Source organism: Zeimonas sediminis (assembly GCF_023721795.1).
GTDB classification, from domain to species: domain Bacteria; phylum Pseudomonadota; class Gammaproteobacteria; order Burkholderiales; family Burkholderiaceae_E; genus Zeimonas; species Zeimonas sediminis.
Window position 1 is genome coordinate 1,117,821 of sequence record NZ_JAMQYE010000001.1, and the last position, 447,793, is coordinate 1,565,613.

The 447,793-nt window shown below is 70.6% G+C and carries 413 protein-coding genes, 2 tRNA genes, 1 other RNA gene and 5 pseudogenes (2 of these 421 only partly in view); 236 read left to right on the forward strand and 185 right to left on the reverse strand.

Going from position 1 to position 447,793, the window contains the following annotated elements:
- The 3 genes in view from M6I34_RS05190 to M6I34_RS05200 are tightly spaced (at most 13 nt apart) and all read left to right on the forward strand, a layout consistent with a single transcriptional unit that may run on beyond the window.
- On the forward strand, positions 1–612 hold the end of the coding sequence (locus tag M6I34_RS05190) for a heme lyase CcmF/NrfE family subunit (protein WP_272484637.1). The gene continues 1,380 nt to the left of window position 1, outside the view; only the last 612 of its 1,992 coding nucleotides appear in the window; the start codon falls outside the window, past its left edge; it ends in the stop codon at positions 610–612.
- A 13-nt stretch (positions 613–625) separates the two neighbouring features.
- Entirely contained in the window at positions 626–1,162 is a 537-nt protein-coding gene (locus M6I34_RS05195; protein ID WP_272484638.1) for a DsbE family thiol:disulfide interchange protein, read from the forward strand.
- A 2-nt stretch (positions 1,163–1,164) separates the two neighbouring features.
- Positions 1,165–1,710, forward strand: coding sequence for a cytochrome c-type biogenesis protein (locus M6I34_RS05200; protein ID WP_272484639.1), 546 nt, complete (start codon positions 1,165–1,167; stop codon positions 1,708–1,710).
- Between the two features lie 43 nt (positions 1,711–1,753).
- On the opposite strand, the gene M6I34_RS05205 is transcribed toward M6I34_RS05200, so the two are convergent.
- Positions 1,754–3,004 carry an MFS transporter gene (locus tag M6I34_RS05205; RefSeq protein ID WP_272484640.1) on the reverse strand — a complete coding sequence of 417 codons (1,251 nt, stop codon included), beginning with the start codon at positions 3,002–3,004 and terminating at the stop codon, positions 1,754–1,756.
- Complete coding sequence (locus M6I34_RS05210) at positions 3,001–3,639, reverse strand: copper chaperone PCu(A)C (protein ID WP_272484641.1); 639 nt, start codon at positions 3,637–3,639, stop codon at positions 3,001–3,003. Before M6I34_RS05210 ends, M6I34_RS05205 begins: the two co-directional genes overlap by 4 nt.
- 139 nt (positions 3,640–3,778) lie before the next feature.
- Between M6I34_RS05210 and M6I34_RS05215 the strand changes: the two genes are divergently transcribed.
- The 3 genes from M6I34_RS05215 (at position 3,779) to vapC (ending at position 5,352) form a co-directional block, all read left to right on the forward strand.
- Positions 3,779–4,591: a sulfite exporter TauE/SafE family protein gene (locus tag M6I34_RS05215; protein ID WP_272484642.1), complete on the forward strand. Its 813-nt coding sequence runs from the start codon at positions 3,779–3,781 to the stop codon at positions 4,589–4,591.
- Positions 4,592–4,717: 126 nt separating this feature from the next.
- Complete coding sequence (gene vapB, locus M6I34_RS05220) at positions 4,718–4,954, forward strand: type II toxin-antitoxin system VapB family antitoxin (protein ID WP_272484643.1); 237 nt, start codon at positions 4,718–4,720, stop codon at positions 4,952–4,954.
- A 2-nt stretch (positions 4,955–4,956) separates the two neighbouring features.
- Complete coding sequence (vapC, locus tag M6I34_RS05225; protein WP_272484644.1) at positions 4,957–5,352, forward strand: type II toxin-antitoxin system tRNA(fMet)-specific endonuclease VapC; 396 nt, start codon at positions 4,957–4,959, stop codon at positions 5,350–5,352.
- Between the two features lie 9 nt (positions 5,353–5,361).
- Here the strand turns inward: vapC and M6I34_RS05230 are convergent, their stop codons facing one another.
- Together M6I34_RS05230 and M6I34_RS05235 are read right to left on the reverse strand one after the other, a co-directional pair.
- The gene (locus M6I34_RS05230; RefSeq protein WP_272484645.1) at positions 5,362–5,910 is read right to left on the reverse strand and encodes a C40 family peptidase; all 549 of its coding nucleotides are present in this window, start codon (positions 5,908–5,910) and stop codon (positions 5,362–5,364) included.
- Positions 5,911–6,044: 134 nt separating this feature from the next.
- Positions 6,045–6,698 (reverse strand): GntR family transcriptional regulator, encoded by a 654-nt coding sequence (locus M6I34_RS05235; protein WP_272484646.1) that lies wholly within the window; start codon positions 6,696–6,698, stop codon positions 6,045–6,047.
- A gap of 180 nt (positions 6,699–6,878) precedes the next feature.
- Here M6I34_RS05235 and M6I34_RS05240 point away from each other — a divergent pair, with 180 nt between their 5' ends.
- The 7 genes from M6I34_RS05240 to M6I34_RS05270 all read left to right on the forward strand — a co-directional run bounded on the left by M6I34_RS05240 (position 6,879) and on the right by M6I34_RS05270 (position 12,682).
- Complete coding sequence (locus M6I34_RS05240; RefSeq protein ID WP_272484647.1) at positions 6,879–7,946, forward strand: C4-dicarboxylate TRAP transporter substrate-binding protein; 1,068 nt, start codon at positions 6,879–6,881, stop codon at positions 7,944–7,946.
- Between the two features lie 70 nt (positions 7,947–8,016).
- Positions 8,017–8,535 (forward strand): TRAP transporter small permease subunit, encoded by a 519-nt coding sequence (locus tag M6I34_RS05245; protein ID WP_272484648.1) that lies wholly within the window; start codon positions 8,017–8,019, stop codon positions 8,533–8,535.
- Positions 8,535–9,851 carry a TRAP transporter large permease gene (locus M6I34_RS05250; protein ID WP_272484649.1) on the forward strand — a complete coding sequence of 439 codons (1,317 nt, stop codon included), beginning with the start codon at positions 8,535–8,537 and terminating at the stop codon, positions 9,849–9,851. The genes M6I34_RS05245 and M6I34_RS05250 overlap by 1 nt, the downstream gene beginning before the upstream one ends.
- A gap of 67 nt (positions 9,852–9,918) precedes the next feature.
- Complete coding sequence (locus M6I34_RS05255) at positions 9,919–10,824, forward strand: NAD(P)-dependent oxidoreductase (protein ID WP_272484650.1); 906 nt, start codon at positions 9,919–9,921, stop codon at positions 10,822–10,824.
- Between the two features lie 35 nt (positions 10,825–10,859).
- A complete protein-coding gene (locus M6I34_RS05260; protein WP_272484651.1) occupies positions 10,860–11,300 on the forward strand; it encodes a GlcG/HbpS family heme-binding protein in 441 nt (146 codons plus the stop codon).
- Entirely contained in the window at positions 11,297–12,043 is a 747-nt protein-coding gene (locus M6I34_RS05265; RefSeq protein ID WP_272484652.1) for an SDR family oxidoreductase, read from the forward strand. The genes M6I34_RS05260 and M6I34_RS05265 overlap by 4 nt, the downstream gene beginning before the upstream one ends.
- 3 nt (positions 12,044–12,046) lie before the next feature.
- On the forward strand, positions 12,047–12,682 hold the full coding sequence (locus M6I34_RS05270; RefSeq protein WP_272484653.1) for an isochorismatase family protein: 636 nt from the start codon (positions 12,047–12,049) through the stop codon (positions 12,680–12,682).
- 21 nt (positions 12,683–12,703) lie between these two features.
- On the opposite strand, the gene M6I34_RS05275 is transcribed toward M6I34_RS05270, so the two are convergent.
- The 4 genes from M6I34_RS05275 to M6I34_RS05290 all read right to left on the reverse strand — a co-directional run bounded on the left by M6I34_RS05275 (position 12,704) and on the right by M6I34_RS05290 (position 15,342).
- Positions 12,704–13,243, reverse strand: a complete 540-nt coding sequence (locus M6I34_RS05275) for a nucleotidyl transferase AbiEii/AbiGii toxin family protein (protein ID WP_272484654.1) — start codon at positions 13,241–13,243, stop codon at positions 12,704–12,706.
- A complete protein-coding gene (locus M6I34_RS05280; RefSeq protein ID WP_272484655.1) occupies positions 13,240–13,749 on the reverse strand; it encodes a helix-turn-helix domain-containing protein in 510 nt (169 codons plus the stop codon). The genes M6I34_RS05275 and M6I34_RS05280 overlap by 4 nt, the downstream gene beginning before the upstream one ends.
- Positions 13,750–13,859: 110 nt before the next feature.
- Positions 13,860–14,210 (reverse strand): VanZ family protein, encoded by a 351-nt coding sequence (locus tag M6I34_RS05285; protein WP_272484656.1) that lies wholly within the window; start codon positions 14,208–14,210, stop codon positions 13,860–13,862.
- A complete protein-coding gene (locus M6I34_RS05290; protein ID WP_272484657.1) occupies positions 14,203–15,342 on the reverse strand; it encodes a polysaccharide pyruvyl transferase family protein in 1,140 nt (379 codons plus the stop codon). The genes M6I34_RS05285 and M6I34_RS05290 overlap by 8 nt, the downstream gene beginning before the upstream one ends.
- Positions 15,343–15,390: 48 nt before the next feature.
- Between M6I34_RS05290 and M6I34_RS05295 the strand changes: the two genes are divergently transcribed.
- Positions 15,391–16,563 (forward strand): hypothetical protein, encoded by a 1,173-nt coding sequence (locus M6I34_RS05295; RefSeq protein ID WP_272484658.1) that lies wholly within the window; start codon positions 15,391–15,393, stop codon positions 16,561–16,563.
- Here M6I34_RS05295 and M6I34_RS05300 read toward each other — a convergent pair.
- The 13 genes and pseudogenes from M6I34_RS05300 to M6I34_RS05360 form a co-directional block, all read right to left on the reverse strand.
- On the reverse strand, positions 16,541–17,023 hold the full coding sequence (locus M6I34_RS05300; RefSeq protein WP_272484659.1) for an aconitase X swivel domain-containing protein: 483 nt from the start codon (positions 17,021–17,023) through the stop codon (positions 16,541–16,543). The two genes, M6I34_RS05295 and M6I34_RS05300, sit on opposite strands and share 23 nt — an antisense overlap.
- Complete coding sequence (locus M6I34_RS05305) at positions 17,020–18,252, reverse strand: aconitase X catalytic domain-containing protein (protein WP_272484660.1); 1,233 nt, start codon at positions 18,250–18,252, stop codon at positions 17,020–17,022. Before M6I34_RS05305 ends, M6I34_RS05300 begins: the two co-directional genes overlap by 4 nt.
- A gap of 1 nt (position 18,253) precedes the next feature.
- Positions 18,254–19,246, reverse strand: coding sequence for a Bug family tripartite tricarboxylate transporter substrate binding protein (locus M6I34_RS05310; protein ID WP_272484661.1), 993 nt, complete (start codon positions 19,244–19,246; stop codon positions 18,254–18,256).
- A 43-nt stretch (positions 19,247–19,289) separates the two neighbouring features.
- Complete coding sequence (locus tag M6I34_RS05315; RefSeq protein ID WP_272484662.1) at positions 19,290–20,069, reverse strand: GntR family transcriptional regulator; 780 nt, start codon at positions 20,067–20,069, stop codon at positions 19,290–19,292.
- A 221-nt stretch (positions 20,070–20,290) separates the two neighbouring features.
- Positions 20,291–21,016 carry an RES family NAD+ phosphorylase gene (locus M6I34_RS05320; protein ID WP_272484663.1) on the reverse strand — a complete coding sequence of 242 codons (726 nt, stop codon included), beginning with the start codon at positions 21,014–21,016 and terminating at the stop codon, positions 20,291–20,293.
- 50 nt (positions 21,017–21,066) lie between these two features.
- On the reverse strand, positions 21,067–21,462 hold the full coding sequence (locus M6I34_RS05325; protein WP_272484664.1) for an MbcA/ParS/Xre antitoxin family protein: 396 nt from the start codon (positions 21,460–21,462) through the stop codon (positions 21,067–21,069).
- Between the two features lie 95 nt (positions 21,463–21,557).
- Positions 21,558–21,656, reverse strand: a pseudogene (locus M6I34_RS05330) (hypothetical protein); the annotation flags it as partial.
- A 16-nt stretch (positions 21,657–21,672) separates the two neighbouring features.
- Complete coding sequence (locus tag M6I34_RS05335; RefSeq protein WP_336254430.1) at positions 21,673–22,251, reverse strand: helix-turn-helix domain-containing protein; 579 nt, start codon at positions 22,249–22,251, stop codon at positions 21,673–21,675.
- A 78-nt stretch (positions 22,252–22,329) separates the two neighbouring features.
- Positions 22,330–22,803: a helix-turn-helix domain-containing protein gene (locus tag M6I34_RS05340; RefSeq protein ID WP_272484665.1), complete on the reverse strand. Its 474-nt coding sequence runs from the start codon at positions 22,801–22,803 to the stop codon at positions 22,330–22,332.
- Position 22,804: 1 nt separating this feature from the next.
- Positions 22,805–23,251, reverse strand: coding sequence for a type II toxin-antitoxin system RelE/ParE family toxin (locus M6I34_RS05345; protein WP_272484666.1), 447 nt, complete (start codon positions 23,249–23,251; stop codon positions 22,805–22,807).
- Between the two features lie 35 nt (positions 23,252–23,286).
- Entirely contained in the window at positions 23,287–23,850 is a 564-nt protein-coding gene (locus tag M6I34_RS05350; RefSeq protein ID WP_272484667.1) for an NUDIX domain-containing protein, read from the reverse strand.
- Positions 23,851–24,173: 323 nt separating this feature from the next.
- Positions 24,174–24,401, reverse strand: a complete 228-nt coding sequence (locus M6I34_RS05355; RefSeq protein ID WP_272484668.1) for an addiction module protein — start codon at positions 24,399–24,401, stop codon at positions 24,174–24,176.
- A gap of 358 nt (positions 24,402–24,759) precedes the next feature.
- On the reverse strand, positions 24,760–24,984 hold the full coding sequence (locus M6I34_RS05360) for an addiction module protein (RefSeq protein ID WP_272484669.1): 225 nt from the start codon (positions 24,982–24,984) through the stop codon (positions 24,760–24,762).
- 231 nt (positions 24,985–25,215) lie between these two features.
- On the opposite strand from M6I34_RS05360, the gene M6I34_RS05365 reads away from it, so the two are divergent.
- From M6I34_RS05365 to M6I34_RS05390, 6 genes are read left to right on the forward strand one after another with little or no spacing between them, the layout of a single operon-like run.
- Entirely contained in the window at positions 25,216–26,376 is a 1,161-nt protein-coding gene (locus M6I34_RS05365) for a LysR family transcriptional regulator (protein ID WP_272484670.1), read from the forward strand.
- Positions 26,319–27,089 carry an ABC transporter permease gene (locus M6I34_RS05370; RefSeq protein ID WP_272484671.1) on the forward strand — a complete coding sequence of 257 codons (771 nt, stop codon included), beginning with the start codon at positions 26,319–26,321 and terminating at the stop codon, positions 27,087–27,089. The genes M6I34_RS05365 and M6I34_RS05370 overlap by 58 nt, the downstream gene beginning before the upstream one ends.
- Positions 27,086–27,949 (forward strand): ABC transporter permease, encoded by an 864-nt coding sequence (locus M6I34_RS05375; RefSeq protein ID WP_272484672.1) that lies wholly within the window; start codon positions 27,086–27,088, stop codon positions 27,947–27,949. Before M6I34_RS05370 ends, M6I34_RS05375 begins: the two co-directional genes overlap by 4 nt.
- Positions 27,946–28,704 carry an ABC transporter ATP-binding protein gene (locus tag M6I34_RS05380; protein WP_272484673.1) on the forward strand — a complete coding sequence of 253 codons (759 nt, stop codon included), beginning with the start codon at positions 27,946–27,948 and terminating at the stop codon, positions 28,702–28,704. The genes M6I34_RS05375 and M6I34_RS05380 overlap by 4 nt, the downstream gene beginning before the upstream one ends.
- A gap of 34 nt (positions 28,705–28,738) precedes the next feature.
- Positions 28,739–29,062, forward strand: coding sequence for a hypothetical protein (locus M6I34_RS05385; protein ID WP_272484674.1), 324 nt, complete (start codon positions 28,739–28,741; stop codon positions 29,060–29,062).
- Between the two features lie 14 nt (positions 29,063–29,076).
- Positions 29,077–30,132, forward strand: a complete 1,056-nt coding sequence (locus M6I34_RS05390) for an ABC transporter substrate-binding protein (RefSeq protein WP_272484675.1) — start codon at positions 29,077–29,079, stop codon at positions 30,130–30,132.
- A 40-nt stretch (positions 30,133–30,172) separates the two neighbouring features.
- On the opposite strand, the gene M6I34_RS05395 is transcribed toward M6I34_RS05390, so the two are convergent.
- The 4 genes from M6I34_RS05395 to M6I34_RS05410 all read right to left on the reverse strand — a co-directional run bounded on the left by M6I34_RS05395 (position 30,173) and on the right by M6I34_RS05410 (position 34,985).
- Complete coding sequence (locus M6I34_RS05395) at positions 30,173–31,426, reverse strand: CaiB/BaiF CoA transferase family protein (protein ID WP_272484676.1); 1,254 nt, start codon at positions 31,424–31,426, stop codon at positions 30,173–30,175.
- Between the two features lie 14 nt (positions 31,427–31,440).
- Complete coding sequence (locus tag M6I34_RS05400) at positions 31,441–32,448, reverse strand: tripartite tricarboxylate transporter substrate binding protein (protein WP_272484677.1); 1,008 nt, start codon at positions 32,446–32,448, stop codon at positions 31,441–31,443.
- Positions 32,449–32,548: 100 nt separating this feature from the next.
- Positions 32,549–34,117 (reverse strand): acyl-CoA carboxylase subunit beta, encoded by a 1,569-nt coding sequence (locus tag M6I34_RS05405; RefSeq protein ID WP_272484678.1) that lies wholly within the window; start codon positions 34,115–34,117, stop codon positions 32,549–32,551.
- Positions 34,044–34,985 carry a GntR family transcriptional regulator gene (locus M6I34_RS05410; protein WP_272484679.1) on the reverse strand — a complete coding sequence of 314 codons (942 nt, stop codon included), beginning with the start codon at positions 34,983–34,985 and terminating at the stop codon, positions 34,044–34,046. The genes M6I34_RS05405 and M6I34_RS05410 overlap by 74 nt, the downstream gene beginning before the upstream one ends.
- Before the next feature lie 116 nt (positions 34,986–35,101).
- Between M6I34_RS05410 and M6I34_RS05415 the strand changes: the two genes are divergently transcribed.
- The 3 genes from M6I34_RS05415 to M6I34_RS05425 all read left to right on the forward strand — a co-directional run bounded on the left by M6I34_RS05415 (position 35,102) and on the right by M6I34_RS05425 (position 37,914).
- Positions 35,102–36,064, forward strand: a complete 963-nt coding sequence (locus M6I34_RS05415) for a Bug family tripartite tricarboxylate transporter substrate binding protein (protein WP_272484680.1) — start codon at positions 35,102–35,104, stop codon at positions 36,062–36,064.
- Complete coding sequence (locus tag M6I34_RS05420) at positions 36,064–37,602, forward strand: acyl-CoA carboxylase subunit beta (RefSeq protein ID WP_272484681.1); 1,539 nt, start codon at positions 36,064–36,066, stop codon at positions 37,600–37,602. Before M6I34_RS05415 ends, M6I34_RS05420 begins: the two co-directional genes overlap by 1 nt.
- A gap of 90 nt (positions 37,603–37,692) precedes the next feature.
- Entirely contained in the window at positions 37,693–37,914 is a 222-nt protein-coding gene (locus M6I34_RS05425; protein WP_272484682.1) for a biotin/lipoyl-binding carrier protein, read from the forward strand.
- 9 nt (positions 37,915–37,923) lie between these two features.
- Here the strand turns inward: M6I34_RS05425 and M6I34_RS05430 are convergent, their stop codons facing one another.
- Positions 37,924–38,868 carry a LysR family transcriptional regulator gene (locus tag M6I34_RS05430; RefSeq protein WP_272484683.1) on the reverse strand — a complete coding sequence of 315 codons (945 nt, stop codon included), beginning with the start codon at positions 38,866–38,868 and terminating at the stop codon, positions 37,924–37,926.
- Between the two features lie 151 nt (positions 38,869–39,019).
- On the opposite strand from M6I34_RS05430, the gene M6I34_RS05435 reads away from it, so the two are divergent.
- Genes M6I34_RS05435 through M6I34_RS05450 form a run of 4 tightly spaced genes read left to right on the forward strand, consistent with a single transcriptional unit; the run spans position 39,020 to position 43,028 of the window.
- On the forward strand, positions 39,020–40,270 hold the full coding sequence (locus M6I34_RS05435) for a CaiB/BaiF CoA transferase family protein (protein WP_272484684.1): 1,251 nt from the start codon (positions 39,020–39,022) through the stop codon (positions 40,268–40,270).
- Positions 40,271–40,314: 44 nt separating this feature from the next.
- A complete protein-coding gene (locus tag M6I34_RS05440; RefSeq protein ID WP_272484685.1) occupies positions 40,315–40,794 on the forward strand; it encodes a MaoC family dehydratase in 480 nt (159 codons plus the stop codon).
- A 39-nt stretch (positions 40,795–40,833) separates the two neighbouring features.
- On the forward strand, positions 40,834–42,015 hold the full coding sequence (locus tag M6I34_RS05445; protein ID WP_272484686.1) for an acyl-CoA dehydrogenase family protein: 1,182 nt from the start codon (positions 40,834–40,836) through the stop codon (positions 42,013–42,015).
- A 14-nt stretch (positions 42,016–42,029) separates the two neighbouring features.
- Positions 42,030–43,028 carry an acyl-CoA dehydrogenase family protein gene (locus M6I34_RS05450; protein ID WP_272484687.1) on the forward strand — a complete coding sequence of 333 codons (999 nt, stop codon included), beginning with the start codon at positions 42,030–42,032 and terminating at the stop codon, positions 43,026–43,028.
- A 13-nt stretch (positions 43,029–43,041) separates the two neighbouring features.
- On the opposite strand, the gene M6I34_RS05455 is transcribed toward M6I34_RS05450, so the two are convergent.
- Both M6I34_RS05455 and M6I34_RS05460 read right to left on the reverse strand, forming a co-directional pair.
- The gene (locus M6I34_RS05455) at positions 43,042–43,509 is read right to left on the reverse strand and encodes a type II toxin-antitoxin system VapC family toxin (protein ID WP_272484688.1); all 468 of its coding nucleotides are present in this window, start codon (positions 43,507–43,509) and stop codon (positions 43,042–43,044) included.
- Complete coding sequence (locus tag M6I34_RS05460) at positions 43,506–43,751, reverse strand: type II toxin-antitoxin system Phd/YefM family antitoxin (RefSeq protein WP_272484689.1); 246 nt, start codon at positions 43,749–43,751, stop codon at positions 43,506–43,508. The genes M6I34_RS05455 and M6I34_RS05460 overlap by 4 nt, the downstream gene beginning before the upstream one ends.
- Before the next feature lie 555 nt (positions 43,752–44,306).
- Between M6I34_RS05460 and M6I34_RS05465 the strand changes: the two genes are divergently transcribed.
- Both M6I34_RS05465 and M6I34_RS05470 read left to right on the forward strand, forming a co-directional pair.
- On the forward strand, positions 44,307–44,546 hold the full coding sequence (locus tag M6I34_RS05465) for a FitA-like ribbon-helix-helix domain-containing protein (RefSeq protein WP_272484690.1): 240 nt from the start codon (positions 44,307–44,309) through the stop codon (positions 44,544–44,546).
- Between the two features lie 4 nt (positions 44,547–44,550).
- On the forward strand, positions 44,551–44,949 hold the full coding sequence (locus M6I34_RS05470) for a type II toxin-antitoxin system VapC family toxin (RefSeq protein WP_272484691.1): 399 nt from the start codon (positions 44,551–44,553) through the stop codon (positions 44,947–44,949).
- 27 nt (positions 44,950–44,976) lie between these two features.
- Here the strand turns inward: M6I34_RS05470 and M6I34_RS05475 are convergent, their stop codons facing one another.
- From M6I34_RS05475 to M6I34_RS05495, 5 genes are all read right to left on the reverse strand, one after another.
- Positions 44,977–45,714 carry an ABC transporter ATP-binding protein gene (locus M6I34_RS05475; RefSeq protein WP_272484692.1) on the reverse strand — a complete coding sequence of 246 codons (738 nt, stop codon included), beginning with the start codon at positions 45,712–45,714 and terminating at the stop codon, positions 44,977–44,979.
- On the reverse strand, positions 45,711–46,934 hold the full coding sequence (locus M6I34_RS05480) for an ABC transporter permease (RefSeq protein ID WP_272484693.1): 1,224 nt from the start codon (positions 46,932–46,934) through the stop codon (positions 45,711–45,713). The genes M6I34_RS05475 and M6I34_RS05480 overlap by 4 nt, the downstream gene beginning before the upstream one ends.
- A 19-nt stretch (positions 46,935–46,953) precedes the next feature.
- Positions 46,954–48,204 (reverse strand): efflux RND transporter periplasmic adaptor subunit, encoded by a 1,251-nt coding sequence (locus tag M6I34_RS05485; RefSeq protein ID WP_272484694.1) that lies wholly within the window; start codon positions 48,202–48,204, stop codon positions 46,954–46,956.
- Positions 48,205–48,206: 2 nt separating this feature from the next.
- On the reverse strand, positions 48,207–49,208 hold the full coding sequence (locus M6I34_RS05490) for an aldo/keto reductase (RefSeq protein ID WP_272484695.1): 1,002 nt from the start codon (positions 49,206–49,208) through the stop codon (positions 48,207–48,209).
- 138 nt (positions 49,209–49,346) lie between these two features.
- On the reverse strand, positions 49,347–49,883 hold the full coding sequence (locus M6I34_RS05495; RefSeq protein WP_272484696.1) for a sigma-70 family RNA polymerase sigma factor: 537 nt from the start codon (positions 49,881–49,883) through the stop codon (positions 49,347–49,349).
- Positions 49,884–50,075: 192 nt separating this feature from the next.
- Between M6I34_RS05495 and M6I34_RS05500 the strand changes: the two genes are divergently transcribed.
- The 17 genes from M6I34_RS05500 (at position 50,076) to M6I34_RS05580 (ending at position 69,804) form a co-directional block, all read left to right on the forward strand.
- Complete coding sequence (locus tag M6I34_RS05500) at positions 50,076–50,789, forward strand: response regulator transcription factor (protein ID WP_272484697.1); 714 nt, start codon at positions 50,076–50,078, stop codon at positions 50,787–50,789.
- Positions 50,786–52,261 (forward strand): sensor histidine kinase, encoded by a 1,476-nt coding sequence (locus tag M6I34_RS05505; protein ID WP_272484698.1) that lies wholly within the window; start codon positions 50,786–50,788, stop codon positions 52,259–52,261. The genes M6I34_RS05500 and M6I34_RS05505 overlap by 4 nt, the downstream gene beginning before the upstream one ends.
- Positions 52,262–52,327: 66 nt before the next feature.
- Positions 52,328–53,359, forward strand: coding sequence for a DNA polymerase IV (gene dinB / locus M6I34_RS05510; RefSeq protein WP_472926569.1), 1,032 nt, complete (start codon positions 52,328–52,330; stop codon positions 53,357–53,359).
- A 55-nt stretch (positions 53,360–53,414) separates the two neighbouring features.
- Complete coding sequence (locus M6I34_RS05515) at positions 53,415–55,613, forward strand: sensor histidine kinase (protein WP_272484700.1); 2,199 nt, start codon at positions 53,415–53,417, stop codon at positions 55,611–55,613.
- On the forward strand, positions 55,610–56,401 hold the full coding sequence (locus M6I34_RS05520) for a response regulator transcription factor (protein WP_272484701.1): 792 nt from the start codon (positions 55,610–55,612) through the stop codon (positions 56,399–56,401). Before M6I34_RS05515 ends, M6I34_RS05520 begins: the two co-directional genes overlap by 4 nt.
- Before the next feature lie 459 nt (positions 56,402–56,860).
- Entirely contained in the window at positions 56,861–57,370 is a 510-nt protein-coding gene (locus tag M6I34_RS05525; protein ID WP_272484702.1) for a spore coat protein U domain-containing protein, read from the forward strand.
- An 8-nt stretch (positions 57,371–57,378) separates the two neighbouring features.
- Complete coding sequence (locus M6I34_RS05530; protein ID WP_272484703.1) at positions 57,379–58,113, forward strand: fimbrial biogenesis chaperone; 735 nt, start codon at positions 57,379–57,381, stop codon at positions 58,111–58,113.
- Positions 58,070–60,520 carry a fimbria/pilus outer membrane usher protein gene (locus M6I34_RS05535; protein ID WP_272484704.1) on the forward strand — a complete coding sequence of 817 codons (2,451 nt, stop codon included), beginning with the start codon at positions 58,070–58,072 and terminating at the stop codon, positions 60,518–60,520. The genes M6I34_RS05530 and M6I34_RS05535 overlap by 44 nt, the downstream gene beginning before the upstream one ends.
- The gene (locus M6I34_RS05540) at positions 60,517–61,011 is read left to right on the forward strand and encodes a Csu type fimbrial protein (RefSeq protein ID WP_272484705.1); all 495 of its coding nucleotides are present in this window, start codon (positions 60,517–60,519) and stop codon (positions 61,009–61,011) included. Before M6I34_RS05535 ends, M6I34_RS05540 begins: the two co-directional genes overlap by 4 nt.
- 147 nt (positions 61,012–61,158) lie before the next feature.
- The gene (locus tag M6I34_RS05545) at positions 61,159–62,478 is read left to right on the forward strand and encodes an argininosuccinate synthase (protein WP_272484706.1); all 1,320 of its coding nucleotides are present in this window, start codon (positions 61,159–61,161) and stop codon (positions 62,476–62,478) included.
- Positions 62,479–62,497: 19 nt separating this feature from the next.
- On the forward strand, positions 62,498–64,507 hold the full coding sequence (locus tag M6I34_RS05550) for an ATP-binding cassette domain-containing protein (protein WP_272484707.1): 2,010 nt from the start codon (positions 62,498–62,500) through the stop codon (positions 64,505–64,507).
- A 63-nt stretch (positions 64,508–64,570) separates the two neighbouring features.
- Entirely contained in the window at positions 64,571–65,059 is a 489-nt protein-coding gene (locus M6I34_RS05555; RefSeq protein WP_272484708.1) for a GNAT family N-acetyltransferase, read from the forward strand.
- Between the two features lie 18 nt (positions 65,060–65,077).
- Positions 65,078–65,563, forward strand: a complete 486-nt coding sequence (locus tag M6I34_RS05560; protein WP_272484709.1) for a YajQ family cyclic di-GMP-binding protein — start codon at positions 65,078–65,080, stop codon at positions 65,561–65,563.
- A gap of 66 nt (positions 65,564–65,629) precedes the next feature.
- Positions 65,630–66,787: an MFS transporter gene (locus M6I34_RS05565; protein ID WP_272484710.1), complete on the forward strand. Its 1,158-nt coding sequence runs from the start codon at positions 65,630–65,632 to the stop codon at positions 66,785–66,787.
- 67 nt (positions 66,788–66,854) lie between these two features.
- Entirely contained in the window at positions 66,855–68,144 is a 1,290-nt protein-coding gene (locus tag M6I34_RS05570; RefSeq protein WP_272484711.1) for a solute carrier family 23 protein, read from the forward strand.
- 75 nt (positions 68,145–68,219) lie between these two features.
- Positions 68,220–68,957 carry an SDR family oxidoreductase gene (locus tag M6I34_RS05575; RefSeq protein WP_272484712.1) on the forward strand — a complete coding sequence of 246 codons (738 nt, stop codon included), beginning with the start codon at positions 68,220–68,222 and terminating at the stop codon, positions 68,955–68,957.
- A complete protein-coding gene (locus tag M6I34_RS05580; protein ID WP_272484713.1) occupies positions 68,947–69,804 on the forward strand; it encodes an SDR family NAD(P)-dependent oxidoreductase in 858 nt (285 codons plus the stop codon). Before M6I34_RS05575 ends, M6I34_RS05580 begins: the two co-directional genes overlap by 11 nt.
- Before the next feature lie 8 nt (positions 69,805–69,812).
- Here M6I34_RS05580 and dxs read toward each other — a convergent pair whose 3' ends face one another.
- From dxs to M6I34_RS05595, 3 genes are read right to left on the reverse strand one after another with little or no spacing between them, the layout of a single operon-like run.
- On the reverse strand, positions 69,813–71,705 hold the full coding sequence (dxs, locus tag M6I34_RS05585; protein ID WP_272486611.1) for a 1-deoxy-D-xylulose-5-phosphate synthase: 1,893 nt from the start codon (positions 71,703–71,705) through the stop codon (positions 69,813–69,815).
- Positions 71,706–71,710: 5 nt separating this feature from the next.
- Positions 71,711–72,673: a polyprenyl synthetase family protein gene (locus M6I34_RS05590; protein ID WP_418953469.1), complete on the reverse strand. Its 963-nt coding sequence runs from the start codon at positions 72,671–72,673 to the stop codon at positions 71,711–71,713.
- Positions 72,670–72,978 carry an exodeoxyribonuclease VII small subunit gene (locus M6I34_RS05595; protein ID WP_272484714.1) on the reverse strand — a complete coding sequence of 103 codons (309 nt, stop codon included), beginning with the start codon at positions 72,976–72,978 and terminating at the stop codon, positions 72,670–72,672. The genes M6I34_RS05590 and M6I34_RS05595 overlap by 4 nt, the downstream gene beginning before the upstream one ends.
- Positions 72,979–73,177: 199 nt before the next feature.
- Here M6I34_RS05595 and M6I34_RS05600 point away from each other — a divergent pair, with 199 nt between their 5' ends.
- Genes M6I34_RS05600 through M6I34_RS05615 form a run of 4 tightly spaced genes read left to right on the forward strand, consistent with a single transcriptional unit; the run spans position 73,178 to position 76,789 of the window.
- A complete protein-coding gene (locus tag M6I34_RS05600; RefSeq protein WP_272484715.1) occupies positions 73,178–74,284 on the forward strand; it encodes an aromatic ring-hydroxylating oxygenase subunit alpha in 1,107 nt (368 codons plus the stop codon).
- Between the two features lie 60 nt (positions 74,285–74,344).
- Positions 74,345–75,331, forward strand: coding sequence for a DMT family transporter (locus M6I34_RS05605; RefSeq protein ID WP_272484716.1), 987 nt, complete (start codon positions 74,345–74,347; stop codon positions 75,329–75,331).
- Positions 75,331–76,182 carry a sulfurtransferase gene (locus M6I34_RS05610; RefSeq protein ID WP_272486613.1) on the forward strand — a complete coding sequence of 284 codons (852 nt, stop codon included), beginning with the start codon at positions 75,331–75,333 and terminating at the stop codon, positions 76,180–76,182. Before M6I34_RS05605 ends, M6I34_RS05610 begins: the two co-directional genes overlap by 1 nt.
- A 19-nt stretch (positions 76,183–76,201) precedes the next feature.
- On the forward strand, positions 76,202–76,789 hold the full coding sequence (locus M6I34_RS05615; RefSeq protein ID WP_272484717.1) for a P-loop nucleotide/nucleoside kinase family protein: 588 nt from the start codon (positions 76,202–76,204) through the stop codon (positions 76,787–76,789).
- A 579-nt stretch (positions 76,790–77,368) separates the two neighbouring features.
- On the opposite strand, the gene M6I34_RS05620 is transcribed toward M6I34_RS05615, so the two are convergent.
- A complete protein-coding gene (locus M6I34_RS05620; protein WP_272484718.1) occupies positions 77,369–78,148 on the reverse strand; it encodes a ZIP family metal transporter in 780 nt (259 codons plus the stop codon).
- Positions 78,149–78,308: 160 nt separating this feature from the next.
- On the opposite strand from M6I34_RS05620, the gene M6I34_RS05625 reads away from it, so the two are divergent.
- Positions 78,309–78,935 carry a glutathione S-transferase family protein gene (locus M6I34_RS05625; protein WP_272484719.1) on the forward strand — a complete coding sequence of 209 codons (627 nt, stop codon included), beginning with the start codon at positions 78,309–78,311 and terminating at the stop codon, positions 78,933–78,935.
- 591 nt (positions 78,936–79,526) lie between these two features.
- On the opposite strand, the gene polA is transcribed toward M6I34_RS05625, so the two are convergent.
- Positions 79,527–82,370, reverse strand: a complete 2,844-nt coding sequence (gene polA / locus M6I34_RS05630; RefSeq protein WP_272484720.1) for a DNA polymerase I — start codon at positions 82,368–82,370, stop codon at positions 79,527–79,529.
- On the opposite strand from polA, the gene M6I34_RS05635 reads away from it, so the two are divergent.
- From M6I34_RS05635 to M6I34_RS05645, 3 genes are read left to right on the forward strand one after another with little or no spacing between them, the layout of a single operon-like run.
- On the forward strand, positions 82,369–83,103 hold the full coding sequence (locus tag M6I34_RS05635; protein WP_272484721.1) for an LOG family protein: 735 nt from the start codon (positions 82,369–82,371) through the stop codon (positions 83,101–83,103). The genes polA and M6I34_RS05635 overlap by 2 nt on opposite strands.
- A 1-nt stretch (position 83,104) precedes the next feature.
- Positions 83,105–84,076 (forward strand): homoserine kinase, encoded by a 972-nt coding sequence (locus M6I34_RS05640; protein ID WP_272484722.1) that lies wholly within the window; start codon positions 83,105–83,107, stop codon positions 84,074–84,076.
- Positions 84,077–84,104: 28 nt separating this feature from the next.
- Positions 84,105–84,893, forward strand: a complete 789-nt coding sequence (locus tag M6I34_RS05645; protein WP_272484723.1) for a BPSS1780 family membrane protein — start codon at positions 84,105–84,107, stop codon at positions 84,891–84,893.
- 153 nt (positions 84,894–85,046) lie between these two features.
- Here M6I34_RS05645 and M6I34_RS05650 read toward each other — a convergent pair whose 3' ends face one another.
- A complete protein-coding gene (locus M6I34_RS05650; RefSeq protein ID WP_272484724.1) occupies positions 85,047–87,488 on the reverse strand; it encodes a UvrD-helicase domain-containing protein in 2,442 nt (813 codons plus the stop codon).
- Positions 87,489–87,620: 132 nt separating this feature from the next.
- Positions 87,621–88,088, reverse strand: coding sequence for an OmpA family protein (locus M6I34_RS05655; protein WP_272484725.1), 468 nt, complete (start codon positions 88,086–88,088; stop codon positions 87,621–87,623).
- Positions 88,089–88,243: 155 nt separating this feature from the next.
- On the opposite strand from M6I34_RS05655, the gene M6I34_RS05660 reads away from it, so the two are divergent.
- From M6I34_RS05660 to M6I34_RS05670, 3 genes are all read left to right on the forward strand, one after another.
- Positions 88,244–89,455, forward strand: a complete 1,212-nt coding sequence (locus tag M6I34_RS05660; protein ID WP_272484726.1) for an MFS transporter — start codon at positions 88,244–88,246, stop codon at positions 89,453–89,455.
- Between the two features lie 163 nt (positions 89,456–89,618).
- Complete coding sequence (locus M6I34_RS05665; RefSeq protein WP_272484727.1) at positions 89,619–90,431, forward strand: SDR family oxidoreductase; 813 nt, start codon at positions 89,619–89,621, stop codon at positions 90,429–90,431.
- A 31-nt stretch (positions 90,432–90,462) separates the two neighbouring features.
- Positions 90,463–91,389 carry a DMT family transporter gene (locus M6I34_RS05670; protein WP_272484728.1) on the forward strand — a complete coding sequence of 309 codons (927 nt, stop codon included), beginning with the start codon at positions 90,463–90,465 and terminating at the stop codon, positions 91,387–91,389.
- 76 nt (positions 91,390–91,465) lie between these two features.
- On the opposite strand, the gene M6I34_RS05675 is transcribed toward M6I34_RS05670, so the two are convergent.
- Positions 91,466–91,993: a MarR family winged helix-turn-helix transcriptional regulator gene (locus M6I34_RS05675; protein ID WP_272484729.1), complete on the reverse strand. Its 528-nt coding sequence runs from the start codon at positions 91,991–91,993 to the stop codon at positions 91,466–91,468.
- 150 nt (positions 91,994–92,143) lie between these two features.
- On the opposite strand from M6I34_RS05675, the gene purU reads away from it, so the two are divergent.
- From purU to fahA, 3 genes are all read left to right on the forward strand, one after another.
- Positions 92,144–92,983 (forward strand): formyltetrahydrofolate deformylase, encoded by an 840-nt coding sequence (gene purU / locus M6I34_RS05680; protein ID WP_272484730.1) that lies wholly within the window; start codon positions 92,144–92,146, stop codon positions 92,981–92,983.
- Between the two features lie 151 nt (positions 92,984–93,134).
- Positions 93,135–94,511: a homogentisate 1,2-dioxygenase gene (hmgA, locus tag M6I34_RS05685; RefSeq protein ID WP_272484731.1), complete on the forward strand. Its 1,377-nt coding sequence runs from the start codon at positions 93,135–93,137 to the stop codon at positions 94,509–94,511.
- Positions 94,508–95,821, forward strand: coding sequence for a fumarylacetoacetase (fahA, locus tag M6I34_RS05690; protein WP_272484732.1), 1,314 nt, complete (start codon positions 94,508–94,510; stop codon positions 95,819–95,821). The genes hmgA and fahA overlap by 4 nt, the downstream gene beginning before the upstream one ends.
- A 673-nt stretch (positions 95,822–96,494) precedes the next feature.
- On the opposite strand, the gene M6I34_RS05695 is transcribed toward fahA, so the two are convergent.
- A complete protein-coding gene (locus M6I34_RS05695) occupies positions 96,495–97,349 on the reverse strand; it encodes an IclR family transcriptional regulator (protein ID WP_272484733.1) in 855 nt (284 codons plus the stop codon).
- 146 nt (positions 97,350–97,495) lie between these two features.
- On the opposite strand from M6I34_RS05695, the gene leuS reads away from it, so the two are divergent.
- From leuS to M6I34_RS05730, 7 genes are all read left to right on the forward strand, one after another.
- Complete coding sequence (gene leuS / locus M6I34_RS05700) at positions 97,496–100,174, forward strand: leucine--tRNA ligase (RefSeq protein WP_272484734.1); 2,679 nt, start codon at positions 97,496–97,498, stop codon at positions 100,172–100,174.
- Positions 100,175–100,178: 4 nt separating this feature from the next.
- On the forward strand, positions 100,179–100,682 hold the full coding sequence (locus M6I34_RS05705) for an LPS-assembly lipoprotein LptE (protein WP_272484735.1): 504 nt from the start codon (positions 100,179–100,181) through the stop codon (positions 100,680–100,682).
- Positions 100,679–101,713 (forward strand): DNA polymerase III subunit delta, encoded by a 1,035-nt coding sequence (gene holA, locus M6I34_RS05710; protein ID WP_272484736.1) that lies wholly within the window; start codon positions 100,679–100,681, stop codon positions 101,711–101,713. Before M6I34_RS05705 ends, holA begins: the two co-directional genes overlap by 4 nt.
- A gap of 70 nt (positions 101,714–101,783) precedes the next feature.
- The gene (locus M6I34_RS05715) at positions 101,784–102,992 is read left to right on the forward strand and encodes a glutamate-5-semialdehyde dehydrogenase (protein WP_418953534.1); all 1,209 of its coding nucleotides are present in this window, start codon (positions 101,784–101,786) and stop codon (positions 102,990–102,992) included.
- A gap of 6 nt (positions 102,993–102,998) precedes the next feature.
- The gene (locus M6I34_RS05720) at positions 102,999–103,430 is read left to right on the forward strand and encodes a CopD family protein (protein ID WP_272484738.1); all 432 of its coding nucleotides are present in this window, start codon (positions 102,999–103,001) and stop codon (positions 103,428–103,430) included.
- Between the two features lie 100 nt (positions 103,431–103,530).
- Positions 103,531–104,127 carry a 2-hydroxychromene-2-carboxylate isomerase gene (locus tag M6I34_RS05725; RefSeq protein WP_272484739.1) on the forward strand — a complete coding sequence of 199 codons (597 nt, stop codon included), beginning with the start codon at positions 103,531–103,533 and terminating at the stop codon, positions 104,125–104,127.
- Between the two features lie 37 nt (positions 104,128–104,164).
- Entirely contained in the window at positions 104,165–105,394 is a 1,230-nt protein-coding gene (locus M6I34_RS05730; protein ID WP_272484740.1) for a THUMP domain-containing class I SAM-dependent RNA methyltransferase, read from the forward strand.
- On the opposite strand, the gene M6I34_RS05735 is transcribed toward M6I34_RS05730, so the two are convergent.
- Positions 105,330–105,734 carry a DUF423 domain-containing protein gene (locus tag M6I34_RS05735; protein WP_272484741.1) on the reverse strand — a complete coding sequence of 135 codons (405 nt, stop codon included), beginning with the start codon at positions 105,732–105,734 and terminating at the stop codon, positions 105,330–105,332. The two genes, M6I34_RS05730 and M6I34_RS05735, sit on opposite strands and share 65 nt — an antisense overlap.
- Before the next feature lie 10 nt (positions 105,735–105,744).
- Positions 105,745–106,788, reverse strand: a complete 1,044-nt coding sequence (locus M6I34_RS05740; protein ID WP_272484742.1) for a DUF481 domain-containing protein — start codon at positions 106,786–106,788, stop codon at positions 105,745–105,747.
- Positions 106,789–107,155: 367 nt separating this feature from the next.
- Between M6I34_RS05740 and infA the strand changes: the two genes are divergently transcribed.
- Complete coding sequence (gene infA, locus M6I34_RS05745; RefSeq protein WP_272484743.1) at positions 107,156–107,374, forward strand: translation initiation factor IF-1; 219 nt, start codon at positions 107,156–107,158, stop codon at positions 107,372–107,374.
- A 75-nt stretch (positions 107,375–107,449) separates the two neighbouring features.
- On the opposite strand, the gene M6I34_RS05750 is transcribed toward infA, so the two are convergent.
- Together M6I34_RS05750 and M6I34_RS05755 are read right to left on the reverse strand one after the other, a co-directional pair.
- Entirely contained in the window at positions 107,450–108,583 is a 1,134-nt protein-coding gene (locus tag M6I34_RS05750; protein ID WP_272484744.1) for a PilT/PilU family type 4a pilus ATPase, read from the reverse strand.
- A 146-nt stretch (positions 108,584–108,729) separates the two neighbouring features.
- Positions 108,730–109,773, reverse strand: coding sequence for a type IV pilus twitching motility protein PilT (locus M6I34_RS05755; protein ID WP_272484745.1), 1,044 nt, complete (start codon positions 109,771–109,773; stop codon positions 108,730–108,732).
- Positions 109,774–109,866: 93 nt separating this feature from the next.
- On the opposite strand from M6I34_RS05755, the gene M6I34_RS05760 reads away from it, so the two are divergent.
- On the forward strand, positions 109,867–110,748 hold the full coding sequence (locus tag M6I34_RS05760) for a YggS family pyridoxal phosphate-dependent enzyme (RefSeq protein ID WP_272484746.1): 882 nt from the start codon (positions 109,867–109,869) through the stop codon (positions 110,746–110,748).
- A 152-nt stretch (positions 110,749–110,900) separates the two neighbouring features.
- Here M6I34_RS05760 and rpsT read toward each other — a convergent pair whose 3' ends face one another.
- Entirely contained in the window at positions 110,901–111,164 is a 264-nt protein-coding gene (gene rpsT / locus M6I34_RS05765) for a 30S ribosomal protein S20 (RefSeq protein ID WP_272484747.1), read from the reverse strand.
- 137 nt (positions 111,165–111,301) lie between these two features.
- On the opposite strand from rpsT, the gene murJ reads away from it, so the two are divergent.
- Both murJ and proC read left to right on the forward strand, forming a co-directional pair.
- The gene (murJ, locus tag M6I34_RS05770; protein WP_272484748.1) at positions 111,302–112,906 is read left to right on the forward strand and encodes a murein biosynthesis integral membrane protein MurJ; all 1,605 of its coding nucleotides are present in this window, start codon (positions 111,302–111,304) and stop codon (positions 112,904–112,906) included.
- A gap of 111 nt (positions 112,907–113,017) precedes the next feature.
- Positions 113,018–113,833 carry a pyrroline-5-carboxylate reductase gene (gene proC / locus M6I34_RS05775; protein WP_272484749.1) on the forward strand — a complete coding sequence of 272 codons (816 nt, stop codon included), beginning with the start codon at positions 113,018–113,020 and terminating at the stop codon, positions 113,831–113,833.
- Between the two features lie 10 nt (positions 113,834–113,843).
- Here the strand turns inward: proC and ubiA are convergent, their stop codons facing one another.
- The 19 genes from ubiA to M6I34_RS05870 all read right to left on the reverse strand — a co-directional run bounded on the left by ubiA (position 113,844) and on the right by M6I34_RS05870 (position 132,408).
- Positions 113,844–114,785, reverse strand: a complete 942-nt coding sequence (gene ubiA / locus M6I34_RS05780) for a 4-hydroxybenzoate octaprenyltransferase (RefSeq protein WP_272484750.1) — start codon at positions 114,783–114,785, stop codon at positions 113,844–113,846.
- 7 nt (positions 114,786–114,792) lie between these two features.
- Positions 114,793–115,143: a ComEA family DNA-binding protein gene (locus M6I34_RS05785; protein ID WP_272484751.1), complete on the reverse strand. Its 351-nt coding sequence runs from the start codon at positions 115,141–115,143 to the stop codon at positions 114,793–114,795.
- Between the two features lie 42 nt (positions 115,144–115,185).
- Positions 115,186–116,175, reverse strand: coding sequence for an ADP-glyceromanno-heptose 6-epimerase (gene rfaD, locus M6I34_RS05790; protein WP_272484752.1), 990 nt, complete (start codon positions 116,173–116,175; stop codon positions 115,186–115,188).
- A complete protein-coding gene (gene rfaE1, locus M6I34_RS05795) occupies positions 116,172–117,164 on the reverse strand; it encodes a D-glycero-beta-D-manno-heptose-7-phosphate kinase (protein ID WP_272484753.1) in 993 nt (330 codons plus the stop codon). Before rfaE1 ends, rfaD begins: the two co-directional genes overlap by 4 nt.
- Positions 117,127–118,314 (reverse strand): lipopolysaccharide assembly protein LapB, encoded by a 1,188-nt coding sequence (gene lapB / locus M6I34_RS05800; protein WP_336254436.1) that lies wholly within the window; start codon positions 118,312–118,314, stop codon positions 117,127–117,129. Before lapB ends, rfaE1 begins: the two co-directional genes overlap by 38 nt.
- A 13-nt stretch (positions 118,315–118,327) precedes the next feature.
- The gene (locus M6I34_RS05805; protein WP_272484754.1) at positions 118,328–118,648 is read right to left on the reverse strand and encodes a LapA family protein; all 321 of its coding nucleotides are present in this window, start codon (positions 118,646–118,648) and stop codon (positions 118,328–118,330) included.
- A gap of 118 nt (positions 118,649–118,766) precedes the next feature.
- Complete coding sequence (locus tag M6I34_RS05810; RefSeq protein WP_272486615.1) at positions 118,767–119,081, reverse strand: integration host factor subunit beta; 315 nt, start codon at positions 119,079–119,081, stop codon at positions 118,767–118,769.
- 157 nt (positions 119,082–119,238) lie between these two features.
- Positions 119,239–120,930: a 30S ribosomal protein S1 gene (rpsA, locus tag M6I34_RS05815; RefSeq protein ID WP_418953474.1), complete on the reverse strand. Its 1,692-nt coding sequence runs from the start codon at positions 120,928–120,930 to the stop codon at positions 119,239–119,241.
- Between the two features lie 109 nt (positions 120,931–121,039).
- Positions 121,040–121,717: a (d)CMP kinase gene (gene cmk / locus M6I34_RS05820; protein WP_272484755.1), complete on the reverse strand. Its 678-nt coding sequence runs from the start codon at positions 121,715–121,717 to the stop codon at positions 121,040–121,042.
- Positions 121,714–123,036 carry a 3-phosphoshikimate 1-carboxyvinyltransferase gene (gene aroA, locus M6I34_RS05825; protein WP_272484756.1) on the reverse strand — a complete coding sequence of 441 codons (1,323 nt, stop codon included), beginning with the start codon at positions 123,034–123,036 and terminating at the stop codon, positions 121,714–121,716. Before aroA ends, cmk begins: the two co-directional genes overlap by 4 nt.
- A 35-nt stretch (positions 123,037–123,071) precedes the next feature.
- The gene (locus M6I34_RS05830; protein WP_272484757.1) at positions 123,072–123,929 is read right to left on the reverse strand and encodes a prephenate dehydrogenase; all 858 of its coding nucleotides are present in this window, start codon (positions 123,927–123,929) and stop codon (positions 123,072–123,074) included.
- A gap of 3 nt (positions 123,930–123,932) precedes the next feature.
- The gene (gene hisC / locus M6I34_RS05835; RefSeq protein WP_272484758.1) at positions 123,933–125,027 is read right to left on the reverse strand and encodes a histidinol-phosphate transaminase; all 1,095 of its coding nucleotides are present in this window, start codon (positions 125,025–125,027) and stop codon (positions 123,933–123,935) included.
- 197 nt (positions 125,028–125,224) lie between these two features.
- On the reverse strand, positions 125,225–126,922 hold the full coding sequence (locus M6I34_RS05840; RefSeq protein ID WP_272484759.1) for a class I adenylate-forming enzyme family protein: 1,698 nt from the start codon (positions 126,920–126,922) through the stop codon (positions 125,225–125,227).
- The gene (locus tag M6I34_RS05845; RefSeq protein ID WP_272484760.1) at positions 126,919–127,572 is read right to left on the reverse strand and encodes an ABC transporter ATP-binding protein; all 654 of its coding nucleotides are present in this window, start codon (positions 127,570–127,572) and stop codon (positions 126,919–126,921) included. The genes M6I34_RS05840 and M6I34_RS05845 overlap by 4 nt, the downstream gene beginning before the upstream one ends.
- Positions 127,573–127,574: 2 nt before the next feature.
- Positions 127,575–128,300: an ABC transporter ATP-binding protein gene (locus M6I34_RS05850; RefSeq protein ID WP_272484761.1), complete on the reverse strand. Its 726-nt coding sequence runs from the start codon at positions 128,298–128,300 to the stop codon at positions 127,575–127,577.
- Positions 128,301–128,326: 26 nt separating this feature from the next.
- Positions 128,327–129,295, reverse strand: a complete 969-nt coding sequence (locus M6I34_RS05855) for a branched-chain amino acid ABC transporter permease (RefSeq protein WP_272484762.1) — start codon at positions 129,293–129,295, stop codon at positions 128,327–128,329.
- Positions 129,295–130,188, reverse strand: a complete 894-nt coding sequence (locus M6I34_RS05860; protein WP_272484763.1) for a branched-chain amino acid ABC transporter permease — start codon at positions 130,186–130,188, stop codon at positions 129,295–129,297. Before M6I34_RS05860 ends, M6I34_RS05855 begins: the two co-directional genes overlap by 1 nt.
- A 116-nt stretch (positions 130,189–130,304) precedes the next feature.
- Positions 130,305–131,459, reverse strand: coding sequence for an ABC transporter substrate-binding protein (locus M6I34_RS05865; RefSeq protein ID WP_336254642.1), 1,155 nt, complete (start codon positions 131,457–131,459; stop codon positions 130,305–130,307).
- A gap of 148 nt (positions 131,460–131,607) precedes the next feature.
- On the reverse strand, positions 131,608–132,408 hold the full coding sequence (locus M6I34_RS05870) for a FadR/GntR family transcriptional regulator (protein ID WP_272484764.1): 801 nt from the start codon (positions 132,406–132,408) through the stop codon (positions 131,608–131,610).
- Positions 132,409–132,732: 324 nt separating this feature from the next.
- Between M6I34_RS05870 and M6I34_RS05875 the strand changes: the two genes are divergently transcribed.
- Positions 132,733–133,236, forward strand: coding sequence for an L-2-amino-thiazoline-4-carboxylic acid hydrolase (locus M6I34_RS05875; RefSeq protein ID WP_272484765.1), 504 nt, complete (start codon positions 132,733–132,735; stop codon positions 133,234–133,236).
- Between the two features lie 23 nt (positions 133,237–133,259).
- Here M6I34_RS05875 and M6I34_RS05880 read toward each other — a convergent pair whose 3' ends face one another.
- The 9 genes from M6I34_RS05880 to gyrA all read right to left on the reverse strand — a co-directional run bounded on the left by M6I34_RS05880 (position 133,260) and on the right by gyrA (position 144,049).
- Positions 133,260–134,288: a branched-chain amino acid ABC transporter permease gene (locus tag M6I34_RS05880; RefSeq protein ID WP_272484766.1), complete on the reverse strand. Its 1,029-nt coding sequence runs from the start codon at positions 134,286–134,288 to the stop codon at positions 133,260–133,262.
- Positions 134,289–134,290: 2 nt separating this feature from the next.
- Positions 134,291–135,160 (reverse strand): branched-chain amino acid ABC transporter permease, encoded by an 870-nt coding sequence (locus tag M6I34_RS05885; protein ID WP_272484767.1) that lies wholly within the window; start codon positions 135,158–135,160, stop codon positions 134,291–134,293.
- The gene (locus tag M6I34_RS05890) at positions 135,160–135,864 is read right to left on the reverse strand and encodes an ABC transporter ATP-binding protein (RefSeq protein ID WP_272484768.1); all 705 of its coding nucleotides are present in this window, start codon (positions 135,862–135,864) and stop codon (positions 135,160–135,162) included. Before M6I34_RS05890 ends, M6I34_RS05885 begins: the two co-directional genes overlap by 1 nt.
- Positions 135,864–136,640, reverse strand: coding sequence for an ABC transporter ATP-binding protein (locus M6I34_RS05895; RefSeq protein WP_272484769.1), 777 nt, complete (start codon positions 136,638–136,640; stop codon positions 135,864–135,866). The genes M6I34_RS05890 and M6I34_RS05895 overlap by 1 nt, the downstream gene beginning before the upstream one ends.
- Positions 136,641–136,655: 15 nt before the next feature.
- On the reverse strand, positions 136,656–137,996 hold the full coding sequence (locus tag M6I34_RS05900) for an ABC transporter substrate-binding protein (protein WP_272484770.1): 1,341 nt from the start codon (positions 137,994–137,996) through the stop codon (positions 136,656–136,658).
- 147 nt (positions 137,997–138,143) lie between these two features.
- On the reverse strand, positions 138,144–139,226 hold the full coding sequence (gene pheA / locus M6I34_RS05905; protein WP_272484771.1) for a prephenate dehydratase: 1,083 nt from the start codon (positions 139,224–139,226) through the stop codon (positions 138,144–138,146).
- A complete protein-coding gene (serC, locus tag M6I34_RS05910; protein WP_272484772.1) occupies positions 139,219–140,358 on the reverse strand; it encodes a 3-phosphoserine/phosphohydroxythreonine transaminase in 1,140 nt (379 codons plus the stop codon). Before serC ends, pheA begins: the two co-directional genes overlap by 8 nt.
- Positions 140,359–140,431: 73 nt before the next feature.
- Positions 140,432–141,388 carry an AEC family transporter gene (locus tag M6I34_RS05915; protein WP_272484773.1) on the reverse strand — a complete coding sequence of 319 codons (957 nt, stop codon included), beginning with the start codon at positions 141,386–141,388 and terminating at the stop codon, positions 140,432–140,434.
- A gap of 36 nt (positions 141,389–141,424) precedes the next feature.
- Positions 141,425–144,049 carry a DNA gyrase subunit A gene (gyrA, locus tag M6I34_RS05920; protein ID WP_272484774.1) on the reverse strand — a complete coding sequence of 875 codons (2,625 nt, stop codon included), beginning with the start codon at positions 144,047–144,049 and terminating at the stop codon, positions 141,425–141,427.
- 175 nt (positions 144,050–144,224) lie between these two features.
- On the opposite strand from gyrA, the gene M6I34_RS05925 reads away from it, so the two are divergent.
- The 5 genes from M6I34_RS05925 (at position 144,225) to M6I34_RS05945 (ending at position 148,995) form a co-directional block, all read left to right on the forward strand.
- Positions 144,225–145,559 (forward strand): TRZ/ATZ family hydrolase, encoded by a 1,335-nt coding sequence (locus tag M6I34_RS05925; protein WP_272484775.1) that lies wholly within the window; start codon positions 144,225–144,227, stop codon positions 145,557–145,559.
- 103 nt (positions 145,560–145,662) lie between these two features.
- On the forward strand, positions 145,663–146,373 hold the full coding sequence (gene ompA, locus M6I34_RS05930; protein ID WP_272484776.1) for an outer membrane protein OmpA: 711 nt from the start codon (positions 145,663–145,665) through the stop codon (positions 146,371–146,373).
- Between the two features lie 85 nt (positions 146,374–146,458).
- Positions 146,459–147,199: a bifunctional 2-polyprenyl-6-hydroxyphenol methylase/3-demethylubiquinol 3-O-methyltransferase UbiG gene (gene ubiG, locus M6I34_RS05935; protein ID WP_272484777.1), complete on the forward strand. Its 741-nt coding sequence runs from the start codon at positions 146,459–146,461 to the stop codon at positions 147,197–147,199.
- Positions 147,200–147,204: 5 nt separating this feature from the next.
- Complete coding sequence (locus M6I34_RS05940; RefSeq protein WP_272484778.1) at positions 147,205–147,867, forward strand: HAD-IA family hydrolase; 663 nt, start codon at positions 147,205–147,207, stop codon at positions 147,865–147,867.
- Between the two features lie 126 nt (positions 147,868–147,993).
- Entirely contained in the window at positions 147,994–148,995 is a 1,002-nt protein-coding gene (locus M6I34_RS05945; protein ID WP_272484779.1) for a Bug family tripartite tricarboxylate transporter substrate binding protein, read from the forward strand.
- Positions 148,996–149,026: 31 nt separating this feature from the next.
- On the opposite strand, the gene M6I34_RS05950 is transcribed toward M6I34_RS05945, so the two are convergent.
- The gene (locus M6I34_RS05950; protein ID WP_272484780.1) at positions 149,027–149,683 is read right to left on the reverse strand and encodes an NAD(P)H-binding protein; all 657 of its coding nucleotides are present in this window, start codon (positions 149,681–149,683) and stop codon (positions 149,027–149,029) included.
- Complete coding sequence (locus tag M6I34_RS05955) at positions 149,680–150,366, reverse strand: cupin domain-containing protein (protein WP_272484781.1); 687 nt, start codon at positions 150,364–150,366, stop codon at positions 149,680–149,682. Before M6I34_RS05955 ends, M6I34_RS05950 begins: the two co-directional genes overlap by 4 nt.
- 151 nt (positions 150,367–150,517) lie before the next feature.
- On the opposite strand from M6I34_RS05955, the gene ssrA reads away from it, so the two are divergent.
- The 13 genes and pseudogenes from ssrA (at position 150,518) to M6I34_RS18255 (ending at position 164,888) form a co-directional block, all read left to right on the forward strand.
- Positions 150,518–150,893, forward strand: a transfer-messenger RNA (tmRNA) gene (gene ssrA, locus M6I34_RS05960).
- Between the two features lie 165 nt (positions 150,894–151,058).
- Positions 151,059–152,318, forward strand: a complete 1,260-nt coding sequence (locus M6I34_RS05965; RefSeq protein ID WP_272484782.1) for a tyrosine-type recombinase/integrase — start codon at positions 151,059–151,061, stop codon at positions 152,316–152,318.
- Positions 152,319–152,597: 279 nt separating this feature from the next.
- Positions 152,598–153,218, forward strand: a pseudogene (locus tag M6I34_RS05970) (IS256 family transposase); the annotation flags it as partial.
- Between the two features lie 449 nt (positions 153,219–153,667).
- Complete coding sequence (locus M6I34_RS05975) at positions 153,668–154,342, forward strand: vWA domain-containing protein (RefSeq protein ID WP_272484783.1); 675 nt, start codon at positions 153,668–153,670, stop codon at positions 154,340–154,342.
- Between the two features lie 15 nt (positions 154,343–154,357).
- Positions 154,358–155,125, forward strand: a complete 768-nt coding sequence (locus M6I34_RS05980; RefSeq protein ID WP_272484784.1) for a PP2C family serine/threonine-protein phosphatase — start codon at positions 154,358–154,360, stop codon at positions 155,123–155,125.
- Positions 155,122–157,332, forward strand: coding sequence for a helix-hairpin-helix domain-containing protein (locus M6I34_RS05985; RefSeq protein WP_272484785.1), 2,211 nt, complete (start codon positions 155,122–155,124; stop codon positions 157,330–157,332). The genes M6I34_RS05980 and M6I34_RS05985 overlap by 4 nt, the downstream gene beginning before the upstream one ends.
- A 70-nt stretch (positions 157,333–157,402) precedes the next feature.
- Positions 157,403–157,591 (forward strand): hypothetical protein, encoded by a 189-nt coding sequence (locus M6I34_RS05990; protein ID WP_272484786.1) that lies wholly within the window; start codon positions 157,403–157,405, stop codon positions 157,589–157,591.
- Between the two features lie 170 nt (positions 157,592–157,761).
- Positions 157,762–158,553 carry a phospholipase D-like domain-containing protein gene (locus M6I34_RS05995; protein WP_272484787.1) on the forward strand — a complete coding sequence of 264 codons (792 nt, stop codon included), beginning with the start codon at positions 157,762–157,764 and terminating at the stop codon, positions 158,551–158,553.
- A 1,664-nt stretch (positions 158,554–160,217) separates the two neighbouring features.
- On the forward strand, positions 160,218–160,430 hold the full coding sequence (locus M6I34_RS06000; RefSeq protein WP_272484788.1) for a helix-turn-helix transcriptional regulator: 213 nt from the start codon (positions 160,218–160,220) through the stop codon (positions 160,428–160,430).
- On the forward strand, positions 160,427–163,504 hold the full coding sequence (locus M6I34_RS06005) for a DUF3631 domain-containing protein (RefSeq protein WP_272484789.1): 3,078 nt from the start codon (positions 160,427–160,429) through the stop codon (positions 163,502–163,504). Before M6I34_RS06000 ends, M6I34_RS06005 begins: the two co-directional genes overlap by 4 nt.
- Positions 163,501–163,941: a ProQ/FINO family protein gene (locus M6I34_RS06010; protein WP_272484790.1), complete on the forward strand. Its 441-nt coding sequence runs from the start codon at positions 163,501–163,503 to the stop codon at positions 163,939–163,941. Before M6I34_RS06005 ends, M6I34_RS06010 begins: the two co-directional genes overlap by 4 nt.
- Positions 163,942–163,947: 6 nt before the next feature.
- Positions 163,948–164,460, forward strand: coding sequence for a hypothetical protein (locus M6I34_RS06015; protein ID WP_272484791.1), 513 nt, complete (start codon positions 163,948–163,950; stop codon positions 164,458–164,460).
- Between the two features lie 155 nt (positions 164,461–164,615).
- Positions 164,616–164,888, forward strand: coding sequence for an HGGxSTG domain-containing protein (locus tag M6I34_RS18255; protein WP_418953535.1), 273 nt, complete (start codon positions 164,616–164,618; stop codon positions 164,886–164,888).
- Positions 164,889–165,412: 524 nt separating this feature from the next.
- Here M6I34_RS18255 and M6I34_RS06020 read toward each other — a convergent pair.
- Positions 165,413–165,736 carry a hypothetical protein gene (locus M6I34_RS06020; RefSeq protein WP_272484792.1) on the reverse strand — a complete coding sequence of 108 codons (324 nt, stop codon included), beginning with the start codon at positions 165,734–165,736 and terminating at the stop codon, positions 165,413–165,415.
- 970 nt (positions 165,737–166,706) lie between these two features.
- Positions 166,707–167,270, reverse strand: a pseudogene (locus M6I34_RS06025) (recombinase family protein); the annotation flags it as partial.
- 293 nt (positions 167,271–167,563) lie between these two features.
- Here M6I34_RS06025 and M6I34_RS18260 point away from each other — a divergent pair.
- The 7 genes and pseudogenes from M6I34_RS18260 to M6I34_RS06055 form a co-directional block, all read left to right on the forward strand.
- Positions 167,564–167,629: pseudogene (locus M6I34_RS18260) on the forward strand (zinc-ribbon domain-containing protein); the annotation flags it as partial.
- Between the two features lie 9 nt (positions 167,630–167,638).
- Entirely contained in the window at positions 167,639–168,127 is a 489-nt protein-coding gene (locus tag M6I34_RS06030) for an RDD family protein (protein ID WP_272484793.1), read from the forward strand.
- Between the two features lie 102 nt (positions 168,128–168,229).
- The gene (locus M6I34_RS06035; protein ID WP_272484794.1) at positions 168,230–168,622 is read left to right on the forward strand and encodes a (deoxy)nucleoside triphosphate pyrophosphohydrolase; all 393 of its coding nucleotides are present in this window, start codon (positions 168,230–168,232) and stop codon (positions 168,620–168,622) included.
- Positions 168,612–169,433: an HNH endonuclease gene (locus M6I34_RS06040; protein ID WP_272484795.1), complete on the forward strand. Its 822-nt coding sequence runs from the start codon at positions 168,612–168,614 to the stop codon at positions 169,431–169,433. Before M6I34_RS06035 ends, M6I34_RS06040 begins: the two co-directional genes overlap by 11 nt.
- A gap of 94 nt (positions 169,434–169,527) precedes the next feature.
- A complete protein-coding gene (locus M6I34_RS06045) occupies positions 169,528–170,226 on the forward strand; it encodes a hypothetical protein (protein WP_272484796.1) in 699 nt (232 codons plus the stop codon).
- A gap of 230 nt (positions 170,227–170,456) precedes the next feature.
- Positions 170,457–171,014 carry a hypothetical protein gene (locus tag M6I34_RS06050; RefSeq protein WP_272484797.1) on the forward strand — a complete coding sequence of 186 codons (558 nt, stop codon included), beginning with the start codon at positions 170,457–170,459 and terminating at the stop codon, positions 171,012–171,014.
- 114 nt (positions 171,015–171,128) lie between these two features.
- Entirely contained in the window at positions 171,129–171,689 is a 561-nt protein-coding gene (locus tag M6I34_RS06055) for a hypothetical protein (protein WP_272484798.1), read from the forward strand.
- Between the two features lie 523 nt (positions 171,690–172,212).
- Here the strand turns inward: M6I34_RS06055 and M6I34_RS06060 are convergent.
- Positions 172,213–172,725 carry an OsmC family protein gene (locus M6I34_RS06060; protein ID WP_272484799.1) on the reverse strand — a complete coding sequence of 171 codons (513 nt, stop codon included), beginning with the start codon at positions 172,723–172,725 and terminating at the stop codon, positions 172,213–172,215.
- A 100-nt stretch (positions 172,726–172,825) separates the two neighbouring features.
- On the opposite strand from M6I34_RS06060, the gene M6I34_RS06065 reads away from it, so the two are divergent.
- The 6 genes from M6I34_RS06065 (at position 172,826) to hypE (ending at position 179,680) form a co-directional block, all read left to right on the forward strand.
- Complete coding sequence (locus tag M6I34_RS06065; RefSeq protein ID WP_272484800.1) at positions 172,826–174,400, forward strand: winged helix-turn-helix domain-containing protein; 1,575 nt, start codon at positions 172,826–172,828, stop codon at positions 174,398–174,400.
- Between the two features lie 429 nt (positions 174,401–174,829).
- The gene (locus M6I34_RS06070) at positions 174,830–175,261 is read left to right on the forward strand and encodes a c-type cytochrome (protein WP_272484801.1); all 432 of its coding nucleotides are present in this window, start codon (positions 174,830–174,832) and stop codon (positions 175,259–175,261) included.
- Positions 175,262–175,293: 32 nt separating this feature from the next.
- The gene (locus M6I34_RS06075; protein WP_272484802.1) at positions 175,294–176,637 is read left to right on the forward strand and encodes an FAD-dependent oxidoreductase; all 1,344 of its coding nucleotides are present in this window, start codon (positions 175,294–175,296) and stop codon (positions 176,635–176,637) included.
- Positions 176,638–177,067: 430 nt separating this feature from the next.
- Complete coding sequence (locus M6I34_RS06080) at positions 177,068–178,054, forward strand: serine hydrolase domain-containing protein (protein ID WP_272484803.1); 987 nt, start codon at positions 177,068–177,070, stop codon at positions 178,052–178,054.
- A 79-nt stretch (positions 178,055–178,133) separates the two neighbouring features.
- Positions 178,134–178,610: a HypD family hydrogenase formation protein gene (locus tag M6I34_RS06085; RefSeq protein WP_272484804.1), complete on the forward strand. Its 477-nt coding sequence runs from the start codon at positions 178,134–178,136 to the stop codon at positions 178,608–178,610.
- Positions 178,607–179,680 carry a hydrogenase expression/formation protein HypE gene (gene hypE, locus M6I34_RS06090; protein WP_272484805.1) on the forward strand — a complete coding sequence of 358 codons (1,074 nt, stop codon included), beginning with the start codon at positions 178,607–178,609 and terminating at the stop codon, positions 179,678–179,680. The genes M6I34_RS06085 and hypE overlap by 4 nt, the downstream gene beginning before the upstream one ends.
- A 54-nt stretch (positions 179,681–179,734) precedes the next feature.
- Here the strand turns inward: hypE and M6I34_RS06095 are convergent, their stop codons facing one another.
- On the reverse strand, positions 179,735–180,715 hold the full coding sequence (locus M6I34_RS06095) for a threonine dehydratase (RefSeq protein ID WP_272484806.1): 981 nt from the start codon (positions 180,713–180,715) through the stop codon (positions 179,735–179,737).
- Positions 180,716–180,877: 162 nt separating this feature from the next.
- Between M6I34_RS06095 and M6I34_RS06100 the strand changes: the two genes are divergently transcribed.
- From M6I34_RS06100 to M6I34_RS06110, 3 genes are all read left to right on the forward strand, one after another.
- Entirely contained in the window at positions 180,878–182,353 is a 1,476-nt protein-coding gene (locus M6I34_RS06100; RefSeq protein WP_272484807.1) for an amidase, read from the forward strand.
- A gap of 13 nt (positions 182,354–182,366) precedes the next feature.
- A complete protein-coding gene (locus M6I34_RS06105; RefSeq protein ID WP_272484808.1) occupies positions 182,367–183,437 on the forward strand; it encodes an enolase C-terminal domain-like protein in 1,071 nt (356 codons plus the stop codon).
- Positions 183,438–183,586: 149 nt separating this feature from the next.
- Positions 183,587–185,143, forward strand: a complete 1,557-nt coding sequence (locus M6I34_RS06110) for a phospholipase D family protein (RefSeq protein WP_272484809.1) — start codon at positions 183,587–183,589, stop codon at positions 185,141–185,143.
- A gap of 17 nt (positions 185,144–185,160) precedes the next feature.
- Here M6I34_RS06110 and M6I34_RS06115 read toward each other — a convergent pair whose 3' ends face one another.
- Both M6I34_RS06115 and M6I34_RS06120 read right to left on the reverse strand, forming a co-directional pair.
- Positions 185,161–186,069 (reverse strand): lipase family protein, encoded by a 909-nt coding sequence (locus M6I34_RS06115; protein WP_272484810.1) that lies wholly within the window; start codon positions 186,067–186,069, stop codon positions 185,161–185,163.
- A 130-nt stretch (positions 186,070–186,199) separates the two neighbouring features.
- Positions 186,200–188,071, reverse strand: a complete 1,872-nt coding sequence (locus M6I34_RS06120; protein ID WP_272484811.1) for a metallophosphoesterase family protein — start codon at positions 188,069–188,071, stop codon at positions 186,200–186,202.
- A gap of 571 nt (positions 188,072–188,642) precedes the next feature.
- Between M6I34_RS06120 and M6I34_RS06125 the strand changes: the two genes are divergently transcribed.
- From M6I34_RS06125 to M6I34_RS06150, 6 genes are all read left to right on the forward strand, one after another.
- The gene (locus M6I34_RS06125) at positions 188,643–189,302 is read left to right on the forward strand and encodes a hypothetical protein (RefSeq protein WP_272484812.1); all 660 of its coding nucleotides are present in this window, start codon (positions 188,643–188,645) and stop codon (positions 189,300–189,302) included.
- Between the two features lie 42 nt (positions 189,303–189,344).
- Positions 189,345–189,656: a hypothetical protein gene (locus M6I34_RS06130; protein WP_272484813.1), complete on the forward strand. Its 312-nt coding sequence runs from the start codon at positions 189,345–189,347 to the stop codon at positions 189,654–189,656.
- Between the two features lie 53 nt (positions 189,657–189,709).
- Complete coding sequence (locus M6I34_RS06135) at positions 189,710–190,084, forward strand: hypothetical protein (RefSeq protein WP_272484814.1); 375 nt, start codon at positions 189,710–189,712, stop codon at positions 190,082–190,084.
- Positions 190,085–190,165: 81 nt separating this feature from the next.
- Positions 190,166–191,023 (forward strand): hypothetical protein, encoded by an 858-nt coding sequence (locus tag M6I34_RS06140; RefSeq protein ID WP_272484815.1) that lies wholly within the window; start codon positions 190,166–190,168, stop codon positions 191,021–191,023.
- A gap of 30 nt (positions 191,024–191,053) precedes the next feature.
- Positions 191,054–191,476 carry a sll1863 family stress response protein gene (locus M6I34_RS06145; protein WP_272484816.1) on the forward strand — a complete coding sequence of 141 codons (423 nt, stop codon included), beginning with the start codon at positions 191,054–191,056 and terminating at the stop codon, positions 191,474–191,476.
- 188 nt (positions 191,477–191,664) lie between these two features.
- A complete protein-coding gene (locus tag M6I34_RS06150) occupies positions 191,665–193,887 on the forward strand; it encodes a cation:dicarboxylate symporter family transporter (protein WP_272484817.1) in 2,223 nt (740 codons plus the stop codon).
- 27 nt (positions 193,888–193,914) lie between these two features.
- Here M6I34_RS06150 and M6I34_RS06155 read toward each other — a convergent pair whose 3' ends face one another.
- Positions 193,915–194,067, reverse strand: coding sequence for a hypothetical protein (locus tag M6I34_RS06155; protein ID WP_272484818.1), 153 nt, complete (start codon positions 194,065–194,067; stop codon positions 193,915–193,917).
- A gap of 466 nt (positions 194,068–194,533) precedes the next feature.
- On the opposite strand from M6I34_RS06155, the gene M6I34_RS06160 reads away from it, so the two are divergent.
- A complete protein-coding gene (locus M6I34_RS06160) occupies positions 194,534–196,876 on the forward strand; it encodes a PEP/pyruvate-binding domain-containing protein (protein WP_272484819.1) in 2,343 nt (780 codons plus the stop codon).
- The gene (locus M6I34_RS06165) at positions 196,873–198,144 is read left to right on the forward strand and encodes a serine hydrolase (RefSeq protein WP_272484820.1); all 1,272 of its coding nucleotides are present in this window, start codon (positions 196,873–196,875) and stop codon (positions 198,142–198,144) included. Before M6I34_RS06160 ends, M6I34_RS06165 begins: the two co-directional genes overlap by 4 nt.
- A gap of 77 nt (positions 198,145–198,221) precedes the next feature.
- Here the strand turns inward: M6I34_RS06165 and M6I34_RS06170 are convergent, their stop codons facing one another.
- Complete coding sequence (locus M6I34_RS06170) at positions 198,222–199,109, reverse strand: serine hydrolase (protein WP_272484821.1); 888 nt, start codon at positions 199,107–199,109, stop codon at positions 198,222–198,224.
- A 122-nt stretch (positions 199,110–199,231) separates the two neighbouring features.
- Here M6I34_RS06170 and M6I34_RS06175 point away from each other — a divergent pair, with 122 nt between their 5' ends.
- Together M6I34_RS06175 and M6I34_RS06180 are read left to right on the forward strand one after the other, a co-directional pair.
- Positions 199,232–200,170 (forward strand): hypothetical protein, encoded by a 939-nt coding sequence (locus M6I34_RS06175; RefSeq protein ID WP_272484822.1) that lies wholly within the window; start codon positions 199,232–199,234, stop codon positions 200,168–200,170.
- 16 nt (positions 200,171–200,186) lie between these two features.
- Entirely contained in the window at positions 200,187–200,915 is a 729-nt protein-coding gene (locus M6I34_RS06180) for a hypothetical protein (RefSeq protein ID WP_272484823.1), read from the forward strand.
- 46 nt (positions 200,916–200,961) lie between these two features.
- Here the strand turns inward: M6I34_RS06180 and M6I34_RS06185 are convergent, their stop codons facing one another.
- The 3 genes from M6I34_RS06185 to M6I34_RS06195 form a co-directional block, all read right to left on the reverse strand.
- Entirely contained in the window at positions 200,962–202,554 is a 1,593-nt protein-coding gene (locus tag M6I34_RS06185) for a mechanosensitive ion channel family protein (protein ID WP_272484824.1), read from the reverse strand.
- Between the two features lie 286 nt (positions 202,555–202,840).
- Entirely contained in the window at positions 202,841–203,293 is a 453-nt protein-coding gene (locus M6I34_RS06190; RefSeq protein ID WP_272484825.1) for an META domain-containing protein, read from the reverse strand.
- A gap of 80 nt (positions 203,294–203,373) precedes the next feature.
- Positions 203,374–204,117 (reverse strand): Crp/Fnr family transcriptional regulator, encoded by a 744-nt coding sequence (locus M6I34_RS06195; protein ID WP_272484826.1) that lies wholly within the window; start codon positions 204,115–204,117, stop codon positions 203,374–203,376.
- A 307-nt stretch (positions 204,118–204,424) separates the two neighbouring features.
- Here M6I34_RS06195 and M6I34_RS06200 point away from each other — a divergent pair, with 307 nt between their 5' ends.
- Genes M6I34_RS06200 through M6I34_RS06225 form a run of 6 tightly spaced genes read left to right on the forward strand, consistent with a single transcriptional unit; the run spans position 204,425 to position 208,790 of the window.
- Complete coding sequence (locus M6I34_RS06200; RefSeq protein ID WP_272484827.1) at positions 204,425–205,285, forward strand: PhzF family phenazine biosynthesis protein; 861 nt, start codon at positions 204,425–204,427, stop codon at positions 205,283–205,285.
- Positions 205,282–206,064, forward strand: a complete 783-nt coding sequence (locus M6I34_RS06205; protein ID WP_272484828.1) for an enoyl-CoA hydratase/isomerase family protein — start codon at positions 205,282–205,284, stop codon at positions 206,062–206,064. The genes M6I34_RS06200 and M6I34_RS06205 overlap by 4 nt, the downstream gene beginning before the upstream one ends.
- 4 nt (positions 206,065–206,068) lie before the next feature.
- Positions 206,069–206,650: a YqaA family protein gene (locus tag M6I34_RS06210; RefSeq protein ID WP_272484829.1), complete on the forward strand. Its 582-nt coding sequence runs from the start codon at positions 206,069–206,071 to the stop codon at positions 206,648–206,650.
- Positions 206,651–206,675: 25 nt separating this feature from the next.
- Complete coding sequence (locus M6I34_RS06215) at positions 206,676–207,698, forward strand: Acg family FMN-binding oxidoreductase (RefSeq protein ID WP_272484830.1); 1,023 nt, start codon at positions 206,676–206,678, stop codon at positions 207,696–207,698.
- A 52-nt stretch (positions 207,699–207,750) separates the two neighbouring features.
- Positions 207,751–208,161, forward strand: a complete 411-nt coding sequence (locus M6I34_RS06220) for a hypothetical protein (RefSeq protein ID WP_272484831.1) — start codon at positions 207,751–207,753, stop codon at positions 208,159–208,161.
- A gap of 47 nt (positions 208,162–208,208) precedes the next feature.
- Positions 208,209–208,790: a DUF2889 domain-containing protein gene (locus tag M6I34_RS06225; RefSeq protein WP_272484832.1), complete on the forward strand. Its 582-nt coding sequence runs from the start codon at positions 208,209–208,211 to the stop codon at positions 208,788–208,790.
- 48 nt (positions 208,791–208,838) lie between these two features.
- Here M6I34_RS06225 and M6I34_RS06230 read toward each other — a convergent pair whose 3' ends face one another.
- The 5 genes from M6I34_RS06230 to M6I34_RS06250 form a co-directional block, all read right to left on the reverse strand.
- Positions 208,839–210,305 (reverse strand): ethylbenzene dehydrogenase-related protein, encoded by a 1,467-nt coding sequence (locus M6I34_RS06230; RefSeq protein ID WP_272484833.1) that lies wholly within the window; start codon positions 210,303–210,305, stop codon positions 208,839–208,841.
- Positions 210,306–210,421: 116 nt separating this feature from the next.
- Positions 210,422–211,837, reverse strand: a complete 1,416-nt coding sequence (locus M6I34_RS06235; protein ID WP_272484834.1) for a dihydrolipoyl dehydrogenase — start codon at positions 211,835–211,837, stop codon at positions 210,422–210,424.
- 70 nt (positions 211,838–211,907) lie between these two features.
- Positions 211,908–215,024, reverse strand: a complete 3,117-nt coding sequence (locus tag M6I34_RS06240; protein WP_272484835.1) for an LVIVD repeat-containing protein — start codon at positions 215,022–215,024, stop codon at positions 211,908–211,910.
- Positions 215,025–215,162: 138 nt separating this feature from the next.
- Positions 215,163–215,858, reverse strand: a complete 696-nt coding sequence (locus tag M6I34_RS06245; protein ID WP_272484836.1) for a hypothetical protein — start codon at positions 215,856–215,858, stop codon at positions 215,163–215,165.
- The gene (locus tag M6I34_RS06250; protein WP_272484837.1) at positions 215,859–216,608 is read right to left on the reverse strand and encodes an SDR family oxidoreductase; all 750 of its coding nucleotides are present in this window, start codon (positions 216,606–216,608) and stop codon (positions 215,859–215,861) included. It lies immediately after the preceding gene.
- 149 nt (positions 216,609–216,757) lie between these two features.
- Here M6I34_RS06250 and M6I34_RS06255 point away from each other — a divergent pair, with 149 nt between their 5' ends.
- Positions 216,758–217,453, forward strand: coding sequence for a cysteine hydrolase family protein (locus M6I34_RS06255; protein WP_272484838.1), 696 nt, complete (start codon positions 216,758–216,760; stop codon positions 217,451–217,453).
- A gap of 48 nt (positions 217,454–217,501) precedes the next feature.
- Here the strand turns inward: M6I34_RS06255 and M6I34_RS06260 are convergent, their stop codons facing one another.
- Positions 217,502–218,941, reverse strand: a complete 1,440-nt coding sequence (locus M6I34_RS06260) for an N-acyl-D-amino-acid deacylase family protein (RefSeq protein WP_272484839.1) — start codon at positions 218,939–218,941, stop codon at positions 217,502–217,504.
- Positions 218,942–219,294: 353 nt separating this feature from the next.
- Between M6I34_RS06260 and M6I34_RS06265 the strand changes: the two genes are divergently transcribed.
- From M6I34_RS06265 to M6I34_RS06300, 8 genes are all read left to right on the forward strand, one after another.
- Positions 219,295–220,905 (forward strand): ABC transporter substrate-binding protein, encoded by a 1,611-nt coding sequence (locus M6I34_RS06265; RefSeq protein ID WP_272484840.1) that lies wholly within the window; start codon positions 219,295–219,297, stop codon positions 220,903–220,905.
- Between the two features lie 24 nt (positions 220,906–220,929).
- Positions 220,930–221,868 carry an ABC transporter permease gene (locus tag M6I34_RS06270; RefSeq protein ID WP_272486618.1) on the forward strand — a complete coding sequence of 313 codons (939 nt, stop codon included), beginning with the start codon at positions 220,930–220,932 and terminating at the stop codon, positions 221,866–221,868.
- 21 nt (positions 221,869–221,889) lie between these two features.
- Complete coding sequence (locus tag M6I34_RS06275) at positions 221,890–222,780, forward strand: ABC transporter permease (RefSeq protein WP_272484841.1); 891 nt, start codon at positions 221,890–221,892, stop codon at positions 222,778–222,780.
- A 2-nt stretch (positions 222,781–222,782) separates the two neighbouring features.
- Entirely contained in the window at positions 222,783–223,823 is a 1,041-nt protein-coding gene (locus M6I34_RS06280; protein ID WP_272484842.1) for an ABC transporter ATP-binding protein, read from the forward strand.
- A gap of 11 nt (positions 223,824–223,834) precedes the next feature.
- Positions 223,835–224,833, forward strand: coding sequence for an ABC transporter ATP-binding protein (locus tag M6I34_RS06285; protein WP_272484843.1), 999 nt, complete (start codon positions 223,835–223,837; stop codon positions 224,831–224,833).
- Complete coding sequence (locus M6I34_RS06290) at positions 224,833–226,077, forward strand: diaminopropionate ammonia-lyase (protein ID WP_272484844.1); 1,245 nt, start codon at positions 224,833–224,835, stop codon at positions 226,075–226,077. Before M6I34_RS06285 ends, M6I34_RS06290 begins: the two co-directional genes overlap by 1 nt.
- Positions 226,074–227,354, forward strand: a complete 1,281-nt coding sequence (locus tag M6I34_RS06295) for a Zn-dependent hydrolase (protein ID WP_272484845.1) — start codon at positions 226,074–226,076, stop codon at positions 227,352–227,354. The genes M6I34_RS06290 and M6I34_RS06295 overlap by 4 nt, the downstream gene beginning before the upstream one ends.
- Before the next feature lie 65 nt (positions 227,355–227,419).
- Complete coding sequence (locus M6I34_RS06300) at positions 227,420–228,367, forward strand: N-carbamoyl-D-amino-acid hydrolase (RefSeq protein WP_272484846.1); 948 nt, start codon at positions 227,420–227,422, stop codon at positions 228,365–228,367.
- Between the two features lie 92 nt (positions 228,368–228,459).
- On the opposite strand, the gene M6I34_RS06305 is transcribed toward M6I34_RS06300, so the two are convergent.
- Complete coding sequence (locus tag M6I34_RS06305) at positions 228,460–229,389, reverse strand: LysR family transcriptional regulator (protein WP_272484847.1); 930 nt, start codon at positions 229,387–229,389, stop codon at positions 228,460–228,462.
- A 117-nt stretch (positions 229,390–229,506) separates the two neighbouring features.
- On the opposite strand from M6I34_RS06305, the gene M6I34_RS06310 reads away from it, so the two are divergent.
- From M6I34_RS06310 to M6I34_RS06325, 4 genes are all read left to right on the forward strand, one after another.
- Positions 229,507–230,523 (forward strand): NAD-dependent epimerase/dehydratase family protein, encoded by a 1,017-nt coding sequence (locus tag M6I34_RS06310; RefSeq protein WP_272484848.1) that lies wholly within the window; start codon positions 229,507–229,509, stop codon positions 230,521–230,523.
- A gap of 92 nt (positions 230,524–230,615) precedes the next feature.
- Positions 230,616–231,326, forward strand: a complete 711-nt coding sequence (locus tag M6I34_RS06315; RefSeq protein WP_272484849.1) for a haloacid dehalogenase type II — start codon at positions 230,616–230,618, stop codon at positions 231,324–231,326.
- 80 nt (positions 231,327–231,406) lie between these two features.
- Positions 231,407–233,569 (forward strand): malate synthase G, encoded by a 2,163-nt coding sequence (locus tag M6I34_RS06320; RefSeq protein WP_272484850.1) that lies wholly within the window; start codon positions 231,407–231,409, stop codon positions 233,567–233,569.
- A complete protein-coding gene (locus M6I34_RS06325; RefSeq protein ID WP_272484851.1) occupies positions 233,566–234,516 on the forward strand; it encodes a hypothetical protein in 951 nt (316 codons plus the stop codon). The genes M6I34_RS06320 and M6I34_RS06325 overlap by 4 nt, the downstream gene beginning before the upstream one ends.
- A 75-nt stretch (positions 234,517–234,591) precedes the next feature.
- On the opposite strand, the gene M6I34_RS06330 is transcribed toward M6I34_RS06325, so the two are convergent.
- From M6I34_RS06330 to cadR, 6 genes are all read right to left on the reverse strand, one after another.
- Positions 234,592–235,263 carry a DUF2202 domain-containing protein gene (locus M6I34_RS06330; RefSeq protein WP_272484852.1) on the reverse strand — a complete coding sequence of 224 codons (672 nt, stop codon included), beginning with the start codon at positions 235,261–235,263 and terminating at the stop codon, positions 234,592–234,594.
- 173 nt (positions 235,264–235,436) lie between these two features.
- Complete coding sequence (locus M6I34_RS06335) at positions 235,437–235,718, reverse strand: acylphosphatase (protein ID WP_272484853.1); 282 nt, start codon at positions 235,716–235,718, stop codon at positions 235,437–235,439.
- Positions 235,715–236,548: a TlpA disulfide reductase family protein gene (locus M6I34_RS06340; RefSeq protein WP_272484854.1), complete on the reverse strand. Its 834-nt coding sequence runs from the start codon at positions 236,546–236,548 to the stop codon at positions 235,715–235,717. The genes M6I34_RS06335 and M6I34_RS06340 overlap by 4 nt, the downstream gene beginning before the upstream one ends.
- A 93-nt stretch (positions 236,549–236,641) precedes the next feature.
- Positions 236,642–237,274, reverse strand: a complete 633-nt coding sequence (locus M6I34_RS06345) for a dienelactone hydrolase family protein (RefSeq protein ID WP_272484855.1) — start codon at positions 237,272–237,274, stop codon at positions 236,642–236,644.
- 88 nt (positions 237,275–237,362) lie between these two features.
- The gene (locus M6I34_RS06350; protein ID WP_272484856.1) at positions 237,363–238,289 is read right to left on the reverse strand and encodes a dihydrodipicolinate synthase family protein; all 927 of its coding nucleotides are present in this window, start codon (positions 238,287–238,289) and stop codon (positions 237,363–237,365) included.
- 81 nt (positions 238,290–238,370) lie between these two features.
- Entirely contained in the window at positions 238,371–238,802 is a 432-nt protein-coding gene (gene cadR / locus M6I34_RS06355; RefSeq protein ID WP_272484857.1) for a Cd(II)/Pb(II)-responsive transcriptional regulator, read from the reverse strand.
- A gap of 170 nt (positions 238,803–238,972) precedes the next feature.
- On the opposite strand from cadR, the gene M6I34_RS06360 reads away from it, so the two are divergent.
- Positions 238,973–239,548, forward strand: a complete 576-nt coding sequence (locus M6I34_RS06360) for a cation efflux transmembrane domain-containing protein (protein ID WP_418953537.1) — start codon at positions 238,973–238,975, stop codon at positions 239,546–239,548.
- 43 nt (positions 239,549–239,591) lie between these two features.
- Here M6I34_RS06360 and M6I34_RS06365 read toward each other — a convergent pair whose 3' ends face one another.
- The gene (locus M6I34_RS06365) at positions 239,592–240,098 is read right to left on the reverse strand and encodes a macro domain-containing protein (protein ID WP_272484859.1); all 507 of its coding nucleotides are present in this window, start codon (positions 240,096–240,098) and stop codon (positions 239,592–239,594) included.
- 197 nt (positions 240,099–240,295) lie between these two features.
- On the opposite strand from M6I34_RS06365, the gene M6I34_RS06370 reads away from it, so the two are divergent.
- Positions 240,296–241,279 carry an XdhC family protein gene (locus M6I34_RS06370; RefSeq protein ID WP_272484860.1) on the forward strand — a complete coding sequence of 328 codons (984 nt, stop codon included), beginning with the start codon at positions 240,296–240,298 and terminating at the stop codon, positions 241,277–241,279.
- Positions 241,280–241,287: 8 nt separating this feature from the next.
- Positions 241,288–242,508 carry an MFS transporter gene (locus M6I34_RS06375; protein ID WP_272484861.1) on the forward strand — a complete coding sequence of 407 codons (1,221 nt, stop codon included), beginning with the start codon at positions 241,288–241,290 and terminating at the stop codon, positions 242,506–242,508.
- On the opposite strand, the gene M6I34_RS06380 is transcribed toward M6I34_RS06375, so the two are convergent.
- Genes M6I34_RS06380 through M6I34_RS06390 form a run of 3 tightly spaced genes read right to left on the reverse strand, consistent with a single transcriptional unit; the run spans position 242,406 to position 244,405 of the window.
- Positions 242,406–243,215: an SGNH/GDSL hydrolase family protein gene (locus M6I34_RS06380; RefSeq protein WP_272484862.1), complete on the reverse strand. Its 810-nt coding sequence runs from the start codon at positions 243,213–243,215 to the stop codon at positions 242,406–242,408. The two genes, M6I34_RS06375 and M6I34_RS06380, sit on opposite strands and share 103 nt — an antisense overlap.
- Positions 243,212–244,150, reverse strand: coding sequence for a 23S rRNA (adenine(2030)-N(6))-methyltransferase RlmJ (locus M6I34_RS06385; protein ID WP_272484863.1), 939 nt, complete (start codon positions 244,148–244,150; stop codon positions 243,212–243,214). Before M6I34_RS06385 ends, M6I34_RS06380 begins: the two co-directional genes overlap by 4 nt.
- 12 nt (positions 244,151–244,162) lie before the next feature.
- Positions 244,163–244,405: a hypothetical protein gene (locus M6I34_RS06390; protein ID WP_272484864.1), complete on the reverse strand. Its 243-nt coding sequence runs from the start codon at positions 244,403–244,405 to the stop codon at positions 244,163–244,165.
- Between the two features lie 127 nt (positions 244,406–244,532).
- Between M6I34_RS06390 and M6I34_RS06395 the strand changes: the two genes are divergently transcribed.
- Positions 244,533–245,582, forward strand: a complete 1,050-nt coding sequence (locus M6I34_RS06395) for a VIT1/CCC1 transporter family protein (protein ID WP_272484865.1) — start codon at positions 244,533–244,535, stop codon at positions 245,580–245,582.
- Between the two features lie 183 nt (positions 245,583–245,765).
- The gene (locus M6I34_RS06400; RefSeq protein ID WP_272484866.1) at positions 245,766–247,307 is read left to right on the forward strand and encodes a choice-of-anchor F family protein; all 1,542 of its coding nucleotides are present in this window, start codon (positions 245,766–245,768) and stop codon (positions 247,305–247,307) included.
- Between the two features lie 90 nt (positions 247,308–247,397).
- Here M6I34_RS06400 and M6I34_RS06405 read toward each other — a convergent pair whose 3' ends face one another.
- Positions 247,398–248,864: a phenylacetate--CoA ligase family protein gene (locus tag M6I34_RS06405; protein ID WP_272484867.1), complete on the reverse strand. Its 1,467-nt coding sequence runs from the start codon at positions 248,862–248,864 to the stop codon at positions 247,398–247,400.
- An 84-nt stretch (positions 248,865–248,948) separates the two neighbouring features.
- Here M6I34_RS06405 and M6I34_RS06410 point away from each other — a divergent pair, with 84 nt between their 5' ends.
- Positions 248,949–249,371 carry a YchJ family protein gene (locus M6I34_RS06410; protein ID WP_272484868.1) on the forward strand — a complete coding sequence of 141 codons (423 nt, stop codon included), beginning with the start codon at positions 248,949–248,951 and terminating at the stop codon, positions 249,369–249,371.
- Here M6I34_RS06410 and M6I34_RS06415 read toward each other — a convergent pair.
- From M6I34_RS06415 to M6I34_RS06455, 9 genes are all read right to left on the reverse strand, one after another.
- Positions 249,347–251,254 carry a putative bifunctional diguanylate cyclase/phosphodiesterase gene (locus M6I34_RS06415; RefSeq protein ID WP_272484869.1) on the reverse strand — a complete coding sequence of 636 codons (1,908 nt, stop codon included), beginning with the start codon at positions 251,252–251,254 and terminating at the stop codon, positions 249,347–249,349. The genes M6I34_RS06410 and M6I34_RS06415 overlap by 25 nt on opposite strands.
- Positions 251,255–251,381: 127 nt before the next feature.
- On the reverse strand, positions 251,382–251,978 hold the full coding sequence (gene sufT, locus M6I34_RS06420; RefSeq protein WP_336254454.1) for a putative Fe-S cluster assembly protein SufT: 597 nt from the start codon (positions 251,976–251,978) through the stop codon (positions 251,382–251,384).
- 24 nt (positions 251,979–252,002) lie between these two features.
- Entirely contained in the window at positions 252,003–252,464 is a 462-nt protein-coding gene (gene sufU, locus M6I34_RS06425) for a Fe-S cluster assembly sulfur transfer protein SufU (RefSeq protein WP_272484870.1), read from the reverse strand.
- Entirely contained in the window at positions 252,461–253,711 is a 1,251-nt protein-coding gene (locus tag M6I34_RS06430; RefSeq protein ID WP_272484871.1) for a cysteine desulfurase, read from the reverse strand. Before M6I34_RS06430 ends, sufU begins: the two co-directional genes overlap by 4 nt.
- Positions 253,708–255,081, reverse strand: coding sequence for a Fe-S cluster assembly protein SufD (gene sufD / locus M6I34_RS06435; RefSeq protein ID WP_272484872.1), 1,374 nt, complete (start codon positions 255,079–255,081; stop codon positions 253,708–253,710). Before sufD ends, M6I34_RS06430 begins: the two co-directional genes overlap by 4 nt.
- Positions 255,078–255,902, reverse strand: coding sequence for a Fe-S cluster assembly ATPase SufC (gene sufC, locus M6I34_RS06440; protein ID WP_272484873.1), 825 nt, complete (start codon positions 255,900–255,902; stop codon positions 255,078–255,080). The genes sufD and sufC overlap by 4 nt, the downstream gene beginning before the upstream one ends.
- A 22-nt stretch (positions 255,903–255,924) precedes the next feature.
- On the reverse strand, positions 255,925–257,373 hold the full coding sequence (gene sufB / locus M6I34_RS06445) for a Fe-S cluster assembly protein SufB (RefSeq protein WP_272484874.1): 1,449 nt from the start codon (positions 257,371–257,373) through the stop codon (positions 255,925–255,927).
- Complete coding sequence (locus M6I34_RS06450) at positions 257,370–257,828, reverse strand: SUF system Fe-S cluster assembly regulator (RefSeq protein ID WP_272484875.1); 459 nt, start codon at positions 257,826–257,828, stop codon at positions 257,370–257,372. The genes sufB and M6I34_RS06450 overlap by 4 nt, the downstream gene beginning before the upstream one ends.
- Positions 257,829–257,830: 2 nt before the next feature.
- Entirely contained in the window at positions 257,831–257,971 is a 141-nt protein-coding gene (locus M6I34_RS06455) for a hypothetical protein (RefSeq protein ID WP_272484876.1), read from the reverse strand.
- A 147-nt stretch (positions 257,972–258,118) separates the two neighbouring features.
- Between M6I34_RS06455 and M6I34_RS06460 the strand changes: the two genes are divergently transcribed.
- On the forward strand, positions 258,119–259,687 hold the full coding sequence (locus tag M6I34_RS06460) for a phospholipase D-like domain-containing protein (RefSeq protein WP_272484877.1): 1,569 nt from the start codon (positions 258,119–258,121) through the stop codon (positions 259,685–259,687).
- Here the strand turns inward: M6I34_RS06460 and mrtJ are convergent.
- Together mrtJ and M6I34_RS06470 are read right to left on the reverse strand one after the other, a co-directional pair.
- Positions 259,661–260,128, reverse strand: coding sequence for a JDVT-CTERM system glutamic-type intramembrane protease MrtJ (mrtJ, locus tag M6I34_RS06465; RefSeq protein ID WP_272484878.1), 468 nt, complete (start codon positions 260,126–260,128; stop codon positions 259,661–259,663). The two genes, M6I34_RS06460 and mrtJ, sit on opposite strands and share 27 nt — an antisense overlap.
- A gap of 201 nt (positions 260,129–260,329) precedes the next feature.
- Positions 260,330–262,516: a choice-of-anchor O protein gene (locus M6I34_RS06470; RefSeq protein ID WP_272484879.1), complete on the reverse strand. Its 2,187-nt coding sequence runs from the start codon at positions 262,514–262,516 to the stop codon at positions 260,330–260,332.
- A gap of 328 nt (positions 262,517–262,844) precedes the next feature.
- Here M6I34_RS06470 and M6I34_RS06475 point away from each other — a divergent pair, with 328 nt between their 5' ends.
- Positions 262,845–263,657: a Crp/Fnr family transcriptional regulator gene (locus M6I34_RS06475; protein ID WP_272484880.1), complete on the forward strand. Its 813-nt coding sequence runs from the start codon at positions 262,845–262,847 to the stop codon at positions 263,655–263,657.
- Positions 263,658–263,688: 31 nt separating this feature from the next.
- Here the strand turns inward: M6I34_RS06475 and M6I34_RS06480 are convergent, their stop codons facing one another.
- Positions 263,689–264,324 (reverse strand): phosphoribosyltransferase, encoded by a 636-nt coding sequence (locus M6I34_RS06480; RefSeq protein ID WP_272484881.1) that lies wholly within the window; start codon positions 264,322–264,324, stop codon positions 263,689–263,691.
- A complete protein-coding gene (locus M6I34_RS06485) occupies positions 264,308–264,871 on the reverse strand; it encodes a phosphoribosyltransferase family protein (protein WP_272484882.1) in 564 nt (187 codons plus the stop codon). Before M6I34_RS06485 ends, M6I34_RS06480 begins: the two co-directional genes overlap by 17 nt.
- A gap of 179 nt (positions 264,872–265,050) precedes the next feature.
- Here M6I34_RS06485 and M6I34_RS06490 point away from each other — a divergent pair, with 179 nt between their 5' ends.
- From M6I34_RS06490 to M6I34_RS06505, 4 genes are read left to right on the forward strand one after another with little or no spacing between them, the layout of a single operon-like run.
- Positions 265,051–265,686, forward strand: a complete 636-nt coding sequence (locus M6I34_RS06490) for a cytochrome b/b6 domain-containing protein (protein ID WP_272484883.1) — start codon at positions 265,051–265,053, stop codon at positions 265,684–265,686.
- A gap of 22 nt (positions 265,687–265,708) precedes the next feature.
- Positions 265,709–266,032 carry a PepSY domain-containing protein gene (locus M6I34_RS06495; protein ID WP_272484884.1) on the forward strand — a complete coding sequence of 108 codons (324 nt, stop codon included), beginning with the start codon at positions 265,709–265,711 and terminating at the stop codon, positions 266,030–266,032.
- A 4-nt stretch (positions 266,033–266,036) separates the two neighbouring features.
- Positions 266,037–266,720 (forward strand): response regulator transcription factor, encoded by a 684-nt coding sequence (locus tag M6I34_RS06500; RefSeq protein ID WP_272484885.1) that lies wholly within the window; start codon positions 266,037–266,039, stop codon positions 266,718–266,720.
- The gene (locus M6I34_RS06505) at positions 266,717–268,075 is read left to right on the forward strand and encodes a sensor histidine kinase (protein WP_272484886.1); all 1,359 of its coding nucleotides are present in this window, start codon (positions 266,717–266,719) and stop codon (positions 268,073–268,075) included. The genes M6I34_RS06500 and M6I34_RS06505 overlap by 4 nt, the downstream gene beginning before the upstream one ends.
- Before the next feature lie 26 nt (positions 268,076–268,101).
- Here the strand turns inward: M6I34_RS06505 and M6I34_RS06510 are convergent, their stop codons facing one another.
- Positions 268,102–268,470 (reverse strand): YbaN family protein, encoded by a 369-nt coding sequence (locus M6I34_RS06510; protein WP_272484887.1) that lies wholly within the window; start codon positions 268,468–268,470, stop codon positions 268,102–268,104.
- Positions 268,467–270,101 carry a nitric oxide reductase transcriptional regulator NorR gene (gene norR / locus M6I34_RS06515; protein ID WP_272484888.1) on the reverse strand — a complete coding sequence of 545 codons (1,635 nt, stop codon included), beginning with the start codon at positions 270,099–270,101 and terminating at the stop codon, positions 268,467–268,469. The genes M6I34_RS06510 and norR overlap by 4 nt, the downstream gene beginning before the upstream one ends.
- A gap of 172 nt (positions 270,102–270,273) precedes the next feature.
- On the opposite strand from norR, the gene ytfE reads away from it, so the two are divergent.
- Positions 270,274–270,963 carry an iron-sulfur cluster repair protein YtfE gene (gene ytfE, locus M6I34_RS06520; protein ID WP_272484889.1) on the forward strand — a complete coding sequence of 230 codons (690 nt, stop codon included), beginning with the start codon at positions 270,274–270,276 and terminating at the stop codon, positions 270,961–270,963.
- Positions 270,956–273,253: a nitric-oxide reductase large subunit gene (locus tag M6I34_RS06525; protein WP_272484890.1), complete on the forward strand. Its 2,298-nt coding sequence runs from the start codon at positions 270,956–270,958 to the stop codon at positions 273,251–273,253. The genes ytfE and M6I34_RS06525 overlap by 8 nt, the downstream gene beginning before the upstream one ends.
- Positions 273,254–273,355: 102 nt before the next feature.
- Here M6I34_RS06525 and M6I34_RS06530 read toward each other — a convergent pair whose 3' ends face one another.
- The gene (locus M6I34_RS06530; RefSeq protein ID WP_272484891.1) at positions 273,356–273,853 is read right to left on the reverse strand and encodes a cyanophycin metabolism-associated DUF1854 family protein; all 498 of its coding nucleotides are present in this window, start codon (positions 273,851–273,853) and stop codon (positions 273,356–273,358) included.
- Entirely contained in the window at positions 273,850–276,141 is a 2,292-nt protein-coding gene (locus M6I34_RS06535; RefSeq protein ID WP_272484892.1) for a cyanophycin metabolism-associated ABC transporter, read from the reverse strand. The genes M6I34_RS06530 and M6I34_RS06535 overlap by 4 nt, the downstream gene beginning before the upstream one ends.
- Positions 276,142–276,379: 238 nt before the next feature.
- Between M6I34_RS06535 and M6I34_RS06540 the strand changes: the two genes are divergently transcribed.
- The 3 genes from M6I34_RS06540 to M6I34_RS06550 all read left to right on the forward strand — a co-directional run bounded on the left by M6I34_RS06540 (position 276,380) and on the right by M6I34_RS06550 (position 281,753).
- The gene (locus M6I34_RS06540) at positions 276,380–278,614 is read left to right on the forward strand and encodes a cyanophycin synthetase (RefSeq protein ID WP_272484893.1); all 2,235 of its coding nucleotides are present in this window, start codon (positions 276,380–276,382) and stop codon (positions 278,612–278,614) included.
- 22 nt (positions 278,615–278,636) lie between these two features.
- Complete coding sequence (gene cphA / locus M6I34_RS06545) at positions 278,637–281,243, forward strand: cyanophycin synthetase (RefSeq protein WP_272484894.1); 2,607 nt, start codon at positions 278,637–278,639, stop codon at positions 281,241–281,243.
- A gap of 132 nt (positions 281,244–281,375) precedes the next feature.
- Positions 281,376–281,753, forward strand: coding sequence for a diacylglycerol kinase (locus tag M6I34_RS06550; RefSeq protein WP_272484895.1), 378 nt, complete (start codon positions 281,376–281,378; stop codon positions 281,751–281,753).
- Positions 281,754–281,775: 22 nt separating this feature from the next.
- Here the strand turns inward: M6I34_RS06550 and M6I34_RS06555 are convergent, their stop codons facing one another.
- Positions 281,776–282,783, reverse strand: coding sequence for a patatin-like phospholipase family protein (locus M6I34_RS06555; RefSeq protein ID WP_272484896.1), 1,008 nt, complete (start codon positions 282,781–282,783; stop codon positions 281,776–281,778).
- Between the two features lie 93 nt (positions 282,784–282,876).
- On the opposite strand from M6I34_RS06555, the gene M6I34_RS06560 reads away from it, so the two are divergent.
- Genes M6I34_RS06560 through M6I34_RS06570 form a run of 3 tightly spaced genes read left to right on the forward strand, consistent with a single transcriptional unit; the run spans position 282,877 to position 287,863 of the window.
- A complete protein-coding gene (locus M6I34_RS06560) occupies positions 282,877–283,983 on the forward strand; it encodes an HlyD family secretion protein (protein WP_272484897.1) in 1,107 nt (368 codons plus the stop codon).
- Positions 283,973–286,711, forward strand: a complete 2,739-nt coding sequence (rbbA, locus tag M6I34_RS06565; RefSeq protein ID WP_272484898.1) for a ribosome-associated ATPase/putative transporter RbbA — start codon at positions 283,973–283,975, stop codon at positions 286,709–286,711. Before M6I34_RS06560 ends, rbbA begins: the two co-directional genes overlap by 11 nt.
- A gap of 24 nt (positions 286,712–286,735) precedes the next feature.
- The gene (locus M6I34_RS06570) at positions 286,736–287,863 is read left to right on the forward strand and encodes an ABC transporter permease (RefSeq protein WP_272484899.1); all 1,128 of its coding nucleotides are present in this window, start codon (positions 286,736–286,738) and stop codon (positions 287,861–287,863) included.
- Here the strand turns inward: M6I34_RS06570 and mscK are convergent.
- The 7 genes from mscK to lptF all read right to left on the reverse strand — a co-directional run bounded on the left by mscK (position 287,838) and on the right by lptF (position 297,556).
- Positions 287,838–291,203, reverse strand: coding sequence for a mechanosensitive channel MscK (gene mscK, locus M6I34_RS06575; RefSeq protein ID WP_272484900.1), 3,366 nt, complete (start codon positions 291,201–291,203; stop codon positions 287,838–287,840). The genes M6I34_RS06570 and mscK overlap by 26 nt on opposite strands.
- 164 nt (positions 291,204–291,367) lie before the next feature.
- Positions 291,368–291,443: transfer RNA gene (locus M6I34_RS06580), tRNA-Ala, on the reverse strand.
- Positions 291,444–291,516: 73 nt separating this feature from the next.
- Positions 291,517–292,443: an NAD(P)-dependent oxidoreductase gene (locus M6I34_RS06585; RefSeq protein WP_272486620.1), complete on the reverse strand. Its 927-nt coding sequence runs from the start codon at positions 292,441–292,443 to the stop codon at positions 291,517–291,519.
- A gap of 56 nt (positions 292,444–292,499) precedes the next feature.
- Entirely contained in the window at positions 292,500–293,432 is a 933-nt protein-coding gene (locus tag M6I34_RS06590) for a CysB family HTH-type transcriptional regulator (protein ID WP_272484901.1), read from the reverse strand.
- Positions 293,429–295,033, reverse strand: a complete 1,605-nt coding sequence (locus M6I34_RS06595; RefSeq protein WP_272484902.1) for a glycosyltransferase family 39 protein — start codon at positions 295,031–295,033, stop codon at positions 293,429–293,431. The genes M6I34_RS06590 and M6I34_RS06595 overlap by 4 nt, the downstream gene beginning before the upstream one ends.
- A 280-nt stretch (positions 295,034–295,313) precedes the next feature.
- A complete protein-coding gene (gene lptG / locus M6I34_RS06600) occupies positions 295,314–296,447 on the reverse strand; it encodes an LPS export ABC transporter permease LptG (protein ID WP_272484903.1) in 1,134 nt (377 codons plus the stop codon).
- A complete protein-coding gene (lptF, locus tag M6I34_RS06605) occupies positions 296,447–297,556 on the reverse strand; it encodes an LPS export ABC transporter permease LptF (RefSeq protein WP_272484904.1) in 1,110 nt (369 codons plus the stop codon). The genes lptG and lptF overlap by 1 nt, the downstream gene beginning before the upstream one ends.
- A gap of 65 nt (positions 297,557–297,621) precedes the next feature.
- Here lptF and M6I34_RS06610 point away from each other — a divergent pair, with 65 nt between their 5' ends.
- Genes M6I34_RS06610 through M6I34_RS06625 form a run of 4 tightly spaced genes read left to right on the forward strand, consistent with a single transcriptional unit; the run spans position 297,622 to position 303,104 of the window.
- Positions 297,622–299,103: a leucyl aminopeptidase gene (locus tag M6I34_RS06610; protein WP_272484905.1), complete on the forward strand. Its 1,482-nt coding sequence runs from the start codon at positions 297,622–297,624 to the stop codon at positions 299,101–299,103.
- A gap of 22 nt (positions 299,104–299,125) precedes the next feature.
- Positions 299,126–299,551 (forward strand): DNA polymerase III subunit chi, encoded by a 426-nt coding sequence (locus tag M6I34_RS06615; protein WP_272484906.1) that lies wholly within the window; start codon positions 299,126–299,128, stop codon positions 299,549–299,551.
- 57 nt (positions 299,552–299,608) lie between these two features.
- Positions 299,609–300,052, forward strand: coding sequence for a hypothetical protein (locus M6I34_RS06620; RefSeq protein ID WP_272484907.1), 444 nt, complete (start codon positions 299,609–299,611; stop codon positions 300,050–300,052).
- A 28-nt stretch (positions 300,053–300,080) separates the two neighbouring features.
- A complete protein-coding gene (locus tag M6I34_RS06625) occupies positions 300,081–303,104 on the forward strand; it encodes a valine--tRNA ligase (RefSeq protein WP_272484908.1) in 3,024 nt (1,007 codons plus the stop codon).
- A gap of 616 nt (positions 303,105–303,720) precedes the next feature.
- Here the strand turns inward: M6I34_RS06625 and M6I34_RS06630 are convergent.
- The 7 genes from M6I34_RS06630 to M6I34_RS06660 form a co-directional block, all read right to left on the reverse strand.
- Complete coding sequence (locus M6I34_RS06630; protein WP_272484909.1) at positions 303,721–304,458, reverse strand: SDR family NAD(P)-dependent oxidoreductase; 738 nt, start codon at positions 304,456–304,458, stop codon at positions 303,721–303,723.
- A gap of 1 nt (position 304,459) precedes the next feature.
- A complete protein-coding gene (locus M6I34_RS06635; protein WP_272486621.1) occupies positions 304,460–304,687 on the reverse strand; it encodes a sulfurtransferase TusA family protein in 228 nt (75 codons plus the stop codon).
- A 159-nt stretch (positions 304,688–304,846) separates the two neighbouring features.
- Positions 304,847–305,374, reverse strand: coding sequence for a chromate transporter (locus tag M6I34_RS06640; protein ID WP_272484910.1), 528 nt, complete (start codon positions 305,372–305,374; stop codon positions 304,847–304,849).
- The gene (locus M6I34_RS06645) at positions 305,371–306,042 is read right to left on the reverse strand and encodes a chromate transporter (protein ID WP_272484911.1); all 672 of its coding nucleotides are present in this window, start codon (positions 306,040–306,042) and stop codon (positions 305,371–305,373) included. Before M6I34_RS06645 ends, M6I34_RS06640 begins: the two co-directional genes overlap by 4 nt.
- Before the next feature lie 23 nt (positions 306,043–306,065).
- A complete protein-coding gene (locus M6I34_RS06650; RefSeq protein WP_272484912.1) occupies positions 306,066–307,235 on the reverse strand; it encodes an MFS transporter in 1,170 nt (389 codons plus the stop codon).
- Positions 307,236–307,369: 134 nt separating this feature from the next.
- A complete protein-coding gene (alaS, locus tag M6I34_RS06655; protein WP_272484913.1) occupies positions 307,370–309,988 on the reverse strand; it encodes an alanine--tRNA ligase in 2,619 nt (872 codons plus the stop codon).
- 182 nt (positions 309,989–310,170) lie between these two features.
- Complete coding sequence (locus tag M6I34_RS06660; RefSeq protein WP_272484914.1) at positions 310,171–310,644, reverse strand: hypothetical protein; 474 nt, start codon at positions 310,642–310,644, stop codon at positions 310,171–310,173.
- A gap of 134 nt (positions 310,645–310,778) precedes the next feature.
- On the opposite strand from M6I34_RS06660, the gene M6I34_RS06665 reads away from it, so the two are divergent.
- The 12 genes and pseudogenes from M6I34_RS06665 to M6I34_RS06720 all read left to right on the forward strand — a co-directional run bounded on the left by M6I34_RS06665 (position 310,779) and on the right by M6I34_RS06720 (position 323,498).
- Positions 310,779–311,999: a CaiB/BaiF CoA transferase family protein gene (locus M6I34_RS06665; protein ID WP_272484915.1), complete on the forward strand. Its 1,221-nt coding sequence runs from the start codon at positions 310,779–310,781 to the stop codon at positions 311,997–311,999.
- A gap of 24 nt (positions 312,000–312,023) precedes the next feature.
- A complete protein-coding gene (locus tag M6I34_RS06670) occupies positions 312,024–314,096 on the forward strand; it encodes a PAS domain S-box protein (protein WP_272484916.1) in 2,073 nt (690 codons plus the stop codon).
- Positions 314,093–314,749 carry a response regulator transcription factor gene (locus M6I34_RS06675; RefSeq protein ID WP_272484917.1) on the forward strand — a complete coding sequence of 219 codons (657 nt, stop codon included), beginning with the start codon at positions 314,093–314,095 and terminating at the stop codon, positions 314,747–314,749. Before M6I34_RS06670 ends, M6I34_RS06675 begins: the two co-directional genes overlap by 4 nt.
- A 61-nt stretch (positions 314,750–314,810) precedes the next feature.
- Complete coding sequence (locus M6I34_RS06680) at positions 314,811–315,863, forward strand: Bug family tripartite tricarboxylate transporter substrate binding protein (protein ID WP_272484918.1); 1,053 nt, start codon at positions 314,811–314,813, stop codon at positions 315,861–315,863.
- A 213-nt stretch (positions 315,864–316,076) separates the two neighbouring features.
- Positions 316,077–316,538 carry a tripartite tricarboxylate transporter TctB family protein gene (locus M6I34_RS06685; RefSeq protein WP_272484919.1) on the forward strand — a complete coding sequence of 154 codons (462 nt, stop codon included), beginning with the start codon at positions 316,077–316,079 and terminating at the stop codon, positions 316,536–316,538.
- Between the two features lie 15 nt (positions 316,539–316,553).
- Positions 316,554–318,065, forward strand: a complete 1,512-nt coding sequence (locus M6I34_RS06690) for a tripartite tricarboxylate transporter permease (protein WP_272484920.1) — start codon at positions 316,554–316,556, stop codon at positions 318,063–318,065.
- 241 nt (positions 318,066–318,306) lie between these two features.
- Complete coding sequence (locus M6I34_RS06695) at positions 318,307–319,278, forward strand: Bug family tripartite tricarboxylate transporter substrate binding protein (RefSeq protein WP_272484921.1); 972 nt, start codon at positions 318,307–318,309, stop codon at positions 319,276–319,278.
- Positions 319,279–319,337: 59 nt separating this feature from the next.
- Positions 319,338–320,060 (forward strand): haloacid dehalogenase type II, encoded by a 723-nt coding sequence (locus M6I34_RS06700; protein ID WP_272484922.1) that lies wholly within the window; start codon positions 319,338–319,340, stop codon positions 320,058–320,060.
- A gap of 20 nt (positions 320,061–320,080) precedes the next feature.
- Entirely contained in the window at positions 320,081–321,694 is a 1,614-nt protein-coding gene (locus M6I34_RS06705) for a gamma-glutamyltransferase family protein (RefSeq protein WP_272484923.1), read from the forward strand.
- A gap of 12 nt (positions 321,695–321,706) precedes the next feature.
- The gene (locus M6I34_RS06710; RefSeq protein ID WP_272486622.1) at positions 321,707–322,642 is read left to right on the forward strand and encodes an NAD(P)-dependent oxidoreductase; all 936 of its coding nucleotides are present in this window, start codon (positions 321,707–321,709) and stop codon (positions 322,640–322,642) included.
- Between the two features lie 76 nt (positions 322,643–322,718).
- Positions 322,719–323,096: pseudogene (locus tag M6I34_RS06715) on the forward strand (DUF1499 domain-containing protein); the annotation flags it as partial.
- A 48-nt stretch (positions 323,097–323,144) separates the two neighbouring features.
- Positions 323,145–323,498 carry an FKBP-type peptidyl-prolyl cis-trans isomerase gene (locus M6I34_RS06720; protein WP_272486623.1) on the forward strand — a complete coding sequence of 118 codons (354 nt, stop codon included), beginning with the start codon at positions 323,145–323,147 and terminating at the stop codon, positions 323,496–323,498.
- 43 nt (positions 323,499–323,541) lie between these two features.
- On the opposite strand, the gene M6I34_RS18265 is transcribed toward M6I34_RS06720, so the two are convergent.
- The gene (locus M6I34_RS18265; RefSeq protein WP_418953496.1) at positions 323,542–323,658 is read right to left on the reverse strand and encodes a type II toxin-antitoxin system VapC family toxin; all 117 of its coding nucleotides are present in this window, start codon (positions 323,656–323,658) and stop codon (positions 323,542–323,544) included.
- A gap of 94 nt (positions 323,659–323,752) precedes the next feature.
- On the opposite strand from M6I34_RS18265, the gene M6I34_RS06725 reads away from it, so the two are divergent.
- Positions 323,753–325,540 (forward strand): glutamine--tRNA ligase/YqeY domain fusion protein, encoded by a 1,788-nt coding sequence (locus M6I34_RS06725; RefSeq protein ID WP_272484924.1) that lies wholly within the window; start codon positions 323,753–323,755, stop codon positions 325,538–325,540.
- Positions 325,541–325,580: 40 nt separating this feature from the next.
- On the opposite strand, the gene M6I34_RS06730 is transcribed toward M6I34_RS06725, so the two are convergent.
- Both M6I34_RS06730 and M6I34_RS06735 read right to left on the reverse strand, forming a co-directional pair.
- Positions 325,581–326,231, reverse strand: coding sequence for an MBL fold metallo-hydrolase (locus M6I34_RS06730; RefSeq protein WP_272484925.1), 651 nt, complete (start codon positions 326,229–326,231; stop codon positions 325,581–325,583).
- A gap of 47 nt (positions 326,232–326,278) precedes the next feature.
- The gene (locus tag M6I34_RS06735; protein WP_272484926.1) at positions 326,279–326,677 is read right to left on the reverse strand and encodes a DUF2237 family protein; all 399 of its coding nucleotides are present in this window, start codon (positions 326,675–326,677) and stop codon (positions 326,279–326,281) included.
- A gap of 207 nt (positions 326,678–326,884) precedes the next feature.
- Here M6I34_RS06735 and M6I34_RS06740 point away from each other — a divergent pair, with 207 nt between their 5' ends.
- Both M6I34_RS06740 and M6I34_RS06745 read left to right on the forward strand, forming a co-directional pair.
- A complete protein-coding gene (locus M6I34_RS06740) occupies positions 326,885–327,352 on the forward strand; it encodes a hypothetical protein (protein ID WP_272484927.1) in 468 nt (155 codons plus the stop codon).
- Positions 327,349–328,782 carry an amidase gene (locus M6I34_RS06745; RefSeq protein ID WP_272484928.1) on the forward strand — a complete coding sequence of 478 codons (1,434 nt, stop codon included), beginning with the start codon at positions 327,349–327,351 and terminating at the stop codon, positions 328,780–328,782. Before M6I34_RS06740 ends, M6I34_RS06745 begins: the two co-directional genes overlap by 4 nt.
- Before the next feature lie 81 nt (positions 328,783–328,863).
- Here the strand turns inward: M6I34_RS06745 and M6I34_RS06750 are convergent, their stop codons facing one another.
- The 3 genes from M6I34_RS06750 to M6I34_RS06760 form a co-directional block, all read right to left on the reverse strand.
- Positions 328,864–329,373, reverse strand: coding sequence for a TPM domain-containing protein (locus M6I34_RS06750; RefSeq protein WP_272484929.1), 510 nt, complete (start codon positions 329,371–329,373; stop codon positions 328,864–328,866).
- A 58-nt stretch (positions 329,374–329,431) separates the two neighbouring features.
- Positions 329,432–330,349 carry a TPM domain-containing protein gene (locus tag M6I34_RS06755; RefSeq protein WP_272484930.1) on the reverse strand — a complete coding sequence of 306 codons (918 nt, stop codon included), beginning with the start codon at positions 330,347–330,349 and terminating at the stop codon, positions 329,432–329,434.
- Positions 330,350–330,460: 111 nt separating this feature from the next.
- Complete coding sequence (locus M6I34_RS06760) at positions 330,461–331,066, reverse strand: LemA family protein (protein ID WP_272484931.1); 606 nt, start codon at positions 331,064–331,066, stop codon at positions 330,461–330,463.
- Positions 331,067–331,148: 82 nt separating this feature from the next.
- Here M6I34_RS06760 and M6I34_RS06765 point away from each other — a divergent pair, with 82 nt between their 5' ends.
- Positions 331,149–332,147 (forward strand): Bug family tripartite tricarboxylate transporter substrate binding protein, encoded by a 999-nt coding sequence (locus M6I34_RS06765; RefSeq protein WP_272484932.1) that lies wholly within the window; start codon positions 331,149–331,151, stop codon positions 332,145–332,147.
- A 3-nt stretch (positions 332,148–332,150) separates the two neighbouring features.
- Here M6I34_RS06765 and msrA read toward each other — a convergent pair whose 3' ends face one another.
- Complete coding sequence (gene msrA / locus M6I34_RS06770) at positions 332,151–332,690, reverse strand: peptide-methionine (S)-S-oxide reductase MsrA (protein ID WP_272484933.1); 540 nt, start codon at positions 332,688–332,690, stop codon at positions 332,151–332,153.
- Positions 332,687–333,067 carry a DnaJ family domain-containing protein gene (locus M6I34_RS06775; protein ID WP_272484934.1) on the reverse strand — a complete coding sequence of 127 codons (381 nt, stop codon included), beginning with the start codon at positions 333,065–333,067 and terminating at the stop codon, positions 332,687–332,689. Before M6I34_RS06775 ends, msrA begins: the two co-directional genes overlap by 4 nt.
- Positions 333,068–333,102: 35 nt before the next feature.
- Here M6I34_RS06775 and kynU point away from each other — a divergent pair, with 35 nt between their 5' ends.
- From kynU to kce, 4 genes are all read left to right on the forward strand, one after another.
- Positions 333,103–334,440 carry a kynureninase gene (kynU, locus tag M6I34_RS06780; RefSeq protein WP_272484935.1) on the forward strand — a complete coding sequence of 446 codons (1,338 nt, stop codon included), beginning with the start codon at positions 333,103–333,105 and terminating at the stop codon, positions 334,438–334,440.
- Positions 334,441–334,536: 96 nt separating this feature from the next.
- A complete protein-coding gene (locus M6I34_RS06785; RefSeq protein WP_418953497.1) occupies positions 334,537–335,301 on the forward strand; it encodes an SDR family oxidoreductase in 765 nt (254 codons plus the stop codon).
- Positions 335,298–336,236 (forward strand): 3-hydroxyacyl-CoA dehydrogenase, encoded by a 939-nt coding sequence (locus tag M6I34_RS06790; protein WP_272484937.1) that lies wholly within the window; start codon positions 335,298–335,300, stop codon positions 336,234–336,236. The genes M6I34_RS06785 and M6I34_RS06790 overlap by 4 nt, the downstream gene beginning before the upstream one ends.
- A gap of 73 nt (positions 336,237–336,309) precedes the next feature.
- The gene (kce, locus tag M6I34_RS06795) at positions 336,310–337,239 is read left to right on the forward strand and encodes a 3,5-dioxohexanoate:acetyl-CoA acetone transferase (RefSeq protein WP_272484938.1); all 930 of its coding nucleotides are present in this window, start codon (positions 336,310–336,312) and stop codon (positions 337,237–337,239) included.
- Between the two features lie 51 nt (positions 337,240–337,290).
- Here kce and M6I34_RS06800 read toward each other — a convergent pair whose 3' ends face one another.
- On the reverse strand, positions 337,291–338,193 hold the full coding sequence (locus M6I34_RS06800; protein ID WP_272484939.1) for a LysR family transcriptional regulator: 903 nt from the start codon (positions 338,191–338,193) through the stop codon (positions 337,291–337,293).
- A 151-nt stretch (positions 338,194–338,344) separates the two neighbouring features.
- Between M6I34_RS06800 and M6I34_RS06805 the strand changes: the two genes are divergently transcribed.
- A complete protein-coding gene (locus M6I34_RS06805) occupies positions 338,345–339,559 on the forward strand; it encodes an acyl-CoA dehydrogenase (protein WP_272484940.1) in 1,215 nt (404 codons plus the stop codon).
- Between the two features lie 16 nt (positions 339,560–339,575).
- Positions 339,576–341,045: an MFS transporter gene (locus M6I34_RS06810; RefSeq protein ID WP_272484941.1), complete on the forward strand. Its 1,470-nt coding sequence runs from the start codon at positions 339,576–339,578 to the stop codon at positions 341,043–341,045.
- A 1-nt stretch (position 341,046) separates the two neighbouring features.
- Here the strand turns inward: M6I34_RS06810 and M6I34_RS06815 are convergent, their stop codons facing one another.
- Complete coding sequence (locus M6I34_RS06815) at positions 341,047–342,045, reverse strand: asparaginase (RefSeq protein ID WP_272484942.1); 999 nt, start codon at positions 342,043–342,045, stop codon at positions 341,047–341,049.
- 67 nt (positions 342,046–342,112) lie between these two features.
- On the reverse strand, positions 342,113–343,033 hold the full coding sequence (locus M6I34_RS06820; protein ID WP_272484943.1) for a 2-hydroxyacid dehydrogenase: 921 nt from the start codon (positions 343,031–343,033) through the stop codon (positions 342,113–342,115).
- Between M6I34_RS06820 and ltnD the strand changes: the two genes are divergently transcribed.
- The 3 genes from ltnD to otnC are packed head-to-tail and all read left to right on the forward strand — an operon-like array spanning position 343,032 to position 346,004.
- A complete protein-coding gene (gene ltnD / locus M6I34_RS06825; RefSeq protein ID WP_418953538.1) occupies positions 343,032–344,042 on the forward strand; it encodes an L-threonate dehydrogenase in 1,011 nt (336 codons plus the stop codon). The two genes, M6I34_RS06820 and ltnD, sit on opposite strands and share 2 nt — an antisense overlap.
- Positions 344,043–344,088: 46 nt before the next feature.
- On the forward strand, positions 344,089–345,354 hold the full coding sequence (gene otnK, locus M6I34_RS06830; protein ID WP_272484945.1) for a 3-oxo-tetronate kinase: 1,266 nt from the start codon (positions 344,089–344,091) through the stop codon (positions 345,352–345,354).
- Between the two features lie 8 nt (positions 345,355–345,362).
- Positions 345,363–346,004, forward strand: coding sequence for a 3-oxo-tetronate 4-phosphate decarboxylase (otnC, locus tag M6I34_RS06835; RefSeq protein ID WP_272484946.1), 642 nt, complete (start codon positions 345,363–345,365; stop codon positions 346,002–346,004).
- On the opposite strand, the gene M6I34_RS06840 is transcribed toward otnC, so the two are convergent.
- Positions 345,995–346,450, reverse strand: coding sequence for a MaoC family dehydratase (locus M6I34_RS06840; RefSeq protein ID WP_272484947.1), 456 nt, complete (start codon positions 346,448–346,450; stop codon positions 345,995–345,997). The genes otnC and M6I34_RS06840 overlap by 10 nt on opposite strands.
- A gap of 15 nt (positions 346,451–346,465) precedes the next feature.
- Complete coding sequence (gene upp, locus M6I34_RS06845; protein WP_272484948.1) at positions 346,466–347,116, reverse strand: uracil phosphoribosyltransferase; 651 nt, start codon at positions 347,114–347,116, stop codon at positions 346,466–346,468.
- 216 nt (positions 347,117–347,332) lie between these two features.
- Here upp and M6I34_RS06850 point away from each other — a divergent pair, with 216 nt between their 5' ends.
- Both M6I34_RS06850 and M6I34_RS06855 read left to right on the forward strand, forming a co-directional pair.
- Positions 347,333–348,094 carry an SDR family NAD(P)-dependent oxidoreductase gene (locus tag M6I34_RS06850; protein WP_272484949.1) on the forward strand — a complete coding sequence of 254 codons (762 nt, stop codon included), beginning with the start codon at positions 347,333–347,335 and terminating at the stop codon, positions 348,092–348,094.
- 421 nt (positions 348,095–348,515) lie between these two features.
- Entirely contained in the window at positions 348,516–349,865 is a 1,350-nt protein-coding gene (locus M6I34_RS06855) for a universal stress protein (protein ID WP_272484950.1), read from the forward strand.
- A 34-nt stretch (positions 349,866–349,899) separates the two neighbouring features.
- Here M6I34_RS06855 and M6I34_RS06860 read toward each other — a convergent pair whose 3' ends face one another.
- From M6I34_RS06860 to otnI, 5 genes are all read right to left on the reverse strand, one after another.
- Complete coding sequence (locus M6I34_RS06860) at positions 349,900–350,889, reverse strand: L-threonylcarbamoyladenylate synthase (protein WP_272484951.1); 990 nt, start codon at positions 350,887–350,889, stop codon at positions 349,900–349,902.
- Positions 350,886–352,070 (reverse strand): 5-(carboxyamino)imidazole ribonucleotide synthase, encoded by a 1,185-nt coding sequence (locus M6I34_RS06865; protein ID WP_272486624.1) that lies wholly within the window; start codon positions 352,068–352,070, stop codon positions 350,886–350,888. Before M6I34_RS06865 ends, M6I34_RS06860 begins: the two co-directional genes overlap by 4 nt.
- A gap of 17 nt (positions 352,071–352,087) precedes the next feature.
- On the reverse strand, positions 352,088–352,582 hold the full coding sequence (gene purE, locus M6I34_RS06870) for a 5-(carboxyamino)imidazole ribonucleotide mutase (RefSeq protein WP_272484952.1): 495 nt from the start codon (positions 352,580–352,582) through the stop codon (positions 352,088–352,090).
- A 1-nt stretch (position 352,583) separates the two neighbouring features.
- Positions 352,584–353,483 (reverse strand): phosphoribosylaminoimidazolesuccinocarboxamide synthase, encoded by a 900-nt coding sequence (locus M6I34_RS06875; RefSeq protein ID WP_272484953.1) that lies wholly within the window; start codon positions 353,481–353,483, stop codon positions 352,584–352,586.
- A gap of 110 nt (positions 353,484–353,593) precedes the next feature.
- Positions 353,594–354,370 carry a 2-oxo-tetronate isomerase gene (otnI, locus tag M6I34_RS06880; protein WP_272484954.1) on the reverse strand — a complete coding sequence of 259 codons (777 nt, stop codon included), beginning with the start codon at positions 354,368–354,370 and terminating at the stop codon, positions 353,594–353,596.
- A 181-nt stretch (positions 354,371–354,551) separates the two neighbouring features.
- Between otnI and M6I34_RS06885 the strand changes: the two genes are divergently transcribed.
- Genes M6I34_RS06885 through M6I34_RS06895 form a run of 3 tightly spaced genes read left to right on the forward strand, consistent with a single transcriptional unit; the run spans position 354,552 to position 357,411 of the window.
- Positions 354,552–355,856, forward strand: coding sequence for an amidohydrolase family protein (locus M6I34_RS06885; RefSeq protein WP_272484955.1), 1,305 nt, complete (start codon positions 354,552–354,554; stop codon positions 355,854–355,856).
- A 23-nt stretch (positions 355,857–355,879) separates the two neighbouring features.
- Complete coding sequence (locus M6I34_RS06890; protein WP_272484956.1) at positions 355,880–357,088, forward strand: cytochrome-c peroxidase; 1,209 nt, start codon at positions 355,880–355,882, stop codon at positions 357,086–357,088.
- Positions 357,085–357,411 (forward strand): hypothetical protein, encoded by a 327-nt coding sequence (locus M6I34_RS06895; RefSeq protein WP_272484957.1) that lies wholly within the window; start codon positions 357,085–357,087, stop codon positions 357,409–357,411. The genes M6I34_RS06890 and M6I34_RS06895 overlap by 4 nt, the downstream gene beginning before the upstream one ends.
- 597 nt (positions 357,412–358,008) lie before the next feature.
- On the opposite strand, the gene M6I34_RS06900 is transcribed toward M6I34_RS06895, so the two are convergent.
- The 11 genes from M6I34_RS06900 to tkt all read right to left on the reverse strand — a co-directional run bounded on the left by M6I34_RS06900 (position 358,009) and on the right by tkt (position 371,246).
- Positions 358,009–359,514, reverse strand: a complete 1,506-nt coding sequence (locus tag M6I34_RS06900) for a M20/M25/M40 family metallo-hydrolase (RefSeq protein ID WP_272484958.1) — start codon at positions 359,512–359,514, stop codon at positions 358,009–358,011.
- 8 nt (positions 359,515–359,522) lie between these two features.
- Positions 359,523–360,587, reverse strand: a complete 1,065-nt coding sequence (gene fba, locus M6I34_RS06905) for a class II fructose-bisphosphate aldolase (RefSeq protein ID WP_272484959.1) — start codon at positions 360,585–360,587, stop codon at positions 359,523–359,525.
- A 213-nt stretch (positions 360,588–360,800) separates the two neighbouring features.
- Entirely contained in the window at positions 360,801–361,874 is a 1,074-nt protein-coding gene (locus M6I34_RS06910) for a LacI family DNA-binding transcriptional regulator (RefSeq protein ID WP_272484960.1), read from the reverse strand.
- A gap of 11 nt (positions 361,875–361,885) precedes the next feature.
- Positions 361,886–362,683, reverse strand: a complete 798-nt coding sequence (locus tag M6I34_RS06915) for an SDR family NAD(P)-dependent oxidoreductase (protein WP_272484961.1) — start codon at positions 362,681–362,683, stop codon at positions 361,886–361,888.
- Positions 362,684–362,699: 16 nt separating this feature from the next.
- Positions 362,700–364,022 carry a histidinol dehydrogenase gene (gene hisD / locus M6I34_RS06920; RefSeq protein ID WP_272484962.1) on the reverse strand — a complete coding sequence of 441 codons (1,323 nt, stop codon included), beginning with the start codon at positions 364,020–364,022 and terminating at the stop codon, positions 362,700–362,702.
- A gap of 138 nt (positions 364,023–364,160) precedes the next feature.
- Positions 364,161–364,919, reverse strand: a complete 759-nt coding sequence (locus tag M6I34_RS06925) for a DUF481 domain-containing protein (RefSeq protein ID WP_272484963.1) — start codon at positions 364,917–364,919, stop codon at positions 364,161–364,163.
- A 138-nt stretch (positions 364,920–365,057) separates the two neighbouring features.
- Positions 365,058–366,497, reverse strand: a complete 1,440-nt coding sequence (gene pyk, locus M6I34_RS06930) for a pyruvate kinase (protein WP_272484964.1) — start codon at positions 366,495–366,497, stop codon at positions 365,058–365,060.
- Positions 366,498–366,580: 83 nt separating this feature from the next.
- Complete coding sequence (locus tag M6I34_RS06935) at positions 366,581–367,759, reverse strand: phosphoglycerate kinase (protein ID WP_272484965.1); 1,179 nt, start codon at positions 367,757–367,759, stop codon at positions 366,581–366,583.
- Between the two features lie 8 nt (positions 367,760–367,767).
- Complete coding sequence (locus M6I34_RS06940; protein WP_272484966.1) at positions 367,768–368,109, reverse strand: DUF7693 family protein; 342 nt, start codon at positions 368,107–368,109, stop codon at positions 367,768–367,770.
- Positions 368,106–369,116 carry a type I glyceraldehyde-3-phosphate dehydrogenase gene (gap, locus tag M6I34_RS06945; protein WP_272484967.1) on the reverse strand — a complete coding sequence of 337 codons (1,011 nt, stop codon included), beginning with the start codon at positions 369,114–369,116 and terminating at the stop codon, positions 368,106–368,108. Before gap ends, M6I34_RS06940 begins: the two co-directional genes overlap by 4 nt.
- 48 nt (positions 369,117–369,164) lie before the next feature.
- The gene (gene tkt / locus M6I34_RS06950) at positions 369,165–371,246 is read right to left on the reverse strand and encodes a transketolase (RefSeq protein WP_418953498.1); all 2,082 of its coding nucleotides are present in this window, start codon (positions 371,244–371,246) and stop codon (positions 369,165–369,167) included.
- Positions 371,247–371,497: 251 nt separating this feature from the next.
- Here tkt and speE point away from each other — a divergent pair, with 251 nt between their 5' ends.
- Both speE and M6I34_RS06960 read left to right on the forward strand, forming a co-directional pair.
- Positions 371,498–372,748, forward strand: coding sequence for a polyamine aminopropyltransferase (speE, locus tag M6I34_RS06955; RefSeq protein WP_272484968.1), 1,251 nt, complete (start codon positions 371,498–371,500; stop codon positions 372,746–372,748).
- A 44-nt stretch (positions 372,749–372,792) separates the two neighbouring features.
- Positions 372,793–373,530: a 16S rRNA (uracil(1498)-N(3))-methyltransferase gene (locus tag M6I34_RS06960; protein WP_272484969.1), complete on the forward strand. Its 738-nt coding sequence runs from the start codon at positions 372,793–372,795 to the stop codon at positions 373,528–373,530.
- Here the strand turns inward: M6I34_RS06960 and M6I34_RS06965 are convergent.
- The 7 genes from M6I34_RS06965 to M6I34_RS06995 all read right to left on the reverse strand — a co-directional run bounded on the left by M6I34_RS06965 (position 373,527) and on the right by M6I34_RS06995 (position 383,984).
- Complete coding sequence (locus M6I34_RS06965) at positions 373,527–373,940, reverse strand: barstar family protein (protein WP_272484970.1); 414 nt, start codon at positions 373,938–373,940, stop codon at positions 373,527–373,529. The two genes, M6I34_RS06960 and M6I34_RS06965, sit on opposite strands and share 4 nt — an antisense overlap.
- A gap of 4 nt (positions 373,941–373,944) precedes the next feature.
- Positions 373,945–374,307 carry a guanyl-specific ribonuclease gene (locus M6I34_RS06970; protein WP_272484971.1) on the reverse strand — a complete coding sequence of 121 codons (363 nt, stop codon included), beginning with the start codon at positions 374,305–374,307 and terminating at the stop codon, positions 373,945–373,947.
- A 72-nt stretch (positions 374,308–374,379) separates the two neighbouring features.
- On the reverse strand, positions 374,380–376,590 hold the full coding sequence (locus M6I34_RS06975) for a DUF1631 family protein (protein WP_272484972.1): 2,211 nt from the start codon (positions 376,588–376,590) through the stop codon (positions 374,380–374,382).
- Positions 376,591–376,721: 131 nt separating this feature from the next.
- Entirely contained in the window at positions 376,722–378,998 is a 2,277-nt protein-coding gene (locus M6I34_RS06980) for an NADP-dependent malic enzyme (protein WP_272484973.1), read from the reverse strand.
- A gap of 87 nt (positions 378,999–379,085) precedes the next feature.
- Complete coding sequence (locus M6I34_RS06985) at positions 379,086–380,222, reverse strand: putative sulfate/molybdate transporter (RefSeq protein WP_272484974.1); 1,137 nt, start codon at positions 380,220–380,222, stop codon at positions 379,086–379,088.
- Between the two features lie 7 nt (positions 380,223–380,229).
- Complete coding sequence (locus M6I34_RS06990; RefSeq protein WP_272484975.1) at positions 380,230–383,298, reverse strand: FAD-binding and (Fe-S)-binding domain-containing protein; 3,069 nt, start codon at positions 383,296–383,298, stop codon at positions 380,230–380,232.
- On the reverse strand, positions 383,295–383,984 hold the full coding sequence (locus tag M6I34_RS06995) for a GntR family transcriptional regulator (RefSeq protein WP_272484976.1): 690 nt from the start codon (positions 383,982–383,984) through the stop codon (positions 383,295–383,297). Before M6I34_RS06995 ends, M6I34_RS06990 begins: the two co-directional genes overlap by 4 nt.
- A gap of 115 nt (positions 383,985–384,099) precedes the next feature.
- Here M6I34_RS06995 and M6I34_RS07000 point away from each other — a divergent pair, with 115 nt between their 5' ends.
- The 7 genes from M6I34_RS07000 to M6I34_RS07030 all read left to right on the forward strand — a co-directional run bounded on the left by M6I34_RS07000 (position 384,100) and on the right by M6I34_RS07030 (position 391,625).
- Positions 384,100–385,326, forward strand: a complete 1,227-nt coding sequence (locus M6I34_RS07000) for a pyridoxal-phosphate-dependent aminotransferase family protein (protein WP_272484977.1) — start codon at positions 384,100–384,102, stop codon at positions 385,324–385,326.
- Positions 385,327–385,396: 70 nt separating this feature from the next.
- The gene (locus M6I34_RS07005; RefSeq protein WP_272484978.1) at positions 385,397–386,401 is read left to right on the forward strand and encodes a TRAP transporter substrate-binding protein; all 1,005 of its coding nucleotides are present in this window, start codon (positions 385,397–385,399) and stop codon (positions 386,399–386,401) included.
- 42 nt (positions 386,402–386,443) lie between these two features.
- A complete protein-coding gene (locus M6I34_RS07010; protein WP_272484979.1) occupies positions 386,444–386,956 on the forward strand; it encodes a TRAP transporter small permease in 513 nt (170 codons plus the stop codon).
- A gap of 43 nt (positions 386,957–386,999) precedes the next feature.
- On the forward strand, positions 387,000–388,283 hold the full coding sequence (locus M6I34_RS07015; protein ID WP_272484980.1) for a TRAP transporter large permease: 1,284 nt from the start codon (positions 387,000–387,002) through the stop codon (positions 388,281–388,283).
- 15 nt (positions 388,284–388,298) lie between these two features.
- Positions 388,299–389,090, forward strand: a complete 792-nt coding sequence (locus tag M6I34_RS07020; protein WP_272484981.1) for an enoyl-CoA hydratase/isomerase family protein — start codon at positions 388,299–388,301, stop codon at positions 389,088–389,090.
- A 10-nt stretch (positions 389,091–389,100) separates the two neighbouring features.
- Positions 389,101–390,312: a CaiB/BaiF CoA transferase family protein gene (locus M6I34_RS07025; RefSeq protein WP_272484982.1), complete on the forward strand. Its 1,212-nt coding sequence runs from the start codon at positions 389,101–389,103 to the stop codon at positions 390,310–390,312.
- 113 nt (positions 390,313–390,425) lie between these two features.
- Positions 390,426–391,625, forward strand: coding sequence for a pyridoxal phosphate-dependent aminotransferase (locus M6I34_RS07030; protein WP_272484983.1), 1,200 nt, complete (start codon positions 390,426–390,428; stop codon positions 391,623–391,625).
- A 33-nt stretch (positions 391,626–391,658) separates the two neighbouring features.
- On the opposite strand, the gene M6I34_RS07035 is transcribed toward M6I34_RS07030, so the two are convergent.
- Positions 391,659–392,816 (reverse strand): lytic transglycosylase domain-containing protein, encoded by a 1,158-nt coding sequence (locus M6I34_RS07035; RefSeq protein ID WP_272484984.1) that lies wholly within the window; start codon positions 392,814–392,816, stop codon positions 391,659–391,661.
- A gap of 458 nt (positions 392,817–393,274) precedes the next feature.
- Between M6I34_RS07035 and M6I34_RS07040 the strand changes: the two genes are divergently transcribed.
- Positions 393,275–394,831 (forward strand): UbiD family decarboxylase, encoded by a 1,557-nt coding sequence (locus M6I34_RS07040; RefSeq protein WP_272484985.1) that lies wholly within the window; start codon positions 393,275–393,277, stop codon positions 394,829–394,831.
- A 24-nt stretch (positions 394,832–394,855) separates the two neighbouring features.
- Here the strand turns inward: M6I34_RS07040 and dacB are convergent, their stop codons facing one another.
- Positions 394,856–396,283, reverse strand: a complete 1,428-nt coding sequence (gene dacB / locus M6I34_RS07045) for a D-alanyl-D-alanine carboxypeptidase/D-alanyl-D-alanine endopeptidase (RefSeq protein ID WP_272484986.1) — start codon at positions 396,281–396,283, stop codon at positions 394,856–394,858.
- Between the two features lie 100 nt (positions 396,284–396,383).
- Here dacB and M6I34_RS07050 point away from each other — a divergent pair, with 100 nt between their 5' ends.
- The 6 genes from M6I34_RS07050 (at position 396,384) to M6I34_RS07075 (ending at position 401,887) form a co-directional block, all read left to right on the forward strand.
- Positions 396,384–397,148: an SDR family NAD(P)-dependent oxidoreductase gene (locus M6I34_RS07050; protein ID WP_272484987.1), complete on the forward strand. Its 765-nt coding sequence runs from the start codon at positions 396,384–396,386 to the stop codon at positions 397,146–397,148.
- A 150-nt stretch (positions 397,149–397,298) separates the two neighbouring features.
- Positions 397,299–398,705, forward strand: a complete 1,407-nt coding sequence (hemN, locus tag M6I34_RS07055; RefSeq protein WP_272484988.1) for an oxygen-independent coproporphyrinogen III oxidase — start codon at positions 397,299–397,301, stop codon at positions 398,703–398,705.
- A gap of 105 nt (positions 398,706–398,810) precedes the next feature.
- Positions 398,811–400,499 carry a long-chain-fatty-acid--CoA ligase gene (locus M6I34_RS07060; protein WP_272484989.1) on the forward strand — a complete coding sequence of 563 codons (1,689 nt, stop codon included), beginning with the start codon at positions 398,811–398,813 and terminating at the stop codon, positions 400,497–400,499.
- A 37-nt stretch (positions 400,500–400,536) separates the two neighbouring features.
- Complete coding sequence (locus M6I34_RS07065) at positions 400,537–401,067, forward strand: carboxymuconolactone decarboxylase family protein (protein WP_272484990.1); 531 nt, start codon at positions 400,537–400,539, stop codon at positions 401,065–401,067.
- On the forward strand, positions 401,064–401,417 hold the full coding sequence (locus tag M6I34_RS07070) for a hypothetical protein (protein WP_272484991.1): 354 nt from the start codon (positions 401,064–401,066) through the stop codon (positions 401,415–401,417). The genes M6I34_RS07065 and M6I34_RS07070 overlap by 4 nt, the downstream gene beginning before the upstream one ends.
- A 260-nt stretch (positions 401,418–401,677) precedes the next feature.
- Entirely contained in the window at positions 401,678–401,887 is a 210-nt protein-coding gene (locus tag M6I34_RS07075; protein ID WP_272484992.1) for a cold-shock protein, read from the forward strand.
- 163 nt (positions 401,888–402,050) lie between these two features.
- Here the strand turns inward: M6I34_RS07075 and M6I34_RS07080 are convergent, their stop codons facing one another.
- A complete protein-coding gene (locus M6I34_RS07080) occupies positions 402,051–403,013 on the reverse strand; it encodes a nucleoside recognition domain-containing protein (protein ID WP_272484993.1) in 963 nt (320 codons plus the stop codon).
- A gap of 276 nt (positions 403,014–403,289) precedes the next feature.
- On the opposite strand from M6I34_RS07080, the gene groES reads away from it, so the two are divergent.
- Complete coding sequence (gene groES / locus M6I34_RS07085; protein WP_147702611.1) at positions 403,290–403,577, forward strand: co-chaperone GroES; 288 nt, start codon at positions 403,290–403,292, stop codon at positions 403,575–403,577.
- 28 nt (positions 403,578–403,605) lie between these two features.
- Entirely contained in the window at positions 403,606–405,249 is a 1,644-nt protein-coding gene (gene groL / locus M6I34_RS07090; RefSeq protein ID WP_272484994.1) for a chaperonin GroEL, read from the forward strand.
- Between the two features lie 124 nt (positions 405,250–405,373).
- On the opposite strand, the gene M6I34_RS07095 is transcribed toward groL, so the two are convergent.
- Positions 405,374–406,165, reverse strand: a complete 792-nt coding sequence (locus M6I34_RS07095) for a transglutaminase domain-containing protein (protein ID WP_272484995.1) — start codon at positions 406,163–406,165, stop codon at positions 405,374–405,376.
- Here M6I34_RS07095 and M6I34_RS07100 point away from each other — a divergent pair.
- On the forward strand, positions 406,164–406,538 hold the full coding sequence (locus tag M6I34_RS07100; RefSeq protein WP_272484996.1) for a YkgJ family cysteine cluster protein: 375 nt from the start codon (positions 406,164–406,166) through the stop codon (positions 406,536–406,538). The genes M6I34_RS07095 and M6I34_RS07100 overlap by 2 nt on opposite strands.
- A 114-nt stretch (positions 406,539–406,652) precedes the next feature.
- Here M6I34_RS07100 and M6I34_RS07105 read toward each other — a convergent pair whose 3' ends face one another.
- From M6I34_RS07105 to M6I34_RS07120, 4 genes are all read right to left on the reverse strand, one after another.
- Complete coding sequence (locus M6I34_RS07105; protein WP_272484997.1) at positions 406,653–407,306, reverse strand: YiaD family glycine zipper/OmpA-like lipoprotein; 654 nt, start codon at positions 407,304–407,306, stop codon at positions 406,653–406,655.
- Positions 407,307–407,422: 116 nt separating this feature from the next.
- Positions 407,423–409,087: an alkaline phosphatase D family protein gene (locus M6I34_RS07110; RefSeq protein WP_272484998.1), complete on the reverse strand. Its 1,665-nt coding sequence runs from the start codon at positions 409,085–409,087 to the stop codon at positions 407,423–407,425.
- A gap of 179 nt (positions 409,088–409,266) precedes the next feature.
- Complete coding sequence (locus M6I34_RS07115) at positions 409,267–412,968, reverse strand: indolepyruvate ferredoxin oxidoreductase family protein (RefSeq protein WP_418953539.1); 3,702 nt, start codon at positions 412,966–412,968, stop codon at positions 409,267–409,269.
- 73 nt (positions 412,969–413,041) lie between these two features.
- Positions 413,042–413,947 (reverse strand): DMT family transporter, encoded by a 906-nt coding sequence (locus tag M6I34_RS07120; RefSeq protein ID WP_272485000.1) that lies wholly within the window; start codon positions 413,945–413,947, stop codon positions 413,042–413,044.
- A 1-nt stretch (position 413,948) separates the two neighbouring features.
- Between M6I34_RS07120 and pyrF the strand changes: the two genes are divergently transcribed.
- The 19 genes from pyrF to gloA all read left to right on the forward strand — a co-directional run bounded on the left by pyrF (position 413,949) and on the right by gloA (position 434,578).
- Entirely contained in the window at positions 413,949–414,815 is an 867-nt protein-coding gene (gene pyrF, locus M6I34_RS07125) for an orotidine-5'-phosphate decarboxylase (RefSeq protein ID WP_418953540.1), read from the forward strand.
- 10 nt (positions 414,816–414,825) lie between these two features.
- A complete protein-coding gene (locus tag M6I34_RS07130) occupies positions 414,826–415,530 on the forward strand; it encodes a response regulator transcription factor (RefSeq protein ID WP_272485002.1) in 705 nt (234 codons plus the stop codon).
- Positions 415,527–417,125, forward strand: coding sequence for a sensor histidine kinase (locus tag M6I34_RS07135; protein ID WP_272485003.1), 1,599 nt, complete (start codon positions 415,527–415,529; stop codon positions 417,123–417,125). The genes M6I34_RS07130 and M6I34_RS07135 overlap by 4 nt, the downstream gene beginning before the upstream one ends.
- A 108-nt stretch (positions 417,126–417,233) precedes the next feature.
- Positions 417,234–417,310, forward strand: a tRNA-Met gene (locus tag M6I34_RS07140).
- A gap of 78 nt (positions 417,311–417,388) precedes the next feature.
- Positions 417,389–417,799, forward strand: coding sequence for a hypothetical protein (locus tag M6I34_RS07145; protein WP_272485004.1), 411 nt, complete (start codon positions 417,389–417,391; stop codon positions 417,797–417,799).
- 35 nt (positions 417,800–417,834) lie between these two features.
- Positions 417,835–419,127 carry a tRNA (N6-isopentenyl adenosine(37)-C2)-methylthiotransferase MiaB gene (gene miaB / locus M6I34_RS07150; RefSeq protein ID WP_272486626.1) on the forward strand — a complete coding sequence of 431 codons (1,293 nt, stop codon included), beginning with the start codon at positions 417,835–417,837 and terminating at the stop codon, positions 419,125–419,127.
- A gap of 7 nt (positions 419,128–419,134) precedes the next feature.
- The gene (locus M6I34_RS07155) at positions 419,135–420,550 is read left to right on the forward strand and encodes a tetratricopeptide repeat protein (RefSeq protein ID WP_272485005.1); all 1,416 of its coding nucleotides are present in this window, start codon (positions 419,135–419,137) and stop codon (positions 420,548–420,550) included.
- Positions 420,551–420,567: 17 nt separating this feature from the next.
- On the forward strand, positions 420,568–422,538 hold the full coding sequence (locus M6I34_RS07160) for a FecR family protein (protein ID WP_272485006.1): 1,971 nt from the start codon (positions 420,568–420,570) through the stop codon (positions 422,536–422,538).
- A 7-nt stretch (positions 422,539–422,545) separates the two neighbouring features.
- Positions 422,546–423,514 carry a PhoH family protein gene (locus M6I34_RS07165; protein ID WP_272485007.1) on the forward strand — a complete coding sequence of 323 codons (969 nt, stop codon included), beginning with the start codon at positions 422,546–422,548 and terminating at the stop codon, positions 423,512–423,514.
- On the forward strand, positions 423,486–424,037 hold the full coding sequence (ybeY, locus tag M6I34_RS07170) for an rRNA maturation RNase YbeY (RefSeq protein WP_272485008.1): 552 nt from the start codon (positions 423,486–423,488) through the stop codon (positions 424,035–424,037). Before M6I34_RS07165 ends, ybeY begins: the two co-directional genes overlap by 29 nt.
- 88 nt (positions 424,038–424,125) lie before the next feature.
- Positions 424,126–426,177 (forward strand): elongation factor G, encoded by a 2,052-nt coding sequence (fusA, locus tag M6I34_RS07175; protein ID WP_272485009.1) that lies wholly within the window; start codon positions 424,126–424,128, stop codon positions 426,175–426,177.
- 148 nt (positions 426,178–426,325) lie between these two features.
- Positions 426,326–427,210: an HlyC/CorC family transporter gene (locus tag M6I34_RS07180; protein WP_272485010.1), complete on the forward strand. Its 885-nt coding sequence runs from the start codon at positions 426,326–426,328 to the stop codon at positions 427,208–427,210.
- An 8-nt stretch (positions 427,211–427,218) separates the two neighbouring features.
- The gene (gene lnt, locus M6I34_RS07185) at positions 427,219–428,808 is read left to right on the forward strand and encodes an apolipoprotein N-acyltransferase (RefSeq protein WP_272485011.1); all 1,590 of its coding nucleotides are present in this window, start codon (positions 427,219–427,221) and stop codon (positions 428,806–428,808) included.
- A 76-nt stretch (positions 428,809–428,884) separates the two neighbouring features.
- Positions 428,885–429,772 carry a glycine--tRNA ligase subunit alpha gene (gene glyQ, locus M6I34_RS07190; protein WP_272485012.1) on the forward strand — a complete coding sequence of 296 codons (888 nt, stop codon included), beginning with the start codon at positions 428,885–428,887 and terminating at the stop codon, positions 429,770–429,772.
- A 4-nt stretch (positions 429,773–429,776) separates the two neighbouring features.
- On the forward strand, positions 429,777–431,903 hold the full coding sequence (glyS, locus tag M6I34_RS07195; protein ID WP_272485013.1) for a glycine--tRNA ligase subunit beta: 2,127 nt from the start codon (positions 429,777–429,779) through the stop codon (positions 431,901–431,903).
- Between the two features lie 26 nt (positions 431,904–431,929).
- Entirely contained in the window at positions 431,930–432,475 is a 546-nt protein-coding gene (gmhB, locus tag M6I34_RS07200; protein WP_272486627.1) for a D-glycero-beta-D-manno-heptose 1,7-bisphosphate 7-phosphatase, read from the forward strand.
- Positions 432,476–432,488: 13 nt separating this feature from the next.
- A complete protein-coding gene (locus M6I34_RS07205) occupies positions 432,489–433,250 on the forward strand; it encodes a lysophospholipid acyltransferase family protein (protein ID WP_272485014.1) in 762 nt (253 codons plus the stop codon).
- Positions 433,250–434,116 (forward strand): M48 family metallopeptidase, encoded by an 867-nt coding sequence (locus M6I34_RS07210; RefSeq protein WP_272485015.1) that lies wholly within the window; start codon positions 433,250–433,252, stop codon positions 434,114–434,116. Before M6I34_RS07205 ends, M6I34_RS07210 begins: the two co-directional genes overlap by 1 nt.
- Positions 434,117–434,179: 63 nt before the next feature.
- Positions 434,180–434,578 (forward strand): lactoylglutathione lyase, encoded by a 399-nt coding sequence (gloA, locus tag M6I34_RS07215; RefSeq protein WP_272485016.1) that lies wholly within the window; start codon positions 434,180–434,182, stop codon positions 434,576–434,578.
- A gap of 15 nt (positions 434,579–434,593) precedes the next feature.
- Here the strand turns inward: gloA and rsmA are convergent, their stop codons facing one another.
- From rsmA to M6I34_RS07230, 3 genes are read right to left on the reverse strand one after another with little or no spacing between them, the layout of a single operon-like run.
- Positions 434,594–435,400 (reverse strand): 16S rRNA (adenine(1518)-N(6)/adenine(1519)-N(6))-dimethyltransferase RsmA, encoded by an 807-nt coding sequence (rsmA, locus tag M6I34_RS07220; protein WP_272485017.1) that lies wholly within the window; start codon positions 435,398–435,400, stop codon positions 434,594–434,596.
- Between the two features lies 1 nt (position 435,401).
- Positions 435,402–436,874, reverse strand: coding sequence for a peptidylprolyl isomerase (locus tag M6I34_RS07225; RefSeq protein WP_272485018.1), 1,473 nt, complete (start codon positions 436,872–436,874; stop codon positions 435,402–435,404).
- Positions 436,871–439,162: an LPS-assembly protein LptD gene (locus M6I34_RS07230; protein ID WP_272485019.1), complete on the reverse strand. Its 2,292-nt coding sequence runs from the start codon at positions 439,160–439,162 to the stop codon at positions 436,871–436,873. Before M6I34_RS07230 ends, M6I34_RS07225 begins: the two co-directional genes overlap by 4 nt.
- A gap of 121 nt (positions 439,163–439,283) precedes the next feature.
- Between M6I34_RS07230 and M6I34_RS07235 the strand changes: the two genes are divergently transcribed.
- The 9 genes from M6I34_RS07235 to ruvA all read left to right on the forward strand — a co-directional run.
- The gene (locus M6I34_RS07235) at positions 439,284–440,357 is read left to right on the forward strand and encodes an aminoglycoside phosphotransferase family protein (protein ID WP_272485020.1); all 1,074 of its coding nucleotides are present in this window, start codon (positions 439,284–439,286) and stop codon (positions 440,355–440,357) included.
- A gap of 11 nt (positions 440,358–440,368) precedes the next feature.
- The gene (murU, locus tag M6I34_RS07240; protein ID WP_272485021.1) at positions 440,369–441,049 is read left to right on the forward strand and encodes an N-acetylmuramate alpha-1-phosphate uridylyltransferase MurU; all 681 of its coding nucleotides are present in this window, start codon (positions 440,369–440,371) and stop codon (positions 441,047–441,049) included.
- Positions 441,050–441,063: 14 nt separating this feature from the next.
- Positions 441,064–442,392 (forward strand): aminopeptidase P N-terminal domain-containing protein, encoded by a 1,329-nt coding sequence (locus M6I34_RS07245; protein ID WP_336254465.1) that lies wholly within the window; start codon positions 441,064–441,066, stop codon positions 442,390–442,392.
- Positions 442,393–442,440: 48 nt separating this feature from the next.
- The gene (locus M6I34_RS07250) at positions 442,441–443,619 is read left to right on the forward strand and encodes an FAD-dependent monooxygenase (RefSeq protein ID WP_272485023.1); all 1,179 of its coding nucleotides are present in this window, start codon (positions 442,441–442,443) and stop codon (positions 443,617–443,619) included.
- A gap of 169 nt (positions 443,620–443,788) precedes the next feature.
- Positions 443,789–444,889, forward strand: a complete 1,101-nt coding sequence (dusB, locus tag M6I34_RS07255) for a tRNA dihydrouridine synthase DusB (RefSeq protein WP_272485024.1) — start codon at positions 443,789–443,791, stop codon at positions 444,887–444,889.
- On the forward strand, positions 444,886–445,122 hold the full coding sequence (locus tag M6I34_RS07260) for a helix-turn-helix domain-containing protein (RefSeq protein WP_272485025.1): 237 nt from the start codon (positions 444,886–444,888) through the stop codon (positions 445,120–445,122). Before dusB ends, M6I34_RS07260 begins: the two co-directional genes overlap by 4 nt.
- 20 nt (positions 445,123–445,142) lie before the next feature.
- Positions 445,143–446,771 (forward strand): bifunctional phosphoribosylaminoimidazolecarboxamide formyltransferase/IMP cyclohydrolase, encoded by a 1,629-nt coding sequence (gene purH, locus M6I34_RS07265; RefSeq protein ID WP_272485026.1) that lies wholly within the window; start codon positions 445,143–445,145, stop codon positions 446,769–446,771.
- Positions 446,771–447,322: a crossover junction endodeoxyribonuclease RuvC gene (gene ruvC, locus M6I34_RS07270; protein ID WP_272486628.1), complete on the forward strand. Its 552-nt coding sequence runs from the start codon at positions 446,771–446,773 to the stop codon at positions 447,320–447,322. Before purH ends, ruvC begins: the two co-directional genes overlap by 1 nt.
- A gap of 68 nt (positions 447,323–447,390) precedes the next feature.
- A protein-coding gene (gene ruvA / locus M6I34_RS07275) for a Holliday junction branch migration protein RuvA (RefSeq protein ID WP_272485027.1) crosses the window boundary here: on the forward strand, positions 447,391–447,793 show its 5' portion. The gene runs 179 nt beyond the window's last position; the window shows 403 of its 582 coding nt (coding positions 1–403); it begins with the start codon at positions 447,391–447,393; its stop codon lies off the right edge, out of view.

Consider the following 447,793-nt stretch of genomic DNA (forward strand, 5'->3'; position numbering starts at 1 on the left):
CTGTGGATCGCCGGCGGCGTCGTGGTGGCGGTGCTCGGGATGCTGCGCGGGCACGACGGCAGGCTGTCGCTGCGCCGCGCGAAGCTGCACGCGGCCAGCGTCTGGGGCATGCACCTGGCGCACCTGGGCGTGGCGGTGTTCATCGTCGGCGTCACGCTGGTCAACAGCTACACGGTCGACCGCGAGCAGCGGGCGCAACCCGGCGACACGATCGCGCTGGGCGACTACACGCTGCGCTTCGTCGGCCTGGAAGAGGTCAAGGGCCCGAACTGGGACGCGGTGCGCGGCAGCTTCGAGGTGCGCAAGGCAGGCAGCGAGCGGGTGATCGCCGTGCTTCGCCCTGACAAGCGCAGCTATCGCGCCTCGGGCATGGCGATGACCGAGGCGGCGATCGACCGCAGCCTGATCCGCGACGTCTACGTGTCGATGGGCGAGCCGGTGGGCGGCGACGCCTGGATCGTGCGCGCGCACGTGAAGCCCTTCGTCAACTGGATCTGGCTCGGCTGCGTGCTGATGGCCATCGGCGGCGGGTTCGCGGTGGCCGACCGGCGCTATCGCCGCAAGGCGGTTGCCGCGCAGTCGCGCTCGCCCGCGGCCGGCCAGGCGGCCTGAGCGGGGCGGCGCGATGAAGATCCTCCGCCTGCTGCTGCCGGTCGCGCTGTTCGCGGTCATCTCGCTGTTCCTGTACAAGGGCCTGGACCGCAACCCGCGCGAGCTGCCGTCGGCGCTGATCGGCAAGCCGGCGCCGGCCTTCACGCTGCCGGTGCTCGGGCAGGAGAGCCGGCAGTGGTCGCCGAAGGACTACGCCGGCAAGGTCTGGCTGCTCAACGTGTGGGGATCCTGGTGCGCGGCCTGCCAGGTCGAGCACCCGCTGTTCAACGAACTCGCCAAGGCGGGCACCGTGCCGATCGTCGGGCTGGCCTGGAAGGACAGGCCCGACGCCTCGCAGGCGTGGCTCAAGCGCTTCGGCGATCCGTACTCGGTGGTGGTCAGCGACGTCGACGGCCGGGCCGGCATCGACTGGGGCGTGTACGGCGCGCCCGAGACCTTCGTCGTCGACAAGCAGGGCACGATCCGGTTCAAGCACGTGGGCCCGGTGACCCCCGAGCTGCTGCAGGGCCGGCTGCTGCCGCTCGTGAAGGAACTGCAGGGACAATCGTGAGCATGACCGCACGCATCGCGGCCGCGGCGCTGGCCGCCGCCCTCGCTCTGCCGGCGGCCCCGGCCGCGGCCCAGACCGCCAGCGGCCAGCCCTACCTGGCGCCCGGCACCACCGAACGGCTGCTGACCGAGCCGGCGGACAAGGCCCGCTACGACAAGCTCGCCCACGAGCTGCGCTGCCTGGTCTGCCAGAACCAGACGCTGGCCGAGTCCGACGCCTCGCTGGCGGCCGACCTTCGCCGGCAGGTCGAGTCGATGATCCTCGAAGGCCGCAGCGACCAGCAGATCAAGGACTTCCTCGTGCAGCGCTACGGCGACTTCGTGCTGTACCGCCCGCCGGTGCAGTCGAACACCTGGCTGCTCTGGTTCGGGCCTTTCGCGCTGCTCGCGGTGGGCATCGGCGTGTGGGTCGCGATCAACCGCCGCCGCAGGCTGGCGGCAACAGCTCCGGCAGCCGGCGCGAGCGCTGCGGCGGCCCCGCCCGAAGCGGCCGGCGCGGCCACCGCGGCCGACATCGAGCGCGTTCGCAAGCTGCTCGACGGAAACTGAGCGGGCGCCGCGTCCGGGCCCGGCCTGCCCAGGCCCGGCACGCTCAGGCCTGCGCCACCACCCGACGCATCCGCACCCGGTCGTAGCGCCGGATCGCCCCGGCCAGCGCGACGGTGCACGCAGCTGCCGCGCCGGTCGCGATCCAGGTCGACGACCAGCCGCCGCTGTACTGGGCGAGCGCGGCGATCACCGGCGGCAGCAGGATCTGGCCGCTGCCAGAGCCCTGCTGCATCAGCCCGACCGTGGTCGACACCGCCGCCGGGCCCGGCGCGTAGAACGGCGCGGTGGCGAACAGGGTGCCGGGGATCAGCCCGCCGATCGCCGACAGCGCCAGGATCGCCGCATAGCGCAATGCGAAAGGCGCGCCGGCGCCGAACGCGATCCACGCGCCGAGCGCCATCGACACGCCGGCGAACGCGATCAGCGAGTGCCGCTGGAAGCCGCGCTGCAACAGCAGGCCGGCGGCGAGGTTGCCGGTCATGTTGATCATGACCGCCAGCGCGGTCAGCAGGCCGCCGAGCGCCGGCGCGACGCCCGCCTCGGCGTACATCATCGGCAGGAAGCTGAAGATGCCGACGAACTGGCCCGCGTAGAACAGGAAGCACAGCGCGATCAGCCAGGGGCCCGGAGCGGTGGCGGTGGCCCAGGCGTTGGCGGCCAGCCCGACGGGAACCTGCCTGGCCGGCACCGCCGGCCCGTCGGCTCCGCTGCCCTGCCCCGCCCGCGCGCTCTCGCTCGGGCGGGGCAGCGCGAACGCGATCATCCCGGCCCACACGACGCCCGCCACGGCCACGCCCCACCAGGCGGCCCGCCAGCTGGCGACGTGCATCAGCCAGGGCGTGGCGATCAAGCCGAGGCTCATCCCGGCCGGCATGTAGGCGGCCCAGGCGCCCAGCCAGCCGCGCAGCGACGAGGCCGGCACGCATTTGCGCAACAGCGCGGGCCCGGGCAGCACCGCCAGCAGGAAGCCGACGCTCTCGACGGCCCGGCTGACGAACAGCACGGCCGACGAGGTCGCCAGCGCGCCCGCCGCGCTGGCCACGCCCATCAGCAGCAGGCCCGCCACCATGACCCGGCGCGGGCCGAAGCCATCGGCGATCGCCCCGCCGGCGATGCCGAACAGCGCCGCGCCGAACATGAACAGCGACACCATCCAGCTGATCTGCACCAGCGACAGGCCGAAGTCGGCCTGCAGCGCGAGCAGCGCGGGCGGCAGCTTGCCGAAGTTCAGCGCGCCGACGACGCCGGTGCCGACGACGATCGCCGCCGCCGCGCCGCCGCGCGCCGCCTTCAACGCTGCGAGCCTGGCATGGTCGCGCCGTGCGGCATGCCGCCTTGGTGCATGCCGCCGCCGGCCGGGCCGCCCATCGCGCCCATGGCCTCGACCTTGAAGCCGACCTCGACCTCGCCCGCCTTCTCGAAGCGCAGCCTGACCGGGAAGGTGTCGCCGGCCTTCAGCGGGGCCTTCAGGTTGATGAACATGATGTGCAGGCCGCCGGGGCGCAGCTCGACGCGCTGGCCGGCAGGCAGGTCGATGGCCTGCACCTCGCGCATCCGCATCACGTTGTTCTCCATCGACATCGTGTGCAGCTCGACCGATTCCGACACCGGCGACGAGGCGCCGACCAGGCGGTCGGCGCCGCCGGCGTTCTCGAGCAGCATGAAGCCGCCGCCGACCGCAGCGCCCGGCGCGGTAGCCCGCGCCCACGGGTTGCCGATCGACAGGCTGCCGACCTTCGCGGCGGGGCCGGCCGACTGGCGCGCCTGCATCTGCTGGGCCTGCTGCATCTGCTGCATCTGCTGCTGCTGCATCTGCTGCTGCATTGGCGTCTGGGCGGCCGCCATGGGCGCCGCGGCGGCTGCGGCGACCAGCACCGCGGCGAGGCCGGCAGCGGGTACGGAGGGCAAGTATTGGGAGAGGAGTTTCATGTCGATGCCTTCGCTGAGGAGAACGCGCGGAGAATGATGGTTCCGGAACACGCTGGAACGGCCGTGAACCGCGTTCCGGCATTCTAGACACCCGTCAAGCCCTCCTTTCGACCTCGGTCAAGGCCGCCGCCGCCAGCACATGGAATTCGCACCGATCCAGTCCCTCGTCTACGCGGCGATCGGCGCGCTGATCGGCTTCTTCTCCGGCCTGCTCGGCATCGGCGGCGGCGCCGTGCAGACGCCGCTCACCGTGCTGGCCTTCGAGGCGCACGGCCTGCCGCGCGAGCACATCGCGCACGTGGCGGTGGCCACGGGCGTCGCATCGATCGCGTTCACCGCGGCGGCCAGCACGCTGGCCCACCACCGGCACGGCGCGGTCGACTGGCCGCTTCTGGCGCGGCTGACGCCCGGGCTGGTGGTGGGCGGCTTCGCAGGCGGCTTCCTGGCCCAGCTGCTGCCCACCGCCACGCTGGCCATGGTGCTGGCCGCCTTCATCGGCTACGCATCGCTCGCGATGGCCTTCGACCTGCGTCCGGCCCCGCACCGCGGCCTGCCCGGCCCGATCGGGCTGGCCGCGCTGGGCGGCGCGGTCGGGGCGATGTCCACGCTGGTCGGCGCCGGCGGCGCGGTGCTTCTGGTGCCGGCGCTGACCTGGTTCAACGTGCCGTTCCGGCGGGCGATCGGCACCGGCGCCGCGATCGGCCTGCCGATCGCGGTCACCGGCACCACGGCCCACGTGCTCGCCGGCCTCGGGCAGCCCGGCCTGCCGCCCGGCTCGATCGGCTACGTGTGGCTGCCGGCGCTGGCGCCCTTCGTGGCGGCCAGCATGCTGCTTGCGCCGGTCGGCGCGCGGCTGTCGCACCGGGTGCCGGCGCGTGCGCTGCGCCGGCTGTTCGCGGCCACGATGTTCGGGCTGGCGCTGCGGATGGCCTGGTCGCTGGCGGGGGGCTGAGGCTCGAGCAGCGCAAGAGCTTCACCTCGGCACCCTCCGGCTACCTGATCATCAGCGCAGGCCATGCGGACCTGATCGGCGCGACTCGGATATATAATTTGTATATCCAATTTCCGGAGCGCCATCGTGAAGTCCGCGCACACCACCGTGTTCCGCTCGAACAAGACGCAAGCCGTGCGCCTGCCGAAGGCGGTCGAACTGCCCGCCGAGGTCACCCGGGTCGACATCGTCGCGGTCGGCAACACGCGAATCATCACGCCCGCCGGCGAGTCCTGGGACGTCTGGTTCGACGGCCCCGGCGCCTCCGAGGACTTCATGCTGGAGCGCGAGCAGCCCGGTGACCAGGAGCGGGAGAGCCTCTGAGCATGCTCAAGTACATGCTCGACACGAACACGGTGATCTACACGATCCGAAACCGCCCGGCAGCGGTGCGCGAGCGCTTCAAGCAGCACGACGGCCAGATGTGCATCTCCAGCGTCACGCTGGGCGAGCTGGTCTTCGGGGCCGAGAAGTCGGCCCAGCCCGAGCGCAACCTGAAGGACATCGAGGGGCTGATCGCCCGCCTCGAAGTGGCCGCCTTCGACGAGAAGGCAGCCCTGCACTTCGGCCAGATCAGGGCGGAACTGGCGCGCGCCGGCAAGCCGATCGGCCCCTACGACTCGATGATCGCCGGCCACGCCCGCGCGCAGGGGCTGATCCTGGTGGCCAACGACATCGAGTTCCGCCGCGTTCCAGGACTGCGGCTCGAGAACTGGGTCTGAGCGCAGGCGTCAGACCCGCCGGATCCCGGAGAAGCGCGGCCGCCAGTAGCGCGCGTGCACGCCGTCGAGCCGCACCACCCCGCCGGAAGACGGCGCGTGCACGAAGCGGCCGCTGCCCACGTAGATTCCCGCGTGCGTGAACGGCCCCGCAGTGTCGAACAGCACGATGTCGCCGGTGCGGATCGTGCGATAGCGCACCGGCTGGCCGGCGCGCGCGATCTGCGCCACGGTGCGCGGCATCGGGTGGCTGGCCGCCTCGCGGAACACGTAGACGATCAGCCCGCTGCAGTCGAAGCCGCCCTCGGGCGTGTTGCCGCCGTAGCGGTAAGGGGTGTCGACCAGGCTGAGCGCCAGGAAGGCGGCTTCGCGGGCGAGCGCGTCGGGCAGGTCGCCCGCCACGTCGGCGGCGGGACCGTCGAAGAATCCGCGGCCATCGGCGCCCGGGCCGCCCGGCGAGCGGGAGGCGCAGGCGGACAGCAGCGACGCGCCGAGCGCGCCGATCAGGGCGAGACTGGCGCGGCGCGATCGCCGGGCCGATTCGAACTCAGGGTCGTTCATGCCTGGGCGTCCTCCCGGGCTCCATGCGCAGCACCCCGGAGTCTAAGCAAAGCTGCCGGCTCGAATCCAGCCCCCGGCGATCGGGCGCTGGGCAATCCCTCGCTTCGGCAAGCCCGCCCCTGCCGATCGCGCCCTCAGCGCACCAGCAGCTCGGCCTGCGTGGTGCCGCCCACGGTAATGTGGTTCGTCATCGCCGCGCGGGCCGCCTCCTCGTCGCCCCGCAGGATCGCATCGACGATCAGCGCGTGATCGGCGTTCGAGGCGCGCATCCGCTCGGGCCGGGCCAGCGCCAGCGGCCGGTGGAAGGCCAGCCGCCCCCTCAGGTGCACGATCTGCCGATGCAGGTAGTCGTTGGCCGCGGCGCGGTAGATCACGTCGTGCAGCCGCAGATTCGCTTCCGCATAGGCCGCGGAATCGCCCGAGCCGGCAGCCGCTTCCCCGCTGGCGTGCGCGGCCTGCAGCGCCTCGCGCTGCTCGTCGCCGATGCGCCGGGCCGCAAGCTGCGCGGCCTGCGCCTCCAGCACCACGAGAACCTCGACCATGCCCATCACCTCGCGCGGATCGAGCATCACGACCACCGCGCCGCGGCGCGGCTGGAAGTCGATCAGCCCTGCGGTGGCGAGCTGCAGCAAGGCCTCGCGCGCCGGCGTGCGCGACACGCCGAAGCGCTCGGCGACCGCCTTCACGTCGAGCCGGGTGCCGGGCGGCAGCTTTCCGCTCGCGATGTCGTGCTCGAGCTGGCGGCAGACTTCGGCGCCGATCCCGGTCATGGCAGCAGGAGTGATCACGTCTGAGGCGCCGCGAGATGACAGGCTGGGGGAATGGGGTGTATAAATATATGGTGAATTTATAGCACCCGGCGCGACATCCGCAACAAGGATGAGCGCCGGTCGGCCGTGCCCGCCCTGCCGCGCATGCGCGCGGCAGTCGAGGTCCGGCAGTCAATCCACGTGTTTGGGGGAGAACCAGTGAAGAAGCGAGTCCTCGGAATCATCGCCGCCAGCCTGATCGGCGCCGCGGCATCGAACAGCGCCATGGCGGACACCTTCCGCCTGACCATCGGCGCCGGCCACCCGGCCGACGCCGCCGTGTGGATCACCGCGATGCGCGACTTCTTCGCGCCCGAGGTCAGCAAGCGGGTCGCCGAGAAGACCGGCCACAAGATCGAGTGGATCAACGCCTACGGCGGCTCGGTCTGCAAGCTCGGCGAGTGCCTCGAGGCGGTCGAGAGCGGACTGGTCGACATCGCCGACCTGCACGTGGCCTTCGAGCCGGCCAAGCTGATGGCGCACAACTTCCCTTACTTCGTGCCCTTCGGCAGCCCCGATCCGATGGTCGCCGCCAAGGCCGCGCGCCAGGTCTACGACAACGTGCCCGAGCTGAAGAAGATCCTCGAGACCAAGTACAACCAGGTCTTCCTGGGCGTGGGCAGCGTGGGCAACTACAACCTGGTCACCACCTTCGCCTGGGACCAGGTCGGCGAGCTCAAGGGCAAGAAGATCGCGGCCGCCGGCCCGAACATCCCGTGGCTCAAGGCCGTGGGCGCTGTGCCGGTGCAGTCGAACCTGAACGAGGCCTACACCTCCTTCCAGACCGGCGTGTACGAGGGCTGGGTGATGTTCCCCGACGCCACCGTGGGCTTCAAGCTGCACGAGGTCGCGAAGAACTACACCTTCACCGACTTCGGCGCGATCCCGAACGTGGTCCTCGCGATCAACAAGGACACCTGGCGCAAGCTGCCCAAGCCGGTGCAGGACATCATGCTCGAGGTGGGCAAGGAGTTCACGACCGTGCAGACGCAGATGGCGCTCGACAAGGGCAAGCGCAGCGTCGAGACGATGAAGGCGGCCGGCGCCAACGTGCGCTCGCTCAGCGAAGAAGAGAAGGTCAAGTGGGCGAACGCGCTGCCCGACATCCCGAACGAGCGCACCGCCGAGATCAACAAGGCCGGCCAGCCCGGCAAGGCGATCGCCGAGTACATCAAGGCCCTGAAGGAAGCCGGCGTGAAGATGCCGCGCGACTGGAAAGTGAACTGAAGCCCCTCGCCGGGCCCCGCCCCTCGCGGCAAGCGCCCCGAGGGGCTTTTCATTCACCGGGAACGCCGACATGAAAGCCAACGCCGGACTGGCGATCTTCCACCGACTGCTGTCGGCGCTGAACCTGCTGGGCGCCGTGTGGGTGGTGCTGATCATGCTGCTGATCACCGCCGACGTGATCGGGCGCGCCTTCTTCGACTCGCCGCTGTTCGGCGTGCCCGAGATCGTGAAGATCTCGGTGGTGGGCCTGGTCTGGTGCATGATGCCGCACACGCTGAAGATCGGCGCCCACCTGCGCTCCACGATCCTGCTCGACCGCATGCCGGCCGGCGCGCAGCGCGCGGTCGAGGTGCTGAGCTGCCTGCTCGGCGTGGCGATCTTCGCGCTGATCGTGTACTCCGGGTGGGACCAGATGATCGAGGCCTGGAAGGTCGGCGAGTTCGAGGGCGAGGACCCGGTCCGCGTGCCCACCTACCCGATCCGCAGCCTGGTGGTGCTCGGCGCGGCGCTGACTGCGCTGCAGTTCCTGGTCATGCTCGCCGGGCACCTGCGCGGCAAGCCCTTCGGACAGCCCGGGGAGAAGGCCTGATGGACCCGATCACCATCGCGCTGCTCACCGTCGCCGGCGTGTTCCTGCTGGTGCTGATCGGCGTGCACATCGGCGTGTCGCTGGCGCTGCTCAGCGTGATCGGCATCTGGGCGATCACCGGCAAGCCGAACGTGGCGATCAGCCTGCTCAACACGACCGCCTACCAGGCGGTGATGGACTACGTGTTCGCAGTGATCCCGCTGTTCGTGCTGATGGGCATCCTCGCGAATCTCTCCGGCGCCACCCGCGACCTGTTCAGCTCGGCGCACGTGATCTTCGGCCGCCTGCGCGGCGGCCTGGGCGTGGCCACCGTGATCGCCAACGCGATCTTCGCCGCGATCACCGGCGTGTCGGTCGCCTCTGCCGCCGTGTTCTCGAAGCTGGCCATCCCCGAGATGCTCAGGCTGCGCTACGAGCGCAAGTTCGCCTTCGGCATCGTGGCCGGCAGCGCGATCCTCGGCATGCTGATCCCGCCTTCGATCCTGATGATCGTCTACGGCGTGCTGACCGAACAGTCGATCGGCAAGCTGTTCGCCGCGGGCGTGGGGCCGGGCCTGCTGGTGGCCGCGCTGCTGTCGCTGGGTATCTGGCTAAGGGCCCGGTTCTCTCCGGGCGTGGCCGGCGACTTCGACAGCGCCGGGGCCAAGCCCGGCCTCGCCGAGATCGTGAAGGCCGCGATCCGCCCCTGGGGCGTTATCCTGCTGATCGCGCTGGTGCTGGGCGGCCTGTACGGCGGCTTCTTCACGCCCACCGAGGCCGGCGCGATCGGCGCGGCCGGCGCGCTGGTGCTCGCCCTGGTGGCGGGCAAGGTGAACCGCAGCTCGAGCATCGAAGTGCTGTCGGAAATCGGCCGCTCGACCGCGAGCATCTTCCTGCTGCTGATCGCGGCGCAGATGTACAGCCGCATGCTCACGATCTCGGGCCTGGCCTCGAGCCTCAGCGAATGGGCGGCCGCCCTGCCAGTGGCGCCGATCGTGATCGTGCTGGCCTTCGTGCTGGTGTTCCTGCTGCTCGGCATGATCATCGACTCGGTGTCGATCCTGCTGCTCACGATCCCGATCATGTTCCCGGTCATCGTGAAGCTCGGCTACGACCCGATCTGGTTCGGCATGGTCAGCATCGTGGCGATCGAGATCGGCCTGCTCACGCCGCCCTTCGGCATGGTCGCCTTCGCGATGCAGTCGGCGCTCGGCGACTCGGCCTCGCTCGAAGAGATCTTCGCGGGCTCGCTGCCTTTCACCGCGCTGCTGGTGGTCGCGCTGGTGCTGCTGATCGCGTTCCCGTCGATCAGCACCTGGCTGCCATCGGTGCTCTGAATCGGGCGCCGGCGCCCGGCAGACCCTCGACCGCACGACGTCCCTCCAACCCCACGACGCACACACGATGAACGACTCCACACGCCCCGCCGGCGTCGGCATGATCGGCCTCGGCATCATGGGCAGCGCGATGTCCGCCAACCTGATCGCCGCCGGCTTCGAGGTGGTCGGCTTCGACGTCGCGCCCGAGCGGATGCGCGCCTTCGAGCAAGCCGGCGGCCGGCCCGCCGATTCGCCGACCGCGGTGGCGCGCGCCGTCGGCATCGTCGTCAGCGTGCTGCCCAGCGTTCAGGCGCTCGACGACGTGGTCACTGGCCCGCAGGGCCTGCTCGCCGCGCAGCGCGACGGTCTGGTGCTGATCGAGGCCAGCACGCTGCCGATCGCCGACAAGGAGCGGCTGGCCGCCGCCGCCGCGCCGCAGGTCACCATGCTCGACTGCCCGCTGAGCGGCACCGGCGCGCAGGCCGTCACGAAGGACCTGCTCGTCTACGCCAGCGGCGACAGCGCCGCGATCGAGCGGTGCCGGCCGGTGTTCGACGGCTTCGCCCGCGCGACCCACGACCTGGGCGCCTTCGGCAACGGCAGCAAGATGAAGTTCGTCGCCAACCTGCTGGTGGCGATCCACAACGTGGCCGCGGCCGAGGCCTTCGTGCTCGGCATGAAGGCGGGGCTGGACCCCGAGGCGATCTACCGCGTGATCGGCGACGGCGCCGGCGGCTCGCGGATGTTCACCGTGCGCGGCCCGCAGATGGTGGCCGACCGCTACGAGCCGGCCACGATGAAGGTCGGCATCTGGCAGAAGGACATGAAGATCATCTCCGAGTTCGCGACCGCGCTCGACTGCCCCACCCCGCTGCTGAACGCGTCGGCGCCGATCTACACTGCGGCCATGGCGCAGGGGCGCGGCGAGCAGGACACCGCTGCCGTCTGCGCGGTGCTGGCCGAGATGGCGCGGCTGGAACGCAAGGCCTGACCGAACACCGAACTCCACTTCGAGGAAACAGCCCGATGAATTCCCTGCCTCTCGACAAGGCCGACGCCATCGCCGATCGCGCGCTGGCCAAGGGCCGCGAAATGAACTTCCAGCCGCTGACCGTGTGCGTGCTCGACGCCGGCGGCCACATCAAGGTGCTCAAGCGCGGCGACGGCTCCAGCCTGCTGCGCCCCGACATCGCCATGGGCAAGGCCTGGGGCGCGCTGGGCATGGGCTTCGGCGGCCGCGAACTCGCCCGCCGCGCCGAGAAGATGCCGGCCTTCTTCACCGCGCTGAACGCGATGTCCGACGGCCGCATGGTGCCGGTGCCCGGCGGCGCGCTGATCCGCAACGCGGCCGGCGAGATCGTCGGCTCGATCGGCATCAGCGGCGACACTTCGGAAAACGACGAGATCTGCCTGATCGACGGCGTGGAATCGCAGGGCCTGATCGCGGACACGGGAGACAAGCGATGAACAAGGTGATGATCGTGACCGGCGGCAGCCGAGGTATCGGCGCGGCCACCGTGGTGCTGGCCGCCAGCCACGGATACGACGTGTGCTTCAGCTACGCCGGCAACACCGCCCGCGCCAACGAGGTGGCCGCGGCCGGCAGGGCCACTGGCCGCCGCGTGCTGGCGGTGCAGGCCGACATGGCCACCGACGAGGGCGTGAAGGCCCTGTTCGCCGCTTGCGACGCCGAGTTCGGCCCGCCCGACGCGCTGGTCAACAACGCCGGCACCACCGGCCCGATCCGCAAGGTGGCCGACATCGACGCCGACACGCTGCGCGCGGTGTTCGAGCTGAACGTGACCGGCTACTTCCTGGCCGCCCGCGAGGCAATCCGCCGGATGTCGACCGCGCGCGGCGGCAAGGGCGGCGCGATCGTCAACGTGTCCTCGCGCGCCGCGCCGCTGGGCGGCGGCGGCGAATGGGTGCACTACGCGGCCAGCAAGGGCGCCACCGACACCTTCACGATCGGCCTGTCGCGCGAGGTGGGCGCCGAGGGCATCCGGGTGAACGCGGTGCGCCCGGGCCTGATCGACACCGAGCTGCACGCGGCCGCCGGCGCGCCCGATCGCCTCACGCGGCTTATGAGCGGCGTGCCGATGGGCCGCGCCGGCTCGGCCGAGGAAGTGGCCGAGACGATCCTGTGGCTGGCAGGGCCTCAGTCTTCGTACGTGAGCGGCGCGCTGGTGGACGTTTCGGGGGCGCGCTGAGCGGTGAAAGACCCGTTCAACCTCCGCGGCGGCTTCGACCGCAGCCTGAAGCCGGGCAGCCGCCCCGCCCTGCTGGTCGTGGACTTCCAGCGCGGCTTCACCGAGCCGGCGCTGAGCCCGCTGGCCTCGGACTGCCCGGCGGAGGTGACCGCGACGGCCGAGCTGATCCGCGCCTTCCGCGGCCTGGGCCCGGTGATCTTCACGGTGATCGGCTACGCGCCGAACCTTTCGGACGTGGGCCGCTGGATCGACAAGTGCAGCGCGCTCGACACGCTGATCCGCGGCACGCCGGCCTGCGAGCTCGACCCGCGGCTGGGCCACGCGCCCGACGACGCGGTCATCACCAAGACCCAGGCCTCGGCCTTCTTCGGCACGCCGCTGGCCACGATGCTGGCCGCCGCCCGCTGCGACATGCTGGTCGTGGCCGGCTGCACCACCAGCGGCTGCGTGCGCGCAAGCGTGGTCGACGCGCTTCAGCACGGCTACCCGCCCTTCGTGGTGCGCGACTGCGTGGCCGACCGCTCGCCCGCGCAGCACGAGAGCAACCTGATCGACATGCACAGCAAGTACGGCGAGGTGGTGGGGCTGGGCGAGATGCTGGCGATCCTGGCCGCGCTGGAACGCCCCGCGAAGGGCTGAGCCCCTCATCGCCCGAGGGCTTCAGCGGGGCAGCACTCGCCGAAGCGCCCGAACGTTCTGCCACACCAGCGCCCGGGGCACGGTCATTGCCATGGCCTGCATGCAGCGCTCCAGCCAGCCCCGACGCGCCTGCATCCGGTCGATCGCCTTTTCGAGGTCCGCGAGGATCGCGTCGCCATACGCCCGGCTGGCCTTCTCCACGGCCTGGCGCAAGAGCGCCAGGGGCAAGCGCATCATCGCAAGGTCGATCAGGTCACGACCGAAGACGCCGTCGTCGCCCCAGCGATCCGAGTTGGCGAGCAGCTTGCTGGCTGCCATGTCGAGCGGTGTCAACGTGGCGATGCCGCAGACCTGGTCCTCCAACGAGGGCGCGGACAGCTCGATTCGCCCCTCGAGGACGATCTCGAACTTGATCGCCTCGTCCTCGAGCCGAAGCATGGTGCGGATTCCGTACTGATCGGCTCGAACCTCGCGCGGCTGCGAGAAAATGGTTCTCGCGCAGCAACGTACCGTCGAGCGACTGCAGCACCCTCGCGATCCGCTGGTGATGCGGTCGTTCAAACATCGCTTCGCAACGCCCCCAAGCCCAGGCGGAGCGCATCGATCAGCTGCCGCTCGGCGGGCTCCATGGCCTCGAAGTCCAGATGGCGCCAGTTGCGCTCGTAGATGCCGAGCGCTTCGACGGGGGTGAGCTCGTCGGTGCCGTGGACCTGCCAGGCAAGGCGCTCGAGCTGTGGATAGCTGGACAGCCGCACACGTGCGGGTATCCAGCCCTCGCGAACCTTCGTCGCCTCCTCGCTACCGTCACCCGGAGACTCGAGCCGCAGATCCAGGCCCAGGGCAGAGATCGCGCTCAGGTAGGCGCCCATCGTGACCGAGGGCTGGCCGCTTTCGATACGATGCAGCGTGACACGCGACATGCCCGCCGCCTCGGCCACCGCGGTGGCGCTGATGCCCAGCGCCTTCCGGCGCGCGCGGATTCCCCGGCCGAGCGCCGCGAGCCTGGCGCTCGCTTCGCTCGCATCGGAGGCAGACAAGGGTGATCGGGCAGGCATGATGTTTCCCATTATTGACAACTCGGTCGTTTTGTCAATAACGGGAAACGGTTTTCTAGCCCACCCAATGAATCAACGGCCTGGCCTCGCCCTGCCGGGCCTCCAAGCACGGTAACGCCGCGCTAGCGCGCCGCCTTCCCGAGCATCGCCGTCCGCAGCCCCCAGCCCAGCACCACCCCCAGCCCGTCGGCCACGAAGTCGCGCCAGTCCATGGTCCGGTAGCCGGTCAGCCCCTGCAGCAGCTCGATCGCAGCGCCCAGCACCAGCAGCCAGGCCACCACCCGCAGGCGGCGCTCGGGCCAGGCCGCGAAGCCCAGCATGGCCAGCGCGGCGAAGGCGGCCAGGTGGTCGGCCTTGTCCCAGCCGGTCTGCAGCGGCGGCAGCTCCTCCACCGGCCACAGCGCGAACACCAGCACGCCGGCCACGGCGGCGGCGAACAGTGCCTTGAGCCAGCGGCGGGCGAGCTCAGCCACCGCCCGCCTCCAGCCCGGCCGGCTCCGGCGCGCCTGCTCCCGGCCCGCCCGTCACCGGCACGGCCACCGCCTCGGCCAGCGCCGCGAAGGCAGCATCGTCCACCGGCCGCGCGGGCAGCGCGGCCGGATCGAGCGCCAGCAGCCGCTCGATCGCCTCGCGCAGCGCGGCCTCGTCGCCGGGCTGCACCAGCGCCACGCCCGGATACGCCTGCAGCCAGTCGCGCCAGGTCTGGGTGACCTTGTGGGTGGCGTTGGGCAGCGCCACGCAGGGCGTGCCCGATATCGCCGCGAAGATCATGCCGTGCAGCCGGTCGGTGACCACCAGCCGGGCGGCCACGAACTCGCGCAGCTTGTCCTGCAGCAGCGCCAGCGCCTGCGCCTCGTCCAGACCCGACAGCGGCACGTGCGTGTCGGTGAAGTTCACCGGCTCGCCCGCGCCGGCCAGCAGTTCGCGGATCCGCTCGCCCTGGGCGTCGGACACCCGCCGCTCCTTGTCCTGGCGCAGGCAGGCCAGGATGCCGGCGCGCGCGGCGGCCGGCGCCACGCCCAGGTCGGCCGGCGACAGGCTGAACACGATGTCGGGCACCAGCGCCAGGCGCACGCGGCCGCCCGGCCCGAAAAGCTCGCCCAGCTTCGCGAAGCTGGCCGACTCGCGCGCGAACAGCGACAGCCGCCGGTGGCGCGGGTAGCTGCGGGCGATCCGCGCGAGCGCGCGCTGCGAGGCCACGGTGTCGTCCCAGTCGAGCGACTGCGGGAAGCAGATCACCGGGTTGCCCGGAAACACGCGGATCGCCAGCTGGCGCAGCGCCTCGATGTCCGGGTACAGCGAGCCCATGTTGCCGCCGCCCACCACCGTGACCAGGTCGTCGGGCCGCAGCTGGCGGCGGATCGCGCGCACCACGCGCAGCGTGCGGTCGAGCGGCACCTGCACCACCTGCCGGCCGCCGGCGAAGCGCGCCAGGAAGCGCGCCTGCGCCACGGTGATCGCGATGTCGCCGATGTTGCCGTAGTCGGCGGCCAGGAAGACCAGCGCCCGGGGCCCGTCGGGCAGCGGGAAGTCCTCGGATCCGAAGCGCGTCCGGGGCCACTGCTTGAGCGGCAGCGGAACGCGCGATTTGAGCGTGTCGAGCATCGGCGCCGATGATACGCTCGCCCGCGAGAGCGACCCCGGAGCGCCGCCATGGAAACGATCGTCGCGAGACTGTCCGAGACCCGGCAAGCCGGCCGGGTGACCCGCCGCGCCGACTTCGCCGGCCGCAGCATCTGGTGGGAGATCGAAGGCCCGGACGAGACCCTGCCCGCCCCGCTGGCCCTGCACGACGTCGCGGCCACCGCGCTGGTGAACTTCGCGATGAGCCAGGGCGCCGCGCTGCGGGTGGACGGCCCGGTGTCGCGCTCGCTGCTCGAGAACCTCGAGGACTTCGTGGCCAGCTGGGCGCTGTGGCGGCCAGACCTGTACCGGCGCGTCGACGTGAGCGCGGCCGAGGAGGTGGCGCAGGACCACGCGCCGGAGGCCGCCCGGCCGCTGGCGGTGGCGGCCTTCTCGGGCGGAGTGGACGGCTCGTTCACGCTGCTGCGCCACGTGCGGGGCGACGCCGGCCGGCGCAGCCGCCGGGTGGCCGCCGCGGTGATGATCCACGGCATGGACATCCCGCTCGACAAGCCCGAGGCCTTCGAGGTGGCCCGGCGCGCGGCCGCCGCCTCGCTGGCCTCGCTGGGCGTGCCGCTGGCCACCGTGCGCACCAACTGGAAGCGAGAGTTCCCGGTCAACTGGGAAATGGAGTTCGGCGCCGGCATCTCCAGCGTGCTGCGGCACTGGCAGGAGACGGCGGCCACCGGCCTGCTCGGCTCGGGCGAGGACTACTCCCGGCTCGTCATCCCCTGGGGCGGCAACCCGATCAGCATCGCGATGCTCGGCTCCAACCGGTTCCGCCTGACCTACGACGGCGGCGAATACACGCGCACCGAGAAGGTCGGGTACCTGACCGGGTGGAAGGAAGGCGTGGAAGGCCTGCGGATCTGCTGGGCCGGCCCGATGACCGGGCGCAACTGCGGCGTCTGCGAGAAGTGCCTGCGCACCAAGCTCAACTTCCTGGCCGTGGGCGCGGAGCTGCCGCCCTCGCTGCCGGGGCGCCCCACCGCCCGCCAGGTGCTCGGGATCGGCGCGCGCAACGCGGTGCAGGTGGCGCTGCTGCAGGAGATCGCCGACGTGGCGAGCCGGCGCGGCGTGAACGACGCGTGGACGCGATGGCTGCGCCTGGCGATCGCGAAGAACCGGCTGCTCAACCGGGCGCGGGCGAGCGCGCTGCTGAGGCCGGTTCGCGCGCGCCTCAAAGCACCCGCAGCGTCTTAGCCTCCGGATCGATCTCCACCTCCGACCCGCTGGGGATCGCGGCGGTGACGTCCTCGTCGAAGCCGGCCAGCATCGTGATGTCGCCCAGCGCGGCGCCCTGCGCGAGGATCGGGTTCACGCTGTTGAACACCAGCGCGAGCGGCACCTTGCCGCGCGAGCGCATCTCGTGGAGCATCCACGCGCTCGCCACGCCGCCCTTGGCGGTGTCCAGCACCAGGACGCGGCCCACGTAGGACTGGCCCGCCAGCTTGTGGGCCGGCCGCGAAAAGATCCCGGCGATCCTGTCGAGGTCGTAACGCGCCGAGAAGCCGTCGTTGGCCACCAGCGCCTCGCCCTTCACCCTCGCGCCCATCGCGTGGCGCGCCGTGAACACGCGCCCGCTGGCGTCGGGCCCGCGCGGCGGCTTGGGCTGGAAGGTGACCGGCGCGGCCGGCGCCGCCCTGTTCTTGTCCGCGCTCATTCGAGTCTCCCTGTCTCGGCCGCTTCCACGCACTGCTCCATCGAGGCCAGCATCGGCACGTAGCCGTAGCCGCCGAGGATGTTGACCATCTTCGCGCTGTTCGTGGCGAGCCGCTTCCAGCCGTTCGCGTCGGCGATCTCGCGCGCGTACGACTGGTAGAAGCACATGCCCGCGAACACGGTGCCGCCGGCCGACTCGATCCGCGCCGTGTAGCCGAAGCGGTCGGCATCCGGCTTGACCTGCGGGCTGGTCACCGCCAGCAGCGGCCGCTTGAACGCGCGGCCGTCGCACAGATCGGCCAGCGCGCGCAGCTCGTACAGGCTCAGCTGCGGCGCCGAGAACACGACGACGTCCACTTCCTTGTCGACCGCGTACGACTGCTGCAGCGCCTTCACCTGGTCGCGGCCCACCCGGTGCGCGTCGAGCTTGTCGCCGCCGACATCGGACAGGCGCGAGGCCTCCGGCGTGATGCCGACGATGTGGAACAGCGCGATCGACCCGAAGCTGGCCATGGCCGCCCCGAAGTGCTTGAGCTCGTCCGAGCCGGGCGGCCGGTCGATGCCCTCGATGACCGGAACGGCCCAGTAGTTGCCGGCCAGCCGGCCGATCACCCCGCCCAGCGCGCCCCAGTCGTTCAGCGTGTCGGGCGTCCAGTCCACGCGCACCCGCAGGGTGGCCTGCCGGTGCCCGTCCAGGTGGTAGCCGTAGCGCGGCGTGCGGCCGGTGATCCCGGCCGACAGCGCCGACGGCCCGCCCTCGAAGTTCGAGCGCGCGCCGCACACCGAGTTCGAGTAGATGACCACGCCGGTGTCGCCGAAGGCCACGTGCTCGCCGCGGGTGGCCGCCAGCACCGTCTGGTAGTTGATGCAGGTGTCGGTCATCGCCACGCCGAGCTTCACGAAGGCGTCGATCGCCCGCCGCTCCAGCGCGAGCATCCAGTCGGCCTGGCGCAGCTGCTTCGCCTTGCTGAAGTCGGTGCCGCGCGGATCGGTGATGGTGGGGATCCGCACCTTGCCGCTGCCGTCCGTGGCGGCGGCCAGGCCCTCGAGCCACTGCACGCCGGCCTCGCCCAGGCTCTCGGTGTCGGCCATGATGTGGGCCTGGGTCACCGGCACGAAATCCTCGGCGCCGAAGAACTCGCCCACCTTCAGCTGATGCGCCAGCGCGATGCGGGGCACCTCGCCGAGCTCGCCGGCGAGGATCGCCTTCTCTTCGTCGTTCAATCGCATGTCAGTTCACCGTGGCGCCCGAATCGCGGACCGCCTTCCCCCATTTCGCCACTTCGCGCTTCTGGAACTCGGCCAGCGAGCCCGGGTCCTTCGACGGCTCCACGCCCAGGTTGCCCAGCTTCTCCTTGTAGGCCGCCGAGGTGACCACCTTCGCGACCGCCTCGCGCAGCTTCGCGGCGACGTCGGCCGGCAGCCCGGCCGGCGCGAACACGCCCCACCACGCGGTGGACTCGAAGTCCTTCACGCCCGCCTCGTCGAGCGTGGGCACGTCGGCCAGCACCGGCGAGCGGGTCTTGCCGCTGATCGCCAGCGCGCGCAGCTTGCCGGAGCGAACGTGCTGGATCACCGACTGCAGCGGGTCGAACATCATCGGGATCTGGTTGCCCAGCAGGTCGGTGATCGCCGGCGCGCTGCCCTTGTAGGGCACGTGCTGCAGCGACACGCCCGCCGCCGACGCGAACATCACGCCGGTCAGGTGGCCCGGCGTGCCGTTGCCGGCCGAGCCGAAGCTCACGCTGCCCGGCTTGGCGCGGGCCTGGTCGATCAGGTCCTTGATCGAGCCGATCGGCGCGGCGGGGTTCACCACCACGGCTACCGGCGCGCTGGCGACCAGCGCGATCGGGGTGAAGTCGCGCACCGGGTCGTGCGGCAGCTTGGTGTACAGCGCGCCGTTGATCGCGTTGGTGCCCACGGTGCCCATCAGCAGCGTGTAGCCGTCGGGCGCGGCCTTGGCCACCGCGTCGGCGCCGATCGACCCGCCGGCCCCGCCCCGGTTGTCCACGACCACCGGCTGGCCCAGCGCCTCGCCGAGCAGCTGCGCGAGCGGACGCCCGACGATGTCGGTGGGGCCGCCCGGCGGGAAGGGCACGACCAGCCGCAGCGGCCGATCGGGGAAGGACTGGGCGAGCGCGGCGCCCGCGGCGCCCGCCCCGAGGGCGGTCAGCACTGCTGCCGCCAGCAGGCGGCGGCGAAGGTCTCGATCGGTCGCGGTCATCATGGTCTCCTCGTGGTCGTGTTCGACGGTCGTGGGCGCAGGGTCAGCCAGGCTCGCGCCGGGGGGCGCCACCGGCAACGCCCGACTGCCTGACCGAGTTGGCGATCTCGAGCGGCCCGGGAACCCGCAGGCGGAACTCGTAGCGCTCGGGAACGATGTGGATGCGCATGAACTCGAGCACCCGGCCCGCCAGCGTGGCGGACCTGCGCTCCATCCGGAGCACCGCGCTGCCCCTGGGCAGCCGCAGCGCCGCGGCGATGCGCGGCGGCGCCGCCTCGCAGCGGATCGCCACGTCGGCGGCAGCCACCCGCTCGCCGAGGAAGCGCTCGATGATCTCGTACACGGTCAGGCGCTCGGCCCGCCCGGCGCCCAGCGACGCGGCGCCGGCCGGCAGCCAGGCCTCGACCACCGCGAAGGGCTGGCCGTCGAGCGAGTACAGGCGCCGCAGGCGCACCGGCAGGTCGAGCCCCTCGGGCAGGGCCGGATCGGCCCGGCCGGCCGAGGGCGAGAACTCCAGCAGCTCGGTCTGCGGCTCCAGCCCCTGCTCGCGCAGCGCGTCGTAGAAGCCGCGCAAGGCGCCCAGGTCGTGGCGCATCATCGGGGCGCTCACGAAGGTGCCCTTGCCCCGGCGCGTGATCACCTGCCCGTTGCGGACCAGCAGCGCAATGGCCTGCCGCACCGTGATGCGGCTCACCCCGTGCTCGGCCATCAGCTCGGGCTCGGTCGGCAGGCGGCTGCCCGGCGCGAGCTCGCCCGACGCGATGCGCTGCGCGAGCTGCGAGGCCAGCTGCTGGTAGAGCGGCTCGGCCGCAAGGCGCGACAAGGCGGTCGGCGCCGCCTTGGCGGCCCGGCCTGCGGACTTCGATGCGCTTCGTGAGCCGGCTGCGCGCGCCATGGAGCCTCGTGGTGATAGGACGTTTTATGACGTTATATCACGAGCCGTGACTCGGGCCGGCCAGGGCCAGGCGCCGCGCGCGCTCCACCCCGCGTCGCACCCGATCGTTCTCGATGCCGGAGATCGCGGCCCGGGAGATGCCGCCGGCTTCAGCCGACCGGGCCGAATCCCCTCACATCCAGCCTGATCCACGCCTTCCCCGCCTGCTTCTCCACGACGATCCGCTCGCCATCGAGGCGATAACCGAGCTGGCAAGCCAGCCGCGGGTTCGACAGCACGCCGGGGTTGAACACCGCCACGTTCTCGCCCGCCGGCCTTCGAACGGACTGGATCAGCAAGCCGGGGTGCCCCTCGCGATGGATGCGCGCCCCCACCGATTGCGGAAAGGCGTAATCGGTGGGGTGCAGCAGGTCGGGGGATTCCGACGCAGCCTGCCGGAGGTCCAGCAGCGCCGCGGCGCAATGCACCCGGTAAACCTTGCGCTCGGCGACCACCGCCTCGCGCTCGAAGCCCGCGTCGCAGAGCAGCCCGCGATACCAGTGATACGCGGACTCGTGCACCGTGGTCTCGACCGAATCGGAGCCGTACCAGACCCCGAAGGAGCCGTCCGAGAAGCGGCTGGCCTGCCAATGCCGGAACGGCCAGCCGATCGCGTTGAACCAGGCGGCATCCTCGAAGGGGCGGTCGATGACCGGCGTCGGGGATCGGTAAAGCGGCGGCTTGACCTCGTCCTCCACCCGCTGCGCGAGCAGCCACTCGGCCGGGTCGTCGGTCAGGTCGTCGAAGAGATCCTGCGACTCGCGCAGCGACACGATGTTCCGCATCACGTCGCGCCGAACGTCGATCAGCGCGAGCCCGGCGAAGAGCGAATTCATCGGGCGGGCAGGTCAGGTGTCGCGCGCGCGATCAGACGCAGCGGGCACGGTCAAACGCCGCGCGCCCGATCCAGGTACGCGCGCACCGCGAGCAGCCCGGCGAAGCCCCACTCCCTGATCAGCTCGACCGGCGTGAGGTTGTCGAAGGCCTTGTTCCGGGTCGTCATCCAGCGATAGGCCAGATCACGGTTCTGCGGAAACAGCAGGCGCAGGTTCTTGTGGATGCCCAGCAGATGGCCGACCCGCTCGTACTGGTCGCGGCTGGCGCCGATCGGCTCGCCCTTCCGATAACGCGCCAGCGCGGCCCGATTGCTGGCGGCGAGGCCCAGCAGCGCCGCCTGGTCCTCGGTGCCCAGCTGCCAGTGGTCGAGCAGCGTCATCACCATTCGGGCCAGCGCGCCGCGGTCCTGCGCGGCGAACTTCTCGCGCTCGATGACGGCCGACATGGTGGAGCCTCGCGTGGAATTCGATCGAGGGACAGGATACCACTGCGTTTCGATCGAAACAACTTGCGTTTCGATAAACCGAGGGGTCGGAGACCCTACCCCCTCCCGTACGCATCCTCGAAGCGCACGATGTCGTCCTCGCCCAGGTAGGACCCCGACTGCACCTCGATCATCTCCAGCGCTCGGCGCGTTGGTGGTGCAATCGCAGGCTCAGCGCGGCGGCGCACTGCGATCGGGCTCGGGCAGGTCGACCCCGCCCGCCGCGGAAAACCGCTCGTGGATCCGGCGGCCGAGCCCCTGCTCGCCGCCCCTTCGCGACAGCCCCGGGCGAAGGACGCGACGCGCTTCCTCCTCCATCGAGTGTCCGCGCAGGGCCGCTTCCACCCGAAACGCGGCCTTCAGGTCGTCGTCGAGATTCTGGCGCCGCCGCTGCGGCAGCTCCCAGCCCGGGAACAGCAGGACACCAGGATGGCAATCGAGCGCAACTGCCAGAACGCGGGCGCGCTCCACGCCGAGCCGCACACGGTCGTTCTCGATGCCAGAGATGGTGGCCTGCGAGATGCCGCTGGCCTCAGCCAGCTGGTTCTGGCTCATGCCCTGAAGCTCCCGCATCACGCGGACGGACTCTCCGACCGAAACATCCATTCGCCGCCTGGCCGGCCGAAACCCCTTCATCGCTTTCTCCTGTCGTCGTAGGGCGTCACCGACACCAACAGCACCTCTTCGGGCTATACGCGATGGATGACTCGCCGCCGAATGCCCAGGCGCGAAGACCTGTGCCCGAGCCATGCGCCCGAGAGCGCCGACAATCGCCCAAACGGCCTACCCCGACCGCCCCGCGCCGCTCTCGCCGTCCTGCGCGGAAGGTCAACTCGGTCGCGTCTCCCGCACCCCCCGCTTTTTCTTCGGCCGCCCCCCCGCGGGCTTAGCACGCAGCGCATCCGACGCCGCCCCCCCTGTCGCCCTGCCTGCTTTCCGTGCCATCGAAGCACCGGGCAGCAGGGGCTCAGGCCTCGACAACTCCCCGATGTTCTCGAGCACCATCGAGGAGCCGTTCGCCATCCGGATCACCAACTCCAATTCCCCCCCCATCGCCCCAACGTACTTCCGGAGGGTGGAGATGAGCAGGTCGGATCGCTTCTCCAGTTGAGCGACCGCGTTCTGCCGTATGTGCAGGGTGTTGGCGATCTCTTCCTGAGTCTTCTTGTGCGCCCTGCGGGCCGCCGCCAATCCGTCGGCGTGAGCGATCATCTCGTCAGCCAGTTCGCGAGCCCTTGCGGCCACCTTCGCGCGCCGCTCCGGAGCCAGACGCGCCATCACATCTTTCAGCTTTTCAGGCATTTCACTTCTTCCTCCCGAGATCCGCATCGCGTGGCTCGCAGGCATCCCGGATCGACGCGAGATGGGCATCGAACCGGCGATCCGCCTTCCGGATCAAACGCCTGTAGAAAGCCTGCTCGTTCTTGCCCTGCTTGGCGCCGGCAACGAGGAGGCACGCCCTTCTGTCGACATCGAACGCGAACGCCGCGCGCCAGGTCTCCACACCGTCCTTAGCCGTGAATCTCAACTCCTTCATGTTCGCATGCCGGGAGCCCTTCAACGTATCCACGTGCGGCCTGCCGGCTTTCGGCCCCGCCAGTTCGACTGCCTGGGCCGCGGCCAGCAGTTCGTCCTGGACTTCCTCATCGAGGGCGTCGAACTCGCCGACGAACTCGTCGTGGAAGATCACCTCCCAGGCAGACGGCGTTCCAGCGCTTCCAGCGCTCTTCCTGTCACGGCCAACCATCATGAATATCAGGTTTAGATGATATCATTTTTACATGATTACTCGCGATCGCGGCCATTGCAGGAAGTCTCACCCCTGCAGACGAGGACCCGACCCGCGCCGCCCTCGGCCAGCTCCCGCCCGACCCACTCCGCATACACCCGCACGTACGGATGCGCCGTCGCATCCGCCGCCGCCTCGCCCACCGTCGCCCAGGGCCACGCCGAGTGCTGGTCGTCCGCCTCGAGCCTAAGCGCTGCTACCTCATCGTTCCCGAGCGTCAGCCAGCGCGGCAGGTTCACGTAGTGCGTGGACACCGCAGGATCGAAGGCGCTGTCGTCGTAGAAGTGGTCCCAGGCGCCCATCAGGCGCGCTCGCGCCACCCAGCCCTCGGCAGTCTCGGCCGGCACGCCCAGCTCGTGGCGCGCCACCCGCTGCAGCGCCAGCGCCAGCGACTCGTTCTTGCGGATGCGCCCGCCCGGCGTAAACCACCAGCCGCGCGCCGGCGCGTTTCGGCGCAGGCCCAGCAGCAGGCGGCCCCGGGGGTCGGTGACGCACAGGTCGATCGACACCAGCGGCAGCGCGGCCACCGCATGGCGGAACTCGGCCTTGGGAAGAAGCATCCGAAGACCTTCAACGCCACTGCAGTCAGTCGTCGGCACGGCGATTCCGCCAGTAGCCGGGCTTCCGGGCAAACGGCGCCAGGGCGAGCACGTAGATTTCGTCTCGACGTTCCAGATGGACGATGGAGAAGGGAAATCGCACGGGTGTTAGCGCCGCGTGCCGTACTCGTACTTCGCACCCATCGCCGGGAACTCGGATGCAAGTGCAACGGCGTTCTCTATGGCCTTGATGAACCGTTCCGCCAACGCTTTACTGACGGCGTTGTAGCAGAGCGCTTGGTATGCGATTTCGGCCCTGGCCTCGTCGTGAAACCGAACTGGCTTCACAGGAGCAGGCGGCGCACTTCAGGAAAGACTTCGTCAGCGGGAACGAGCCTGGCGGTTCCGCTGTCGATCTCGGCGATGCGGCGCTTGATCTCTTCGCTCCAGGCCGCTTCCCTCTCGGCGTCGACCTCCTGGACAGTGGCCAGCAACTCCTCGGTGAGCCGCACGCGCTCCTCTGGCGAGAGCGACCGCGCTCTCCGAGACAGTTCTTCTACGAGGTCAGGCATAGGAACCTCCTGCCGAAAAATTGTGGCGCATGACCGCCGTAGGAGTGATCTGAGGCGCCGCCGACGAAGAGAGGCGGGAACTCGATTCCCTGGTCGAGGAGATTAGCACCGGCGAACCCCGGGAACATCAGCCTGTCGGCCTATGCCTCTCGGACTCACACCAGCGCCCGAAGCAGCCTCCCGACCTCGGCCGGGCGGAAGCGTTCTACAAACGGCCGCGCCAGAATCCCGGCTTACGACTCTGGTGAGCAACAGCGAGCACGCGAACTTCAGATTCCCGAAGGTAATCTCGCCTCGCGAGCGTAGAACCGCGCGCCCTCGACCAGTTCCTGTTCCGCTTCGCTCGCAAGCGAAATCTTCACGTGAGCGCGCGCCTGGCGCTGTGAATCGCCTCTTCGACGGGAACCAGTACGGTACGGGCAGCCTCGACGTCGGCCAGTCGACGTTCGATCTCCGCGCCCCAGGCGTCGTCCACCTCGTCATTAGACCCCACGCTGGCGAGCAGGTGGTCCGCAAGAGAGACACGCTCCTCCGGTGAGAGCTTCAGCGCCTCGGCTTCAATCGTTGCGAACTGCGATGCCATGACGACCTCCGGATACTGCACCTTCGACAGGTTACAGCGCAGGCCTGGCGGGCCCGACTTGGTGTAACCACAGCAGTCCCGGCAGACCGGGGCGGGAACTGGATCCCCTAGGCGATTAGATTAGCACCGGCGAACCCCGGGAACACCAGTCTATCGGCCTATGCCTCCCGGACAGCCGGCGACCTCTCATCGCACAAATCGATTTGTCGGATCGACTCATAGCCGAAAATGATGAGAATCACGCTCAGGCAGATGGAAGCCTTTCGCGCGGTGGCGCGGCTCGCCAGCTTCAGCCAGGCGGCGCGCGCGCTGCACCTGTCGCAGCCCGCGCTGAGCGCCACGATCCGCAAGTTCGAGGAGGCGATCGGCGCGAAGCTGTTCGACCGCGACACGCGCAACGTGAGACTGACCTCGGTCGGGCAGGAAGTGCTCACGGTCACCGATTCGCTGTTCGACGACTTCGACAAGGCCATGGCCAGCCTGCGCGACTTCCTGTCGGGCAGGCGCGGGCGGCTCTCGGTGGCGGCGTCGCCGTCGGTGGCTGCCGGCTTCCTGCCCCCGGTGATCGCAGCCTTCCGGCGGATGCATCCCGAGGTCGAGCTGCAGTTCAGCGACGTGCTGGCGGAGTCCGCGATCGGGGCGGTCAAGGCCGGCCAGGTCGACCTGGCGCTGGCTCCGCAGGTGTCGCTGGACGCCGACCTGGAATTCCGGCCGGTCTTCCGCGACACGATGGTCGCGCTTGCGCGCGCCGACCATCCTCTGGTCGCGCGGCGCCGGATCACCTGGAAGGACCTGGCGCCCTACGACCTGATCTTCCCGAACCGCTCGAGCAACGTGCGGCAGTTGATCGACGCCGCCTGCATCGCGCAGGGCGTCGCGCTCCGGTCCGGCCTCGACGTGGGCCACGCGAGCACCGTGATGGGTCTGGCGGTCAACGGGGTCGGGGTGGGCGTGCTCCCCCGCTCGCTCGCCGCGCTGTTCAACGACGCGCGCGTCACCCCAACGACGCGCGCGTCACCCATCGCCGGATCACCGGGCCCGAGATCTGGCGCGACGTCTCGGTGGTCACGCAGCGCGGGCGGTCGGCCTCGCCGCTCGCGGAGGCTTTCATCGGCCTTTGCGTGGCGCACGACAACCGCGATCGAGCCGCTCGAGCTCCCCGCGGGCTGGCGTTGCCCGGCGAGCCTGTTATTTCGAAATCCCCTCTCCTTGACAGCCCGGCTCGGAGCCCGTTTCATCCACGCTGACGCGAGTCGGCAGCAGGCGGGCTCGCTCGGTCACCGACCCTGCGCCTGCGTTCCCGAACCAGAAGAACCACGAGGAGACAAGACTCGATGCGATCGCTCGCGTCGGCCGCCACGTTCGCGCTGCCGCTGCTCGCCCTGGTGCTGATCTGGGCGGTGGTGGTCGGCGCGTTCGACGTCGACCCCCGGCTCTTCCCGGGCGTGCCGGCCGTGGGCCGCGCGGCGGCCGAGGCGATCGCCGACGGCACCCTGCTCGGCCACGTGGCCGCCAGCATGTGGCGGGTGGTGGCGGGCACGGTGCTCGCGCTGGTGGTGGCGATCCCGATGGGCATCCTGATGGGCGTTAGCCCGGGCATCTCCAGCTTCTTCACGCCGATCTTCCGCTTCTTCTCGGTGCTGGCCGGCATCGCCTGGATCCCGATCGCCACGCTGTGGTTCGGCTACGGCTTCGGCGCGATCGTGTTCGTGATCTTCAACGCGGTGTTCTTCGTGGTCACGTACAACACGCTGCTGGGGGTGGCCAGCATCCCGATGCAGTTGCGCCACGCGGCGGCCTCGCTGGGCGCGGGGCCCTGGCAGCTGGTCACCCAGGTGCTGCTGCCGGGCGCGCTGCCCAACATCGTGACCGGCATCCGCACCGGGCTGGGCTTCGCCTGGCGCGGCCTGATCGCCGCCGAGATGATCGCCACCAACGTGGGGCTGGGCTACATGCTGTTCGTGGCCCGCGACTTCTACCGCACCGAGGTGATCGTGTTCGGCATGATCGTGATCGGCGTGCTGTGGCTGCTGATCGACCGGCTGCTGCTGGTGCCGCTCGAGCGCGCCACGATGGAGCGCTGGGGCATGGTGAGGGCGGCATGAGCGGCGCGGGCCCCGGCGGCGGCACGGCGGGCGCGATGGGCGGCCTGCTGCGGCTCTGGAACGTGCGGGTGTGGGGCCCGTACATGCGCGCCACCGCGCGCTGGCCGGGGCTGCGCTCGATCGTGCCCTTCCTGCCGCTGGTCGCGCTGTGGTGGGCGGTGGCCGAGGCCGAGGTCTTCCCGCGCGTGTTCTTTCCCGGCCCGGCCGAGGTGGTGGCCTCGTTCTTCACGCTCACGTACAAGGGCATCCTGCCCGAGTACCTGGCCGACAGCGTGACCCGGCTCGCGGTGGGCGCGGCGGTGGGCGTGGCGATCGGCATCCCGCTCGGGCTGCTGGTGGGCCTGAACCGCACCGCGCACAAGGCGCTGTGGCCGGTGCTGCTGTTCTTCCAGGCGATCGGCGACATCGCCTGGCTGCCGATCCTGCTGATCTGGTTCGGCTTCGGGCTCACCACGATGACCTTCGTGATCGTCTACACCGTGCTGTTCCCGATCGTGCTGAACACGGTGCTGGGCGTGCGCTCGATCCCGCTGGACCTGCACCGCGCCGCGCGCAGCCTGGGCGCGTCGCCGGCGCGGGTGGTCTGGGAGGTGGTGCTGCCCGGCTCGCTGCCGAACATCGTGACCGGGTTGCGCAACGGCCTGGGCTACGGCTGGCGGGCGCTGATCGCGGCCGAGATCATCGTGGGCACCAGCGGCATCGGCTTCCTGATGTTCGACGCGCGGCGCGCCGGCTCGGTGGTCGAGATCCTGCTCGGCATGATCGTGCTGGGCGTGCTCTGGTACATCGTGGACGCCTGGGTGCTGGCGCCGATCGAGCGGGCCACCGGCCAGCGCTGGGGAATGGTGCAAAGGCAATGAAGAGCCTCGTCCTGAATAACCTGCAGAAGACCTACTTCGACCCGTACGCCGGATCGCAGGTGACCGCGATCCGCGACGTGTCGCTCACCGTGCAGCCCGGCGAGTTCGTGTCCATCGTCGGCCCGTCGGGCTGCGGCAAGACCACGATCCTGAACATGGTGGCGGGCTTCCTGCCGGCCAGCGGCGGCGAGATCCTGGTCGACGGCCATCCGGTGCACGGGCCCGGGCCCGACCGCGGCGTGGTGTTCCAGTCCTTCGCGCTGTTCCCGTGGAAGACCGTGCTCGAGAACGTGGCCTTCGGCCCGAAGATGCGCGGCGTGGGCCGCGCCGAGCGCGAGGCGATCGCCCGCGAGTTCCTCGAGCTGGCCGGCCTGTCGCACGCGGCCGACCGCTACCCGAACGAGCTGTCGGGCGGCATGCAGCAGCGGGTCGGCGTGGTGCGCGCGCTGGCCAACCACCCCGACGTGCTGCTGATGGACGAGCCCTTCGCCAGCGTGGACGCGCAGACGCGAATGACGCTGCAGGAGGAGCTCACCCGCATCTGGCAAGAGCGCCGCACAACGGTGCTGTTCATCACCCACGACGTGGCCGAGGCGGTGTTCCTGGCCAACCGGGTGGTGGTGCTCAGCAAGGGCCACGTGCTGACCGAGATCGACGTGCCGCTGCCCCACCCCCGCCGCTGGGACGCGCTGATGGAGGACGAGCAGTTCAAGGCGCTCAGCGCGCTGGTGCTGCAGAAGGTGCGCTCGGCATGAGCCCGGTTGCGACGGCGCTGCCGGGAGCAGCGTAATGAGGGCGATCCTGCGCTCGACCCAGGGGCGGATCGTGATCGGCGCGATCGTCCTGTACCTGCTGTGGCAGGCCTGGCTGAGCATCGCCGCGCCCGGCAAGGTGTCGCCCGAGATCGACCGCGCCAGGCCCCGGGTGAACCTGCTGGTGGTCCTGCCCTTCCGGCCCGAGCGCTTCCACGTGCTGATGTTCCAGAAGTTCGGCCGGGTGTCCGGCACCACCGACGACTCGGTCGAGGTGCGCGGCGTGGACCCGGCCAGGCTGAACGCGATCGCGCGGTATTACTGGGTATCGCGCGTCGATCCACTGCCACCCGACCAGTAAGAGAGGAGACGACGATGTTCAAGAAAGCGCTGTTGTTCTGCTGCGCCGCGTTGCTCGCGGTCGGCGCCCAGGCGCAGGGCCTGGTCAAGATGAAGGCGGGCATGGTCACCGGCATCGACCAGGTGGGCCTGCCGATCGCGCTCGAGCGCGGTTTCTTCGAGAAGTACGGGCTCGACGTGCAGATCGCCCGGCCCTACGCCACCGGCGTGGACGCGCTGAACGCGCTGCAGGCCGGCGAGAGCGACATCGTGCAGGTGGGCGTGCCGATGATCGGCGCGGTGCTGCGCGGCATGGACCTGGTGGCGCTGGGCAACTACAGCGGCAACGCGACCAAGCTGGGGTCCGACGCCACGATGGCGCTGATCGCGCGCGCCGACTCGGGCATCGTGAAGGGCGACCTGAAGTCGCTGAAGGGCAAGAAGATCGCGGCCTCGTTCGGCACGATCAACCACCTGTACGCGCTGGCGTTGCTCGAGAAGGCCGGGCTCACGCCGAACGACGTGACGCTGGTCAACACGCCGCCGCCCGACATGACGGTGGCGTTGCTGTCCAAGGGCATCGACGCGTTCTCGGCCTGGGATCCGTGGCCGATCGTGGCGCTGAAGGACGTGCCCGGCGCGGTCGAGGTGATCCGCGGCGGCGACGTGATCTCCTACCTGGGCTTCAACGTGGCCACCCGCGCCTGGGTCGAGAAGAACGGCGACACGATCGAGAAGTTCCTGGCCGCGGTGTCCGAGGCCGACAAGTGGATGCGCGCCAACCCGAAGCAGGCCGCGCAGGTGGCCACCCGCTGGATCCCGGGCCTGAAGCAGGAAGTCGCCGAGGCCGCGATGGCGTTCAACATCCAGCAGGCCGACCGCAGGCTGTCGGCCAACAACTACCGCGCGCTGTACAGCGCGCAGCAGACGCTGCACAAGCTGGGCTTCCTGAAGTCGACCTTCGACGTGAACAAGCACATCGAGCCCAAGCACATGCTGGCGGTCATGCAGAAGTACCCGCAACTGTTCTCCGACCTGCCGGCGATCCCGGCGGACGCGGCGATCGGGCCGGGGTACCAGTTCAAGCCCTGATCGGGGCGGGGCGGCGGCCTGCGGCCGCCGCGGCGCGCGGCTAGCGCACCACGCCCGCCGCGCGCAGCGCCGCGATCCGCTCGTCGGTGAGGCCCAGCGTCTTCGACAGCACCGCGTCGGTGTCGGCGCCCAGCAGGTGGCCGGGCTCGCGGATCTCGCCCGGCGTCTCGCTCAGCCGCGGCACCACGCCGGGCAGCACCACCTCGCCCAGCCGCGGGTGCGGCACCTTGGCCAGCATGCCGCGCGCCGCGAAGTGCGGGTCGGCGAAGATGTCGGCGATCGTGTAGACCTTGGCCACCGGCACGCCGGAATCGTTCATCAGCGCCACGATCTCGGCGGCGTCGTGCGCGCGGGTCCACTGCTCGACCATCGCGTCGACCTCGTCGACCCGCTTGCCACGCGCGAGCTGCGTGGCGTAGCGCTCGTCGTCCGCCCACTCCGGGTGGCCCATCGCCTTCGCCAGCCGGCGGAAGATCGCGTCGTTGTTCGCGGCGATCAGCACGTAGCTGTCGTCGCGCGTGGGGTACAGGCTGTTGGGCGCGGTGTTCATCAGCCGCGGGCCCTGGCGCTGCGGCACCGTGCCCAGCCTGGGATAGGCGGGCACGTAGCTCTCCATCATCGAGAAGGCCGTCTCGTACAGCGCGGTGTCCACCACCTGGCCGCGGCCGGTGCGGTGCCGGTGCTCGAGCGCGAGCATCGCGCCGAACGCGGCGTACACGGCGGTCAGGTAGTCGGTGGTGGCAAGCGCCACCCGCGCGGGCGGCCGGTCGGGGTCGCCGGTGAGGTGGCGCACCCCGGCGATCGCCTCGCAGATCGCGCCGTAGCCGGGCAGCTGGCTGTAGGGGCCGTCCTGCCCGTAGCCGCTGATCCGCACCAGGATCAGGCCCGGGTTGTCGGCGCTCAGCGCGTCGTAGCCCAGGCCCAGGCGCTCGAGCGTGCCGGGGCGGAAGTTCTCGATGACGAAGTCCGCGCCGGCCGCCAGCCGGCGCACCAGCTCTCGGCCCTCGTCGGTCTTCAGGTCGATGCACACCGCCTGCTTGTTGCGCAGCATGCTGGCGCAGTACAGCGACTCGCCCTGGTCCTGCAGGCCCATGTTGCGGGCGGCGTCGCCTTCGGGAGGCTCGACCTTGATCACCTCGGCGCCGAAGTCGGCCATCAGCCGGGCGCACACCGGCCCCGCGATCGTCGAGCACAGCTCGATGACGCGGTAGCCGGACAGCGGGCCGGCGGGCCGGCCCGCGGTGTCCGCGGCCGTGCCGGGCGCGGCGGCCGCGCCCCGTTTCGCTTCGATCATTTCGGTTCCGTGAATCAGCGTTTGGCCAGGCCCAGGTCGGTCAGCACCTCGCGGGTCTCGTCGTAGGCCTGCTTGAGCTCGGCGCGGGCCTCGTCGGCGTTGCGATAACGCTCGGCCCACTGGCGCGACTCCACGAAGGCCTTCCACTCGGGGTCGTCGGTGACCTTCCGGAAAAAGTCCTGCCAGTAGGCGACGGCCGCCGCCGGCACGCCCTTGGAGGTCATCACGCCCTGCGCGCTGTTGTAGGTGGCGTTCACGCCCAGCTCGCGCCAGGTGGGCACGTCGGCGAACGGGCCCTTGAGCCGCTCGGCCGACGCGATGGCCAGCACGCGGATCTTGCCGGCCTTCATCTGCGCGAGCACGTTGGGCGTGGTGGAGGCCATCACGTCGAGGTGGCCGCCGAGCAGGTTGGTGAGCGACTCCTGCGAGGACTTGAACGGCACCACGGTCATCTTCGAGATGTCCACGCCGGCGGCCTTCAGCGGCTTGGCCGCGCCCACGTGGATGTGGTTGCCCAGCGAGGTGGCCACGCCGAGCGACAGGCTGGCCGGGTCCTTCTTCAGCCGCGCGACCAGGTCCATCGCGTCCTTGACCGGCGAGTCCTTGGCGACCGCGATCGTCACGAACTCGCCGAACAGCATGGCCAGCGGGGTCACGTCGTCGGGGCCGAAGGGCACGTGGCCGATGATGTTGTTGGTGAGCAGCGAGTAGGTGATCACCGTCAGGTAGTGCGGATCGCCCGGGTGCTGCTCGAGCGGCGACATCGCGATGCGCCCGGCGCCGCCCGGCTTGTTCTCGATGATGATCGGCTGGTCGATCAGGCCGCGCTTCTCGGCGATGTTCTTGATCATGCGCACCGACTGGTCGAGCGCGCCGCCGGGCCCCGCCGGGATCGTGTACAGCACCGGCTGGGTCGGCTTCCAGGCTTGGGCGTGGGCGGCGCCCGCGGTGGCGCCGGCGATGAGCGCCGCGCTGGCCGCCGCGGCGGCCAGGGACCTGAGGCTACGGATGGTTCGCTGCATTTCGGTGTCTCCTTCTCGGTGTCCTCGGACGGACCCGTTGCGGGGCCCGGTTGGGGGTACTGGCCGCCGGCCTCGCCCGGCGCAGCCCGCGCTGCCTCGATCAGCGCAGCCCGCGCCTCTTGATGCCGGTCTGCCGCGCGCACAGCTCGAGCGCGTCGGTCAGCCAGTCGCGGATCGCCTCGCGGGTCTCGCCGGGCCGGATGATGTCGACGATGCCGAAGCGCTCGGCGGTGCGGAACGGCGAGCTCAGCCGGTGGTAGTAGGCCTCGAGCTCGTCGCGGCGGGCCTTCGGATCGGGCGAGGCCTCGATGTCGCGCCGGTAGGCCGCGGCCACGCCGCCCTCGATCGGGATCGAGCCCCAGCGCGCGGTCGGCCAGGCCACCCGGTGGTTCAGCGAGCGGCCCTCGGGGCCGTGCTTGGGGCCGTGCATGCCGCCGCCCACGCCGAAGGCGCGGCGCAGCATCACCGAGAACCAGGGCACCTGCGCCTGCTCGATCGCCGCGATCGCCCGGATCGCGTCGCGCATCGTGCCGGCGCGCTCGGCCTCGAGCCCGAACATCACGCCGGGCTGGTCCACGAAGTTGACGATCGGGACGTGGAAGGTGTCGCACAGGTCGACGAAGCGCTCGGTCTTGCGCGCGGCCGCCGAGGTGAGCGCCCCGCCCATCACGCGGGGATCGTTGGCCAGCACGCCCACCACGTTGCCCTCGAAGCGCGCGAGCATGGTGATCGTGGACGCGCCGAACAGCGGCGAGATCTCGAACAGGCTGCCGGCGTCGAACACCGCGCGCAGGATCTTGCGCGGGTCGTAGATGCGCCGGCGGTCCTCGGGCACCGCCTCGTCGAGCCAGGCGACCTGGTCGGCCGACGGCGGCCGCGCCGCGGCCTTGGGCGGCGTGTCGAACACGCTGCCCGGCAGGTAGGACAGGAAGGCGCGCACCAGCGCGAAGGCCTCGTCCTCGGTGTCGGCCACGTTGTTGACCACGCCGGACTGGCGCGCGTGCACCTCCCAGCCGCCCAGCGACTCCTTGTCGATGTCCACGCCGATGCCCTGCTTGACCACCGGCGGGCCGCCGGCGAACACCTGCGAGGCGCCGCGCAGCATCACGGAGAAATGGGAAGCGGCGACCTTGATCGCGCCGAGCCCCGCGCAGGCGCCGAGCGCCACGCCGACCACCGGCACGCGCGACAGCAGCGAGATCGACGGCCAGCTGGAATAGCCGGGGATCTTGGTGGACTGCTGCTGCTCGAGCAGCTTGACGCTGCCGCCGGCGGTGTCGACCAGCCGCACCAGCGGGACCTGCATCTCGTGCGCGTAGCGCTCGGCGTAGACCCACTTGTCGGACACGGTGGACTCGGACGAACCGCCGCGGATCGTGAAGTCGTCGGCCGAGACCACCGCGCGCCGGCCCTGGATGCGCGCGGTGCCGATCACCGCGTTGGACGGCGTGAAGGACTCGAAGCGCCCGTCGGCGTCGTAGCGGCCCTTGCCGGCCAGCGCCCCCATCTCGTGGAAGCTGCCCGGATCGGCCAGCCGGTCGATCCGCTCGCGGACGGTCAGCCGGCCGCGGTCGTGGTGGGCGCGGATCGCGTCTTCACCGCCCAGCTGAAGCGAGCGCGCGCGGCGCGCCTCGAGCTCGGCGTAGCGATCGGCCTGTGCCTGGTCCATTCGGGGTCTCCTCGTTGTCGAATTCGTCGGCCGCCGGCGCGGCGCTCGCGTCGGCCGCCCGCGCGCCCGTGGCGCGTCCGCGCCGCGCCTCGCCCTGCCCGGCCCGCGCCTCCAGCTCGGCCTTCAGCGCCTGCATCGCGGCGTCGCGCGAGCCGCCGATGCGGCGCCTGACCAGCTGGGCGGCCTTCGCGGCGTCGCGACGGCGCACCGCGCGCAGGATCGCCTTCCATTCGCGCAGCGAGCGGGCGATACCCTGCTCGGTGCCGAAGCCCAGCCGCGAGTAGCGCAGCGTCTGCAGCGCGAGCGACTGCACCATGTCGTAGAGCAGCCCGTTTTCGCACAGCGCGCGCAGCCGCGTGGTGAGCCGGAACGAGGCCAGCGCGTAGGCGTCGCGCGAGCCGGCCTTCGCGGCGGCCTCGAGCTCGGCGAGGCCGGCGGCGAGCTCGCTCGCGAAGGCCTCGGGGTGGTCGCGCACCGCCTGCTCGTAGGTGGTGGCGATCAGCGACGCGCGCACCTCGAAGATGTCGTGCAGCTCGCGCGGGCTGTAGTCGGACACCTGCGCGCCCTTGCGCGGCACGACCACCAGCAGGCGGTCGCGCTCGAGCATGCGCAGCGCCTCGCGGACCGGCGCGCGGCTCACGCCGAGCACCGCGCAGATCTCCTCCTCGAGCACGCGCTGGCCCGGCTTGAGCCGGTCGAGCGCGATCATGCCGGCCAGCCGCGAGGCGATCTGCTCGGCGATCGACAGCGACGGGATGTCCTGCTCGCCGCGCCGCAGCAGCACGCGCTGGATGTCGCGCATGAAGTCGGTGGCCGGCTCGAGCAGGCCGGAGAGGTCCGGAAGGTTCGCAGTTCGCGGTTTCGCCATTTGCCTATTATTGTCGACATTAATTATGATTGGCAACCGAGGCACCGTTCGACGATCGTCGGCCCCCGCGCCGGCATGGCCGGCGCGCCGAGGCCCCGCCAAAAAGGAGACACGAGATGACCGCCCGCCCGTCACGCCGCCGCGTCCTGCAGCAGGCCGCCGCACTCGGCGCCCTTCCCGCCATTGCCAGCCTGCCCGCCTTCGCGCAGGGCTTCCCGACCAAGCCTGTCCGCCTGGTCGTGCCCTACCCGCCCGGGGGCAGCACCGACATCCTGGCCCGCGCCTTCGCCGAGCCCTTCGGCCGAGAGCTGGGCCAGCCGGCGATCATCGAGAACCGGCCGGGCGCCGCGACCAACATCGGCCTGGAGATCGCCGCGCGCTCGCCGGCCGACGGCTACACCGTGTACTTCGGCACCAGCGGGCTGGCGTCGAACCCGCACTTCGGCCCGGTGCCCACCGTGGACGTGTTCAAGGACATCACGCCGATCAGCCTGGTGGCCACCATGCCCTTCCTGGTGGCCGCGCACCCGAGCCTGCCGGCTTCCACGCCGAAGGAGCTGATCGCGCTGGCGAAGCAGCAGCCGGGCAAGCTGCTGATCAGCTCCGCCTCGCTCGAGACGCAGGTCAAGACGATCAACAAGCGCGCCGGCATCCAGCTGCTGCACGTGCCCTACAAGGGCGGCGCGCAGGCCACCAACGACGCGATCGCCGGCCATGTGAACCTGGTGGTGGCGCTGCTGCCGGTGCTGCTGCCGCAGATCAAGGCGGGCAAGCTCAAGCCGATCGCGATCTCGTCCGCGCAGCGCTCGCCGGCCGCCCCCGACATCCCGACCTTCCAGGAGATCGGCATCGAGGGTCCCTCCCCCAGCTGGTTCGCGCTGTTCGTGCCCTCGGGCTGCCCGGCCGAGGCGATCGGGCGCCTGAACGGCGCGGCCGTGGCCGCGGCGAAGGACGCCGAGCTGGTCAAGCGCACGCTGGGCCAGGGCATCGAGGTGAAGTCGAGCAGCCCCGGGCAGCTGGCCGAGCTGCTCAAGCGCGACTACGAGACCAACGCGGTGCTGGTGAAGGAACTCGGCTGATGACTGCCTCGTTCGACCAGCTGGAGCTGGAGTTCCACGAGCGGGCCGCGCGCGCCCGGGCCATGGGCGGGGAGCGCAAGCTCGCCGCTCGCCGCGAGGCCGGCATCCTGAACGCGCGCGAGCGGATCGACCGGCTCGCCGATCCCGGCTCGTTCACCGAGTTCGGCCTGTTCGCCCAGTCGGCGCGCGAGCCCGACCGCGAGCGCACGCCGGCCGACGGCAAGATCTCGGGCCTGGTGCGCATCGACGGCCGGCCCGCCGCGGTGGTGTCCAACGACTTCACGGTGATGGGGGCTTCGAGCGCCTCCACGAACAGCCGCAAGGTCGGCCACGTGAAGGACATCGCCACGAAGCGCGGCCTGCCGATCGTGTTCATCGGCGAGTCGACCGGCGCGCGCATGCCCGACGTGATGGGCGCGCGCGGCATCGGCGCCGGCGACCGCCCCACGCAGTACCGGCGGATGCGCGAGACCCCCTGGGTGTCGGCGGTGCTGGGGCACTGCTACGGGTCTTCCTCCTGGTACGCGGCGCTGTCGGACTTCGTGGTGATGCGCAAGGGCGCTGTGATGGCCGTGTCGAGCGTGAAGCTCACCTCGATGGCGATCAGCGAGGCGATGGACCCCGAGGACCTCGGCGGCTGGCGCATGCACACCGACGTGACCGGCATGGTCGACCTGGCGGTGGACACCGACGAGCAGGCGCTCGACGCGGTGCGGCGCTTCCTGTCCTACCTGCCCTCGCACCACCGCGAGGCGCCGCCGGCCGGCCCGTCCGGCCCCGAGCTGCGGCCCGACGGCAAGCGGATCCGCCAGCTGCTGCCGCTCGAGCGCACGAAGGTCTACGACATGCGCAAGATCCTCGATTGCATCGTGGACCGTGGCTCGCTGTTCGAGATGAAGGCGCGCTACGCGAAGAACATCGTGACCGCGCTGGCGCGGATCGACGGCCGGGTGGTGGGCGTCGTGGCCAACAACCCGCTGCACAAGGGCGGCGCGATCGACGTGGACGCCTGCGAGAAGGCCACCGCCTTCATGGTGCTGTGCGACTCGTTCAACGTGCCGCTGCTGTTCTTCGTGGACCAGCCGGGCTTCCTGATCGGCATCGAGGGCGAGCGGCGCGGCGCGATCGGCCGGGTCATGAACTGGATGAACGCGATCTCGCTGGTCACGGTGCCCAAGTTCTCGGTGATCGTGCGCAAGACCTACGGCCAGGCGGTGCTGAACATGGGCGGCGGCGGCAACTCCGACGTGGTGCTGATGTGGCCGAGCGCCGAGATCAACTTCATGGACCCGCGGCACGCGGTGACCATCGTGCACGGCGTGAAGCGCGAGGACGACCCCGATCGCTACGACGCGCTGCTCGACGAGATGGCCAAGGAGACCTCGGCCTACGAGATGGCCTCGCCCTACAACGGCCACATCGTGACGATGCCCGAGGACACCCGCGACACGCTGCGCGAGCTGCTCGACTCGGCGGGGCTGCGCATGACCGGCGGCGTGGGCGAGCACCTGATGCGGACCTGGCCCACGAGCTACTGACACCGCCCCGGCGCGCAACGGCCGTGCGCCCCGCGCCGGGCCACGACATCCGACGAACACGAATCGACATTCGAGAAAGGGGAACAAATCATGGCAAGCATCAAGGTCCGCGCCGAAGTCACCGGCTCCGTGTGGAAGCTTCTGAAGCAGCCCGGCGACGCGATCGCCTCCGGCGACGAGATCATGCTGATCGAGTCGATGAAGATGGAGATCCCGGTGGTGGCCGACGAGGACGGCACGCTGTCCGAACTGCTGGTGGCCGAGGGCGACCCGATCCAGGAGGGACAGGTGGTGGCGACGATCTCGGCCTGACCGGGCTGTTCACCGAGGCGTTGCCGGAGCCGCCTCCTGGCGGACCGCTCTCGCGGCGGGGCGCACCCCGCCGAGCAGCATCTCGCGCAGCCTCCGCGCCGAAGGCGGCACCGCCTCGTCGCGGGTGACGACCCACAGCCCCAGCCTGCCGACCGCGGTCGTGTCGGACAGCCGCACGAAGCGCACCCGCTCGCTCGCGTAGGCGGCGGCCACCGACGGCACCAGCGCCACGCCCAGGCCGCTGGCCACCAGGCTGACCACGGTCTGCACCTGTGTGGCCTCCTGCCCCACGCGGGGCGCGAAGCCGGCCTCGCGGCAGACCTGCTCGACCGTGCCGCGCAGGCCCGGCACCTGCGACTCGGAGAACAGCACGAAGGGCTCGTCGCGCAGCGCGGCGAGCCTCAGCTGCCGCCTGCCCGCCAGCGGATGCCCGGCCGGCAGCACGGCCACGAAGGAGTCGGTCTCGGCAAGGTCCACACGCAGGCCGGTTGCATCGGCGACCGGCCCGCGGATCGCGCCGATGTCGGCGCGGCCGTCGCGCACCATGTCGACCACGCCCAGCGTGGTGCCCTCGACCAGTTCCAGGCGCACCTCGGGGTAGCGCTCGCGAAAGGCGGGCAGGCAGCGCGGCAGCAGCGAGTAGGTGGCCGAGCCGACGAAGCCCAGCCGCAGCGCGCCCCACTCGCCGAGCGCCGCGAGCCGGGCGTTCCGGCGGCCCTGGTCGGCGTGGCGCAGCGCCTGCCGGGCCTCGGGCAGCAGCGCCTCGCCGGCTGTGGTGAGCCTCGCGCCGCGCGCACCACGCTCGAAGAGCCGGGCGCCGATCGTGTCCTCCAGCTTGCGGATCGACACCGACAGGGCCGGCTGCGCGATGTGGAGTTGCTCGGCCGCGCCGCGGAAGCTGCCGGCGTCGGCGATCGCGAGGAATTGTTCGAGCTGGCGAAGTTCGACGGACATTGCGGCTCCACCGGTTTGCGGGACGCGCGGCGCAATGCGCGCCCGGGAATGGCCTGGCGCCAGCGGCTTGCCGGGCGATACGAATCCATTATCGCTCGTTCATCCAACGATATTGGACAGGAATGCCCGTTCCCCGCGATCATCGGGCCCGATGAGCTCGAACCCCGAACCCACTTCCCCGGCGCTCGCCGGCATCCGCATCCTCGACCTCGGCTCGGTCGTCTTCGGCCCCTACTGCACGCAGATCCTGGCCGACTACGGCGCCGACGTGATCAAGATCGAGTCGCCCGAGGGCGACAGCACCCGCTACACCGGCCCGGCGCACGAGCGCGGCCGCTCGGCGATCTTCCTGGGCGTGAACCGCAACAAGCGCAGTGTGGTGCTCGACCTCAAGCGGCCCGAGGCGCGCGAGGCGCTGCTGGCGCTGGTCGACACGGCCGACGTGTTCATCCACAGCGTGCGGCCGCAGAAGCTCGCGAAGCTGGGGCTGGACGCCGACACGCTGCGCGCGCGCAACCCGCGGCTGGTCTACGTCGGCCTGCACGGCTTCGGCGACGGCGGCCCCTATTCGGGCCAGCCGGCCTACGACGACATCATCCAGGGCATGAGCGGCATCGCCGACCTGATGCAGCGGCAGTCGGGCACGCCGGCCTATTTCCCGACGATCGCGGCCGACAAGACCTGCGGCCAGGTGGCGGCGCACGCGGTGCTGGCGGCGCTGTTCCAGCGCGAGCGCACCGGCCGCGGCCAGGTGGTCGAGGTGCCGATGTTCGAGACGATGGCCTCGTTCGTGCTGGTCGAGCACTTCTTCGCGCGGCACATCGCGCGCGGCGCGGCGCAAGGCGCGCCGGGCGGCGGCGCCGGACCCGACGCGGCCGTGCCGGAGACCGGCTACCCGCGCGTGCTGGCGCCCTGGCGCCGCCCGTACCGCACCGCCGACGGCTTCGTCTGCATGATGCCGTACACCAACGCGCACTGGCGGGCCTTCTTCGAGCGCACCGGCAACGCCGGCCTCGCCGCCGACCCGCGCTTCGTCGACATCGCCGCGCGCACCCGCAACATCGCCGAGCTGTACCGGATCACCGGCGAGATCGTGGCCGCGCGCGACACCGCGCACTGGCTGGCCTTGTGCGCCGAGCTGGAGATCCCGGCGGCGAAGATGAACCGGCTCGACGACCTGGAGCGCGACCCGCACCTGCAGGCGGTCGGCTTCTTCGAGGAGCTGGCCGACGAGGCCGGCAACCATTACCGTTTCACCCGCAACCCGGTTCGGCTGTCCGACAGCGAGGTGCCCCCGGCGCTGCCGCCGCGGCTGGGCGAGCACACCCGCGAGGTGCTGGCCGAGGCCGGCCTGTCGGCGGACGCGATCGACCGGCTGGTCCCGGACCCGAAGGCGGCGTGACCCGCAAGCCGGCACGACACCCGGAACACCAAGGAGACTCACGCATGACCGCCCCCTCTTCCGGCGAGCCCACCATCCTCGGCCACGGCTTCTTCTGGCAGGACATCTCGGTGGGCCAGAAGTTCCGCACCTTCCGGCGCACGGTGACCGAGACCGACCTGGTCAATTTCATCAGCACCACCGGCATGCTCGAGGCGATCTTCATCGAGGAAGGCTACGAGCTCGGCGCGATCAAGGGCCGCCCGGTCCCGGCGGCGCTCACCTACTCGCTGATCGAGGGCTTCATCCTGCAGTCGATGATCCAGGGCACCGGCCTGGCGATGCTCGAGCTGCACAAGAAGATCCTCGGCCCGGTGGTGGTGGGAGACACGGTCCGCGCCGAGATCGAGGTGACCGCGCTGCGGCCCACCTCGAAGAACAACCGCGCGATCGTCACCTCGCGCATCGACGTGTACAACCAGCGCGACGAGATGGTGATGACCTACACGGCCACGCGGATGCTCGCGGGCCGGCCCGGGGCCTGAGCCGCGCCGCCCGCGCCCCCACGCACAGCGACGAAGACCATGACGATCCAGCTCGACTTCATCCCCGCCCGGATCCCCGACGCCGACGAGGCGCTGCGCCCGAAGATCCGCGAGTTCATCGCGCAGCGCATCGGCCGCTATCCGGCCGCCAGCCGCGCCCGCACCTGGATGGGCTTCGACGCGCAGTTCAGCCGCGAGATGGGCGAGAACGGCTGGATCGGCCTGTCGCTGCCCACTCGCTGGGGCGGCCAGGGCCGCGGCGCCTTCGCGCGCTACGTGGTCGTGGAGGAGCTGCTGGCCGCCGGCGCGCCGGTGTCGGCGCACTGGATCGCCGACCGGCAGAGCGGCCCGATGATCCTGAAGTACGGCAACGACACGCTGCGCGAGCGCCACCTGCCCGGCATCTGCCGCGGCGAGCAGTTCTTCTGCATCGGCATGAGCGAGCCGAACTCGGGCTCGGACCTGGCCTCGGTGGGCACCCGCGCGCGCCGCGGCGACGGCGGCTGGATCGTCAACGGCCGCAAGATCTGGACGACCAACGCGCACCGCTCGCACTACATGATCGCGCTGGTGCGCACCAGCGGCGCGCCCGAGGACCGGCACAAGGGCCTGAGCCAGCTGGTGATCGACGTGAAGGCGCCGGGCATCACGATCCGTCCGATCCGCGACCTGGCCGGTGACGAGCACTTCAACGAGGTGTTCTTCGACGACGTGTTCGTGCCCGACGACTCGCTGATCGGCAACGAGGGCGACGGCTGGAAGCAGGTGACCGCCGAGCTCGCGTTCGAGCGCAGCGGCCCGGAACGGATCCTGTCGTCGATCGTGCTGCTCGACATGCTGGTGAAGCGGATCGCCGGGCGTGCCGCAGGCGCCGGCGGGCCTGCCGCGCCCGCGCTGGCCGCCGCGCGCCACGACATCGGCCGCGTGGTGGCCACGATGACCGCGCTGCGCAGCATGTCGGTGTCGATCGCCGCGCGGCTCGAGCAGGGCGAGGAGCCGGTGCTCGAGGCGGCGCTGGTCAAGGAGCTCGGCACCACGCTCGAGCAGGCGATCCCCGACCTCGCGCTGCGCCACCTTTCGGACGCGGAGGCCACGGGCGCCGCCGGCGACCTGGCGCACGTGCTGTACGACACCACGCTGCTGTCGCAGTCCTTCTCGCTGCGCGGCGGCACCCGCGAGATCCTGCGCGGCATGATCGCGCGCGGCCTGGGCCTGCGCTGACCGGAGGAATCACGATGTACGACATGATCGAGGACAGCCTGGGTCGGATGCTGGACGATGCGGCGCAGGGGGCTGCGCGCGAGCTGGTCCACGCGCTGGACGAAGCCGGCATGCTCGACCTGCTGGTGGCCGCCGACGGCGAGCAGCCGCTGGCCTGGCCCGACGCGGCGCGGCTCTTCATGCTGCTGGGCGCGAAGGCGCCGGGCGCGCCGGTGGCCGACGCGATCCTGGCGCGGGCGCTGGCGGCGGGGCGGGTCGAGGACCTGCCGGCGTTCGCGGTGCTGGCCTGCGGGGCCGCGACGGGCCTGTCGCTCGAGGCTTCCGGCCCGCAGGCCCGCGTCACCGGCACGCTCGCCGGCGTGCCCTGGGGCGAGCAGGCGGATGCCGCGATCGCGGCGATCTCCCCGGAGAAGCTGGTCCTGCTGGCGCGCCCTGCCCCGGCGTCGGTCTCGGCCCGCGCCTTCGGCGCCGAGCCGCGCGCCGACTGGGCCTTCTCGGGCGCGGCGCCGCTGGCAGTGCTCGACTGCCCTGCCGGGCTGGACGCTGCGCTGCTCGGCTCGGCCGCGCGCGCCGCGCAGATCGCCGGCGCGATGCGCGCCGCGCGCGAGCTGACCGTGCGCTACGCCAACGACCGGGCGCAGTTCGGCAAGCCGATCGGCCGCCAGCAGGCGGTGCAGCACCGGATCGCGGTGATGGCCGAGCAGTCGGCGATGGTGGGCGCGGCGGCGATGCTCGCCTGGGCCGGCGACGGCCCGCCTTCGTCGCTCGAGCGGGTCGCGGTCGCCAAGGGCCTGGCCAGCGAGTACGCCGGCGAGGTGGCGGCGGCCGCGCACGCGGTGCACGGCGCGATCGGCTTCACCGAGGAGTACGAGCTGCAGCGGCTCACGCGCCGGATGTGGCAGTGGCGCAGCGAGCACGGCGGCGCTGCGGCCTGCTTCGACGCGATCGGCGAGAAGGTGCTGGCCGAGCCGAAGGGCAGCGTCTGGGACCGGGTGGTCGAGCTCACCCGTTGAGGAAACGGCCCCGCTAGCGGGCCGTTTCGACCGGCACGCCGGCGCGCCCGGCCGCGCGGATCAGGTCTCGATCCAGCGTGGCAAGCGCCAGGCCGCGTCGCATTGCGAGCTCGAGATAGGCCGCGTCGTAGGCGGTCAGCTCGAACTCGCTCGACAGTGCGTCGATGGCCCGCATGCCGACCGGCTCGCGGTCGATCAGCAGCGGCAGCGCGAGCGCTCGTTCGAGCAGCGCCGTGCGCGTCGATGCGTCGATGCGGCCTCGCCGCTGCGCGCCGGCCAGCACGTTCACGCACTCGAGCGTCCAGAGGGCCGGCACCCAGACCTGCGCGTACACGAGGCGATCGAGGACCGACTCGGTGAAAGGCGTGGCCTCGTCCTCGAAGAGCCAGGCGAGCGTCACCGACGCGTCGACCGCGAAGACATGGGCCGAGGAAAGCTCCGCGGCACGAATGCGCGCCGGGCCTTCCTGGCGGCCGATCATCGCCGCCCCTCGGCGCGCAACTCCGCGATCGTGGACTCCCCGAGCACGACACCGCGCCTGGCCTCGCGCAAAGCCTCGATCGCCGCGCGGGCACGGGCCGCATCGCTTCCGGGCTCGGGCGGCAGGAGTCGCGCGACCGGCTTTCCGTGGCGGGTGATGGTGATCGACTCGCCCCGCGCGACACGATCGATCAACTCGGAGAGACGGTTCTTGGCCTCGAGCACGCCTATCGTCGTGGTCATCCGGTTACCCCTGGCATTCGATTGCGCATCCGGTCGAGAGCCCCCCTTTCGGGACCCGTCCGGCATGACGTCGGGCACTCCCGATTGTGCCTTTCTGGCTATATTTATGTCCAGAATGTTGCAGGCGCCGGGTCAGTCCGGCCGCAGATCCGTCCGCGCGAAATCGTCCCCGACGAACAGCAGGGGCGCATTCAATACCCGCGCAAGCGCATAGGCGAAGCAGTCCCCGAAATTCAGGCTCGCCGGGTGGCGACGACGATCCGGCTCAGTCTGTCGACGCCAGTCGCCCATGCCTCGAGCGACATCCGACCGATGCATCGGCCGGATGGCCAATGGCGATGCGCGCCTCGACGGATCATCATTCGATGCAGGCTCCCAGGACACGGACTCATCCGACGAACCGGTCCTCGCAGGCCTCCCCGACCGACTCACCACAATGCATGCATTCTGTGTAAACTCTCCCGGAGTCGTATTCCGGCGAGCGCCGAGCCGGCCTTCGCCGATCGCGGCAGCCGCCGGAATGCGCGCCGACTACCCCGAGCACGAGGCCAGCCCATGCCCTCCCTGCAGATCCGGGACATGCCCGACGACGTCTACCAGGCGCTCGCCTTCCGGGCCGAACGCGCGCGCCGCAGCCTGGCGCAACAGGCCATCGTCGAGCTTCGGGAGGCGATGGGCATCGCCGGCGGCAGGCAGCGCGTGCTCGACCGGGTGCGCGGGCGCCTCGCAGGCCGCGGCCCTCGCGATCTGCGACCAGAACCCGAGGCCCTGGTTCGCGCCGACCGCGAGCGCTGAGCCGATGCGCCTGGTGCTCGACGCCTCGGCGGCGATCCATGTGGTGATGGGCACGCCAGAGGCGCCGCGCCTGGTCGAGCGGCTCGAGACGGCAAGCCTGGTGCTTGCGCCCTCGCTGTTCCATGCGGAGGTGGCCAACGCGCTGTGGAAGTACCTGCCCGCCCGCAAACTGGATCGCAACGAGCTGTTCGAGCGCTACGAGGAGGCGATCGGCCTGCTCGACGCCGTCGAGCCCGACGCCTCGCTGGCCACCGAGGCGCTCGCCGCCGCCGCGCATCACGCGCACCCGGTCTACGACCTGCTCTACCTGGTCACCGCGCTGCGACACGGCTGCCGTCTGCTGACCGTGGACAGCCGGCTCGCCGCACTGGCGCGAAAGGTCGATCCGGATCTGCTGGCCTGACCCGGCCGCGCGCCGGATCCCGACCGGCTAGTCCGACCGCTCCCCGTCCACGATCCGCCCGTCCACGATCTCGATCCGCCTCTGGCAGCGGGCAGCGAGCCGCGGATCGTGGGTCACGATCAGGCAGGCCGCGCGGGTGTCGCGGTTGAATTCCTCGAGCAGCGCGAACACGTCGTCGGCGCTCTTCGTGTCCAGGTTGCCGGTCGGCTCGTCGGCCAGGATCAGCCGGGGCGACAGCGACAGCGCCCGCGCGATCGCCACCCGCTGCTGCATGCCGCCCGAGAGCTGGCCCGGCTTCTTGCCCTCGGCGCCGGCGAGCCCCACTCGCGCGAGCAGCTCGCGGGCGGTGGCCTCGGCCTGGTCGTCGGGCACGCCGCGCTCGATGATCGCCGGCATCATCACGTTCTCCAGCGCGCTGAAGCCCGGCAGCAAATGGTGGAACTGGAAGACGAAGCCGATCGTGCTGCCGCGCAGCTCGGTGATGCCTGCCTCGTCCAGCCCGTCGATCGCGCGGCCGGCGATCGCGATCCGGCCGGCGGTGGGCCGCTCGAGCAGGCCGATCAGGTTGAGCAGCGTGCTCTTGCCCGAGCCAGAGGGGCCGATCAGCGCGACGAACTCGCCCTCTTGCAGGCGCAGGTCGATGCCGTGCAGCACCTCGGTGGCCACCGCGGTGCCCACGCCGTAGGACTTGCGCACGCCCTGCAGCTCGACGATCGGCGCCGCCGGCCCGCGTGCCCCGAGAGGATTCGCCGGGTTCGCGCTCACATCCGTATCGCCTGCACCGGGTCCATCTTCGCGGCCCGCCGGGCCGGCAGCGCCGCCGAGGCGAGCCCGACCAGCATCGCCACGCCGCAGGCGCCCAGCATGATCGTGGAGTCGAGCTGCACGGTGAACAGCGCGCTGCCGTCGGCGTTCCGGTACACCTTCGCGAAGAACAGCAACAGCCCGGCCGACAGCAGCACGCCCAGCAGCGAGCCGATCAGGCCGTAGAGCCCGCCCTGCACCAGGAACACCGCCATGATCCGGCCCGGGCTCGCGCCCATCGCGCGCAGGATGCCGATCTCGCGCTGCTTCTGCACGACCGACACGACCAGCACGCTGGCGATGCCCACCGCCACGATCACGACCACGAAGCCGCGGATCAGGCCGTTCGAGATGCTCTGGTTGCGCAGCGCCGACAGCAGCTGCGCGTTGGTGGTCATCCAGCTTTCCACGGTGAGGCCGGTCTGCGCCTTCAGCCGGGCGGCGATCCGCTCGGCGCCGAAGATGTCGCTGACCGCCAGGTCGATGTTCGAGATGCCGCCGGGCAGGTCGAGCAGGGTCTGGGCGAGCCTGATCGTGACGAACACCCAGCGCCGGTTCAGGTCGCGGTTGCCGATGTCGAACAGGCCGGTGATCGTGACCAGCTCGTCGCGCCCCTCGGGGGTGAGCACCCGGATCCGGTCGCCGACGGAGACGCCGAGGTCCTTGGCCAGCTCGATGCCGATCACGCCGTTGGTGCCCGACACCTCGAAGGCGCCGCGCACCAGGTATTCCTCGATCTTGACGATGCGCGCGTAGCGCTCCGGGTCGACCCCGGTCAGCGCGATCGCGCGGCTCGCCTCGCCGCGCAGCGCGAAGCCGGCGCCCGACACGACCGGCGACACCGCCACCACCCCGGGCGTGGCGGCCGCGAGCCGCGCCACCGCCTCCCACTGGTCGACCGAGCGCAGCCGCTGCGCGCGCGGCTGCACGATCGCCGCGGTGCCGTCGGCCGGCAGCGAGCGCAGCGCCACCTCCTCGGGTGGGCGGATCACGACGTGCGCCTGGCTGCCCAGCGTGCGCTCGATGATCGCCTGCTGGAGCTGCGAGATCAGGTGGGTCAGGAACACGATCACCGCCACGCCGGCGGTGACGCCTGCCAGGATCAGGATCGTCTGCGCCCTGCCCTCGCGCAGGTAGCGCAGCGCCACCAGCCATTCGAAGGGCAGGCGCGGCAGTCGCATGGTCGGGGCCGCCGCTCGCTCAGCGCATGCTCGGCAACGCGCCGCCCAGGCGGGCGCGCGGGCCCGGCAGCCTGACGCGCTCGCCGGCCATCGCGCCCGAGTCGGGCGTGATGACCGGATCGCCCTCGGCCACTCCGCCGACGATCTCGACGATGCCCACGCCGCGAAGCCCCAGTTCGACCGGCTGCTCGACCGCCCGGCCGTCGCGCATGAGCAGCACCGAGGCCCGGCGCAACGCGCTGGCCGGGTCGGTGTCGTGGATCGCCCAGGCCGGCAGCGTGAGCACGTTCTCGCGCCGCGCCACGACCATCTCGACCGAGACCGTCATGTCGGGCTTCAGGAAATCGGGCGGCTCCGGCACCTCGAGCCACACCTCGACCGTGCCGCGCTGCGCGTCGACCGAAGGCGCCACCCAGGTGAGCTTCGCCGGGAACGGGCGGGTCGGGAAGGCGTCGGCCAGCGCCGAGGCCTGCTGGCCGGCGGCGAGCCAGCGCAGGTTCTTCTCGTCGACCCCCGCCACGATCCGGGTCGCGCCGTCGCGCGCCATCGTCAGCAGCGTGCGCCCCACCTGCGCGGTGTCGCCCGGCTCGGCCGCGCGGGTCAGCACGACCCCGTCGGCCGGGGCGGCCAGCACCAGCGTGTCGAGGCGCGCCTCGGCGCTGGCCAGGTTGGCGCGCGCCTGCGCGATCCGCGCGCGCGCGAGCTCGGCCTCGATGCCGCCTTGGCGAACCCCGTCGGCCTGCGCCCTGGCCGAGGCCAGCGCGGCGCCGGTCGTGTCGACCTGGCGCTGCGCCTCGTCGACCCGCGACTGCGACACGTAGCCCTGCGCGACCAGCTCGCGGGCCCGCTCGAGCTCGCGCTGCGCCGCCTCGAGGTTGGCGCGGGCCTGCGCGAGCTGCTGCTCGGCCACCGGCCGCTGCACGCCCTCGAGCTGGCGCTGGCGGCCCTCGGCCTCGCGCAGCGCCGCCCGGGCCGCCTCGAGCGCGGCCTGCGCCTCGTCGCTGCGCAGCCTGACCAGCGGCTGGCCCGCGCGCACCAGGTCGCCCTCGCGCACCAGCACCGCGTCGATCCGCGCGGCCGACTGGCTGGAGATCGCGATGCGCGCAGGCGTGTCGACCCGGCCGGTGGCCACGATCGACTGCACCACCGGCCCGCGCGAGACCGCCACCACCTCGACCTCGCGGGCGCGCTGGAGCATCCACAGCGCAAGGCCGGACGCCGCCACCAGGACGACGACCCACCAGGGCCAGCTGCGGCGGAGGAACTTCAAGGTCAGCGCCGCCGCCCGAAGAACGGGTACTGCGGATCGTGATAGCCGTGCGTGGACGCGTGGCCCGGCACGACCAGGTCGTCGACGATCGCCTCGTCCTCGTCGGTCCAGGCGTAGTCGACCGCGGCGAAGTAGTCGCGGAACTGCGCCAGCGACTTCGGGCCGGCGATCACCGAGCTGATCGTGCGGTTGGCGAGCAGCCAGGCCACCGAGAACTGCAGCAGCGTGATGCCGCGCGCCTCGGCGTGCGCCTTCAGCTTCTGCGCGATCACCAGCGACTCCTCGCGCCACTCGGTCTGCATGATCCGCTTGTCGCCGCGCGCCGCGCGGGTGCCCTCGGGGGGCGCGCTGCCGGGCAGGTACTTGCCGGTCAGCACGCCACGGGCGATCGGGCTGTACGGCGCCACGCCCAGGCCGAAGTTGTCGCAGGCGGGCAGCACCTCGACCTCGGGCTGGCGGTTCAGCAGATTGTAGTAGGGCTGGCACACGGCAGGCGCCGGCATGCCCAGGTCGCGCGACATGTGGACCAGGTCGGCGATCTGCCAGCCGCGGAAGTTCGAGACGCCCCAGTAGCGCACCTTGCCCGCCCGGATCGCGTCGGCGATCGTGCGCAGCACCTCCTCGTAGTTGGTGCCGGCGAAGTCGCGGTGCAGGTACCAGATGTCGACGTAGTCGGTCTGCAGCCGCTGCAGGCTCGCGTGCAGTTCCTGCTCCATCCACTTGCGCGAGTAGCGGACCTGGTTCTTGCGGTCGCTCATCGCGTTGCCGACCTTGGTCGCCAGCACCCAGTCGTCGCGGTCCGCCTTCAGCAGGCGGCCCAGGATGCTCTCGGAGGCGCCGATCGTGTAGACGTCGGCGGTGTCGATGAAGTTCACGCCGTGCGCGCGGCAGCAGTCGACGATCGCGGCCGACTCTTTCTCGTCGGTCTGGTCGCCGAACATCATCGTGCCGAGGCACAGCTCGGAAACGGTCAGGTTGGAACTGCCGAGTCTGCGGTATTTCATGTCGCGGTTTCCTGGAGACGGGGAAACCGCAACATTAGCCGATCGAGGACCGGCGCGCCGGGCAAGCGTTCCGGCGCCGCTGGCGCGGCCGGCCCGGTCCGGCGGACCGGGCCGCCGGAACGGGAGCGCGGTGCGCGCTCAGGACAGGTGCTCGCTCATCCGCTCCGACAGCCGCTTGCGGGCCCGGTGCAGCCGCACCCAGCAGTTGGCCTCGGTGATCTCGAGCTCCTTGCACACCTGGGCGGTGTCGGCGCCTTCGAGCACCTGCATCACGAAGACGTCCTTCAGCGTGGCCGGCAGCGCGTCGATCTCGCTGTGCAGCGCCTCGCCGAGCCGGTTGCGCGCGACCTGCCGCAGCGGATCGTGGTAGTCGTCGTCCTGCTCCCAGGCCAGGCGCTCGAGCTCGCGATCGCCGCCGTCGTCGTCGTCGGAGGTGCCGCCCAGCGACACGTAGCGTCCTTCGCGGCGGAAGGTATCCTGGATCTTGTGGTTCAGGATCCCGATCAGCCAGGTGCGCAAGGCGGACTGCCCCTGGAACGACTCACGACTGGCGAGCGCGGCCGCCAGCGCGTCCTGAACCGCGTCCTCGGCCAGGTCCTCGTCGCGGATCTTCCGGCGGGCGAAACGCAGCATCGCGCTGCGATGGTCGGCCAGTTCGATCGGGGTCGGGGGCATCTTCGGATCTCCTGTCGCGAACCGGAGCCTGTTCCGGCCCCGGCAACCTTCGGGTTTCACGAGCTTCGAAGTCTGGCGATCGCCCCTCTCCCCCCCATCACGGGAAGATCACGATTTGATAACGAATGCCGGCCGTAAGCCCGGCGCCCCCGGCGGGACGAAGCGCCCGGGGGGTTTGCTATGCTCGATTCGATGGAAAAGAGGATCCTGGTCGTCGAAGATCAGCGCGACATCGCGGACCTGATCGCGATGCACCTGCGCGACCTCGGCCACCGCGTCGACTGTACCCACGACGGCCCGGGCGGCTACGACGCGGCCCGGGCGGGCCGCTACGACCTGATCGTGCTCGACGTGATGCTGCCGGGCCGCGACGGCCTGGACATCGTGCGGGCGCTGCGCATGGAGCGGGTGACCACGCCGGTGCTGATGCTGACCGCCCGCTCGACCGAGATCGACCGCGTGCTCGGCCTGGAGCTCGGAGCTGACGATTACCTGACGAAACCCTTCTCGATTCCCGAGCTGCAGGCCCGGGTCAAGGCGATGCTGCGCCGCATCGAGATGCAGAGTCCGGCGGCCGATGAGGCCGGCGACGACGAACGGATCGAGGTGGGCGAGCTGCTGATCGACTGCGTGAGCCGCGAGGTGCGGATCAACGGCCGGCCGGTGCAGCTGACCGCCCGCGAGTTCGACCTGCTGGCCCACTTCGCGCGCAACCCGGGCCGGGCGTTCACCCGGATGCAACTGCTCGACGCGGTCTGGGGCACCTCGTTCGAAGGCTACGAGCACAACGTCAACACCCACATCAACCGGCTGCGCTCGAAGATCGAGATCGACCCGGCCAATCCGCGCTACGTGCTCACGGTGCGCGGCGTGGGCTACCGCTTCACCGACGAGCGAAGGCGATGAAGTCGCTGCGCGCCCGGGTGCTGATGCTGATCGTCGGCTTCGGCCTGCTGATGGCCGCGCTGCTGGCCTCGATCATGTACGCGTCGGTGCGCGAGTACTACAACGACTGGCTCTACGGCAATTCCAGCCGCTTCGCCGAGCGCATCCTCGAGGCGCACCCGAACCTGTGGCGCGACTACGAAGCCGATCCGGCGTCGTTCGGCCAGCAGCTCAGGCAGTACACGCTGTACTCGCCGAACACCGGCCTGTACCTGCTCGACGACGGCGGCCGGGTGCTGGCCAGCGCCGGCGAGTCCCGGCCCTTCTGGAGCGAGCACCAAGTGGACCTCTCCCCGGTCCGCCAGTCGCTGAACAGCGACCCGAAGCAGCCGGTCCACACCACCGATCCCGACCAGCAGGGCGAGGTCTGCATGGTCGCGGCGCGGCCGGTGGTCCAGGACGGCGTCACGAAGGGCTGGCTGTTCGTCGTGCCGCGCCAGGCGAGCCTGCGCGAGCAGATGCCCGAGATGCTGCGCAGCTACGCGATCCGCACCACGGCCAAGGTCGCGCTGATGACGATCGCGATCGGCGTGCTGCTCACGATCGCGATGATCGCGCTGCTCACCCGGCCGCTGACCGCGCTGACCCGGGCCACCGAGCGGATCCGCAAGTCGGGCTTCTGCGACGACCTGTGCGCCAGCCAGTTCCCCGACCTCGACCGCGACGACGAGATCGGCCGGCTCAGCCGCACCTTCCGCGACACCTTCGATCGCCTGAAGCTCGAGACCGAGCGCGTTCAGACCACCGACGCCAAGCGCCGCGAGATGGTCGCCAGCGTTTCGCACGACCTTCGCACCCCGCTCACCGCGCTGATGGGCCAGCTCGAGACGATCCGGCTCAAGGGCGAGGCGCTGTCGGATCCGGCGCGCCGCGAGCTGCTCGAGCGGGCGATGCAGAACGCGCAGCACCTGCGCCGGCTGACCGACGCGCTGGCCGAGCTGGCGCGTCTGGACAGCCCCGACTTCCAGGCCCAGCCCGAGCCGATCGCGATCGGCGAGCTGGCCGACGACGTCGTCCAGCGCTTCGCGGCCAGCGCCCAGGAAGCCGGCGTGAAACTCGAGATCGACTATCCCGACGGCCTGCCGCTGACCCGCGTCGACGCGGCCCTGGTCGAGCGGGCGCTGGCCAACCTGCTGGACAACGCGCTACGGGTCACCCCGGCCGGCGGCCAGGTCACCGTGCGGGTCCTGCCGGACAGGAGCGGCATCCGCGTCGAGGTGGTCGACACCGGGCCGGGCGTGTCGCCCGAGGACCAGCCGCGGGTCTTCGACCGCTTCTTCCAGGGCAGCCGCGCGCGCGACCAGCGCGGCGCCAGCGGGCTGGGGCTGGCGATCGTCAAGCGCGTGGCCGAGCTGCACGGCGGCCAGGCGGGCCTGAAGAGCGAGCCCGGCCACGGCTCGACCTTCTTCATCGAGCTGCCCGTGTCGGCCTGAGGCCGGCCGCGGAAAGTGAGCGAACCGCCGAAGGCGCCGCCCTGGCGCCGCATCGCCCACCTCGACATGGACGCCTTCTACGCGTCGGTCGAGCTGCTGCGCCGGCCCGAGCTGCGCGGCCGGCCGGTGGCGATCGGCGGCCACGGCGACCCGAACAGCCGCGGCGTGGTCACCACCGCCACCTACGAGGCGCGCGCCTTCGGCATCCGCTCCGGGATGGCCCTGCGCCGCGCCGCCGAGCTGTGCCCGCAGTGCGTGTTCCTGCCGGTCGACTTCCCCGAGTACCGGCTGTGGTCGCGTCGCTTCAAGGCGGCGATCGCGGAGGTCACCAGCCGGATCGAGGACCGCGGCATCGACGAGGTCTACATCGACTTCAGCGACCTGATCGGCGTGCGGATCGACGGCGGGCTGGCGATCGCGCGCGACGTGCAGCGCCGGGTGTTCGCGGCCACCGGCCTGACCTGCTCGATCGGGGTGGCGCCGAACAAGCTGCTCGCGAAGATCGCGTCGGAGCTCGACAAGCCGAACGGCATCACCGTGCTCGACGAGCTCGACCTGCAGGACCGGATCTGGCCGCTGCCCGCCAAGCGGATCAACGGCATCGGGCCGAAGGCCGACGCCAGGCTCGAGGAGCTCGGCATCCGCACCATCGGCGAGCTGGCGGCGGCGCCGCGGGACTTCCTGGTCGCGCGGTTCGGCCGCAGCTACGGCGCCTGGCTGCACGAGGCGGCACACGGCCGCGACGACCGCGAGCTGGTCCTCGAGAGCGAGCCGCGCTCGATGAGCCGCGAGACCACCTTCGAGCGCGACCTGCACCCGGAGCGCGACTTCCAGGCGCTGGCCGCGGTGCTCGCGACGCTCTGCCGGCAAGTCGCCGCCGACCTTCGGCGGCGCGGCTACGCCGGGCGCAGCGTGGGCGTGAAGGCCCGCTACGACGACTTCCGGATCGTCACCCGCGAGCTGACCCTGCCCGAGCCGGTCGGCGACGAGCGCGCGATCCGGCGGGCGGCCTTCGAGTGCCTGAAGCGGGTGCCGCCGGTCCGGCGACTGCGGCTGCTCGGCGTGCGGGTGGGGAACCTGAGCGCGCAGGCCCGATAATGGCTCCACCCGGAACACCGACGCCCGGCCCTGATCGACCGACAGTCCCGCCCCGATGCGTCTAGACCGCCACCGCCCCTCGCCCGGCGCCCTGCTGCTTCTGGCCGCGCTGGCCGGCCTGGCCGCCTGCGTGGCGGCCCTGCTCTGGAGCACGCAGCAGCCCTGGATGGGGCTGAAGCTCTCCCCCGAGGCCGAGGGGCTGCGCATCGAGGCCGTCTCGCCCGGCAGCCCCGCCGCCGGGCTGCCCGGCGCGCAACGGCTGCCGGGCAGCGTGCTGCGCTCGATCGGCCCGGTCGAGTTGCGGCCCAGCGACCTGATCGAGGAACCCGACGCCTTCCGCTCCTACGAGCAGATCGGCGAGTTCCTGGCGCGCCAGTCGACGCTGCGGCGCGCGCTGCAGGACGGACCGGTCCGGCTGGGTATTCGCGCAGCCGACGGCAATGCCTTCGAGGCGCTGCTGTCGCCGGCCCCGAGCCGGTCGTTCGGCGACCTGCCGCCATCGTTCTGGTTCCAGCTCTTCTGCGGGCTGTGCGCCCTGCTGGTGGGCGTCTGGATCTGGGTGCTCCGCCCGTTCGACTGGGGCGCGAGAATGTTCGCGCTGACCGGCCTGAGCTTCCCGGTGGCCACGATCAGCGCGGCGGTCTACAGCAGCCGCGAGATCGCGATCGACGGCGCGGCGTTCCGCGCGCTGTCCGGCATGAACCACGCCGGCTCGATGGCCTTCGGGATGGCGCTGATCGCGATGTTCCTCTGCTATCCGAAGCGCATCGTCGAGCCCCGCGCGCTGCTGGCCATTCCGGCTCTGTTCCTGCCCTGGCTGGCGGCCGACCTGCTCCGGCTGATGCCCGACCAGGACTGGGGCATCCGGGCGCCGGTGCTCCTGATGGTCCTGATCGCCTTCGGCTGCGCGGTCAAGCAGTGGCGGATGACCGAGGGCGACCCGCACAGCCGGGGGGCCCTGCGCTGGATGAGCCTGTCGACCACGCTCGGCTGCGGTCTCTTCGTGCTGACCACCGTGCTGTCGAAGCTGCTCGGCTGGCTGCCGCCGCTCGAGCAGGGCTACGCCTTCGGCTTCTTCCTGATCGTCTACCTGGGCATCGCGCTGGGCCTGCGCCGTTACCGGCTCTTCGACCTCGATCGCTGGGCCTTCCGGATCCTGCTGTGGGTCGGCGGCGCGCTGGCGCTGCTGACGCTCGACGCGCTGCTGCTGCTCAGCCTGCGGCTGGCGCCGGCGGCCTCGCTGGGCCTGTCGCTGCTGGTGATCGGATTCCTGTACCTGCCCGCGCGCAGCTTCCTGTGGCACCGGGTCGTCGACCGCCGCCGGCTCGCCGACGACGAACTGTTCCAGGCGGTGCTGCAGGTGGCGTTCACCGCTTCGTCGGACGAGCGGGCCCAGGGCTGGCAGGCGCTGCTGCGACGCATGTTCGACCCGCTCGAGCTGGAAGTGCTGGGTCCCGACCCGTTCGGCAGGCGGTACACGGCGCACGACAGCGACAGGCCGGAGATCCTGCGCGACGGCCTGGCGATGGCGCTGCCCGCGGTCGCGTCCTCGCCCGGCCTCGTGCTGCGCTATCCGTGGAAGGGGCGCGAGCTGTTCGGACTGGCCCAGCTCAGGCTGGCCACCCACGTGGTGGAACTGATGCGGCACGCCGATGCCAGCCGGGACGCCTACGAACGCGGCGTGGTCGAGGAAAGGCGGCGCGTGGCCCGCGACCTGCACGACGACCTCGGCGCGCGGCTGCTGGCCAGCCTGAATCGCCCCGACCTGGCCTCCACCCGCCGCACGATCCGCGAGGCGATCGCCGAGATGCGCTCGGTGGTCGCGGGGCTCGCCGGCGAGAGCCAGGACCTGGGCGCCTGCATCGCCGGCCTGCGGCACGAGACCGCGTCGCGACTCGAGGCCGCGGGCATCGAGCTCGACTGGCCGCTGACCGACGGCGTGGACGGAATTCGCGTCGATTACCGGATCTGCAAGAATCTGTCCTCGATGCACAGAGAACTCGTGTCCAACGTGATCCGCCACGCGAACGCGACCCGGCTGTCGGTGGCGATCGAGCTGAACGACGGCCGGCTGCGAAGCCGGGTGCGCGACGACGGCGTCGGCGGCGCCGTCGCCGATGCCGCCGACAGCTTCGGCTTGCGCAACCTGCGCCGCCGCGTCGAGGAACTGAACGGCAAGGTCTCGGTCGCCGATGCGCGGCCCGGCACCCTCGTCGACATCGAACTGCCGCTGACGGCCGGAGGGGCGAGATGAGCCGCGACCGCCGACCCCTCGCGCTGGTCGTGGAGGACCTGCCCGAGGTCCGCGACTGGCTGGCCGAGGCGCTGGCAAAGGCCTTCGACGGGATCGAGGTCGGCCGGGTGGGCACGCTCTCGGAAGCGCGCGCCTGGCTGGCGGCGCTCGAGTCCGGCTCGCGCGACGCCGCGCGGCTGAAGATGGCGCTGATCGACCTGGGCCTGCCCGACGGCTCGGGCATCGACCTGGTGCGCGAGCTCACCGAGCGGCATCCGCACGTGCTGACGATCGTGGCCACGATCTTCGACGACGACGAGCACCTGTTCCCGGCGATCGCCGCCGGCGCCCAGGGCTACCTGCTGAAGGAGCAGGAGCCCGAGGCGCTGGCCCGGCACCTGCGGATGATCGACGAGGGCCTGCCGCCGCTGTCGCCGTCGATCTCGCGGCGCATGCTCGCGCACTTTCGCGAGCGGGGGGCCTTGCCGGCCAGCGGCGCAGCGGCTTCGGCGGGGGGCGCCACGTCCGCCGCCGGCAGCGCCGTCCCGGCAGCGAGGGTTCCCGTCGAGCCCGTGGCGGCCCGGGCCGACGGCGCGCCGTCACCCGGGGCCGAATCGATCACGCTGAGCCCGCGCGAGACCGAGGTGCTGTCCTACATCGGCCGGGGACTTCGCGTAGGGGAAGCGGCCAAGGTGCTCGGCCTGACCGAGCACACGGTGGCGGGCTACGTGAAGACCCTGTACCGAAAGCTGAACATCTCGTCTCGCGCCGAGGCCGCGCTCGAGGCCGCGCGCCGCGGGTTGGTCTAGAGGGCGTCGGCGCCCCGGCTCGAAGGGCACTCAGCGGCCGCCCGGGCGCGACCCGTACGCGCCGCGCGCGCATCGCTGCGACACCAGAAAGTCCTGTCTTTACAGGCACCTCCGGCGCTTTCCTCAAGATTTTCCGAGAATTTCGTCTCATTTTGGAGACACTCGGCGCTCCAAGCGCGCCGAGCGTGAACTGTTTCCGGTACAAACAGCCCCGACGGACGGCGGCGAAGCCGGAGCAGGCGGCACTTGGGGACCTCCCTTAAGCCGGCCGGCGACGACCGCCACATGCCGGACGACGAACGGCAAGGCTTCGAGAAGGAGGCATCGGGAGAATCCGCATCAGCGACATCAGTGCATCGTGGCACCGCGCAACAGGCAGGGCATCAGGCCAGGCAGGGCGCACCGGAACCGATGACGCGGAAACCCCTCAGTCACCTTCAAGCAAACGGAGCATCCCTGATGAACATCAAGAAGCCCAGCCCGCTCGCCGGCGCCCTGAAACTCTCCCTGTCGACCCTGGTCGTCGCGGCCACCGTCGGCCTGCCGATCGCGGCGCAGGCCCAGACCGCGACGATGAACGTCACCGCAAGGGTCAACTCGCAGTGCCAGTTCCAGACGGTCAACGACATGGCCTTCGGCGCGGTCGACCTCACGACGGGCAAGACCGCGGACGTCGGCATCAGGATCCAGTGCAACAAGGGCGCGACCGTCAATCTCGCGGCCAACAACACCTCGCTGGCCGGCGACACCGGCGACTCGCTGAACTACACCCTGGGCGTGACCACCGCCGTGGGCGCCGCCTGCACCACCGCTTCCGCCCTGGGCACTTCCGCCGTCGGCCTGAACGCGCTGTGGGCCAGCAGCGGCGGCCCCCGCGACCTCAGGATGTGCGGCGCCATCACCGCGGGCCAGGACGTGCTGCCCGGCAACTACTCCCAGGCCGTGACCCTGACCATCACCAACAACTGACCGGATCGATGCGCGTCCCCCTGCTTCTCAGAGCCGCTGCCGCCATCGCGCTGCTCGCCCTCGGCCAGGCGGCCTGGGCGAGCGGCGGGTTCGGCCTGTCCCCGATGCGCCTGGACCTGACCGCCCAGGCGCCGATGGCGGCGTTCACGCTCAGCAACAGCGGCAGCGAGCCGATCGTCGTCCAGGCCCAGCCGATGGCCTGGAGGCAGGTCGACGGCCGAGACGTGCAGGAGGCGACCCGGGCGCTCCTGGTGAACCCTGGCATCGTTTCGCTCGCCCCCGGCGAGCAACAGGTCGTCCGGGTGGCGCTTCGCGCGGCTCCGGACCGGCGGCTCGCCACCGGCTACCGGATGCTGTTCACCGAAGTGCCGCAGTCGGAGAGCGGCCCGGTCTCCGGCACGGGCATCCGGATCATCAAGCGGATGGACGTTCCGGTGTTCGTCGCCCCGCTCGAGGGCGAGACGAGACCTGACGGTTCCATCGCGGCCGACAGCACCGGCGACATCCTGGGGCTCAGCTTCGCCAACGAAGGCACCGGCTACTGGCGGCTCGGCGACCTGAAAGTGGTCGACGCGGCGTCGGGACGGCAACTCACCCCCCCCGCGGTCATCGGCGTGCTGCCCGGCGGCATGCGCCGGCTCGAGCTGCGCCTCGGCGACGGGCCCGCGCCGGAGAAGGTCGTGGTGGAGGCCGACGTCGATGGCCAGCCTTTCCGGACCGAGCTTGCGATCGGACGGCGCTGAACTCCTCGCAAGGCGGCTCGGCCGGACCGCGGCCCTCTGCCTGGCGGGGGTCGCCTTCGGCGCCGCCGCCCAGTCCAGGCTCGCCACCGTCGAGCCGAGCTCCGCAGTCCTCACCTCGCCGGCGGCCATCGCGGCGCCGGCCGTCCCGGTCGCCCCCCAGCCCCTTCTCGGCAGCTACGACGTCACGCTGAACACCCGCACGACCGGCGCGCCGGTGCTGGCCGCCCGCGACGCCGCGGGCGCGCTGTGGCTGGACGAATCGGCGCTGCGCCAGTGGAAAGTGAGGCTGCCCGGGGCCGAGCGCGCGCGGATCGACGGGCTGGAGATGGTCCGCCTGGACCGGGTGCCCGGCACCCGCTTCGAGGTCGACGAGCGCCGCCAGGCGATCGCCCTGTACGTCGATCCCGGCCTGCTGACCGGCACCCGCTTCGACCTGAGCCCCGTCTCCGAGAAACCGGTGGCGCGGGCGCCGCACTGGGGCGGATTCCTCAACTACTCGCTCTTCGGCTACGCCTCGAGTGCCGAGTCCGACGCGGCAGGCCTGTTCGAGGCCGGGGTGTTCGGCCCTCGCGGCACCGGCCTGCTGAGCTTCGGCGTGAACACTGCCACCCTTGCCGGCACCACCGGCAGCGCGATCCGCTACGAGACGAGCTGGCGCCGCGACGAACCCGGCACGATGCGCTCGCTGGTGGTCGGCGACTCGATCAGCCGCCCCGGCTTCTACGGCCGCGCGGTGCGCTTCGGCGGGATCCAGTACGGCAAGAACTTCGCGCTGCAGCCGGGCTTCGTGGCCTCGCCGCTGGTCGGCCTGCAGGGCACGGCCGCCCTCCCCTCCACCGTGGACGTCTACCTGAACAACCAGCGAATCGCCTCGCAGCAGGTCGAACCGGGGCCGTTCACGATCGACAACGTGCCGGCGGTCAGCGGCAGCGGCACCCTGCAACTGGTCGTGCGCGACGCATTCGGCCAGCAGCGGGTGATCTCGGAATCGTTCTACGGCAGCCCCTCGCTGCTCGCGCCGGGCCTGGACGACTACGCGTTCAGCATCGGCGCGCAGCGGCGCAATTACGGCATCGAGAGCACGGACTACGGCGGCGCGCAGGCGATGGCGCTGTGGCGCCGCGGCCTGAGCCGCGCGCTGACCGTCGAGGCGCGCACCGAGGCCGACGAGACGGTCGCCTCGGCGGGCCTGGCCGCCGACGTGCTCGTCGGCAGCCTGGGCATCGCCTCGCTGGGCGCGGCCGCAAGCTCCGGCGATGATGCCAGCGGCGGCCTGTGGATGGCCGGCTTCGATCGCCAGGCGGGGCGCTACAGCTTCGGGGTTCGGGGAACCTTCACCTCGGACGGCTTCAGGCAGGTCGGCGACATCGAAGGCTTCTCGACCGCGGAACGCAGCATCACGGCACGCGCGGCCCTGAACCTGGGAAGGTGGGGCTCGGTCGGGGCGGCGGCCGTGTCCCAGCGCTATCACGAGGCCACGCGCCCGGGCATCGACACCGGCACCGTGACCTGGTCCGGCCGGATCGGCAAGGCCGCCAGCGTTTCGATGTCGCTGAGCCGGTCGGTCGGCGCGCAGGACAGCACGACGATGTACGCGAACCTGACGATCCCGCTGGGCTCTCGGACAATGATGTCCGCCAGCAGCGTGGACAGGCTTTCCGGCGGCGTCGACGCGAGCCGGCAGAGCCTCGCGCTCGGCCGCAGCCTGCCCGGCTTCGGCGAGGGCTGGGGCTACCGGCTCTTCGCCGACACCGACCGGCGAGCCGAGGCGGGCGCGAGCGTCGCGACGCGCAGGGCGGTGATCCGCGGCGAGGTGGCCGACGTGTCGGGCGTCACGGCGGCGCGCGCGAGCGTCGAGGGCGCGGTGGCCACGGTCGGCGGCCACACCTTCCTGGCCAGGCCGATCACGGACAGCTTCGCGGTCGTTTCCACCGGAGGGGTGCCCGGAATCGGCGTCCAGCAGGAGAACCAGCCCGCCGGCAAGACCGACGCGAGCGGCAAGGTGGTGCTGACGCCGCTGCGCGCCTACATGCCGAACAAGATCTCGCTCGACGCGCTGTCCACCCCGATGGGCGTGGCGATCGGCACCTCCACGCAGGTCGTCGTTCCGACCTGGCGCTCTGGCGTCTTCCTCGAGTTCGACGTCCGGCGCGGGCGCAGCGCGCTGGTTAGCCTGCTCACGCCGGACGGCTCGCCCATGCCCACCGCGGCGCAGGTCACCGACAGCGCGAGCGGCCAGCGGCTGCCGGTCGGCCTGGGCGGCGAGGTCTTCCTGACCGGCCTGCCGGACGGCGGCACGCGCCTGCGGATCGAGCTCCGCGGCAAGACCTGCGTGGTGGACGTCAAGCCCGAGGGCGACGACCCGGTGCTCGAGCTCGGGCCCTACCGATGCGGCGGCGGAGCATGAAGCGCGTCGCCGCCTGGCTCGCGGCCCCTGCCGCGCTGTTGCTGGCGCACGAGGCGCGCGCGCAGGTCGGCTGCGAGGTCGACGTGGCGCCGATCAGCTTCGGCGTCTACGACACGCTGAGCCCGGCCGCGAACCAGGCCGCTGGCTCGGTCACCGTCACCTGCCGCCTGCTCGACCCGAACGCCGCCGAGCGGATCAGCTATTCGATCGCGCTCGGCCCCGGCTCGGGCAGCTATGCGCGGCGGACGATGCGCGCCGCCGGCAGCGCCGAAACGCTCGGCTACAACATCCACCTGCGCGCCGTCTCGCCCGCGACCGTGTGGGGCGACGGCACCGGCGGCACCGTGACCGCCTCCGGCTCGATGACGATCAACAAGAACTCGGACAGGCGCCCGCTGGTGCTTCCGCTCGTCGGCGTGATCGCGCCGATGCAGCCCGTCTCTCCAGGTCTCTACAGCGACACGCTGACCGTCACCGTCACCTGGAACTGATCGCCGCGGGCAGCGCACCGCCGCGGGAGCGGACGACCGACTCCCTGCACGGCGTGCCGGCACCTGCCGAGGCGCGCCGCCGTCTATAATTTAAGGTTTGGCTCGCCCGCCCCGGGCGAGCCTCGTTAAATCATCGAAAGGCGCCCCATGAGCGACATCCGCAAAGTCGTGCTCGCCTACTCCGGCGGGCTGGACACCTCGGTCATCCTGAAGTGGCTTCAGGACACCTACGGCTGCGAGGTCATCACCTTCACCGCCGACATCGGCCAGGGCGAGGAGCTCGAGCCGGCCCGCACCAAGGCGAAGATGTTCGGCGTCGAGAAGATCTACATCGAGGACCTGCGCGAGGAGTTCGTGCGCGACTTCGTGTTCCCGATGTTCCGCGCCAACACCGTCTACGAGGGCGAGTACCTGCTCGGCACCTCGATCGCCCGCCCGCTGATCGCCAAGCGGCTGGTCGAGATCGCGCAGCGCGAGAAGGCCGACGCGATCTCGCACGGCGCCACCGGCAAGGGCAACGACCAGGTCCGCTTCGAGCTGGGCGCCTACGCGCTGATGCCGAACGTGAAGGTGATCGCCCCGTGGCGCGAGTGGGACCTGCTGTCGCGCGAGAAGCTGCTCGCCTACGCCGACAAGCACGGCATCCCGGTCGACTTCAAGAAGCGCAAGGGCGGCGCGCCGTTCTCGATGGACGCCAACCTGCTGCACATCTCCTACGAGGGCGGCATCCTGGAAGACCCGGCCGCCGAGCCGCCGGCCAAGGGCATGTGGCGCCTCACGGTGCCGGTCGAGAAGGCGCCGAACAAGCCGGAAGACGTGACGCTCGAGTTCGTGCGCGGCGACCTGGTCGCGATCAACGGCCAGAAGATGAAGGCGCACGAGCTGCTGGCCGAGCTGAACCGGCTGGGCGGCAAGCACGGCGTGGGCCGGCTGGACCTGGTCGAGAACCGCTACGTGGGCATGAAGTCGCGCGGCTGCTACGAGACCCCGGGCGGCACGATCCTGCTGCGCGCGCACCGCGCGATCGAGTCGCTGACGCTCGACCGCGAAGTGGCGCACCTGAAGGACGACCTGATGCCGCGCTACGCCAGCATGATCTACAACGGCTACTGGTGGTCGCCCGAGCGCCGCGCGCTGCAGGTGCTGATCGATCACACGCAGGAGCCGGTCAACGGCACCGTGGTCGTGCGCCTGTACAAGGGCAACGTGATCGTCGTGTCGCGCAAGTCCGAGAACTCGCTGTTCGACGCGCGCATCTCCACCTTCGAGGACGACGCCGGCGCCTACAACCAGGCCGACGCCGCGGGCTTCATCAAGCTGAACGCGCTGCGCATGCGGATCGCCGCCGGCAAGCAGGCGAAGAAGCCGGCCGCCCGCAAGGCCGCGGCCAAGCCCGCTGCGCCCAAGGCGGCCGCCAAGCCTGCCGCGAAGTCCGCCGCCAAGCCCGCCGCGCGCAAGCGCGGCTGATGCGGCGCGCGCCGCGACGATGCCGCTCGTCACCGTCGCCGGCGCGCACCTCGCGTTCGGGCACGTCGCGCTGCTCGACGGCGTCGATTTCTCGATCGAGGCCGGCGAGCGCGTCGCGCTGATCGGGCGCAACGGCAGCGGCAAGTCCTCGCTGCTGCGCGCGGTCGCCGGCGTTTCGCAGCTCGACGACGGCGAGATCGTCCGCCAGGCGGGCATCTCGGTGGCCTGGGTGCCGCAGGAGCCTGCCTTCGACACCGGCCACACGGTCTTCGAAGCGGTGGCGGGCGGGCTCGCCGCCGACGCGGCGCTGCTCGCCGAGTACCAGCGGCTGAGCGCCTCGCTGGCCCAGGATCACGCCGGCGACCACAGCACCGGCCAGCTCCGCGACCCCGAGCGCACGCTGGCCCGAATGGCCGAGCTGCAGGCCGCGCTCGACGCCTCGGGCGCCTGGGCGCTGTCGCACCGCATCGAGCGGGTCCTCAGCAAGCTCGCGCTCGACGGCGAGCTGCGGGTCGACGCGCTGTCGGGCGGCGTTCGCAAGCGGGTCGCGCTCGCGCGCGCGCTGGTCGCCGAGCCCGACCTGCTGCTGCTCGACGAGCCGACCAACCACCTCGACATCGAGTCGATCGCCTGGCTCGAGGACCTGCTGCTCGCGCATCCCGGCGCGGTCGTCGTGATCACCCACGACCGCCGCTTCCTCGACCGGATCGCCACCCGCGTCGTCGAGCTCGACCGCGGCAGGCTGCGCTCCTACCCCGGCAACTTTTCGGCCTGGCAGCAGCGCAAGGCCGACGAGCTCGCCCAGGAAGCGGTGATCGACGCGAAGTTCGACAAGTTCCTCGCGCAGGAAGAGGTCTGGATCCGCAAGGGCGTGCAGGCCCGCCGCACCCGCGACGAAGGGCGCGTGCGAAGGCTCGAGGCGCTGCGCCGCGAGCGCGCGGCACGGCGCGAGCGCATGGGCGAGGTCACGCTGGCGCTGGACGCCGGCGAGCGCTCGGGCAAGCTGGTCGCCGAGCTGATCGGGGTGACCAAGGCCTGGGACGGCCGCACTGTGGTGCGCGACTTCTCGACGATCATCCAGCGCGGCGACCGCGTCGGCCTGATCGGCCCGAACGGCGCCGGCAAGACCACGCTGATCAAGCTGATCCTCGGCGAGACCGACCCGGACTCGGGAACGGTGCGCCGCGGCACGAACCTGCAGCTCGCCTACTTCGACCAGCTGCGCGAGCGCCTCGACGAGGAAGCGACGCTGGCCGACACGATCAGCCCGGGCTCGGAGTGGGTCGAGATCGACGGCAAGCGGCTGCACGTGACCGGCTACCTCGGCCGCTTCCTGTTCGCGCCCGAGCGCGCTCGCTCGCCGGTCAAGAGCCTGTCCGGCGGCGAGCGCAACCGGCTGCTGCTCGCCAGGCTGTTCGCGCGGCCGGCCAACCTGCTGGTGCTCGACGAGCCGACCAACGACCTCGACATCGAGACGCTGGAACTGCTCGAGGAGCTGCTCGCCGAGTATCCCGGCACGCTCCTGCTGGTGAGCCACGACCGCGCCTTCCTCGACAACGTTGTCACCCAGTCGATCGTGTCGCTGGGCGACGGCCGCTGGCGCGAGTACGCCGGGGGCTGGGCCGACGTCGAGGCCGCGCGGGGCCGCGAAGCGGCCGACGCGGAGCAGGCCGCGGCGCGCACCGGGCGGTCGGGCGCGCCGGCCCGAGATGGGGGCGGGAGCGCTGCGGCCGCGCGCGACGCCGCCGCAGCGGCCGCCGAAGGCGCTTCGGCGCCTGCCGGCGCGCCCGAACGGCAGGCCCGCCCGGCCAAGCTCAGCTACCGCGAGCAGCGAGAGCTCGAGGCCCTGCCCGGCCGCATCGAGACGCTGGAAACCGAGCAGAAGGCGCTCGAGGCCCGGCTCGCCGACCCGGCCAGCTACCAGTCGGGCGGCGACGCGGTTCGCGAGATGCGCGAGCGCTTCGAGGCGATCGAGGCCGAGCTGCTCGAGGCGCTCGAGCGCTGGGAGGCGCTCGAGGCGCGGCGCTGAGGCGAGGCGGGGGCCGGCGCGCCGCCCCCGCATCCGGTGGTGCCTCGCTCTACAATCACGCGAATGCAAGCCGACGCCCGAATCGTCGAGGTCGATCTCGACAACCCGATGCACGTTGCCGCCCTGCGCGCGCTGCTCGACGAATACGCGCGCGGCCCCGAGGGCGGCGGCGCGGCGCTGCCGGCCGACGCGCTGGCCCGGCTGCCGCAGGCGCTCGCCGACAGCCGCTGCTATGCGGGCTGGCTGGCCTTCGCCGACGGCGCGCCGGCCGGCCTGCTCAACGGCTTCCTCGGCGTGTCGACCTTCCGCGCGATGCCGCTGCTCAACGTGCACGACATCGTGGTGTCGGCGCGCTTTCGCCGGCGCGGCATCGGCCAGGCGCTGCTCGCGGCGGCCGAGGCCGGCGCCCGCGCGCGCGGCTGCTGCAAGCTCACGCTCGAGGTTCTGGAGGGCAACGCGCCGGCGATCGCCGCCTATCGCAAGGCCGGCTTCGCCCCCTACGAGCTCGACCCGGCCATGGGCCGGGCGCTCTTCTTCGAAAAGAAGTTCTGAACACGGAGGACCGGACCCATGCCTTCATTCGACGTCGTTTCCGAAGCCGACGCGGTCGAGGTGCGCAACGCGATCGACCAGGCCAACAAGGAGATCGCGAACCGCTTCGACTTCAAGGGCTCCGACGCGCGCATCGAGCAGAAGGAGCGCGAGCTGACCGCCTTCGCCGACGACGAGTTCAAGCTCGGCCAGGTGCGCGACGTGCTGCTGAACAAGGCGGCCAAGCGCGGGGTGGACGTCCGCTTCCTCGACTTCGGCGACCCGCAGAAGATCGGCGGCGACAAGATGAAGCAGACGATCACGGTGCGCCACGGCGTGTCGTCCGAGCACGCGAAGAAGATCGTCCGGCTGATCAAGGACAGCAAGATGAAGGTGCAGGCCAGCATCCAGGGCGACTCGGTGCGCGTCACCGGCGCCAAGCGCGACGACCTGCAGGCGGCGATCGCGATGCTCAAGAAGGAGGTCACCGACGTGCCGCTCGCCTTCCAGAACTTCCGCGACTAGGCGCTCGCCAGTGAATCGGCGGCACGGCGTCGCTCCGGCGACCGCCTTCGGCCAGCGGGCGCGAACGTGACCCCCACCAGGCCTCGGCGGATCCTGCCGGCGATCGCGCTGGCCCAGCTGGCCGGGGCTTCGCTCTGGTTCGCGACCAACGGCGTGATGGCGGACCTGCAGCGCGACTGGCAGCTGCCGGCCGCCGCGCTGGGCTGGCTCACCGCTGCGGTGCAGTGGGGTTTCGTGGCCGGCACGCTGGTCTTCGCGCTACTCACGGTCGCCGATCGGTTCTCGCCGCGCCGGGTCTTCCTCGCCTGCGCGCTGGCCGGCGCGGCGTTCAACGCACTCACCGTCTTTTCCCCCGAGCGGATCGAGCCGCTGCTGGCGATCCGTTTCGCGACCGGCTTCTTCCTGGCCGGCATCTACCCGGTCGGCATGAAGATCGCGTCGGGCTGGTACGAACGCGGCCTGGGCGGCGCGCTCGGGGTGCTGGTCGGCGCGCTGGTGCTCGGCACCGCCTTGCCGCACGGGCTCAGGGCGGTGGGCGCGGACTGGCCCTGGCGCGACGTCGTGCTGTCGGTGTCGGCGATCGCCGTGGCCGGCGGCTTCCTGCTGAATGCCGCGGTGCCCGACGGTCCCTTCCTCGCCCGCAGCCAGCGGGTCGAGCCGCGCGCCGTCGCGCTGATCTGGCGCGATCCGGCGATCCGCGCGCCGGCCTTCGGCTACTTCGGCCACATGTGGGAGCTCTACGCGTTCTGGACCCTGGTGCCCGCGATCGTGGCCACCCGGCTGGCGGGCGCGCAGATGTCGCTGGCGGCCTTCCTCGCGATCGCCGCGGGCTTCCTGGGCTGCGCGGTCGGCGGCCTGCTCGCCAACCGCTACGGCAGCGCCCGCGTGGCCATCGTCCAGCTGGCGACCAGCACGGCCTGCTGCCTGGCCGCGCCGTTGATGCTGCGCGCCGACGGCTCCGTTTTCGCCGCCTGGCTCGCAATCTGGGGCATCACGGTGGTCGGCGACTCGCCGCAGTTCAGCGCGCTGAGCGCAGGCGCCGCGCCGCGCGAGTTCGTCGGCAGCGTGCTCACCTTCATCAACTGCATCGGCTTCGCGCTGACCGCGGTCCTCATCCCGGTGTTCGCGGCGCTGGCCGCGAGCTGGCCGCTGGAGTGGGTGCTTCCGATTCTTGCGCTGGGCCCGCTCGCCGGGCTTGCCGCGATGCGGCCGCTGCTGAGATAGTCGCGGCTGTCGCTTCACCGGTGCGCCCTCCCGGAGTCGCAGGGCGATCGACGACAAGGAAAAGAAGATGAGCGATTCGCCGTTCCCGGCCTGGCAACTCAAGCGCGAGGGCATCGTCGCCCCCGACGAGCGACTGCCGTGGCCGCAGACCTTCGCGATGGGCCTGCAGCACGTGGTCGCGATGTTCGGGGCCACGGTGCTCGCGCCGCTGCTGATGGGCTTCGACCCGAACGTCGCGATCCTGATGTCGGGCGTCGGCACCCTGCTGTTCTTCGTGATCGTGGGCGGGCGGGTGCCGAGCTACCTCGGCTCGAGCTTCGCCTTCATCGGCGTGGTGATCGCGGCGACCGGCTACGCCGGCTCGGGGCCCAACCCGAACATCGGCGTCGCGCTCGGCGGGATCATCGCCTGCGGCGCGCTGTACACGCTGATCGGCGCGATCGTGATGAGCGCGGGCACCGGCTGGATCGAGCGCTTCATGCCGCCGGTGGTCACCGGCGCGGTGGTCGCGGTGATCGGCCTGAACCTCGCGCCGATCGCGGTCAAGGGCGCGAGCGGCACGCCCTTCGACGCCTGGATGGCGGTGGTCACGGTGCTGTGCGTGGGCGGCGTGGCGGTGTTCACCCGCGGGCTGCTGCAGAAGCTGCTGATCCTGGTCGGCCTGGTGCTCGCCTACCTGATCTACGCGGTGCTGACCAACGGCCTGGGCCTGGGCAAGCCGGTCGACTTCTCCGGGCTGGCCGCCGCCGCGTGGTTCGGGCTGCCGAGCTTCGCCGCCCCGGTGTTCCGCGCAGACGCGATGCTGCTGATCGCGCCGGTGGCGATCGTGCTGGTCGCCGAGAACCTCGGCCACGTCAAGGCCGTGTCGGCGATGACCGGCCGCAACCTCGACCCGTACATGGGCCGCGCCTTCGTCGGCGACGGGCTGGCCACGATGCTGTCGGGCGGCGTGGGCGGCACCGGCGTGACCACCTACGCCGAGAACATCGGCGTGATGGCGGTCACCCGCGTCTATTCCACGCTGGTGTTCGTGGTCGCGGCGGCGGTGGCGATCGTGCTCGGCTTCTCGCCGAAGTTCGGCGCGCTGATCGCGACCATCCCCGGCCCGGTGCTGGGCGGCGTGTCGATCGTGGTCTTCGGCCTGATCGCGGTCGCCGGCGCCAAGATCTGGGTCGACAACCGGGTGGACTTCACCGACAACCGCAACCTGATCGTGGCCGCGGTCACGCTGGTGCTCGGCGCCGGCGACTTCACGCTGAAGATCGGCGGCTTCGCGCTGGGCGGCATCGGCACCGCGACCTTCGGCGCGATCCTGCTGTACGCGTTGCTGGGCGGGGCGCGGTCGGAAAAAGGGTGAGCAAGGGAAGGGAGAATGGGTGAGTCCGGCACGCGGGCGTGGCGGGCCGATGGACGATCAACGAGGAGGAGCGGGATGACATCGAATTTCCAGCGGGTCGCGCTGGTCACCGGGGGCAGCCGGGGCATCGGGCGCGCGATCGTGCAGCGCCTGTCCGGCGACGGCGTGCGCGTGCTGAACCTGGACCTGCAGGCCCCGGAGGCGCTGGCGCCGGGCGAGCACTACGAGCAGCTCGACGTGGCCGACGGGCAGCGCGCGAAGGAGCGGCTCGCGGCGCTGGCAAGCGAGTGGCCGGTCACCGACCTGGTGAACAACGCCGGCATCGTCCGGCCGGCGTCGATCGAGGACGCCAGCGACGAGGACCTGGACGCGGTCGTCGCGGTGAACCTCGCCGCCGCGATCCGCTGCGTGCAGGCGGTGCTGCCGGGCATGAAGGCGCGCGGCTACGGGCGGATCGTCAACATCAGCAGCCGCGCGGCGCTCGGCAAGCCGCTGCGCACGGTCTACTCGATCACCAAGGCCGGCCTGCACGGGCTCACCCGCACGCTCGCGCTGGAGATCGGCCACCACGGCATCACGGTCAACGCGATCGGCCCCGGCCCGATCGCGACCGAGCTCTTCGAGCGGGTCAACCCGCCCGACGCGCCGGCCACGAAGCGGATCATCGAGTCGATCCCGGTCCGGCGCATGGGCACGCCCGACGACGTCGCGCACGGCGTCGCGATGCTGCTCGACCCGCGCTCCGGCTTCATCACCGGACAGGTGCTCTACGTGTGCGGCGGCATGACGGTCGGGCTCGGGCATGCTGCCTGAGACCCGCCGGCTGCTCGAATCGGCGCCGTCGCCGGCGGCGGCGGCTGCCGCGTCGCGGCTGGACGGCCGGGTCGTGTTCGTGGCCGGCGCCGGCTCGGCCGGCCCCGGCTGGAGCATCGGGCGCGCCTGCAGCGTGACCTACGCGCGGCTCGGCGCCGCGGTGTGCGTGGTCGATCGCGACCGGGAGTCGGCCGAGCAGACCAGCGCCTGCATCGAGGCCGAGGGCGGCCGCGCGATCACGCTGGTGGGCGACGTGGCCGACCCGGAAGACGTGCGCAGGCTGTTCGCCGAGGCGCGCGCCGCCTTCGGGCCGATCGACGCGCTTCACCACAACGTGGGCATCGGCAAGGTCGGCGGCCCCTGCGACATCGCGCTCGATGACTGGGACCGCATCAACGACGTGAACGTGCGCAGCCTGCTGCTCGCCTCGCGCGAGGTGCTGCCGGAAATGGCCGAGCGCGGTCGCGGCGCGGTGCTGGCGATCTCGTCGGTGGCCGGCATGCGCTACGTCGGCTACCCGCACCTCGCCTACAGCGTGACCAAGGCGGCGGTCGCGCACTTCACGCGGATGATCGCCCTGCAGTACGCGGCGCGGGGCATCCGGGCGAACACGATCGTGCCCGGCCTGATCGACACGCCGCGCATCGCGCAGACGGTCGCGAAGATGTTCTCGAGCGAGGGACTCGACGAGGCGCGAGCGGCGCGCGACCGGCAGGTGCCGACCGGCCGCATGGGCAGCGCCTGGGACGTCGCGAACGCGGCGGCCTTCCTGGTGTCCGACGCGGCCGCCTACGTGACCGGCACCGAACTGGTCGTCGACGGCGGCCTGACCGCGAAGTTCGCCTGAGGCGCGGACTACGCGCCGAAGCGGTCCCGGATCGAGCGCTCGATGCCGGCGCCGTCCAGGCCTTCGAGGCGCAGCAGCTGCGCCTGGTCGCCGTGGTCGATGAAGCGGTCGGGCAGGCCCAGCTGCAGCAGCGGCAGCACGATGCGCCGCGCGGCCATCGCCTCGGCGACCGCGCTGCCGGCGCCGCCCATGACCACGTGCTCTTCCACGGTCACGAAGGCCTCGTGCGTGCGGGCGAGCTCGACCAGCAGGTCGGCGTCGACCGGCTTGACGAAGCGCATGTTGACCACGGTGGCGTCGAGCGCCTCGCCCGCCGCCAGCGCGGGCGCGAGCATCGTGCCGAAGGCCAGGATCGCGATCCGCCTGCCCTCGCGCCGCAACTCGGCGCGGCCCAGCGGGATCTCGACGAACGCCTTGTTCACCGGCGCGCCGATGCCGGCGCCGCGCGGGTAGCGGACCGCGGCGGGTCCGTCGTGCCGGAACGCGCTGTAGAGCATCTGCCGGCACTCGTTCTCGTCGGACGGCGCGTACACGACCAGGTTGGGCACGCAGCGCAGGAAGGCGAAGTCGTAGGCGCCGGCGTGCGTGGCGCCGTCGGCGCCCACGAGCCCCGCGCGATCGAGCGCGAACAAGACCGGCAGGTTCTGCAGGGCCACGTCGTGGATCAGCTGGTCGTAGCCGCGCTGCAGGAAGGTGCTGTAGATCGCGACGACCGGCTTGAGCCCCTCGCACGCGATGCCGGCCGCGAAGGTGACCGCGTGCTGCTCGGCGATGCCGACGTCGAAGTAGCGCCTCGGGAAGCGCTTCTCGAACTCCACCAGCCCCGAGCCTTCGCGCATGGCGGGCGTGATCGCGACCAGCCGTTCGTCGGCCTCGGCCATGTCGCAGACCCAGTCGGAGAACACCTGCGTGTAGGTGGTCTTCGCCGGCGCCGAGGACTTGACGATGCCCTGCCCCGGGTCGAAGCGGCCGGGCCCGTGGTAGAGCACCGGGTCGGCCTCGGCGAGCTTGTAGCCCTGCCCCTTGCGGGTGACCACGTGCAGGAACTGCGGGCCGCGCAGCTCGCGCAGGTTCTGCAGCGTGGGGATCAGGCTGTCGAGGTCGTGGCCGTCGATCGGGCCCACGTAGTTGAAGCCGAACTCCTCGAACATCGTGCCGGGAACGACCATGCCCTTGGCGTGTTCTTCGAGCCGCTTTGCGAGCTCGAACAGCGGCGGCACGTTCTGCAGCACCGCCCGGCCCAGGTCGCGCGCCTTCGAGTAGAAGCTGCCGGAGAGCAGCCGGGCAAGGTAGCGGTTCAGCGCCCCGACCGGCGGCGAGATCGACATGTCGTTGTCGTTCAGGATCACCAGCAGGTCGATGTCGGGCGTGACGCCGGCGTTGTTCATCGCCTCGAAGGCCATGCCGGCGGTCATCGCGCCGTCGCCGATCACCGCCACGTGGCGCCGGCGGTCCGGCCCCTCGTTCTCGCCCTTGTTGCGCGAGGCGACCGCCATGCCCAGGGCCGCCGAGATCGACGTGGAAGAGTGCGCGGTGCCGAACGCGTCGTACTCGCTCTCGCTTCGCTTCGGGAAGCCCGAGATGCCGCCGAGCTGCCGAAGCGTGGGCATCTGCTCGCGCCGGCCGGTGAGGATCTTGTGCGGGTAGCTCTGGTGGCCGACGTCCCAGATCAGTCGGTCGCGCGGCGTGTCGAACACGTAGTGCAGCGCGATCGTGAGCTCGACGGTGCCGAGATTGGAGGACAGGTGGCCGCCGGTGCGCGAGACCGACTGCAGGACGAAGTCGCGCAGCTCGCCGGCGAGCTCGGGCAGGCGCGCGCGCTCGAGCCTGCGCAGCTGGGCGGGCTCGTCGATCGTGGCGAGCAGCGGCCAGCCGGTATCGTCGCGCTTGGCGTCGGACATGTCGGTCATGAGCGCCTCAGCACGATGAGGTCCGCGAGCTCGCGCAGTCGCCGGCCGGACTCGCCGAGCGGTTCGATCGCCGCGAGCGCCGCAGCGTGGAGCTCGGCGGCCAGGCGCTTCGCTTCGGCGAGGCCGAGCACCGACACGTAGGTCGGCTTGTTGCTGTCGGCGTCCTTGCCGGCCGTCTTGCCGAGCGTGGCCGCATCGCCTTCCACGTCGAGGATGTCGTCGACGACCTGGAAAGCCAGCCCGATCGCCCCGGCGTACTCGTCGAGCCGGGCCATGAGGTCGCCGAAGCCGCCCTGCCCGGCATTGCCCGGCCCGGCACCGCGAGCGCCCGTGCCCTGCGCGCCCGGCTCGCCGCACATCGCGCCGAGCCGCACCGAGGCGCGCAGCAGCGCGCCGGTCTTGCGCCGGTGCATGTCCTCGAGCGCGTCCCGGCTCATCGAGGCGCCCACCGCGCCGAGATCGATCGCCTGGCCGCCGGCCATGCCGCGCGAGCCGGCCGCCGCGGCCAGCTCGGCCACCATGCGCGCCGCCGCGGGCCGGTCGACCCCGGCCAGCACCTCGAAGGCCATCGCCTGCAGCGCGTCGCCCACCAGCATCGCCAGCGCCTCGCCCCACACCACGTGGACGGTCGGCCGGCCGCGCCTGAGCACGTCGTCGTCCATGCACGGGAGGTCGTCGTGGACCAGCGAATAGGCGTGGATCATCTCGACCGCGCAGGCCGCCCGTTCGAGGGCCTCCCCGGGCGCCCCGACCGCCTCGCCGGCGGCCAGCACCAGCAGCGGGCGCACCCGCTTGCCGCCGCCCAGCACCGCGTAGCGCATCGCGTCGTGCAGCGGCACCGGATGCTCGTCGGCGGCAGGCAGCGCTGCCTCGAGCGCGCGCTCGACCCGCGCGGCATGCGCGGCCGTCCAGTCGGCAAAGGACTTGCCGCTAGCCGGCACCTGGATCCCTGCGCTCACGCTTCGTCGTCCTGACCGGCGTCAAAGGGCTTCAGGACGTCGGCTTCCAGAATACGGACTTGTTGCTCCACGTCGGCCAGCGCCTTGCGGGCCGCGCCGACCAGTTCGGCGCCCCGGCGGTAAGCCGCCAGCGACTGCTCGAGACTAAGGGATCCGCCCTCCATCTGCTGGACGATCGCCTCGAGCTCGGTGAGCGCCGATTCGAATCGGTCGGGGGTGTCAGGCGCGGCGGGCGAAACGCCCTGGGAGCCGCCGGCACTGTCGGCGGCGTCGGGTCCCGCTTCGGGACTTTTTGTACGGGCCATCGGAGGACGATCCTGCGCGCGATTCGGCAAAACCTCGATTTTACCCGGCTTCCCCAATCGGGGTATCCTTTCGCCTTTTGTCGGCTGCGGCCGGATTCCCCTCGCGGGACGTCCATTGCGGGCTCCCGGGCAGGGAAGTCCGCCAGTTCCGCCGCCGGGCTTGGTTCCGTCCTTCGACTTTTTTATCTGGAGGGTCAGGATGTCGGATCTGGGTCGTCGTGAGTACCTCACCCCCTCGCGCACGCAGCTTCCCGTCTCTGCCTATTTCGACGAGGCGCTGTTACAGCGCGAGATCGAGACGCTCTTCCGCAAGGGACCGCGCTACGTCGGCCACGAGCTGATGGTGCGCGAGCCCGGCGACTACCACGCGCTCGAGGCCGAGCGCGGCGGGCGCGTGCTCGTGCGCAACGAGTCCGGCATCGAGCTGCTCTCCAACGTCTGCCGCCACCGTCAGGCGATCATGCTGAACGGCCGCGGCAACACCGGCAACATCGTCTGCCCGCTGCACCGCTGGACCTACGACCTGAAGGGCGAGCTGCTGGGCGCGCCGCACTTCGAGGAACAGCCCTGCCTGAACCTCGGCCGCACGCCGCTCCAGAACTGGCAGGGGCTGCTGTTCGAGGGCCCGCGCGACGTCGCGAAGGACCTCGCGAAGCTTGGCGTGCGCCAGGAATTCGACTTCTCGGGCTACATGCTCGACCACGTCGAGATCCACGAGTGCCAGTACAACTGGAAGACCTTCATCGAGGTCTACCTCGAGGACTATCACGTGGCCCCCTTCCACCCGGGGCTTGGCCACTTCGTGACCTGCGAGGACCTGCGCTGGGAATTCGGCGACTGGTATTCGGTGCAGACCGTCGGCATCGCAGACGCGCTGAAGAAGCCCGGCTCGCCCACCTACCGGCGCTGGCACGAGCAATTGCTGAAGTTCAATCGCGGCGAGATGCCGCGTCACGGCGCGATCTGGCTCACCTACTTCCCGAACGTGATGGTCGAGTGGTACCCGCACGTGCTGGTGGTGTCCACGCTGATCCCGCGCGGGGTGCAGCACACGACCAACATCGTCGAGTTCTACTACCCCGAGGAAATCGTGCTGTTCGAGCGCGAGTTCGTCGAGGCGGAGCGCGCGGCCTACATGGAGACCGCGGTCGAGGACGACGAGATCGCGCTGCGCATGGACGCCGGCCGCCGGGCGCTGCTCGATCGCGGCGAGAACCAGGCCGGGCCCTACCAGAGCCCGATGGAAGACGGCATGCAGCATTTCCACGAGTTCCTGCGTCGCGAGCTGGGACCGGTCGGTGACTGACCGCGGCCCCGGGCCCGGCCGGCGGCCGGGCCGCGCGGCGCGCTTCACGGGCCGGCGCTGATGCAGGCACTGTGGATGATCGCGGGCTCGCTCGCGTTCTCGCTGATGGGCGCCACGATCAAGCTGCTCGCGTCCTCGTCGTTCGGCGCCTTCGAGCTGGTCTTCTGGCGCGGCGTGGTCGGCATCGCGCTGATGGGCGCCTTCCTGCGCTGGCACCGGATCCCGGCGGCCTCCGGCCGCTTCGGCATGCACGCGTCGCGCTCGGTGATCGGCACCTTCGCGATGTTCTGCTGGTTCTACACGCTGGGCCCGCTGTCGATGGGCACCGCCTTCACGCTGAACTACACCTCGCCGATCTTCATCGCGCTGGCCGTGGCGGCGATGCTCTGGTGGCGCGGCGATCGGCACCCTTCCCGGCGCCTGCTCTACTTCGCGATGGCCGCGAGCTTCGCCGGGGTGCTGATGATCCTGCGCCCGTCCATCGGGCAGGGCCAGGAGTTCGCGTTCGCGGTCGGCCTGCTCGGCGCGGTGCTGACCGCGATCGCCTACCTGCAGGTGCGCGCGCTCGGCCGGGCCGGCGAGCCCGAGTGGCGCACGGTCTTCTGGTTCTCGGTGGTCAACTGCGCGCTCGGGGCGCTGGCCGCAACGGCCAGCGACGGCTGGAGCCCGGTCGCGGCCAGCGACCTTCCGGCGCTGCTCGCGATCGGCATCCTGGCGGCGATCGGCCAGTTGTGCATGACCCGCGCATTCGGCCGGGGACGCACGCTGCTCGCCGCGAACCTGCAGTACAGTGGCGTGGTATTCGCCACCCTGCTGGGCTGGCTGCTGTTCGGCGAGTCGCACGACCTGCTCGAGCTGGCCGGCATCGCGCTGATCGTGGCCAGCGGCATCGGCGCGTCGCTGGTGCCGCAGCCGCCGGTCGGCACCACGGCTGCCGCGCCGGCTGCCGTCGGCAGCGACAAGGCGGCCGGCGCGCCGGCCGACGAAGCCGCCGCGCTCGACGCGGTCGCCCCGCCCACTCCTTCCGCAAGCGAATCGCCGCGATGATCCACACAACGCTGATCGATGCAGAGACCCTCGCCGCCATCCTCGACGGCTGCGTGATCGTCGACTGCCGGCACGACCTGTTCGACGAGGCGGCCGGCCCGCGCGGCTACGCCGAGGGCCACATACCGCGCGCATGGTTCATGCACCAGGACACCGACCTTGCGGGCCCGAAGAACGGGCGCAACGGCAGGCACCCGCTGCCCGACCGCGAGACGATGCGTCGCCGGCTCGAGGCGATCGGCCTGACCGACGATCGGCAGCTGGTCGTTTACGACGCGCAGGGCGGGATGTTCGCGGTGCGGCTGTGGTGGCTCGCGCGCTGGCTGGGCCACCGCGCGGTGGCGGTGCTCGACGGCGGCCTGCCCGCCTGGACGAAGGCCGGCTTTCCGGTCACGCGCGAGGCGCCGAAGGCCCCCGCCGCTCCCGGCAGGCTGAGCGAGCGTCCGTCGCTGGCCCCGTCGGTGGATTCCGCCCAGGTGCTCGCCAACCTGGGCACCCGCGAGCGGCTGCTCGTGGACGCGCGCGCGCCGGAACGCTACCGCGGCGAGACCGAACCGCTCGATCCGGTGGCCGGCCACGTGCCTGGCGCCATCAACCGGCCGTTCCAGCAGAACCTTCGGCCGGACGGCCGCTACAAGCCCGCCGAAGTGCTGCGCCAGGAGTTCGAGGCGCTGCTCGCGGGCCGCTCGCCGGACCGGGTCATGCACCAGTGCGGATCGGGCGTGACCGCATGCCACAACATTCTCGCGATGGAGCTGGCCGGGCTGGGCGGCTCGATGCTCTATCCCGGGTCCTGGAGCGAATGGTGCGCGGATCCGGCCCGGCCGGTCGCCACCGGGGCCGAGCCCTGAGCGACGCCGCGAGCCGGCCGTGAGCGCGAGCGCCCCCCGCCTGATCGTCTTCGCCGGGCACGCCGGCACCGGCAAGAGCACGCTCGCGCGGATCGCGATCCCGCGGCTGCACGCGGCCACCGGCGAGAGCTTCTGCATGCTGGACAAGGACACGGTCTACGGCGCGTTCAGCTCGAAGGTCATGGGCCTGCTGACCGGCGACCCCGACGATCGCGACAGCCCGACCTACCTGGAGAACCTGCGCGACCAGGAGTACTCGGGCCTGCTCGACATCGCCCGGGAGAACATCGCGCTCGGCGTCAACGTGGTGCTGGTGGGCCCCTTCTCGCGCGAAGTGAAGAGCCGGCGCATGTTCGACGCGCGCGCGCTGGGCATGCCGGAAGACACGCCGATCCGGGTGGTCTGGGTGGCGCTCGACGAGGCCGAAGCGAAGCGCCGGATCGTCGCCCGCGGCGACCATCGCGATCGCTACAAGCTCGAGCACTGGGACGAGTACCGCAAGCGGCGCTTCGACCCGAACCCGGTCGAGTTCCCGGAGCTGATCCGGTACGACAACACGCATCGCGACCCGGCGCGCTTCGAGGCGCTGCTGGCGGCGCTTCGCTGAGCGCGCTCGCTCTGATGGTGGCGTGCGCCCGGCCCGGCGGCGGGGAAGGCGCGATCGGGACAAGTGGCTGCGCCCCTCGCCTTCGGCGAGGGGTTCCCGCGTCTGCCTCGTCCGCGCGGGGGCGCGCAGAACTCGGATCGCCTGCGGCGATCCTCAAACAGGCTGCGCGCCTTTTTCCCGCGCTCCCTTCGTCAGCACGCGGCGCGCCCCAATGTCCCGATCGCGCCTTCCCCGCCGCCGGGCCTGGAGGACGCGCGGACTTCCCGGGGGGCGCGCTATCAGTGCGGCTGCCTGGAGGGTCGTTCAGCCCGCGCCCTTGTACGGACTCGAGGGCGGTGAGGCGGCCAGCCGGATGACGGACCTTGTGGCAAGCGGCGGGCTACCGAAGGAAGCGGCGATCAGGGCGGCCCCATGTCCGAGGCTCGCCGCAGGCGAGCCGAGTTTGGGGCCGCCCAGCCGCTGACGAGGTAGACGCCGGTACCCCTCGCCGAAGGCGAGGGGCGCAGCCACTGTCCGGCATGCGGCTGGCCGCCTCGCCGCCCGGACGCATGCCGGCAATCGAGACCCGAGCGAACGCCCTCAGTGAACGTGCAGCCGCGTCGTCAGCAGCGCCACGATCGCCACGCCGACCATCATCAGGGCGAACTGGACCTTCCATTCGCCGCGATGGCGCGAGTGGCGGTGCAGGTCCGGCACCAGGTCCGCCAGCGCCACGTAGATGAAGCTGGCGGCCGCCAGCACCAACACGTAGGGCAGCAGCTGCGCCGACTCGGCCAGCACGAAGTAGCCGGCCACGCCGCCGACGACCGCGGCCATGCCGCTGATCACGTTGAACAGCAGCGCGCGCTTGCGGGTGTAGCCGGCGTTCAGCAGCACGATGAAGTCGCCGATCTCCTGCGGGATCTCGTGCGCGGCGATCGCCAGTGCGGTCAGCCAGCCGAGGTTGGCGTCGACCATGAAGGCCGCCGCGATCAGCACGCCGTCGGCGAAGTTGTGGATCGAGTCGCCGACAAGGATCAGCGTGCCGCCCGGCCCGGCGGCCTCGCGGTCGTGGCCGTGATGGTGGTGGTGACCGTCGCCCTCGTGGTGATGGCTGTGCCGCAGGATCTCCAGCTTCTCGAGCAGGAAGAAGGCGATCAGGCCGATCAGCAGCGTCCAGGCGAGCGCGTGCAGGTCGGCGCCCGACTCGAAGGCCTCGGGGATCACGTGCAGGATCGAGGTGGCGAGCAGCAGGCCGGCCGACAGGCTGACCAGCTGCCGCACCATGCCGGCGAGCAGCGTCAGCGAGAGCGCGGCGGCGGCGAGCACGCTCGCGGCGCCGCCGAGCACCGTCGCGACGACGATCATTGCGAGGATCACGAGAAGAATCCCGGGGGAACGCGGTCAGGAGCCCGTCGTGCGGCGACGGACCTGTGTCCGGCTCGAGTCGCGAGGACCGCGTGAGCGTCGAGCCAGATGCGACAGTGTAACATCAAGGACCGGCCTTCCCGGACCCGCAACATCAACAACGGAGAACCCGATGACGATCGAGTTGTATGCCTGGAACACCCCGAACGGCCGCAAGATCAGCGTCGCGCTGGAAGAGATGGGCCTCCCCTATCACGTGACCCCGATCGACATCACGAAAGGCGCGCAGTTCGAGCCGCAGTTCCTGAAGATCAGCCCGAACAACAAGATCCCGGCGATCGTCGATCCCGACGGCCCGGGCGGCAAGGCGGTCAGCGTCTTCGAGTCCGGCGCGATCCTGCTCTACCTGGCCGAGAAGACCGGCAAGTTCCTTCCGAAGGACCTTGCCGCGCGGATCCCGGTCTACGAGTGGCTGATGTTCCAGATGGGCGGCTTCGGGCCGATCCCGGGCCAGGTCCATCACTTCCTGGGCCTGCAGAGCGAGGAGGACCGTCGCTACGGCCTCGAGCGCTACACCAAGGAGAACCGTCGCCTGTACGGCGTGATGGACCGTCGGCTCGAGGGCCGCGACTGGTTCGCCGGCGACCTCTCGATCGCCGACTTCGCGATCGTCGGCTGGGTGTGGCGGCACGAGCGGCACAAGGTCGACCTGGCCGACTTTCCGAACGTCAAGCGCTGGTTCGAGGCGATGATGGCGCGGCCGGGCGTGAAGCGCGGCTTCGAGGTGCCGCTCAGCTAATCCCGGCGACTGCTCCTCTTCCTCTCTTTGCGTGCGCCGGGCGGCGAGCGGGGCAGCTGCGACGCCGGACAGTGGCTGCGCCCCTCGCCTGCGGCGAGGGGTTCCCGCGTCTGCCTCGTCCGCGCGGGGGCGCGCAGAACTCGGATCGCCTGCGGCGATCCTCAAACAGGCTGCGCGCCTTTTCCCGCGCTCCCTTCGTCAGCACGCGGCTTGCCACAAGGTCCGGCGTCGCAGCTGCCCCGCTCGCCGCCCTCGACACGACGTTCTGCATCGGGCCGGGCCGCCCACCCGGTTCGCGCACCCGGCAGGCCCGCCCGGCGGCTCGCTCGTCCCGAGCCCTTGCACGAACTCGAGGGCGGTGAGGCGGCCAGCCGCATGCCGGACCTTGTGGCAAGCGGCGGGCTACCGAAGGAAGCGGCGATCAGGGCGGCCCCATGTCTGAGGCTCGCCTGCGGCGAGCCGAGTTTGGGGCCGCCCCGCCGCTGACGAGGTAGACGCCGGCACCCCTCGCCGCAGGCGAGGGGCGCAGCCACTGTCCGGCATGCGGCTGGCCGCCTCGCCGCCCGGGCGGACGAACCGCCGGGCGCGCGCTCAGTGCGCCTGCTCCCAGTTCGCGCCGACGCCCACCTCGACTTCGAGCGGCACGTCGAGCTTGGCGACGCCGGTCATCAGCCCGGGCAACCGCTCTCGCACGAGGTCGAGCTCGCCGTCCGGCACCTCGAGCACCAGCTCGTCGTGCACCTGCATGATCAGCTTGCTCTGCAGGCCCTCGTCGTCGAGCCAGCGCTGCACGGCGATCATCGCCATCTTGATCAGGTCGGCGGCGGTGCCCTGCATCGGCGCGTTGATCGCGGCGCGTTCGGCGGCCGAGCGGCGCGGGCCGTTGGGGCTGTTGATCTCGGCCAGCCACAGGCGCCGGCCGAACACGGTTTCCACGTAGCCCTGCTCGTGGGCCAGCGCGCGGGTGCGGTCCATGTACTCGCGCACGCCGGGATAGCGGGCGAAGTAGCGGTCGATCCAGTTCTTCGCGGCGTCGCGTTCGATGCCCAGGTTCTGGGCCAGGCCGAAGGCGCTCATGCCGTAGATCAGGCCGAAGTTGATCACCTTGGCGTAGCGGCGCTGCTCGGCGCTCACGTCGGCCGGGGCCACGCCGAAGACTTCCGACGCGGTCGCGCGGTGCACGTCCATGCCCTCGGCGAAGGCGCGGCGCAGGCCCGCGTCGGCCGAGATGTGGGCCATGATCCGCAGTTCGATCTGCGAATAGTCGGCCGACACGATCTTCGCGCCGGCCGGCGCGACGAAGGCTTCGCGGATGCGCCGGCCTTCCGGCGTGCGCACCGGGATGTTCTGCAGGTTCGGGTCGCTCGACGCGAGCCGCCCGGTGACCGCGACCGCCTGCGAGTAGCTGGTGTGCACCCGGCCGGTCTTCGGGTCGACCATCTGCGGCAGCTTGTCGGTGTAGGTGCTCTTGAGCTTGGCGAGCGCCCGCCAGTCGAGCAGCAGCCGCGGCAGCGGGTAGTCCTCGGCGAGCTTCGCGAGCACCTCTTCGTCGGTGGACGGCGCGCCGCTGGCGGTCTTCTTGACCACCGGCAGCTTCAGGTTGCCGAACAGGATCTCGCCGAGCTGCTTGGGCGAGTTCAGGTTGAAGGGCTGGCCCGCGACCTCGTGGGCCTGCTTCTCGAGCGCCATCAGCTTGCGGCCCAGCTCGTCGGACTGCTTCGCGAGCGCCTGCACGTCGACCAGCACGCCGTTGCGCTCGACCCGCTGCAGGATCACCGACACCGGCACCTCGATGTCGCGATAGATCGCGAGCAGGCGCTCGTCCTCGGCGATGCGCGGATACAGCGTGCGGTGCAGGTGCAGCGTGACGTCGGCGTCCTCGGCCGCGTACTCGGTGGCCCGCTCCACCGCCACCTGCTCGAAGCCGATCCGGCTCGCGCCCTTGCCGGTGACCTCGTCGTAGCGGATCGTGCGCCGCTGCAGGTGACGCTCGGCCAGCGAGTCCATGTCGTGCGAGCGATGGGCCTCGAGCACGTAGCTCTGCAGCAGCGTGTCGTGCTCGATGCCGGCCAGCCTCACGCCGTGGTTCTCGAGCACGTGGGCGTCGTACTTCAGGTTCTGGCCGACCTTGTGGTGCTTCGGGCTCTCGAGCCAGGCGCGCAGCTTGCCCAGCACGTGGTCGCGGCCGAGCTGCCCGGGCGCGCCGGCGTAGTCGTGCGCCACCGGCACGTAGCAGGCCTGCCAGGGCTCGACCGACAGCGACAGGCCGACGAGCTCGGCGCGCATCGGGTCGAGCGACGTGGTCTCGGTGTCGAAGGCCACCAGCTCGGCCTTGCCGATCCGGGCGATCCAGGCGTCGAGCTGCTCGTCGGTCAGCACGGTTTCGTAGACCGGATGGCCCGGCTGCTGCGCCGTCTCGTCCGAGCCCGTAGCCCGACCGGCCGCGGCCTCGCCCGTGCCGGCCGCGCCGCCGTCTGCCGGCCCGCCGGTCGGACCGCCGGCCGCCGGCCCCGCCCCGAACACCCTGGCGGGCTGCCTGGGCGCCTCGCCCTCGAGCTCGCGCAGCCAGGTGCGGAAGCCGCAGCGGGTGTAGAGCTCGCGCAGGCGCTCGTCGTCGTCGTCCGCCAGCACGAGCCCCGACTCGAACTCGGCGAATTCCTCGGGAAGCTCGCAGTCGGTCTTGACGGTGACCAGCTTGCGCGCGGTCGGCAGCCACTCGAGCGACTGCCGCAGGTTCTCGCCGACCACGCCCTTGATCTCGTCGGCGTGCGCCAGGACCTCGTCGAGCGAGCCGTACTGCTCGAGCCACTTGACCGCGGTCTTGGGGCCGCACTTGGGCACGCCGGGCACGTTGTCCACGGTGTCTCCGACCAGCGTGAGCCAGTCGACGATCCGCTCGGGCGGCACGCCGAACTTCTCGACGACCGCGTCGCGATCGAGCGGCTTCGGCGGCCCGCTGTCGCGGGTCATCGTGTCGACCAGAACGACCTTGTCGTCGACCAGCTGTGCCAGGTCCTTGTCGCCGGTGGCGACCACGGTCTTCATGCCGCGCTCGCTCGCCTGCCGGGCCAGCGTGCCGATCACGTCGTCGGCCTCGATGCCCTCGACCATGACCAGCGGCCAGCCGAGCGCGCGCACCAGCTCGTGGATCACCGGGATCTGCTTGCGCAGGTCGTCGGGCATCGCCTTGCGCGTGGCCTTGTACTCGGGATACCAGTCGTCGCGGAAGGTGGGACCCGGCGCGTCGAAGACCACGGCGCCCATCCGGGCGCCGCCGCCCAATTTGCCGTCGTTGCGCAGACGCCGTAGCATCGCGACCATGCCGTAGACGGCGCCGGTCGGCTCGCCTTCGCCGTTCCGCAGGTCCGGCAGCGCGTGGAACGCGCGATAGAGAAAACTCGAGCCGTCGACCAGCAGAAGCGTTTCGTCAGACATGTCCAGCAGCAAGCAGGTGCCGCAGTTGCGAGCGATCACGGACCAGGATCGCTCGACCTCGCTGAAAGCGCGCGAGTCCTGGCACATCCTGGGAATTATCTCAGAGTTCATCGAGGCGACCGAGCGGTTGGCCGAGGTCCGCCCCGCGGTCTCGATCTTCGGCAGCGCGCGCGTGCGGCCCGGCCACCGCTGGTACGAGTTCACCGTCGACCTGGCCCGCCAGCTCTCCGACGCCGGCTTCGCGGTGATCTCCGGCGGCGGCCCCGGCATCATGGAGGCGGCCAACCGGGGCGCGTTCGAAGGACGCTCGGCATCGATCGGCCTGAACATCCAGCTGCCGCACGAGCAGCTCGGCAACGCTTACCAGGACATCTCGCTCGGCTTTCGCCACTTCTTCGCGCGCAAGGTCGCGTTCGCCAAGTACGCGACCGCCTTCGTCGCGGTGCCGGGCGGCTTCGGCACCCTCGACGAGCTGCTGGAGGTGCTCACGCTGATCCAGACGCGGATGGGCCGGCGGATCCCGGTGATCCTGGTCGACTCGCGCTTCTGGAAGGGCCTGCTCGACTGGATGCGCGAGCAGCAGGTCGCCAACGGCCTGATCTCGGCCGAGGACCTCGACCTGATCCAGGTGGTCGACCAGCCGGCCGAGGCGGTCGAGGCGATCTTCGACTTCTACCAGTCGCGCGGCTTCGTGCCGACGGCCGACGAGAGCGACAAGCTGCTGTACCTCTGACATGGCCGTCTTCACGACCGTTTCGCGCGACGAGCTCGCGCGCTGGCTGCAATCGTTCGACCTCGGCGAGCTGCTCGGCTTCGAGGGCATCGCCTCGGGCATCGAGAACACGAACTACTTCGTCGACCTGGCCCGCGGCCGCTTCGTGCTGACGCTGTTCGAGCGGCTCTCCCCGCAGGAGCTGCCGTTCTACCTGGAGCTGATGAAGCACCTCGCCTCGCACGACATCGCCTGCCCGGACCCGGTCGCCGACCGGAAGGGCCGGCTCCTGTCGACGCTCAAGGGGAAGCCGGCTGCGCTGGTGACCCGGCTGGCTGGCCGCGCGCGAATGGATCCGGGGCCGGCGCACTGCGCGCTGGTCGGCGCGGCGCTCGCGCGAATGCACCTGGCCGCGGTCGACTACCCGGGCGCGCTGCCCAACCTGCGCGGCCTGCCGTGGTGGATCGAGACGACGCCCAAGGTGCTGCCCTTCCTGTCCGACGCGCAGGCGGCGCTGCTGCGCGACGAGCTCGCCACCCAGCAGCGCTTCGCGGCCGGCCCGGTCCACGCGGCCCTGCCCCGCAGCGCGGTGCACGCCGACCTGTTTCGCGACAACGTGCTGTTCGACGAAACCGCCGGCGGCTCCCCCCGGCTGGGCGGCGTCATCGACTTCTACTTCGCCGGCGTCGACACCTGGCTCTTCGACCTGGCGGTCACGGTCAACGACTGGTGCATCGTCGACGAGGACGGCCGCTTCGACCCGCCGCGGCTGGCCGCCCTGCTCGACGCCTACCGGGCGGTGCGCCGGCCCACCGATGCCGAGGCCGAGGCCTGGCCGACGATGCTGCGCGCCGCCGCGCTGCGCTTCTGGCTGTCGCGACTGTTCGACCTCCACCTGCCCAGGCCGGCCGAGATGGTCACGCCGAAGGACCCGACCGAGTTCGAGCGTATATTGTCGGCTCGCCGCGCGGACCCGGCAGTCCCGCTCCGCTGATCCGGCGCCACACCGCACTCCTCGTTCGATGCAGATCAATCCGCTTCGCGCCTCCATCGGCTGGCGCTGGGTTCGAGACGGCTTTTCGCTGCTGAAGAGGCAGCCGATCGCGCTGCTCGCGATCACCTTCCTGAACCTGATGCTCCTGTCGCTCTCGGTCGTGATCCCGCTGGTGGGCGCGGTCAGCCCGCTGGTGCTGACGCCGGCGCTGATGGTCGGCCTGATGCACGCGGTGCGCGCGGCCGAAACCGGGCGCATGCCCTCGCCGGCGCTGCTGTTCGCGGGCTTCCGCGATGCGGGCGGCAAGGCCTGGCGGCCGCTGCTGGTCCTTGGCGCGTTCAACGCGGCGGCCACGCTGACTGCGCTGGCGCTGGCGGCGCTGGCCGACGGCGGCGAGCTGATGCGCCTGGCCACCGGCCGGGCGGGCAGCGACGCGGTCGTGCCGGACGACACCTCTCTGCTGTACGCGGCGATCGTGTTCGTGCTCGTCTACACGCCGATCCAGATGGCGATGTGGTACGCGCCGCTGATGGTCGCCTGGCACCGGGTGCCTCCCGCCAAGGCGCTCTTCTTCAGCTTCTTCGCGGTCTGGCGCAACAAGGGCGCCTTCCTGGTGTTCGGTGCGAGCTGGTTCGGCGTGGCCTTCGTGGCCTCGCTCGGCGTTCGCCTGCTGGACTCGCTGCTCGGCGACAGCCCGGTGCTGCTGTCGATGCTGCTGTCGCCGCTGTCGCTGGTGCTGATCACCGCGGTGTACTGCTCGTTCTGGGCCACCTATCGCGACGCGGTGGTCGACGCCCAGCTTCGCCCGCCCGGCTGAACCGCACGGGCCGTGCGCACGACCTTCCTGGAACGCGTGAAGGAATCGTAGCGAGCGGCCCGAGGTCGCGCCGAGAAGCGCAGCCGTACGGAGGAGTACGGCGAGCATCGCAGGTGCGAGACCGGGCCGCGCAGTAGATTCCTTCGCGCGTTCTCAGCCGATCGGCTCGAGCTTGGCTACAGACAGCGCCAGCCACTTCATGCCCTGGCGCCCGAAGTTGATCTGCACCCGGGCGTCGTCGCCGCTGCCCTCTATGCCGACGATCACGCCTTCGCCGAAGCGGGCGTGCGCCACGTTCTGGCCGACCCGCCAGGGCACGCCGCGATCGAAGCGCAGCGCGGCGCGCTGCTCGGCCTGCGAGAGACGACCGTTGTCGCCGGCCTCGCGCCCGCCGCTGCCGAACTCGCGCCACGGACCCCGTCGCGCGCCGCCCCCGGGCGCGCCCATGCCCTCCCAGGCGCCGCCCCAGCCTTCGCGGGCGCTGCCGAAGCCGCGGGCCGCGGCGCCCCCAACGCGGGGCGTGAGCCACTTCAGCGACCCCTCGGGCAGCTCGTCGAAGAAGCGCGAGCGCAGGTTGTAGCGGGTCTGCCCGTGCAGCATCCGGGTCTGCGAGAAAGACAGGTACAGCCGCTCGCGCGCCCGGGTGATCGCCACGTACATCAGGCGCCGCTCTTCCTCGAGCCCTTCGGACTCGCTGGCCGAGTTCTCGTGCGGGAACAGGCCCTCTTCCAGGCCGGTGATGAAGACCGCGTCGAATTCGAGGCCCTTGGCCGAGTGCACGGTCATCAGCTGCACCGCGTCGGTTCCCTCGCCGGCCTGGTTCTCGCCGGCCTCGAGCGAGGCGTGGCCGAGGAAGGCGGCCAGCGGCGTGAGCCGCACCGCCGAGACGCCCGGCGCGAGCACCTCGACGCCCGCATCCACCTCCGGGCCGGCGCCCTGCCGTCCGGCAGGCGACGGTCCCGCGCCGGCAGCGGGCGCCGATGACGCGCCGCCGGCCGGCGCGTCGGCCATCGCCACCCCGTCGCGGGCCGGGACGTCCTGCGAGATGCCTTCCTCGGCCAGGAAGGCGGCCGCCGCATTGACCAGCTCGCGCAGGTTCTCGATGCGCTCCTGGCCTTCCTTCTCGGTCTCGAAGTGCGCGACCAGGCCACTGCGCTCGATCAGGTGCTCGACCAGGTCGGTGAGCGGCATCCGGCGGGTCTCGTCGCGCAGCCTGGCCACCAGCCCGGTGAAGGCCGCCAGCTTGCTGGCCGCGGCCCCCGACATCGCCGCGACCGTGGCGAACAGGCTGCGGCCCGACGCGCGGGCGGCGTCCTGCAACTGCTCGATCGTGCGGGCGCCGATCCCGCGCGCCGGGAAGTTGACCACCCGCAGGAAGGCGCCGTCGTCGTCCGGGTTCTCCAGCAGCCGCAGGTAGGCGAGCGCGTGCTTGATCTCGGCGCGCTCGAAGAAGCGCAGGCCGCCGTAGACCCGATACGGGATGCCCGCCGAGAACAGCGCGTGCTCGATGACCCGCGACTGCGCGTTGGAGCGGTAGAGCACCGCGATGTCGTTGCGCGCGCGGCCTTCGCCCACCAGGCTCCTGATCTCCTCGACCAGCCACTGCGACTCCTGGCCGTCGGTCATCGCCTCGTAGACGCGCACCGGCTCGCCTTCTCCGGCATCGGTCCAGAGATTCTTGCCCAGACGCCTGGCGTTGTTCGCGATCAGCGCGTTGGCGCAGCCCAGGATGTGCCCGTGCGAGCGGTAGTTCTGCTCGAGCTTGATAAGGTTGGCGACCCGGTACTCGCGCTCGAAGGCCGCCATGTTGCCGACGTTGGCGCCGCGAAACGCGTAGATGCTCTGGTCGTCGTCGCCGACCGCGAACACGGCGGCCGAGCCCGCCGGGCCGCCGGCGAGCAGCCCGATCCACTTGTACTGCAGCACGTTCGTGTCCTGGAACTCGTCGATCAGGACGTGGCGGAAGCGGTGCTGGTAGTGCTCGCGCAGCAGCTGGTTTCGCTGGAGCAGCTCGTAGCTGCGCAGCAGCAGCTCGGCGAAGTCGACGACGCCTTCCCGCTGGCACTGGTCGTCGTAGGCGGCGTAGAGCTCGACCATCCGCCGGTTGTAGTCGTCGTAGACCTCGACCTCGCCAGCGCGCAGCCCCTGCTCCTTGCAGTGGTTGACGAAGTGCTGCAGGTTGCGCGGCGGGTACTTCTCGTCGTCGACGCCCAGCGTCTTGAGCAGCCGCTTGATCGCCGCGAGCTGGTCCTGCGAATCGAGGATCTGGAAGGTCTGCGGCAGCGCCGCGTCGCGGTGATGCGCGCGCAGCATCCGGTTGCACAGCCCGTGGAAGGTGCCTATCCACATGCCGCGCGTGTTGATCGGCAGCATGGCCATCAGGCGCGTGAGCATCTCCTTGGCGGCCTTGTTCGTGAAGGTGACCGCGAGGATTCCCTGGGGGCTGGCCTGGCCGGTGGAGATCAGCCAGGCGATCCGGGTGGTCAGCACCCGGGTCTTGCCGCTGCCCGCGCCCGCCAGGATCAGCGCATGCTGCGGCGGCAGCGTGACCGCCGCGAGCTGCTGTTCGTTCAGGTTGGCGAGAAGATTGGACATCGGCGCGTCGGCCCTCGGGGCTCAGGGGGCCAAAACTGTGATTTTACACAGTGCCGCGCCGGCCGACCGGCCTGCGAAGCCCGACCGCATGCGCCGCAACGCGGCGCACGGCGGAATGCGCAGCGCCCGGACTCAGCGGCGTGCGCCGTTCTTGCGCGAACGCTGCGACCAGACCGGCTGGCGCGGGGTCAGGCTGCCCTGGCGGATCTCGACGCAACGGTTGGCCCAGTTCGCGCGCTCGTCCTCGACGTCGGCGATCGGCGCATTCGCGCCGTGGCTCACCCGCACGATCCGGTGGCTCTGAACGCCGAACTTCTCGAGCAGCGACGCCACCGCCTGCGTGCGATCCATGCTCAGCGCCACCGCCTCTTCCGGGTCTTCGACCGGATTGGCGTGGCCGGACACGATCAGGGTGCCGCCGGGGCCGGAATTGAAGCGCTCGGCGTGGTCGCGGATCAGGTCCACGTAGTTGTCGCGGACATCGGTCGAATCGCCGTCGAAGAAGATCCGGGTCGGCTCGGCGACCTGACGCGCCGCCTGGGCGGCCGCGGCGTCGACGGCGGAGGAGGTTTCGGGCGACTGACTCTGGTTCAACTGCATGCTGCACGATCTCCCTGCTGGAAGGTCCGATTTTAACAAATCGCTTTGAGGCAACATTTCTGACCGGACTGCAAAGGTTTAAGCTGGGCGTTTCGGCGACGATTCCGGCGCCGCCGCGCCCGGCAGGGCCCGGGCCGATCCGCAGGCCACCGACCATGACCTCGCTGCTGCTCAACATCGCCCACGCCCTCGATCACCTGGTGCTGCTGATCTTCGCCACGGCGGTGGGCGCGATCGCGGCCGATTTCGGCGTCGGGCGCTGGGAAGACCTGATGCCCTACACGGCCGGCGCCTTCGTGATGTTCGGCCTGGGCTCGGTGCCCTCGGGTCGGCTCGGCGACCTGTGGGGGCGCCGCTCGATGATGCTGGTGTTCTTCTTCGGCATCGGTGCCGCCACGCTGCTGGTGGCCGCCACGCAGAATCCGTGGCAGATGGCGGCCGCGCTCGCGCTGATGGGCGCGTTCGCGTCGATCTACCACCCGGTCGGCATCCCGATGCTGGTGCAGGGCGCCACGCGGCCCGGCCGAACGATCGGCGTCAACGGGCTGGCCGGCAACCTCGGGATCGCGCTGGCCGCGATCTCCACCGGACTGCTCGTGCAGTTCGCCGGCTGGCGGGCCGCCTTCGTGGTGCCCGGCGTCGTCGCGATCGCCTGCGGCCTGCTGTTCATGAAGGTGGCCCCGGCCGAGACCGAGTCGCCGGCCCGGCGCGCGGGCAAGGCGCTGGACATCTCGGCGCGCGACCGCCAGCGGGCCTTCGTCGTGATGACGCTGACCGCGGTCACCGGCGGCCTGATCTTCAACTTCACCACCAACGGCAACGGCGAGCTGCTGAAGTCGCGCCTGCCGCTGCTTCTCGAGCAGCCGGCGCTGATGGGGGCGCTGCTGGCCGGCGTGTACGGCATCGCCTCGCTCGCCCAGGTGGTGGTGGGCCGGCTGATCGACCGGGTGCCGATGAAGACGCTGATGCTCGCGATCATGGCGATGCAGCCGGTGCTGTTCGGCCTGGCCGCGGCCAGCCAGGGCTGGGCCTTCTACGCGGTGATGATCGTGTTCATGATCTTCGTTTTCGGCGCCATCCCCTTCACCGATGCGCTGATCGTGCGCTTCGTCGACGACCGGATGCGCTCCCGGGTCACCGGCATGCGGCTTGCGGTGTCCTTCGGGGTCAGTTCGCTGGCGGTCTGGCTGCTGGGCCCGCTGGTCAAGGCTTCGGGCTTCACGACCCTGCTGCTGATGCTGGCCGGGATCTCGGCGCTCGCCACGCTCTTCGCGGCGTGGCTTCCCGCCCAGCCGGCCCCGGTTCCGGCCCCCCTCCCGGCGTCCGAGCCGGCCGCCGCCTCGGGCCCGGCGCCGGCCCCTCGCTGAGGGCCCCTGCGGGGCTTCGAGCGACCCCGGCCGGAAGCCGGACGGCACAGGCAACGGGAAGGTGGCCTTTCCGGAACGCCGGCCCGGGCCGCCGGGCCGCACCCGGTTCATGCTTTCGCTTGCCCCTGGAAACGTCCCCGATCTGACGGAATCGAGACCGATCATGACCAGCCCAACGAACGAAGCCGGCTCCCGCGCCGGCGGCCCCTCGCCCAATGCCCTGTTCGACCTGAGCGGCCGCCGCGCCCTGGTGACCGGCTCGAGCCGCGGCATCGGCCTCGCGCTGGCCGAGGCGCTGGGCCGGGCGGGCGCCGCCGTGGTCCTGAACGGACGCGACCCGGCCACGCTCGCCGAAGCGCGCGAGCGGCTCGCGGCGGCAGGCATCGCCGCAGGCGTCGCGGCCTTCGACGTGACCGACGAAGCCGCGGTGATCGCCGCCGTCGACCGCATCGAGCGCGAGGAGGGGCCGATCGACATCCTGGTCAACAACACCGGCATCCAGATCCGCGCGCCGCTCGACCAATTCGACACGGCGGACTGGCGAAGGATCGTCGACACCAACCTGACCAGCGTCTTCCTGGTCAGCAAGGCGGTCGTGCAGGGGATGATCGCGCGACGGCGAGGCAAGATCGTCAACATCCTGTCGGTCAACGCCGAGGCCGCGCGCGCCTCGATCGCACCCTACTCGGCGACCAAGGGCGCGCTGCGGATGCTCACCAAGGGCATGTGCGTCGACTGGGCGCGCCACGGCATCCAGGTAAACGGCCTGGCCCCCGGCTACTTCGACACCGAGCTGACCCGGCCGCTGGTGGCCGACCCCGACTTCACCGCCTGGATCGAGCGGCGCGTTCCGGCAGGGCGCTGGGGCCGGGTCGAGGAACTCGGCGGCGCGGCCGTCTTCCTGGCCTCGCAGGCGTCGGACTTCGTGAACGGCCACGTGCTGTTCGTGGACGGCGGCATGACCGCCGGCCTCTGAAGCTCGACCGACGCCCCCCGAAGCGCGCCCCATGACCGACCCTGCCGCCATCGCCGCCGCCCACGACCGGCGCGACCGGATCGCGCTGGCGGTGTCGCTCGGCCTGATCGTGGTCTGGGGAATCAACTTCTCGGTGCAGAAGGCGGTGTTCGAGGTGCTGTCCCCGACCGGCTTCCTGTTCGTCCGCTACCTGATCATGCCCGCCTGCGCGCTGGCGATCCTGGTCCACGCCTACGGCCTGCGCTTTCCGCGGGTGCCGGCCGAGGACCTGTGGGCGCTCGCCAGGCTCGGCTTCGTCGGGCACGCGCTGCACGTGGGCATGGTCACGCACGGCATCCACTGGTCGACCGCCTTTTCCAGCTCGCTGATCCTTTCCTGCGGGCCGATCTTCACGCTGCTGATCCTGCGCTGGGTCGGCCTCGAGCAGCTCACCCGCGCGCAGGTGGGCGGCGTGGCGCTGGCGCTGGTCGGCGTGCTGGTCTTCCTGTCCGACAAGCTGCTGGTGGGCCGCTGGCAGGCCACCGGCGGCGACCTGTTCCTGCTGGTGGCCGCCAGCTTCTTCTCCTGGTACACGGTGGCGGCCAAGCCGCTGATCCAGCGGCACGGCGGCATCACGGTGATGGGCTACGCGACGCTGTTCGGAAGCGTTCCGATCGTGCTGGCATCGCTGCCGGTGGGCCTCGCCACCGACTGGACCGCGGTGCCGCTGCCGATCTGGGCCGGGCTGCTGTGGGCCGTGGTGATCTCGGCCTTCGCCGGCTGGCTGGTGTGGGGCTGGGTCAACGCGGTGCGCGGCGTGGCCCGGACCGCACCGCTGATGTACCTGATGCCGCCGGTCGCCGGCCTGGTGGCATGGCTGGTCACCGACGAGCGTTTCACCGTGGTGAAGCTGGCGGGCGCGGCGATCACGCTCGGCGGCGTCGCCCTGGCGCAGTTCGCGGGACGCCAGCGCAACTGAGCCGGCGCCTCGGCCCGGCCGTCGCCCCCCTCCTGCGGGCCGCGACCGGCGCGACTCGCGAGCGGGCCGGTCGGGTTCAGAGATCGGCGAGCGGCGTGTTGGCCGCCTCGGGCTCGACCCCGCTCATGCCGGCGACCACATCCTTGAGCAAGTCGTTCAGCAGCGCGAGCCTCTCCGGATCGAGGCGGCCCAGCGCGTCGGGCAGCAAGCCGCTGAGCGGCTTCGGCGCGCGCTCCATCACGCCCCGTGCGGCATCCGTCGGGTGCAGCAGGACGATCCGGTGGTCGAAGCGATCCCGCTCGCGGCGGATCAGACCCTGTCGGGACAATTGCTCGATCAGGTTGCTGGCGGTGGACTGGTGGACCGCCATCGACTGCGCGAGGTCCTTCACCTTGATGCCCGGCGCGCCGACGATGACCGACAGCGCCCACAGCTGCGAGCCCGACACGCCGCAGCGCCGCTCGACCTCGTGGAAGTGCTGGCGCACCGAGCGGAAGATCACCCGGAAGCGCTTCAGCGCTTCGACTGCCTCGGGCGAGGGTCCGGCGGCCACGGCCGGGGCATCGGGCAGCGCAGCGGACGCTGCGGAGGCAGAAGTTGTCATCGGGGCGGCGCGCGGGAAATCGGGTTGGGGGCAATGCTTTCAACGCTCGCCGCAGCGCCCGGTTGACTCGAAGGGATACACTTGCGCCCGCAATCCTGCCCGGACCCGGATTCCGGCCTGCCCTCTTGACCCGCGGAACCTGGCAACGAGATGAACGACGGCCACATCCTCACGCTCTCCTGTCCCGACCGCCCGGGCATCGTCCACGCGGTTTCCGGCTTCCTGCTCGAGCAGGGCGGGAACATCCTCGAAGCCGGCCAGTTCGACGACCGGGACACCGGCCTGTTCTTCATGCGCGTGCACTTCAGTGCACCCCAGGCCGACTTCGCCGCAGCCTTCGCGCCGGTGGCCGAGCGCTTCGGCATGCGCTTTCGCTTCGCCGACGCCGCGCGGCCGATGCCGACGCTGATCCTGGTGTCGAAGCTGGGCCACTGCCTGAACGACCTGCTGTTCCGCTGGCGCTCGGGCCTGCTGCCGATCGACATCAGGGCGATCGTCTCGAACCACCGCGATTTCTACCAGCTGGCCGCGTCCTACGACATTCCCTTCCACCACGTGCCGGTCACGCCGGCCGGCAAGGCGCACGCCGAGGCGCGGCTGATGGAGATCGCCGAGTGCGAGGGCGTCGAGCTGGTCGTGCTGGCCCGCTACATGCAGATCCTGTCGGCGGACCTGTGCCGAAGGCTCGAAGGCCGGGCGATCAACATCCACCACTCGTTCCTGCCGAGCTTCAAGGGCGCGCGGCCCTACCAGCAGGCGCACGACCGCGGCGTGAAACTGATCGGCGCGACCGCACACTACGTGACGACCGACCTCGACGAGGGGCCGATCATCGAGCAGGACGTCGCCCGGGTCGACCACGCGATGGACGTGCCGACGCTGACCGCGATCGGCCGGGACGTCGAGAGCGTCGTGCTGGCGCGCGCGCTGAAATGGCACGCCGAGCACCGGATCGTGCTGAACGGCTCGAAGACCGTCGTGTTCCGCTGAGCCGCGGGCGGCGCCGGCGCCCCCCCGGGAGATCCCCGGCCGCATCGGGCGCGGCCTCGCGCCGGATGCGAGAATGGCGCCATCGTCCGGCCAGGGCTCGTTCGCGAACGCCCGCCGGGGTTCCGCCTTGCGAAGACGATCGGAGGATGACATGGGCGCCACAGACACCGCGGCCCGCGGCAGCCTGCTCGGACAGGATCCCGCAGGCACGCTCGCCTACCAGTCGGGATTCGGCAACGAGTTCGCCAGCGAAGCGCTGCCGGGCGCCTTGCCGGTCGGGCGCAACTCGCCGCAGCGCTGTCCCTACGGCCTGTACGCCGAGCAGCTCTCGGGCACGGCCTTCACCGCGCCGCGCGGCGCGAACCGGCGCAGCTGGCTCTACCGGATGCGGCCGGCAGCCGTGCACCGGCCATTCGCCCGGATCGACGACGGGCTGCTGACCAGCGACTTCGCCGGCCTGCCCACGCCGCCCAACCAGCTGCGCTGGGACCCGCTCGCGCTGCCGCCGGCAGGCGAACCGGTCGACTTCGTGCGCGGGCTTGCCACGATGGGCGGCAACGGCGATCCGGCGACCATGAGCGGCTGCGCGATCCACCTTTATCGGGCGAACGCCTCGATGCGCGACCGCTTCTTCTACGACGCCGACGGCGAGTTGCTGATCGTGCCGCAGCTCGGCCGGCTGCTGCTGGTCACCGAGCTCGGGCGGCTCGAGGTGGCGCCGCAGGAGATCGCGGTGATCCCGCGCGGCATCCGCTTCCGGGTCGAGCTGCCGGACCTGAAGTCGGAAGGCGGCACGCTCGACGGCGCGCGCGGCTACGTCTGCGAGAACTTCGGCGCGCCGTTCCGGCTGCCCGACCTCGGACCGATCGGCTCGAACGGCCTTGCCAATCCCCGAGACTTCCTCGCGCCGGTCGCCTGGTACGAGGAACGCGAGGGCGACTTCGAGCTGGTCGCCAAGTTTCTCGGGCACCTGTGGGCGGCGCCGATCGGGCACTCGCCGATCGACGTGGTGGCCTGGCACGGCAATCACGTGCCGTACAAGTACGACCTGCGCCGCTTCAACGCGATCGGCTCGATCAGCTACGACCACCCCGACCCGTCGATCTTCCTGGTCCTGCAGTCGGTTTCCGACACGCCGGGCGTCGACACGATCGACTTCGTGATCTTCCCGCCGCGCATCCTGGCCATGGAGAACACCTTCCGGCCGCCCTGGTTCCACCGCAACATTGCCAGCGAGTTCATGGGCCTGGTGCACGGCGCCTACGACGCCAAGCAGGGCGGCTTCGTTCCGGGCGGCGCGAGCCTGCACAACTGCATGACCGGCCACGGCCCCGACGCCGAGACCTTCGCGAAGGCCACGGCCGCCGACACCAGCCAGCCGCACTACATCCGCGACACGATGGCCTTCATGTTCGAGACGCGCCTGCCGATCAGGCCGACGCGCTTCGCGCTCGAAGCCGCCGAGCTGCAACGCGATTACTTCGAGTGCTGGCAGGGACTCGACAAGCACTTCAACGGAAAGCCATGATCAACGAAACCCACGACATCGGCCTGCGCAGCTGGATCGCCTCGGCCAACACGCCGGGCACCGACTTCCCGATCCAGAACCTGCCCTTCGCGGTCTTCCGCCGGCGCGACAGCGCCGAGGCGTGGCGCGGCGGCGTGGCGATCGGCGACCAGGTGCTCGACCTGGCCGCCGCGCACGCCGCCGGCGCCTTCTCCGGCGAGGCGGCGGTCGCGGCCTCGCACGCCGCCGGCCCCTCGCTGAACGGCCTGATGGCCCTCGGCCCCCGCTACTGGTCGGCGCTGCGGCTCGCGCTGTCGCGGGTCCTGCGCCAGGGCGCGGCCGAAGCGGGCACGCTGGCGCGCTGCCTGGTGCCGCAGCGCGAGGCCGAGTACGCGGTGCCCGCGAAGATCGGCGACTACACCGACTTCTACGCCTCGGTGCACCACGCCACGAACATCGGCCGGCTGTTCCGCCCGGACAACCCGCTGATGCCGAACTTCAAGTGGATCCCGATCGGCTATCACGGCCGGGTCTCGTCGATCGGCGTCAGCGGCCAGCGCTTTCGCCGGCCGAAGGGGCAGATCATGCCGCCCGGGCAGAGCTCGCCGATGTTCTCGGCCTGCCGTCGCCTCGACTACGAGCTCGAGGTCGGCGTGTGGATCGGCCCGGGCAATCCGCTGGGCGAGCCGATCCCGATCGACCGGGTCGACGAGCACGTCTTCGGGCTGTGCCTGCTCAACGACTGGTCGGCGCGCGACATCCAGGCCTGGGAATACCAGCCACTCGGCCCCTTCCTGGCCAAGAACTTCGCGACCACGATCTCGCCGTGGATCGTCACGCTCGAGGCGCTTGCCCCCTACCGCACCGAGTGGACCCGGCCGGCCGAGGACCCGCAGCCGCTCGCCTACCTCGACGGCGAAGGCGTCCGCCGCCACGGCGCGATCGACATGCAGCTCGAGGCCTGGCTGGAGAGCGCGAAGATGCGCGCCGACGGCAGCGGCGCCTGCCGGCTGTCGCACACCAGCCTGCGTCACTCGTACTGGACGGTCGGCCAGATGGTCGCCCACCACTCGATCGGCGGCTGCAACCTGCAGCCCGGCGACCTGCTCGGCACCGGCACCCAGTCCGGCCCGTCGCTGGACGAGGCCGGCGCGCTGATCGAGCTGTCGGCGGGCGGAAAGAATCCGGTGAGCCTGGCCAACGGCGAGAACCGCACCTTCCTGGAAGACGGCGATGCGGTGATCCTGCGCGGGTGGTGCGAGCGGGAGGGGTTCGCGAGGATAGGGTTCGGCGAGTGCCGCGGCGAGGTGCTCCCGGCCAGCGGGGACTGACGCTCGGGCTTGCCGCTCTTGTCGGGCGCCGTCGTTCGGTATCGATTCGCCCGGCCGGCGCTCGGGGGGATTCCGTTTCCGGACATACGGCTGCGCCCCTCGCCTGCGGCGAGGGGTTCCGGCGTCTACCTCGTCGCCGGCGGGTCGGAGCTCAACTCGCGAGCCCTGCGGGCTCGCTCAGACAGAGCTCCTCCCTTTTCGCCGGCTCCTTCGGTAGCCCGCCGCTTGCCCAATGTCCGGAAACGGAATCCCCCCGAACGCCACCCTGGAGGGTCGTGGCATGCGCGGCGCCAGACACGATCGGCACACCGGGCGTCAGCGCGCCCGCGTCCTAACGCAGCCGTAATGCTTCCGCATGCCGAAGCCCAAGGGCGCGAGCGAGGCGAGCGCCCTCGCGCTCCCGCACACACGCGACATCCAGGTCCGGCGGGGGCTCGGCTTCGCTGCGGACAGTGTGCCAGCCGAGCGCTTCCGAAGGGAGCGGCGATCAGCGAGGGCGCTGTCTGAGCGAGCCCGCAGGGCTCGCGAGTTGCGCCCGAGCCGCCGCGTACGAGGAAGGCGAGGGAAGCCCCCGCGCAGCGGGGGCCGCAGCACCCTGTCCGCAGCGAAGCCGAGCCCCCGCCGGACCGGGCGCACGCAAAAGCGGAGCGCGAGACCGGTCAGCCGAGCGAGCTCACCAGTCGAGCGTCTGGCCCATCGCCTCCGCCGCCGACTGCAGCTCGGGCAGCAGCTGCACCGCCTCGTCCATCGGCAGCCGCGACACCGGCGCGTGGATCGACACGGCGGCCGCCACCCGGCCGTCGGCATCGTGGACCGGCACGGCCATCGCGAAGATGCCCGACAGGTACTCCTCGCGCTCGGTCGAGTAGCCCTGCTGGCGGATCTTCTCGAATTCCTCGAACAGCCTGGACGGATCGGTCAGCGTGTGCGGCGTGTTGCGCACCAGCGGGAGCTGGCGCACCAGTCGCTCGCGGCTGCGCCGCGGCATGTGCGCCATGAAGAGCTTGCCGCTGGCCGACGAGTGGATCGGCACGGTGGTGCCAGCGGTGATCGTGATCTTCAGCGGCCAGGACGTCTCGACCCGGTCCAGGCAGAGCACCGTGTTGCCGTTGGCGATCGTCAGGTTGCAGGTCTCGCCGACCTGCTCGACCAGCTCCTCCAGGATCGCCCGGCGGGCAGACCTGGCGGGCGAGGTCATCAGCACCTCGCCCGCCAGCTGGTTCATCCGCGGCCCGCAGTGATAGCGCTTGCTGCCGGGCTCGCGCCCCACCAGGCCGGCGTGCTCGAGCGTTGAAAGGATCCGGAACACCGTGGGCTTGGGCAGGTCGACCGCCTTGCAGATCTCGGCCAGCTGCGGCGGCGCGTGGCAGGCGGCGATCGCCTCCAGCACCCGCATCGCCCGCAGGATCGCCGAGCCGGCCGGCACCGGGTCGGCGCCGGCCCGGGCCGTCGTGGATTCCGTGGAACCGGAGTCGGCGAGGTTTCCCCGCCCGTCCTCCCCCTCGATATCGTTGGTGAAATCGCTCATTTCGGAAAGCGCCCGGTGGCTTCGTTTCGTTTTCGGGTGATCGGGGCGAAGTTTAACCACATTCGATCGCGGCCGTTCCGCATGCCGGCGCCCGTGTAAACTTGAAGGTTTGACCTTCCAGCCCCCTCCCGAGCCCCTTTCGCGCCATGCAAGAGAAATACGACGCCCGCTCGGTCGAAGCCGCCGCCCAGGCCCAGTGGCAGGCGAGCGACGCCTACCGCGCTGTCGAGAACGATCCGCGATTCCCCAAGGGCAAGTTCTACGCCTGCTCGATGCTGCCCTACCCGTCGGGCAAGCTGCACATGGGGCACGTGCGCAACTACACGATCAACGACGTGATGTACCGGCATCTGCGGATGAACGGCTACAACGTGCTGATGCCGATGGGCTGGGACGCCTTCGGCCTGCCCGCCGAGAACGCCGCGATGAAGAACCGCGTGGCGCCGGCGAAGTGGACCTGGGACAACATCGCCTACATGAAGAAGCAGATGCAGGCGATGGGGCTGGCGATCGACTGGTCGCGCGAGGTCGCGACCTGCTCGCCCGACTACTACAAGTGGAACCAGTGGCTGTTCCTGAAGATGCTCGAGCACGGCATCGCCTACCTGAAGACCGGCACCGTGAACTGGGACCCGGTCGACCAGACGGTGCTTGCCAACGAGCAGGTCATCGACGGACGCGGCTGGCGCTCCGGCGCGCTGGTGGAAAAGCGCGAGATCCCGATGTACTACCTCGGCATCACCCGCTATGCCGACGAGCTGATCTCGGGCCTCGAGGGCCTGGGCTGGCCCGAGCGGGTCAAGCTGATGCAGGAGAACTGGATCGGCCGCTCGACCGGCGTTCGTTTCGCGTTCACCCACGACATCCGTGACGCCCGGGGCAAACTGGTCGACGACGGCCGCATGTACGTGTTCACCACGCGGGCCGACACGATCATGGGCGTCACCTTCGTGGCGGTGGCGCCCGAGCACCCGATCGCCGAGGTCGCCGCCGCTGCCGACCCCGAACTCGCCGCCTTCGTCGAGGAGTGCCGCAAGGGCGGCGTGACCGAGGCCGAGATGGCCACCCGCGAGAAGGACGGCCGCCCGACCGGCCTCACCGTCACCCATCCGCTGACCGGCGAGCCGGTCGAGGTCTGGATCGGCAACTACGTGCTGATGAGCTACGGCGACGGCGCGGTGATGGGCGTGCCGGCCCACGACGAACGCGACTTCGCCTTCGCGAAGAAGTTCGGCCTGCCGATCCGGCAGGTGGTGGCGCGCGCCGGCCAGCCCGCCGGCACGGATTTCTCCACCGACGCCTGGCAGGAGTGGTACGCGCAGAAGGACGGCGTGGCCTGCGTGAACTCCGGCAGGTACGACGGCCTGCCCTACGAGGCCGCGGTCGACGCGATCGCCGCCGACCTGGCCGCGAAGGGGCTGGGCGAGAAGCGCGTGCAGTACCGGCTGCGCGACTGGGGCATCTCGCGCCAGCGCTACTGGGGCACGCCGATCCCGATCATCCACTGCGACGACTGCGGCGCGGTGCCGGTGCCTTACGAGGACCTGCCTGTCGTGCTGCCCGAGGACCTGATCCCCGACGGCAGCGGCAACCCGCTCGCGAAGAACGAGGCCTTCCTGAAGTGCCGGTGCCCGAAGTGCGGCAAGCCCGCCCGGCGCGAGACCGACACGATGGACACCTTCGTCGATTCGTCGTGGTACTACATGCGCTACTGCTCGCCCGACAACGCCGATGCGATGGTCGACGCGCGCAACGACTACTGGATGCCGATGGACCAGTACATCGGGGGCATCGAGCATGCGGTGCTGCACCTGCTGTACGCGCGCTTCTGGACCAAGGTGATGCGCGACATCCGGGGCGACTTCCCGGGCGACGCCGCGCGCGGGCTGGTGAAGTTCGACGAGCCGTTCACCAACCTGCTGTGCCAGGGGATGGTCCTCAACCACATCTTCTTCCGCAAGGGCGACAAGGGCGGCATCGAGTACTTCTGGGCCGACGACATCGAGTGGATCCACGACGAGACCGGCAAGCCGGTTTCGTGCCGCTCGAAGACCGACGGCGAGTCGGTCGAGTACGGCGGCATCGGCACGATGTCCAAGAGCAAGAACAACGGCGTCGATCCGCAGTCGCTGATCGACGAGTACGGCGCCGACACCGCTCGCCTGTTCGTGATGTTCGCCTCGCCCCCCGAGCAGACGCTCGAGTGGTCGGGCGCCGGCGTCGAGGGCGCGCAGCGCTTCCTGCGCCGGCTCTGGGCCTGCGGGCACGCGCGCCACGCCGCGGTGCGCGGCGCGGGGCCGGTCGACGCGGCCGCGCTCGACGAGGCCCAGAAGGCGCTGCGCCGCGAGATCCACACGATCCTGAAGCAGGCCGACTACGACTACCAGCGCAAGCAGTACAACACCGTGGTCTCGGCCGCGATGAAGATGCTCAACGCGATCGAGGGCGCGTCGATCGCCGACGGCCCGGCCGGCGCCGCGGTGCTGCGCGAGGCGCTGTCGATCCTGGTCCGGGTGCTGTACCCGGTCGTGCCGCACGTCACGCAGGCGCTCTGGCAGGACCTCGGGCTGGCCGACGCGCACGGCCCGCTGCTCGACGCGCCCTGGCCGCAGGTCGACGAGGCCGCGCTGGTACAGGACGAGATCGAGCTGGTGCTGCAGATCAACGGGAAGGTTCGCGGCTCGGTCAAGGTGCCCGCTCAGGCCGACCGCGCGGCGATCGAGGCCGCGGCGACCGCCACCGACGCCTGGGCCCGCCATGCCGAGGGTCGCTCGCCGCGCAAGACGATCGTCGTGCCCGGCAGGCTCGTGAACCTGGTGGTCTGAACCCGTGGGCGCGCGGCGGCGACTGCTCGCGACCGGCCTGGCCGGCGCCGCCGCGCTGCTCGCGGGCTGCGGCTTCAAGCTCCGTCGCTCGGCCGCCCTGCCCTTTCGCACGCTGTACGCCGGCTTCGCCCCCACCTCGGCAATCGGTGCCGAGTTCCGGCGCCTGGTCCGGGTGGCCGAGGACACCGAACTGGTCGACGACCCCGCCCAGGCAGAGGCCAGGCTCGAGGTGCTTCGCGAGCAGCGCGAGCGCGAGGTCGTCGCCTTCTCGAGCACCGGCCGCCCGCGCGAGTACCAGTTGCGGCTGCGCTTCAGTTTTCGGGTCGTCGACGCTCGGTCGCAGGAGCTGCTGCCGCCGACCGAGCTGGTGCTGAGCCGCGACATCACGTCGACCGACATCGAGGTCGTCGCGAAGCAGCAGGAAGAAGAGCTGCTCTATCGCGACATGCAGTCCGACCTGGTCCAGCAGCTGCTGCGCCGCCTTGCGGCGATCCCGAAGCGGCCGTGAGCCAGGTTCGTCCCGAGGGGCTGGCGGCCGCGATCGCCCGCGGGCTGCCGCCGCTCGTGTGGATCCACGGCGACGAGCCGCTGCTGGCGCTCGAGGCCTCCGACGCGGTCCGGGCGGCGGCGCGGGCAGCCGGCGCGACCGAGCGCATCGTGTTCGAAGGCGGCCGGGGCTTCCGGCCCGAGGCGCTGGCCGCCGAGGCCGGCGCGCTGTCCCTGTTCGGCGACGGCAAGCTGCTCGAGCTGCGCCTGCCGGCCAAGCCCGGCAAGGAACTCGGCCAGGCGCTCGCCGAGATCGCGTCCCGCCTTGCCGACGCGGTCCGGGTGCTGGTGCTGAGCCCCAGGCTGGACCGCTCGGTCACCGACAGCGCCTGGTTCGCCGCCGTCGACCGGCACGCGCTGGTCGTGCCGGTGTACCCGGTCTCGCGCCAGCAACTGCCGCAGTGGATCGGCGCCCGGCTGGCGCGCCAGAACCAGCGCGCCGACCCGGCCACACTCGAATTCATTGCCGAGCGGGTCGAGGGCAACCTGCTGGCCGCTCACCAGGAAATCCGCAAGCTCGCGCTGCTCTTTCCGGAAGGCGAGCTGCCGCCCGACGAGACCCGCGCCGCGGTGCTCAACGTGGCCCGCTACGGCGCCTTCGACCTGGTCGATCCGATGCTCGCCGGCGACGCCGCGCGCGTGATGCGCACGCTCGACGGCCTGCGCGCCGAAGGCGAAGCGGGGCCGCTGGTGCTTTGGAGCGTGGCCGACGCGCTGCGCACGCTGTTGCGCCTGCACGAGGCGATCGTCGCGGGCCGCCCGCTGGCCGGCGAGTTGCGCGCGGCGCGCGTGTTCGGGCCGCGCGAGCAGCTCTTCCAGTCGGCCCTGCGCCGGCTCGACGCGCAGGCGGTCAGGGACGCGCTGCAAGGGGCGGCCCGGACCGATAGAATGATGAAGGGGCTTGCAGCGGGCGACGCGTGGCGCGCGCTCGAGACGCTCGCCCTCGCGATCGCCGGCGCCCCGCTGCCGGCCAGGAACGACCGTGGACCTTGACTCCCGCACCCTCGACATCGACGCCTACGTGGCCGATCTCGGCCGCCGGGCCCGCCGCGCCTCGCGCGAGATGGCGCGCGCCGGCACGGCCGCGAAGAACCGCGCGCTGCAGGCCACCGCCGCCGCGATCCGCGACGCGGCCCCGGCGCTGAAGGCTGCCAACGCGAAAGACCTCGAGGCCGCCCGCGCCGCCGGCCACGATCCGGCCTTCGTCGACCGGCTCGCGCTGACCGACTCGGTGATCGCCGGCATGGCCGACGGGCTCGCGCAGATCGCCGCGCTGCCCGACCCGGTCGGCGAGATGAGCAACCTGCGCTACCGGCCCACCGGCATCCAGGTCGGCCAGATGCGGGTGCCGCTCGGCGTGATCGGCATCGTCTACGAGTCGCGCCCGAACGTCACGATCGACGCGGCCGGCCTGTGCATCAAGTCGGGCAACGCCACGATCCTGCGCGGCGGCTCCGAGGCGATCCACAGCAACCGGGCGCTCGCCGAACTGATCCGCCGCGGGCTGGCGCAGGCCGGCCTGCCCGAGGACGCGGTGCAGCTGATCGCGACCACCGACCGCGCCGCGGTGGGCGCGCTGATCACCCGGCCCGAATACGTCGACGTGATCGTGCCGCGTGGCGGCAAGTCGCTGATCGAGCGGATCGCGCGCGAGTCGAAGGTGCCCACGATCAAGCACCTCGACGGCATCTGCCACGTGTACATCGACGACGCGGCCGATCCCGACAAGGCGATCCGCATCGCCGACAACGCCAAGACGCAGCGCTACTCGCCCTGCAACACGATGGAGACGCTGCTGGTCGCCGAGGGCATCGCGGCTCGGGTGCTGCCGCCGCTCGGCCGGATCTACGCCGACAAGGGCGTCGAGCTGCGCGGCGACCCGCGAACCCGCGAGATCCTCTCCGCCGCCGGCATCGGCTGCCTCGCGGCCACCGAGGAAGACTGGCGCACCGAATACCTGGCGCCGATCCTGGCGATCCGCGTGGTCGAGGGGCTCGACGCCGCGATCGAGCACATCGCTGCCTACGGCTCGCAGCACACCGACGCCATCGTCACCGAGCACCACGGCCGCGCGATGCGCTTCCTGCGCGAGGTCGACTCGGCGTCGGTCATGATCAACGCGTCCACCCGCTTCGCCGACGGCTTCGAGTACGGCCTGGGCGCCGAGATCGGCATCTCCACCGACAAGCTGCACGCGCGCGGCCCGGTCGGGCTCGAGGGGCTCACCTCGCTGAAGTACGTGGTCTTCGGCGACGGCCAGGTGCGGAGCTGAGCGGCCTTGGGTTCCGGCTATCTCTGGATCAAGGCGCTGCACATCGTCTTCATGACGAGCTGGTTCGCCGGGCTGTTCTACCTGCCGCGCATCTTCGTGAACCTGGCGATGGTCGAGGGGCCGGGCGCCGAGCGGGACCGGCTGATGCTGATGGCCGGCAAGCTCTGGCGCTTCATGCAGCCGCTGATGCTGCTGGCGATCGGCCTGGGCCTGTGGCTGTGGCTCGGCTACGGAGTCGGCGCCGGCGCCGGCTGGATGCACGCCAAGCTCGCGATCGTCGTGCTGCTTCTCGGCTACCACCACGCCTGCGGCCGGCTGCTGCGCCGCTTCGCGGCCGGCGCCAACACCCGCTCGCACGTCTGGTTCCGCTGGTTCAACGAAGTGCCGGTGCTCGCCCTGTTCGCGGTCGTGGTGCTGGTCGTCGTCAAGCCCTTCTAGCGACCGGCCTGGTCCCGAGCCCCGACCCCGGCGCGCCGCCGACATCCCCGCGCGCGGCCGCTTTCCCTATCCCGCAGGTCCTGCCCCAGAGGAGAAGAACATGAAGACCATCCGCTACTACATGGCCCCGCAGTCGCCCTGGACCTGGCTGGGGCACGAGCGCCTGATCGCGATCGCGAAACGCCACGGCGCGGAGATCGACCTGCGCCCGGCCGACCTGAACCGGGTATTCCCGGTGTCGGGCGGCCTGCCGCTGGCCAAGCGGGCGCCGCAGCGCCAGGCCTACCGGCTGGTCGAGCTCGAGCGCTGGTCGAAGTTCCTCGGCGTGCCGCTGAACCTGCACCCGAAGTTCTTCCCGGTGGCCGGCGACGACGCGGCCCGGCTGATCGTCGCCGCCCGCGAGGCGGCCGGCGACGAAGCCGGGCTGAAGCTGGCCGGCGCGCTGCTGCGCGCGGTGTGGGTCGAGGAGCGCGACATCGCCGACGCCGGCACGCTGCGGGCGATCGCCGGCGAATGCGGCCTCGACTTCGCCGCGCTCGAGGGCGCGCGGGAGGCCGCAGCGCGGATCTACGACCGCAACACGCAGGACGCGATCGACGCGAAGGTCTTCGGCGCGCCCTGGTACGAGTACCGCGGCGAGCCGTTCTGGGGCCAGGACCGGCTCGACTTCCTCGATCGCGCGCTGGCCGCCGGCTGAGCGCGCGCTTCGGGTCACCCTCCACAGGCCCATCGACTTGGACTGGAATCTCTTCGCGCCCTGCCCGCGCGGCCTGGAGCCCTCGCTCGCGGCAGAGCTGGCCGGCCTGGGCGCAGGCGACTGCCGCGCGGTCGCGGGCGGCGTCGCCTTCTCGGGCGACCGGCGCGTCGCGTATATGGCCAACCTGCACTCGCGCCTGGCCAGCCGGGTGCTGCGCGAGGTGGGCCGGCGCCGCTACCGCGCCCCGGACGACCTTTACCGGCTCGCCGCCGGCATCGAGTGGGAGCGCCACTTCGACGGCCGCCACACGCTGCGGGTGGACACCAGCGCGACCCGCTCGCCGCTGCGCAGCCTGAACTTCGCCACGCTGCGGATCAAGGACGCGATCGTCGATCGCCTGCGCGAGCGCACCGGCGACCGGCCCTCGATCGACACCCGCTCGCCCGATGCGCGGGTCTGGCTGTTCCTGGAGCCGCAGGAAGCCACGCTCTACCTCGACCTGTCGGGCGAGCCGCTGTTCAAGCGCGGCTGGCGCTCGGGGCGCGACGACGGCGGCGACGCGCCGCTCAAGGAGAACCTCGCGGCCGGCCTGCTCGTGCTGGCCGGCTGGACGCCGGAGCAGCCGCTGGTCGATCCGTTCTGCGGCTCAGGGACGATCGCGATCGAGGCCGCCAGCATCGCCTGCGACCTCGCGCCAGGCCTGTCCCGCGGCTTCGGCTTCGAGCGGCTGCTCGACCACGACGCGGCCTTGTGGGCCGGACTGCGCGGCGACGCGATCCGGCGCGCGCAGGCCGGGGCCGCCCGCATCGAATCCCCGGCTGCCGGCAAGGCAGCGCCGACGATCGCCGCGTCGGACATCGATGCCGACGCGGTGTCGCGCGCCCGCCGCAACCAGGCGCGCGCCGGCCTGCCCGACGCGGCGATCCGCTGGCGGGTCGCCGACGCCGCGAAGCTGTCGCCGCCGTTCGCGCAGCCCGGACTGGTCGTCGCCAATCCGCCCTACGGCGAGCGGCTCGATGCCCAGGGTGCCGGGCAGCCGGCCCACGAGGCCGCGATGCACGCGATCGGCGATTGCCTCAGGCGATCCTGGTCGGGCTGGCGGATCTGGATGCTCAGCGCCGACCCGGCACTGCCGCGCCAGCTCGGCATGAAGGAGAGCCGGCGCACGCCGCTCTTCAACGGCGCGATCGAGTGCCGCTTCTTCAGGTTCGACGTGTTCGGGCCGCCCGAAAGGCCCACAGGGCAAGACAGGCCCAGCCGGCCATGAAGGCCAGCCCGCCTGCCGGCGCGATCGCGCCCAGCCCGCGCAGCCCGGTCAGGGCAAGCGCGTAGAGGCTTCCCGAGAAAACGAGGATCCCGGCCACGAAGAGCCAGCCCGCGGCGCTGGCCAGCGGCCCAGGCCGCGTCGAGGCGGCCCACGCCGCGGCGATCAGCGCGAGCGCGTGGTACATCTGGTAGCGGGCGCCTGTCTCGAACACCGCGAGCATCGCCGGGTCCAGCCTCGCGCGCAGGCCGTGGGCGCCGAAGGCGCCGGCCGCCACGGCGAGCAGCGCGAACGACGCCCCCAGCCCGAAGAAGCGCAGTGCCGCGGAATCGGGATGGGTCATTGCACGTGCCTCACCACTGGTAGCCCAGGCCGAGCAGCCAGGTCGTGTCGGTCGAGCGCCGGCCCGGCGAAGGCTCCCGCTCCCAGTCCAGATTGACTTGCAGCGAAGCGGTGATGCCCGCCCGCACCGGCAGGCGCAGGCCGGTGCGGCTGCGCACGGTCATCTGCCCGGTGTCCTCCAGGTTCCAGAAGCCCTGCTGGTCGTGGAACATCTCGGCGCTGGCGAAGCCTATCCGGTGCTTGAAGTCCACGCCCCAGCCGGCGGCCGGGTGGGTGTCGTCCGGGGTGGCGATGCGATTCTCGTCGACCAGGTCGAGGCCGCCCCGCACCGACAACTGGGTGCGCTCGGTGTCGATCATCTGCACGCCGTAGCCGCCGCCGGCCGCGCTGCGCAGCGTCAGGTCCTTGAAGCGGTCTCGCTCGAGCGAGCCGCGCAGGTAGCGAAAGCGGGTCTCGGTGACGAAACGATCGTAGTTGCCCGTGGCCAGCCAGCGATCGGCGGTCGTCTGGCCGCCGTCGCTCTCGCGTCGCAGCTTCAGCCCCAGGTCGTAGCGCCAGTCCCGGGCCCTGGCCGCGAGGTCGGCTTCGCCCCAGATCCGCTGGCTGTCGCTGTTGCCCTCGGACCAGCCGGTGGAGAAAGTGACGCGCCCCTTCCGGGCGACGCCGTTCTCGGTTTCCTGCGGCGTGGGCTTGAGCAGCGCCACCCGCGACATCGGGACCTGCCGCGGCCCGTCGCCTTCGTCGATCGTCACCACGCCGGGGGCCGGGGCCGTGCCGAAGGTGGCGCGCCGGGGCTCGCCGCCCCACTGCGGCGACCAGGGCACCGGTCCGTCGGTCGAGAAGCTGGCCACCTCGGCGCGATCGATCGCGATCTCGCCGCCCCACCTCGTCGACAGCGTCAGCTTGTCGGGGGACAGGTGGCGGATCGTGCCGCTCAGGCGATCGCCGTTGCGAAGCACCACCGTGTCGGCCAGCGCCGGGCCGCCGGCCGCGGCGGCGCACAACGCGATCGCGACCAGGGCGCGCCGCGCGGACCGTGCTGAGCTCTCTGACATTCCTGTGACTCCGGATGCGATCGCGTCCGTTATAGGGGATCGCCGCCGCGCGCGCAAATCCACTCGCAGGCCCGTCCGGCGAGCTGACATCTTCACCGAATCCCTGTATAATTTCGCCTATCGAAAGCCGATTTGCGCGGATATTCCAGGCCTAGAGCCTGCGCCCCGAACGGCGCGCCGGTTCCCGACCGGCACCTCCGATCCGCGAATCATTTCGCCGCCACGCCTGTTCCGCCGGAACCGGCGCCTGGCCGCCAGCCCGGCGGCCATCGCAGCGCGGCACGCCTGCCCGGCCTGGCCCGGTCCCTTGAAACCCCGCGACGCGCGTCGCCGTCGGCGCTCGCCGCATTCGTCCGGAGAAACAGACATGGCGAAGGAAGAACTGATCGAAATGCAGGGCGTCGTCGAAGAGGTCCTGCCCGACACCCGCTATCGCGTCCGCCTCGACAACGGCCACGAACTGTCGGCCTACGCGGCCGGCAAGATGAAGAAGCACCGCATTCGCGTGCTGGCCGGCGACCGCGTCACGCTCGAGCTGTCGCCCTACGACCTCACGAAGGGGCGGATCCGCTTCCGCCACAAGTGATCGGTGCGCGGCTCGCGGGCATCGCCGCGAGCCGCTGCCACGCGAGCCGCTCGCTCGCGCGGCCCGGCGCCGGGATCAGACGATCCCGAGGTGCTCGATGCCGGCGTTCAGGTCGCGCTCGGTGCGCTTGCTGTTCAGCTTGATGTTCAGGCGAAGGTCGTTCACCGAATCGGCGTTGCGCAGCGCATCCTCGTAGCTGATGCGGCCCGACTCGAACAGGTCGAAGAGCGCCTGGTCGAAGGTCTGCATGCCCAGCTCGCGACTCTTCTTCATGATTTCCTTGATCTGGCCGACCTCGCCCTTGAAGATCAGGTCGGCGATCAGCGGGGAGTTCAGCAGGATCTCCACCGCGGGCACCCGCCCCTTGCCAGAGGCCATCGGGATCAGCCGCTGCGACACGATCGCCCGCAGGTTCAGCGACAGGTCCATCAGCAGCTGCGCGCGCCGCTCCTCGGGAAAGAAATTGATGATCCGGTCCAGCGCCTGGTTGGCGCTGTTCGAGTGCAGCGTGGCCAGGCACAGGTGACCGGTCTCGGCGAAGGCCACCGCGTGCTCCATCGTTTCGCGGTCGCGGATCTCGCCGATCATGATCACGTCGGGCGCCTGCCGCAGCGTGTTCTTCAGCGCGACCTCCCAGCCCTCGGTGTCGACGCCCACCTCGCGGTGAGTCACGATGCAGTTGCGATGCGGATGCACGAACTCCACCGGGTCCTCGATCGTCACGATGTGCCCGTGCGTGTTCTCGTTGCGGTGACCGACGATCGCCGCCAGCGTGTTCGACTTGCCCGAGCCGGTCGCGCCGACCACGATCATCAGCCCCCGCTTGGTGAGCGCCAGCTCCTTGAGCACCGACGGCAACTGCAGCTGCTCGAAGCTCGGTATCTCGGTGTTGATGGTCCGCAGCACGATGCCGACCCGGCCGAGCTGCATGAACGCGTTGACCCGGAAGCGACCGATCCCCGACGGGCTGATCGCGAAGTTCACCTCCTTGTGGGCCTCGAAGTCCGCCGCCTGCCGGTCGTTCATCAGCGCGCGGGCGAGCTCGATCGTGTGCTGCGAGGTCAGCGCGACGCTGGAGACCGGCTGCAGCTTGCCGTCGATCTTGAACGCAGGCGGGAACTCGGCGGTCAGGAACAGGTCCGACCCCCCCTTGCTCATCATCAGTCGCAGCAGGTCGTGCAGGAATTTGGAGGCCTGTTCGCGTTCCATGAATGCTCCTTTACTTCGCCGGCTCGACGTCCGCTTCGCGAACGTCGGCCTTCCGCAGGGAAATTTTGGCTCCGGCCGCCAGCTGCGCCGGCTCAACGCCCGCTGCGCGGGCATTAGCCTTCGCCGAAATTTTCCGGGCTGACATTTCAGCCCGGAAAATTTTCCTTGACCGTGGCCACGGCCCGCGCCTCGGCCATCGAGATCCGGTTCTTGCGGACCAGGTCGGTCAGGCACTGGTCCAGGGTCTGCATGCCGAGCGCGCCGCCGGTCTGGATCGCCGAGTTCATCTGGGCGATCTTCGCCTCGCGGATCAGGTTGCGGATCGCAGGCGTGCCGATCATGATCTCGTGGGCCGCGACGCGCCCGTTGCCGTCCTTGGTCTTGAGCAGCGTCTGCGAAACGACCGCGCGCAGCGACTCGGACAGCATCGCGCGGACCATGTCCTTCTCTGCCGCCGGGAACACGTCGATGATCCGGTCGATCGTCTTGGCCGCCGACGAGGTGTGCAGCGTCCCGAACACCAGGTGCCCGGTCTCGGCGGCGGTGAGCGCCAGCCGGATCGTCTCCAGGTCGCGAAGCTCGCCGACCAGGATCACGTCGGGATCCTCGCGCAGCGCCGAACGCAGCGCATTGTTGAACGACAGCGTCATCGGCCCGACCTCGCGCTGGTTGATCAGGCAGCGCTTGGATTCGTGCACGAACTCGATCGGGTCCTCGACGGTCAGGATGTGCCCGTAGATGTTCTCGTTGACGTGGTTGATCATCGCCGCGAGCGTCGTCGACTTGCCCGAGCCGGTCGGGCCGGTCACCAGCACCAGGCCGCGCGGCGTCATCGCGAGCTCCTGGAAGACCTTGGGCGCGTTCAACTCCTCGAGCGACAGGATCTTCGACGGGATCGTCCGCATCACGGCGCCGGCGCCGCGCTGCTGCACGAAGGCATTGACGCGGAAGCGCGCGAGGCCGGGGATCGCGAACGAGAAGTCGCACTCCAGGTTCTCCTCGTACTCCTTGCGCTGCGAGTCGTTCATGATGTCGTAGATCATCCCGTGCACCTCCTTGTGTTCCATCGGAGGCAGGTTGATCCGGCGAACGTCGCCGTGCACCCGGATCATCGGCGGAAGCCCCGACGACAGGTGCAGGTCGGACGCCTTGTTCTTGACGGCGAATGCGAGCAGCTCGGCAATGTCCATCACGGTCCCTCGGAATGCTGCAGTGTTCCTGTAATCTTGCGTGCCCGCCCCCCGGCACCGCGAGCGCCGGCGGAACGAACGGAGATCCAGACGATGAACGGCAGCCCCTCCCCGTCCTCTCCTACGCCTGCGTTGCGCCAGAGCGACGCGGCGCGGGAAGAATCGAGCGACGCGGCGCCCCGGTCCCTGGCCGAGCGGCTGAACGGCGTTCGCGCGCGCATCGCCGGCGCCTGCCGGCAAGCGGGCCGCGACCCTTCGACGGTGTCGCTGCTCGCGGTCAGCAAGACCTTCGGCGCCGAGCAGGTGCTCGCGCTGGCCGCCCTGGGCCAGTCGGCCTTCGGCGAGAACTATGTTCAGGAAGCGACGGCCAAGATGGACGCCTGCCGCGATGGACGGCCGGATGCGGCGCCCGGACGGCGCGCGGGCCCCGAAGCGTCCTTCGAGCCGCCGCTCGAATGGCACTTCATCGGCCCGATCCAGTCCAACAAGACCCGGACGATCGCCGAGCGCTTCGACTGGGTCCATTCGGTCGACCGGGAGAAGATCGCGGCACGCCTGGGCGAGCAGCGTCCGGAGGGCCTGCCGCCGCTGCAGTGCTGCGTGCAGGTCAACGTGTCCGGGGAAGCGAGCAAGAGCGGCTGCCCGCCCGAGGGGGCGGTGGCCGTGGCCCGCGCGATCGCGGCGCAGCCCAGGCTGCGGCTTCGCGGCGTGATGGCGATTCCGGAGCCGACCGACGATCCATCGCTGCAGCGAAGCCGCTTCGCCGCTGCGCGGGAGGTTCTCGGGAAGATCCGCGATGCGCTCGCGACCGGGCATCCGGAGTCGGTCGCAACGCTCGACACGCTGTCGATGGGCATGTCGGCAGACCTCGAGTCCGCGATCGCCGAGGGGGCGACGATCGTCAGGGTCGGGTCGGCCCTGTTCGGCGAGCGGCCGCGAAGGCCCGCGGCAACGCCGGGCGCCGATGCCCAATGAAAACGGGGCCGGCAAGGCCCCGTCCGTGGCTCGACGCCTGGTCGAGCTTTCCGCCCCGGCGCCAGCGCGTCAGCGGCCGGGTGGTCGTCCGCCGGATCAGCGGCGGCGCAATCGAAGCGTCGCGAGGGCTCCGGCCCCCGCGAGGCCCGATGTCAGGCCATCGCCTTGATCGCGGCCGCCAGGCGGCTCTTGTAGCGCGAAGCGGCGTTCTTGTGAACGATCTTCTTGTCGGCGATGCGATCGATGACGCTCTGGGCGGCCTGCAGCGACTTGGTGGCGGCAGGCTTGTCACCGGCGGCGATCGCCTTGCGAACCGACTTGATCGCAGTGCGCAGACGCGAGCGCAGGCTGGAGTTGTGCGCGTTGCGCAGGACGTCCTGACGGGCGCGCTTGCGGGCCGAAGCGATGTTTGCCATGCGAGAATTCCGTGTCCGTTCGGTCCGGTTGCACCGTCCGCAACAGGTGGCGGACGACTCGAACCGGGAATTGTCTGGAAAGCCTTGAATAATAACCGATTTCGCGACCCGATGACAAGCTGGCGCGCCACCGCCCGATGAACCTGCTTCGCGCAGCGGCCACGGTCAGCGGGCTGACCCTGCTGTCGAGGATCACCGGCCTGGTTCGCGAGAACCTCACCGCGGCGATCTTCGGCGCCTCCGCCTTCACCGACGCCTTCTTCGTCGCGTTCCGGCTGCCCAACCTGCTGCGCAGGATGTTCGCCGAAGGCGCGTTCTCGCAGGCCTTCGTGCCGATCCTCGGCGAGGCCAAGGCCCGGGCCGATTCGGCAGCCAGCGCGGCGGCCGGCGGCGATGCCGGAGTACAGGCCGAACAGGCACGGCTCGAGATGCGGCGCTTCGTCGACCGCGTGGCCTCCGCGCTGTTCTGGACGCTGGTGCTGGTGTCGGCGGCCGGCGTCGCGGCCGCGCCGTTGCTGGTCACCGCGATGGCCTCGGGCCTGCGCGCGCAGCCCGAGGTGTTCGCGACCGCGGTCACGATGACCCGCTGGATGTTCCCGTACATCCTCTTCGTGTCGATGGTCGCGCTGGCGGCGGGCATCCTGAACACCTGGAAGCGCTTCGCGATCCCGGCCTTCACGCCGGTTTTGCTGAACCTTTGCTTCATCGGCGCCGCCCTCGGCCTGTCGTCGCGCTTCGACCCGCCGATCTACGCGCTGGCCGCCGGCGTCGTGATCGGCGGCATCGCCCAGCTCGCGATCCAGCTTCCGGCGCTCGCGCGCATCGGCGTGCTGCCGAGGATCGGAAGCCCGTTTGCCGCATTCGCCGATCCGGGGACGCGGCGGGTGCTCAGGCAGATGGGCCCGGCGCTGCTGGCGGTGTCGGTCGCGCAGATCAGCCTGATCATCAACACGCACATCGCGTCGCGGCTCGGCGCCGGGAGCGTGTCCTGGGTCTCGTACGGCGACCGGCTCATGGAGTTCCCGACCGCGCTGCTCGGCGTGGCGCTGGGCACGGTGCTGCTGCCCAGCCTGTCGCGCGCCGGCAGCCTGGGCGACGACGCCGAGTACCGGGCGCTGCTCGACTGGGGCCTGCGGCTGTGCGTGGTGCTCGCCCTGCCCTGCACGGTGGGGCTCGCGCTGATGGCCGAGCCGCTGACCGCGCTGCTCTTCCACTACGGCCGCTTCGACGCCAACGACGTGGCGATGACGCGGATGGCGGTGGCCGCCTACTCGGTCGGCCTGCTCGGCCTGATCGCGGTCAAGGTGCTGGCGCCGGGCTTCTACGCGAAGCAGGACCTTCGCACCCCGGTGAAGATCGCGCTGTTCGTGCTGGTCGTCACGCAGTTGCTGAACCTGGTCACCGTGCCCTGGCTGCGTCACGCCGGGCTCGCGCTGTCGATCTCGGTCGGCGCGCTGGCCAACGCCGCGCTGCTGCTGGCCGGGCTATGGCGCCGCGGCGCCTGGCGGCCGCTGCCGGGCTGGCCCCGCTTCCTTCTCGCCACGGTCGCCGCGTCCGCGGCAATGGCCGTCGCGCTGGGCTTCTTCGTGCCCGGCGTCGACTGGATCGGCCTGCAGGCGCGGCCGCTCGCGCGGATCGCGCTCGTGCTGGGCACGGTGGCCGTGGCCGGCCTTCTCTACCTGGCCGTGCTCGCGGCCTTCGGGATGCGGCCCGCGCAATTCCTGCGGCGCAGCCGCGACTGACCCGCACACGCGAGCACGCACGACGCGAAACGAAGACAGGGGTGCGCGGGCCGCGCAGCCCGGCTCGGCGCGACACAACGCAACTCAACTCAACTCAACGGGGAACACTGCATGAAGATGCTTTTCGTCGGGGGCGGCAACATGGCCGCCGCGCTGATCGGCGGTCTGATCGCCCGCGGCACGGCTGCCGCGGACATCCTGGTCGTCGACCCTTCGGAAGCGCAGCGAGACTCGCTGGGCGCCCGCTTCGGCGTGACCGGCCTGGCGGCCATCGACGCCGAAGCGGTCGCGTCGGCCGGCCTGATCGTGCTGGCGGTCAAGCCGCAGCAGATGCGCGAAGCGGCCGCGGCGCTGGCGCCGGCGATCGGCGGGCAGCTGGTGGTCAGCGTCGCCGCGGGCATTCGCGCGGCCGACCTGTCGCGCTGGCTCGGCGGCCATCGCAGGATCGTGCGCGCCATGCCCAACACGCCGGCCCTGATCGGCCTCGGCGTGACCGGACTCGCCGCGCCGAGCGAGCTGGCCAGCGGCGACCGCTCCCTGGCCGAACGCGTGCTCGGCGCGGTCGGCACGACCGTGTGGGTCGACGACGAGTCGAAGCTCGACGCGGTCACCGCGATCAGCGGCAGCGGACCGGCCTACGTGTTCCTGTTCATCGAGGCGCTGGAGGCCGCCGCCGAGCGGCTCGGGCTGAGCCCCACCCAGGCACGGGCGCTCGCGCAGGGAACGGTGTCGGGAGCCGCGCAGCTCGCCGCGCAGTCGACCGAGCCTCCGGCCACGCTGCGCGAGCGGGTCACCTCGAAGGGCGGCACGACGGCCGCCGCGCTCGCGGAGCTGGAAGCGGCCGACCTGAGGGGACTGATCGCCCACGCGACCCAGGCAGCGCAGCGCCGCAGCGTGGAGCTCGGCGACGAGTTCGGCCGCGACTGACGGCCGGGTCTCAAGGCAACCAGTGCTCGGCGGCGACGCCCGCGAAGATCGCCGCGCCGAACCAGTTGTTGTGGTTGAAGGCGCGGAAGCAGCCGGCGCGGCTGCGGTCCCGGATGAGCGCGTAGTGATAGACGGCGATCACCGCGGCGATCGCCAGCCCGAGCCAGTACCATCCCTGGAAGCGTTCGACCGCGCCCACCGCGGCCAGCAGCGCGAGCGTGAGCGCGTAGCAGAGCATGACCGCGGCGACATCGAAGCGACCGAAGGTGATCGCCGCGGTGCGGATGCCGATCTTCAGGTCGTCCTCGCGGTCGACCATCGCGTACTCGGTGTCGTAGGCGAGCGCCCAGGCCACGTTGGCCGCCAGCATCAGCCAGGCCGACAGCGGCAGCGCTTCGAGCACGGCTGCGTAGGCCATCGGGATGCCGAAGCCGAAGGCAATGCCCAGATAGGCCTGCGGCAGCGCGAAGAATCGCTTGGTGAACGGATAGCTGGCTGCCAGGAATGCGGCGACCAGCGCCAGCTTCCACACCAGCGCGTTCATCGGCAGGACCAGCAGCGCGGCGAGCAGCGACAGCACGACGAAGACCGCGACCGCCTCCCACGGTTCGATCAGGCCGGCGGTGAGCGGGCGCTCGCGCGTTCGCTCGACGTGCAGGTCGAAGTCGCGGTCGGCCCAGTCGTTGATCGCGCAGCCGGCCGAGCGCATCAGCAGCGTGCCCAGCACGAACGCAAAGACCAGGTACGGCTCGGGCCGGCCGTCGGCGGCAGTCAGCAGCGCCCATAGCGTGGGCCACAGCAGCAGCAGGCTGCCGATCGGCCGGTGCATCCGGACCAGCCGCCAATAGAGGACCGGACGCGATGGCGGCTGCGAGGCCGCCGCAGGACTGGCCTGCGTCGCGTCGGCCCGCCCCGCCTCGGCGGCGCGGGCTCTTCGGGGCGTGGCGTTCATGTCGCGTTCAGGGCCGGGGCCTCTTCGGCGGCGAGGTCCCGCCGACGATCGTTTCCGCGCCGCCCGCCGGGCGGGCGCCCCGGACCACGAGACCGCCCTGCTGCATGCGGCGCAGGCTGGCCGGGCCGACCCCGCGCACCCGCTGCTCGAGCTCTTCGAGGTTGCGGAAGGGCGACTTGCGCCGCTCTTCCACGATGCGTGCCGCCAGCGCCGGGCCGATCCCGGCGACCGCCTCGAGCTCCACCTGGGTGGCCGTGTTCGCATCGACGCCCGCTGCCGCCGGCGCGGCGCCCGCGAGCGCCAGGGCGAAGGCGAGTGCGAGGCATCGCAGCGCGGGCCTGGCTGCCGGTCGTGTCATCGCCGATCTCCGGGTTCGGACCATGCATCCGATTGAACCCGGTCAGCCGCGATTGCGCCAGAGCCATTCGACGTAGGCCGAAACGCCTTCCTGCACGGTGGCGAACCGGTGCTCGCAGCCGGCCGCGCGCAGGCGCGTGGCGTCGGCCTGGGTGAAGCTCTGGTACTTGCCCTTCAGTGCCTCGGGAAACGCGATGTACTCGACGAGGCCCTGCTCGACCTGGGCGGCGAGACCCAGCGGCGCCTCGCCGCGCAGGCGACGCACCGTGTCGACGACGGTGCTGGCGATGTCGTTGAAGGGCTGTGCCTTGCCGGTTCCGCAGTTGAAGACGCCGCTGCGCTCCGGGTGGTCGTAGAAGAACAGGTTGATCGCCACCGCGTCGTCGACGTGCACGAAGTCGCGGGTCTGCCCGCCGTCGGGCCAGCCGTCGTGCCCCTCGAAGAGCTTGACCCGGCCCTCGGCCAGGAACTGGTTGAAATTGTGGAAGGCGACCGAGGCCATCCGGCCCTTGTGCGACTCGCGCGGGCCGTACACGTTGAAGTAGCGCAGCCCGACCACCTGGGTGGCGGCGCGGTCGCCGATGCGGCGCCTCACCACCTGGTCGAACAGCAGCTTCGAGTAGCCGTACACGTTCAGCGGCCGCTCGACGGCCGGGTCCTCGACGAAGCGGTCCGAGCCCCCGTAGACGGCCGCCGAGGACGCGTAGATCAGCCGGATGCCGTGCGCGCCCGCGTGCTTGAGCAACGCGAGCGAGTAGCGGTAGTTGTTCTCCATCATGTAGCGGCCGTCGGTCTCCATCGTGTCGGAGCAGGCCCCCTGGTGGAAGATGACCTCGGCGCCCTTGTAGCGGTCGAGCTGCTCGACGAACTCCCGCTTGTCGATGTATTCGGCGATCTCGCAATCGACGAGGTTGCGGAACTTGTCCGCGCGCGAAAGATTGTCGACCGCGACGATCTCGCGCTCCCCGCGCGCGTTGAGCGCCCGGACCAGGTTGCTGCCGACGAAACCGGCGGCGCCGGTGACGATGATCATTCGAACAACTCCTCGGGAAGCACCACCGCGGTGCCCAGCTTGCCGACGACGATGCCGCCGGCTCGGTTGGCCAGGCGCACCGCGGCCTCGACCGGGTGGCCTGCGGCGAGCATTGCCGCCACGACGGCGACGACCGTGTCGCCGGCGCCGGAAACATCGTAGACCTCGCGCGCCTGGGCGGGCACCGTCAGCGCGCCGTCGTCGGAGAACAGCGTCATGCCCTCCTCGGAGCGGGTGAGCAGCAGCCAGCGCAGGCCGAGCTCGCGCCGGATGCGCTGCGCGCGCCCGGCGAGATCGGCCTCGTCGCGCCAGGCGCCGACCACCTGCCGCAATTCGGCCCGGTTCGGCGTGAGCATCGTCGCCCCGGCGTAGCGCTGCCAGTCGTCGCCCTTCGGATCGACGACGACGATCGTGCCGGCCGCGCGCGCCAGCCCGATGATCTCGCGGATCTGCGCGAGACCGCCCTTGCCGTAGTCGGAGAGCACCATCGCGCGCGCCTCGCCGATCAGCGCCCGCAGCGAGTCGAACTTGCGCGCGAGCGCCTGCTCGCCCGGGGCCTGCTCGAAATCGATCCTCAGCAGTTGCTGCTGCCTGCCGATGACCCTGAGCTTGATCGTGGTGGGCAGCTGCGGGTCCACCGCCAGCCGGGCGTCGATGCCACGCTCCCGCGCCATCTCCGCCACCCGGCGGCCGGCCTCGTCGTCGCCGACCACGGCGACCAGGGTGGCGGGCGCCCCCAGCACGACTGCGTTCAGCGCCACGTTCGCGGCGCCGCCCAGCCGTTCCTCGCTGCGCCGGACCCGGACCACCGGCACCGGCGCCTCGGGAGAGATCCGGTCGACGTCCCCGAACCAGTAGCGGTCGAGCATCAGGTCGCCGACCACCAGGATGCGTGCGTCGGACAGGTCGATCGCGCGCGATGCCGGGGCCGGGGCCGCCTCGTCCGGACGCTCAGCCACGCTCGAGCTCCTCGCTGCGCTTCGGCGCATAGGTGTCCCAGTGATTGCAGCCCGGGCAGTGCCAGTAGAACTGCCGGGCCTTGAAGCCGCAGTGGCGGCAGACGTAGCGCGACAGCCTGAGCGCCTGCGCGCGGATCAGTCGCTGGGTGAGCTCGACCTCGGCGCGCTCCCGGCCCTCGACCTGGGTCGCCTTCATCGCGAGCAGCTTCTCGAGCCCCAGCAGCGAGGGCGCGGCCTGCAGCGCCTGCTCGGCCCAGCCGCGCGCCGCGGCGTCGCCGTCGCGCGCCGCGCGCGCGCTGGCCAGCGCCGCGAACGCGTCGATCGACGGATGCTCGCGCTGGATCGCCTCGAGCGACGCGATGCCCTCGTCTCGCCGCCCGGCCATGTCGTGCGCGCGCAGCCAGCCCTCGGCAACCAGCGAGAAGTGCCCGGGGCTCTGCGACGCCAGGCGCCGCCATGCCTCGATCGCACCCTCGGGGTCGCCGCCCGCCAGCGCCACTTCGCCGGCGAGCACCCAGGCCCTCGGGTGGCCGGGGTCGACGCGCACCGCTTCGTCGAGCTCGCGCCGCGCCTCGTCGTGACCGGCCGCCGGGTCGCCGAGCGCGCGCTGCGCCAGCTCGCAGCGGAAGTGCGCGATGTCCCTGCTGCGGTCCTCGCCCAGGTCGCGCTCCAGGCGCACGGCCAGGTCGATCGCCTGCGGCCAGTCCCGCACCATCTGCGCGATCTCGAGCCGGTGGCGCAAGGCGGCCGCGCCGTAGCGCGTGCCCTCGAGGCGATTGAACGCGTCTTCCGCGCGGTCGATCAGCCCGGCCTTCAGGAAGTCCTGGCCGAGCTCGTACAGCGCGTGCTCGCGCTCGGCGGCGTCGAGCACCGGACGCTCGGCCAGGTTCTGGTGGACCCGGATCGCGCGGTCGGTCTCGCCGCGCCGCCTGAACAGGTTACCCAGCGCGAAGTGCAGCTCGACGGTCTCGGGCTCGATCCGGACCACGTCGATGAAGGCGTCGATCGCCTTGTCGGGCTGCTCGTTGAGCAGGAAATTGAGGCCCTTGAAGTACGCGTCGGGCAGGCCGTCGCGAGGCCCGCTGCGACCCTGCCCGCGGCTTTCGTAGCGCGCCGCGAACCAGCCCAGGCCGAAGAAGAGCGGCAGCGTCAGCAGCCACCAGGTCTCGAGCTCGATCATCGGCCCTCGCAGCTCAGACGCCCAGCCCGATGCCGGGGCCGATCGCGGCCTCCGCGGGCAGCGGTTCCGGCCCGGACTTCGAGGCCGTGGCATGACGCAGCTCGCGGCTCAGGCGCGCGATCTCGCGGCGCTGCCTGAACATGGCCGGCACCGCGGCGAGCAGTCCGATGACCACGCCGGCCGCGAAGAACACGAGCAGGAATATGACCAGCGGCGCGCGCCAGCTGAGGTCGCCGATCAGGAAACGCAGGTCCGTCGGCTCGGTGTTCGACAGTGCGAAACCGAGCGCGATCAGGAAGAGCAGGAAGTTGAAAAGCCAGGAAACGATCCGCATCGGTCTCTCCGTTCGGCGCCTCGATCAGCCGCTATTCTGAACGAGACCGGCGCGATGGTGAAAACCGCGGGCGCTCCAGACGACGCGTGCGGCCGCGGAAGGGGCGCCGTTCGGGACCTCAGTCGGCCCGGGCCGCGTCCTGGTCCCTGCGCAGGCCGGCGTCGACTCGCTCGCGCAGTTCCTTGCCGGGCTTGAAGTGCGGTACCCGCTTCTCGGGAACGAGCACCTTCTCTCCGGACTTCGGATTGCGCCCGACTCGCGGCGGGCGGTGCGACAGCGCAAAGCTGCCGAAGCCGCGGATCTCTATGCGGTTCCCGTCGGCCAGCGTGCGCGCCATCGCGTCGAGGATGGTCTTGACCGCGAACTCGGCGTCTTTCGCGACGAGCTGCGGGTAGCGCTCGGCAAGCCGTGCGATCAGCTCCGACTTGGTCATCGTCGGGAGCTGGTTGTCGCCGTTCAGGTCTTCGCCGTTCCGTCCGGGCATGTCGGTGCGACGTCGCGAAACGCGTCGGATCGGTGGTTGGGATCGGGTGGGGGCGCGGGGCTGCGGAAGGCGCGCGCCGCCCGTGGCCGGGCGGCGCGCAGCTCCGTCACTCCTTCGAGGTGTCGAGCTTGGCGCGCAGCAGCGCGCCCAGGTTCGTCGTGCCGCTCGCGGCGCCGCTCTCGGCCTGCATGCGCTGCAGGGCCTCGGCGGTCTCGACCGAATCCTTCGCCTTGATCGACAGGTTGATCGACCGGTTCTTGCGGTCGATGTTGACGATCATGGCCTCGACCTCGTCGCCTTCCTTCAGGTGCGTGCGGGCGTCCTCGACGCGGTCGCGAGAGATCTCGGAAGCGCGCAGGTAGCCCTCGACGTCGCCGGCCAGCTCGACGACGGCGCCCTTCGGGTCGACCGCCTTCACGGTGCCGCGAACCAGCGCGCCCTTCTCGTGCGTGGCGACGAAGTTGTTGAACGGGTCGCCCTCGAGCTGCTTGATGCCCAGCGAGATGCGCTCGCGCTCGGTGTCGATCGCCAGCACGACCGCCTCGACCTCGTCACCCTTCTTGAAGTTGCGGACCGCTTCCTCGCCCGCGACGTTCCACGACAGGTCGGACAGGTGCACCAGGCCGTCGATGCCGCCGGGCAGGCCGATGAACACGCCGAAGTCGGTGATCGACTTGATCGTGCCCGAGACCTTGTCGCCCTTGCGGTGGTTGTCGGCGAACTCTTCCCACGGATTGGCGCGGCACTGCTTCATGCCGAGCGAGATCCGGCGGCGGTCCTCGTCGATCTCCAGGACCATGACCTCGACCTCGTCGCCCAGGGCGACGATCTTGCCCGGGTTGACGTTCTTGTTGGTCCAGTCCATCTCGGACACGTGCACCAGGCCCTCGATGCCCGGCTCGATCTCGACGAACGCGCCGTAGTCGGTGATGTTCGTGACCTTGCCGAACATCCGCGTGCCCTGCGGATAGCGGCGGCCGATGCCGACCCACGGGTCGTCGCCGAGCTGCTTGACGCCCAGCGAGACGCGGTTGCGCTCCTGGTCGAACTTGAGGACCTTGGCGGTGATCTCCTGGCCGACCTGCAGGACCTCGGACGGGTGACGCACGCGGCGCCAGGCCATGTCGGTGATGTGCAGCAGGCCGTCGATGCCGCCCAGGTCGATGAACGCGCCGTAGTCGGTGATGTTCTTGACCACGCCGTTGACGATCGCGCCTTCCTGCAGCGTCTCGAGCAGCTTGGCGCGCTCTTCGCCCTGCGTGAGCTCGACGACGGCACGGCGCGACAGCACGACGTTGTTGCGGCGGCGGTCCAGCTTGATGACCTTGAACTCGAAAGTCTTGCCTTCGTACGGGGTCGTGTCCTTGACCGGCCGCGTGTCGATCAGCGAGCCGGGCAGGAAGGCGCGGATGCCGTTGGTCATGACGGTGAGGCCGCCCTTGACCTTGCCGGTGACGGTGCCTTCGATGACTTCGCCCGACTCGAGCGCCTTCTCGAGGTTGATCCAGGCCGACAGGCGCTTGGCGCGGTCGCGCGACAGCCGCGTTTCGCCGTAGCCGTCTTCGAGCGACTCGATCGCCACGGAGACGAAGTCGCCTTCCTTGACGTCGAGCTCGCCGCGATCGTCGTGGAACTCCTCGATCGGGATGAAGCTCTCGGATTTCAGGCCGGCGTTGACGACCACGAAGTTGTGGTCGATGCGGATCACCTCGGCGGTGATCACCTCGCCCTGCCGCATTTCCTGACGGGACAGCGACTCTTCGAAGAGTTGGGCGAAACTTTCGGTTGCAGTGTTCAAAACGTTGATTCCAGTGTTTGCTGACACGCCGGACGGCCGGTTCGACGGCCCGCGCGCGTGGCGACGGACCGAAGCGACAACCCAGCGGAGTTGGCGAAAATGCCGCCTTTCAGCGGCCCCTGCGCGCCCGCCACAACCCGAGCACCCGCTCGACGGTTTCGTCGATGTCGAGCGTCGTGGAGTCGACGACGTGCGCCCCTTCCGCGGGAGCGAGCGGAGCGATCGCCCGGGTGGCATCCCGGTGGTCGCGCTCCTGGAGATCCCGCAAAAGACCCGAGAGCGTAGCAGAAAATCCCTTTTCGATCAACTGCTTATACCGCCTCTCCGCGCGTGCTTCGGCGGACGCGGTCAGGAAGACCTTCAGGGCGGCGTCGGGAAAGATCACGGTGCCCATGTCCCGGCCGTCGGCGACCAGCCCGGGCGGCCTGCGGAACGCGCGCTGGCGCTCGACGAGCGCGGCCCGCACCGCCGGCATCGTCGCGATCCGCGAGGCCTCGTTGCCGACGGCTTCCTCGCGGATCGCCTCGGTCGCATCGGCGCCGTCGAGCAGGATCCGCTCGCCGTCGAAAGCCACCGGCAGCCGGGCTGCGAAGCCGGCGATCGCCGCCTCGCCCGGCCCGGGGCCGGCCAGGCCGCGCAGGCTGCCGAGCGCGGTGAGTCGGTACAGCGAGCCGGAGTCGAGGTAATGCCAGCCGAGGGCCTGCGCCACCCGCTGGGCCACCGTGCCCTTGCCCGAGGCGGTCGGCCCGTCGATCGCGATGACCGGCGGCAGCCCGCCTGCGCTCACTCGCGCACCTCGTCGATGCCCAGCCCCGCGCCGCGCGCGAGCGACACGAAACCGGGGAACGAGGTCGCCACCACCTCGGTGTCGCGGATCGTGATCGCTTCGCGGGCGCGCAGGCCGGCGATCGCGAAGGACATCGCGATCCGGTGGTCGTGCCGGGTGGCGATCTCGCCGCCGCCGAACACCGCGGCGTCGCCGCCCCGGCCTTCGATGACGATGCCGTCCGGGGTCGGCTCGGCGCTCACGCCGAGCGTGCGCAGGCCGTCGGCCATCACCGCGATCCGGTCCGATTCCTTGACCCGCAATTCCTCGGCGCCGGTGACCACGGTGCGACCTTCGGCGCAGGCGGCGGCCACGAAGAGCGCCGGAAACTCGTCGATCGCCAGCGGCACCAGCTCGGGCGGCACGTCGATGCCGCGCAGCGCGCCGCCCCGCACCGTGAGGTCGGCGACCGGCTCGCCGCCCACCTCGCGCAGGTTCTCCACCGCGATGTCGGCGCCCATCAGGCGCAGGATGTCGATGACGCCGGTGCGGGTCGGGTTGACGCCCACGTGCTCGAGCCGCAGCGACGAGCCCGGCGTGATCGCCGCGCCGACCAGGAAGAAGGCCGCCGACGAGATGTCGGCGGGCACGTCGATCGCCGTCGCGCGCAGCGGCTGGCCGCCGCGCAGCGAGATCGTCGCGCCGTCGCGCCCGACCGAGACCCCGAAGCCGCCGAGCATGCGCTCGGTGTGGTCGCGGGTCGGCGCCGGCTCGATGACCACGGTTTCGCCCTCGGCGTAGAGCCCGGCCAGCAGCAGCGCCGACTTGACCTGGGCGCTCGCCATCGGCATCGGGTAGCGGATGCCCACCAGCCGCTCGCAGGGCAGGATGCGCACCGGCGGCCTGCCGTCGCGGGTCTCGATGCGCGCGCCCATCAGGGCCAGCGGATCGGCGACCCGCCGCATCGGGCGCCGCGTCAGGCTCTCGTCGCCGATCAGCGTCGACTCGAAGCGCTGGCCGGCGAGCAGGCCCATCATCAGCCGCATCGCCGTGCCGGCGTTGCCGCAGTCGAGCGGCCCGTCCGCCTGCCGAAGTCCGCGCAGCCCGACGCCGTGCACGACCACCCTCCCCGCCTCGGGGCCTTCGATCGACACGCCGAGCGCGCGAAACGCATTCATCGTGGACAGCGCGTCGGCGCCCTCGAGGAAGCCCGACACCCGGGTCACCCCGTCGGCGATCGCCCCCAGCATGATCGAGCGGTGCGAGATGGACTTGTCGCCGGGGACCCGCAGGCTGCCCGCCAGGCCCCCGCCCGGCGCGACGCGAAAACTCTCTTTCATCGTGATCCGATTCCTTCGATGCGCGGCGCCGGCGTTCAGCCCAGCCGCGAGCGCCAGCGGCTGGCCGCGGCGAAGACGTCGGCGAGGCGATCCCGGTCGCCCGCCTCGAGCGCGGCGATCACCTCGTCGAGCCGGTTGCGGAAGCGCGCCGCCGAGGCCAGGCAGGCCTCGCGGTTGTCGAGCAGGATGCCCGCCCAGAGCGAGGGCGACGAGGCGCCGACGCGCGAGGTGTCGCGCAGGCCCGCGCCCGAGTACTCGATCGCTTCCTCCGCGAGCTCGCCCGACGCGATCGCCGCCGACAATGCGAACGCGACCGCGTGAGGCCAGTGCGACACCTCGGCGAACACCCGGTCGTGCAGTGCCGGGTCCATCGTGCCGAAGCGCGCGCCGGTCGGCGCGAGCATCTCGCGCACCGACTCGCAGTGCTGCCGGGGCGTCGCCTCGACCGGGCACAACAGCCAGCGGCGGTCGCGGAACAGCTCGGCGCCCGCGGCCTGCGGGCCGCTCAGCTCGGAGCCGGCGATAGGATGGCCTGGCACGAAGCGCAGGAAGGCGTCGCCGAGCTCGCGCCGGGCCGCATCGATGACGCTGCGCTTGGTGCTGCCGCAGTCGGTGACCAGGGCCTGGGGTCCGAGCGCCCCGCGGATGCGCCCGAAGAGCTCCGGCATCGCGGGGACCGGCGCTGCCACGACCACCAGCGACGCGCCGGCCACCGCCGCCTCGGGCGTGTCGCAGGCCGTGTCGAGCAGCCCCAGCGCGCGCGCGACCTGCGCGTCGTCGCCGGGCGAGTAGCCGGCGACCTCGGCCACGGCTCCGCCGGCGCGCAGCGCCGCCGCGACCGAGCCGCCGATCAGGCCGACGCCGAGGACGGCGACCCGGTCGATCGTGGCCACGGATCAGCGCCCCAGTGCCGCGGGGAGCGCGGCGAGGAACTTCTCGTTCTCTTCCGGCAGGCCGATCGACACGCGCAGCCACTCGGGCAGCCCGTACCCGGCCACCGGCCGCACGATCACGCCGGCGCGGAGCAGCCGTTCGTAGACGGCCGCGGAGTCGCCGACCCGCACCAGCACGAAATTGCCGTAGGAGGGCACGTACTGCAGGCCCAGCTCCGAGAAGCCCTTCTCGAGGCGCTGCTTGCCCTGCCGGTTCAGCTCGTAGCTGTGCTGCAGGAAGGCGTCGTCGCCGAGCGCCGCGATCGCGGCGGCCTGCGCCAGCGAATTCACGTTGAAGGGCTGGCGGATCCGGTTCATCAGGTCGGTGAGCTCGGGCTGCGCCAGCGCGAAACCCACCCGCAGGCCGGCCAGGCCGTAGGCCTTGGACAGCGTGCGCGACACGATCAGGTTCGGGAAGCGGCGCACCCACTGCGACGAGTCGAAGCGCAACCCGGGATCGAGGTACTCGTTGTAGGCCTCGTCGAGCACCACGACCACGTCCTGCGGCACCTTCTCCAGGAAGGCCTGGACCGCGGGCGCCGGCTGGAAGGTGCCGGTCGGATTGTTCGGGTTCGCGACGAAGACGATCCGGGTGTCCGGCTCGATCGCCGCCGCCATCGCATCGAGGTCGTGGCCCAGGTCGCGCGCCGGGACGACGATCGCGCGGGCGCCGATCGCCTGCGTGGCCAGCGCGTACACGACGAACGAGTACTGCGAGTAGACCGCCGATTCGCCCGGCTGCAGCAGCGCGTGGGCGGCGATCTCGAGGATGTCGTTCGAGCCGTTGCCGAGCGTGATCCAGTCCTGCGGCACCGCATAGCGGCGCGCGATCTCGGCCTTCAGCTCGAAGCCGTTCGAGTCGGGATAGCGGCCGAGGTCGTCGATCGCGGCCGCCATCGCGCGCCGCGCCGACTCGGGCATGCCGAGCGGGTTCTCGTTCGAAGCGAGCTTCACGATCGAGGCCTCGTCGAGGCCGTACTCGCGGGCCAGTTCGCTGATCGGCTTGCCCGCCTGGTAGGGGGCGATCTTCCTGACGTACTCGGGTGCGTGGATGCTCATGGGCGGCTCGTTGGGAACGACTCGATGGCGCGCCGGCCGGAACGCCGGGCCGGGCCGCGCGCCGGTTGCCCGGTGCCGGCGGCCTCGCCAAACCCGAAAGGATAACCCGACGTCGGCGTGCCTAGCCGGGCTCGACCCGGCCTCCTGCCCGGCTCGCCGAGGACGGGCCCGCTCGGTTCGCCGGCCCCGCTCCCGCCCTAGTCGCCCAGCCGCTCGCGCAGCACCCGCTTCAGCAGCTTGCCGTTCGGGTTCCGCGGCAGTGGCTCGACCGAGATCGTCACGGTCTCCGGCACCTTGTAGTCGGCGAGCCGCTCGGCGCAGAAGGCCCGGATCGCCTCGGCGTCGACGGCCGGATCGGTCGCGTGGACGAACGCGTGGACCCGCTCGCCGAGCACCGGACACGGACGCCCGACGACGGCGGCCTCGACCACCCCCGGCATCGCGGCGATCAGGTTCTCGACCTCGACGCTGAAGATCTTGTAGCCGCCCCGGTTCAGCATGTCCTTCTTGCGGTCGAACACCCGCACGAAGCCGTCGGCGTCTACCGAACCCAGGTCGCCCGAGTGCCACCAGCCGGCGGTGAACTCGCGCGCGGTCGCCGCCTCGTCGTTCCAGTAGCCGCGCACCACCATCGGCCCGGAGATCCACAGCTCCCCGACCTCGCCCGCCGGCAGCTCGCGGCCGTCGTCGTCGACGACGATCACGTCGGCACAGGGCAGCGCGACGCCCACCGAATCCGCGTGGTCGCGGGTCAGGCCGGCGGGGATCATCGTGGTCGGCGAGGTGGTCTCGGTCGCGCCGTAGGCGTTGAGCAGCGTCAGGCCGGGCAGCCGCGCGGCCAGCGCATCGATCGTCGCGACCGGCATCGGCGCGCCGCCGTAGCCGCCGATCCGCCAGGCCGACAGGTCGTGCCGATCGAAGTCGGGCTGCAGCAGCGCCAGGTTGTACATCGCCGGCACCATCAGCGTGTGCGTGATCCGCTCGCGCGCCGCCAGCGCCAGGAAGGCGCCGGCCTTGAAGGCCGGCATCACGACCAGCGCGCCGCCCACCGCGGCGAACGAAGCGATGTTCGCGATCAGCCCGGTGACGTGACTGGCCGGCACCGCGAGCAGCGAGCGGTCGCCGGGGGCCAGCCCCATGCACGAGACGAAGTGCAGGCACGAGTGGACGACGTTCAGGTGCGTGAGCATCGCCCCTTTGGGCCGCCCGGTCGTGCCCGAGGTGTAGAGGATCACCGCCGGATCCTCCTCGCCGACCTCCGCGGCCTCGCGAAGCGGCGCCCCGGCGGCGAGCTCGGCGAAGGGCAGCGAATCCGGCTGGCCCGGTTCGGCCGCGTCCGGGCCCTCGACCGGCAGGGACTCGGGCGGCGGGCAGGCGACCCGGAAGGCGAGTTGCGGCAGCTCGGCAGGCAGCGGCAAGCGGTGCGCGAGCTCCGCGTCGTGGAAGATCGCGCGCGCGCCGCAGTGGCCGAGGATCCACCTCAGCCCGTCGCGCTGCTCCCGGGCGCCGATCGGCACCGTGATCGCGCCCAGCCGCTGGACCGCGAACAGCGCGATCACGAACTCCGGCCGGTTCGACACGAACAGCGCGACCCGGTCGCCGCGCCCGATGCCGCGGGCCGCCAGGCCGCCCGCGACGCGTGCCACCCTCTCGTCGAGCTCGCCCCAGGTCAGGCGCAGCCCGTCGCAGACGAGCGCCTCGCGCGATGCGTGCGCGGAGACCGTGGCCGCGAACAGCTCGTGGAAAGACCGGGCTCGCTGCGCGAAGCAGCGCACGACCCGGTCGCCGAAGTGCGCCTCGTGCCGGATCGCCGGCAGCGCGCAGTCGGCCCACCACTTGCCGGGCCCGCGCGCCACCTCGCCGCCCGGCCCGCGGGCGCTCCCGCCTGCGCTCAAGCCGCCTTCTCCTTCGCGTTGGCGCCTCGCTCGATGACGACCTCGAGATCGAGCATCGAAGCGGCGTGGTTCAGCTCCGACTGCGCGATGAGCACGGTCAGGTCCTTGCCGCGCAGGCCGAAGATCACCTCCGAGAGCCGCTGCGACAGGGCCGGGGCGACCCCCTCGAAGGGCTCGTCGAGCAGCAGCAGCCGCGTGCCGACCGCCAGCGCACGGGCGAGCGCCACCAGCTTCTGCTGGCCGCCCGACAGCAGCAGCGCCCGACGCTCGCGCATCTCGCGCAGCTCGGGCAGGACCCCGTAGACGCGCTCGAGGCGCTCGCGCTCGTCGAGCGTCTTCGACACCCAGACCGGCACGAGGATGTTCTCCTCGACGGTGAGCTCGGGCACCAGGCCGCGGTCCTCGGGCATGTAGCCGATGCCCATTGCCGCACGCCCGTGCCTGGGCTGGCTCGCCAGGTCGACGCCGTCCCAGCTGACCTTGCCCGAAGTCGGCTTGAGGTGACCCATGATCGTGCGCAGCAAGGTGGTCTTGCCCGCCCCGTTGCGCCCGACCAGGCCGACCATGCTGCCCTTTTGCACCGCCAGCGAGAAGCCGCGCAGCGCCTGGACCGACTGGATCGTGACGTCCACCGATTCGATGTTCAGCATGATCAGGCCCCCTGCCGAACCGAGCCGGTCACGTAGCGCTGGACCTGTTCGTCGGCCAGCACCGCGTCGGGCGGGTCGTCGGCGATGACCCGCCCGCTGTAGAAGGCGATCACGCGATCGGCGTAGCGGGTCACGATCTCCATGTCGTGCTCGACGAAGAGCACGGTCACCTGCTCGGAAGCGAGCGCCTCCGAGATCGTGTCCATCATCGGGAACTTCTCCTCTACCGAGACGCCGCTGGTCGGCTCGTCGAGCAGCAGCAGCTTGGGCTTGCCGGTGAGCGCCATCGCGATGTCGAGCAGCTTGCGCACCCCGCCGGGGAGCTCGGACACCTTGCGCTGCGCGTGCGCGGCCAGGTCGAAGCGCTCGAGCAGCGCCATCGCCTGCGCCCTGCGCTCGGGCGCGCGGGCCGGTTTCCAGAACGACAGCTCGCCGTCGTTGCAGGCCGCGGCCACCAGCATGTTGTCGAGCGCGGTCATGTCCAGCGCCAGCTGCGGAATCTGGAAGGAGCGCGCCACGCCCATGCGGGTGATCCGGCGCGGCCCCATGCCGGTGATGTCCCGGCCGTCCAGCGTGATCGTGCCGGCATCGGGCTTCAGGTAGCCGGTCACCATGTTGACGAAGGTCGTCTTGCCTGCGCCGTTGCTGCCGATCAGGCTCACCCGCTGGCCCGCGGGCACCTCGATGTTGACGTCGTCGGCCGCGGTGACGGCGCCGAAGGACTTCATCAGCCCTCTCGCGGAAAGCATCGCCTTCATGCCCGGGCCTCCTGCGCTGCCCGGCGCGCCGCCTGCCGGTCGATCCACAGCGAGCCGAGCCCGCGCGGCAGGAAGCGGATCACGACGAGCAGGAACAGGCCCATCGCCAGCTGCCAGGTGTTCGGGAAGTACAGGTTCGAGAACGAGCGCACCACCTCGACGACGAAGGACGCGAGGAACACCGCCAGCATGCTGTGGTGCCCCGACAGGATCGCCACGAAGACGAACTCGCCCGAGGTGGTCCAGTAGCTGAAGTTCGGCTCGATGTGGCCGAGCGCCAGCACGGTCAGCGCGCCGCCGATGCCGCCGAGGAAGGCGGCGAACACGAAGTTCACCGCGATCGCGTTGGACACCGAAGCGCCCAGGTACTCGATCCGCAGTTCGTTCTCGCGAATCGCCAGCGACACCATGCCGCGCACCGAGTCGCTGTAGATCCGGGCCACTGTGGCGAGAATGCCCACCAGGACCACCGCCACCGAATAGAGCGCGAAGTTCGCGCCTTCGGCCGAGATCTCCGCCCCGAACAGCGTCGGCCGGCTCACGTTGAAGCCGTCCGAGCCGCCCATCGTCTCGGACTTCACCAGCACGCCGTAGAGCACCATCGAGATCGCGAGCGTCAGCATCGCGAAGAAGATGCCGCGGTAGCGGGCCAGCAGCGGCGCGAAGGGCGCCGCGAACAGCGCCGCAGCGAGACCGCCGCCCAGGGTCAGCACCAGCGCGTCGGTGACGCCCGCATGGTTGGCGAGCAGCGCAGCGGCGTAGCCGCCCGCCGCGAACACGAAGCCCTGCCCGAAGGAGACGACGCCGCTGCGCATCAGCAGCACGATGCCCATCGACACGAGCCCGTGCGAGATCGCCATCGTGGACAGGAACAGCAGCCACTTGGGCATGGCGAAGCCGGCGACCAGCAGCACCGCGATGGCGGCCGCCCCGGCGGCCGCGGTCTTGACGATCGGGTTGTCCATCAGATCTTCCTTGCCTGGATTCGCTGGAACAGCCCCTCGGGCCGGAACACCAGCACGATGGCCATCGCGATGTAGATGCTGAACAGCTCCGCCGCCGGCCAGGTGTGCACGGCCAGCGCGCGCGCCAGGCCGACGATCAGCGCGCCGATCGCCGCGCCCTCGATGCTGCCGAGCCCGCCGATGATGACGACGGCGAACGAGACGATGATCACCCCGACCGACAGGCCCGGCTGCACCGACACCATCGGCGCGGTCAACGCGCCGGCGAGCGCCGCCAGGAAGATGCCGAACATGAAGGCGAAGGTGTAGATGCGCGAGACGTTCACGCCCATGCTCGAGGCGATCTCGTCGCTGTGGATGACCGCCAGCACGACCTTGCCGACCCGCGTGCGGTTCAGGCCCCACCAGACCGCCAGGCCGCACAGCACGGCCACGACGATCAGCATGAAGTCGTAGCCGACGTATGACAGCGTGCCGAACTCGACGTTGCCGAACAGCATGTAGGGCTCGCTCACGTAGTACGGCGTGGGCCCCCACACGAGCTTGGTCACGTCCTCGAGGATGAGGAACAGCGCGTAGGTCACCAGGACCAGCAGCACCTCGTCGCGCCCGTAGAACACGCGCAGCAGCCCGCGCTCGGTCAGCGGGGCGAGCAATGCGGCGACCGCCACCGCGGCCAGCAGCATCGCGACCGGCGACAGCTCGGGGGCGAGCTCGAGCGTGGTGAACCAGCCCACGAAGGAGGCGGCGGCATAGGCGCCGACCGCGTAGAAGCTGCCGTGCGCGATGTTCAGGATCTTCAGCACGCCGAAGACGAGCGTCAGGCCCAGCGCGACGATGAACAGCCACGACGCGTAGACGACGCCGTCGATCAGGATGGTCAGTGCAAGCATCGGGAGATTCCAGGGAGAAGGAGCGGCTGCCGGCGGCCGCGCCGCCGGCGCGCCCTCTCGTTTCGGACCGGCCCGCGGCGTGCAATCGCCGCGGGCACCGGCTCAGCGCGTCGGCCTCAGCACTTCGCGCCCTTGAAGCCCGACTTGATCCACTCCTCGGACTTCATGTCGGCGGGCGGGTTCACGCACTCGGCCGGGAAGCGCACGATGTCGACCAGGTCGACGCGCTTCTTCTCCTTGTTGTACTGCGTGCGGCCGATCGCGGTCGGCTGGATCGCCTGGTGGCCGTTGGCGATCGCCATGCTGATCGTGCCGGCCGGCGACTCCCACGAGAAGCCCTTGAGCGCGGCGGCGAGCTGCTCGGGGCTCGGCTTCTTGCCGCCGTTGGCGGCGATCGCCTTCTCGGCGGCCAGCTTCAGGCCCAGCAGGGCCTGGGCCATGCGGTACGGCGCCTGCACCGGGTACACGTTGTACTTCTTCTCGTACTCGGAGAACCACCAGCGGTTCAGCGGCGTGTCGGGCGACATCAGGCCGTAGGCGCCGCGCGCGCCGAGGATCACGCCGTCGGGCATCTTGTCGCCGAGGCCCGGCAGCACGTGGTCGCCGGCCGACAGCACGACCTGCGAGCGCTTCATCAGGCCGCGCGGCGCCGACTGCAGCATCAGCGCCTGCAGGTCGCCGCCCCACAGGCTCGAGTGCGTGACCGAGGCCGGCTTCTGCAGCAGCGCCGAGATCTCGGTGCCGTACTGGCCCGCGCCGAACTTGGGCCGCAGGTCCTGGCCGGTCTTCGCGTTCGGATACAGCTGTTCCATCGTCAGCTGGAAGTCCTTCAGCGAGTCGTGGCCCCAGGCGTAGTCCTGGTTGATGTAGTTGATCGTGTCGACCTTGACGTTCTTGGCCTTCAGGTAGCGGCCGAGCGCCACGTTGTCCATCGTCGCGTGCGCGGCGGTGCGGAACACGTACTCGTAGCTGCGCTCCTCGAAGATCCGAGGCGTGCCGCAGTCGTACAGGATCAGGAAGCGCTTCATCTCCTCGGCCACCGGCGCCACGGCCAGGCAGTCGCCCGAGCTCACGTAGCCGACGACCGCGTCGACCTTCTCCCGGTCGTACAGGTTCTTCAGCTCCTGGACCTGCTTGGTCGCGCCGCCCGCCTCGTCGACGTAGATCGGCTCGATCTGGATCCCGCCGAAGCCCTTCTTGTCGTAGGGCGCAGGCGCGGTGCCGTTGTTGAAGGCCTCGACCAGAAGCTTGGCGCCGTTGACCGCCGGGATGCCGAAGCTCTCCGCGGCTGTCCCGACAGGAAGCTGACGATGCCGATCCGGAAGGTTTCCTGGGCCTGCACCGGCGAGGGCGCGGCCAGCCCGAAGGCCGCCGCGACTGCGGCCGCCCCGAGCGCGGGAGCGAAGTTGATGCGTTTCATCACGGTGTCTCCTCTGTTTCCGTGGTTGCTGCGGGAAAGGACGAAATGCCCGGCTGGGGCCACTCGACCGGCGCCTCGATGTCGAGGTCGGCCACCCTGTAGCCCCGCTGGAAGTCGACGAAGTGCCGGAGGGTCCAGCCCTCGGCCTCGTCGGGATCGTGGCGCCGGATCGCGTCGACGATCCGGCGGTGCGCCTCGAGATTGCGCCGGCCCGCCTGCGGCAGCGTGAGCCTCAGCCTCTCGAAGCTCGGCGCGAGCAGCAGGCTCACCGGCTCGCGCGCGAGCATCAGCACCCTGTTGCCGGAAGCCTTGGCGACCAGCGCATGGAACTGGACGTCGAGCTCGATGTAGGACTCCCCGCGCGCCAGCACCTGCTCGGTGCGCGCGAGGTTCTCGTCCAGGGCGGCCAGGTCGGCGTCGGTCGCGTGCTCGGCGGCAAGGCGCGCGGCGCGCGGCTCGAGCGTCACGCCGACCTCCCACAGCTCGCGAAAGCTCACCGCCTCGAGCACCAGGGTGCGCATCGCCCGCGGCGCCAGGCTGCCCATGCCGGGCAGCGCCACCTGCAGCCTGCGGCCGGCGGCGCGCACCAGCAAGCCTTCCTGCTCGAGCAGGCGGATCGCCTCGCGCACGGTGGAACGGTTGACGCCGAAGCTCTCGGCCAGTTCCTGCTCGGTGGGCAGCGGATCGCCGGGTTTCAGCTCGCCGTCGAGGATCCGCCGCTCGATCCGCTCGGACAGCAGCCGGTATGCCGGCGAATGCCGGAGCGGCGCGAACACTGCCTGTGCGCTTCGGCGCTGCACGATCCTCGGCTCCTCCTCGACTGCGTTCTCGTTGTGGCCGGGGCTCTCGCTTCCCCGGCCCGGCTGCCGGCCGGGCGAATCCGGCGCCCAGCTTCTTCGGCACCAGACCGGTCTGTTTGCCCGATTGTCCGACAAAGACTCGATCGGCTCCAATCGTGATGCGCCTCGATCGTATCGTCAAGAGGATTCGATCGTGCGACGCAACATCGTTCCAGTCTTCGCACGACATCCGGAACGGGCGACCGCCTCGCCGGATCGCTGCCGCGCCCTTCCCCGGACGAAGCGCGCTATCGTGTCCGGCAGTGACCGAACCGGGAGCACGGCATGGACGACGAAACGAGCTTTCTGCGCGAGCAACTGGCCGCGTCGCTGAAGAACCGGGCGATGTTCTATTGGGAGACCTACCGGGTGCTCGAGCGCGAACTCGGTGCGGAGCGGGCGGCAGGGCTTCTCTCCGAGGCGATCCACGCGCGCGGCTGCGCGGTCGGCGAGCGCTTTCGCGCTTACGCCCCGGACGACTTCACCGGCCTGCGCGACGCCTTTCTCGGCTCGATTCCCGACCGCGGCCGCCCCTTCCAACCCGAGGTCCTGGCCTGCGACGAGCACGGCCTGGAAATACGCTTCGGCCGCTGCCCGCTGAAGGAAGCCTGGCTCGAGGCCGGCCTGCCCGGCGACCAGGTCGCCACGATGTGCCGGATCGCCGGCACCGTGGACGACGGCACCTTCGACGCGGCGGGCTTCGATTTCGCGAGCCGCACCTGGGAACCGGGCCGCGCCGGCTGCTGTCACCTGTTCATCCGCAAGCGACCGGAGCCGCCGCAGGCCTGAGCGGCGAGGCAGGCGCGCCGGCTTCAACCGCGGCGCCGGCCGCGGCGCTCGAGCCACTCGCCCAGGATGCCCTTGGGCATGTAGATGATGAAGAAGATCAGCAGCGCGCCGTAGATCAGCAGGTCGAGTCCGTGGATCTGGTTGCCGATCAGGATGCGCAGGCCCTCGGAGAGCAGCAGCAGGAAGACCGCGCCCACCGTGGGGCCCAGCATCACGAACATGCCGCCGGCGATCGCGCCGAACACCATCTGAAGCGAGATGCCGATCCCCGACACGGTCTCGGGGTTCACGTAGAGCTGGTACTGGGCGTACAGGATGCCGCCGACGCAGGTCATCGCGGCCGACAGCATCGTGACCGACAACTTTGTGCGGCTCACGTTGATGCCGATCGAGGCGGCGGCGTCCTCTTCCTCGCTGATCGCCTGCAGCGCGAGCCGGCTCATGCTTCGGTCGACCTTCTGCCACACGTAGAGCGCCAGCAGCCAGAACACCAGCACGATGTAGAACCAGACGATCTTGTCGGAGAACTGGAGCGACCAGAGCGACGCGCTCTGGTCGTCGGCGAGACCCGGTTTGGGGGTGACGCCGAGCGAGCCGCCGGTCACGTCGCGCAGCGCGACGATGATCAGCCGCACCACCTCGGCGAGCGCCAGCGTGACCAGCGCGAAGTAGTGGCCGACGATCTTGAAGCGAAAGCACGGATAGCCGATCACGAACGCCACGGCAAGCGTGGCCACGAGCGCGACCGCCGCGCCGGCGAGCGGCGGCCAGCCGAACGCGTTCCAGAGAAGCACCACCGTGTACGCGCCGATGCCGAAGAAGGCGCCGTGCCCGAGGCTCACCATTCCGAGCCGCCCCATCAGGGCCCAGCTCGTGTAGATGAAGCCCCACAGCATGGCCATGATCATCAGGTGCAGCGGGTAGGCGCCGACGCCGGTCAGCGGCGCGACGACCAGCAGCGCCAGCAGGACCAGCGCCACGCTCCTGCCCCGGCCCGGGGCCCTCGTGGTGGCCGCGCCGACGGCAGCCTGGCTTGCGTGGGTGTTCGCCATGGTCAGCGTCGCCTCGAGAACAGCCCTTCGGGCTTCCAGAACATCATCGCGATGAAGAACAGGAAGGCGAGCACGTAGCCCCATTCGAGCTGGAACACGAAGCCGCCCACCGAGATGAACTGCGCGAAGATGAAGGCCGCGAAGAAGCCGCCGATCAGGTTGCCCAGGCCCCCCAGCACGCAGATCAGGAAGGTGATCGGCCCGAAGGACAGCCCGATCGCCGGGTGGATGTCGTACTGCAGCACGAGGAGGCAGCCTGCCAGCCCCGCGAGCCCGCCGCCCAGCGCCGAGGTGAGCAGGTAGATCTTCGAGCTGTTCACCCCCATCAGCGGCATGATCGCGCGGTCCTGGCTGATCGCCCGGATCGCCGTCCCGATGTAGGTGCGGGTCAGGAACAGGTAGGTGGCCACGATCGCGGCGATCGCGACCGCGAAGGCGATAAGGCGCGCCATCGACAGGTTGATCTCGCCGACGCTGACCCCGGGAAGCCGAACGCCGATGTTGCGGAACTCGACCCCGAAGGTGACGGTGGCGGCGGCCTGCAGGAAGAACAGCACCCCGCCGGTCACCAGCAGCTGGTTGATCGGCTCGGCGGTGAGCACCGGGCGGATGATGAAGTGGTGCAGGCCCGCCCCGAGCAGCGCGACGAAGCCGATGCCGAAGGCGAAGGCCAGCCACAAGGGCGCGCCCTGCACCGTGTGCAGCCACCAGATCGCGTACATGCCGACCATGATCAGCTCGGCGTAGCAGATCCAGACCACGTCGATCACGCCGAAGATCAGGTTCAGGCCGAGCGCCAGCAAGGCCAGCAGCCCGCCGAGCAGCAGGCCGTTGACGACTGCCTCGAGCAGGAAGATGTCGAAGAATTCCATCAAACCCCCAGGTAGGCCTTGCGGATCTCGTCGCTCGCCAGCAGTTCGGCGGAGGGCCCGCTCATGCGGATGCGACCGGTCTCGAGCAGGTAGCCGCGGTCGACGACCTGCAGCACCTGCTGGATGTTCTGCTCGACGATCAGCACCGTGTAGCCCTCGGCCCGGATCCGCTTCATCAGCTCGAAGATCGACTGGACGATCACCGGCGCCAGCCCCGCCGACGGCTCGTCGAGCAGCAGCAGCTTGGGCTTGCTCATCAGCGCGCGGCCGATCGCGCACATCTGCTGCTCGCCGCCGGACATGGTCCCCGCCATCTGCATCCGCCGTTCCTTCATCTTCGGGAACAGCGAGTAGACGAAGTCGAGCCGCTCGCGGTAGTGCCTGCGGGCCGACGGCGTGAACGCCCCCATCATCAGGTTGTCCTCGACGGTGAGCCGCGGAAACAGGCGCCGGCCCTCGGGCACCTGCGCGATGCCGAGCGACACGACTTCGTGCGAGGGGATGTCGTTGTAGCGCCGCCCCTCCATCGACATGTCGCCGGACTTCGCGTCGATGAGCCGCGAGATCGCGCGAAGCAGCGTGGTCTTGCCGGCGCCGTTGGGGCCGATGACCGCGACCGCCTCGCCGGCCTTCACCGAGAGAGAAACGTCGAACAGGGCCTGGAAGCTGCCGTAGCCGGCGCTCAGCTTGCTGATCTCGAGCATCAGTGGGGCTCCGCCTCGGAACGCTCGCGGGCATCGAGCTGGCGGTGCACCGCCTCGGCGTCGGAGCCCAGGTAGACCTCGATCACCTTCGGGTCGCGCGTCACGTCGGCCGGCGCCCCCTCGGCGATCAGCTCGCCGTGGTCGAGAACCAGGCAGCGGTCGATGACCTTCATCAGCACGCCCATGATGTGCTCGACCCAGATGATCGACACGCCCCGCTCGTCGCGGATCCGCTTGAGCATCTCGGCCGCCTGGTCCATCTCGGCCTCGTCGAGGCCGCCGAGGCTCTCGTCGGCCAGCAGCAGCTTGGGCTGCGTGGCGAGTGCCCGCGCCATCTCGAGCTTCTTGAGCCCGGCCGCGCCGAGTCCGTCGACCCGGGCATCGGGGTCGCGCGGCAGGCCGATCAGCTCCAGCGCGTCGTGCGCGCGCTTGAGCGCCTCGGCGTGGCCGACGTGCTCGCCGGCCCCGTAGTGCGCGGCGAGCACCGTGTTCTCGAGGATGGACAGCTTGCGGAAGGGCCGCGGAATCTGGAAGGTCCGCGCCAGACCCATCTGGCAGATGCGGTATGGCGCGAGACCGCCGATCTCGCGGCCGTCGAGTCGCACCGAGCCCTCGGACGGTGCGTACAGTCCGGCGATCACGTTGAAGGTCGTGCTCTTCCCCGACCCGTTCGGGCCGATCAGCCCGAGGATCTCGCCCTTCTCGAGCTCGAAGGAAAGCGCGTTGACCGCAGTGAAACCGCCGAACCGTTTGGTCAGCCCATTGACGGAAAGCACTTGGTCAGCCCGTGGTCACTTTGCGTAGGTGTGGCCCTTGGGCAGCGGCAGCACTGCGTCCTTGGTCTTGATCGCCGCAGGCCACACGATGTACGTGTCCTTGTCGTTGTACTGCATGACGACCGGCGACGAGCGCTCGTTCTGGCCCGCCATCTTGTGACCCGCCGGGAAGAACTTCACGCCGTAGCCCTGGATCGTGCCGCCCACCGGGATGTCGGTCTCGAGCGAGGCCTGGCGAAGCGCGTCGGGCGAGATGCCGCCGTGCTTCTTGATCGCGCGCGGCAGCACGTCGGTGAAGAAGATCCAGGCCTGGTTGAAGCCCATCGACACGTGCGGCGGGATCTGGTCGGCCTTGGTCTCGGCCACGTAGCGCTTGACCATTTCCTTGGTGACGTCGCCGAGCCCGGGCGCGAGCGTCTTGGGGTCGAGCAGCTGCGCGGCGACCGGGTCGACGTTGTAGATCAGGTTCGCGTCGTCCTTGAAGGTGGCGTAGAGCTTGTCGAACTGGCCGTAGCCGGCGCCGTGGCCGATCAGCGCCGACCACTTCAGGCCCTGCTCCTTGGCCTGGCGCAGGAACAGCGTGATGTCCGGGTTGTAGCCGGTGTGCAGGATCGCGTCGGGGCGCGCGCGCCGCAGCTTGGTGACCAGCGGCGACAGGTCGGGCGAGGTGGCGGCGTAGCCTTCCTTCAGCGCGATCTGCATGCCGAGTTCCTTGCAGGTCGCCTCGTTGCCCGAGGCGACGCCCGCACCGTAGGGGCCGTCCTCGTAGATGATCGCGACCTTCAGGTCCTTGACCTCCTTGCCCAGCTTGCTCTTGGCGTTCTCGGCCAGGAAGCGGCAGGAGGCCTCGCCGAACTGGTCGGAATGCACCTGCGCGCGGAAGACGTTCTTCAGGTTCTTGTCCTTGAAGACGCTCGAGGCGACGCAGATGTTCGCCCACATGAACTTGTTGGCCTGGTCGACCTTCTGGGCCATCGGCACGCAGTGCGCCGACGAGAACACGCCCATGATCATGTCGACCTTCTCCTGGTTCAGCAGGCGCTCGGTCTCGTTGATCGCGACCTCGGCCTTGCTCTGCGCGTCGGCGTAGATCGGGACGATCTTGTAGCCCTCGACGCCGCCGCGCTCGTTGATCATGTCGATCGCGTACTTGGTGCCGAGGTAGCCGGCGTACGAACCGCCCGCGGCCAGCGGGCCGGTCAGGTCGTAGATGACGCCGATCTTGATCTGCTTGTCCTGCGCGAGCGCCGCGCCGGACGTGGAAACCCCCGCGGCCACGACGGTTGCAGCGGCAAGGACGGAAAGGGTGGTGCGGGCGCAGCCGAGTGCTGCGGCGACGCGATCGAACGTTCGCATGCTTGTCTCCTCCAGGATCGTGGCTTGTTCGCCTCGCGGTTCTTGAGCGACCGCGCTGGCTTCCTTTTCAGTGTAGCCGAGGCTTTTCGCCGATGTCACCCCCTTTTCGACATCGGCATTCCGCGCTGGGCGTCACCCTCGCACGAATCAGAGCGACGCACGCGGGTAGGAGCCGACCACCTTGCAGAAGGCCGCGTGTCGCCGGATCTCGTCGAGCGCCGCCGCCACGTTGGGATCCGATTGGTGGCCGAGCAGGTCGATGTAGAAGTAGTACTCCCACTCGCCCCGCCGGGCGGGCCGTGACTCGAAGCGCTTCATCGACACGCCGTGCCGCGCCATGGGCTCGATCAGCGCGTGGACCGCGCCGGCGCGGTCCGGCACCGACAGGATCAGCGAGGTCTGGTCGCCGCCGGTGGGCGCGCACTCGTAGCGGCCCACGACCGCGAAGCGGGTGCGATTGTTCGGATCGTCCTGGATGCTGCGCGCCACGAGTTCGAGGCCGTAGCGCGCCGCCGCGTTCTCGCCGGCGATCGCCGCGGTGCCCCGGTCGAGCGAGGCGAGCCGCGCCGCCTCGGCATTGCTCGCGACCGGCACGCGCTCGATGCCCGGACAGTTGCGGTCCAGCCAGCCGATGCACTGGGCGAGCGACTGGGCGTGCGACACGATCCGGTTCACGCCTTCCAGCGTGCCATCGAGCGACATCAGGTTCTGGCGAACCGGCACGAGGACCTCGCCGCTGATCGACAGCGGCGTGTCGAGCAGCAGGTCGAGCGTGCGGTTCACCGCGCCCTCGGTCGAGTTCTCGACCGGCACCACGCCGAAGTCGACGGCGCCCGCCTCGGTGGCGCGGAACACCTCGTCGATGGTCGGGCAGGCCACGGGTTCGACGCCGCTGCCGAAGTGCTTGAGCAGCGCCTGCTCGGAGAAGGTTCCGGCCGGCCCCAGGTAGGCCACCCGCAGCCTGCGCTCGAGCTCGCGGCAGGCCGAGACGATCTCTCGCCAGATCGCCTCGATCGCCGCGCCCGGCAGCGGGCCGCCGTTGGCGTCGCGCAGCTTGCGCATGATCAGCGCCTCGCGCTCGGGGCGATAGACCGGCGCATCGGTCAGCTTCTTCAGCTCGCCGACCTCCTGGGCCAGGCGGGCGCGGCGGCTGACCAGCGCCAGCAGCTCGCGGTCGACCTCGTCGATGCGCACGCGCAGCGCGTCGAGCTTCTCGTCGTTGTCAGCCATGGCGGCGCTCGAAATCCTTCATGTAGTCGACCAGGGCCCGCACGCCCTCGATCGGCATCGCGTTGTAGATCGACGCGCGCATGCCGCCGACCGAGCGGTGGCCCTTGAGCTGCAGCAGGCCCGCCGCCTCGGCGCCCTTCAGGAAGGCCGCGTCGAGCGACGGGTCGCGCAGGAAGAAAGGCACGTTCATCCGCGAGCGGTCCTGCGGGCGCACCCGGTTCTCGTAGAGGCCGCTCGCGTCGATGTAGTCGTAGAGCAGCGCCGCCTTCTCGACGTTGCGACGCTCCATCTCGGCCACGCCCCCCTGCTCCTTCAGCCAGGCGAAGACCAGCCCCGCGACCCAGATCGCGAAGGTGGGCGGCGTGTTGTACATCGAGTCGTTGTCGGCGACGACCTTGTAGTCGAAGGCGCTCGGGCACAGCGGGTGCGCCTTGCCGAGCAGGTCCTCGCGCACGACGACGATCGTCAGCCCCGCCGGACCGATGTTCTTCTGCGCGCCGCCGTACAGGCAGCCGTAGCGGGTCACGTCGATCTCGCGCGACAGCACGTGCGAGGAGACGTCGGCGACGATCGGCACGCCGGCGGGCACGTCGGCCGGCCCGTCGCCCTGGGCGGGCGGGTGCTGGAACTCGACGCCGTCGATCGTTTCGTTGGTGCAAACGTGCAGATAGGCCGCGTCGCGCGACATGCGCCACTGCGACTGCTCCGGCACGAAGGTGTACGCGCCGGTCTCGCCGCCGCGGTGCGGCGAGGGCAGCTTCGAGGCGTCCGCCACGACGTTGACGCGCGCGTAGCGGGCAGCCTCCTTCGCCGACTTGGCGGACCACTGCCCGGTCACCAGGTAGTCGGCCTGCTCGCGGCCGCGCAGCAGGTTCATCGGGATGATCGCGTTCTCGGCGATCGCTCCGCCCTGCATGAACAGCACCTTGTACTGCTCCGGGATCCGCATCAGCTCGCGCAGGTCGGCGATCGCCTGCGCATGGATGCCCATGAACTCGGGCCCGCGATGGCTCATCTCCATCACGGACATGCCGGAGCCGCGCCAGTCGGGCAGCTCGTCGGCGACCTGGCGCAGCACCGCCTTGGGGAGCACCGCGGGACCGGCGGAAAAGTTGTAGACGGTTTCGGACATGACGGCGGATCGTATCAAAGGAAGGCGTCCGGAACGCCGGCCGCGGACGCGAGGGATTCCGGTCCGGGCCGGCTCATCGCCCGGGCAGCACGAACAGCAGCAGCGGCAGGCTGGCCGCCGCGACCAGCGTCGACAGCGTGACCCCGGCGCTGGTCTGCTCTGGCACCGCGCGATAGCGCTGCGCGAACAGGTAGACGTTGGCGCCGATCGGCAGCGACGCGGTGATCGTGGCCACCGCCAGCGGCAGCGGCGGCAGCTCGAGCAGCCAGCGACCGATCGCGTAGGCCAGCAGCGGGTGGACCAGGCTCTTGAGGCCGGTCAGCGCGGCCGCGGCGCCGAAGCCCCGGCGCAGGTCGAACTGGGCCAGCGAGGCCCCGAGCAGCACCAGGCACAGCGGCGCGGCGGCGCCGGCGAGCATGCCCAGCGGCACGTCGACCGGCCTGGGCAGCTTCCAGCCGGCGGCCGACCAGGCGAGGCCCGCCAGGATGGGCAGAACCACCGGGTGGATCAGCGAGTTGCGGACGACCTGGGCGGTCTGCGCGGCGAGCCGGCCGCGATCGCGGCGGCCCGAGCCGCCGCCCGCGCCGCCGAAGAGCTCGATCAGAAGCGTGCCGAGGGTCAGGAAGGTGAGCGCGTGCAGCGCGATGATCGTCAGCAGGAAGGCCAGCCCGGCCTCGCCGAAGGCCAGCCGGACCAGCGGGATCCCGAGCATCGCGGTGTTGGAGAACACGCCGCTCAGCCCGTGGACGACCGCCACGTTCATCGGCTCGCCGCGCCAGAGCTGGACCCCGAGCACCAGCCCGAACAGCGGCAGCCCGGCGCCGTAGTAGGCCAGCGCGGCGCCCGGCGACAGCGAGTCGAAGTCGACGCGCGCCAGCGCCCCGAACAGCAGCGCCGGCATGAAGATCAGGAAGGTCGCGTCGGACAGCGCGCGAACCGCCGCGTCGGGAAAGCGCCCCAGGCGCGCCGCGCCGTAGCCGATCGCGATCAGCACGACGACCGGGAAGATGACCTCGAAGAAGACGGACATCGGCGCGCCGCGCGACGGCCCAGTGCGGCGCCCGCCTCAGCCCGCCTGGCCTTCGTCCGGCGCCGGCGGCTCGCCCGCCTCTCCGGGTTGCGCCTCGCCGGCCTCTTCGGCGGCTTCGCTGGCGTCGCTCTCGACCACGCGCTGGACGCCCGACAGCGTCGTGCCCTCGTCGACCGCGATCAGCGTGACGCCCTGCGTGGCGCGGCCCATCTCGCGGATCTCGGACACGCGGGTGCGCACCAGCACGCCGCCGGTGGTGATCAGCATGATCTCGTCCTTCTCGTCGACCAGCACCGCCGCCACGACCTTGCCGTTGCGCTCGGTGGTCTGGATCGCGATCATCCCCTTGGTGCCGCGGCCGTGGCGGGTGTACTCGCCGATCGGCGTGCGCTTGCCGAAGCCGTTCTCGGTGGCGGTCAGCACGCTCTGCGTTTCGTCGCCGGCCACCAGCATCGAGATGACCTGCTGCCCGTCCTCGAGGTTCATGCCGCGCACGCCCCGCGCGTTGCGCCCCATCGGGCGGACGTCGTTCTCGTCGAAGCGCACCGCCTTGCCCGCGTCGGAGAACAGCATCACGTCGTGCTCGCCGTCGGTGACCGCGGCGCCGATCAGGTAGTCGCCGTCATCCAGGTCGACCGCGATGATCCCGGCCTTGCGCGGGTTCGAGAAGTCGGTCAGCGGCGTCTTCTTGACCGTGCCCAGGCTGGTGGCCATGAACACGTAGTGCGCCGCGTCGAAGGACTTCACCGGCAGGATCACGGTGATCTTCTCGCCCTCGGCGAGCGGGAACAGGTTGACGATCGGGCGGCCGCGCGAGTTGCGCGTGCCCTGCGGAACCTCCCAGACCTTCAGCCAGTAGACCCGGCCGCGGTTCGAGAAGCACAGGATGTAGTCGTGCGTGTTGGCGATGAAGAGCTGGTCGATCCAGTCCTCGTCCTTCATCGCGGTGGCCTGCTTGCCGCGGCCGCCGCGCTTCTGCGCGCGGTACTCGGACAGCAGCTGGCTCTTGATGTAGCCGCCGTGCGACAGCGTGACCACCATGTCCTGCGGCGTGATCAGGTCCTCGGTGTCGATCTCGGTGGCGTTCAGCTCGATGTACGAGCGGCGCGGATTGCCATACTCGGCCTTGATGCCCGAGAGCTCGTCGCCGATGATCTGCGTGATCCGCTCCGGGCGCGCCAGGATGTCGAGCAGGTCGGTGATCTGGCCGATCACCTCGCGGTACTCCTGCACGATCTTGTCCTGCTCCAGGCCGGTGAGCCGCTGCAGGCGCATCTGCAGGATTTCCTGCGCCTGCGCGTCGGAGAGCCGGTACAGGTCGCCGCGCAGGCCGACCGACGGATCCAGGCCATCGGGCTGGAAGGCCGCGATGTCGCTGCCGGCGCGCTCGAGCATCTCGCGCGCCACGCCCGCCTTCCAGTCGCGGGCCATCAGCCGCTCCTTGGCGATCGGCGGGGTCGGCGAGGCCTTGATCAGCTCGATCATCTCGTCGACGTTGGCGATCGCCACCGCGAGGCCTTCCAGGATGTGGCCGCGCTCGCGCGCCTTGCGCAGCTCGAAGACGGTGCGCCGTGTGACCACCTCGCGCCGGTGCGCGAGGAAGGCCTCGAGCATCTGCTTGATGTTCAGCAGTCGCGGCTGGCCGTCGACCAGCGCCACCATGTTGATGCCGAAGGTGTCCTGCAGCTGGGTCTGCTTGTACAGGTTGTTCAGCACGACCTCGGGCAGCTCGCCGCGCTTGAGCTCGATGACGACCCGCATGCCCGACTTGTCGGACTCGTCGCGGATGTCCGAAATGCCCTCGAGCTTCTTCTCGTTGACCAGCTCGGCCATCCGCTCGAGCAGCACCCGCTTGTTGACCTGGTAGGGCAGCTCGTCGACGATGATCGCGCTGCGGTTGCCGCGGTCGATCTCCTCGAAGTGGGTGCGCGCGCGCATGACCACGCGGCCACGGCCGGTGCGATAGCCCTCGCGCACGCCCTGCACGCCGTACACGATGCCGGCGGTCGGGAAGTCGGGGGCCGGCACCAGCTCGATGATCTCGTCGACCGTGGCGTCGGGCTTGCGCAGCATCAGCATGCAGGCGTCGACGACCTCGCCGAGGTTGTGCGGCGGGATGTTCGTGGCCATGCCCACCGCGATGCCCGCCGAACCGTTGATCAGCAGGTTCGGGATGCGCGCCGGCAGGACGGTGGGCTCGAGCTCCTTGCCGTCGTAGTTCGGCTGGAAGTCGACCGTCTCGCGGTCGATGTCGGCCAGCATCTCCGAGGCGATCTTGTCGAGCCGGCACTCGGTGTAACGCATCGCCGCGGCGTTGTCGCCGTCGATAGAGCCGAAGTTGCCCTGGCCGTCGACCAGCGGATAGCGCAGCGAGAAGTCCTGCGCCATGCGCACCAGCGTGTCGTAGATCGCGCTGTCGCCGTGCGGGTGGTACTTACCCATCACCTCGCCGACCACGCGCGCGCACTTCACGTAGGGGCGGTTCCAGTGATTGTTCGACTCGTGCATCGCGAAGAGCACGCGCCGGTGAACCGGCTTGAGGCCGTCGCGCACGTCGGGCAGCGCCCGGCCGACGATCACGCTCATCGCGTAGTCTAGATAGGAGCGCCGCATCTCCTCTTCGAGGCTGATCGGGAGCGTTTCCTTGGCGAACTGGTCCATTTGCGGCGGGATTCCGGAGAAGCGACGAGCTGGTGAAGGCCGGGCCTGCGGCTGACGTGACAAGCCGAGTGCCGTGAGTGGCCGGAGCTAAACCTTTGAATTTTAACACGCCAGCCCCCCGCCTCCCGGCGGGCTGTGCTTAAATCTCGCCGGTCCAAGCCCAGGGAACGCCCGCATGCCGGATGCCGCCATCCTCGCCCCGCAGTGGATCGCTCCCGTCGCCCCGCAGGCGACGGTGCTCTCCGGCCACGCCGTGCTCGTCGAGGACGGGCGCATCGCCGAGCTGGCGCCGCTGGACGCGCTGCGCGAGCGCCACCCCGACGCGGCGCTGACCCCGCTGCCGGGCCACCTGCTGGTCCCCGGGTTCGTGAACCTGCACACCCACGCGGCGATGTCGCTGCTGCGCGGTGTCGCCGACGACCTGCCGCTGCAGGACTGGCTGCGCGCCCGGATCTGGCCGCTGGAGGGCAAGCTGGTCTCGCCGTCCTTCGTGCGCGACGGCGCCCTGCTCGCCGCATACGAGATGCTGCTGGGCGGCACGACCTGCTTCAACGACATGTACTTCTTTCCCGAGGAAGCGGTCGATGCGGCGCTGCAACTCGGGATGCGCAGCGCGCACGGCATCATCGTCATCGAGTTCCCGAGCGCCTACGCGTCGGACGCCGGCGACTACCTGAGGAAGGGACTCGAGCTGCGCGACCGGCACCGCGGCAACCCGATGGTCAGCTTCTGCCTGGCACCCCACGCGCCCTACACGGTGAGCGACGAAACGCTGAAGCGGGTCGCGGTGCTCGCGCGCGAGCTCGGCCTGCCGATCCACACCCACGTCCACGAAACCGCCGACGAGATCGCCGAGTCGCTGGCCCGGCACGGCAAGCGGCCGCTGGAAAGGCTGGATGCGCTGGGCCTGGTCGGCCCCGAACTGATCGCGGTCCACGCGGTCCATCTCGACGAGACCGACCTGCGCCTGCTGGCGGCGAGCGGCGCCTCGGTGGCCCACTGCCCGCACTCGAACCTGAAGCTGGCCAGCGGCATCGCGCCGGCCGCGCGCCTGGCCGAGCTCGGCATCCGGGTCGGCTTCGGCACCGACGGCTCGGCCAGCAACAACCGGCTCGACCTGCTGCAGGAGGCCAGGACCGCCGCGCTGCTTGCCAAGGGCACCTCGGGGCGGGCCGATGCCTGGCCGGCGGCGCGGGTGCTGCAGGCGATGACGCTGGACGCCGCCGCGGCGCTGGGACTCGACGACCGGATCGGGTCGATCGAACCCGGCAAGCAGGCCGACCTGGTCGCAGTCGACCTGTCGGCCGCCGAGCTGTCGCCGGTTTTCGACCCGGTTTCGCAGCTCGTCTACGCAGCCGGCCGCGAACATGTCCAGCACGTCTGGGTAGACGGCCGGCATGTTGTCAGGAAGCGACAGCTGGTTTGCGCCGACGCAAGCGAGGCGGTCGGCGAATTGGTCGGCCGTAGCTCGCTATGGCACAATCGAATACGTGAAATCCTGTCAGGCTGACTGACAGCCCGCGTTTGCATCCCGCTCCCGGCGGGTTCGAATCGAGCGATCCAGCCTGCCCCAGCCTTCTACCGCTGAATCGCTTCCTACCGAGAGGAGAAACATGAACAAACCGGTCAAACTGGCAATCCTGGCTGTGTCGGCGATGCTGGCCTCGACGGCCGCCGTCGCGCAGACCGCTGCCGAAGCCCCGTACGTCCTCAGCCCGGACATGAAGGTCGTCAAGAGCGGCAACAACCTGTGCGTTCGCACCGGCTACTGGTCGCCGCAGGCCGCCGGCTCGTTCAAGCTGCCCGGCGCGCAGTTCCCGGTCGGTTGCGAGTGCGACAAGGACCTGCTGCCCAAGGCCGCCTGCGAGCCGCCGCCCGCGCCCAAGGCCGCTCCGGCCCCGGCGCCCGCTCCGGCCCCGGCTCCTGCCCCGGCGCCCGCTCCGAAGCCCGCTCCCGCCCCGACCAGCGAGAAGGTCACCTTCGCTGCCGACACCTTCTTCGACTTCGACAAGGCCGTCGTCAAGCCCGAAGGCAAGGCCCGTCTGGACGATCTGGTCGCCAAGCTGCGCGGCGTGACCCTCGAGGTCATCATCGCCGTCGGCCACACCGACAGCATCGGCTCGGATGCCTACAACCAGAAACTGTCGGTCCGTCGCGCCGAAGCCGTGAAGGCCTACCTGGTCAGCAAGGGCATCGAAGCCAACCGGATCTACACCGAAGGCAAGGGCGAGAAGCAGCCGGTCGCCGACAACAAGACCCGCGATGGCCGCGCGAAGAACCGTCGCGTGGAAGTCGAGGTCGTCGGCACCCGTCCGCGTCGCTGATCCCGGTTCGGAGCCGGCCTAGGTCGGCTCCTCGGGAGAAACCCCGCCTCGGCGGGGTTTTTTTTCGTCCTCTAGAATCCGTCCCGTGAACGCAGACACCGCACATCCCGACCGGGCCGCTCCGGCGGCCAACGCCGACCCGGCCGAGCTCGCCAAGTTCTCCGCGCTCGCGTCGCGCTGGTGGGACCCGGAGTCCGAGTTCAAGCCGCTGCACCGGATCAATCCGTTGCGGCTCGACTGGATCGACCGGCTCGCGCCGCTGCGCGGCAGGCGGGTGGTCGACGTCGGCTGCGGCGGCGGCATCCTGGCCGAATCGATGGCCGGTCGCGGCGCCGAGGTGCTCGGCATCGACCTGGCGGAGCGGCCGTTGAAGGTGGCCGAGCTGCATGCGCTGGAATCCGGTGCTGCGGTCCGCTATCGGCACGTCTCGGCAGAGGCGCTGGCCGCCGAGGAACCGGAGGGCTTCGACACGGTCACCTGCATGGAGATGCTCGAGCACGTGCCGGACCCGGAGTCCACGATCCGGGCCTGCGCGCAGCTCGCGAAGCCCGGCGGCTGGCTTTTCTTCTCGACGATCAACCGCAATCCGAAGTCCTTCCTGTTCGCGATCGTCGGCGCCGAGTACGTGCTGCGGCTGCTGCCGCGCGGCACCCACGAGTACGGCAAGTTCATCCGGCCCTCCGAGCTGGCCGGCGCGCTGCGGCGCTGCGGCCTGGAAACCGTCGAGATGACCGGCCTCACCTACAACCCGATCACGCAGGTGTACTCGCTGCACCAGACCGACGTGTCGGTGAACTACGCGGTCGCGGTCCGCAAGCCGGGCTGAGCGCGATGCTGCAGGCAGTCTTCTTCGATCTCGACGGCACGCTGGCCGACACCGCGCGTGACCTGGTCGAGCCGATTCTCGCGATGCGCGCCGAGCGCGGGCTCGAGCCGGTTCCGTTCGAGGCGCTGCGCCCCTACGCATCGATGGGCGCGCGCGGCCTGATCCTGCGCGGTTTCGGCGTCGAGCGCGACGACGAGGCCTTCCCCGCCCTGCGAGACGAGTTCCTGGCCCGCTACGAGCGGGCAATGCTGGTGCACACCCGGCTGTTCGAAGGCATGGACGCGGTGCTCGACGCGCTGGACCGCGCCGGCATTCGCTGGGGCGTGATCAGCAACAAGGTCGAGCGCTACGTGCGCCCGATCGTCGCAGGCCTGGGCCTGGGCGAGCGCTCGGTCTGCGCGATCGGCGGCGACACCACCCCCTTCGCCAAGCCGCACCCCGAGCCCCTTCTGCACGGCGCCCGGCTGGCCGGCGTCGATCCGGCCCGCTGCGTGTACGTGGGCGACGACCTGCGCGACATCGAGGCCGGCCGCGCCGCCGCGATGCGCACGGTGGCGGCCGCCTACGGCTTCTGCGGGGTCGAGTCCGCGCCCGCCGACTGGGGCGCCGATCACCTGATCGACACCCCGCTCCAGCTGCTCCACGCGCTGGAACTCGCGCGCGCCTGAGCCGGCCGGGCCTGGGTACGGAATCCTCGCGCGCCTGACCGGGCGCGGCTTGTGCCATCATCCGCTGCGGACCGCCGCTCGCGCCACGCGCGGGGCGGCCCGGTAACGAGACCCAGGAGACCGATGATGAACCACACCACCAACCGCCGTCGCGCCCTGACCGCGACGCTCGCCAGCGCCGCGGTCGTCGCCGTGCTGGCCCCGCTCGCCGGCCAGGCCCTTGCGCAGGAATACCCGAGCCGCCCGATCACGATGGTCGTGCCCTTCCCGCCCGGCGGCGTGGCCGACACCGTGGGCCGGCCGGTGGCCGACGCCCTGGGCCGCTACCTCGGCCAGTCGGTGGTGGTCGAGAACAAGGCCGGCGCCGGCGGCGGCATCGGCATGGCGCACGCGGCCAAGCAGGCGCCCGACGGCTACACGCTGCTGCTCGCGCTGTCGTCGATCACGATCATCCCCGAGGCCGACAAGGTGCTGAAGCGCTCGCCGATGTACCAGATGAACCAGCTGGTGCCGATCGCGCGTTTCACCGCCGACCCGACCGTGCTCGCGGTGCGCGCCGACAGCCCGTGGAAGACCTACGCCGACTTCATCGCGCACGCCAAGAGCAAGCCCGGCTCGATCACCTTCGGCTCCTCGGGCAACTACGGCACGATGCACGTGCCGATGGAGATGCTCAAGCAGGCCACCGGCACCTTCATGGTCCACGTGCCCTACACCGGCGCAGGCCCGGCGATCGTGGGCCTGCTCGGCGAGCAGGTCGACGCGCTGGCCACCGGGCCGGCCACCGTCGTGCAGCACGTGAAGGCCGGCAAGCTGAGGGTGCTCGCGCACTGGGGCGAAGGCCGGCTGAAGGCCCTGCCTGACGTGCCCAGCCTGACCGAGCTCGGCGTGCCGGTGAAGTTCTCGCAGTGGGCCGGCGTGTTCGTGCCCGCCGGCACGCCCGAGCCGGTGATCGCCAAGCTGCGCGACGCCTCGCGCAAGGCGGCAGCCGACGAGAAGGTGATCCGCACGATCGGCACCGCCGGCACGCCGATCCAGTACCTCGACGCGCCCGAGTTCGCGAAGTTCGTCGCCGACGACGCCAAGGTGATGGCCGGCGTCGTGCAGAAGATCGGCAAGGCGCAGTGAGCGCCTCGATGCCCGCCCGCAGGGGCGGGCGTCAGCCCCGCCCGAGCGACCCGGACTCGATGAAGCGGGTGCCGGGTTCGGCGCGCAGCGCCGCCTCGAGCAGGGCGCGCGCCACGGCTTCGGTCCGCACCGGCCGGTAGCGGCGCGGAACCAGCGGGCCGAGCAGCCTCGCCACGAGCAGCCCGGCCGCCTCGCCGGGCCGGAAGTCCGGCCGCCGGGCCGCCTCGAGCAGCGACGGCCGCACGATCGTCAGCGATTCGAAGCCGAGCCCGGCGACATCGCGCTCGGCCTCTCCCTTGATCCGCAGGTAGAAGTTCCTCGAAGCGGGATCGGCGCCCAACGAGGAATTGAGGCCGAAAGCCGGGGTTCCCGCAGCGCGCGCCCGTCGCGCCGACTCGACCACGTAGTCGCGGTCGACCCGGGCGAAGGCCTCCCGCGAGCCCGCCAGGCGCATCGTCGTCCCCAGCGCGCAGATCGCCGCGTCGGCCCGCCACCAGTCCGCCTGGCCGGGCAGACTCTCGAAATCCACCACCGGGTTTTCCAGGCGCGGCCCGAAGGCCTCGCGGGCCGACAGCGGCCGCCGGGTCGGCGCCACGACCCGCCCCACCCGGTCGTCGGCGAGCGCCAGCCGCAGCACCTGCGCCCCGACCTGCCCGGTCGCGCCGAGCACCAGCAGCGTCTTCTTCACGAAGCGAGCGGCAAGGGCACGGTCGTCGCGCCCAGATGGCCGACCTTCACGTAGATCAGCGCGCCCTGCGGCCCCGCCCAGGGCGCGTGCTCGCTCCAGCGCGGGCTGCGCAGCCAGGTGCCGGCGGGGTACTCGCCGTTCTCGTCGGCGAAGAGCCCCTGCAGCACGAGGATCTCCTCGCCGCCCGGATGGAAGTGCCGCGAGAAGCGGGTGTCGGGCGCCCAGCGAACCAGCGCCGTGCTGATGCCGTCGTGCTCGTGCAGCGGCATCACCGACAGCCCCGGCACCAGTCCGGGATGCCAGGGGGCGGTCCGGGTGTCGATGCGGACCGGCGCCAGGTCGTCGGGCGCGAACTGCCACAGCTTCACGAACAGCGTGCAACCCTCGCGCGAGAACGGCGCGTGCGCGCTGCCGGGCGGATTGCGCAGGTAGGTGCCGGCCGGGTGGTCGCCCGACTCGTCGGAGAACACGCCGTCGAGCACCAGGATCTCCTCGCCGCCGCCGTGCACGTGGCGCGAGAAGCTGCTGCCCGGTGCGTATCGCACGATGCTGGTCGCGCGGGCGACCTCGCCGCCCACCCGGTCGAGCATGCGGCGCTCTACCCCCGGCAGCGGCGAAGGCACCCAGGCGGCCTGGTCGGGCGTCTGCACGACGCGAAGCGAGAAGTCGGCGTTGAATTCCAAGCGGAAACCCCAAATTGAGTGCGATGCAGCCGGCCACGGCCGATGCCGGACCGCTGCAAACATTTGTCAGCGGCGGCCACTTGAAAACCGACCGCCAGCCGTCATATGTGAGATCATGAACGAGTTGCTGTAGCAGCAACGCTGAACACCCGGGGCCGACCTGGTTTCGACGTGGGTAGCGAAGCGGCACAGGGCATGCCGAGGCGCCAAGTCCTCGTAAATCCTTTGGCAAATCTACAAACGCCAACGACGAGCGTTTCGCCCTCGCGGCTTAAACCCCGCGAGCGCCGCAACAGTCAGCCGACGGGCTGGGCCTGACCGGGCAACCGGAAGGGCTGCGGTGTAACTTCAGTCGGATAGCGCCCGGGCCGGGTCACTTGGTCCAGGCGCGAAACTCAAGGTGACTGGGTGTGCGGCGGCCTGTCGTTCGGCTAACCGCCCACCGAGATCCAAATAGAGCGACTACGCATGTAGAACTGGTCGTAGAGGACTTGCGGACGCGGGTTCGATTCCCGCCGGCTCCACCAATTCACCGTCCAGCGAGGTCCGCTGGAGTTCAAAAACCCGCCTAAGTGCGGGTTTTTTATTGGATTTTTCTCCCAACAGAGTCCGGCGACGTCCATTGACATCCGCTGGCGGCCGGGGGCAACATCCGGGGCAACTCACCAGACCGCCAGGCAGATGCCCCCACAATGCCCCTGACCGACACCGCAATCCGGAACGCCAAGCCTGGCCGGACGCCCACCGGGAAGGTGACCGAGAAGCCCTACAAGATGGCCGACTCGGGCGGGCTGTACCTGGAGGTCTCCCCGACCGGGGGCAAGTACTGGCGGCTGAAGTACCGGATTGGGGGCAAGGAGAAACGCCTCTCGCTGGGCGTCTACCCGGAGACCCCCCTTGCCAAGGCGAGGACGCGACGCGACGAAGCCAGGCGGCTGCTTGCCGATGGGATTGACCCGAGCGAGCACCGCAAAGCCATCAGATCGGCACGGGCCGACCGGGCGGCGAACAGCTTCGAGGTCGTGGCGCGAGAGTGGTACGGGAAGCTCGCGCCGACCTGGAATCCTGCCCACGGCGACCGGATCATTCGGCGCCTCGAACGGGACATCTTTCCGTGGATCGGCGGGCGGCCGGTGGCGGAGGTCACTGCGCCAGAGCTGTTGGCCGTGCTGCGGCGGATCGAGGCGCGCGGGGCGGTAGAGACCGCGCATCGAGCGCTCGGCAACTGCGGACAGGTTTTCCGATACGCGATTGCCACCGGCCGGGCCGAGCGCGACCCGTCAAGCGATCTTCGTGGCGCGCTGCCGCCAGTAAAGGGCGCGCACTTCGCCGCGGTGACCGAACCGGAGCGGTTCGCGGAAGTCCTGCGCGCGCTCGACGGTTATATCGGCACACCTACGGTTCAATGCGCCCTGCGCCTCGCCCCGCTGGTCTTCGTGCGCCCGGGGGAGCTTCGGAAGGCCCGCTGGGCCGATATCGACCTGGACGCCGCCGAGTGGCGCTACACCGTGACGAAGACGGGAACCCCTCACATCGTCCCTCTTGCGACGCAAGCCGTGGCGATCCTTCGCGAGCTTCACAAGCTGACCGGGCGAAGCGAATATGTGTTCCCCGGCGCGCGAACGAACGGACGGCCGATGAGCGACAACGCGATCCTCGCTGCAATGCGCCGGCTTGGCATCCCCAAGGAGGAGATGAGCGGCCACGGCTTCCGAGCCGTCGCGCGGACAATCCTCGATGAAGTACTGGGCGTTCGGCCCGACCTGATTGAGCATCAACTGGCGCATGCGGTTCGAGATCCGAACGGCCGGGCGTACAACCGGACTGCGCACCTTCCCGAACGGCGGAAAATGATGCAAGCATGGGCCGATTATCTCGACGCGCTCAAGCGCGGGCCCGCTGCGACGCCGGTTGCGCATCCCGAGCAACTGTGTTCGCCGACAGCCGAGTGAGCTGTTTCCATTGCCCGAATGGGGAGTTCCAGGCATATCTGCCGCCGATCGATACCAGCATCCGCCGCCGGCATCATGTCGAACATGGCCGACCACCCTGCTCCCGTGATCCTTCGCCTCGGTGACGGAGCCGTGCTCGTTATTGAGCAGCTGCCCGACGGGCAGATCCAGCGAACCCGGATCGAGCCGGACGGCTCGACGTCGGTCGAGGTCGTACCGCACCTGCAGTGCAGCCCGTCGATCGCCCTTGCCGCCACTGTGCCCACTGGGTGCGTAAGCCGCCAGGTGCTGAGGGTGGAGCCGGCCAACCGGGAGTCGGCCACGAGCTGGAAGGACTTCGTTCGGCGCCTGAAGGAGCGCGGGCTCAACGGGGTGGAGTTCGTGGTGTCGGACGACCACGACGGGCTGAAGAAGGCGGTGGCCGAGCTGCTGCCCGAGGCTGCCTGGCAGCGCTGCTACGTGCACTTTCTGCGCAACGCACTGGACTACCCGCCGCGCAAGGCCGACGACGACTGCCTGCAGGAGCTGCGCTGGCTGTACGACCGGCGAGATCTGAAGGAGGCGCAGGCCGACCTGGCGGCGTGGCTCAAGCGCTGGGAGCGGCGCTACCCCAAGCTCACCGACTGGGCCGAGGAGAACATCGGGCAGACGCTGACCTTCTACCGGCTGCCGCGCCAGCACCACAAGCACATGAAGAGCACGAACCTGCTGGAGCGGCTGAACGAGGAGATCAAGCGCCGCACGCGGGTGGTTCGGATCTTCCCCAACCCGGACTCCTGCCTGCGGCTGGTGCGGGCGCTGTGCGCCGAGACGCACGAGGCCTGGCTGGAGGACAACCGCTACATCAACATGGACCTGCTCAAGGAGCAAAGGAAGGCGGCGATGAAGATCGCCGCCTGATCAGCCCGACCTCAGCCCTGATCGCCATTTGCACAACTTGGCGGACACAACCCCAGGAGACCAGGGGCGGGATCTCGGCTGGGCGCCCCGATTGGGGCTCCCGCCCGGGGCCAGAACTCGTTCCGGTTTCTGGCCGATCCGATGCCCGCACCCGGCCCGGCGGTCGGGCGACAGCGCCGTTCGCGCCCCCGTCGGTCGGGTCGAGGGTCGTCTGGTGAGCCCCTGCGGTTCTATCATCAGCCAACGCCGAATGCCCTGCGCAATGCATTCGATGGCCGGTGCTATGCGCTTAGTTCAACTCTTCGTTCGGCGACGGGAGTCTGATATTCAGGGACTCCCCCGCCGGCGCACACACCATGAAGGTTGGCAGTTTGGATGAAATGGCGTAAAGGTCCCGAAAATCTGAGAAAGTCAAGGATGTCGTCAGTGCCTCAATAAGGAGAAGCACAATGAGTCTCGATCAGAAGCCATTCGCCAGTGCAGAGTTTGTCGACAATCCGGAACCACGATGCGCCTGTTTGCTGCTCCTCGACACTTCAGGCTCAATGTCCGGTGGCAAGCTTCAACAGCTCAACGAGGGGCTTCGATCGTTCGAAGACGAGCTGAAGGCCGACTCGCTAAGCTCCAAGCGGGTCGAAGTGGCAATAGTTACCTTCGGCCCAGTTCAAATCCAGGCCGACTTTGTATCCGCCAGCGAATTCTACGCACCGGAGCTGCACGCCGGTGGGGACACACCGATGGGTGCGGCGATCGAACGAGGGCTCCAACTCTTGCGTGCGAGGAAAGACCAGTACAAGAGCAACGGTATCGCGTACTACCGCCCTTGGGTGTTCCTCATCACGGACGGGGCTCCGACTGATGGTTGGGGCAATGCTGCCTCGCTCGTTCGCATCGGCGAGGAGAAGAAGGAGTTCATGTTCTATGCGGTTGGCGTGGACAGCGCCGACATGAGCATGCTTAAACAACTGTCTGTACGGGAGCCACTGAAACTGAGAGGCATCGCATTCAGAGAACTGTTTGCGTGGCTGTCCGCATCGCTCAGTTCGGTGTCACGGTCCAACCCTGGCGAGCCTGTGCCGTTGGCGAATCCGGCCGCCCCACAGGGATGGGCAGTGGTCGAATAACACATCGGAGAGGCAATGGATCGTTGGATCTGGGTCAGCGCTTCCCAGATTGGAACATCGCATCGGAGAAGCGGGCAACAACTCCAGGATGCATATTCCTGCTTTACGGTGTTGCCCAGCCTTCGGGAAGTGTTCGTTGGCATCGTTTCCGACGGCGCCGGGAGCTCCATCTTCGGTCGTCAGGGCGCGGCGCTCATCTGCCGCACGATTGGACTTGCGGCCAGGCGGCACCTGTCCCTCGGGCACCCGATCCCATGTCGCGACACTCTGGAAAGCTGGGTCGATCAGGCCCGTGACAGGATTTACCGTGCAGCGGCCCACAGAGGCAAGGAGCCTCGCGACTTCGCGGCCACCCTCGTCTGCGCCATCTCCGATGGGCAGCACTCCGTATTCGCCCACGTGGGGGATGGGTGTGCCGTGACACGCGAGCGCGCCACCGGAGAGTGGGTCGCACCGACGTGGCCGGATCACGGAGAGTACGCGTCTATGACAAGTTTCGTCACGGATCAACCAGCCGCCAAAGTGCGAGTCTGTACGATAAGCGAGGAGATCGACGCAATCGCGATCTTCAGCGACGGCATTGAACGAATGGTTCTCGATATGGCTACTCGGAAACCAGCTGAACGCTTCTTCGCCGCGGTGGCAGCTCCGGTCACCGACAGCCCCGTTCCCAACGGGAAGGACGCCGCCCTGTCGCGGGCGCTGGCCGCGTACTTGGATAGCGAACAAGTGTGTGCCCGCACTGACGACGACAAGACCCTAGTCATAGCCACCCTGCGATGACTGCGCCGCAGGTCATTGCCGCCGGTAAGACGGTCGCTCTGGGCCGCCTCATTGGGAAGGGCGGTGAGGGAGAAGTCTATGCGATCACAGGAGACCCGAACCACGCTGTCAAGCTGTACACCACGCCGGATCGACTAAGTCGTAAGGACAAGGTCTCCGCCATGGTCAAGAGCGACCTTGCGACGCGGGCTCCGCTGGCGGCATTCCCCGTCTCCGTGATCCAGTTCAAAGACGGCTCATTCGCGGGCTTCGTGATGAGGCTCATGAGCGGCTTCCGGCCGGTCCACGAACTTTATGCACCGGGTTCGCGCAAGCAGCACTTCCCTCAGGCGGACTACCGCTTTCTAGCAAGGGCCGCAACGAACATTGCCCGAGCCTTCGCATCGATCCATGCCACCAACTGCGTCGTCGGCGACATAAATCACTCGGGCATCCTGGTCTCCGAAAAAGCGACCGCCGCACTAATTGACGCGGACAGTTTCCAGTTCTCGGACGGCTCGGCTCAGTATCTCTGTCGTGTTGGCGTTCCCGAGTACACGCCGCCGGAACTTCAAGGTAAGGCACTTCGTGGAATTGTTCGAACCACTGACCATGACGCATTTGGGCTTGCGGTCGTCATCTTCCAAGTGCTCCTTATGGGTCGGCATCCGTTTGTTGGCACGGTGAGAAATGGAGACATCCCGCCGCTGCATGAGAACGTTCGGAACTTCAAGTACGTGTACACCGAGAGTCGCAATGTCGGGATGGATCAACCCCCCGGGACACCGTCGCTACCGGACTTCTCACCGGAACTTGCGCGGATGTTCGACCGCGCCTTCCTGCAAAGTTCCATCGGCAGGAGACCATCTGCGAACGAATGGGTGACGTCTCTCGAGAGGTTCGAATCGACGCTCGCTCAATGCGCAGAGAACCCACTCCACTACGGGCCTCGAGATGCATCCGAATGCGCGTGGTGTGAGATGGAGGGTCAACTCGGGACTTTCCTATTCGTTCCGCACTTTCCCTCTGGGCCTGGAACTCGGCAAGTTGACCCCGGCAGGGAGCGCTTCGACATTGAGATCATTTGGGCTCGCATTGAGCGAGTCAAGATCCCATCTCCAGAAGAGCTCCAGCCACGCATCCCTCAGTCGGCCACGCACGGTCCCTCCGAAGCTGCGATACAGGCGAAGGAGGTTAAATTCAAGGGCCGTTCTGTCATCGGCGTTGCGCTAATTGTTGCTGGTTTTGGGCTAGTGCTTGCTGCTCCGGAGGCTTGGCTCTTGTCCTTGATTCTCGCCGGCATAGGTCTGTCAAACCTTGGCTCCAAAGGGGCCACACCTGCGATCGATGGCACACGGTTTCTACGCGAGTTGCTCGACGCTCAAAACCAATGGAATAGAGAGATCGAAGCTTGGCGTCGGCGCGTTGGGCATAGCGACCTCGTGTCTCTGAAGGATGAACTTCGAGTCGCTCGGCAAAAGTTCATTGCGGCAAGAGACGAAGAGCATCGTAAGATTTCCGACTACAAGACAGAACGATATGACCGGCAAAGGAGCGCCTATCTAGAAAATTTTGACATCGATCGCGCCGGCATCAAAGGCATTGGGCAGGCAAAGATCGCTGTCTTGTCGTCATTTGGTATCGGAACCGCCGCAGACATTTCAAGTTCACGACTTAAGGCCGTACCGGGCTTTGGTGACGCGCTGATCGGAAGGCTCGTTGCTTGGCGTCAGGCGCACGAAAGTCGCTTCGTTTACGATGCATCGTCAAACGACGCTGATCGGCGGGAGATGGCACGGATCTCCTCCCTGGTCGAAGCGAAGCTTTCCCCGTTACGGCGCACGCTGACCAGCGGTGCACATGAACTGGAGCAGCGAGCTCGGCGCGTTCAGGAATTCGCACAACGAGAGGATCCCGTCCTTATTAGCGTTCACCGCCGGCTAATGCAGGCGCGAGCGGACGTGGGGTTTCTGAACATTCGCGTTCCAAACTCAGCGCCGCTCGGCTCCGTGTCGATGCCTAGTCCACGTGCTAGTCAGCCAGGACTGCCTCAGGCTCCGCAGTCGTCTCGGTCGCCTACACAGGGGCAATCACCACGTGTCGCGCCATCGTGTCCCAGGTGCGGTAGCCCCATGCGGCAGCGCATGGCCCGGCGCGGCCGAAATGCCGGAAGCTACTTCTGGGGATGCTCACGCTACCCACGCTGCAAAGGAACCCGTTCCGCATGACCCTCGGTATCGACCGACAGGAGCGCCTCTTCTAGGCATGTACAAGAACAGTACATCAAGAACACACGCAATGAAGCGCCTCATCCACTGGTTCGCCTCCCTCCCCATCTCGATCGTCGCGCTGCACTCGATCATGCTCGGCACGATCGCCAGCGCGGCCGAGTATGACGGCTGGGTCACCTGGGGGCACGAGGCGTCCGGGCTGATGGTGGTGCCGATCGTGTTGTGGGCGGTGTGCGTGTACGCCTGCCGACGATGAGATGCGAACGGCGCCATGATTCTGTTCCCGGGTTAACGAACAGGGAGGCGCGAGATGGACTATTTCGCCACCCGGATGTCCCTCATGGATGAGACACGGCTACTTTTCTCAGGTGCGGATCCGACTCCAAACGAGAGGGTTCGCGAAAGATCACCGCTACGGAAACTCGCATGACAGCCTTATATTGGCAGCTGGCCGTAGTCTCTACGGTTCTCTTGGCGGGGATCTTTCTAAGCAGGCGCGCCGCGCTACTCGCCGCCATTGGCTGGACGATATGGACGTTCCTGAAGGTTCGGTATCCGAAGCTAATGGTCATTCAGGGTGGCCTTGCTTGGGGCGCCTACCTTGGTGTCGTTGTCTATCAGAACATGCACGGCGCCGTCGCCGAAGCCGACAATCGCGCGAAGGCGCTGGCAGCGCAGCTTGCCCAAGTTGCAGCGTCTGAGCGGCTTGTCGCCTCGGCCGTCCAGCATCCTCCCAGCGGTTCATGGACTGTCATAGATGGGAAGCAGCATCGCGCGGCCCTGTTCAAGGCTTTCTCCGACGCCCGAACGGTTCTCTGCATCGCGTCTGGGTGGCTTGGAAGCGCGGCTGCCGATCAGCAGTTTCTTGTGGAATTGAAGAACGCGCTCCGAAGAGGCGTAGATGTCTACCTCGCCTACGGATGGCAAACATCCGCAGGGACTCATGAAACTTCACGTGTAACAGACATTGCGCTCAGCGAACTGCGTGAGATCGCCCGCTCTTCCGATGCGTCGCGAGGGGAACTACATGTCGGCTGTTATGCGAACCACGAAAAGCTCGTGATTGTTGATGACTATCTCATCGTCGGCAGCTTCAACTGGCTATCTAATCGTCAAGTTACTAACAACGAACGAAGCGTTCGCATCGACGACCCCGCCTTCGCCAGCAAGGAAGCGCAGCGACTCAAGCGCTTGGTCGCACAAGATCGCGTGCTCTGAGCAGCGGCTCCTGGCGCTGAACCTGGCGGCAAGGCAACGCGCGACGATCCTGCCGCAGCTTTGCGCCGACCCCTACACCAGCCGAACGTTGCGCGAGGGTGACATGCCCCGGGATCCTCGGGCCATTCATTCCTGGAAGACGGCTCGGTTGGGAATCACGGCCGCAGAGTCGACCAAACACAATCCAGCCAAGTGGCTATCGGCGCCATCCTCAGCCCGGATCGCTCGAGCCCCGAGGAGATCCACCCGTCGTACTTGGCAACGCTGAGGAGCGAGCCGAGCATGATCAAACTGGCCCAAACTGCTGGACAAGGGATCGAGTCAATCCGGCGGACTGACCGAGGCAAGAATCGTTGTCGTTCCGTCGGCTGATCGTACTCCGAGGCTCCTCGTTCCTGGAATGCGTCGGCGGAGGTAGTTGGTCGAGTAGTCGCGCCAGACAGCCGAAGGATGGCGAGCGGTGGTTCCCTCGCCACGCTGAGCCATGCACCGGCCTACCACCCTCGCGCTATGTCAGGCATCATGACGGCACACGTGACCGTGCCCATTCTCGGCGGGACTTAGAGCGCCTCGCGCATGAATGATTGGGAGATCAGCCCATGGGATCGTTTAGAGCCATTTCAGCGGCCTTTCTTGGGATTTCGTATGTCACCGCAGTATGGGCCGCAAAGCCCATCCGAGAGCCCATCCCGGGTCCTGTGCTCGTCGTCGATTCAGTCGGGAAGACAGTCGGAAGGGCGGTTTATGTTCCGCGGGGCAACCTCCCCGGCGTGGCTGTCTCGTTAGATGGATTGACGCTAGTGTTCCCGCTTGAGCAAGAAAGCGGGCAATCGACACATCTGCAATGGAGCGTCCACTTTGGTGTCTACTTTACGGGTCCGGACTGCACTGGAAGCGCCTACCTCCTTGACGCATTTCCGACCGGCAGCGCGCGAGCGACTTCAACGGTGAGATCGGGCAACCAGTGGTTCGGCTACTACGCTTCGAGCAACGCTGTGTCGAACGTTTCGTTTCAGTCGACGCTCTCCACCAGTGGCGGGTGCTCGAACACCAGCCTTGTCCGAGGCGGGTTCCCGGTGGAGCGATCTTTCTCGCTAGACGAACTCGGAATCGCGCCCTTCTACTACAAGTAACGAGCCGGAAAGAGTAGGACCTGAATCGACATTGACGCGGCGGGCTCATGACTAGAACCAGGCGCGTGAAGCCGGCGCCGCCAATAAGCACAGAGCCGCGACTGCGGAAGCTCGAACAGCTCGCGAGGGAAGGCATTGCGGCTCGCAAGCAAGAAGATCCAGCGGCCGGCAGCGAGGCAAGCCAGACAGCTAGCGCAGTGATTTCGGGCCTGCAGGAGGATGTCCGACGCGGAGCGAAAGTCCTGGACGCCTCTCGTAAAGGCCATGCCGCCACCCACGGTAGCTCAGAAGAAAGAGCGGCGAGGCACGCCAAGCTCAGGGCAACGTATTCGCGCCTGAAGGACGAACATCCTTTTTGGCAGGAGAAGCAACTCAATCAAGAAGTCGCGTCGGAGTGCGGAGTGAGCGTCCGCACGGTGGAGAGATACAAGAAGCCCCGTTGAGCCGCGCCAATCGTCCGCCAGTCTCGCCACTGGCGGATCAGGACCCAAATAGATTCATCGCTGTCCAAACCAGTACGAGGACAGCGACATGCAAGACCTTCCCGAAACCGGCTTTGCCAGGCTGCCGGTCGTCCTGGCCCATGTGCCTCTGAGCCGCTCCACGCTGTGGGCCAGGATCAAGGCCGGACAGTTCCCCGCTCCCGTCAAGCTCAGTTCTCGCGTGACCGCCTGGCGCGTCGAGGACTTGCGCGCGTGGATCGAAGCGCAGGGGCGCCCCTCGACCGGCGGAGGTCGGGGATGATGAACAACAAGAGACACCCGGCCGGTAGTGCGGCACAGGAGCCCGAAAGTCCTGACCGCCTCAACAGCCTTGCCGACCAACCCGAAGCGCGTAAGTCGGCTGGCGCGCCGAAATTCGCATGGCTTCCCGCGCGTTTCCTCATGAAGGGTCCGGTCGCCAGCCGAGACTACCTCACGATCGTCTCGACGCGCATGCCCTGCGGCAAGCATGTCCATCTCGACGACGAAGGGGCGGCCGTCTGGGAAAGCCGCGGCGACGTGATCGAGGGCGACACCGTTACCGCTTACGTACCCGATGTCTCGGCGATGGGCCAGTTGCTCGAGATTCTGCCCGCGAACCGCTACCTGATCCCGGACTTCGTGCCGGGCACCGAGGGGCTGTCCACGCCGTTTCGGATTCACAGCCAGAAGAATCTCTCCCGCCTGCTCTCCGAGAGGGGGATCGAACACAATGCCACCCGACCCGCCGGCCTTTTCAAAGTGCCGCGGCGCGGCGGGACCGGTGAGGTGGTCCACGTCGCCAAGCTCAAGGAGAACTTCACGCCTGGGGCGTGGCGCCTCTTCGACTTCGACCGCGACGAGCACACGCCGGCGGACATCGCCGCCTTGGCGCCCGAAGAAGCGGTGCGAAGGCTCGAACAGGCCCTGCCCGGGCTCGCCGGGTGCGCCCGGGTGATCGTGCCGAGCTCGAAGGGGCGGGTTTGCCGCGCGGACGGCTCGCCGCTCAGCGCGAGCCCGAACTTTCACATGTGGGTCCAGGTCGGCGACCCGGAACAGACCGACGAGTTCCGCGAGCGGCTCCGGCCGCAGCTCTTCCGCGAAGGCCTTGGCTGGCGTAAGCCGAAGTTCGCGCGCAACGCGCCGGGCAAGCCGATCGGATCCGCGCCGGCGGCGATTGTCGACGCGAGTGTGTGGGCGATCAGCCGCAGCGTCTACGCCGGCGCGCCGGCGGTAGGCGACGGGCTCGTGCTCGCGCCTGCCGAGCCCGTCGTGACGGCCGGGCACCGCTTCGTGCTCGGCGCGCTGCCTGCGCCCGACGACAAGGCCCTGCGGGTCTATGAGGAAGGAGCCGGCGTAAAAGTCGAGCGGGACGACGCCGGCAAGCTCGTTCAGCGCGATTACGTCTCGCTCGTGCCCGATACACTGCTCGACGTGAAAACGCCCGGCGGTGCGTTCCGGGCGCTAACGCTGCGCGAGTTTCTCGACAGCCCCGAGTTCGAGGCCGGGATGAAGTACCGCTGCCAGGCGCCTTTCCGGGATTCCACCTCCGAGAACGGCATCCTGCGCAAGCACGACAACGGCCGCGCGACGGTACACGACAACGGCACCGGCATCACCTATTTCTACAGCCCGCCCGGCGGCCTGGCGGCCTTGACCGCAGTGCTCGGCAGGGAGCCCGCCGAGCTCATGACGGCGCGCATCGACGAACTGGCCCAGCTTGCCACGCTTGCATACGAGCGCTGCCGAAAGGACGAGGCAAAGCAGCTCGGGCTGCGTGTGACCATGCTCGACGCGGCGGTGCAGGAGGCGCGCAAGCGCCTCGGACTTGTCGAGCACGAGGGCGCCGACGGCGCGCAGGGTCGCGCGCTTCGATTCGAGGATCCGGAACTCTGGCCTGAGTCCGTCGATGGCGCGGTACTGCTTGACGAGATCACGTCGATCTTCTCGCGGTACGTGTCGCTGCCGCGGCACGGTGATGTGGTGCTCGCTCTGTGGGTGTTGTTCACCTATGTCATCGATTCGGCGACGCACGCGCCACTGCTCGTACTTACCTCTCCGGTCAAGCGCTGCGGCAAGAGTCGGACTTTCGACGTGTTGGCCCGTCTCGTCCGGCGCCCGCTGCCTACCAGCAACGTGACGGTCGCGGCGTTGTTCCGAGTCATCGAGCAACACATGCCGACCGTGCTGCTGGATGAGCTTGACGCGCTCCTCGAGGGCGACAAGACGGGCGAGCTGCGCGGGCTCGTCAACGCTGGCCACAGCCGCACTGCCGCATACGTACTGCGTACCGTGGGCGACGAGCATGAGACTCGGGCCTTCAACGTCTGGTCGCCGAAGGCGCTGGCGTTGATCGGCGACCTCGCGAGGAAGTGGAGCACGGTGGCCGACCGGGCCGTGGCCATCCGAATGCAGCGCAAGCCCGCCAACTGCAGGCTGCCGCGACTGCCGCGCGACGACGCCGCATTCGGCGACCTGCGGCGAAGGATCGCGCGCTGGGCGGACGATCAGGCCGACTGGCTGCGCGACGCCGAACCGCCGCTGCCGGACAGCCTGAACGACCGCGCAGCCGACAACTGGCACATCCTCGTGGCCATTGCGGACGCGGCGGGCGGTCATTGGCCGGCCGCTGCCCGGGCCGCGGCACTCGCACTGTCTGCTCAGGAAAGCAGCGTGAATGCGACAGATGAAGGCGCGGGGGTACGTCTGCTGGCCGACATCCGGGACATCTTCATGCGGCTCGGCATCGACCGCATCCGGTCTGAATCGCTGACGCACGAACTGGCCGAAATCGACGACCCCGAGGCGCCCTGGTCTGACTGGAATTCACGCACACGTGTGGTGGCGCACGGCATCGACGCACGCCAAGTGGCACGGCAGTTGGCGCCGTTCGGCATTCGTCCGCGTTCCATCAGGTTGGTCCCCGGCGCCGCTGAGAGGGAAGGCCTCCGGCGGTTCGGCATCAAGCCGAGCGGCACCGGCGCAGAGTCCGCTAAGGGATACCTCCGGGAGCAATTCAACGATGCGTTCGAGCGCTATCTTTCGCCGCACAACACGGCTTCGCAGCCGGAGTCGGCCGATTCATCCGGCACACCGGCACAATCCAGCATTCATGAGGCTTTCGGGCCGATTGACCCATCCGTCACGGCCGCTTGTGTGACGGGTGCCGAATCGCCCGGAAACCCGCGCCAGTCCTCGTTTGTGCCGGTGTTACGGACGGAAACCCAGGGCGCGGCCCGAGAGAAAGAACGTCACGGCTACTGTCTGATCTGCGGGGAGCCGGGAGCGTCTGGCCTGTGCAACGACTGTCGCCACCGCGACGGGGTGGAAGGCGGCCACGAGGGGGCGACGACGTGACGGTCGACGAACTGCGGAAAGTGCTGGTCGCGCGCTGGCCGATGACTTTCGGACCACCGCGCCCGCTGGCACTTGGCGTGCACCGCGAGATCTTCATGGCGCTGGCGCCGCCCCAGGGCACGAAGAAGCGCGCGAGGGCTGCCCTGCAGGCCTTCCTCCGCGACTGGACGCAGGCGGACGAGTATCTGCGTGCGCTCGCCGACGGCGGCGAGTGTATCAGTCTCGACGGACAGCCCGCCGGCCTGGTGTCCCGGCGACACCGGCGACACCGGCGACACCGGCGCGCGGCTGCCGGCCAGTTGAAGGTCCGCCGCAATCGAAAGCCGGCCAGCGATGACCGTTCAACGGCTACCGGTGCGACGCCGGCCCAGGCACCGCGCGCCGCGCCCGTGGTGCGCTACAAGCGTCGCCGACTGATCCCGGCGCAAGTGGAGTAGCGCGAAATGAGCCGTACGCACGGCCTGCCTGTCGTCGATCCCCGCCGCGGCACGCCGGGTCATCGGGTCGATGACGCCGCGCGCCCCCCGTCGCCGTTCGCGCCCCGGCGCCGCCAGATCCTCGCGGCGGCTCCGGGCGCGCCGCGGCACGAACCTTCTTCGGCAGACAAACCCGCGCCGCCGCACCAGCGCCGGCGCAATCTTGCGACGCTGCGGCTGCTCGCCGAGCAGGCCAAGCACCGTGAGGCGGCGCTTGCCGCATTGACCACGGCGGAGGCCGACGTCTTCGCCCGGTTGTTGCGGCATGGGCCGTCGAGCCTGCGCCGCGTGGTCCGTAATGTGCGCGCAGTTCGCGACGCAAGTCATGCCGCGGAGCTGCTCCGGCGACTCGTCGAGCTCGGCTTGGCGCTGCGCGAGGAGGACACGCGGCCCGGGAGGGGCAGGCGAGCTCGCAGCCTCTTCCGTGCGTCGACGGAAATCGGATCTCACGGGAGCAAGGCATGGACGAGTCCAAACTAGAGGGAAAGACGCGCGCAGGCGTCAAGGGGAACGGCTCGCGCCGCCCCGGCCCCGTCGACGAGCCCCTACCCGCTTCCGGCACGGATCGCCGATCCCGATCGGCTGCAAAGGCACGCATCGCCCTGCTCGCTCTGGAGGCGCTCGGCCTTCCGGGCATGAAGCGCGTGATCGAGGCCGCGCTCAGGCCGCCGCGCTGCGCCGCCGTACCCCCGAAGCACGAGAGGCCTCGATGCGGCGCCAGATGCCGCGACGGGCACGCGTGCCTGGCGCCCGTCTTCAAACGCCCGGACGGCCAACTCTCGCGCCGATGCAGGCTGCACGGTGGCGCAAGCACTGGGCCGAAGACCGCCGAGGGGCGGCGCCGGGCGCTGGAGGCACTGCGAGAAGGAAACAGGCGATGGCGCGAACGCCTCGCGAACGGCGGCTAAGCCTGTCTGCCATACCGACAAGCGGCGTCTGCGCGGAGGGGCGGCCACACCGGACGCGACGGCAGACTATGATTCCTGTGGCTCTGACAAGCGGTCAAAAGCGGCGCCAAGGCTACGCCATACAACTGCCGCTTCGACAGGAGCACGTGGCGAGAGGTGCCAACCAGGAGACAGCGCGAATGTGGGGAACAGCTGATTCCATCGAGCCCGAGTCCGTGCCGGACAGTGACACACCGTGCCCGCACTGCGGCTCGCTGAAGGTCATCCCGATCTATCACTTCGGTCTAGCCGGCCTGCCGGCGGAACTTGAGGCGGAAGTCCGGAAGGGGCTTGCCATCGCAGAGCCGCGCACCTGCATTCCGCAATGGTGGACTGATCGAGATTTCCATAACCGGGTGTGCTTGCGGTGCGGTCACCGATGGGGACACACACCGGGTGGCATACGCTGGCGGACCTCCGCTAGTAAGTAGCCGCAGCCATTCGAAGCCCGAACCCAACATTGAGGCCTTTGCTTCACCGCGGACTTAGAACAGCATATCTGGCCAAGGAAATTCCACCCCCATTTGCACATGCATCGAATGACGACCGATCGCTTCAACCTGGTGGGGGCGCCAGTCGTTGGCGCCAAGCCAGCCAATGCGATTCAATTCATTGGCAAGCCCGGCGTAATGGCGAACACAGTGCTCGTACTGATCCTCGCCAAAGCTGTCGAGCTTGAGTCGCGCAGCTTCTGACGCTCCGAACTTGCGTGTGACGTACTCTTTGACCTCCGCATCGACGTACCCGGCGTCTCGGTAAGACCACTTGTCGATGGGGACCGGCATCCCGCCGCGACGATCGTCGCCCATGATCGTTCGTGTGCTCCTGCCCAACAGAACATCGAGAAGGTCACAAACGTAAGCTGACGGCCAACCTGGCGGCATGCGGTGCGCATAGAGCAGTTCCCGAGCCTCCGTTTCCAGCTTGAAGTGAGGCCTGGACGCTGACGGTTCGCCCGACTTAGATGCAAGCACTTGACAAACCAAGCTACTGCCTTCGACGGGGCCTAGATCACGCTCTTGCGTCAATGCCCATGCCATAGCGATCCATCGCCAATCGTGAGCCGGGAATCGTGCTTGGAGCCGTCTTGCAAGGGACTCGTACCAAAAGCGCGCACGTACGAGCGTAGGAACGCCCTGCGAATCCGGTTTCACTTCCCTCTCGTTGCTTTGTCGCTCAGCATGCCCCTCTTCCGCCTTCTCCACCCAGGGCGGGCGGCCTGACTTCGTCCTCCAGTAGCCGAAGCTGATCGTCGTTGGCGCGTTCTCCGAGTATGCCGCGCCCTCGCTTCGCGAACGAATCCCGAAACCCTTTGCCGTCGGGGTTGGCCTGCCAGTCGTTGTACTCGCTGGCGACATTGAGTCGGAAGGCATTGAGGCCTTGCGCTTCTCCGGTTTCACGAAGCCCCCCATGCGGCGTACCCTAGAAGTCTGCACAATGCTGATACAGGTTCTTAGGCTAATCAACTGGCCGGTATCGCACAGACGATCTCCGCGAGCCGAACCCCGCCGTCGCATCGCGCCCACGCGGCGCGATCAGTTCCCGGCCAGCCTTCACTGCCCCTGACCTCGGGATACAGGTCAACAGCCGCGATCCACTCGATCCCTGGGGCACTCGAGTAGCGACAGCGGAGCGAAATCAGTGGCTCGCGTCTCTCCCCTCGGCGCATCAGGTTGCGCTCCTGGAGCGCGGACGCCTGCCGCGGGATTCCCCGTCGGACTCGCGGCGTGTGCGGGTTCCCGGCGCGACTTGCCCGAAAGCCTCAGTCGACAGCCGACTGCGGATTGACACGATGGTCCCGCGCGACACCCCGTATTGCCTTGCCACGGCGGTCACCGTTTCCCCGCCGGCCAGGCGGCGAACTATCTCCGAGCGCTGCATTTCGGTCGTCTTGGCGGGTCGGCCGAACTTCTTGCCTTGCGCCCGAGCACGTGCCTGGCCAGCAAGGGTTCGCTCGATGATCAGGTCGCGCTCGAAGTCTGCCACCGCCGCGAGCACCTTCACGGTCATCTCGCCGGTGGAGGACGTTAGGTCCAGACCACCGAGTTGCAGAACGTGCAGGCGGATGCCTCGCTGCTTGCAGAGCTGCACGGTGTGCTGGACGTCGATCGAGTCGCGGCCAATGCGGTCAAGCTTGGTGACGACCAGGGTGTCCCCCTCTTCCAGCTTGTCCATCAGCTTTGTGAAGCCTGGCCGCTGCAGGGCCGGCACCGATCCGCTGATCTTCTCTTCGATGTACCGGCGAGGCTGAATCGCGAAGCCGGCCTGCTCGATCTCGGCGAGCTGATTGACCGGATGCTGGTCAATGGTCGAGACCCGAGCGTAGGCGAACACGCGAGACATGGCGACCTCCAAATGTCAGAAAGTGCCGTCAGAATAAGCGATGCGTCAGTAATTCCACAAGGGATATGTTTCTGACAGTCATCAAACAACCGTCAGAAACTGGTCAATTACTGCCGGCAAGAGACCTGAAGCGGTGACACTAGGAGGGTGGCGCAGGCGATACGACAAGAGGGGCCTCGTTTCTGAAACGGCCCCCAGGGTGCTTTGGTGCTTGCGTCTCGCCGTCGGCTTCCGCCTCATGGTTCAATCGAGATGGCGATGCGAGAGCTCTGCCGAACTAAGAGGGGCGATTTATGTATTGTTCGCAGTGCGGTGTTCTGAATACGAATGGCGCTCGCTACTGTTCGGCCTGTGGTGCCGAACTCGTTTTGTCAACGAACGGCGAATCGCAGGTTCAGGCTCGATCCGCTGAGCTCTCCGTGCGCTACGCGGGCTTCTGGTATCGGGCGTTGGCGGCCTTGATTGACACCGTTCTAGTCAACGTGACGGCCTTCTTCGTCGTGATTCCGCTGGCGATTAGCATGGGGCTATCCATGTCGGATAGCTCGTCTGCGGAAGAGATTGAAGCCGCTGGCCAGGGGCTTGGATTTCTGTTGAGTATGCTAATCCAATGGTTGTGGTTCACGATTGGAGAGTCGTCTTCTTGGCAGGGATCCGTCGGCAAGAAAATGCTCGGCCTGCGAGTCACTGATGAGAAAGGGCGCAGAATCAGCTTTGGTCGCGCAAACGGACGGTATTGGGGAAAAATTGTCTCGGCGCTAATTCTGTTTATCGGTTTCCTTATGGCGGCGTTCACTGAGCGCAAGCAGGCGCTACATGACAAGATGGCGGGAACACTCGTGATCAAGGCGCGCTAGTAAGGACAATGTGGGGTTATCCGGTTATTGCTTCCGAGCTCACTGGATCGATCAAACAGAACGTACGATGAGTGGCGCCTACCTGGGGGAGGAGCGCTGATTTTGAAGCTCGTTGCAGCCGCCGTAATTGAACAAAACGGTGTAATCCTTCTTGCTCGAAGAGCTCCGGGCCAGAAGCTTGCCGGGTTGTGGGAATTTCCCGGCGGAAAGGTCGAGAACGGAGAGTCGCTGGAGGAATGTCTGCGTAGAGAGTTGGCTGAAGAGCTCCAGATTTCATGTTCGATCGGAAACCTGGTCGCCGAGTCTGACTACCACGATAGCGAAGGCGCGATTCGTCTTCTCGCTCTGCGAGCGACCATTTTGAGTGGGGAGATCTCCCTCACTGTTCACGACGAGGTCTGCTGGCTGCGGCCGAAAGATCTGGAGTCGGTCCCTTTGGCTCCTGCCGACATCCCAATAGCTCGGTTTTTGAGGGAGAGCGCGCATGGCATTTGAACCCGGTCTTGTACGCGGGCAGATCATCGATAACAGTACGCTCTCAGCCCTCTTCAAGTGCAGCTCCCAGGGCGGGATGAGACGCTCTCGGGTGACGAACACGCTGGTGCTCGTGTCGAACCACGTGGAATCTATTTATGATGATCGGTGGCTGGGCGACATTTTTCACTACACAGGCATGGGTCAGGAGGGCGATCAGGCGCTCAGTTTCATGCAGAACAAGACGCTGGCAATGTCCCGAACGAACGGGGTGGACGTGCATCTGTTTGAAGTGGACAGGCCGCGTCAATATCAGTATCAGGGGCGAGTGGTACTTGCGGCGGACCCGTATGAGGAAATCCAGCCCGACCAGAAGGGGACGGATCGGCGCGTATGGGTGTTTCCGCTGCGACTGGTGGAAGGTGTACCGACTTCGGTTTCACAGCGCGATTTTGAGGAGGAGCGCCAGCACCGTGAAAGGAAGGCACGGAGGCTATCCAATGCTGAACTGAGGTTGCGGGCTCAACGTGCTCCGAAATTGGCAGGCGACCGGATAGTCACTGGGAGACAGTACGAGAGGAATCCGTATGTCTCCGAGTTCGCGAAGCGACGGGCGAATGGGTATTGTGAACTATGTTCAGAGCCGGCGCCGTTCAGTAATGCGCGTGGCGAGCCTTATCTCGAAACCCACCACATAGTCTGGCTAGCCCTGGGCGGCGAGGACAGCACTGAAAACACAGTAGCCTTGTGCCCTAACTGCCACAGACGAATGCACGTCCTTGATGAGGATGCCGATAAGGAGAAATTGCGAGCGAGGCTGGCGTCGTCGTAAGCTCCCCTAGCCGTCCGGGGCCGCGCATAAAGTTGCCTATCGGCCCACGCTGAAGACGACACGCATTGCTCACATTGGGACGATGGAGGTTCGGATGTCGAAGGATGGTGACGAAGTCCGAAGCAGCCTCGCCTGGCTCACCAATGACGAACTCGTATCTCAGATACGCTCTGGAAACTTGACGGAGGACGCGCGGCGGATTGCGGAGGAACTTCTTGTAGAAAGGGGGGCAGCCGCTTTGCGTCCACACGTGAAGCCGGCCGCAGAATCCGATCTCGCCTTCTTATCTCGCTGTTTCCGCGGCGAAGCGAGCCTCAACGACGCGTTTTGGGTCCTCGGCTTCGGCATCGGATTGACTGTCTGGTCCCCCGTGTTTCTTGTCGGGATACTCCTGAACCCAACCTCAACGCACACCTTCTCAGGGGCCGTTGTCTCCTCACTTCTCGGTGGAGCCCTATTCGGAACCATCGGGGCGGGAGGCATTGGCCTGCTTGTCCTTGTTCCGACTCTCATCGTTCAGGGTCACGGCTTAGTGGAGCCCCTCATTTCGCCTCTTTCGACGGCATCTACGTCGCCAACAGCACCACTCGCCGTTGGAAGTGCGTTGATTGCTGTCTCTCTTGCTGCGTTCGCTGCCACCATCTTTCGAGACTTCGCAACTTGGCGCTGCGCCTCCAATTCGAAGACCGTTTTCATGGGCGTCGTCGCGCGTGTATGGATCTTCTTCACATATGTTTCTTCTCTGATCGCTCTGCTGTTGGTGTTTCTCGGCAGCTTAGGCGGAGCCGCATAGACACCGATCAGCGCAGCGCGATCCATGGCGAACTAGCTGCCGAAATACCATGCACGTGAGGCTCGTACTATCCGGATAGGTTCGCTTGGCGTTACGTCTGAGGTGGGAGCGTGGCAGAGAGGAAAAAACTTGCAGCGACAAGCACTTTACGAGAAGGGGGGTAGGTTACGGTGGTGGGTTTAGATTTGACTGGCTGCGTGCTGCGAATCAAATCACGTTAGGCGTCAAAAATGCACTCGCGCAGCCCCGCTCTTGCTTCGCTGCATCGGCTGATGGCCTTTGCCCAGTCCGTCATGGTGCGCCGGATGATCGAAGGAATCGCGCTCGAACCCAAGCAGACGTTCTGGATCATGACCGTGAACCTGCTGCTGGATTCGGCAGTCATCGACTGGTGCACGGTCTTCGGATCCCGGGCTGAAGACACCCACTGGACACGAGTCATCCCGAAGGAACGGCATGCAGATGTGCGTGCGGGTCTGCTGAGCGCGCTTGTCCTGAGCGCGGACGATTGGGAAGCGTACCAAAACAGCATCGTTGTGTTTCGGGACCAGATGGTTGCCCATCATGACCTCAATGCAGCAGTGGAGAGGTACCCGCACTACGACGTCGCCTTCGCCGCCGCTGACTTCATGTTTACGGTGATCCGGGATCTCGCCGACCCGGATTCTCTTGGCGGCGTACCGTCTTCGCTAGATTTTTGGGCCCGCACCGTTGCGGGCAACATGTCAGCAATCGTCAGGGCCGCGTTCGACGCAAGCGCGCAGCTTGGCTCGAATATCCCCGGGTGAGCCATATGCCAACAGTCGGCATGCTAGTGACGCCTAACCATTCTTTGCACCCGATCTGCCACAGCGGACTTCGCCCGCTTCCGCAGGCGGGTGAACTCAAACGTTAGGCGTCGCATGAAAGAGTTCTTAATGTTCGCAGCAGGAGCAGCCATCGGAGGCCTGCTGTCCTGGCTGATCACACACCGCTACTACATCAAAGCCGGCGCAGACCAGCGCGCCGAACTGGACAGGTTGTCTGCAGACCTGAGACCACGCAACACGTTGGAGAACTTTGAGCGAATGCTTGAGTCGAGCAACTGGACCAAATCAGTTATAGACCACACAGAAGTCTGGATAGCTGACGCTGACAATACCTACCAAATTGAAATCGGCGAACGAACACGAGAGTTCACCGAACGCTGGACGACCGTGCACCCAGATCCGAACAGCTCCGCTTATCCTGTTTATTTGAAGCTGAATGGCGCAACCATCAAGGAACTGACATTCATCGCCATGGACGGTGGTCGGATCTTCGTTCCAATGGCAGGAGTCCGGCAGGCCGGCGCGAATGAGGTCGAGTACTTCTGGAACCTGAACAGCCTCGAGGTCAAGGTATGCAGAATCATCGGCGCATACTATCTCTACGAGAACCTGGAAGGTGTGGCAACGCGATCCAAAGTCGCCATCGTGGCGTAGCGACGCCTGATCTGAGTCGGGGATCCTGGACCATTCTGAGCGTTAGTTTTTCGGCAAACTGTCCTTTGGGAGAGGGAGAGGTTTGTCGTGAGGAAGAGCCGGTTTTCGGTCGAACAAATCGTGGCGGTGCTCAGGCAGGCGAAGGTGGAATCGGCCGTGCGGCCCAAGCCGGATGCCAGAGCGACGGACCCGGCAGCAAGCCGGCGGGGGCAACTCTGGGGGCACATAGCGAAGCGATGCCGCCGTAAAGCAAGCGTTCATGAGGGTTTCGGAAATCTGTTCGGTAGACGCCGGCTCCACCATTGAAAGCAAAACGGGCTGCCCCGAAAGGGGTGGCCCGTTTTGCTTTCACCGGGCGGATTCATCGCGGGAATCGAATCCGCGTCCGGAACGGACGCGGGGGTCGAACGGACAGCGGACATGAACTGCTTCATGTCCGCTGCAGTGAGACCGGCTCGCGCATGCTTGCGCGAGCGCGGCCTGCAAGGCCGATTCCCGCCACGCGCACGCCACCGATGCGCCCTCAGGCGCTGACTTGCCCGCGAGTGACTGTAAACGCGGGCGGGCGCGCCAGCGCCTGAGACACGACGCAGAAACTTTCCGTCCGGCGCAGAAGCGTCGCGACTTGCTCCTCCGATGCGTCGGTATCGAGCGTGAACTCCAGGCGTATGTCCTGGAAGCCCACCGGAATCTCCTTGGAGAGGCCCAGCGCTCCGCGGAAATCGAGATCGCCTTCCGCCCTGATCGAAGCCCCTCGCAACTCGATTCCAAGCGCCGTGGCTGCAGCGTTCAGCGTCACGCCGGCGCAAGCCACCAGCGCCTCCAGGAGCATGTCGCCGGGGCATGCGCCCTGTCCGCTGCCACCGACACCCGGATGCATGCCCGCAACCGTGCGCGCCTTGCCGGTCTCCAGCCTGCAGCTGATGTCCTCGCCGATCCGGCCCTGCGCATGCAGGGTGACCAGCGCCGCAGACGGCATTTCACGATAGCGCTCGCGTAGAGCTTTTTGAGCCGAGCGCAAGTCTTCCGCATTCATGACGAGAGTTCCTCCTGGCTTGTGTGCGACGCCCGGTAATCGTGACGCCTGACTTCGAATTCCTGGACCGAAGTGTCTGTCCGGAGGGCCTGCAGCGTCCTTGGAATTTTCTGAAGACTTCTTGTATTTTCTGAAGCCTCGCTCACCGGGAGTCCATGTGCCGGCCACTTACCGCTTCGACCGTTTCGAGCTCCGGCCGTCGGAGCGCGTGCTCCTGGTCGACGGCACCCCAGCGGCACTGGGATCGCGCGCGTTCGACCTGCTGCTTTGTCTGGTGACTCACCGCGACCGCGTGTTGCCCAAGGACGAGCTGCTGGAGCAGGTGTGGCCGGGCCAGGTGGTGGAGGAAAACAACCTCGCGGTGCAGGTGTCCGCGCTGCGCAAGCTCCTGGGGGCGGGCGCCATCGCCACCGTGTCGGGCCGGGGTTACCGCTTCACGCTCGAGCTTCACCCGGACGACACACGCGACACCGCTGCGGCGGCCGCAGAACCGTTGGAGCGCCCCACCATCGCGGTGCTGCCCCTGAGCGTGCTGTCGGACGATCCCCGGATCGCATTCTTTGCGCAGGGACTGGTGGAAGACGTCACCGCGCTGCTCGCCCGCGTGCCCGGCTTCGTCGTCATCGCGCACGCGTCGTCGTCGGCATTCCGCGGCCCGCAGGCGCCCCTGCAGGACGTGGCGCGCCAGCTCGGCGTGCGCTTCGTGGTGCGGGGCAGCGTGCGCCCGAGGACCGATGCGCTGCGCGTCTCGCTGCAACTGATCGAGGCGGCCTCGGCCCGTATTCTCTGGAGCGCGCAGTTCGACAGTCAGGCCGACGACGCCGTCGATGCGCAGGAGACCGTCGCGCGCGGCATCATCAGCGAGCTGGAGCCCGAGCTCACCCGGGCCGAGATTGCCCATATCCGGCGCCAGCGCCCGGAAAATCTCGATGCGTGGGCGCATTACCACGAGGCCGTCGCCGCATTGGCCGCCAAGGGCTGGAGCGCCGACGGCATTGCCGCGGCGCGGGCCGAACTGCAGCGAAGCACCGCCGTCGACCCGAACTTCGGCCTGAGCCACGGCCAGTACGCGCTGCTGACCATCCTGGAAGCGCAAATCGGCATGGCGCCGGACACGCCTGCATTGCGGGCCGCCGTCGAGGCCTCGGCCGACTCGGCGATCAGGCTGGACGACGGCAGTTCCGAGGTGCTCGGCTACGCGGGTTGCGCCCTGTGCGACCTGGGCCATCTCGAGCGCGGCATCGATGCCCTCCAGCGCGCTGTCGAGCTCAACCCGAGCAACGCCCAGGCGCATGTGGCGATGGGCGCGGCGCTGGTGCTGGACGGCAAGTTGGACGAAGGCATCGAGCGCATGCGCTACGGCATGAAGATCAGCCCGCGCGACCGCCGCCTGGGGTTCTGGGCCTGGCTGCTGGGATGCTTTCTGCTGCGCGCGGGCCGCGTCGAAGAGGCGCTGGCGGAAGCGCGGTCGTCATGCCGAGCCGACCCTCGCTTTCACCTGCCATACGTGTTGCTGGCGGGCATCCTCGACAGCCTGGGCGCGACTGCCGACGCAGTTGCGGCGCTAAGCGCTGCGCGACAGCGCCGCCCCAACCTTTCCCTGGACGAGGTGACGCTGACGCACGGCCGGCGCATCAGCGCGCGGCTCGCGCTGTTGTGGGATCGGGCCGGGTGATTGGCCGCCGCCTGCGACCGACGGGTCAACGGCCGGGTGCTCGATACGCCGCCAGTGGCACCGGCCGACCTTGTAGCGCTGTTCAAGGCCTGCGAGCGAATCGGGCTCTGGAGCGACGAACCGGGCCGCGCTGCCGCCGATGTACGCACTCGACCCCGAGGATAGCGTCGATCGCCGGCGCGCTCCGGCTTCCCAGCTTCCCGGTTCCGCGATTCCCGGTTCGCGACTCCCGGCGACCGCCGCCGTTCCGGTGGAGACGACCGTTCATGGGCCGCGAGGCGCCGTTCGTCCGCTTCACGGGGCACGGACGGTATATCCCTATCGTGTGTGAGGTAATTTGCAGCTAGCCTGTCGAAAAACTGGCAGCCACACCCTCCATTCAGCCAGGACCAACCGTCCGACGAAGGCCGGAACTCTTCGGGAGTCATCATGCGAAGTTCGAGATTCCTTTCCGTTTCGGCCCTGTGCGCGGCCATCCTGGCCGGCTGCGGCGGGCCGGCGGACACCGAGGCCGGGCTGGCCGCCGGCGCGACGAGCGGCGGGGTAGAGGCGAAATCCTGGTCGAGCAACAGGACCGCGTCGGTGAGCAGCGCCAGCGCGCCGAGCGCGGCCAGTGCGGCCACCGCGGTTCCGGTGGGTCGCCTGCTCGCCTCCAACTGCTTCAACTGTCACGGCACCGACGGCCACCCGAGCGGCGGCTTCGACAGCCTCGCGGGCGACTCGGCGTCCGAGATCGTCAAGACCCTGCAGGAGATGGCCGCGAAGTCCCCGGAAGACGGAGGGATCATGCGCGCGCACGCCACCGGCTACACCGACGAGCAGATGTGGCAGCTCGGCAGCTATTTCGCCAGCCAGCGCTGAGCGCATACGAACCGGATTCGAGGAGCAACGAGATGCAGCGCAGGGAATTTCTGAGAACGATGGGCGGTTCGGCGCTGGGGCTGGCCACCACGGGTGGAGCTTTCGCTGAAGACTCGGTCAGCGGTTACGTCGCGCCGGTGCCCGCGGACACCGGCGCGGCCGGTGAAGTGGTCGTGATCGGCGGCGGAATGGCCGGCGCGACGGCCGCCAAGTATCTGCGCGTGTGGGGCGGGGCGAAGGTGCGGGTCACGCTGATCGAGCGGGATGCGGCCTACGTGTCGAACATCATGAGCAACCTGGTGCTCAACGGCTCGCGCACGGTGAGCGGCCTGACCTACAACTGGGACCGGCTCGAGTCGAACTACGGCGTGAATCGCCTGCGCGGCGAGGTGGTCGCCATCGACCCGGTGGCGCACAGGGTGACGCTCGCCGGCGGCTCGCAGTACCCGTACCACAAGCTCGTTATCGCGCCGGGCATCGATTTCGATGTCATGCCGGGCCTCGAAGGCCTGACGCAGGCCCAGCGCGACGCGCAATTCCCTCACGCATGGAAGGCCGGCGCCCAGACCACCACTTTGTGGAACCAGATCCGTGGGATGACTGCGCGAGACACGTTCGTGATGACGATCCCGCTGGCGCCGTACCGGTGCCCGCCCGGACCTTACGAGCGCGCCTGCGTGGTCGCCGATTGGCTCAAGCGAAACCGCCCCGGCGCCAGGGTCGTGGTGCTCGACGAGAACCCAGGCATCACCGCCGAGCCGCACGCCTTCGAATATGCGTTCACGAAGACGCACGCCGGCGTGATCGAGTATGTGCCGAATGCGACCGTCTACCGGGTCGACCCGTCAATCCGGACCGTGTACACCGCCATGGGCAACTTCTCCGGGCGCGTGATCAACCCGATCCCGCGCCAGCGCGCGCCGAAGCTGTTGTCGGACTCCGGACTGGTCAACGACGGCGGGCGCTGGGCCTTCGTCGACGCCAAGACCTACGAACACTGGGACAACGGCAGCGGCAGCGGGCAGGCCAGGGATGTCCACGTGATCGGAGACCCCGCGACTCACGGACAGCCCAAGGCCGGGCACGTCGCGAATCAGGAAGCCAAGGTCTGCGCCGACGCGATCACGCGGATGCTGCGCGGCGGCAGCCCGGACGACGCGCCGGTGACCAACTCGGCCTGCTATTCGCCGATCACGTTCGAGACCGCTTCCTGGCTGACCGCGATGTTCCAGTACAACCCGGGCACGCGCAGGATGTATGCGTTCAGCACCCGCTCCGGCGCGAGCCCGGTGGTCGAGGCGCCGTCCGCGAACAAGGACAACTTCGACCAGATGAACAAGTGGTTCCGGCAGCTGATGGCGGACACCTACGCCTGAGGGCGCGGGGGGCCGACGGAAAAAATCGGTAAACGTCCGGCGAACCCATCTTGAAGCCGATCGCCGGAGATAGGAGCCTCGTTGCCGCGCAACTATAGGCGGACACATCGACACTTTCCCGATCGAACTACCGGCTTGCCGTCTTCGGCGCCGGCATGGCCCCGAGTTCAGGGCGGCGGTCATCGAGGCCCCCGGCACCCTCTACAAGGGCTCGGATGATCTCCGGGCCCCTTTTTTCGCCCGGCATCCCCGCGCCACACTCCGGCCGGCAGCGCTGTGGACTGCTGTCAGTTCATCGATATTCTTGGGGCCTGACTTCAATTCATGCCCGCTGCCGCGAAAGGGGTGGCCCGTCTTGCCTGCGCCGGAGGCGGATAGTGCGTGGCGCTTCCCTTCTCGAGGGGCGAGATCCGTGAACCGACGAGATTTCTTGGCCGGCGCCTTGGCCACCGGCGTGGCTGGTGGCGAGCCGGCCGGCGCCACCGATGCCTCGGGAGCCGGTTTCGAGCCGGCGGCGAGGTACTCCGCTGCGCGCCGAGGCGTGTCCCTGGTCGTCATGGCTCACGGGCAGGTCGTGTTCGAGGACTACCCGAACGAGGGTTCCGCCCAGGTCGCATGGGAGCTCGCGAGCGGCACCAAGAGCTTCTGCGGGGTGTGGACGGCGGCGGCAGCGGCGGACCGACTGCTTTCGCTGGACGAGCCCTGCGCTCGCACCCTGCCCGAGTGGTCCTCCGACTTGCGTTCCGCGATAACGCTGCGGCAGCTGCTGACTCTGACCAGCGGCCTGGCCGCCGGCCCGATCGGCCGACCGCCCACCTACTCGCAGGCAGTGAACGCACAGGCCGTGGCCGAGGCCGGCAGCCGGTTCCAGTACGGGCCCACGCCCTTCCAGGTGTTCGGGGAGATCATGCGACGCAAGCTCGCCGCTCGCGGCCATGGTTACGATCCGCTGCGCCATCTGCACGCCCGGGTGCTCGAACCGGCAGGCGTGAACCCGAGCTTCTGGCGGCGGGGCGCCGACGGCATGCCGCTGCTGTCCCACGGCGCTGCTCTGACGGCCCGCGCCTGGGCCCGTTACGGTCAGTTCGTCCTCGACGGGGCTCCCGGCCTGGATGCCGGCGCTTTGGGAGCCTGCTTCGAAGGCACGGCCGCCAACCCCGGCTACGGCCTGGCCTGGTGGTTGCTGCGACCGGGCCTGGTGCCGCCGGGCCCGAATGCGGGCGTGAGCGACGCCCAGGGCGACGCCCTTCGCAACGAGGATGTCGCAATGGCCGCAGGCGCCGGCAATCAGCGCCTGTACCTTCTGCGCCGACGCGGCCTGGTGGTGGTGCGGCAGGCCTCCGGCATTCTGGATGCCTTGAGGGGCAGAGGCGCACAATGGAGCGACCGGGAGTTCCTCGAAACCCTTCTGCAGTGAGATTCAGCCTTCCGGCCGGGCGTGCGGATCCGGACGAGACTGCGGGCGCCGCGGGCCGCCGGTCAGCCCCGGGGGCCGCGTGCCGATCGTGGTGACCGGCTTCGAGCCGGTCGACATCCTGCAGGGCGTGCTGGCGGCGGTGCGCCAGCTCGATGACAGGCACGCCTGCGTCGATAACCGCTACGCGCGCTCGGTGCGCCCCGAGGGCAATCCCTCGGCGCGCGCGCTGGTCGATCAGGTGTTCGAGCCGGTCGATCGCGACTGGCGCGGGCTGGGGCCGATCGCGCGGGGCGGCCTGGCGCTGCGGCCCGCCTACCGCCGGTTCGACGCGTCGCTTCGCCACCGCGTGCTGCCCGAGCAGATGCCCGCGAGCGAGCACGGCTGCATTGCCGGGCTGGTCCTGCGGGGCGCGCGCCGGCCGCCGGACTGCGCTCGGTTCGGCACCGCCTGCACCCCCGACCACCCGCTGGGCGCGCCGATGGTGTCGGCCGAGGGGGCGTGCAGCGCCTGGTATCGGTACCGCCGCGACGAGATCGAAGTGAACGAGGCGCGATGATGGCGGACGCGGCGAGGGAAGACGGCCTCGACGGCGGGGCGGCTTGTCCGCTGCCCTCGACCGAGCACCCGCGCGTGCTGCTCGCGCACGGCGGCGGCGGGCGTCTCACGCAACAACTGATCGAGCGCGTGTTCCTGCCGGCCTTCGACAATCCGGCGCTCGCCGCGCGCGCCGACAGCGCGCTGCTGCCTGTGGCTGCGGCGCGGATCGCTTTCACCACCGATTCCTACGTCGTGCGCCCGCTGTTCTTTCCGGGCGGCGACATCGGCCGCCTGGCGGTGTACGGCACGGTCAACGACCTGGCGATGCGCGGCGCGCGGCCGCGGTGGCTGTCGGCCAGCTTTGTCATCGAGGAGGGCCTGGAGATGCGCGCGCTGGAAGCCGTGGCGGCCGCCATGGGCGACGCGGCCGCGGCCTGCGGCGTCGAGATCGTGACCGGCGACACCAAGGTGATCGAACGCGGTCGGGGCGACGGCGTGTACCTGACCACCAGCGGCATCGGCGTGCTCGAGCATGACGCCGACATCGCGCCGGCCGCGGTGCGCCCGGGCGACGCGATCCTGCTCTCGGGAGACGTGGGCCGGCACGGCATCGCGGTCATGGCGAGCAGGGAAGGGCTGAGCTTCGAGACGACGCTGCAGAGCGATCTGGCCCCGCTGCACGAACCGGTTCGCGCGCTGCTCGATGCCGGCGTGCCGGTGCGTTGCCTGCGGGATCTCACGCGCGGCGGGCTGAGCGCGGCGCTGCACGAGATCGCCGCCGCCGCCCGCGTGGGAATCGATATCGACGAAACCGCGATCCCCGTTCATCCCGACGTGGGCGCAGCGTGCGAGCTGCTCGGCTTCGACCCGATGCAGGTCGCCTGCGAAGGGCGGTTCGTGGCCTTCGTGGCGGCCGCCGATGCGGACCGGGCACTGCGCGCGCTGCGGCGTCACCCGGTGGCCGGCGGCGCGGTCGCGATCGGCACGGTCGCACCCGAGGGGCGCGCGGCGGTCGTGCTGAGGACCGCGAGCGGCGCACGCCGCGCGCTCGATCAGCCTGCCGGCGAACTGCTGCCGAGGATCTGCTGACGGCGCCGTGCCGCGGCTCGACAGGGGCGCCGTCGGACCGCCGGGGCCGCGCATTCAGGAGCCGCCCTGCCCCTCGGCCAGCACCGTCGCGAAGACCCTGGTGTCGACGTTCCCCCCGGTCAGCGCGAAACCCACCGGTCGCCCGCCGGTTCGCCCGCGCTCGCGGATCGCCGCCGCCAACCCTGCCGCCCCTGCCCCTTCGGCCACGTTGTGCGTGTCGGCGAACAGGATGCGCATCGCCTCGGCAATCTCCTCGTCGGTGACCGCGACGACGTCGTCCGCCTCCTTCATCACGACCTCCAGCGCCTGGGGCTCGGCGATCCGGCAGGCCAGCCCGTCGGCCAGCTCGGTGGTCACCGGCGCCTCGACCACGCTGCCCGCCCTGAACGAATCGAGATAGGTCGTCGCGTGTGCCGACACCACGCCCACCAGCTTCGAACGGGCCCCGGTGTACGCACGCGCCGCAGCCGCGGCGCAGAACCCGGAGCCCAGGCCGATCGGCACGTACACCACGTCGGGCTCCTCGCCGCGTGGAAAGCTCTCGAAGAACTCGAGCCAGTAGGTCGACACCCCCAGCACCAGGCGGCGGTGGAACGAGGGCACCATGTGCAGCCCCTGCTCCCGCGCGAGCTCGACCGCGTGCTCGCGCGCGGCCTGGAAGTCGGTGCCGTGCTCGACCAGTTCCACGCCGAGCGCCCGCATCGCGGCGTTCTTCTCGGCCGAGTTGCCATGCGGCACCACGATCGTGGCCTCGAGACCGTGGCGGCGCGCACCCCAGCCGACCGACTGACCGTGGTTGCCGCGCGTGGCCGAGATCACCTGCGTCACCCCCGGATGCTCCCGCGCCAGCGCCTCGAAATACACGAGGCCGCCGCGCAGCTTGAAGGCACCGGCCGGCGTGTGGTTCTCGTGCTTGACCCAGACCGGCATGCCCAGGCGGTCGCGCAGCAATGGCCACGCGTACTGCGGGGTGGGCGGAACGACGGCGTGGACGATGGTCCTCGCGGCTTCGATTTCCTCGCGGCTGAATCTCATCTCCATTTCCTCCCCCCGAGCATGTTCGCCGGCGACGACGCCGGGTGTCCGCTGCGCGCCATTGGCGTCGATGTTAGCGCCGGAACCGGACCGGTCCCTGTCGGCCCCGGATGCATACTTCCGGTTCCGCCTTCCCGGACAGCCTGCACGAGGAATCCCCTCATGACCCTGCCCATGAACTGGGACGAATGGACCGCGCACGACGCGACCGCGCTGGCCGAGCGCGTCCGCAAGCGCGAACTGACGCCCGCAGAGCTCGCCGCCCAGGCCGCCGCCGCGATCGAATTGGTCAACCCGGCCACCTGCGCGGTGGTGGAAGTCTTCGACGACGTGGTCGCCGATCCGCTGAAGGACGGCATGGACCCCGCCGGTTTCTTCGCCGGCGTGCCCTTCCTGATGAAGGACCTGGGCCCCACGATGAAGGGCCGGCTGCAGGAGATGGGCTCGCGGCTCATGCGAGGCAACCGCGCCGCGGCCGACGCCTTCCTCACCGGCAAGATGCGCAAGGCCGGCCTGAACCTGATCGGCCGCACCACCACGCCCGAGTTCGGGCTGTGCAGCTCGGCCGAGAACCCGGCGGTCTACGTGACCCGCAACCCGTGGAGCCTCGACTACACGACCAACGGCTCGTCGGCCGGCACCGCGGCTGCTGTGGCCGCGGGCGTGGTGCCGCTGTCGCACGCCACCGACGGCGGCGGCTCGATCCGCATCCCGGCCGGCGCGAACGGCAACATCGGGCTCAAGCCCTCGCGCGGCGTGTTCTCGATCGCGCCGGGACTGTCCGACATAAGCGGCTACGTGTCCACGCAGGGCTGCCAGAGCCGCACGGTGCGCGACACCGCCGCCTTCGTCGACCAGTGCCGGGGCGGCGCGCCGGGCGAGTTCATGCCCTACTGGAAGGCGGACGAGCCGTATGCCGAGATGATCCGGCGCGACCCGCCGCCCTTGCGAATCGCGCTGTCGCACGAGTGGGGCGACTACCGCGCCACGCCGCACATCGTGTCCGAGCTCGAGCGCGCGGGCCGCTTCCTCGAGAGGCTCGGCCATCGCGTGGAATGGGCGAAGCCCGACATCGACTACCGGGCCGCCTTCCAGGCGCAGACGCTTTGCTACATCAGCAACTTCGCGCAGACGATCTCGAGCCTGCTCGCGCTGCGCGGCCTGGAGCGGCCGTCGCCGGACCTGCTCGAGCCGATGTGCATCCGGGTCTGGCAGCTTGGCATGGGCACGAGCTACACCGACCGCTTCCGGATGCAGGCGGCGTTCAACACGACCTCGCGCGGCTTCGGCGAGTTCTTCGAGCAGTGGGACGTCGTGCTGACGCCGATCACCGCGCTGCCCACGCCGCCGATCGGCACCACCGAATACCTGACGATCAGCGACAACCCTTCGGTGCACGACTGGTTCGAGAACCTGTGGCGCAATTTCGCCTACACGCCGCTCACCAACCTGTGCGGCATCCCCGGCATCTCGCTGCCGATGGCCTGGCAGGAAAGCGGCCTGCCGCTCGGCATCCACGCGCAGGCCAGGCAGGCCAACGACGGTCTGCTGCTGCAACTGGCCGCGCAGATCGAGCGCGCGCTCGGCGGCAAATGGAACGACGGACGCCGGCCCGGCGTGCACGTCGCCAACCCCTGACGAGGCCATCGCCATGAAGATCACCTCTATCCACACGACGCCGGTCCTCGCTCCGCTGCCGCGCCCGGTACGCACCGCCTCGGGCTCGATCGAACGCTTCCCGCTGGTGCTGATCGACGTGGGCACCGATGCCGGCGTCGAGGGCCGGGCCTACTCGCTCGTGTACCTGCCCGAGTTGCTGCCCGCGCTGGATCGCTGCGTGGCCGGCATGGCCGGCATGCTGGTGGGCCGCGAGCTCGCGCCGCGCGACCTGCACGTACACCTGCAGCAGCGCTGCCGGCTGTTCGGCCTGAAGGGCATGACCGGCATCGCGCTGGGCGGGCTCGACATGGCGATCTGGGACACCTGGGCCCGCGCGCGCGGCGAGCCGCTGGCGCGGGCGCTGGGCGCCGAGCTGCGCCCGGTCAAGGCGTACTACAGCGTCGGCCTGTACGACGCGGCATCGGTGATCGAGATCGCCGAGGAAGCGCGCGCCGGCGGCTATGCGGGCCTCAAGATAAAGGCCGGCTTCCCGAGCTTCGCCGAGGACCTGGCCGCGATCCGCGCGGCGCGCCGCGCGCTCGGCGACGGCCTCGCGCTGATGATCGACTACAACCAGTCGCTGAGCCTCCCGGAGGCGATGGCCCGCTGCAAGGCGCTGGACGACGAAGGCCTCGCATGGATCGAGGAGCCGGTGGCGGCAGACGACTTCGAGTCCTGCGCGCGCATCGCCGACGCCGTGCGCACGCCGATCCAGATCGGCGAGAACTTCAACGGACCCGGTGAAATGCGCGCGGCGATCGCGGCACGCGCGATGGACCTGGCGATGCCCGATCCGCAGTACATCCAAGGGGTGACCGGCTGGCTCGAGGCCGCGGCCCTCGCGCGAACCGCCGGCATCCCGATGTCCTCGCACCTGTTCGCCGAAGCCGCAGCGCAGTTGCTTTGCGCAACGCCCACCGCCGATTGGCTCGAGGTGATGGACGCGGCCGGGGGCCTGCGCCGCTCGCCGCTGGAACTGCGCGACGGCTGCGTGGTGCCCTGGGACGCGCCGGGCCTGGGCATCGAGTGGGACGAGACAGCGGTGGCGCGGCACCGGGCCTGAGGCGACCTGCAGGGATCCGCGCGCCACATTGCGCCTTCTCGGGCAGGCCGACTTTGCCTATCATCGGCCCTGCACGACGCGGCCCACGATCGCCGCGGGGAGGCGGCGGGCGCTGCGCGTCTCGCCCAACCACGGGAATTCGCCACGCGATGTCACTGCTGTCGAAGCTGCGCTTCGTTCTCGCCCTGCTGGCCGGGCTGGCTGTCGCCGGCTGCGCCACGCTTCCCGACACCCTGCCGAGGGGCGCTCCCGGGCAGGCCCTGGCGCCGCAGCCGGGCGGGCTGCTCTCGGCCGCCGAATCGCGGCTGAGCGAGCGCGCGGGTCCGAGCGCCTCCGGATTCCGGCTGCTCGACTCCAACGAGGACGGCCTTCGCTGGAGGCTGGCGCTGATCGACTCGGCGCGTCATTCGCTCGATCTCCAGTACTACGTGTGGTGGGGCGACGAGAGCGGCAGCCTGCTGATGAAGCGCGTGCTCGACGCGGCCGATCGCGGCGTGCGGGTCCGCCTGATCCTCGACGACCTGTCCACCATCCTGAAAGACGGTGGCCATGCCGAGCTGCGCGACGACGTCGCGTCCCTGATCGACAGTCACCCGAACGTCGAGATCCGGCTCTTCAACGCCTGGCGCACGCGCGCCCTCGCGGGTCGCGTCTTCGAGATGGTCGGGCGCATGGAGCGCATCAATCACCGCATGCACAACAAGCTGCTGATCGCCGACAACCGCGCGGCGGTGATCGGCGGACGAAACATCGGCAACGAGTACTTCGGGCTGTCGAGCGACTTCAACTTCCGCGACCTCGACGTGCTCGGCATCGGCCCCGTGGCGCGCCAGGCCTCGTCGGTGTTCGATCGCTTCTGGAACAGCGAGTGGGTCGTGCCCGTCGCCGCGCTCGGCGTCGCCACGGATTCCGGCGAGCTGTCGCGCGTCCAGGCCCCGCTTCGCGAGCGCCTGAGGTCTGCGCCTTCGCTCTCCCGCTTCCCCGTCGACCCGGAAGACTGGAGCGACCGCCTGGCTCGCGCGGTGGCGAGCCTGCACGTCGGGACCAGCCGGGTCCACACCGACACCCCGGATCCCGACGCGCTCAAGCACCACATGCCGGCCGCGATCCGCGAACTGCTCGCGGGCGCGAAGCGCGAGGTCCTGATCACCAACGCGTACATCATCCCGGGCCCCCACGCCCTCGAGCGCATGCGAGACCAGATCGCGCGCGGCGTCAGGTACCGGATGCTCACGAACTCGCTGGCCTCGCACGACGTTCCGGCAGTCAACAGCCACTACAAGCAGTGGCGCCGCCCGCTGCTCGAGGCAGGCGTCGACCTGCACGAGATGCGCGCCGACGCGGCGGTGCGCCCCCTGCTGGCCGACACGGCCCCGACCGAAGCCGGGTTCATGGGCCTTCACGTCAAGGCCATCGTGATCGACCGGGAGAGGGTCTTCGTCGGCTCGATGAACCTGGATCCCCGCTCGTGGGACATCAACAGCGAGATGGGCGTCGTCGTCGACAGCCAGGGGCTCGCCCGGGAGCTTGCCGCGTCGATGGAGCGCGACATGCGGCCCGAGAACGCCTGGCGGGTCTCGCTCGGCGATGACGGCACGGTGCGCTGGACCGCCGGGGACCGGGTCCTGACCGCCCAGCCCGCACGAAGCTTCTGGCAACGTGTCCAGGACGTCTTCTTCATGTTCTTTCCCCGCGACCTGTACTGAAGGCGGGGCCGGTGACGCTAGCGGGCGCGGTCGCGCAGGGTCGCCGCGACGACGTCGATCGCCGCCCGCACGAGCGCCGCGCGGGGCACGTCGTCGTGGAAGGCTGGCGATAGGACGGGCAGGCTCTCGGAAAGCGGGATCGCGATCGCATAGTGGTCGGCATTCGCATAGCCCAGCAGGTGGCTGCGCGGGGCAATCTGGTCCGTCCACAACAGCTTCCCGTCGTTTCGGGGGTCGACCGTGGCAAGCCGCTCGTAGCTGAACCGCGTGATCGCCGAGACCCGTTCGGGCCGGGGAGCGGCGACCAGCGCGAAGATCGGCACCGACAGGGAGTTGCCGTATCGGCGCCACCACTCCAGGCGCACGTCGCGGCGCAGGTCCCGGATTTCCTCGCCGCTGCCGCGCTCGCAGCCAGGCAGCGGAAGCCGCGCACCGAGCCACCGGTACGCCCCCTCCACGCGCCCTGCCAGCGGACTGCCGTTCGCCGCACCGGCCACGGAAACGACTGCGGCGACCTGTCGCCCCGCGTCAGGATGCCCCGCAAGGAATTCGAGGACATCGGGCAGGCCCTTCGAGTACGCGAACACGATGACCGGGGGCTGCCCGCCGGCGCCTCGCGCGAAGTGCTCGGCGATCCTTCGCGCGTTCCCGGCGGAGGTGCCACGGCCCGGAACGTCGAGGAGGTCGACCTGGAAGCCCTCCGCCTCCAGCGTCGGCACCACGTCGCGAAACGGCTCGCCGACCTCGCCGAAGCACTCCGAGAAGAAGCCCGGGACGAATGCGATCCGGTAGCGCGCCGCGGCGTTTCCGACGACAGGCGCCGCGCCGCCCTCGCCCTCCCCCGGCAAGCGCAGCAGGACATCGTCGCACGCGTCGGCCCCGATCGGCAGGCGGCTGCAGACGGCGGCCCGGTAGACCGCGCGCATGTCCTTCACCCCGGCGTTCTCGATCGTCGTGAGCACCGTCGGGGGCGTCGCCTCGGAGAAGATCTCGAGCGGCGGAGAAGCGCAGGCCCCGAGCATGAGCGCGGCGCAGCACGCGGCCAGGCACCTCACGCTACTGCATCCCGACCGTGGCCTCGATCCTGAAGAAGTCCATCCGGCGCCGGTTTTCCTCGCCACGCCCGACCCGGCGCGAGTCCGGGGTCAGGTCGTAGTCGGTGCGGGCGGCAACCACGGCACGACAGGCCATGTAAGCGCGCACGCGAGGATCCTTCAGCCCGTCGAACTGGTGGTTCAGCGCATCGACCAGCCCGGCCTTGCGCCTGAACAGTTCGATCGTGCCTTCCAGGTCGCGGGGGGTTTCGCTGCGCAGCCCGACGATGCAGGCCGGGAGTGATTGCGTTCCGCAGGTCGACGGCACGCGCATCGCCGCGACCTCCGGCAGGCGATCCGAGAAGTCGGCGTGCAGCTGGTAGGCGGTCTCGAGCAGCGCGTCCTGGTAGCGCATGCCGCTCTCGTAGAGCGCCTGCTGGCAGGGCCGGCACCATTCTCCGAGTCCCTCGAACAGCCACTCGAGCAAGGTGCCCCGGGCGTCCCGTTGCGCCTTGACGACGTGCAGGCTCTCCAGCTCGGCGACGAAGGCCGAGTAACCCGATGCCGCGCACACCTGCGACTCCCAGGCGCGCAGGATGTCGACGTCGCTTTGGACACCGCCCCCATCGTTGGGCATGATCTCTGCGCGGACCTTGAGCCGCTTCGCCTTCTCGTCCAGGGCGAAGCTGACCCGCCGGTACGCGATCGGCCAGTCCGACAACGAGCTGACGTTCAGCTCGAGCAGGCTCCGTTCCCCGATCCGGTGGGTGGCCCAGAAGCCCCGGTGCGTGTGCGCCGACAGGTACACCAGCGGGTGGTCCAGGTCGGAGACGAGCGCGGTGATCCGGAACTGCGAACCGAAGCTGAGCTGGTTCCAGTTGTGATGCCCGGCGAGAACGACGATGTCGCCCGCCCGCCTTGCTTCGTCCAGCCAGGGCGCGATCGCCTCGAGCTGGTCCGCGCGCACGTGGCCGATGTGTCCCGGGCTGATCGACCTCAGCGTGTCCAGGGTGCCGACCAGCACGTCGACCTGGTTCGTGTCGAAGCCGATCATCGTGACGCGCCGCGTCGCCCCCGGCGCGGCGGGCAGGCGCAACTTCTGGACGACGAACGAATTCGCATAGAAGCGCTCGTCGAGCAGCTTCGCTTCGATCGCCTGCAGGTAGGCCTCGGGATCGGGATTCCGCCACGAGACCCTGACTTCGCCGGAGGGTCCCGGCGCCGAGAGGCCGGGCGCCCGGCTCCGGGCGAGCGTCTCGAGATAGGCCGTGACGAAGCCCCGCTTGTCGACCGCAACCTCCTTCGGATCGAGCCGCTGTCCCGGGTCTCCCTGCCTTGCCCCGCGCACGCAACCGCGATACCACGCACGGCTGCCGCCGTCCGTCAGCGCGGCAGCCAGCGGCTGGTTGAAGATGCCGAACATCAGTCCGTCGTGATTGCCGGGAAGAAGCGCCGCAGCCTGGCCGGCATGTTCGAAGACGGCCCCGATCCGGGCGAGCTCGGACCTGCACGACATGTCGAGAACGTCGCCGAGATGAATGACCGGCTCTCCGGGATGGGCGGCAAGCGCCCACTCGAGGATCCGGCGCCCGAACAGTGGCTGCTCCGGCGGGCGCTGCGCGACCTCGACGTAGGAATCCACGGCGCCATCGTTGTCGTGCAGCGGAAAGCCGGTCGTCTCGTGCTCCTGGGTGTCGCCGAGCGCGATGATCGGCAGCGTGAGCTCCGCGAACTCGCCCGGCGGATCGGGCGGCGGAGGCACGGGGACGATGAACTGCGCGCAGCCCGCTGCCAGCCCGCCCAGCAGAAGGCTCGCGACCGCTCGAAACAGCCTGGCGGGTCGGCGCTCGGCGCCTTGGCGAATCGGCAGGTCGGGAACTGGTCGAACGTGCATCGGGGAACTCCAAGGACGCATGCGGCCCCGGGCAGTCCGCTCGACAGCCTCCCGGTTCCGGAGCGGCTGGCGCCGGACATCGGGGACGCGGCACCCGGAGTGTGCAATATCCCCGGGGCATCCGGCAATCGAGAGAACCTGCCGGCGACAGTCAAACGGAGGCACCAAAGCAATCGCTCGGCAGCGAGCGGCGCCGGCGGACGAGTTGGTGCGCGGGGGCCGCGCGCGTCGTGGTTGCGCGCTCCGGGCAGGCGAAGCCCGCTGTCGTTTCGGATGGAAACGCGCTGGCCGACGCTCGAGCGCGACGATCTGCCAAACGTCGGGTCTCCGCCCGGGCAGAGCACGCGACACTTTCGCGCCATGCAGCTTTCCGGCCCTCACCAGCGACATTGACAAAAGGCAAGGGGGCGAGCAGCCCAGGCCGAAGAATGTCAAGTGCCTGCTAGTTGGGGAGCCCTCGGGGTTCGTAAAGTCCGCTTCCACCGACTGGCCGTGCCGCCAATCGCATCCACCGAAGGCGTCGCGGCGGGCTCGGCCCTAAACCAAAGTTCTCGACGAGGAAACTCCGGGCATGTCTTCACGCTCCCGCCTCTCCCGATCGCTGGCGCTCGCTTCCGTCCTGGCCGTGCTCGGCCCGGTTGCGCACGCGGCGGCAACCGACGACATGCTCGCCCAGTGCCGCGCACGGGCGTCGAAGGAACTGGGCGTCGATCCCTCCTCGGTCCAGGTGAAGTACGAAGGACAGCGCACCGACAAGTCCCACGCGGTCAACGGATCGGCGGTCGTGAGCGGACAGACCCGCACGTTCCAGTGCTCCTTCGAGAAGACCGGTCACCGGATCAGCCGGTTCGTGACGAACCCTGCAGAGAGCGGGTCGGCACCGCAATCCGGGGACGCGGATCCCAGGATGTCGGCTTCGGCACGCCGCGCCGGCGAAGGCAGCTTCGATGCCAGGGGGCCGATCCCCTGCGCGCATGCCAGGGGCCAACCGATGACCCAATGCGACTTCGCGGCTGCGCGCGGCGGGGGTGGAAGCGCCACCGTGGTCGTGACCCACCCCGGCGGACGCAAGCGGACCATCTTCTTCAGTCGGGGCAGTGCCGTCAGCGCCGACACCAGCCAGGCCGACGGCTACGGCGCGTTCCGCGCCCGGAAGGAAGGCGACCTGCACTTCATCCGGGTCGGCGACGAGCGTTACGAGATTCCCGATGCGGTGATATTCGGCGGCTGATCGCCCCCCATTGCGCAACGAACGAGCGAAGGCACACCCTCAATGAAGACATTCGTCACCTTTGTCCTCGGGCTGCTCATCGGCGGGGGCGCCATGCTGCTGCTCGCGCCGGCCGCCGTCGGCGTCGGCGCGGGAGCCGGCATCGTCACCGGCATGAAGGCCGGCGCGTGCCTCACGGTCGAAGCAGCCAAGGATGCAGGGCTGATCACCGCGGAACAGGTGGACCAGGTTCTTAGAGCCGCGAGCATCCGGATCGGCGCCTCGGGATCCGGCGACGCCGCTTCGCAGGGCGGCAGCGGTGACGCCGAGTGCAGGAAGCTGCTTGCGGAGCTCGCCAGCGGCGTCGAGAAGTGATCCGCGTTGTTCCGTTCTTGTTGGACCAATCCCCTAACTTGCTGGAGACGAGCATGATCAAGAACCTTCTCGCCGCGGTCGCGCTGTCCTGCGCCGTCGCCGTGCCCGCGTACGCCCAGGGCGCAGCGTCCTCCACGGATCCCGTCGTGCAGATGCGGGCGGCGGAGCGCGAGGCCAACAAGGTCTATGCGCTGAGGTTGATGGAGGCCTGGTCGAACCGCTCCAAGAAGGTCAATGCGGCAGCCGAAGCTGCGACCAGGCGAGCAGCCGAGGACGGCAAGGACCCGCTCGTTGCCAAGCGCGACGCGATCGCGCAGGCAGAGAAGTCCACGCAGGGCGAATACGACGCCGCGTTGAAGGCGGCATTGGACGAACGCGACGCGGCGATCGCGGCAGCGAAGAAGAAGGGTTCCGGAAGCAAGGGTTGAACCTCTCGCAGTCCGGCACGCAATCTCGTCGTGCGCTCGGCCGCGGCGTCGATCGCCGACTGCACACCCAGGGAACAGAACATGATCGGCAAGCAGACCCCAGAGCAGGCGACGTCATCGGCGGCTCCGACCGCAAGGGGAAGATGGGAAAGAATCCTGGCCGCCCTCGTGTCGGTGGCGCTCGTGGCAGCGCCGCTCCAGGTGCGCAGCCAGGCCAGCGAGTTGAGCGACCTCGTCCACCAGAGCGATGAGTTCGCCTCTCGCGAACTCCCGAGAAGGGGCTACGTGCTCACGCACAGCGATGCGCGAAGCGGCACGATCTGGCAGTACTGGTGGAGTTCCGCGCGCGCCGACTGCGTGCGCGTCGCGGTCTCCCGAGGCCGCGTGTCCGGGGTTGCCGGTTCTGACGCGCACGACTGCAACCAGCACACCGGCGACTCGAAGGGTATGAGCGACGGCGCCAAGGTCGCCTTGGCAGCGGCTGCGATCCTCGGCGTGGCGGCACTCGCCCACAAGTCGCACGAGCGGGACAAGGAGCGCTCCTCGCAATCCCCGCAGGACGTCGCCGAATTCGAGCGCGGCTACCGGGACGGCCTCTACCACCACCCGTACCACAACTACAACAATCGTCAGGACTACAGTGAGGGCTACCAGCGCGGTGCGGAGAAGCGCGCCGCGGAGACCGCCTATCGATCGCCCCACGGCCATCACAGCGGTTACGCCCGGTATGTGAACGTCCAGGATCTCATCGGGGCTCGAGCATCGTCGGCCCTCACGGAACTGCGAGCCCGGGGCTTCGTCGACAAGGGCGGCTACCAGTCCGACGGGCGCGCCTTCACGACCTGGTGGCATTCGGGCACGCGGCAATGCCTGCAGGCAGTCGTGGGCGAGGGTCGCGTCGAGCGGCTCGACGCGATCTACGAAGGCAACTGCACCTGATCCTCCCGTCCCTTCCTCCAGGAGTGCCACATGACGATTCGACTTCGCGCAGCGATCGCCTTCACCGTCCTCCACGCAGCGAGCGCTCTCCTCCTCCTGCCGGCCTCGGCGCATGCCACCGAGCAGAACACCTGGGAGAAGGTGAAGGCCTATTCCCACGAAAAGAAGAACGAGGCGATCGAGCACGGCAAGGCCATCCTCGCGCAGACCGAGAAGAAGATCGACGAACTGGAGAAATCGGCGGCCGCCTCCGGCCGCGAGGCCAGGGCCGTCCACGAGGAGAACATGAAGGCCCTCCGCGCGAAGAAGAAACTCGCCCAGGAAAAGCTGGCCTCGATGGAGCGATCTTCCGGTCAGGCGTGGGAGGCCACGAAGTCCGGCTTCTCCGAGGCCTACGAGGACCTGCACCGGTCCTACGAGAAGGCGCACCGCGCGGTAACGTCCGGAAAGTAGTGCTCAGTGAAAGGCGCCACCAGCCCGGCCCCCGGCGGGCAACCGTCGCGGTCGCGCTGACCCTGGCGGCAGCCGGGGCCGCACTCGCGTCGGAGCGCGTTCGAGGCGAAGCCGTCCTCCGCGACGGCCGCGTGGCGGAGGAGCGGCCGGCTTGCGGCGCACCCTGACCCGCCGAAAAGTTCGCGAGGATGTCCGCTTCCCCTGCCCCCTCCCCGACCGCCGCATCCGCGCGCCTCGGACTGTCGGCCCGGATCCTGATCGGCCTTGCCGTCGGCGTGCTCGCCGGCCTGTTCTTCGGCGAGCCGGCCGCCGCCCTTCAGCCGATCGCCGACATCTACATCCGGCTTATGCAGATGACGGTGCTGCCCTACCTGGTGCTGACCCTGATCATCGGACTGGGCCGGATGGAAGCCGCCGAGGCGAAGCGGCTCGCGGTGCGCGCCAGCGTCCTGCTCCTCGTGTTCTGGGCCGCGGCCCTGGCGGTCGTCGGCGCGACGACCCTGGCCTTCCCCGACATGGAAACGGCGTCCTTCTTCAGCTCCTCGCTGGTCTCGGCGCGCGAGCCGCTCGCCCTGCACGAGCTCTACGTCCCGTCCAACCCGTTCAACGCGATGGCCAACGCGGTGATCCCTGCCGTCGTGCTCTTCAGTTCGGCCTTGGGCGTGGCGCTCATCGGGATCGAGAAGAAGGCGACGTTGCTGGGGAACCTTCAGGTTCTCGAGCAGGCCGTTTCCCGCGTCACCCGCTTCGTCATTTCGCTGACGCCGATCGGCGTGTTCGCGATCGCGGCCGTCTCCGCCGGCACGATGTCGCCCGAAACGCTCGAGCGGCTCGAGGTCTACTTCGCGGCCTTCGCGGTGGCCTCCCTGCTGCTCGCCTTCGTCGTGCTCCCGCTGGCGGTGGCGGCGGTCACGCCCTTCACATACCTCGAGATCGTGCGCGCCTCGCGCGACGCGCTGCTGACGGCCTTCGTGGCGAGCAACGTGTTCATCGTCTTGCCGATGCTCGTCGAGCAGGCCAACGCCTTGATGGAAAAGCGCGGCGTTCGATCGCCTCAGGCGAGCTCGACGGTCGAGGCTCTCGTGCCGATGGCCTTCACCTTCCCGAACGCCGGCAAGCTCCTGACCCTTCTCTTCGTGCCCTACGTCGCGTGGCTGAGCGGCGTCCCGCTCGAGGCGGACCGCTTCGGCACGCTGTTCGGCGCGGGGCTGCTCGCCTATTTCGCCAAGGCGCAGGTGGCGCTGCCCTTCCTGCTGGACCTGATGGACCTGCCCCACGACCACTTCCAGCTCTACATCCCGACAACGATCGTCACCGGCAAGTTCGACTCGATGGTGTCGGCAATGAGCCTGCTCGCGTTTTCGCTGATCGGCGCCGCGGCGATGACCGGATTCCTGCGGATCTCGGCGGCCAGGCTCCTCCTGACCCTCGCCCTGATCGCCGCCGCGGGGGCGGCGTCGGTGCTCGGGACTCGCGCCGTGCTCTCCGCGACCGTCGACACGAGTTATCACAAGGGAGAGGTGCTCAGGAAGATGCACGCGTCGAGGTCCGAGGCGCCGAACCTCGTGCACCGGGATCTCTCGAACCTGAAGCAGGACCCCGAGCTCGAGGGCCTGTCGCCGATCCAGCGGATCCGCGCCCGGGGCACGCTGCGCGTCGGCTACGACCCCGGCAACCTTCCGTTCAGCTTCTTCAACGCCGACGGAGATCTCGTCGGCCTGGACGTCGAGCTCGCGCAGGCCTTCGCGGAGTCGATCGGCGTGGTGGCCGAGTTCGTCCCGGTCGCGTGGCAGGAATTGCCTCGCATGCTGGCTTCGGACACGATCGACCTGATGCCGGGCGTCTGGTACCGGCCATTCTGGTTCTCGTCGGTGCGCCTGTCCGAGCCCTACTTCGAGGGCACCATGGGCTTCGTCGTGCGCGATGCCCGACGTCACGAGTTCGCGAGCACCGACACGCTCCGCCGTCGCCGGGGCCTGCGCATCGGCGTTCCGCTCGATCCGGATCAGGTCCGCGCCAGCCTCGAACGCTACTTCGGGAGCGCCCGGGTGGATTTCGTTCCGCTGGAGTCCGCGGCGCCCTTCCTCGAGGGCCGGCATCCCGAGCTCGACGCGTTCCTGATGCCGGCGGAGGCCGGCGCCGCGGCCACGCTGCTCCACCCCGAATACGCGATCGTGGTTCCCCAGCCGAATCCGGTCAGGGTGCCCACCGCCTTCGGCGCGGCACCCGACGCGCGCGACCTGATCGAGACCGTGAACGAGTGGATCGTCTTTGCCCAGAGCAGCGGCCGGATCCGGGAAGCCTACGACTACTGGGTGCTGGGCCAGGGCGCCGAGCCGAAAGGCCGGCGCTGGTCGATCCTGCACGACCTGCTCGGCTGGGGCCACGAGGCCTCGGACAGACCCCGCTGAGGGCGAGCGCGCCCAGGAAAAGGAGGATCACCCCTTGAGCCGACCATCTTCGCTCCGCGCGAAACGCGTCGCGGCCTGCATGCTGTTGTCGACGGCGCTCGCGAGCGGCGCCACGCTGGCGAGCGCCGAAAAGGAGGCCAGCGACGCCGGCGACCGGCATCGCGGCTGGATCGCCGACATGAAGGAGCGCCCCCGCGGCCCCTTCTCCGCGATCAAGTGGTTCTGCAAGGACGGCAGGGTGTTGCCGCCGAAGGACTACTCGTGCGCGAAGCGCGGCGAGGGGTGGCAACACGGCGAATGGAGCGATCGCACCAGGGAGCTTCGCTCGAAGGGATACGCGATCGCGACGCTGCTCGCGGGCATGGAAGCGAGCAAGGCGATCGCATCGCCGTCGTTTCCCGACACCTACGCGCAGATCCTGGTGGAGCGTTTCCTCGTGGCGGCCGACGATGGCTGGATCTTCCGCAAGGCGCGCTTCTACCGGGGCGCGATCCAGGAAGAGGACGAGCGCGAGGGGGCCCGCAACCTGCTGACCGCATTGGCCGGTCGCGACGACTGGATCGGATACCGGTTTCCCGCGCTGCGGGCCGGCGTGCGCCTGCTTCCGCACGGCGCCGAGACGGCGTCGGCGCAGCGGGTCCGGAACATGGCCGCGGCCCTGGCAGATGCCGACCCGGCCTTCCAGCCGCTCCGGGTCAAGATCCACGGCTCTCCCGATGCCTCGGATGCTGCGAGCGTTCGCGACTACGGTGCCCGGTCCGCGAACGCCGGTCTGCGGCAGCGGGCGGAGGCGCTCGCCGCCGAGATCGACCGGGTCTACGCGCCGCGGCCGATCGCCGACGCGCTCGAGCGGGCCGCGAAGGACCTGGGAAGTTCGCCCCGGCTGCAGGCGCGCCTGCGCACGGCCGGCAGCGCCCTTTCCGCCGAGCGCAGCGCTATCCAGCGCTTCGTGACCACTGCCGCCCTGCTCGCCGACCTGCGCGACTCGCTGCCCGGGCTGGGAGCGCCGGCGGCACGCCTGAAACTGCTCGATCTGTCGTTGGCGGTGGAACTGGAGAACTTCCGCGCAGCCACGGAAATGGCAAGGGAGTTGCCGTCGACGAGCCGGCAGGACGGCCTGCGGCTGCTGTCCGCAGCCGCCGACGCGGCGTACGGGACCGGCATGCTCCGCGCCCGCGAGCACGCCGAGCTGCGGAAGTCGTTCCGCAGCGTCGCGTCCGATGCCATCCCCCTGTCGGACTACCTGGCGGCGCTGCGCCACCTCGCGCTCGTCCCCGGCTGGGGAACGCAGGGCCTGCGGATGCACTTCGGCGACGCAATGGACAAGCTTGGCGAGATCGAACCGCTCGCCGGCCTGTTCATCCAGGACCAGCTTCGCGGCAGCCCGCTCCTGTTCTACTCCCGGCTTCTCGACGCCTTGTCGCGCGACGCGAATCGGCTGGCGGGCGTGCGCCACAAGCTTCTCGGACGCGACATCGGTTCGGGCTTCAGCGCGCTGAATCCCGGCCTTGCGCGCGGGATCCTCAGGGCTGCCCCCGACATGAAGCGGGTCGAGGAATTCCGCCCAGACGGCATCTACGTCCTGCCGGAAACCGTTTCGGATCTTCCGCCGCTTGCCGGGATCCTGACCGCCGGCGCCGGGAACCCCCTGTCCCACGTCCAGCTTCTGGCGAGAAACCTGGGGATCCCGAACGTGGCGGTGGACGAGTCGCTGCTGCCGGAACTGCGCCGGCACGACGGCAAGCGCATCGTGCTCGCAGTCAGTCCGGCGGGGCTGGTCGAGATCAACGAGGACGGACAGGGCTGGGATCGGGTGTTCGGCGAGCATAAGCAGGCCGAACCGGGGGTCATGTTCGAACCCGACCTGGACAAGCTGGATCTCCGCAGGCGGGGCTTCGTGAGTCTGGACGAACTGCGCGCGAGCGACTCGGGACGCATCGTGGGGCCCAAGGCTGCCAAGCTGGGCGAACTCAAGGCGAGCTTTCCCGACCGCGTGGCGCCCGGCGTCGCCATCCCGTTCGGCCTCTATCGGGAAACGGTGCTCGAGCGGCCCCACCGGAACTCCGGAAAATCCGTCTACGAGTGGATGGTCGAGAGCTTTCGCAGGCTCGAGTCGATGCCCTCGGGCTCCGCGGAAGCCACGGAATTCGGGGAGCGGCTGCGGGCCGAGATCTACGCGATCGTCCGGCACACCGACCCGGGGCCGCGCTTTCGGCAGCGCCTGCGACAGGCGATGGACAATGCATTCGGCCGCGGCTTCGACGGCGGCGTCTTCGTCCGCTCGGACACCAACGTGGAGGACCTGCCCGGGTTCACCGGCGCCGGTCTCAACCTCACGCTCTTCAACGTCGTCGGCTTCGAGAACGTCGTGCAGGCGATCGCCGAGGTGTGGGCGTCGCCCTATACCCCGCGGGCCTGGGCGTGGCGACAGTCGCACATGAAGGGACCCGAGCACGTCTATCCGGCGGTGCTGCTGCTGAAGACGGTTCCCTCCGAGATTTCCGGCGTGATGATCACGCAGGACGTCGACACGGGAGACCCGGACCGACTGTCGGTGGCGGTGAACGAGGGCGTCGGCGGCGCGGTCGAGGGGCAGGCCGCAGAGTCCGTCCGCATCGACCGCCGTACCGGCGTCGTGAGCCTGATGGCCACGGCGACCGCTTCGCGCCGGATGGTGCCGAGGTCGAACGGAGGCATTGCAAGGGTTCCCGTCTCCGGGGCCGATACCTTGCTGAACGAGGATCAGACAAGACAGCTGATAGCGTTCGCCGACGAGATCCCGAGGAAATTCCCTCAGCTGGGCGAGGACGGCAAGCCGGTGGCCGCCGACGTCGAGTTCGGGTTCGTCGGCGGGAAACTTTGGCTGCTGCAGATCCGGCCCTTCAATGAAAGTCGGGAGGCCCGGGGATCCGACTACCTGATCGGCATGGACATGGCGCTTTCGACGAGCCTCGGCCGCACGGTCGACATGAGGGAGTCATTCCGATGAAGGGACTTCGAATCGCACGGCCCCTCGTCCTCGCGGTCTGCGGGGCGCTGGCGGCCGCTGCACTCGCCTACCCGCTCGACGGCTACGAGGAAACCGGCATCCGCCGGCTCGAGGGCAGCCGTCTGGCGAACGAGGGAAAGGTCAAGGACGTCGGGCAGCCGCCGGGCGCGCTGCTGGGGCTCGACGCGGTCGACCTGCGGCTGCTCGGCCAGGATTTCGATCTTCCCGAACCGGACCCGGAATTCACCCGCCAGGTCAACCGAGTGCTGACGGGCAGCATGGACGCGTACGGCCTGGCGGTGCTCGACCTCAGCGACCCGTCCAGGCCGCGCTACGCGGAACACCGGGGCGATCACCGCCAGAACGTCGGCAGCGTGGGCAAGCTGGTGGTCGCGCTGTCGCTGTTCCAGGCCCTGGCGGACACCTATCCGGAGGATGTCGAAGCGCGCAGACGGGTGCTGGCGCGCACGGTCGTCACCGCCGACGGCTTCTCGCAGTCGGATCATCACACCGTCCGGATCTTCGATCCCGCGACCCGGACGCTGACCCGCCGTGCGGTGCAGATCGGCGACCGGGCGACCCTGTACGAGTGGCTGGACTGGATGCTGTCGCCGAGCTCGAACTCGGCCGCCGGGATGGTCATGCGCGAAACGATGCTGCTGCGGCAGTACGGGAAGGCCTACCCGCCGGCCGAGCCGGAGATCCGCCGGTTCTTCGATGAAACGCCGGCGAAGGCCCTGACCGAGCTCTTCGAACGCTCGTTCTACGAGCCGTTGACGCGAAACGGCCTGGACCTCGGCATGCTGCGGCAGGGAAGCTTCTTCACCGCCACCGGCAAGCGGAAGGTCCCCGGCCCGGGAGACAGCTACGGCACCGCGCGGGAGTTGATGCGTTACCTGTTGCGAATGGAGCAGGGACGCCTCGTGGACCCCTTTTCGAGCCGGGAGATCAAGCGGCTGATCTACGTCACCGAGCGGCGGATCCGCTATGCGTCCTCGCCGGCGCTGACCGAGTCCGCGGTCTACTTCAAGTCGGGATCCCTGTACGAGTGCGCGAAGGAGCCGGGGTTCGCCTGCCGCCCTTACGCAGGCAACGTCAGGAACTACATGAACTCGACCGCGATCGTCGAGCATCCCGCCGGAGATCGGAGGCTCTACTACATGAGCACGCTGGTCACCAACATCCTTCGCAAGAACTCGGCCGCGGAGCATCAGGCGCTCGCAACCCGCCTGCACGGGCTGATCGAGTCGATCCACGCGCCCAGGTGAACAGCGTGGACGCGCCCGTCCCTTCGCCGAGTGCCGAAGATGCCCCCGCCCCCCAGCGGGACCGGCGGCGCGAGACGCTAGCGTCCGATCGGGGCCGTGACGAGGTCGTGCAGCGGCGCCGCCAGCCGAAGCAGCCACTCGCCGCCGTCGGCATCGTCGGCGATCCCGACGAGGATGTAGCGATGCGCGCCGTGCTCGACCAGCACGCTGTCCGCGTGGTGATTGCGCCAGGTGCCGGACTTGCGGAACACCGCGCCGCCGGGCCGCGCCTCGAGCCCCGCGACGAACTTGTGCCGAATGCCCGGATTGGACAGGACATCCTTCATCAGCGCGTTCAGCGGCGGCGCGAGCAGCCTGTCGTTCGCGAGCAGGTAGTACAGCCGCGCGACCTGGAACGCCGTCGCGCCGTGCGAGAAGTTGTGCAAGGGATCGCGCCGGTAGGCACTCTGCCTGCCGTAGGACTTCCCGACCCACAGCCCCCCGCCGAGCTCCGGGTCGTACAAGCGGAATCGCGGCGACTGCAGGATCTCCAGCAGGCGTTCCTCGCCCACTTGCCTGAGCACGCGGGTCGCATCCTCGTTGCTGGAGTAGCGGATCATGTTGGTCATCGCCGCGAGCAGGTCGGCATCGATCGGCATGCGCCCGTCTTCGGCCTCGGCGAGCGCGCCGAGCAGGATCGCGATCTTCGGAAGGCTCGCGGCGTACATCATGTGGTCGCCGTTGATCATCGCGAGCCGGGGCGCGCCGGGTCGTGTCGCGTCGACCAGCGCAAGCGCGAGCCGGCGCGCCCGAACCGCCTCTTCCAGCCCGAGCTCCCGCACGACGCGCTCGAGACCGGCCTGCAGCGCGGCATCGCGAGCCTGACGAAGCTCGGGCAGGACGCCGCTCGCGGCGTGAACGGCCAGCGGCGCCGAGAGGGCCGCGAGAAGCAGCGAAAGCCGGCAGAGGATGCGACGCAGGATCAATACGGCTCGGCCCGGCGGCACGCGCCGACCTTCGCGCCTCGAAGCGAAGCGAGCGGCCTCGCCGGGCGGCAGGCCTTTGCGGCATCGGGAAGAACGGAAGACCACCACTGGAGCAAGGCGAAATGAAAGGCTCAATCTGGATCGGCGCGATCGCTCTCGCCGCCGCCGGTGCGTTCACCACGATCGCGGGTGCCGCGCCGGAATCCATTCGGACCGAGACGGTGCGCTTCGAACGCGGCGCATCCGGCGCAGTCGTCGAGGACACGATCACCGGCCGCCAGATCGTCGACTACGTGCTGCGCGCCCGGGAAGGACAGTCCATGAACGTCAGCATGGCGACGGACAACGGCGCGAACTACTTCAATATTCTCGCACCCGGCGAGGGGGAAGTCGCGCTCTTCAACGGTTCGACGTCGGAAAACCAGTTCGAGGGCGTCCTGCCCCGCAGCGGCGATTACCGCATCAGGGTGTACCTGATGCCGTCGGCCGCGCGTCGGCACGAGGCGGCCAGGTATCGTCTCGAGATGATCGTGTCCGGTCCGGCAAGAGCCTCGGGCGCGCGGGCCGGTGCGACGGCCACCGCCGCACCGTCGACGAGCGGCTCCGATGCCGATCTCGGTCGAGCGATCCGGAAGACGCTCGGTGGCGACTGGGAGGCGAACTACTTCGATGCCCGGGTGGACCTCGACGGCGACGGCACACCGGAGGTCGTGGCCATGGTCGCCGGCCCCATGGTGTGCGGCACGGGCGGTTGCCCGGTGCTCGTGTTCACGCCGTCGCCGGACGGTCTTCGGCTCGTCTCGCGGATCAGTGTGTCCCGTCCTCCGGTGGCGGTTTCGAGCCGGAGCTCTCATGGCTGGCGCAACCTCATCGTCACCATCGGTGGCGGCGGAATCCCCTCCGGCAGCGCAGAGTTGCGGTTCGACGGCAGGCGCTACCCGTTCAATCCGACGGTGCCGCCGGCCCTGGCGCCGGCCGATCTCGCGTCGGGGGAAGTCCTGATCCCCGAATTCCGCTCGTTCAGGGACGGCAAGCCGCTTCCCGCCGCTGCGGCCGAGTGAGCATGAGGCTGAAACCATGAAACTGCCGAAGGCCGTCAACGCCGCAAGCCTCGCGTGTTGCATGCTGGCCGCCGCTCTTGGCGCTCATGCGCAGGAGATCCTCGGCGACCTGAGCGCCCCCCTCGCCGGCCGGGTGTTCGGGAACGCCGTCCACGTGGCCGATCCGGACGAACTGCGCTTCGTGATCGTGCGGGAGCTGACGGACCGCTACGCCGCCGAGCGCGGAATCCGGGTCACGCAGACCGAGCGGGACGCGTATGTCGCGCATGTGGAGTCCTTCTTCCGGCAGGAACGCGCGCGCCGAACCGAGCAGCGCGACGTGCTGAAGCGTCGACTGGAAGCGGGTGCTGCCTCGACCGAGGAGCGCACCGCCCTGGCCTCGGAACTCGATTCCGCGGAGCGAGCGCTCGCGGCCCTCGCCGAGCCGACCGGCTCGCCGCAGGAGACCCGGGCGGCCCGGAACCTGGTCGCCGACGCGTTCATCCGGCAGTGGAAGATCAACAGCGCGCTTCACCGCCAGTACGGCGGACGGGTCGGGTATCAGCAAGGCGGCCCGGAACCGCTGGACGCCTACCGCCGCTTCCTCGAGGAACGGGAAGCCCGCGGCGACTTCGCGATCTACGACGAGAGGATGCGGACCGCATTCTGGCGCTACTACCTGACCGACTCGATCCACGACTTCTACGCGCCCGGCAGCCGCGAGGAATCTCGCGCCTTCGCAGCGCCGCCCTGGCGTCGCGACTGACCCGCGCGCGCCCCCGCCCCGGGGCGGCCCGGCGCCGCGACACGGCTCAGCGACCGGCCGGAATCGCCGGCGCGATCGCGCCGTGCAGGTGCACGTCGCGCTGCGGGAAGGGGATCGAGATGCCCTCTTCGTCGAAGCGCTCCTTGACCCGACGGGTGATGTGCCAGCGCAGTTCCCAGTAGTCTTCGGTCCGGCACCACGGCCTGACGATGAAGTTCACCGAGGACTCGCCGAGCTCCGCCAGCCGAATCAGCGGCTCGGGAGACGCCAGGACCCGCTGGTCCGCTTCCAGGATCTCCCGCAGGACGCGCTCGGCCCGGATCACGTCGTCGGAATAGCCGATCCCGAAGGTGAGGTCGATCCGGCGGGTCCGCTCGGCCGTCACGTTCCGGATGATGTTTCCCCAGATCTTCTTGTTCGGGACCAGGAGCCGCTGGTTGTCCCCCGTCAGGATCGTCGTCGAGACCAGGTTCATGTGCTGGACGCGGCCGAAGGCATCGGGCACCTCGATCCAGTCGCCGATGTCGTAGGGCCGATACGCGAGGATCATGACCCCCGCGGCGAAATTTCCCAGGATGTCCTGCAGCGCGAAGCCGACGATGAAGCCGGCGATGCCCAGGCCCGCCAGCATGTGTCCGACCTCGATGTCGAACTGGGACAGCACGACGAGGATGCCGATCAGCATCACCACCGTGCCCGCGGCCCTGACGGCGAAGCGCTGCATCAGCGCCGAGGCGCCGAGCCTGGGGCTTCTCAGCAGGCGCCGCACGGCCCGCCTCGCGAGCCCGGCCAGCAGCTTGAAACCGACCAGCAGGGCAAGGACCACCAGGATCCGGAAGCCGATCGCCGGGCCGCGCTCCCGCAGCCACTTCTCGGCCTGCTGCAATTGATGGGAGAAGAACGAGCGCGCGACCTCGGCGTCGAGGATCTCGGCGCTGATCTGCCCGGTCGCCCGGATCAGCAACTCGCCGTACTCCGCCTCGTCGAGACCGCGAGCCTTCATGAGCGCGACGAGCTTGCCCAGGCTCTCCACGGCGCGGTCCTTCTCGCGCTGGACCGCAGCGACGCGCCTGGACAGGGCCTCCTTGTCGGTGGCGGTCGCCCCGCCGAGCTGCTCGCGCAGGCCCTCGATCTGCTCGAGCGCCAGCTTGATCTCGCCGGCCACCGAGCTGGCGCGCGCGGCGATCTGCCGGTCGAGATAGGCGCCGTCGCCCGACGCGTCGAGACCGATGCGCCCCGCGAGAACGGTGTTCAGGTGGAGGTCGGCAAGAAGCGCATCCATTCTCTCCTGGCGCTTGGCGATCCGCTCCGCCCGAGCCGCCAGATACGCCTCGTCGCCCTTGGCGCGCTCCTGCCGAAGCGACGCGATTTCACTCCGCAACTCGTCGATCCCCGAGCGCAGGATCCGGCTCTCCGCCCTGAGGAGATCACCGGCGCGCGCGGCCAGAGCGGCCGCCTCGGGCCCGCCGCCCTGCGCCTGTCCCAGCAGCTCGGGCAGTTTCCCGAGCAGCTGCCGCAGGTCGGTCTCGACGTCGCGAAGCTGCAGCCGGGCCGCTTCCTGCTGGTCTCCCTCGAGCCGGCGAGTCTCCGAACTCAGCGCGGCCCTGCGCTGGCCGAGCTCGTCGATCCGTTCGAGCAACGCGCGCTGCGCGTCCGCCGGCTCGGCCCCGGCTGCCGCGCCGCGATCCGTCGCCGAGTAAGACGGATCGGGGACGGACTGCGCGCCGACGGCATGTGGCATCAGGAGCCACGAAGCAAGGAGAACGCAAGGCACGGTTCCCACGACGGCACCGTACGCCTTCGAAACCACTCTGGTGACAGATACCGGCATCCGGCCGTCTACTCCACGAGAAAAGGACTGAGGCACGCGCAGCGCACCGATGTCGCCGTGTCGCGCCTGACAGCGGCGATGCGCACCGGCTCGTTCATCGTCGCATCGGCCGCCAGCTGTAGATGCCCGCGTCGGCCATCAGTGACATGTGCAGGTAGCCATCGCGCAGCAGATAGCCTCGAACGTAGCCGAGATCCATGATCAGCTTCTCGTCCATCGAAGGTGGCGGACAGAGCGCACGCGTGCCGGCCAAGGGGCCGAAAGAGAGCCTGCCGGAAAGGCCGTCGGTCGCGGGACTCGCCTGCCAGGTTCCTCTGGCAAGATTGCAGTCGAGCCGGAACGAGGCGCTGCCGTCCGCACCGAACGTGACCGTGTACAGCGTCGGATCGGCGATCCGGGTCGTGCCCTGCGCGTCGTCCATCGACTGGAACCGGATGAGTTCCCACGACGTGCCCGCCAGCACCCCGATCGCCGAAGGCGACTGGGAAGCGCATCCCGCGACGACAGCTGCCGCGGCCGCCAAGATCAGTGAAGCCAACCTCTTCATTCGCGCTCCTACGGTCTTCCCTCTGCTATGGCCGTCCTTCGAACGCGGACGCTGCTCGACCGGCATGCCAGACCGGCCGCCTAGATGCTTCCGTCGACCCCCATTCTGGCAATTCCGCGCAGTCGTGGCAGGTCGAGAAGCTCGACGCGCCCGTACCGCCACTTCAGCAGGCCCTCCTCGCTCATCTCCTTCACCATCGCGGTGGCGGTCTGGCGCGAGACCCCCAGCATCTCGGCAAGCTTCTCCTGCGGCAGACGCGGCTTGATCGCGGTCGCCCCGCCGTTCGCGCACTCCCCGCGCGTCTCGGCTAGATCGAGGAGCAGCGACGCCATCCGGGAACGCAAGGAATCGAAGGCCAGACTCTTGATCTGGCCGGTATAGAGCCGGGCGCGCGCGCCGAGCTCCATCGCTATGCTCTCCCAGAGCCCCGGCGCCAGATCGAGCTCGGCGCGGATCGCGGCGTACGGAATTTCCAGTGCCAAGCTGTCCTCGGTGGCCAACACATCGTTCGGCATCTCGCGCCCGTCGACGAACGACAACAAGCTGGCGATCTGCCCCACGATGAACGGCCTGAAGGTGAACCGGCGACCGCTCGCGTCCGTGGAACTGGCCTCGACGTTTCCGCTCACGATCAGCTGCATCGCGGTCGCACGCCCCCCTCGCATCGCGAGCAGCGCACCCCGCGGATACTCCACGAGCCTCGACGCCTCCGCGAGTCGGGCAATTGCCGCATCCGGCCACGCGACGAACGGCGGAGTCGCAGCGATCAAGCCGGCGCGGACCGCCGTACTGAACTGCAACGAGCGTGAAATGCGGCCACTCATGTGAGGCGATATCCGACGATTCGGCAAGCGAATCCTATTCGGGGCGGCTGCGGCGATGGACAATTCCGAGTGCCCGATTCGGATAAGCCTGCCCGGATCGCTCCTGCGTCCCGGCGGTCGACCCGACGCACCCGCGCCACGCCGACAAGCAGTGTGTCCCGGGGCCGCGACGCCATCGGTTAGCATGAGGCGCCTGGAGGGCGAAGCCACGGCGCGCTCGCACGATCGATGAGGCCGGATTCGATTGCGGCCCCCGAGCGGGCAAGCCACCGTCACGCCCCCTCCGGAACCGCCGCCCGGCACACCGATGCTCATGCCCCGCCCCTTCCACCAGCTCGACGTCTTCACCGACACCCCGTACAAGGGCAACCCGCTCGCGGTCGTCCACGACGCGCAAGGCCTCACCGACGCCCGGATGGCCGAGTTCGCCCGCTGGACCAACCTGTCGGAAACCACCTTCCTGCTGCCGCCCGTGCATCCCGACGCCGACTACCGGGTCCGCATCTTCACTCCCGGGGGCGAGCTGCCCTTCGCCGGCCACCCCACGCTCGGCAGCTGCCACGCCTGGCTCGCGGCCGGCGGCCGCCCCCGCCAGGCCGACACGATCGTGCAGGAGTGCGGCGTGGGCCTGGTGCGCATCCGCCGCGACGGCAGCCGGCTGGCCTTCGCCGCGCCGCCGCTGCGCCGGACCGGGCCGATCGAGGCCGGCCTGCTGACTCGCATCGCCGGCGCCCTCGGCCTTGGCGACGACGAGATCGTCGCGCACCAGTGGGTCGACAACGGCCCCGGATGGTGCGCGCTGCTGCTGCGATCGGCCGAGCGGGTGCTGGCCGTCCGCCCCGACTGGGCCGTGCTCGGCGACGTCAAGCTCGGCCTGGTCGGCCCGCAGCCGGCGGGCAGCGACACCGACTTCGAGGTGCGCGCCTTCGTGCCGACGCTCGGCGTGCCCGAGGACCCGGTCACCGGCAGCCTGAACGCAGGCCTGGCCCAGTGGCTGATGGGCGCCGGCCTGGCGGCGCCGCGCTACGTGTCGCGCCAGGGCACCGCGCTCGGCCGCGCCGGCAAGGTGTTCCTGGAACGCGTCGGCGACGACGTCTGGGTCGGCGGCCAGGTCGCCGGCTGTATCGCGGGCACCGTCGAGTTCCCCTCCGAACGAGCTCCAGCATGACGAACGAAGACTTCTCGATCGAGCCGATTCCCGAGGGCGCCGTCTTCCGGATCGAGCGCCCCGCCAAGCTGAACGCGATCACCAGGCCGGTGCTGCTCGGCCTGGCCGCCTGCCTCGACGAGCTGGAAGCACGCGGCGCCCGGCTGCTGGTCGTGACCGGCGCCGGCGAGCGCGCCTTCTGCGCCGGCACCGACCTCGGCGAGCTGAAGGGCCTCGACGCCGAGACCCGGCTGACCAAGACCGCGATGGCGCGCGACCTGCTGGTCAGGCTGTCGCGCTCGCCGCTGGTCAGCGTGGCCGCGATCAACGGCCTGGCCTTCGGCGGCGGCCTGGAGCTCGCGATGGCCTGCACGCTGCGCATCGCGGCGCCGCACGCCACGATGTCGCTGCCCGAGGTGAAGCTCGGCCTGCTGCCCGCCTACGCCGGCACCCAGTTCCTGCCGGCGATCGTCGGCAAGGCCCGGGCGCTGGAGATCATGATGACCGGCCGCGTGCTGTCCTCGGACGAGGCGCTGGCTATCGGCCTGGTGCACAGGCTCGCGGAGCACGGCGCGCCCGTGCTGGACCAGGCGCTGGCCTTCGGCCGCGAGGTGGTCCGCTGGTCGCCGGGCGCGCTGGCGTGGATCCGCCGCTGCGTCGACGCGGCCGGCCCGGAGGTGACCGACGCCGGCCTGGCGGTCGAGGACGCCGCGGTGCGCGCCAACTTCAATTCGGCCGATGCGCGCGAGGGCATCGCGGCCTTCCTGGAGAAGCGCGAGCCGCGCTTCGGAAAGGGCTGACCGAATGAAACTGTTCTCTCCCCTCTACCGCCGCGCGATGACCTGGTCGCGCCATCCGCACGCGCCCTGGTACCTCGGCGGCCTGAGCTTCGCCGAGTCGTCGTTCTTTCCGGTGCCGCCCGACGTGATGCTGGCGCCGATGAGCCTCGCGAACCCGCGCCGCGCGATGGCCTTCGCGCTGCTGACCACGCTGGCCTCGGTGGCCGGCGGCCTGCTCGGCTACGCGATCGGACTGTTCGCGATCGACGCGATCCTGCCCTGGCTGAAGGAGAGCCGCTACTGGGGCGCCTACGAGACCGCGGTCGCGTGGTTCGGAGAGTGGGGCGTGTGGGCGGTCTTCATCGCCGGCTTCTCGCCGATCCCGTACAAGGTGTTCACGATCGCCGCGGGCGCGCTGTCGATGGCCCTGCTGCCGTTCACGATCGCGTCGATCGTCGGGCGCGGCCTGCGCTTCTTCCTGGTGGCCGGCCTGATGGCCTGGGGCGGCGAGCGGATGGAGGCGATGCTGAACCGCTACGTGGACCGCCTCGGCTGGGCGACCGTCGGCCTGGTCGCCCTGGCCGGAATCTGGTACGCGTATCGATAGAAGATCACGCCCGGGAGGGAGCCCGATGAGCCGCTACGACGAAGCCGTCCGCGACACCTGGCGGCACGCCGCGTCCCCCGCGGGCGCGAGCCGCGAGGCGCTGTTCCGGGAGCTGGTTCGCTACGCGACGCTGGCCCCGTCGAGCCACAACACCCAGTGCTGGAAGTTCCGGCTCGCCGGCGATTCGATCACGATCCTGCCCGACTTCGACAGGCGCTGCCCGGTCGTCGATCCCGACGACCACCATCTGTTCGTGAGCCTGGGCTGCGCCACCGAGAACCTGCTGCAGGCCGCGGCCGCCTTCGGCCTGCGCGCCGAGCCGCGCTTCGCAACCGGCCGCGATCCGGCGATCGAGATCGCGTTGACGCCGGCAGCGCCCGAGCGCTCGGCCCTGTTCGACGCGATCCCGCTGAGGCAGTCGACCCGCTGCGAGTACGACGGCAAGCCGCTGTCCGCCTCCGACCTGCGCCTGCTGGAGGCCGCCGGCGACGCACCGGGCGTGCGGCTGCGACTCATCACCGCGCGGCCCGAGATCGAGAAGGTGCTCGAGTACGTGGTCGCCGGCAATACCGCGCAGATGCGCGACCCCGACTTCGTTCGCGAGCTCGAGCGCTGGATCCGCTTCGGCGACGCCGAGGCGATCGCGCGGAGCGACGGACTGTTCTCCCGCTCGTCGGGCAACCCGGCCGCGCCGCGCTGGCTGGGCAGGCGGCTGTTCCGCATCTTCTTCCGGGAGAAGACCGAGAACGACAAGTACGCGCGCCAGCTGCGCAGCTCGGCCGGCGTCGCGGTGTTTTCCACCGAGTCGAGCGACCCTGGACACTGGGTGGAGGCAGGCCGTGCGTTCGAGCGCTTCGCGCTGCAGGCCACCGCGCTGGGCGTGCGCACCGCGCACCTGAACCAGCCGGTCGAGGTCGCGCAGGTGCGCGCGCAGTTCTCGGCCCACCTCGGCGTGGCCGGCGGGCGTCCCGACCTGGTGATCCGCTTCGGCCGCGGGCCCGAGATGCCACGATCCTTGCGCCGGCCGGTCGACGCGGTGCTGGCCTGAGCCGGCTGCGACGATCGGGGCGCCGGGTGCCGCACCGACGAGGCCGCGCGCGATGACGAGGGCGCTGGTCGCAGGGCTCGCGTACTTTGCCGCGGTCTTCGCGGCGGGCTTCGCGCTGGGGATCGTTCGAACGCTACTCGTGCAGCCACTGGCCGGCGCGACGCTGGCGGTCGCGATCGAGCTGCCTATCATCGTCGGCTTCGCGTGGTTCGCCTGCCGCGTGCTGGCCCTGCGCCTGCGCGTTCCGGCCGGCGGCGGGCACCGTCTCGCGATGGGCGGGCTCGCCTTCGGGCTGTTGATGATCGCCGAGCTGGCGACCTCGATGCTGCTGGGCGGGCGCAGCGCGGCGCAGCACCTGGCCCTCTACCGCGAGGCGCCGCACCTGCTCGGCCTAGCCGGCCAGATCGCCTTCGGGCTGTTTCCCTGGCTGCAGGGCCCGAGGAAAGCCCCCGCGGGCGCCTGACGTAAACTGCCCCGCACCGAAAACGACCGCCACTGTTCGCAGACGCCATGCCCTTCTCCGACCCCGCGCCCCGGCGCCACCTGCACACCCGCAAGGTCCACTGCGAAGGCTTCCTGCGCGAGGACGGCCTGTGGGACATCGAGGGCCGCATCCTCGACACGAAGACCTATACGTACACCGAGCCCTACCGCGGGGTTCGCGAGCCCGGCAGCGAGGTGCACCACATGGCGATCCGGCTCACGATCGACGACGACCTGGTGGTGCGCGCGATCGAGGTCGACATGCCTTCCACGCCCTACCCGACCTGCGTCGGCGCCAGGCCGAACTTCGACGGGCTGGTCGGCGCCTGCATCGCGCGCGGCTGGCGCAAGTCGGTCAACGAAGCCGTGGGCGCCACCCGCGGCTGCACCCACGTGCGCGAGCTGCTGTTCCCGATGGCCACAGTGGCCTTCCAGACCGTGCTGGGCTGGCCGGAGGACGGGCCCGAAGGCGTCTGCAAGCCGAAGCACGAGTCGACCGGCGAGCGCCCCCACTTCATCGACGGCTGTCACGCCTGGGCCGCCGACGGCGAGGTGGTCGCCACCCTGCATCCGCAATTCTCGACGCGACGGAAGAATCCGGGCGCCTGAAGAGGCGGCTCGGGACCGACCGGGCAGCGGTCCGGCGCCCCGAGCCGGTCAGTCGTTGAACTTCGCCTTGATCGTAGCGCTCGAACCCTCCGCCCCGAGCGTGACCGGAAAACTCACGAAGTGCCAGCGGCCGGCCACGTTGTCGTCGTGGATCGCGAAGGCGAAGCTGTAGTTCTGCTGGTCGGGGTTCAGCGAGTGGTCGTCGGCATTCGTCGTTTCCCGATCGCGTTCGAAGACCACGGTCCAGGTGCCGGCTTCCCACTTGCTGTAGGTCTTGACGTTGGTGCGACTGCCGCCGTTGTCCACCAGTGACTCAACCGGCTTGAGCACGCGGCGCGGCAGGATGGCCCCGCCCGGCACGGTCTGCGCGGCGTCGAAGGGCACCGCGTTCTTGCCCGGACCGTCCACGACCAGCGCCGGCAGCGTGTTCCCGAGATCCTCGGCGAACTGCTCGCGCGTCACCATGCTGAAACCGGTCACCGCCTTGTCGTACATCCAGAGCGGGTTGCCGTTCGCATCCAGGTTGTTGGTGCTGAACACGTCGGTGCCGGTGTCGCCGCGCCGGGCGTCGAGCACGTAGGCATCGGTGGCCGACTGCACGGCAGCAGCGCGCCCGCCGCGGAAGTGCCACATGTCCGGGAATTTGAGGGCGAGCTTCAGCGCGTCGAGGTCCAGCGCGGGGATGGTCGGGCCGCCTACCCGACCGTCGACGCGCGTATTGAGCAGGTACTTGCTCGCCGGAGTCGGCACGAAAGCGGCCGCCGCCATCCCGGACTGGTCATTGTGGCAGCTTGCCCAGCAGCCGACGGCGTGAAAGTCCGGAGCGCCGATCGCGGCATCGGCGGTCGTGACGCTGCTGGGCAGGAACAGCATGCTGACCCGGTCCTCGGCGCTGTAGACGTCGTAGTCGTTCGCCAGCGGCTCCTGCTTCTCGATCCCGGTGGTCAGCCACGCCCCCTGCCCCGCGTCGTCGACGACGTAGGTGAGCAGGTCGTGGCTCGCGCCCGGACGCGGGTACTGTGTCCGCCACGAGACTTTCAGGTAGAACTTGCTCGCCGTGTACGCGGCCTGCACCGTGACGTCTCGCGACCCGACCTTGCCCGCCACCGGATCGGCATCCTTGACGACCAGGCTGTCGCCCAGCGCAGCCGGCGCGGGCGCGGTCGAACCGTCGTGACACGAGGCGCACGCCGCCCCCGCCTTGACCGCATCGCTGGCCGACTGCGGGTGGGAGTCGCGAGGCGGGACCCAGTCGCGCACGACGTACTGCCAGCTTCGCTGGGCCGGCGCAAACGCGGTGACGTTCACCGCAGGGCCCCAGGCAAGCGCGTCGGGCGCATCCTTCAGGTAGTCGACGACGACCGACGGGGCCGGGACGGGGGCCGGATCGGGGAGCGGCACCTGCCCGTCGGCGACACTGTCGCTCGAGGAATTGCAGCCGGACAGTATCGTCCCGGCCAGTGCGGCGCCCAGGATCAGCCCCGCTCCGCGGCGACGAAAGAAACTTGCGCTCATGTGCCGTCCCCTCCTGACGAGCGGCCTCTCTCGGCCGCCGATGTTCGACATGCGCAGATCCTATCGGGGGATTCCCGCAAACGGTGCGTGATGACAGACGGGCTTGATGACAAATGTCAGTCCAGCGCCTCGGCCTGGAAGCCACCGCACGCCGAGAGATCCGACACGCCGCCGTCCGGCAGCTGCTTCGCCAGCGCGCGGAACGCGCCGCGCAGGCCCTCCTCGAGCACCGGGTGGTAGACCGGCATCCGCAGCATGTCGGCCACCGTCAGGCCCTGCCCGACCGCGAGCGCCAGCAGGTGCGCCATGTGCTCGCCGCCGGGCACGCACATCGCCGCGCCGAGCAGCCGGCCGCTCGCGCGGTCGGCGTACACGCGCGCGATGCCGCGGTCGCGACCGGTCATCCGCGCGCGGCTCTGGCGACGAAAGTCGGCCTCGCCGACGATCGCGCTCGCCTCGTCGAGCTGGTCGAAGCGCGCGCCCACAGTGGCCAGGTTCGGATCGCAGAAGACGACGCCCATCGGCGTGCGGCGCTCGAAGCACAGCGGCTCGGGGGAGACCGCGTTCAGCCCGGCGATGTGGCCTTCGTCGGCCGCCTCGTGCAGCAGCGCCCGGTCGCCGTTGGCGTCGCCGGCGAGAAAGACCGGCAGGTCGCCGATCCGCATCGTGCCCGGGTCGACCGGCGGCATGCCGCGGTCGTCGAGCTTCACGCCGAGGGCCTCGAGCCCGAGGCCTCCGAGATTCGGCCGCCTGCCGACGGCGGCCAGCACCTTGTCGACCACGATCCGCGCGTCGCCCGCCCGCACCTCGACGCCGTCGCCCGCCGCGGCGAGTTCGACCGCGACGCCGGTGCGAACCGGGAACTCGCGGCCGAGCGCCTCGCGCAGCGCCTCCTCGACTTCCGGATCGGAGAGCCCGGCAAGGCGATCGGCCGCGTCGAAGGCGGATACCTGGATGCCCAGCCGCGACAGCGCCTGCGCGATCTCGACACCGATCGCGCCGAGCCCGACGACCGCGATACGGGGCGGCAGCGACTGCTGCTCGAACAGGGTGTCGGTGGTCAGGATCCGATCGCCCAGCTCGCGCCAGGGCTTCGGCACGACGGGACTGCTGCCGGTGGCCAGCACGATGCTGCGCGCGCGGTATTCGCGGCCGGCCACCTCGATCCGGTCGGGCGCGAGCAGCCTGGCCCGGCCGGCGATGCTGCGCTCGCCGAGCCTGTCGGTGAGCTTCAGCGTGCCGGCCACGAAGTCGTCGCGCAGCGCGCGAACCCGCGCGAGCACCGCCGGCAGGTCGGCCGACAGGCCGGCCGCGCCGCGGATGCCCATCTCGTCGAAGACCACGCGCTTGTGAAAGGCGTTGGCCGCCTCGATCAGCACCTTGGACGGCATGCAGCCCACCCGCGCGCAGGTGGTGCCGTACGGGCCGTCGTTGACCAGCAGGAAGCGCTCGGTGCGCTTGCCGATTTCCCTGACCGCCGCCAGGCCGGCAGAGCCGGCGCCGACCACGATCGCGTCGAGCGATTCGGTCATCGTCGTCTCCCTGACGGGCCTGCGGAGGCAAGGGCGACCTGCGCCGCCGCCCCCTGCGCGCCCGGAGCGGTTACTTGAACACGGCGAGCCCCCCGGCGCCGTCGGCCACGTAGACCCTGCCATTGGCGACGGCCGTGGCCGAAGCGCTGCCGACCGTGTCCTGGATCGCCATCATCTGCGGGTTCGCCGGATCGCTCCAGTCGAGCTTGACCACGCCGGCGGCGCCGTAGGCGACGTAGAACAGCAGGCGGGGCGCATCGAGCGTGTAGGTGTTGCTACCGTCGCTCAGCAGCACGTTGGCCGGGAAATACTGCGGGGTCATGAACAGCGCCCCGCCGTCCGCGGTCTCGTACCCGGCGACGCTCTGCAGCCTGAACCGGCCCACCGACTCCGGCCGGCAGTCGACCGCGCGGCCCTGCTTGGCCGACAGCGCGGTCACGTCGGTCACGTCGGCGCAGGCGCCCTCCGGCTGCCCGACCGGCTGGAACTCGACCACCGGCTGGATCAGGTCGGCGATGCTGTAGGCCACGAGACCGAAACTGTCGTAGCTGAAGAACACGTGGTCGCCGACCACGTGCACGTCGACGCTCTTGCCGTCGGCCGAGCCGACCTTGTCCTCGTCGTACTTCTTCGGCTCGAAGGTCTTGATCAGCTTCAGTCCGGGCACGACGCCGTTGACCAGCAGGTCGGTCACCTCGACCACCGACACGCCGTAGGCGCCGGCCGCCACGAAGGCATACATGCGCGCCGTCTGCGGGTCGGTCCAGAGCTTCACCGACGAGCTCCGGCCCAGCGGCGGTCGCCCGGGTTCGGTGCCGCCGATGTTGGCCACCAGGTGCGCCGAGGTCCCGGCGGCGGGATCCGCCGTCACGTCGTACACGGTGAGACCGTTGCCGCCATCGGCCACCAGCGCGTACTTGCCGTGGAAGGCCACGCCGTACGCATGGTCCTGGCTGTTCACCGCGGTGATCTTCTTGTCGACCGTGTACAGATCGGTGCTGTGCTCGAAGATGTCGCTGGCGGTCAGCGTGAGCAGCGTCGGCGCGCCCGGCGCCGCGAAGGGCACGCCGGACACGTCGACCCGGCGCATGCCCAGGCTCTGCGACATCACGTAGGCCTTGCCCGGTTCCTCGCCGAAATAGACCTTGAACGCGTGCGGCGTGGGCAACACGCCGTTGACCGGGTACTCGGCCTGCAGCGTGTTGGCGACCAGGCGCAGATCGTCGGTCGGCACGCCGCCGGAGGCGATCCGCCAGACGCTTATGCCGTGCGGCCCGTCCGCCAGGTAAGCGTGCTCGCCCGACACGGTCACGCCCTCGGCGTGGCCGATCGCGATCGGCTGGGTCGCCGAACCGTCGGCGGCAGCGCCGACCTCCGCGGTGCTCACGTGCCGCACCGGCACCTCGAAGTAGTCGGTCAGCGCCGTGCCCGAGAAGCCCTTGATGTCGATGAAGTTCAGGCCGCCGCCTCCGGTCGCCTGCACCACGTCGACCTGTCCGGCGGCACCGGCGTCCATGCCCGGCATCAGGAACAGCGCCCCACCGTGGCCGCTGATCTCGCCGGAGACCAGCTGCACCGGCCCAATGAAGCTGCTGCCGTCCAGCGTGACGAACTTCGGCATCGACTCGTCGGAGCCGGACAGCGTGACCGGCGTCATGTCGTAGGACGTGACGAACTCGTAGTCGGGCCAGTAGGGCTCCGGGAAGATGTCGTTGTCGAACGGGGCGCCGGCGTTCCGCCAGCGCGCACCGGGATCTTCGGCACCTTCGACGACCACCAGCCCGGCGAAGTGATCGGAGTAATAGGCCTTGTGGCCGCCCGCGTCGGCGACGACCCGCACGTCGACCACGCCCGCTTCCTTCAGCATGCCGGACCCGAAGTGCGGGAACAGGCTGCGGGCCTGCGTGCCCGTCGGCCTTTCGGCGCCGTGCGCGGGAACCGCCGCCACGTAGCCGGCGTAGCTCGGGGCGGCGTTCTCGGGGTCGCTGACGTCGACGGCGACCAGCCCGCCGAGCGAGTACGCAATGTAGGCCATCGTGCGCGCCGGTTGGCCGCCGGCCGCCGGCAGATTGACGATGTCCAGCGCCCGCGCCTTGTAGTAGTACTTGCCGTAGCGGTCGAAGCTGGCCCACGGCGCGCACCAGTCCGGGTTCTTGCAGATCGAGGTGTCGATGCCGCTCTCGCGCCACAGCGTGTTGATCTCCCACTCGGCCTGCTGCCAGGTCGGCATGCCGGTGTCCGGGTCGAGGTAGGTCGGCGCCGCCACCGAGGCGCTGAGGCTGCGCGCGCCGAACCAGTCCTCGCTGACCGTTTCGTCGGTGTACAGGTTGTACCGCGCGGGCCTCACGTAGCCCGCGTTGGCGGGGTCGTAGACGGTCAGGTCGGCCGGATCGTAGATCGCGATGCCGAGAAAGCCCAGGGCCGCGTAGAGCCTGAGCTTGCCGGCCCCGTCCTGGTGAAGCTTCAGGCTCTCGGGGCCACCCCACGCGATCTCCCCAGCGTACTGCAGCGTCCACAGTTCCGAGTCGACGAGCAGCGTGCCGTCGGCCTCGGTGACCGGCGCGGGCAGCAGGTTGGACAGGCGGGTCTTGTGGATGCCGAACGCGCCGTTGGCGATCAGCAACTGGTTCACACCCGCTTCCTCGTAGACCGCGAGATCGGTGATCGATCCCGCAGTGCCGGCGATCGTCGCGCCGGCCACCGGGTTCCCGCCACCGTCCACGTAATCGACCCCGGTCTTCTCGTAGTTCACGTTGATCACGTGCACGAGGCTCATCGCGGCAGGGTTCGACAGGTCCACTACGCCGATGCCCTTCTCGCCCATCGACAGCAGCGCATAAGGCGTTCCCTCGTGCGTGACCGGCGTGATGTGCAGGATGTAGCCCGGCACGGTGATCTCCGCGGCGGCGGCCTTGGTCGTTCCGATCGGCGTCGCAGCGAAGCGGTTGGCCATGCTGAACAGGGCCCACTCGGTGCCGGCGGCGTCCTTGTAGTAGCTCGTGGCAGCGGTCGCGCCACCGATCTGGGCAACCTGCGTGTCGAGCTTGGCCTCGATGATCACGGTCGGCGCGACGCCGTCGGAGCCGGAACCGCAGCCGGCCAGTCCGAGAACGGTCAGCGAAGCGGCCAGCAAGGCAAGAGGCCGCAGCTTCGATGCGGCAGCGAACGCGGTCGGGAGGAACTTCATTGGCGTCTCCAGCGGTGAGCTCTGGCATCGCCTTGCATGGCAATGCTCGGTCACCCCGAATTTAAGGGCCGCCCCTACGACTTTCCCTGCGCTCGATCAATTTCCGGGTATCCGGAGGCCCCGGAAGGCGCACCAGGTTCACCCCGAATGTGACGATTGATACGCTGCGCGCCGGCTCAGTGCTCGCGCCAGACTCGCCCCCAGCCCGGCTCCGCATTCGGCCTGGACTTCGGCGATCGCCTCGTCGAGCCTGCCGCCCTCGTCGCGGGTCCATTCGGCAATGTGCAGGAACGCGCCGTCGAATGCATCGACCGCGCACCCCTCGTGCCAGGCCGCGGTCGGCAGGTTCAGCGCCCCCTCCCCGCTCAGCACCTGCCCGAGGGGAACGATCTTCGCCACGATCCCGGCCTGCAGTCGATACCGCCACAGATCCGGCGGAAGGCGCCGGTAGACGAGCTTCCAGGTGGCGTGCAGGAACAGCACCGGCTGGGCCGGATCGAGGCGCAATGCACCGACCTCCCGGCCCACTGCGATCCCGGTCGAGCCGTTGGCCAGCAGCGGGTTGGCGGCGACGATTCGCTCGGCGACGCCCATCAGCGGGCGGACCGGATCGAAGCGCTCGACCACCGGGTCGCCCCGCCGCTCGAGCCCGAGAACCTTCAGTTGCTCGTCCATCCGAAAGCCGGCGGGCGCGAACACGACGAACCGGTGCGGCTGCGCCAGGAAGGCGTCGAGCATCTGCCGACGCGCGGCCGGCTCGCCGATCGTGGCGGCGCAGCCGGTCAGCATCGCGAGCGCGCCGGCGCAGAGCGCCAGCCTGGCCAGCCAGCGCACTCAGGCCTTCCCGGAGGCCCCCAGTTCGCGCAGGTCGGCGACCGGCTGCTCGCCGAACGCATCGCCCAGCAGGTGCCCGACGATCCGCCCCGCGCACTCGTCGGCGCTGACCAGGACCCCGTCGCGCTTCATCGCCTCGAAGCGCTCCCGCACCGGAAACCGCTCGAGGTCGGTAGAGCGGATCTCGGCCTGCATGTCGGTGTCGATCACGCCGGGCGCAAGGCTGCAGATCCGCAGGCCGGGGGTCTTGTCCAGCACGACCGCGCGGGCATGATGATCGAGCGCCGCCTTCGTGGCGCAGTAGACCGACCAGCCCGGATACACGTGCCGCCCGGCCCCGCTGGAAACGTTCAGCACCCGGCAGTCCGTGCCCGGCCGGCAGCGCGCGACGAATGCGGCCGACAGCATCAGCGGCGCCGCCACGTTCAGCGCGACCGCCTTCGACACCGCGGCGGCGCCCTGCGAGGGCAAGGGACCGATCGGCTGGACCGTGCCCGCGTTGTTCACCAGCAGCGCGGTGCCGGCGTCGGCCAGCCACGCGTCGAGCGCGCCGCCGTCGATCCACTGCGCCAGCGCGGCGGCGTCGGCCAGGTCGATCTCGACCTGCTCGAGCAGCTCGGGGTGGTGCCCGGCCAGGTTGTCGTTGCGGGCTCTGGCGAGCCCGAGCACGGCGATGCCGCGCCCGAGCAGCTTCGAGGCGATCGCGGCGCCGAGGCCGCGGGAATGTCCGGTGACGATTGCCTTGATCATGTCCGAAGGATAACGTCTCCCCGCCCACGAACACCATCACCGCCGGGACGACCCGGCACCACGCTCGGCACGCACGCCGAGCCGATCGCAGCCGCGCGCGCCCCGCCGGGCGCACCGCCCAGGACTCCTGACCGACCCACGGAGCACCGATGAACTGGAAGACCGCCTACCGATCGATCTACTACCAGGGCGCACCCGAGCCGGCAGACCCCGCGCTCGACCCGCGAACGACCGCGCTGCTGGTCATCGACGTGCAGAACACCTATCTGGAGCGCCCGGACAGGGCGAGCCTCTCCGAGGAAGGCCGGCGCGTCTACGACGCCTGGACGCCTTTTCACGAACGCATGAACCGGCAGGTGATCCCCCGCACCCGGCGGCTGCTCGACCTGTTCCGCGCGCGGGGCATCGAGTGTCTGTTCGCGCGGATAGCCTGCCAGACCCGCGACGGCCGCGACCGCTCGCTGAGCCAGAAGAAGCCGGGCTGGAACAACCTGCTGCTGCCGAAGGACGAGCACGCTTCGCAGATCGTGCCCGAGCTGGCGCCGCTGCCCGACGAGATCGTCGTCACGAAGACCACCGACTCGGCGCTGACCGGCAGCAACCTGCGGCTGATCCTGCACAACCTGGGCATCCGCACCGTGGTCTGCTGCGGGATCTTCACCGACCAGTGCGTGTCTTCCACCGTGCGCAGCCTGGCCGACGAGAGCTTCGAGGTGCTGGTGCTGGAAGACTGCTGCGCGGCCGCTTCCGACGAGCTCCACCGCAAGGAGCTCGAGATCGTCAACATGATCTACTGCCACGTGATGTCGAGCGACGAGCTGCTCGACCTGATGAAGCTCGGCTGAACCGCGGGCGGCTCCGCCGGCTGGCGGACCCGGCGCGCGGCGCCTTCTTCAGCGCCCGCGCCGGATCGCGGTGCCCGCCCGCGCGCCGGTGTGCCCGCCTGCGGTCCAGCTCTCGACGCCGTTCACGAACACCGACACGATGCCGGCTGCCGGGCTCACCGGCTTCGCGAAGGTAGCCGTGTCGGCGACCGTGTCGGGGTCGAAGACCACCAGGTCGGCGGCGTAGCCGGGCCGCACAAGGCCGCGCCCGGCCAGCCCGAAGCGCCCGGCGGAAAGCCCGGTCATCTTGTGCACCGCAGTCTCGAGCGGGAACAGCTTGCGCTCGCGGGCATAGTGCCCGAGCACGCGCGGGAACGCGCCCCACAGGCGCGGGTGCGGGAACAGGTCGTGCGGCAGGCCGTCGGAACCGACCATGGTTTCCGGGTAGGCCAGGATGCGCTCGACATCGGCCTCGTCCATCATGAAGTAGATCGCGCCGGCTGGCTGCAGAAGCTCGACTGCCGCGGCGGGCGCCACGCCCAGCTCGGCGGCGATCGCGTCGAGGTAGCGGCCCGCGAACTCGGGCCGCGGCGTGGACCATGTGACCAGCGTGCTCGCGGCGATGTTGGCCGCATCGGCGCGCAGGATCGTCGACGAGGCCGCGTACGGATAGCAGTCGAGGCAAACGTCGGCGCGCTTGCGGGTCTCGTCGAACAGCGCGAGCGTCTCGGAGGAGCGGCCGAAGTTGGCCTTGCCGGCGAGCTTGTGGTGCGAGATCACCTGCCGAACGCCGAGTTCGGCGGCGATGCCGAAGGCCTCCCGCATCGCCTGCAGCACGCCGTCGGTTTCGTCGCGGATGTGCGAGGCGATGAGCGCGCCGCTGCCGCGCAGCGGCTCGAGCACCCGGCGGATCTCGTCGGCCGTGGCGGCCGACGCCGGCCCGTAGTAGGTGCCGGTGGACGCGCCGATCGCGCCCGCCTCGATCGCCTCCGCGACCAGCGCCTGCATCGCGGCGATCTCGGCGCCGGTGGCCGGGCGGTCGAGCGCGGCCATCGTCCGCACCCGCAGCGTGGTGTGGCCGACCAGCGCCGCGCAGTTCACGCTGGGCGGGCTCGCGTCGAGCGCGGCGAAGTAATCGGCGAAGGAGCCGAAGCGCCGGCCGTCCTCGACCTCGGCGACCAGGTTGATCGGCGGCACCGCCTCGGCATCGCCGAGCGGCGCCAGGCTGATGCCGCAATTGCCGGCGATCACCGTGGTCACGCCCTGGCTGAGCTTGGGCGTCATCGACGGATCGGACAGCAACAGGCGATCGTCGTGCGTGTGGACGTCGATGAAGCCCGGCGCGAGCGCGAGGCCGTCCAGGTCGCGCACGCTCGCCGCGTCGCCGGGATCCAGCCGGCCGACCGCCGCGATCCGCCCGCCGGCCAGCGCCACGTCGGCGCTGGCGGCCGGCGCGCCGCTTCCGTCGATCAGGTGCGCACCGCGCAGCAAAAGGTCCCAGGCAGCCATTCTCACCTCGTCCGGTTGGTCGATCGCCCGCCAGTCTGGGCTCGCCCGGCGCGCGCCGCAAGCCGGCCGGGCCCGACCGGGGTCCTGCCGTTCCGGTCGGCACCGAATGCGTGCTCCGCGCACCGTTTCCGGGACAGGCTTTCCGGCACTCCCGTGCCTCGTCTGGACTTGCCGGCCCCGGCGCACTAAAGTGGGGCCCGCACGCGCGGAGGAGGCACGACATGCGTGCACAAAGGAGGCCGAAGGCGGCAAAACCGGACCCGGAACCACCGGGCACGCGCCTTGCTTCACCAGAGTCTCCGGAAAGCTCGGGCCCTGTCGCGTCCGCGTTCCATCAAATCCTGGGGGAATCCATGAATCAGAAGTTCTCGTCCCGACCGATCGCGGGCGCGCTGGCTCGCGCGACCTTCTCGCTGGTCGCCGCCGCCACCTTCGCGGTCGCCGCGCCGGCCTTCGCGCAGCAGAAGGTCCTTAAGTTCGTTCCCGAAGCCGATCTGCGCAGCCTCGATCCGATCTGGACCACGGCCTACATCACCCGCAACCACGGCTACATGATCTACGACGTGTTGCTGGCGGTGGACGAGAACTTCAACGTCAAGCCCCAGATGGTCGACAAGTGGGAGATCAGCGCCGACAAGCTGACCTACACCTTCACGCTGCGCGACGGCCTGAAGTTCCACGACGGCCAGCCGGTCCGCTCGGCCGACTGCATCGCGTCGATCGAACGCTGGGCCAAGCGCGACGTCTTCGGCCAGAAGCTCGGCGAGATGACCAAGAGCTGGACCGCGGTCGACGACAAGACCTTCAAGCTCGAGCTCAAGCAGCCCTTCGCCTACGTGCTCGACGCGCTGGCCAAGCCCTCGTCGAACGTGCCGTTCATCATGCCGGAGCGCCTGGCCAAGACCGACGCGTTCACGCAGGTGACCGAGGCGATCGGCTCGGGCCCCTTCAAGTTCGTCAAGGAAGAGTGGGTCCCGGGCAGCAAGGTCGTCTACGTCAAGAACACCGACTACAAGCCGCGCTCGGAACCGCCGTCCTGGGGCTCGGGCGGCAAGGTGGTCAAGGTCGACCGCGTCGAGTGGATCTACATCCCCGACTCGGCCACCGCGGCCGCGGCGCTGAACGCCGGCGAGGTCGACTGGTGGCAGCAGCTGCCGCCCGACCTGATCCCGCTGCTGTCGAAGAACAAGGAGGTCAAGGTCGAGAACGTCGACCCGCTCGGCTCGATCGGCCTGATGCGCTTCAACCAGCTGCAGCCCCCGTTCAACAACGTGAAGCTGCGCCAGGCGGTGCTGTCGGTCGTCAACCAGCAGGACTACGCGCTGGCGATCGCCGGCGATCCGAAGAGCGGCAAGCCCTGCCCCTCGGTGTTCACCTGCGGCACGCCGCTGTCGAACACCGCGGGCTCCGAGGTGCTGACCGGCAAGCGCGACGTGGCCAAGGCCAAGCAGCTGGTCAAGGAGTCGGGCTACAAGGGCGAGAAGGTCGTGCTGATGACCGCCACCGACCAGCCGATCGTGCACGCCCAGGCGCTGGTCACCTCGGAGCTGCTGCGCTCGATCGGCATCAACGTCGAGCTGGCCGCAAGCGACTGGGGCACGCTGATCACGCGGCGCTCGTCGAAGGAGCCGATCGACAAGGGCGGCTGGAACATCTTCCACACCTGGTTCGTCGGTCCCGACCTGGTCAACCCGGCGCTGAACACGCCGCTTCGCGGCGCGGGCGAGAAGTCCTGGTTCGGCTGGCCGAACGATCCGAAGCTCGAGGAGCTGCGCGACGCCTGGTTCGCCGCAGGCTCGGCCGCCGAGCAGAAGAAGCTGGCCGAGGAGCTCCAGAAGCGCGCGTTCGAGACGGTGCCGTTCATCCCGACCGCGCAGTTCATCATCCCGACCGCCTACCGGACGAACATCACCGGCATCATCAAGTCGCCGGTCACGTTCCTGTGGAACGTCGAGAAGAAGTGAACGTGATCCGCTGAGGCAGTCTTGATCTACTACATCGTCAAGCGACTGCTCGCGACCATCCCCGTCATGGGGGTGGTCGCGCTGTTCGTGTTCTCGCTCCTCTACCTGAGCCCCGGCGATCCGGCGGCGGTGATCGCCGGCGACATCGCAACCGAGGAAGACATCGCCCGGATCCGCGCCTCGCTGGGCCTGGACCAGCCCTACCTGGTGCGCTTCGGACACTGGCTCGGCGCGCTGGCGCAGGGCGACCTGGGCACCTCGATCTTCACCAACCTGCCGGTCACGCAGCTGATCGCGCAGCGGGTCGAGCCCACGATCGCGCTCACGCTGTGCACGCTGATCGTGTCGATCGTGATCGCGGTGCCGCTCGGCGTGATCGCCGCGGCGCGCGCCGGCGGCTGGATCGACCGGCTGGTGATGGCGGTATCGGTCATGGGCTTCTCGGTGCCGGTGTTCGTTCTCGCCTACGTGCTGATCGCGGTGTTCTCGATCCAGCTCGAGTGGCTGCCGGTGCAGGGCTACAAGAGCATCACCGAAGGCTTCGTGCCGTTCATCCGGCACATGATCCTGCCGAGCGTGGCGCTGGGCATCGTCTACATGGCGCTGATCGCGCGGATCACCCGCGCCAGCATGCTCGACGTGCTCTCGCAGGACTACGTCCGCACCGCGCAGGCCAAGGGCCTCGCGCCGCAGACCGTGCTGGTCGGCCATGCGCTCAAGAACGCAGCGGTGCCGGTCGTGACCATCATCGGCATCGGCGTCGCGCTGCTGATCGGCGGCGTGGTCGTCACCGAGACCGTGTTCGCGATCCCGGGCATCGGCCGGCTGACGGTCGACGCGATCCTGCGCCGCGACTACCCGATCATCCAGGGCGTCACCCTGCTCTTCTCCGCGGTCTACGTGATCGTGAACCTGCTGGTCGACCTGTCGTACACGCTGTTCGACCCGCGCATCCGCTACTGATCCGCCACTGACCGAGTCCCGATGAGTTCCGCGACCGCAGTTCCCGCGGCTGCCTCGGCGCAGCCCGATTCGCCCCGCAAGAGCCGGTTCCGGGATGCGCTGCGGCGCCATCCAACCGCGATCTTCGGCGGCGTCGTCCTCGTGCTGATGGCGCTGGTCGCCATCCTCGCGCCCTGGCTCGGCACCACCGACCCGCTGGCGCTGTCGCCGATCAGGCGGCTTCGCCCGCCCGGCGAGCAATGGTGGTTCGGCACCGACATGCTGGGCCGCGACGTCTACAGCCGCGTCGTCTACGGCGCCCGCGTGTCGCTGTCGGTCGGCCTGGCGGTCGCGATCCTCAGCTCGATCGTCGGGCTGGCGATCGGCCTGTTCACCGGCTTCGTGCGCTGGGCCGACGCGATCGTGATGCGGGTGATGGACGGGCTGATGTCGATCCCGTCGGTGCTGCTGGCGATCGCGCTGATCGCGCTGACCGAGGCGAGCCTTCAGAACGTGATCATCGCGATCACGATCACCGAGATCCCGCGCGTGGTGCGGCTGGTGCGCAGCCTGGTGCTGACGCTGCGCGAGCAGCCCTACGTGGAGGCCGCGATCGCGTCGGGCACCCGGCTGCCCCGCATCCTCTGGAAGCACATCCTGCCCAACACGATGGCGCCGCTGCTGGTGCAGGCGACCTACATCTGCGCGTCGGCGATGATCACCGAGGCGATCCTCAGCTTCATCGGCGCCGGCACGCCGCCGAACATCCCGAGCTGGGGCAACGTGATGGCCGAGGCGCGCAGCCTGTTCCAGATCGCCGGCTACCTGATCTTCTTCCCTGGCCTGTTCCTGTCGCTGACGGTGCTGGCCGTGAACCTTCTCGGCGACGGCATGCGCGATGCGCTCGACCCGCGCCTGGCGCGCCGGATGTGAGCATGAGCGAGACCAAGCCCCTTCTCCGGGTCGCCGACCTGAAGACCCACTTCGAGAACCGCGACGGCATCGTTCGCGCGGTCGACGGCGTCTCCTTCGACGTGATGCCCGGCGAGACGCTGGCAGTGGTCGGCGAGTCCGGCTGCGGCAAGAGCGTGACCTCGCTGTCGATCCTGCGGCTGATCCCGACGCCGCCGGCGCGCATCCTGCCCGGCAGCCGGATCGAGTTCGACGGCCGCAACCTGCTCGAGCTGTCCGACGCCGAGATGCGCGAGATCCGCGGCAACGAGATCTCGATGATCTTCCAGGAGCCGATGACCTCGCTGAACCCGGTGCTGACGATCGGCCGGCAGATCTCCGAGGCGCTGGTGCTGCACAAGGGCATGACCAGGCAGCAGGCCACCGAGCGCGCGATCGAGATGCTCAGGCGGGTCAACATTCCAGAGCCGGCGCGGCGCGTCACCCAGTACCCGCACGAGCTGTCGGGCGGCATGCGCCAGCGGGTCATGATCGCGATGGCGCTGGCCTGCGAGCCGCGCCTGCTGATCGCCGACGAGCCGACCACCGCGCTCGACGTGACGATCCAGGCGCAGATCCTCGACCTGATGCGCGACCTGCGCGACGACACGCACGCGTCGATCATCCTGATCACCCACGACCTGGGCGTCGTCGCCGAAATGGCGCAACGGGTCGTGGTCATGTACGCCGGCCGCAAGGTCGAGGAGGCGCCGGTGAGGCAGCTGTTCGCGGTGCCCCGCCATCCCTACACCCGCGGCCTGCTCGACTCGATGCCCAAGCTCGGCGAGTCGCTGGCCGGCCACGACCGGCAGCGGCTCACCGAGATCCCCGGCATGGTGCCCTCGCTGAAAACCGAGATGCCGGGCTGCCTGTTCGCGCCGCGCTGCGCCTTCGCCACCGAGCGCTGCAGCCGCGAGGTGCCGCCGCTGAAGGACTACGGCGACGGGCACCTTTCGGCCTGCTGGGAGTCCGATCGCGTTGCCGAGCTCGCGTCGGCCAGCGCCACGCAAGGGAGCGCCGCCTGATGAGTGCCGTGATGAAAGAGCGCACTGCCGCGGTCGGCGTCGCGCCGTCCGACGCGCTGCTGGAGGTCCGCGACCTCTGCAAGCATTTCGACGTCAAGCAGGGCCTGTTCGGCCGCGGCGGCGCCAAGGTGCGCGCGGTCGACGGCGTGAGCTTCTGGATCCGCGAAGGCGAGACCCTGGGCCTGGTCGGCGAGTCGGGCTGCGGCAAGTCGACCACCGGCAAGATGATCCTTCGGCTCACCGAGCCGACCAGCGGCACGATCAGCTGGCGGGGCCGCCAGATCGAGAAGCTGCCCGCTTCGCAGGTGCGGCCCTTCCGGCGCGAACTGCAGGCCGTGTTCCAGGACCCGTACTCGTCGCTGAACCCGCGCATGCGCGCCGCCGAGATCGTGGCCGAGCCGCTGCGCAACTTCGAGTCGCTGCCGCAGAAGCAGATCGACGAGCGGGTCGCGGCGCTGTTCGACCGGGTCGGCCTGCGGCCCGACCAGCTGGTCAAGTACCCGCACGAGTTCTCGGGCGGCCAGCGCCAGCGCCTGGGCATCGCCCGCGCGCTGTCGGTGCAGCCGAAGCTGATCGTCTGCGACGAGCCGGTCTCGGCGCTCGACGTGTCGGTGCAGGCGCAGGTGATCAACCTGCTGATCGACCTGCAGGAAGAGTTCAGGCTCTCCTACCTGTTCGTGGCGCACGACCTGGCGGTGGTCGAGCACATCAGCCACCGCGTGGCGGTGATGTACCTGGGCAAGATGGTCGAGATCGCGCCCAAGCGCGAGATCTTCGCCGCGCCCCGGCATCCGTACACCGAGGCGCTGCTGTCGGCGGTGCCGGTGCCCGACCCCACCGTCGAGAGAAAGCGGATAATCCTGAAAGGCGACGTCCCGAGCCCGATGAAACCGCCGTCGGGATGCCGCTTCCACACCCGCTGCCCGTACGCCGAGGAGCGCTGCAAGGTCGAGGAACCCGCGCTGCGCGAGATCGAGCCGGGCCACTTCGTCGCCTGCCACCTTCGCTGATGAACACCCTTCCCGACAAGATCGAACCGGGCGCCCAGGCCCGGGCCGTCGCCAACCCGAATGCGGCCCCGCCGTCCGAGCCCTACGGCGCGGCGCGCTCCGAAGTGATGAGCGCCGCGCAGTTCCGGGCCGCGCTGGCCGAGATCTCCAGCTGGCCCGGCTACGCGCGCACGCCGCTCACCGGGCTGCCCGGCCTGGCAGCGGCGCTCGGCCTGGCGCAGGTCCACTACAAGGACGAACGCGGCCGCTTCGGCCTGCGCAGCTTCAAGGCGCTGGGCGGCGCCTACGCGGTGTCGAACGTACTGCGCAGGAAGATCGCGGCGGCCAAGGGGCTCGCGGCCGTCTCGTCGGCCGACCTGCTGTCGGGCGCGCACGACGACGTCATTCGCGGTGAAACCGTCACCTGCGCCACCGACGGCAACCACGGCCGCTCGGTCGCCTGGGGCGCGCAGCTGTTCGGCTGCGGCTGCGTGATCTTCGTGCACGAGGCGGTGAGCCAGGGCCGGCGCGACGCGATCGCGCAATACGGCGCGCAGGTCGTCGAGGTCAAGGGCAACTACGACGACGCGGTCCGCCACGCGGCGCAGCAAGCCGCCGCCAACGGCTGGACCGTCGTTTCCGACACCTCCTACCCTGGCTATCGCGAGATCCCGACCGACGTGATGCACGGCTACGGCGTGATGGCCGCCGAGATCGCCGACCAGATGCCGGGAGGCGAGCCGCCGACCCACGTGTTCGTGCAGGCCGGGGTCGGCGCGCTGGCCGCCGCGATCTGCGCCGATTTCTGGATACGCTGGGGCGAGCGACGGCCCTGCTTCGTCGTGGTCGAGCCGCTGTCGGCCGACTGCGTCTACCGCAGCCTGGAAAAGGGCGAGCAGGTGGTCGTGCACGGCTCGCTCGACACGGTAATGGCGGGCCTGGCCTGCGGCGAGGTGTCCGACCTGGCCTGGGCGATCCTGCGCGGCGGCGCGAATGCGGCGATCGCTGTCGACGACCGCTACGCGCTGGCCGGCATGCGGCTGTTCGCGGATCCCTTGCCCGGCGATCCGGCGATCGTTTCCGGCGAGACCGGCGCGTCGGGCCTGGCCGCGCTGCTGGCCGCGCGCGACCACCCGGGGCTGGCGGCCACGCTTCGGCTCGACGCGAACTCGCGCGTGCTGCTGCTGGGCAGCGAGGGCGACACCGACCCGGCGATCTACCGGCAGGTCGTCGGCCGCGCCGCCGAAGAGGTGGCGCCGGCATGAGCTGCTGCGAGCGTCACGGTGCCGCGGGCCCGGTCGCCGTCGACCCCGCGCTGGCGGGGCTGAGGATCCGCCCCGAGCGCCTGCTCGGCCGGCTGGAGCAGCTGGCCGCGATCGGCCGCACCGACGAGGGCGCCTGCTGCCGGCTCGCGCTGACCGACGAGGACAAGGCGGGGCGCGACCTGCTCGTGTCCTGGATGCGCGAGCTGGGCCTGGAAGTTCGCGTGGACCGGATCGGCAACGTGTTCGGGCTGCGTCGCGGCACCGAGGACCTCTCCCCGGTGATGAGCGGCTCGCACATCGACACGGTGCGCACCGGCGGGCGCTTCGACGGCAACCTGGGCGTGATCGGCGCGCTCGAGGCGATCGAGACGCTGAACGACGCCGGCGTGCGCACCCGGCGGCCGCTGGTCGTGGGCGTGTTCACCAACGAGGAAGGCGCGCGCTTCGCCCCCGACATGATGGGCTCGCTGGTCTACGTGGGCGGCCTGCCGCTGAAGGAGGCGCTGGACACGGTCGGCATCGACGGCAAGCGCGTGGGCGACGAGCTGGCCCGGATCGGCTACGCCGGCGACGCCGGCCTGGGCCTGTACCGCCCGCACGCCTTCGTCGAGCTGCACATCGAGCAGGGCCCGGTGCTGGACATCGAAGGCGTGCGGATCGGCGCGGTCGAGAGCCTGCAGGGCATCTCCTGGCAGGAGGTCACGATCACCGGCCAGTCGAACCACGCCGGCACCACGCCGATGCGGCTTCGCCACGACGCCGGCTACTGCGCGGCGGCGATCGGCACGAAGCTGCGCGAGATCGCCCGCGAGCTGGGCGGCGACCAGGTCTGCACGATGGGCCTGGTCAAGCTGCACCCGAACCTGATCAACGTGATCGCGGCCCGCGCCACGGTCACCGTCGACATCCGCAACACCGACGAGGCCACGCTGCGCGAGGCCGAGCGCCGCTTCGCCGCCTTCCTCGAAGAGCTCGCCGCCGCCGAGGGCGTGAAGATCGAGACCCGCCGCCTGGCCCGCTTCGAGCCGGTGCAGTTCGACGACGGCATCGCACACCTGGTCGAGCACCACGCCGGGCGGCTCGGGCTGTCGTGCCGGCGCATGACCTCGGGCGCCGGCCACGACGCGCAGATGCTCGCCCGGATCTGCCCGACCGCGATGATCTTCGTGCCGAGCATCGGCGGCATCAGCCACAACCCGGCCGAGGACACCCGCCCCGAGGACCTCGCCGCCGGCACCGACGTGCTGCTGCACACGCTGCTCGAGCTGGCGAGCTGAGCGCGGCTCAGCCGGCCGGCGCATCCCGAACCGCCGCGAACCTCACCATCAACGGAAGACAAGGCATGTCCCGCATCGTCACCGTCGGCGCCGCACAGCTCGGCCCGATCGCCCTGAAGGAATCCCGCGCCGAGGTCGTCGAGCGCCTGCTCGCGCTGATGCGCCAGGCCAAGGCTCACGGCTGCGACCTGGTCGTGTTCCCCGAGCTCGCGCTGACCACCTTCTTCCCGCGCTGGTACTTCGAGCACCAGGAAGAGATCGACGCCTTCTTCGAGCGCCGGATGCCCGGCCCGGAAACCCAGAAGCTGTTCGACGCCTCGCGCGAGCTGGGCATCGGCTTCTACCTCGGCTACGCCGAGCTGACCGAGCAGGACGGCCGCCCGCGCCGCTTCAATACCTCGATCCTGGTCGACAAGGCCGGGAAGATCGTCGGCAAGTACCGCAAGATCCACCTGCCGGGCCACCACGAGCACGAGCCCTGGCGCGCCTTCCAGCACCTGGAGAAGCGCTACTTCGAGCGCGGCGACCTCGGCTTCCCGGTCTACCGCGCCTTCGGCGGGCTGATGGGGATGGCGATCTGCAACGACCGACGCTGGCCCGAGACCTACCGGGTGATGGGCCTGCAGGGCGTGGAGATGGTGCTGCTCGGCTACAACACGCCGGTGCACAACCCGCCTGCGCCAGAGCACGACGCGCTGTCGAACTTCCACAACTCGCTGGTCATGCAGTCGGGCGCCTACCAGAACGGCACCTGGGTGGTCGGCGTGGCCAAGGCCGGCCGCGAGGAAGGCGTGGACCAGATCGGCAACTCGGTCATCGTGGCGCCTTCGGGCGAGATCGTGGCCGCCTGCTCCACGCTGGGCGACGAACTGGCGATCGCGCGCTGCGACCTGGACCTCACCAAGTCCTACAAGAACACCACCTTCAACTTCGCACGGCATCGCGAGCCGGACCAGTATCGGATGATCGTCGAGCGGAAGGGCGCGGAGCCGCCGCCCGAGGGGAACGCGTGAATAAATCTACTGCGCGGCCCGATCTCGCACCTGCGATGCTCGCCGTACTCCTCCGTACGGCTGCGCTTCTCGGCGCGACCTCGGGCCGCTCGCTACGATTTCTTCACGCGTTCCGGGTTGCTTCCACTTAGGTCTGCGAGCCGCTCGGGAATTCGCGCGGCCAGGAAGTCGTAGACTCGCCTGACCACGCGGTTGCCGCGAATCTCGCGGTGCACCGCCAGCCAGCAGGGCAGCGGCGGGATCCTCAGCTGCGGCAGGATCCGCCGCAGCCCCTGCTGGCCCGCCACCGTGTAGTGCGCGAGAAAGCCGATTCCCGCGCCTTCGGCCACCAGGCGGCCGTAGGCGATGTGGTCGTCGGTGCGCAGCGCGAAGGCCTCGCGGGCGATCGGCAGGCCCAGCGCGGCGAACCCCCGCAGGATCGTGTCGTCGCGATCGTGGCCGACCAGCCGATGCGCAGCCAGGTCCTCCGGGCTGCGCGGCTCGCCGGCGCGGGCCAGGTAGCGCTCGTGCGCATAGGCGCCGACCCCGATCTCCGCCAGCTTGCGAGCCACCAGCGAGCCCTGGGCCGGCCGAACCATCCGGACCGCGATGTCCGCCTCGCGGCGCAGCAGGTTGCTCAGTGCGTTGGACGCGACCAGCTCCACCTGGACGCCGGGCTCGGCCAGCTGCAGCTCGGCCAGCAGCGGCGGCAGCAGCCAGGCCGCGGCCACCTGGCTCGCGGTGACCCTGACTACGCCGGTGGCCATGTCGCGCTGCCGGGCCAGGGCGCGCTCCAGGCCGAGCGCGCCCTCCTCCATCTGCCGCGCGGCATCGGCGATCGCCAGCGCTGTGGCGGTCGGCACCACGCCGCGACCGGTGCGCTCGAACAGCGGCGCGCCGAGTTGCGCCTCCAGTTCGGCGACGTGCCGGCTGAGCGTCGGCTGCGTGGAGCCGATCGCGCGGGCCGCACCCATCAGGCTGCCGGCGTCGAGAACGGCGAGGAAGCTGTGGACAAGGGTCCAGTCGAAGCGTTGCGTGCCCATACCGAATCGTATGGCTGGAATACGCTGCCAGGCAATTGTCGGATGGCCTTCGGGCGACGACACTTCGAGGCGTCGCAACACCGATCGCCCGCCGGGCGAACCGAAGGAAGGCCCGTCATGAACCCGAATGCCAAGGTCCCGGACACCCGCACCGTGCTCGTCCTCGGCGCCAACGGCCGCTTCGGCGCCGCTGCCTCGAAGGCCTTCGCCGCTGCCGGCTGGAAGGTGCTCGCCCAGGCGCGCCGCGCGCCGGCCGCGCTTCCGCCCGGCGCCCGCCACCTCGCCACGCCGCTGGCCGACCTCGAAACCATGGCCGCCGAGGCGCGCGGCGCCGATACGGTCGTCTACGCGGTCAACCCGCCCTACACCCGCTGGGCCGAGCAGGCGCTGCCACTCGCGCGCGCCGGCCTGGCGCTGGCCGAACGGCTGGACGCGCGCCTCATGATCCCGGGCAACGTCTACAACTTCGGCGAGGCGATGCCGCCGCTGCTTCGCGAGGACACGCCGCAGGACGCCACGACCCGCAAGGGGCGGATCCGGGTCCTTATGGAGCGCGAGCTGGAGGGGCGCGCGGCCGCCGGCCTTCGGGCGATCGTGATCCGGGCCGGCGACTTCTTCGGGGGCGGCACCGGCAGCTGGCTCGACCTGGTGATCGCGAAGTCCTTGCGCGCCGGGAGGCTGGTCTATCCTGGGCCGACCGACCTGCCGCACGCCTGGGCCTACCTGCCCGACCTGGCGCGGACCTTCGTCGCGGTCGCGGAGCGTACGGACCTGCCCGCCTTCGAACGGCTCCATTTCGGCGGGCACACGCTGACCGGCGCCGAACTGCTGCGCGCCATCGAGCGGGCTGCCGAGGCGGGCGGCATTCGGCCGGCCAAGGGCTGGCGGCACGGCGCCGTGCCCTGGCCCCTGCTTCGCGCGGGCGGCTGGTTCGTCCCGATGTGGCGGGAGATCTCCGAAATGGCCTACCTGTGGCGCGTGCCGCACGCGCTGGACGACTCGCGCCTGAGGCACACGTTCGCGGCGCTGCCTGGCACCCCGATCGACGCCGCCATCGGGAGCGCGCTGGCCGCGCTGGGACTGATCGGCAGCGGACCTGCCACGAAATGCCCGGTGGAAGCCGCTCTTTCTTGACCGATCTTTACGGAAAAGTCCAAACTCCTTAGGCGATTAGGTACTTTTTCGGCGGAAATCGAGCCGCTATTCTTCGTCACAGGAGAATGCCCATGGCTCGATCCCCCGATTCCTTCGCCGCAGTGCCGATCAAGGCCGTCGTTTTCGACGCCTACGGCACGCTTTTCGACGTGCATTCGGTGGCGAGCCTGGCCGAGCAGCTGTTCCCCGGCAAGGGCGACGCGCTGTCCCAGTCGTGGCGGCAGAAGCAGCTCGAGTATTCGTGGCTGCGCGCGATGTCGGGCCGCTACAAGCCCTTCTGGGACATCACTCGCGACGCGCTGCACTTCTCGGCCGAGCGCCTCGGGCTGCCGCTGCCGGCCGAATCCGAGCGACGGCTGATGAACCAGTACTCCAGCCTGTCGGCCTTCCCCGAGAACCTCGGCGCCCTGCGCGCGCTGAAGGCGGCGGGCCTGCCGCTCGGCATCCTGAGCAACGGCAACCGCGACATGATCGAGGTTTCGGTGCGCAGCGCCGGCATGACCGGCCTGTTCGACCACCTGCTCTCGTCCGAACAGGTCGGCACATTCAAGACCATGGACAGCGTCTACGCGCTCGCGCCCGAAGCCTTCGGCTGCCGCGCGCGCGAGATCCTGTTCGTTTCCTCGAACTGCTGGGACGCGATCGGCTCTCGCTGGTACGGCTTCACCAGCTTCTGGATCAACCGCGGCGGCGCGCCGCTGGACCGGCTCGACACCGAGCCGGACCACACCGGAAGCCTGCTCACCGACGTGCTGCCGGTGGCGAAGCCGGCCGCCGCCTGATCCGCCGCCATCCGAACTGCCTGCCCGACCCCCTGGCCCGGCACCCCGTCCACCATCCATTCGACTCCCGGAGACATCCCATGACCGACCGCATCGAGAAATTCGGCCTGCAGGTGGCCCGCCCCCTGTACGACATGATCGAGAACGAGGCGCTGCCGACGACCGGCGTGTCCTCGGACCAGTTCTGGAAGGGGCTGTCCGACCTGGTCCACGAGAAGGGCCCGAAGAACCGCGCGCTGCTCGCGAAGCGCGACGAACTGCAGGCGAAGATCGACGCCTGGCACCGCGAGCGCCGCGGCAAGCCGCACGACGCCACCGCCTACAAGGCCTTCCTGGTCGAGATCGGCTACCTGGTCCCCGAAGGTCCGGCCTTCGCGGTCGACACCGCCAACGTCGATCCCGAGATCGCCAGCATTCCCGGCCCGCAGCTGGTCGTGCCGGTGATGAACGCCCGCTACGCGCTGAACGCCGCGAACGCTCGCTGGGGCAGCCTGTACGACGCGCTGTACGGCACCGACGCGATGGGCGATTCCCCGCAGCCCGGCGGCTACGACCCGGTGCGCGGCGCGCGCGTGATCGCCTGGGCCAAGCACTTCCTCGACGGCGCGGCGCCGCTGGCCCGCGGCAGCCACGCCGACGCGACCGGCTATCGCGTGGCCGGCGGCAAGCTGGTCGTCGACACCGCGGCCGGCGAGACCGGTCTGGCCGACCCGTCGCTCTTCGCCGGCCATGCCGGCGACGCGGCCGCCCCGTCCGCGATCCTGCTGCGCCACAACCGGTTGCACGTCGAGATCCGGATCGACCGCAAGCACCAGATCGGCAAGACCGACAAGGCGGGCGTGGCCGACGTGATGATGGAAGCCGCGGTCACCACGATCATGGACTGCGAGGACTCTGTCGCCGCGGTCGACGCCGAGGACAAGGCGCTCGCCTACCGCAACTGGCTGGGCCTGATGCGCGGCGACCTGGTGGAAACGGTGGCCAAGGGCGGCGGCAGCTTCGAGCGAAAGCTGAACCCCGACCGCGCCTACACCGCGCCCGACGGCTCCGCCCTCTCCCTGAAAGGCCGCTCGCTGATGCTGGTGCGCAACGTGGGCCACCTGATGACCAACCCCGCGGTGCTCGATCGCGACGGCAACGAGGCCCACGAGGGCCTGCTCGACGCGATGTGCACCGTGCTGATCGCGATGCACGACCTCAGGAAGACCGGCGGCGCGCGCAATTCCACGCAGGGCTCGGTCTACGTGGTCAAGCCGAAGATGCACGGCCCCGAGGAGGTCGCGTTCGCCGACGAGATCTTCACGCACGTGGAGAAGGCGCTCGGCCTGCCGCAGAACACGGTGAAGATCGGCATCATGGACGAGGAGCGCCGCACCACGGTGAACCTGAAGGAATGCATCCGCGCGGCGAAGTCGCGGGTGGCATTCATCAACACCGGCTTCCTCGACCGCACCGGTGACGAGATCCACACCTCGATGGAGGCCGGCGCAATGGTCCGCAAGGCCGACATGAAGGCCCAGCCCTGGATCGCCGCCTACGAACTGGCCAACGTGGACATCGGCCTGGAGTGCGGCCTGGCCGGCAAGGCCCAGATCGGCAAGGGAATGTGGGCGATGCCCGACCTGATGGCAGCGATGCTCGAGCAGAAGATCGGCCATCCGCAGGCCGGCGCCAACTGCGCCTGGGTGCCCAGCCCGACCGCGGCCACGCTGCACGCGACCCACTATCACAAGGTCGACGTGCTGGCCCGCCAGGCCGAGATCGCCAAGCAGGGGCGCCGCGGCGAGCTCGACCACATCCTGATGATCCCGGTCGCGAAGGACCCGAACTGGACCGAGGCGGAGATCACCGCCGAGCTCGAGAACAACGCGCAGGGCATCCTCGGCTACGTGGTGCGCTGGGTCGACCAGGGCGTGGGCTGCTCCAAGGTGCCCGACATCAACAACGTGGGCCTGATGGAAGACCGCGCCACCTGCCGGATCTCGTCGCAGCACATCGCCAACTGGCTGCACCACGGCGTGGTCGCCAAGGACCAGGTCATGGACGTGATGAAGCGGATGGCCGCGGTCGTGGACAAGCAGAACGCCGGCGACCCGCTGTACCGGCCGATGGCCCCGTCCTTCGACACGGTGGCCTTCAAGGCGGCCTGCGACCTGGTCTTCGAGGGCACGACGCAGCCCGCGGGCTACACCGAGCCGATCCTGCATCGGCGCCGGCTGGAGTTGAAGGCGTCGATGGCTTGAGCGTCGTTCGCCGTTCAGAGAAAGAGCCCGCTCCGGCGGGCTTTTTTTCGGCCATCATGGTCAGTGTGGCCTGGAGAAACCGAATGATTGCCCGGCGCCTGGCATGCCCGGCCGCCTTCGCCGCGGCGATGGCACTCTTCGCCGGCTGCGCGCTGCCGCCGCCGCCGGGCGCGTTCGTCGAGGTAGCGGTCGTGCGACCGAGCGAGATCCCGGCTTCACGACCCCTGGTCGCGGTGCCGGTCCGGTGGGACGCCCTGCTTCACGGCACCGCGCCGGCCCAGGATTGCGGCATCGAGCGCTGCGCGAGCGATCCCGGCGGATGGCACGCGCGCTGCCTGGCACCGCGCGCGACGGACGCGGCCCGCCAGATTCGAAGCCGGCTGCTCGCAGGCGACCGCTGGCACGCCGCGGCCCTGGCCAGCCTGGCCGGCGTGCCCGCGGACCACGGCCCCGCATTGCCGCCTTTATGCGACGAGGATCGCCTCCTTCAGCAGGCGGCCGCCGCGATCGTGCGGGCAGTGGGCGAGCTCGCGGCGACCGAGGCGACGGCCGCATGCCCGGCGCTCGCGCTTCGACGCGTCGTGTTCGGTCTTTACGAGATCGACCGGTCGAAGGAGAGCTTCGGGGAATGGCTCCGGTACGACTATCCCTCCGTCGTCGGCGGGAGCTTTCTCGGTATCCTGACGGGCGCCGTCGCAATGCCGGCCGGCGACATCCTCAGCCGCGTCGCAACGCTGGAGCTGGCCCTCGCTCGCAGCGGACCCGGCCGTGCGCAGCTTCCCGACCTGGAGCTGGCCGTGAGAGGCGGCGCCAGCGTGAGAATCGCGTCGGGCAAGGTGCTCGACGCGAGCAACCCGCCTCCTGCGGAACTCGTGCCGGTCGCGCTGGGCGACGCGATCGGCGAGCTCTCCCGCGCATTGCGCGCCTTCGCCGACGCCGGCTGCTGACAGGCCACGCGCGCCGCGGCGCTGGACGCCTGCGGCAGCCCGCAGCGCGCGTCGGTACGTGCTCGCGTGCGGACCTCAGGCGGTGCAGGAAGCGGTGCCCGCCACGATCGCGTCCCACTCCTCCTGCGTGATCACCTGCGACTGGTAGCTGACGCCGTTGGCGCGCAAGGCCTTGTCGAAGGCCTGCAGGTGCTCGTAGGAGCCGCACAGCAGGTTCTGGTAGACCTGCAGGATGCTGGCCTCGTCGGTGTCCTCCATCTTCTCGCGGATGTCGACGATGTCGGTCTCCTCGATCAGCGCGCCCACCTTCAGGCCTTCGATCAGGCTGACGCTGCCCATCGCGATCAGCTTGTCGTACAAGGCCTGGAGATACGGGTCCTCGAACACGCCGACCGGATTGCCCTCGGCGGGATCCTCGATTCCGTAGAGCTCGATCTGGCCGAGCACCGCCTCGGTGTGCGCGGTCTCGCTGGCCGCGATGTTCGAGAAGATCTCGGCACCCCAGGTGTTGAACAGCGTGGCGTAGACGTCGTGCGCCAGCTTCTCTTCCTCGCGCATGAACTTCAGGCCCGCGATTTCGATCTCGTCCAGCCCGGTCGAGGTGAGCGTGGTGTCGCCGGTCACACCGGCCTCGGCGATCGTGTTCAGCGAGTCGTCGCCGCCGCTGCCGCAGGCGGTCAGCACCGGCCCGAACACCACAGCGCCCAGCATGGCGCTCATGCCGCGGATGAAGTGCTTGCGATCCATGGCTGCTCCTTCTGTCTGTATGAGTCAAGGCTCATATTGCGCCGAATGCGACAAGCCGTACCCCTGGCGGAAACGCGATTCGAATCAATTGCTTGCAACGGATCTCCAATTCGGGCAGAGCGCGGCAAGGACCCGCTTTCGCCGCGGCGCGAATCGGGCAGACCCGGGGCAGCTCAGGCGGTGGGCCGCTGCATGAAGCCTTCGAAGGACGAGGCCTCGTCGGCGCGCTCGACGACGTCGACCCGCGCGACGCTCGCAGCGGGCGGCCCGCGGCGCGCCCATTCGACGAGCGCCTCGACCGCCGGCTCCGGCCCCGCTGCCAGCGCCTCGACCGAGCCGTCGAGCCGGTTCCTCACCCAGCCCACCACGCCGAGCCGCCGCGCCTCGCGGGCCATGGCCGCGCGGTAACCGACGCCCTGCACGCGTCCCTCGATCCGCAGCAGAACCGACCTCATCGATCGCTCCCGGGGCGAATTCGTTGCAGCTTCGCCGCGAGCGAGGCCTCGGACAGCGCGCCGAGATGCGTGTCCACCAGCCTGCCCTGCGCGTCGTAGAACAGCGTGGTGGGCATCGCCCGCGAGCCCACGCTGCGCGCCAGCGCCCCGCCCGGATCGAGCAGCATGTTGCCGAGGTCCAGCTTCTGCGCGGCGACAAAGCGCTCGACCTGCCCGGCGCCCTCGCCCTGGTTCGCGAACATGAAGACGATGCCGGTCTCGCGCTTCTGCGCGGCCGCCAGCACCGGCATCTCGCGCACGCAGGGCGGACACCAGGTGGCCCACAGATTGACGACGGCCGGCCGGCCCTGCACCAGCGCCCCCAGCGAAATCGGCTCGCCGGCCAGCGAACGAAGCTGCGTGTCCGGCAGCGCGGGCGCCGACTGCCTGATCTGGTGGATGCCGACAGCCAGCCCGCCCCATGCGAGCGCGCCCGCGACCAGGGCCGCGGCCAACGGCCTGCGCAGCGCCTCGCGACGCCAGGCCCGCCACGCTCCGAAGGCCAGCGCCGCGGCGACGCCCGCCCAGGTCTCGAAACCGCCGTCGCGGATGTCGAGCATGGACAGCGGTTCGCCACGGTACTGGTCGAACCAGCGCGCGACGAACGCGACCCGTGCGACGACGAGCCCCACCAGCACCATGTCGGGCAGCACCGCGCCGATGCCCGCGCCCTTCGGCGTGCCGAGGCGGCGACCGGCGAGCCAGCCGGCGACGAGCGCCACGAAGATCGCGACGATCATCAGCAAGCGATCGACCGAGAGGCCCAGCGGACCGAGATTCACCGAGAGCATGGGCGAGAGCCTAACGGATCGGGGCGGCGATGCGGCGATGCGGGGCGGTGACGCGCCGACGCGCGACCACGATGCGACGGCGCCGCGCGCGCTTCAGCCGAACCAGCGCGCGAACCAGTCCGCAGCGTGACCCGCCGCCTGCGCCAGCGTGCCCGGCTCCTCGAACAGGTGAGTGGCCCCGGGCACGATCACCAGCTCGTTCTCGCAGCGCATGCGGGCCATCGCCTTTCGGTTGAGGCCGATGACCACGTCGTCGAACCCGCCCACGATCAGCAGCGTCGGCGCGGCGACCGCCTCGAGCAGGCCGGCCCGCGCCAGGTCGGGGCGTCCGCCGCGCGAAACGACGGCCGCGACCCGGCTGCCCGGGGCGGCTGCTGCCTCGAGCGCCGCCGCCGCGCCGGTGCTGGCGCCGAAGTAGCCGAGCGGCAATGCCGAGACCGCGTCCTGCCGCGCCAGCCAGTCGGTGGCGGCCAGCAGGCGCTCGGTGAGCAGCGGGATGTCGAAGCGCGCCTCCGGGTCTCGGTCTTCCTGCGGCGTGAGCAGGTCGAAGAGCAGCGTGGCGATGCCGCGCTGCTGCAGCACCTCGGCAACGTAGCGGTTGCGCGGCGAGAGCCGGCTGCTGCCGCTGCCGTGGGCGAAGGCCACGATGCCGCGCGCCGAGGCAGGCACCGTGAGCGTGCCGGGCAGGCCGCGCTCGAGCGCGGGCACGTCGATCAGGATCTCCATCTCGCCTCCCCGATGAATCGGCTCGAGACTTGCGACATCGGCCCGGGCCACGGCGCTTCGAGCCGCAAGGCTCGGCGCTCGGCGCCCGTCAGCCGATCACGCTGGCAACGTCGAGCGGCTGCGTGATGTCGACACCCGGCATGACCGCTTCGAGCAGCTCGGTCAGCTGCGCCGCGCTGACCGGCGCCAGCGCCCCGCCCGGGTGCCGGACGGTGCCGGTGCCGAGCAGCCCGCGCCGCCGCAGCAGCTCCTTGCGTACCGCCACGCCCGGTTGCTGCTCGAACACGATCAGCGGCAGGAAGTGGTTCCAGATCCGCCGGGCGAGCGCCTTGTCGCCGTGCTGCCAGGCCGCCACGTGGGCCTGCAGCACCTCGGGGAACGCGAAGCCGGTGTTGTAGCCGCTGGATCCCTGCTCCAGGTCGAACTGGCCGTACAGCGCGCCCAGGCCGGTGAGCATCGGCAGTTCGCGAGACAGCGCAGCCTTCATCGCCGCGATCTTCGGCGCCGAGGGCACCGCCTCGGCCTTGATGCAGGCGATGCGGGCGTTGTCGGCGACGATCTTCGCGATCAGCGGCACGCCCATGTGCACGCCGGTCGACGCGGGATGGTCCTGCAGCACCACCGGCAGGCTCACGCCTTCGCAGACCCGGCCGAAGTACTCGGCCACCCGCGCATCGTTGGGCGCCGGCTCGGCCGACGGCGTGACCATCAGCGCGTCGGCGCCCAGCTCGGCGGCCATTCGGCCGAGCTCGACCGTGGCGCGGGTGCCCGGATGCGAGATGCCGACGATCACGGTCATCGTTCCGCCGACCGCGCCGACGGTCGTTCGCACGATCGCCTCGCGCTCGCGGTCGCTCATCCGGTTCGCCTCGCCGAGCACGCCCAGCACGGTGACGCCCTGCACGCCGATGCGCTGCATGAACGCGAGCATCCGGCGAAGCGAGTCCTCGTCGAAGCTCTCGTCGTTTCGGAACGGGGTGGCCAGGATCGGGTAGACGCCCTTGAAATCGTGCATCGCTTGTTCTCGTGGTTTTCTCGGCAAGTTCGCAGCGCGCCGGGTGGCGCGTCGAGTCAGGGCCTCATTTTGCGCCAAGGCTCATCGCTTCGCACCGTGGCAGGCGCAGGCTTCGCCCTGGGCCGCCGACACCAGCTCCTGCAGGATTCCGCATTCGCGGGCCGCGTGGGGCTCGCGGCACTGCGCGCTCAGCGAGGCGAGCTGGCGCTCGAGCGCGCGCAAGCTGTCGAGCCTGGCGCGGACCCGCGCCAACTGCTCGTCGATCAGTTCGTTGATGTCGCCGCAGTCCGCGTCCGGATGGTCGACGAAGCCGAGCAGCCGCCTGACCGCGTCGAGCGGCATGTCGAGCGCCCGGCAATGCCTGACGAAAACCAGCCGCTCGACGTGCGCCGGGCCGTAGGAACGGTAGGCGTTGGACTCGCGCGCCGGTTGCGGCAACAGGCCGCTCTTCTCGTAGAAGCGGATCGTCTCCACGTCGACGCCGGTCATCCTGGAGAGCTCGCCGATTCGCATCGCCACCTCCGTGCGGGGAGAACGTCTCGATCTTTCGATGATAGCCCTTGACTCCGTAGCGACTCCAGGCTTTTGAATGACGGCCATGACAACGCACGACGGAGAGGCCCTTGTCCCACTGCCACGATGATCACTGCACATCGTCGGAATTCGATGCGGCGAACCCCCGGCTGCGACGCGTGCTGTGGATCGCGCTCATCCTCAACGCCGCGATGTTCGGGATCGAGATCGTGGGCGGCCTCAAGTCCGGATCCGTGTCCTTGCTCGCCGATGCGGTCGACTTCGCAGGCGATGCGGCCAACTACGCACTGTCGCTGGCGGTCCTGTCGATGGGATTGCTGTGGCGCGCGCGCGCCGCCTGGATCAAGGGAGCCACGATGGGCGCGTGGGGCGCATTCGTGCTGGGCAAGGTCGCCTGGGCAGCTGTCCTCGGGGAGGCGCCGGAACCTTTCACGATGGGCGCGATCGCCTTGCTCGCGCTGGCGGTGAACGCCGGGGTGGCGGCCATGCTGTTCTCGTTCCGGGAAGGCGACGCCAACCTGCGTTCGGTCTGGCTGTGCAGCCGAAACGACGCGATCGGCAACCTGGCGGTGGCTGCGGCTGCGCTGGGCGTGTTCGGCACCGGCACCGTCTGGCCCGATCTGCTGGTCGCCATCGCGATGGCCGGACTGGCCCTGAGCGCCTCGATCTCGGTGCTCAGGCAGGCTCGTTCGGAAATCGCGCTGGCGAGATCGGGCATCTCCTGAGACCGCGCCGGCCCGGCCGGCGCGGCTCGGGTGCGCCGGGGCTTCAGCCCAGTTTCTCGTCGGCCTGCACGCCGGCGTGATAGGTCTCGTAGACGATGACCGGAATGCCCAGGTCGCCGAGGTGCTGCTGGACGACCGGCTTCACGTCGGCCCACTGCAGGCCGCCGACACCGGTAGCCAGCCGCGGCAGCGCCAGGCTGCGAACCTTCTCGTCGCGCGCGAACTTGGCCAACGCCTTCAGCACGCGGCTCACGTTCTCGACCGTGGCCTTGCCGGGCCTCGCCGAGCCGCCGGATCCGATCATGTCCTGCGTGAGCAGATTGACCACGCCGCGGGCGCTGCCGTCGGCATCGACGCCGGCCCAGGCCCAGATCTCGCCGGCCGCCAGCGGATGGTTGCGGGTGGCCTGGCGGTAGTCGCGCACCATGGCCGGCCAGCGCTCGCGCAGCGCGAGCGCCAGACCGTTGTCGAAGTGGTCCTGCGGCGCGATGCCGTGGGCGATGAACTGGGCCTTGCTGAGAAGGATGTCGCCTTCGGTTTCTCGAATCATCGGGGGTCCTGGACTGGGGTTGAACTGAAGCGGGAACGATCGGAACGGCGTGCGCGACACCGTTCACTGCCGATGTCATGATTGTCCGGCTTGCGGCCGGTTCCGGTGATGACGCCGGTCAAGCAAGCACGACGGCCGGCCGCGGGCAGCGGGACCGGCCCGCAGGGTCGGCATCACCCGCAACGCACTGCGAGACCATGGACAGCACCGATCTCTCGGTCCTTCGCGCCGCGATCGACTGGCTGCGCGCCGGCCGTCGCGTGGCGCTGGCGACCGTCGTGGAAACCTGGGGCTCCGCGCCGCGCCGGCCGGGCGCCTGGCTGGCGATCCGCGACGACGGGCAGGTGGTCGGCTCGGTGTCGGGCGGCTGCGTCGAGGACGACCTGATCGCGCGGGTCCGCGAAGGCGCGCTGCAGCGCGAGCTTCCCGAGCTCGTCGTCTACGGCGCGACCCGCGACGACGCGAGCCGCTTCAACCTGCCTTGCGGCGGCCGGCTGCGCATCGTGGTCGAGCCGCGGCCGCGGCCGGACCTGCTCGAGGCCCTGCTCGCCAGGACCGCGGCCAAGCGGATCACCACCCGGTCGCTCGACATGGCAACCGGCGCGTCCAGCCTCGCCGACGCCGCGCGCTCCGACGTCTTCTCCTTCGACGGCCGCACGATGCGCGCAGTCCACGGCCCTCGCTGGCGCCTGGTCGTCATCGGGGCCGGCCAGCTGTCGCGCTGCGTGTGTGAAATCGCGCTGGCCGCCGACTACGAGATCGTGGTCGTCGATCCGCGCGAGGAGTTCGCCGAAGGCATGACGATCGAGGGCGTGAGCCTGCTGCGCGAGATGCCCGACGACGCGATCCTCGCGCTCGGCATCGACGACCGCACCGCGATCGTCGCGCTGACGCACGATCCGAAGCTCGACGACATGGCGCTGCTCGAGGCGCTGAAGTCCCCGGCCTTCTACGTGGGCGCGCTGGGCAGCCGGGCGACCACTGCGAGCCGCAGGGCGCGGCTCGCGATGTTCGACATGACGCCCGAGGAAATCGACCGGCTGCACGGACCGATCGGCCTGTTCATCGGCGCCCGCACGCCGCCCGAGATCGCGATCTCGATCCTGGCGGAGATCACCGCGGTCCGCCACGGCGTTCCGCTGCTGCAGCGGCGCCGGGAGGCACCGGCGGGCGCCGATTGAGTCCGACGATGCGCGCGGGCCCCCTGGTTGCGTCGATGTGCGCGGGCCAGCTCGGCAGCCTGCTGCCGCACATGGCCTTCTCGGCGCTGATCCCTCGCTTCGCCGAGCTCTGGGGGCTGAGCGCGACCGAAAGCGGCGCGATCGCCGGCGCCTACTTCATGGGCTACGCGGTCATGGTGCCGCTGAGCACCACGCTGACCGACCGGGTCGACGCACGGCGCATCCTGGTGTCCGGCACGCTGCTCAGCACGGTCGCGACCCTGGCCTTCGCGATGTTCGCGCAGGGCTTCTGGTCGGCGGCGTTCCTGTGGGCGATCGCGGGCGCCGGCTTCGCGGGCGCCTACATGCCGGGCCTGCGCGCGCTGACCGACCGGCTGCCGCCGGGCGACGCCTCGCGCAGCATCACGCTGTACACCTCGAGCTACTCGGTCGGCGTCGGCCTGTCCTTCCTCGGCGCGCAACTGGTCGAGCGCCAGTTCGGCTGGCAGGCCGCCTTCGTGGCCGTGGGCTGCGGCCCGCTGGTCATGACCGCGGTGGCACTGTCGCTTCCCGCGCACCGGCCCACGCCGCGCGCGGGGGCCAGGCTGCTCGACTTCCGGCCGGTGCTGGCCAACCGGCCCGCGCTGGGTTTCGTGCTCGGCTACGGCGCGCACTGCTTCGAGCTCGCCGCGATCCGCGCCTGGATCGTGTCGTTCTGGCTGTTCACCGCAGCGCGGGAGGGCGCGCCCGCGTGGATCGACGCGGTCGTCGTCAGCGTGGCGGTCACCCTGATCGCGATGCCTGCCAGCATCCTGGGCAACGAGATGGCCCTTCGGATCGGCAGGCGGCGGCTGATCGCGGCCGTCATGGCGGCGTCGGCGGCGTTCGCCGTCGGCCTCGGGCTGGCCTCGGCCGGCCCCTGGCTGCTGGTGCTCGCGCTGCTGCTGCTGCACGGCTGCGCGGTCCCCGCGGACTCGGGCGCGCTCACCGCCGGCATGGTCGGGGCCGCCGACCCCGACTATCGCGGCGCCACCATGGCGCTGCACTCAACGGTGGGCTTCGCGGCGTCCTTCGTAGGGCCGCTGGCGGTGGGGCTCGCGCTCGACGCCTTCGGCGGGCCGGCCAGCGCGACCGGCTGGCAGGCCGCCTACTTCGTGCTCGCGCTGGCCGCCGCGGCGGGCCTCCCGGCCATCAGGCTGGGCAAGGCCCGCGCGGCCTCGGCGGCCAGCGCCCCGGCCCAGACGCGGTAACCGGCCGGCGACGGGTGGAAGCCGTCCTCGGCCATCAGCGATCGGTCGGCCAGCGCGGGCAGCGGCAGGTGGCGCATCGCCGGCTGCCCGGCGCAACGTCGGGCGAGGGCCTCGTCCAGGTGCCGGGCGCGCGCCCCCAGGTACCAACGCAGCGGTTGCGGCAGCAGCGGGAAGCGATGCATCGGCGGAAGGCCCGAGACGATCACGCAGGCCGCGCCGTGGCGGTGCTGCAGCGTCGACGCCAGTCGCTCGACCACGCGCAGCCAGCGCGCGGGCGGCGTGGCGCCGGTCACATCGTTGACGCCCACCGCTACCACGGCCAGGTCGCAGCCGCGCGGCGCCAGCGCCTCGATCATGCCCAGCGCCTCGGCCGCGTTCGCACCGGTGCGCGCTGCCAGCGACCATTCCACGCGATCGGGAGCGACCGGCGGCGCGGGCCCGGCGGCGCTCTCCGGGTTCGCGCCGAGCAGCGCCCGCGCCAGGTTCCCGGCCAGCGCATCGTCCTGGGTCGGCGCGCCGACGCCGGCAGCCGAAGAATCCCCGACGACCAGCAGCCTCAGCGTGCGGGCAGCACGCTCGGGAGATCGCCCTGCGGCGCCTTCGCGCGGGCCCGCCGCCTCGGGCAGGCGCAGCGCGATCCGCCGCACCCGCCTCCCCTGAACGACCAGCAGCGGCGCCAGCGCGAGCCCGGCGGCGGCCAGCTTCATCGGCGCACTGGCGCCTTGGTTCGCGCCGGCCGCGCGGGTCGCGGCGGTCGCGCCGACTGCACCGGCTGCGCCGGCGACCCCTCGCCCCCTTGCTCGAGCGAATGCCGCGCACCGTCGTCCTGTCGAAGCGCGGCGGTCAGCCACGGCAGGCAGGCCCGCAGCGACTCGTGCAGCGTCCACGGCGGATTGACGACGAACATCCCGCTGCCGTGCAGGCCCAGGCCGTCGGCGGCCGGATGGCGGACGGCCAGCGTGACGTGCAGCCAGCGGATGCCGGGCTGGTTCGTCAGCCGCCGCGCGAGGTCGGCAGGCTCCGGCCGCTGCACCAGCGGGTACCAGATCGCGTAGCAGCCGGTCGCGAATCGCTCCAGCCCCTCGCGCAGCGCGGCGAGCGCCCGCGCGTAGTCGCGCTTGTCCTCGTACGACGGATCGATCAGCACCAGCGCGCGCCGCGGCGGCGGCGGCAGCAGCGCCTTCAGGCCCGCGAAGCCGTCGCCGGGCGAGACGATCGTGCGCCGCTGCGCGTCGCGCCCGGCCTCCTCGATGTTGCCGGCCAGCACCCGGCTCTCGTTCGGGTGCATCTCGAACAGCCTGAGCCGGTCGCGATCGCGAAGGTGGCGCAGCGCGATGAAGGGCGAGCCGGGGTAGTGGCGAAGCCGGCCCTCCGGGTTGACCGCGCGCACCTCGTCGAGATAGTCGGCCACCGCCGGCGGCGCGTCGGCCCGCCCCCACAGCCTGCCGATGCCGTCGGCGAATTCGCTGCGCTTGGCCGCCCACTCGCCCTCGAGCGAATACAGGCCCGCCCCGGCATGCGTGTCGATGACCCAGAACGGCGTCTCCTTCAGCGCCAGGTGGCGTAGCAGCTGAACGAGCACCACGTGCTTGAGCACGTCGGCGTGGTTGCCCGCGTGGAATGCGTGACGGTAGCTGAACATGCGACGCCTCTTTCAGGACTTCGGCGAGCGCCGGCGCAGGCGCACGAGCTTCGCCGCGAGCAGCGCCCACGGCAGGCCGTGCAGCAACAGGTCGAACACGTCGACCGGGCGGGAGAGCGCGCCGGCCGCCAGCATCTTCAGCTTCTCCCAGACGTGCGGTTCGGGCAGGTAGGGCGCAAGGCCCAGCGTGGCGCAAAGCAGCGCCACGATGCTGAGCGGAAACCGGTCGAGAAGGCGGGTCGGGCTGTTCGGCATGGCGAGATCATCGCAGATCGACGGGGGGCCGGCCGTGGGCCCGGGCGCCGGGGGCCGGGCGGTCTGGGCGAGGCGCCGCCTTTCCCGCGCCGCCCGGCCACCCGCGCGCCGCGTTACGATCGCGCAGATGAGCTCAACCGACACGAATGCCGCCAGCGAGGGCTACCTCGAGGAAGCCCGCTCGGCCCGCCTGTACCGCGCGCTCGCGCAGATCGAGACGGATGCGCGAATCTCGCGCATGTACCGCGAGCTCGGCGCGGCCGCCGAGCAGCAGGCCGGGTTCTGGGCCGGGCGACTGCGCGAGGCCGGCCGGCCGGTGCCTGCCGAGGTGCCGCTGGGCTTCCGGGCGCGGGCCGCGCTGGCGCTTGCCCGCCGGCTGGGCGTGCGGCCGCTGCGACCCGCGTTCGCCGCGCTGAAGGTCAGGGGCTTGTCGGTGTATTCGGCGCCGCCGCCGGCAGGGCACCCGCGGCCCACCGACGTCGAACAGATCGGCAAGCGGCACCACACCGGCAGCGGCAACCTGCGCGCGGCCGTGTTCGGCGTCAACGACGGCCTGGTGTCGAACGCGAGCCTGATCCTCGGCATGGCCGGCGCGGCGGCCGAGCCGCGCACGCTTCTGCTGGCCGGCGTGGCCGGGCTGCTGGCGGGCGCCTTTTCGATGGCGGCCGGTGAGTACGTGTCGGTGCGCTCGCAGCGCGAAGTCTTCGAGTACCAGATCGGGCTGGAGCGCGAGGAGCTCGAGGAGTACCCGCAGGCCGAGGCCGACGAGCTCGCGCTGATTTACGAGGCGAAGGGCTTCCCGCCCGACGACGCGCGCCGCATGGCGCAGACGCTGATCGCCGACCCGGAGCGCGCGCTGGACACGCTGGCGCGCGAGGAGCTCGGCCTGAATCCCGACGAGCTCGGTTCGCCCTGGGGCGCGGCGATCTCGTCCTTCCTGGCCTTCGCGGCCGGGGCGGTGATTCCCTTGTTGCCGTGGCTGCTGCTCGGCGAGGCGATCGCGCTGGGCGCGTCGATCGGACTGGCCGCCGCGTCGCTGTTCGCGGTCGGCGCGGCGCTGTCCTTCTTCACCGGGCGCGGCGCGCTGCTGTCGGGCCTGCGGATGCTCGCGATCGGCGCGGCCGCCGGCGCGGCCACCTACGGAATCGGCGCGCTGGTCGGCGTGAGCGTGGGCTGAGGGCGACGAAGCCAGGTTCCCGCCGGCCGACTCCGGGTTTCCCGCACCGGCGATGCCGCAAACGGAACCGTCGGGCGGCCTTGCTTAACAAATGTCAACGACCCTCCTTCGGGAAAACCCGTAATTCCGCCCTGCGTTGGTAAAGTGCAAGTCGCTGTTTTACCCCCGCAGGAGACCTTCCCCGTGCAGCTTCCCTTCTCGAGCAAGACGCTCGCGCGCTGTGTCGCGCTGGCGCTCGTCGCCGCGCCGGCCTTCGCCGGCGAAATCCAGTCGATCGATCTGACCAACCTGAAGTCGAGCGACACCGCCCCCATCACCACGATCTACGACCGCGACGTGACCGCCGGCACCGACGGGGCGATCACCTACGGGGAGATCGGCTGGGACGTGGTCAAGGCCGTCGCGCCTGGCATCACCGTCTTCAACAACGTCCCGCCGCGCAACGCCAACCAGATCTACGCCGACTGCGTGATGGCGCCGCGGACCGACGCACTGAAGTTCGCCAACGGGCACACCTACGACTGGGCGTGCAACGACACCTTCCAGTCGCACAAGCGCTACAAGATGAGCGCCAATGCAATCGGCCCGATCGACCTGGTGTTCAAGGTCAAGCCGGGCGACTTCTACGCGCCCATCGTCGACAAGGACGGCAACGTCATCGATCCGCAGGCGGACCAGGATCCGACCCTGAACGCCTACCGGATGATCGGCAAGCTGAACAACCACACCGGCAAGCGGCTGGCCGGGTTCAAGATCGAGCTCGGCTTCAACATCGGCGGCAACTTCGTGAAGTCGACCAGCGGCGACGGCGTGAAGATCCGCCTGTACGAGGAGATCGCCGACCCGATCGCCAATCCGCCGACGCCGCTCGGCACCAAGGACATCGCCGAATTCCCCGGCGGGCTGTTCTACGGCCCGGCCGACGACAAGCACTACTGGGGCTTCTTCAGCAGCACGCGCGCCTATTTCGAGGTCGACACCTCGACGCTCACCAGCGACGAGGACATGCTGACCAGCGGCATGCTGTCGAAGAACTACACCGACAACTTCGGTCAGTGGCTGCCGATCAACTGGGTGCCGCCGGGCTGGCTCTACGACGCCGACGGCAACCCGGGGACCGACGACGATGTCGTTGCATGGTTCAACGGCACGAACTGGATCACCTACGACGTCGACCCTGTGACCGGCGACCGGACCGAGCGGATCGTCGACGCCGCCACGATCGCGATGTACGAGTCCACGCCGACAACGGTGTGGCTCGACGATGGCGACGTCAACACGGCCGGCGGCACGTTGTACGCCACCTGGGACGCGGAGAGCTCGGTCTACACGCTGGCCGCTGGCGGCACGGCAACGAACGACGAGATCGCTGCGCAACTCGTTGCGAACCCGCTGCTGGAGCGTCGCGCCGGCTACCAGAGCGGCCCGATCGAGGATCTGGCGAACCTCAACCTGAACTACTACATCGAGGTCAAGGATCCGACCCTTTGGACCACCTACGACGCCAACACGGGTGAAGGGACGTTCACGCTTCGGATCACGCCGATCGAGGCCGCGGACAACACGCCGCCGGCCTGGCTGCCCGCCGAGGAGACGCCGGTCACCACCTCCGGCGACGGTGGCTGCACGATGGCCTCCGGCAAGGCGCCCTTCGACCCGACGCTGCCGCTGCTGCTGGCGGGCGGCATCGCGGCGATCGCGCTGCGCCGTCGCGCGTCGCGCTGAGTTTCGGGGGCCTTCGGGCCCCTGCCGCAAGGGCCGGCGCTCCCTCGGGGGCGCCGGCCTTTTCTTTTGACGCGCCGGCCCTCTTCCGTGTCAGCGCGCCGGCTGCGCCGCCGGCATCGCCCTGACCTGCCTGAGCTTGCCGCTGACCGGGTTCGCCTCGGGCGGCTGCGAATCCAGCGCGAGCTTCACCGGGCGGGCCCCTTGCCCCTTCAGGAATCGCGCCACCGCCCGCCTGACGCTTGCGAAGGCCGCGGCGCGGTCGGCCTCGTCGGCCAGGTCCAGTCTCAGGCTCATCGCGCCCGGGGCGGTCTGGGTGAGCTGGAAGCGGTGCACGCCCGCTTCTTCCTCGATCACGGTCTCGATCGCCAGCGGCAGGATGCGCACGCTCGCCACGCCGTGCCCGGCCGCCGGCAGGACCAGCACGTCGTCGCGCCGGCCCTCGATGCGCACCGACGGCTGCCGGCGCCCGCAGTCGCAGGGCGTGTCGTCGACCGTGACGCTGTCGCTCAGGTCGTAGCGGACCAGCGGCTGCACCCGGTTGGCCAGGTTGGTGATCAGCACACTCGCCGACGGCTGCCCGGCCGGCACCGGCCTGCCCTGCTCGTCGATCGGCTCGAGCACGACCCAGTCGTCGTTCACGTGAAGCCTGCCGTGGCGGCAGGCGAAGGCCATGTTCATGCACTCCGAGGCGCCGTAGTCCTCCACCACCGGGCAGCCGAAGGCCTGCTCGATCGCGGCGCGATCGGCCTGGGTCAGGCCCTCGCCGCCGCACCACAGGGCCTGCGGCTCGATCGCCAGCCGGCCCTCGCAGCGCTCGCGCGCGAGCAGGGTCAGCATCGTCGGGTAGGTGGCCACGAAGGCCGGCCGCCACGCGTTCAGCTCGGCCACCAGCCTCGGCAACGGCTGCAGGATCGAGAAGGCGCGCGAGCTGGCCGCGATCGCCGGATGCAGCCGTCGCTGGCGCTCCCACGAGACCACACCGGCGAAGTGACCGTCGATTGCCGCAACGAAGGCAAGCCGCGCCGGCTCGGCGAGCGAGCGGCCTGCCCCGCCGAAGCTCGCGCCGAGCTCGAAGCGGCAGGTCATCAGCGCCGAGTAGAGCGCCAGCGCGTCGGCGTCCTGAACGTAGATGCCCGGCACGCCGGTGGTGCCCGAACTGGTCCAGATCGCGTACTTGCCGAGATAGGGCTCGGCGATCCGCCCCGGATCCGCGACGAACTTCAGCAGCTCGGCCTTGCGCAGGTCGGGGTCGACGACCCAGTCGTCGAAGCCCGCCATCAGCAGCTTGCGGTTCACCGGCGGATACGCGGAAAGGTCTGCGCAGCCCGGCGGCACGTGACGCCAGTGGGCGCGATAGAAGGCCGAGCGGGTGCGCGCGTGCTCGATCATCGACGCGACGCGCTGCCTGCGGATCTCGCGGCGCGTGTCGTCGTCGGCCGCGTCGTAGGCCCAGATCGCCTGCGCGTGCACGCCCCAGCGCCACAGGTCGTCGACGCCGCGCCACCACTCCCAGGGATTCGCGGCGCCGATCAGCGCGGATATCGGATCGATCGACATGGCGTCAATCTAGCGCGGTCCGGATAATCCTGCTTGACCCGAATCACCGCTGCTCGCCGGCCCGCCCGCCGGCGCCCCCGTCGAATGGCCATCGAGGACTCGCGCCTGGGCGCAAACGCCGCGCCGCGCGCCGCCTGCCCCTGCGGCAGCGGCGCCTCTTACGGCGACTGCTGCGGCCGCTGGCACGCCGGCCCGCTGCACCTGGCCGCGCCGACCGCCGAGGCACTGATGCGCTCGCGCTACTCGGCCTTCGTGCTGGGGCTCGTCGACTACCTGCTCGACACCTGGCATCCGGACACGCGCCCGCCGGCGATCGCGCCGAGCGAACCGGGGCTGCGCTGGCTGGGGCTGGAGGTCAGGAAGCACGAGGCGCAGGACGCCGACCACGCCACGGTCGAGTTCGTCGCCCGCAGCAAGCTGGGCGGTCGCGCCCACAGGCTGCACGAGAAGAGCCGCTTCGTGCGCGAAGGCGGCCGCTGGTTCTACCTGGACGGCGAGCTCCCGTAGAGCGCCTGGCGCATGCGCAGCCAGCCGACCACTTCGGCTTCGGGCATCGGCCTGGCCAGGTGATAGCCCTGGATCTCGTCGCAACCGAGCCTCGCCAGGCAGCGCATCTCCTGCGCGGTCTCCACCCCCTCGGCCACCACCTTCAGGCCGAGCTGCTTGCCGAGCTCGATCGTGGAGCGAACGATCGTCATGTTGCCGCGGTCCTTCTGGATGCCGGTCACGAAGGAGCGGTCGATCTTCAGCTCGTTGACCGGCAGGCGCTGCAACTGCTTCAGCGTGGCGTAGCCGGTGCCGAAGTCGTCGACCGACAGCCTCACGCCGGCGCGGGCGATCGCGCGCAGGTTCTTCATCGAGGTGTCGGACTCGCTGACCACGCCGCTCTCGGTGATCTCCAGGCACAGCCGCCGGGGATCGATCGGGTACTTGCGCAGCACCTCCATGACGGTTCGGGCGAAGGCGTCGTTCTCGATGTCCAGCGCCGACACGTTGACCGACACGCACAGGTCCAGGCCCTCGTCGGCCAGCGCCTTCGAGAAGCGCGCGCCCTGCTCGACCACCGAACGGGTGATCTCGCGCATGAAGCCGGTCTGCTCGGCGAAGGGGATGAACTCGCCCGGCGGGACCCGGCCGCGCTGCGGGTGGTGCCAGCGCACCAGCCCCTCCAGGCCGGCGATCCGGCCGCTCGCGAGCTCCAGCTTGGGCTGGAAATCGAGCACGAAGGCCCCGTTGCGCAGCGCCTCGCGCATCTCGCCAAGCATCGACAGGTAGCTGCGCTGCAGCTCGCTGCCCTCGCCGTCGAACACGTGCTCGCCCGATCGGGCGCGCTTGGCGCGGTACATCGCCGAATCGGCGTGGCGCAGCAGCGTCACCTCGTCCTGGCCGTGCGCCGGGTACATCGCGATGCCGATGCTCACGCCGATGTCGATCAGCTGGTCCTTGTGTCGCAGCGGCGCGCGCATCGCCTCGAGGATAGCGCGCGACACGGTGCGCGCGGCCTCGGCGTCGCCCGACAGCACCAGCACGAACTCGTCCCCGCCGATCCGGGCGACGGTGTCCGCCTCCCTGACGGACCTGCGGATCCGCCGCGCGACCTCCTTGAGCAGCAGGTCGCCGGTCGAGTGGCCGAGCGTGTCGTTGACGAACTTGAAGCGATCGAGGTCCAGCACCGCCACCGCGAACTGGACGCCGGCACGCTGCGACAGCGCGATCGTCTGCCGGATCCGGTCGGCGAGCAGCGCGCGGTTCGGCAGGCCGGTCAGCGGATCCGACAGCGCCGAGGCGATCAGCCTGCGCTCGCGTTCGGCCACCGAGTCCGCCAGCTGCCTGACCGAGTCCGCGAGCCGGCCGATCTCGTCGCCGGCCGGCACGGCTTCGCCGTCCGCGGCGTCGGTCTGGCGCGCGCGATCGACGGTCACGCCGATCCGGTCGAGGCGGCGCGCCAGACGGTGCCCCTGCCACCATGCCGCCAGCACGGCGGCGGCCATGACCGGCACTGAGGCGGCGAGCCACGACAGCAGGCCGCCCTCGCCGCCCTGGAACATCGCGGCGACGCCGGCCACGGCCAGCAGCCCCTGGACCGTGACCATGGCCAGCAGCACGACCAGCGCCGTCCTGACGGCCAGGCCGATCGCGACGCGGTTCGAGAGCCGGGGGGAACGCCCTGCCGGCCGACGTTCGGCCGCCTGGCGCTTGGCCGCCGGGCGTTCTGCCCGGCGGCGTTCGGCCGAGCCGGGCTCCGCCGGGCCGGGTCCGGCCGACGGCGGTCGCTCACGGGCGCCGGGCCGCGCGGACCCGACCGGCGCGGCGCGCGCCGCCCCGCGCTCGTCGCGCGGGCGAACGGCGACCGGGACGGGCGGGCGATCGACCGCTGCGGCTTTGCTCATGAGCCGCACTGTGCGCGGCCACGCACCGGACCTCAGCCGGCCCGCGACGAACGGAAGGCGATGTCCGACGAAAGCCCCGAGGCGCCGGGCCCGTCCAACGGACAGCGCGGGCGACGATGCGCCGACGCTACATCAGCCCCATCTCGAGGCGCGCCGACTCGCTCATCATTTCGCGGCTCCAGGGCGGGTCCCAGACCAGGTCCACGTCGACCTGCTCCACGCCGCGGACGCCCAGCAGTTTCTCGCGGGCCTCGTCGGCGATCGTCATGCCCATGCCGCAGCCGGGCGCGGTCAGCGTCATCTTCACGTCGAGGCGAAACCCCCCGTCGGGCAGCGGCAGCGCCTGGCACAGGTAGACCAGGCCGAGGTTGACGATGTCGACCGGGATCTCGGGGTCGTAACAGGTGCCCAGCCGTCGCCAGGCCTCGGCCTCGATCGATTCGATCGTGGGCGGATTGTCCGGATCGTCTTCCTGCTGTCCCGTTCCGGGCGGATTGGCGTCGCCGGCGTCGGCGGGGTCCAGCCCCAGCGCATCGGCGTTCGCTCCGGCGATCCGGTACAGGTTGCCGCCGACCATCACGGTAAAGTTGCCGCCGAGTTGCTGGGTGATCTGCGCAAGGCTGCCGCCGGGCAGCGTGACCGGCGAGCCGAAGGGGATCTGCGTGGCCTCGCAATCGCGTTCGAGATACACCTGCCTGATGTCGCCGTGCCGGTTCATCGTCATCGCCTCAATCGGTATCGCCCGTTCTCACTCTGTCTTCGCCGTGCCCGCGCCGGTCAGCGCGTTGTGCAGCGTGTGCCAGGCCAGCGTGGCGCACTTGACCCGCGCCGGGAACTCGCGCACGCCCGACAGCACCTGCAGCTTGCCGAAGTCGCGGCCCTCGGGCGGTGCGTCGGTCAGCATCGCGTGCACGTCGCGGAACAGCGCCTCGACCTCCTCGACCGGCTTGCCCTTGACCGCCTCGGTCATCAGCGAGGCCGACGCGGTGGAGATCGCGCAGCCGTGGCCCACGAAGCTCACGTCGGCGATGCGGCCGTTCTCGATGCGCAGGTAGACGGTGAGCCGGTCGCCGCACAGCGGGTTGTGGCCGTCGGCCGCATGGTCCGCGTCGGGCATCTCGTGGAAATTTCGCGGCTTGCGGTTGTGATCGAAGATCACTTCCTGGTACAGCTCGCGCAGGTCGCCGCCGCCCATGTCGGACACGCTCATGCCGCCTCCTCCGTGCCGAACAGCTTCTGAGCCTTGCGGATCGCGGCGATCAGCGCGGCCACGTCGCGCTCGTCGTTGTACAGCGCGAACGAGGCGCGGGCGGTGCCGGGAATGCCGAAGCGCGTCATCACCGGCATCGCGCAGTGGTGGCCGGCGCGGATCGCCACGCCCTCGGAATCGAGGATCGTGCCAAGGTCGTGGGGATGGATGCCCGCGACCGTGAAGGACAGGATGCCGGACTTGTTCGCCGCGGTGCCGTACAGGCGGATGCCGGGCAGCTTCAGGATCTCTTCGGTGGCCCGGGCCAGCAGCGCATCCTCGTGGGCCGCGGCCGCTTCGAGGCCCACCTCGGACAGGTAGTCGATCGCGGCGGCCAGCCCGACCGCGCCGGCGATGTTGGGGGTGCCGGCCTCGAAGCGCGCCGGCGGCTCGGCCCAGGTGCTGCCTTCGAAGGCCACGGTCAGGATCATGTCGCCGCCGCCCTGCCACGGCGGCATCGCCGACAGCAGTTCTCGCCGCCCGTACAGCGCGCCGATGCCGGTGGGGCCGTAGAGCTTGTGGCCGGAGAACGCGTAGAAGTCGCAACCCAGCGCCCGCACGTCGACCGGCAGGTGGGCCACGGCCTGCGCGCCGTCGACCAGCGCGAGGGCGCCCGCCGCGTGCGCCTTCGCGATCATCGGGGCGACCGGGTTGATCGTGCCCAGCGAGTTCGACACGTGCGCGATCGCAACCAGCTTCGTGCGCGGGCCGAGGAGGCTCTCGTAGACGTCGAGCCGCAGCTCGCCGGCGTCGGTGATCGGCACGACCCTGATCTTCGCGCCGGTCTGCTCGCAGACCAGCTGCCAGGGCACGATGTTCGAGTGGTGCTCCATCTCGGTGAGCACGATCTCGTCGCCGGGCTTCAGGTTCGCGCGCCCCCAGCCGAAGGCCACCAGGTTGATCGCCTCGGTCGTGCCGCGGGTGAACACGATCTCGTCGGCCCGCGCCGCGTTCAGGAAGCCGCGCACCCGGTCGCGCGCGCCTTCGTACAGGTCGGTGGCGTGCTGCGACAGCCAATGCACGCCGCGGTGGATGTTGGCGTTCGACTCCCGGTAGAAGGCCGCCTCGGCCTCGATCACGCGATCGGGCTTGTGGGTGGTTGCGGCGTTGTCGAGGTAGGCGAGCCGCTTGCCGCGCACCGGGCGCGCCAGGATCGGAAAGTCGGCCGCGCGAGCGGCGATCGTAGCGGGATGTTCGCGGACGCTCATGCCAGGGCCTCCAGAAGCTCGCCTCCCGGCAGACGCGAGCGGACGGCATTGCCGGCGCGCTCGCGCAGCGCGCCGAGCTCGATCCGGCCGAGCACCTCGGCCGCGAAGGCCCAGGTCAGCAGGTTGCGCGCGTGGGCCTCGTCGATGCCGCGCGTGCGCAGGTAGAACAGGCTCGCCTCGTCGATCTGGCCGACGGTGGCGCCGTGCGAGCACTTGACGTCGTCGGCGTAGATCTCGAGCTCGGGCCGGGCGTCGGCCTCGGCGCGCGGCGACAGCAGCAGGTTGTCGGCGCGCTGCATCGCGTCGGTGCGCACCGCGCCCGGCGCCACTAGGATGCGGCCGCTGAACACGCCGCGCGCCTCGCCGTCGAGGATGCCGCGGTAGTACTCGTGGCTGGTCCCGCGCGGCGACAGGTGATCGATGCGGGTGTGGTGGTCCACGTGCCGCTTGCCGTCGACGTGGTACAGGCCGTTGAGCAGCGCCTCGCAGCCCTCGCCGCCGAAGCGGGTCGAGATGTCGTGGCGCGCCAGGCGCGCGCCGAAGGACAGCGAGTGCGAGGCGAACGCCGCGCCGCGCGCCTGCGCAGCGTCGATCGCGGCCAGGTGCACCGCCCGCTCCGACTCCTGCTGCAGCTTCATGTGGGTGACCCGGGCGTCGGCGGCCGCGTCGATGCGGGTGACCGCATTGGTCAGCGTGGCGGCGTCGGCCGAAGAGGCCACGTAGTGCTCGACGATCGTGGCCTGCGACCCGGCCTCGGCCCGCACCAGGTTGCGCACTTGCGCGGCGCTGCCCGTGGACCCGGCAACGAAGACCAGGTGGATAGGCTGCTCGAGCGCGACGCCGCGGCCCAGTTCGACGAAGGCGCCGTCGGTGGCCAGCGCGGCGTTCAGCGCCACCGGGCTGCCGCCCAGCGCAGCGTCGCCGAACAGCGGCTCCACCGACTCGGGCGCGCGCGCCAGCGCCTGCGACAGCGGCTCGATGCGCACGCCGGCGGGCAGCTCGCCGATGTCGCCGAGCGCCGGCGTGTGCCGGCCGTCGACGAAGACCAGCCAGTGCCCGTCCGCACCGCCCGCCTTCGCAGCGCCGCTGCGATCGGCCGGCGACGCCGCCTGCGACGCTCGCAGCGCCGCCACCGCCCTGCGGGCAGCCCCTTCGTCGACGCTGCCCTCGGCGGTCGGCGCGAAGCTCTCGCTGCCCAGGAAGACCAGCGAGGTGTGCCGCCAGGCCTCGAGCCTGCCGCTCGGCCAGCCCTCGGCCGCGAAACGATCGATCGCTTGCGCGCGGACGCGGTCGAGCCAGGGCAGCCCCGCGCCGGGCAGCGACGCTGCCCGCTGCCGGAAGCCTGCCAGCCAGGCGTCGGTCGCGCTCATCGCTTCGCCCCCTCGCGGGCCGCGGCCGCGCGCGCCGGCCCGGTTGCCGGGCCCGCCTTTTCGGCGGCGCCGGCCTGCGCCCCCTCGAGCAGCCACGAATATCCGCGCTCCTCGAGCTCGTGGGCGAGCTCCGGTCCGCCCGAGCGGATGATCCGGCCCTGCGCCAGCACGTGCACCTTGTCGGGAACGATGTAGTCGAGCAGGCGCTGGTAGTGGGTGATGACGATCATCGAGCGCTCGGGGCTGCGCAGCCGGTTCACGCCGTCGGCCACCACGCGCAGCGCGTCGATGTCGAGGCCCGAGTCGGTCTCGTCGAGGATCGCGAGCTTCGGTTCGAGCAGCGCCATCTGCAGCACCTCGTTGCGCTTCTTCTCGCCGCCCGAGAAGCCCTCGTTGACCGAGCGGTACAGGAACTCCTCGCGCATGCCCACCGCCTTCATCTCGGACTTGACCTTCGCGAGGAAGTCCATCGCGTCGAGCTCGGGCAGGCCGCGATGGCGGCGCACCGCATTGACCGCCGCCTTCAGGAAGTAGGCATTCGACACGCCGGGGATCTCGACCGGGTACTGGAAGGCCAGGAACAGCCCCTCGCGGGCCCGCTCCTCGGTGGCCAGCTCCAGCATGTCGCGGCCGTCCCATTCGACGCTGCCGCCGTCCACCGTGAAGCTGTCGCGGCCGGCCAGCACCTGCGCCAGCGTGCTCTTGCCCGAGCCGTTCGGGCCCATGATCGCGTGGACCTCGCCGTCGTTCACCTGCAGGTCGAGCCCGCGCAGGATCTGCTTGCCGTCCACCGAGGCCTTCAGGCCATTGATCGTCAACATTGGTGTTTTCTCCGTTATCTGCTCAGCCGACGCTGCCTTCCAGGCTCACGCCCAGCAGGTTCTGCGCCTCGACCGCGAACTCCATCGGCAGTTCCTTGAACACTTCCTTGCAGAAGCCGTTCACGATCATCGACACCGCGTCTTCGGCCGACAGGCCGCGCTGCATCGCGTAGAACAGCTGGTCCTCGCCGATCCGCGAGGTGGTCGCCTCGTGCTCGACGCGCGCCGACGGGTGCCGCACCTCGATCGTGGGGAAGGTGTGCGCCGCGCACTTGTCGCCGATCAGCAGCGAGTCGCACTGCGTGTAGTTGCGCGCGTTCTCGGCCTTCGGCGACATGCGCACCAGCCCGCGGAAGGTGTTGCTGCCGTGGCCCGCCGAAATGCCCTTCGAGATGATCGTGCTCTTCGTGTTGCGGCCCAGGTGGAACATCTTGGTGCCGGTGTCGGCCTGCTGCCGGTGGTTGGACAGCGCCACCGAGTAGAACTCGCCGACCGAGTCGTCGCCGCGCAGGATCACGCTCGGGTACTTCCAGGTGATCGCCGAACCGGTCTCCACCTGCGTCCAGGAGATCCGCGAGCGCGGCCCCCTGCAGTCGCCGCGCTTGGTCACGAAGTTGTAGATGCCGCCCTTGCCGTCCTTGTCGCCCGGGTACCAGTTCTGCACCGTGGAGTACTTGATGTAGGCGTCGTCGAGCGCGACCAGTTCCACCACGGCGGCGTGCAGCTGGTTCTCGTCGCGCATCGGCGCGGTACAGCCCTCGAGGTAGCTGACCGAGGAACCTTCCTCGGCGACGATCAGCGTGCGCTCGAACTGGCCGGTGTCGCGCGCGTTGATCCGGAAGTAGGTGGACAGCTCCATCGGGCACTTGACGCCCTTCGGGATGAACACGAAGGAGCCGTCGGAGAACACCGCCGAGTTCAGCGCGGCGTAGAAGTTGTCGCCCTGGGGCACCACGGTGCCCAGGTACTTTCGCACCAGCTCGGGGTGCTCCTTCACCGCCTCGGAGAAGGAACAGAAGATGATCCCGTGCTCGCCGAGCTGCTTCTTGAACGTGGTGGCCACCGACACCGAGTCGAACACCGCGTCGACCGCCACGCCGGCCAGCCGGGCGCGCTCGTGCAGCGGCACGCCGAGCTTCTCGTAGGTGCGAAGCAGCTCGGGATCGACCTCGTCGAGGCTCTTGGGGCCGTCCTTGAGTTTCTTCGGCGCCGAGTAGTAGACGATGTCCTGGAAGTCGATGGCCGGGAAGCTCACCTGCGCCCATTCGGGCGGCGTCATGGTCAGCCAGCGGCGATAGGCCTGCAGCCGCCACTCGAGCATGAACTCGGGCTCGCCCTTGCGGGCCGAGATCATGCGGATGGTGTCTTCGGACAGGCCCTTCGGAACCGAGTCTTCCTCGACTTCGGTCACGAAACCGGCCGAGTACTCGCGCTCGAGGAAGGCGTCGAGCTGTCGGGTTGCGCTGCTCATCTGCTGATGCTCCGTAGAGAACTCGTGTCGACCTTCACCTCGCGGGGCGGCAAGGGCCGGATCATGTCTGCCAGGGTCACGCCCTCGAGGGCGCGCCTGACCACGTCGCTGATCGATCGCCAGTTGGCGCGGATACCGCAGCCGTCCTCGATGTCGCAAAGGCCCGAGGTGGCGCTGCATTCGGTGAGCCCGAAGGGCCGCTCCTCGAGCGCGTCGACGATGTCGGCCACCGTGATCTGCTCGGGCGGCCGCGACAGCACGTAGCCGCCGCGCAGGCCGCGCACGCTGGTGACCAGATCGCCGCGCGCCAGCCCCTTCAGCACCTTGGCCACCGTGGGCACGCCCAGCCCGAGCGTGGCCGCCAGGTCGGCCGCGCTGAAGCGCTGGCCCGGCGAGCGGGCCATGTGGCTCATGACCATCGTGCCGTAGTCGGTGAGGCGGCTGACCCTCAGCATGGCTAGTCCCGTTCGTCGCCGGGCAGGCCCGCCTCGTGCGGCTGCAGGCCGAAATGGGCCGCGCTGAGTTCGAGGAACTGCTCGAGCGCGTCGGTCGGCTCGCAGGTCGGGACGAGGAGGTCGTTCTGTCGTTCGTTGGTCATGGCCGATATGGTACATTTTTTGTACTATTTTCTCAAAAGCCCACGGCAGCGAACGGGTCGAGCGCCTCCCGGCGCGGCCGCCGACGGAGGCTGCGCGGCCCGCCGACATTCGGCTATCGTCCGGGTCATGCCCGCCGCGACAGCACCATGACCCTCGCCCCCGACGCATCCCGGATGCGCCTGCTCGCCGAGCAGGCCTTCTCGCGCGCGGCCGGCGCGCCGCTGCTCGGCGGCAACCGGATCCGGCTGCTGAAGGACGGCGCCGAGAACTACCCGGCCTGGCTGGCCGCGATCGGCGAGGCGCGGCGGTCGGTCATGTTCGAGAACTACATCGTCCACGACGACGCGGTCGGCAGTCGCTTCGCCGACGCGCTGATCGACGCGGCGAGCCGCGGGGTGCGCGTGCGGATGGCCTACGACTGGCTTGGCTGCCTGCGCAGCGCATCGCGCGGCTACTGGGAGCGGCTGCGCCAGGGCGGCGTCGAGGTGCGCGTCTTCAATCCGCCCAGCTTCGACAGCCCGCTGGGCTGGGTGAGCCGCAACCACCGGAAGTCGCTTTGCGTCGACGATTCGGTCGCCTTCGTGAGCGGGCTGTGCATTGGCCGCATGTGGGAAGGCGATCCCGAGCGCGGCATCGCCCCCTGGCGCGACACCGGAGTCGAGCTGCGCGGGCCGGCGGTGGCCGAAGTCGCGCGAGCCTTCGCCCGGGCCTGGGCGACGACCGGCGCGCCGTTGCCCGCCGACGAGTTGCCCGAGGCCGACGCGATCGCCCCCGCCGGCGAGGCAGAGCTCAGGGTGCTCGCGAGCATGCCTTCGGTGGCGGGACTGTACCGGCTCGACCACCTGATCGCTGCGCTGGCGCGCGACACGTTGTGGCTCACCGACGCCTACTTCGTGGGCACTGCCAGCTACGTGCAGGCGCTGCGGCAGGCGGCGATGGACGGCGTCGACGTGCGGCTGCTGGTGCCCGGCGCGAGCGACATTCCGGCGCTGTCGCCGGTCAGCCGCGCCGGCTACCGTCCGCTGCTCGAGGCGGGCGTTCGGGTCTTCGAGTGGAACGGGCCGATGCTGCACGCCAAGACCGCGGTGGCCGACCGCCGCTGGGCGCGCGTCGGCTCCAGCAACCTGAACATCGCGAGCTGGCTCGGCAACTGGGAGCTGGACATCGCCGCCGAAGACGCCGACTTCGCAGCCGACATGGAAGCGGCCTACCTGGAGGACCTGTCCAACGCGACCGAGATCCTGCTCGGCCAGCGCAACCGGATCCGGCCGGCCGACCCCGGAGCCGACGCCCGGGCAGCCGAGCGTCGCCGGCGCCTGCGGGCCGAGCGCCGCGCCGAGGCACGGGCGCGTCGCGATCGGGGCGACACTGCGAGGACGCGCAGGTCGGGCGGCTCGGCCGGCCAGATCGCGGCCGGCGCGATCCGCGTCGGCAACACCTTCGGCGCGGCCCTGGCCAACCGGCGAGTGCTCGGCGCCGCGGAAGCGAAGACGATGACGATGGCCGGCACGGCGCTGGCCGTCGTGGCGGTCGTGGCCGCCCTGTGGCCCCGGCTGCTGGCCTGGCCGCTGGCCGCGTTCTCGGCCTGGAGCGCGATCGCGCTGCTTCTGCGCGCCTGGCGGCTGCACCGGCGCGGCCGCCCCGGCCCGGCCGGGAATCCGCCGGCGCGCGGCGGAGGCGCGGCCGGGTCAGCTCGCGAGCCGCCCGGCGAATAGCGCAGCGACGCCGAAGCCGGCGTTGTAGACCGCGTGCATCGCGACGGCCGGCCAGACGCTGCCGAAGCGCTCGCGAAGATGGCCGAAGACCAGCGAGGGCGCGACGACCGCCAGCGCCCACGCCGGAGGCTGCGCCAGCAGGTGCATCGCCGCGAAGGCAGCGGTCGTCAGCAGGTTCGCGACCGACACCGGGCCGACGCGACGCGCGGCCGACAAGCGCAGCAACTGCCCCTGCAGCAGGCCCCGGAAGACCAGTTCCTCGAGCAGCGGCTGCCAGGCCACGAACGCGAGCCACTCGAGCAGGCCGGCCGGTCGGTGGAGCGGCCCGGCCAGGCCCAGCCCCAGCAAGAGCCAGACCGGCAGGGCCACGACGATCGCCGCGACGAATTGAGCGTCGGCAAGCGGCAGCACGAAGCGCGCGAGGCCGCTCTCTGCGAGCAACGGTGCTCGCCCGTGAGGCGGCGGGGCCGAGGGCGGGGGGTCGGGAGAGGGCGGCACGAGCTGGATCGTCGCACGAAAAAAGGCGCCGCCCGTTTCCGGACGGCGCCTGCGCGGAGGCCGTGATCTTCGTTCGAAGCGAGCGCCTGCCTCATGGCGCCCGCTTCGCCGCTACCGGCCGCGCGCGGCGGCCGGCGCAACCGATCAGCCCTGCCGGCGCACGCGCCGCAGCGCGATACCGCCGAGGCCCAGCGCCGCGAGCAGCAGCAGGCTCGGATCGAACGGCGCCTTGCCGGTGGACATCGTGCAGCCGCCGTCGGCCGGGGGCACGACCGGATCCGGCACCGTGATCAGGTCCCCGCTCGCGTACTCCGCGGCGGTGGTCTTGGCGACCAGATCGGCCTGGTTCCAGACCCCGTAGAAGCGCGTGCCGTCCGGCCGTGTGACGACCTGCGATTCGTAGGCCGCCTCGTCGTCCTGGAACAGCGAGCCCATCGCCGTCGAATAGCGGACCGGCTGGTTGAAGTTCGCGCCGGCGTCGGTGCTCACCGTGATCCACACGCCGAGGTCTTCCGGGTCGGCCGTGTTGGTCTGGGTGCCCCAGGCCAGATACACGATCGACGTGTTCTGGCAAAGCGTCGCGTCGGTCGTGGTCGGGTCCGCCGGGTCGCCGCTCGGGCACGCGGTGACGCTGCTCTTGGGTGTCCCGAAGATCCGGGGCTCACGGACGTTGATCGCGGTGTCGGAGATGTTCGTGACGTTGCGCGGGCTCTCCCAGCCGACCCCCAGCGTGTACTTGCGCAGCCAGAAGTTGTAGTTGTCCTGCTGCACGGCGAGCTTGGCCAGATCGGACGCATACATGTAGCCGAGCCACAGCTCGCCGCCCCGCAACACGCCACGGTGAGCGAGTGCATTCTCGGCATTGTTCGCCTCCGTGTCCTCGAGCAGGTTAGCCTCGGTCGCGGTCGGCGTGCTGCCACTGACGTTCTCGGCGCGCTGGCTGGCGAGCAGGGCGACGCTGGCGAAGTCGGAGGTTGCGCAGTTCGGATCGACCGTCGGCACCATGTTGGCCGGCTGCACCCCGTCGATGCCGCGACGCAGGACGATGTCGGCCGCCCCGCCCTTGTTGGCCACACCCTCGCGCCAGAAGACGGCAAGCTGGATCCCGCCCGCACCCGCATCGGTCGGACCCTGCGTCAGGAAGCGAACCCTTCGCGCGTTGCGCGCCGGGTCGCTGAGCACGCAGCCGGGCGTGCCGATCTCTTGAGGTGCGCCGCCGACGTCGATCGTCGTCTTCTCCGGCTTGCTGTAGGGAAACGCGTGGAAGCGGACGAGCTTGCCCTTCACCGAACTGTCCGACGCGCCCTTGCCTTCCTCGTAGCCGATGATCGCCGTGGAGCCGACCAGGCCGTTGTTCGGGCGCGATGCGCCGACGACGCCGGTCTCGATCAGCGAAGGATCGACCAGCGCGCCCGTCGCGTCGACCACCTCGGTCTCGGCCTCCATCGAACTGCTGGGCCCGTACTGCCCCTGCCAGTTGTCCGTGACACGGATCGGGGACGCGAACGTGAGCGGCGTGCCGGCAACCGTCAGATCGACTGGCGCGAACGTGTACCAGACGTCGGTTCCGCCGTTCACGTTGGCGCCCGAGGCGCCGTCGCCCGGCCCGTCGCCCTCGCCCAGCAGGAGCCCGTGAGGGTCCTCCTGCCAGGTGACCACGACCTGGCCCTTGCGGGTCTCCGTGTTGAAGCCACCCCCGCTGGAATCCTGGATCGCGTCGCGAATCCCGGTATTCATCTGCAGCGGCTGGCTCCACTTCCCGCCGTTGTTCGTGGAGTAGGAGAGCCAGACGCACGAGAACGGGATGACCCGGTTGTCGCGGGTCAGGTACCGCACGGCGCGCTGCACCGGCGTGTCGTCGACGTCCCGCGTCGAGATGTCGCCATCGGGGCAATACTTGCTGACCCAGGTCAGCACCATGACCGGGCCGCTGGTCTTGATGTTCGGCTTGTCGATGTCGCCCGGGTATGCCATCAGCCCCGGCTCGAGCGTGCCCCGCCATTCCGTCGAGATGCTGGACTTCAGCGCCGAGTTCGAGATGTTCACCGCCGCCGACCAGTCGGCGACGTTGTCGCAGGTCTTGTCGGCCGAGGGCTTGCAGGTCCTGACGAAGATGTCGCGCGCCACGCGCTCGACCTGCGCCTTCACGTCGTAGACGAGGCCCGCTCCTTCCGGAGAGTCGCCGTAGGCGACCACGAGCGTGCCGTCACCGGTCCGCTGGATCTTCGGCTTGTCGCCGTTGCCGCCCGAACTCAGGGCAATCGGAGTGCCGACCGTGATCTGCGTCGCGGCGTATGCCAACCCGGCCACCGCGGCCAAGCCGGCGAGCACCGTCCATTTTCTCGTGATCACCGACCTCTTCAAGCCAGCCTCCATCCATTTCCTTTGCGACCCCGCGCCGGCGCGCACCAACGGAACGCCTGCGCGACACGTAAGGATCGGGCCCTTTCTTCGTGACCGCTCCTCCTCTGCTGGCATTAGGGATCGGCCTGAATCCCCGGAGATTGGCCGAAGTCAAGAAGCCCGAAGATTTCCCGCGCGAAGATCTCCAAACGATGACATTTGTTAAGAGCCGCATGGCTCGAGCATCGAAACCCCGGGCTCCTGAGCCAGGCTTGCGGCGAAGATGCCGGATTCCGCTGATATCGGAGTGTCGAACTTGACCGAAGCGAGCCGAACCGCGGTCTGCTCATGGCCCCTCCAGCACCCGCTTGCCGACACCCTGCTCGCGCGCGGCGCGGTGCCGGGCTGCGAGCCGATCCAGGTGCCGGGCGGCATACAAACGAATGCCACCGGTCGCCACCCGTTCTGCCTGATGTGCGACGTCGTCGATCACCCCGACGACGCGCCCGAGCCGGGCGAGCCCGGAGCGCGACCGGGCGCGGTACGCATCCCGCTGCTGGCCGGCGCGCGCCTGTTCGAGGCAGGCACCCTGGGCAAGGCGATCTACGTCGTGCAGAGCGGCATCGTGAAGGAGACGATCCCCTGCCCCGACGACTCGGTGTGCATCGTGCGGCTGGTGTCGCGCGGCGGCGTGGTCGGCCTGTCGGCATTGCTGGGCCAACCGCACGGCCACTCGGCCTACGTGATGCATCCGGGCACCGCCTGCCGGATTCCGGTGGCCCTGGTCGACGAACTCAGGGAGGAGGATCCGCGCGTCACCGATCGCCTGTTCCACGACTGGCACCAGGCCGTCGTCGATGCCGACCGAATCCTCGGCGAATTCGGCAAGGGGACGGCGCGCGCGCGGCTCGCGCGGCTGCTGCTGTTCCTGCGCAGCCGCCTGCAGCCCGGCGAGCCGCTGTGGCTGCGGCGCACCGACGTGGCCGCGCTGCTGGCGATCACGCCGGTCAGCGTGGCGCGGCTGCTCGCCGAGTTCAAGCGCGAGGGCCTGCTCGACGAGGAAAAGCGGCGCTGCGTCGGCATCGACGAAGCGCGCCTGCGAGAGATCGCGCGCAACAGCCGGGGCTGAGGCGGCGCCCGACGCCCCTGCCGCGCGCGGGTCAGGTCTTGCCCGGCTCCGCGCCGAGGATCCGCTCGACCTCGTCGTCCTCGACCTGGTCGAAGTGCAGGTAGAACTGCGACACCGCGCCGAACCAGTCGGGCACCTCCAGGCAGACCACCTCGTCGGCCAGCGGCTCGACCCGCGCCAGGCTGTCGCTGGCAGCCACCGGCACCGCGCAGATCAGCCGCGCGGGCCTTTGGGCACGCACCGCGGTCAGCGCGGCGACCATCGTGGAGCCGGTGGCCAGGCCGTCGTCCACGACGATGACGACCCGCCCCGCCGGGTCGACCGGGTGGCGGCGCGCGCCGTAGCGTTCGCGCCGCTTGCGCATCAGCTCGATCTGCGCCTGCTTCTCGCGCTCCAGCCAGCCCGGCGACGCGCCGGTCGGCCCCAGGCCCGGCGTCCAGTGCACATGGCCGCTCTCGTCGATCGCGCCGAGCGCGAGCTCGGGCTGGAAGGGCGCGCCGAGCTTGCGCACCAGCACCACGTCGAGCTCGCCCTGAAGTTCGTCGGCCAGGATGCGACCCATCGGCACCGCGCCGCGCGGGATCGCCAGCACCAGCGGATTCTTGCCGCGCCAGGCGGCGAGCGCCTTGGCGAGCCGGCGCGCTGCGTCGTCACGGTCCCTGAACATCGTCGGCCTCTCTTCGCAGGATGTGCAGCTCGAATTCCGGCTCGTAGGGCGGCACGTGCGCATCGACGATCTGCAGCGGCGCGACCTCGAGCGTGACGCCGACCACGTCGGCCTTCATCGGCAGCTTCGCGCAAGCGCGGTCGACCAGCACCGCGGTGCGGATCGCGGCCGGCCGGCGCCTGGCCAGCCACTCGACCGCGCGCAGCATCGAGTGGCCCTCGTACAGCACGTCGTCGACCAGCAGCACCGTGCGGCCGGCCACGTCGGCCGTCTCGCCCGAGGCACTCTCGCGCAGCCGGGTCTCGGGGAAAAGCAGCGTCAGGTCGTCGGCATAGCGCTTGATGTCGAGGTCGAGCCGCGCGATGCGCTCGACGCGCCAGAGCGCGCGCAGGTGCGAGCAGATCCGGTCGGCCAGCGGCGCGCCGCGGCGCAGGATGCCGACCACGACGAGATTCGCGGGGTCGTCGACCAGCCGGTGCGCCTGCCGGGCCATGCGCGCGACAACCGCTTCCAGCTCGTCGGTTCGATAGAAGGCGCCTTCGGCCATTGGCAAGTTCCCGTCGATTGCGAACCGCCAGTCTGTCGGATCGCGGCGCGTGCGGCCTGATCCGGGTCAAGCCCGCCGATCGTTCGGCGTCGTTGCCGGACGTTCAGCTTCGTTTCAGCGCCGCTCGTCGACACTGCGCCGCATCGACCGGCATCGCCGGTCCCGAACAGGAGCCGATCATGGATCGCGAGAACGAAGTGCGGGTCTGGGACCCGTTCGTGCGGATCTTCCACTGGGGCCTCGCGGGAGCGTTCCTGCTGGCGTTCGTCGTCGAGGACCACAACCTGGCCATTCACAGCTGGGCCGGGTACACGGCCCTGGCGCTGGTCGCGCTGCGGCTGCCGTGGGGCCTGGTCGGTCCCCGGCACGCGCGCTTCTCGGATTTCGTGCGGGCGCCGCGCGAGGCCTTCGCCTACGCGGGCCGCGCGCTGATCGGGCGCGCCGAGCGGCACCTCGGTCACAACCCGGCCGGGGGCCTGATGATCGTCGCGCTGCTGGCCGCGGTCCCGCTGCTCGCGCTGAGCGGCATGGCGGCGCTTGCCGTGGAAGAAGGCGCCGGACCGATGGCGGGGCTGCTCGCCGGCCTCGGCCACCGCGGCGGCGAATGGATAGGCGAGGTCCACGAGTTCCTCGCCAACGCAACGATGGCGCTGGTCGGCATCCACGTGGCCGGCGTCCTGGTCGAGAGCCTCGTGCATCGCGAGAACCTCGTGCGCTCGATGATCACCGGCCGCAAGCGGCGGCTCGACGCAAGCGAGCGCGAAGCGACCGAGCCCGCCTCTCCCGATCGCCCGGGCCCGCGTGTTTCCCACTAAAGTGCCACTCCAGGAGCTCATCATGAAGACATCCCGACTCCTCGCCATCGTCATCGCCGGCGGCCTCGCCGGAACCACCCTGCTGGCCGCGCTGCCGGCAAGCGCCGACAGCCGCCTGCGCCAGCAGGAGGTCCGCCAGTTGCGGGAAAGCGGCAAGATCCTCCCGATGGAGGACATCCTGGCGCGAGCGCGCAAGGCACAGCCGGGCCAGGTGGTCGAGGTCGAGCTGGAGCGCGACGGCGATCGCTACGTGTACGAGGTCAAGCTGATCGACCAGGCCGACAAGGTCCACGAGCTCAAGCTCGACGCCGGCAACGGCGAAGTCCTTCGCCGCAAGGAGAAGTGAGCCGGTGCGGCTGCTGATCGCCGAGGACGACGCCGAGCTGGGCGGCCGGCTGCGCGACCGCCTGGCCCGCGCGGGCTACGCGGTCGACCTGGCCGCCGACGGCATCGACGCGCATCACCTCGGCGCCACCGAACCCTATGACGCGGTCATCCTGGACCTGGGCCTTCCCGGCCGGCCCGGCCTGTCGATCCTGCGCGACTGGCGCGCGGCCGGCAACCGCGTGCCGGTGCTGATCCTGACCGCGCGCGACGGCTGGGCCCAGCGCGTCGAAGGGCTGCAGGCGGGCGCCGACGACTACCTCGGCAAGCCCTTTCATCCGGAGGAGCTGCTGGCCCGGGTGCAGGCGCTGCTGCGCAGGGCGGCGCCGGCCGGCGCGCCGGTGCTCGAGGTCGGGGGCTGGCGACTCGACGAGGCGCGGCAATGCCTGGTGTCGGGGCAACGCGAACAGTCGCTCACCGCTACCGAGTTCCGGCTGCTGCGCTACTTCATGCGCCACCCCGACCAGATCCTGTCCAAGACCCGCCTGTCCGAGCATGTGTACGAATACGACGCCGACCGCGACAGCAACGTGATCGAGGTCTACGTGCGTCGCCTGCGCGCGCTGATCGGCCCGGAGCGGATCGAGACGCGGCGCGGCCAGGGCTACGTCTTTCACGGCGACCCGCAATGTCCCGGCGACCGGCGATGAGATCGCTGCGCGACAGGCTCTCGCTGCTGCTCGCGCTGTCGCTGGTCGCCGCCGTCGCGCTGCTCGCGACCGGGCTGCAGTGGTTCCCCAGGCAACTGGTGGAGGGCTACGTGCTGTCCCGGCTCGAGCACGACGCGGACCTTCTCTACGCCCGCGTTCACGACGCGCCCGACCCGGCACAGGCCGCCTCGGCGCTCGAGCAGTCGGCGGGTTCCGTGTACGGCTTGCCCCTCTCCGGGCACTACTTCCGGGCGGTGCGCGGCGAACTCGTCCTTCGTTCCCGCTCGCTGTGGGACGAGGACCTTCCCGCCGGCCCGGCGCCCGGGTCCGGCGCGCCGGCGTTCCGGATCGCCGGGCCGGCCGGCCAGTCGCTGCTGGCGATCGAGCGTCGCTACGACGGTGCCGGCGGCAGCTGGCGAATCCTCGTCGCCGAGGACGTCGGCCGTCTCGACGCGGCGATCGCGTCCCTTCGCTTCTGGCTGCTGGCCGGCGCGGCGCTTGCCACCGCACTGCTGCTGTGGCTGCAACGCGCGCTGATCGTGCGCGGCCTGGCGCCGATCGGCGACGCGGTCGAAGCCTGCCGCAAGCTCGAGCGCGGCGAAAGCGCTCGCATCGACACCGAGGCGCCCACCGAGGTCCGCCCGATCATCGACGCGGTGAACCGGCTGGTCCGGCACCAGTCGCAGCGCCTGGCCCGGACCCGTCACGCGGCAGGCAATCTCTCGCACGCGCTCAAGACGCCGCTCGCGGTGCTCGCCCAGGCGGCCGACGACGCCGCCGCCGAGGGCCGCGCGGAGCTCGCCGCGACGCTGCGCGCGCAACTCGATTCGATGCGGGGCACGATCGAGCGCGAGCTGAGCCGCGCGAGGCTCGCCGGCGGCGGCACGCCCGGCGAAGGCTTCGACGCGAAGGCGCAGCTCGGGGCGCTCGCCGCTGCGATGCGCCGCCTGCACTCGGGCCGGGAACTTTCGATCGACGTCGTCGCCCCCGAACGACGGCTGCCGATCGATCGCGAGGACATGCTCGAGCTGTTCGGCAACCTGCTCGACAACGCCTGCAAGTGGGCGCGCTCGCGCGCGCGCGTCGAGCTGACGCTCGACGAGGCCGGCGCGGCGCTCGCGTTCCGGGTCGACGACGACGGCCCCGGCGTTGCGCCCGAGCTGCTCGATCGCCTCGGCGAAGCGGGCGTGCGCGCCGACGAGGCCCGCCCCGGTCACGGGCTGGGCCTGGCGATCGTCGGCGACATCGTCGCGCAGTACGGTGGAACGATCCGGTACGAGCGCTCGCAGGCCCTAGGAGGCCTTTGCGCCGCAGGCCGCCTGCCGCTCGGGGCCGGCGACGGACAGGCGAGCTGAGGACGCCGGCCTCGCCCCTCCTCCGATCAGTCCTCGGGCCGCCTCCACAGCCACACCGCCACCGAGGCCATCATCGCGGGCGCGGCCCACTTGACCCAAAGCGGCGCGGTCGACAGCAGCAGCATCGCGGCGCTGGCCGTCATCATCAGCGACGAGAACCACTTGGCCCTGCGCGGCACCGCGCCGCGCTCGCGCCAGCGGCGGATGTGCGGGCCGTGCTTCGGATGCGCCAGCAGGCGCGCCTCGAGCGAGGGCCAGCCGCGGCTGGCCGCCCAGGCCGCCACCAGCAGGAAGGGGACGGTGGGCAGCACCGGCATCACCGCGCCTGCCATCGCCAGCGCCACCATCGCCGCGGCGAACAGGCGCCAGAGCAGCAGCCTGGTGTGGCGGATCATTGCCGCGCCGGCTCGCCCTTGACGCCGAGGCGCCGCGCGAGCTTGTGCAGGTTGCTCGGATCGATGTCGAGCCGGCGCGCGGCTCGGGTCCAGTTGCCGTCGCAGGCGGCCAGCGCGCGCCTGATGAGCCGGCGCTGGCAGGCGTCGACCGCGTCGCGCAGCTGAACCGGCTCGTCGGCGGGCCAGTCGCCGCCCGGCTCTCCGATCGGGATGCCCTCGCCCGACAGCAGCCCGAAGCCCTCGACGCCCCGGCCGCCGCCGGACGCGATGCCGGCCCCGTTGCCCGCCGCCTCGGCCTGCGACGGCGCCAGGGCGACGTCCAGATCGAGCAGGCCCGCGTCGAGCGTGACGATGTCGTCGCGCGCGTCGCCGCGGCTCAGCGCCTTGAGCGCGGCCCGGCTGATCACGTGCTCGAGCTCGCGCACGTTCCCCGGCCAGCGATAGCGCGAAAGCGCGTCGCCGGCGCCCGGCGACAGCCGCAGGCTGCGCAGTCCGAGCCGGGCACGGTTCAGCTCGAGGAATCGGCCGGCGAGCAGCAGCACGTCGGGCCCGCGCTCGCGAAGCGGCGGGATCGGCAGCGGATAGACCGACAGGCGGTGATAGAGATCGGCGCGGAAACGGGCGTCGCGCACCGCCTCGCGCAGGTTGCGGTTGGTCGCCGCCACCACCCGCACGTCCACGCTGCGCGGGCGGTCCGCGCCCAGCCGCTGGATCTCGCCGTTCTGCAGCGCGCGCAGCAGCTTGGCCTGCACCGGCAGCGGCAACTCGCCGACCTCGTCGAGGAACAGCGTGCCCCCGTCGGCGGCCTCGAAGCGGCCCGGGCGCTCGACCCCGGCGCCGGAGAAGGCGCCTTTCGCGTGGCCGAACAGTTCGCTCTCGGCCAGCGACTCGGGCAGCGCGGCGCAGTTCACGTGGACCAGCGGCCGCTCGTGGCGGCGCGAGCGCGCGTGGATGCGGCGCGCGAAGAGTTCCTTGCCCACGCCGGTCTCGCCGAGCAGCAGCACCGGCAGCTCGGAGTCGGCCACCACGTCGATCTCCCGCAGCAACGCGGCGATCGGCTCGCTGGCGCCGACGATCTCCTCGGCGTCTTCGCTTGCCGCGCCACGGGCCGGCCCGGGCGACGCGCGCGCCAGGCGCAGCCCCCGCATCTCCTCCTCGAGCCGGGTCACCCTGACCGATGCCTCGACCAGCAGCGCGTAGCGGCGCAACTCGTCGCGCGCCGCGTCGTCGAAGGTGCCGGCGTTCAGCGCATCGAGGGTCAGCACGCCCCACAGAACGCCCTCGACGTACAGGCTCGCGCCCATGCAGTCGTGGACCGGCAGCGGCGCGCCGACCTGCGAATCGAGCAGGCCGTCGTAGGGGTCGGGCAATTCCGAGTCGGGTTCGAACCGGGTCGGCTCGCGCCGCGACAGGATCGCAGCCAGGCGCGGATGCTGGCTGACGACGAAGCGCCTGCCCAGCGCCTCGCGGACCAGTCCGTCGACCGCGACCGGCCTCAGGCTATCGCCCTCCAGTCGCAGCAGCCCCACCGCGCCGCAAGCGAAGCGCTCGCGCAGCGTGCACACGAGCCTTTGCAGGCGGACCGCGTGCGGCAGATCGGTGGCCATGTCGGCCAGCAAGGTGTCTCGCATCAGGTAATGATAACCAAACAATGTATCAATTACCCGGAAATCGTCGGGTCGAAACGACCCGGTTTCGGATGCTGCGGCGCGCAAATGCCTGATTCGCAAGCCATCCGGTAGCTGGCACGGCGGTTGCGAAGAACGGACACACGGCCTTGCCGTACGAACGGAGATGAGAAAGATGAGCACCCCATCCAGCACGCTGGACCAGTCGCTCGGATCGCTGGCCCGGAGCATTCCCGGCGCGACCGCCCTCTTCAACCACCACGACCTCGATTTCTGCTGCGCCGGCAACCTGAGCCTGCGCAAGGCAGCCGCCGAGCGCGGGCTCGACGCCGCCGCGCTGGCCGAGCGGCTCGACGCGATGCGCGGCGCGCAGCCGGTCGGCCGCGACTGGCGCGCCGCGGCGCCCGCCGAGCTGATCGAGCACATCGTCAGCCGCTACCACGCCCGGCATCGCGATCAGCTCCCCGAACTGGTCCGTCTCGCGCGACGGGTGGAACAGGTGCACGGCGGACGTCCCGACTGCCCGCTGGGCCTTGCCGAGCACCTCGAGGCGATGCGGCAGGAGCTCGAGAGCCACATGATGAAGGAGGAGCAGATCCTGTTCCCGATGCTCGCGCGCGGCATGCGCGAGCAGGCCGGCGGCCCGATCTCGGTGATGCGCTTCGAGCACGAGCAGCACGGCGACGCGCTGGAAGGGCTGGACGCGCTGACCGGCGGGATGGTGCCGCCGTCGGGCGCCTGCAATACCTGGCGGGCGCTGTACCTGGGGCTGTCCGCGCTGCGCGACGACCTGGTCGCGCACATCCACCTCGAGAACAACATCCTGTTCGACGAGAGCGCCGCCGCCGAGGCCAGCCATGCGTGAATACCGTCGCCTCTGGCTCCTGCTGATCGCCGTGCTGGCGGTCACCTTCTCGCTGCTCGGATACTACGGCGCCGAGGTCTACCGCAAGGCGCCGCCGATCCCGGCGCAGGTGGTTTCGGTCACCGGCGAGAAGCTCTTCACCCACGACGACATCCTCGACGGCCAGACGGCCTGGCAGTCGGTGGGCGGCATGCAGCTCGGCTCGATCTGGGGGCACGGCGCCTACCAGGCCCCGGACTGGACCGCCGACTGGCTGCATCGCGAGCTCGCCGCCTGGCTCGACCTGGCCGCGAAGCAGGCGCACGGCAAGGCCTGGGCCGATCTCGACGCGGCCGACCGCGAGGCCCTTCGCTACCGGATGCAGCTCGAGTACCGGGGCAGCGACGCGGCCGGCGGCACGGTCACGGTGTCGGCCTTGCGCGCCGCGGCGATCCGGCAGACCGCTGCCTACTACGACCGGCTCTTCTCCGACAGCCCCGACCTGCAGGGCACGCGCGAGAGCTACGCGATGAAGGAGGCCACGCTGCCGTCGGCCGAGCGTCGCGCAGACCTGTCGGCCTTCTTCTTCTGGACCGCCTGGGCCGCCGCGACCGAGCGGCCCGACAGCTCGGCCACCTACACCAACAACTGGCCTCACGAGCCGCTGATCGGGAACACCCCCACCGGCGAGAACGTGATGTGGTCGATCGTCAGCGTGGTGCTGCTGATCGCCGGCGTGGGCTTCCTGATCTGGGCCTGGGCCTTCCTGCGCAAGGAGGACGGCGAGCTGCCGCCGGCACCGGCCCGCGATCCGCTGACCGCGTTCGCGCTGACGCCCTCGCAGCGCGCGCTGGGCAAGTACCTGTTCCTGGTCGTCGCGCTGTTCGTGTTCCAGGTGCTGATCGGCGGGTTCACCGCGCACTACACGGTGGAGGGACAGACCTTCTACGGCATCGAGGTGTCGCGCTGGTTCCCGTACTCGCTGGTGCGCACCTGGCACATCCAGGCGGCGCTGTTCTGGGTGGCCACCGGCTTCCTGGCGGCGGGGCTCTTCCTGGCCCCGCTGATCAACGGCGGCAAGGACCCGAAATGCCAGAAGGTGGGCGTCGACGTCCTGTTCTGGGCGCTGGTGGCGGTGTGCGTCGGCTCGTTCGCCGGCAACTGGCTGGCGATCGCCCAGGTGATGCCGCCCGAGCTGAACTTCTGGCTCGGCCACCAGGGCTACGAGTACGTGGACCTCGGCCGGCTCTGGCAGATCGGCAAGTTCGTCGGCGTGGCCTTCTGGCTGGTGCTGATGCTCCGCGGCATGGTGCCGGCGCTGCGCCAGCCGGGCGACCGCAACCTGCTCGCGCTGCTGGCCGCATCGGTGATCGCGATCGGGTTGTTCTACGGCGCGGGCCTGTTCTACGGCGAGCGCACCCACCTGTCGATCATGGAGTACTGGCGCTGGTGGGTCGTCCACCTGTGGGTCGAAGGCTTCTTCGAGGTGTTCGCCACCACGGCGCTGGCCTTCATCTTCTCGACGCTGGGCCTGGTGTCGAAGCGGATGGCCACCACGGCAAGCCTGGCCTCGGCCTCGCTGTTCATGCTCGGCGGCGTACCCGGCACCTTCCACCATCTGTACTTCGCCGGCACGACCACGCCGGTGATGGCGGTCGGCGCCACCTTCAGCGCGCTCGAGGTGGTGCCGCTGGTGGTGCTCGGCCACGAGGCCTGGGAGAACTGGCGGCTTCGCGAGCGGGCCGCGTGGATGCAGAACCTGAAGTGGCCGCTCTACTGCTTCGTGGCGGTCGCCTTCTGGAACATGCTGGGCGCGGGCGTCTTCGGCTTCATGATCAACCCGCCGGTCTCGCTGTACTACCTGCAGGGCCTGAACACGACCCCGGTGCACGCGCACGCGGCGCTCTTCGGCGTGTACGGCTTCCTCGCGCTGGGCTTCACGCTGCTGGTGCTGCGCTACATCCGGCCCGCGCTGGTGTTCGACGAGAAGGCGATGAAGCTGGCCTTCTGGTCGCTGAACCTGGGCATCGTGCTGATGATCGCCACCAGCCTGCTGCCGATCGGCCTGTTCCAGTTCCACGCGAGCGCCACGGTGGGCATGTGGTACGCCCGCAGCGAGGCCTTCCTGCAGCAGCCCTTCCTGGAAACGCTGCGCTGGGTCCGCACCTTCGGCGACGTCGTGTTCATCGTCGGCGCGGTGGCGCTGGCCTGGCAGGTGGTGAGCGGCCTGGGCGGCAGCGCTGCCGGAACGGCGCCGATCCCCGCGCGGCCGGCCCGCGGCGGCAAGCTCGCCGAAGGCGCGCAGCAGTAGGGCGCGATCGCCTCCCTGGCGCCGTCCGGAAGGTCCCGGTCGGTGCGCTGGCCGCCGGTGCTCGCAAGGGCCCGGCGGCTTTTTCTCTCGCGGCAGCCCGGGCTACAGGAAGCGGTCGAGGATCTTCCGGCTGGCGCGATCGAGCGCCTTCGCGTCGCGGATCAGGAAGTGCACGCCGTGGCTGTCGGCGATCAGCAGCATGCCGCCCGCCAGCCGGCGGATGTATTCCTCACCCTCGAGCACGAAGCTCGCGCGCCCGCGATCGGTGTCGACCTGCCAGGTGCTCGGCGTGGCGAAGCTCGACACGGCCACGATCGCGCGGATCTCGGGCATGAACTCGCGCCGCGACAGCTCGTCGGCGATCAGCGCCGCGATCGCGGCCGGCAGGCCGGCCGGATCCTGCACCCAGGCGAGCTCGTGGCCATCGGCGCTCATCAGCGCCACGCCCTGTCGCGGCGCGGAGATCGGGAACGCGCGAACCGGCACGACGCCCTCGTGCGCGACGCCGTCGGCGCCGGTGAAGACCAGCCGGCCGTAGGCGTCCCGGGCCAGCTCGAAGCTAGCCGTCGCTTGCCCGCCACCGTGACTCGTCGCGCTCATCGCAGTTCCTCCCTCACCGGCGACTGCAGCGAGCGCGCGGCCGCCTCGGCCTCCGCCTCGGCCTGCCGGGCTTGCGCCTGGTAGAGCTTCCAGTACGCGCCTTCGCGCGCGAGCAGCTCGTCGTGCGTGCCGGTCTCGACGATCCGGCCGCGATCGAGCACGACCAGCCGGTCGGCACGGCGCAGCGTGCTCAGGCGGTGCGCGACCGCGATCGTCGTGCGTCCCTGCACCAGGTTGTCGAGCGCCTTCTGGATCTCCTTCTCGGTCGTGGTGTCGACCGACGAAGTGGCCTCGTCGAGGATCAGCACGCGCGGGTCGATGAGCAGCGCGCGCGCGATCGAGATGCGCTGGCGCTCGCCGCCCGACAGCGACTGGCCGCGCTCGCCCACGATCGAGTCGTAGCCGTGCGGCAGCCGCAGGATGAACTCGTGCGCGTGCGCGGCGCGCGCCGCGGCGACGATCTCGTCGCGGGTCGCGTCGGGGCGGCCGTAGGCGATGTTCTCGGCGATCGTCCCGAAGAACAGGAAGGGCTCCTGCAGCACGACGCCGATGCTGCGCCGCCAGTCGGCCACCGCGACCTTGCGCACGTCCACCCCATCGACCAGGATCGCGCCCTCGCTCACGTCGTAGAAGCGGCAGATCAGGTTGACCAGCGTGCTCTTGCCCGAGCCGCTGTGGCCCACCAGGCCGATCATCTCGCCCGGCGCGATCTCCAGGCTCACGCCCCGGATCACCGCGCGGTTGCCGTAGCGGAATCCCGCGTCGCGCAGCGTGATCCGGCCGCGCACGTCGGCCAGCGGCACCGGGTCGGCGGGCTCGGGCACGTTCGACTGGTGATCGAGGATGTCGAAGATCCGCTTGGCGCCTGCCGCCGCCTTCTGCGTGAACGACACGATCCGGCTCATCGAGTCGAGCCGCGTGTAGAAGCGGCCGATGTAGGCGAGGAAGGCGGTCAGCACGCCCACCGTGATCTCGTCGCGCGACACCTGCCAGATGCCGAAGCCCCAGACGATCAGCAGGCCGACCTCGGTCAGCAGCGTGACCGTGGGCGAGAACAGCGACCAGATCCGGTTCACGCGGTCGTTGACCGCCAGGTTGTGCTGGTTGGCGGCACGGAAGCGCTCGGCCTCGCGGCGCTCCTGCGCGAAGGCCTTGACCACGCGGATGCCGGGGATCGTGTCCGACAGCACGTTGGTGACCTCGGCCCAGATCCGGTCGACCTTCTCGAAACCGTGGCGCAGCCGGTCGCGCACCTGGTGGATCATCCACGCGATGAAGGGCAGCGGCAGCAGCGTGACCAGCGCCAGCCAGGGCTCGATCGAGAACAGGATCGCGGCGGTCATCGCGATCATCAGCACGTCGGTCGCGAAGTCCAGCAGGTGCAGCGACAGGAACACGTTGATCCGGTCGGTCTCCGCGCCGATCCGGGCCATCAGGTCGCCGGTGCGCTTGCCGCCGAAGTACTCGAGCGACAGCGTCAGCAGGTGCTCGTAGGTGGTGGTGCGCAGGTCGGCGCCGATCCGCTCGCTGACCAGCGCCAGGATGTAGGTGCGCGCCCAGCCCAGCGCCCACGCGAGCAGCGCGGCGGCCAGCAGCGCGCCGAGGTAGCCGATCACCAGGTCCCGGTCGATCGGCTGGCCGTTCTGGTAGGGGATCAGCACCTCGTCCATCAGCGGCATCGTCAGGTACGGCGGCACCAGCGTCGCGGCGGTGGAGGCGAGCGTCAGCAGAAAGCCGGCGAGCAGTTGCCAGCGATACGGCCGGGCAAAGCGCCAGAGCCGCAGCAGGGTCCAGGTGGACGGCGGCGCGGTGGACTCGCCGTCGCAGCGGGGACACTCCTCGGAACCGGGCGGCAGCGGCGCGCCGCAGCTCGCGCAGGTCGGCTCCGCCGCAGGCATCGGCCGACGCCCCTCGCGCAACTCGGCGCAGGCCCTGCCCCAGGCGTCGACGAAGCGCAGCATCGCCGCGTGCAGGCCGATCGTGTAGCGCCAGCAGGCGAGCCGCTGCCGGGCATCGACCAGCTCGAGCGAACCGACCCCGGCGTGGTCGTGGTGGCGCAGCGACAGCGAGGCATCGAGCGGCCACTCCCGCCATTCGCCGCCGGCCTCGCCGCCGGCGAGCAGGCGGCGATCGGTCAGCGCCAGGATGCCGCCGGCGAAGCGCAGCGACTCGTCGAGGTCGGGGGCGAAGCACGCGAGCAGCGTTTCGCCCTCGCCCAGTTGCCGGCCCAACGGTTCGCGCCAGGCTTCGGGAACGGCTGCGGGAAGGTTCTGTTCGGCGGAATGCATCGAGCTTCCTGGCGGCAATAGGCCGGAAGGGCGGCAAGCGTACCGCATCCGGCCAACTTTGAATCTGATCGAATCTGACAGATTCGGCACTCAATCCGGGCCCCTCCGAGGCTTGTCTCGGAATTGCGGCGTTTCGGTCGGTGGCCGGGGTCAGGCGGTAAACCGCGGCGCCGACTCGGCGTTGAACACCCCTCGGGATCCATCCCGCAAACCGGCCGCCAGGGCCAGATCCGCAAAAGTGAAAAAGCGCTACATCGACATCCTCCAGGTGACCCACATTCGCGGTCCCGGCATGTGGACCTACACGCCCGTCCTCGAGGCGTTGATCGACATCGGCGAACTGGAAGACTTTCCGTCGAACACCTTGCCCGGCTTCTACGAGCGGCTCTCGGACTGGCTGCCCGGCCTGATCGAGCACCGTTGCAGCTACGGCGTGCGCGGCGGCTTCCTGCGCCGCCTGCGCGAAGGCACCTGGGCCGGCCACATCCTCGAGCACGTCACCCTGGAGCTGCAGGCGCTGGCCGGCATGCCCGACGGCTTCGGCAAGGCGCGCGAGATTTCCGAGCGCGGCGTCTACAAGGTCGTGGTCACCTGCTGGCACGAGAAGGTCACGGTGCCGGCGCTGTACGCCGCCCGCGACCTGATCATGGCGGCCATCGAGGACCGCCCCTTCGACGTCTCGGCCACGGTCGACAAGCTCAAGGACCTGGCCGACGACCATTGCCTCGGGCCCAGCACCGGCTGCATCGTCGAAGCCGCCCAGGAAGAGCGCAAGATCCCGGCGATCCGCCTGAACGACGGCAACCTGGTCCAGCTCGGCTACGGCTCGAGGCAGAAGCGGATCTGGACGGCCGAGACCGACCTGACCAGCGCGATCGCCGAAGGCATCTCCCGCGACAAGGACCTGACCAAGCAGCTGCTGCAGACGGTCGGCGTGCCGGTGCCCGAGGGCCGCCTGGTCGCCGATGCCGACGACGCCTGGGCCGCCGCCGAGGAAGTCGGCCTGCCGGTCGTGGTCAAGCCCTACGACGGCAACCACGGCCGCGGCGTGTTCACGAACCTGATGACCCGCGAGCAGGTCGCGCGCGCCTTCGAGGTCGCGGCCGGCGAAGGCAGCGGCGTGATCGTCGAGCGCTTCGTGCTCGGCAACGAGCACCGGCTGCTGATCGTCGGCGGCAAGCTCGCGGCGGCAGCCCGCGGCGAGCTCGCCTGGGTCGTCGGCGACGGCGTCAACACGATCGAGGCGCTGATCGAAAGCCAGCTGAACTCCGACCCGCGGCGGGGCCGCACCGAAGACGCGCCGCTCAACCCGGTGCGCATCGACTCGGCGGCCCGCATCGAGCTCGCCAACCAAGGCTTCGAGCCCGAGTCGGTGCCGCCGGCCGGCACCCGCGTGCTGATCCAGCGCAACGGCAACGTGGCGATCGACTGCACCGCGCAGGTCCATCCGTCGGTCGCGGCGGCCGCCTCGCTGGCGGCGCGCACCGTGGGGCTGGACATCGCCGGCGTCGACCTGGTCGCCGAGGACATCTCCCGGCCGCTGGCCGAGCAGGGCGGCGCGATCGTCGAGGTCAACGCCGGCCCGGGCCTGCTGATGCACCTGAAACCTGCCGAAGGCCAGGCGCAGCCGGTGGGCCGGGCGATCGCCGACCACCTGTTCCCCGAGGGGCAGACCGGCCGCATCCCGCTGATCGGCATCACCGGCCGGCGCGGCGCGACCGCGATCGCCCGGCTGGTCGAGCGCCTGCTGCGGCTGGCCGGCCATCGCACCGGCCTGGCCTGCGCCGAAGGCCTGTTCCTGGGCGATCGCCAGCTCGAGCAGCGCGACTGCACCGATTTCGAGTCCGGCCGCCGGCTGCTGGTCAACCGTGCGGTCGACGCCGCCGTGATCGAGCACACCGCGCGCACGATCGCCACCGAGGGCCTGTCCTACGATCGCTGCGCGGTCGGCGTCGTGACCAGCGTGGAACTGGCCGACGCCCTGCCCGAGCGCGACCTCCGCGAGCTCGACCAGGTCTACGACCTGCTGCGCAGCCAGGTCGACGTGGTGCTGGCCGACGGCGCCTCGGTGCTGAACGCGGCCGACCCGATGGTCGTGCGGATGGCTTCGCTCAGCGACGGCGAGGTGATCTTCTATGCCGCGAACCCGACGCTGCCGGCGATCGACGGCCACCGCGCCCGCGGCGGCCGCTCGGTCCACACGCGCGACGGCCTGATCGTGCTGGCCACCGGCAGCGAGGAGAGCATCCTGACCTCGCTCGCATCGGTGCCCGCCCTGCGCGAGCACGACGAGCCGCGCCGGCTGGAGGCCGTGCTGGCCGCGGTCGCCACCGCCTGGTCGCTGGGGCTGCCGGTCGAAATGCTTCGCGCGGCGCTCGAAACCCTCGAAGCCGACGCCTTCGGACGGACGGCCGAGCCGACGGCAGTCCTTGCCGACGAGCCCGCCGCCCACGCGAACCCGCTGCACGCCTGACCCCCCGGGAACCGACACCGCAATGAAGCTGACCCGTATCCGCGCGCTGCGCGGGCCCAATCTCTGGAGCCGTCGAACCTCGATCGAGGCGATCGTCGAATGCGAGCCGGGCGAGCGCTCGCTCGCGTCGATCCCCGGCTTCGCGGATCGGCTCGCGGCACGGTTCCCTGCCCTCGGCCCGATCGGCGGCAGCGCCGGCGCGGGAGCCGCCCCGGCCGGCCCCGCCTCGCTCGCCCATGCGCTCGAGGCCTGCGCGCTCGCGCTGCAGAGCCGGGCCGGCTGCCCGGTGGCTTTCAGCCGCACCGTGGCCACGAACGAGGCCGGCGTCTACCAGGTGGTCGTCGAGTACACCGAGGAAGCGGTCGGCCGGCTCGCGATGTCGCTGGCCCAGGAACTGTGCGAGGCCGCGCGCGACGATGCGCCGTTCGACACGGCGGCGGCGCTGGGCCGGCTGGCCGAGCTCGACGAGGACGAGCGTCTCGGCCCGAGCACCGGCTCGATCGTCGACGCGGCAGTGGCCCGCGGCATACCGTACCGGCGGCTCACCTCCGGCAGCCTTGTGCAGTTCGGCTGGGGCAGCCGCCAGCGCCGGATCCAGGCCGCCGAGATCGACCGCACCAGCGCGATCGCCGAGTCGATCGCCCAGGACAAGGACCTGACCAAGGCCCTGTTGCACGGCGCCGGCATCCCGGTGCCGCTCGGCCGCCCGGTCGAGGACGCCGAGGACGCCTGGAGGGCCGCCTGCGAGATCGGCACGCCGGTCGTCGTCAAGCCGCGCCACGGCAACCAGGGCAAGGGCGTGGCGGTCGACGTCAGCTCCCGCGAGCAGGTGCTGGCGGCCTATGCGGCCGCACGCGAGCACGGCTCCGAGATCCTGGTCGAGAAGTACCTGCCCGGCCAGGACTTCCGGCTTCTCGTGGTCGGCGACAGGCTCGTCGCGGCGGCCCGCCGCGATCCGCCGCTGGTCGTGGGCGACGGCGTCAGCACGATCCGCCAGCTGGTCGACCAGGTGAACACCGACCCGCGTCGCGGCGACGGCCACGCCACCCCGCTGACCCGCATCCGGCTCGACGACATCGCGCTGGCCCGGCTGGCCACCCAGCACTACACGCCCGAGTCGGTCCCGGCCAGGGGCGAGCGCGTGGTCCTGCGCAACAACGCCAACCTGAGCACCGGCGGCAGCGCGACCGACGTGACCGACGAGGTCCACCCCGAGCTCGCGGCGCGAGTCGTCGCTGCCGCGCAGACCGTGGGGCTGGACATCTGCGGCGTCGACGTCGTCTGCACCACGGTTCGCGAGCCGCTCGAGGCCCAGGGCGGCGGCATCGTCGAGGTCAACGCGGCGCCGGGCCTGCGCATGCACCTGACGCCGTCCTTCGGCAAGGGCCGCGCGGTCGGCGAGGCGGTCATCGACACGATGTTCGCCGCCGGCGACGACGGCCGCATCCCGATCGTCGCGGTCACCGGCAACAACGGCAAGACCACCACGGTGCGGCTGCTCGCCCATATCGCGGGCGGCACCGGCAAGCGGGTCGGCATGACCAACTCCGACGGCGTCTACGTGGCCGGCGAGCGCATCGACACCGGCGACTGCAGCGGCCCGCGCAGCGCGCGCAGCGTGCTGATGCATCCCGACGCGGACTTCGCGGTGCTGGAAACCGCGCGCGGCGGCATCCTGCGCGAGGGCCTGGCCTTCGACCGTTGCGACGTCGCGGTGGTCACCAATCTGGGGATCGGCGACCACCTGGGCATGAACTACATCAGCACCGTCGACGAGCTCGCGACGGTCAAGCGGGTCATCGTCGAGAACGTGGCGCCGCACGGCACTGCGGTGCTCAACGCCGCCGACCCGGTCGTCGCGAAAATGGCCGGCTACTGCCCGGGCTCGGTGACCTTCTTCGCGGTCGACCCCGCGCAGCCGGTGCTGGCCTCGCACCGCGCCGCGGGCAAGCGTGTCGTGTTCGTCGAGCGCGGCCACCTGGTCGCTGCCGAAGGCGACGCCATCGTCCGCCGAATTCCGCTCGCCGACGTGCCGCTGACCCGCAACGGGACGATTCCCTTCCAGGTCGAGAACGCGATGGCGGCGATGGCCGGTGCGTGGGGGGTCGGGCTGGAGTGGGACGCGATCGCGGCCGGGCTGCGCAGCTTCGTCAACGACGCGCGCACCGCACCCGGCCGCTTCAACGTGTACGACCACAACGGCGCCACGGTGATCGCCGACTACGGCCACAATCCGGACGCGATCGAGGCGCTGGTGCGTGCGGTCGAGGCAATGCCCGCGAAGCGGCGGCACGTGGTGATCAGCGGCGCAGGCGACCGGCGCGACGAAGACCTGAGGCGCCAGACGCAGATCCTCGGCAGCAGCTTCGACGCGGTCGTCCTCTACGAGGACGCCTGCCAGCGCGGCCGCGCCGAAGGCGAGGTGCTGGCGCTGTTGCGCGAGGGCCTGGCGGGCGCCAGCCGCACGCGCGAGGTCGACGAGATCCGCGGAGAGTTCCTCGCGATCGACACCGCGCTGGCCAGGCTGCAGCCGGGCGACCTCTGCCTCGTGCTGGTCGACCAGGTCGAGGAAGCGCTCGCGCACCTCGAGCAGCGGATCGCCGAGCAGCGGGTGGCGCAGGCGGCCTGACGCAGTTCGCCGCGCGGCCTGCACGGTTCGCGCGGCGCGTCAACCCCGGCAGAGGCAGTTCGCACCGCTCGCTTCCGCCGCCTTTTCGCGGCCCTTTCCTGGCCCTTCGCCGCGCCGGGGTATCCTCCGCACATGCCCGAATCCCGCTCGCCGCACAAGGGCACGACCGGCCTTCGCCGCGTGCTGAACGCCGCCCGCCACTCCGCCGACGGGCTCGGCGCCGCCTGGCGCCACGAGGCCGCGTTCCGGCAGGAAGCGCTGCTGGCCGCGGTGCTGGTGCCGCTGGCGCTGCTGCTCGACGTCACGGCGATCGGCAAGGCGCTGATGATCGGCAGCGTGCTGCTGGTGCTGATCGTCGAGTTGCTGAACTCGGGCATCGAGGCCGCGATCGACCGGATCTCGGAAGAAATCCACCCGCTCGCCAAGCGGGCCAAGGACCTCGGAAGCGCCGCCGTGATGCTCGCACTGGCGAACGTGGCCGTCGTCTGGGCGCTGGTGCTGCTCGGCTGAACGCCCCGGCCGGGGGGCTTGCTCAGGCCTCGTCGCGCGGGCCTTCCGACTGCAGGGCCAGCAGGCTCTCGCGCGCGCTTCGGTAACCGATCCCGATGATCTCGCTGGCCTGGTCGAACTCCAGGAATCGCACCGCGCCCAGCGGCGGCTGGATCAGGATCTCGGGTCGCTCGAGCAGAAGCGAGCACTGGGTGACCCGCGCCTGCATGATGTACATGGACGCGAGCATCACGTCGACGATGCCCGGCAGCGGTTCGCGCTCCAGCCATTCGCGGAACTGGATCAGCATCGGGTGCTCCAGCGGCTGCAGGCTCTCGAGCACGCGGGTGACCGCCTGAGCGAGCGGCTTGCCGTTGTCGGTGGCGGGTCGGGTCAGCCGATTCGTCACGATGTCGTGGTTCAGGTCGACCGCGATCACAACCTCGGCGCCCATCGCACGGACCGCGCTGACCGGCACAGGATTCACCAACCCGCCGTCGGCGAGCACACGGCCGTTGCAGCGCACCGGCGTGAACACGCCCGGGACCGCGATGCTCGCGCGCACCGCCTCGACCAGGTTGCCCGAATCGATCCCGACCTCCTCGCCGGTCGAGAGGTCGGTGGCCACGGCCCGGAACGGCATCGGCAGCGATTCGATGCCGGGTTCCGGCACGTGTCGCCGGACGAACTCGCCGATCTTATGGCCGTCGATCAGGCCCGAGCGCGGGAACACCGGGTCGACCAGCGACACGATTCCCTGCCAGTCCATCCCGAGGAACTCCTTCTCGAGCGCGTCGAGCTTGCCGGCCGCGAACAGCGCGCCGACGAAGGCGCCCATGCTGGTCCCGGCGACCAGATCGATCCGGACCCCGGCCTCGACCAGCGCGCGCAGCACGCCGATGTGCGCGAGACCGCGCGCCGAACCGCTGCCGAGCGCGAGGCCGACCCGCTTGCCGCGCAGCCTCGCCGAGAGATCGCCGCACGCGGTCGCGACCTCGCGAGGCTGGGGGGCCGGGCCGGCCGGCGCCGGTCCTCGGAGCGGCTCGTTCATCGGGTTCTGGGATCGCGGAAGGAGATGCCTTCATTCTAGTCCCGCCTGCGCTAGCGCAATCCCGCGCCTTCGCGTGGCTGGCATGATTGCGGGGTGAGCACGGAACGCAACACGAAGAAGAGCCGTCGCACGGGCCTGCGCGCCATCGCCGCAGCGCTGCTGCTGGCCGTCGCCGCGGCGGCCGGCTGGTGGTGGCGCAGCCAGCCGCCGCCGCCGCCCGACTGGCTCGTGAGCGGCAACGGCCGGATCGAGGCCACCGAGATCGACGTCGCCACCCGGAACTCCGGCAGGGTCCGCGAGGTCCTGGTGCAGGAGGGCGACTTCGTCGAGGCCGGTCAGGTGCTCGCCCGGATGGACACGCAAGCCCTCGAGGCCGAGCTCGCGGCGGCCCAGGCACAGTTGCGCCGCGCCGAAAGCGCGAAGGCCACCGCGCGGTCGGTCATCGCGCAGCGCGAGAGCGGGATCGAGCAGGCCGACGCGCTGCTCGCGCAGCGCCGCAGCGAGCTCGCGCTCGCCGAGCGCTCGCTGCAACGCTCTCGCGAGCTGGTCGAGCGCGGTTTCCTGTCGCCGTCCAGGCTCGACGCGGACAATGCCGCGGTCCAGGGCGCCCGGGCCGGGGTGGCGGCAGCCCAGGCGCAGCTCCAGGAGGCCCGCGCCGCGGTGTCGGTGGCCCGGATGCAGGGGATCGAGTCGGACTCGACGATCGAAGCCGCCGCCGCCGCGGTGGCCAGGCTGCGAACCGAGATCGCCGACGCCGAGCTCGAGGCCCCGCGCGGCGGCAGGGTCCAGTACCGGCTCGCCCAGCCGGGCGAGGTGCTCGCCGGCGGCGGCAAGGTGTTGTCGCTGATCGACCTGGACGACGTCTACATGACGATCTTCGTGCCGGAGGTGCTCGCGGGCCGCGTGGCGATCGGGTCGCCCGCGCGGATCGTGCTCGACACGGCGCCGGGATTCCCGATTCCCGCGAGCGTGAACTTCGTCGCGAGCGAGGCGCAATTCACCCCGAAGACCGTCGAAACGCAGGCCGAGCGACAGAAGCTGATGTTCCGGGTCAAGGTGCGGATCGACCGCGAGCTGCTGCGCAAGTACCGCACGCAGGTCAAGACCGGCCTGCCCGGCGTGGCCTGGGTCAGGCTCGGCAACGTGGACGAGCCCTGGCCGGACTTCCTCAGGAATCCGGCGCTCGACGGTGAGCGCTGAGCCCTTCGCCCGGCTGGCAGGCGTCGGCCACCGCTACCGCAAGCGCGACGCGCTGGTCGGCGTGGACCTCGAGCTGCCGCGCGGCGGCATCGTCGGCATCATCGGGCCGGACGGCGTCGGCAAGTCGACGCTGCTGTCGCTGCTCGCCGGCGCCACCCGGATCCAGCAGGGCACGGTCGAGGCGCTCGGCGGCGACATGGCCCGCGCGGGCCACCGACACCGCGTGTGCCATCGCATCGCCTACATGCCGCAGGGGCTGGGCCGCAACCTTTACCGCACGCTGTCGGTGCGCGAGAACGTCGACTTCTTCGCGCGCCTGTTCGGCCAGGACCGCGACGAGCGCGAGGCGCGAATCCGCCACGTGCTCGCGGCCACCGGCCTGCTGCCCTTCGCCGACCGGCCTGCCGGCAAGCTCTCGGGCGGGATGAAGCAGAAGCTCGGCCTGTGCTGCGCGCTGATCCACGATCCCGACCTGCTGATCCTCGACGAGCCGACCACCGGGATCGACCCGCTTTCGCGCCGGCAGTTCTGGACGCTGATCGACGAGATCCGCGAAGCGCGCCCCGAGGTCTGCGTCGTGGTCGCCACCTCGTACATGGAGGAGGCCGAGCGCTTCGCCTGGCTGGCCGCGATGGACGCCGGCCGCGTGCTCGCCACCGGCAGCCCCGCCGAGCTGAAGGCGCGGGCGGGCTCGGCGACGCTCGAGCAGGCCTTCGTCCGCCTGCTGCCCGAGGAGCGCCGGCGCGGGCACGAACCGGTGTCGATCCCCGCGCAGCAGCGCTCCGGCGAGGTCGCGATCGAGGCGCGAGGCCTCACCCGGCGCTTCGGCGACTTCGTGGCGGTGGACGACGCCAGCTTCTCGATCGAGCGCGGCGAGATCTTCGGCTTCGTCGGCTCGAACGGTTGCGGCAAGACCACGACGATGAAGATGCTGACCGGCCTGCTGCCCGCCTCGTCGGGCGAGGCCGAGCTGCTCGGCCGGCGGGTCGACGCGACCGATCCGGCCACGCGGCGGCGCGTCGGCTACATGACGCAGGGCTTCTCGCTGTACGGCGAGCTCACGGTTCGCCAGAACCTGGTGCTGCACGCGCGGCTCTTCCACCTCGCGCCGGACGCGATCCCGGCGCGGGTGCGCGAGATGCTGGACCGCTTCGGCCTCGCGGACGTGGCCGACGAGCTGCCCGAGCGGTTGCCGCTCGGCCAGCGCCAGCGGCTGTCGCTGGCGGTGGCGATGATCCACGATCCCGAGGTCCTGATCCTCGACGAGCCGACCTCGGGCGTCGACCCGATCGCGCGCGACATGTTCTGGCGGCTGATGGTCGACCTTTCGCGCCGCGACGGCGTCACGATCTTCGTGTCCACGCACTTCATGAACGAGGCCGAGCGCTGCGACCGGGTGGCGCTGATGCATGCCGGTCGGGTGCTCACGGTCGGCGCGCCCGCCGAGCTGGCGCGCCGGCGCGGCGCCGCCACGCTGGACCAGGCCTTCGTCGCCTGGCTCGAGGAGGCGCAGGCGGCGCGGGCCGGCGCGCCCGGCACGCTTCCCGCCGTGGCCGTCGCAGCGCCGGCGAGCCCGCCTGCCGCGCCGCGCGCGCGCCGCGTGCCGTTCAGCCTGCGGCGCATGCTCAGTTACACCTGGCGAGAAAGCCTGGAGCTGGTGCGCGACCCGATCCGGATCACGCTCGCGCTGGTCGGCGCGGCGATGCTGATGTTCATCATGGGCTACGGCATCAGCGCCGACGTGAACGACCTGCCCTTCGCGGTGCTCGATCGCGACGACACGCCGGCCAGCCGCGGCTACGCGACCAGCCTGGCCGGCTCGGCCTACTTCGTCGAGCGGCCGCCGCTTTCCGGCTACGCCGAGCTCGACCGCCGGATGCGCTCCGGCGAGCTGGCGATCGCGATCGAGTTCCCGCCCGGCTTCGGCCGGGACCTGGCCGGCGGCCGCGGCGCCCAGGTCGGCGCGTGGATAGACGGCGCGATGCCGATGCGCGCCGAGACCGTCTACGGCTACTTGCAGGCGATGCACGCGGGCTGGCTGCGCGAGCTGGCCGAGCGAGAGCCGGGCTCCCGGGCGAGCTCTCCCGCCTCGGTCGAAGTGCGCTTCCGCTACAACCCCGACGTCAGGAGCATCGTGTCGATGGTGCCGGCGGTGATCCCGCTGCTGCTGATCTTCCTGCCGGCCATGCTCAGCGCGCTGGGGGTGGTCCGGGAGAAGGAGCTCGGCTCGATCGTGAACCTCTACGTGACGCCGGTGACCCGACTGGAGTTCCTGATCGGCAAGCAGCTGCCCTACATCGCGATGGCGATGGCCAGTTTCTTCATGCTGGCGGCGCTCGCGGTCACCGTGTTCGGCGTGCCGCTCAAGGGCAGCTTTCTCGCGCTGTCGATCGGCGCCCTGCTGTACGTGAGCGCCGCAACCGCGATGGGCCTGCTGATCTCGGCCTTCACCCGCAGCCAGATCGCGGCGATCTTCGCCGCCTCGCTGGCCACGATGCTGCCCGCGGTGCAGTTCTCCGGGGTGATCGACCCGGTGTCGTCGCTGACCGGCATCGGCGCGGCGATCGGCAGCATCTACCCGACGACCTATTTCCTGACGATCAGCCGCGGCACCTTCGCCAAGGCGCTGGGGCTGGGCGACGTGTGGCCGGACCTGCTGCCGCTGGCGCTCGCGGTGGGGGTGTTGCTGGCGGCCAGCGCGGCGCTGCTGCGCAAGCAGGCGCGCTGACGGGCCGGCAACGAGGCGGAAGCGATGAACGGCGCCACCAACGTCCTGCACCTCGGGGTCAAGGAGCTGCGCAGCCTGATGCGCGACCGGATCCTGCTGACGCTGGTGGTCTATGCGTTCACGCTGAACCTGCTGGCGATCGGCAACAGCGTGATCGAGACGCTGAACAACGCGCCGATCGCGATCGTCGACGAGGACCGCTCGCAACTGTCGGCGCGGATCGGTGAGGCCTTCTTCCCGCCCCACTTCAAGCGACCCGAGTCGATCTCGCTGGCCGAGGTGGACCCGGGCCTCGACTCCGCGCGCTTCACCTTCGCGCTGATCGTGCCGCCCGGCTTCGAGCGCGACCTGATGGCCGGGCGCAATCCGGCGATCCAGCTCAACGTCGACGCGACCCAGATGACGCAGGCCTGGCTGGGCGCCGGCTACATCCAGACGATCGTGATGGACGAGGTCGGCGAGCACCTGAAGCGCCACGGCCATGCCGCGTCGGCGCCGCCGCCGGTCGAACTCGCGGTGCGAGTGCGCTTCAACCCGGCGCTGGTCAAGTCGTGGTTCATGGTGATGAACGAGCTGATCGGCAACGTGACGATGCTGTCGATCATCCTGACCGGCGCCGCGCTGATCCGCGAGCGCGAGCGCGGCACGATCGAGCACCTGCTGGCGATGCCGCTGACGCCCTTCCAGATCATGCTGGCGAAGGTCTGGTCGATGGCGCTGGTCGTGCTGGCGTGCTCGGGCTTCGGACTGACCGCGGTGATCGGCGGCGTGCTCGGCGTGCCGGCGGCGGGGTCGGTGCCCCTTTTCATGGCGGGCACCGCGCTGCACCTGTTCGCGACCACCTCGATGGGCATCTTCATGGGCACGGTGGCGCGCTCGATGCCGCAGCTCGGCCTGCTGGTGATCCTGGTGCTGCTGCCGCTCGAGCTGCTGTCGGGCGGCATGACGCCGCGCGAGAGCATGCCCGACATCGTGCGCACGGTGATGCTGGCCGCGCCCACCACGCACTTCACCAGCCTGGGGCAGGCAATCCTGTTCCGCGGCGCCGGCTTCGACGTGGTCTGGCCGGAGTTCGCGGCGATCGCGGTGATCGGCGCCGCCTTCTTCGCGGCCACGCTGGCGCGGTTCAGGCGGGCGGAGTTCTCGGGGTAGCGGGCAAGCCGGGCGCAAAGCCGTCCCCGTCCGGCCCGCGCAGCCGCACGTCGAGCTGGCTGAACGCGATCTCGATGCCCTGCTCGCGGAAGACCTCGTCGATCCGGCGGTTGATCTCGTCCGTTGCGCTGACCCGGTCCCCGAGTTCCCGCACGTGCACGCGCAGCTCGTGATCCAGCGTGCTCGCGCCGAACTGGGTGAACACCACCATCGGCTCGGGCTCCCGCAGCACGCGCCGATTCTCCTCGGCGACCCGCAGCAGCAGGCTGCGGACCCGTTCCAGGTCGGAGCCGTAGGCGACGCCCACCTTGATCGTTATCCGGGTCATCGTGTCGGTCAGCGTCCAGTTCACCAGCTGGTCGGTGACGAAGGTCTTGTTCGGGACGATGATCTCCTTGTGGTCGAAGTCGGTGATCGTGGTCGCGCGGATCCTGATCCGGCTCACCGTGCCCGACAGGTTGCCGACCGTGACCACGTCCCCGATGCGCACCGGCTTCTCGAACAGGATGATCAGGCCCGACACGAAGTTCGCGAACACCTCCTGCAGGCCGAACCCCAGGCCCACGCCCAGCGCCGCCACCAGCCACTGCAGCTTGTCCCAGCTCACGCCCAGCGTCGACAGCACGGCGACCGCGCCCACGCCGACGATCAGGTACGAGAGCAGCGTGGTCGCCGCGTACGAGCTGCCCTGCCCCAGTCTCATTCTCGACAGCACCAGCACCTCGAGCAGGCCGGGCAGGTTGCGCGCCAGCACCAGCGCCACCGCCGCGATCGCCAGCGCGCCCAGCACGTCGAGCAGGCTGATCGGGACCATCGCCTGCCCGCCGGCCGCGCCGCTCTCGTACTGGTAGAGCGTGAACTTGTCCAGATAGGCGGCGACCGCGATCAGGTCGGCCCACACCCAGTAGAGCGCGAGCAGCGCGAGCAACAGCAGGCCGAAGCGCACGAGTCGCAGCGACTGCCGGTTCACCTCTTCCATGTCGAGCACCGGCACCTCGGTCGGCTCGGGAGGTTCCGCGTGCTCGCGCGCCACGTCCTCGCGCGCCCCTTCCTCTCGCACCGCAAGCTCGCGCGCCGCCTGCCGCTTGGCGAGCGCGCGCTGGAAGGCCAGCCGGCGCGCCGCGACGGCCAGGCTGCGCACCGTCGCCGCCTCGGCCACCCGCCACACGACCAGCACCAGCAAGGTGTCGACCAGCCTGCCGGTGAGCTTCAGAGCGGTGTAGTAATAGCCGAGCCAGATCGTCCCGATCAGCGCCAGCGGCAACAGGCGCAACGCGAGCAACGCCAGCAGCGTGAAACCCGGGATCCGCTCGCCCTCCTCGTCGCGAACCGAAGCGCCGAACTGCCAGGCCATCAGGGCCAGGCAGCCCAGCAACACCAGGATCCCGACAACATCCTCGGCCAGCGCGGCCGGCACCTTCTCGGCGATCGTGGCGACCGCGATCAGCACCAGCGCGACCAGGCCCAGCCGGCGCGTGCGAGCCCGTTCGGTCCTGGTCCTTGCCGGCTCGAAACCGAAGTGGCGCTCCGCCACGCCGCCCGGCGACAGCATCCGGTAAGCGGTATAGAGCACGGTCCAGACCAGCGACATCTCGAGCAGGGCCTCGCCGATGTCGGGATTGCGGCCGCGCCCGTCCAGATCGAGGGTGAGGCCGGCCAGCGCCAGGGCCAGCCCGACCGGCAATGCCCGCAGCAGGTTCAGCAAGATCGCCAGCGGCGTGTGCCACTGACTGTCGCGCCGGACGTTGCCGACGTCGCCGTGCAGCGACTCCAGCCTGCGGACGAGCGCGCCGCGTCGCCACCAGAACGCGGCCGCCAGCAGCAGCGCCGGCAGCATCAGCAGGGGCCGCGCCGTGAAAGCGCTGCCCAGGTCGGCGAAGGTCGTCCTCCAGGAAAACCCGGCGAGCTGCCGCTCGAGCATGCCGGGCGCGGCCTTCAGCCAGGCGAGATCCAGCGGGCGGTTGCTGGGCACCCAGAACATGTGCTCGTCGAGTGTGGTGCGCAGGTCGTTCGCGGTGGCTCGCAACGCCTTCTGGTTGGTCTGCAGCTCGAATGACGCGCCGATCAGCGCATCGAGCTCGCGGGTCAGCCGCTGAAGCAGCTCGGCGCGAGTGGCGAGCAGGGCCCGCAGCGCGTCCTTCATGGAGTCGGTGACCGGCTCCGCCGGACTCTCGGCGATCAGCCGCGCGGCGAGCGCCTCGGGATCGGCCAGCTCGTCGCGATAGCGCCCTATCTCGAACTGGTATAGGCGAAGGTCGGCGAGCTGGTCCGCCAGCTCTCCGTCGAGCTTCAGACGGGGCAGCGCCCGTTGCTGCTCGTAGAGGATCCTGGTGAGGAGCCGACTGCCCTGCAGCACGCCGATCTGTTCGTCGAGCGCCTGCTCGACCTGCTTGAGCGCGTCGAGCTGGCGACGCGCCTCCAGGTTGCGCCGGGTGAGGTCGTTCAGCCGGTCGGTGGCGCCCAGCAGGTACTCCGAGAACTTCCGATTGAGCGCGCTCTCCCGGGCCAGCAAGCCGCCGCCGGCGGCAGTTGCGCCCGGCGTCAACTCGGCGACCGCCTTCTCGGACTGCGCGCGGCGTCGCTCGCCGATCGATTCCTGCAAGGCCTGGATCACCCGCTCCTCCCGGGCGATCCGCTCGGTCAGCAGTTCCCGCCGGGCCTGGTGCAGCTCCAGCAGCGCGCTGTTGCCGGCCAGCTCCTGCCGGAGCAGGCGCAGCCTGCTCTCGATCGCCTGCGCCTCGGCTGCGAGCAGGTCGCGGCGCTCGGGCGTCAGCGTCCGGTTCGCCTCGCGGCCGGTGCGCAGCGCGTCGGCGATCGCCCTGGCGCGGTTCTCGCCCGCGATCGTTTCTTCCGAGCCGCGCTCGGGTCGCGTCTGCGCCGCGATGACCTGGCTGTTCGCATCGGCGAGCTCCTTCTGCCAATCTGCGAGCCGGGTGCTGCGCTCCTCGAACAGCTTCTCGAGCTCGGCCAGGCTCCGGTCGGCGAGCCCGGCCGGCATCGCCGCATCGCTGCCGGCCTTGATGCGATCGAGTTCTGCTCGCGCCCGCGCGATCCGCGAAGGCGCCTCCTGGAGCGTCTCCTTGAGTTGCTGCAGCCGGCCCGCGCTCTCCTCGGCGGCCTTCAGGTGGCCGAGCGTCTGCTCGAGCACCTGCTTGAGCGCGTTGCGTTCGGCATCGGGAAGGTTGCGCGAACCCAGATCATCGAGGCTCTTCTGCACCGCGTCCGAAGTGGGCGCGGGTGCCCCCGCCTGCGAGGACGCCGGCTGCGCGAGCGCGAGCGGCGCCGGCAGCGCCGGCAGCACGATGCAGAGGACGAACAGCAGCCTAGAGAGAATGCTCATGAAGGGTCCGGCGACACCCGCGTGCCGGCCATCTCGCCGCCAGCGGGTTCATCGCCCGGAATTCCGGGAAACGGGCCTAGGATACCGTCCAAGGACGGGGCCGGTTGCCGCGCCCCATAAACGAAAAAGGCCCGGGGATCAGCCCGAGCCTTTTCGTGGATTCTTGGTGGAGCGGAGGAGGATCGAACTCCCGACCTTCGCATTGCGAACGCGACGCTCTCCCAGCTGAGCTACCGCCCCAAGAGCCCGCCATTATACACAGATCCGGCAGGCCTTCGGCAAGCTCCGGTGGGCGGGCCGGATCCCGCCGCGGTCAGCCCTCGCCCGGGTCGTTCGCCGCCGGGTTCGCCCCCTCCAGCACGCGCAGCAGCGACGAGGTGTCCTCTCGCCCCCAGCCCTTGCCGACCAGCGCGTTGAGCTGCTGCGAGACCAGCGCGGTGGCCGGCATCGACAGGCCAATCGCCTGCGTCATCGACACGACCAGGCCGAAGTCCTTCTGGTGCAGGCGCGCCTCGATGCCGGCGGCGAAGTCGCGCCTGGCCATCTTCGGCCCCATCATGTCGAGCATCCGGCTGCCGGCCATCCCGGCCTGCAGCGCGACCAGCATCTTCTCCGGGTCGACGCCGTTCGCCCGCGCGAACAGCATCGCCTCGGCGATGCCCTGGATGTTGACCACCTGCACCACCTGGTTGCAGGCCTTGACCACCTGGCCCGCCCCGTGGCCGCCGATGTGGGTGATCGTCTTGCCGAGCTTCTCGAGAAGCGGGCGCGCCCTCTCGAGCACCTCGGCCTTGCCGCCCACGATGATCGACAGCGTGGCCGCCTGCGCGCCCATCGTGCCGCCGGACACCGGGCAGTCGAGCATCTCGATGCCCTTGGCCGCCAGGCGCTCGGCGAACTCGCGGGTGGCCACCGCCGAGATCGTCGAGAAGTCGACGACCACCGCACCGGGCTTCGCGGCGGCGGCCACGCCCTGCGCGCCGAACAGCACCTTCTCGACGTCGGCGGTGGCGGTCACATTGGTGCAGACGAAGTCGGCCTCGCGCGCCGCCTCGGCCGGCGTGGCCGCCCAGCGCGCGCCCCGGTCGACCAGCGGCTGCGCCGCCTCGCGCCGCCGCGTGTGGACCACGAGTTCATGGCCCGCGTCGATCAGATGGCCGATCATCGGCGCGCCCATCGCGCCGGCTCCGATGAAACCGATTCGGGCCATCGTCATTCTCTCCGTTGGAAGTGCATGCAGGCGAGGCTGCGAAATGAAGCCGATCCGGCGGGGATCGCGCCCGGCCGCCCGGGGGGTCAGCCCTCGCGCGCCGGCCCGCGCATCAGGCGCTCCAGCGTGCGCGGGTCGACCTCGGGCGCGAACAGTTCGATGAAGCTAAGCGCGAAGCCGCGCAGGAAGGCGTCGCGGCGCACTGCCAGCTTGACGCGGTTGGTGCCGAACAGCGCGCCGGCCGACATCGCGACCAGCCCCTTGTCGCGGCGCGCGTCGTAGGCCAGGTCTGCCATGATCCCCACGCCCAGCCCGACGCCCACGTAGGTCTTGATCACGTCGGCGTCGATCGCCGCCAGCACCACTTCGGGGCGGAGCCCGGCCTCGGCGAAGGCGCGATCGATGCGGCGCCGGCCGGCGAACTCCTCCACGTAGGTGATCAGCGGATACTTGACCAGCGCCTGCAGCGTCGGCGCCTGGCCGGCCAGCGGGTGCTTCGCCGGCACGACCACCACGTGCTCCCAGTCGTAGGACGGGATCGACAGCAGCTCGTCGACGTCGTCCGGCACTTCGGTGGCGATCGCGAAATCGACCTCGCGCGCCAGCACCGACGCAGTGATCTGCTTCGGGCTGCCCTGCAGCAGCGTGAGCCGCACCGCCGGGTAGCGGCGCCGGAACTCGCCGACCACCGCGGGCAGCACGTAGCGCGCCTGCGTGTGGGTCGTGGCCACCCGCAGCTCGCCGGCGTCGCGCGCGCGGAAGTCGGCGGTCACCTGCTCGATGCCGGCCACCTCGGCCAGCACCCGCTCGGCGCGGGCAAGGATCGCCTTGCCCGGCTCGGTCAGCCCGAGAATCCGCTTGCCGTGGCGCACGAACACGTCGACGCCGAGTTCGGCCTCCAGCTCGAGGATGCCGCGCGACAGCGCCGGCTGGGAGGTGCCGATCGCCTGGGCCGCGCGCGTCAGGCTGAAGCCGTGGTTCGCCGTTTCGCGGACGAAGCGCAGTTGCTGCAGGTTCATGGTCCGCTCCGGTGACAGGCCCGCTCGGGAAAGTAGCGGTCGCAGAAGTAGCAGGGGCCGGAAGGCAGCCAGGCCGGCACCGCGTACCAGCGCCGGCGGATCTCGTCGAGCACCGTGTCGCGATAGGCCTCGTAGCGGAAGCCGTGGCCTTCGATCAGGTGGAAGGTGGCCCCGCGCAGCGCCAGCGTGCGGTACTCGACTCGCTCGAAGTACGGGTCGTAGTCGTCCTTCGTGTAGCGATCGTCCTTGCGAACGATCAGGATGTCGCGCCCGGCGAGCTTCCGGACGTCGGTCAGGATGTCGTCGTGGCGGGCGTGGCTGGAACCGGGGCCGAACACGAACACGTACTCGCGCAGGCCGTGGCCCAGCGTGACCGCCGGCGAATAGCCCGACGAGGCGATCGCGTAGCGGCCGCGCCAGGGCGCGAGCTCGCGGGCGAGCTCGTCGACGTGCACGGTCATGACCAGGCCGGGGTAGCCCTTCCAGTTGCGGAAGGTGTCGGTCGGCAGCGCGACCAGCACGGCGATCAGCAACCAGTGCGCGACCGCGATGCCCAGCGCCACCGCGAGGCCTCGCGCCATCGCCCGCCTGCCGGCCAGCAGCGCGAAGGCCAGCACCGCCGGCAGCACGAAGCTCGCCAGCCAGTGAAGGCCGATCGTCTTGACCGGCGAAAGCAGCGCGAAGATCGCGAACGGCACCAGTGCGAGCCAGCGCAGCGCGCGAGCGTCCGCGGCCGCGCCGCCCGACACGACGAGCGCGCGAACGTTCTCCTCGCCACCCGCGGCGCGCGCCGCGGCCGCGCCGGCATCGGCACGCCCGCGAAGCAGCCGCCAGGCCACCGCCGGCGTCAGCACGTAGACCGCCGAGATCGCGAACAGCAGCGGCGTCTGCCACGACAGCCCGGCATTGTCGTGGCGGTTGACCAGGTTGAACATCACGTTCGGCCAGCAGTGCTGCGCGTTCCAGGCGATCTGGATCGCCGCCGCCGGAAGCGAGCCCAGCACCACCCACAGCAGGCCGACGACGCGCCGCCGCTCGGGGCGCCACACCGAGTGCGCGAAGATCGCGATCGCCAGCAGCCCCGCGAAGTACTTCGACATCAGCGCCCCGGCCAGCATCAGGCCGGCGAGCAGGAAGTCGGCGGCCCGGCCGCTGCGCTGCGCCCTCAGGTAGCAGACCACGGTCAGCGCGCTGAAGACCATCAGCGGGATGTCGGTCGTGATCGCCACGTTCCAGGCGTTCAGCGGGACCAGCAGCGTCAGCGAGCCGGCGTTCCAGGCCAGCGCCTCGCCGTGCCACCGCAGCGCCGCCACTGCCAGCAGCGCGATCAGCGGCGGCGCCGCCAGCGCGGGCAGCCGCAGCACGAAGGGCTCGAGCGACAGCGACGAGAGCGGCGCGAGCCACCAGCCGATCATCGGCGGATGATCGTAGAAGCCCCAGTCGGGGTTCAGCCCCCAGAAGGTGAAGTAGGCCTCGTCGCTGGTGAACGGCAGCACCGCCGCCAGCGCGGCGCGCAGCGCGGTGAGCACGAGCAGCGCCGCCACGAAGAAGCGGCGCGCGCCGTCGGGGCCTGAAGTCAGTCGGTCGAGTCGGGAGGTCATCGGTCGCGGCAAAAAAAAAGCGCACATCGCTGTGCGCCCCAAATGGCAGCTGAGCTGCCTCTCCTCCTCCTCGATACTCCTCGAGTCCGCGCTTGCGGATTGCCGCGAATCCTAATCAAACGATCGCGCCTCGTCTACGACTTTCTTGTCCATGACAAACCGATGACAACGCGACGATCAATTCTGACGATCCTGAGATAAGTGAAGCCCCTTAAATCGCTACGGGCGGACCCGCAACCCCGGCCGCCATGCCCCGCATGCCGAGTCGGAACCTGCGTTCTCAGCGAGCGCGGTCGACCCAGGCCAGCATGCCCAACGCCAGCATGAACGCGGCGACGCTCGGAATGCTCACCGACAGCAGCGGCGGCCAGGTGTTCAGCAGGCCGAGATGCGAGAACAGGCCGTTCAGGAAGTGGAAGGCGATGCCGAGCATGATCCCGGCGAACACCTTGTAGCTGGTCCCGCCGGCCCGCACCTGCAGGTAGGCGAAAGGCAGCGCCAGCGCCATCATCACGATGACCGCCAGCGGATAGACGATCTTCTTCCAGAACGCGATCTCGTACTGGCCGGTGTCCTGGGCGTTCTCGCGCAGGTGCCGGATGTAGCTGTAGAGGTTGAACCCGGACATCCGGTCCGGCTGCACCAGCAGCACGCCGAGGATGTCGGGCCGCAGCTCGGTGTTCCAGAGCAGCGTCGGCGCGGTGCTGCGCCGGGTGCCGACCGCCGGCCCCGCGCCGGTCTCGGCGATCTCGGCGAAGCGGATCTCCTCGACCTCGCTCAGCCGCCAACCCTTGTCTCGCGCCCAGCTCGCGCCGCGCGCCTCGAGCAGTCGCCGCAGGTGCATCTGCGGGTCGAACTCGAAGATGCGGATCGCCCGCAAGGTGCCGTCGGGCATCAGCTCACCGATGTTGACGAAGCGCATCAGGCTGACCTCGCCGGCCGCGTCGCGCGCGGTGTCCTTGACCCACAGGCCGGAGCGGAACTGGCCGGTGACCGAACCGCCGATCGCCGAAAGCCGCAGCTGCTGCGCGAGCCGCTCGGCCGGCGGCGACAGGACCTCGCCGACCAGCGCGGTCAGCACCGCCATCGCCAGGCCCACCCGGGCTACCACCGCCAGCGCCCGCCTGCGGCCGAGCCCGGAAGCGCGCATCGCGGTGTACTCGGAATGGGCCGCCAGTTGCGACAGCGCGTAGATGCTGCCGATCAGCGCGGCGATCGGCATCAGCTCGTAGACGTGCGAAGGAAGGCCCAGCAGCACGAAGGCCACCGCGTGCTGCAGCCGGTAGCCGCCGCGGCCGACGTCCTCGAGCTCGTTGATCAGGTCGAAGAAGGCGAACAGCGACAGGAAGCCGAGAAGCACGAAAGCGACCGCGACGACGATCTCGCGCCTCAGGTAGCGGCCGATCAGCACCATCAGGCGGCGCTCCGCGAGCGACGCAGGGCCAGCATCGAGAACAGGCTGCGGCGCGGCAGCCGGATGCGCTGCCAGAACATCAAGGCGACGATCGCGGCCAGCGCCGCGTGCACGATCCACACGCCGATCGAGAAGTCGATGCGCCCCTGGGCCACCCAGGCCTGCGCGACCGACATCAGGTTGTTGTACAGCACGTAGACGAGCAGCGCGGCGAACAGGTTGATCGAGCGACCGATGCGCGGGTTCATCGCCGACAGCGGGATCGCGAGCAGCGCGACCAGGATCGCCGACACCGGCAGCCCGATCCGCCACAGCAGCTCGGCCAGGTTGCGCTCGTTGGGGTCGCGCAGCAGCTCCCAGGTAGTCTTGATCCGCGCCCGGTCGTCGCTCAGCGCGGTCGCCCTCTGCTCGAGCCGGATGCCGTAGCGCTCGAACTCCATCAGCCTGAAGTCGAGCCTGCCCAGGCCGCCGTCGTAGCGCCGGCCGTTCTCGAGCACCAGGAAGCGCTCGCCGTTCTCCTGGCGCTCGATCTGCCCGCCGCGCGATACGACCACGACGATGCCCTCGCCCTGGCGCTGGGTGACGAACACGTTGCGGACCTGGTTCTGCGCTTCGTCGAGCGACTCGACGAAGAACACGCGATTGGCTGACACCGACTCACGGAAGCGACCGGCCGCCACCTGCGAGACGTCCTCGCGCTGCGCGAAGCGCTGCTGGTACTCGGCGGCCTGGCGATTGGCCCACGGCGCCAGCAGGAAGGCCACCAGCGCGATCAGCACGACGAAGGGCGCCGCGAATCCGAGCACCGGGCGGATCCAGGCCAGCAGGCTCTGCCCGCTCGCGAACCACACGACCATCTCCGAGTCGCGATAGGCGCGCGTGAGCACGGTGAGCACCGCGATGTACAGCGTGAGCACCAGCAGCACCGGCAACACGTTGATCGCGTTGAAGGCGATCAGCGGCAGCACGCTGGCCGTGTCGACGCGCCCCCCGGCCGCCCGGCCCAGCAGCCGGATCAGCGAGGTCGTGACCATGATCACGAACAGCGTCGAGAACACGATGCCGGCGAGATTGAGCAGGTCGCGCCGCAACGCCTTCCGGAAAAGCATGGACGGGCGGGCCCTCGCTATAATCGGCCGCAGAAAAGAGCGGCGAACCGGACGGAAACAGAACGATGAAATTTAGCACACGAGCAGCGTCGATCGAGCAGCTTCGCACCGGCTGCGCCTGGCTTCCGGTCACCGGCGGCAAGCGCCTCACGCCGAGCGGCGAGGCGCTCGACGCGCTCGCCGGCGGCCGCATCTCGGCGGCGCTCGCCAGCGGCGACCTCTCGGCGAAAGCCGGCGCCACGCTGCTGCTGCATCTCGACGGCGGCGTGCGCCGCGCGCTGCTCGTGTCCCTCGGCGACGACGACGAGGCCAGCGAGAAGACCTGGAACGAAGCGATCCGCGCGGCCTTCCGCGCGGCCGGCACGCTCGCCGCCGACGACGCGGTCTCGGTGCTGCACGAGGCGGCCGTGGCGGGCCGGGGCGCGGAGTGGAAGCTGCGCACGCAGGTCGCGGCCGGCCGCGAGTTCGCCTACCGGTTCGAGGAACTGAAGAGCAAGCGCGACGAGCAGCCGGTGCGTCCGGCCCGGGTCGCGCTGCTGGTGGCCAAGGCCGGTGCGGCGCGCGCCGCCACCGAGGTCGCCCGGGCCACCGCGCTGGCCAACGGCGTCGACCTGGCCCGCGACCTCGGCAACCTGCCTGGCAACGTGTGCACGCCGACCTATCTCGCCGACGCCGCGAAGAAGCTGGGCCGCGAGTTCGGCATGAAGGTCGACGTGCTCGCCGAGCGCCAGATGCAGGCGCTGAAGATGTTCTCGCTGCTGTCGGTGGGCAAGGGCTCGGATCAGCCACCGCGGCTGATCGTCGTCCACTACCAGGGCGCCTCGTCCAGGCAGGCGCCCGTCGCGCTGGTCGGCAAGGGCATCACCTTCGACACCGGCGGCATCTCTCTGAAGCCGGCCGCCGAAATGGACGAGATGAAGTTCGACATGTGCGGCGCCGCTTCGGTGCTCGGCACGCTGCGCGCGGTCGCCGAGATGAAGCTCAAGATCAACCTGGTGGGCGTGATCGCGGCGGCCGAGAACATGCCCAGCGGCAAGGCCAACAAGCCGGGCGACATCGTCACCAGCATGTCGGGCCAGACGATCGAGATCCTCAACACCGATGCCGAGGGCCGGCTGGTGCTGTGCGACGCGCTGACCTACGTGCAGCGCTTCAAGCCGCGCACCGTGGTCGACATCGCCACCCTCACCGGCGCCTGCGTGATCGCGCTGGGCCACCACCATAGCGGCCTGTTCACCCGCGAGGACGCGCTGGCGGCGGAGTTGACCGACGCGGGCCGCGAGGCCGGCGATACCTGCTGGCGCATGCCGATCGACGACGCCTACCAGGAACAGCTGAAGTCGCCGTTCGCCGACATCGCCAACATCGGCGGCCGCGCGGCCGGCTCGGTCACCGCCGCCTGCTTCCTGTCGCGCTTCGCGAAGGGTTACGACTGGGCGCACCTCGACATTGCCGGCACCGCCTGGAAGTCGGGCGCGAACAAGGGCGCGAGCGGCCGGCCGGTGCCGCTGCTCACCCGCTTCCTGATCGGCCGCAGCGAAGGCTGAGCGCCGCGCGGCCCGCCCCCCTTTGACCCGTATCGACTTCCACGTCAACCTGCCGGACAAGCTGGCCTACGGGTGCCGGCTGGTCCGCAAGGCCTACCAGTCGGGCCGCCAGGTGCTGGTCTGGTGCGACGACCCGGTCCGGCTCGCCGAGTTCGACCGGCTGCTCTGGACCTTCTCCGCCGGCGACTTCGTGCCGCACGTGGGCGCCGCCGACCCGCTCGCGGCCGAGACACCGGTGCTGCTGGCCGCCGAGGCGCCCGAGGTGCCGCACCACGACGTGATCGTGAACCTGGGCGACCGCACGCCGCCCAACTTCTCGCGCTTCGACCGGCTGATCGAACTGGTCTCCGGCGACGAGGCCGACCGGGCCCATGCCCGCGAGCGCTTCCGCTTCTACCGCGATCGCGGCTACCCGATGCAGACCCACGACCGGTCGGCGGACCGCTGAGCCGCAGCCCGGTGGCTGCGGGATGCCGGGGCCGATCGCCGGCCGACAGGAGCCCGAATGAACGACGAAGAGATCAGAAGGCTTGCCGAGCGGCTCCGCCAGGCGGCCGCCTCGGCGCCCGAAACCGGGGAGGACGCGATCCCGATGCTGACCGAGATCGTCGAGCCGTCCCCGCCCGACCCCGCAGCCGCGCCGATCGCCGGCGGTCCCGCCGCGCCGGGCCCGGCCCCGCAGCCGGCCGCGGCGGCAGCGGAGCCGGACCCCGGGCTCGAGGACCGGATCGTCGAGCGCGTGCTGGAACGACTCCTCGACGACCTCGAGCTGGTCGACGCGCCGATCCGCAAGGCGGTGGCGGCGGCCACCGAGCGACTCGCCGAGTCGCTGTCGCAGGAGCTTCGCGACGGGCTCGGCTGGTCGCTGCGCGAGGCGATCGAACCGGTCGTACGCGAGGCGGTGCGCGAAGCCACGTCCGCCGGTCCCGGCAGGCCCCGCCCTCTATAATTTCCGGTTCGATCAGACAGTTGCGAACATGACCGCTGCCAACGCCGCGGGCGCCGACGCGCTCGCCAAGAGTTTCGAACCCGCCGACATCGAGGCCCGCTGGTACCCGCTCTGGGAGTCGCGCGGCTATTTCGCCGCCGGCGACGCGCCGGACGCGCCGGCCTTCTGCATCCAGCTGCCGCCGCCGAACGTGACCGGCACGCTGCACATGGGGCACGCGTTCAACCAGACGATCATGGACGCGCTGACCCGCTACTACCGGATGCGCGGCGCCAACACGCTTTGGCTGCCCGGCACCGACCACGCGGGCATCGCGACGCAGATCGTCGTCGAGCGCCAGCTCGACGCGCAGGGCGTGTCGCGCCACGACCTGGGCCGCGAGAAGTTCGTCGAGCGCGTCTGGGAGTGGAAGCAGGAGTCCGGCTCGACGATCACCCGGCAGATGCGCCGGATGGGCGCGTCGACCGACTGGTCGCTCGAGTACTTCACGATGGACCCGAAGCTCTCGGAGGTCGTCAAGCAGGTCTTCGTGAAGCTGTACCGGCAGGGGCTGATCTACCGCGGCAAGCGGCTGGTCAACTGGGACCCGAAGCTGCTCACCGCCGTCTCCGACCTGGAGGTGGTCAGCGAGGAAGAAGACGGCAGCCTGTGGCACATCCGCTATCCGCTGGCCGACGGCAGCGGCTTCGTGACAGTGGCCACCACCCGGCCCGAGACCATGCTGGGCGACACCGCGGTGATGGTGCACCCCGAAGACGAGCGCTACGCCGCGCTGATCGGGCGAAGCGTGCTGCTGCCGGTCACCGGCGAGGGCCCGGTCTTCGACGGCCGCGCGATGGACGCCGCCGCGCTGGCCGCGGCCGGCCGCGCCGCCGGCTGGCGCGAGATCCCGGTGATCGCCGACGCCTACGTGGACCGCGAGTTCGGCACCGGCGTGGTCAAGGTGACGCCGGCGCACGACTTCAACGACTACGCGGTCGGCCAGCGCCACGATCTGCCGATCGTCCCGGTGCTGACCCTCGACGCGAAGATCAACGACAACGGCCCGACCCGCTACCGGGGCATGGACCGTTTCGACGCGCGCAAGCACATCGTCGAGGACCTCGAAACGCTCGGCCTGCTCGAGTCGGTCAAGCCGCACAAGCTGATGGTGCCGCGCGGCGACCGCACCAACGCGGTCATCGAGCCGATGCTCACCGACCAGTGGTTCGTGGCCATGAGCAAGGCCTCGCCGGCCGACTCGCTGCTCGGCGGCAAGAGCATCGCCGAGCGCTCGCTCGAAGTGGTCGCCGACGGCTCGATCCGCTTCGTGCCCGAGAACTGGACCGCCACCTACAACCACTGGCTCACCAACATCCAGGACTGGTGCATCTCGCGCCAGCTCTGGTGGGGCCACCAGATCCCGGCCTGGTACAAGGCCGACGACGCCGGCGCGGCCATCCACGACGGCAGCGTGTTCGTCGCGCTCGACGAGGCCGACGCGCGTGCGCAGGCCGCCGCCGCCGGCTGGACCGGCCCGCTGGTGCGCGACGCCGACGTGCTCGACACCTGGTTCTCCTCGGCGCTGGTGCCCTTCTCCACCCTGGTCGACCCGGACCAGCCCTTCCGCGACGGCGCGCCGAACGTGCTGCCGAAGCTCGCGCAGTTCCTGCCCTCGTCGGTGCTGGTCACCGGCTTCGACATCATCTTCTTCTGGGTGGCGCGAATGGTCATGATGACCCTCGCGTTCACCGGCCAGGTGCCCTTCCGGCACGTGTACGTGCACGCGCTGGTGCGAGATGCCGAAGGCCAGAAGATGTCCAAGAGCAAGGGCAACACGCTCGACCCGATCGACCTGATCGACGGCATCGACATCGGCACGCTGGTAGGCAAGCGAACCACCGGACTGATGAACCCGAAGCAGGCCGCCAGCATCGAGAAGCGAACCCGCAAGGAGTATCCGGAGGGCATCCCGGCCTTCGGCGCCGACGCGCTGCGCTTCACCTTCGCGTCGCTCGCCAGCCCCGGGCGCAACATCAACTTCGACCTGGGCCGCTGCGAGGGCTACCGCAACTTCTGCAACAAGCTGTGGAACGCCACCCGCTTCGTGCTGATGAACTGCGAGGGCCACGACTGCGGGCTCGAGCCGCACACCGCCGAGCAGTGCGCGCCCGGCGGCTACCTGGAGTTCAGCCAGGCCGACCGCTGGATCACCTCGCAGCTGCAGCGTGTCGAGGCCGAGGTCGAGAAGCACTTCGGCGACTACCGCTTCGACCTGGCCGCGCGCGCGATCTACGAGTTCGTGTGGAACGAGTACTGCGACTGGTACCTGGAGCTGGCCAAGGTGCAGGTGCAGGGCGGCAACGACGCGGCGGCGCGCGCCACCCGCCGCACGCTGCTGCGCGTGCTCGAGGCGGTGCTCAGGCTCGCCCACCCGATCGTCCCGTTCATCACCGAGGAGCTGTGGCAGAAGGTCGCGCCGCTCGCGCTGCGCTACGGCGAGCGCGGCGATCAGACCCTCGCCGGCGACGCGCTCGCGAAGGCGATGGCCGAGCGCCGCTTCTCGATCATGACCCAGCGCTACCCGCAGAGCGAGCCCGGCAAGATCGACGAGATCGCCGAGGCCTGGGTGTCGGAGCTCAAGGCCCAGATCGACGCCTGCCGAGCGCTGCGCGGCGAGATGGGCATCTCGCCCGCGCAGAAGCTGCCGCTGGTCGCCTCGGGCGAGCGCGAGCGGCTCGCCGGCTTCGCGCCCTACCTGAAGGCGCTCGCCAAGCTCGAGGCGGTCGAGATCGTCGACGCGCTGCCCGAGGGCTCGATCGCGCCGGTGCAGATCGTCGGCGACGCGCACCTGATGCTGAAGGTCGAGATCGACGTCGACGCCGAGCGCCAGCGGCTGGACAAGGAGATCGCCCGCGTCGAAGGCGAGATCGCCAAGGCCCAGGCCAAGCTGGGCAACGCGAGCTTCGTCGAGCGCGCGCCGGCGGCGGTGGTCGAGCAGGAGCGCGGGCGGCTGGCGGCGTTCAGCGAGACCGTCGGGAAGCTGCAGGCGCAACGCGCCCGCCTCGGCTGACCGCTCGCTCGGCTGCGCGACGCGGCCGGGCGCTCTTGGTTGCTTGCGCCCGGGCGGGGAAGCGGGGCGTGGGTTTCGGGGCTTGGTGCTGCGCCCCGCTTCGCGGGGTTCGCTCGCCTTCCTCGTCCGCGGCGGCTCGGGCGCAACTCGCGATCCCTGCGGGATCGCTCAGACAGCGCCCTCGCTGATCGCCGCTCCCTACGGAAGCGCTCGCCTTGCACAGGCCCCGAAACCCACGCCCCGCTTCCCCGCCCTCGACATCGTGCGCTTCGACGCGGGCGGCCGCGTCGCGCTGTCGCGCTCGCTCATGCCTGGTGAAGCTGTCGTTCCGGGCACGGACCGCGCGCCACGACGCATCCAGCGCGCGGAGGCCGGGGCCCGCTTGCGCACCCTTGTGCGCTGGCGCGGGAGCGCAGTGAAGATCCGGCGCGCGAAGCGCGAGCGGAACGCTGTCTGAAGCCCGCCAAAGGCGGGCTGAGTTGCGTTCCGCGACGGGGCTGAGCGTCCGCGCGACCAAGCGTTTCCGCGAAGCGGACAGCGCACCCGGGTGTGCAAGCGGGCCCCGGCCTCCGCGCGCCGCACCACCCGATCAGCGCCCGGCCGAGCCGAAGCCGGCTCAGCCCACCGTGCAGTAGCCGCCGTCCACCAGCATGACCGTGCCCGTCATGTACCGCGCCGCATCCGAGCACAGGAACAGGATCGGGTCGGCGATCTCCGACGGATCGGCCCAGCGGCCCATCGGGATCCGGGCCATGATCATCGCGTTGCGCTCGGGGTTGTCGCGGGCGCCCTTGGACAGGTTGGTGACGATCCAGCCCGGCGCGACCGCGTTGACCCGGATGCCGTCGGCCGCGTAGGCGGCGGCGAGCGACATCGTCAGGTTGCGCACCGCGCCCTTCGATGCCGAGTAGGCGGGCTGCTTCGGGCCGCCGAACACGGTCATCACCGACGCGATGAACACGATCGAGCCCTTGCTCTTCGCGAGCAGCGGGCGCGCCGCGGTGGACACCCGCATGCCGCCCGACACGTTGACGTCGAGCACGCGGTCGAACTGCTCGGGGTCGTGCTCGGCGTCGCGCAAGATCATGCCTGCGCTGTTGACGACCGCATCGAGGCTGTCGAGCCCGCCCACCAGCGCGTCCACTGCGGCCTTGTCCGACACGTCGAGGGCGCGCACGTCGATGCCGGCGAAATCCGGGTTCGCCCGCGCGGCGGCGAGCTCGGCTTCGGTGAAGCCGCAGGCGATCACGCTGGCGCCGGCACGCTTGAATGCGAGACTGGTCGCGGCCCCGATGCCCGAGGTGCCGCCGGTGACGAGGACGGTCTTGCCGGCATAGTCGAAACGAACGTTCATTTCAGCGCCGCTTCAGGTAGAAGGACCACTCGCGATCGGCTGCGTCGATTCGCAGCAGCTCGTGCCCGGTCTGGCGGGCGAAGGCCTGGAAGTCGCGCTGCGAGCCGGGGTCGCTGGACATCACCTTCAGCACCTGGCCGCTCTGCAATTCGGCGAGCGCCTTCTTGGCGCGAAGGATCGGCAGCGGGCAGTTCAGCCCGCGCGCGTCGACCTCGCGGTCGAACGAAATGGCGGTATCGGTCATGGCAGTTCCCGGAAGCGTTTGCGTGGCGCAACTGACAAAAATCAAGTCTAGCAGCAGCGCCGGCCCGCGATCGGCAGACGGTCGACAAGCCCGCAGGGAATCTCGCGCGCCACCGGAAACCGCCGGCAGGCCCTAGGCCAGGTTCTAGACCAGGCCCAGCCCGCCGGCCAGCGCGCCGGCGCCGATCAGCCACAGCGGGTTGCGCCGGCTGAACAGGAAGAAGGCGAAGGACGCGGCGGTGAGCACCCAGAGTTTCCAGTCGACGTTGTTGGCCTGCGCGATGATCCAGCCCGCCGCCAGCGTGAGCCCGATCGCGATCGGCGACAGCCCGCGGCGGATCGAGCGGACCAGCCTGCCGGTCTGGTTGGCGGTGCGCCAGCGGTTGCCCCAGAAGCAGAGGATGCTCGAGGGCAGCAGGATGCCGACCGTGGCCGCGAGCGCGCCGGCCGCGCCGGCCGCCTGCCAGCCGAGCAGGGTCACGAACAGGATGTTGGGCCCCGGGGCCGCCTGGGCGAGCGCGATCGCGTCGGTGAACTGCGCGTCGCTCATCCAGCCGCGCTCGTCGACCAGGTAGCGGTTCATCTCCGGCGAGGTGCCGAGCGCGCCGCCGATCGCCAGCAGCGACAGCGACGCGAAGTGCAGGAAGAGCTGGAGCAGGTCGGCTGCGCTCATCGGCCGGCTCCCCCGTCCTGTTCGCGGCCTCGGTCCCTGCCCTGCTCCTGTTGCCTGCCCGTGTCCTGCGCCGCCGGCCGCTCCGCGATCCACGCCAGCCCGATCGCGCAGGGCCCGACCACCGCCAGCACCCACGCCAGCGGCAACCGCAGCACCGCGATGCCGACGAAGGCCACGATTCCAAAGCCCAGCCACCGCCAGCGCGCGGCCCAGGACTGTCCGAGCCGCACCGCGGTCGCCAGCAGCAGGCCCGCGGCGACCGCCGCCATCGCGGTCACCGCGCGCTGCAGCCACGGCACGTCGGCGAAGCGCTCGTAGGCGATCGCGATCGACATCACGACGATCGCGGGAAACACCAGCATGCCGGCCAGCGCCGCCAGCGCGCCGCGCCAGCCGAACCAGCGGTCGCCGGCCATCAGCGCCAGGTTGCAGACGTTGGGACCGGGCATCAGCTGGCCGAAGGCGAGCAACTCGACGAAGTCGTCGCGGTCGAGCCACTTGCGCTCCTCGACGAGCACCCGCTGGGCCCACGGCAGCACGCCGCCGAAGCCGTGAAGCGCGAGCCGGCTGAACACCAGGAACAGCTCGGCCAGCGAGGCCGGGCCGGGTGCCGCGCGCGCCGCGGCAGGCGAATCCGGCGCGGCCGACCCCTCGTTCGTCTTGCTCACGGCCGGCTCTTCGTTCGCCGCGCTCACCGCCGATCCTCGAGCCAGAGCCCGCGGGCCACGTGCGCGCCGCCGCCGGCGATCAGTGCCGCCATGCCCCAGAAGATCGCCGACAGGCCGAAGGCCGCGCCGAAGGCGCCGAAGGCGGTGGGCAGGAAGGTCTGCGTGCCGTTGATCAGCGTCATCCGCAGGCCGGCGGCCTCGCCGAGACGGTCGGGCGGCGAGACCCGGTGCAGCACGACCATCACCATCGGCTGCGCCACCCCGAGCCCGAGGCCCAGCAGGAAGGACAGCGCCAGCATCGTCGGCAGCGCCGGGAAGGCCGGGTACGCGAGGTAGACCATGGCGGCGATCGCCATCGCCGTCAGCACCAGCGCCCAGTCGCCGACCCGGCGGGCGAGCCTCGGCAGCGCGAGCCGCACGACGAAGGTCGCCACCGAGAAGGCGCCGAGCACCAGGCCGATCTTCGAGGCCGAGATGCCGAGACTCGCGCCGTAGAGCGGCACGAGGAACTGGTGGACGTCCCAGGCCGAAGACAGCACGACCACCGACAGGTACAGCCGCCTGAGCTCGGGCGTGTCGACCAGGTCGAGCAGCCGCGCCGACGGCACGCCGGGCCGCGCGACCTGCGGCCCGGGTAACGGCAGCTCGCGCGTGAGCGGCGCGCGCAGCAGGACGGCCAGCGCGGCGATCGCGACCAGACCCAGAAGCGCGAAGGCCCAGCGGTGGCCGACCAGGTCGATCGCGACGCCGGCGCTGGTCGGGCCGAGGAAGCCCGACACCGAGAAGCCCAGCGCCATCAGGCTGAAGTTGCCGGTGCGGGCCTCGGCGCCGCCGATGATGCCGGCCGCCTTCTGCGCGGCCAGGTAGTAGGCCATCATGCCCAGCCCGATCGTGACGCTGGCGAGGTACATCGCGCCGATGTCCCAGGTCAGGAAGGGAACGAGGACGCCGAAGGCGAGCAGCGCGCTGCCGCCGATCATCGGCACGCGCATGCCGACCCGGTCGATCCAGCGTCCGGCCGGCACCGACAGGAACATCGGCAGCATCGCGTAGAACGACAGCAGCAGGCCGATCGCGAAGGGCGAGGCGCCGAGTTCGAGCGCGCCGAGCGAGACCGCCACCCGGCTGCCTGCGAAGGCGGTGTGCGCCAGGACGGTCAGCGCGACCAGCAGCCGGATCGGCGTGAGCGTCATGGGCTGGCCGGCATCACGGGCGGACCGGCATCAGGCGCAGGCCGGGGTCCGAGAAGATCGGGGGCGCAAGAAGGCCGTCGCCGCGACGCGGCGCCGCCCGGCGCTCGACCGCGCACGGCCGACCCGTCGATCGTTCAGACTCGCTCGCGCACCCAGTCGGCCACCGAGGCCAGCGCCTGCGGCAGCTTCGCGGGCTCGGTGCCGCCGGCCTGGGCCATGTCGGGCCGGCCGCCGCCCTTGCCGCCGACCTGGCCGGCGACGAAGTTGACCAGCTCGCCGGCCTTGACCTTCGCGGTCGCGTCGGCGGTCACGCCGGCAATCAGGCTGACCTTGCCGCCGTCGACGCCCGCCAGCACGATCGCCGCGGTCTTGAGCCTGTCCTTGAGCTTGTCCATCGTCTCGCGCAGCGTCTTGACGTCGGCGCCCTCGAGCGAGGCCGCGAGCACCCGCAGGCCGCCGATCTCGACCGCCTGGCCGGCCAGGTCGTCGCCCTGCGACGCGGCCAGCTTCGACTTGAGCCGCGCGAGCTCCTTCTCGGCCGCCCTGACCTGCTCCAGCGTCTGCGCGAGCTTGGCCTTGAGCTCGGAGGCCGGCGCCTTCAGCGCGGCGGCCGCCTCGTTGACCGTGTCCTCGAGCTGCTGCACCCAGGCCAGCGCGTTCTCGCCGGTGACCGCCTCGACGCGGCGGATGCCGGCGGCCACGCCGCCCTCCGACACGATCTTGAACAGGCCGATGTCGCCGGTGCGCGCCACGTGCGTGCCGCCGCACAACTCGCGCGACGAGCCGATGTCGAGCACGCGCACCGTGTCGCCGTACTTCTCGCCGAACAGCGCCATCGCGCCGTGCTTGACCGCGTCGTCGAAGGCCATCAGCCGGGCCTGGGTCGCCGCATTGGCGAGGATCTCGCGGTTCACGATCGCCTCGATCCGGCGGACCTCGTCGTCGGTCAGCGGCGCGTTGTGCGAGAAGTCGAAGCGGGTCTTGTCGGCGTCGACCAGCGAGCCCTTCTGCTGCACGTGCGCGCCGAGCACCTCGCGAAGCGCCTTGTGCATCAGGTGCGTGGCCGAGTGGTTGCGCACGGTGCGCGCGCGACGCTCGGCGTCGACCACCGCCGACACCGCATCGCCGACCTTCAGCTCGCCCGACAGCAGGCGGCCGTGGTGGCCGAAGACCTCGGCCTGGATCTTCTGGGTGTCCTCGACCGCGAAGCGGACCTTTCGATCGGCCGACCAGATTTCGCCGGCGTCGCCGACCTGGCCGCCCGACTCGGCGTAGAAGGGCGTGTTGTCGAGCACCACGACGCCGGCCTGGCCGCCCTGCATGGCCGGCACCGACACGCCGTCGACGTAGATCGCCAGCACCTTCGCGTCGTCGACCGAGAGCCGCTCGTAGCCGTGGAAGGCGGTCGGCAGGCCCGAGTACTCGAGCCCGGCCGCCATCTTGAACTTGCCCGCCGCGCGGGCCTGCTCGCGCTGGCGGTTCATCGCGGCCTCGAAGCCGTCCTCGTCGACGCTCACGCCGCGCTCGCGGCAGACGTCGGCGGTCAGGTCCAGCGGGAAACCATAGGTGTCGTAGAGCTTGAAGGCCGTCTCGCCGTCGAGGCGCTTGGCGCCGCCGGACAGCGCTGCCTCGAGGATCGCCATGCCGTGCTCGAGGGTCTCGCCGAAGCGCTCCTCTTCCTGCTTAAGCACCTCGGCGACCCGGTCGCGCGCCGCACGCAGCTCGGGGTAGGCGTCGCCCATGGCCCGGTCGAGGTCGGCCACCAGCCGGTGGAAGAAGGGCTGCGACTGGCCGAGCTTGTGGCCGTGCCGCAGCGCGCGGCGCACGATCCGGCGCAGCACGTAGCCGCGGCCCTCGTTGCCGGGGATCACGCCGTCGACGATCAGGAAGGCGCAGGCGCGGATATGGTCGGCGATCACCCGCAGCGACGGGTTGGTCAGGTCGGAGACGCCGGTTTCACGGGCCGCCGCCGCGATCAGCACCTGGAACAGGTCGATCTCGTAGTTGCTGTGCACGTGCTGCAGCACCGCGGCGATCCGCTCCAGCCCCATGCCGGTGTCCACGCAGGGCCGCGGCAGCGGGTGCAGCGTGCCGCTGGCGTCGCGGTCGTACTGCATGAACACCAGGTTCCAGATCTCGATGTAGCGATCGCCGTCGGCCTCGGGAGACCCCGGGGGGCCGCCCCAGATCTCGGGGCCGTGGTCGTAGAAGATTTCGCTGCACGGACCGCAGGGGCCGGTGTCTGCCATCTGCCAGAAGTTGTCCGACGCGTAGGGCGCGCCCTTGTTGTCGCCGATGCGCACGATGCGCTCGACCGGCACGCCGATCTCCTTCGCCCAGATGTCGTAGGCCTCGTCGTCGTCCTGGTAGACGGTGACCCAGAGCTTCTCCGCAGGCAGGCCGTAGACCCCGGTCAGCAGCTCCCAGGCGTAGGCGATCGCCTCGCGCTTGAAGTAGTCGCCGAACGAGAAGTTGCCCAGCATCTCGAAGAAGGTGTGGTGCCGGGCGGTGTAGCCGACGTTCTCGAGGTCGTTGTGCTTGCCGCCGGCGCGCACGCTGCGCTGCGAGGAAGTGGCCCGCTTGTAGGGCCGGTGCTCCTTGCCGAGGAAGACGTCCTTGAACTGGACCATGCCGCTGTTCGTGAACAGCAGCGTGGGATCGTTGGCCGGCACCAGCGGGCTCGAAGGAACGATCGTGTGCCCCTTCGATTCGAAGAAGCGCAGGAATTTCTCGCGGATCTCGGCCGACTTCATGGCGTGCTCGGAACTCGACAGGGTGGTTTTTCAGGGCAACCTGCAATTCTACCCATTGATGGCAAACCGAGGGCGCCATGACCCGATACAGGAAAAAAAGCGGGCGCCGACAGGCGCCCGGAAGGGGGAGGAGAGGTTCCAGCGAATCGTCTGGGGGCGATTCCGCGGAAGAGAGGTTCCGGTCAGCGGCCGCGACCGCCGCCCATGCCGCCGCCCATGCCACCGCCGCCGCGCATGCCCTGGCCGCTGCCCATGCCGCCGCCGGAGCCGTCGCGCAGCCGTTCCTGCTGCTGTGCACGCTGGCGAATTCGCTCGCGCTCGCGGATCTGCTGCGGGTCGCCCTGGCGCATGCCCTGGCCGGCGCCGGGACCGGCGTTCGGGCCGGGGCCGAACTGCTGTCCCGCCCCTTGGCCGGGACCGCGGCCGAACTGCTGGCCGGCGCCCTGCCCGGTGCCCTGCCCGAAGGCCTGGCCGGCGGCGGGCGTAGCGGGCGTCGCCCGGGTGGCGGAGCCGCTGCCCGGCTGAGCCGGCGTAGCGGGGGTGGCCGGCGTGGCCTGCGCCAGCCGCTCGACCGCCGCGGTGGACGGACCGCCCTGGGCCCAGCTGCTCATGGCAATGCCGGAAAGCAGGCCGGCGATCAGGATCTTGCTGCGCATCGAAATCTCCTTTCGAGAGGGGCGACCCGTTGTCGCCGCGATGCACCGATCATCCCGCCGGCAGGCCGGCTCAGGGGTTTCGAAACCCGGAATCCTGTAACTTTCCGTAATCGCCCTCCCCCGGTTACTGACGAATGGCAAGAACTTCGCTCGAAGGCATCCGCGTCCTCGACCTCTCCCGTGTCCTCGCCGCGCCCTGGTGCGGCCAGAACCTGGCCGACCTGGGCGCCGACGTGATCAAGGTCGAACGGCCGGGCGCCGGCGACGACACCCGCAGCTGGGGACCGCCCTTCCTGAAGGCGCGCGACGGCAGCGACACCGCGGACGCCGCCTACTACCTGGCCGCCAACCGCAACAAGCGCTCGGTCGAGATCGACCTGTCCTGCGAGGCGGGCCAGCAGGCGGTGCGCGAGCTCGCCGCGGTCAGCGACGTCGTGCTGGAGAACTACAAGGTCGGACAGCTGAAGAAGTACGGGCTCGACTACGAGAGCCTGCGCAAGGTGAATCCGTCGCTGATCTACTGCTCGGTCACCGGCTTCGGCCAGACCGGGCCTTGGGCGCACCGCGCCGGTTACGACTTCATCATCCAGGCGCTGGGCGGGCTGATGTCGATCACCGGCGAGGCCGACGACCGGCCCGGCGGCGGCCCGCAGAAGGTCGGCGTGGCGGTCTCGGACCTGATGACCGGCATGTTCGCGACCCAGGCGGTGCTGGCCGCGCTGTTCCACCGCGAGCGCACCGGCGAGGGCCAGTACATCGACGTGGCGCTGCTCGACGTGCAGGTGGCGATGCTGGCCAACATGAACACCAACTACCTGGTCAGCGGGCAGCCGCCGAAGCGCTGGGGCAACGCGCATCCGAACATCGTCCCGTACCAGACCTTCAAGGCGGCCGACCAGTGGATCGTGGTGGCGGTCGGCAACGATGAGCAGTACCGGCGCTTCTGCGAGGCCGGCGGCCGCCCCGAGCTGCACCGCGACGAGCGCTTCGCCCGCAACGCCGACCGGGTGCGCAACCGCGCGATCCTGGTGCCGCTGCTCGAGCAGATGGTCGCCACGCGACCCGCCGAGCACTGGATCGCCGCGCTCGAGGCCGCCGGCGTGCCCTGCGGCCCGATCAACGACCTGCGCCAGGTGTTCGAGAACCCGCAGGTGCAGGCGCGCGGCCTGCGGGTGGACATCGAGCGCGAGGACGCGGGCCCGGTCAAGCTGGTCGGCAACCCGGTGAAGATGAGCGCAACGCCCCCGAGCCACCGGCTGCCCCCGCCGCGCCTGGGCGAGCATTCGGCCGAGGTGCTCGGCGCGCTGCTCGGCTACGACGACGCGGCGATCCGCGCCGCGGCCGGGCGCGGCTGAAGCGCCTGGGCGGCGCGCGAGCCGATGAACAGCCCGATCGACGGTCGCACCAGGATCCTCGCCGCGGTCGCGGCGCTGATGGTCGCGGCGCTGATCGCGGCCGCGGTCGTGCTGTCGATCGAGTACGAGCGCAACGAGCGGCAGGAGGCGGTCCAGCTCGCCGCCGAGGGCGCGATCGTGTCGATCCGCTCGCACCTGGCCGAGACCGAGCAGCGGCTCGGCCTGCTCGCGGCCTCGCTGGCCGGCGGCGACGGTGCCGGGCGTTTCGATCGCCTGGCGCATGAGCTGCTGGCCGGGGAGAGCGCGCTGCTCCGGATCGAATGGCGCGACGCGTCGGGAACGCTTTTGCACGGCGTCGCGGCGCCGTCGCCCCGCCCCAGGCTCGCCGACGCCGAGCGCGAGCGCCTCGGCTTCGAGGCCACGCTGGCGCTGCGCTCGGCGATCGAGTTCGACCGCCCGCTCTACTCCCGGTCGCACTTCGTGCGGCTCGGCGACCTCGGCGGCTTCGAGATCACCGAGCTGGCGATGCCGGTCGACGGCAGGCCGGCCGAGGCGGTGCTCGCGGTGTTCTCGATGCCGCTGCTGATCGACCGGGTGCTGCCCGCCGCGCTGCTTCGCTCGCACCAGGTGCAACTGACCGAGAACGACGGCACCTTCGTGGCGCGCTCGTCGATCCGCTTGCGCGGCGCCGGCGTCTACACCGCGTCGGTGCCGCTGGAGCGGCCCGGCATGTCGCTGCGCCTGCGGGTCGACAGCGCCCAGGGCTCGCCCAAGCTGATCCCCAACCTGCTGACCGCGATGCTGGTCGCGATGACGCTTGCGCTGGCGGCCAGCGGCACGATGCTCTGGCGCGACGGCCGCCTCCGGGCCCGCGCCGAGCGCGCGCTGCGCGACCAGCACGCGTTCCGCAAGGCGATGGAGGATTCGCTGTTCACCGGCCTGCGTGCGCGCGACCTGGACGGCCGCATCACCTACGTGAATCCGGCCTTCTGCCGGATGACCGGCTACGAGGCCGACGAGCTGATCGGCCGCGCGCCGCCGATGCCCTACTGGGCGGCCGACCGCGCCGACGACGGCCGCCCGCGGCTCGAACGGGTGCGCGGCTCGGAAGCGATGCGCCTCGGCTACGAGACCGAGTTCGTGCGCCGCAACGGCGAGCGCTTCCCGGTGCTGATCTTCGAGGCGCCGCTGATCGACGAGCGCGGGCGCCAGACCGGCTGGATGGGCTCGATCCTCGACCTGAGCGAGCAGCGCCGCGTGGAGGCGATCAACCGGATGCAACAGGAGAAGCTGCAGGCGAACGCCCGGATGGCGCTGCTGGGCGAGGTGGCCACTGCGCTGTCGCACGAACTGAACCAGCCGCTGGCGGCCATCGCCAGCTACGCGAGCGCGTCCGACAACCTGCTGCGGGCCGATCCCGCACGGCAACGCCCGGGCGCGCTGCAGTCCGCGCTGGCGGGCATCCGCAGCCAGTCCGAGCGCGCCGGGCAGGTGATCCGAAGCGTGCAGTCCTTCATCCGCCGGCGGCACGTCGACCGCGAGCCTGTCCGTTTGGCCGATCTTCTCGCCGCGATCGAACCGCTGATCCAGCTGCAGGCCCGGCGCTCGCAATGCGGGGTGCGCTGGCACGCGGACCCCGAGGCGATCGTGCTCGGCGACCGGACGATGCTCGAGCAGGTGATGCTTAACCTGACCCGAAACGCCTTCGATGCGATGGAGCAGGTCGGCGGGGCCCGGCCCGCGATCGAGATCGAGGCGCGCGTGGCGCGCGCCGCGCCGGGGAACGATGGCGCCTCCGGCGGCGACCCGGCCACCGTCGTCGTCGAGGTGAGCGACCGCGGCCCGGGGGTCGCCGCCGACATCGCGCCGCAGCTGTTCAGCGCCTTCGTCACGAGCAAGCCCGACGGGCTGGGCATCGGGCTGAGCCTGTGCCGCTCGGTGATCGAGGCGCACGGCGGGCAGCTTCGCTACCTGCCGCGCGAGGGCGGCGGCGCGACCTTCCGGTTCGCGCTGCCGCTGCTCGCCGCCGCGAGCGCGGCGACCGACCCGCGCCCTGCGCCCGACATTCGGCCGGCGCCGACCGAGACCGCCGCATGAGCCCGGCCGGATCCACGCCCGCCCCGCCGGCCGACGGGACGGTCTTCGTCGTCGAGGACGACGACGCGCTCGCCGACGCGCTGGTCTTCCTGCTCGCCTCGCGCGGCATCGCTGCCGAGCGCTTCGACGCCGCCGAGACCTTCCTGCGGCGGCTGCGCGCCGAGCCGGACTGGCCGCGCGGCCCGGCCTGCCTGCTGCTCGACGTGCGGATGCGCGGCCTGTCGGGCATCGAGCTCTTCGAGCGCCTGCGCCGCGAGCGTCCCGACCTGGCCGCCCCGGTCGTCTTCCTGACCGGCCACGGCGACATCCGGATGGCGGTCGACGCGCTCAAGGACGGCGCCTTCGACTTCTTCGAGAAGCCGTTCAGCGACAACCGGCTGGCCGACCGGCTGATCGAGGCGCTGCGGGAATCCGAGCGGCGGATACGCGCGGCCGAGGGCTCGGCATCGGTCGAGGCGCGACTCGAGCGGCTCAGCGCGCGCGAGCGCGAGGTGATGGACCGGGTCCTCGAGGGCAAGCCGAACAAGCTGATCGCGCACGAGCTCGGCATCAGCATGCGTACCGTCGAGGTGCACCGCTCGAACGTCTTCGCGAAGATGGAGGTCCGCAGCGCGGTCGAGCTCGCGCGCTTGCTGGCACCGGGCGGCGCCTGAGCGCGCATGCGGCGGCCGGCGGTTATCATCCCCGGCGACCATCGAACGAGGAGAGAGAACGATGTCCAACCAGATCGATCGTGCCCCGGTGCGGGCAGGACACCCGGTCCGGCGCGCGCTGTCCCGTGCGGTCGCGGCCGGCGCGCTGGGGCTGGCGCTGGCCGGCGCCGCGCCCTTCGCGGCCGCCCCGGCTGCCGCCCAGGAGTGGCCGACGAAGCCGATCCGCTTCGTGATCCCGTACCCGCCCGGCGGCCCGCTCGACCTGGTCGGCCGCGCGCTGGCCGAGGCGCTGCGCGAACCGCTGGGCCAGCCGGTCGTCGTCGAGAACCGGCCGGGCGCGGGCGGCAACCTGGGCGCGGACAACGTCGCCAAGTCGGCACCCGACGGCTACTCGATCGTGATGGGCGCCGTGGCGACCCACGCGATCAACCCCTACCTGTACGCGAAGATGCCCTACGACGCGAACCGCGACTTCGCGCCGATCACCCGCGTCGCGATGGTCCCGAACGTGCTGGTCATGAACCCGGACACCGCGAAGGACCTGGGCATCGGCTCGGTGGCCGACCTGATCGCCTACGCGCGCAAGAACCCGGGCAAGCTGAACTACGCGTCGGGCGGCAACGGCAGCGCGGGCCACCTCGCGGGCGAGCTGCTGAAGGCGCAGGCGAAGGTCAGCATGGTGCACATCCCGTACCGGGGCGCCGCGCCCGCCCAGCTGGGCCTGCTCGCCGGCCAGACCGACCTGATGTTCGACAACCTGGCCTCGGCCGCGCCGCAGATCCGCGCCGGCAAGCTGAAGGCCTTCGCGGTCACCACCCCGCAGCGCTCCGGATTCTTCGCCGAGCTGCCCACGGTGGCCGAGAGCGGCCTGCCGGGCTTCGACATCAGCACCTGGTTCGGCGTGTTCGCGCCGGCCGGCACGCCGCCGGCGATCGTCGACAAGCTGAACGCGGCCTTCGGCAAGGCGCTGGGCTCGCCCGAGATCCGCGAGCGGCTCGCGAAGCTCGCCGCCGAGCCGGCGCCGATGAGCCCCGCCGATTTCGCGGCCTTCATCCGCGCCGAGCAGGCCAAGTACGAGAAGGTGGTCCGCGCCTCGGGCGCGCGGGTCGACTGAACGAGAAGAAACGGCACGCGGCGCGCCCGAACCACGAGAGGGCGCGCCAGGCCTGGAAAGGGCCCGCCCGGCCGGTCATTGTGGATTTCCCGCATGGCCCGGTCCGGACGCGCCGATTATGATCGCGGGTTACCGCGGTTCGGAACCAGGGCGGCAGACCGCTCCGCACGCCTGGCCGCCGCGATCGCATCGACGGGGAAGAGGAGGAAGTACATGCGTATCAGGAACCAGCAGGATTTCTGGGCCGGCGTGATGTTCACCGGCATCGGCGTCCTGTTCGCCGTGTTCTCGACGGCCTACGAGATCGGCACCGCCGCCCGGATGGGGCCCGGCTACTTCCCGCTGATGCTCGGCATCCTGCTCGCGATCCTGGGCCTGATCATCGCCTGGCGATCGACCTCGCCCTCCCACCCGGAGAGCCGCCTGGCCAAGACCGGCTGGCGAGAGATCCTGCTGATCCTCGGCGCGGTCGCGCTGTTCGGCGCCACGCTCTCCTGGCTGGGCATGGTCATCTCGATCGTCCTGCTGATCTTCGTGGCCGCGATCGCCAGCCACGAGTTCTCGTGGAAGGAAACGGTCGTCTCGATCGTCGTGCTGCTGATCATGTCGGAACTCGTCTTCGTCAAGGGCCTGGAACTGCAGTTCCCGGTCTGGCCGAAGTTCCTGACCAACTGAGCCCGGAGCCACCAAATGGAATTGCTCGACAACCTCGCCCTGGGCTTCGGCACCGCGCTCTCGCTCGAGAACGTCTTCTACTGCTTCGTCGGCGTGCTGTTCGGCACGCTGATCGGCGTGCTCCCGGGCATCGGCCCGCTCGCGACCATCGCGATGCTGCTGCCGATCACCTACAAGATGTCGGATCCGACGACCGCGCTGATCATGCTCGCCGGCATCTACTACGGCGCGCAGTACGGCGGCTCGACCACGGCCATCCTGGTCAACCTGCCAGGCGAGACATCGTCGGTGGTGACCACGCTCGACGGCTACCAGATGGCCCGCAACGGCCGGCCTGGGCCGGCGCTGGCGATCGCGGCGATCGGTTCGTTCTTCGCCGGCACCGTCGCCACGATCATGATCGCGGCGGCGGCGCCTCCGATGTCCGAGATCGCCTTCAAGTTCGGCCCGGCCGAGTACTTCTCGCTGATGGTCATGGGCTTGATCGCGGCGGTCGTGCTGGCGCACGGCTCGGTCGTCAAGGCGCTGGGCATGGTCGTGTTCGGCCTGCTGCTCGGCATGATCGGCACCGACGTGAACTCCGGCGTCGCCCGCTTCTCCTTCGACATCCCCGAGCTGACCGACGGCCTGAACTTCACCGCGGTGGCGATGGGCATCTTCGGCTTCGGCGAGATCATCTCCAACCTGGAGCAGCGCGAGAACCGCGAGGTCTTCACCAAGAAGGTCGGCCGTTTGCTGCCCAGCATGGCGGAGTTCAAGGCGTCGATCGCCCCGATCATCCGCGGCACCGCGCTCGGCTCCTTCCTCGGCGTGCTGCCGGGCGGCGGCGCGGTGCTGTCCTCGTTCACCTCCTACGCGATCGAGAAGAAGCTGTCGAAGACGCCCGAGCGCTTCGGGAAGGGCGCGATCGAGGGCGTGGCCGGCCCCGAGGCCGCGAACAACGCCGGCGCCCAGGCCTCGTTCATCCCGATGCTGACGCTGGGCATCCCGACCAACGCGGTCATGGCGCTGATGGTCGCGGGCATGATGATCCACAACATCCAGCCGGGCCCGCAGGTGATGACCAGCAACCCGACGCTGTTCTGGGGCCTGATCGCCTCGATGTGGATCGGCAACGCGATGCTGGTGGTGCTCAACCTGCCGCTGATCGGCATCTGGATCAAGCTGCTCACCGTGCCCTACCGGATCCTGTACCCGGCGATCCTGCTGTTCTGCTGCGTGGGCGTGTACTCGGTGAACAACAACGTCTTCGACGTGTTCATCACGATCCCGTTCGCGATCCTCGGCTACGTGTTCCGCAAGTTCTCCTGCGAGCCGGCGCCGCTGCTGCTCGGCCTGGTGCTGGGCCAGCTGATGGAGGAGTACCTGCGGCGCGCGATGACGATCTCGCGCGGCGACTGGTCGATCTTCGTGACCCGGCCGCTGTCGCTCACGCTGCTGCTGATTGCCGCGGTGCTGCTGGTGATCGTGTTCCTGCCGGCGATCGCGAAGAAGCGCGACGAGGCCTTCGCCGAGGAAGCCGACTGAGGCTTCGCCGCGCGAGCGGATCGGGAACTCCCCGATCCGCGCACAGGAAAGGGCCCGGCAACGGGCCCTTTTCCGTTTCGGGACGCCGCTCCCGGGCGCGGCCGGGGCACCGCGTGAGCGCCGTGGCCTACCGGCGTTTGCTATCCTCGACGGTCTGGCATTTCCGGCTCGCCACGATCCGGAACGTCGGAGACCCGGCCCCGCACGCGGGCCGCACCCACACCCCATCCTGCCTTCGAACATGAAGAAGCTTCTCGCCCTCGTCGCGGCCGCCGTGATGGCCGCTGCCGCCGTTCCCGCCCAAGCGCAGTCGTATCCGTCGCGCGCGATCAAGCTGGTCATCCCCTTCCCGGCCGGCGGCGCCACCGACATCGTCGGCCGCACGATCGCGCAGAAGCTGTCGGTCGCGCTCGGGCAGAACGTGATCGTCGAGAACCGGCCCGGCGCCGGCGGCACGATCGGCGCCGACCAGGTCGCCAAGGCCGCGCCCGACGGCTACACGCTGCTGATGGCCACCAGCTCGACCCACTCGATCGGCCCGCTGATCAACCCGAAGATTCCCTACGACCCGTTCAAGGACTTCGCGCCGCTGGCCCACGTGGCCAGCGCGCCGAGCGTGCTGGTGGTGGGCGGCAGCGCCCCGGTCAAGACCGCCGGCGAGCTGATCGACCTGCTGAAGAAGAACCCCGGCAAGTACAACTTCGGCTCGAGCGGCATCGGCACCTACCCGCACCTGGCCGCCGAGATGTTCAAGTGGCGCGCCGGCAACCTGTTCGTGGTTCACATCCCCTACCGTGGCACCGGCCTGGTCATTCCCGACCTGGTCACCGGCCAGATCACCTTCCTGATGGACAGCATCGTGTCGGCGCAGACCCACATCAAGGACGGCCGGGTCAGGCCGCTGGCGGTCAGCGGCGCGGTCCGCTCGAAGTCGCTGCCCGACGTGCCGACCTTCAAGGAGATCGGCGTGACCGGCATGGAGATCTCCAACTGGTTCGGCATGTTCGCGCCCGCGGGCACCCCGGCCGAGATCGTCCAGCGGATAAATCGCGAGGTGAACGCGATCGTCCGCCAGCCCGACGTGGTCGAGCGCTTCGAGAAGGTCGGCGCCGAGCCGGCCGGCGGCACGGCCGAGCAATTCGGCGCGCTGTATCGCGCCGAGAGCGAGAACTGGAAGGCGGTGATCAAGCGCGCCAACATCAAGCTCGACTGAGCCGCACCACGGTTCTCCGCGCTTCCCGACCCGGCATCCCCGACGAAACCGAGGCCCGAATGAGCGAATCGCCCCCGACGCATGCCGCACCGATGCCCAAGGTGCTGGCCTTCGACGTGTTCGGCACCGTCGTCGACTGGTACGGCTCGATCGTTCGCGAGGTGTCCGAGCGCAGGCTTCCGGTCGACCCGGGCCAGTTCGCGATCGCCTGGCGGGCCGGCTACCGGCCCGCGATGGCCCGGGTGCGAAGCGGAGAGCTGGGCTGGACGAAGATCGACGACCTGCACCGGATGATCCTCGACGACATCCTGGTCAAGTTCGGGCTCGACGACATGCCCGAGGCCGACCGGCGCGACCTGAACCTCGCCTGGCACCGGCTGGATCCGTGGCCCGACGCGGTCGAGGGACTGCGCCGGCTGCGCACGAAGTTCACGATCTGCACGCTTTCCAACGGCAACCTGGGGCTGCTCGCCGACATGGCCAAGCGCGCCGGGCTGCCCTGGGACCTGATCCTGTCGGCCGAGGTGTTCCGGCACTACAAGCCCGACCCCGAGGCCTACCTGGGCGTGTGCGATGTCTTCGACGTCGGCCCGTCCGACATGATGCTGGTGGCCGCCCACCAGGACGACCTGGCCGCGGCCCGCGCCTGCGGCTGCCGCGCCGCCTACGTGGAGCGGCGCCACGAGTTCGGCCCCACGCTGCCGAAGGACGTGAGCCCCGACCCGGCCAACGACTTCCACGCGACCGATTTCCTCGATCTCGCCCGGCAGCTCGGCTGCTGAGCCCCAACAGGACACCCGCAATGAGTTTCGCTTTCGACTGGTCGAAGAACTACCCCACCGTCCGCACGCCGGTCTTCGCGCGCAACATCGTGTCGACCTCGCAGCCGCTGGCCGCGCAGGCCGGCCTGCGCATGCTGCTGAAGGGCGGCAACGCGGTCGACGCCGCGATCGCCGCGGCCGCCGCGATCACGATCGTCGAGCCGGTCTCCTGCGGCCTGGGCAGCGACGCGTTCGCGATCGTCTGGGACGGCCAGCAGCTGCACGGCCTGAACGCCTCGGGCACCGCGCCGGCGGCCTGGGACCTCGACTACTTCAAGCGCAAGCACGGCGACAAGATGCCGGTGCGCGGCTGGGACACGGTCACGATTCCCGGCGTGATCGCCGGCTGGGCTGCGCTGCACGAGAAGTTCGGCAAGCTGCCCTTCGCCGACCTGATGGAGCCGGCGATCGAGCTCGCCGAGCGCGGCTACGGCGTCACCCCGATCGTGCAGCGCAAGTGGGCCGCGCAGGTGCCGATCCTGAAGGACCAGCCCGGCTTCGCCGAGGTGTTCATGCCGCATGGCCGGGCGCCGGCGATCGGCGAGCGCTTCGTGCTGAAGGGCGCGGCCGGCACGCTGCGCCGGATCGCCGAAACGAAGGGCCGCGACTACTACGAGGGCGAGACCGCCGAGAAGCTGGTGGCCTGGTCGAAGCAGCACGGCGGCGCGCTCACGCTGGACGACCTGCGCGGCTACTCGGTCGACTGGTGCGGCACGATCTCCAAGGACTACCGCGGCTACACGCTGCACGAGATTCCGCCCAACGGCCAGGGCATCGCCGCGCTGATGGCGCTGGGCATGATGTCGCACTTCGACCTGCCCAGCATGGACCCGGATTCGGCCGAGTTCCGCCACCTGCAGATCGAAGCGATGAAGCTGGCCTTCGCCGACGTGTACCGCTGGGTCGGCGACATCCGCCACATGACCGAGGTCACGCCCGCTCACCTGCTCGACGACGGCTACCTGAAGCACCGCGCCTCGCTGATCTCGCGCGATCAGGCCACCGACTTCCGGCACGGCACGCCCCCCTCGGGCGGCACGATCTACCTGAGCGCCGCCGATGAAAGCGGCATGATGATCTCGTTCATCCAGTCCAACTACATGGGCTTCGGCTCCGGCGTGGTGGCGCCCGAGATCGGCGTGTCGCTGCAGAACCGCGGCCACGGCTTCGTGCTGGACCCGGCGCACCCGAACTGCGTGGCGCCGGGCAAGCGGCCGTTCCAGACGATCATCCCCGCCTTCCTGATGAAGGACGGCAAGCCGCAGATGAGCTTCGGCGTGATGGGCGGCAACATGCAGCCGCAAGGCCACATGCAGACGCTGTCGCGCATCCTGGACGCGAAGCAGCATCCGCAGGCCGCCTGCGACGCGCCGCGCTGGAAGGTGCACAAGGGCCTCACCGTGGACATCGAGGACACGATGGAGCCCGAGGTGGTCGACGCGCTGCGCGCCCGCGGCCACTCGGTGCAGAAGGTCACCGACCCGTACATGGACTTCGGCTCGGGCCAGTTCATCTGGCGCCTGACCGACGACATGGAAGACGGCTACGTGGCCGCCAGCGACAGCCGGCGCGACGGCGCGGCGGTCGGCTACTGAGGCCCTGCCGCCCTGTCACAACGAACACGCGAAAAGGAGAACAGAATGAACCAGCGCAGCTACGAGCCGGTCACCCCGCACAAGGTCGCCTTCCTCGGCCTGGGCGTGATGGGCTACCCGATGGCCGGCCACCTGAAGAAGGCCGGGCACGAGGTCACCGTCTACAACCGCACCTCGGCCAAGGCCGACCAGTGGGCCGCCGAGTACGGCGGCAAGTCGGCGCCCACGCCGCGGCAGGCCGCGCACGACGCCGACATCGTGTTCTGCTGCGTCGGCAACGACGACGACCTTCGCTCGGTGGTGCTGGGCGAGCACGGCGCCTTCGCCGGCATGAAGGCCGGCGCGGTGTTCGTGGACCACACCACCGCCTCGGCCGAGGTGGCGCGCGAACTGTTCGAGGCCGCGAAGCACAAGGGCCTGGCCTTCGTCGACGCGCCGGTGTCCGGCGGCCAGGCCGGCGCGGTCAACGGCATGCTGACGGTCATGTGCGGCGGCGAGCAGGCCGACTTCGACCGGGTCAAGCCGGTCGGCATGGCCTACTCGCGCGCGTTCACGCTGGTGGGCGCGCCGGGCGCCGGGCAGCTGGCCAAGATGGTCAACCAGATCTGCATCGCCGGCCTGGTGCAGGGCCTGTCCGAGGGCATCAACTTCGGCCTGGCCGCCGGCCTGGACATGAAGCTGGTGCTCGACGTGATCAACAAGGGCGCGGCCGGCTCGTGGCAGATGGACAACCGCGGGACCACGATGGTCGACGACAAGTTCGACTTCGGCTTCGCGGTCGACTGGATGCGCAAGGACCTCGGCATGTGCCTCGACGAAGCCAAGCGCAACGGCGCGCCGCTGCCCGCCACCGCGCTGATCGACCAGTTCTACGGCGACGTGCAGCGCATGGGCGGCGGCCGCTGGGACACCTCCAGCCTGATCAAGCGGCTGCGCAAGGCGAATTGATCGAGGGCCGATGCGCCGCCGTTTCCTCCTCGCCTCGCTCGCAACCCTCGCCGCCTCGGCGGTCCTCGCGCCACAGATGGGTCTTCTCGCAGGAAAGCCCCCCACCGGCCTCGGCCCCGCCGACGGCCGGCTGGCGCCGGTGCGCGCCGATGCCTGGAACTCGGTCAGCAGCTTCGCGAGCACCGATTACCACCGGATCGCGCCGCTGGCCGCCGGGCCGGAGCCCGGCGTCGGCTTCGCCTTGCTGGAAGCGATCGTGGCCGCCGACCCGCTGGCGGTGATCGTCGAAAAGCGGCCCGGCTACCTGTACGCCGAGTTCCGGACCCGCTGGCTGGGCTTCGTCGACGACGTCGAATTCCTTCTCGACGAAGGGGCCGGCGTCATCCATGTACGATCGGCCTCCCGGCTCGGCCGCAAGGACTTCGGCGTGAATCGCCGGCGGATCGAGGAGATCCGCGCGAAACTCGAATCGGAACTGCGAAAACCAAAAGGAATCGACAGGATGAGCTATACCACCACCCCCTCGGGCCTGCAGTACAGCGACACCGTGGTCGGCAGCGGCGACGAAGCCCGCGCCGGCGCCCGCGTCAGCGTCCACTACACCGGCTGGCTGTACGAGAACGGCCAGGCCGGCCGCAAGTTCGACTCGAGCAAGGATCGCGGCCAGCCCTTCGTGTTCCCGCTGGGCGCCGGCCACGTGATCCGCGGCTGGGACGAAGGCGTGCAGGGGATGAAAGTCGGCGGCACCCGGATGCTGGTGATCCCGGCCGACCTGGGCTATGGCGCGCGCGGGGCGGGCGGGGTGATTCCGCCGAACGCCACCTTGCTGTTCGAGGTGGAGTTGCTGGGCGTTTGATCGGGAGGGTGCTGCGCCTGCGAATCTGATCGCCCCCGACGGGCTACCAGGGCAGGACACCCACGCCGGCGAGACGCTCGAAGTCTCGCCGGCTGCGCGTGAGGACCGCGCAGCCGTAGCGCAAGGCCGTTGCCCCGATCATCGCATCGTGGGCTGCCACGGTCGCGCCCGCGGGCAGCGATACCACGAGTCTGGCCTGAACCCTTCCACGCCAGGCCCGTACAATTCCCGCCTCGACCGCCCGATTCCGTCCAATGAGCAAATCACCCGCATCGTCCACAGCCCAGCCCGCGTCGACCTCGAACTTCATCCGGGCGGCGATCGACGAGGACCTCGCGACCGGCTACTACGCGCGCCGCACGTGGGGTGGCAAACCGGCGACGGCAGACGCGCAGCGGGCGGGCGCGCTCGATCCGGCGCGGATCCGCACCCGCTTCCCCCCCGAGCCCAACGGCTACCTGCACATCGGCCACGCCAAGTCGATCTGCCTGAACTTCGGGCTGGCGCTGGACTATGGCGGGCGCTGCCACATGCGCTTCGACGACACGAACCCGGAGAAGGAGGAGCAGGAGTACGTCGACTCGATCCTCGACTCGGTTCGCTGGCTGGGCTTCTCCTGGGAAGACGACGAGGAGAACAACCTCTACTTCGCGAGCGACTACTTCGACCACTTCTACGAGATGGCCGAGTGGCTGATCCAGGCCGGCCATGCCTACGTGGACTCGCAGAATTCGGAGGAGATGCGGGCCAATCGCGGCACCTTGACCGAAGCCGGCCGCAATTCTCCGTTCCGCGATCGCTCGCCGGAGGACAACCTTCGCCTGTTCCGCGAGATGCGCGACGGCAGGCACCCGGAGGGCTCGCACGTGCTGCGCGCGAAGATCGACATGGCTTCGCCGAACATGAACATGCGCGACCCGGCGCTGTACCGGATCCGCTTCGCTAGCCACCACCGGACCGGCGACAAGTGGTGCATCTACCCGATGTACGACTATGCGCACCCGATCGAGGACGCGCTCGAGAACATCACGCACTCGCTGTGCACCCTGGAATTCCAGGACCACCGGCCGCTGTACGACTGGCTGCTCGAGCGGCTGGCCGAGGGCGGCTTCTTCGACAAGCCGCTGCCGCAGCAGATCGAGTTCGCGCGGCTGAACCTGACCTACACGATCACCAGCAAGCGCAAGCTGCAGGAGCTGATCAGAAGCGGCCACGTCGACGGCTGGGACGACCCGCGGATGACCACGGTCGTCGGCCTGCGCCGGCGCGGCTACACGCCCGAGTCGATCCGACTGTTCTGCGACCGGATCGGCGTCTCGAAGGCCGACTCCTGGGTCGACATGGGCACGCTGGAGCTGGCCCTCCGCGACGACCTGGAGGGCAAGGCCGCGCGCGCCGTGGCCGTGCTGGACCCGCTCAAGCTGATCATCACCAACTGGCCCGAGGGCAAGGTCGAGGACTGCGAGGCCCCCGTCCATCCGCAGCGGCCCGAGCGCGGCAAGCGGGTGTTCCCGATCTCGCGCGAGCTGTGGATCGAGCGCGAGGACTTCGCCGAGACGCCGCCCAAGGGTTTCTTCCGGCTGTTCCCGGGCAACCGGGTGCGGCTGCGCTACGGCTACGTGATCGAGTGCACCGGCTGCGAGAAGGACGCCGACGGCAACGTGATCGCCGTGCACGCGACGTACTTCGACGACTCGAAATCCGGCACAGCGGGCGCCGACGCCTACAAGGTCAAGGGCAATCTGCACTGGGTGTCGGCTGCGCACGCGCTCGACGCCGAGGTGCGGCTCTACGACCGGCTGTACAAGGACCCGCACCCGGGCGCCGGCGACACCGACCACCTGGCCTCGCTGAACCCGGACTCCAAGAAGGTGATCCGCGCCAAGCTCGAGCCGACTCTGGCCGCCGCCCTCCCCGACGACCGCTTCCAGTTCGAGCGGCACGGCTATTTCGTGGCCGACCGGGTCGACTCGAAGCCGGGCGCTCCGGTGTTCAACCGGGCGGTGACGCTGAAGGATTCCTGGGGCGGCGGCAAGCGCTGATCCCCCGCCGGCGCGCGGCGCGATCGCCGCCGCCGGCAGCCTAGCCTCCCCGCACCACCGCATCCCCAACGAACGGGTTGCCGGCGCGCTCGTCCCCGAAAGTCGACATCGGCCCGTGCCCCGGTACGAAGGACACGTCGTCTCCGAGCGGCCATAGCTTGGTGGTGATCGAGCGGATCAGCGTGGCGTGATCCCCGCGCGGGAAGTCGGTGCGGCCGATCGAGCCGTGGAACAGCACGTCGCCGACGATCGCGAGCTTCGCGGCCTCGTGGAAGAACACGACGTGCCCGGGCGTGTGGCCCGGGCAGTGGAAGACCTTCAGCGTCTGCGCGCCGAACCCGACCGTGTCGCCGTCCTCGAGCCAGCGATCCGGCGTGAAGGCGTCGAGCCGCGGCAGGCCGAAGCGCACGCCCTGCTCGGGCAACTGGTCGATCCAGAACGCGTCCTCGCGCTGCGGGCCCTCGAGCGGCACGCCGTGGCGCTGCGCGAATTCGGCCGACTGGCCGCAGTGGTCGATGTGCCCGTGGGTGAGGAACACCTTCTCGAGCGTGGCGCCGGTGCCCTTCAGCGCTTCGTCGACCCGGTCGAGGTCGCCGCCCGGATCGAAGGCGGCGGCCCGGTTCGTCTGTTCGCAGACCAGCAGCGAGCAGTTCTGCATGAAGGGGGTGACGGGGACGATCAGGAGCTTCATTCGTGCGGGTCTGCCATACGTTCGGGACGGCGGTTCAGGACAGCGGTTCAGGACCGCGACGGCGATCCGGCGGCCGGCCAGGCGGCGGCCAGCAGCACTTCCTTCGGGATGATCTCGAGCGCCGCCTCGTGCGTGGCCTCGAGCACCACCGGCGGCGCCACGCCCGCCTGGTGCGCCTCCAGCCAGCGCGCGGCGCACAGGCACCAGCGGTCGCCAGGCTTCAGGCCCCGGAAGCGCCACTCGGGCCGCGGCGTGGAGAGGTCGTTGCCGCGCGCCACCGAGAAGGCAAGGAAGTCGGCGGTGACCCGGGCGCAGACCACGTGCCGGCCGAGGTCGTCGGCGCCGGTTTCGCAGCAGCCGCTGCGGGTGAAGCCGGTCAGCGGATCGTAGGAGCAGGCCAGCAGTGGCCCGCCCAGCACGTTTCGTGCGGTCGAAGCAGGTTCCATCTCGATGTCTGGATGAAGGCGCACGCCGCCCGCAACCGGGCGGCACCACCGTTTCTTATACCACCGACGGGCCGCGCCATCGGAACCGTGACGAAGTTCCTGCCGGGGCCGAGCGCGCCCGCCGCAAGATGCTCGCCTGCCTACCACACAAAACAAGAAGCGGGGACGCGCGCCGACGAACGTGCGTCCCCTGCCGACAGCCGGTCGATGAAAGTCCGCGTATACGCCATCTGGCGCGTCGTGCCCGTGCCATTCGTGATCCTCCCGCGCCTGCCGGGCCGCATCGCGGGCATCAGCCTGGGCATGGTCGTGCTATTGCGCCGCGAGTACGGCGACGACTGGCCGACGGTCGTCCACGAGCTCGAGCACTGCCGGCAGTTCTGGCGCGGCGGCACCGTGCTGCACCTGGTCCGTTATCTGGTCGATCCGCGCTACAGGTTGCGCTCGGAAGTGGGCGCCTACCGGGCGGAGCTGGCCGCCTGCCTGCCGTCCGAACGCAGGGGCCGCCTGTATGATTCCGCGCACGCCCTGGCGAACGGCTACGGTCTCGGCATCGACGCGAGGTCCTGCCGGCGGCTGCTGGACGCGGGTCACGCTTCCCCCGCTCCGGACCGCGCGCTGCCGGGCGCCGGATTCGCGGCCCGGCCCCGCCGCGCGGACACCCGACCACGATGACCAAGCCCCTTCCCCCGGTCGCCGACCTGCTGCGCGACTTCCACTCCGGCGCACGCACGCCCGAGTCGCTCGCGCGCGAGTGCTTCGCCGCGATCGACCGCCTCGACGCCGACATCAATGCGCTGCCCACCCGCGTGGACCGCGACACGGTGCTCGCGGCCGCCGAGCGCGCCGGCAAGGCGATCCGCGCAGGCGATGCGGTCGGCGCGCTGGCCGGCCTGCCCTACGCGGCCAAGGACATGCACCGCACCGCCGGCATCCGCACCACCTTCGGCTCGCCGATCTTCGCCGACCACGTGCCCGACCGGAACGACGCGGTCGTGCAGCGGGTGCTCGACGCCGGCGCGATCCTGATCGCCAAGTCGAACACGCCCGAGTTCGCGGCCGGCGGGCAGACCTTCAACCCGGTGTTCGGACGCACCGCCAATCCGCACGACACGACGCGCACTTCCGGCGGCTCCTCCGGCGGCGGCGCCGCGGCAGTCGCCACCGGCATGACCGTGGTGGCCGACGGCTCGGACCTCGGCGCCAGCCTGCGCAACCCGGCAGCCTTCTGCGGCGTGGTCGGCCTGCGGCCCTCGTCGGTGTCGAACCCGGCGCTGCTGCCCGACGCGAACGGCTTCAACACGATGAACACGGTCGGCACGATGGCCCCGCGGGTCGCCGACCTTCGCTGGAACAACCGCGCGATCCACGCGCCGATGGCCGCGCGCCCGATTGCCGCCTGGCTGGACGCGATCGAACAGGAAGCCGCGGCCCGCCGGCACGCCGCCGGCCAGCGCCCGCTGCGCCTGGCCTTCACGATCGACGCCGGCGGCGCGATGCCGGTGGCCGCGCCGGTGCGCCGGGCGCTCGAGCGCGCGATCGAGCGGCTGCGCGAGCATGCGCGCGCCGGCCGCGTCGAGCTGGTCGAGGCCTTCCCCGACATGTCGGATGCCGACGACTGCTTCCAGGTGCTGCGCGCGCAGTACTTCGTGGAGAACCTCGGCGAGCTGTACCGCAGCGACCGCGCCCGGATGAAGGACACGGTCGCCTGGAACGTCGAGCAGGGGCTGGCGCTGACGCCCGAGCGGCTCGCAGCGGCGGCGGCGACCCGCAGCCGGATCTTCGCGCGCATCGCGGCGTTCCTGGGCGGCTTCGACGCCTGGCTGCTGCCGACCGTGCAGGTGCTGCCCTTCTCGCACGAGATCCCGTTCCCGACCGAGATCGACGGCGTGCCGCTGGCGACCTACATCGACTGGGTCAAGAGCTGCTACTGGATCACGGTGAGCGGCCATCCGGGCCTGTCGATCCCGGCCGGCTTCGAGGCCGACCCGGCCGACCCGGCGAAGACGCCGCTGCCGGTCGGGCTGCAGCTGGTCGGCCACTACGGGCGCGACGAGGCGCTGCTGGACGTGGGCGAGCGGATCGAGGCGCTGCTGGCGGGCTGATCGCTTCGCCGGCGAGAGCCGGCACGGATGCGGCGCTCGCCGCGGCCAAGGCTGCGGCTGCGGCTGCGGCTGCGGCTGCGATCAGAGGATCGCCGGCCGGTTCGGCAACTCGTTCGAGTCGGCTTCGGGCGACAACAGCGGGAAGGCCTCGGCCAGCATCCCGTTGAGCGCCCCGATCGCGTCGAGCAGGCCCTGCTCCGGGCCGCCGGCGCGCAGCGCCTCGCCGAGTCGCTCGCAGACCTGCCGCATCGCGGCCGGGCCGAGCGCCGCGGCGGCGCTGCGGTCGGCGACGATCTCGATCGCATGGTCGGCGACCAGCAGGTAGAGCAGCAGGCCGTTGTTGGCCTCGGTGTCCCACACCCGAAGCTCCGAGAAGACCTCGAGCGCGCGCTCGCGCGGCAAGGTGCCGCGCGCGACCCGATGCCAGGGCAGCGAGGCCTCGATCGCGATCCGGATCTCGGCGGCGTGGCCACGCTCGCCGTCGGCCACCGCCTGCTCGATCCGGCGCAGCGCGTCGTCGGGGAACAGCCTGCGCACCGCGCGAGAATCGCAGGCGAGATGGGCCCAGACGCGGGACAGGCCGGTCCTCATCGCACTCGCCCTGCCGCTGCGGGCGCGCCATTCGGCGCGAGCGCGGGTTCGACCGCCATCACCATCCCCCGGACGCGCCGCCGCCGCCGAAGCCGCCGCCCCCGCCGCGGAAGCCGCCGCCCCCGCGAAGGCCTCCCCCGCCGCGCCCCGGAAACCCGCCGCCAAATCCCCCCGGGAGTCCACCGGGCCCGGAGCGCCAGGTGTGCGCCCCCACCCGCCCCATGCCACCGCCACCGCGGATCGCCAGCAGCACGAAGAACAGCAGCAGCCCGGCCACCACCGCCAGCGGCAGGCCGGCGCCAAACACCCAGGCGCTCGCGCCGCCGAACAGGCCGCCCGCCGACGAGCCGAGCACCCTGCCCAGCCACTGCCGCAGGATCAGCCCCGCGAAGAACGCGAACAGCAGCACCGCGACCCAGTCGGTGCCGCCCTCCTCCAGGGGCTGGCCGCGCGCCGGCGCCGGCAACGGCTCGCCCTCGATCAGTCGCATCAGCGCGTCGATGCCGGCCTCGATGCCGCCGGCGTAATCGCCCTGCCTGAAGCGCGGCACGATCAGGTTCTCGATCACCTGTTTCGCGCGGGCATCCGGGATCGCGCCCTCGAGACCGTAACCGACCTCGATCCGCAGCCGGCGGTCTTCCTTCGCGACCACCAGCAGCACGCCGTCGTCGACCCGCTGCCCGTCGACGCGGCCGCGGCCGATCTTCCAGGCCTCGGCCACCCGGATCGAGTAGTCCTCGATCGCCTCGGGCGCGGTGCCGCGCACGACCAGCACCGCGATCTGGCTGCCCTTGCGCTGCTCGAAGGCCTCGAGCCGCGACTCGAGGCGCGAGCGCGCAGCCGCATCGAGCGTGCCGGTCAGGTCCGTCACGCGCGCCTGCAGCGGCGGCACCGGCTGAAGGCCGGCCTGCGCCGCGGCGATCGGCACGAGGATCGCAAGCAAGGCCGCGACGATCGCCGCCGCGGCCACGGACATCGCGAGGACGAATGCGTGTCGGAACGGCAAGCGGTTCATCACCACCCGAAGGAAGCCATCACGAGGTGGAGGGAGCCAGCGACCCGAGGGAAGCCCACGACCTGCCGGCGCTCACTTCGCCCCGGCCGGCGCCCCGCGCCCGAAGTCCACCGTCGGCGGCTTCGAGATCTCGCGCTCGTTCTCGACCGAGAACTGCGGCTTCGTGCCGTAGCCGAAGACCATCGCGGTCAGGTTCACCGGGAATTGCCGAACCAGGACGTTGTACTGCTGCACCGAGTCGATGTAGCGCCTGCGCGCGACCGTGATCCGGTTCTCGGTGCCCTCGAGCTGCGCCTGCAAGTCGCGGAAGTTGGCGTCGGACTTGAGCTGCGGATAGTTCTCGGCCACCACCAGCAGCCGCGACAGCGCGCTGCCCATGTCGCGCTGCGCCGCCTCGAACTGCTGCAGCGAGGCCGGGTCCGACGGGTCGACCCGCACCTGCCCGACCCGCGACCGCGCCTCGGTGACCGCGATCAGCACCTCGCGCTCCTGCTCGGCGAAGCCCTTGACCGTGTTCACCAGGTTCGGGATCAGGTCGGCGCGGCGCTGGTACTGGTTCAGCACCTCGGACCAGGCCGATTTGGTGGCCTCGTCGGCCTGCTGTATCGAGTTGTAGCCGCAGCCGCCCAGCGCGATCGCGGCGAGCAAGGCGGACAGCAATCTGGCGATTCGTTTCATGAGGAGGCTCCGGTTTTGCGCCCAGTCTAGCCCAGCGGGCTTGCAGTAACATGGGCGCCGACCCATTCACGATCGAGCCCCAATGAGCACCGACCTGTCGCGCCGCCGCGCGCTCGCCGGGCTGGCCGCTTCGGCCGCCCTGCCTGCATCCCTCGTTTCCGCACCCGCGCTGGCCCAGGCCTGGCCGAGCAAGCCGATCCGCATGGTCGTGCCCACGCCGCCCGGCAGCTCGGTGGACGTGGCCGCGCGCCTGGTCGCCGAGCGGCTGCGCGAGAAGCTGGGCGGCGCCACGGTGCTGGTCGAGAACAAGCCCGGCGCGGGCGGCACGATCGCCGCGGCCGACGTGGCCCGCTCCGCCCCCGACGGCCACAGCCTGTTCGTCGGCTTCAACGGGCCGCTGGCCACCGCCGAGCACGTGTTCCCCAAGCTGCCGTACAAGCCGCTGGAGGCCTTCGCGCCGGTGATCGCCACCGTGTCGCAGCCGCACGTGCTGGTGGTCAACGCCAACGATCCGGCGAAGACGCTCGGCGAGTTCGTCGCGCGGGTCAAGGCCGCGCCCGGCAAGGCCAACTACGCGTCGGTCGGCAACGCCAGCGCATCGCACCTGACGATGGAGCTGTTCAAGAGCGCGGCAGGCCTGTACATCGTCCACATCCCGTACAACGGCGGCCCGGCGGCCACGCAGGGCCTGATCGCCGGCGACGTCGACGCGCTGTTCACCGCCTACGTGAACGTGCAGGGCCCGGTCGCGGCCGGCCGGCTGCGGGTGCTCGCGCTCGCCGAGAAGCAGCGCTCGCCGCGCATCCCGCAGGTGCCCACCTTCGCCGAGCTGGGCCTGCCGCAGGTCGACGCGCCGCTGTGGAACGCGATCGTGGCGCCGGCCGGCACGCCGGCCGACATCGTGGGCCGGCTCAACCAGGCGATCGACACGGTGCTGGCCGAGCCGGCGATCCGCGACAAGCTCGCCGGCGGCGGCATGGAAGTCATCGGCGGCAAGCCCGAGGTGCTGGCCCGGATGATGCGCGACGAATCGGCGAAGTGGCTGCCGGTGACGCGGCGACTCGGAATCAAGCCGGACTGAGGCTCATCGCTTCTTCAGCCGGCTGGCGAAGCCGCGACGGAACTTCGCGACCTTCGGCGCGACCACCGCCATGCAGTAGCCCTGGTACGGGTTGCGCTCGAAGAAGCGCTGGTGATAGGCCTCGGCCGGGTACCAGGTGCCGGGCGACTCGATCGTGGTCACGATCGGCGAGCCGAACACACGGTCGGCCTCCAGCTTCGCGATGAAGGCCTCGGCCTGCGCGCGCTGCTCGTCGTCCAACGGGAACACCGCCGACCGGTACTGCGTGCCCACGTCGTTGCCCTGCCGGTTCAGGGTGGTCGGATCGTGCGTGCCGAAGAAGATCGCCAGGATCTCCTGGTAGCCGATCCGGTCGGCGTCGAACTCGACGCGAACCGCTTCGGCGTGGCCGGTGCGCCCGCCGCAGACCTCCTCGTAGCTCGGGTCCGAGGTCTGGCCGCCGCAGTAGCCCGACTCGACCGACAGCACCCCCTCCACTTCGAGGAAAACCGCCTCGGTGCACCAGAAGCACCCTCCTGCCAGGATCGCGACCTGCCGGTTCATTTCGTCTCCTTGTCGAAGCGCTCGAGCAGCGCGCGCCGGTACTCGAGGCCGGCGCCGGTGGTCAGCGCGGCGCCGCGCGCCTCGAGCGCCATCGCCAGCGCCACGATCTTCCGGCCGGCGCGACGGGACTCGGGCGAATCGTCGGCGCCATCGACCGCAATGCGCAGCATCGAATCCAGGTCGCGCAGCGCCTCGACCTCGGGCGGCACGAAACCGGCGTTCTTCAGGATCCGATAGGCGACCCGGAGCTCCTCGGGCACCATCCGGTCGTCGTCGAGATCGAGCGGCCGGCCCGCGCCGGGCAGGTCGTCAAAGGCGCCCTGGCGGCGCGCTTCGTCGATGCGCTGCTCGATCAGCTCGTTGAATGCGGCGAACATTCGGCAAACTTAGCAGAAGCGGAGTCCGTTCGACGATGACCACGACCAGCCCCTGGGCCCTTTCCGGCCTGCCCGCGTCCCGCGCCGAGTGCGAGGCGCTCGACGCAGCCGATCCGCTCGCCCCGCTGCGCGCGCGCTTCGCGCTGCCGCCCGGCACGATCTACCTCGACGGCAACTCGCTGGGGCCCCTGCCCGCCGACACCGCCGCCCGCGTGAACGACGCGATCGAGCGCCAGTGGGGCCGCGACCTGATCCGCAGCTGGAACAGCGCCGGCTGGGTCGACCTGCCGGTGCGGCTGGGCGCCAGGCTCGCGCCGCTGATCGGCGCGCAGGCCGACGAGGTGGCGGTCGCCGACTCGACCTCGGTCAACCTGTTCAAGCTGTTGTCGGCCGCGCTGCGGATGCGGGCAGGCCGCAGGCTGATCCTGTCCGAGCGCGGCAATTTCCCGACCGACCTGTACATCGCGCAGGGGCTGATCGAGCAACTCGGCGAGCGGCCGGGCGGCGGGCGCTTCCGGCTCGAGCTGGTCGAGCGCGGCGAGCTGCCGCAAGCGCTGGCGCAGGCGCGCGAGCGCCACGAAGCCGGCAAGGGCGAGCTGGCGGTGGCGATGCTCACGCAGGTCGACTACCGCACCGGCTCGATGCTCGACATGGCGCGCGTCACCGCCGGCATCCATGCCGCCGGCGGCCTGGCGCTGTGGGACCTCGCCCATTCGGCCGGCGCCTTCCCGGTGCGCCTGAACCAGGCCGGCGCCGACCTGGCGGTGGGCTGCGGCTACAAGTACCTGAACGGCGGGCCCGGCGCGCCGGCCTTCCTGTACGTGGCCAGGCGGCTGCAGGCAGGCTTCGCCCAGCCGCTGTCGGGCTGGATGGGCCACGCGGCGCCCTTCGCCTTCGAAACCGGCTACCGGCCGGCCGACGGCGTGGCGCGCTTCCTGTGCGGCACGCCGCCGGTGCTGTCGATGGTCGCCCTGGAAGCCGGCATCGACACGCTGCTGGCCGCCGAGCCCTTCGGCGGGCTCGCCGCGATCCGCGCGAAGTCGCTCGCGCTGACCCGGCTGTTCGCGCAGCGGGCGCTCGCGCTGTGCGAGCGGCACGGCCTGCGCTGCGTCACGCCGGTCGACGACGCCGCCCGCGGCAGCCAGGCGAGCTTCAAGCTGCCCGACGGCGACATGGCCTACGCGGTGGTGCAGGCGCTGATCGCGCGCGGCGTGATCGGCGACTTCCGGTCGCCCGACATCCTGCGCTTCGGCTTCGCGCCGATGTACCTGCGCCACGTCGACGCCTGGGACGCCGCCGAGGCGCTGGGCGAGGTCCTCGCGTCGCGCGAATGGGACCGCGCCGAATTCCGGACCCGCGCGGCCGTGACCTGAACGGAGCGGACCGACGGCAGGGCCTAGAATGGCCGGCGGCGTCGATCTCGAGGTCGCCGACCGCAATACGGACCAGGGGAGAGCGTGGACACATCGATGAACGGAAAGCGCGTGCTGGTGACCGCCGGCGCGCAGGGCATCGGCCTGGCGATCGCCGAGACCTTCGTCACGGCCGGCGCCACGGTGCACGTGTGCGACGTGGACGCGCCGGCGCTCGAGGCCGCAACGAAGAAGCTGCCGGGCATCACCGCGTCGCTGACCGACGTGGCCGACGAGGCGCAGGTCGAGGCGATGTTCGCGGACCTGCGCCAGCGCTGGGGCACGCTCGACGTGCTGGTCAACAATGCCGGCATCGCGGGCCCCACCGCGGCGGTCGAGGACACCTCGCTGGCCGACTGGAACCGCACGCTGGCGGTGAACCTGACCGGCATGTTCCTGTGCACGCGCGCCGCGGTGCCGATGCTCAAGAAGGCCGGCGGCGGCTCGATCGTGAACCTGTCCTCGGTCGCGGGCCGGCTCGGCTTCCCGCTGCGCACGCCCTATTCCGCGACCAAGTTCGGCGTGATCGGCCTGACCGAGACCTGGGCGATGGAGCTCGGCCCGTCGAAGATCCGCGTCAACGCGATCCTGCCCGGCGCCGTGTCGGGCGACCGGATCGAGCGGGTCATCTCGGCCAAGGCGGGGGCGCTGGGCATCGACGTTCAGGAGATGCGCGAGCGGGTGGTGTCCAAGGTGTCGCTGCGGACCATGGTCAGCCCCTACGACATCGCCAACCAGATCCTTTTCGTCTGCTCGCCCGCCGGGCAGGTCATCAGCGGACAGAGCCTGTCTGTCTGCGGCAACGTGGAGCATCTCGGATGAGCAAGGAAACCGTCGCGATCGTCGGCGCCGGCCTGATCGGCCGCGCCTGGGCGATCGTGTTCGCCCGCAGTGGCTTCCAGGTCAGGCTGCACGACCAGGTGCCGGCCGCGCTGGACAACTGCCTCGGCATCATCGGCGAGCGGCTGCAGGACCTGGCCGAGTTCGGCCTGATCTCCGACACGCCCGACACGATCCTCGCGCGCATCCGGCCCTCGGCCTCGCTGGCCGAGGCGGTCGACGGCGTGGTGCTGGTGCAGGAGAACGTGGCCGAGAAACTCGAGGTCAAGCGCGAGGTCTTCGCCGAGCTCGACCGGCTTGCGCCGCCCGACGCGGTGCTGGCCAGCTCGACCTCGTGGCTGCCCGCCTCCAGCTTCAGCGAGCATGTGCCGGGCCGCGCGCGCTGCCTGGTCGGGCATCCGGTGAACCCGCCCTACCTGGTGCCGCTGGTCGAGATCGCGCCGGCGCCGTGGACCTCGCCGCAAACCGTGGCCCGCGCCCGCGACATCTATGCCCGGGCCGGCCAGACGCCGGTCACGCTGAAGAAGGAGATCACCGGCTTCCTGCTCAACCGGGTGCAGAGCGCGGTCCTCAGCGAAGTCTTCGCGCTGTACCGCGACGGCTACGCCGACGCCGAGGACCTCGACCGGGTGCTGAAGGACGGGCTGGCGCTGCGCTGGTCCTTCATGGGCCCGTTCGAGACGATCGACCTGAACGCGCCCGGCGGGCTGGTCGACTACGCCGCGCGCTTCGGCCCGACCTACCGGGATGTCGCGGCGAATGCCGTCGCCTTCGACTGGGACGAGGCCACGGTGGCGGCCGCCGACGCCGAGCGTCGCAGCCAGCTCCCGCTGGAAGACATCGAGAAGCGCTCCGCCTGGCGCGACCGCCGGCTGATGGCGCTGCTCGCGCACAAGCGCGGGCAACCCGAATCCTGACCCTTTCCCTATCGTGCCGGTGCCGCGCCTTCGGGCGCGCCGGCACCGACACCAACGATCAGAGAGATTCACCATGGCCAAGCAGAAAGTCATCATCACCTGCGCCGTCACCGGCGCGATCCACACGCCGTCGATGTCGCCCTACCTGCCGGTGACCGCCGACGAGATCGCCGACGCGGCGATCGGCGCTGCCGAGGCCGGCGCCGCGATCGTCCACCTGCACGCGCGCAAGCCCGAGGACGGCAGCCCCTCGCAGGACCCGGAGCTGTTCCGCGCCTTCCTGCCGAAGATCAAGGCGGCGTCGGACGTCGTCATCAACCTGACCACCGGCGGCGCGCCGACGATGCTGGTCGAGGAGCGCCTGCAGCCGGCGCTGCAGCTCAAGCCCGAGGTCGCTTCGCTGAACATGGGCTCGATGAACTTCGGCCTGTACGAGATGCTGAGCCGCTACAAGGACTTCAAGTACGAGTGGGAGCGCCCGTACCTGGCGGGCTCGGACGACCGGATCTTCCGCAACACCTTCAAGGACATCGCCTACATCCTCGAGTCGTGCAGCGACAACGGCACCCGCTTCGAGATCGAGTGCTACGACATCGGCCACCTGTACACCGCCGCGCACTTCTTCGACCGCGGCCTTATCAAGGCGCCCTTCTTCATCCAGTCGGTGTTCGGGCTGCGCGGCGGCATCGGCTCGCACATCGAGGACGTGATGCAGATGAAGCGCACCGCCGACCGCCTCTTCGGCAACGACTACCTGTGGTCGGTGCTCGGCGCGGGGCGCTCGCAGATCCCGATCGCCACGGTGTCGGCCGCGATCGGCGGCAACGTGCGGGTGGGCCTCGAAGACTCGCTGTGGGACGGCCCCGGCAACCTCGCGAAGACCAACGCCGACCAGGTCCGGCGTATCCGCACCGTGATCGAGGCGCTGTCGCTCGAGGTGGCCACGCCCGACGAGGCGCGCGCGATGCTTCAGCTCAAGGGCAAGGGCAACGTGGGCTTCTGATCGACGGGGGCCCGCGCTCGGCCGGGGCGGATCTCTCCGTCGGGCCCCCGCTCACCCGGCCCCGGCGGCGTCGACCAGCCAGTCCCTGAATCGCGCCAGCGCCGGGTTGCCCGCCTTGCGCTCGGGCATCACCAGGTGGTACGAGCGCCCGCCGTGCAGCGGCCGGTCGCAGGGCACGATCAGCTCGCCGCGCGCGAGCTCGCCCTCGATCAGCATCGCCGGCATCAGCGCGGCGCCCATGCCGCGGGCGGCCGCCACCGCGAGCATCGAGAACAGGTCGAAGCGCGGCCCGTCCAGGTCTCGCGCGCCTTCCACGCCCTGCGCCTCGAACCACTGCCGCCACGCGTAGGGCCGCGTGGACTGCTGCAGCAGGGGCAGCCCGGCCACTTGCGCCGGCGTCAGCCGACGGCGCGGCGCGATCAGCGCCGGCGCGCAGACCGGCACCACGATCTCGGCCATCAGCGCCACCGCCACGGTGCCGGGCCAGTTCGCCAGGTCGGCCGGGGTGCCCGCGTAGATCGCGGCGTCGAAGTCGGTGTCGGCGAACAGGAAGGGCCGGGTGCTGGTCTCCATGTTCACCACGATGTCCGGATGCCGGACCCGGAAGTCCTGCAGCCTGGGCAGCAGCCAGCGGCTGGCGAAGGTCGGCACGACCGCCAGGTCGATCGTGCCCGAGGCCTCGCCGCGACCGATCACCGCCAGCGCGTCGCGCTCGACCGCGTCGAGCCGCCGGGCCACGCGGCGGCTGTAGTTGAGCCCGGCCTCGGTCAGCACGATGCCGTGCCGCGAGCGCCGGAACAGCTTCACCCCGAGGAAGTCCTCGAGTCCGGCCACCTGCCGATAGACCGCGCTCTGGGTCAGCGCGAGCTCGTGCGCGGCCTTGGTGAAACTCTCGTGCCGCGCCGCGGCCTCGAAGCAGACGAGCGCCTGCGTGCTGGGCAGTTTCCTTCTCATGTCGCTCCTCGGCAGGTCGCGCGTTCGTCGTGGGCCACGCACCCCGGGGCCTTCGAGTCATGAGTTTATTGCATGACTCGCTTCGGAATCCGCGTTTGTCCGGGGATTCGCCCGCGCGTTAACATCGTGGGCTGCACATCAGGAGAAGACGATGAACGCCCCCGACACCCAAGCCCGCGTCAAGGCCTCGTTCAAGTGGGACGACCCGCTGCTGCTCGACGCGCAGCTGACCGAAGACGAGCGGATGGTGCGCGACGCCGCCGCCTCCTACTGCCAGGACAAGCTGCTCCCGCGCGTGCTCGAGGCCTTCCGCAACGAGAAGACCGACGCCGAGATCTTCCGCGAGATGGGCGCGCTGGGCCTGCTCGGGCCCACGATCCCCGAGCAGTACGGCGGCCCTGGGCTCAACTACGTCAGCTACGGCCTGATCGCCCGCGAGGTCGAGCGGGTCGACTCCGGCTATCGCTCGATGATGAGCGTGCAGAGCTCGCTGGTCATGGTGCCGATCTACGAGTTCGGCTCCGAGGCGCAGAAGCAGAAATACCTGCCGAAGCTCGCCACCGGCGAGTGGATCGGCTGCTTCGGCCTGACCGAGCCCAACCACGGCTCCGACCCGGGCAGCATGGAGACCCGCGCGAAGAAGGTGCAGGGCGGCTACGAGCTCACCGGCAGCAAGATGTGGATCAGCAATTCGCCGATCGCCGACGTGTTCGTGGTCTGGGCCAAGTGCGTGGGCGGCGACTTCGACGGCCGGATCAAGGGCTTCATCCTCGAGAAGGGCATGAAGGGCCTGTCGGCGCCGAAGATCCTCGGCAAGGTCGGCCTGCGCGCGTCGATCACCGGCGAGATCGTGATGGACGGCGTTTTCGTGTCCGAAGACCACCTGATGCCCGGCGTCGAGGGCCTGAAGGGTCCGTTCACCTGCCTGAACAGCGCCCGCTACGGCATCGCCTGGGGTGCGCTCGGCGCCGCCGAGGATTGCTGGCATCGCGCCCGCCAGTACGTGCTCGATCGCAAGCAGTTCGGCCGTCCGCTTGCCGCCAACCAGCTGATCCAGAAGAAGCTGGCCGACATGCAGACCGAGATCACGCTGGGCCTGCAGGGCTGCCTGCGACTGGGCCGCATGAAGGACGAGGGCACGGCCGCGGTCGAGATCACCTCGATCATGAAGCGCAACTCCTGCGGCAAGGCGCTCGACATCGCCCGGATGGCGCGCGACATGATGGGCGGCAACGGCATCTCCGACGAGTTCGGCGTGGCCCGCCATCTGGTCAACCTCGAGGTGGTCAACACCTACGAGGGCACGCACGACATCCACGCGCTGATCCTCGGCCGCGCGCAGACCGGCATCCAGGCCTTTTCCTGACCGCCGGCGGCCGGGCTTGAGCGATCGCGCAGCCGTCGCGCACTCGCCGCTCACCCAGGAAGAGGTCACCCGGGTCGTTCTCGGCCTGCTGCTGGCCATCTTCCTGGCGGCGATCGACCAGACGATCGTCGCGGTCGCGCTCGTGTCGATCGCCCGCGACCTGGGCGGCTTCGACCTGGTGCCCTGGGTGGTGTCGGGCTACCTGGTCGCATCCACCGTTTCCACGCCGATCTACGGCAAGCTGTCCGACCTGTACGGCCGGCGGCCGCTGCTGTCGGCGGCGATCGCGATCTACATGGGCGCTGCGCTGCTCTGCGCGCTCGCCCAGTCGATGCCGCAGCTGGTCGCGTTCCGCATCCTGCAGGGCCTGGGCGGCGGTGGCCTGATCGCGCTGGCGCAAGCCACCGTGGCCGACGTGGCCCCGGGCCCCGAGCGAGGCCGCTACCAGGGCTACCTGTCGGGCGTGTTCGCGGTGGCGGCGGTGGCCGGCCCGGTGCTCGGCGGCTACCTGACTCACTACATCTCGTGGCGGGCGATCTTCTGGATCGCGCTGCCGCTGGCGATCGCCGCCTTCCTGATCACGCGCCGGGCGATGCTGCGGCTGACCGCGCGCGGCGAGCGCCGGCCGATCGACTGGCTCGGCGCCGCGCTGCTGGCCGCCGGCCTCACCTCGCTGATGGTCGCGCTGACCCGGATCGGCCAGGGGCACGGCTGGACCGCGCCGTCGACGCTGCTGCTGGCCGGCACGTCGGTGCTGTCGCTGCTCGCCTGCGCGTGGCGCGAGCGGGTCGCGCCCGAACCCATCCTGCCGCCCGAACTGTTCACGAACCGCATCGTCGTGGTCTGCTGCGCGATCCTCGGGCTGATCTTCTTCCTGCTGGTCGGCAACTCGGTGCTGCTGCCGATCTGGATGCAGTCGCTGGGCGGCGCGAGCACGAACGAGGTGGCCCTGCGGATGCTGCCGCTCACGCTGGGCATCCCCGCCGGCGCCTTCGTGTCGGGGCGGATCCTGATGCGGATCGCCCGTTCCCGGCCTCTGGTGCTGGCGGGCACCGCCACCACGGTGGCGGCCGCGGCGCTGCTGCTGTTCGTGCCGGTGGAGTCGCCGCTCGCGGCAGGTGCCGCGATGGGGCTGATGGGCGTGGGCATCGGGCTGCCGCTGCCGGCGTCGATCGTGGCGGTGCAATCGGCGGTCGCGCCCCGCCAGATCGGCATCGCCACCGCGATGAGCGCGCTGTTCCGCACGCTGGGCGGCGCGATCGGCATCGCGATCCTGACCTCGGTCCTGTTCGCGCAGGTGCGCGCCACCCGCGGCATCGCCCCCGGCCAGGCCACCGGGCCGCTGACCGACGTGCCGGCCGAAATCCTCCAGGCCGGCTTCCAGGGCGCCTTCGCGGTCGGCGTGGCGGTTGCGATCCTGGCGCTGGCGGTGGCGTTCGCGCTGCCGGCGCGCTCGCTGCGCGAGCTCGGGCAGCCGGAGCGCTGACTCAGCCGACCCGTTCGCCGAACGCGTCCGCGAGGGCCTCGCCGGCCAGGCCGGCCCGCAGCAGCAGCATCAGCAGGATCCGCGCCTTCAGGCTGCCGAGCGCGCCGCCCGGGATCAGCCCGCGCCCGAGCAGGTCGATCTCCGAACCCGGATAGCCGTAGGTCTTCGTGAAGGCAGGACCGGCGTGCGCGCGGCTGGCCAGCACGACCGGCATCGCCGCGGCCAGCGCATCGAACAGCGGCGCCACCGACTCCGGCACGTGGCCGGCGCCCATGCCCTCGACGACCGCTGCGCGGTAACCCAGCGCGGGCAGCGACTTCAGCAGCCGGCCGTCGTCGCCGAGCGCCATCCGCACCAGCGCGACCGGCGGCTGGTCGCGCTCGCGCCAGTCGTCGGGCAGCCCCACGGGCGCGGTGCGCGGCGGCCGCGCGAAGACCGATAGCCGCCCTTCCGCCACCAGCCCGATCGGTCCGGCCAGCGGCGAGGCGAAGGCCGAGGGCAGCGCGGTGTGCGCCTTGCGCACGTAGCGCGCGGCGTGCACCTGGTCGTTCAGCACGACCAGCGCGCCGAGCCCCGCGGCGGAAGGCGACGCGGCCGCGATCGTCGAGGCCATCAGGTTGGCCGGCCCGTCGGCGCCGGGCGCCGCGGCGCCGCGCATCGCGCCGGTGACCACGACCGGCTTGTCGCCACCCACCAGCAGGTCGAACAGCCAGGCTGTCTCCTCGATCGTGTCGGTGCCCTGGATCACGACGGCGCCGTCGACGTCCTTCGCGAGGCGCTCGCGCAGCATCGCTGCCAGCTCGATCAGGCCGTCGACCGGCAGCGAGGCGCTGGCCACGCGCATCGGCGAGGCCGCCTCCAGTTCGGCCACCGCCTCGATGCCCGGCACCGAGCGGATCAGGTCGGTCGCGGTGAGCGTCGGCACGATGCCGCCCGGACCGCCCGGGGTCATCGTGATCGTCCCGCCCAGGGACACCATCAGGACTTTCGGCAAGGCCATCTCGGCTCCGTCATTCGTAGTGTCCGGGCCTGCAGCGTCGGCGGCGGCGCGCCCGGTGGGTGCGTCGTCAATAACCCCGCGCCCGGTCGACCCGCCGCGGGATCGGCTCGCCGCGCTGCATCGCCCGGTAGGCCTCGACGAACTGCGCGGCGACCGTCTCGAGCCGGGTCTGCCCGGCGATGTGCGGGGTGATCGAGATGCCGTCGACCGACCACAGCGGGTCGTCGGGCTTCATCGGTTCGTTGCGCTGCACGTCGAGCGCGGCGCCGGCCAGGTGCCCGGCGCGCACCGCCTCGATCAGGTCGGGCTCGACGACGTGCTCGCCGCGCGCCACGTTGATGAAGTAGGCGCCGCGCGGCAGCCTGGCGAGCAGCTTCGCGTTCACGATGCCGGCGGTGTCGCCGGTCAGCGGCAGCGCGCAGACCAGGATCTCGGATTCCCCGAGGAAGGCGTCGAGCTCGTCGGCGCCGAAGGTCGGGAACGGCAGATCCGGGCGCCTGCGGGTGCTCCAGCCGCGCGGCTCGAAGCCGAGCGCGGCCAGCGTGCGGGCGATCGCGGTTCCGACCTCGCCCACGCCCAGGATGCCCACCCGGTGGGTGGCCACCTTCGGCGGATGCCGCGTCCAGTCGCGCCCGGCCTGCTGGCGGCGGTAGCGCTCGAAGCCGCGGGCGTGCCACAGCGCCATCGTGGCCACGTGCTGCGCGATGCCCAGGTTGACCAGCGGGTCGACGATGCGGGTCACCGCCACATGCCCGGGCAGGTCCGGCGTCATCAGCTTCTCGACGCCGGCGGCGTTCGCGCAGACCAGCTTCAGCTTCGGCAGCGAGGCGGCGAAGCCCTCGCGGATGCGCCAGCCGAGGATCGCGTCGATCTCGGCCGGATCGGCATCCTCGCGCCGTTCGATGCAACGGATGTCGGGAGCGATCTCGCGGATCTTCTTCGCCACCGCCTCGGGCGGCGTGGGCTTGGTCAGCAGCAGGACGGCCATCGGCAAGCGGGGGTTCCGGTCGTATCGGTGCGATCATAGCGGCTTGCCGCGCGCCGCTTCGGCGCGCCTTCCGAAAAAGAACGTGACTGGAGTCGGCATGAAGGTATCGAAGATCGGCGTCGTGGGGCTCGGCGCCATGGGAATCGGCGTGGCCCGTTCGCTGCTGCGCAAGGGCTTCGAGGTGCACGCCTGCGACGTGCGACCGCAGGTGCTCGAGGCGATCGCCGCCGAAGGCGCCCACGCGCACGCCACGCCCGCCTCGCTGGCCGCCCGCGTCGACGCGCTGATCGTGCTGGTGGTCAACGCCGATCAGACCGAGACCGTGCTCTTCGGCGAGAACGGCGCCGCCGGCGCGCTGAAGCCCGGCGGCATCGTGATGGCCTCGAGCACCGTGCCGCCGCACTACGCCGAGGAGCTCGGCGCGCGGCTCGCCAAGGCCGGCTTCGCGATGCTCGACGCCCCGGTGTCGGGCGGCGCGGCGCGGGCTGCCTCGGGCGAGATGACCGTGATGGCCTCCGGCGCGCCCGAGGCATTCGACGCGATGAGCGAAGTGCTCGACGCGGTCGCGGCCAAGGTCTACCGGCTGGGCGACGCGCCCGGCATGGGCTCGAAGGTCAAGATGATCAACCAGCTGCTGGCCGGCGTGCACATCGCGGCGGCCACCGAGGCGATGGCGCTGGGCATCCGCGCCGGCATCGACCCCGACACACTGTACGAGGTGATCTCGAACAGCGCCGGCAACAGCTGGATGTTCAGCAACCGGGTGCCGCACATCCTGGCCGGCGACTACACGCCGCTGTCGGCGGTCAACATCTTCGTGAAGGACCTCGGCATCGTGCTCGACTCCGCGCGCAAGATGACCTTCCCGCTGCCGCTGACCTCGTCGGCGCTGCAGATGTTCATCGCGACCAGTGCCTCAGGCCTGGGCGGCGAAGACGACTCGGCCGTCATCAAGATGTTCCAGCGGCTCACCGGCATCGACCTGCCGGAACCGAAGAAGGAAGGCTGAGCCTCCGCAGGCCGCGAATCGACACACGACACGACGAGATCCCACCATGCTCCTGGGCTGCATCGCCGACGATTTCACCGGCGCCACCGACCTGGCCAACAACCTGGTGCGCGCCGGCATGCGCACCGTGCAGACGATCGGCGTGCCCGACGCGTCGCTGTCGATCGACGCCGACGCGGTCGTCGTTGCGCTGAAGTCGCGCACGATCGAGCCGGCCGACGCGGTCGCGCAATCGCTGGCCGCGCTCGCCTGGTTGCGCGAGGCCGGCTGCCGCCAGTTCTACTTCAAGTACTGCTCGACCTTCGATTCCACCGACCGCGGCAACATCGGCCCGGTGGCCGACGCCCTGATGGACGCGCTCGGCACCGACTTCACGATCGCATGCCCGGCCTTCCCGGCCGCAGGCCGCACGATCTTCCGCGGTCACCTGTTCGTCGGCGACCTGCTGCTGTCCGACTCGGGAATGCGCGACCATCCGCTGACGCCGATGACCGATGCGAACCTGGTCCGGGTGCTGCAGCGCCAGAGCGCGAAGAAGGTCGGCCTGCTGCGCTACGACACGCTGGCCACCGGGGTCGATGCGACCCGCGCGGCGATCGACGCGCTGCGCGCCGACGGTGTGGGCATCGCGATCGTCGACGCGACCAGCGACGCCGACCTGATGACGATGGGCGAGGCCTTCGCCGACCTGCCGCTGGTGACCGCCGGCTCGGGCGTGGCGATCGGGCTGCCGCAGAACTTCCGCCGCGCCGGGCTGCTGCCGGCGGTGCCGGTCGCGCCCGAGCTGCCGCGCGTCCCGGGCCCCGCGCTGGTGCTGTCCGGAAGCTGCTCGCAGGCCACCCTCGCGCAGGTCTCCGACTGGAGCGCCACGCGACCCGCCTACCGCGTCGACCCGATGCGGGTGGCGCGCGGCGAGGCGGTGGCCGCCGAGGCCGCGGCGTTCGCGCGCGACGCGCAGGCCCGCGGCGAGACCGCTCTGGTCTACGCCAGCGCCTCGCCCGACGAGGTGCGCGCGGTCCAGCAGCAACTCGGCCGCGACGAGGCCGGCGCGATGATCGAGCGCACGCTGGCCGAGGTCGCGCGAGCGATGCGCGAGTCCGGCACCCGCCGCTTCGTCGTCGCCGGCGGCGAGACCTCCGGCGCGGTGGTCCAGGCGCTGGACGTGCGGGCGCTGCGCATCGGCCCGCAGATCGACCCGGGCGTGCCCTGGACCGAGACGGTCGAGAACGAGCCCGTCGCGCTCACGCTGAAGTCGGGCAACTTCGGCGCGCTCGACTTCTTCGGCAAGGCGCTGGCGCTTCTGGATGCGTGAGGCATGACATGAGCACGGAAGAGTCGCGCCTGCGCGAAGACCTCTGCAAGCTCGGCCGCTCGATGTTCTCGCGCGGCCTCACCCACGGCTCGACCGGCAACCTCAGCGTGCGGCTGCCCGACGGCGGCTACCTGATGACGCCCACCGGCTCGAACCTCGGCGAGCTCGACCCGGCAAGGCTCTCGAAGCTCGACGCGCAGGGCAGGCACCTGGACGGCGACAAGCCGACCAAGGAGAGCTTCCTGCACATCGCGATGTACGAGGAGCGCGAGCGCAACGCGGCGGTCGTGCACCTGCATTCCACGTACTCGACCGCGGTGTCGGTTCTCGCGGACGTTGATCCCGACGACGTGCTGCCGCCGCTCACCGCCTACTACGTGATGCGGATCGGCACGCTGCCGCTGGTGCCGTACTACGCGCCCGGCGACATGAACCTGGCGCAGGCGGTGCGCCGCTTCGCCGGCAGGCACCACGCGGTGCTTCTGGCCAACCACGGCCCGGTGGTGGCCGGCAGCAGCCTGTCGGCCGCGGCCGACGCGATCGAGGAGCTGGAGGCCACCGCGAAGCTGCACCTCACGCTGCACGGGCGGGCCTGCCGCTGCCTGACGCCCGAGCAGGTGGCGGAGCTGAAGGCGAAGTTTCAGGCGTAGCGCCGCGAGATCGCCTCGGCCACGCAGACCGGCTTGTCCGAGCCCTTGCGCTCGATCGTCACCTCGGTGGTCATCTGCACGCCGCCGTCGGGCAGCGGGTCGTAGCCCTTCAGCACGATCCGCGCGCGCAGCTCGCTGCCCACCGGCACCGGCGACGTGAATCTCACCCGGTTCAGGCCGTAGTTGACGCCCATCTTCACGTCGCGGATGTCGACCGACGACTCGAGGAACAGCGGCAGCATCGACAGCGTCAGGAAGCCGTGCGCGATCGTCGCGCCGAACGGCCCCTTGGCGGCACGATCCGGGTCGACGTGGATCCACTGGTGATCGCCCGTGGCCTCGGCGAACCTGTCGATCCGCTCCTGCGTGATCGGGACCCAATCGCTGGTGGTCAGCTCCTGGCCGACGAGTCCCTTCAGGTCGGCCAGCCGTTCGAACACTCTCATCCTCTCCCCCTCTGGTCAGTGCTTGGTCCCGAAGATCCGGTCGCCGGCGTCGCCCAGCCCCGGCACGATGTAGGCCTTCTCGTTCAGCTGGCGGTCGAGCGCGGCCACATAGACCGGCACCTGCGGATGCGCGTCGTGGAAGACCTGCACGCCCTCGGGCGCGGCCACCAGCGCCAGGTATCGTATCGACTCCGGCGCGACGCCCCGATCGATCAGCATCCGCACCGCGTGCACCGCCGAGTAGCCGGTCGCCAGCATCGGGTCGCAGACGATGAACAGCCGGCCCTCGGGCTCGGGCAGCCTCACGTAGTACTCGACCGGGCGGTTGTCCTCGCCGCGGTACAGGCCGATGTGACCCTCGCGCGCCGACGGGATCAGCTCGAGCAGCCCGTCGGCCATGCCCAGGCCGGCGCGCAGCACCGGCACGATCGCGACTTTCTTTCCGGCGATCACCGGCGCATCCATCGGCTCGAGCGGCGTGTCGATCGCGCGGGTGGTCAGCGGCAGGTCGCGGGTGATCTCGTAGCCCATCAGCAGCGTGATCTCGCGCAGCAGCTCGCGAAAGGTGCGCGTGGACGTGGCGCGGTCGCGCATGTGCGACAGCTTGTGCTGGATCAGCGGGTGGTCGATGATGAACAAGTTCGGGAAGCGGGGATCCTGGCGCATCGCGTCGTGGCTCGAAAGCTGGCAAGACGGGGTTCGACGCCCGGCCCGCCGGATCGAACGCCCCGCGCCCGACCGCGTCGCCGCGGCATCGGGGCCGACGTTACCACGATGCGCTCGCCGCCCGGTTCCGGACCCCGGGGGTTTGCGCTCGCCTGCGCCTGCCGGTCTAATCCCGGCTACCCGCAGTTCCACGCATCGATCACGAGGAGAACACGAATGGACGACATCAAGGGCAAGGTCGCGCTGGTCACCGGCGGCTCCACCGGCATCGGCGCCGCGGTCGCGCGCGAGTTCGGCCGCCTAGGCGCGAAGGTCGGCGTGCACTACAACAGCAGCCGCGACGCCGCCGAGAAAGTGGCCGAGGAGATCCGCGCGGCCGGCAGCGAGGCCTTCACCGTGAAGGCCGACGGCCTGGACAGCGCGCAGATGAAGGCGGCGGTCGAGGCCACGGTTGCGAAGTTCGGCCGCATCGACGTGCTGGTCAACAACGCCGGCGCGCTGGTCAAGCGCGTGCCGGTCGAGTCCACCGACGACGCCTTCTTCGACGAGGTCATGCACCTGAACGGCCGCTCCGCCTGGATGGCCACCGCGGCCGCGGTGCCGCACATGCGCAAGCAGGGCGGCGGCAACGTGATCTTCGTGACCTCGGTGGCGGCGCGCCACGGCGGCGGGCCGGGCGCGGTGCTCTACGCCGCCTCCAAGGGATTCGTCAGCACCGCGACCCGCGGCCTGGCCAAGGAGCTCGCGAAGGACAACATCCGCGTCAACGCGGTGGCCCCCGGTGTCATCACCACGCCCTTCCACGAGAAGTTCAGCACGCCGCAGCAGCTCGAGGGCTTCAAGGCCACGATCCCGATGGGCCGGCTGGGCAGCGCCGACGAGTGCGTGGGGGCCTTCGTGTTCCTGGCGTCGGACCGGTTGTCGGGGTACGTGACGGGGCAGATCCTGGAGGTCAATGGCGGGCAGTACATGCCCTGACTCCCGGTCGACGTTGGGCGAGGGCCGGGTGCCTTGCGCGGGCGCGGGGACGCTGTCGCCTTCGGCGAAACGCTTGGTCGCGCGGACGTTCAGCCCCGTCGCGGAACGCAACTCGCCCGCCTGCGGCGGGCTCAGACAGCGTTCCGCTCGCGCTTCGCGCGCCGGGTCTTCACTGCGCTCCCGCGCCAGCGTCCACGCGCCCGCGCAAGGCACCCAGCCCTCGCCCTTGGCGGCGTCGCCATCGCTTGTCGGCCACTGGCTGTCGGCTCTGGCCACTTTCGTCTGGACGACCCGATCTGCTGCCCGCTCATGCGGCCCGACTGACCGGCGTCTGCATCGCCATTCGCGAGCGCGGCTACACTTGACCCGAACGGCGGGGCGCGGACCTCGCATCTCCTCCTGATCGAGACGAGGACGACCGATGCGGATCACTTGCGGGACCGATTTCAGCGAGCGCGGCCATCAGGCGGCTGAAGTGGCGGCTTTGCTTGCGGCGCGCTCCGGGGGGCGGCTAGAGCTGGTGCACGCGCTGGACACGCGCGGGGCGGTGCTGGGGGCGGCGCACGTGCTGGAGACGCTGGAAACGGCGGCGCGGGAGCGGCTCGACTTCGAGGCGGGCCGGCTGCGCGCGCTGGGCGCCACGGTGGACACCGCGATGCCCGACGGCTGGCCCGACGAGGCGCTGCTCGGCGAGGCCGACCGGCACGACTCGGCGATGATCGTGCTCGCCGCCACCGGCTCGCGCGACGGCGCGGGCGTCAGCGTGGGCAAGACCTGCGAGCGCACGCTGTCGCGCGCGAAGCGGCCGATGATGGTGGTGCGCGACGCCGCACCGCTCACCGCCTGGCTGCGCGGCGAGCGGCCGCTGCACATCCTGGTCGCCTTCGATTTCTCGCCGCAGGCCGCGTCGGCGCTGGCCTTCGCGGCCCGGCTCGCGCGCATCGGGGCCTGCCGCATCGTGGCCGCCTTCGCCGACGACCCGCGGCGCGAGGCGCGGCGCATGGGCCTCGCCGGTTCGCCCGACGAGGCGCAAGGCCTGCTGCAGCAGGCGCTGGCCGATCACGTGGCGCAGCTCGAGCCCGAGCTGCCGGCCGACGTGGTCGTGTCGCCGCACCTCGGCGACCCGGCCGCGCGGCTCGCGCACCTGGCCGAGCGCGAGAACGCCGACCTGGTCGTCGCGGGTACCCACCAGCGCGGCCCCTTGCAGCGCCTGTTCGCCGGCTCGGTCTCGCTGCAGTTGCTGCGCGACTCGGCCACCAACCTGATCATCGTGCCGACGGCCGAGGCCGAGGCGGCCGCGCCGGCGGCCGCTCCGCACGAGGTCAGGCGAGTACTGGCCGCCACCGACCTGTCCCCGAACGGCAACCGCGCGATCGCCCAGGCTCTGGCAATCGCGCCGGCCGGCGCCGAGGTCCGGATCGTCCACGTGATGAGCCCCAACCAGATGCTCGAGGGCGCCTACGGCCGGCCGTCCTACAAGGAATTCGAGGCCGAGCACGCGGCCGAGCGCGCGAACCGGCAGCAGGCGCTGGAGGCGCTTCTGCCGCGCGGCGCGAAGGCCGGCCAGCGCACGATCGTGTGCGAGGTCGTCGAGCACGATCTCCCCGCCCGCGCGATCGCCGAGCAGGCCGAGCACTACGACGTCGACCTGGTGTGCGTCGGCACGCTGGGCCGCACCGGCCTGTCGGCCGCGCTGCTCGGCTCGACCGCGCAGGAAGTGCTCAGGCACCTGCGCCGGCCCCTGCTGCTGGTGCCGCCCGCCGAACGCTGAGGCCCGGGGAACGCTGAGGCCCGGCGCCGCCGGGTCAGTCGCGCGCGGGCGCGCCGACCGCGGCGCGGCGCAGGCGATCGGCGACCGCCGCCCAGTCGCCGCCATCGGGCGGGCGCTCGATCAGGATCCGGTCGAAGCCCGCCCTGTCGAGCCGTCGCAGCGTGTCGTAGAGCGCGCGCGCGTAGGCCTCCGACCCCGCCTCCGCAGGCTCCCACGCCGCTTCGCCGCGACCCGGGCGGCTGCGCGACCACACGACCGCCCTGATTCCGCGCGCGGCGAGCTCGCCCAGCCGGGCGGCGATCACCCCGGCCGGCACCAGTTCCAGCGGCGTGCGCGGCGCGTAGTGCGCCTCGAGCGTCCCGGAGGCGCGCGGCGCGGCGGCGTCGGCCGCGCCCAGCGGCACACCGAGCACCGCCTCGATCCGGGCGGCGTCGAGCCCGCCTGGGCGCAGCAGCACCGGCCGGCCCCGCGACAGGTCGACGATCGTCGACTCGACCCCGACCCCGCAGGCGCCGCCGTCGAGCACCAGCGGCGCCTCATCGCCGAGATCGTCGATCACGTGAGAGGCGCGGGTCGGGCTGACGCGGCCGAAGCGGTTCGCAGAGGGCGCGGCAACGCCGCTCCCGCCGAGCCGCTCGAAGGCCGCCAGCAGCGCCCGCGCGACCGGGTGCGAAGGCGAGCGCAGGCCGATCGTGGCCTGGCCGCCGCAGGCCCAGCCCGGCGCTTCGGCCTGACGCTCCAGGATCAGCGTCAGCGGCCCCGGCCAGAAGGCCTCGGCAAGCCGCTGCGCGGCGTCGTTCCAGCGCGCCCACTTGCGGGCCTGTTCGGCGCCGCTCACGTGCACGATGAGCGGGTGGTCGGCCGGCCTGCCCTTCAGCCGGTAGATCGCGGCCACCGCTTCCGCCGAGGCCGCGTCGCCGCCCAGCCCGTAGACGGTCTCGGTCGGGAAGGCCACCAGGCGACCGGCCGCCAGTTCCGCCGCGGCCGCCTCGATCGCGGCCTCGTCGGCAGGCCGGGGGTTCATCTCGCCGCGCCGACCGCCTGCGCGACCTGCCCTGCCACGTGGATCGCGTGGGCCAGCGTGTCGGCCACCACGGTCACGTGGCCCATCTTGCGGCCGGCCCGCGCCTCGGCCTTGCCGTACAGGTGCAGCCTGGCTTCCGGATGCGCGAGCACCTCGGCCCACGGCGGCTCGCCGCCGGCGGCGACCCAGCAGTCGCCGAGCAGGTTCACCATGACCGCCTGCTGGTGCTGGCGGGTCGAGCCGAGCGGCAGGCCGGCCATGGCGCGGGCCTGCTGCTCGAACTGGCTGGTGACGCATGCGTCGATCGTGTAGTGGCCCGAGTTGTGCGGCCTCGGCGCCATCTCGTTGACCAGCAGCGAGCCGTCGGCCAGCACGAAGAACTCCACGCACAGCACGCCGACGTAGTCGAGCGCCTCGGCGATCCTGCGGGTGGCCGCCTCGGCCCGCGCTGCGACGTCCTGCGAGATTCGCGCCGGCACCGTGGACGTGGCGAGGATGCCGCCCACGTGCACGTTCTCGGACACCGGGTAGGCGACCGCCTTGCCGTCGAAGCCGCGGGCCACGATGACCGAGACCTCCAGGTCGAGCGCGAGCCGCTTCTCGAGCACGCAGGGCACGCCGCCGAAGGACTCGAAGGCGGCCAGCGCCTCGTCGACCGAGGCCACGGTGGCCTGGCCCTTGCCGTCGTAGCCCAGGCGGGCCGCCTTCAGGATGCCCGGGAACAGCGAGGGGTCGACCGCCCGCAGCTCGTCGGCGGAGCGGACCGGCGCGTAGGGGGCGGTGTCGATGCCGCAGTCGCGCACGAAGGCCTTCTCGACGATCCGGTCCTGCGCGACCGCGACCGCCGAGCCGGCCGGGCTGACCACGCAGCGCTGCGCGAGAAAGTCGAGCGCCTTCGCGGGCACGTTCTCGAACTCGGTGGTGACCGCGCCGCACAGCCGGCCGAGTTCGTCGAGCGCGGCCTCGTCCAGGTAGTCGGCGCGCAGGTGGCGATCGGCGACGCTGCCGGCCGGGCTGTCGGCGGCCGGGTCGAGCACGCAGACCTTGTAGCCGAGGCTCTGCGCCGCCATGCAGAACATGCGGCCGAGCTGGCCACCGCCGAGCATCCCGAGCCACGAACCGGGCGGCAGCGGCGGAACCGGGACCCTGCGGGCGCCGGCCGGCCTTTGCTCCCCGGCCATCGTCTGTTCGCCTGCCATCATTCGCTCGCCGGCAGCGTCATCGCGCGGGCGGCGCCGGTCTGCTTCGCGCGGAAGGCCTCGAGCCGCTCGGCGAGCGCCGCATCGGTGCCGGCCAGCATCGCCACCGCGAACAGGCCCGCGTTGGCCGCGCCGGCCTCGCCGATCGCGAAGGTGGCCACCGGGATGCCTCGCGGCATCTGCACGATCGACAGCAGCGAGTCCTCGCCGCGCAGGTACTTCGAGGGCACCGGCACGCCGAGCACCGGCACGGTCGTCTTGGCGGCGATCATGCCGGGCAGGTGGGCCGCGCCGCCGGCGCCGGCGACGATCGCGCGCAGGCCGCGCGAGCGGGCCTGCTCGGCGTAGGCGAACATGTCGTCGGGCATCCGGTGGGCCGACACCACGCGCGCCTCGTGCGGCACGCCGAACTCCCTGAGCACCGCGACCGCGTGCTGCATCACTTCCCAGTCGCTGCTCGAGCCCATCACCACGCCAACCAGCGGAGCATCCATCTCAGTCTTCCAGTTCGATGCCGGTGAGCCTGCGCAGCGCCTCGCGATACTTGGCGGCGGTGCGCGCGATCACTTCGGCGGGCAGCGAAGGCGGCGGCGGGCGCTTGTTCCAGCCGGGCACGGTTTCCAGCCAGTCGCGCACGAACTGCTTGTCGAAGGACGGCGGCGAGATGCCGGGCCGCCATTCGTCTGCCGGCCAGAAACGCGAGGAATCGGCGGTCAGCACCTCGTCCATCAGGTGCAGCGTGCCCTGCTCGTCGAGCCCGAACTCGAACTTTGTGTCGGCGATGATGATCCCGCGGGTGGCCGCGTATTCCGATGCGCGGCGGTAGAGCTCCAGGCTGATCGAACGGATCCGCTCGGCGAGCTCGCCGCCGATGCGCGCGCGCATGTCGTCGAAGCCGATGTTCTCGTCGTGCTCGCCCAGCTCGGCCTTGGCCGCCGGCGTGAAGATCGGCTCGGGCAGCCGGTCGGCCATCTGCAGCCCCGGCGGCAGCGCGATGCCGCACACCGAGCCGGTGGCCTGGTAGTCTTTCCAGCCCGAGCCGATCAGGTAGCCGCGCACCACCGCCTCGACCAGGATCGGCTTGAGGCGCTTGACCACCATCGACCGGTCGCGCACCTGCTCGCGCTCGTCGGGCGCGACCACCGACTCGGGGTCGACCCCGGTCAGGTGATTGGGCACCACGTCGGCCAGCTTCTCGAACCAGAACAGCGCCATCCGGTTCAGCACCCGGCCCTTGTCGGGGATCGGCTCCGACATGATCACGTCGAAGGCCGACAGCCGATCGGTGGTGACGATCAGCAGGCGGTCGGCGCCGACCGCGTAGTTGTCGCGGACCTTGCCGCGCGAGAGCAGCGGCAGCGAATGAAGCGAGGACTGGTGGACGACGGCCGCCATCGGTACGGCTCCGGCAAAAACCGCTATTTTGCCTGATCGCCCCCGCGAGTCGCTCGCGGCCGCGCCCCGTCGGCCTGCACGCCGGGCCAGGCCCGGTCAGCCGTGGCGAGTCATCCGAGACTCTTCAGCCAGCCCAGGCCTTCGCTGGTGCCGGCGCGCGGCCGGTACTCGCAGCCGATCCAGCCCTCGAAGCCGAGTTCGTCGATCAGACGGAACAGATAGGGGAAGTTGAGCTCGCCGAGGTCCGGTTCGTGTCGCTCGGGCACGCCGGCGATCTGGAAGTGCCCGACCCCGGGCAGGTACTTGCGGATCTTCATCGCAAGGTCGCCCTCGACGATCTGGCAGTGATACAGGTCCATCTGGACCTTCAGGTTCGGCTCGCCGACCTCGGCGATCACCGCGTGCGCGTCGGCCTGCGTGTTCAGCAGGAAACCCGGGATGTCGCGGGTGTTGATCGGCTCGATCAGGCCGGTCAGTCCGTGGGCGGCCAGCCGTTTCGCGGCGCGGCGCAGGTTCGCGACGTAGGTCGCGCGCTGCTCGGCCCGCCGCGATTCGTCCGCGAGCAGGCCGGCCATCAGGTGGATGCGCGGGCAGTCGAGCGCCAGCGCGTACTCGATCGCCTTGTCCAGCCCCTCGTCGAACTCGCGCTCGCGGCCCGGCAGGCTGGCCACGCCTTTCTCCCCCGCCGCCCAGTCGCCGGGCGGCGCGTTGAACAGCACCTGCTTCAGCCCGGCGCCGCGCAGCACGGCCGCGACCTCGGACGCCGGATGGTCGTAGGGAAACAGGAACTCGACCGCCTCGAAGCCGTCCTTCGCCGCCGCCTCGAAGCGGTGCAGGAAGGCGACCTCGTTGTACATCATCGAGAGATTGGCTGCGAAACGCGGCATGACGGCTCCGGGAACGTGGGTCTGTTGCCGCAATCTTAGGGCCAAAACGGCGCGAGCCCGCCTGTCGGCCCGGCCAAGCGGCTGCAGTTCGAAACCCGACATCGCACATCCGGCTTTGCGGACCGCTGGCGGGCGCCGCGCGATGATCCGCGGTCGACGCCCTGCGATCCAGGAAAGTCCCATGACGATGCCCGTTTCCCCTCGCGCGGCGGCCCCCGCCCCGTCGCGAACCCTGTCACGCGCGCTTGCCCGAGTCCTGGCCGCCGCTTGCGCGGCCGCGTCGGTCGGCGTCGCCGCGCAGCCGGCGATGCCGCTCGCCGACATGCACCTGCACTACAGCCACGACGCGGTGGCCACCGTGCCGGCCGACGACGTGATCGGGCTGATGCGCCAGGCCGGCCTGCGCCGCGCGCTGGTGTCGAGCTCCGACGACACCGGCACCCAGAAGCTGCTGGAACTCGCGCCCGACATCGTCGTGCCCAGCCTGCGCCCCTACCGCTCGCGCGGCGAGATCGGCACCTGGTTCCGCGACCCCACCGTGATCGACTATCTCGAGCAGCGGCTGGCCCGCCATCGCTACGCGGCGATCGGCGAGTTCCACCTGTACGGCGCCGACGCCGACCTGCCGGTACCGACCGCGATGGTCGCGCTGGCCCGACGCCACGGCCTGATCCTGCACGCCCACTCCGACGCCGACGCGGTGCGGCGGCTGTTCCGCCAGTGGCCCGAGGCGCGGATCCTCTGGGCCCACGCCGGCTTCGACTCGCCCGAGAACGTCCGCGCGATGCTGCGCGAACATCCGAAGCTGTGGGCGGACCTCGCCTTCCGCACCGACCACGCTTCGGGCGAGCGCATCGACCCGGCCTGGCGCGAGGCATTCCTCGAGTTCCCCGGGCGGTTCATGGTCGGCACCGACACCTTCACGCCGGAGCGGCTCTTCTACATCCCGCAGCACGCCGCATGGACACGGGGCTGGCTCGCGACGCTGCCGGCCGACGTGGCCGAGCGGATCGCCTGGCGCAATGCCGAGGGCCTGCTCGCCGATGCCTGGCCTGCCCGCGCGGCGTCGGCCTCGCCTTCCCGCGAGCCCGCGCCGCCTGCCGGCGAGCCCGCATCGCTTGCCGGCGGTGCGACGCCTCCTTCCTGCGCGCAGGCCGACGACGACGTGCGAAGCTTGCCGGGCAAGGCCTCGCGGCTGGTGTACCGGACCGAGCCCGCAGCGATCGTGCTGGGCCAACCCTTCCGCCTGCTGGCCCGGCTTTGCCCGAACGGCGCCACGCCGGGCGTCGAGGCTCGCCTGAACGTCGACGCCACGATGCCCGAGCACCGACACGGCATGAACTACGCGCCCAGGCTCGCGCAGCGCGCGAACGGCCTGGTCGCCGACGGCCTGCTGTTCCACATGGCGGGCCGCTGGCAGCTGGTGGTGGAGGCCCGGCACGGCGATGTCGTCGAGCGCTTCACCGACGACATCGTGCTTCGCTGAACCGCATGCGCAAGTGCCGCGCGATGCTGCGAGGAATCGCGCCGCTGCTCGTCGCGCTCGCGCCGCTCGTCCCGGTTAACGAGCACGCCGCCGGCGGCATAGCGGCCGGCTTCACCGAGGCCGAGATCGCCACGATCCTGTCGCACGGCCCCTGGCCGCCCGCGCCGCGCCGCGACCCGACAAACCGGCTGTCGGGCGACCCGGATGCGATCGCGCTCGGTCGCGAGCTGTTCTTCGACCCGGGCCTGTCGCGCGACGGCCGGATCTCGTGCGCGAGCTGCCACGACCCCGCGAAGGGCTTCACCGACGGCCTGCCGCGCGCGATCGGCCTCGAGCGCCACGACCGGAACACCCAGGGCCTGCACGACCTGGCCCTGCAGCGCTGGTTCGGCTGGGACGGCGGCGCCGACAGCCTGTGGTCCGCGTCGATCCGGCCGATCCTCTCGCCGCTGGAGATGGGGGCGGACGCGGCCACCGTGGCGGCGCGGCTTCGCGAGCGCCTTGGCGCGGCCGAGCGCCTCGCCGAGCGCCTCGCCGACCGCCAGGCCGGGCGAGAGGCTGCGGCCACGGACGAGGCCCTGCTGGTCGACGCCGGCAAGGCGATCGCCGCCTGGCTGGAAACGCTGGTCTCCCCGCGCAGCCCGTTCGACGAGTTCCGCGATGCGCTGGCCCGCGGCGACGAGGCGACGATGCGAACCTACCCGGCGCCCGCCCTTCGCGGGCTGAAGCTCTTCGTCGGCCGCGGCAACTGCTCGGTGTGCCACGCCGGCCCCGCCTTCACCAACGGCGAGTTCCACGACATCGGTCGCCCTTTCCTCGTCGAGCGCGGCCGCGTCGATCCGGGCCGCCACGCCGGCATCCGGCGCCTGCAGGCCGATCCGTACCGGCTCACCGGTCGCTGGAACGACCAGCCGCCCGCCGAAGGCCCGGCCGACGCGTCGCTGCGGACCCGCACCGTGGTCCTGCAGCACCGCAACTGGGGCGAGTGGAAGACGCCGGGGCTGCGCGGCCTGCGCGCCACCGCGCCGTACACGCACGACGGCAGCCTGGCCACGCTGCGCGACGTCGTCGGGCATTATTCGGAGCTGAACCTCGACCGTCTGCACGCCGACGGCGAGGCCTTGCTGCGGCCGCTGAAGCTGAGCGACGAAGAGATCGACGACCTCGTCGCTTTCCTCGAATCGCTCGATGCGCGGCGCAGCGAGACACCCAGAGGAGACGCACGGAAATGATCAGCGAACTCGTCAGCTTCGCGCTGCCCGCCGGCATGACCCGCGAAGAGGTCGTCGAGGGCATGCGCGAGGTCGCGCCGAACTGGCGGCGCAACCCCGACCTGATCCGCAAGACCTTCCTGTACGATCCGGACGCCGGCCAGACCGGCGCGCTGTACCTCTGGCCGAACCGCGAAGCGGCCGAGCGCGCCCACGACGAAGCCTGGCGCGCCCGCATCCGCGCGAAGTACGGCAGCGAGCCCACGATCCGTTACTTCGAGACGCCGCTGGTCGTCGACAACGCGCTGGGAGCGATCATCGACGTGGCGGCGCCGGGCGGCTGAGGTTGCGCGGGCGAGCGGAGGACCGTGCCTGCTGCGTGGGGCCGGTGGCGCTGTCCGCTTCGCGGAAACGCTTGGTCGCGCGGACGCTCAGCCCCGTCGTGCCCCCAAACTCGCTCCCTCCGGTCGCTCGGACATGGGGGCACTCGCGCTTCGCGCGCCGGGTCTTCGCTGCGCTCCCGCGCCAGCGCCAAAGGCCCCACGCAGCAGGCACGGCCCTCCGCTCTCTCGGAGAACGAACTTGCATGCGTTGTCGTTCGGAGCCCCGCCCGCCAATATGCTCGGCGATCCGCCATGGGCCCGCGAGGATCGCTCGCCGGTCTTCGGTCACGTCGGCGAAGCCGATCCGGTCGTTCGGCAACCCGCTCGTGACGGACAGCCCCGACCAGTCGGCCCGCATCGCCCGAGGGCCGTGCTACTCCGTCGAGAGGCCGGGGGCGGTGCGGTCTTGCGGGGCCTTTGGCGCTGGCGCGGGAGCGTCCGCGCGACCAAGCGTTTCCGCGAAGCGGACAGCGCCACCGGCCCCGCAAGACCGCACCGCCCCCGGCCCGCCCCCGAGCGCAGCACTGCCTCCGGCCCGCTCGACCGGGACGCGACGGCTCAGCGAACCGCCGTCAGCAGCGAAGCCACCGCAACGGTGAGCTTCTTCGCGTACCCGATGTGCAGGAACTCGTCCGGCCCATGCGCGTTGCTCTGCGGGCCGAGCACGCCGGTGACGACGAACTGGGCCTTCGGGAAGCGCTCGCCGAGCATGGCCATGAACGGGATCGTGCCGCCCTCGCCGATCCAGGCCACCGGGCGGCCGAAGGCGTGCCGAGACGCGTCCTCGAGCGCGCGGGCGAGCCAGGGCGCGGTGGGCGCGGCGCTCCAGCCGCTCGCCGCGTGGTCGGGCTCGAAGCGCACGACTGCGCCGTAGGGCGGGTCGCTTTCGAGCGAACGCTTCATGGCCGCCGTCGCAAGCTCGGCGTCGACGGTCGGCGGCAGGCGCATGCTGAGCTTGAGCGTGGTTCGGGGCCGCAGCACGTTGCCGGCGTCGCGCGGCAGCGGCAGGTCGGCCGCGCCGGTGACGGACAGCGCCGGCCGCCAGGTGCGGTTCAGCAGTCCCTCGACCGGATCGGTGGTCGTCGGCTGCGCCTGCAGGTGGCCGGGCGCGGCATGCGCCGCCGCCTGGGCGCGCAGCCTGGCCGCAGCGTCGAGTCCTTCCACCTTCGGCTGCGGCAGGTGCTCGCAGGAGGCCCACGGGAATTGCTGCCAGACCGCGTCGCCCAGGATCGCGCCGGCCTGGCGCGCCTGCTCGAGCCGCTCGGCCGGAATCTCGGCGTGCAGCTCGGGCAGCAGCACCCGGCCGGTTGCCGGATCGTCGAGGCGCGACAGAAGCTGGCGGGCGATCCGGAAGCTCGACGGCACCAGGCCGCTGGCAGCGCCGGAATGAACGCCGTGGCGCAGGATCTCGACGGTCAGCGTGCCGCCGGCCAGCCCGCGCAGCGAGCTCGTCACCCACAGCTGCTCGTAGTTGCCGCAGCCCGAGTCGAGCGCGCAGACCAGCTGCACGTCACCGAAGCGCGGCGCCAGCGCCTCGAGGTAGGCCGGAAGGTCGGGGCTGCCCGATTCTTCCGAAGTCTCGATCAGGCCGACGCAGCGCGGCCGCGCGATGCCCTTGGCGTCGAGCCCCTGCAGCACCGACAGCGCCGCGTAGACCGCGTAGCCGTCGTCGGCCGCGCCGCGGCCGTAGAGCCGGCCGTTCTCGATGACCGGCACGTAGGGGCCGAAGCCCTCGCGCCAACCCGCCATCTCCGGCTGCTTGTCGAGGTGGCCGTAGAACAGCACGGTGCGCTCGTTGCCGAGCCCACCGGTGGCCGGCGCGTCGAACAGCAGGCAGGGCGTGCGGCCCGGCAGCTCGACGACCTCGAGCGTGAGCCCGGCGATGCCCAGACCCCCGGCCCAGCGGCGGGCCTCGTCGAGCACCGCGCCGAGCTCGCCGCGCGCCGCCCAGCCGGCATCGAACATCGGCGACTTGGCCGGCACCCGCACGTAGTCGACCAGGCGCGGCACCAGGTCGTCGTCCCAGCGCGTATCGAGCAGCGCGCGAATGTCGGCCAGGTCCATTGCCGTTCTCAGGCCACGACCTGGGCCAGTTCGCCCTTCGCGTAGCGCTGGACCATCGCCGACAGAGGCACTGCCTGGATCTTGCCGCCCTGCCCCTCGCAGCCGAACTCGCGGTAGCGGGCCAGGCAGATCGCCCTGGCGGCCTCGCGGGCGGGCTTCAGGTACTCGCGCGGGTCGAACTTCGACGGGTTCTCGGCCATGAAGCGGCGGATCGCGGCGGTCATCGCCAGCCGGATGTCGGTGTCGATGTTGATCTTGCGAACGCCGTACTTGATCGCTTCCTGGATCTCCTCGACCGGCACGCCGTAGGTCTCCTTCATGTCGCCGCCGTACTTGCGGATCTCGGCCAGCAGGTCCTGCGGGACCGACGACGAGCCGTGCATGACCAGGTGCGTGTTCGGGATGCGCCGGTTGATCTCCTTGATGCGGTCGATGGCCAGGATGTCGCCGGTCGGCTTGCGGGTGAACTTGTAGGCGCCGTGGCTGGTGCCGATCGCGATGGCGAGCGCGTCGACCTGGGTCTGGCGCACGAAGTCGGCCGCCTGCTCCGGGTCGGTCAGCAGCTGCTCGCGGGTCATCGTGCCCTCGGCGCCGTGGCCGTCTTCCTTGTCGCCCTTCATCGTCTCGAGCGAGCCGAGGCAGCCGAGCTCGCCCTCGACGGTCACGCCGACCTTGTGCGCCATGTCCACGACCTTGCGGGTCACGTCGACGTTGTACTCGTAGCTGGCGATCGTCTTGCCGTCTTCCTGCAGCGATCCGTCCATCATCACCGACGAGAAGCCGAGGTCGATCGCGCCCTGGCAGACCGCAGGCGACTGGCCGTGGTCCTGGTGCATGACGACCGGCACCTTCGGATAGGACTCGACCGCGGCCTGGATCAGGTGCTTGAGGAAGTCCTCGCCGGCGTACTTCCGGGCGCCGGCCGAGGCCTGCATGATCACCGGCGCGTCGACCTCGCTGGCGGCCGACATGATCGCCTGGACCTGCTCCAGGTTGTTGACGTTGAAGGCGGGAATCCCGTAGCCGTTCTCGGCCGCGTGATCCAGCAGCTGGCGCATGGAAACGAGGGGCATCTGTTCAGACCTCCGGATTGGAAACTGGGCGAAGCGCCCCCGCCGCCCTCGAAGCCTGGCCGCGAGCCGGCGGGGACAATCCGCAAACCTCCAATTATCGCCCAGCCGGCGAGGCCGGCCAGGAATTGCTCCACGCCTGCGGGGGCGGAAACGGGGCCGCGATCGCGGGCGGCAGCCGGGGAGACGGCGCATCCGCGGTGGGGCCCGCACCGGTCAGCCCGCCAGCCCCCGGACCGAATCCCTGACGACCAGCCTGACCGGAACCTCGACCCGCCGCGCCGCCGGCGCGCCGTCGGCGATCTGCTCGAGCAGCATCGCGACCGTGGCCTCGACCATCGGGCCGGCGGCCTGCTCGATCGTTGTCAGGCGATAGGAATCCCAGGCGGCCTGCGGCGCGTCGTCGAAGCCGATCACCGAGACGTCCTCGGGCACCCGCAGGCCGAGCTCGTGGCGCAGCGTGTCCATCACCGCGATCGCCATGTGGTCGTTCGCGACGAAGACCGCGTCCGGCGGCGCGCCGGACGCGAACAGCCGGCGCGCGGCACGGCGCGCACCGTCGAAGCTGTAGTTGCCCGCCGCGCGCCGGTAGCGCCGGATCCCGAGCCGCGCGAGCTCCTCGCGAAAGCCGGCTTCGCGGTCGCGGCTGGTCGAGGTGTTCTCCAGCCCGGCCACGAAGGCCGGACGGCGATGCCCCGTCCCGACCAGCGCGCGCGCCGCGATCCGGCCGCCTTCGCGATTGTCGGACGCGACCGAGCTGACCTCGCCCACGGTCGCGATCCGGTTGAACAGCACGACAGGCACGCCGGCGCGCTGGCAGTCGCGCGCGAGCGCCGACGAGAGCGTCGCGCTGACCAGCACGATCCCGTCGACCTGGTACTGCATCAGTTGCAGGAGAAGCGCGTCGGCCGCCTCGGTGTCGCTGGTGAAGAGCAGCAGGTGGTAGCCGTCGCGCTGCAGGCGCTGCGACATCAGCTCGACGATCGCCGGGTAGAAGGGGTTCTCGAGATAGGAGACGACCATCGCCACGATCCGCGAGCGCCGCGTGATCAGCGTGCGGGCGATCGCGTTGGGCCGGTAGCCGAGCCTGCCAGCCGCGTCGAACACCCGCTCGCGGGTGGCCTCGGCGACGCTGGCGCCCGGCGTGAAGGCGCGGCTGACCGCCGACTGGCTGACACCGGCCAGGCGGGCCACGTCGAGCGAAGTGACCGCCTCCCTGCCCCTGCCCGGCGCGCCTTCGACGGCCCGCCCGCCCGTCCGCTTCGCGGCCCTTCCGCCAGCCGACGCCATGTCCTCGCGACTCAGGCGGCGGTCCAGCCGCCGTCGACCATCAGCGCCGATCCGGTGACCATCGCCGAGGCGTCGCTGGCCAGGAAAACGACCGCGCCCATCACGTCCTCGAGCTTTCCGAAGCGGCCGAGCGCGATCCTGGGCGCCGCGTACTCGACGAATGCCGGATCGGCGAACATCGGCCGGGTCATCTCGGTCTCGATGAAGGTCGGGCACAGCGAGTTCACCCTGATGCCGGCCGGGCCCAGTTCCCAGGCTAGCGCCTTGGTGAAGCCCTCGATCGCGTGCTTGCTCGCGCAGTACACGGTGCGCTTCATGCCGCCCACGTGCCCCATCTGCGAGGAAACGTTGATCAGGCTGCCCGGCCGGCCGGTCGGCAGCAGCGCCCTCGCCCACTCTCGCGCCACGCGGTAGGCCGCCTTGACGTTCAGGTCGACGATCGCATCGAGGTCCTCGTCGCTCGTGTCGGTCATCAGCCGGGGCCGGTTCGTGCCGGCGTTGTTCACCAGGATCCCGAAGGGCGCCGACTCCGCGAAGGCCCGCGCCACCGCGGCCGAGTCGGTCACGTCGAGGACCATGGTCCCGGCACGGCCGCCGCGGGCGCGGATCGCTTCGGCCAGCGCCTCGAGCTCCGGCCGGGTGCGCGCGGCCAGCGTGACCTCGGCGCCGGCGTCGGCGAGCGCGACCGCCGCCGCCAGGCCGATCCCCCGGCCGGCGCCGGTGACGATCGCGCGGCGGCCGTCGAGCCGGAACGACGGTGTCGCGGGCAGTGCCATCGGTGCGGCGACCGGCTTCGCCGTGGTGTTCATCGGGCGCTTCCCGCGATCAGTCGAGCGCCGGCACCGGCCGGTACCAGGGCACCTCGGGCCGGTCGCCGTAGCGGCGCACGCGCAGGTTCGCCTGCTCGCCGTGCCCGGCGAAGTTCTCCATGTGGCACAGGCGCGAGCAGTACTCGCCGACCAGCGCAGACGCGGCGTCGCTGGTCACGCGCTGGTAGGTGCAGGTCTTCAGGAACTTGCCGACCCACAGCCCGCCGGTGTAGCGAGCGTTGCGCTTCGTGGGCAGCGTGTGGTTGGTGCCGATGACCTTGTCGCCGAAGCTGACGTTGGTGCGCGGCCCGAGGAACAGCGCGCCGTAGTTGGTCATGTTCTGCAGGAAGAAGTCCGGATCGCGGGTCATCACCTGCACATGCTCGAAGGCGAGCTCGTCGGCCTTGGCGAGCAGCTCCTCGCGCGTGTCGCAGACGATCACCTCTCCGTACTCGGCCCAGGACACCCGCGCGATGCCGGCGGTCGGCAGCACGCCGAGCTGCCGCTCGACCTCGGCGATCGTGTCGCGCGCGAGCTGCTCGCTGTCGGTGAGCAGGATCGCGGGAGATGTCGGCCCGTGCTCGGCCTGCCCCAGCAGGTCGACCGCGCACATCTCTGCGTCGACCGAGTCGTCGGCGATCACCAGCGTCTCGGTCGGCCCGGCGAACAGGTCGATGCCCACGCGGCCGAACAGCTGGCGCTTGGCCTCGGCGACGAACATGTTGCCCGGACCCACCAGCATGTCCACCGGCGCGATCGACCCGGTGCCGATCGCCATCGCCGCGACCGCCTGAACGCCGCCCAGCGCGAGGATCTCGTCGGCGCCGGCGAAGTGCATCGCGGCCACGATCGCCGGATGCGGCTCGCCCTGGAAGGGCGGCGCGGTCGACACGATGCGCTTCACGCCCGCGACCTTCGCGGTCAGCACGCTCATGTGCGCCGACGCGATCATCGGGTACTTGCCGCCCGGCACGTAGCAGCCCACCGCGTTGACCGGGATGTGCCTGTGGCCGAGCACCACGCCGGGCATCGTCTCGACCTCGACGTCCTTCATCGAGTCGCGCTGGATCTGCGCGAAGTTGCGGATCTGCTTCTGCGCGAAGCGGATGTCCTCGATCTCGCGCGGCGACAGGCGGCCGATCGCCTGCTCGATCTGCGCCTGCGACAGGCGGAAGTCGGCCGGGTCCCATTCGTCGAACTTCTTCGAGTACTCGCGCACCGCCTCGTCGCCGCGCTTCTCGATGTCCGCGATGATCGCCTCGACCGTCGCGCGGACCTTCGCGTCGGCTTCGGAAACGGCCGCGGCATCCTTGCCGCGCTTCAGGTATCGGATCGCCATGCTCGTGTGCTCCGGGAAATTCTGGAAGGGCGTTGCATACGCATGCAAGACGCGGATGCTATCGGTCTCGCCGCTGCCGTGCAAGCGTATGCACGCCGCAGCCGCGAAGAGGCCGGACGCGCCGGCCCCTTCGGCGCCTCAGTCGATCTTGACCGAGATCCCTGCCGCCAGCAGCGCGTCGCCCTTCTCGAGGCCGGTGCCGGGGTCGCTGTTGTAGCGGTAGCCGAGCGTCACGGTCAGGCTGAGGGTCTTGCTCATCGCCACCGCCAGCCCGGCGTCGAAATTCGCGCGGAACTCGCCGCTCTCGGCCAGGTTCGGGTAGACGACGAAGCGCTGCTTGAACGACGTGGTGTCGGTCAGCTTGTGCGTGGATTCCTCGCCCAGCAGCAGCTCGGCCCGGCCGTAACTGGTGCGCAGCTCGTCGGCGACCACGGTGGGCTCGACGTAGCTGTCGTGCGAGTAGCCGACGCCCGCGAAGGCGTCCCAGCGGGTCGGCTCGGTCTTGATCAGGTGATAGCCGATGCCGGCGCCGACCGACAGCCGCCGCGACAGGTTCGCGGGCCGGTCGCGCAGGTACTCGCCGGTGCCGAAACCGAACCACTTCTCGGTCAGGTTGTGGTCGTAGCGCAGCCCCGCCCCGAGCATGTTGTCGGTGGTCTCGCCCTCGCTGCGGCCGTACAGCGCCCGCGCATAGACCTGCCACTTGTCCTGGCTGGTGGCACGCACGCCCTCGGCACTGACGTTGAGCCGGGTGGCGTCGCTGTTTCCCGAAGAGGCGGTGCCGGAGGCCCCGAGCGCGTAGCGCCACTTGCCGTCTTCCTTGACGGTCGCCTGGCCGTATGCCGCGTTGCTGGCGAGCAGCGCGATTGCCGCGGCGGCGAGAATGCCTTGCTTCATGCGGTTCTCCCAAAGGTGTCGGTGCGATCCGGACGCACGTCCGGCGCCGGAACGGGGCTTTCCCGTCACGGCGCTCCACCGATGGTAGCGGCCGCAGGGGACCGCAAGCCCCGCGGCCCGGTCGGGCATTGCGCCCGGTCAGGCGTGCTCGCCGACCCGGACGATCTTCAGCGTGTTGGTGCCGCCCGCCTTGCCGATCGGCTCGCCGATCGTCAGCACGATCAGGTCGCCCTTCTCGACGATGCCGGCATCGACGAGGCGCTGCTCGGCCTCGAGCAGCAGCGCCTCGCGCTCCTGGGCGTGGTGGTTCATCAGCAGCGGATGGACCTCGCGGTACAGGCACATCCGGCGCCGGCTCGCCTCGGACGGCGTCAGCGCATAGATCGGCACGCCGGAATCGAGGCGCGACATCCAGAGCGCGGTCGACCCGGACTCGGTCAGCGCGACCACCGCCTTGACCTTCATGTGGTGGGCGACGAACAGCGCGCTCATCGCGATCGACTGGTCGATCCGGGTGAAGGTGCGGTGCAGGAACCCGGTTTCGAAGGAGACCACGTCGGCCCGGTCGGCCTCGACGCAGACGCGGGCCATCGCCTGGATCGTCTCGACCGGGTACTTGCCGGCCGCGGTCTCGGCCGACAGCATCACCGCGTCGGTGCCGTCGAGCACCGCGTTGGCGACGTCCGACACCTCGGCCCGGGTGGGGACCGGCGCCTCGATCATCGACTCCATCATCTGGGTGGCGGTGATCGTTACCCGGTTCAGGTCGCGGGCCATCCGGATCATCCGCTTCTGCAGCGCCGGGACCGCCGCGTCGCCGACCTCGACTGCCAGGTCGCCGCGCGCGACCATGATGCCGTCGGAGGCCTTCAGGATCTCCTCTAGGTTGCCGATCGCCTCGTAGCGCTCGATCTTGGCGATCATCAGCGCCTTGCCGCCGGCGGCGCGCACCAGCTCTCGGGCCATGTACATGTCGGCCGCGTTCTTCGGGAAGGACACCGCGATGAAGTCGGCCTTGAAGGCCACCGCCGTCTTGATGTCCTCCATGTCCTTGGAGGTGAGCGCCGGCGCGGACAGGCCGCCGCCCTGGCGATTGATCCCCTTGCGGTTGGACAGGGTGCCGCCCTGCGTGACCGTGCACTCGATCGTGCGCGAGCCGACCCGGTCGACCCGCATCATCATCCGGCCGTCGTTGAGCAACAGCGTGTCGCCGGGCTTCACGTCGTTGACCAGCTCGGGGTAGTCGAGGCCGACCTTCTGCTGGTCGCCGACCTGGCAGTCGATGTCGAAGGTGAAGCGGTCGCCGTCGGCCAGCTCGACCTTGCCGTCGGCGAACTTGCCGACCCGGATCTTCGGCCCCTGCAGGTCGGCCAGCACGCCGACGCTGCGGCCGATCCGGTCGGCCGTCTCGCGCACCAGGCCGACGACCCGCGTGTGCTCCTCGGCGCTGCCGTGCGAGAAGTTCACCCGGACCACGTCGACGCCGGCCCGGAACATCTGCTCCAGGATCTTCGCGTCGCTGGAAGCCGGGCCGAGGGTTGCGACGATCTTCGTGGCGCGTGGCGCGGGGGTGAACATGGAAGCGCAGCCTTGTCTTTTCGTGGGATGAGCGGGTTTTCCGCTCATCCTACCCGAGACCGACCGTGCTGCGCAGGGAGCCCTCAGGCCCGCTCGGCGAGCGCCGCGACCGCCGGGAGCTCGCGGCCTTCCAGGAACTCCAGGAAGGCGCCGCCGCCGGTCGAGATGTAGCCGACCCGGTCGGCGATCCCGAACTTCGCGATCGCCGCCAGCGTGTCGCCGCCGCCGGCGATCGAGAAGGCGGGCGAATCGGCGATCGCACGCGCGACCGCCTCGGTGCCCTTCGCGAAGGCGTCGAACTCGAACACGCCGACCGGGCCGTTCCAGACGATCGTGCCGGCCTGCATCAGCCGCTCGCCGAGAATGGCCGCGGTCTTCGGCCCGATGTCGAGGATCAGGTCGTCGTCGGCCACGTCGGTCGCGGCCTTGACGCTCGCCTCGGCCTGCGCCGAGAACTCCTTCGCGCACACGACGTCGACCGGGACCGGCACCTGGGCGCCGCGCGCGGCCATCAGGTCGATGATCGCCTTCGCCTCGCCGGCCAGCTCGCGCTCGGCCAGCGACTTGCCGATCGGAAGGCCCGCGGCCAGCATGAAGGTGTTGGCGATGCCGCCGCCCACGATCAGCTGGTCGACCTTGTCGGCCAGCGACTTCAGGATCGTGAGCTTGGTCGACACCTTGGACCCCGCCACGATCGCCGCCAGCGGCCGCTTCGGCTCGTGCAGCGCCCGGCCGAGCGCGTCGAGCTCGGCGGCCAGCAAGGGGCCGGCGCAGGCGATCGGCGCGAACCTCGCGATGCCGTGGGTCGTGGCCTCGGCGCGATGCGCGGTGCCGAAGGCGTCGTTCACGTAGACGTCGCACAGCGCGGCCATCTTGCGCGCGAGCGCCTCGTCGTTCTTCTTCTCGCCCTTGTTGACGCGGCAGTTCTCGAGCAGCACGACCTCGCCCGGCGAAAGCGGGAAGCCGCCGCCGACCCAGTCGCGCACCAGCCTCACCTGCCGGCCCAGCAACTCGCCGAGCCGGGCCGCGACCGGTGCGAGCGAATCCTCGGGCCTGAGCTCGCCCTCGGTGGGACGGCCCAGGTGCGAGGTGACCATGACCGCCGCCCCGGCGTCGAGGCAGTGGCGGATCGCCGGCACCGAAGCGCGGATCCGGGTGTCGTCGGTGATCGCGCCCGCGTCGTCCTGGGGGACGTTCAGGTCGGCGCGGATGAAGACCCGCTTGCCCTTCAGGTCCTGGTCTTCGAGTCGCTTGAATCGCATCGCATCTCTCACAGTTCGTGCAGGCGCTGCTCGAGCTCGAGCCGCTCGCCCTCGTCGATCAGCGCGAGCGGATTGCAGCCGTCGCGGCCCAGCCATTCGACGAATCCGGCCTCGCGTCCGTCGGCGAGCCGCATCCGCGCGACGTGGTCGAGGCTGGCGCTGTCCACGAAGAAGACGATCTCCGCGTCGCCGGCCAGCACCAGCCACTCGCCGACCGCGACGGTCACGAACGGCCGGCCGCCGGCAGCCAACCGCAGGGGCCTGGCCCCCTCGACCAGCTCGCGCAGGACGGCGGCCGCCTGGGCCGCCGGCAGATGGGCCGCGGGAGCGGCCCCGGCGCCCGTGCTCACTTCGCGTTGACCAGCGCCACCGTCGTGTCGAGCATCCGGTTCGAGAAGCCCCACTCGTTGTCGTACCAGCTGCTGACCTTCACGAGGCGGCCCGACACCTTGGTGAGCGTGGCGTCGTAGGTGCTCGACGCGGGGTTGTGGTTGTAGTCCACCGACACCAGCGGCGCGTCGCTGTAGGCCAGCACGCCCTTCATCGGACCTTCGGCGGCCTCCTTGAGGATGGTGTTGATCTCCTCGACCGTGGTGTCGCGGGCGGCCACGAAGGACAGGTCGACGATCGACACGTTGATCGTCGGCACGCGCATCGCGTAGCCGTCGAGCTTGCCGTTGAGCTCGGGCAGCACCAGGCCGACCGCGGCGGCCGCGCCGGTCTTGGTCGGGATCATCGACATCGTGGCCGAGCGCGCGCGGCGCAGGTCCTCGTGGTAGACGTCGGTGAGGACCTGGTCGTTCGTGTAGGCGTGGATCGTGGTCATCAGGCCGTTCAGCACGCCGATGCGGTCGTGCAGCGGCTTGACCAGCGGCGCCAGGCAGTTGGTCGTGCAGGACGCGTTGGAGATCACCGTGTCCGAGGCCTTCAGCACGCCGTGGTTCACGCCGTAGACGATGGTCGCGTCGACGTCCTTGCCGCCGGGCGCCGAGATGATCACCTTCTTCGCGCCGCCCTTCAGGTGCGCCGACGCCTTCTCCTTGCTGGTGAAGAAGCCGGTGCACTCGAGCACCACGTCGACGCCCAGTTCGCCCCAGGGCAGGTCGGCCGGGTTGCGGTTCGACAGCACGCGGATCCGGTCGCCGTTGACGACGATCGAGTCGCCGTCGACCGAGACGGTGCCGGGGAAGCGGCCGTGCGCGGTGTCGTACTGGGTCAGGTGGGCGTTGATCTTCGCGTCGCCCAGGTCGTTGATCGCGACGATCTCGATCGGGTGCTTCTTTCCGCCTTCGTAGTGGGCGCGCAGGATGTTCCGGCCGATGCGGCCGTAGCCGTTGATCGCAACACGAATGGTCATGGCAGTCTTCCTAGGGTATTGAACGAACTTGTGTCGGCGGCCGGGCCTTCAGCGCCGGTCTGCCGAGCGCCGGCGCAGCACCTCGCGGACGGTGTCGGCGACGTTCTCGGGCGTGAAGCCGAAGTGCTTGTACAGCAGGCCGGCCGGGGCCGACTCGCCGAAGGCGTCGAGGCCGACGACCGCGTCGCAGCGGTACTTCCACCAGAAGTCGCTGACGCCGGCCTCGACCGCCACGCGCGGCAGCCCTTCCGGCAGCACCACGCTCTTCCAGGCCGCCTCCTGCCTGTCGAAGACCGTGGTGGACGGCATCGACACGATGCGCACCGCGATGCCGTCGGCGGCCAGCAGATCGCGGGCCGCGAGCGCCAGCCCGACCTCGGATCCGGTGGCGATGATCACCGCCGCAGCCTCCTCCGCGTCGCGCAGCACGTAGCCGCCGCGGTGGATCGCATCGACCTGCCGCTCGGAGCGGGTGACGAAGGGAACGGCCTGCCGCGAAAACAGCAGCGAGGTCGGACCGTGGCTGCGCGAGATCGCCTCGGCCCAGGCCACGATGCTCTCGACCGGATCGCAGGGGCGCCAGACGTCCATGTTCGGGATCAGGCGCAGCGACGACGCATGCTCGACCGGCTGATGGGTCGGGCCGTCCTCGCCGAGCCCGATCGAATCGTGCGTGTACACGAACACCACGCGCTGCTTCATCAGCGCGGCCATCCGCAGCGCGTTGCGCGCGTAGTCGGAGAAGGTGAGGAAGGTCCCGCCGTACGGGATGAAGCCGCCGTGCAGCGCCATGCCGTTCAGGATGCCGCTCATGCCGAACTCGCGGACCCCGAAGTTGATGTGCCGGCCGGCGTCGAAGGACTCGTCCGCGCGCAGCGCGCCGGCGCCCTTGAAGTCGGTGAGGTTGCTGCCGGTCAGGTCGGCCGAACCGCCGACCAGCTCGGGCATGGCCGGCCCGAAGTGGTTCAGCGCGTTCTGCGAGGCCTTGCGGGTGGCGATCGCCTCGCCCCTGGCGAGCGCCTCGTCCAGTGCCGCCTCGAGCGCGTCGTCGAAGCTGGCCGGAAGGTCGCCGCGCATGCGGCGCTCGAACTCGGCAGCCTCGGCCGGGTGCCGGGCCGCGTAGGCCTCGAACAGCTTGCGCCAGTCTTCCTCGCGCGCGGCCCCGGCCTCGCGGGCGTCCCAGGCCCTGTAAATGTCCGCCGGCACTTCGAACGGCGCGTACGGCCAGCCGATCGCCTCGCGGGTCGCGGCGATCTCGTCCTTGCCGAGCGGCTCGCCGTGCGCCTTCGCGGTGTCCACCCGGTTCGGCGAGCCCATGCCGATGTGAGTGCGGCACTGGATCAGCGTGGGCGCGAACACGCCGTCGCGGCCCCTGGCGCCCCACTCGCGGGCCATCGCGATCGCGGCGTCGAGCGCCTCGACGTCATGGCCGTCGACGTCGGGGATCACGTGCCAGCCGTAGGCCTGGAAGCGGCGCACCGTGTCGTCGGAGAACCAGTGGCGCACCTGGCCGTCGATCGAGATGCCGTTGTCGTCGTACAGCACGACCAGCTTCGAGAGCTTCCAGGTGCCGGCAAGCGAGCAGACCTCGTGCGAGATGCCTTCCATCAGGCAGCCGTCGCCGGCGAACACCCAGGTGAAGTGGTCCACGACCGGGAAACCGTCGCGGTTGAAACGGGCCGCGAGGATCTTCTCCGACAGCGCCATGCCCACGGCGTTGGACAGGCCCTGGCCCAGCGGCCCGGTGGTGGTCTCGACGCCGGGCGTGGCGCCGACCTCGGGATGGCCCGGCGTCTTCGAGTGCAGCTGGCGGAAGTTGCGCAGTTCGTCGATCGGCAGCGCGTAGCCGGTCAGGTGCAGCAGCGAATACAGCAGCATCGAGCCGTGGCCGTTCGACAGCACGAAACGGTCGCGGTCGGCCCAGCCCGGGTTGGCCGGATTGTGCTTCAGGTGGCGCGCCCACAGCGCGACGGCGATCTCCGCCATGCCCATCGGCATGCCCGGATGGCCGGAGTTCGCCTGCTGGACCGCGTCCATCGACAGCGCCCGGATCGCGTTGGCCATCGCCGTCGAGGGAACCCCTTGCGGAGGCTTGCGGTTGGACTGGTCTGCGCGTTCGGAGTTCGCCATGCCTCGTTCCTCGATCGGGAGACGGATTCGCGCTCGCCGAGGCCGGCAGGGCGCGCGAATTAAACCCGCGATTCTACCAAACGGGTGCAGGGCCGGCCTTCGTGACCGCGAATGCATTTGTTATAATTCAAGGTTTTTTGGGGCCCGAAAAGCTCAGAGCCTTCCGGGGGCCCACCACCTTTCCATTGGTCCGGCATATCGCCATGGCAGCGGCGAGCGGGCTAGGAAACCAGGACGGGGTTGGTCGAAAAATGCAGGGACTGCATCTGACCGCCGATCTGTACGGATGCCAGTGCGAGGCGTCCCTGCTGGTCGACGCGGAAAAGCTGGCCGGGCTGTGCCGGCAATCGGTCGAGAACGCGGGCCTCACGCTCGTCGACGAAAAATACTTCACCTTTCCCGAGTGGCAGGGCCAACCCGGCGGCGTCACCGGCGCCGCGCTGCTCGCCGAGTCGCACCTCGCCCTGCACACCTGGCCGGAGCGCGGGGGCGTCACGCTCGACGTCTACGTCTGCAACTTCTCGACCGACAATTCGCACAAGGCCGAGCGGCTGCTCGACGACCTGATCGTCGCGTTCGCGCCGCGCCAGCAGGGCACGAACCGCATCCTGCGCGGCTCGCGCGACCCCGAGACCCGCTCCGACGAGCTGCTGCTCGAGTGGCTCAACGAGGACTCCGCCTACGGCTTCCGCGCGACGCGCAGGCTGGAAACGATCAAGACGCAGTACCAGCTGCTCGAGGTCTTCGACACGCCGCAGTGGGGCAAGCTGTTCCGCCTCGACGGCTGCTACATGACCTCCGAGCGCGACGAGTTCTACTACCACGAGCCGATCGTCCACGCGGCCGCGATCGCGCATCCGGCGCCGCGCTCGGCGCTGGTGATCGGCGGCGGCGACGGCGGCTCCAGCGAAGAGCTTCTCAAGCACCCGACGATGCAGCGGGTCGTGATGGCCGAGCTCGATCCGGAGGTGGTGCGGGTCGCGCGCGAGCACCTGCAGGGCGTTCACGGCGGCGTCTTCGACGACCCGCGCCTGACGGTGGAGATAGGCGACGGCTGGAAGTACGTCGAGAGGCTGGCCGGCCAGCCCGACGGCGAGCGCTTCGACCTGATCGTGCTCGACCTGACCGACCCGGACACGCCTGCCCACCAGCTCTACACGCCCGAGTTCTTCCGGCTGGCAAAGAAGGCGCTCGCCCCCGGCGGCGCGCTCAGCCTGCACATCGGCTCGCCGGTCTACTCGCCCGGGCGCGTCCGCGAGCTGGTCTCGCACCTGTCCGGCGTGTTCGCCAACGTGCGGCCCTTCGGCCTGTACGTGCCGCTCTACGGCGCCTACTGGGGGATGGCCTGCGCCTCCGACGCGCTCGATCCGCTGGCGATCGACCCTGACGCGGTCGAGGCGCGGCTCGCCGAGCGCGGGGTGTCCGAGCTGCAGTACTACAACGGCGACGTCCACCGCGCGCTGTTCGCGCTGCCCAACTTCTTCCGCAAGCTGGTCCGCTGAGGCCGCGGGGCCGGCGCGCCAACAGCGGTCCGCTCGACAAGCGCATGCCCAGGGTGCTGTTCGACGCCGAGCGCTCGCCGGGGGCGGCGCCCGGCAGCCGCGTCGAGCTCGACGAGCGTCGCTCGCATCACCTGGTGCGCGTGCTCAGGCTGCGCGCCGGCGAGGTCGTCGAGGCCTACGACGGGCTCGGCAACCGCTTCCGGGCGGAGATCGCCGTCGCCGACCCGAAGCACAGCGTGCTGCTGCTCGGCGAGCGGGTCTCGCGCGACGACGAGAGCCCGCTCGCGATCACGCTGGCCCAGTGCCTGTCCACTGCCGAGCGCATGGACTGGACGATCGAGAAGGCGGTCGAGCTGGGCGTGCGCGCGATCGTCCCGCTCGACTCGGAGCGCTCGCAGGTCAGGCTGGATGCCGCGCGCGCCGCGCGCAAGCACGAGCACTGGCAGCGCATCGTCGAATCGGCCTGCACCCAGTCCGGCCGCGCGTGGCTGCCGGCCCTCGGCCCTCTGCGCCCACTGCGCGAGTTCGTCTCGTTGCCCTCGCCGGCCCGGCGCCTGGTGCTCGCGCCCGGCGCGCCGATCCGCCTGTCCGCGGCCGGGGTGCGACCCGGCGCCGAACTGATCCTGCTCGCCGGGCCCGAGTCCGGCTTCGGCGAAGCCGAACTCTCCGGCGCGATCAGCGCGGGCTTCGAGCCGGTCTGCCTCGGGCCGAGGATCCTTCGCACCGAGACCGCCGGGCTGGCCGCGATCGCGGCGCTGCAGGCGCTGGCCGGCGATTTCTAGGACCCGGGCTTGTCCACCGAGTAGAAGACCCTGAACGCGGTGTCCCGGTCGTAGAAGAAGTCCGCGGCGTCCCGGAACACGTCGAGCAGTGCGTCGCGCTGCTCGCGGCTGAACTGCGCGGTGTCCGGCAGGTTCTCGAGGATCACCAGGAAGCCCGGCTGGTCGGCGCCGTCTAGCGGCTTCAGGTCGGTGATGCAGTCGTAGAGCGCGTCGAGGTTCCTGCCGAAGTAATCGGGCAGCAGGAAGGCGCCGGCGATCGCCTCCATCACCTCGTCGCGGTCGCGGGCGCGCGCCAGGTCGACCGCCAGCAGCCGCTGGTCCGCCCGCTCGGCCGCGCGCTTCAGCGAGTCTCCGTCGTAGGCGCCAAGGGGCAGCACGGCATGAGGGGGGATGTTGCTGAGCGCACCCATCTTCTCACTCCCTTATCCGCCTGAAGCTGCGGTAGTGGTCGTCGGTGTACCAGAAGTCGGCGGGCGGGTCGCCGCCGACGACGATCCGCCGCGCGCCGCGGTTCTTCGCGCCCGGCGTGGGCACCGTGTACTCCCGGTAGTGCCCCCTGGGCCTGGCGGGCAGGAGCCCTTCGCGATTGAAGAAGGTGGTCCCGTCCTTCGAGTAGGGAAACGGGCCGCCCTTGCGGATCAGCGAGTAGGTCGCCCGCGCCTCGGGCGGCAGGGCCGACAGCGAGACCTCGTCGCCGCCGCCGCTGCGCGCGCAGGATGCCCCCGACGCGAACAGGACGAGCAGGCAGGCGAGTGTCAGCAGGCGGCGCAGAATCATTGGCGCATGGTAAACGGCTTCCCTGCCTCAGGGAACGACCTTCGCCAGGCCGCCGGGGAAAGGTCCTGCCGTTCAGGCTCGCGCGGTCATCTCGCCTGCAGCGATCGCGCCGATCGCGCGCTCGACCGAGGTCTGCGCGTCGGCCAGACGGGCGCGGCCGGTCTCGAACCAGCGCGCGAGTTCGGCGCGCTCGATCGGGCGGGCCACTTCGGGGAAACGGGTCAGGATGAACAGCCTGCGGGTGGGGCTGACCCAGGAAACCCTGAGCAGCCGGCGACTGCCGTCGGACTCGAGCAGCTCGAGCGAGTCGCCTCGCCGAAGGTCGCCGAGCCAGCGAGCGACCGCGGGCGTGACCGGATCCTGCGGCGACGCCGTCCTGGGGGACGCCGCCGGTCGCGACCGCCCCGCGGAAGCGGCGGCGCGCCGCGACGATCCGTGGCCAGGCTCGGACTTGGCGCGCTGGATCACCTCGGTGTGCCGGCCCAGCAGTTCGTTGAAGAATCGCTCCTTCTCGGCATTGTCGACGGCCGCGCGGTTCAGGCCGCTCTTGACCTGGCCGATCAGCTTGGGCAGCAGGCTGGCCAGCTTCGGGATTTCCTCGGATGCCTTCGGCGCGACGCTCCATACGAGGCCCTCGACGCAGGCCAGCGCATCGTTCCACGCAAGATCGCCATCCTCGACGCGGGCGGTGGCCAGTACCTTGGGCCACCACCGCTCGAGGAACTCGACCAGGAAGACCGGCGTGTCGTCGGCGAGCCTTGCCGAGATCTCGGCCCTCGCGCTTTCCTGGCTCACCGCGATCGCCTCGAGGCGCTCGGCCTGCCTGGCGAGCGCGGAATCGCGCTCCGCGCGCCGCTGCCCTTCGATCGAAAGCAGCAGCTCGAGCCGCATCGCGGCGTCCTCGAAGACCGACAGCTCGCTCTCGAAGCTCGCGATGAGCCAGTCGACGATCTCGGCCACGCCGGCGACCAGAGCCGAGTCGGGCCCGACGTCGGCGTCGGGATCGCTGGCCGCGCGGCAGACGTCGTCGAGCAGCCGCCGCATCGGATGCCGCCGGGTCGCGAAGAAACTGCGGTCGATCAGCGCGGCCTTGACCGCGACCACCTGCAGGCGCAGCAGTTGCTGCTTGACCGCGTCCGGCAGCCGCCGGTCCGCGTAGATGTGGTCGAAGACCAGCGAGACGATCTCGACGGTGAGCTGGTCGAGCGACGAGCCCTTCGAGCGACTCTGCTCGAGCAACTCGGAGACCAGCTTCGGACCGCCGGCGCCACCGCCGCCGGCGCCCGACTGGATCCTGTTCAGCGACTGCAGCAGCTCGGGTTCGACCGCCGGAGGCTCGTTGCCGGCGGCGAAGATCGCCGGGTCGGCGAGCAGCCGGGCGGCCGCCTGCCGGGCGGGCGACGAACCCTCGGCCAGCCGCGCCATCAGCGCGGCGAAGGGATCGGCTGGCAGCGGGTCCGCTCCGAGGTCCGGGCCCGCGCTCGCGCCCAGGCCGGGCACCGCGGCGGCCACCGCGCCGGCATCGAAGCCCTGCAACGCCGCGTCCAGCGGCTCCGGCCTCGCGTGGGCGCCCGGCGACGAGGCGGAGGTGACCAGGCGAGGACGGATTCGCGGCAGGACGTGGTTGCTGCGCAGACGCTCGTTGAGCGTGGCGTAGAGGTCGCCGAGATTGGAGGAAACATGCGGCTCGAGCGCGTCGAGGAGGGCGTCGCGCACCCCCGCGTCGGCGTCGAGCTGGGCCAGCGTCCGGCGCAGTGCCTCGAAGACGGCCTCGGGCGCGGCGGGATGCCGGGCCTCCTCGAACCAGTCGCCGGCGGCCAGCACCCCCAGCCGCGCCCTCACGCCGAGAACCTCGTCGGGGTCGAGCTTGCTGCGCGCGCGCTGGACGATCCGATCGATCGCGATCTTCTCCTCGATCACGCTGTCGTCGACCAGCGCCAGACCGGTCGGGCTCGAGGCAGCGGCCTCGCCCTGGCCGTGCACCCGGCTCACGAAGATGTCGGCGAAGAGCTCCCGGAAACTGCGCTCGATGTCCTCGTGATGGCGTCGCACCAGCGTGACCGCGTCGAGCAGGGCCTGCTGCGTCTCGCGGTCGCGGTTCCTCAGGGCCAGCGAGGTGAGTTCGTCGCCGACCCGCTTCAGGGCATCGGAGATCGCGGTCGACAGCCGCGTCACGACCAGGCCCTGGCAGTCCTGCAGGAGCTCGGAACGCCGCGCCGGCTCGATGGGAGCGTCGTGCTGCTCGTCAGTGTCGCGCGCGGTTTCGACAGGGGCCACGGACATCGCCTGGTTCGGTTCGGGAAGTTTCGCCTGCACCGAAGCCTAGGGAGCGCCGTGCAAGGGGTCAATCGGCCTCCTGACGAGCGGGCCCCGCGCGGTGCCCGCCGCCGACGAACGGCGGGCGCCCCCCGGGATCAGGCCTCGCCGATCGATTCCACCACCGTCCAGGCGGTCATGTTGACGATCCTGCGCACCGTCGCCGACGCGGTGAGGATGTGGACCGGCCGCGCCGCGCCGAGCAGCACCGGACCGATCGCCACGTTGTTGCCGGCCGCCGTCTTCAGCAGGTTGTAGGCGATGTTCGCCGCGTCGATGCCGGGCAGGACCAGCAGGTTCGCCTCCCCGGTCAGCGCGGAGCGCGGCATGATTCGCCGGCGCAGGTCGGCGTCGAGCGCGGCGTCGCCGTGCATCTCGCCGTCGATCTCGAGCCCCGGCGCGCGCTCGCGGATCAGCGCCAGCGCCTCGCGCATCTTGGACGCGCTCGGCTGGTTCGAGGTGCCGAAGTTGGAGTGCGACAGCAGCGCGACCTTCGGCCGTATGCCGAAGCGGCGCAGCTCCTCTGCGGCCATCAGCGTGATCTCGGCGAGCTGCTCGGCGTCGGGGTCTGCGTTGACGTGGGTGTCGACCAGCGTGACCTGCCTGTTCGGCAGCATCAGCGTGTTCATCGCCGCGTACACGGTGCTGCCCGGACGGCGCCCGATCACCTGGTCGACGTAGTGCAGGTGCAGCGAATAATGGCCGAAGGTCCCGCAGATCATGCCGTCGGCCTCGCCCATGTGGATCATCATCGCGCCGATCAGCGTGAGCCTGCGCCGCATCTCGATCTGCGCGTACTCCTCGGTGACGCCCTTGCGCTCGGTCAGGCGGTGGTACTCGCGCCAGTAGGTGCCGTAGCGTTCGTCCCACTCCGGATTGACGATCTCGAAGTCGACGCCGGGCCTGATCCGAAGGCCGAAGCGCTCGAGCCTGCGCTCGATGACCGCCGGCCGCCCGACGAGCACCGGTCGCGCCAGCTTCTCGTCGACCACGACCTGCACCGCGCGAAGCACGCGCTCGTCCTCGCCCTCCGCGTAGACGATCCGCTTGTCGGGCGCGCGTCGCGCCGTCGCGAAGATCGGCTTCATGAAGGTGCCCGAGTGGTAGACGAACTGCTCGAGCTGGGATCGGTAGGCGTCGAAGTCGGCGATCGGCCGGGTGGCCACGCCGCAGTCCATCGCCGCCTTCGCGACCGCCGGCGCGATCTTCGCGATCAGCCGCGGATCGAAGGGCTTGGGAATCAGGTACTCGGGGCCGAAGCTCGCGCCGATCGCGCCGTAGGCCGCCGTGACGATCTCGCTCGACTCCGCGCGCGCCAGTTCTGCCAGCGCGTGCACCGCCGCGACCTCCATCTCGCGGGTGATCGTGCTCGCGCCGACGTCGAGCGCGCCGCGGAAGATGAACGGGAAGCACAGGACGTTGTTGACCTGGTTCGCATAGTCGGTGCGGCCGGTCGCGATGATCGCGTCGTCGCGCACCTTCCTGACCTCGTCGGGCATGATCTCCGGCGTGGGATTGGCCAGCGCGAAGACCAGCGGCCGTTCGGCCATGCGCGCGACCATGTCGGGCTTCAGCACCCCGCCGGCCGACAGGCCGAGAAAGACGTCCGCGCCGTCGATGATCTCGCCCAGCGTGCGCAGTTCGGTGCGCTGGGCGAAGCGCGCCTTGTCCGGATCCATCAGCTCGGTGCGCCCCTCGTGGACCACGCCGGCGATGTCCGCCACCCAGATGTTCTCGCGCGGCAGGCCGAGGTCGACCAGCAGCTCCAGGCAGGCGAGCGCCGCGGCGCCGGCGCCGCTGCAGACCAGCTTGACCTGGTCGATCGGCTTGCCGACGACCTGAAGGCCGTTGGTCAGCGCGGCGCCGACCACGATCGCAGTGCCGTGCTGGTCGTCGTGGAAGACCGGGATCTTCATCCGCTCGCGCAGCTTGCGCTCGACGACGAAGCAGTCCGGCGCCTTGATGTCCTCGAGGTTGATCGCGCCGAAGGTCGGCTCGAGCGCCGCGATCACGTCGACCAGCTTCTCGGGATCGGTCTCGGCGATCTCGATGTCGAACACGTCGATGCCGGCGAACTTCTTGAACAGCACCGCCTTGCCTTCCATGACCGGCTTCGACGCGAGCGGGCCGATGTTGCCGAGGCCCAGCACCGCGGTGCCGTTGCTGACCACCGCGACCAGGTTGCCGCGCGCCGTGTAGCGGTAGGCGTTGGCCGGATCGGCGACGATCTCCTCGCAGGCCGCGGCCACGCCCGGCGAGTAGGCGAGCGCCAGGTCGCGCTGGTTGACCAGCTGCTTGGTCGCGGTGACCGACAGTTTGCCGGGACGGCCCTGCTCGTGGTACTCGAGCGCCGCCTTGCGAAGGTTCGGGTCCATGGATGATCGCTTTCGATGACTGCGTTGTGCGGGAATGGGCGAGACTCTACGGCCCCGTGCCGGTGCAAGGATACTCGCGCGCCGGCCTCACAGCCTGAGCCACCCCGCGCGCACCGCGTGATGCGCGCAGATGCCGAAGAGGACCGCCGCGCCGGCGTGCCACACGGCAAAACCGGCGGTGGCCAGCACGACGAAACGGTCGGACTTCTCGGCTTCCGGGTCCCGGCTGCCCAGCGCCAGCTCGACGCCGGCCAGGAACAGGATCACGCCGAGCGCCGCCGGCGGCACCAGCCGGAACAGCAGGCCGATCGCGTCGCCGAAGAACAGGGCGAGAGCCAGCAGCAGCGCGCCGAGCATGATCGACGCGCCGCCGGTGCGGGCGCCGAAGCGCACGTGCCCGGCCATGCCCCCGGCGCCGTGGCACATCGGGATGCCGCCCGCGGCACTCGAGGCGAGATTCATCAGGCCGGTCGACATGGCCACCCGGCGCTCGCTGACCGGCCGGTCCGGGAACAGGCGGTTGTTCTCGGCGGTGACCGCGACCAGCGCGTTCCCGAAGGTGAGCGGCAACTGCGGGAGCGCCAGCAGCAGCGCGCCGACCCACAGGTCGCCGGCCGACAGCCCGGGCCAGGCGAAGCTCGGCAGGTGCAGCGAGGCCTTCTGCGCCCCCAGCGCCGGCAGCAGCGACGGATCGCGCGCGATCGCGATCGCCGCCCCGGCGACCAGCAGCGCCAGCATCGCCGGCCAGCGCCGCGACAGCATGAACAGCGTGCCCGCGAGCAGCAGGCCGGCGAGCAGCCACTGGTCGGTCATCATCCGGACGCCCTCGATCATGAAGGCGAAACCCAGCCCCATGACGACCCCGAGCAGGGCGGCGCGCGGAATCAGGCGCGCCACGCGCTCGGCCAGGCCGGTGACGGCCAGGGCCAGCCAGATCGCGCCGGTGACGAGCCCCGCGGCGACGACCGCCTGCGGGCCGATCCCGCCGACGACCGCGGCCTGGGTCAGCGCGGCCGCGCCGATCGCCTTCATCGGCTGGACCGGAAAGGGCGTGCGGAACACCGCCCCCACGACCACCAGCGCCACGCCGAAGGGGAGCAGGATCGCCGCCGCGTCCATCTTCAGCAGCCCCACGTAGGCGACGACGAAGGGGATCAGCGTGCCGAGGTCCCCGAACGCGCCGCCGAGCTCGGCGGCGTCGAATCGGTTGCGCGGCGCGGGCACGACGGACCTAGCGCCGGCCGGCGTCGAGCGCCCGCTCGAGCAGCCGCGCCACGTGGACCGCTTCGCGGCTCGCGCCGTCGGCGATCTGGTGGCGGCAGCTCGTGCCGTCGGCGACGACGACCGTGTCGGCGCCCGCCTCGCGCACCGCCGGCAGCAGCGACAGCTCGCCCATCCTCATCGACACCTCGAAGTGCTCGGCCTCGTATCCGAAGGCGCCGGCCATGCCGCAGCAGCTCGACTCGATCGTCTTCACCTCGAGCCCCGGCACCAGCTTCAGCACCGTCTCGATCGGTCGCACCGCGTCGAAGGCCTTCTGGTGGCAATGGCCGTGAAGCAGGGCGGTGCGCTCGGGCAACTGCCCCAGCGGCAGCTTCAGGCGGCCGGCCTGGTGCTCGCGGGCCAGGAACTCCTCGAACAGCAGTGCCTGGCCGGCGAGCCGGGTCGCCGCCTCGCCCAGCCCCATGACCAGGAACTCGTCGCGCATCGTGAGCAGGCACGACGGCTCCAGCCCCACGACCGGGACGCCGCGCTCGACGAAGGGCGCCAGCGCGGCCAGCGTGCGGCGTGCCTCGGCGCGGGCCTCGTCCACCAGGCCCGCCGACAGGAAGGTGCGGCCGCAGCAGAGCGGGCGCGAGGGATCGGCGTCGGCGGCGGCGCGCGCAACGTGGACACGGTAACCGGCGGCCTGCAGCACCCTGCGCGCAGCGCGCAGGTTGTCGGGCTCGAACCAGTTGTCGAAGGTGTCGGCCCAGAGCACGACCTCGCCCGCCGCGGCGCCGCCCGCCCCTGCGTCGGGCGGCAAGGTATCGAGCCCCGGATCGGCGGTGAACGGGTCGCCGCGCCAGCGCGGCAGGCTGCGCTTCGCGGAGAAGCCGAGCAGTTTCTCGGAAACACGCGCCGCGCCGGGCAGCGCGTCGCGCAGGTTCAACAGCCCGCGAAGCCGCGAGGCCCAGGCCGCGTAGCGCGGCATGTAGGCGATCAGCTTGTCCTTCAGGCGAAGGCCGTGCTTCCTCGCGTAGTGGTGCTGGAACTCGATCTTCATCCGGGCCATGTCGACACCGGTCGGGCAATCACGCTTGCAGCCCTTGCAGCCCACGCACAGGTCCATGGCCTCGCGCATGGCCGGCGACGTCAGCCCCTCGTGGCCCAACTGGCCGGACAGCGCCAGCCGCAGCGTGTTCGCGCGGCCGCGGGTCAGGTGCTTCTCGTCCTTCGTGACCCGCCAGCTCGGGCACATCGTGCCCGCGTCGAACTTGCGGCAGTGGCCGTTGTTGTTGCACATCTCGGCGGCCTTGGCGAAGCCGCGCGCCGGATCGCCGCCGGTGCCGGGCGCGCTGACCTGCTCGGTGACCGGGTCGGCGGTCACGTCCCAGGCCGACCAGTCGAGGGCGGTCGACAGCGGCAGCGCGGTGTGCCCCGGCGGATAGCGGAACAGCCGCGAGTCGTCCATCTTCGTGCCGCGCACGATCTTGCCCGGGTTCATCAGGCCGAGCGGATCGAACAGGTCCTTGACCTCCTCGAAGGCCTTCGTGAGGCGCTCGCCGAACTGCCAGCCGACCCACTCGGTGCGCACCAGGCCGTCGCCGTGCTCGCCGGAGAAGGCGCCCTTGTAGTGGCGCACCAGCTCGGCCGCTTCCTCGGCGATCTCGCGCATCTTCGCGGCGCCGTCCTGCCGCATGTCGAGGATCGGCCGCACGTGCAGCGTGCCGACCGACGCGTGCGCGTACCAGGTGCCGCGGGTGCCGTGCCTGGCGAAGACCTCGGTGAGGCGGTCGGTGTACTCGGCCAGGTGCTCGAGCGGCACCGCGCAGTCCTCGATGAACGAGACCGGCTTGCCGTCGCCCTTCAGCGACATCATGATGTTCAGGCCGGCCTTTCGGACGTCCCAGAGCGCCTTCTGGGCCTTCTCGTCTGGCATCTCGACGACGCTGCCGGGCAACCCGAGGTCGCCCATCAGCTCGACCAGTTGCGCGAGCTGGCGCAGCAGCGCGTCACGGTCGTCGCCCGAGAACTCGACCAGCAGGATCGCCTCGGGCGGCTTGCCGTCGCGCTCGATCAGCGCGCGCTCGATCGTCGGCCGGAACACCGGGTTCGCACGCGACAGCTCGATCATCGTGCGGTCGACCAGCTCGACCGCGCTGGGCCCTAGCTTGACGATGTGCTGGGCGCTGTCCATCGCGGCCCAGAAGGTCGGGTAGTTGACGACGCCGAGCACGCGCGCCCTGGGCAGCGGCGAGAGCCGCAGCTTCAGCCGCCGGAAGTAGCCGAGCGTGCCCTCGGAGCCGACCAGCAGGTGGGCGAGATTGACCGAGCCGTCGGCGGTGTACGGGCGCTCGGACTGGGGGTGGAAGACGTCGAGGTTGTAGCCGCCGACGCGGCGCATCACCTTCGGCCACACGCGGGCGATCTCGTCACGCTCGCGGGCCCCGATCCCGAACAGCCGTGACACCAGCTCGCCGCCGCGGCCGGTCGCCATCGGCTTCGCCGCGTCCACGCCGAACGGGCCGAACCACTCGGCAACGCCATCCGACAGGATCGCCTCGATGCCGATCACGTTGTGGACCATGTTGCCGTAGGCGATCGAGCGCGAGCCGCAGGAGTTGTTGCCCGCCATGCCGCCGATCGTCGCCTGGGCCGAGGTCGACACGTCGACCGGGAACCACAGGCCGTGAGGCTTCAGGAAGGCGTTGAGGTGGTCGAGCACGATGCCGGGCTGGACCTCGACGGTGCGCGCCTGCGCGTCGAAGGCGATCACCTTGTTCAGGTGGCGGCTGTTGTCGATGACCAGCGCCTCGCCGACGGTCTGGCCGCACTGGCTGGTGCCGCCGCCGCGCGGCAGGATCGGGACCCTCATCTCGCGGGCCAGGTCGATCGCGGCGACGACGTCGGCCTCGTCGGCGGGCACCACCACCCCGACCGGGTCGATCTGGTAGATCGACGCGTCGGTCGAGTAGCGGCCGCGCGAGGCAGCGTCGAAGAGGACGTCGCCGCGCAGCACGCGGCGAAGGCGCTGCGCGAGCCGGCTGCGATCGAGCGAGGGCGTCCGCAGCATGCGGACAGGGGTCGGTGCGTTCATGTCGTATGGGAAGGATTGGCCGGCCACTGCTCGAGCACCGCGTCGCGCTTGTTGCGCAGGTGCGTCTCGAGGATGGCCCGGAGCGCGGCGCCGTTGCCGTCCTCGAGCGCCTGCAGCATCTGCTGGTGCTCGCGGACCGCGTGGTCCCACTTGTCCTGGTTGAAGTTGGAGCGGAAGCGCAGGTTCTGGATGCGCGTGTTCACGCTGTCGTAGGTCTCCGCCAGCATGTCGTTGCGCGCGCAGCGGCTGATCGCGACGTGGATCCGGCGATTGAAATCGTAGTAGGCCGGCAGGTCGCGCCTCGCGTGGGCGGCGAGCATCTCGAAGTGCAGCGCGCGGATCTCGGCCAGCTCGGCCTCGGTGCGACGCTCGGCGGCCAGCTGGCCCGCCAGTCCCTCGAGCGCTCCCATCAGCTCGAAGAGCTGCTCGACGTCCGCGCGCGACAGCGCGACGACGCTCGCGCCGCGGTTCGGGTTCAGCTCGATCAGCCGCTCGGCGGCGAGCACCTTGAAGGCCTCGCGCAAGGGCGTGCGCGACACCCTGAGCCGCTCGCAGAGCACGCGCTCGTTGAGCCTGGCGCCCGGCGCGAGTCCGCCTTCGGTGATCATCGTCCGGAGCCGGTCCGCGACTTCCTCGTGAAGGGGACGCCTGCCGATCTCCAGCGATTGAGCACCCAGGTTTTGCATACAGAATCCGGAACGAGGTGTCGTTGCCGGTCAAAAAGGGGTTGATGGCCTCAACTTTTGCATACAAAATGCGACATCGCAAGAAAAACCCGTCATCCGCACAGCGAGGCTTCCGATGAAACTGTCCAATGGCCTGGCCCTCAACAGCCACCCGTCCGGCCGGCATTTCCTGCAGATCCCGGGGCCGAGCACCGTGCCCGACCGGATCCTGCGCGCGATGGACTATCCGACCATCGACCACCGCGGGCCCGAGTTCCAGCAGCTCGGCAAGTCGGTGCTCGCCGGCATCCGCAAGATCTTCAAGACCGAGTCGCACGTCGTCATCTACCCGGCATCGGGAACCGGCGCCTGGGAAGCTGCGCTGGTCAACACGCTGTCGCCGGGCGACACGGTGCTGATGTGCGAGACCGGCCAGTTCGCGTCGCTCTGGAAGCGGCTCGCCGAACGGCTCGGCCTGGTCGTGGAGTTCATTCCCGGCGACTGGCGCCACGGCGCCGACCCGGCCGCGATCGAGGCGAAGCTCGCCGCCGACACGCAGCATCGCTACAAGGCGGTCTGCGTCGTCCACAACGAGACCTCCACCGGCGTGACCAGCCGGATCGCCGAGGTGCGCAAGGCGATCGACCGCAGCGGCCACCCGGCGCTCTTCATGGTCGACACGATCTCCGGCCTGGCCTCGGCCGACTACCGGCACGACGAGTGGAAGGTCGACGTGACCGTGTCGGGATCGCAGAAGGGCCTGATGCTTCCCCCGGGCCTGTCGTTCAACGCGATCAGCGCGAAGGCGCTCGAGGCCACGAAGACCGCGAAGCTGCCGCGCGCGTACTGGGAGTGGAACGAGATGATCGCGTCCAACGCGAACGGCTTCTTCCCGTCGACGCCGGCCACGAACCTGCTGTACGGGCTGCACGAGGCGATCTCGATGCTGCTCGAGGAAGGACTGGACAACGTGTTCGCGCGGCACCAGCGCCACGGCGAGGCGACCCGCGCCGCGGTGCGCGCCTGGGGGCTGGAGGTGCTGTGCCTCGAGCCTTCGGAGTACAGCCCGGTCCTGACCGCGATCCTGATGCCCGAGGGCCACAACGCCGACGCCTTCCGCAAGATCGTGCTGGAGAACTTCAACATGTCGCTGGGCCAGGGCCTGGGCAAGGTCGCCGGCAAGGTGTTCCGGATCGGCCACCTCGGCGACTTCAACGACCTGACGCTGATGGGCACGCTCGCCGGCGTCGAGATGGGCCTGGGCCTGGCCGGCGTGCCGCACCGCAAGGGCGGCGTGCAGGCGGCGATGGAGTACCTGGCTGCCACCGCGCCGTCGGCGAAGTCCGGGGCGAAGGCCGCCTGACCCGCACCCCGAACCGTTTCGTTTCAACAGAGCGCCCCCGAAGGGGCCGAACACTCCGAAGGAGGAGACGATGAAAGCAACGATGAAATCCGCGCGCCGCCTGCTGCTGCAGGCCGCCGTCGCCGGCGGCGCCGCCGCGCTCGCGCTGCCCGCCGCCGCGCAGCAGATCGAGCTGAAGCTCGGCCACGTCGGCGAACCCGGCTCGCTGTACCAGATCGCCTCCGAGGACTTCGCCAAGCGCGTCCAGCAGAAGCTCGGCGACAAGGTCAAGATCACGATCTTCGGCTCGAGCCAGCTGGGCGGCGACAAGGAGATGATGCAGAAGCTCAAGCTCGGCACGCTCGACATGTCGATCCCGTCGACCGTCATGAGCAGCGAGGTCGAGCTGTTCGGCATGTTCGAGATGCCCTACCTGGTCAAGGACCGCGCGCACCTGGCCAAGATCGAGAAGGAGATCTTCTGGCCGTCGCTCGCGCCCGCCGTCGAGGCCAAGGGCCTGAAGATGCTCGCGCTGTGGGAGAACGGCTACCGCCACATCACCAACAACAAGAAGCCGATCACCAAGCCCGAGGACCTGGCCGGCATCAAGCTGCGCGTGCCCGAGGGCAAGTGGCGCGTCGCGATGTTCAAGGCCTACGGCGCCAACCCGAGCCCGATGAAGTTCTCGGAGCTGTTCACCGCGCTGCAGACCGGCGTGATGGACGGCCAGGAGAACCCGTTCACGCAGATCGTCAGCGCCAAGCTGCACGAGGTGCAGAAGTACCTGTCGCTGTCGGGCCACGTCTACGCGCCGGCCTACCTGGTCGCCGGCAAGCGCAAGTGGGAGCAGCTGCCGGCCGACATCCGCAAGGAGCTGGAGGCCGCCGCGCGAGAGACCCAGGCCACCGTGTACGCGGCCACCGACCGGATGCAGGACGAACTGCTCGGCAAGATCAAGGCCGCCGGCGTGGAGGTCAACGAGGTCGACAAGGACGCCTTCATCGCAGCCAGCGGCGCGATCTACGAGGAGTTCGGCCAGTCGGTCAAGGGCGCCAAGCCGCTGGTCGACAAGGCGATCGCACTCGGCAAGAAGTAAGCGCCGACGGAACTGGAAAGGAAAAGCCGGGAGAGCATGTCGATGCAAGCCTTTCGCAAGCGCTACGAGAAGTTTCTCGAGTGGCTGGTCATCGTGCTGATGGTGATACTCGCCGTCGAGGTCATGATCGGCGTCGTGTTCCGCACGATGGGACAGTCGCTGGTCTGGTACGACGAGATCGCGTCGATCCTGCTCGCCTGGCTCACCTTCTACGGTTCGGCCTACGCGGCCGCCAAGCGCGGCCACATCAGCTGCCCGGAGATCGTCGCGATGATGCCTCCGGGTCCGCGCCTCGCCGTGACGCTCGCCGTCGAGGCGGTGGTCATCGGCTTCTTCGCGCTGCTCGGCTACTTCGGCTGGGTGGTGCTGGAGATCCTGGCGACCGACACCCTGGTCAGCCTGCCGGACATCCCGGTCTCGTGGGTGCAGTCGGTGATCCCGATCTCGGCCGTGCTGATCATCGTCGCCGAGCTGCTGACCCTCCCCGAGGCGCTGGCCTGGGCGCGCGACCCGCATGCGGGCGGCGTCCACACCAGCGGCGAAGCCTCCAACTGATCCGAACGAAACCACCGAAAAGAAGAGACAAGGAGATTCGGACATGGAGATGCTGCTCTTGTTCGGCTGCGTGCTCGCGCTGGTCCTGCTCAACGTGCCGATCGCCGTGGCGCTCGGCGTCGTGGCCGTCGCCGCCATCTGGCTTGCGCAGGGCACCGACGCGCTGCTGAACCTTCCGATCGTCGTGTACAACGGGGCCACCAACTTCCCGCTGCTCGCGATCCCCCTGTTCATCCTGGCCGGCGCGATCATGAACGCGTCGGGCATCTCGTCGCGCCTGCTGGCCTTCGCGACCGCCCTGCTCGGCTTCATCCGGGGCGGCCTGGCGATGGTCTCGATCGGCACCTCGCTGTTCTTCGCCGAGATCTCCGGATCGGCGGTCGCCGACGTGGCAGCGCTCGGGTCGATCCTCGTGCCGGCGATGAAGAAGAAGGGCTACCCTGCGGCCCTGGCCGCGGCCGTGACCTCGTCGTCGGCGACGCTGGCGGTGATCATCCCGCCGTCGATCCCGATGATCCTGTACGCGGTGATGGCCGAGACCTCGGTCGTGCAGATGTTCGTTGCCGGCATCATCCCGGGCATCCTCGGCGGCCTCGGCCTGATGGGAATGGCCTACTACTTCGCGCGCCGCTACAACCTGCCGATCGAGCAGAGCCTCGACTGGAAGGAAGTCCGCCGCACCGCCCGCGAGGCCTCCTGGGCCTTCACGCTGCCGATGATCATCCTGGGCGGCATCTTCGGCGGCTTCGTCACCGCGACCGAGGGCGCGGCGCTCGCGGTCCTGGCGGCCTTGTTCATCGGCCTGGTCGTGTACCGGGAACTGGATCTCGCCCACCTGAAGGCGGCGATCATCGAGGGCGCAGGCCAGACCGCGGTGGTGATGCTGCTGGTGGCCACCTCGGCACTGCTCGGCGTGTACCTGACCGAGACGCAGGCACCGCAGCAGCTGGCGCAGTCGGTGATGGACCTGACCACCAACAAGTGGTTCGTGCTGGCCCTGCTGAACGTGATCTTCCTGCTGCTCGGCATGTTCCTGCACTCGGCCGCCGCGATCATCCTGGTCGTGCCGGTCGTGATGCCGCTGGTCAACGCGGTGGGCATCGACCCGGTGCACTTCGGCCTGATCGTGACGATCAACCTGGGCATCGGCCAGCAGACCCCGCCGGTGGCGAGCGTGCTGATGATCTCCTGCTCGATCGCCAAGTGCGGCGTCTGGGAGGTGTCGCGCACCAACGTCTACTTCGTCGGCGTGCTGTTCGCCGTGCTGATGCTGGTCACCTACGTGCCGATCACCGGCATGGGCCTGGTCGAGCTGTTCTATCGCTGAGGCAAGGGAGCCGAAATGACCGACAAAGCCGCCGAAACCATCCTGGTCGAGCGCGAAGGCGCGATCGCCACGGTGATCCTCAACCGTCCGCACAAGCTGAACGCGCTGACCAAGCCGATGTGGAAGCTGCTGGGCGAGACGATGGACCGCCTGTCGGCCGACGACTCGGTGCGCTGCGTGATCCTGCGCGGCGCCGGCGAGAAGTCCTTCTCGCCGGGCAACGACATCTCGGAATTCGAGACCGAGCGCTCGAACCGCGAGCAGGCGATCGCCTACGGTCACATCATGCACGAGACCGCCCGCGCGATCGCCGACTGCCGCCACCCGACGCTGGCCCAGATCCACGGCATCTGCGTGGGCGGCGGGCTGGAGATCGCCGCGCTGTGCGACATGCGCATCTGCGGCGAATCGAGCCGCTTCGGCGCACCGATCAAGAACCTGGGCCTGGTCATGGCCTACCCCGAGATGGAACCGCTGATTCACCTCGCCGGCCCGTCGGTGGCGCTCGAGATCCTGTACGAAGGGCGGATCTTCGACGCGGCCGAGGCGAAGGACAAGCGGCTGGTCAACCGCGTGGTCGCCGACGACCGGGTGGCCGACGAGTGCCGCGAGACTGCTCGGCGGATCGCCGACGGGGCGCCGCTGGTCGCGCGGTGGCACAAGAAGTTCGCCCGCAAGCTGATGAGCGGCCAGCCGCTGTCCGAGCAGGAGTACCTCGAGTGCTTCGACTGCTTCGACACCGAGGACTTCCGCATCGGCTACAAGGCCTTCCTCGCGAAGGCGAAGCCCGGGTTCGTCGGTCGCTGAGGGCCTTTCGATGACCGCGCAGCGAAGCGCCGGCCCGCTGGCCGGCATGAAGGTCCTCGAACTCTCGCAGATCATGGCCGGCCCCACCGCCGGCATGATGCTCGCCGACCTCGGCGCCGACGTGATCAAGGTCGAGAAGCTGCCCGGCGGGGACGACTCGCGCAGCTATCGCGAGCCGCGGGTCAACGGCGTGTCGGCGCCGTTCATGATCCTGAACCGCAACAAGCGCGGCATCGCGCTTGACCTCAAGCACGCGAAGGGCAAGGAAGTGCTGAAGCGGATGGTCGCCGGCGCCGACGTGCTGACCGAGAACTACCGCAAGGGCACGCTGGAGAAGCTCGGGGTCGGCTACGACGTGCTGTCGAAGCTCAACCCGGGCCTGATCTACTCGTCGGTCTCGGGCTACGGCCGCACCGGCCCCTGGGCCGACAAGGGCGGCTTCGACCTGATCGCGCAGGGCTTCTCCGGCCTGATGAGCATCACCGGCGAGCCCGGCCGCCCGCCCGCCAAGTCGGGCAACCCGGTGGCCGACATCAACGCGGGCATCCTGCAGGCGCTCGGCGTCATCGCCGCCTACGTGCACAAGCTGAAGACCGGCGAGGGCCAGGTCGTCGAGACCTCGCTGATGGAGTCGGCGCTGCAGCAGACCTACTGGCATGCGGCGATCTTCTTCGCCACCGGCGCCTCGGGCGGCCCGCTCGGTTCCAGCCACGTGCTGACCGCGCCCTACCAGGCCTTCCGCACCGCCGACGGCTTCGTCAACATCGGCGGCGCGAACCAGTCGAACTGGGAGCGGATCGCCGACGTGCTCGGCCACCCCGAGTGGAAGACCGACCCGCGCTTCGCCACCAACGACGACCGGATGCGCAACCTGCCGGCGCTGGTCGAGGCCATGGAGGCGGTGCTGGTCGCGCACGACCGGGCACACTGGATCGCGGCCTTCGACGCTGCCGGCGTGCCGGCCGGGCCGGTTCACTCGATCGGCGAGGCGCTCACCCACCCGCAGGTGCTGGCTCGCGACATGGTCGTCGAGGTCGACCATCCGAAGGCCGGCCGCACGCAAGCGCTCGGCTTCCCGGTCAAGCTGCACGGCACGCCCGCGGTCGCCCCGAAGCCCGCCCCGGCGCTCGGCGAGCACACGCGCGAGGTGCTGGCGGAGTTCGGGTACGCGGCCGACGAGATCGACGCGCTGATCGCCGAGGGTGTCGTCGGCGCGGGCTGAAGGCCAGCCGGGGCCGGCGCACGCCGATCCCGGTTCGACGACCAGGCGCGCCGGCCGACCGGCCGGCTCCGGGCGATAATCGAGGTCTTTGCAGGCGCCTCCGCCCCACTCCGATGACCGCAGCGATCCCGTCCTCGCCTTCCCTGCCCTTTCCGCTCGCGCGCCGCACGGCGCGGATCGATCCCTTCCACGTGATGGAACTGGCCAAGCGCGCCGCCGCGCTCGAGGCCGCCGGCCATCCGGTCATCCACATGAGCATCGGCGAGCCCGACTTCACCGCGCCCGAGCCGGTGCTGGCGGCGCTCGAGCGCGCCGCGCGGGCCGGCCACACGCAGTACACCGGCGCCACCGGCCTCGCGTCCTTGCGCCGCGCGATCGCCCGCGACTACGGCGAGCGCTACGGGCTGGACATCGCACCGTCGCGTATCGTGGTGACCGCCGGCGCGTCGGCCGCGCTATCGCTGGCCTGCTGCGCGCTGGTCAACCCGGGCGACGGCGTGCTGATGACCGACCCGAGCTATCCGTGCAACCGCCATTTCGTCGCCGCCTTCGACGGCGAACCGCAGCTGGTCCCGGTGGGCCCGGAGGCCCGCTTCCAGATGACGCGGACGCTGCTCGAGGCGAACTGGGCCGCGCACACGCGGGGCACGCTGCTCGCGTCGCCGGCGAACCCGACCGGCACCTCGATCCCTTTCGACGAGCTGGCCGGCATCGTGGACGCGGTCCGCGCGCGAAGCGGCTTCTCGATCGTCGACGAGATCTACCTGGGACTGTCGTACGACGGCTCGCCGCGCAGCGCGCTCGCGCTCGGCGACGACCTGATCGTCACGAACAGCTTCTCGAAGTACTTTCACATGACCGGCTGGCGGCTCGGCTGGCTGGTCGTGCCCGAATCGCTGGCGCCGGTGTTCGAAAAGCTCTCGCAGAACCTGTACATCTGCGCGTCGACGCTGGCCCAGCACGCCGCACTGGCCTGCTTCGACCCCGAGTCGAAGGCGATCTTCGAGACGCGCCGCGAGGAGTTCCGGCGGCGGCGCGACTGGATCGTGCCGGCCCTGCGCGGCATCGGACTCGACGTGCCGGTGACGCCCGACGGCGCCTTCTACGCCTGGGCCGACTGCAGCGCGTTCACCGACGACAGCTCGGACTTCGCGATCGAGTTGCTCGAGAAGACCGGGGTCTCGGTCGTGCCCGGCAAGGACTTCGGCCGGCACGACCCGCAGCGCTGGCTGAGGCTGTCGTACGCGACGTCGATGGAGAAGATGCGCGAGGCGATCGACCGGCTCGGACGGCACCTCGGCCGAGGCGCCTGAGGGCGAGAGGCCCGGCGAGCGCCGCCGCCGGCCTCAGAGATCGGACAGCTTGTCGACCGACAGCCGGTCGAGCAACTGCGCGACCGCTTCCTTGCCGCCCGGCTCGACGCTGGCCGCAGGCGCGACGTCGACCCACGGCATCGGCTGTTCCACCGCGAACAGCGGGATCGTCTTGGTCTCGCCCGGCATGCCGCTGTTCGGCGCGACGCGCGCGACGTCGGGAACAGGCTCCAGGCCGGCAACCGTGGCGGGCCCCGACGCGCCCTTCGCGAGAGCCTGCCGCTCGCCCGGCACCGGCAGGCCCTTGGCAGCAGCGGCGATCCGCTCGCGCTCGCCGAGCACCTTGCGACCATAGCCGAAATCGTGGGGCAGCAGGGCCGCGCCGACGTAGGATTTCAGCGCTCCCTCGACCGTGCCTTCGCGCACCAGGTATTCCTTCAGGATCGCCGATCCGACGGTGATGTTCGCTACCGGGTCGAAGGCCGCAGCCGGCCCGCCGAATGGCGCGAACTTGTCGGTGTGCACCCGGGTGAGCACCTGCATCAGGCCCTGCGCGCCCTTCGGGCTGCGAGCCTTGGGGTTGAAGCTGGACTCGACCGACACGACGGCCAGGATCAGGTGCGGGTCGAGCCGGAACTCGCGCGCCACCTGATAGGCGTGGGCGACGAAGTGCTGCACGTCGTCCAGCGCCACCCGGTACTTCGAGGAAACGAATTCGGCCACCTTGCGCTGCTCGGCGGTGAGCTTGAGCGGAGGCCTGACCGCCTGCGCCTGCCGCCCGGCGCGTTCGGAATCCTGCGCGACGAGATTCTGCTGCGCCGCGGACTCGGACGGCCGGACCCTGGTTTCCATCGCGGATCGCGCGCGGGCCAGGTGACGCTGGATCTCGACCAGCAGCGTGGCGCTGGGAACCGGAGACGACTCGCCCGCCTGCTCGTAGCGCGTTTCGGCCGGGCGCTGCTGCACCCCGGCGTCGTCCGCCTCGGGCAGGCCGAAGCGACCGCCTTGCGCCTCGGCGGCATCCAGCAGGACCGATCGCGCGGGCTCCGCGCGGGGAACGAAACCGTGCACCGTCGAGACCGTCACGGCGAGCAGGGCGACCATCGGCATCGAGGCGAACGCCGATCGCCCCGCAGCGCGAATCCACGCGAGGGGGGCAAGGAAGTTCGTGACCTGACGTCGCTCGGGCACCGAGACTCCTTCCGGCATTCGCCGTACCTTTCGCCGACCAGGCGGAATGATCCTGCGCGAGCCGCCCGTCGACGGTCACGCGGAGGGGGATCACCCGCTCCGCACCGACGAGACATCGTCGCTCCTCGCAGAACCGCTTGCGGGCGATGCGTGGCCGCCCGCTGTCGGCGAACCCCCGGCGTGCTCACAGCCGATTCGCCATCGTCGGGAACCTCCGGCGCGCTCACGGCACGATCCCCGCTTTTGCGCCCGTCAAGCGAACCCCGACGAGCGCAGGACCGCATCGGAAGAGCGGCCGACCCGAAGACGGGCTGGCAGGATTTTAGGGACGGACGGAGGGGTGGTCAACCTAAAGATTTTGGACGAATGGTTATTCCAGCGCGCGCCGCGCGTCCCGGAACCGGCGCCACGATCGCCGGTGCGACAATCGGACCCGGACAGGAAAACGGCTCGAAACGATGAAATACGAGGATCTGCGGGACTTCGTCCGCCAGCTCGAAGCGGGCGGGGAACTGAGGCGAATCGCGGTCGAGGTCTCACCCGCGCTCGAGATGACCGAGATCGCGGATCGGGTCCTGCGGGCCGGCGGACCGGCACTGCTGTTCGAACGCCCGGCGCAGGCCGGGCGCACCTGGCCGGTCCCGGTCCTCGCGAACCTGTTCGGCACGCCGCGCCGGGTCGCGCTCGGCATGGGCGCCGAATCGACCGACGCGCTGCGCGAGATCGGCAAGCTGCTCGCCTACCTGAAGGAGCCCGAGCCGCCGAAGGGGCTGCGCGACGCGTGGGACAAGCTGCCGATGCTCAGGCAGGTGCTGAACATGGCGCCCCGCGAGACCGGCCGGCCCGCCTGCCAGCAGCAGGTGGCGGAGGCGGACGAGGTCGACCTCGGCGACCTGCCGGTGCAGACCTGCTGGCCGGGGGACGCGGCGCCCCTGATCACCTGGGGCCTGGTCGTGACCCGCGGGCCTCACCGCGCGCGACAGAACCTCGGCATCTACCGTCAACAGGTGATCGGCCGCAACCAGACGATCATGCGCTGGCTCGCCCACCGCGGCGGCGCGCTCGACTTCCGCGACCACGCGGCGAAGCACCCGGGCGAACCCTTCCCGATCGCGGTCGCCCTGGGCGCCGACCCGGCCACGATCCTGGGCGCAGTCACACCGGTGCCCGACACGCTGTCCGAATACCAGTTCGCCGGCCTGCTGCGCGGCTCGAAGACGCTGCTGGCCAAGTGCCTCGGCAGCACGTTGCGGGTACCGGCCAGCGCCGAGATCGTGCTGGAAGGCGCGATCCGGCCCGACCCCGACGGCAGCCTGACACGGGCCCACGCGCGCCGGCTCGGCTGGCAGGGCGAGCCGCCCTCGGCGGCGCTGACCGGCTGGGAAATGGCGCTCGAGGGGCCGTACGGGGACCACACCGGCTACTACAACGAGCGGGACTGGTTCCCGGTGTTCACGATCGAGCGCATCACGATGCGCGACTCGCCGATCTACCACTCCACCTACACCGGCAAGCCGCCCGACGAGCCGGCGATCCTGGGCGTGGCGCTCAACGAGGTCTTCGTGCCGATCCTGTGCCGGCAGTTCCCGGAGATCGTCGACTTCTACCTGCCGCCCGAGGGCTGCTCGTACCGGATGGCGGTCGTCTCGATCCGCAAGCAGTACCCGGGGCACGCGAAGCGGGTCATGTTCGGCATCTGGAGCTTCCTGCGCCAGTTCATGTACACGAAGTTCATCGTGGTGGTGGACGAGGGCATCGACGTGCGCGACTGGAAGGAGGTGATCTGGGCGATCACGACCCGGGTCGACCCGCTGCGCGATGCGACGCTGGTCGACCGCACGCCGATCGACTACCTGGATTTCGCTTCCCCGGTGTCGGGACTGGGCTCGAAGCTCGGCCTGGACGCGACGAACAAGTGGCCCGGCGAGACCGACCGCGAGTGGGGGCGCCCTATCGTGATGGACCCGCAGGTGAAGCGACGGGTCGACTCGCTATGGGAGCGCCTCGGCCTGTGACGGCGCCGGGCGCGGCCGCCGGCGTCAGCCGTTCGCATGCAGCCAGCGCAGCAGCCTGTCCTGGAAAGCGCCCGAGGCCCTCGCCCGCGGCCCGTTGACGAAGACCGCCAGCGCATAGCGACGGCCCGAGGCCGCCTCGAGGTAGCCAGCGATCGAGCGCACGCCGTCGAGGCTGCCGGTCTTCATCCAGGCGCGGCCCGCGACCGGTTCGCCCGCCAGCCTGAAGCGAACCGTGCCGGTCTCGCCGACCCGCGGCAGCGACTGCCGGAAGCGTTCGCCGAGCGGCTCCCGATCGGCATCGGCGAGCAGGCGAACCAGGTTCGCCGGGCTGATCCTCGCATCGCGCGACAGCCCGGCGCCGTTGTCGAGCACCAGCTCCGGAAAGTCGAGCCCCCGGCCGCCCAGCCAGGCCCGCACCGCCTCGCGGCCGTCGCGAACCCCGGCCGGCCGCGCGCCCCTGGCCGCGGCCACCTGCAGCAGCAGTTGCCGGGCCATCACGTTGTTGCTGAAGTGGTTCACGTCGTCGACGATCTCGGCCAGCGTGCGCGGCGACACCCACTCGACCCATGGATCGCCGTTCGCGGCGCCGCGCTCGATGCGCGCATCGCCGTGCCACACGCCGCCGGCGGCGCGCCAGGCCGCCGCGAAGAAGGCCCGTGCGAACTCGACGTGGCCGAGCACCGACGCGAACAAGCCCTGCTCGCCGCATCCGGCCGAGTAAGGCCCCTCGACCCGGATCACCGGCGGCCTGTCGCGCCCGCCGGAAAACTCGCGAACGCGCAGGCCGGCCGCGCCGTTGCGGCAGGGACCGCGCTGCACCCGCACCCGGTTCTCGATCCGCACGTCGGCCAGCGGCGGGTCGAGCTCGATCGCGGCGCCCCCCGCATCCGGGCGGACCAGGAGCCGCGTCGCCTTGAAGTTCATCAGCGCGCCGGATGGCAGCACGTTGTAGGGCTGGCTCGCATCGCCGTCGAAGGGCGGCAGGGTCTCGTCGACCGGCTCGAAGATCGCGTCGTCGACGACCAGGTCGCCGCGGATCTCGTGCAGGCCCGCCGCGCGGATCCGGGCGATCCACTCGGTCAGGTCCTCGACGACCAGCTTCGGATCACCGCCGCCGCGCAGCACCAGGTCCCCTTCCAGCACGCCGTCGACGACCCGGCCGCGCAGGTGCAGCGTGGTGCGCCAGCGGAACTCGGGCCCCAGGATGGAGAGCGCCGCCCAGGTGGTCACCAGCTTCATCGTCGAGGCCGGATTGAACGGGCGGTCGGCATTCAGGCCCCAGGCGGGCGCGGGACTGCCGCCATCGAGCCGCCAGACGGCCACGCCCACGTCGACCGGATCGATCCCGGACTCCTGCAACCAGTCGGCGACGGGCGGTCGCGGCCCCGCGGCGCGCGCAGGCAGGCCGGCGGCGGCGAGCGCCAGCAGGCACAGCACCAGGATGGCGCACAATATCGGGTTCGGACGGCGCGCACGCCGTCTCGCGATCGCTGGGAGCATTTGCGGACGATTATCCCATCGGGCCCGTCGAAGAACAGAGGAGAAGAACAGGATGCGTTTGAAGGACAAGGTCGCGCTGGTCACCGGCGGCGCGAAGGGCATCGGCGAGGCGATCGCGAAGCGCTTCGCCACCGAGGGTGCGAAGGTCGTCATCGCCGACCGCGACACGGACGCCGGCCGCGCGCTCGCCGGGAATGACCCGGCCCTGCACTTCGTACAGGCCGACGTCGCGGCGCCGGGCAGCGGCGCCAGCCTGGTCGCGGCGGCGGTCGAGCGCTTCGGAAGGCTCGACATCCTGGTCAACAACGCGGGCATCACCCACGCGGCCAGCTTCCTCGACCTTCGCGAGGAGGACTTCGATCGCGTGATGTCGGTCAACCTGCGCGCCTATTTCACGGTGGGCCAGGCGGCCGCCCGGCAGATGGTGGCGCAGGGCAGCGGCGGCGCGATCGTCAACATGTCCAGCGTGAACGCGGTGCTCGCGATCGCCGACCAGGTGCCCTACGTGGTGTCCAAGGGCGCGGTGAACCAGCTGACGCGGGTCATGGCGCTGTCGCTGGCGCCGCACGACATCCGGGTCAACGCGGTCGGCCCGGGCACGATCGCCACCGAGCTCGCCCGCCAGGCGGTGATGGGCTCGCCCGAGGCGCGCCAGCGGCTGCTGTCGCGCACGCCGATGCGCCGGCTCGGCGAGCCCGACGAGGTCGCGAAGGTCGCGCTGTTCCTCGCGAGCGACGACGCCTCCTACCTGACCGGCCAGATCGTGTACCCGGACGGCGGCCGGATGGCGCTGAACTACACGGTGCCGGTCGAGTGAACCGGGCCGCGCCGGCCGGCCGCGGCACCGCCACCGCGACGGCCGGCGCGCCGGCGCAGGGGAATTCCTGAGCGCGGCGGCGGATTTCCTGTCCGGCCTCTTGCGCTCGATCAAGACGTGGAATTCCCGAGGCCCGGCACACTCCCTGGAATGCTGACAACCACTGAACCCGCTCCCCTCGAGATCGACGAGGAGCTGCTCGAGCGTTTCGGCGGCCGGGGGCCCCGCTACACGTCCTATCCGACGGCCGACCGCTTCCACGATCGCTTCACCCACGAGGACTACGACCGCGCGCTGATGCGCCGGGCCGACCGGCGCGACGAGCCGCTGGGCCTGTACGTGCACGTGCCCTTCTGCCGCACGATCTGCTGGTACTGCGCCTGCAACAAGATCGGCACCAAGCACCAGGAGCAGTCCTCGCCCTACCTCGAGGCCCTGCTGAAGGAGCTCTGGCTGCTCAGGCACCGGATCGGCACCGGCCACCGGGTCAGCCACCTGCACTTCGGCGGCGGCACGCCGACCTTCATGCCCGACGCCGAGCTCGGCAGGCTGATCGCCGCGTTCCGGGAGACCTTCGACTTCGCCCCCGACGACGACGGCGAGTACTCGATCGAGATCGATCCCCGCACGGTCGATGCCGCGCGGCTGCGCGTGCTGCGCGGGCTCGGCATGAACCGGGTGAGCCTCGGCGTGCAGGACTTCGACCCCGAGGTCCAGAAGGCGGTCAATCGGATCCAGCCGCGCGAGCTGACCGTGGCGCTGATCGAGGCCGCGCGCGATTCCGGCTTCCGCTCGGTCAACGTCGACCTGATCTACGGCCTGCCCAGGCAGACGCCGGATCGCTTTCGCCGCACGGTCGAGCAGACGATCGCCGCCGGCCCCGACCGCATCGCGCTGTACCACTACGCGCACCTGCCCACCCTGTTCAAGCCGCAGCGCCGGATCGCCGAGGCCGACCTTCCCTCGTCGGCCGACAAGGGGCGGATGTTCGAGGAGGCGGTCAGGCTGTTCGAGGCGGCCGGCTACCGGTACCTGGGCCTGGACCACTTCGCCAAGGCCGACGACGAGCTGGCGATCGCGCAGCGCGAGGGACGCCTGCACCGAAACTTCCAGGGCTACACCTCGCACGACCCGGGCGACCTGATCGCGCTGGGCGTTTCGGCGATCGCGTCGGTCGGCGACGTCTACGCGCAGAACGACAAGCTGCTGCAGGGCTACTACGAGGCGCTGGCCGCCGACCGGCTGCCGGTGGTCCGGGGCATCCGGCTCAATCGCGAGGACTTCATCCGGCGCGACGCGATCCAGTCGCTGATGTGCCGATTCGAGCTCGACTGGGGCTGGCTCGCCCGGCGCCGCGGCGTCGACGGCCCCCGCCACTTCGCGCGCGAACTCGCGTCGCTGGCGCCCCTGGTCGACGCCGGCGCGGTGCGGATCGACGCGACCGGCGTCGCCGTGCTGCCGCGCGGCCGCCTGCTGGTGCGCGCGGTGGCGATGGCCTTCGACGAATACCTGGGAAGCGGCTCGCGACCCGCCGGGGGCTATTCCCGGATCGCGTAGGGCCTGCCCGGCGCATCCGGGCAACCGGGCCCGGTATGATCCGGGCCGACCCGAACTTCCGGCAGGCCCCGTCCTTTCGGCGGCCGCCCGCAATTCGCCGCGAACATGCCCGCCCTGACGCTTCACCACCGCTTCTGGCCTCCGGGCCGGCCGCTCTCGCTCCAGTACCCGCAGCAGTCGCTGTACGACAACCTGCGGGCGTCGGCGCAGCGCGCGCCGGGTCATCCGATGCTGGTCTTCTACGGTCGCACGATCGGCTACGGCGAGGCTCTCGAGCAGGTCGACCGGCTGGCGGGCTTCCTGCAGCGCGAATGCGGGGTGAAACGCGGCGACCGGGTGCTCCTGTACCTGCAGAACAGCCCGCAGTGGGTGCTCGCCTATTACGCGATCCTTCGCGCGGACGCGATGGTGGTGCCGGTCAACCCTATGCTGCTCGACGACGAGGTCGCGCACATCGCGTCGAACAGCGGCGCGCGGGTCGCCTTCGCCGCAGAGGACATCGCAGGCCACCTCGGCCAGGCCGGCCTCGAGCACCTGGTACTGGTTCGCTACGCCGACTGCGTCGGCGATCCGCCTGCGCCGCGCACGCCTGCGTCGGTGCTCGCCGAGCCCGTCGACCCGCAGGCGCTGTCGGCCCGGCTGCCGCGCACCCGGATCGCACGATGGCGAGATGCGCTGGACGCCGGCCTCGAGCCGGGCCCGCACCTGGCAGGACCGGACGACCTGGCGGTGCTGCCCTACTCGTCGGGCACCACCGGCAAGCCCAAGGGCTGCATCCACACCCACCGCACCGTGATGGCGACCACCGTCATGCACGCGCACTGGTCGGACTGGGGCGAGGCTCCGGTGGTGCTCGCCACGCTGCCGCTGTTCCACGTCACCGGCATGCAGGGGAACATGAACGCGCCGATCCTGCTCGGCGCGACGATGGTGCTGCTGCAGCGCTGGGACCGCGAGGCCGCGGCCGGGCTGATCGAGTCGATGAAGGTCACCTCGTGGTCCTGCATCACCACGATGGCGATCGACCTTCTGTCGATGCCGGGCATCGAGCAGCGGGACCTGTCGAGCCTGCGCCGCATCGGCGGCGGCGGCGCGGCCATGCCCGAGGCGGTCGGCGCGCGGCTGCGGGCGCTGACCGGCCTGGAATACGTCGAGGGCTACGGGCTCACCGAAACGATCGCGCCCACCCACATCAACCCGCCGCAGCGCCCGAAGCGCCAATGCGGCGGAGTGCCGCTGTTCGACGTGGACGCTCGCATCATCGACCCGGACACGCTGGCCGAGCGCGGGCCCAGCGAGTCGGGCGAGATCGTGGTCAGCGCGCCGCAGGTCTTCCTCGGCTACTGGCACGATCCCGACGCGACCCGCGCCGCCTTCGTCGAGATCGAAGGCAAGCGATTCTTCCGGACCGGCGACATCGGCCACTACGACGACGAGGGTTATTTCTTCGTCACCGACCGCCTGAAGCGGATGATCAACGCCTCCGGCTTCAAGGTCTGGCCCGCGGAGATCGAATCGATGATGTATGCGCACCCCGACATCCGGGAAGCCTGCGTGATCGCGGCGCGCGACGCGCGCCGGGGCGAGACGGTCAAGGCGGTCGTCGTGCTCGAGCCGGGCCGCGACCCCGCCCCGACTCCCGACGAGATCGTGGCCTGGTGCCGCGAGCGGATGGCCGCGTACAAGGTGCCTCGCATCGTCGAGTTCGCCGACGCCCTGCCCCGTTCTGCCACCGGCAAGATCATGTGGCGCGAATTGCAGGAGCGGGAACTGCGCGACCGCCCACGGCCCTGAAACCGAATCCCAAAACGACGAAAGAGGAAACGCGAGGATGCCGAGAATCCCCTACGTGAGCGCCGACCTGCGCGAGCCGCGCGAGATCGTCGACGCGGTGCGCGCCCGCCGCGGCGGCACGCTGCTGAACCTGGACCGCATGCTGCTGCACAGCCCGGAACTCGCGCGCGGCTGGAACGCCCACCTGGGCGCGGTCCGCACCCGGCTGTCGCTGTCGCCGAAGCTGCGCGAGCTCGCGATGTGCATCGTGGCGGTGATCAACGGGGCCGAGTACGAGTTCATCCACCACGCGCCGGTGTTCGTCGAAGCGGGCGGCACCCAGGCCCAGGTCGAGGCGATGCGCGACCCCGATCGCGCCGCCGCCGATGCCGCGCTGTTCGACGAAACCGAGCGCGCGGCGCTCGCCGTCGCGATCGCGATGACGCGTTCGGTGCGCGTCGACGATGCCGCGTTCGACGCGCTGAAGGCGCGGCTCTCCGAGCAGCAACTGGTGGAGTACGTGGCCACGGTCGCGACCTACAACATGGTGTCGCGCTTCCTGGTCGCGATGGGCGTCGAGCCGGAATGAGCCGGAAGGCCGAGCCGCTGACGGTCCGGCTGCCCGAGGCGCTGGGCGAGTTCCTGCGCCGGGAAGCCGAGCGCCGCGCGATCGAGCCCGCGGAGCTGGTTCGACTGCTGCTGATGCGCGGGCTGCACGCGCAGCGGGTCGACGACGTGATACGCGAGCTCTGTCCCGATTGCGGCACCAACGCGCCGAGCAGCGAGGCCATGATCGCCGCCCGCGTCGAGGCGGGCGCGGTCCTCGGCGCGTTCTCCGGACCGGCGAACATGCCGCCCGCCGCGCCGGGCGGAGAATTCCGCGGCGCGGCCCGCAAGGCGATCGCCCGGGCCCGGACCCGCGACCGGCGCGGCGCCTGACGGGGCGGCGCCACGGACCGCTTTTGCTGGCGGCGAATCTCGCCGCAACTTTCGCTGGACAAGGATCCCGGGGTCGTGTAATTTCCGCCCGGCATACGGTTCAAGCAGATCCCACTTTCTTGTGTCAAGCCCGCTGCCCTGCAGCGCGTCGCGGCCGGTTCCCGGCCTGGAATACCTGGTTGTGCTCTCTTGATTTGTTTGCCGCCCCGGGCGCGTTTCGTCCAGGGCGTCCCTAGTCACGCGTATCAATGGAGCGCAACATGAGCAGAGCAACCGGCACGGTCAAGTGGTTCAACGAATCGAAGGGCTTCGGCTTCATCGCCCCCGACGATGGCAGCGCGGATCTCTTCGCGCACTTCTCGGAAATCCAGGGCAGCGGTTTCAAGACCCTGCAGGAGCAGCAGCGCGTCGAGTTCACCGTGAAGCAGGGCCCGAAAGGCCTGCAGGCTTCCGCGATCAAGCCGCTGTAAGCCGGCTCCGGAACGGCGCCCGGCCCCCACGGGGCCAGGGCGCTCGAATCCGGACCTGAAAGACGCGCCGCGAGAGCGGCGCGTTTTTTTTGCGCGTCCCGCCCGGCCCCGGTCGACCCTCGACCGGATTCGCTTGCCCGGCGGGCCGTTCCGCCCCGGTTGCTCAGCCGGCTCGCACGTCGAGCGGCCCGGGCCGCGCATCGGGCTCGCGCAACATCGCCGCGAGCGCTGCCACGATCGCCATCGTCAACAGCACCCGCCCGACCAGCACGACCCAGACGTCGGCCCCGAGCGCCAGGAACAGCAAGGTGTCCTCGATCAGCGAGTGCGACAGAGACAGCCAGGCGAGCGCCAGGAAGCGGGTGCGCGCCGCGAAGCGCTGCCGCTCGGCCTCCTCGATGATCAGCGCGCCGCCGTAGGTCAGGCCGAGCAGCACGCCGACCGTCGTCACCGGCGCGGCGGCGGGCGCCAGCCCCGAGACTCTCAGCACCGGGCTCATGGCCGCGGTGATCCGCCGCGTGACGCCGGTGCGCTCGAGCACGTCGAGCAGCACGAGCAACGACACGATGATCCCGAAGGTCGCGGCCAGCGACATGGCCGTTCCCCACAGCCACGGGCCCCAGCCCTCGCCCGCGCCGCCGCCGGCCGCTGCCGACGCCTGGAGCCACCCGAGCGAGACCGGTTCGGCCAGCAGCCCGGTGAACCGGCAGAACGCCGTGACGGCCGCGCCGTAACCGAGCGCCGCGCCGATGCGAAGCGCGGCGGTGATCCAGAAGCTCGCCCCGGCGCGCCTGACGATCGCCTGCTCGACCGGGATGCCGTGCGCGAACAGGATCATCGCCGCGAGCGCGCTGAACTGCGCGACGCTCATTTCCAGCGTCGGGGCGAAGCCGATCAGGGCGCCTATCGCCGCATAGACGCCGACGAAGACCCCGGTCACCCAGATCATCCCCGCCTCGGCCGGCAGGCCCAGCCAGCCCATCGCCGGCGCGATCGCGCGGGCGATCGCGTCGATCCACCCGAGCTCCTGACCGATCTTCACCGCGATCATGACCGGGAGCATGACCTTGACGAGCGCGAGGAACAGCCGGCGGCTGCGACTCAGGAGCCTGGCCAGGTAGGGCATCGTGGGCGGGGGAAAGGGGGAGGGGCGTAAGGGAGTAGGGGCGGAAGGATAACCCGGCGCGGAGCGGCGGCGGGGCAGCGCCACCCGGACGCCAGACGCATCGGCGGGGCGCCCGCTTGAAAATTTTCGGGGAGCCCCTACAATTAGCACTCGCCAGCGGTGAGTGCTAACAACAACGCATGTCCGCACGTCGCCGCGGGGAACATCCGAAGCCGGCCCCGCCCGGCTTTCAGGTCACATCCGTTCGCTTTTCATTCCAATTCGGAGCCAAATCGCATGAAACTGCGTCCTTTGCATGATCGCGTGATCATCAAGCGTCTGGACAACGAGCGCAAGACCTCGTCGGGCATCGTGATCCCCGACAACGCCGCCGAGAAGCCGGACCAGGGCGAGATTCTCGCCGTCGGCAACGGCAAGGTCGGTGACGACGGCAAGGTCCGTCCGCTGGCCGTCAAGGTCGGCGACAAGGTTCTGTTCGGCAAGTACAGCGGCCAGACCGTCAAGGTCGACGGCGAGGAGCTGCTGGTCATGCGCGAAGAAGACATCATGGCCGTGGTCGAGTAAGCAACAGGTTTCGAGGAGTTAAACGAATATGGCAGCCAAACAGGTTTTCTTCCACGACGATGCGCGTAGCCGCATGGTCGCCGGCGTCAACGTCCTGGCCAACGCGGTCAAGGTCACCCTGGGTCCCAAGGGCCGCAACGTGGTGCTCGAGCGCTCGTTCGGCGCCCCGACCGTCACCAAGGACGGCGTCTCGGTCGCCAAGGAAATCGAACTGAAGGACAAGTTCGAGAACATGGGCGCTCAGATGGTCAAGGAAGTCGCTTCCAAGACCTCGGACAACGCCGGTGACGGCACCACCACCGCCACCGTGCTGGCCCAGGCGATCGTCCGCGAGGGCATGAAGTTCGTCGCCGCCGGCATGAACCCGATGGACCTGAAGCGCGGCATCGACAAGGCGGTCCTCGCCCTGACCGAGGAGCTGAAGAAGGTCAGCAAGCCCTGCACCACCACGAAGGAGATCGCCCAGGTCGGCTCGATCTCGGCGAACTCCGACGAGGAGATCGGCCGGATCATCTCCGAGTCGATGGAGAAGGTCGGCAAGGAAGGCGTGATCACCGTCGAGGACGGCAAGTCGCTCGAGAACGAACTCGACATCGTCGAGGGCATGCAGTTCGACCGCGGCTACCTGTCGCCCTACTTCATCAACAACCCGGACAAGCAGGTCGCCGTCCTGGAAGACCCGTTCGTGCTGCTGCACGACAAGAAGATCAGCAACATCCGCGAGCTGCTGCCGGTGCTCGAGCAGGTCGCCAAGGCCGGCAAGCCGCTGCTGATCATCGCCGAGGAAGTCGAGGGCGAGGCCCTGGCGACCCTGGTCGTCAACAACATCCGCGGCATCCTGAAGACCGTCGCCGTCAAGGCCCCGGGCTTCGGTGACCGTCGCAAGGCGATGCTGGAAGACATGGCCATCCTGACCGGCGGCACCGTGATCTCGGAAGAGACCGGCATGACGCTCGAGAAGGCCACGCTCCAGGAGCTCGGCCGCGCCAAGCGCGTCGAGGTCGGCAAGGAGAACACCACGATCATCGACGGCGCCGGCGAGACCAAGGCGATCGAGGCCCGCGTCAAGGCGATCCGCGCCCAGATCGAGGAAGCCACCAGCGACTACGACCGCGAGAAGCTGCAGGAGCGCGTCGCCAAGCTGGCCGGCGGCGTTGCGGTCATCCGCGTCGGTGCCGCCACCGAAGTCGAGATGAAGGAGAAGAAGGCCCGCGTCGAAGACGCTCTGCACGCCACCCGTGCCGCCGTCGAGGAAGGCATCGTGGCCGGCGGTGGCGTGGCGCTGCTGCGCGCCCGCGCCGCGATCAAGGTCAAGGGCGACAACCCCGACCAGGAAGCCGGCATCAAGATCGTGCTGCGCGCCGTCGAAGAGCCGCTGCGCCAGATCGTCGCCAACGCCGGCGACGAGCCGAGCGTGGTGGTCGCCAAGGTCCTCGAGGGCAAGGGCAACTTCGGCTACAACGCCGGCAACGGCACCTACGGCGACATGCTCGAGATGGGCGTGGTCGACCCGACCAAGGTGACCCGCACCGCGCTGCAGAACGCCGCTTCGGTCGCCGGCCTGATGCTGACCACCGACGCGATGATCGCCGAGGCGCCGGAAGACAAGCCGGCCGCCGGCGGCATGCCCCCGGGCATGGGCGGCATGGGCGGCATGGGCATGGACATGTAACCGGTCCCCGGATCGGTTGCGCGCGCGGCCCTCGCGGTCGCGCGGCCCAGGAAAAAGCCCGGCGAAAGCCGGGCTTTTTCCTTCTTTCGCCGGCCGCTGCGATTCGGCCGCCGACGCGCGCCGCTCAGCGCAGCGGCGCGTCGTCCTCGAAGCGCCCGGCACCGGTGGCGGACCCGCTGGACTCCCGTCCGGGCACGGGCGACGACTCGCCCTCGAAGAGCTCGCGCGGGTAGTGCCGCGCGAAGTCCCCGCGCACCTTGTCCAGGGGAAAGTCGGACCAGGTGCCGTGGTCGGCCAGGTAGGCCATCCGCCGCCGGTTGTCGGCGTCGAATTCCTGGTAAAGCGCGTCGGCCGTGCCGTCGAACTCGGTCGGCCGCACGCCGAAGCGCTCGCAGAGCTCGATGTTGAAGGCCGGCACCGCCTTGAGCCAACGCCCTTCGACGAGCAGTGCCGCGTAGCCGTGGTCGTAGAACACGTCGGTGCCGCCCATCCGCTGGCGCAGTTTCTCCGTGTTCATGTGGTTGACCACGTCGGCCAGGCCGATAGCCGACGCGATGCCGGCCGCCCGCGCGCAGGCCGCCAGCAATACCGCCTTCGGCACGCACCAGCCGCAACCGGCGGCCAGCACGCCGCTCGCCCGGTACTGGCACGGATCGAAGGAGATGCGGTAGGGGTCGTAGCGGATCCGGTCTCGGACCGCGTAGAAGAGCCGCACCGCCCGCGCCCGCTCGGATGACTCGCCGCCGATCGCCTGCGCGACGAACTCGCGGATTGCCGGCGAACCGCTGTCCAGGAAGCGGGTCGGCGCGAGCCAGGGGCGCAGCGCATCGCCCGCGAGGGCTTCCGGAAGTCCGGGAAGGTGAATCCCGCCGTCGGCTGACAACCGGAAATCGGGTCGTGCGTTAGCTTCGTTCATGAAGAATCCCTGCCTCGGCTGCGGCGTATGCTGCACGCAGTATCGCGTCTCTTTCCATTGGTCCGAAACGACCGCACACCCGTTCGGCACGGTGCCGGTCGAGCTGACCGAGCCGCTGCGCCGTCACGAGGTCGTCATGAAGGGGACGAACTCGGCGAAGCCCTATTGCATCGCGCTGGCGGGGGTGCCGAAGGTCGATGCCTACTGCGCGATCCACGGCAGCCATCCCTCCTGCTGCCGGGCGGTGGAGGTCGGCAGCGACCAATGCCTCCGGGCCCGTCGGGCCCACGGCATGCCCGACCCCGAACTCGATCCGGATCTCGACCCGTCTCCGGACCTGGATCCCTCGCCCGACCTGCCGCGCGCGGCCTGAAGCCGGGCCCTCGAGCCGGCCCCGGTCCACCCCGGTTCGCGCCGACGCGGCCGGGGGCGCTGGCCGCCGACGGCCAGGCAGCCGACCGCCCGGCCAGGCGGGCGTCGGCGGCGATCAGCCCTGCTGCGGCTCGCCGACGAAGATCTCGACCCGGCGGTTCTGCGCGCGGCCGGCGGCAGTCGAATTGTCGGCGATCGGCTCGCGCGAGCCGCGGCCGTCGATCGCGACGCGGCTCGGGTTCACGCCGCGATCGGCCAGGTACTGGCGCACGCTGGCCGCGCGGTTGACCGAAAGCGGGTCGTTGATCGCGTCTGAGCCGGTGCTGTCGGTGTGGCCGATGATGCGCACCGTGGTGCCGGGATTCGTGGCCAGCGTCTGCGCGAAGCGGTCGAGGATCGGCCGGAAGTTCGGCTTGATGTCGGCGCGGCCGGTGTCGAAGGAGATGTCGCTCGGAATGTCGAGCTTGAGCTGGTTGTCGGCCGTCTGAGTGACGCCGACGCCGGTACCGGCGGTGGCCTGCTGCATCGCCACCTTCTGCTCTTCCATGCGCTTGGACCAGACATAGGTGCCGATGCCGCCGGCGGCGGCGCCCAGCACCGCCATGTTGCGCGTTGCCGTGCCGCTGCCGCCGATCGCGCTGCCGAGCGCCGCGCCGGCCAGCGCCCCCAGGCCGGTGCCGACAGCGGTGCGCTGCTGGGTTTCGGTCATCGACTCGCAGCCGGCCAGGCCGACCGCTGCGATCGCGAGGATGGAGATGGTCTTCTTCATGATGGTGCTGCTCCTGTTCTCGATTGGGCGGCGCCAGGCGAACGCGGCGCTCCGGGGAGGGGAAGGCGAATTCCCATTCTATCCAGACAGCCGGCCGCGCGCGTCGGCCGATCCGGTCAGCCGGCGACCGCACCGGGCCGCCCTGCCTCGACCACGAAGCGGGCCCGGGTCGCGATGCGCGGCTCGGGCACCTTGACCGACTCGACCACCCTGAAGCTCAGCGCGCAACGCTCGGGCGTCAGCGTGACGACGCCGTAGCCCCGGTGCGTGCTCTCCGCCAGCCTCACGTGCGGGTTCTCGCCGCGCACGCGGTCGAGCAGCTCCTGCGGCCTGCCCTGCGAGGTGATCGAAGTGCCGCAGAACTCGGTGGCCACGACGGCCGAGCGCGGATCGGAAAAGTCGGCCTTGACGTCGCAGACCCAGTTCGAGTGCACGTCGCCGCCCAGCACCACCGGATTGGACGGCCGGCGCGAGCGCATCGCGTCGATCAGCCGCTGGCGGGCGGCCGGATAGCCGTCCCAGCCGTCGGTCCAGGCGGTTTCGCCGGGGCCCGGCCGGCCGTCGGCCCGGGCGAACAGCGTCTGCTGCGCGATCAGGTTCCAGCGCCCGCGCGACTCCGCGAAACAGCGGTCGAGCCAGCGCTCCTGCCCGGCGCCCAGCATCGAGCGGGCCGGATCGCGCAGCTCGGGACAGCCCGCGACGTCGACCACGTTCGAGCCGCCGCGCCCGGGCCGGGGGCAGGCCTGGTGCGAACGGTGCTGCCGGTCGTCGAGCACCATGAACTCGGCCAGCCGGCCGAAGCGATGACGGTCGTACATCCGCATCGAGGCGCCGTCGGGGCACGCCGCCGGCCTCAGCGGCATGTGCTCGAAATACGCCCGATAAGCGGCCGCCCGGCGGGCCAGGAAGGCCGGATCGAGGTCCTGGGCGCGGTCGTTGGCGTAGTCGTTGTCGACCTCGTGGTCGTCCCAGGCGAGCAGCCAGGGCGCGCTCGCGTGCATCCGCTGCAGGTCGGCGTCCGACCGGTACTGCGCGTGACGGATCCGGTAGTCGTCGAGCGACTTCGGCTCGCCGGTCCAGTGGGCCCGCACCCGGTCGCGCCCCCAGCTGCTCTCGTAGATGTAGTCGCCGAGGAAGACGACCAGGTCGAGGTCTTCCTCGGCCATGTGCCGGTAGGCGCCATAGAAGCCCTGCTCGTACTGCTGGCACGAGGCGAAGGCGAAGCGCAGGCGCGCGGGCATCGCGTCGGCCCCCGGCGCGGTGCGGGCGCGCCCGACGGGGCTGACCGCCTGGCCGGCTCCACGGCCAGCCATGAACCGATAGTGATACCAACGCTCCGGCACGAGCCCGCGGACCTCGACGTGGACCGCGTGGGCCAGCGCAGGATGGGCGATCGCGCTGCCGCTGCGCACGACCCGGGCGAAGCGATCGTCTTCGGCCACCTCCCAGCGCACCCCGATCGGCTCGGGCGCGAGCCCGCCGTCGCCCCGGCGCGGATCGGGCGCCAGGCGGGTCCACAGGACGAAGCCGTCGGGCGTGGGCGCGCCCGAGGCCACCCCCAGCGCGAACGGATCGCGCTCGAAACGGCCGGCGACGCTCGCGCAGCCCGACGACGCCAGCACGACGCCGCCGGCCCACGACGCGCAGGCCATCCGCCAGGCGGCCTGGACGACCGCGCGGCGCCGCAGGTGGGGCGGCGCGCCGGCCGCAGCGGCAAACTCGCGGGCGCAGCGCCGGGGCGACGCGAAGGCTTCCCCCGAAGCGGCTGAGAGACGTGTCATCGGCATCGCGATCGGACGTGGTCGACAGCGGTCGATTCTAGGACGGCGAGGCGAGCGCGCGATGACACCGATGGCCGAATCCGGATGGCCCGATCGGGATGGCCGAATCCGGACGGCCGAGCCATGGACGGCCGAGCGTGCAGGGCCGCGGCAGGGCGCACCCCGGCCCCTCGCCTGCCCTACCCGACCGACTCGACCTCGCCCCGCGATCGCACGGCCTCGACAGGCCCCTTGGCCGGCTCGCCGCGCAGCCGCGCGAGCAGCGCCGCCTGGCGCTCGAGCGCGGCCTTGACGTTGGCCTCCTTGACCGGCCCGAAGCCCCGCATCCGCTGAGGCAACTCGGCGAGCTCGATCGCGGTGGCCGCGTTGCCCGGGCCGAGCCGCTCGACGAGCTCGTCGAGCTGGCGCTCGAAGCCCGCGAGCAGCGATCGCTCCATGCGCCGCTCGTCCGTCCGGCCGAACGGATCGAGTCGCGTGCCGCGCAGCCGGCGCATGCGCGCCAGAAGGCGGAACAGCGGCAGGACCCACTGGCCGAACGCGATCTTGCGCGGCCGCCCGGTGCGCGGATCGACGCGCGCGAGCAGCGGCGGCGCGAGATGGAAGCGCAGCGACCAGTCACCCTCGAACATCGCCTCGAGACGCCGGCGGAAGGCCGGATCCGCATGCAGGCGCGCGACCTCGTACTCGTCCTTGATCGCCATCAGCCTGAACAGCGACAGCGCCGCCGTCCGGACCAGGCGGTCGGCATCGGCCGGCGCGAGGCCCTTGTCGGCAGCCTCGCGCAGGCGGTCGATACGGCCGCGGAAGCGGGCCGCGTAGGCGCGGTCCTGGTAGTCGACGAGGAAGGCCTCGAAGCGCGCGATCGACGCGTCGACCGGCTCCGCGGCGCCGCCGGCCTCGCCGGGCATTCCGGCCGCGCCGGCTTCCCCGGTGTCCGCGGGCTCGAGCCGGCGACCCGCCGCGGCGCGGACCGCCTGCGGGTCGTGGGCCAGCCTGCGCCCCCATTCGAAGGCCCTCAGGTTGGCCGGCACCTGCGCGCCGTTCAGCTCGATCGCCCGCTCGATCGACCCGCGGGTCAGCGGCACCCAGCCCTTCTGCCAGGCGAAGCCCAGCAGCATCGGGTTGGCGAAGATCGCGTCGCCGAGCAGCGCCTCGGCCAGCGTCGCCGCCTCGACGAACTCGATCTCGCGCTCGCCCGCCGCCTGCAGGATGTTGCGGCGCAGGGCCGCCTGCGGCAGCTTCCAGTCCGGATCCCGCAGGAAGTCCGAAGTCGGCAGCACGTCGGCGCCGATCACCGCGCGGGTCACGTTCGCCCGCATCCGGGTAAGCGCCTCGTTGCCGGCGGTCACGACCAGGTCGCAGCCGATCACCAGGTCGGCCTCGCCGGTGGCGATCCGGGTCGCGTGCAGGTGGTCGGGCTCGCGCGCGATCTGCACGTGAGAGAAGACCGCCCCGCCCTTCTGCGCGAGCCCCGCCATGTCGAGCACCGAGACGCCCAGGCCGTCCAGGTGCGCGGTCACGCCGAGCAGCTGCCCGATCGTGACCACGCCGGTGCCGCCGACCCCGGTCACCAGGATGCCGTAGCTGCGGTTGCCCGACGTCTCGATCGGCAGCGGCTGCGGTTCGGGCAGCGGCGCGAGCGAAACGTCCGGCTTCGGCGCGCCGCCCTTGCGCAGCGCGCCGCCCTCGACCGTCACGAAGCTCGGGCAGAAGCCCTTCAGGCAGGAGAGGTCCTTGTTGCACGAGGACTGGTTGATCCGGCGCTTGCGCCCGAACGGGGTCTCGACCGGCTCGACCGACACGCAGGAGCTCTGCACGCTGCAGTCGCCGCAGCCCTCGCAGACCGCCTCGTTGATCACGACGCGCCGCGCTGGGTCGGGGTAGGCCGGCTTGCCGTCGACGATCCGCTTGCGGCGTCGCCGCTTCTCGGTCGCGCAGGTCTGGTCGTAGACCAGCACGGTGCAGCCGGGCATCTCGCGCAGCTCGCGCTGCACCGAGTCGAGATGGTCGCGATGCTCGATCCGGACGCCGGCGAAGGCCGCGTCGCCCTTCACCGCGTCGTACTTGCCCGGCTCGTCGGTCACGACGACGATCGCGCGCACGCCCTCGGCCTTCATCTGCGCGACGATCATCGGCACGGTCAGCGTGCCGTCGACCGGCTGGCCGCCGGTCATCGCCACCGCGTCGTTGTAGAGGAGCTTGTAGGTGATGTTGACGCCGGCGGCCACCGACGCGCGCACCGCCAGGATGCCCGAGTGGAAGTAGGTGCCGTCGCCGAGGTTCGCGAACACGTGCGGCTCGTTCACGAAGGGCGCCTGGCCGATCCAGGGCACGCCCTCGCCGCCCATCTGCGAGAAGGTCTGGGTGCGCCGCTCGGGCATCCAGGTGGCCATGTAGTGGCAACCGATGCCGGCCAGCGCGCGCGAGCCTTCGGGAACGTGCGTGGAGGTGTTGTGCGGGCAACCGGAGCAGAAGGTCGGCACCCGGTCGGCCGACACCTTGGTCACGGAAAGCGCGCGCTCCTTCGCGTCGATGATCGCCAGCCGCGCCTCGATCGCCGCGCGGATGTCGGCCGGCAGCTCGAAACGCGAGCCGAAGCGGCCCGGGTTCAGCAGCCGGCCGGCGATCGCGCGCGCGATCAGCGCCGGGGAAAGTTCGGCGTGCGCGGGCAGCAGCCAGCGCCCCTGCGGCATCGCCCACTCGCCGCCGTGCCCGTCCTTTTCGTCGAACTTTCCGTAGACCTGCGGGCGGACGTCGTCGCGCCAGTTGTAGAGCTCTTCCTTCAGCGCGTACTCGATGATCTGGCGCTTTTCCTCGACCACGAGGATCTCGCCCAGCCCGGTGGCGAACTCGCGCACCGACTGCGCCTCGAGCGGCCAGACCACGCCGCACTTGAACAGCCGGATGCCGATCCGCGCGCAGGCGGCGTCGTCGAGCCCGAGGTCCTCGAGCGCCTGACGGGTGTCCAGGTAGGCCTTGCCGCCGGTGACGATGCCGAACCAGGCCTTCGGCGAATCGATCACGGTGCGGTTGAGCCGGTTCGCGCGCACGTAGGCGAGCGCCGCGTACCACTTGTAGTCGAGCAGCCGCGCTTCCTGCGCGAGCGGTGTGTCGGGCCAGCGGATGTTCAGCCCGTCGGCGGGCAGCGCGAAATCCTCGGGAATCACGATGCGGACCCGGTCCGGGTCGACATCGACCGAGGCCGAGGCCTCGACCACTTCGGTCACCGCCTTCATCGCGACCCACAGCCCCGACCAGCGCGACATCGCCCAGCCGTGCATGCCGAGGTCGAGGTACTCCTGGACGTTGGCCGGGTAGAAAACCGGCAGGCCGCAGGCCTTGAAGACGTGGTCGGACTGGTGGGGCAGCGTCGACGACTTGGCGCCGTGGTCGTCGCCGGCCACGACCAGCACGCCGCCGTGGCGGCTGGTGCCGGCCGCGTTCGCGTGCCGGAACACGTCGCCCGAGCGGTCCACGCCCGGGCCCTTGCCGTACCACATCGCGAACACGCCATCGACCTTCGCCTGCGAGGACAGCGCGACCTGCTGCGTGCCCCAGACGCTGGTCGCTGCGAGGTCCTCGTTGAGCCCGGGCTGGAAGACGACGTCGTGGCGGGCCAGGTGCGCCCTGGCCTTCCAGAGCGCCTGGTCGAGTCCGCCGAGCGGCGAACCCCGGTAGCCCGAGACGAAACCCGCGGTGTTCAGCCCGGCGCGGCGGTCGCGCTCGCGCTGCAGCATCGGCAGGCGGACCAGCGCCTGCGTTCCGGACAGGAAAACCCGCCCGCGTTCGACCGTGTAGCGGTCGTCGAGATCCTTCATGTCTGCCTCCGGCCTCGGATCGTGTCCAGCGGAACATTCCCCCGCCGACGAAGGCGCGCGGATGGCGCGAATGCGGCAGGAGCGTTTCGGCGGCCGCGCTCGTGACGCGGACGCCGGACGGCAGTCTAGCGCGGGTTCAGGCGCCCGAGGCGCTTTTCCGCGTCGGCATCAGGACCGTGGCGATCGCCGCCAGGATGCATGCGAGTGCGGCCCAGTCCTGCCACAGCAGGCGCTCGCCGAGCATCCAGACCCCGGAGAACACGCCGGTGACCGGGATCAGCATCACCGACAGGCCGCTGGCCACCGGCGGCAGGATCGTCGCCAGCCGGAACCAGAGCAACTGCGCGAGGCCGAAGACCAGGAAGGCGTTGAAGGCGATCGCGCCCCACTCCGCCGCGTTGGGCAGCCGGTGGAGCTGATCGGACTCGAAGACCAGCGCGATGGTCCCGCACACGAGCAGCCCCAGGCTGAGCGACCAGAAGGTGATCACCAGCAGGTGCGTCGGCTGCACGCGCCGCCGCATCCGGTGCGTGCCGTAGGCCCAGATCACCGCCGCCGTCAGCATCGACAGCGTCCCGAGCGGGCTGCCGGCGATCGCCGTGAACTCGCTGGCCAGCAGCAGCGCGACGCCGGCCGCGGCGGCCGCCACGCCGACCCAGAGGCGGCGCGACGGGTGCTCGCCGAAGACCAGGATGCCGACGACCGCGCTCCAGATCGGCATCGTGTAGCCGAGGATCGCGGCGCGGCCCGAGGAAAGGAGCTTGACGCCGTACATCGCGAACACGAACCACAGGACCATGTTCGTGAGCGCCAGCACCAGCAGCTCGGCCCGGTGCTCGGCCGGCACGCGCAGCGACAGCCCGCGGCTGCGCGCGATCAGGGCCAGCGTGGGCAGGCCGCCGATCATGCACAGCGAGCGGAAGGTCATCGGCGGGAGTTCCTGGACGCCGATCTTCATGACCGGCCAGTTGACGCCCCAGATCAGCGTCAGCAGCGCGAGCAGCGCCAGGTCTCGCGGGCCCAGTCGGATCGAATGCGACATGATGGATAGAATCCTGAGTCATTATCGACGCGGGGGGCAGGGAGTGAGTTTCGTTTTGTCGCTCAGGCAGGCGTGGGACAGATCGCAGTCGACACTGTGCGTCGGCCTGGACCCCGACCCGGCGAAGATCCCGGTCGCGGCCGGCGACCCCGACGACCCAGACACGATCCTGCGCTTCTGCCGCGGCATCGTCGACGCGACCGCGCCCTACGCCTGCGCCTTCAAGCCGCAGATCGCCTACTTCGCCGCGGCCCGCGCGGAGGCCCAGCTCGAGGCGCTGGTCGGCCACATCCACCGCGCGCATCCCGGCATCCCGGTGGTGCTCGACACCAAGCGCGGCGACATCGGCGCGACGGCCGAGCGCTACGCGATCGAGGCCTTCGACCGTTACGGCGCCGACGCGGTCACGGTCAATCCCTACATGGGCTTCGACTCGATCGAACCCTGGCTGCGCGGGCGCGACCGCGGCGTCTTCCTGCTGTGCCGGACCTCGAACCCGGGCGGCAGCGACCTGCAGGCGCTCGACGTCGGCGGCGAGCGGCTGTTCGAGCGGGTCGCGCGGCTGGCCGCCGGCCCCTGGAACCTGAACGGGCAACTCGGCCTCGTCGTGGGGGCGACCTTCCCCGAAGAGCTGGCGCGGGTCCGCGAGCTGGTCGGCGAGATGCCGCTGCTGGTGCCGGGCATCGGCGCGCAGGGCGGCGACATCGAGGCCACGGTGGCCGCGGGCGCCGGGCGCGCCAGCCCCGGCATGCTGGTCAACTCGTCGCGGGCGATCCTGTACGCCAGCACCGGCCCCGACTGGGCCGAAGCGGCCGCCCGGGTTGCGCGCGAGACACGCGACGCGCTGCGCGCCGCCGCCAGGCGCTAGACTTCCCCGCATGCGGATCCTGCTTGCCGAAGACGACCAGGTGCTCGCCGACGCGCTGTCGCGCTCGCTGCGCAACGGCGGTTATGCGGTCGATCACGTGTCGAGCGGCAGCGAGGCCGACACCGCGCTGTCGGCGCAGGAATACGACCTGCTGATCCTCGACCTGGGCCTGCCCCGGCTTCCCGGCATCGAGGTGCTCAAGCGGCTGCGGGCGCGCGACTCGCGGCTGCCGGTGCTGATCCTGACCGCGGCCGACTCGGTCGAGCAGCGGGTGCGCGGCCTGGACCTCGGGGCCGACGACTTCATGGCCAAGCCCTTCGCGCTGTCGGAGCTCGAGGCGCGCGCGCGGGCGCTGGTCCGCCGCAGCATGGGCACCGGCAGCACGCAGCTCAGGCTGGGCGCCCTCGTCTACGACCAGGTCGGGCGGACCGCCGCGCTGAATGGCCAGCCGCTGGAGCTCTCCGCGCGCGAGCTCGGCGTGCTCGAGATCCTGCTGCAGCGCGTCGACCGGCTCGTCGGCAAGGAGCAGATCCTCGACCACCTTTGCGAGTGGGGCGAGGAGGTCAGCCACAACGCGATCGAGGTCTACGTGCATCGCCTGCGCCGCAAGCTCGAGGGAGGCGACATCCGGATCGTGACGATGCGCGGGCTCGGCTATTGCCTGCAGCGGCCCGCGGACGAAGCATCGGGCGAGTCGCGGGAAGCCGCCGGATGAACGCGCCCGAGCCGCCGCCGGAGCGGGAGCGCGAGGCGCAGCCCCAGGAACCCGAGCGGCTGCCGACGGTTTTCGAAGACCTGCTCGCCACGCACGAGACGCCGGGGCGGCCGGTGTTCGCGACCGGCTTGCGGCGAAGTCGCGCGGGCCGGCGCGCCGCGAACCGGGCCACCGAGCAGCGCTCGCTGTTCGGCGAGATCCTCGACTGGATGTTCGCCCCGCTGCTGCTGCTGTGGCCGCTTTCGATCGCGGTGACCTTCCTGGTCGCTCGCTCGCTCGCCGACGCGCCCTTCGACCGCTCGCTGCACGACCGCGCGATCGTCCTCGCCCAGCAGGTCCGGAGCGCCCCGACCACCTCCGCCGACCGCCGCGAGGCGCTCGAGCGCGCCGCGCGCGAACTGTTCGACCTCGAGGCGGAAGGACAGTACTTCTACCAGGTGGTCGACGAAGGCGGCGTGCTGCTGGCCGGGCACCGCGACTTCCCGCGCCCGCGGCTGTTCGACTTCCCCGACGCAAGCCGGGTCAAGCTGCGCAACGTGACGATCCGCGGCAACGAATTGCGCGCGGCCTACACCTACGTGACGATGCAGCAGGGCGAGGGCGCCGAGACGCAGGCCCTCGTGCAGGTGGCCGAGACGCTCGAGCAGCGCGGCATCCTGGCCAACGAGATCATCAAGGGCGTGATCCTGCCCCAGTTCCTGATCCTCCCGGTCGCTCTCGGCCTGGTCTGGTTCGGGCTCTCGCGCGGGCTGGCCCCGCTGAAGTCGCTGCAGGCCCGGATCCGGGCGCGCCGACCCGACGACCTGTCGCCGGTCGACCCGCACGGCGCGCCCGAGGAGATCGTTCCCCTGGTGGCCGCCTTCAACGACCTGCTCGCCCGCCAGTCGCAGACCCTGCAGACCCAGCGACGCTTCATCGCCGACGCGGCCCACCAGATGAAGACCCCGCTCGCCGGCCTGCGCTCCCAGGCGGAGCTTGCGATGCGCGAATCGGATCCGGACCAGTTGCGCCGCTCGCTGCAGCAGCTGATCCGCAGCGCCGAGCGCAGCGCGCACCTGGTCAGCCAGCTGCTCGCGCTTGCGCGCATGGAGAACCTCGGGGCGAGCACGCCGCTCGAATCGCTGGGGCTGCACCCGCTCGTCCGGACCGCGGCGGCCGACTGGACCGCCTTCGCGATGCGCCGCAGGATCGACTTCGGCGTCGAGAACGACGACCGGCCCGCGCCGATCGCCGGCCATCCGCTGCTGCTGCGGGAGCTGATCAACAACCTGATCGACAACGCGCTCCGCTACACGCCGGTCGGCGGCGTCGTCACGGTCCGCACGCGCAGCACGCCCGACCGGGTGCTGCTCGAGGTCGAGGACAACGGCCCCGGCATCCCGCTCTCCGAACGCGCGCTGGTGTTCGAGCGCTTTTACCGGATCGCCGACGCGCCGGGCGAAGGCAGCGGGCTGGGGCTGCCGATCGTCAGCGAGATCGCCGAGCACCACCACGCCACGGTGCGGATCGACGACGGCCTGCCCTGGCCGGCCGGGCGCGGAAGCGGTCATGGCACCCGGGTCACGGTCGTCTTCCCGAAGCAGCAGGATCTTTGACAGCTCAGCCGAGCCTCGCTAGAATTTTGGGTTCAGCGATCGGTTAACCTCGCGGTCAGTTCAGCGCGGACAGTTCAGCCCAGCCCGGTCGCTGCGAGCCGGACCCGTGGAGATGTAGCTCAGCTGGTTAGAGCGCGGCACTCATAATGCCGAGGTCGGTGGTTCAAGCCCACCCATCTCTACCACCCTCCCCCGGCCTCGCCCTTCCGGTTCCCTCCCGGCATTGCAGGCGCGCGGCGCGATTGACGCTAGACTTGTCCATCATGAAGCGCTCGCCAGAATCCACGCGCCGCCCCGTCTCCGGGAGCCGCATCGACCCCCCGGACATCTCGCGCCGGCAGAGCCTTCGCATCGCGCTGACCGCGGGTACGGTCGCCGTCCTGGGCAGTGCCGGCTCCGCGCTCGCCCAGGGGCTGCGCCCGATCCCGGCCGACGCGCGCTTCGGCCAGTTCAGCGTCCTCCAGTACCCCGAAGCCTCGATCGACGGCAAGACCCTGCGGCTTGCCGCGGGCGCGCAGATCCGCGACGCGCGCAACATGATCGTGATGCCGGCCTCGCTGTCCGGCAGCCACCCGGCGCTGTACCAGCTTGACCCCGCCGGACAACTGTCGCGCGTCTGGCTGCTCGCCCCCGAAGAACTCGAGGCCGCCAAGGCCCGCTCCTCCAGCAAGTGACCCGCAAGCTCTACATCAAGACCTTCGGCTGCCAGATGAACGAGTACGACTCGGATCGGATGGCGGACGTCCTGAACGACGCCGAGGGCGTCGAAACCACCGACGACCCTACCCAGGCCGACATCATCCTGTTCAACACCTGCTCGGTCAGGGAGAAGGCGCAGGAGAAGGTGTTCTCCGACCTCGGCCGCGTGCGCGCGCTCAAGCGCGAGCGGCCCGACCTGATCGTCGGCGTCGGCGGTTGCGTGGCCAGCCAGGAAGGCGAGGCGATCGTCGCGCGCGCGCCCTACGTCGACGTGGTGTTCGGCCCCCAGACGCTGCACCGGCTGCCCGAGCTGATCGCAAGGCGCCGCCAGAGCGGCAGGCCGCAGGTCGACATCAGCTTCCCGGAGATCGAGAAGTTCGACAATCTTCCGCCGGCGCGGGTCGAGGGCCACACCGCCTTCGTGTCGATCATGGAAGGCTGCTCCAAGTACTGCAGCTTCTGCGTCGTGCCCTACACCCGCGGAGAGGAAGTCTCCCGGCCCTTCGACGACGTGCTGACCGAGGTCGCGGGCCTGGCGGCCCAGGGCGTTCGCGAGGTCACGCTGCTGGGCCAGAACGTCAACGCCTACGTCGGCCCGATGGCCGACGGCGAGACGGCCGATTTCGCGCTGCTGCTCGAGTACGTGGCCGAGATCCCCGGCATCGACCGGATCCGCTACACGACCTCGCACCCGAACGAATTCACCCAGCGGCTGATCGACGCCTACGCGCGCATCCCGAAACTGGTGAGCCACGTCCACCTGCCGGTGCAGTCCGGCTCCGACCGGATCCTGGCGGCAATGAAGCGCGGCTACACCGCGCTCGAATACAAGTCGATCATCCGGCGCCTGCGCGCGGCCCGACCCGACATCAGCCTGTCGTCGGACTTCATCGTCGGCTTTCCCGGCGAGACCGCCGAGGATTTCGAGCGCACGATGAAACTGGTCGAGGACGTCGGCTTCGACCACTCGTTCTCCTTCGTCTACAGCGCGCGGCCCGGCACGCCGGCGGCCGACCTGCCGGACGACACGCCGCAGTCGGTCAAGCTCGAGCGCCTGCAACGGCTGCAGGCTGTCGTCGAGGCCAATGCCGCGCGGATCAGCCAGGCCATGGTCGGCACCGTACAGCGGGTGCTTGTCGACGGCCACGCCCGCAAGGACGCATCCGAACTCTCCGGCCGCACCGACAACAACCGCGTCGTCAACTTCGCCGGGCCCGCGCGCCTGCTCGGGCACTTCGTCGACGTCCGCATCACCGCCGCCCTGCCGCACTCGCTGCGGGGCGAGGCGGTCATCGCGGAATAGCGATCCGATGGCGCGCGCCGCGGCAGTCCTGGCGATCACGATCGGCCTGCTGGCGGGGTCACCGACCGCGGCGCTCGCACAAGTCTCCGGCCCCTCGCCGGCCGGCGCGCCCGTCCAGGTCGATGCGCGAGCGGGCGATCCGTCCGCCGTCGATCCGATCCGGCAAGCCGAGCGTCTGCTAGCGGCTGGCCGCGCCGAGGAGGCCTGGGCGATTCTCGAACCGCTAGTGGCCGAGCTCGCGGGCAATCCCGATTTCGATTACCTGCTGGGGCTGGCCGCCCTCGATTCAGGACGCCCCGGACAGGCGATCTTCGCGCTCGAGCGCGTGCTGATGGCCCGCCCCGACTTCCTGCCTGCCCGCGCGGAGATCGCAAGAGCTTATTTCATGGCCAGGGAACCCGAGAACGCCCGCCGAGAGTTCGCCGCCGTCGCCGCGCGCCGGATTCCCGACGCGGCCCGGCGAACGATCGGCCGCTACCTCGACGCGATCGAGCGCGGCGACCGGGCGGCCGCCGTGAGGGCGCAGTCGCGCGTCGAGCTGCAGGTCGACGCGGGACACGACACCAACGTGAACTTCGGCAGCGCCTCGGGCCAGTGGCTGCTGGGCGACGGCACGGCGGTCACGCCGCTCGCCGCCTCACTTCCCCGATCCAGCAACACGGTCGGCGCTGCCCTCGCCTTCGGCGCCTCCGGCCCGGTCGGCGCCTCGATCGCCGGCCCGCTGGCCGGTCGGCTCGAGTGGAACCTGGCCGCGCGCGCCTCGCTGCGCCACTACGCGCGCGTTTCCGATTTCGACCAGCAGCAGTTCGACCTCTCGGCCGGCCTGTCGCTCGTCGACGGCTGTCACCGCTACACGCTGGCCGCACTGCTGCAGCACCTGCGGCTCGACGACGCGGCCTACCGCAATGCCGCCGGCGCGCTGCTGCAGTGGCAGTGCGAAACCGACCCGCGCACGCTGGTCGGCGCCTCGCTGCAGAGTTACCGACTCGACTACCCGGGCGCGGAGATCCGCGACGCCCGGCGCAACGCGATCGGCCTGAACGCGGCCCGCATCCTCGACGCCGCCGCGCGACCGATCGTGATCGGCTCGATCGCCTTCGGCGAAGAGGCATCGCGACCCGGCCTGGAAAATCTCAGCCACGACTTCCTCAGCTTGCGGGCGGGTCTCGTCGCGCGGCTGTCGCCCGAATGGCGCAGCTCCACGGTCCTGTCCTGGGAGAAACGCGACTTCGGCGCCGCCGAGCCCTTGTTCGGGGTGGTGCGCGAGGACCGCCAGACCGAACTGAGGATCGAATTCGAGCGACGCGTGAACGATCGCACATCGATCGTGCCGCAGCTGGTCCACACTCGGAACCGGTCGACGCTGTCGCCGAACGACTTCCGCCGGACACAGGCGGGCGTCCAGTTGCGACACCGGTTCTGACAGCGGAGTCGCCGAACATGCATGCCCTCAGTCACCCGCGCGATGCAGCGCCGAGCGCCTCGGCCGCGCCGGCGGCGTGGCTTCGCGCGCTTCGGCGACTGCTCGCGCCGCTGATCGCCGCCTGGCTGGCACTGGCGTGCGGCTGGGCGGTCGCAGCCGACGCGGTCGTGATCGCGATGACCGGCTCGGTGCTCGCGCTGCGCGACGCCGCCCCCGGCGCGCAACCCGCATCGCGCACGCTGCGCGCCGGCGACGAACTGTCGCAGGGCGACCTGGTGCGCACCGGCGCCGACGGCCGCGCCCAGATCCGCTTCTCGGACGGCGGCCTGGTCTCGCTGCAGCCGCGCACCGATTTCCGGATCGACGAATACCGCTTCGACAGCGGCGGGCAGCGGAGCTTCTTCTCGCTGCTGCGCGGCGCACTGCGATCGGCGACCGGAGCGATCGGCAAGCGCAGCCACGAGGACTTCCGCCTGCGCACGCCCACCGCCACCATCGGCATCCGCGGCACCGAGTTCCTCGCCGAGGAAACCGTCTGCGACCCGGCCTGCTCGCCGGGTTCGCGCGCAGGCCTGCGGGTCTCGGTCACCCAAGGGCGCATCGCGGTCACCACGCGGGCCGGCACGATCGAGGTCGGCGAGGGTCAGGCTGCCGAGGTCGAGGGACCGGACGCGATGCCGCGGCTCGCGGCGGCAGGCCCGATCCTGGGCCCGGTCGCGCTGCCGGCTGGCTTGCCGGCGATCACCGGGACCTCGACGGGGAATGCGGCAGCCGGGCCGAGCCCGGCCACCGGGCCCGCCATCGCGACTTCGAGCGACGCGGCAGCCGCCGCCGAACGCTCCCTGGCCGGGGCCGGCGCGGCGGCGCCGGTCAAGCCGGCGGCCGGGCAGGGCGCGGCGACGCCGACCGGAACGACCGTGACACCTTCCGGCGGCACCGCATCGATCGCAGGCCGCGCCTGGCCGGCCCAGCCGGCAAGCGACGACGACACGCCCGACCTCCAGAAAACGCTGAGCGAACTGACCTGGTTCGCGCCGCTCGTGCCGGTCGGCGATTCGATCGGTATCAACGTCCGGCGCGACGAGGACGGCAGCCTGCTCGCGCTCGAAGGCCTGCGCGAGGAGCCCGGTGAGCCCGGTGAACCCGGCGAGCCCGGTGAGCCCGGTAAGCCCGGTGAGCCCGGTGAGCCCGGTGAGCCCGGTAAGCCCGGTGAGCCCGGTGAGCCCGGTGAGCCTGGGGTGCGGACCTTCTACTCCATGCTCACGCCCAGGATCCCCGGCCTCTCGTCGCTGCAGTTCGACTCGCGCGAAACGGTCGCCACCTACGACGAGCGCGGTGCCCTGCTGTCGCTGGGCACCTGCCCGAGTTTCTGCCTGTCGCGCGGCACCGCGCAGGCGGTCGAGACCGGCTTCGAGGCCGACGTCGTGGCCTGGGGGCGCTGGACCGGTGGCACGGCCACGGTCACGATCGGCTCCTCGGCCACCCGCCAGGTCGGGCTCGGCCTCGACCAGGGCATCCACTACCTGATCGGGACGCCGTCGCGGACCGTGCCGACCGAAGGCGTGTTCGCCTACTCGCTGATCGGGGCGACCAGCCCGACCCTGGCCGGCGGCGGCGTCGATCCGGGCACGTTCTCCGGCAGCGCGGCCGTCTGGTTCGGCCCGGCGCAGCCCGCTCGCATTGGCCTTGACGGCAGCATCGCCATCGGCGGCGCCACGATCGGCTTCGCCACTGCCGGCGGCGCCACCGACCCGGCCTCCAGCCAGCTGCGCACCGGCGCCGGCTTCGGCTTCTCGGGCACGCTGGGCGCGACCGTGTCCGGCGGCGACCCGGCCGGCTGCGCGGCCTCCGGGTGCAGCGTCCAGCTGCGCGGCGGCCTGTTCGGCGACGCCGCCGCCCGGCTCGGTTTCACGTATTCTGTCGGCGGAAGCAGCGACTCCCGGACGATCGGCGGCGCTGCCGTGTTCGGCTCGCCCATTCGCCAGTGACGGATTCTTGAAAGCCAAAGCCCTCGATTTCAGCCCCGACATCGCCGACAACCGGCGCCTTGCGAACCTCTGCGGTCCCGTCGACCAGAACCTGCGGCAGATCGAGGAAGCGTTCGACGTGCGCATCGCCCGCCGGGGCGACAGCTTCACCGTCGAAGGCCCGGCGGCCGATGCGCGGCGCGCGCTGGCCGCGCTGCGGCACTTCTGGAGCCTGTCCGAAACGCCGCTGTCGCTCGACGACATCCAGCTGGGCCTGGTCGAGCGCCGCGCCCCCGAGGCCGCCGAGGGCGGAACCGCCGCCGACGACGAGGCCCCGGTGCTGCACACGCGACGCGCCGACCTGCAGGGCCGCACGCCTCGCCAGCGCGAGTACCTGCGCAACATCCTGTCGCACGACATCACTTTCGGGATCGGCCCGGCGGGCACCGGCAAGACCTACCTGGCGGTGGCCTGCGCGGTCGACGCGCTGGAGCGCGACGCGATCCAGCGCATCGTGCTAACGCGGCCCGCGGTCGAGGCCGGCGAGCGGCTCGGCTTCCTGCCCGGCGACCTGGCGCAGAAGGTCGATCCCTACCTGCGCCCGCTGTACGACGCCCTGTACGACCTGCTCGGCTTCGAGCGCACGGCGCGGATGTTCGAGAAACAGGCGATCGAGATCGCGCCGCTCGCCTACATGCGCGGGCGAACGCTGAACAACTCCTTCATCATCCTCGACGAGGCGCAGAACACGACGCCCGAGCAGATGAAGATGTTCCTCACCCGGATCGGCTTCGGCTCGCGCGCGGTGGTCACCGGCGACATGACGCAGATCGACCTGCCGCGCGGCCAGGGCTCGGGACTGATCGAGGCGCGGCGGGTGCTGCGCGGCATCCGCGGGCTGGCCTTCACCGAGTTCGACAGCAGCGACGTGGTCCGCCATCCGCTGGTCGCGCGCATCGTCGACGCCTATGAGCGCTTCGCGAACACGGAAGGCTGATCGGCGCCGGCCGCGTGCCGTCCGCAAGGCAGCGTCCGCGAAGACAGGCCCGTCGCTCTCGCTGTCGATCCAGCTCGGAGAGGGCATCGACGCGCTGCCGGCCTCGCGCGCGCAGTTGCGCCGCTGGGTCGCCGCGGCGATCGATGCCGATGCGACGCTGACGCTGCGCTTCGTCGGCCGCACCGAGGCCCGGATGCTGAACCGCGAGTACCGCGGCCGCGACTACGCGACCAACGTGCTCACCTTCGCCTACGAAATGCCGGCGGGCGCGACCGGCGCACCGGCCGGCGCCGCGCAGGCGGCCCCGGTGCAGGCCGACATCGTCGTCTGCGTGCCGGTGCTCGAGCGCGAGGCCAGCGAGCGGCGGATGCCGCTCGCCCACCACCTGGCGCACCTCGTCGTGCACGGCGTGCTGCACGCCTGCGGCCACGATCACGAGCACGACGACGAGGCGCAGGCGATGGAGGCGCGCGAGGTCGAGCTTCTCGCACGCTTCCGGATTCCCGACCCGTACCGCGCCTGAACGGCCGCGCGCTTGCGCCCGGCGGCGGATCGTTCCATCCTAGGGACCGGATCACCCGTCGTCGCGCCGCGGCGCAAGGGAGTCACGCATGTCCGCTCACCCGGCCGAGCAACTGCGCACGCTGGCCTTCGTCGGCCACACCGGCGTCGGCAAGACCACGCTGGTCGAGGCCCTGCTGGCAGGCGCCGGCGCGATCCCCTCGGCGGGCAGCGTCGAGCGCGGCGACACGGTCTGCGACTACGACCCGCTCGAGAAGTCCCACGGTCATTCGCTGCAGCTCGCGTGCGCGCACCTGGAACGCGACGGCGTGCGAGTCCACCTGCTCGACACGCCCGGCTATCCCGATTTCGCCGGCCGCGCGCTCGCGGCGCTCGACGCGGTGGAAACGGTGGCGCTGGTGGTGGACGCGCAGCGCGGCGTCGAGCTGTCCACCGCCCGGATGGGGCTTTGGGCCCAGACGCGCGGCCTGTGCCGGATCGTGGTCGTGAACCGGATCGACGCCGCCGGCGCCGACCTTCCCGCACGGCTCGAGGAAATCCGGGCGGCCTTCGGGCGAGAGTGCCTGCCGCTGAACCTGCCGGCCGACGGCGGCGGCAGGGTCGTCGACTGCTTCTTCGCGCCCGACGGCGGACCGACCGACTTCGACAGCGTCGAGGCCGCGCACCGCTCGCTCGTCGAACAGGTCGTCGAGGTCGACGACGCGCTGACCGAGCGCTACCTGTCCGGCGACCCGATCGACGCGAACGCGCTGCACGACGCCTTCGAGCGCGCGCTGCGCGAGGCGCACGTGGTGCCGGTGTTGTTCACGTCGGCGCGCAGCGGCGCCGGCGTCGCCGAGCTGCTCGACTTCATCGTGAGGCTGGCGCCCAGCCCGCTCGAAGGCAACCCGCCGCTGTTCGAGCGCTGGCCCGACGGCGACCCGTCGCGGGCGCAGGCGCTCGTCGCGAGCCGCGACGCAGGCGAGCACGTGCTCGCCCACGTGTTCAAGGTCGAAGTCGATCCCTACGTGGGCCGGATCGGCGTCCTGCGCGTCCACCAGGGGACCCTGCGCCCCGGCGCGTCGCTGTACGTCGGCGAGGCGCGCAAGGCCGTGCGGATCGGCACGCCCTTCCTGCTGCAGGGACGCGAGCAGAAGCCGCTCGCGGCGGCCGGGCCGGGCGAGATCTGCGCGCTTGCCAAGCTCGACGAGCTCGCCTTCGACGCGGTGCTTCACGACGCGCCCGAGGACTCGGCCGTTCATTTCCGGCCGCTGCCGATCCCGCACGCCGTGTACGGCCTCGCGCTGCGGGTCGCGCGCCGCGGCGACGAGCAGAAGCTGGCCGAGATCCTGCAACGGCTGGTGCTCGAGGACCCGAGCCTGTCGGTCGAGCACGACCCCACTACCCACGAGGCCGTGATCCGCGGGCTCGGCGAGCTTCACGTGGCGGGCGCGCTCGAGCGCATCCGCTCGCTGCACCGGCTCGAGGTCGAGGCCCATCCGCCCACGATCCCCTACCGCGAGACGATCGCCGCGCCCGCCGAGGGCCATCACCGCCACAAGAAGCAGAGCGGCGGGGCCGGACAGTTCGGCGAAGTGTTCCTGCGGATCGCGCCGCTGCCGCGCGGCGAGGGCTTCCGCTTCGTCGACGAGGTCAAGGGCGGCGCGATACCGGGGCCCTTCATCGCGGCCGTGGAGAAGGGCGTGCGACAGGCGCTGGCCGGCGGCGCGGTCGCGGGCTTCCCGGTCCAGGACGTCGAGGTGACCGTCTACGACGGCAAGACCCATCCGGTGGACGGCAAGGAGATCGCCTTCGTGACGGCCGGCCGCAAGGCCTTCCTCGACGCGGCAGCGCGCGCCCGCCCGGTCGTCCTCGAACCGATCGTCGGGCTCGAGCTCACGGTTCCCGAGGAGGCGATCGGCGCTGTGTCCGGCGAGCTTTCGGCCCGTCGCGGCCAGGTCTCGGGCTCGGGCACCGCGCGCGCCGGCATGGTCACGGTGTCCGGCCGCGCGCCGCTCGCCGAGCTCGAGGACTTCCAGGGCCGCCTGAAGGCCGTCACCGGCGGCCAGGGCAGCTACACGCTGGAGCTGATCGGCTACGAAGAAGCCCCGCCCCCCGTCCAGGCGAGACTGCGCGCCGCCTGGAGGCCCGCCGAGGAGTAAGCGCACAGGCCGGGCATGGCAGCACAGCCGAACGGTCGACCGGCACGGCACGGCACGCCGAACGACGAGACCTCCAGGCCGCGCGAGCGTTTGGCGCCCCCGAATCGCATCGGGTATCCTCGAAAGGACGAGACTTCCCCCACGATCCATGTCCGACGACTCACCGGGCGGCGAAGCCCGGCGACCGCTTTTCGAGCGGCTGGCCGCGCTGCTGCTGCGCGTTCCCGAAGACCGTGAGCAACTGCTGGGCGTGCTGCGCCAGGCGCACGACCGCTCGCTGCTCGATGCCGACGCCCTGTCGATGATCGAGGGCGTGCTGCAGGTGGCAGAGCTGTCGGCCGGCGACGTCATGGTCCCGCGCGCCCAGATGGACGTCATCGACGTCTCCGAGTCCCCCGAGAGCTTCCTGCCCAAGGTCATCGCGACCGCTCACTCGCGCTTCCCGGTGGTCGAGGGCGACCGGGACAAAGTCGTCGGCATCCTGCACGCGAAGGAACTGCTGCGGATGTACAGCGGCGAGGAGGTCGACCTGCGCGACCTGCTTCGGCCGGCGATCTTCATTCCCGAGTCCAAGCGGCTGAACGTGCTGCTGCGCGAGTTCCGCGTCAATCGCAACCACCTGGCGATCGTCGTCGACGAGTACGGCGGCACCGCGGGCCTGGTCACGATCGAGGACGTGCTCGAGCAGATCGTCGGCGACATCGAGGACGAGTTCGACTTCGACGAGGAGATCGACCACATCGTCCCTGTCGAGCCGGGCGCCACCGGCCCTCGCTGGCGAGTGCGCGCGATCGCCGGCATCCGCCAGCTCAACGAGATCGCCGGCAGTTCGCTGTCCGACGAGGACGTCGACACCGTGGGCGGGCTGGTCACCGACGCGCTGGGCCGGGTGCCGCGCCGCGGCGAGCGGGTCGAGATCGGCGGACTGTCCTTCGAGGTCCTGCGCGCCGACGCGCGGCAGGTGCACCTGCTGCTGGTCGAGCCGGTGGCCGCCGCCCCGCAGGGCGACGGCCAGGCCGGGCCGCGCGACTGAGCGGCCCGGTGCTGCGCGATCGGCTCCGGCGGGCCGCAGCGCCCGGCGCGGCCTTCGCGGCGGGCCTCGTTCACGCAGCGTCCTTCGCGCCGCTGGGCCTGTGGTGGCTGCAGCTGCTGGCGCTCGCCGCCGCGATCCGCATCGCTTGCGCCGCGCGCTCGCCGACGCTCGCCGGCCTCGCCTTCGGTTTCGGCTGGTTCGTCAGCGGCGTCGCCTGGCTGTTCGTCAGCATGCACCGCTACGGCGGCATGCCGGCGCCGATGGCGGCGGCCGCGCTCGTGCTCTTCGCGCTCTACCTGGGCGCCTTCGCCGCGACCGGCATCGCCCTGGCGACGCCGTCGCTGCGCCGCGCGCTCCCCGGCGGCGCCGGCCGCACGCCGCGCGGCGTGGCCGGCGCCGCGCTGCTGTTCGCGGGCCTGTGGGGAGCCGGCGAGATGCTGCGCGGCTGGCTGTTCACCGGGTTCCCCTGGCTGTCCTCGGGCTACGCGCAGGTCGACGGCCCGCTCGCAGGGCTGGCGCCGGCGGTCGGCGTGCACGGCGTCGGCGCCGCGGCCGCGCTGGTCGCGGCCGCCCTGGCCCTCGCGGCGCCCCCGTCCCGGCGCGAGGGCGAGTCGGCCGGCCCGGGCGCCTCGGCCGGCCGCCGGGCCGCGAGCGGCGCTCTCGCCGCCGCCCTCGCCTGCCTGGCGCTGCCGCTGCTCGCCGGCCTGGCGCTGCTGCCGGTCCGCTGGGCCGACGAAGTCGGCGAGCCGATCCGCGTGCGGCTGCTGCAAGGCAACGTGCCGCAACAGATGAAGTTCGACCCGGCCCGCAGCGTGGCAGCGATGCAGGCCTACGCCCAGGCGATCGCCGCGGAGCCGGCCGACCTGATCGTGCTGCCCGAGACCGCCTGGACCGTGCCGTGGTCGCGCACGCCGCCGTCGATCGCCGCGGCCATCGTCGACGCGGTCGGCGACGGCGTCGTGGCGATCGGGATGCCGCTGCCGGCGCGGACCCGACGCGGCGAGCCGACGCTGTCGAACAGCGTGGCGGCGATCGGCGCCGGCGGGCCGCTGCCCTGGCGCTACGACAAGCGGCACCTGGTGCCGTTCGGCGAGTTCGTCCCGCCCGGCTTTCGCTGGTTCGTCGACATGATGGAGATCCCGCTCGGCGACTTCGGCCGCGGCGCGCCGCACCAGCCCGCGCTCGACGTGCGCGGGCAGCGGCTCGCCTTCAACATCTGCTACGAGGACATCTTCGGCCGCGAGCTGGCCCCGCAGGTGCGCGACGGCGCGACGATCCTGGTCAACGTCAGCAACATCGCCTGGTTCGGCGAGTCGCACGCGCTGCCCCAGCACCTGCAGATCGCGCGGATGCGGGCGATCGAGTTCGCGCGCCCGATGCTGCGCGCGACGAACACCGGCGTGACCGCCGCGATCGACGCGCGCGGCCGGGTGCTCGGCGCGTTGCGGCCGCACAGCGAGGAATCGCTGGCCGCGTCGCTGCGCGGGACGTCGGGGCTCACGCCCTATGCCCGGGCCGGCGACCTGGCGCCGCTCGCGCTGGTCGCGGCGCTGGCGCTCGCCGGGCTCGCCTTCGGCGCGGCCGCGCCGAGGGAGTGACCGCCGCTGGCCGGGAGGTCGGCACGATAGAATGCCGGTTTTGTCCAGCCCGGCCCCTCTCGGGCCCGCTCCGTCGATGCTCACTTTCCAGCAGATGATCCTGCGCCTTCAGGCGTACTGGGACCAGCGCGGCTGCGCGCTGCTGCAACCCTACGACATGGAAGTCGGCGCCGGCACCTTCCACACCGCGACCTTCCTGCGCGCGATCGGCCCCGAGCCCTGGCGCGCCGCCTACGTGCAGCCCTCGCGCCGGCCCAAGGACGGCCGCTACGGCGACAACCCGAACCGGCTGCAGCACTACTACCAGTACCAGGTCGTGCTCAAGCCGTCGCCGCCCGACATCCTCGACATGTACCTCGGCTCGCTCGAGGCGATCGGCATCGACCTGCAGGCCAACGACGTGCGCTTCGTCGAGGACGACTGGGAGTCGCCCACGCTCGGCGCCTGGGGCCTGGGCTGGGAGGTCTGGCTCAACGGCATGGAGGTCACGCAGTTCACCTACTTCCAGGAGGTCGGCTCGCTGAAGTGCCAGCCGATCACCGGCGAGATCACCTACGGCCTCGAGCGGCTCGCGATGTACCTGCAGCGCGTCGAGAGCGTCTACGACCTGCAGTGGACCGAGGGCGTCACCTATCGCGACGTCTTCCACCAGAACGAGGTCGAGCAGTCGACCTACAACTTCGAGCACTCGAACGCGCCGATGCTGTTCCGCCACTTCGACGAGTACGAGGCCGAGGCGAAGCGCCTGATCGAGGCGAACCTCGCGCTGCCGGCCTACGAGATGGTCATGAAGTGCTCGCACACCTTCAACCTGCTCGACGCCCGCGGCGCGATCTCGGTCACCGAGCGCGCCGCCTACATCGGCCGCGTGCGCGCGCTGGCGCGCGCGGTCGCGCAGGCCTACCACGACTCCCGCGAGCGGCTCGGCTTCCCGATGCTCGCCTCGCTCAACGCCGCCGCCTGAAGCCGTGACCGCCGCCCTGCTCTCCGCTTCTCCCGCGACGACCGCCCCGCTGCTGGTCGAGCTGTTCACCGAGGAACTGCCGCCCAAGGCGCTCGCCCGGCTCGGCGAGGCCTTCGCCGAGGGCGTCGCCGACGGGCTTCGCAGCCGCGGACTGGCCGCCGCCGACGCGCGCGTCGAGCGCTTCGCGACGCCGCGCCGCCTGGCCGTGCGCGTGCACGACGTGCTGTCGCAGGCGCCCGACCGGCAGGTCGAGCAGAAAGGCCCGTCGGTCAAGGTCGGGCTCGACGCCAACGGCATGCCGACGCAGGCGCTGCTGAAGTGGGCCGAGCGCCAAGGCGCGTCGCTCGACCGGCTCGAGCGCGCCAGTGACGGCAAGCAGGACTGTTTCTGGTATCGCAGCACCGCGCCGGGCGACATCCTCGAGGCCGCGATCGTCGCGATCATCGAGACCGCGCTCGGCCGCCTGCCGATCCCGAAGGTGATGCAGTACCAGCTGGCCGACGGCCAGACCACGGTCGGCTTCGTCCGCCCGGCCCACGGCCTGGTCGTGCTGCACGGCGACCGCGTGGTGCCCGCCACCGTGCTCGGCGTGCACGCGGGCAGCATCACGCACGGCCATCGCTTCCAGTCGCCGGGCGCGCTCGAGCTGCCCGACGCGCTCTCCTACGAGTCGGTGCTGCGCGAGCGCGGCCGCGTGCTGGCCTCGTTCGACGCGCGGCGCGCGCGGATCGCGAGCCTGCTGCGCGAGCGCGCCGCCGGGCTCGGCGCGAGCATCGGCGAAGGCGACACGGTCGAGGCGCTGCTCGACGAGGTCACCGCGCTCGTCGAGTGGCCGGCCGTCTACGTCGGCGAGTTCGAGAGCGAGTTCCTGCAGGTGCCGCCCGAGTGCCTGATCCTGACGATGCGCACGAACCAGAAGTACTTCCCGCTGTTCGACGCGAGCGGCAAGCTGCTTCCGAAGTTCCTGCTCGTCTCGAACATGGAGGTCGACGACCCCTCGTTCATCGTCGACGGCAACCAGCGGGTCGTTCGCCCGCGCCTTGCCGACGCGCGCTTCTTCTTCGAGCAGGACCTCAAGGTCACCCTCGAGTCGCGCGTGCCGCGCCTCGCCTCGGTCGTCTACCACGCCAGGCTCGGCTCGCAGGGCGAGCGCGTCGAGCGGGTGCGCGCGATCGCCCGCGCGATCGCCGGCATGCTCGGTGCCGACGCCGCGCTGGCCGACCGCGCAGCGCTGCTCGCCAAGACCGACCTGCTGACCGGCATGGTCGGCGAGTTCCCCGAGTTGCAGGGGATCATGGGCGCCTACTACGCCCGCCACGACGGCGAACCCGAGGAAGTCGCGGTCGCGATCCGCGAGCACTACCAGCCGCGCTTCGCGGGCGACGCCCTGCCCTCGCAGCGCACCGGCCTGGTGCTCGCGATGGCCGACAAGCTCGAAACGCTGGCCGGCCTGTTCGGCATCGGGCAGCTGCCCACCGGCGACAAGGACCCGTTCGCGCTGCGCCGGCACGCGCTGGGCCTGATCCGGATGCTGGTCGAGGCGAAGCTCGCGCTGTCGCTCGACGCGCTGCTGCGCTGCGCGTTCGCCTCGTTCGGCGACAAGGTCTCCGACGCCCGCGACACGCTCGCCGGCTTCATCCACGACCGTCTCGCCGGCTGGCTGCGCGAGGGCGGCTTCAGCGCCCAGGAAGTGGCGGCGGTCGTCGACCAGCGACCCGACGACCTGTCCGAGGTGCCCGCCCGGCTGCAGGCCGTGCGCGCCTTCTCGGCCCTGCCCGAGGCCGAGGCGCTGGCCGCGGCCAACAAGCGGATCGGCAACATCCTCCGCAAGGCCGAGGGGGCCGGCGAAGCGGTGCGTTTCGACGCGGCCCTGCTCGCCGAACCGGCCGAGCTGGCGCTCGCCGAGACCATCGCCACGCTCGCGCCGAAAGTGGACGACGCGATGCGCGCCGCCGACTACGGCGCGGCGCTGGCGCTGATGGCGCAGGCCCGCGGCCCGGTCGACAGCTTCTTCGACCAGGTGATGGTCATGGCCGACGACCCGGCGGTGCGCGCCAACCGGCTGGCGCTGCTGTCCACCCTGCGCGGCCTGATGAACCGGGTCGCCGACATCTCCAGGCTGTCGGTCTGATGCCGGGCAACGATCGCAAGGCCCCGGTGAGGCTGGTCATCCTCGATCGCGACGGCGTCATCAACCACGACAGCGACGCCTACATCAAGAATCCGGACGAGTGGCGCCCGCTGCCGGGCAGCATCGAGGCGATCGCCGCGCTCTGCAAGGCCGGCTACCGGGTCGCGGTGGCGACCAACCAGTCGGGCGTCGCGCGCGGACTGTTCGACCTGAAGGTGCTGGCCGCGATCCACGACAAGATGCACGCGCTCGTCGACAAGGCCGGCGGCCGGATCGACGCGATCTTCTTCTGCCCCCACGGCCCGAATTCGGGCTGCGAGTGCCGCAAGCCGAGGCCCGGCCTGTTCCGCGAGGCCCTCGAGCGCTTCGGCGCCCAGCCCGGCGAGACCTGGGCGATCGGCGACCAGCTTCGCGACCTGCAGGCGGCGCACGCGGCCGGCTGCCGGCCCATCCTCGTGCTGAGCGGCAAGGGACAGGCCACGATGCAGCGCGGCGACCTGCCGCCGGGCACGATCGTCCGGGCCGACCTCGCGGCGGTGGCCACCGAGATCGCGGCGCGGGGCGCCGGCTGACGAGCGGGCGGCGATGCAGGCGCTCCGCTCGGCGCTTTTCCTGCTGTTCCAGGTGGTCACGGTCGTGCCGTACGCGATCGGCTGCCTGCTGGTCGCGCCGCTGCCGCGCCGCCTGCGCTATCGCTACACGGTCGGCTGGCCGAGGATCGTGATCTGGGCGGCGCGCGTGCTGGTCGGGATCCGCTGGCAGGTGACCGGCGCATCGCGGCTTCCGGACGGCCCGGCCATCCTGCTCGCCAAGCACCAGTCCACCTGGGAGACGCTGTTCCTCGCGTCGTGGATGCCGCGCGAGCTCTGCTACGTGTTCAAGCGCGAGCTGCTCTACCTGCCGTTCTTCGGCTGGGGCATCGCGCTGCTCGACATGATCCACATCGATCGCCGCCGCGGCGCCGACGCCTTCGAGCAACTGGTCTCGCAAGGCACCCGCAAGCTCGCCGAAGGCCGCTGGATCATCGTGTTCCCCGAGGGCACGCGCACCCCTGCCGGTTCGCAGGGCCGCTACAAGACCGGCGGCGCGCGGCTCGCGGTCCGCACCGGCGCGCCGGTGGTGCCGATCGCGGTCAACTCGGGCGAGTGCTGGCCGCGCAGGGCCTTCGTGCTGCGCCCGGGCCTGATCACCGTGTCGATCGGCCCGACGATCCCGGTCGAGGGCCGCGGCGCCGATCAGGTGAACGCCGAGGCCGAAGGCTGGATAGAATCCGAGATGCGCAGGCTCAGCCCGCACCTCTACCAAGACCCGCAGCCCGACGCCACCGGCCCGAAGACGACCGCCTGATGCCGAAAGGAGACCGCGCCCTCGATTCGGGCCAGCTATCGCTGTTCGACGCGCTCGATTCGCTCGGCGGGCTCGACCTTTCGCTCCGGCCACCGACCGCGCACCCGGACGCGCCTCGCGCGGCGGGCCCGGGCGCGACGCAGGCCCCCGGGGCCGGCACGCGCCGCGTGATGCTGAAGGGTCATCCGGTCGCCTGGGAGCTGCGGCGCGCCCGGCGGCGCACGATCGGCTTCATGATCGACCACCGCGGCCTGCGCGTGAGCGCGCCGCGCTGGGTCACGCTCGCCGAGATCGAGCGCGCGCTCGCCGACAAGGCCGACTGGGTGCTGCGCAAGCTCGCCGAGTGGCGCGAGCACGCGGCGCGGCGCGAGCGGCTCGCCCCGCGCTGGGAAGACGGCGCGCCGATCCGCCTGCTCGGCCGCACGCTGACGATGCGGATCGACGCAGGCGCGGACCGCGTAGGCCTGGTCGGCGAGGAGCTTCGCGTCGGCCTGCCGGCAGGTGCCGGCGCCGAGCAGCTCAGGGACAGCGTGCAGGCCTGGCTGCAGCAGCACGCGAAGCTGGTGTTCGCGGAGCGCATCGCGGTGTTCGCCGAGCGCCTCGGCCGCGCGCCCAGCCGCTGGTCGCTGTCTTCGGCGCGCACGCGCTGGGGCAGCTGCTCGGCCGACGGCTCGGTCCGGCTGAACTGGCGGCTGGTCCACTTCCCGATGGACATCGTCGACTACGTGATCGCGCACGAGCTCGCGCACCTGCACGAGATGAACCACGGGCCGCGCTTCTGGTCCACGGTCGGCTCGCTGTTCCCCGAGTTCGAGCGCGCCCGCGAGTGGCTCAGGCAGATCCCCGACGAGCCCCGGCCGCTCTGAGCGCCGCGCCGCCGGCGCGATGCCCCCTTCGAACGAACCCGCATCCGCAACAGGAGATAGACGATGAGGATCCTTCACACGATGCTGCGCGTGGGCGACATGCAGCGCTCGATCGACTTCTACACGAAGGTGCTCGGCATGAACCTGCTGCGCACGACCGAGCGACCCGAACAGAAGTACTCGCTGGCCTTCGTCGCCTTCGGCAAGGGCAATGCCGAGGGCCAGGCCGAGATCGAGCTGACGCACAACCACGGCATCGATTCGTACGAGATGGGTGGCGCCTACGGCCACATCGCGATCGAGGTGCCCGACGCCTACGCGGCCTGCGAACGGATCAAGGCGGCGGGCGGCAACGTCACCCGCGAGGCCGGCCCGGTCAAGGGCGGATCGACGGTCATCGCCTTCGTGCAGGACCCTGACGGCTACAAGATCGAGCTGATCCAGGCCGGCACCCGGGGCTGACGGAACGGCGGCCGATCAGGCCGCCGCCAGCCGCGCCGCCAGCGTCCGCCAGGTCTCGACGTCGATTTCCTCGGCGCGGGCGGTCGGCTCGATGCCGGCCGGGTCGACGCCGCGCTGCGCCAGCCACGGCAGCAGCGTGCCGCGCAGCATCTTCCGGCGCTGCCCGAAGGCCACCGCGAGCAGCTGCTGCAGCGGCGCCGGGTCTTCGCCGACGCGGTCCCGCCGCACCGTCATCCGGACCACTGCCGAATCGACGCGCGGCGGCGGATCGAAGGCGCCGGGCGGCACGTCGAACAGGCTGTCGCAGTGATGGTAGGCCTGCATCAGCACCGACAGCCGGCCGTAGTCGGCCCCGCCCGGCGCCGCGACGATCCGGTCGACGACCTCCTTCTGCAGCATGAAGTGCTGGTCCTCGACGATCGCGCGGAAATCGAGCAGCCTGACCAGCAGCGGGCTCGAGATGTTGTAGGGCAGGTTGCCCACGATGCGAAGCCGCTGGCCGGCATCGGCCGCGCCTTGCGGCAAGGCGGCCGCGAAGTCGAAGGCCAGCGCGTCGGCCTCGTGCAGCACGAGCCTGTCGGGCGAATGGCGCCTGCGCAGGCGGGCAGCGAGGTCGCGGTCGATCTCTACCGCCTGGATCGCGTCGACGCGCTCGAGCAGCGCGTCGGTCAGCGCCGCGAGCCCGGGGCCGATCTCGACGATGTGCTGGCCGTCCTTGGGAGCGATCGCGTCGACGATCGCGCGCACGACGCCGGCGTCGGCCAGGAAGTGCTGTCCGAAGCGCTTGCGCGCCCGGTGGCCGGAGGCGGCGTGTCCCGGCAACTCAGTTTCCGTCGAGCTTGTACTCGACGTAGGTGCTGTCGCGCAACTGCCTCAGCCAGTCCTGGTAGCGCTCCTCGATGCGGCGCGCGCGAAGGATCTCGCGCACCCGCTGCCTGAGGCGCTCGGGAGAGGCCTCGTCGCTGCGCCGCTCGAGCACCTGGATCAGGTGGACGCCGAAGGGGGTGCGCACCGGCTCGCCGACCTGGCCCGGCGCGAGCGCGTTCATCGCCCGCTCGAACTCGGGAACCGTGTCGCCCGGATAGATCCAGCCGAGGTCGCCGCCGCGGCCCGCGCTGCCGTCGGCCGAATACTGGCGCGCCATTTCGGCGAAGTCCGCGGTGCCCGCCTGGACGCGCTCGCGGATCTCGCGCAGGCGCCTGAAGGCCTCGTCCTCGCTGATCACCTCGTTGGGGCGGATCAGGATGTGGCGCGCCCGGGTCTGGGTGACCGGCTCGGACTGCAGCGAACTGCCCCCGCTGTCTCGCCGTTCGACGAGCTGAAGCAGGTGAAAGCCCGCCGGGCTTCGAAGCAGTCCGGAGATCTCCCCCTCTTTCATCGGGGCGAGCGCCTGCGCGAACAGCTCGGGCAGCCTCTCGGGCTTGCGCCAGCCGAGCATGCCGCCGCTCAGCGCGTCGGGCGCGTCGGAGAAGGCGGCGGCCAGCCTCGCGAAGCTCTCGCCGCCTTCGAGCTGCTTGCGGATCTCCTCGCCTCGCAGCCGCTGCCGCTCGATCTGCTCGGGGCTCGCGCCCTCGGGCACCCGCAGCAGGATCTGCGCGACCCGGTACTCGGCGCTCCCGGGCTGGCTTTCCTGCGAGGCGAGATAGGCGTCGATGTCGGCCTCGCTGACCTGCACCTTCGAGTCGACCTCGCGCTCGCGCAGCCGGGCCCTCAGGATCTCGCCGCGGATGTCCTCGCGAAAGCGCGCGAAACTCTGCCCCTCGCGCTCGACGCGCTCGCGCAGCTGCGCCACGCTCAGCTTGTTCTCCTGTGCGATGCCCGCGATCGCCCGGTCGAGCTGCTGCTCGTCGACGCGGATGCCGTAGTCGCGCGCGAGCTGCAGCTGCGCCCGGTCGACGATCATCCGCTCGAGCAGCTGGCGAAGCAGCACGTCGCGCGGCGGCAGCTCGGTGCCCTGGCGCCGAAGCTGGGCCGAGACCAGCTCGGCGCGCCGTTCGAGCTCGCGCAGCGTGATGACGTCGTCGTTGACCACCGCGACGACCCGGTCGAGCTCGCGGATCCCGCCCGCCCCGCCATTGCCGGGTGCGGGCGATGCCTGCCCGGCCGCGCCAGGGGAAGACGTGGCCGCCGGGGAAGGCGCCGCCGGCGATTGCGAAGCCGCGCCGGGCAGGCGCAGGCCGGAGCCGCCCTCGGTCGGCGCGCGCAGCTGCGCGCTCGCCGCGGACGCGAGCATCGCGAAAGCGAGGGCCGCGATGACCGGGCGCAAGGCACCCGGCAGGGACAGGCGATGTTTCATTCGTATCCGAAGTAGCGCGAGGTCGCGCCCGGCGTCACGTCCGGCACGCGGAAACCGGGAATGTTCCGGCGCAGTATATCGAAGGGGTCGGAGCCGATCCTGCCCAGGCCCTTGAGCTCGAGCTGGAAGAAGAGCGCGGTGGTGGCCGTGTCCACGCCGGTCGTGTAGCGCTGCAGGACCACCCGGGAAATCCAGCAGCAGGCGTCGTACTCCACCCCCAGCACGCTCTCGACGATGCCGCGCTGGTTCGGGATGCGACTGACCGGGTCGACGCCGCGGTCGAGGAAGGAGTAGTTGAGCCGGCCCATCGACATCCATCGCCCCGACAGCGGCCAGCGCCAGGAGGTGTCGAACTGCCCGATCTCCTCGCGCCGATAGCGGGTGCCCACGTTGAGCACCTGCCCCTCCTTGGGCAGCCATCTCCAGACCGCGCTGAACCTGGGCACCCTCGAGCTCTCGACGCTGTACTGCAGGCCGGTGTCGAAGCTCATCCCCGGGGCCAGCTGACCGCCGGCGGCGAGCAGGATGTCCGAACGGCCGTCGGTCAGCGGCACGCCGCCGGGAAGGGTCACGCGCTGGTCCGAGAAATAGACGCGCTGGCCGACCGCGAAGCGCAGCCGCTCGGCGCCGGTCGCGGGCTCGACCAGCCTGGAAACGGCCGCCGCGGTCAGCTGGTTCACGTCGGCGATCCGGTCGTGGCCGACGAAGGTGTTCTCGGAGAACAGCTGCGCGAAGCTGAAATCGGTGGTCGCCGCATCGAACACCGGGAACTCGGTCTGGTCGCGGTACGGCGTGCGCGCGTAGAACAGCCGCGGCTCGAGCGTCTGCGTGACCTCGCGGTCGAAGAACCGGGTGCTTCGCTCGAAGACCAGCCCGGCATCGACCGAGAAGGTCGGCACGACGCGGGTCAGCGACGTGTCGAACACGCCGTTGCGATCGAGCTGGTACGCGCTCGCGTGCAGCGACACCTTCGGCACGATCGACCAGCCCGGCCTCACGATCGGCCAGCTCACCTGCGGGTTCGCGAAGAAGCGCCAGCCCTGCGCGCCGGTCGGCGTGGGCGCGGCGAACTGCGTGGCCTCGATCGTCGTGTCCACGTCGAATCCGGCGACGTCGCGCTTCACCTGTCGAAGCTGCACGCGGGGCACCCGCTCGTACGGGCCGGGCCTCGCGTCGAGGATGGGCTGCCACTTCTGCACGTCGAACAGCATCGACCAGTCGGCCCCGAGGCTGCGCGAGGCGAAGAAGTGCTGCGGCAGCACCCGGTCGGCGGAGGTCAGGATCGATCGCGAGTAGTCGACGAAATAGTTGTCGTCGGACACGCCGCGCACGTTCCAGCCGCCGCTCCAGCCGGCATAGCCCGAGAAGCCGTGGCGCAACCCGTAGTAATGCCGCGATTCGCCGGTGACCAGGTCGTTCGGGTTCACCTCGAAGTCGATCTGGCCGCTGTAGCGCCGCTCGAGGTACCTGAACTCTCCGCCGATCTGCGCGCCGCGCTTCGTGCTCAGGCGCGGATAGAGGGTGAAGTCGCGGTTCGGCGCGATGTTCCAGTAGTAGGGCGCCACGACGTCGAAGCCGGTGCGCGAATTGATCGACAGCGTCGGCGGCAGGAACCCGCTCTTGCGCTCGTCGCCCAGCGGGAAGGCGAACACCGGCAACGCGAGGATCTTCATGCCCATGAAGCTCAGACTCGCCGACCGGCCGGTGCCCTCGCCCTCGGCCTCGTCGAGGGTCAGCGTGCGGGCCTGCAGGATCCAGTCGGGATCGTCGGGCTCGCAGGTGGTGTAGCTGGCCCCGATGAAGCGGGTCCGGTCGGGCCCCAGGAATTCGATCAGGTCGGCGCGCCCGCGGCCCCGGTACTGCGGCAGGTAGTAGGCCGGCGACGCGAAGCTGCCCTCGTTCGTGTCGAGCTTCAGCCTGAGCTGCGGCCCCGCGAAGACGTTGCCGTCCCGGGTGATCCTCACGTTGCCGACCGCGAACACCTCCTCGTCGGCGTCGTACCAGGTGATCCGGTCGGCGCGCAGCACGGTGCCGGCCTGCCGGAGCTCGGCATCGCCCTCGATCGTGGTGTCGCGGCCGGTGCGGCCGGTCAGGCGCTCGCCGCTGCCGTAGACCGGGCGGCCCTCGCGGACCGCGGCGCGCGATTCGTCGAGCCGGCTCTCGAACTGCAGGCGCAAGGGCCGATCGGCAGCGCCGGCCCCGGCGGCTTGCGCGTGCGAAGCGGGCGGAATCGCGACGACGAAAGCGCCCGCCAGGCCGGCCGCGCCGAGCAGGCGGGCCGACGGCATGCGGCGTTTTCGGGGGGCAGGCTTCTGTCGGCGACCCATTCGGAAGGAAGGCGCCTGACGGAGTACGGCGCGCGACCCCGCCGCGGTGCAGGCAGCGGGTCGTCTTATTATACGGATCACGATGAATTCCCGAGCCGCCTCCACCTCTGCCGAAACCGGGCAGGACGCCCGCCTCGACCTGCTGCGCGAGTGGCTCGCCGGCATGGCCGGCCGCCGCGACCTCGCACTGGACTCGATCCGGCCCGCGTCGAACGATGCGAGCTTTCGCCGCTACTTCCGCGTCGATGCCGGCGCCGGCAGCCTGATCGCGATGGACGCGCCGCCGCCCCAGGAAGACTGCCGGCCCTTCGTGCACGCCGCGCGCGTGTTCGGAGAGGCCGGCCTGCGCGTGCCGGCGGTGCTCGAGGCCGACCTCGAGCGCGGCTTCCTGCTGCTCGAGGACTTCGGCGGCGAAACGCTGCTCGACCGGCTGCAGGGCCCGACCGCACCCGACGAAGCGCAGATCGACAGGCTCTATCGCGGCGCCACGGGTGCGCTGCTCGACATGCAGGCGGCCAGCCGGCCCGGCGTCTTTCCGGACTACGACCGCGCGCTGCTCGAGCGCGAGCTGATGCTGTACCCCGACTGGTACCTCGCCCGGCACCGGGAGGCGACGCTGTCCGACTCCGACCGGAACACGCTGCGCGCCGCCTTCGATGCGCTGCTCGCCAACAACCTGGCGCAGCCGCGCGTCTACGTGCACCGCGACTACCACTCGCGCAACCTGATGGTCCTTCCCGGCGACGAGGCGGCCACGCCCGGCATCCTCGACTTCCAGGACGCGGTGTACGGGCCGGTCACCTACGACCTGGTCTCGCTGCTGCGCGACGCCTACGTGGCCTGGCCCGAGGAGCGGCAGCTCGACTGGGCGGTCCGCTGGTGGGAGAGCGCGCGCAAGCGCGGCCTGCCGGTGCCCGGCGACTTCGGCGGTTTCTGGCGCGACCTCGAGTGGATGGGCCTGCAGCGGCACCTGAAGGTGCTCGGCATCTTCGCGCGCCTGCACCATCGCGACGGCAAGGACCGCTACCTGGCCGACATGCCGCGCGTGCTGGCCGCGGCGATCGAGGTGGCGGGCCGCTACGACGCCTTCGGCCCGCTGGCGCGCCTGATCGACCGGGTCGAGAACCGCGCGCTTCGCGCCGGCTACACCTTCTGAGACCCGCCGCGATGCGCGCGATGATCCTTGCCGCCGGCCGCGGCGAGCGGATGCGCCCGCTCACCGACGACTGCCCGAAGCCGCTGCTGCGGGCCGGCGGCAAGCCGCTGATCGTGTGGCACCTCGAAGCGCTCGCCGCGGCCGGCTTTCGCGAGGTCGTCGTCAACCACGCCCACCTGGGCGCGATGATCGAACAGGCGCTCGGCGACGGCGCCCGCTGGGGCCTGCGGATCGCCTGGTCGCCCGAGAGCCCGGCGCTCGAGACGGCCGGCGGCATCGCCCGGGCCCTGCCGCTGCTCGGCAAGGACCCGTTCCTGGTGATCAACGGCGACGTCTTCTGCGACTTCCCGCTGCGGCGCGCGCGCACGATCGCCGCGCAGATGCACGCGGCGGGCCTGCTCGCCTGGTGCGTGCTGGTGCCGAACCCGCCCCAGCACCCGGAAGGCGACTTCGCGCTGGCCGACGGCCTGCTCGACGCGGGCCGCAAGGGGCTGACCTTCTCGGGCATCGGCGTGTACGACCCGGCCCTCTTCCGGGGGCTCGATCCGGACGCGCCGGCCAGGCTGGCGCCGCTGCTGCGCGAGGCCGCGGGCCGGCGCCGCGTCGGCGCCGAACTGCACGAAGGCCGGTGGATCGACGTGGGCACGCCGCAGCGGCTCGCCGCGCTCGATGCACAATTGCGTCCTCGATGACGCAGGAGCCCCCGATGCAGCCTCACGCTTCCCGACGTTCCAGGCTCGCGGCCGCGATGCGAGCGCAGGGCGGCGGCGTGGCCGTGCTCTTCACCGCGCCGGAGAAGACCCGCAACCGCGACGCGCACTTCCCCTACCGCTGGGACAGCCACTTCTACTGGCTGACCGGCTTTCCCGAGCCCGAGGCCGTGGTGGTCGTCGTCGCCGACGCGGACCGCGAGGAATCGATCCTGTTCTGCCGGGACAAGCACGAGGAGCGCGAGATCTGGGACGGCTGGCGGCACGGCCCGGACCTGGCGCGCGAGCGCTTCGGCTTCGATCGCAGCTTCACGATCGACAAGCTCGACGAGGAGATGCCGAAGCTGCTGGCCGACCGGCCCGCGATCTGGCACGCGATGGGCAGCGACGCCGGGCTCGACGCGCGGCTGCGCGGTTGGCTCGACGCGGTGCGCGCGCAGGCCCGCGCCGGCGTGACCGCGCCCGGACGCGCCTTCGATGTGCTGCACGTGCTCGACGAGATGCGGCTGGTCAAGGACGGGCACGAGCTCGACCTGATGCGGCGCGCGGCGAAGATCTCGGCGGCCGCCCACGTGCGCGCGATGCGCGCGGCGCGACCCGGTCGCCGCGAGTACGAGATCGAGGCCGAACTGCTGCACGAGTTCCGCGCCGCGGGCTCGCAGTACCCGGCCTACGGCTCGATCGTCGCGGCAGGCCGCAACGCCTGCGTGCTGCACTACGTTTCGAACGACGCGCTGATGGCCGACGGCGACCTGCTGCTGATCGACGCCGGCTGCGAGCTCGACGGCTACGCCTCCGACATCACCCGCACCTTCCCGGTCAACGGACGCTTCAGCGGCCCTCAGCGCACCCTCTACGACATCGTGCTCGCGGCCCAGCAGGCGGCGATAAGCGCCACGAGGCCGGGCGCGCGCTTCACCGACCCGCACGACGCCGCGGTGCGGGTGCTCGCGCAGGGCATGGTCGACTGCGGGCTGGTCGAAGGCAGCGTCGACGCCGCGATCGAGTCCGGCGCCTACCGCCGCTTCTACATGCACCGCACCGGCCACTGGCTCGGCATGGACGTCCACGACTGCGGCGACTACCGCGAGCCCGGCGAGCCCGCCGGCGAGGGCGGCAGGCCCTGGCGCGTGCTGCGCCCCGGCATGGTGCTCACCGTCGAGCCCGGCATCTACGTGCGGGCGGCCGACGACGTGCCCCAGGCCTTCCACGACATCGGCATCCGCATCGAGGACGACGCAGTGGTCACCGAGGGCGGCTGCGAGATCATCACCGGCGACGTGCCCAAGGCGGCCGGCGAGATCGAAGCGCTGATGCGGAGCTGATCGAACGATGGCGCGCGCTGCCCGATCCCTGCGACGACGAGCGCTGGCGTGGCGATCGGCGATGGTGCGGCGATCGGCGGCGGCGAGGCGATGACCGGCAGCGCGCCGATCCGCATCGTCGGCGGCGGCCCGGTGTCGCTGCTGCTGCGCGGCCTGCTCGTTCGCCAGGGCTTCGCATCCGCCGAGCTCGCCTGCGACCCGGTTCCGGAGACCCTGCCGCCCTGGCTCGCGCAGCGTGCGATCGCACTGTCGCTCGGCAGCTGGCAGCTGCTGACCCGGATCGCGCATCCGCCGCCGTCCGCCCCGATCACCACCGTCGAGGTCACGCTGCGAGGCGCGGCCGGTCGCACCCGGCTCACCGCCGAAGAGCTGAGCGCCCCCGCGCTCGGCCACGTCGTCCGCTACGAAGCCCTTCATCGCGCGCTGCGCGAGGGCCTGGACCGAATCGCCCCTCCCACCCCCTCCGTCCCGTCGGCTCCGTCCACCCCTTCTCCCTTCCCCCTTCCCCCTTCACTTCCCGAACCCCTTCCCCCTTCCCCTCCCTCGATCACCGTGATCGCCGACGGCAACCCCGGCGAGGACGGCCGCTCGCGCGACTTCGACCAGGCGGCGCTGCTGGCCACGGTCAGGGTCTCGCGCCCGCAGGAGGGCGTGGCCTTCGAGCGCTTCACCGACGAGGGACCGCTCGCCCTGCTGCCGCTTCCCGAGTCCGGCCTGTGGTCGCTGGTCTGGTGCGCCCCGACCGCGGTGTCGATGAAGCGACTGGCAATGCCCGCGCCGGCGCTCGCGGCCCTGCTCCGGGAGCGCTTCGGCCCGTCGCTCGGCGAGCTCGACCTTGCCGACGCGCCGCAGCTCGCGCCGCTTCATCGCAGGCTGCGCGCGAAGGTCGCCGGCGACACCGAGGTCGCGATCGGCAACGCGGCGCAGGCGCTGCACCCGGTCGCCGGGCAGGGCATGAATCTCGGCTTTCGAGACGCCTTCGCGCTCGCGCAGCGGCTCGGCGACGCGCGTGCGCGCGGCGAGCCGCCGGCGGCCGCGCTGCGCGGCTTCGCCGGCGCGCGGCGCGCCGACCGCTTCGCCACGGTTGCGGTGACCGACGCGCTCGCCACGATCTTCACCGCGCCGCTGCTGCATCCGCTCGAGTCGGTCGCGCTCGGCGCGCTGGACCTCGCCGGTCCGGCGCGCCGGACCCTCGCGCGCGCCTTCATGTTCGGCCTTCGCGCCTGAGCCGGGAGGCTCGGGCGGGCCCGGCGCCCGATCGTCCGCCGCGGGCCGGGCGCGCTCGCGCTCATATTGCGATGCACAGTTTTTAGGCAGCGCGATATGGCGTTAGAATCGCCGTCCCGCCGGCCTTCGCGCCCGTCCCCGTCCACCCCGCCGACAGATGCCCTCAGCGATGCGAATCGGTCCCTTCGCCCTGCGCAACAACGTCTTCGTTGCGCCGATGGCAGGCGTGACCGACCGGCCCTACCGTCAGCTTTGCAAGCGGCTCGGCGCGGGCTACGCGGTCTCCGAGATGGCGGCGTCGAACCCGCGGCTGTGGGCCAGCGTCAAGACCTCGCGGCGCATCGACCACGCGGGCGAGATGGAGCCGAAGGCGGTGCAACTCGCCGGCGCCGACCCCGCGATGATGGCCGAGGCCGCGCGCTTCAACGTCGATCGCGGCGCGCAGATCATCGACATCAACATGGGCTGCCCGGTCAAGAAGGTCTGCAACGCCTGGTCGGGCTCGGCGCTGATGGCCGACGAGCCGCTCGCGCGAGCGATCGTCGAGGCGGTGGCTTCGGCGGTCGGCGTGCCGGTCACCGTCAAGATGCGCACCGGCCCCACGCCCGGCTCGCGCAACGCGGTCGCGCTCGCGCGGGACTTCGAACGGGCCGGCGCGGCGATGATCACGGTGCACGGCCGCACGCGCGCCTGCGGATACGGCGGCCACGCGGAGTACGACACGATCGCCGCGGTCAAGGCCGCGGTGTCGGTGCCGGTGGTCGCCAACGGCGACATCGACAGCCCGGCAAAGGCACGCGAGGTGCTGCGGCTGACAGGCGCCGACGCGGTGATGATCGGGCGCGCCGCGCAGGGCCGGCCCTGGATCTTCCGCGAGGTCGCGCATTTCCTCGAGACGGGCACCCTGCTCGCGCCGCCCGGCCCCGCCGAGCTGCGCGCGATGCTGCGCGAGCACCTGCTCGATCACTACGCCTTCCACGGCGAGTTCACCGGCGTGCGCACCGCCCGCAAGCACGTGGGCTGGTACCTGCGCGCTTTCGAGCGCGACAGCGCGCCCGGGCGCGACGACGCGGCCGCGCCGGGCCAGGACGCCGGCGCGCTGCGCGATTTCCTCGATCGCTTCAACCGGCTCGAAGAGCCGGCGCGCCAGCTCGACGCGATCGACGCCTACCTCGACGAAACCGCGCCGGCCCGCGCGAAGGCCGCCCGCCGCATCGCCGACTGCGACGCGGCCAACGACAAGCAGTTCCGCTGGAGCCACCTGGCATGAGCAGGCAACCGAGTCTCGACGAAGCCGTATCGAAGAGCCTGGAGCGCTATTTCCGCGACCTCGAAGGCACGCCCCCGAACGCGATCTACCAGATGGTCATCCAGGCGGTCGAGCGCCCGATGCTCGAGGTCGTGATGCGCGAGGCGCAGGGCAACCAGCTTCGCGCGAGCGAGATGCTCGGCATCAACCGGAACACGCTGCGCAAGAAGCTGCAGATGCACGGAATGCTCTGAACGCAAACCCTCGAGAATCCATGACCCAGACCGACACCTCCGACAAGACGGCATCGACGATCCCGGTCCGCCGCGCGCTGATCAGCGTTTCCGACAAGACCGGCGTCGTCGAGCTCGCGCGCGCGCTCGCCTCGCTGGGCGTGGCCATCCTCTCGACCGGCGGCACCGCGAAGCTGCTGGCCGACAGCGGCGTCGCGGTCACCGAGGTCTCCGCGCACACCGGCTTTCCCGAGATGCTCGACGGCCGCGTCAAGACGCTGCACCCGAAGATCCACGGCGGCCTGCTCGCGCGGCGCGACGCGGACTCGCACATGGCGGCGATCGCCGAGCACGGCATCCCGACGATCGACCTGCTGGTGGTGAACCTCTATCCGTTCGAGGCCACCGTCGCGAAGCCCGACTGCACGCTCGAGGACGCGATCGAGAACATCGACATCGGCGGCCCGGCCATGGTCCGCTCGGGCGCCAAGAACTGGCGCGGCGTCGGCGTGCTGACATCGGCCTCGCAGTACGAGGCGGCGCTGGCCGAGATCCGCGACACCGGCGGCCTGTCCGACGCCACCCGCTTCGCGCTGGCGGTGGCCGCCTTCAACGCGATCTCCAACTACGACGGCGCGATCAGCGACTGGCTGTCGTCGCTGAACCCGGACGGCACGCGAAGCGCCTTCCCCGCGCAGAGCAACGGCCGCTTCGTCAAGCTGCAGGACCTGCGCTACGGCGAGAACCCCCACCAGGCCGCCGCGTTCTACCGCGACCTTCACCCCGCCCCGGGTTCGCTGGTCACCGCGAGCCAGTTGCAGGGCAAGGAGCTGTCGTACAACAACATCGCCGATGCCGACGCTGCCTGGGAGTGCGTGAAGAGCTTCGACGCGCCCGCCTGCGTGATCGTCAAGCATGCCAACCCCTGCGGCGTGGCCGTGGGCAAGGACTCGGCCGACGCCTACGCGCGGGCCTTCCGCACCGATCCCACTTCCGCCTTCGGCGGCATCATCGCGTTCAACCGGCCGGTCGACGGCGAGGCCGCGCGCGCGGTCTCGAAGCAGTTCGTCGAGGTGCTGCTGGCGCCCGCCTACACCGACGAGGCCCGGCAGGTGCTGTCGGCCAAGGCCAACGCGCGCGTGCTCGAGATCCCGCTCGACGGCGTGAAGCCCGACGGCGCGACAGACTGGGAGCGCGGCCGCAACTCGCACGACGTCAAGCGGATCGGCTCGGGCCTGCTGATCCAGACCGCCGACAACCGCGAGGTCGGCGCCGGCGAGCTGAAGGTCGTCACGAAGAAGGCGCCCTCGCAGGCCCAGCTCGCCGACCTGCTGTTCGCGTGGCGGGTCGCCAAGTACGTGAAGTCCAACGCGATCGTGTTCTGCGGCGACGGCGCCACGCTGGGCGTCGGCGCCGGCCAGATGAGCCGCATCGACTCGGCGCGCATCGCGTCGATCAAGGCGCAGAACGCCGGCCTCACGCTGGCCGGCTCGGTGGTCGCGTCCGACGCGTTCTTCCCGTTCCGCGACGGCCTCGACGTGGTCGTCGACGCGGGCGCGGTCGCGGTGATCCAGCCCGGCGGCTCGGTTCGCGACGACGAGGTCATCGCGGCCGCCGACGAGCGCGGCATCGCGATGGTGCTCACCGGCGTGCGGCACTTCCGGCATTGATCCGCATCCTCGGCATCGACCCCGGGCTGCGCGTCACCGGCTTCGGGGTCGTCGACGCCGACGGGCCGCGGCTTCGCTACGTCGCCAGCGGCGTGATCCGCATCGGCGGCGGCGCGCTGCCGCCGCGTCTCAAGACCGTCCACGACGGGCTGGCCGAGGTGATCCGCGAGTACCGGCCGCAGGTCGCGGCGGTCGAGATCGTCTTCGTAAACGCCAATCCGCAGTCGACGCTGCTGCTAGGCCAGGCGCGGGGGGCGGCGATCACCACCGCGGTCGTCCACGAGCTGCCGGTCAGCGAGTACACCGCGATGCAGGTCAAGCAGGCGGTGGCCGGCTACGGTCGCGCGGCCAAGGCGCAGGTCCAGGCGATGGTGCAGCGCCTGCTCGCGTTGCCCGGGCTGCCGTCCACCGACGCGGCCGACGCGCTGGCCTGCGCGATCTGCCACGCGAACGCGGCAACGATGACCGCGGCGGCGGCCGCGCAGATGGCGCCGGTGCCGCGCGGCCGGTCCGGGCGCGGCCTGAGGATGCGCGCGGGGCGGCTGCGCTGATCCCGCCTGCGCCGGGCCCGTCCGCCGTCGCCCGGCGCGGCGCCTCCGGCTTCGGCTAAACTGCATCGATGATCGGTCGCCTGTCCGGAATCCTGCTCGAGAAGAACCCGCCGATGGTGCTGGTCGACGCCGGCGGCGTCGGCTACGAGGTCGACGTGCCGATGAGCACCTTCTACGACCTGCCGGCCGTCGGCCAGAAGGTCGTGCTGCTGGTCCAGCAGGTGGTGCGCGAGGACGCCCACCTGCTCTACGGCTTCCTCACCGCCGGCGAACGCGACGCCTTCCGCGAGCTGATCAAGGTGGCCGGCGTCGGCCCGCGCACCGCGCTGGCGGTTCTCTCGGGCATGTCGGTCGGCGACCTCGCCCGCGCGGTGGCCGCCCAGGAGAGCGCACGGCTGGTCAAGGTGCCCGGCATCGGCAAGAAGACCGCCGAGCGGCTGCTGCTCGAGCTCAAGGGCAGGCTCGCGCCCG

What these genes read in the sequence shown, in the direction of transcription:
- M6I34_RS07225 (WP_272485018.1), bottom strand. Translation starts at nt 436,874, where the DNA reads ATGAAACATCGCCTGTCCCTGCCGGGTGCCTTGCGCCCGGTCATCGCG.
- M6I34_RS06855 (WP_272484950.1), top strand. Translation starts at nt 348,516, where the DNA reads ATGCGGATCACTTGCGGGACCGATTTCAGCGAGCGCGGCCATCAGGCG.
- M6I34_RS05860 (WP_272484763.1), bottom strand. Translation starts at nt 130,188, where the DNA reads ATGCTTGCACTGACCATCCTGATCGACGGCGTCGTCTACGCGTCGTGG.
- M6I34_RS07105 (WP_272484997.1), bottom strand. Translation starts at nt 407,306, where the DNA reads ATGAAGAAGACCATCTCCATCCTCGCGATCGCAGCGGTCGGCCTGGCC.
- M6I34_RS06175 (WP_272484822.1), top strand. Translation starts at nt 199,232, where the DNA reads ATGAAAGGCTCAATCTGGATCGGCGCGATCGCTCTCGCCGCCGCCGGT.
- M6I34_RS05785 (WP_272484751.1), bottom strand. Translation starts at nt 115,143, where the DNA reads ATGACACGACCGGCAGCCAGGCCCGCGCTGCGATGCCTCGCACTCGCC.
- M6I34_RS07135 (WP_272485003.1), top strand. Translation starts at nt 415,527, where the DNA reads ATGAACGCGCCCGAGCCGCCGCCGGAGCGGGAGCGCGAGGCGCAGCCC.
- msrA (WP_272484933.1), bottom strand. Translation starts at nt 332,690, where the DNA reads ATGAACCGGCAGGTCGCGATCCTGGCAGGAGGGTGCTTCTGGTGCACC.
- M6I34_RS06895 (WP_272484957.1), top strand. Translation starts at nt 357,085, where the DNA reads ATGATCAGCGAACTCGTCAGCTTCGCGCTGCCCGCCGGCATGACCCGC.
- M6I34_RS07050 (WP_272484987.1), top strand. Translation starts at nt 396,384, where the DNA reads ATGCGTTTGAAGGACAAGGTCGCGCTGGTCACCGGCGGCGCGAAGGGC.
- M6I34_RS05735 (WP_272484741.1), bottom strand. Translation starts at nt 105,734, where the DNA reads ATGACCCATCCCGATTCCGCGGCACTGCGCTTCTTCGGGCTGGGGGCG.
- M6I34_RS06965 (WP_272484970.1), bottom strand. Translation starts at nt 373,940, where the DNA reads ATGGGTGCGCTCAGCAACATCCCCCCTCATGCCGTGCTGCCCCTTGGC.
- M6I34_RS06610 (WP_272484905.1), top strand. Translation starts at nt 297,622, where the DNA reads ATGAAATTTAGCACACGAGCAGCGTCGATCGAGCAGCTTCGCACCGGC.
- leuS (WP_272484734.1), top strand. Translation starts at nt 97,496, where the DNA reads ATGCAAGAGAAATACGACGCCCGCTCGGTCGAAGCCGCCGCCCAGGCC.
- M6I34_RS06775 (WP_272484934.1), bottom strand. Translation starts at nt 333,067, where the DNA reads ATGTTCGCCGCATTCAACGAGCTGATCGAGCAGCGCATCGACGAAGCG.
- sufB (WP_272484874.1), bottom strand. Translation starts at nt 257,373, where the DNA reads ATGAGCAGCGCAACCCGACAGCTCGACGCCTTCCTCGAGCGCGAGTAC.
- M6I34_RS05215 (WP_272484642.1), top strand. Translation starts at nt 3,779, where the DNA reads ATGGAATTCGCACCGATCCAGTCCCTCGTCTACGCGGCGATCGGCGCG.
- M6I34_RS05535 (WP_272484704.1), top strand. Translation starts at nt 58,070, where the DNA reads ATGGCCAGCCTTTCCGGACCGAGCTTGCGATCGGACGGCGCTGAACTC.
- M6I34_RS05880 (WP_272484766.1), bottom strand. Translation starts at nt 134,288, where the DNA reads ATGGCGAACACCCACGCAAGCCAGGCTGCCGTCGGCGCGGCCACCACG.
- hmgA (WP_272484731.1), top strand. Translation starts at nt 93,135, where the DNA reads ATGGGCGCCACAGACACCGCGGCCCGCGGCAGCCTGCTCGGACAGGAT.
- M6I34_RS05470 (WP_272484691.1), top strand. Translation starts at nt 44,551, where the DNA reads ATGCGCCTGGTGCTCGACGCCTCGGCGGCGATCCATGTGGTGATGGGC.
- M6I34_RS05400 (WP_272484677.1), bottom strand. Translation starts at nt 32,448, where the DNA reads ATGCAGCGAACCATCCGTAGCCTCAGGTCCCTGGCCGCCGCGGCGGCC.
- M6I34_RS05670 (WP_272484728.1), top strand. Translation starts at nt 90,463, where the DNA reads ATGACCGACCCTGCCGCCATCGCCGCCGCCCACGACCGGCGCGACCGG.
- M6I34_RS06095 (WP_272484806.1), bottom strand. Translation starts at nt 180,715, where the DNA reads ATGAGATTCAGCCGCGAGGAAATCGAAGCCGCGAGGACCATCGTCCAC.
- M6I34_RS05365 (WP_272484670.1), top strand. Translation starts at nt 25,216, where the DNA reads ATGAGAATCACGCTCAGGCAGATGGAAGCCTTTCGCGCGGTGGCGCGG.
- M6I34_RS06680 (WP_272484918.1), top strand. Translation starts at nt 314,811, where the DNA reads ATGTCCAACCAGATCGATCGTGCCCCGGTGCGGGCAGGACACCCGGTC.
- speE (WP_272484968.1), top strand. Translation starts at nt 371,498, where the DNA reads ATGCAGGGACTGCATCTGACCGCCGATCTGTACGGATGCCAGTGCGAG.
- M6I34_RS05740 (WP_272484742.1), bottom strand. Translation starts at nt 106,788, where the DNA reads ATGTCAGAGAGCTCAGCACGGTCCGCGCGGCGCGCCCTGGTCGCGATC.
- M6I34_RS06020 (WP_272484792.1), bottom strand. Translation starts at nt 165,736, where the DNA reads ATGGGCGACGATCGTCGCGGCGGGATGCCGGTCCCCATCGACAAGTGG.
- M6I34_RS18255 (WP_418953535.1), top strand. Translation starts at nt 164,616, where the DNA reads ATGAAGCGCGTGATCGAGGCCGCGCTCAGGCCGCCGCGCTGCGCCGCC.
- M6I34_RS06005 (WP_272484789.1), top strand. Translation starts at nt 160,427, where the DNA reads ATGATGAACAACAAGAGACACCCGGCCGGTAGTGCGGCACAGGAGCCC.
- M6I34_RS05460 (WP_272484689.1), bottom strand. Translation starts at nt 43,751, where the DNA reads ATGACCACGACGATAGGCGTGCTCGAGGCCAAGAACCGTCTCTCCGAG.
- M6I34_RS05490 (WP_272484695.1), bottom strand. Translation starts at nt 49,208, where the DNA reads ATGAAATACCGCAGACTCGGCAGTTCCAACCTGACCGTTTCCGAGCTG.
- M6I34_RS06250 (WP_272484837.1), bottom strand. Translation starts at nt 216,608, where the DNA reads ATGATCAAGGCAATCGTCACCGGACATTCCCGCGGCCTCGGCGCCGCG.
- M6I34_RS05580 (WP_272484713.1), top strand. Translation starts at nt 68,947, where the DNA reads ATGCTGCCTGAGACCCGCCGGCTGCTCGAATCGGCGCCGTCGCCGGCG.
- M6I34_RS06225 (WP_272484832.1), top strand. Translation starts at nt 208,209, where the DNA reads ATGCCCTTCTCCGACCCCGCGCCCCGGCGCCACCTGCACACCCGCAAG.
- M6I34_RS05405 (WP_272484678.1), bottom strand. Translation starts at nt 34,117, where the DNA reads ATGGACCAGGCACAGGCCGATCGCTACGCCGAGCTCGAGGCGCGCCGC.
- fahA (WP_272484732.1), top strand. Translation starts at nt 94,508, where the DNA reads ATGATCAACGAAACCCACGACATCGGCCTGCGCAGCTGGATCGCCTCG.
- ubiA (WP_272484750.1), bottom strand. Translation starts at nt 114,785, where the DNA reads ATGAACGCCACGCCCCGAAGAGCCCGCGCCGCCGAGGCGGGGCGGGCC.
- M6I34_RS07180 (WP_272485010.1), top strand. Translation starts at nt 426,326, where the DNA reads ATGTCCGACGACTCACCGGGCGGCGAAGCCCGGCGACCGCTTTTCGAG.
- M6I34_RS06665 (WP_272484915.1), top strand. Translation starts at nt 310,779, where the DNA reads ATGGCAAGAACTTCGCTCGAAGGCATCCGCGTCCTCGACCTCTCCCGT.
- M6I34_RS06370 (WP_272484860.1), top strand. Translation starts at nt 240,296, where the DNA reads ATGGACAGCACCGATCTCTCGGTCCTTCGCGCCGCGATCGACTGGCTG.
- M6I34_RS06405 (WP_272484867.1), bottom strand. Translation starts at nt 248,864, where the DNA reads ATGTCGATCGATCCGATATCCGCGCTGATCGGCGCCGCGAATCCCTGG.
- M6I34_RS06505 (WP_272484886.1), top strand. Translation starts at nt 266,717, where the DNA reads ATGAGATCGCTGCGCGACAGGCTCTCGCTGCTGCTCGCGCTGTCGCTG.
- M6I34_RS05715 (WP_418953534.1), top strand. Translation starts at nt 101,784, where the DNA reads ATGGCGCGCGCCGGCACGGCCGCGAAGAACCGCGCGCTGCAGGCCACC.
- M6I34_RS05310 (WP_272484661.1), bottom strand. Translation starts at nt 19,246, where the DNA reads ATGACCGCGACCGATCGAGACCTTCGCCGCCGCCTGCTGGCGGCAGCA.
- M6I34_RS05300 (WP_272484659.1), bottom strand. Translation starts at nt 17,023, where the DNA reads ATGAGCGCGGACAAGAACAGGGCGGCGCCGGCCGCGCCGGTCACCTTC.
- M6I34_RS05665 (WP_272484727.1), top strand. Translation starts at nt 89,619, where the DNA reads ATGACCAGCCCAACGAACGAAGCCGGCTCCCGCGCCGGCGGCCCCTCG.
- M6I34_RS05295 (WP_272484658.1), top strand. Translation starts at nt 15,391, where the DNA reads ATGGAAACGATCGTCGCGAGACTGTCCGAGACCCGGCAAGCCGGCCGG.
- pyrF (WP_418953540.1), top strand. Translation starts at nt 413,949, where the DNA reads ATGGATAGAATCCTGAGTCATTATCGACGCGGGGGGCAGGGAGTGAGT.
- M6I34_RS05560 (WP_272484709.1), top strand. Translation starts at nt 65,078, where the DNA reads ATGCCTTCATTCGACGTCGTTTCCGAAGCCGACGCGGTCGAGGTGCGC.
- rfaE1 (WP_272484753.1), bottom strand. Translation starts at nt 117,164, where the DNA reads ATGCGCCGAAGCGCAGCGAGGAGCTCGAGCGTGGCTGAGCGTCCGGAC.
- M6I34_RS06670 (WP_272484916.1), top strand. Translation starts at nt 312,024, where the DNA reads ATGAACAGCCCGATCGACGGTCGCACCAGGATCCTCGCCGCGGTCGCG.
- M6I34_RS06205 (WP_272484828.1), top strand. Translation starts at nt 205,282, where the DNA reads ATGACGAACGAAGACTTCTCGATCGAGCCGATTCCCGAGGGCGCCGTC.
- M6I34_RS06495 (WP_272484884.1), top strand. Translation starts at nt 265,709, where the DNA reads ATGAAGACATCCCGACTCCTCGCCATCGTCATCGCCGGCGGCCTCGCC.
- mscK (WP_272484900.1), bottom strand. Translation starts at nt 291,203, where the DNA reads ATGAGCATTCTCTCTAGGCTGCTGTTCGTCCTCTGCATCGTGCTGCCG.
- M6I34_RS06230 (WP_272484833.1), bottom strand. Translation starts at nt 210,305, where the DNA reads ATGAGCGCAAGTTTCTTTCGTCGCCGCGGAGCGGGGCTGATCCTGGGC.
- M6I34_RS05965 (WP_272484782.1), top strand. Translation starts at nt 151,059, where the DNA reads ATGCCCCTGACCGACACCGCAATCCGGAACGCCAAGCCTGGCCGGACG.
- M6I34_RS06925 (WP_272484963.1), bottom strand. Translation starts at nt 364,919, where the DNA reads ATGAAGCAAGGCATTCTCGCCGCCGCGGCAATCGCGCTGCTCGCCAGC.
- M6I34_RS06460 (WP_272484877.1), top strand. Translation starts at nt 258,119, where the DNA reads ATGACCCTCGCCCCCGACGCATCCCGGATGCGCCTGCTCGCCGAGCAG.
- hisD (WP_272484962.1), bottom strand. Translation starts at nt 364,022, where the DNA reads ATGGCGATCCGATACCTGAAGCGCGGCAAGGATGCCGCGGCCGTTTCC.
- M6I34_RS05525 (WP_272484702.1), top strand. Translation starts at nt 56,861, where the DNA reads ATGAACATCAAGAAGCCCAGCCCGCTCGCCGGCGCCCTGAAACTCTCC.
- M6I34_RS06200 (WP_272484827.1), top strand. Translation starts at nt 204,425, where the DNA reads ATGCTCATGCCCCGCCCCTTCCACCAGCTCGACGTCTTCACCGACACC.
- M6I34_RS06150 (WP_272484817.1), top strand. Translation starts at nt 191,665, where the DNA reads ATGTCCGCTTCCCCTGCCCCCTCCCCGACCGCCGCATCCGCGCGCCTC.
- M6I34_RS05570 (WP_272484711.1), top strand. Translation starts at nt 66,855, where the DNA reads ATGAGCGATTCGCCGTTCCCGGCCTGGCAACTCAAGCGCGAGGGCATC.
- M6I34_RS06140 (WP_272484815.1), top strand. Translation starts at nt 190,166, where the DNA reads ATGATCGGCAAGCAGACCCCAGAGCAGGCGACGTCATCGGCGGCTCCG.
- dinB (WP_472926569.1), top strand. Translation starts at nt 52,328, where the DNA reads ATGGACGCCTTCTACGCGTCGGTCGAGCTGCTGCGCCGGCCCGAGCTG.
- M6I34_RS06700 (WP_272484922.1), top strand. Translation starts at nt 319,338, where the DNA reads ATGAGCGAATCGCCCCCGACGCATGCCGCACCGATGCCCAAGGTGCTG.
- M6I34_RS06860 (WP_272484951.1), bottom strand. Translation starts at nt 350,889, where the DNA reads ATGAACCCCCGGCCTGCCGACGAGGCCGCGATCGAGGCGGCCGCGGCG.
- M6I34_RS06875 (WP_272484953.1), bottom strand. Translation starts at nt 353,483, where the DNA reads ATGGCGGCCGTCGTCCACCAGTCCTCGCTTCATTCGCTGCCGCTGCTC.
- M6I34_RS06990 (WP_272484975.1), bottom strand. Translation starts at nt 383,298, where the DNA reads ATGAACGCACCGACCCCTGTCCGCATGCTGCGGACGCCCTCGCTCGAT.
- M6I34_RS06725 (WP_272484924.1), top strand. Translation starts at nt 323,753, where the DNA reads ATGAGCAAATCACCCGCATCGTCCACAGCCCAGCCCGCGTCGACCTCG.
- vapC (WP_272484644.1), top strand. Translation starts at nt 4,957, where the DNA reads ATGCTCAAGTACATGCTCGACACGAACACGGTGATCTACACGATCCGA.
- M6I34_RS06240 (WP_272484835.1), bottom strand. Translation starts at nt 215,024, where the DNA reads ATGAAGTTCCTCCCGACCGCGTTCGCTGCCGCATCGAAGCTGCGGCCT.
- M6I34_RS05500 (WP_272484697.1), top strand. Translation starts at nt 50,076, where the DNA reads ATGGAAAAGAGGATCCTGGTCGTCGAAGATCAGCGCGACATCGCGGAC.
- M6I34_RS06490 (WP_272484883.1), top strand. Translation starts at nt 265,051, where the DNA reads ATGGATCGCGAGAACGAAGTGCGGGTCTGGGACCCGTTCGTGCGGATC.
- M6I34_RS06385 (WP_272484863.1), bottom strand. Translation starts at nt 244,150, where the DNA reads ATGTTCAGCTACCGTCACGCATTCCACGCGGGCAACCACGCCGACGTG.
- M6I34_RS07000 (WP_272484977.1), top strand. Translation starts at nt 384,100, where the DNA reads ATGAAACTGTCCAATGGCCTGGCCCTCAACAGCCACCCGTCCGGCCGG.
- M6I34_RS05975 (WP_272484783.1), top strand. Translation starts at nt 153,668, where the DNA reads ATGAGTCTCGATCAGAAGCCATTCGCCAGTGCAGAGTTTGTCGACAAT.
- M6I34_RS05325 (WP_272484664.1), bottom strand. Translation starts at nt 21,462, where the DNA reads ATGTCGGCCGTCATCGAGCGCGAGAAGTTCGCCGCGCAGGACCGCGGC.
- M6I34_RS05645 (WP_272484723.1), top strand. Translation starts at nt 84,105, where the DNA reads ATGCAGATCAATCCGCTTCGCGCCTCCATCGGCTGGCGCTGGGTTCGA.
- alaS (WP_272484913.1), bottom strand. Translation starts at nt 309,988, where the DNA reads ATGAAGTCGGCCGAGATCCGCGAGAAATTCCTGCGCTTCTTCGAATCG.
- M6I34_RS05695 (WP_272484733.1), bottom strand. Translation starts at nt 97,349, where the DNA reads ATGAGCGATTTCACCAACGATATCGAGGGGGAGGACGGGCGGGGAAAC.
- M6I34_RS06000 (WP_272484788.1), top strand. Translation starts at nt 160,218, where the DNA reads ATGCAAGACCTTCCCGAAACCGGCTTTGCCAGGCTGCCGGTCGTCCTG.
- M6I34_RS05605 (WP_272484716.1), top strand. Translation starts at nt 74,345, where the DNA reads ATGCAGGCACTGTGGATGATCGCGGGCTCGCTCGCGTTCTCGCTGATG.
- M6I34_RS06735 (WP_272484926.1), bottom strand. Translation starts at nt 326,677, where the DNA reads ATGGAACCTGCTTCGACCGCACGAAACGTGCTGGGCGGGCCACTGCTG.
- M6I34_RS07160 (WP_272485006.1), top strand. Translation starts at nt 420,568, where the DNA reads ATGCATGCCCTCAGTCACCCGCGCGATGCAGCGCCGAGCGCCTCGGCC.
- M6I34_RS05390 (WP_272484675.1), top strand. Translation starts at nt 29,077, where the DNA reads ATGTTCAAGAAAGCGCTGTTGTTCTGCTGCGCCGCGTTGCTCGCGGTC.
- M6I34_RS06555 (WP_272484896.1), bottom strand. Translation starts at nt 282,783, where the DNA reads ATGAACGAGCCGCTCCGAGGACCGGCGCCGGCCGGCCCGGCCCCCCAG.
- M6I34_RS06180 (WP_272484823.1), top strand. Translation starts at nt 200,187, where the DNA reads ATGAAACTGCCGAAGGCCGTCAACGCCGCAAGCCTCGCGTGTTGCATG.
- M6I34_RS07065 (WP_272484990.1), top strand. Translation starts at nt 400,537, where the DNA reads ATGCCGAGAATCCCCTACGTGAGCGCCGACCTGCGCGAGCCGCGCGAG.
- murJ (WP_272484748.1), top strand. Translation starts at nt 111,302, where the DNA reads ATGAACCTGCTTCGCGCAGCGGCCACGGTCAGCGGGCTGACCCTGCTG.
- M6I34_RS06970 (WP_272484971.1), bottom strand. Translation starts at nt 374,307, where the DNA reads ATGATTCTGCGCCGCCTGCTGACACTCGCCTGCCTGCTCGTCCTGTTC.
- M6I34_RS06935 (WP_272484965.1), bottom strand. Translation starts at nt 367,759, where the DNA reads ATGCGATTCAAGCGACTCGAAGACCAGGACCTGAAGGGCAAGCGGGTC.
- M6I34_RS05320 (WP_272484663.1), bottom strand. Translation starts at nt 21,016, where the DNA reads ATGAATTCGCTCTTCGCCGGGCTCGCGCTGATCGACGTTCGGCGCGAC.
- glyQ (WP_272485012.1), top strand. Translation starts at nt 428,885, where the DNA reads ATGCTCACTTTCCAGCAGATGATCCTGCGCCTTCAGGCGTACTGGGAC.
- M6I34_RS06340 (WP_272484854.1), bottom strand. Translation starts at nt 236,548, where the DNA reads ATGCTCTCGGTGAATCTCGGTCCGCTGGGCCTCTCGGTCGATCGCTTG.
- sufT (WP_336254454.1), bottom strand. Translation starts at nt 251,978, where the DNA reads ATGACGATGAACCGGCACGGCGACATCAGGCAGGTGTATCTCGAACGC.
- M6I34_RS06625 (WP_272484908.1), top strand. Translation starts at nt 300,081, where the DNA reads ATGACCGCTGCCAACGCCGCGGGCGCCGACGCGCTCGCCAAGAGTTTC.
- M6I34_RS05660 (WP_272484726.1), top strand. Translation starts at nt 88,244, where the DNA reads ATGACCTCGCTGCTGCTCAACATCGCCCACGCCCTCGATCACCTGGTG.
- M6I34_RS06160 (WP_272484819.1), top strand. Translation starts at nt 194,534, where the DNA reads ATGGCCGCGGCCCTGGCAGATGCCGACCCGGCCTTCCAGCCGCTCCGG.
- M6I34_RS06380 (WP_272484862.1), bottom strand. Translation starts at nt 243,215, where the DNA reads ATGAAGCTGGCCGCCGCCGGGCTCGCGCTGGCGCCGCTGCTGGTCGTT.
- M6I34_RS06100 (WP_272484807.1), top strand. Translation starts at nt 180,878, where the DNA reads ATGACCCTGCCCATGAACTGGGACGAATGGACCGCGCACGACGCGACC.
- M6I34_RS06650 (WP_272484912.1), bottom strand. Translation starts at nt 307,235, where the DNA reads ATGACGCTCACGCCGATCCGGCTGCTGGTCGCGCTGACCGTCCTGGCG.
- groL (WP_272484994.1), top strand. Translation starts at nt 403,606, where the DNA reads ATGGCAGCCAAACAGGTTTTCTTCCACGACGATGCGCGTAGCCGCATG.
- lptF (WP_272484904.1), bottom strand. Translation starts at nt 297,556, where the DNA reads ATGCTTTTCCGGAAGGCGTTGCGGCGCGACCTGCTCAATCTCGCCGGC.
- M6I34_RS06630 (WP_272484909.1), bottom strand. Translation starts at nt 304,458, where the DNA reads ATGAACGTTCGTTTCGACTATGCCGGCAAGACCGTCCTCGTCACCGGC.
- M6I34_RS06015 (WP_272484791.1), top strand. Translation starts at nt 163,948, where the DNA reads ATGAGCCGTACGCACGGCCTGCCTGTCGTCGATCCCCGCCGCGGCACG.
- M6I34_RS06130 (WP_272484813.1), top strand. Translation starts at nt 189,345, where the DNA reads ATGAAGACATTCGTCACCTTTGTCCTCGGGCTGCTCATCGGCGGGGGC.
- fba (WP_272484959.1), bottom strand. Translation starts at nt 360,587, where the DNA reads ATGCCCCTCGTTTCCATGCGCCAGCTGCTGGATCACGCGGCCGAGAAC.
- M6I34_RS05420 (WP_272484681.1), top strand. Translation starts at nt 36,064, where the DNA reads ATGACTGCCTCGTTCGACCAGCTGGAGCTGGAGTTCCACGAGCGGGCC.
- M6I34_RS05350 (WP_272484667.1), bottom strand. Translation starts at nt 23,850, where the DNA reads ATGCTTCTTCCCAAGGCCGAGTTCCGCCATGCGGTGGCCGCGCTGCCG.
- M6I34_RS05450 (WP_272484687.1), top strand. Translation starts at nt 42,030, where the DNA reads ATGTACGACATGATCGAGGACAGCCTGGGTCGGATGCTGGACGATGCG.
- infA (WP_272484743.1), top strand. Translation starts at nt 107,156, where the DNA reads ATGGCGAAGGAAGAACTGATCGAAATGCAGGGCGTCGTCGAAGAGGTC.
- M6I34_RS06535 (WP_272484892.1), bottom strand. Translation starts at nt 276,141, where the DNA reads ATGCATTCCGCCGAACAGAACCTTCCCGCAGCCGTTCCCGAAGCCTGG.
- M6I34_RS05875 (WP_272484765.1), top strand. Translation starts at nt 132,733, where the DNA reads ATGGACGACGAAACGAGCTTTCTGCGCGAGCAACTGGCCGCGTCGCTG.
- M6I34_RS05395 (WP_272484676.1), bottom strand. Translation starts at nt 31,426, where the DNA reads ATGATCGAAGCGAAACGGGGCGCGGCCGCCGCGCCCGGCACGGCCGCG.
- M6I34_RS07260 (WP_272485025.1), top strand. Translation starts at nt 444,886, where the DNA reads ATGAGCAGGCAACCGAGTCTCGACGAAGCCGTATCGAAGAGCCTGGAG.
- M6I34_RS06755 (WP_272484930.1), bottom strand. Translation starts at nt 330,349, where the DNA reads ATGTCCGTGGCCGCGGCGGCGATCGTCGCGGCCTTGCTTGCGATCCTC.
- M6I34_RS05625 (WP_272484719.1), top strand. Translation starts at nt 78,309, where the DNA reads ATGACGATCGAGTTGTATGCCTGGAACACCCCGAACGGCCGCAAGATC.
- groES (WP_147702611.1), top strand. Translation starts at nt 403,290, where the DNA reads ATGAAACTGCGTCCTTTGCATGATCGCGTGATCATCAAGCGTCTGGAC.
- M6I34_RS05245 (WP_272484648.1), top strand. Translation starts at nt 8,017, where the DNA reads ATGAAAGCCAACGCCGGACTGGCGATCTTCCACCGACTGCTGTCGGCG.
- M6I34_RS06260 (WP_272484839.1), bottom strand. Translation starts at nt 218,941, where the DNA reads ATGGCTGCCTGGGACCTTTTGCTGCGCGGTGCGCACCTGATCGACGGA.
- M6I34_RS05385 (WP_272484674.1), top strand. Translation starts at nt 28,739, where the DNA reads ATGAGGGCGATCCTGCGCTCGACCCAGGGGCGGATCGTGATCGGCGCG.
- M6I34_RS06415 (WP_272484869.1), bottom strand. Translation starts at nt 251,254, where the DNA reads ATGAGCAAAGCCGCAGCGGTCGATCGCCCGCCCGTCCCGGTCGCCGTT.
- M6I34_RS05480 (WP_272484693.1), bottom strand. Translation starts at nt 46,934, where the DNA reads ATGCGACTGCCGCGCCTGCCCTTCGAATGGCTGGTGGCGCTGCGCTAC.
- M6I34_RS05945 (WP_272484779.1), top strand. Translation starts at nt 147,994, where the DNA reads ATGAACCACACCACCAACCGCCGTCGCGCCCTGACCGCGACGCTCGCC.
- M6I34_RS06305 (WP_272484847.1), bottom strand. Translation starts at nt 229,389, where the DNA reads ATGGGCACGCAACGCTTCGACTGGACCCTTGTCCACAGCTTCCTCGCC.
- M6I34_RS05640 (WP_272484722.1), top strand. Translation starts at nt 83,105, where the DNA reads ATGGCCGTCTTCACGACCGTTTCGCGCGACGAGCTCGCGCGCTGGCTG.
- rpsT (WP_272484747.1), bottom strand. Translation starts at nt 111,164, where the DNA reads ATGGCAAACATCGCTTCGGCCCGCAAGCGCGCCCGTCAGGACGTCCTG.
- dxs (WP_272486611.1), bottom strand. Translation starts at nt 71,705, where the DNA reads ATGTCCGACGCCAAGCGCGACGATACCGGCTGGCCGCTGCTCGCCACG.
- M6I34_RS06390 (WP_272484864.1), bottom strand. Translation starts at nt 244,405, where the DNA reads ATGCCGAACAGCCCGACCCGCCTTCTCGACCGGTTTCCGCTCAGCATC.
- M6I34_RS06815 (WP_272484942.1), bottom strand. Translation starts at nt 342,045, where the DNA reads ATGGCCTTGCCGAAAGTCCTGATGGTGTCCCTGGGCGGGACGATCACG.
- gap (WP_272484967.1), bottom strand. Translation starts at nt 369,116, where the DNA reads ATGACCATTCGTGTTGCGATCAACGGCTACGGCCGCATCGGCCGGAAC.
- M6I34_RS06060 (WP_272484799.1), bottom strand. Translation starts at nt 172,725, where the DNA reads ATGAATGCGGAAGACTTGCGCTCGGCTCAAAAAGCTCTACGCGAGCGC.
- M6I34_RS06480 (WP_272484881.1), bottom strand. Translation starts at nt 264,324, where the DNA reads ATGTTCAGGGACCGTGACGACGCAGCGCGCCGGCTCGCCAAGGCGCTC.
- M6I34_RS06995 (WP_272484976.1), bottom strand. Translation starts at nt 383,984, where the DNA reads ATGCAAAACCTGGGTGCTCAATCGCTGGAGATCGGCAGGCGTCCCCTT.
- M6I34_RS07210 (WP_272485015.1), top strand. Translation starts at nt 433,250, where the DNA reads ATGCCGAAAGGAGACCGCGCCCTCGATTCGGGCCAGCTATCGCTGTTC.
- M6I34_RS06450 (WP_272484875.1), bottom strand. Translation starts at nt 257,828, where the DNA reads ATGCTGAGGGTCAGCCGCCTCACCGACTACGGCACGATGGTCATGAGC.
- sufU (WP_272484870.1), bottom strand. Translation starts at nt 252,464, where the DNA reads ATGAGCGTGTCCGACATGGGCGGCGGCGACCTGCGCGAGCTGTACCAG.
- M6I34_RS05305 (WP_272484660.1), bottom strand. Translation starts at nt 18,252, where the DNA reads ATGCGATTGAACGACGAAGAGAAGGCGATCCTCGCCGGCGAGCTCGGC.
- M6I34_RS06045 (WP_272484796.1), top strand. Translation starts at nt 169,528, where the DNA reads ATGTCGAAGGATGGTGACGAAGTCCGAAGCAGCCTCGCCTGGCTCACC.
- M6I34_RS06210 (WP_272484829.1), top strand. Translation starts at nt 206,069, where the DNA reads ATGAAACTGTTCTCTCCCCTCTACCGCCGCGCGATGACCTGGTCGCGC.
- M6I34_RS05280 (WP_272484655.1), bottom strand. Translation starts at nt 13,749, where the DNA reads ATGGGAAACATCATGCCTGCCCGATCACCCTTGTCTGCCTCCGATGCG.
- M6I34_RS06395 (WP_272484865.1), top strand. Translation starts at nt 244,533, where the DNA reads ATGAGCTCAACCGACACGAATGCCGCCAGCGAGGGCTACCTCGAGGAA.
- purU (WP_272484730.1), top strand. Translation starts at nt 92,144, where the DNA reads ATGAACGACGGCCACATCCTCACGCTCTCCTGTCCCGACCGCCCGGGC.
- M6I34_RS06165 (WP_272484820.1), top strand. Translation starts at nt 196,873, where the DNA reads ATGAAGGGACTTCGAATCGCACGGCCCCTCGTCCTCGCGGTCTGCGGG.
- hemN (WP_272484988.1), top strand. Translation starts at nt 397,299, where the DNA reads ATGCTGACAACCACTGAACCCGCTCCCCTCGAGATCGACGAGGAGCTG.
- M6I34_RS05290 (WP_272484657.1), bottom strand. Translation starts at nt 15,342, where the DNA reads ATGCTCGACACGCTCAAATCGCGCGTTCCGCTGCCGCTCAAGCAGTGG.
- M6I34_RS07205 (WP_272485014.1), top strand. Translation starts at nt 432,489, where the DNA reads ATGCAGGCGCTCCGCTCGGCGCTTTTCCTGCTGTTCCAGGTGGTCACG.
- M6I34_RS05440 (WP_272484685.1), top strand. Translation starts at nt 40,315, where the DNA reads ATGACCGCCCCCTCTTCCGGCGAGCCCACCATCCTCGGCCACGGCTTC.
- M6I34_RS06105 (WP_272484808.1), top strand. Translation starts at nt 182,367, where the DNA reads ATGAAGATCACCTCTATCCACACGACGCCGGTCCTCGCTCCGCTGCCG.
- M6I34_RS06070 (WP_272484801.1), top strand. Translation starts at nt 174,830, where the DNA reads ATGCGAAGTTCGAGATTCCTTTCCGTTTCGGCCCTGTGCGCGGCCATC.
- M6I34_RS06430 (WP_272484871.1), bottom strand. Translation starts at nt 253,711, where the DNA reads ATGAGCGTCCGCGAACATCCCGCTACGATCGCCGCTCGCGCGGCCGAC.
- M6I34_RS06485 (WP_272484882.1), bottom strand. Translation starts at nt 264,871, where the DNA reads ATGGCCGAAGGCGCCTTCTATCGAACCGACGAGCTGGAAGCGGTTGTC.
- M6I34_RS05345 (WP_272484666.1), bottom strand. Translation starts at nt 23,251, where the DNA reads ATGATGGTTGGCCGTGACAGGAAGAGCGCTGGAAGCGCTGGAACGCCG.
- M6I34_RS05555 (WP_272484708.1), top strand. Translation starts at nt 64,571, where the DNA reads ATGCAAGCCGACGCCCGAATCGTCGAGGTCGATCTCGACAACCCGATG.
- ybeY (WP_272485008.1), top strand. Translation starts at nt 423,486, where the DNA reads ATGAGCGCTTCGCGAACACGGAAGGCTGATCGGCGCCGGCCGCGTGCC.
- M6I34_RS06335 (WP_272484853.1), bottom strand. Translation starts at nt 235,718, where the DNA reads ATGAGGTCGGTTCTGCTGCGGATCGAGGGACGCGTGCAGGGCGTCGGT.
- M6I34_RS05455 (WP_272484688.1), bottom strand. Translation starts at nt 43,509, where the DNA reads ATGATCGGCCGCCAGGAAGGCCCGGCGCGCATTCGTGCCGCGGAGCTT.
- M6I34_RS06720 (WP_272486623.1), top strand. Translation starts at nt 323,145, where the DNA reads ATGAGCTATACCACCACCCCCTCGGGCCTGCAGTACAGCGACACCGTG.
- cphA (WP_272484894.1), top strand. Translation starts at nt 278,637, where the DNA reads ATGAAGCTGACCCGTATCCGCGCGCTGCGCGGGCCCAATCTCTGGAGC.
- M6I34_RS05375 (WP_272484672.1), top strand. Translation starts at nt 27,086, where the DNA reads ATGAGCGGCGCGGGCCCCGGCGGCGGCACGGCGGGCGCGATGGGCGGC.
- M6I34_RS06410 (WP_272484868.1), top strand. Translation starts at nt 248,949, where the DNA reads ATGGCCATCGAGGACTCGCGCCTGGGCGCAAACGCCGCGCCGCGCGCC.
- otnC (WP_272484946.1), top strand. Translation starts at nt 345,363, where the DNA reads ATGAGCACGGAAGAGTCGCGCCTGCGCGAAGACCTCTGCAAGCTCGGC.
- M6I34_RS06865 (WP_272486624.1), bottom strand. Translation starts at nt 352,070, where the DNA reads ATGGCCGGGGAGCAAAGGCCGGCCGGCGCCCGCAGGGTCCCGGTTCCG.
- kce (WP_272484938.1), top strand. Translation starts at nt 336,310, where the DNA reads ATGGCCAAGCAGAAAGTCATCATCACCTGCGCCGTCACCGGCGCGATC.
- M6I34_RS05755 (WP_272484745.1), bottom strand. Translation starts at nt 109,773, where the DNA reads ATGGACATTGCCGAGCTGCTCGCATTCGCCGTCAAGAACAAGGCGTCC.
- M6I34_RS05410 (WP_272484679.1), bottom strand. Translation starts at nt 34,985, where the DNA reads ATGGCGAAACCGCGAACTGCGAACCTTCCGGACCTCTCCGGCCTGCTC.
- M6I34_RS05940 (WP_272484778.1), top strand. Translation starts at nt 147,205, where the DNA reads ATGCTGCAGGCAGTCTTCTTCGATCTCGACGGCACGCTGGCCGACACC.
- M6I34_RS06310 (WP_272484848.1), top strand. Translation starts at nt 229,507, where the DNA reads ATGAACCCGAATGCCAAGGTCCCGGACACCCGCACCGTGCTCGTCCTC.
- purH (WP_272485026.1), top strand. Translation starts at nt 445,143, where the DNA reads ATGACCCAGACCGACACCTCCGACAAGACGGCATCGACGATCCCGGTC.
- otnK (WP_272484945.1), top strand. Translation starts at nt 344,089, where the DNA reads ATGCTCCTGGGCTGCATCGCCGACGATTTCACCGGCGCCACCGACCTG.
- M6I34_RS06885 (WP_272484955.1), top strand. Translation starts at nt 354,552, where the DNA reads ATGACGATGCCCGTTTCCCCTCGCGCGGCGGCCCCCGCCCCGTCGCGA.
- sufC (WP_272484873.1), bottom strand. Translation starts at nt 255,902, where the DNA reads ATGTTGACGATCAATGGCCTGAAGGCCTCGGTGGACGGCAAGCAGATC.
- M6I34_RS06155 (WP_272484818.1), bottom strand. Translation starts at nt 194,067, where the DNA reads ATGTCGGCGATCCAGCCGCGATGCCGGTCGCCGGCGTCGCTGGCCTCC.
- M6I34_RS06510 (WP_272484887.1), bottom strand. Translation starts at nt 268,470, where the DNA reads ATGATCCGCCACACCAGGCTGCTGCTCTGGCGCCTGTTCGCCGCGGCG.
- kynU (WP_272484935.1), top strand. Translation starts at nt 333,103, where the DNA reads ATGACCACGACCAGCCCCTGGGCCCTTTCCGGCCTGCCCGCGTCCCGC.
- otnI (WP_272484954.1), bottom strand. Translation starts at nt 354,370, where the DNA reads ATGCCGCGTTTCGCAGCCAATCTCTCGATGATGTACAACGAGGTCGCC.
- M6I34_RS06115 (WP_272484810.1), bottom strand. Translation starts at nt 186,069, where the DNA reads ATGCGCGCGGTCTACCGGGCCGCCGTCTGCAGCCGCCTGCCGATCGGG.
- lptG (WP_272484903.1), bottom strand. Translation starts at nt 296,447, where the DNA reads ATGGTGCTGATCGGCCGCTACCTGAGGCGCGAGATCGTCGTCGCGGTC.
- M6I34_RS06675 (WP_272484917.1), top strand. Translation starts at nt 314,093, where the DNA reads ATGAGCCCGGCCGGATCCACGCCCGCCCCGCCGGCCGACGGGACGGTC.
- M6I34_RS07230 (WP_272485019.1), bottom strand. Translation starts at nt 439,162, where the DNA reads ATGCCGTCGGCCCGCCTGCTCGGCGCGGCCGGCCTGGCGGGCGCTTTC.
- M6I34_RS06120 (WP_272484811.1), bottom strand. Translation starts at nt 188,071, where the DNA reads ATGCACGTTCGACCAGTTCCCGACCTGCCGATTCGCCAAGGCGCCGAG.
- M6I34_RS06910 (WP_272484960.1), bottom strand. Translation starts at nt 361,874, where the DNA reads ATGGCGTCGGCTGGCGGAAGGGCCGCGAAGCGGACGGGCGGGCGGGCC.
- polA (WP_272484720.1), bottom strand. Translation starts at nt 82,370, where the DNA reads ATGTCTGACGAAACGCTTCTGCTGGTCGACGGCTCGAGTTTTCTCTAT.
- M6I34_RS06525 (WP_272484890.1), top strand. Translation starts at nt 270,956, where the DNA reads ATGCGTGAATACCGTCGCCTCTGGCTCCTGCTGATCGCCGTGCTGGCG.
- M6I34_RS05340 (WP_272484665.1), bottom strand. Translation starts at nt 22,803, where the DNA reads ATGCCTGAAAAGCTGAAAGATGTGATGGCGCGTCTGGCTCCGGAGCGG.
- M6I34_RS07010 (WP_272484979.1), top strand. Translation starts at nt 386,444, where the DNA reads ATGCAAGCCTTTCGCAAGCGCTACGAGAAGTTTCTCGAGTGGCTGGTC.
- hypE (WP_272484805.1), top strand. Translation starts at nt 178,607, where the DNA reads ATGATGGCGGACGCGGCGAGGGAAGACGGCCTCGACGGCGGGGCGGCT.
- M6I34_RS05265 (WP_272484652.1), top strand. Translation starts at nt 11,297, where the DNA reads ATGAACAAGGTGATGATCGTGACCGGCGGCAGCCGAGGTATCGGCGCG.
- M6I34_RS06660 (WP_272484914.1), bottom strand. Translation starts at nt 310,644, where the DNA reads ATGCGCAGCAAGATCCTGATCGCCGGCCTGCTTTCCGGCATTGCCATG.
- M6I34_RS06765 (WP_272484932.1), top strand. Translation starts at nt 331,149, where the DNA reads ATGAGCACCGACCTGTCGCGCCGCCGCGCGCTCGCCGGGCTGGCCGCT.
- M6I34_RS06695 (WP_272484921.1), top strand. Translation starts at nt 318,307, where the DNA reads ATGAAGAAGCTTCTCGCCCTCGTCGCGGCCGCCGTGATGGCCGCTGCC.
- M6I34_RS05200 (WP_272484639.1), top strand. Translation starts at nt 1,165, where the DNA reads ATGACCGCACGCATCGCGGCCGCGGCGCTGGCCGCCGCCCTCGCTCTG.
- M6I34_RS05465 (WP_272484690.1), top strand. Translation starts at nt 44,307, where the DNA reads ATGCCCTCCCTGCAGATCCGGGACATGCCCGACGACGTCTACCAGGCG.
- M6I34_RS06740 (WP_272484927.1), top strand. Translation starts at nt 326,885, where the DNA reads ATGAAAGTCCGCGTATACGCCATCTGGCGCGTCGTGCCCGTGCCATTC.
- M6I34_RS06900 (WP_272484958.1), bottom strand. Translation starts at nt 359,514, where the DNA reads ATGGACCTGGCCGACATTCGCGCGCTGCTCGATACGCGCTGGGACGAC.
- M6I34_RS06190 (WP_272484825.1), bottom strand. Translation starts at nt 203,293, where the DNA reads ATGAAGAGGTTGGCTTCACTGATCTTGGCGGCCGCGGCAGCTGTCGTC.
- M6I34_RS07130 (WP_272485002.1), top strand. Translation starts at nt 414,826, where the DNA reads ATGCGGATCCTGCTTGCCGAAGACGACCAGGTGCTCGCCGACGCGCTG.
- M6I34_RS06350 (WP_272484856.1), bottom strand. Translation starts at nt 238,289, where the DNA reads ATGCACGATTTCAAGGGCGTCTACCCGATCCTGGCCACCCCGTTCCGA.
- purE (WP_272484952.1), bottom strand. Translation starts at nt 352,582, where the DNA reads ATGGATGCTCCGCTGGTTGGCGTGGTGATGGGCTCGAGCAGCGACTGG.
- M6I34_RS06640 (WP_272484910.1), bottom strand. Translation starts at nt 305,374, where the DNA reads ATGAGCGCAGCCGACCTGCTCCAGCTCTTCCTGCACTTCGCGTCGCTG.
- M6I34_RS05355 (WP_272484668.1), bottom strand. Translation starts at nt 24,401, where the DNA reads ATGCCTGACCTCGTAGAAGAACTGTCTCGGAGAGCGCGGTCGCTCTCG.
- M6I34_RS05650 (WP_272484724.1), bottom strand. Translation starts at nt 87,488, where the DNA reads ATGTCCAATCTTCTCGCCAACCTGAACGAACAGCAGCTCGCGGCGGTC.
- pyk (WP_272484964.1), bottom strand. Translation starts at nt 366,497, where the DNA reads ATGTTCACCCCCGCGCCACGCGCCACGAAGATCGTCGCAACCCTCGGC.
- M6I34_RS07040 (WP_272484985.1), top strand. Translation starts at nt 393,275, where the DNA reads ATGAAATACGAGGATCTGCGGGACTTCGTCCGCCAGCTCGAAGCGGGC.
- M6I34_RS05890 (WP_272484768.1), bottom strand. Translation starts at nt 135,864, where the DNA reads ATGCTCGAGATCAGCAAGCTGAGCGCCGGCTACGGCAGCTTCCAGGCC.
- pheA (WP_272484771.1), bottom strand. Translation starts at nt 139,226, where the DNA reads ATGGCTGACAACGACGAGAAGCTCGACGCGCTGCGCGTGCGCATCGAC.
- M6I34_RS05210 (WP_272484641.1), bottom strand. Translation starts at nt 3,639, where the DNA reads ATGAAACTCCTCTCCCAATACTTGCCCTCCGTACCCGCTGCCGGCCTC.
- M6I34_RS06255 (WP_272484838.1), top strand. Translation starts at nt 216,758, where the DNA reads ATGAACTGGAAGACCGCCTACCGATCGATCTACTACCAGGGCGCACCC.
- M6I34_RS06290 (WP_272484844.1), top strand. Translation starts at nt 224,833, where the DNA reads ATGAACACCCTTCCCGACAAGATCGAACCGGGCGCCCAGGCCCGGGCC.
- M6I34_RS06280 (WP_272484842.1), top strand. Translation starts at nt 222,783, where the DNA reads ATGAGCGAGACCAAGCCCCTTCTCCGGGTCGCCGACCTGAAGACCCAC.
- M6I34_RS05230 (WP_272484645.1), bottom strand. Translation starts at nt 5,910, where the DNA reads ATGAACGACCCTGAGTTCGAATCGGCCCGGCGATCGCGCCGCGCCAGT.
- gloA (WP_272485016.1), top strand. Translation starts at nt 434,180, where the DNA reads ATGAGGATCCTTCACACGATGCTGCGCGTGGGCGACATGCAGCGCTCG.
- M6I34_RS05760 (WP_272484746.1), top strand. Translation starts at nt 109,867, where the DNA reads ATGAACGGCAGCCCCTCCCCGTCCTCTCCTACGCCTGCGTTGCGCCAG.
- M6I34_RS05540 (WP_272484705.1), top strand. Translation starts at nt 60,517, where the DNA reads ATGAAGCGCGTCGCCGCCTGGCTCGCGGCCCCTGCCGCGCTGTTGCTG.
- M6I34_RS06590 (WP_272484901.1), bottom strand. Translation starts at nt 293,432, where the DNA reads ATGAACCTGCAGCAACTGCGCTTCGTCCGCGAAACGGCGAACCACGGC.
- M6I34_RS06285 (WP_272484843.1), top strand. Translation starts at nt 223,835, where the DNA reads ATGAAAGAGCGCACTGCCGCGGTCGGCGTCGCGCCGTCCGACGCGCTG.
- M6I34_RS05505 (WP_272484698.1), top strand. Translation starts at nt 50,786, where the DNA reads ATGAAGTCGCTGCGCGCCCGGGTGCTGATGCTGATCGTCGGCTTCGGC.
- M6I34_RS06345 (WP_272484855.1), bottom strand. Translation starts at nt 237,274, where the DNA reads ATGGAGATCCTGATCGACGTGCCCGCGCTCGAGCGCGGCCTGCCCGGC.
- M6I34_RS05360 (WP_272484669.1), bottom strand. Translation starts at nt 24,984, where the DNA reads ATGGCATCGCAGTTCGCAACGATTGAAGCCGAGGCGCTGAAGCTCTCA.
- M6I34_RS05810 (WP_272486615.1), bottom strand. Translation starts at nt 119,081, where the DNA reads ATGACCAAGTCGGAGCTGATCGCACGGCTTGCCGAGCGCTACCCGCAG.
- M6I34_RS05250 (WP_272484649.1), top strand. Translation starts at nt 8,535, where the DNA reads ATGGACCCGATCACCATCGCGCTGCTCACCGTCGCCGGCGTGTTCCTG.
- M6I34_RS06135 (WP_272484814.1), top strand. Translation starts at nt 189,710, where the DNA reads ATGATCAAGAACCTTCTCGCCGCGGTCGCGCTGTCCTGCGCCGTCGCC.
- M6I34_RS06365 (WP_272484859.1), bottom strand. Translation starts at nt 240,098, where the DNA reads ATGATTCGAGAAACCGAAGGCGACATCCTTCTCAGCAAGGCCCAGTTC.
- M6I34_RS05370 (WP_272484671.1), top strand. Translation starts at nt 26,319, where the DNA reads ATGCGATCGCTCGCGTCGGCCGCCACGTTCGCGCTGCCGCTGCTCGCC.
- fusA (WP_272485009.1), top strand. Translation starts at nt 424,126, where the DNA reads ATGTCCGCTCACCCGGCCGAGCAACTGCGCACGCTGGCCTTCGTCGGC.
- M6I34_RS06145 (WP_272484816.1), top strand. Translation starts at nt 191,054, where the DNA reads ATGACGATTCGACTTCGCGCAGCGATCGCCTTCACCGTCCTCCACGCA.
- M6I34_RS07145 (WP_272485004.1), top strand. Translation starts at nt 417,389, where the DNA reads ATGAAGCGCTCGCCAGAATCCACGCGCCGCCCCGTCTCCGGGAGCCGC.
- M6I34_RS06125 (WP_272484812.1), top strand. Translation starts at nt 188,643, where the DNA reads ATGTCTTCACGCTCCCGCCTCTCCCGATCGCTGGCGCTCGCTTCCGTC.
- M6I34_RS06295 (WP_272484845.1), top strand. Translation starts at nt 226,074, where the DNA reads ATGAGCTGCTGCGAGCGTCACGGTGCCGCGGGCCCGGTCGCCGTCGAC.
- M6I34_RS06790 (WP_272484937.1), top strand. Translation starts at nt 335,298, where the DNA reads ATGAGCAAGGAAACCGTCGCGATCGTCGGCGCCGGCCTGATCGGCCGC.
- gyrA (WP_272484774.1), bottom strand. Translation starts at nt 144,049, where the DNA reads ATGGACCAGTTCGCCAAGGAAACGCTCCCGATCAGCCTCGAAGAGGAG.
- M6I34_RS06690 (WP_272484920.1), top strand. Translation starts at nt 316,554, where the DNA reads ATGGAATTGCTCGACAACCTCGCCCTGGGCTTCGGCACCGCGCTCTCG.
- M6I34_RS05550 (WP_272484707.1), top strand. Translation starts at nt 62,498, where the DNA reads ATGCCGCTCGTCACCGTCGCCGGCGCGCACCTCGCGTTCGGGCACGTC.
- M6I34_RS07120 (WP_272485000.1), bottom strand. Translation starts at nt 413,947, where the DNA reads ATGTCGCATTCGATCCGACTGGGCCCGCGAGACCTGGCGCTGCTCGCG.
- M6I34_RS05595 (WP_272484714.1), bottom strand. Translation starts at nt 72,978, where the DNA reads ATGGCCCGTACAAAAAGTCCCGAAGCGGGACCCGACGCCGCCGACAGT.
- murU (WP_272485021.1), top strand. Translation starts at nt 440,369, where the DNA reads ATGCGCGCGATGATCCTTGCCGCCGGCCGCGGCGAGCGGATGCGCCCG.
- M6I34_RS06320 (WP_272484850.1), top strand. Translation starts at nt 231,407, where the DNA reads ATGACCGACCGCATCGAGAAATTCGGCCTGCAGGTGGCCCGCCCCCTG.
- serC (WP_272484772.1), bottom strand. Translation starts at nt 140,358, where the DNA reads ATGTCCGAAACCGTCTACAACTTTTCCGCCGGTCCCGCGGTGCTCCCC.
- M6I34_RS05380 (WP_272484673.1), top strand. Translation starts at nt 27,946, where the DNA reads ATGAAGAGCCTCGTCCTGAATAACCTGCAGAAGACCTACTTCGACCCG.
- M6I34_RS06745 (WP_272484928.1), top strand. Translation starts at nt 327,349, where the DNA reads ATGACCAAGCCCCTTCCCCCGGTCGCCGACCTGCTGCGCGACTTCCAC.
- miaB (WP_272486626.1), top strand. Translation starts at nt 417,835, where the DNA reads ATGAACGAGTACGACTCGGATCGGATGGCGGACGTCCTGAACGACGCC.
- M6I34_RS06550 (WP_272484895.1), top strand. Translation starts at nt 281,376, where the DNA reads ATGCCCGAATCCCGCTCGCCGCACAAGGGCACGACCGGCCTTCGCCGC.
- M6I34_RS06915 (WP_272484961.1), bottom strand. Translation starts at nt 362,683, where the DNA reads ATGAACACCACGGCGAAGCCGGTCGCCGCACCGATGGCACTGCCCGCG.
- M6I34_RS06235 (WP_272484834.1), bottom strand. Translation starts at nt 211,837, where the DNA reads ATGACCGAATCGCTCGACGCGATCGTGGTCGGCGCCGGCTCTGCCGGC.
- M6I34_RS06265 (WP_272484840.1), top strand. Translation starts at nt 219,295, where the DNA reads ATGAATCAGAAGTTCTCGTCCCGACCGATCGCGGGCGCGCTGGCTCGC.
- M6I34_RS06300 (WP_272484846.1), top strand. Translation starts at nt 227,420, where the DNA reads ATGTCCCGCATCGTCACCGTCGGCGCCGCACAGCTCGGCCCGATCGCC.
- M6I34_RS06570 (WP_272484899.1), top strand. Translation starts at nt 286,736, where the DNA reads ATGAACGGCGCCACCAACGTCCTGCACCTCGGGGTCAAGGAGCTGCGC.
- M6I34_RS05885 (WP_272484767.1), bottom strand. Translation starts at nt 135,160, where the DNA reads ATGGAATTCTTCGACATCTTCCTGCTCGAGGCAGTCGTCAACGGCCTG.
- M6I34_RS05725 (WP_272484739.1), top strand. Translation starts at nt 103,531, where the DNA reads ATGAAGACCATCCGCTACTACATGGCCCCGCAGTCGCCCTGGACCTGG.
- M6I34_RS06455 (WP_272484876.1), bottom strand. Translation starts at nt 257,971, where the DNA reads ATGACCAACGAACGACAGAACGACCTCCTCGTCCCGACCTGCGAGCCG.
- M6I34_RS06075 (WP_272484802.1), top strand. Translation starts at nt 175,294, where the DNA reads ATGCAGCGCAGGGAATTTCTGAGAACGATGGGCGGTTCGGCGCTGGGG.
- M6I34_RS06980 (WP_272484973.1), bottom strand. Translation starts at nt 378,998, where the DNA reads ATGGACCCGAACCTTCGCAAGGCGGCGCTCGAGTACCACGAGCAGGGC.
- M6I34_RS06375 (WP_272484861.1), top strand. Translation starts at nt 241,288, where the DNA reads ATGCGCGCGGGCCCCCTGGTTGCGTCGATGTGCGCGGGCCAGCTCGGC.
- M6I34_RS07020 (WP_272484981.1), top strand. Translation starts at nt 388,299, where the DNA reads ATGACCGACAAAGCCGCCGAAACCATCCTGGTCGAGCGCGAAGGCGCG.
- M6I34_RS05845 (WP_272484760.1), bottom strand. Translation starts at nt 127,572, where the DNA reads ATGCTGAACATCGAATCGGTGGACGTCACGATCCAGTCGGTCCAGGCG.
- M6I34_RS05545 (WP_272484706.1), top strand. Translation starts at nt 61,159, where the DNA reads ATGAGCGACATCCGCAAAGTCGTGCTCGCCTACTCCGGCGGGCTGGAC.
- M6I34_RS05260 (WP_272484651.1), top strand. Translation starts at nt 10,860, where the DNA reads ATGAATTCCCTGCCTCTCGACAAGGCCGACGCCATCGCCGATCGCGCG.
- M6I34_RS05635 (WP_272484721.1), top strand. Translation starts at nt 82,369, where the DNA reads ATGTCCAGCAGCAAGCAGGTGCCGCAGTTGCGAGCGATCACGGACCAG.
- M6I34_RS05415 (WP_272484680.1), top strand. Translation starts at nt 35,102, where the DNA reads ATGACCGCCCGCCCGTCACGCCGCCGCGTCCTGCAGCAGGCCGCCGCA.
- M6I34_RS05425 (WP_272484682.1), top strand. Translation starts at nt 37,693, where the DNA reads ATGGCAAGCATCAAGGTCCGCGCCGAAGTCACCGGCTCCGTGTGGAAG.
- M6I34_RS06760 (WP_272484931.1), bottom strand. Translation starts at nt 331,066, where the DNA reads ATGAAACGAATCGCCAGATTGCTGTCCGCCTTGCTCGCCGCGATCGCG.
- ytfE (WP_272484889.1), top strand. Translation starts at nt 270,274, where the DNA reads ATGAGCACCCCATCCAGCACGCTGGACCAGTCGCTCGGATCGCTGGCC.
- M6I34_RS07155 (WP_272485005.1), top strand. Translation starts at nt 419,135, where the DNA reads ATGGCGCGCGCCGCGGCAGTCCTGGCGATCACGATCGGCCTGCTGGCG.
- M6I34_RS05900 (WP_272484770.1), bottom strand. Translation starts at nt 137,996, where the DNA reads ATGCGAACGTTCGATCGCGTCGCCGCAGCACTCGGCTGCGCCCGCACC.
- M6I34_RS05985 (WP_272484785.1), top strand. Translation starts at nt 155,122, where the DNA reads ATGACTGCGCCGCAGGTCATTGCCGCCGGTAAGACGGTCGCTCTGGGC.
- M6I34_RS05675 (WP_272484729.1), bottom strand. Translation starts at nt 91,993, where the DNA reads ATGACAACTTCTGCCTCCGCAGCGTCCGCTGCGCTGCCCGATGCCCCG.
- M6I34_RS05515 (WP_272484700.1), top strand. Translation starts at nt 53,415, where the DNA reads ATGCGTCTAGACCGCCACCGCCCCTCGCCCGGCGCCCTGCTGCTTCTG.
- M6I34_RS06730 (WP_272484925.1), bottom strand. Translation starts at nt 326,231, where the DNA reads ATGAAGCTCCTGATCGTCCCCGTCACCCCCTTCATGCAGAACTGCTCG.
- M6I34_RS07025 (WP_272484982.1), top strand. Translation starts at nt 389,101, where the DNA reads ATGACCGCGCAGCGAAGCGCCGGCCCGCTGGCCGGCATGAAGGTCCTC.
- lapB (WP_336254436.1), bottom strand. Translation starts at nt 118,314, where the DNA reads ATGATCGAGCTCGAGACCTGGTGGCTGCTGACGCTGCCGCTCTTCTTC.
- M6I34_RS05520 (WP_272484701.1), top strand. Translation starts at nt 55,610, where the DNA reads ATGAGCCGCGACCGCCGACCCCTCGCGCTGGTCGTGGAGGACCTGCCC.
- M6I34_RS07095 (WP_272484995.1), bottom strand. Translation starts at nt 406,165, where the DNA reads ATGAACGAAGCTAACGCACGACCCGATTTCCGGTTGTCAGCCGACGGC.
- M6I34_RS05995 (WP_272484787.1), top strand. Translation starts at nt 157,762, where the DNA reads ATGACAGCCTTATATTGGCAGCTGGCCGTAGTCTCTACGGTTCTCTTG.
- M6I34_RS07235 (WP_272485020.1), top strand. Translation starts at nt 439,284, where the DNA reads ATGAATTCCCGAGCCGCCTCCACCTCTGCCGAAACCGGGCAGGACGCC.
- M6I34_RS05445 (WP_272484686.1), top strand. Translation starts at nt 40,834, where the DNA reads ATGACGATCCAGCTCGACTTCATCCCCGCCCGGATCCCCGACGCCGAC.
- M6I34_RS05600 (WP_272484715.1), top strand. Translation starts at nt 73,178, where the DNA reads ATGTCGGATCTGGGTCGTCGTGAGTACCTCACCCCCTCGCGCACGCAG.
- M6I34_RS06050 (WP_272484797.1), top strand. Translation starts at nt 170,457, where the DNA reads ATGCACTCGCGCAGCCCCGCTCTTGCTTCGCTGCATCGGCTGATGGCC.
- M6I34_RS06840 (WP_272484947.1), bottom strand. Translation starts at nt 346,450, where the DNA reads ATGAGAGTGTTCGAACGGCTGGCCGACCTGAAGGGACTCGTCGGCCAG.
- M6I34_RS05335 (WP_336254430.1), bottom strand. Translation starts at nt 22,251, where the DNA reads ATGGCTCGGGCACAGGTCTTCGCGCCTGGGCATTCGGCGGCGAGTCAT.
- upp (WP_272484948.1), bottom strand. Translation starts at nt 347,116, where the DNA reads ATGCGCCAGGATCCCCGCTTCCCGAACTTGTTCATCATCGACCACCCG.
- M6I34_RS06800 (WP_272484939.1), bottom strand. Translation starts at nt 338,193, where the DNA reads ATGAGAAGGAAACTGCCCAGCACGCAGGCGCTCGTCTGCTTCGAGGCC.
- M6I34_RS06595 (WP_272484902.1), bottom strand. Translation starts at nt 295,033, where the DNA reads ATGACCTCCCGACTCGACCGACTGACTTCAGGCCCCGACGGCGCGCGC.
- M6I34_RS06620 (WP_272484907.1), top strand. Translation starts at nt 299,609, where the DNA reads ATGAACGACGAAGAGATCAGAAGGCTTGCCGAGCGGCTCCGCCAGGCG.
- M6I34_RS05980 (WP_272484784.1), top strand. Translation starts at nt 154,358, where the DNA reads ATGGATCGTTGGATCTGGGTCAGCGCTTCCCAGATTGGAACATCGCAT.
- dusB (WP_272485024.1), top strand. Translation starts at nt 443,789, where the DNA reads ATGCGAATCGGTCCCTTCGCCCTGCGCAACAACGTCTTCGTTGCGCCG.
- M6I34_RS07030 (WP_272484983.1), top strand. Translation starts at nt 390,426, where the DNA reads ATGACCGCAGCGATCCCGTCCTCGCCTTCCCTGCCCTTTCCGCTCGCG.
- M6I34_RS05435 (WP_272484684.1), top strand. Translation starts at nt 39,020, where the DNA reads ATGAGCTCGAACCCCGAACCCACTTCCCCGGCGCTCGCCGGCATCCGC.
- M6I34_RS07245 (WP_336254465.1), top strand. Translation starts at nt 441,064, where the DNA reads ATGCAGCCTCACGCTTCCCGACGTTCCAGGCTCGCGGCCGCGATGCGA.
- M6I34_RS05925 (WP_272484775.1), top strand. Translation starts at nt 144,225, where the DNA reads ATGCCGGATGCCGCCATCCTCGCCCCGCAGTGGATCGCTCCCGTCGCC.
- M6I34_RS05655 (WP_272484725.1), bottom strand. Translation starts at nt 88,088, where the DNA reads ATGCAGTTGAACCAGAGTCAGTCGCCCGAAACCTCCTCCGCCGTCGAC.
- M6I34_RS06195 (WP_272484826.1), bottom strand. Translation starts at nt 204,117, where the DNA reads ATGAGTGGCCGCATTTCACGCTCGTTGCAGTTCAGTACGGCGGTCCGC.
- M6I34_RS05990 (WP_272484786.1), top strand. Translation starts at nt 157,403, where the DNA reads ATGAAGCGCCTCATCCACTGGTTCGCCTCCCTCCCCATCTCGATCGTC.
- cadR (WP_272484857.1), bottom strand. Translation starts at nt 238,802, where the DNA reads ATGCGAATCGGCGAGCTCTCCAGGATGACCGGCGTCGACGTGGAGACG.
- norR (WP_272484888.1), bottom strand. Translation starts at nt 270,101, where the DNA reads ATGCGAGACACCTTGCTGGCCGACATGGCCACCGATCTGCCGCACGCG.
- M6I34_RS06750 (WP_272484929.1), bottom strand. Translation starts at nt 329,373, where the DNA reads ATGAGGACCGGCCTGTCCCGCGTCTGGGCCCATCTCGCCTGCGATTCT.
- M6I34_RS06685 (WP_272484919.1), top strand. Translation starts at nt 316,077, where the DNA reads ATGCGTATCAGGAACCAGCAGGATTTCTGGGCCGGCGTGATGTTCACC.
- M6I34_RS05750 (WP_272484744.1), bottom strand. Translation starts at nt 108,583, where the DNA reads ATGGAACGCGAACAGGCCTCCAAATTCCTGCACGACCTGCTGCGACTG.
- M6I34_RS07075 (WP_272484992.1), top strand. Translation starts at nt 401,678, where the DNA reads ATGAGCAGAGCAACCGGCACGGTCAAGTGGTTCAACGAATCGAAGGGC.
- M6I34_RS06705 (WP_272484923.1), top strand. Translation starts at nt 320,081, where the DNA reads ATGAGTTTCGCTTTCGACTGGTCGAAGAACTACCCCACCGTCCGCACG.
- M6I34_RS07015 (WP_272484980.1), top strand. Translation starts at nt 387,000, where the DNA reads ATGGAGATGCTGCTCTTGTTCGGCTGCGTGCTCGCGCTGGTCCTGCTC.
- M6I34_RS05805 (WP_272484754.1), bottom strand. Translation starts at nt 118,648, where the DNA reads ATGCGGATCGTTTCCTGGCTTTTCAACTTCCTGCTCTTCCTGATCGCG.
- M6I34_RS06785 (WP_418953497.1), top strand. Translation starts at nt 334,537, where the DNA reads ATGAACGGAAAGCGCGTGCTGGTGACCGCCGGCGCGCAGGGCATCGGC.
- M6I34_RS05195 (WP_272484638.1), top strand. Translation starts at nt 626, where the DNA reads ATGAAGATCCTCCGCCTGCTGCTGCCGGTCGCGCTGTTCGCGGTCATC.
- M6I34_RS05430 (WP_272484683.1), bottom strand. Translation starts at nt 38,868, where the DNA reads ATGTCCGTCGAACTTCGCCAGCTCGAACAATTCCTCGCGATCGCCGAC.
- M6I34_RS06315 (WP_272484849.1), top strand. Translation starts at nt 230,616, where the DNA reads ATGGCTCGATCCCCCGATTCCTTCGCCGCAGTGCCGATCAAGGCCGTC.
- M6I34_RS05495 (WP_272484696.1), bottom strand. Translation starts at nt 49,883, where the DNA reads ATGCCCCCGACCCCGATCGAACTGGCCGACCATCGCAGCGCGATGCTG.
- M6I34_RS05530 (WP_272484703.1), top strand. Translation starts at nt 57,379, where the DNA reads ATGCGCGTCCCCCTGCTTCTCAGAGCCGCTGCCGCCATCGCGCTGCTC.
- M6I34_RS07005 (WP_272484978.1), top strand. Translation starts at nt 385,397, where the DNA reads ATGAAAGCAACGATGAAATCCGCGCGCCGCCTGCTGCTGCAGGCCGCC.
- proC (WP_272484749.1), top strand. Translation starts at nt 113,018, where the DNA reads ATGAAGATGCTTTTCGTCGGGGGCGGCAACATGGCCGCCGCGCTGATC.
- M6I34_RS07080 (WP_272484993.1), bottom strand. Translation starts at nt 403,013, where the DNA reads ATGCCCTACCTGGCCAGGCTCCTGAGTCGCAGCCGCCGGCTGTTCCTC.
- hisC (WP_272484758.1), bottom strand. Translation starts at nt 125,027, where the DNA reads ATGAGCATCCACGCACCCGAGTACGTCAGGAAGATCGCCCCCTACCAG.
- M6I34_RS05255 (WP_272484650.1), top strand. Translation starts at nt 9,919, where the DNA reads ATGAACGACTCCACACGCCCCGCCGGCGTCGGCATGATCGGCCTCGGC.
- M6I34_RS07100 (WP_272484996.1), top strand. Translation starts at nt 406,164, where the DNA reads ATGAAGAATCCCTGCCTCGGCTGCGGCGTATGCTGCACGCAGTATCGC.
- sufD (WP_272484872.1), bottom strand. Translation starts at nt 255,081, where the DNA reads ATGAGCGCGACCGACGCCTGGCTGGCAGGCTTCCGGCAGCGGGCAGCG.
- M6I34_RS06960 (WP_272484969.1), top strand. Translation starts at nt 372,793, where the DNA reads ATGCCCAGGGTGCTGTTCGACGCCGAGCGCTCGCCGGGGGCGGCGCCC.
- M6I34_RS06820 (WP_272484943.1), bottom strand. Translation starts at nt 343,033, where the DNA reads ATGGCCGTCCTGCTGCTGACCAAGCCCACGCCGCCCGAGGCGGTGGCG.
- M6I34_RS07070 (WP_272484991.1), top strand. Translation starts at nt 401,064, where the DNA reads ATGAGCCGGAAGGCCGAGCCGCTGACGGTCCGGCTGCCCGAGGCGCTG.
- M6I34_RS06220 (WP_272484831.1), top strand. Translation starts at nt 207,751, where the DNA reads ATGACGAGGGCGCTGGTCGCAGGGCTCGCGTACTTTGCCGCGGTCTTC.
- M6I34_RS06975 (WP_272484972.1), bottom strand. Translation starts at nt 376,590, where the DNA reads ATGTCCGTGGCCCCTGTCGAAACCGCGCGCGACACTGACGAGCAGCAC.
- M6I34_RS05855 (WP_272484762.1), bottom strand. Translation starts at nt 129,295, where the DNA reads ATGGACAACCCGATCGTCAAGACCGCGGCCGCCGGGGCGGCCGCCATC.
- tkt (WP_418953498.1), bottom strand. Translation starts at nt 371,246, where the DNA reads ATGGCGAACTCCGAACGCGCAGACCAGTCCAACCGCAAGCCTCCGCAA.
- M6I34_RS06215 (WP_272484830.1), top strand. Translation starts at nt 206,676, where the DNA reads ATGAGCCGCTACGACGAAGCCGTCCGCGACACCTGGCGGCACGCCGCG.
- M6I34_RS06530 (WP_272484891.1), bottom strand. Translation starts at nt 273,853, where the DNA reads ATGAGCGCGACGAGTCACGGTGGCGGGCAAGCGACGGCTAGCTTCGAG.
- M6I34_RS05575 (WP_272484712.1), top strand. Translation starts at nt 68,220, where the DNA reads ATGACATCGAATTTCCAGCGGGTCGCGCTGGTCACCGGGGGCAGCCGG.
- M6I34_RS06110 (WP_272484809.1), top strand. Translation starts at nt 183,587, where the DNA reads ATGTCACTGCTGTCGAAGCTGCGCTTCGTTCTCGCCCTGCTGGCCGGG.
- M6I34_RS06850 (WP_272484949.1), top strand. Translation starts at nt 347,333, where the DNA reads ATGGACGACATCAAGGGCAAGGTCGCGCTGGTCACCGGCGGCTCCACC.
- M6I34_RS06330 (WP_272484852.1), bottom strand. Translation starts at nt 235,263, where the DNA reads ATGGATCGCAAGCACTTCATCCGCGGCATGAGCGCCATGCTGGGCGCT.
- M6I34_RS07060 (WP_272484989.1), top strand. Translation starts at nt 398,811, where the DNA reads ATGCCCGCCCTGACGCTTCACCACCGCTTCTGGCCTCCGGGCCGGCCG.
- M6I34_RS06275 (WP_272484841.1), top strand. Translation starts at nt 221,890, where the DNA reads ATGAGTTCCGCGACCGCAGTTCCCGCGGCTGCCTCGGCGCAGCCCGAT.
- M6I34_RS06805 (WP_272484940.1), top strand. Translation starts at nt 338,345, where the DNA reads ATGAACGCCCCCGACACCCAAGCCCGCGTCAAGGCCTCGTTCAAGTGG.
- ompA (WP_272484776.1), top strand. Translation starts at nt 145,663, where the DNA reads ATGAACAAACCGGTCAAACTGGCAATCCTGGCTGTGTCGGCGATGCTG.
- M6I34_RS07110 (WP_272484998.1), bottom strand. Translation starts at nt 409,087, where the DNA reads ATGACACGTCTCTCAGCCGCTTCGGGGGAAGCCTTCGCGTCGCCCCGG.
- M6I34_RS06890 (WP_272484956.1), top strand. Translation starts at nt 355,880, where the DNA reads ATGCTGCGAGGAATCGCGCCGCTGCTCGTCGCGCTCGCGCCGCTCGTC.
- M6I34_RS06055 (WP_272484798.1), top strand. Translation starts at nt 171,129, where the DNA reads ATGAAAGAGTTCTTAATGTTCGCAGCAGGAGCAGCCATCGGAGGCCTG.
- M6I34_RS05915 (WP_272484773.1), bottom strand. Translation starts at nt 141,388, where the DNA reads ATGTCCGTCTTCTTCGAGGTCATCTTCCCGGTCGTCGTGCTGATCGCG.
- M6I34_RS06040 (WP_272484795.1), top strand. Translation starts at nt 168,612, where the DNA reads ATGGCATTTGAACCCGGTCTTGTACGCGGGCAGATCATCGATAACAGT.
- rfaD (WP_272484752.1), bottom strand. Translation starts at nt 116,175, where the DNA reads ATGATCATCGTCACCGGCGCCGCCGGTTTCGTCGGCAGCAACCTGGTC.
- M6I34_RS05850 (WP_272484761.1), bottom strand. Translation starts at nt 128,300, where the DNA reads ATGAAGTCCTTCGGCGCCGTCACCGCGGCCGACGACGTCAACATCGAG.
- aroA (WP_272484756.1), bottom strand. Translation starts at nt 123,036, where the DNA reads ATGAAAGAGAGTTTTCGCGTCGCGCCGGGCGGGGGCCTGGCGGGCAGC.